Raw genomic sequence first — 461,373 nt, forward strand, 5'->3', positions numbered from 1 at the left:
CAGTCGTCCTGACGCTCATAAATTCCCACGAACCGCACCGGCAAATCGGAAGTGCCGCAGACGCCAAGCTGGCGGTACTGCTTGACATCAAAGCCAGCATAGGTAACTTCGCCTTCCATCTTTTCGTAGCCCATTGCCAGCGCTACATCACCGATCATGCCTGCGCCGCGGAAGTCTTCAGTTTTCTTGGTGATTTTGGGAATGGTGACTTCTTCAGCGACACCTGCCCAGGAATGTGTATCAACAAACACATTAAAATTTTTCAAAGTACGTGGAAGCATTGCATCCAGCTCCTGTTAAGCAGCGTTATTGATTAACTGGCCAAAGTCGACCAGATAGCGGTCTGTAATGCGCTGATTGAGGCCTAGGTTCTCCAGCGTTGGAACTGGGGTGAAGTCGTAGTCAATCCACATCAGGCCCTGTGACAGTCCTTCAATTGAGTTTTCTGCCTCGTCATACCAAACAGATGCGCCGATCAGGCGCTTGGCATTGACATGCTCCGTCAATTTGGCATTAATCGTGTCGATGATGTCTTTGGCCAGAAATGGCGTAAGGGGCTGGTCAATAAAAGGGAAGCAGCCATTGATGATGGTGTCCAGCAGGAACTGCGCTGTGCGTGTGGCGACTTCAAAAGCAAAGCGCGGGTCATCAGAGCAATTGCGGTTGCCCTAGAAGCGCGGGCCGTCATGCATGATCATCGTTGTGATGTCATTGCTGTTCAGGTAGCCGGCATCGGTATCCGGATCTTCAAGATCCCAAGTGATCGGCATGCTGATGCCGGTAGGGCCTGCCACAGCAATGTTTGAAAGAGATTTATGGAAGCCTGTTTTTTTGTCCGTTTCGGCGCGCAGCGCTGCGGCGGCTACTGCAGCGGTGTAAATGCCTGGACCATATTTAAGATTCATCCTAGTTCGTCCTCATTATTTGTACCAAAGAAAACATTGCCGCTTGTCCACTCCGGCCAGATCAGCTCAATCTCGCGGAATGCCAGCATCTTGCGGAAACCGGCGACTGCTTCAGCGGTCGGCAGCATTGCACCGTTTTCATTGCGCGGGGTGATGTAAGCGTAGGCGCGGAGTTTTTTGCAGATTGCGCCCAGCGCATTGGCCACATCGATAGTTTCGGTATCAGAAACGCAGATGATTTTTGGCGTAATGCCCAGCGCAGATTTAACCGTGAGCAATGCCTGCAGGCCTGTGCGCTGTCCAACTACATCTGTTGTGCCGATGACCTTCGACTGGTCAAAGTCTCCGTCAGAGAACGGATTTTCAATGCGGATCACGACCAGGGTAGGCGATGTAATCTGTGAAATAATTTCCAGATTTTTGCGCAGGTTTCCTGAAGCGCCGGCTTTGGGCAGCGCGCGGTTGATTGATGTGACCAGGACAGGCGTGTTGAGCGGAAAGGCGTCTTCATCGGCATCATCCGCGAAGGCGAGCATTGCAATTATGTTGGTATCCGCATTGCGGATTGGAATTTTTCCAATGGGCGCTTCACGCGTTGTAATGCCGTGATGAAACTCGGTCATGATGACTCCATAAAAGTGAAATTACTTTTGAAGTCATCATGAATTGAGGACAGTTTTTATTCCATCAGGGGAATCCTGTTTAACGCTTAATCAGGATTTTGGGATTAGGCATGATTGAAAATGCCTATGCTAAATTCATTAAATAGCTGTAATGATGGAACTGAAGCTTGACCAATACTCAGCTGCTTTATATGCATTTACAGATTCTGCAGGTACTCGAATTGAAGCAATAGGATTGCCATCGAAAGGCGGCCAGCTGTCAGATTCAACCTTCGGCGGTATAACAGCATACACTGTGACCATACTTATAGCATTGTCTTTAAATGCATAATTTCCGAGCATTTTTACACCAGAACCCAGTACCAGTTCTGTAATTTTGTTTCCGGTAAAACTGTTTTGACCAATAAGCCAAACCGTATCAGGGATAATCAGTGATGTAAGTTTATTCTGAAAAAATGCTTGTGCAGAAATAATTTCAAGTCCAGAGTTTATCAAAGGTTATAGCCCAGATGAAATATCTCAAATTGAGCGATTATATAATATTGATGTCAAGGATGATTTTAAATGTTTCTTGGAAAAGATAGGGCGTTGTGATGGTGGGTTTATGGGGGATGATTCGCTTGTTATTTATAGAAAATCATGGAGCGTAAGATCCCAGCTGCTTTTTCAAATAAATTTTTTTAATGATTTACAAGAAATAGGAGCTTGGGATTTCTTAAATAAACCCTTTGTATTTTCTGTTGAGAATGAATCAAAATATTATTTTATTCAAACAAGTTTTAATGATGAGGTTTATTGTTATGATGAAAATTTAGAACAAGTTGTTGATACGGGAATGAGGTTTTGTGAATATTTAATAAATTTAATGAAAAAAAATGAACCCGGAGGTTTTAATATATCGCAAGGTGAGCTTATTAAAATTTGATTTGTGATGAAATAGCAGAAAACTCCCATTTTGCCTCGTTCCACCGCTGTGCGGTGGAATGTCAAACAGTTTGGTATATGATTTATAAAAGGCATTCAGTTGTGAAATTAAATACGAAGAGAAATATTACTCTTCCCCCATTCCATTTTCTGGGCAAGAAATGACGTAACTTTAGAATATGGCTATAGCCCAGTGGCTTTGTTGCACAAAGCTATTTTTGAAGGCACCTTCAGCGATATAATTTCGAAATGAAGAAGCCAGTACCCGAAATCTACGGCACAACGAATTGATCTTTTTATAATCAGACCTTAATCAATCGGGGAAAGATTTCATTTGGTTTGATCCTGCTACTCAATGGTATGCACAACCTAAAGGCAAACAAGGTCGAAATCAAACTTATTCCGATACAGCTATTCAATGCTGTTTGATGATTAAATTTCTATTTCGACTCTCTTTACGTATGGTCACAGGTTTTGTTAAAAGCCTTATTAGACTGGACAGCACCAGATCATTCGACTCTATGTCGAAGACAGAAGCATATTGATATTGCGATTAATTATCAAAAAAGTAGTGATGGGCTTCATCTACTCGTCGGCTCTCCTGGTTTTAAGTTTTTAGGTGAAGGTGAAGTAACAATTAATTGATGGAAATAGTTACTTCACTATTGATGATCGATTGCAGTCACTAATCTGCCCTATACCGCTATCTATAAGTTTTTCCAATAAAGCAGCATGCCCATTTTCAATAGACCACTGCATTTCTTGCTCTGTAATAACTGTGGCAATTAAGAACTGCATATTTCCATTGGGTAAGGTTAAGCTTGTAGGTAGCGGTTTTTGTGCTTTAGCAATTAACACATTAATTGTGCCATTACCGACAGGGATTGCTTCAACAGTTAAACCATTATTTTTCTCTACTCTTGCCAATAGATCTACATCATTTACTAGAACGATGTTTGCTGACCACTGCATAAACCAAAGTGGCCATTCAGCATTTTCTTTGGTAATCATGAGAATTTCATACCCATAACCAGCTTTTTTAGATGAGGGGATGGTCTTATTTTTCTTTTCTAATTTTAATGAGGCTGAGGTTACTCGTCCTTGATTGTCATGCTCAACTTTAACATTTGCAGCTTTCATGTCTGTTGGCATATCAGCATTACTAAATCCAAAGGTGGAATATACCCATAACCCTTTGTTGATTTTGTCGGCAGGAATTACGTAAAAGCCGCCTCCTGGCCAAATGCCGAAGAGGTGAGCTGCTTTCATAATATCATTCGGTAACTTGCCGATATTTTTCTCGTAAAAGGCTTCTCTAACATCATAAACATGCTGCCATTCCTTTTCTTCACTGCCTTTCGTAAAGCCGAGCGTTGATACGGTAAGTACAGTCAGCCCCAATAAAAATTTAACGAACTTTATATTTTTGAACATTTATTATCCCTATGTCTGGAAGCGGGATTATTCTATCAAATAACTCGAAAATAAAGAGTTAGTAAATTTCTAATAAAAAAACAAGACTATATCCAGTATTACCACATCGAAGTATTGGAAGGGGCAGAGCAGATTGGGAAGTGGCGGAAATAAGGCATTAAATTATACGCATATGGCGCGCCGCCTGCATGTTCTGCCACTGCATAGCGCGGCTGCACTTAAAGCAGCTAAACATATTATTAATTCACCTATATATATCAAATATTTATAAATGCCGAATTATGATAAATAATGCCAATTAAGTTATTTTTCATCATAAAGCCGGCTGGCTAGCATAGGCGTCAGTTACCGCTTTGCACGAAAAATATATGAGCAATAAATCAAAACCATTAATCATTACGGCTATCGTCATTGCTGCGGTTGCCGCTTTTATTTATTTTCAGAATAAAACTTCAGCTCCTGAAACGGCAGCGCATGCCGCTGCAAAAGCGCAGCCTGCAGTGGTGATTGCCTATCAGACCGGCGTCGATCCATCAAAAGTTGCGCAAGCGAATGGAGATTATGAAAAAGCCAGCCAGCAGCCGATTCAGTGGAAAAAATTTGATACCGGAGCAGACGTTGTTAATGCTTTGGCCTCCGGCGATGTGGATATCGGAAATATCGGAACCAGCCCTTTGGCGGCGGCAGCCAGCCGCAATTTGCCTATTGAAGTATTTTTTATTGCGTCTAAATTAGGCGGTTCTGAAGCCCTTGCGGTGAGCAGCAGGTCCGGCATTCAAAACCCGCAGGACCTGATCGGCAAAACGGTTGCCGTCCCTTTTGTTTCGACAGCGCATTACAGCCTGCTGTCCGCATTAAAGCATTGGAATATTTCCGACAGCCAAGTCAAGATCATCAATTTGCGCCCGCCTGAAATTTCAGCCGCCTGGGAACGCGGCGATATTGACGCTGCCTATGTGTGGGAGCCGGCGCTCAGCAAAGCGCTGCAGACCGGCAAAGTTTTAACCGATTCCAGGCAGGTCGGGGAGTGGGGCGCGCCAACATTTGATGTATGGGTTGTCCGCAAAGACTTTGCCGGGAAAAATCCGCAATTCTTAAAAGCATTTGTGCAAGCCTCTTTAAAGCAAATCGATCAATACAGCAAAGATCCCAAAGCGTTTGAAGCGGATGCCGGCAATGTGAAGAAAATTGCGGAATTGACCGGTTCAGCTCCTCAGGATATTCCGCTGCTGCTGTCGGGCAATATCTATTTGAACCGGCAGCAGCAGGCGCAAAGCCTGCAGGGCGAATTTGCCAAAAACATTTTGGACACCGCCGCTTTCCTGAAGTCGCAAGGCAAGGTGGATCAGCTTAAAGCGGACTATGGCGATCATGTCACTGCCGAATTTCTCAAGCCTTAAGGATCTGAAAATGAGCATCTTAAAAGCTGAAAATATCACGCTGCAGTATCCGGGTCAGGCGGCAGCCGTGCTTAAAAACATCAGTCTGGAGATTCCGGAATCATCATTAACGGTGATTCTCGGAGAATCCGGCTGCGGCAAAACCACGCTGCTGAATATTCTGGCAGGCTTTCAGCAGGTCGATTCAGGCGCGGTAAAAATTGATGATGAAGCGCTTAGCGCGCCTGATGCGCGGCGCGCCGTGGTGTTTCAGGAACATGCTTTGCTGCCGTGGCTGACTGTGGCGGAAAATGTGGCTTTTTCCCTGAAGCTGCAGGGCTTGAAAGCGCCGGCCATTAAGCCTCAGGTTGAGCGTATTCTGGCTGCTGTAGGCTTGCTGCATGCGGCTGAGTCGAATATTTGGGAGCTGTCCGGCGGCATGAAGCAGCGTGTCGGCATTGCGCGCGCTTTAATCAGCCATGCGCCGTTTATTCTGCTGGATGAGCCGTTCGCCGCGCTGGATGCCTTTACCCGTGAAAATATGCAGGAATTTGTGCTGAATTTATGGATTAAGGAAGACAAAGGCTTCTTTCTGATTACGCATGACATTGAGGAAGCATTGCTGCTCAGCAATCAGCTGGTATTGATGGCGGCGCGGCCGGGCACAATCGTTGAAACTTTACATCTGGATTTCGCGCAGCGCTACCGCCAAGGGGAATCTGTCCGCGCCATTAAGTCTGATCCGCGCTTTATTCAGCTGCGCGAACAGCTGTTTGAGCGCCTGAAAGATCAAAAACTGCATGCGCTGGAGGGGTAAGCAATGAGCACTCAGCTTGAGAAGATCACTCAAAAATCTATTTCTGCGCCGGAATCTGAGCAGCTGCAGGGCCATTTTCCGGCGGCAGCTGCAGCGCTGAATGCATTGCTGAGAAAGCATTTAAGCCTGCTGTTAAGCATCGGCAGCGTTTTGGCTGTGTTGGCGCTTTGGCTTGCGGCAGCAGCTTTGCAGCTCATTCCTGAACTGTTTCTGCCCAGCCCTGCATCGGTTTGGCAGAAATTCCTGGAAGTGAGCCGGCAGGGCTTTATGCAGGCCACGCTTGGGCAGCACCTTGCCGAAAGCATTGGCCGCGTATTCAGCGCGCTGACCGCCGCAGTAATTATTGGCGTGCCTGTTGGCTTATGGATGGGCCTGAATAAATGGGTGCGCGCTGCGCTTGACCCTCTGGTTGAGCTGCTGCGCCCCATTCCGCCGCTGGCCTATTTGCCATTGCTGGTCATTTGGTTCGGCATCGGCGAAACAACCAAAATCCTGTTAATTTTCTTTTCAATTTTAGCGCCGGTCATTATCAGCACCGTGCATGGGGTTTTAAGCCATCAGCAGAACCGTGAACGCGCGGCCCTATCTTTAGGCGCAACGCGCTGGCAGGTATTGCGCTATGTTATTTTGCCGGCAGCCTTGCCGCAGATTTTAACCGGCATCCGCATTGGCTTAGGCGTCGGCTGGTCGACGCTGGTGGCAGCCGAATTGGTGGCTGCAGACCGCGGCATCGGCTTCATGGTGCAGTCGGCAGCGCAATTCTTAATCACCGATACGGTTATTCTCGGCATTATTGTCATTGCGCTTGTCGCGGTAAGTTTTGAATTATTTTTACGCTGGCTGCAGAAGCAGCTGGCGCCCTGGTACGGCCAGCAGCTATAGAGGAGCAGTCATGTCATTGCACATTAAACCGATTAATCCCAATATTGGCGCAGTTATAGAAAATCTGGATTTGAACCGGGCCGATGAACAGCTGGCCGCGGAAATTCAGGCGGCTTTATTGCGATATCAGGTGATCTTTTTTAGAAATCAGCAGCTGGGCGCGCAAGCTCAGGTCAAGCTTGCAAAGGCTTTTGGGACTTTGCATATCCATCCGATTTACCCTGCGCTGGATGATGCGCCTGAAGTGATTGTATTAGACAGCCGCCGTCAGGATTTGCGCGACAATGAGCTGTGGCATACCGATGTGACGTTCAGCCAAGCGCCGCCTTTGGGCTGCGTGCTGCAGGCGGTCAAAATTCCGGAATTCGGCGGAGATACGCTTTGGGCCAGCGGCACGGCGGCATTCCGCGCTTTGCCGGCAGAACTGCGGAATAAGCTGCGCGGCCTGACAGCCACGCATGATATCCGCAAATCTTTCCCTCTGGAGCGTTTTGGCGCCACAGCTGAAGAACGCGGAAAGCTGGAAAGCTCATTCCGTAAAAATCCGCCTGTGATTCATCCTGCTGTGCGCAGCCATCCTGAAACAGGTGAAGAAATCCTGTTTGTAAATGAAGGCTTTACGACGCGAATTAATGAGCTGCCTGAAGCTGAAAGCGATGAGTTGCTGGCTTTCCTATTTCAGCATGCGGTGAAGGAAGAATTCCATTTGCGCTGGAAATGGCGGGAAGGCGATGTCGCGATTTGGGATAACCGCTGCACCCAGCATAAGGCTTTATTTGACTATGGCGATGCGCACAGGATTATGCACCGGGCAACTGTGAATGGAAGCGTGCCTTATTATCAGCAAGCGGGCTAATTTCCTTTACTCAATGCAAACCTCTTTCTCAGCATTAATTTCTGCATAAGCAAGGAATTGTCCTCACCTATGCAGAGCATTCAATGCTTTTAAGCTGAAGCCGCCCTTGCGGATTTCATTAAGGACTTCAGCTGCTGAATTTCCGCTGCGCTGGCCTTCTGCAATGGCTTTCTAGGCTCGCCGGCACAGAAGCCCAGCTCATTTAATCCTGCTTTGACAGTTTTCGGCAGGCCGCCCTGCACAATAAAGCGCAGCAAAGGCAATTGCTGATAAAACAGCGTCTGAGCATGGCTTAAATCGCCTTGCTGGATGGCTTGGTACAACTGGCTGGGCAGTCCGCCCAGCAGATTCGGCGCGGCCGTGCACCAGCCGCTGGCGCCGGCGCAAAATGCCTCAAGCGCCAGCGGGTTGCAGCCGTTATAAAATGGCAGCTCGCCCTGAGTTAATTCATGAAATTTATGCATGCGCTGAATATCGCCGGTGCTGTCTTTCACCATGCAGATATTTTCAATTTCCCGATGCATTTTCACAATCAGCTCCGGCGCCATATCCACACCGCTGGTTGCCGGGTTGTTATAGACCATGATTGGAAGCTTGGTGGCGGCAGCGACCTGCTGATAATAGTCATAGATTTCCTGATCATTCAGTTTCCAGTAGGATACCGGCATGAGCATAATAATGTCTGTGCCAAGCTCTTCAGCTTTCTGCGCTTTCTGCACCGCCATCGCTGTGGTCAGCTCAGAGATGCCCAGAATGACCGGCACACGGTGATTGACTGTTTCAATGCTTTTCTGCGCGACCTGCTGCCATTCCTGCCAGGACAAATAAGCGCTTTCTCCCGCACTGCCGAGTGGCGCAATGGCGTCACACTGATGCTCCAGCAAAGCATTCAGGGTGATTGCGAGCGCGTCAAAATCCACCTCCTGAGTGTCCGGCTTAAATGGCGTAACTGGGTAAGCAATAATGCCTGCTAATTTCATTGTGATTGCTCCTCTATGCAGTCCGGATGGTTTTTTAAAGCCTTGCGCGCGTAATAGGCGAAATTGACTTGATTGCGCTTGTCTGTAGAGACCCAGTCATGCGCTTCTTTGGCCAGTTCATGCGGAATCGGCTGAATTTGCCCGGCGGCCATCGCCAGCAGCTGCAGGCGGGCGGCGCGCTCAATTAAAATGGCTAAGTTGCAGGCCTCTTCAATTGTTTTGCCGGCCACCAGCTGGCCGTGATGCGACAGTAAAACCGCGCGGTTTTTCCCCAGCGCCTCTGAAATGAAAATGCCTTCCTCATTGCCTACGGGAACGCCCGGCCATTCGGCCACGAAAGAGCAGTCCTGATATAAAGCGCAGGTATCCATCTGGGAAATGGCTAAGGGCACGCGCAGCATGGACAAGGCTGCGATATGCGTGGGATGGGTATGGATGATGCAGTTGACTTCCGGGTGCTGCTTATAAATCCAGGTATGGAAGCGGTTGGCCGGATTCGCCATGCCTTGGCCATTTAAGGGCTTAAGGTCTTCATCCACTTCCAGCAGGTTCTGCGCGGTAATTTCATCAAAGCCCAAGCCGAAACGCTGGGTGATAAAGGCATTGCCTTGCGCGGTGCGGCAGGTAATTTGCCCCGCCAGCCCGGCATCATGCCCGTGATCAAATAAAATGCGGCAGCTGAGCGCCAGCTTCTGCCGCTCGGTATAAATTGAATCTTGAAAAAGCTCCTGCATGTTCTGCTGCGCGCTTTGCATCAATTGCTGCTTATCAAGCAATGCTGTTTCCATAAAAGCCTCTTGTTCAGTTGATTTGCCGTCAGGGCCAGTGCAGAATAAAAATTCTGTGGATTAATTAAAATATCCAGTTTTTAAAACTTATATGGGCCAGAAGCTTATGCGCCAGCCTTGGAAAATCCGCCTGCATCTGGCAGACCGGGAAGAGAAAACGCTTTTTTTAAAGCTGGCTAATCAGGTGATTCAGGAGATTCTGTCCGGCAGGCTGACTCAGGGCGCGCGCTTGCCCGGTTCACGGACGCTGGCGGATGAGCTTGGCATTAACCGCAAAACCGTGCAGTCGGTATATGAAGATTTGGAAGCGCAGGGCTGGCTGGTTTCAAAAGCGCGGCAGGGCACTTTTGTTTCCGAATATTTGCCGGACTTGAATGCTCAGCCTGCTGCTTCTGTTCAGCTGCAGCAGGCCGCGCCGGCAGCATCAGCCCAGGTGCAGATGAAAAATGACGGTGTTCCTGACAACCGGCTGATTCCGTATGAACTGTTTTCCCGCGCATACCGGCATGCGCTGATTCAGGTTACGCGCCATCAAATTATGGGCTACGGCGATCCGCAAGGCAGTTCCGAGCTTCGCCAGGCCTTGCTGCATATGCTGTCTATGGAACGCTTTATTCAGGCTTCCGCAGAGAATATCTGTGTGGTCCGCGGCAGCCAGATGGGGATTTTTCTGGCGGCCCGCGTTCTTGCCCGGCACCAGCCGCAGCGCAGTGTCATTGTTGTGGAGCAATGGGCTTACCCGCCGGCAGTGGAAACTTTTCTGTCCAATCATTATCAGATTATCCGGGTGCGCCTAGACCGGCATGGCCTGGATACGGAGCACCTGACTGAAATTTTGTCCGCGCATGCGGTCGCTGCCGTGTATACCACGCCGCATCACCAGTATCCAACCACTGTGACGATGCCGATGGAGCGCCGGCTGAAGCTGCTGGAACTGTCTAAAGCTTTTGATTTTTATATTATTGAAGATGATTATGACCACGAATTCCATTATGACAGCCGGCCGGTTCCGCCGCTGATCAGCCTGCCGGCAGCGGATAAAGTCATTCATATCGGCTCGCTGTCTAAAGTATTTGCGCCCAGTTTAAGGATTGGCTATGTGGTCGCCGGCTTGCAGATTGTTCAGGCGATGAAGCAGGACATTCTGCTGATTGATAAGCAGGGCAATGCTATTACTGAATTGGCGATGGCTGAGCTGATGCAGCAGGGGGAAATTAAGCGCCATATCCGCAAAATGCGCAAGATTTACCAGCAGCGCAGGGATTTTGCGCTCAGGGCCTTTCAGCAGGTTTTTGACTGCCGGGCGGCAATTGCGGCTCCTGCCGGCGGCATGGCCTTATGGGTGAAATTCAACTTTCCTTATCAGCCGCAGCATGCCGAAGCTTTAAGGCTGCTGCAGATTGACTCAGAATATGATTTCGGTTCGGCGCCTGACCCTGCAGCCGGCAGCTTTCATATCCGCTTTGGCTTCGCGGCCCTCACTGAAGCGGAAATCAGCCGGACTGTGCAAAGGCTGCATCAGGCGCTGCTGCCTGATGATTCCTAAGCGGCAGCTGCCGGTGCAGATCAGATGCGGATGATGCCATGCGTTCCGCTGCTGTCCTGCCTGACATAAAAACCGGAAACAGAGCGCTTCCGGTTTTTGCTGCATCAGTTTAAAGGCATGCGGTATTCAATCACGCCCGGCTTTTCCGCAATCCAGTCATAGAGCTTCTGCGCCGTGCGGTTGCTTTCCTGTGTGTGCCAGTATAAACGCGCGCAGTGCTGATGAAGCGCCTGCTGCTGCACATATTCGATCAGGCGCTTGCCGATCTGCTGGCCGCGGGCTTCGGATGAAACATATAAGTCTTCCAGATAGCAGAAATTCTGTTCGGCCCACGTGGAGCGGTGGATGACGTAATGCACAAAGCCTAAAACCTGTCCGCCATGTTTGGCGACGGCGCAATAAACCGGCTCTGCATCATCAGAAAAGCGCTGCCATGTGCTTTGCGTTACCGCGCTGGACAGCGCCACTTTGTAAAAGTTCTGGTAAGCCAGCCAATATTCCACCCACTGCGGGTAGTCCTGCTGCGCTGCCGGGGCAATTTGAATCGCTGAATTTTCCACTGATATTCTCCGTTATGCTGGGGGATGATGAAATAGGAGAAACGAGTGTAGTTTTTATTGCGGTATCTTGATAAGGCACACTTTTGATATTTTTGACAGTACCAGTTTGCTGATGCGCATCCGCGGATATGCCTGCGCGCAGGCTCCGCCGTGCTTCCTTTTTGATTTCAGCAGCCCCAGCATTCGGTAAAAGAATGCCGGGCTTTGGCGAGAAGCAGCTGCTTAAGCTTAGGCATTGGCCTTTGATTGCGCCCTGAACATCAGGGCTTATTTTTTCCAGAATTTGCCATTTAAAATGGCATAGGAAATTAAGCCGAAAACCAGCCCCCAGAAAGCGCCGCCAATGCCGAACAGGGAGATATCGGCTGCGGCTGCCAGGAAGGTAATCAGCGATGCTTCACGGGCTGCGCTGTCGCTCATGGCATTTGCAAGGCTTCCGGCAATGCTTCCAAGCAGCGCAAGGCCGGCCAGCGTGCTGATGAATGCGGCGGGGAACGCCGTAAATAAGGCCGCCAGCGTTACGCCGAAGATGCCGACCAGAATATAGAAAATTCCGGCAGCAATCCCTGCAATCCAGCGCTTTGACGGGTCTGGATGCGATTCCGGGCCTGTGCAGATGGCCGCGGTAATGGCCGCCAGATTAAATGCATGCGAGCCGAATGGCGCCATGATCAAGGACCCCAAGCCGGTCAGGCTAAGAATCGGCCTTAGGCCGGTTTGATAGCCGTCATTGCGCAGCACCAGCAGGCCGGGCATATACTGGCCTGTCAAGGTGATTAAAAATAAGGGCAGGGCGACGCTGAGCAGCGCATTGACTGAAAATTCCGGCGCAGTAAAAACCGGGCTGGCCAGCTGCAGCGCAAAACCGGAAAAATCAATCCGCGCCTGCAGCAGCAAAAAAATGAAGCCGAAAACCAGCACGCTGACCACGGCATATCGTGCGGAAATCCGCTTCGCCAGCAGGTAAATCAGGAACAGCATTATGGCTAAAACTGGGTCGATGCTGATGCTGGAAAACGCGCCGATGCCGAACTGCAGCAGGATTCCCGCCAGCAAGCCTGAAGCGATGCTGGGCGGAATGAAGCGGATCAGTTTTTCAAAATATCCCGTGAGCCCTAAAATGACAAAGGCCAGCGCGGAAAGCAGATAGGCGCCAATGGCTTCGGCATAGGGCACCGCTGCCAGCGCTGTGATCAGGAAGGCAGCTGCCGGGGTAGACCATGCGGTAATTACCGGTTCCCGGCTGAGCCAGCTTAATAATATTCCAGTAATGCCGACGCCGATGGAAATAGACCAAACCCATGATGCGGTGAGTTCAGGGCTGAGACCTGCTGCTTTTGCGGCCTGAAAGATCAGAATAAAAGTGCCGCCATAATTCACAATGACTGAGACCAGCCCGGCAATGACCGGATGCATCAGGTCTGATGAATAATGGCGCAAAGAATGCTGCGGAGAGTGCATAAGCCCGTCCCTGAGAGGTGTTGATTATGAATGGAGGTCCGCAAATCGCTTGAGCTGGATGCTGATTTTTTCTCAATGTTTTGCGCTGGAGCAGCTGAGTGTAGTTTTTGCTGTGGTATTTTTATAAGATACACTTCTGATATTTTTGACAGTACCAGTTCTGATTATGGCTGCACCGGCATCTGCTTATTTCCCGCATCTGATTTTGCCTGCAGGGCAGATTAAAGACGGCTTATACAGCGCTTTGCGCGATGCGGTGCTGGATGGGCGCCTGAGCTCCGGCACCAAGCTGCCGTCCAGCCGCGCCTTGGCGGAAATGATGTCGATTTCCAGAAATTCGGTACTGGCTGCGGTAGAGCGCCTGCTGGATGAGGGCTATCTGGTCACTAAGCCGAGTTCCGGCACCTATGTGGCTGAAATCATTCCGGATCAATTGATTCATGTTCAGCAGGACTTAAAGCAGCCCTCAAGAAGCCAGCCTCAGCGTCTGAATATCAACCCTCACATCGCCGGCCTGCTGCAGGCTTGGCGGCAGCAGAATATCTCAGGGCAGGGGAAAAAAATATTTCATGTTGGGGTCGGCTGTGTTGATTTATTTCCGCATCAGCTGTGGGGGAAATTATTGGGGCGCGCCTGGCGCCAGTCCCGCAGCCAGTTAGGGCAGCAGCATGACTGCCGCGGCTATCTGCCTTTGCGTCAGGCCATTTGCGCTTATGTGCGTTCCACGCGGGGGCTGAACTGCAATGAACAGCAGATTCTGATTGTGAACGGCACGCAGCAGGCGATCCATTTGGCGGCCTATGCGCTGCTGCAGCCGCAGGATCAGGTCTGTCTGGATGAGCCGGGCTATGACGCGGCCTTAAGCATTTTCCGCAGCTTCGGCCTGCAGGTTCATCCGGCCGGCAGCGATGATGAGGGAATGAAAATCCCGGAGCTGATCAGCCGCTATCCTGAAAGCCGGCTGATTTATACTGCGCCGTCTCACCAGTTTCCTTTAGGCGGCACGCTGAGCCTAAGCCGCAGATTTGCGCTGCTGGAATGGGCGGCAAGCCGGCAAAAGTGGATTTTTGAAGATGACTACAACAGTGAGTTCAGATACGGCACGCATCCCATTCAGGCGCTGCAGGGGCTGGACCAGCAGCAGCGGGTAATTTATTCCGGCACTTTTTCCAAAATGATGTTTCCTGAATTCCGCTTAGGCTTCATGGTTGTGCCGGAAGCTTTAACCGAAGCTTTCAGTTTTGCCAAATATCATACCGACACGCGCAGTTCCTATCTGGAGCAGGCTGCTTTGGCTTTGTTCATTCAGGAAGGCCACTATGCGCGGCATGTGCGCAAAGTCCGCAAAGCCTGCCACGAACGCCAGCAGGCTTTAATTGCGGCGCTTCAGCAGTTTCTGCCGGAGGTATTGGAGGTTCAGCCTACAGACTCCGGCATTCATCTGGTCTGCTGGCTGAAAGGCGGGTGGACGGAGCAGGGTTTTATTGAGAAGTGTGTGGAAGCAGATCTGGCCGTTCAGCCCTTATCGCGCTATTGCCAAAGCGCCTATGCCAAAGCCGCGGTGCTGTTCGGCTACGCTGCCCATACGCCGGAGGAAATCACGGCGAATATTGAAAAGCTGGCGCAGCGCATCGGCAGGGGATAACCCAACTTAGGACTTTCCCAGCAGCCGGGCTATCGGCATAGCCCGGCAATGCGCATAAGCAGCCTTGCCACATTAGGATGCGCCTCAGGCGGGGCTGGAAGCGTGGTGCTAAAAAGCCCAGACCAGTTTCAGCAGGCCGGTATGCCCTTCGGGGCGGTTTTCCACACGGCTTTCTTTTAAGTATTTGGCTTCAATTGACCAGTTTTCATCCTGATACTGGATGGCGGGGCCTACAGCAAGCACTTGGCCTTTCTGGCCAATATCGGCGCCGTTGACCCGGTCGGACGTGGCCTGCTTGAACGCATAGCCTTGCACCGCCAGCTTGACATGCTCGCTGAGCTTATAGCCGACGCTGTAGTCGCCGGCAAAATATTCGCCGGATTTGTAATGCGTATCGTCATTTTCATCGTTAAAGCTGTAAGACAGCTTGGCGGAAATATCCAGGCCGTTTGCCGGAGCATAGCTGTAGGCGATAATCGGCCGGATGGTGTTGTAGTTCTTGCCGGTATTGGCCACCACAGGCCGCGCGGCTGACGGCGCATCATACTGTCCGGTGGCTAAAACACCTTCAATGGCTCCAATCCAGTGATGGCTGCCGCTGTGCCAGCCCAGCATGGAGCCTAGAACTAAATCGCCCAAGGCCGCATTGCTGTCAGACATGCCGGCCGCAGCCAATCTTAAATCGACCAGAGGCTGGGCCGCATAAAAGCCCAGCTGGCCGCCAAGATAGTTCTGTTCAGTCATCCAGACTAAGCGCGGGATGACGGCATTGACATCAAGGTGGAAGCCTTCCGGCCCGCGCTCAAAACTGCCGGCATGGTAATTTTGATAATAGCTGAGCAAATACAGGCCTGGAGACGGCAGCGCGCCGGCCATCATGCCTTCCGCGCCTAAGGCGAATGAATCCGCGCCGTTTTCGGTGGCAAAAGCTGGAATTGCAGCAAGGCTGAACAGGGCGGCGAGGGCAAGCTGCTGAGCGGTTTTTTTCATAGAATATCCTTTTCAATGATTTTTAAGGTGACCGTTGGCGCTGAATCGCTTCAGGGCGGGTCGATTATTGTGAGTCGGCGGCGGCGCCATCAAAGCAGGCTTGAGTGGCGCCGGCACTGCATTAAGCGCTGGCGCGGTGGCGCTCGACTTCGGCTGCTGGCGCCTGATCCGCGTCTTTGACCAGTTCAAAGTTGAAGGTGATGTGCTTAAAAGGCTTGTCCAAACCGCGGCGCGCAATTTCAGCTTCATCCGCAACATCTGCGGCGGCGGCGATCAATCCGTCGCGCGTGGCGAAAGCGAAGTCATCCCACAGGTATTTGTCGCCTTCAATGTTGAGTTGCGTGGTCAGCTTGCGGAAGCCCGGCGCAGAAATGAAATAATGCACATGGGACGGGCGGTTGCCGTGGCGGCCCAGCTTATTCAGCAAAGCCTGCGTTGTGCCTTCAGGCGGGCAGCCGTAGCCGACCGGCATGGTGGTTAAAGCGGTGTATTTGCCATCGGCGCCGGTTAAAATCGTGCGGCGCAAGTTGAAATCGGACTGGGACTTGTCAAAGAAAGAATAATTGCCGAGGCCATTGGCATGCCAAATTTCCACTTTGGCATTCGGAATAATATTGCCCGCGCCATCGGTGACGGCGCCTTCAATAATCAGCGTATCAATATGGCCGGATTCTGTGCCGTCATCCATGCGGGCAAAGCCGACAGATTCCGGCGCGCCGGCAACATACAGCGGGCCTTCAATCGTGCGCGGCGTGCCGCCTGCAATTCCGGCTTTGGCGTCCGCTTCATCGGCGCGCAGGTCCAGATAATGCTCCAGGCCTAAGCCGGCAGCCAGCAGCCCAAGCTCATTGGCCTGGCCGGCATCGCTCAGGTATTCTAAGCCTTTCCAGACTTCGCTTTGAGAAATATCCAAGTCTTCAATGGCCTGGAACAAGTCGCCCAAAAGGCGCACCACAATCTGCTGCACGCGCTGATCCACTGCGCCAGAGGCGGTGTCCACATTCATTTGCTTGACTAATCTGTCGATTTCTTGACGGTTCATTTTTATCTTCCTTTGATATTGCAATAGGATCGGATGATCTGGAACGGACATGAAACAGATCATCCGAAAAGGGCAAGAACCATGAGGGTTCTGATTTCTGGATATTTAAAGCCTTTAAATATCCGCATTTGGGCGCGCTTAAATGTGCCGGAACAGCGCTGAGCGGGACTGTCCGGCAGCGCCGTCGGCCGCGCTTAAAAAGCGCTCGGTATGAATGTCTTTTTCAAACAGCCGGCTTTGCATCAGGGTGGAAATGGCGGCGTCAATCATCGGCGGCGGGCCGCACAGGTAGGCTTTATGCCCGCTGCACTTGTTTTCAAAATAATCCGCAACCGCTTCATGCACAAAGCCGGTGAAGCCCGTCCAGCCGTCTTCGGCTTTCGGCGCATTCAGCGCAGGAATGTAGCGGAAGTTCGGGTAGTCTTTAACCAGCTGCTCAAATAGGCTGCGGTTGTACAGCTCGGCTACATCGCGCGCGCCCTGAAACAGGTAAATGGTGCGGGTTTCGCCCTGTTCCAGCAGGTCTAAAATCATTGACTGCGGGCTGGACAGGCCTGAACCGCCGGCAATGAAAATGACGTCTTTTGCATCTGACTTGCGCACAAAGAACTGCCCATAAGGCCCTGAAATCTGCAGCTCATCGCCGGCCTGCAGCGCTTCATGCACATAGGCGGTGGCAGCGCCACCCTGCACCTGGCGGATATGCAGCTCAATCACGCCGGATTCGCTTGGCGGATTGGCAATCGAAAAAGCGCGCGTGCCTTCAATATTGGGAAATTGAATATTGACGTACTGCCCGGCCTGAAAGTCCATCGGCCGGTCAATCTGCAGGCGCAGGCCTTTAATGGTTGGTGAAAGGTCGCGGATTTCCAGCACTTTGGCCTGATAGTCCTGCACCAGATAGCCGAGGAAATCCTCATCTTCATCGACATCGGCTTCAATCACCATGTCAGATTCAGGCCTGCAGCAGCAGGCCAGCACTTTATTTTCTTCGCGCTCGATATCCATCAGCGCAAAGGGGGATGCTTCGCCGAGGTCATAAAAACCGTCGATGACTTTGACTTTGCAGGTGCCGCAGGTGCCGTGGCCGCAGGCGAAGGGCAGCCATACCCCTTGGCGCAATGCCGCGTCTAGGATGGTTTGGCCTTCCTCAACATCAATGGCTGTGCCGAGAGGCTCAATGGTAACTTGGTAGCTCATGTGGCCGCTCCTTTAGACATGGCTGCCTTGCCAGCCGGTTAAACCCGGGGTGACAAAGCGCAGCAGCGATTTATGATCAAAGCCTAAATCGCTTAACGTTTTAGAAAAATCTGCATTCAAGGGCTGGCGGTTTAAGCTGAACTGCGCCTTGGACCAGTCAATCTGTGCAAAATCCGGATGCTGATGAAAGCCGGCCTGAATCTGCTGCTCAATCAAGTCCTGCAGCGTCTGCTGCGGCGAAACCAGAAATGCATGCGCTGAACAGAAGAGGGTGTGCTGATCCCAGCCGATAAACAGCAGCATGCTGCCGCCGTAATGCTGCTGCAGGTCGCGCGGCTCAAATTGATAGTTGTCCTGAATTGCTTGTACGGGCATGAGAATACTCCTGAATTCCTTGAGTGAAGGCCATCCGCATCATGCGATGGCCGGCTTTCCTGTATGCGCTTATGCAACGCCTTTCCATTTTTTCCAGCGCTGCTGATCCGGCGAGCCTTCAATATCCAGATTGTCGGCGCCGACATTGAAGTTGTAATAGTCGCGCAGGATCGTTTCTAAATCAGGCCCGCCGCAATTGCCCTGCAGAATCTGGTGCACCGGCAGCCAGGCCTGGATGTATTTCTCCGGCTCGCGCTCAAATATGTCATGGCAGCCGTCTGAACAGGTGTGGTAGCGCTCGCCCTGATAGACTGAGTCACGGTAGCTGAACTGGGTTGGGTCGCCGTCCATTTCGGTAAAGGTCATTGGAATCTGGCAGACCTGGCACAGCTGCGGCAGGCCTGCGCTGTAGAAGCGCTTGCCTTCCGCTTCCATCTTGCGCGCCAGCTCCCATTTCGGGCGGTAGTATTTGTCAAAGGTGTCCGGATATTTCGCCGACAGCCAGTCCATTTCTTCATCGGTGGGAATCCAGGTATGGAAACCGGCAGCATGGCCGAAGTTGTAGAAAATCCACCAGGCCTGATGCGATACGTGCTCTTTTTCCTTTTCAATTACTTCCGAATATTTCGGCATGCGGATGCCGTAGCGGCTCAGGTCTTTAAACAGCGCGCCGCCGGCTTCTTCAAAGTAAGTTTCCCAGGCTTCTTTCCAGGACATCACTTTGTTCGGCAGCATGTAATCCATCATCATGCCGACAATGGACAGCAGGCGGGTGCCGCGCCAGAACCATTTATCAATCCATTCCTGCACAATCGGCACGTTGTCTTCATGCTGTTCCAGCAGGAATTTCACAATTTCCAAGCCCAGCGTCATGTGGCGCGCTTCGTCTGACTGCGCGCTGAAGCCGAAAGTCACGGTCGCCATGTCGCCGTTGTAGGCCGCGCCCGACATGAACGGCACAAACAGCAGGTTGGTCAGCACATATTCAAAGGCGAAGCTGATCGCCAGCAGGAACTCAAAAGGCCCGGCGGAACGCGCATCTTCAAAGAACGATTTCGGCACAGACAGGTACCAGACGCGGTCATGCATGTGCGCCCAGTCCTGAAAGCCGTCAAAGAACTTGTTGTAATGGCTCATGGCGTGAATCTGGGTCTGCACATGGCGCAGTTCATCAATTGACTGCATTTGCGAGGCAATCCGCGCGCCGATGCCGCTGAACTGCCGGCCTACATGCGCATAGCCTTGATAGGCTTGATATTCCAGCGGCGTCACCGCAGTTAAAAACAGCTTGATGGCGTTGATGTAGCGCTCATTCGAGACATTCATCTGGCCATTGTTCTGGGCAAAAGCGTCAAAAATCGCATACAGCTTTTTCTCTTTTTCCGCCTGATATTTCCAGTAAGAGTCCATAGTCAGGCGGAACGGATCTTCCCATTTTGACCAGTCGGTGATTTTGATGCCTTCAAACTCTTCATAAGGGAAGGCATCTTTGCGGTCTGCATAGGAAAACTTCCAATCCAGATCGCGGGTCAGCATGCGGTAGCGGTCTTTGGCATTCAGTTTTTTAGCGGCGGTTTCAGCCGCTGTTTTTGCTTGAGTATTCATCTTGATCATCCTGTTCAATTTTTTACTGTTCAGCTTTTGAAGGGCCGAAGCTTTAATTCCATTTCAGGGTAAAGGTGTCGTCGTCTTCATCGACATTGCCGCCGAGCGTGATCATGTTGAGCTGCAGCTCCTGAATGTCCCAGTCCTGTCCGAGTTTTTCCGCAACCGTTTCGGCGCGGATGACCAGCTGCGATGCGCTTTCCACCCGGATCATCGCCGGCAGGTATTGAATGGAGGCTTCCGGGTTGTCCTGCTCAATCGCTTCAATGATGTAGCGCGATGTGTCGTTGTCCTGCAGGGCTAAATAAACTTTAGAGCTCATGATGGCAATTCCTTAGGCTGCTTTTTCAATTGGGGCGAAGCCGGCTTTTCTGCTGCGTTCGGCAATTGCAGCAAGGCCCGGTTCAATTGCTGAATCATTTAAAGCCAGCGCTGCCCATGCGCTGAACGCGTGCTGCGCCTGAGGCAGCAGTTCCGCCATCCAGTGCTGCAGCAGTGCTTTATTTGCCTCAGATTCGGCGGCCGCCAGCTTCAGCACAGGGTCTGACCATTTGCGCAAATCGGCCAGGCAGTCCTGCATGAATTCGGTCAGCATCGCGACATCGCGCGCGCCGTGATCCACCAGCCACTGGTCAAACTGGCCGTAGACCAAAGCTTGCATCAGGCTGTCAATCAGCAGATTTTGCAGCAGGTACAGCTTGAACCAGTCCTGTTCAGTCAGGCTCTGTTCGCACAGCTGGCGCAGCGGCTGCCAGGCCGGGTCATGCATCCAAACCTCTTTGGCCTGCTGCAGCGATTCGCCGGTATTGCCGTCCAGTAGCAGGCCAATGCGCGAGATGTACTGCGCCATGCCTAGGCGGTCCATGGCGGCGAAAATGCAGGCCTGGGTAATGACGGTGCCGTAGCCGTAGGCGCTGCCGGACATCATATGCAGGTTGGCGGTCTGCTCGACATAGCGGAAGGGCAGGAAACAGGTGATGATCTTCTTTTTCACTTCTGCGCTGATATTGGCGGCTAAGCCGCGCTTTTCAAAAAAGGCATAATTGCTTTCTGCGCTGTCCTGCAGGCGCGCGCGGTGCTGCACATAGGCGCCGTAATAAAACTGGCGCGGGTCTTTAAAGGCATACCAGTCCTGCATTTGCAGCGTGGTATGGGTATGATCATTCAGGGTTTTATCCGGTTTCCAAAGCGGCCGGTAATGAAAGTTGGCTGCGCCCTGCACATCAAAGCTGACTTCCTGATAGCGGGTTGCCGGCTTGCCGCCAAAACGGCGCTCAATATAGGCATAGGTTTGGCGGATCGGCTCTAAACTGGAGGTTTTAATTTCTAAAGTCATCACAATTTCCTTATGGGCTTAAGATGGATCTTCTTGATCTAAATATTCACGGGCTGGGCTGAGCAGGGTTGGTTCAACGCCATAGCGCCATTTGTCTTCCTGCGCGTCATTCCATGCCTGCTGTTCCTCGGTCATTTCCACAACCTGATTGATGGCGCAGAAGTGCTGAAAAGCCTGCTGCGGCAGAACCAGCTCGACAAATAAAGTCGGGTCGTGAATGGCGAAATCGAATTCAACAAACTTGGCATGGCGCTCACCGGTAATGCGGATGTATTTGGTCAGCTGATCCGGCGGTAGGGCTGGGGTCATTTTGAGCATCCTTCTGTCTCTTGCCGCTGAAGTCATTTCAGCGCCGAATTTTTTATTTCCTGAGCTATGCATTTCAAAAGCCGTGCCAACTTTAATTAATATAATTTAATCAATGGTTTACTGTTTTTATGGTTTTTTTGAAGCGCGGAAATTTCATTGAATGATGAAATGCGCAAGCGCCGGTTTCATCAAATCATGAAGAGAGGAAAATTCAGGCCAGCCGGTCCGCAGTTTGAGCAGAAGCATGAATTATTTTTATCTGATTGATTTTATTTGGTAAAAATATGAATACCTTGCGGGTATATTATTATGACAATAAGGTAGTAAAGCTTTTCAGCCGGGATTGGTTAAGATGAAGGCATCGGACATATAGCCAAGGATGGATATTCAGTCATGCCTCAAGCCAAAGATGCAGCCTTCTATACCCAAATTTTAGAAAAGAATAAGGATATTCAGGACCTGCTGGATAAAATTCAGTTTGATACCCGGCACGGAAAAATCTGGTTTGAAGAAAACCGGATGCTGCTGATGCACAGCAGCATTATGGGCTTTTTAAGAAAAGACCTGCATGACATGCTGGGCTGGGAAAGAACCAAGCGCTTTTTTATCCGCTGCGGCTATCAGGCCGGCGTGCGCGATGCCGAAGTGACCTCTAAGCTGCGGCCGAATTTGAACGAAGCGGAAGCCTTTATGGCCGGCCCGCAAATGCACGGCATCCGCGGCATGGTGCAGGTGGAAGTCAATCAGCTGCAGCTGAATCATGATCAGCATCAGTTTTATGCGGATTTCAACTGGCGCAATTCATTTGAAGCCGAAGTGCATCTGAATGAGTTTGGCGCTTCAGATGAACCGGCCTGCTGGATGCTGCTGGGCTACGCCTGCGGCTACAGCAGCCTGGTCATGGGGCAAACAATCATCTATCAGGAAACCCATTGCGTTGCAAAAGGCGATGACTGCTGCCGAATTATCGGCAAGCCGCTGAAAGAATGGGAAAATGCCGAGGAGCTGACTCAATTCATGTCGCCGGACCCGGTATCGGATGAATTAATCGCGCTGCAGGCTGAGCTGAATGAGCTGAAGAAAAATATTTACAGCAATGTCGAAGCCGATTACACCATGTTCAATTCGGTTGGCGAATCGGCAGCTTACCGCAATGTATGCGATTTGCTGAAAAAGGCGGCCGGCAGCAAAGTTGCGGTGCTGCTGCAGGGCGAAACCGGGGTAGGCAAGGAAGCCTTTGCCCGCGGAATTCATGAGGGCAGCCTGCGCAAAGGCCAGCCCTTTGTCGCCGTGAACTGCGCCTGTATTCCGCCGGATTTGATTGAGGCGGAGCTTTTCGGGGTCGAAAAAGGCGCATTTACCGGCGCTACGCAAACCCGCATGGGGAAATTTGAGCGGGCGCATCAGGGCACAATTTTCCTGGATGAAGTGATTGAGCTGTCGCCGCGGGCGCAGGCGGCCTTGCTGCGCATGCTTCAGGAAGGCGAATATGAGCGGGTCGGCGATCACCAGACCCGGACCGCCGATGTGCGCCTTGTGGCCGCCAGCAATGAAGACCTGGAGCAGGCGGTGAAGGACGGGCGCTTCCGCGCAGACCTGTATTACCGGCTGAATATTTTTCCGGTGACGATTCCGCCTTTGCGCGAGCGCCGTGACGATATTCCGCTGCTTATCCAGCATTTTTTATCCCGTTTTGAAAATATGTACGGCAAAAACCTGAAAGGCCTGAGCGACAAAGCGAAAAATTTTGCCATGACTTATGAATGGCCGGGCAATATCCGCGAATTGGAAAACCTGCTGGAGCGCGCAACGCTGCTGACCGATCACCAGCAGGAAATCAAGCTCAGCAGCCTATTTCCGCAGATTAAGCAGGATGCTGAACCTGCGCCTGCAGCCGTAAATTTAGATGCGCTGCTGCAGGCCGGCTTCTGCCTGGAAGAGCATGAAAGGCAGCTGATTGCAAATGCCATGCAGAGGTCATGCAGAAATATTTCTGAGGCTGCGCGCTTGCTGGGCATCAGCCGGGCCGCTTTGGATTACCGCTTGAAAAAGCAGGCAGTTAAGGCGAAGTAGTGGTGCTATAGTTAATTACCTAAATAGCAGCCATACCAAAAACCTCCTGAAATCATATTTTATGGCAAATTATGTATGGTACAGATTTAAAAACTTAGCTATATGGTAGCTAAGTTTTATTAAATGACTCCGCGAAAATCCCTTTAGCTTTCTAGGCTCGTGAGTAAAGTAAAATTTGGATACGCGAGTGCGGCAAGGATGCCGCACGTTGCCCATCACGGCATGGATGCCGTGTATGGGCAACAAAAGACTTTTGCTACTTTGGGTCTTTCCAAAGTAGAGTCTTGCCTGCGCGAAGACGTTTGAACTTCTAAAGGAAAATGAGGCAGTTCAAGCGCTATAATAAAATCATCTAAATAGTTAATACGCTAAAAATCCAATAAAAGCATATTTTATAGGAAAGTATGCGTAATACAGGCTTTAGCTATATACATCTTGTTACATTCTTAAAGCATCGATTGCTAAATTTTTCAGCCCTTATTTTGAATACAGATTGAAGCAGGCAAAATAAGAGTGAATTTAAATGCAGGTATGCATGCACCGCGGCGCAAACCAAATCGTCGGCTCATGTGCCGAGCTGAAATATAAGCAGCTCCCCAAAAAATCATTAAATGGAGCAGGCGGAAAATGGCCAGCTATGAAATGCAGGGCTTGACTTGGCAAGCGCTGAAGAAAAATCAGCAGGATGCGATTCTGATTGCGGGCAGGGTCATTCAGCATAAGGGAATTTACAGCAAGCCTTTTCTTTTTGATGCGCATGAATCCTGGTGCGCAGCGGTGGCTGACGGGATCAGCAGCCACCGCCATTCCGGAATGGCGGCGCATCAGGTGCTGGAAACGGTTCAGCGCTATTATACGCAGCATGAGCAGGATATTAAATTTGCCTATATTCAGGATGAATTATGCAGGGCGCTGGATCATGCCGGTTTAAATGATCCGGAAGATGCTGAAGGCAGCTTAAGCTGTGCGGAAACTTATGGCGCCGGCACAACAATGGCGCTGGCGCGGCATGCAGCGGCGGATCCGCCAAACCTTATCCGCATCCAGTCCCTAGGGGACAGCCGCGTTTATGCATTTTGCAGCCTGCAGCGGAAATGGCAGCCCTTAACATTGGATGACAATTTTTATAATGAGCTGGCTGGGCTGCATGCTTTGGAAGGCCAGGAGCTGGCGTCAATCTACGATGTTTTAACAGGTTTTTTTTGCGCGGACTGGCAAGAAGAGGTGGCTGAAAAAAATACGGTCAGGCATCAGGTGAAAACAGGCGATGCGCTTTTGATCTGCACTGACGGGGTGTATGACGCAATGGAGCATGCGGAATGGCCGCCTGTCGCTTTAGGGCAGCCGCTGAAAGTCTGGCTGACTGAATTTTATGAAAGCATTAAATACCGGGCAGGAGACAATCTAAGCTTAGTCTTGATCCGGGTGAATTCTTGAAATTTTAAAAATATTAATAAAATCATTTTATTAAGTAATTGTTAAGGCCTGCTGCCCAAGCCCGTTTTCTGGCCGGCATCGCGCCTGCTGGCGGGCCGGCAGCCTGAGCGCAGGCGCTGACTGCGCAGCTGAGCTTTTCCCGATGCAGCGATATTGTTTAAGCCTGCTGCCTAGGGTATATTGTGCCAAAATTTTTACTCAGTATAAGTTATTATAAGATGTTTTCGTTTTTGTCCATCGAATTCGCCCTGGCATTCATTGTATTTTTCTGCATTTACTGGGCATTCAGGGCCAAGCCTCAAATTCAAAACCTCATTATCGCGGCGGCCAGCTACGGCGTCATTTACCTCATGGCGGGCGCGGCGGCGCCGGCAATCCTCTTCGCTTTCAGCATCGTTATTCACCTGATTGTCTATTTAATGAGCAGGTATGAGGCCCATAAAAAAAGCCTGCTGATTTTAGGCATCGTGATAACGCTGCTGCAGCTCAGCTTCTTTAAATATTATGACTTCTTTAAAGGCGCAGTTTCCGCCTCGCTGAATGCAATGAATTTGGACGGCAGCGGCTTGGCTGCCAATCTGATTCTGCCTCTGGGCATTTCCTATTATTCCTTTCAGGCCATCAGCTATCTGGTCAGCCGCTACCGGGACACGCCGGAAGTGCCAAAATTCAATTTCGCGCAGCTGCTGATGCATTTTTCATTTTTTGCCACCATCACTGCAGGGCCGATTGCCCGCGCGCAGAGCGCAAAAGGCCTGACCGATATTGATGATCAGCCTTGCGGCATGAGCGCGCAGATCAGAAGCGCCGAACCGCGGAGCATCATCTATCCCGGCTTGGCCTTGGCTTTAATTGTCATCGCCCTGATTAAAAAATGGTGGATTGCCGGCTGGCTGGCGGACAACTGGGTCAACCCGGTATTTGCCAATCCACTGCAATACCACAGCTTAGAAATCTTGGCGGCGATTTACGGCTATACCATTCAGCTGTTCCTGGATTTTTCCGGCTACAGTGAAATGATGATCGCGTTTGGCCTGCTGCTCGGTTTCAGGCTGCCGGTCAACTTCCGCGCGCCGCTGCTGGCGCACAATATCCGCGATTTCTGGGACAAATGGCATATCAGCCTGTCCACATGGATCCGCGACCACATCTATATTCCGCTCGGCGGCAGCCGCCACGGCTTTGCCAGAACGCAGTTCAACCTGCTGGCCGCCATGGTGCTGTCAGGCGTGTGGCATGGTTCAGGCTGGAATTTCTTCCTGTGGGGGCTGTTTCACGGGCTGGCCTTGGTGCTGCTGAACATCAGCGACAAGGCCTATGAAAAAATCTACAAGGTCAGCGCCAGGGAAGCGCGGGACGCGGTCTACAAATCCAGCCTTCTGGGCAAGGCGGTCAGCGTTTTCGTCACCGTGAATTTTGTCTGCTTCTGCTTTGTATTCTTCAGGGCCAAAACTTTCGAAGAAGCGCTGCAGGTATTTCAGGCATTATTCCAGAACTATATGAATGTCCAGTGGCTGAACAATCCGCTGTACTTGCTGGGCCTGATGGCCGTGGCCTGGATCGCTTATCCATTTGCGCGGCAGTTCGGGCAAAGGCTCAAAGCGCATTATCCAAAATTTCCGCAGTACCGCGTGATTGTGCCTTTATTCATGATTTTTATGCTGATTGTAATTTGCGCGCCTTCCGGCATCCCAGGGTTTATTTATGCAAACTTCTAATAATAACTATCCAGATTTAGTCAGCCCTCCGGACGGCCTTGAACAGCAGCAGCCTGAGGCCGCCGCCGTGCAGGATACGCACCTGCGCGGCGTCTGCTTTGTGCTGGCGGTGCTGCTGAGTTTCGGAATGCTGGGCATCTGGATCATGCAGAATTCGGTCAATGCCTATTTCCAGCAGACCTATCACCGGGAAAGCCCGCTGATGCAGCTGGGGGATTATTCATTATGGGCCAAGGGCGGCAGCATCGGCGATGCCTTATATGCTTCGCATGGCGTGGCCAAAGCCGCCATTGAGGAACAGAATGGCCTGCTGGTGAACGGCTTTAATGCCGATTATGCGTTTACGCCGGAATTTAAAGCCGAACTCGCCAGAAAAATCCAGCTGGAGGAAATCAGGCTGGCGCAGGAAAAAGCCGCCATCGCGGAAAAAGCCCTGCTTGACCAGTTTACGCTGACCAAGGCCGATGAAATCTTCTTTGCCGGCGATTCGCTGATGCAGGGCGTTGCGCCGCATGTGCAGAAGCATCTGCAGCAGGGCTATCAGATTAAATCGGTCAACTTGAGCAAGCAAAGCACCGGCCTGTCTTATCCGGGCTTTTTCGACTGGCCTAAAACCATTCAGGAAACCTTGGCGTCAGGCCAGAACATTAAAATCCTTGTAGTATTTTTAGGGCCGAATGACCCTTGGGATATGCCGAATCCGCAGGGCGGAAGCTACCTGAAATTCAAGTCGCCGCAATGGGAAGCGGTTTACCGTTCGCGCATTGCCGGCATCATCCAGACGGCGCAAAGCCATCATGTCAGCGTGATGTGGCTCAGTCCGCCGAATATGGGCAAGCCGATGCTGAATGAGCAGATGATTTATTTAAATAAAGTAATTGCCGATGAGGTGAAAAAGAACAAAGCGTTCTTTATTGATACCCGCCCGCTGTTAGGCGGAAAGAATGACGTTTACAGTGATTATCTGGTTAAAAATAATCAATCCATTAAAATGCGTTCAGCTGACGGGATTCATTTTTCTCCAGACGGTCAAAAGATCATTGCGCAGGAAATTGAAAAGCATCTGAAAATTGTAAATTAATGAAAAAAACCGGATTGATAACAAGCATGTCTTATAAGCGCAAATCATTCGCCGCTTTTGCTGCAGCGCTGGCCTTTTCCATGGGCGCCAGCGCGGGCAATTTAAGCAACTTCAATGAGCCGAATACCGCCAAATTCATTCAGGCGCTGAACAGCCGCTCGGTGCATGTGGTGCAGCTGGGCGACTCGCATACTGCAGCCGATGTCTGGACTGAAACGGTCCGCGAACAGCTGCAGAGTGCCTTGGGCAATGGCGGCATGGGCTGGGGCATGCCGATGTATTTTGCCGGCCAGCGCCTGGCGGAATACGGCTATGACAATTCCGGCTGGCAGCCGGTTTCAAGCCGGACAGAGCGCAATCAAAACTATGCGCTTGGCGGGCTGCTTGCTGTGCCGCGCTATTCCGGCGCGACTTTGACAATCAAGCCGAAGCAGAGTGAGCAGGAGCAGGCGGTTACCGTCAGCCTAAGGCAGGCTGCCGGCGACGGCGACTTCACTGCAGTGGACGCCGCCGGAAGAAGCTTCTCTTTTGGCGCGCCGGTCAAAGACGGCACCTGGCAGACAGCGCAGTTTAACGCCAAGCTGCCTTTTACCGTTACCGCGCAGAATACCCGGGATTCCGCGATTGGCGGCTGGTGGGCAAAAAATGCCAGCGGCGCGGGCGCAGTCGTTTCCGCGCTGGGGATTAATGGCGCAGAACTCAGCTACTGGAATCACTGGAGCAATGGCTGGAAAAAAGAGCTGGGCGCTATTGCGCCGGAGCTGATTGTGCTGGCTTACGGTACAAATGAGGCTTACGGCAACCCGAATATTGAGCAGGCACGAAAGCTGTTAAGCGCTAAAATTCAGGAAATCCGGCAGGCCAGCCCCGGCAGCGCCGTCATGATTGTTTCAGCGCCTGAAAGCCTGAAAAGCACGGCAGGGCAATGCGGCCGCAGGCCGGATAAGCTGACTGAATTTCAGGAAATGCAGGCTGAAGTCGCGCAGCAGCAGCGCACGATGCTGTGGAACTGGCAGCAGGCTATGGGGGGCGCATGCTCCATGAAGAGCTGGATCAGCCGGGGCGAGGCCCGCGGCGACGGCGTTCACTTCACCGCTTCAGGCTATCAAAAGCTGGGCAGAATGCTGGCTGCAGATCTGCTGGATTTAGCCGGAAATCCGGCCGGCGCCATGCGTTCCAATCCATCTTCAGGCCAGAACGCTGGCGCGGCCCAGCAGCCAGTTTCATCTTCCCGCACATTGGGCTACGGTGAAATCTGTGAAGAAGGCGGGAAAAACTGCAGAACATTCAGGTTCTAAAATGGCGTCCTGATCGTAAAAAATAGCGGTGCGGAAATGCCTTGCACCGCTATTTTTTTAGCTGCGTATCAGTTTTGCGCATACCCGCAGCTTTTCTTGCGCCACGGCGCAATCGCGATTAGTATTTAATTTTAAATATCAAATACTTTGAGTTAAAATAATGAAACTGAAAATTGTTCTAAGCGCATTATGCATTTTCTCTTCAGGCGCAGGCTATGCCAATGCGCCGCAGCAGGCAAAAATCAATGCGGTCAAAAAAATATATGCAGATCAGTTAAATGAAGACTTGATGGGGATTGATATCTTAAAGCTGCATGCATCTCCGGAGCTGCGCAAGCTCATTCAAAAGCGCGACGCCATTGCCGAGCGCCATGAAGGGGACATGTGCGGGTGGGTGCGGCCAGTGCTGATTCCGGGCAGTGATTATGATGTCCGCGCGAGCCAAATCAAATATTCAGCATTGCCGAATGGCCGGGTGCGCGCGCAGGCGAAAAATTTCGGAAAAAGCTTCCATGTAGATTTTGAGCTGCAGTGTGATGCGCAGGGATGCAAAATTGCGGATGTTTATGACCCAAGCAGCTATAAAAAAGAGCTGACATTGATTGTCAGAAACGGCACCTGCTGATTGGAGGGCTGCCGGAAGCCATTGGCAATTTAAGGCATGCTGGCTTGCTATATCTGGCCTGAGCAGCTGGCATCGGCGGATCGTCAGCAGGCTTTAAGGAGCTATCTCGCTCATTTTAAAAGTGACGCGGGCTCAGGCTGAATGAGGCGGCGCCGGAACAGCAGTTTAAAGCCCTGCGGTTCCGGCGCTCAGCTTCAGCCTATCAGGCGCTGCCTCAAATTCCTTGCGGTTTTCGCGCTTCAGCTTATTCCGCCAGATTCTCCGCTTTCATGCTCTCCCTGTAGTATCGGCAGCCTTTGTACAGCAGGAAGACCCCAATTACGCCGGCAACAGCATTTACAATGGAAATTGAATTGCCGACCATCACGGTATTTTGGAAATACTTATCGGTAATGAGCGCTACAGCGGTAGTGCCGATACCGAGCGCAATCAGGTTGGAAATCAGCAGGAACTTTGCAGATACCTGAGCGCGAAGCTGGTTCGGCGTCAGCATTTGCGTCGCCGCCGCTGAGGCTGGAATCGGGAAAGTTGAAAAGAACATGGCGACAAAAATCAGCGCAAATGACGCTTGCATGCTGTCGACTTGAGTAAACAGAACACTTGGCACAATTAAAGCAGCACAGCCGATCATGCCGGTACGGATTGCTGCATCGCTGCAGCCGCGTTTTGAGAAAAAGTCGATCAGCCAGCCGCAGAATAAAGCGCCTGAAGTATTCGCCACTAAAATAATGATGCCTAGAATATAGCCGGTTTGGCTGGCATCTAAACCGTGATTGCGCATGTAAAATGCCGGCGCCCAGCCTAACAGCGAATACAGCATCATGGTGTAAAAAGAGAATCCGATAAAATGGCAGAAGAAAGTCTTTTTATGCGCCTTGATAAATGCCACAGAGTTTTTAAAGGATGCCTGTACGACTTGACCATCTTGACCAATTTTTAAGCCTTTGCGTTCCGGTTCACGCACCGTCAGAATCATCAATAGCGCCAGCAGTACGCCTGGCAAGCCGACAATCATAAAGGTCAGCTGCCAGGTTTTAATTTCGCCAATTAGCGGCAGCATCACAAAATTGACATCTTTCAGCAGGCCAATAACATAGCCGCCAATCAGAAAAGCCAAGCCTGAACCAATAAAGGCGCCAATGGCATATACGCCCAGCGCGCGGCCCAGTTTATCTTTCGGAAATAAGTCAGCAACAATTGAATAAAATGCAGGGGAAAGCGCTGCTTCACCCGCGCCGACGCCTAAGCGCGCCAGGAACATTTGAATGAAGTTTTTGCTGAGGCCGCAGGCAGCCGTTGCAAAGCTCCAAAAGGCAATGCCGGCTGCAATGATTTTAATCCGTGACTTTTTATCCGCCAGGGCAGCAATCGGCACACCCATAAAGGCGTAAAACAGTGAAAAAGCTAAACCTTGCAGCAGGCTGAATTGCGTATCGCTCAGCATTAAATCGTGCTTAATCGGTTCAATCATTAAAGATAAAATCTGCCGGTCTACAAAGGACAGAATGTAGGCCACCATGCAGATGATCACAACGTACCACTGGTAAGCGCTGCGTTCTGATGATGCAGGCTCAGTGTGCGCCGGCGTTTGATCCGGGACAGGCGCCTGTTCAAAATTTAGGGTTTGGGGCTGAATATTCCCTTCAGCCGCATCTATTTCTAGAGATTTATCATTCATCATGCAACTTCCTGTGCTGATTGTGTGAGATAAAATGATACTTTTGTATTTAATATTATTTTTATTATGTATCGTGTTTCTTTAATTTATGGGTTAATTCAGGCTTCGTCAATACAATTCTGATTAAAAGGATACAATTAATTTTTTAATTTAAAAAAAAGGAATCATAGTGATTCCTTTTTCTCTGAGCTAGGGCTTAGGCGCCGCGTTCTACCAGCGTGAGAATGTCATAGGTTGCCACCAATTCATGGCGCTGGTTTTTCACTTTGATGTCCCAGACCACCACGCCGTGCGGTTTTTGATTTGGGTCGCGCTGCTGTTTTGGCGTTTTCTGCTTGCAGGTCAATTCGACCTGAATGGTGTCGCCAATTTTTACAGGCTCTACAAAGCGCAGGTTGTCCATGCCGTAGTTGGCGATGACCGGGCCTGCTGCGGCGTCTACAAATAAGCCGGCCGCTGCTGAAACAATGAAGTAGCCATGGGCAACCCGCTCACCGAACAGGGATTCTGCAGCCGCAATTTTATCCATGTGCGCATAGAAATGGTCACCGCTGAGGCAGCCGAAATTAACAATATCCGCTTCCGTGACCGTGCGGCGCGCAGTCAGCAGGCGTTCGCCGACACGAAGTTCATCAAAGGATTTTTTGAAGGGATGTACGCGGTCTTCAAATACTTGCGCGCCTGCTGTCCAGCTGTGGCCCACTTGGGTCATGGCATTTGGCGAGCCTTGAATGGCGGTGCGCTGCATATAGTGCTTAACGGCGCGCAAGCCGCCAAGTTCTTCACCGCCGCCGGCCCGGCCCGGCCCGCCATGCACCAGATAAGGCAGCGGAGAGCCGTGGCCGGTGCTTTCTTTGGCGCTTTCTGCATCCAGAATATGCACGCGGCCATGCCAAGGGGCAATTTTAGCGACTAAAGATTCAATGTTTTCATCTGTATTGCGCACAATAGACGCCACCAGGCTGCCTTCGCCGCGCGCAACCAAGTCCGCCAGCTGTGTTGAATTTTCATAGGGCATTAAAGTCACGACTGGGCCGAAAGCCTCAATGCGGTGGATGTTTTTGGCTTGGCTTGGCTGTTTGCAGACTAAAACCGCCGGCGGATAGAAAGCTGCTTTTGCAGGATTTGGCGATTGAATTTCTACGTCCTGACGCAAATGGCTGCCGTACACAATTTCAGCCTCCTGGCTGAGCTGTTCAACCTTGGCGGCCACATCATGCTTTTGCTTTACGCTGGCAAGTGTGCCCATGGTGACGCCGTCATCCGACGGATTGCCTACAGTAACTTTTTTCAGTTTTTCGATTAAGCGGCTTTGCACGCTGTCCAGCAGGGCTGCCGGCACAAAGGCGCGCCGGATTGCTGTGCATTTTTGCCCCGCTTTGGTGGTCATTTCACGGAACACTTCACGGACAAACAGGTCGATGGTTTCGTCATTGGCTTGCTCAGTCAAAATAGCGCTGTTGACTGAATCCGCTTCCATGCTGAATGGGATGGAGCAGGCATTTAAATGCGGATGCGCGCGGAGCTTTTGCCCGGTCGATGCTGAACCTGTAAAAGTAACCGTATCCTGCGGGTTAAGATGATCAAGCAAATCATAAGTTTGACCGCAAATCAGCTGCAGTGAGCCTTCTGGCAGAAAGCCGCTTTCATGCAGCGCTTTCACTACTGCATGCGTCAACTCAGCGCCTTCAGTTGCCGGTTTGACAATGCAGGGCACACCCGCCAGCAGCGCTGGCGCGATTTTTTCCAGCATGCCCCAGATCGGGAAGTTAAAAGCATTGATATGCACAGCAACGCCGGCTTTCGGGCTCAGAATATGCCTGGCGCCAAAAGTGCCCTGTTTTGACAGCGGAATCCAGGCATCCTCAACTAAAGCAGTTTCATCACTCAGTTCACGGCGCACAAGGCTGGAGTAGGCAAATAAGGTGCCGATGCCGCCTTCAATATCAATCCATGCATCCTTGCGGGTGCAGCCTGTCGCCTTTGCCAGCTCATAGTATTCTTCTTTGCGCTCCAGCAAGTACTGCGCAGCCTGCTTCAGGGCATTGGCGCGCTGGTGGAATGTCCAGGAGGCAATGGCTGAACCCTTTTGCTTGGCATAATCCACAATGGCTTGGGTGTCGATGCCCTGGCTGCCGACCTGATAAATCGCTTCGCCGCTGATGGCGTGATAAACCGTGCGCAAATCTTGCTGCGCGGTATAGGCTTGGCCATACACAAGGGAACTGAGCGCCTTGACGGAAGGCGCTGAGGCGTACTGATCTGCCTGACCGGTTGCTGCTGAGCTGCTATTGTCTAACTCCAACATCTTAAAACTCCATTTATGATACGTTTAACAATTAATTTTAATTTTGATGTTTCATAATTTGTGTTTAAAAAACAAAAAAGTCAATCATAATTGTATGGTTAAAGCGCAATACCAAAGTATTAATAAAATAAAAATGATTAAAAATAATATCTTAAGATGTTTTAATGGAATAATTTAAATGATACTTATAAATATGTATTGATTTTAAATATGTATCGTTTTAATTTAAATGCATCAACACTTGGGATAAGTGAGGGAATCATGGACAAGAAGCAGCAAATATTTGAGCAAAATATTGAAAAGGATATTTCAATCGAGCCGAAGGAATGGATGCCGGATGCTTACCGTAAAACATTAATCCGCCAGATTGGCCAGCATGCGCATTCGGAAGTGGTTGGCATGCTCCCGGAAGGCAACTGGATTACCCGCGCGCCGTCTTTAAAGCGCAAAGCGGTGCTTTTGGCCAAGGTGCAGGATGAAGCCGGCCATGCGCTTTACCTGTACAGCGCGGCTGAAACACTGGGCGCAGACCGCGATGACATGATGGATAAGCTGATTGCAGGGCGCATGAAATATTCATCTATTTTTAACTACCCGACACTGAGCTGGGCCGATGTCGCCGCGATTGGCTGGCTGGTTGATGGCGCGGCGATTGTGAATCAGGTGGCGCTATGCCGCACATCTTATGGGCCGTATGCCCGTGCTATGGTGCGCATCTGCAAAGAAGAAAGCTTCCATCAGCGTCAAGGTTTTGAAGCAATGATGGAATTGGCAAAGGGCACGCCGGAGCAAAAGCAGCTGGCGCAAGATGCAGTCAACCGTTTCTGGTGGCCGGCGCTGATGATGTTTGGCCCAAGCGATGACAATTCGCCGAACAGCGCGCAAAGCATGGCGTGGAAAATCAAATTATTCAGCAATGATGCGCTGCGTCAGAAGTTTGTTGACAACACCGTGCCGCAAGTGCTTCAGCTTGGACTGACCATTCCTGATGCCGATTTGAAATTCAATGAGCAAACCGGCCATTACGAATTCGGCGCAGTGAATTGGGATGAATTTTTTGCCGTGATTGCAGGCAAAGGCCCATGCAATCATGAGCGTATTGAAGCGCGCCGCAAAGCATGGGAAGGCGGCCGGTGGGTGCGTGAATCAGCCGCGGTATTTGCGCAAAAGCAGCCGCATCAGCCAGCGCAAAAAGTCGCTTAAAGTTTAGAAAATAAAGGGAAGCACAGTCATGGATAACAAAAAAAATTGGTCTTTATATGAAGTTTTTGTCCGCAGCAAGCAGGGGCTAAGCCACCGCCATGTCGGCAGCCTGCGCGCGCCGGATGATGAAATCGCATTGCAGAATGCGCGTGATGTTTATACCCGCCGCAATGAAGGCATCAGCATTTGGGTGGTGAAATCTGAACTGATTACCGCTTCTCAGCCAGATGAAAAACCGGAATTTTTCGATCCGTCTTTGGACAAGGTATACCGCCATCCGACTTTTTACCGTATTCCAGACGGCATTGAACACATGTAAGGCAGAGGGTGGAAATCATGAATAATCAAGCATTAGCGCAATTTCTTCTGCATGTCGGCGACAGCCAGCTGATTCTGTCGCACCGTTTGGCAGAGTGGTGCGGCCATGCGCCGGAGCTGGAGCTGGACATTGCCTTGGCCAATATCGGCTTAGATCTGTTAGGGCAAGCGCGCACCGCATTAAGCCTTGCCGGCGAAGCTGAAGGCTTGGGCCGTGATGAAGATAACTTGGCTTATTTCCGCACAGAGCGCGAATACCGCAATTTGCTGCTGTGTGAACAGCCGAATGGCGATTTTGGCCAAACCATTGTGCGCCAGTGGCTGATGGATCATTACCATGCGCTGCTGTTTGCCGCGCTGAGCAATAGCCGCAATGCGCAGCTTTCGGCTTTTGCCGTGAAAACCTTAAAAGAAGTGAAATACCATCTGCGTTTTTCGGCGGCATGGATGGAGCGTTTGAGCTTGGGTACAGCTGAGGCGCACGAAAAAATCCAGAATGGCTTAAATCAATTATGGCGCTTCACTGAAGAGCTGTATGAATTAAGCGCTGAAGAGCAGCAGCTGGTGGATGCAGGCATTATTCCGAATATTGAAATTTTAAAAGCGCAGTGGCTGGAGAATATTCAGGCGGAGCTTGCGCGCTTTAATCTGGCAGTGCCGCCGGAAGGCGCTTACCGCAGCGGAGCAAAACAGGGCCTGCATACCGAACATTTAGGTTATGTGTTAGCGGAGCTGCAGTATATGCAGCGCTCTTACCCGAATATGACTTGGTAATTTGGACGCATCACAGGGAGTGAGCCGCATGAATTTAATTCGGCATACAGCGGATGAATGCTGGGATGTCTTGGCGCAAGTGTCTGATCCGGAAATTCCAGTCTTGTCGGTGCTGGATTTAGGCATGATCCGCGGCGTGGAATTGAATGCGCAAGATGAAATTGTGGTTCGGCTCACACCGACCTATAGCGGTTGCCCAGCAACAGATTTATTAAAAGCAGAAATTACTCAAGCCTTTGAAGCCAGAGGCTTAACACCGGTAAAGGTTGTGGTGGACTTGTCTGAAGCATGGACTACGGACTGGATGAGTGAAGCAGGAAAACGGAAGCTGCAGCAGTACGGCATTGCGCCGCCAAAAGGCGAGTCACACAGCTGCGGTACGCATGTGGCGCTTACGGACGGCATTGAATGCCCGCGCTGCCAGAGTCAGCATACAAAATTATTAAGCGAATTTAGTTCAACAGCATGCAAAGCCTTATACAAATGCCAAGACTGCTTAGAACCTTTTGATTATTTCAAATGCATTTAGCAAAGCATTTTTGAGTTGCCGCACTGCGATGCGAAATCGTCAAAATGAAAGAGGGATTTTCATATGAGTCAATTTATACCATTAACCATTAAAGCCATTCAGCCTCAAACTGAGCAAGCCATCTGCATTTCCTTTGACCTTGCGCCGGAACAGTTCGACGCATTTCAATATCAGCCGGGCCAGCACTTGACCATCCGCCATTTAAGCGCTGGCGCTGAACTGCGCCGCTGTTATTCAATCTGCAGCAGCGAGCAGGAAGATATGAGCATTGCCATTAAAAAGATTGATCAAGGCCAGTTTTCCACTTGGGCCAATGATCATTTAAAAGCGGGCGATGTGCTGGAGGTGATGCCGCCGCAAGGGGTGTTTTTCCAAAAAGCGGCTCAGGCGGGCGGTCAAAACTATTTAGGCTTCGCTGCCGGCAGCGGCATTACGCCAATCCTGTCGATTGTGAAGTCAGTGCTGAACCGCCAGCCTGAATCCAGCTTTACTTTGGTTTACGGCAACCGCTCCTGGAAGCAGACCATGTTTGCCGAGCAAATCATGGATTTGAAAGACCGCTTTAAAGAGCGCCTGCAGCTGATCAATATTTTTTCGCGTGAATTGAATGACAGTGAAATTTTCAATGGCCGCATTGATGCTGAAAAACTGCAGCAGCTCTTTAAGGCAGGCTTGATTGGCGCGAATGCTGATCATTGCTTTGCCTGCGGCCCGGAAGAAATGATGGAAGCGGTAGAAACTGTACTGCCGGCATCGGGCATTGAGCGCAGCAGGATTCATACAGAACGCTTTAATACAGGCGCAGCGCCAAAAGCGACAGCGCAGCAGATTGAAAGCCGCAGTGAAGAGAAGGTCAGTATTGTTCTTGATGGCCGTGAATTGACTGTAGAAGTGTCCCGGCAGGATGACAGCATTCTGGATGCAGCGCTGCGTGCAGGTGCGGACTTGCCGTATGCCTGCAAGGGCGGGGTGTGCGCGACCTGTAAATGCAAAGTGCTGGAAGGCCGGGTTGAAATGGCGGTGAACTACAGCCTTGAACCTGAAGAAATTGAAAAAGGCTATGTGCTGAGCTGCCAGGCGCGCCCAACCACGCCGAATGTCCGCTTGAGTTTTGATGAGTAATCTTTAAGGCAGCCTTAAATCAGCAATCCCGTTCAAGGAAACAGGAGTTCAAGGATGGAATACATTAAAAGCAGTTCACCCAGAGCAGGCGTTGCGCTGCTTGAACTGAACCGCCCGGAAAAGCGCAATGCGCTCAACAATGCCACGCTGCAGGAAATTGCTGACCGCCTGCAAAATTTAGAAGCTGACGCAGCAGTAAAAGCCGTGGTTATTGCCGGCAATCTGCAGTGTTTTGCAGCCGGCGCCGACCTGAATGAGCTGGCGCAGCTGGATGTGGTCAGCATTCAGCAAGACCAGCGCCCGCAGCTCTGGAAACGCATTGATGAATTTTCCAAGCCGCTGATTATGGCGGTGAATGGCTATGCGCTGGGCGCCGGGTTTGAATTGGCGCTGCATGGCGACATTGTGCTGACGGGCGACAATGCGCAGTTTGCACTGCCTGAAATTGGCTTAGGCATGCTGCCGGGCGCAGGCGGAACACAGCGCCTGGCGCGTTTAGTCGGCCAGCAGCTGGCGATGCGCTGGGCGATGACTGGTGAAATGATTCCGGCGCAAACAGCAATGCAGCATGGCATCAGCAGCCAGATTTGCCCAGCCGGATTAACGGTGCAATATGCCTTGGAGCTGGCGGAAAAAATCGCTAAGCAGGCGCCGCTTGCGATCCGTGTGATTAAGCAATCCTTGAAATCAATTCATGAAGTGAGCTTGAGCCAAGGCCTGAAACAGGAACGCCAGCATTTTGTCTGGCTGGCTGCGACTCAGGACCGCCAGGAAGGCATCAGCGCATTTTTAGAAAAAAGAAAACCGGAATTTAGAGGTGTGTAATGGACTATCAAACCATCATTGTTGAAGAAAAAAATGCAGTAGGCTGCTTAACCTTTAACCGTCCAAAGCAGTTAAACAGTTTCAATGAAACCATGCATCAGGAAGTGTCCAGCGTGATGAAAGCTTGGGCCAAGGACAGCGCAATCCGTGCGGTGGTGATCTCTGCAGAAGGGCGCGGTTTTTGTGCAGGCCAGGACTTGAATGACCGGGTGGTGGATCCGAATGCTGATGCGCCGGATTTAGGCCTGTCAATTGAAAAATATTACAACCCGTTAATCAAGTTAATCACTGAAATGCCAAAACCGGTTATTTGCGCAGTGAATGGCGTGGCGGCGGGCGCTGGCGCCAATATTGCACTGGCTTGCGATATTGTGATCGCTGCGCAGTCAGCATCGTTTATTCAAGCCTTTTGCCGTTTAGGCTTAGTGCCGGATTCGGGCGGAACCTGGTTCCTGCCGCGCTTGGTTGGCCGCGCTCAGGCGATGGGGCTTGCAATGCTGGGCGATAAAATTTCAGCAGAGCGCGCTGTGCAATTGGGCATGATTTGGCAAACTGTTGAGGATGATGCATTAAAAGCCGAAGCTGAAAAAATGGCGGAGCATTTGGCCAAGCAGCCGACTTATGGTTTATCCCTGATTAAAAAAGCGATTAACGCCGCTGCGCACAATAACTTGAATGATCAGCTGATTTTAGAGCGTGATTTGCAACGTTTGGCCGGCCGTTCCAGCGACTATAAAGAAGGTGTGCAGGCTTTTATGCAAAAGCGCGCCCCTGAATATAAAGGATGCTGAATTATGCAGCAGATCAATTTGCAGCAGGCTAAAGTCGCAGTCATTGGCGCAGGCACCATGGGAATGGGCATTGCCCAATTGGCAGCAATTCATGGCCATCAGACTTATATTTTTGATGTAGATGCAGCTAAAACACAGCAGGCTTTAGCGCAGTTGTCGGTGCAGCTGGGCAAGCGTGTTCAGGCTGGAAAAATGACGCAGCAGCAGCTGGACAGCATATTTGCCAACTTAAAAGCCGTCGATGAACTGCAGCAGCTGACGGATGCCGGTTTAATCGTGGAAGCGGTTGTGGAAAAGAAAGAAGTGAAGCAGCGATTATTTCAGCAGCTGGCAGGCATTTGTTCTGAGCAGGCTATTTTTGCTTCCAATACGTCCTCTATATCGATTACCGCAATTGCTTCGGTGATTCCTCATCCTGAGCGGGTGGTGGGCTTGCATTTTTTCAACCCAGCCCCAGTGATGAAGCTGGTGGAAATTATCCGCGGCTTAAAAACTTCAACTGCTATTGCAGATGCGCTATTCGCCTTGATGGCATCGTGGAAAAAGGTGCCTGTGACTGCGAAATCGACACCGGGCTTTATTGTGAACCGCGTCGCACGCCCTTATTACGCCGAAGCATTTCGCGCATTGCAGGAAAATGTCACGACTCCTGAACAATTGGATTTTATCATGCGTGAATGCGGCCGTTTTGCGATGGGGCCGTGTGAGCTGACCGATTTAATTGGGCAGGATGTGAATTTTTCAGTGACGCAAAGCGTCTATCAGGAATTTTTCTATGAACCGCGCTACCGTCCATCCTTAATTCAAAAAGAATTGGTAGATGCAGGCTGCTATGGCCGAAAGTCCAAGCAAGGCTTCTATGATTATAGCCAGGAACAGGTTCAGCCTAAGTATGAATTGCCGGTTTGCTATGCCAAATCATTAAGTAAATTAAAACTTACTGTTAAAGGTGAGTGGCTGCATTCGCAAGCGCTGATCCAGCGCTTAAAGCAGGCGGCGCATGTTGAATTGGATTTTGAAGCCGGCCTTCACGATGAAATGCTTATAGGCGGTGTTGCGCTGCGTTTAAGCCTGGGCAAATCAGTCGATATTGATCATGTCCATGAGAAGGTGGTGCTGATGGACTGGCACGCCGATTGGGCCAATGCCAAAGCGCTGCCCGTGGCTGCATCGGCGTGCTGCACGCCAGAAGACCGGCATGCCATTGATTTGCTTTTTGCAGGCATGAATATGATACCGGTTTGGAGCAAAGACCATGCAGGGCTTTATGTGCTGCGCACGATTGCCATGCTGGTAAATGAAGGCTGTGAAGCTGTTCTGCATAATATTGCATCTGAACAAGACATTGATTCAGCAATGAAATATGGCGTCAATTATCCGCAAGGCCCATTTGAATGGGCAGGAAAAATCGGATATAACATTATTCTGCATACATTGGAAAATATGTATCGTATTTATGGCGAAGAGCGCTATAGACCCAGTATATATTTAAAAAAGAAAGCTGCCTTGGGACAGGCGCAGCAGAGTCAGCAGCAGCTTCGCGCAGCAGGCTAAAAGGAAGTGAACATGGAACAAGTTTATATTTTTGATGCAATCCGCACCCCAATTGGGCGCTATGCGGGCGGTTTAAGCGGCATTCGCGCAGATGATTTGGCGGCGCTGCCGATTCAGCACCTGAAAAATCAGCATCCTGATTTGCCTTGGGCAGAGCTGGATGAAGTCATACTCGGCTGCGCTAATCAGGCCGGTGAAGACAACCGCAATGTTGCGCGTATGGCTTCATTGCTGGCGGGATTGCCGGATTCAGTTCCTGCAATCACGGTTAACCGCTTATGCGCTTCAGGTTTGGATGCAGTAGGCTTGGCAGCCCGCGCGATTAAATCCGGCGAAGCGCAGTTTGTCTTGGCGGGCGGGGTGGAGTCCATGAGCCGCGCGCCGTTTGTGCAGTCTAAACCGGCGGCGGCGTTCAGCCGCAGTCCTGAAATTTTTGATACCACCATTGGCTGGCGCTTTATCAACCCGAAGTTCAAAACAGCTTTTGGCGTCGACAGCATGCCGGAAACTGCAGAAAACATTGCTGAAAAATATCAAATCAGCCGTGAAGATCAAGACCTGTTTGCATACCGCAGCCAGCAGAAAACCGCAGCTGCGCAGCAGAATGGCATTTTGGCGGAAGAGATTTTAGCTGTTGCAATTCAAGACCGTAAAAAAAATACTGTCACCATTGCGGCCGATGAGCATCCGCGGGCAGAAACAACCTTAGAAGCATTATCCAGCCTAAAAGCGCCATTCCGCAAAGCGGGCGGCTCGGTCACGGCAGGCAATGCCTCCGGTGTGAATGACGGCGCCGCGTGCATGCTGCTGGGAAATCAGCAGTTTGCCGCGCAGCATGGCTTAAAGCCTTTGGCAAAAGTTGTTGCCATTGCCAGTGCAGGCGTGGAAGCCAAATACATGGGCATAGGCCCGGTGCCGGCAGTGCAGAAAGTGCTGAAGCAGGCCGGGCTCAGCCTGGATCAGGTGGATGTGATTGAGCTGAATGAAGCATTTGCAGCGCAGTCGCTGGCGGTAATGCGCGAGCTGGGTTTAAAGGATGATGATGCGCGGGTCAACCCGAATGGCGGCGCCATTGCGCTAGGCCATCCGCTGGGCATGAGCGGTACGCGCTTAGTCATTACCGCCATGAAGGAATTGAAGCGCCGTAAAGGAAAATATGCGCTGTGCACCATGTGCGTAGGCGTAGGACAGGGTGTCGCACTGATTATAGAAAATGCAGATTAAGGAAACAATCCGCAGTATAAATGAGCCAGCAGTCAGGATGGCTGCTTCAGGAGGAAGAATATGAATAAAAATGCTATGGAAAAAATTGAGACGGTTTCAACCGATGAGCTCCGCAGTGTGCAGCTGGAACGCATGAAGAGAACGCTGCAGCATGCTTATCAGAACAGCCCGGTGTATAAAAAGAAGTTTGACGAAGCAGGCGTGCACCCTGATGATTTCAAATCTTTAGAGGACTTGGCGAAGTTTCCATTCACCACCAAGCAGGACCTGCGCGATAATTACCCATTCGGCATGTTTGCTGTGCCGCAAGAGCAGATTGTACGGGTGCATGCATCTTCAGGCACGACGGGCCAGCCGACGGTTGTGGGCTATACGCAAAATGACATTAATGTCTGGTCAGATGTGGTGGCGCGCTCACTGCGCGCCGCCGGCTTAAGCAATAAAGATACTATTCAAGTATCTTATGGCTATGGCTTATTTACCGGCGGTTTAGGCGCGCATTATGGCGTGGAGCGCTTAGGCGCAACCGTAATTCCAATGTCGGGAGGCCAAACTGAACGTCAAGCGCAGCTGATTCATGACTTTAAGCCAACGGCAATTATGGTTACGCCATCGTACTGCTTAAACATTATTGAAGCTTTGGAGAAAAAATTCGGCACAGCGAAAAACTGTTCGATTAAAACCGGCGTATTCGGTGCAGAGCCGTGGACCAATGAAATGCGCAAGGAAATTGAAGAGCGTTTAGGCATTGATGCGCTGGATATTTATGGCTTATCTGAAGTGATGGGGCCGGGCGTGGCCATGGAATGCCTTGAAAGCAAAGACGGCCCAACCATTTGGGAAGATCATTTCTATCCTGAAATCATTCATCCGGAAACCGGTGAAGTGCTGGCGGACGGTGAGCTGGGCGAGCTGGTCTTTACTACGATTACCAAAGAAGGCATGCCGGTCATCCGCTACCGTACCCGCGATTTAACCCGCCTGCTGCCGGGAACTGCGCGCACCATGCGCCGCATGGATAAAATTGTCGGGCGCAGCGACGATATGATGATCATCCGCGGCGTAAATGTGTTCCCGTCGCAAATTGAAGAGCAGATTCTGCATATTCCGCAGCTGCTGCCGAATTATCAGATCCAGATTTGCAAACAAGGCCATTTAGATACATTGCATATTCAGGCCGAAATGCGTAAAGATATCAGTCAGGCTTTGGCTGCTCAGCTGGCGGCGCAGCTGAAAAGCCAAATTAAAACCATGGTGGGCCTTTCTGTCTGTGTGGAAATTCTGCCGGAAGGCAGCCTGCCGCGTTCAGAAGGCAAGGCGCAGCGGGTATTTGATATCCGCAAATCGGCATAAGCATGAACGGATAATGATTCAATTGAATGATCATCCGCGTATTACAAGGTAACTGTGAAGCGAAATGAATCCAAAATTAAAACAAGTTATTGATGAGTTCATTAATAATGAAGCGTTAAGCGGCACATCGCTGATTATGACCGTATTTGGTGACTGCATTTTTCACCGCGGCGGCATCATCAGTCTGGCCAGCCTGATTCAGCTGATGGATGTGTTTGGCTTTAATGAGCGCTCAGTCCGTACCGCGGTATTCCGCCTGGTGCAAAATGGCTGGCTGGTGTCAGAGAAAATTGGCCGTACCAGCTATTACCGTGTTACTGAAAGCAGCCGCCAGCGCTTCATTATGGCGGATCAGAAAATTTACAGCTTCAACCATCAGGAATGGGATCAGAAGTGGGACTTGGTGCTGCTGAGTTCAGTGGAGCTGGAAAATAAAGCGGTTTTGAAAAAAGAGCTGGAATGGCTGGGTTTTGCCAATATTGCCGCCAATGTCATGGCGTATCCGGGCTGCGACCACCTGAAACTGCAGAATTTATTGCTGAATTTAAAAATGACCGATCAAGTGGTGATTTTCAAAGCTGAAGCGCTGCAGCTGTGGCAGGAGTCCTATCCGACTGTCAAGCGCATGGTGGAAAGCAATTGGCCTGTGGCTGAACTGCACCAGCGCTATGAAAAATTCATCAGCGATTTCAGGGAATTTTTCAATTCAGTGGAAAATGAAGCCGAGCTGGATCCGGTGCAGGCGTTTCAAATCCGCATTTTGCTGATTCATCAGTACCGCCGTATTTTGCTGAAAGATCCGAATTTGCCATTTGAGCTGCTGCCGTCCAATTGGCTGTCACTGAATGCCAGAAATTTAAGCAGCAACCTCTATCAAACTGTAGTGGCCGCCGGTGAAGAGTTCTTTATGGAAACAGCAAGAACGTCTGAAGGCTCTATGCCGCCGGCGCATCCGCAATTCTACAAGCGCTTTGGCGGACTCAAGCAGGAAGAAGCCAGCTATTAAATGCCTTTAAGGCCGATATTGAAAGTTTAAAGGAATAAACGATGCCGTGTTATGCTATTGATGGGGTGATTCCTGTCGTCAGCCCCAAAGCTTATGTTCATCCGACAGCTGTACTGATTGGCGATGTGATTATTGAGGATGGGGCCTATATCGGCCCTTTCGCGGCGCTGCGTGCGGATTTCGGCGGCATTCATATTCATAAAAATGCCAATGTGCAGGACTCCTGCATCATTCATGGCTTTCCTAACTATGTCACCGTAGTTGAAGAGTTTGGCCATATTGGCCATGGCGCCATTCTGCATGGCTGCCGCATCCGCAAAAACGTGCTGATTGGCATGAACAGCGTGATCTTGGATGAATCGGATATTGGCGAAAATACAATTATCGGCGCCAACAGCACCGTCAAAGCCAAAGCGCAGATTCCAGCAAACTCCTTAGCGCTGGGCAGTCCGGCACGCGTTATTCGCGCTTTAGACGATAAAGAAATAGCATGGAAGCGTCAGGGGACTGGGCAGTATATTCAGCTGACTGAACGCTGCTTGGCAACGATGCGCGAGGTCGAGCCTCTGCTTTATGCCTGCGCTGAGCGTAAGACGCATCAAGACTTTATGGCGGAGTATGGCATTAAGCAAAACAGCTAAGCGCTGGCAGGAGCCTGCAGCCATGTGAAATCAATCTGGCCATTGCTGCGGGCCGTATAAAAAGCTTTTGCAGCAATACTGCAGGCGAAAGCCAGAGAATAGAAAGAGCTGAAGCCTGTGCCGGATAAAACTGCAGCACAGCCGAATTTAAAGCGGGAGCTGATGGAGAAGCGCGGCTTCTTTGCGCAGCCGGCTACCGTTTAGGAAAACAGCCAAGGCGAGCTTAAGGCAGAACAAGAAGTGATCTGCTGATGCAAGAAAATTCAAAGCTCCAAATACATATTATCTGCGTCTTGAATCCATTCCTGAAAGCGCGCCAGAGTCCAGTCAAAATCCTGCGCATTGCGGGTGGCGCATTCCCACCAGATGCAGACCTTCCAGTGCTGCTTCAGCAGCCTCAGGGTATGCGCGGTATCGCGCTCTACATTTTTTAAAATTTTGGGCTGCCAGTAATCCAGATTGCTTTTCGGCCAGTGGAAATACTTGCAGTCATGCTGATGCCAAAAGCAGCCATGCACAAAAATAACCGTATTGTATTTTTTCAGCACAATATCCGGCTTGCCGGGCAGGTCTTTATTATGCAGGCGGTAGCGGAAGCCCAGGCGATGCAGCGCCTTGCGGATCTGCAGTTCAGGCTTGGTATTCTTGGAGTGGATGGCCGCCATATTTTCAGAGCGTGTCAGCACTTTTCTGTTTTTCGGCTGTACTTTGGCGGTCATCACGGTTACTCCCTTGAGGGCAGCGCGCTGGAGATTTGGAAATTCAGCCGGCGAATGCGCAGCCATATTAAAGAGTTTAGCCCGCAAACCCTGTCAATGCGAATATTCAATAGGCAAAAAACCGCGGCGCCGGCTGCTTGGCCGGCGCCATTTGGCAAGAAGAATGCGGGATGCAAGGCCGAAGTGAGCCAGTTCAGGCCCTGCACGGCTTATCCGCGTTTAGCATGCAGGCGGCTAACAGTGCGGAAACACGCCTTGCGCAGTTTGAGAAGACTTTAGATTTCACGCCATAGCGTGTTTTTGTCTTTCAGGGAGATCAGGAAGTTAAAGTTTTCATCATCGCGGACCAATAAGCCGCCGGGCGCGTGCATAAGCACTTTAAGCAGGGTGCCGGTTTCAAAAATCAGCGGGCTGCAGTTTTCTTTTTTCAATGTGATGGGCTTAAGCAGCTCAATAACATGGTTTTCCATTTTTATTCTCCCCCTTAAAATTGTTTTGATTGTTTTATGATCATAGCATAATTTGTTATTTTTTAAATATTTTATGTAAATTGTGTCAAACAAAATAAGAAAAATGCGCAGCAATTAATGCTTAATTACAGTGAAAAATTGCGCGAGATTTAATTTTAATTTCTGATTTTGCACAGCTTTATGCTGCTATGCAGGGCAGCTGCTCTCCATCTTCAAGGCTGATGAATTTATTTAAAATGAATTGCTGTGGCGCTGCATGCTGAACCGCGCATTTCCCTTGTGCGCAGCCGGCCGGCGCCAAGCATGGGCAAATTTGCCCTGCAGAGTCATCCTTTATTTTGCATTGGAGCGGCATGGCGCTGCCGAAACAGCTAAGATGGAAGGCGCGATGCAGAAAAACTGAACAAAATATCTGAAAAAATTGCAAATTTTAAAAGAAAAATTAAGGTTCCGGTTTTATGATCGGCATATATTCCCCAAAGGCAAACATAAAGGACGCCTCAGCCGCATGTTTAAATCTTTCTTTCCAAATCCAAAATGGTTCTTTGGATCGCTGCTACTCTGGTTCGCTGTTAATATTGCGCTTTGGTACAGCGGCGGCAGCGGCTGGGGAACGTTTCTGGGCTTCCCGCAAGGCTATGACGCTGTGGAACTGCCGATAGGCGTCAGCCGTTTCTGGTCGCCGGCATTTTTATGGTTTTATCTGTGGTTCGGCATCTCGGCTGCAGCTTTCGCTCTGTGCTGGCGGGCGAAATCCAATAATCCCTGGCAGGGCTGGTCGGTCTGGGGCTCTGCATTCATTTTATTCAACATCTGGTTTGGCGTGCAGGTCAGCGTGGTGGTAAATGCATGGTACAACCCGTTTTATGACCTGATTCAAAAGATGCTCAGCACGGGCGGCGGCGATGTCGGCCAGCTGTATGCAGGCATCATGACCTTTCTGTACATTGCGATGGTGTATGTGACGGCAGCGGTTTTCAATCTGTTTTTTGTCAGCCATTATGTCTTCCGCTGGCGCACGGCAATGAATGACTATTACACCCGGAACTGGGGTCAGCTGCGCCAGATTGAGGGCGCGTCGCAGCGTATTCAGGAAGACACCATGCGTTTCGCGCGCACGATGGAAGGGCTGGGCGTCAGCCTGGTGGAAGCGATGATGACGCTGCTGGCGTTTTTGCCAGTGCTGTTTTCGCTGTCTTCGCATGTCCAGCAGCTGCCGATTGTCGGCGCAATCCCGCATGCTTTGGTCTGGGCCGCGATTTCCTGGGCGGTGCTGGGAACTGCAGTGCTGATGCTGGTAGGCTATAAGCTCCCTGGTTTGGAATTCAATAACCAGATGGTTGAAGCCGCTTACCGCAAAGAGCTGGTATATGGCGAAGATAATCCTGAGCGCGCAGATCCGCTGACCTTGCAGGAGCTGTTCGGCAAGGTGCGCTTCAACTATTTCCGCCTGTATTTCCACTATGCCTATTTCAATCTGGTGCGCATCTGGTATATGCAGCTGGACAATATTTACGGCTTATTTGTGCTGTTCCCGAGCATTGCCGCCGGAGCGATTACGCTGGGCCTGATGATGCAGATCATCAATGTTTTTGGCAAAGTGCGTGAATCTTTCCAGTATTTGATTGCTTCCTGGCCAACCATTATTGAGCTGCTGTCTATTTATAAGCGCTTAAAAGCCTTTGAATCGGCTTTGGATAAATAGGCCACTCAGCCCGCAGGATGCGGGCTTTTTTGAGGCTGCAGATATGAACCGCGCAGCTTGCTACCCGGCCGCAGTGCTGAAAAGCCTGTGACGCCATTTGTGCAATAGCCGCCCGTAGCTGTTCTACGCTAAAAGTCGAATTGATTTTTCATGCAGGCGGAAAGGCTGAATGGTTCAGGTTATTGCGGAATATGCCTATGAGTTTGGCAGTTTTACTTTGAAATCACAGACTGGTTCAATTAAAAATCTTATTAAAAACAATGTGTTAAATTTGATGTTTCTGTGAGTTTCGGCTATGTTGATTGACTTGGCAGCAGCGGAAATATGCGTGTGAACTTCAAAAAATTATTGATGATCGGTAGCTTTGGCGCGGCCCTGCATGGCTGCAGCAGCATGGGGAATTTCAGCGCAGACCCGATGGCGGGCTATGCTTCCGCGCAGGAGCTTATTCTTAAAAAAAATCTCAATCAGCCGGACGGCGCGGCCAAAGAATATGTCTATGCATGGGGCGCGCGGCATCAGGGCGCTGACCCAGAATCCCTGTTGCCGCGCAAATATCTGAGCCAGTATTGCCATGCCAAAGGCGGCAGTTTTTCCCTGCTGCATAAAAGTTCACTCGGCTTGGTCAAGGACGGCAGGGCTAGAAATGCGCTGGCGTCCAGCAGCAATGTCTCGCAGGGCATAGGCGCATACCAGTGCAAGCAGCGCAATGGCCAGCGCTGGATTGTGTCCATTGAGCCGATTGCTGAAATGCGGTCTGCGCAATATGCGGACGCGCGCGCCGTGCGTCTGCAGGCGCAAATTATGGATGCTGACGAAGCCCAGCGCTTTTACCGGAACAGCAGTCCGGCAGCCGTTGCCCCGAAAAAGGCGAATGCGGCGGCAGCCAAAAGCCCTGCAGCCAAGCCGGCCGCGCTGAAAGGCGCAGAAGATAAAAAAGAGCTTCCGGCAGCGGCTGAAACAGCCAAGCCGCCAGTGCAGCTGGCCGATACACCGCAGCAGCAGCAGATGAAATACTATGTGGCGGCCCGCCGTGATATCAACAGCGGCAGGAATCAGGTGGAAGCCTGCAACAATGCGCAGCGCGCCTACAATTACGGGCGCTTGCCGGGGTCAGCGGCTTCCAATGTGTATGCCGAATCCGGCATGCTGGCGGCGCGCTGCTTAACCGGCATTCCCAGCTACAGCAGCCGCTTTTCCAATCCTAAAGCGCAAGCGCAGCGGATTCTGCAAAACTTGGCCGGCAATCATAATCATGCCGGGGCGAAGCATATGCTGAAGCAGATGAAATAGGCAGTTATTCCTTTTAGACTGGGGCTGGCCGGCTGAAGGCTATTGCCTGAACCATATTAAGCTTCCTTGCCGGCCGTGAAGCTTCGAATGGTGATATTTGCAGCGGCGTTACAGGCTGATGCTTGCGCCCAAGGCTTTGACAAACTGCGCCAGCCAAGCCGGATGCGCAGGCCATGCCGGCGCGGTGATCAGATGGCCATCGGTGACTGCTTCAGTCACAGCAATGTCGGCATAAGTCCCGCCGGCCAGTTTCACTTCGGCAGCGCAGGCTGGGTAAGCCGAGCAGAGGCGGCCTTTCAGCACGTCCGCCGCCGCTAAAAGCTGCGCGCCGTGGCAGACCGAAGCAATTGGCTTCTGGGCTGCGTCAAACTCCCGGACAATTTCAATGACACGCGCATTCATGCGCAGGTATTCCGGCGCCCGCCCGCCCGGAATCACCAGCCCGATATAATCAGCGGTATTTACCGCGCTGAAGTCATGGTTAATGGCGAAGTTATGCCCGCGCTTTTCGCTGTAGGTCTGCTCGCCTTCAAAGTCGTGAATGGCGGTGGCAATGCTGTCGCCGGCTTTTTTATCCGGACAGACGGCATGCACGGCATAGCCAAGGCCAGTCAGGAACTGAAAGGGCACCATGGTTTCGTAGTCTTCGGCATAGTCGCCCACCAGCATCAGGATTTGTTTAGGCATGTTTTTTCTCTCTGTTTAGATTTGATTTATATGAATTTTATTTCACCATAGCACATCAGCATGGCAGTTTTAAGAATTTTGGCGGTCTTTTAGTCGGATAGGCCTAAAACAGCCTATGAATAGATTTACTTTATGGCGGCATCTAAAGCGAGCGTGCTTTTTGATGCGGGAGCGTATTGCGCATGCGGGCAGCGATGTGTAAAGGTTGAGCTGCAGCCGGCATTGGAGCATCAGGCTGGATAGACGCAGCGGCAAATGGCTGTTTAATCAGGTAACTATGCTTGAGGAAAAATAGAATGATTAAAAAGAAAATCGGCTTGCGTTCAGCTGTTTTAGCAGCCTATGCTTGCTTTACGCCTGCAGTTTTTGCCGCGCCTTTGCAGATTTTGGCGTTTGAAAAAGCGCAGCTGGGCCAAAGCGAGCAGCATCAGCTTTGTGAACAGCTCAAAGCGCTGTGTCAGCAGCCTGAGAAATGGCGCAGCTTAAAAACAGCGGATCAGAGCTTATGGCTGCTGGCTGGCGGTGATATTGCCCAGTTTAATGCATCTGCAGCGGGCTTTAAATTATCGCAGCAGTGGCATCTGGACATTTCTGATCAAGCGCAGGGCGCATCGAATGGGCAGTTTATTTTTCCCAAGCTGTTTCCAATGGCGCAGAACCGCTATGCCGTTGCTGTGATTGACAGTTTTTCTGAAATGTATTCGGGCGGCGGGGCGGGCATCGAGCGCGCCAGCTTTTATGAGCTGAAGGATGCTGGAACTGCGCATCAGTTTATTCAGAATTACCCTTTCAGCTTGAACCGGATGATCCGGGCCTGCTTTTCCGAACAGGATTATGCAAGCGCAAAGGGCAATTGCCATGATGAAGACCGCTTGAGTCTGGATATCCGGCCCGTCAAGCCGATGCTGTGGCAATTCCGCTACCGCTATAATTTGAGCGTATCGCCAGCATCAGATTCGGGCGGAAAATCTTATCAGGGCAGCAGGAACCTCAATATTGATTTAAACCGAGCGCCTGCACAGCCGGATATTCCTGCGGCATGGAATTATGCGGGAATGGAATAAGCAGCAGAGCAGAGGATTCAAGCGCAGCGCATTTGGCTGAAGCCTTAACCGTTTTGATTGGCGCAATTTACAGAGTCATTATAGGTAATAGCATGGGTGGTGTGATACAAAGAAGCAGATTGCAATTTGGAACTCTATTTATGCCACGCCATGTTTATGCTTCTGCCCGCCGTAAATTTTCTTCTTTGAGCCGTTCTGTGTTTGTGGCAGCCGCGTTGCTGGGTGCAGCGCAAATTGCGTCGGCTGGGCCGACCGTAGACCAGCTGAGTGATTGCTTAGTCAAGTCCACGACTGCCACGGATAAAACAGCGGTGCTGCAATGGACTTTTGCTGCGCTATCGACGCATCCGGACTTAAAGCGTTTTAGTCAGGTGACGGATGCTCAGAAAACAGAACTGGATAAAAATTTGGCCACTGTGCTGCAGCGCATCCTTGTGGAGCAGTGTTCCGCGCAGACTAAAGCGGTGATTCAGGCGGAGGGCCTGCAGGCTGTGGGCAACAGTTTTCAGGAGCTGGGCAGCATTACGGGGGAAGAAATTATTAAGAACCCGGAAGTGAAGCAGCAGCTGAATGGTGTGCTGCGTTATGTGGATTTGAATAAATTGGTGATGACTTTTTTGACGCCTGAGATTTGGAATAAGTTGGGAGTGATGAGGTAGTGTGAATTTTCTCACTTGCGCTTTGTTTTAAAGCACTGCTTTAAAATTTGCTCAGGAGGAGGATATCGCGTATCCAAATAATCACATGACAAAGTTTCCCTTTTTAAAAGGTGAAAAGCGAAGCTTTGCAAGGAGAGGGGGTTTAAATGAGTTTAATGATGGCAGTTGGATTTCCTTTTTCGATTTCAAATATGTTGGGGCATTATGAAATACAGAATCTTACTGGAATGATGAGAGCGGAATTTCAAGTAGATAGTACCCTTATTTTTGTAGATTTTCCTAAAGATGAAGAGCATTTATTAGAAGTCTATCTATCAAAAGTAAATAAGCGTTTTCAGCAAGATTATGCTGATAAAAATTTGATACTTGAGCAAGCAGAGAAAATATTTAGAAGAACTTATCCTGAAATTGATGAAGTGATTGAGCTATATGAAGGCTATAACAATGTAAGCTTTAACAATCAAATATTTGCTTTGCTGAATATTCATTATCAGGTTGACACTATAGAACAGTTTGCTGATTTTCATTGTGTGACAACTGCCCAGGATTTCACGGAAGCTTCATTTCGTGATGAATGTTTAGAAGTCGTTATTGATGGTGGATATGATTTGGTGCTGAAAATTCCAGAACATCTTTATTTAAGTTTTAGGAAAGAAGAGGGGAAGATTTTTGAATTATAAATCATTTATTAAAATAAAATTCCTCTCCTTCTTACGTGTAATAACGCTCGTCCTTTAAAAGGGATAGGTAACAGCGTGTATTAAATTAATCACATGACAAAGCCTGCCTTTTCTAAAGGTGAGAAGTGAAGCTTCGAAAGGAGAGGGATTCTAAAAGTCACGCATAAAGAAGGACTTTTAGAGTTGAATGCGTCCTAAGTCTTCGAGCTTGGTGATAGACGATACTTTTTTGATGGTCATGTTTTTCTACGTTATGTGTTTGGATTACTTTATTTTTCATGTAGAATTATTTGAATTTATGTATAAGTAACCATTATATATGTTGTTTTTTTGGGTTTACTTATAATTTGGTGGTTTGAAGCTGAAAATAATTATTTTTATGATATTTTGGTTGGAATAAAAAAAGTTTGTCCTTGGATTGATGTACAGACAAAATTTAAGTTAAGAGTTTGTAAAGTATTTTGGTTATCTTTAGTTATTAGCGTCATAATAATTGTGTGGAATGCGTTGTACTCACCCTATTTAGCGAATTATTTTTCAGTAAATAATGGAGAAGTACAGTTAAGAGAAGACATCCAAGAATCAGATTCTCCTGTAGATATTAATCAAAATGGCTCTGAAGCATTAAAAATAGAAATTGTTAATCAAGATAGTCAAATAGGTGACTGGGGGACATTTGGTGATTTTATTGGTGGAACTTTAAACCCAATAATTGGATTTATTAGTATCTTACTTTTGTTTGCAACATGGAGACTTACACGAAAAACTTTAAACTTTACTAAAGAAGAGTTAAATAATAGTAATCAACTTTTACGCATACAACAATTTGATGCCATTTTTTGGGGGTTATTGGAGCACCTAAAAAAAATTGAAGATTCACTATATGAAAAAAATAGTGATCATATTTTGATTATAGATGAGGTATATTCCAAAATATTTTGTTATTCATTAGATGAAAGTTTGTATAAAAAAAGACAGAAAATATTGAGTAATGCTCAAATTTCTCAATATTTTATTCTTCTATATCAAATTTTTAAAAATATTGATGAAAAAATTAGCAAAGATGACTTCAAACTTAAAAAATCATACTCCAATATTTTAAGAGCAAATGTTTCAACTAAAATTCTTCAAATCTTAGTAATTAATTGCTATGAGAATTTTCCAGAATATAAAACCTATCTTGAGAAATTTGGTTTTTTAGAGCATATGCCGTTCTCTTTTGTTACCAATGAAAGGCTTATTAATCTTAAGTTATTAGAGTGTTTATCATTTTATGATAAACAGGCTTTTGATAAGTCTATATATTTTAAAGATTATTTGAATGATGAAGCATTGAAGTTGTTTTTTGAGGGAAAGCCTAAAAAAATAAATGAATATTTAAATTTACTATTAGGTGGTGTTCCGAAAACTAATGAAATCGAATTGAAGATTGATTTGGATCATGAGCAAATTAGAAAATTTGATTTAATTATTGAGATTGGACAAGATAATGGTGTAACTATTTATCCTAAGAATAAACAGAATATTTATGGAACCATGATGGAGGATATTATTTTAAGGAGTGATCCGCAAAAAGTATCTCTTAATATTACAAAGAGGGGATTCGAGTTAAAAATTTATAATTTATGGGTTGTTATTAACTCATTAAAAAGCATGCCGATTAGAATTGAAAAAAACCCGCTTTAAAGCGGGTTTCCTTTTCATTGATCAGATTAACCAATCAATTTCTTCATCAATTCATTTACTTGCGCAGGGTTAGCTTTCCCCTTAGACGCTTTCATGACTTGACCAACAAGACCGTTGAAAGCTTTCTCTTTACCAGATTTAAACTCTTCAACCATCTTCTCGTTGGCAGCAAGAACGTCTTTAATAATCGCTTCAATCGCGCCTGTATCAGTTTCCTGCTTCAAGCCTTTTTCAGCAATAATTTCGTCTGCAGTTTTGCCTTCATCCCACATAAAGCCGAACACTTGCTTCGCAATCTTGCCGCTAATGGTGTTATCCACGATACGCGCAACCATGCCACCCAGTTTTTCAGCCGAAACAGGAGAGTCTGCTAGTTCTAAGCCTGCTTTGTTTAAAGCAGCTGAGAATTCGCCCATGACCCAGTTTGCAGACACTTTACCTTGCGTAGCGCCGCCAGCAGCAGCCACAACCGCTTCATAAAAGTCTGACATTTCACGGGTCAGCGTCAACACATGCGCATCGTATTCAGTGACACCAAAGTCGGCTACGAAACGCTCACGACGTGCAGTAGGAAGTTCGGGCAATGCAGCACGAGCCGTTTCAATTTGCGCGTCTGAAATAATCACAGGCAGCAAGTCAGGATCTGGGAAGTAGCGGTAGTCGTTCGCTTCTTCTTTCGAACGCATCGAACGTGTTTCCATCTTCATAGGGTCGAATAGACGCGTTTCCTGGTCAATCGTGCCGTCCCATTCCAAAATTTCCATTTGGCGTTCAATTTCAACATTGATCGCTTGTTCAATGAAACGGAATGAGTTGAGGTTTTTCAACTCGCAACGTGTACCAAAAGGCTGACCCGGACGGCGCAGCGATACGTTGCAGTCAGCGCGGAACGAACCTTCAGCCATGTTGCCGTCAGAAATACCCAACCAGCGCACCAAAGTGTGAATCGACTTGATATAAGCCACCGCTTCTTCAACCGAACGCATATCCGGTTCAGACACAATTTCAAGCAAAGGCGTACCTGCACGGTTGAGGTCAATGCCTGACATGCCTTCAAACTGGTCATGGATCGATTTACCGGCATCTTCCTCAAGGTGGGCACGCGTTACGCCAATGCGCTTCACTGTGCCGTCTTCAAGTTGAATGTCGATATGACCCAAGCCCACAATCGGGTTATCCATCTGGCTGATTTGGTAGCCTTTCGGAGAATCAGGATAGAAATAGTTCTTGCGCGCAAATACCGACGCTTGGTCGATGTAGGCATCGATACCCAAACCAAAGCGAATGGCTAAATCCACCACTTCTTTATTCAATACAGGCAGTACGCCCGGCATCGCCAAGTCAACAAGGCTGGCTTGCGTGTTTGGGTCTTGACCAAATTCAGTCGATGAACCTGAGAAAATTTTAGATTTAGTTGCCAGCTGAGTGTGAATCTCGATGCCAATAACGACTTCCCAGCCATCAATCAGGTTGGATTTTGGTTTAGCAGCGTTTTTAGCCATTATGCATTCTCCTCAGCAATTGCTGCACGTTTCGTATGCCAATCCGTCACTTGCTGGTACTGATGCACCACAGACAGCAGTTGAGATTCTGACCAATAGTTGCCAATCAGCTGTAAGCCCACAGGCAAGCTGTTTTTGTCAAAACCAACAGGTGCGTTAATTGCAGGAAGACCCGCAAGGTTGACCGCGAGGGTGTAAATGTCGCCTAAATACATTTCTGTTGGGCTGAGGTTGGCGCCAATTTTATAAGCTGTGGTTGGCGCAGATGGCGCTGCAATCACATCAACCGATTCAAAGGCTTTTAAGAAATCCTGCTGGATTAAGCGGCGGACTTTTTGCGCTTTCACGTAGTAAGCGTCGTAATAGCCCGCAGACAGGGCATAGGTGCCAATCAGGATGCGGCGCTGCACTTCTGCACCAAAACCTTCAGAACGTGAACGCTTGTATAAGTCCATCAGGTCAACTGGGCTCTCTGCACGGTAGCCATAACGCACGCCATCGTAACGGGACAAGTTCGATGACGCTTCAGCAGGTGCAATCAAGTAATAGGTCGGAACATAAGCTTCAGTCATGTTGAGATCAATCTCAACCAAAATTGCCCCCATGTCTTCCAGTTTTTTCAATGATTCTTCAACACGCGCTTTCACGTCTGCGTCTAAACCAGCGACATTGAAGTATTGCTTTGGAATGCCAATACGCAGGCCTTTAACTGCTGTGCCGTTCAGGTTCGCCACATAGTCATCAGCGTCTTTTTCGATAGAGGTTGAGTCTTTCGCGTCATGGCCTGCCATGACGTTCATCAGGTAGGCGCAGTCTTCAGCCGAACGTGCCATTGGCCCGCCCTGATCCATGGACGATGCATAGGCAATCATACCGAAGCGCGATACGCGGCCATAAGTCGGCTTAAGGCCGGTTAAGCCGCAGAACGATGCCGGCTGGCGGATTGAGCCGCCTGTGTCTGTGCCCGTTGAAAACGGAGCAAGGTCAGCTGCAACAACTGCCGCCGAACCGCCCGAAGAACCGCCCGGCACATGCGCTAAATTCCAAGGGTTTTTAGTTGCGCCGTAAAAAGGGTTCTCAGAGGTTGAACCCATGGCGAACTCGTCCATGTTCACTTTGCCTAAAGTGACCAGGCCGGCAGCTTTGCCTTTGGCAACTACAGTTGCATCGTAAGGGGATATAAAGTTATCCAGCATTTTTGAGCCGGCAGTGGTTTTAATGCCGTGGGTGCAAAAAATGTCTTTATGCGCAATCGGCACACCGGTCAATGCGGTGGCTGCGCCTGCTTTAATTGCGGCATCGGCAGCGTCGGCTTGCGCCAGCGCCTGTTCTGCAGTCACGGTTACATAAGAATTCACTTGTGTATCCAGTTTTGCGATGCGCTTTAAATAATGTTCGGTCAGTTCGCGAGATGAAAATTTAGCCCCGGCTAAACCCTCAGAGAGTTCACGAATCGACAAGCGGTGTAAATCGGTCATGAGAAATAATTCTTTACGTTTAATTTAAAAAAAATGGTTCAACTGAATGCAAATTATTCAATCACGCGCGGAACAAGGTACAGCCCGTCCTGCACCTGAGGCGCAATGGCTTGATATTCATCACGATGATTGGTTTCTGAAACCGTATCTTCACGCAGCGGCTGCGGGTTGTCGAAGGGGCTTTTCAGCGGCTCAACGCCATCGGTGTCGATGCCTTTCAAGGTTTCCATCATGCCTAAGATTTTATTTAAACTTTGAGCATATTCAGCAGATTGCGCCTCATTCAGCGACAACCGAGCCAAATGGGCGATTGCTGAAACCGTTTGTGCATTTAGATCTGCAGAATGCTGTGCATCCGATGTAGACATAACATTACCTAATTCAGTATTAAAAAATTTCAAATTATCGTGCGTTATAATAAGCGATTGACTTGTCCAAATCATCACATTTAGTTAAAGTTGCCACCTTGCGTCCATATAAAGTTTAATCGAGAACGTCTCCGTGATTTTAAAACGACTAATTGGCTTGTTTTCGCCTGATCTAGCCATTGATTTAGGTACGGCAAATACACTTATTTATGCGCCGGGACGAGGCATTATATTAAATGAACCGACGGTTGTGGCGATCCGCCACAGCGGTTCACAGAAAATTGTTTCCGCTGTTGGCCTTGATGCAAAGCAGATGCTGGGCCGTACGCCTGCCAATATTACGGCCATCCGTCCAATGAAAGACGGCGTAATTGCTGATTTTGAAGTGACGGAAACCATGCTGAACCAGTTTATCGGCAAAGTTCATGAAAAGCGCCTGTTTCCGCCTGCGCCGCGTGTCGTCGTGTGCGTGCCGTGCAAATCGACGCTGGTCGAGCGCCGCGCAATCCGCGAAGCGGTTTACAATGCCGGCGCGCGCGACGTGCGCCTGATTGAAGAGCCGATGGCGGCGGCGATCGGCGCAGGCATGCCGGTTGAGCAGGCATGCGGCTCAATGGTGGTGGATGTCGGCGGCGGCACAACGGAAATCGCGATTATCTCCCTGCAGGGCTGCGTTTATGCGGATTCACTGCGCATTGGCGGCGATGTTTTCGATGAACAGATCATTAACTATGTGCGCAAGGCGCATGGCTGCGTGATTGGCGAAACGACGGCTGAAAATATTAAAAAAGAAGTCGGCATGGCGCTTCCAGACGAAGGCGCAAAAGCTTTGGAAATTGAAGTCCGCGGCCGCAACCTGGCGGAAGGCGTGCCCCGCGCAATTACCGTGACTTCAGATGAAATCACTCAGGCGATTTCTGACCCGCTGCAGAATATTGTATCGGCGGTGAAGTCTGCGCTTGAACAGACGCCTCCGGAACTGTCATCAGATATCGCCGAGCGCGGCATCGTCTTGACCGGCGGCGGCGCGCTGCTCCGCAATCTGGACAAGCTGCTGGCGAAAGAAACCGGCCTGCCGGTAGTTGTGGCGGAAGATCCTTTGACTTGCGTGACCCGCGGCGGCGGCAAAGTGCTGGACTTCTTCGATAATCCTAATCATGACATGCTGTTCGTAGGCTAAGAAAAGGACGCGGCGGGTGCAAACTCAACTGTTCTCAAGACAACCGCCATCTTTTCGCTCATTTATCATTGCGGTAATCGCATGCCTGGTGGTGCTTTTCTTTGATTGGCGCATGCCGCATGTGGTTAAACCGGCAAGAGATGTCTTGTATGCGGCCTATAATCCAATTTACGCCGCTGCAAGCTATCCAGTGTTATCGCGAGAATGGCTGAATCAGCAAACCAAGTCAGAAGCTCAGCTGCGCCGCGAAAATACCGCGATGCAGGCGGAGCTTTTGCAGGCGCAAGTCCGCCTGCAGAAGCTTTCTGAACTTTCTGCGGAAAATACCCGCCTGCGCGGCCTATTGGACACGCCGTTAATTATTGACGGGCGCATGGAAATTGCGGAAGTCATCGGCACCGATGCTGACCCGCTGCGGCACATTATCGTGATCAACCGCGGCGCCAGCAGCCAGCTGAAAGTCGGGCAGACGGTGCTGGATGACAAAGGCATTATGGGGCAGATCGTGAATGTCTATCCGCACAGCAGCCGCATCATGCTGCTGTCTGACAAGGAGCATTCCCTGTCAGTGCGGCTGGAGCATACCGGCATGCGCGCAATTGTATCCGGCACAGGCGATTTAGGGCGCCTGAAAATGGAATACGTGCCAACCAGCGCCAATATCAAAGTGGGTGAGAAAGTGTATAGTTCAGGGCTTGGGGCGCATTTCCCTGCAGGCTATTTTGTCGGAACGGTATCCAAAGTGCAGCGCCATAATTCAGGCGAATTTGCGCAAATTGATGTTGCGCCTGCGGCCCAGCTGGCCGGCGGGCATCATGTGGTGGTGCTGTTTTCCGATTCTTTAGCGATGGAGCAGCCGAATGCCAATCGCTAAGCTCAGCCGCCCGGCGCACCGAGATCCTTTGGCGGCCATCGTCATTTCGGTGATCTTGGCCTCGGTGCTGATGGTGTATCCGCTGTCCTATACGCTGTCCGGCTGGCGCCCATTGCTGATGATGCTGGTGATGCTGTTCTGGGTGCTGTGCCAGCCGACATGGTGCGGCGTGTGGTTTGCCTTCGGCACCGGCATTTTTGTAGACCTGCTGGTCGATGCGCCGCTGGGTATGAATGCTTTAAGTTTTGTACTGCTGGCCTTTATCGCGCGTTTTTTGACGCGTGAGCGGCGCGTTCTGACCTTCGGAAACTTATGGGCGATTGCCTCGATTGCTGTTTTGGCGCATCTGTTTTTCGCCTGGATAGCGCAGGTCATGAGCGGCGTGCATTTCTCCCTGGCGCGCCATTGGCAGCCGCTGCTGACCAGCGTGCTGGCATGGCCGGTCATCTACTATATGCTGAAAAAATGGCGGATTTAATCCTTGCATCCAGTTCGCCGCGGCGGCGTGAGCTGCTTGCGCAGCTTGGTTTGGTATTTGATATCTATAGCCCAGATATTGATGAGTCTGTACAAACAGGTGAATCAGCAGCCCATTACGTGGAGCGGCTGGCATGCGCTAAAGCTGAGGCCGTGCAGCGCCAATATCCTGATGCGGTTGTGATCGCCGCCGACACCAGTTTAGGGCTGGATGGGCAAATTCTGGGCAAGCCGGAATCAAAACAGCATGCCTTTGAAATCTGGGGAAAAATATCGGGCAGAACGCATGATGTGTTTTCAGGCGTTTGCGTGCGCACAAAAGATCAAATTTGCAGTATAGTGGTACGCACGCAGGTTGAATTTCAGACCCTGAGCCAGAGCGATATGGAAAGCTACTGGGCCACGGGCGAACCCCTCGGCAAGGCGGGAGCCTACGCCATTCAGGGCATCGCTGCGCGCTATATCCCGCGGATTGATGGCAGCTACTCCAATGTAGTCGGGCTGCCGCTCTATGAAACTGTACAGCTGCTGCAGGCAGTTAAGGCGCTAAATTAACTGCTGAAAAGAATTTTTATAATGTTTTGAGTTTAGTTATGTCTGATGAGTTGCTGATTAACGTCACGCCGATGGAATGCCGCGTGGCGTTAATTGAAAATGGCACGGTCAATGAGCTGTTTGTTGAGCGCACTGTCAAGCGCGGTTTGGTGGGCAATATCTATAAAGGCAAAGTGGTGCGCGTGCTTCCCGGCATGCAGGCGGCTTTTGTTGATATCGGCCTGTCGCGCACCGCTTTCCTGCATATCAATGATATGGTCTGGCAAAAAAACCAGCCTGCGCCGAATGTTTTTGAGCTGCTGCAGCCGGGGCAGATCCTGACGGTTCAAGTCATGAAAGACATGCTTGGCACCAAGGGCGCCCGCCTCAGCACCGACCTTTCCATTCCTTCACGCTATCTGGTGATGATGCCGTTCGGCAATCATATTGGCGTATCGCAGCGCATTGAATCTGAACAGGAACGCGACCGCCTGCGCTCGATGATTGAGCGCATTCAGGCGGAGCATAAATTGCCGGGTTCGGTGATTGTGCGCACGGCAGCCGACGGCATTGCCGAAGAAGCGATTGCGCAGGACATGGCCTATCTGGCGAAGCTTTGGGAATACATTCAGCGCAAGCAGAGCAGCACCGCCGTGCCGTCGCTGATTTTTGAGGAGCTGCCTCTGCCGCAGCGGGTGATCCGCGATTTGGCCAATGACGAAACTTCTAAAATTCATGTCGATTCGCGTGAAATTCACGGCAAGCTGAAGGAATTTGTCGAAGAATTTGTGCCGAACATGCTGGAGCGCCTGATTCACTATCCGGGCGAGCGCCCGATTTTTGACTTGTACAATGTTGAAGAAGACATCCAAAAGGCGCTGCAAACCCGCGTCGCGCTGAAGTCCGGCGGCTATCTGATGATTGATCAGACTGAAGCCATGACCACTATTGATGTCAACACCGGCTCCTATGTCGGCGGGCGCACGCTGGAAGACACGGTGTTCAAGACCAATATGGAGGCGACGCAGGTGATTGCGCGCCAGCTCCGCCTGCGCAATCTGGGCGGCATCATCATCATCGACTTTATTGACATGCAGGAAGCGCAACACCGCGAACAGGTGATGAGCCAGTTTGAGAAAATGCTGGAGCGCGACCATGCTAAAACCAAGATTACGCAGGTGTCTGAGCTGGGCCTGGTGGAAATGACCCGCAAGCGCACCCGCGAGTCGCTGGAGCATTTGCTGTGCGAATCCTGCCCGACCTGCCAGGGGCGCGGCTATGTGAAAACCGCAGAGACCGTGTGTTACGAAATCTTTCGGGAAATCCTGCGCTACGCGCGCGCTTTCGAGTCGCAAAGCGGCTTTACGGTGGTTGCGCATCCCTCGGTGATTGACCGCTTATTGACCGCGGAAGCGCCTGCAGTGGCCGATCTGGAGCATTTTATCAGCCGCGTGATTAAGTTCCAGGTGGAGAATCTGTATACGCAAGAGCAATACGATATCATCTTGAGCTGAAATTGTAACAGAATATCGTTAAACACTTGTTACAACTGAAATTTTACTTTTGATCTGTAATTTTGAATACTAAACGCATCCAATAGCCAAAGCCGTTTTTCCCTTTGGGCTTAGCAAAATGAGGTGTGTTATGGGTGTCCGTAAAGCAGTAATGAGTACAGGTTTAAAGCATATGCTGGATGCGAAGACAGTCAATTCAGCGTATATTCTGGACGAGCGCGGCAATGAGGTGCAGATTACCGCCTCCATGATCCGCACCGCGTGCCATCAGCTGTTAAAGCAGTGCCGAAATATTAAAAATTAAGGGGCTATTTGAAAGCCCCTTAATTTTTTGATCATTTTTTGAAAATAAATACAGCCTTAATGCCGTTTTCAGTTGGCAAATTATTCCAGCCCGCCTGCGGTCAGCTTACCGCCTGCAGCTTTGGGCTATCTTTATTGACTATCTCTTCAAAGCGCTGAATCTCCTCTTCCAGATGCGTCAGCAGGTTCTGCATTTTAGGCAATGCATTGCGGCAGGCGGTCAGGCCTACTTCCAGTTTGTCCTGATAGCTGGTCATGGTGATGTTCAGCGCCTGGCCGTCCATCACAATTGAAGCGGGGTAGAGCGCATTCAGGCGCGCGCCATTCCAGTACAGCGCTTCGCGCGGGCCGGGAACATTGGAAATCACCAAATTGAAGGCCTGGCGTTTAGGCATCAGCCCGGAAGCAATGTTCAAGCCGGCTGCTCCGTAAACAAATGCGCTGTAATTTAAAATTTGATTGGCATTCATGCGCTTAAAGCGCTCTTTGGCGTTCAGCACGCTGCGGCGGACAATCGCGAGCCGTTCCAGCGGGTCTTCTTTATGCGTGCCGAGGTTGGCCAGAATCATGGTGATCCGGTTCGACAGTTCAGAATCATCGCCGCGCACCGATGCCGGCACCATGGCAATCAGCGGTTTTTTCGGCAAGGCGTTTTGCGTAATCAGGTATTCGCGCAGCGCGCCGGAGCAAATCGCCAAAACAATATCGTTAATGGTCACGCCAAGCGCTTTCGCAATATTATGCAGGCGCGAGAAATCAAAGGACTGCGCGGCGAAGCGGCGTGAAGAGCTGACGCGCTGGTTCAGAATCGAGCTTGGCGCCTGAAAGCTGGATACGTAATCCGGGTTGCGCCCCATGTCTTTCATCACGGTCTGCGACAATTCATAGATCACGCGCGGGGTGGAATCAATCTGGTCTTTCAAGCCGTCAATCAGGCCTCTAAGGCGGCTGACTTTTGGCTGCTTGAGGCGCTTGATGCGCGGGCCTTCAACGCACCACGGCGGCACAATGCTTTTGGTATTCTGATCATCTGACAGCGATTTTTCCACCAGGCGCATGCCGGCAATGCCGTCCACCATGGCGTGGTGGATTTTAAAGTACATGGCGAAGCGGTTGCCTTCAATGCCTTCAATGATATGGCAGGTCCACAGCGGCTTGGCGCGGTCAATTAGAGTGCTGTGCTCTTGCGAAATATAGGTCAGCAGTTCGCGGATGCGCCCCGGCTGAGGCAGCGCGATATGGCGGAAATGATGGTCTAAGTCAAATTCTTCATCTTCATCCCAAAAAAAGCCGCTTAAGCGGTTATTGAAGGGCGGGATGGGAATGGACTTGGAATTGCGGATATCAGTAACCAAGTCCTGAATAAAGCTGGCCGGCGCATTGTCTGGAATTGTAAATAAGAATAGCCCGCCCACATGCATAGGCTGCTGCCGTTTTTCTAAAGTTAGAAAAATAAAATCAATTGGGTGTAATGGACGCATAGCGTGGATTGCCTCACTGCAATGTCTAGGAAGCTCCTATCTTGAGCAGCCTTGTTAGAATTATTAAATTTGCTTAGAAAGTATAGCGTTTTTAATCAAGAATAAAACTGATTTATATGTATCCATGCGTTGAAAAAACCACTGTTTTTGCAGCGGTTTTGACTTGATTATTTCTGTAAGTTATTTCTTTAAATTTCCGGCATGCAGTCCGCATTCTTTATGCGTGGCTTCTTCCCACCACCAGCGGCCTTCGCGCTCATGCTGATTCGGCAGCACAGGGCGGGTGCAGGGCTCGCATCCAATGGAAATAAAGCCGCGCTCATGCAGCGGGTTGTAGGGAATTTCCATCAGGCGGATATAGTTCCAGACATCTGCGCTGGACCAGTTCGCCAGCGGATTGTATTTGATCAGCTGCTTGCCGGGACCGGAAAAGCCCGGATCGGCCTGCACCGCGGGAATTTCATTGCGCGTGCCGGGGCTCTGGTCTTTGCGCTGGCCGGTAATCCAGCCGTCCAGCGTCGCCAGCTTTTTGCGCAGCGGCTGAACTTTGCGGATGCCGCAGCATTCACTGTGGCCATCCTGATAAAAGCTGAAAAAGCCTTTTTCATTTACCAGCTGCTGCACCGCTTCAGTTTCCGGAAAGCAGATTTCAATATCAATATTATAATGCTTGCGCACTGTATCAATAAACTGATAGGTCTCTGCATGCAGACGGCCGGTATCGAGGCTGAATACCCGGAAAGGCTTGCCTGAATGGACTGCCATATCAATCAGCACGACATCTTCCGCGCCGGAAAATGAAATTGCAATTTCACCTTGCTGGCTTAATGCAAGCTCAATAATTTCATTTGGAGATTTGTCTGCATATTCAGATGCAAGCGCATCGGCAATATCAACAGTAGGGATTATCGTCATGTCTGTCCTGGCTATCGGCTTGGAGCGTCAAAACCTATATTAATTTATTTCGCAGCCATTTTAATAGAATTGCTAAAATAGACTTATCACTAAAAAATAGATAGTTATGAAAAAAATAGATTTAAAAAAGAACAATGCAAAAGCGCTTTCTTAAGCTATGATAGTTCAAATTTTTTTCACTGAGATTTGGAGAACCCATGGAAGTCGTCTGTCTTGATCTTGAAGGTGTGTTAGTTCCGGAAATTTGGATTAACTTTGCGAAAAAAACAGGAATTAAAGCGCTGGAAGCGACAACACGCGATATTCCGGATTATGATGTGCTGATGACGCAGCGCCTGAATATCTTAAAAGAACACGGCTTAGGTCTGAATGATATTCAGGAAGTGATTGCGGACATGGGGCCGTTCCCGGGGGCAAAGGAATTTGTAAAATGGGTCAGCACGCATTTTCAGCTGATTATTCTTTCAGATACATTCTATGAGTTTGCGCATCCTTTAATGAAGCAGCTGGACTGGCCAACGATTTTCTGCCACAAGCTGGAAACCGATGAAGCGGGCATGATCACCGCCTATAAGCTGCGCCAGCCGGACCAGAAGCGCAAAGCGGTGCAGGCGCTGCACGGCCTGAATTTCCGCGTGATTGCAGCCGGCGACTCTTATAATGACACCACCATGCTGGGCGAAGCGGATCAGGGCTTCCTGTTTGATGCGCCAGAAAATGTGATTGCGGAATTCCCGCAGTTTCCGCCGATTAACGGCTATGACGCGCTGAAAGAAGCCATCCGCAATGCATCTGTGCGTGATATTCCAGCTTAGCTTTTATATAGATAAAAATCTGTAAAAAAGAAAAGGCGTACTTTCAATGAGTACGCCTTTTTTCAGAACAAGACAAAAAAATCTAAATTTTAGAATTTGTAGCCAATGTTCAAGCCGTAAGCAATTGCATTGCTATCAGTAAATGCACCTGCTTCAGTATGGGCTCCAGTTACTGCATCAGCATCGCCTAGCCAAAAGTATTTTACCCCAGCGCCAATGAAATAGTTTTCAGCGGGAGAGAAGCGTACCCCTGTACCTACACTCCAGTAACCTTCAGTTGGGCCAAGTGTTGTAACAGGATTGCCTGCGCCAGAATCCCAGCCAACTGATACATTTGCACCCCAACGCTCGTTAAATTTGCGACCTACGCCAACAGTTGCAGAAATTTGATCTTCTTTATAGTCAATCAGGTTAAAGCCATTTGGTTTATTGGGAACGAAGCCCTTTTGCCCTAGATACTGAGATAATTTGCCAAATTGATAAGGCTGTACTTTGAATTTTGACCAGTCGACCCAGCGCAGATTTGCAAATGCCACAGTATCAGCCATGATCCCTGTTTGGAAGTCGACATTGACCGATTGCGGCGTGGTAAGTTCAGTTTTAGCATCAGAAGAGCTAATTGCAGAAATTACTGGATTTAGTGGATTGCCTGGAATGACTGTGGAGCCAAAATTCTCATAAGCATTCATTTTGTGTGTAATTTCTGCGCGATAGGTTACAGATGCCTTAAGCGCAATTTCAGGGATTTGATATGCAACACCCGCTAACCAGCCAACAGACTCATCTTCGCCAGTTCTAAAATCATAACCGTTAAGTGCGCTATAAGCATTGCCACGTAAAAGTACTGTGCCGTCAACAGTTTGGTATACGGCTCCTGCGTAAAGATTCCAATTTTCATTGGGCTGATAGCCGAAAAGGAGATTAAGATTCTGTGTATCTACGACAACGGAAGTTCCACCCTTAAATGACACAGGCCGGTTTTCTACAAAATTATTGCTGCCTGAATATTCGGCATCGGCGCCATAGGGCTGATCATAAATAAGCCCTACGGAGAAATGATCTGTTGCCTGTACTTTTAAGGCTGCATGAGGGAAGTAGTAGTCGCCAGCCATGTCACCAGTGTTATTTTTGTCTTTATCTTTTCCAGAAACTTCAGGATCCAGAATTGAAATACCTGCTTCGAAATAGTTTCCGGGCTGCAGAAAAGTAGAAATTGATTGGCCTGAGCGGTCCAGTCCGGCTGCACATACCGAAGTAGCAGGAATTAAGCTGATCAAAATTGCTTTTGTTAAGTGGCTGAGCTGCATGTTTTTCCCTGTTTGTAACTTTTAGTGGGTAATCAATGCAGGGAAAGTAACATAATAAAAAAATGAGTAAATACTCCAGACTGTTCTAAAAATGAACTGGGTAATGCAAGGAAAATGGTTGTATAGAGTAAAAGTTCTATTTGTTTGATATTATGTTTATGATTTTTAATAGAAATTAGAATAATTATTTTAAAATGCCTGAGCTGGCATGTGTATAAACTCAAATGTTCATTGTTTGGACATCTAATTAAAAATTAAGGCCACAGCGGACTATGGCCTTACTTTTACTTGCTTAAATTAGAAGCGGTAACCCATTTTCAGACCATATGCAATGGCATGGCTGTCTTTAAACTCTGCAACATAATTAGCAGTATTGAACTCTGCACCTGACTGTGCTTTAGCATCACCTAACCAGAAATATTTTACGCCACCTGCGATAAATGTTTGTGGTGTTGGGCTGTATTGAGCGCCTAGGCCAAGGTTCCAGTAACCTTCAGTCGGGCCAAGTGTTGTAACCGGGTTGCCAGCGCCAGAGTCCCAGCCTACAGATACGTTACCGGCCCATTTATCATTCAGTTTGCGGCCTACACCTGTTGTCACAGAGTATTGATCATCTGTATAGGCAACAAGATCAAATTCAGATTTTCCTGTTCTAGCTTGTATAGCTGGATTTTTACTTGCTACACCAAACTTATAAGGTTGAATTGAGAAGTCTTTCCAGTTTACCCAGCGGATATTGGCAAATGCAACCGTATTTTCCATAATGCCGGTTTGTAAATCTAAATTAACAGATTGTGGGGTTGTGATATCTGTATCTTGTGAAGGGGCAGCATTTAGAGCAGAGAATAAACCGGCCGCATTAAAACTTTCTCTTGCTTCTACAGAGTGCTCAATTTCAGAACGATATGTGATCGCTGCTTTTAAGGCAATTTCAGGAATTTGGTATGCGGCACCAACTAACCAGCCAATATCGCCATCTTCTTTAATACTTGCATTATAACCGCCAAAAGTAGCATTACCGCCGTATGCAGTACCGCGAAGCTGAATATCACCTTTTACTGTTTGATATACAGGGCCTGCGTAAAAGTTAAAGTTTTGATTTGGTTGAAAGCCAACAATAAGAGCAAGGTTTTGTGTGTTTACTTCAACTTTTGTTCCTTCCACTCCATTGTGGAATGCACCTTGTCCAGCTAACGCAGCTGCTGCTGGCGGAAGTACAGCTGGGAGGGTAGGTGCTGTTGTAGAGTAGGTTGCTTTTGCACCAAAAGGTTGGTCGTAAATTAAACCAAATGAAAAATTATCATTAAGCTGAAACTTTAGGGCTGCATTTACAAAATAGTAGTCATCTGCCATTTCGCCAACATTGGTATTGGAAATTGGCGAACCTGCAAATGGATAACTATCTTTAGTTGTTCCTGAAACATTTGGATCTAATACAGAAATGCCTGCTTCAAAATAGTTGCCCGGCTGCAAAAATGCAGCAATTGACTGGCCTGAACGGTCTAGCGCTGCTGCAAATGCGCCAGCTGTTGGTAATGCTGCAAGAATTAAGGCTGTAGTGAGCTTTTTTAATTTCATTCTTCATCGTTCCTTGGTGTGCAAATTGGGGTGCTGCATTTTTTATTTAGTTGATGCGCGGTACTGGCATGGAGAAGTCTTGGGCTTCCAACACGCCGAGTTGTTACTCCATGTGACAAAAATATCACAAAATAAATAAGAGTAAATGCTCTAGCTTTAAAAATAAGAATAAAAAAGCATCAAATTAGAGTTATTGCACTATATTTTAATTAAAATTAAATATAAAACCATGATTTTAAATAATAAAAATATAGACTGAAAAGTAATCAAAAAAATCAAATTATGTGATTTCTATAATGTGTTTATGTTAATTCAGTCACAAAAAATACAACTGGCGCATACTGCCGGCTTTAAACCGCTGGCATCTATCCTGAAAAATGGCTGTGCCGGAACCGGTTAAATTCAGCCACCAAACTGCGGCATTCTGAACTTGTAACTCTAAAAATGGAGACCTTGCTGCTTGGAAGTTTCACGCCTTCAGGTGCAGAGCATTAAGCAGCCTGATCCGCCTGTTCTGCCCGCTGGCAATCTGCTGGCTTCCTTTAGATGAAGACAATGTTCAGTACAGCCGGCTTTTAGGTGACTGTTTAGTCATTCAAAAATGCTTGCGCTGAATAAGCCGGCAATACTGGCTTACTGCAGTGAAAAACCGGTGATATCTGGAGATAATTCATTCAGTTTCATCATTTATTTTTTATGAAGTTTCTTTACAAGATTAAAAAACAGTCTATAATCCACCCCATATTTCAAGTTTAGTGTGTCACCTTTCACATTATATGGGGTCTTTCATGAAAAAAGTCATTGTTTCCGCAGTTCTCGGTTTCTCTTCTCTATTCACTGCAGCGCACGCGGCGGGCAGTGATTCTGCTCAATTTGAAGTTCGGCTTACAGTGACTGAATCATGCAAATTTACCGCTGCGCAGAATGTGGAATTTGCATCAATTGACCGTTCAACTAAAGCGGCAAGCAATGCGAAAGGCCAGTTAAACGTAACTTGCACTTTAAACACGCCGTATAAAATTGCGCTGGCGGGCAGCGGTGAAATGAGCAACATCACCAATACGACGTCAACCAGCAAAGTTCCTTATAAGCTGTATCAGGATTCTGCCCGCACAGCGGAGTGGGATGCTGCCAACTTACTGTCAAGAACAGGCAACGGCAAAGACCAGACGATTCCTGTCTATGCTAAATTGGCTGGCAATACCAATGTTGAAGCCGGCAGCTATGTAGATACAGTTACTGCAACTGTAACTTACTAATTTGCAGACGCAGCAGCGGATAGAGTAATGCAGTATATGAACAAATTGAGGCAATTCATTTGCGCTTCTGCGGTATCGCTTTATTCGCTGAGCAGCTTGGCAGCCAGCTTGCAGGTTGCTCCAATTTCTGTTTCATTTGCCCCGCAGGAAAAAGCCAAGGAAATTTGGCTGACCAATACCAGCGAACAGCCTATCCGGGCGCAAACCCGCGTGCTGGCCTGGTCGCAAGTTGCAGGCCAGGATCAGCTAAGCCCCACACGGGACTTGGTTGCCAGCCCATCCATTACCGAAATTAAAGCAGGCGAGCAGCAGCTGATCCGGATTATCCGCATGGTCCCGCAAAATGCCGCTGTGGAACAGACTTACCGCTTACTGATTGATGAGCTGCCAAGTTCAGGGCAGCCTGACGCCCAGACCGGCCTGCAGCTGCTGCTGCAGTATTCTATTCCGGTTTTTATGCAGCCGGCTGCAGGCATTGCTGTGCGCAATGGCGTAACGCAGCTTAATCAGGTGGAATTTCAATACAGGAACAGCCAGCTGGCGGTTAAAAATAATGCCGGCAGCCATATCCGGATCAGTGAATTAAGCTATATCAATCCAAACGGTGAAAAAATACCGCTGATTAATGGCCTGGTGGGCTATGCGCTTGCGGGCCAGAGCATGCGCTGGGATGTTCCCCAGTTAAAGCAGATGCTTCCGGGCGGCAAGTTTGAAGCCAGAATCAACAGTGACGGTTTGGCGCAAACGCTTCCTGTCCAATAAGCGGGAATGAGAAAAAAAACTGCTTACTGCGGCCCGCTGCTTCAAGCGCTGCTTTGCCTGTCTGGACTATCCAGCACTTTGGCGCTTGCCGGCGAAGCGCCCGGTTTAGACAGCCTTGAGCAGCAGGAACTGTATCTAAGCGTCGTGCTGAATCAGGCCGCCAGTTCAGCCTTTGGCCATTTCATTCAAACCCCGCAGGATTTGCTGATTTCGCGTGAAACCCTGCAGGAACTGCAATTAAAAATCACTGCCCCTGATGCGCCGCAGCATGCCGGCTTTATCAGCCTGTCTCAGATTGCGGGCCTAAATTACGATTACAACGCCTCGGCGCAAAGCATCCGCTTGAATGTGCCGGCCGCTTTTCTGCAGGCCAAAACTGTAGCGGGATTCATTCCGGTTGAAGCCGCCAAGGTCAATGCCGCGCAGATTCGGCCGGGCGCGCTGCTGAATTACGATTTTTATGCTCAGGCCACTGAAGATGACTGGTCGTTAAGCGGCTGGAATGAGCTGCGCTTTTTCGGCTTTGGAGAGGGCAGTGTGCTGAGCATTTCCGCCAACCATGCCTATACCCAGTCAGCCGGATCAAAAGAACTTAACAGCCAAATTCTGGACACCTATTGGCAAAAGGATTTTGCCGAGCGGGCGCTGAGCTTGACTTTGGGCGACAGCCAGACCCGCGCCCTGGACTGGAGCCGTTCGGCCCGGATTTCAGGCATTAAGCTGGCAAAGAACTACAGCCTGCAGCCGTATCAGGTGACTTCACCTTTGGCTTCATTCCGGGATTCAGTGGTCTTGCCGTCAACCGTAGATTTGCTGATTAACGGCATTCAGCAGAGCAGCAGCGAAGTGCTTCCGGGGCAGTTCAATATTCAGACTGCGCCGTCCATTAGCGGCGCGGGAACGGCGCAGCTGCTGATCACCGACTTGAACGGCCAGCAGCGGGCGGTCAATTTTTCCCTATTCGGCACATCGCAGCTGCTGCAGCAGGGACTGTCGGACTGGGAAGTCAATCTGGGCGTGAACAAGCTGAATTATGCAGTCAAGTCCTTCAGCTATGGGCATGAGCTTTTAATGAATGCCACTTTCCGGCATGGCCTCAGCAATGACACAACGCTGGAAAGCCATGCAGAATATTCAAGCGCTGCCGCTTTGGCGGGGCTTGGCATTGTGCACCGCCTGCCGGATGCCTGGGGCGTGCTGAACGGCTCCTACAGCCGCAGCGAGCTGAACGGGCAGGCTGGGCAGGCGTATTCTGCCGGCTATGAGTGGAATAACCGCCTGATCAACTTTTCTGTGCGCCATCAGCAAAGTGACGGCAAATTTGGCGATTTGGCGAGCGGCTTGGGCTACGCCTATATTGACCGCTCCGATCATGCCTTCTTTGGGCTGAATACGCGCTTTGGCCAGTTCGGCAGCAGCTATGCAGCGCAGCAGTATCAGGGAATTGATAATAAATATATGATTTTAAACTGGTCTTATTATTTTCCTTCAAAGAGCTATTTAAGTCTGAATATGACCCGAAATTTGAATGAAAACAGCCATTCTTTTTTCATGTCGCTGAATGTGCCGCTGGACCGCCAGACCAATGCCGCCGTCAGCGCTCAAAAAAATCCGGATGACCATAAAGTGTCGGCCAGCGTGCGCAGAACGGCTTTGCAGAATCAGCCGGACTGGGGCTGGCAAGGCAATGCAGAATACAGCGATCCGGACAATTACAGCCTGCAGGGGCAGCTGCAGCGGGAAACCTCCGTGGGGCAATGGGATATCGGCGTTCAGAATGCCCGAATCAACGGCGAAGGCTACAGCACCGCTGTTGGCTCGGCGCGCGGCAGCCTGGTAGTGATGAACCGCAGCCTTTTCGCCATGCGCCAGTCGCTGAACTCCTTTGCTGTAGTGTCTACGGCAGGCGTGGCGGACATTCCTGTGCGGCTGGAAAACCGCCTTGTGGGCAAGACCAACCGCAAAGGCCTGCTGTTAATCGACTCGCTGAACCCGTATCAGCATAATGCCGTTTCTATTGATGCGCTTGATTTGCCGCTGGAATATAAAATTGAGTCGACACAGCTGGACGCTGTTCCTTATGCTTCCAGCGGCGTGTATCTGAATTTTCCGGTCTATAAGATGCGCTCGGTGCAGTGGGCCGCGGTCGATCAGCAGAATCAGCCTTTAAAAATGGGAAGCCGGGTCTGGGTGCAGCCTGCAGCGCCGGATCTGGATGACCTGGAACAGACCATTGTTGGGCGGGACGGCATGGTTTATCTGGAAAATCCGGCAGCAGCTGCGGTTTTTGCAGAGCATGAGGGGAAAATCTGCCGTATGGACTTGCCTGATTTTTCAGCGCAGTATGGCTTTCTGGATTTGGGGAGTTTAAAGTGCCAATAATGATCAATATTCACCGCGTCTGGCGTTCAGGCCTGCTGCTGGCTTTCAGCAGTTTGGCCCTGATGCTGCCTTTTGCCCTGCTGGCAGCCAGCTCAGCGGCGCAAGCTTCCGGCTCGTGCTGGCTGTCCGGCCCGGCTTTGAATTTCGGTTCGGTGTCGGGCAAAGGCAAAACCAGCTATACCAATTGGCAGGTGACCTGCAATCAATATGGCCATGCCAAAACGGTGAATGTCGCTTTGTGCCCTTATGCAACCGCAGGCGGCTTAGGCTTATCCAATAACCGCAGGCAAATGGTTTCATATTCTTCCTGGCCGCATGCTTACCTGACTTATGACCTGTTTTATGATCCGGCTTTGACCCAGCGGATGGATACGCGGGCCAATCTGGCGACCTTAAAATGCACTTATAAAAGCTTTAGCGTGAATGAAAACCGGAAGATTTTCGATCTGCCGATTTACGGCTATGTGTATGCCGGGCAAAATGCCCGGGCAGGGGAATATAAAAATAATAACGATGCCCAAGTCACTCTGCTGTATGCCTTCAGCCAGGAAAAGCAGCCGAGCGCGGAAGAAGTGCTGGCATCCCAGTCAGGCAATCAAGGTAGCAACAGCCTAAGCGTCACAGCGAACTATGAAAACAGCTGCAATCTTATTTCCGCATCTGACATGAATTTCGGCCAAATTAATGACCTATCCAAGGCGGTGACCAGCGCAGCCGCTGTAGTGCTGTCCTGCCCCTTGAATACCTCTTGGAAAGTGAGCCTGGATCAGGGCCTGCACTATGACGGCGCGACACGGCGCATGCGCAAAGGCGCAGACTATATTGCTTATGAACTGTACCGGGATGCGCAGTACAGCCAGCTTTGGAGCAGCAGCGGCGCATCGCAGGGCGCGGGCAATAATGGCGCGCAGACCATCCATATTTATGGAAAGGCAGGGCCAAGCTTGGCCGCTGTGCCGGCTGGGGAATATCAGGATACCATTACGGTAACGCTGACTTATTAGTAGGTAATGACGGCAGTCACTTTGTCGCTGTATTGGCCCGCGGCAACATTGGTGTCCGCTTGATTGACCTTGCCCCAAACCGGAATTTTCTGGGTATTTCCGGTGCCGGTGCTGCTGTAGGCATGTTGGCTGTCTGCGCCCCAGAGGGTGGTGCGGCTGGCATCCTGATAAAGTGTGTAGGGAATTTTAGCGCTGTTTGGCGCGGCGGCGGCCATTGCCCTTTGGCTTTGCAGCGCAATGCTGTACGGCGTGCCTTGGGTGCAGGTCACTGCCAGCTGGTTATTTTGGCTGGGGCCTTTTGATGCGCGGTTAATGCTGCCGAAATCCAAATCTGCGCCATTGACCGCTATATTGCAGGTTTCTTTGATGGTGATGCTGACGTTGAATTGCGCCGAATCCTGATTGGCTGCGTATATAAGCGCTGAAGCGCTGACAAAAGCGCAGGTAAAGAGCGCGCAAAAAGATAATCTCATACAGTTTTAATTTTTAAGCATTAAACATTAATAACAGCATACAAGGGCCTGCCGGAAATGAGAAGAAATAACTGCAAAAGCTGGGCGATAAGCGGCGGCAGTGAAATAAAAATATGAAGCAGGCTGTGATAGGCGCAGGTGAAAATAAGCTTCGTCTAAAGTCTGCAAGCAAAGCGCTTGAAACCATCAGAAAATGCAGCGGGAAAGGGGCGGGCAGGAGTATAATTTTAAGGCCAACTGAAAAATCAGATTAGTTGCTTTTGCATCAATGGGATAGGCTGGCTCAAATATAAAAATACAGCCAGACTTATTTGCCGGAAATGAGCAGGAGAAATTGATCATTTATTTATCAGTAAGATGCTAATAATAGAAGCTTTCTGCGCAGGAATCTTCTAAATGACTGTAAAAAATTAATGTGATTCTGCTGCTGCATTTCGCAGCAAGGAGAAAGTCAATGCCAGACCTTAAGCTACCGATGCGCTTTAGCCTGATCTCCGCTCTCGCATCGATGTTCATGGCAATCAGCGGATGCGCTGCTCCATATTCTAAAAATACGGCTTTTAATGCAGCTTCCTACCCCGGCATTGACCCTGTTCTGGGCGAAAGCCTTTATCCTGATGAAGCGGCTATAGCCGAGGAAATTGCAGATGCTATTGAGCAGTCTATCCGCAAGCAATACGCTTCGGGAAATGCCCTCCGTGATGCGCATCCGAAAGCTCATGGCTGTGTGCGGGCAGAGTTCCATGTGCTGCCCACACTTCCCGATAAGCTTGCGAAGGGGGTGTTCATTCCCGGAAAAACATATCAGGCATGGATCCGCTTTTCAAATGCTTCCCCTGACGCAGCGAAGGCGGATATAAAAAGGGATGCGCGGGGAATGGCAATAAAACTGTTGGCTGTGCCGGGGGAGAAAATCATAGGTGGCGAAGCTGCCACACAGGACTTTATTATGATCAATCACCCGGTATTCTTTGCGAATGAGCCTGGCCGCTACAGGTCATTGATTCAGGATACAAACAGCGGCAGCTTTTTTAAAAAGCTTCATATTCCTTTTGCGCTGGGCGCCAAAGGAACAATGATCGCTTTAAGCCTGAATACTCGAATTTCAAATCCTTTGCAGGCGCGATACTGGTCTATGGTGCCTTATCAGCTGGGGCTGGGGGCTGACCGTCAAGCGGTAAAATACTCTGCTAGAGCGTGCTCAGCAGAAAGAGACCCTATGCCGGACCATCCTGGCCATAATTTTCTGCGGGATGCATTGAAAAATAGCCTGAAGAAGAAAGATGCGTGCATGGAATTTCTTGTGCAGCCGAGAACATCCAATACGCTGCTGGTTGAAGATTCCATGACCGAATGGAAAGAGGCGGATGCGCCCTTTTATCCGGTAGCGTCTATCCGGATTCCTGAACAGGTTTTTGACACGCCGGAGCAGAATAAGTTTTGTGAGAATCTTTCTTTTACCCCATGGCATTCTTTGCCTGAACATAAGCCGCTTGGCGCTGTTAACCGGCTGCGCAAAGTGATTTATGAGCAGGTCAGCCGGGTCAGGCATGAAATGAATGCAGCCAAGCGGCAAGAGCCTTGGTAGGCTTATTTAGATGTAATTTTATTCAATACATTGATTTTATTAAACTAAAAAGATTAATGGTTAAATATAAGCCATAAAATGGTGCGCCCTGCGGGACTCGAACCCACGCCGGCCGCTTAGGAGGCGGCTGCTCTATCCAGTTAAGCTAAGGGCGCAAAACGCAGTTAATTTACCTTAATTTTATTCAAAAAAAAAGTTATTGCCGAAACAATAACTTTTTAAATAACAGTACGGTGATGGCGGCTACTTTGACGGCTTAAGCACTTTAAACAGCCCAAGCATCAGCACAATCCATACCGGAATGATCAAAACTGACTCTTTAAAGCCTTGCGTCCACATGATATAAAGCACCACGGCAATGAAAGCCAGCACCAAATAATTGCTGAACGGCGACCAAAGCGCAGGAAACTTAGCAGTTTCAGCAGCTTTCTTAATGGACTGCCTGAACTTCAAATGGGTTAGGCTGATCATGGCCCAGTTCAGCACCAGCGCGCCGACAACCACGTACATCAGATGGCCTAGGGCGTCTTCAGGCACAAAGTAGTTCAGCAGCACGCAGCCGAAAATCAGCAGCGCAGAGAACAGCACCGCAGGAATAGGCACGCCCTGCTTGTTGACCTGCATGAACACTTTCGGCGCATTGCCTTGCTGCGCCAAGCCGTACAGCATGCGGCTGTTGGCATACATGCCGCTGTTATACACAGACAGCGCCGCGGTTAAAATAATGAAGTTCAGCAGATGCGCTGCCCAGCCAATGCCCAGCTGGCTGAAAATCATCACAAATGGGCTTTTATCCAGGCCGCCAAGCTCTAACTGATTCCAAGGCACCAAAGATAAAAGAATGGTCAGCGAGCCGATATAGAAAATTAAAATACGGAAAACCACTTGGTTGATGGCTTTCGGAATGGTTTTTTCCGGATCTTCCGCTTCAGCTGCCGCCATGCCGATCAGCTCAATGCCGCCGAATGCGAACATCAGGAAGGCCAGCATGTAGAACAGGCCTTCGAAGCCGTTCGGGAAGAAGCCGCCGTGGCTCCACAGGTTGCTGAACGATGCGGTTGAGTCGGCGCCGGCCGTCAGCAGCAGGTACAGGCCAAACAGAATCATCGAAATCACCGCAGTGACTTTAATGATGGACAGCCAGAATTCAGATTCGCCGTAAAACTTCACATTGCCCAGATTGACCAGGGTAATGATTACGAAGAAGCACAGCACAGATGCCCAAGCGGGAATATGAGGCCACCAGTAATTGATGTATTTGGCAACAGCTGTCAGTTCAGTCATGGCGACTAAAATATACAGTATCCAGTAGTTCCAGCCCGCCAGAAAGCCGGGGAATTTGCCCCAGTGCTTGTAGGCAAAATGGCTGAAAGACCCGGCAACGGGTTCATGCACGATCATTTCGCCCAGCTGGCGCATAATCAAAAACGCAATCAGGCCGCCAATTGCATAACCCAGAATAATAGAGGGGCCTGCAGATTGGATGACCTGTGCGGAGCCTAAGAATAAGCCTGTACCAATTGCACCGCCCATAGCGATGAGTTGAATATGACGGTTCTTTAAGCCACGCTGAAGTGTAGAGGATTCGTTGTTCAAATTACTCAGCCCGACAAGGATTAAGTTTCAGATTGTAATAGATTGAAAAGTATTAGCCTAGTAGATGGCCAGTCACAAACGCGGGGCTGTCCGGGTATACCGGCTATTTTTTGAATTTATTATGATTTTTATCAAATAAATAATTTTACTCAGCAGGATGAAAGTTTAGATGAAAGGGCGCCGCTGGCTGTTTGAGCGCCTGTTTTTTATACTTAAGTCCTGCATCTGAGGTTTTTGCAGCAAAAAAAGCTATGATGTTGCACGATCAGCGTTATGCTGATAGTGCGCAATACAATGATAAATATGAAGGATTCAAAATATGCCGTTTGCACCACAAATCAGAATTCCAGCAGCCTACATGCGCGGCGGCACCAGCAAAGGTGTATTTTTCAAATTGAGCGATTTGCCGGAAGCGGCGCAGCAGGCGGGGCCAGTCCGTGACCGGCTGCTGCTGCGGGTGATCGGCAGTCCGGACCCTTACGGCAAGCAGATTGACGGCATGGGCGGCGCGACCTCAAGCACCAGCAAAACCGTGATTCTGGCGCAAAGCCAGCAGCCGGATCACGATGTGGATTACCTGTTCGGTCAGGTGTCAATTGACAGCGCTTTTGTGGACTGGAGCGGCAACTGCGGCAATTTAACCGCTGCGGTCGGCGCCTTTGCAATCGCAAACGGCCTGGTCAATCCGGAGAAAGTCCCGGAAAACGGCATCTGCACCGTGCGCATTTGGCAGGCCAATATTCAGAAAACCATTATTGCGCATGTGCCGATGACTGATGGCCTGGTGCAGGAAACCGGCGCTTTTGAGCTGGACGGCGTGACCTTTCCGGCGGCAGAAGTGCAGATTGAGTTTTTGGACCCGGCCGATGACGGGGAAGACGGCGGCGCGATGTTCCCGACAGGCAATCTGGTGGATGCGTTCAGCGTGCCGGGCGTCGGCGAATTTCAGGCGACATTCATCAATGCCGGCATTCCGACAATTTTCCTGAATGCCGAAGATATTGGCTATCAGGGCACAGAGCTGCAGGACGCGGTGAACGGCGATGCGGAAGCCTTGGCGCGCTTTGAAAAAATCCGCGCTTACGGCGCCAAGCAGATGGGGCTGATTCAGGACATCGCAGAGGCGGAAATGCGCCAGCATACCCCTAAAATCGCTTTTGTTTCCAAGCCGAAAGCCTACGTTTCCTCCAGCGGCAAGCAGATTGATGCGCAGGACACAGACCTGCTGGTGCGCGCGCTGTCCATGGGCAAGCTGCATCACGCCATGATGGGTACAGCCGCGGTGGCGATCGGCACAGCGGCCGCCATTCCGGGCACGCTGGTGAATTTGGCTGCCGGCGGCGGGCAGCGGGAGGCGGTGCGTTTCGGCCATCCTTCAGGCACGCTGCGCGTCGGCGCGCAGGCGGTGCTGGAAAATGGCCAGTGGGCCGTCAAAAAAGCGGTCATGAGCCGCAGCGCCCGGGTATTGATGGAAGGCTGGGTGCGCATCCCGGAAGATGCGCTGTACTGATCCCAGTAAAATGAACCAAGGCCCCTGACTTCAGGGGCTTTTTTATTGCCATATGAAATAAAGGAATAAGCAAATATATTTAAACTATATAGTTTTATAATATATGCAAGTCATAAAACATTAGAAGTGTTCTGTGATAATACATCCTGAACTTTTGCTAGCATTCCGCAAAGCTACGTCTTTAAAAAAGTGAATGGAACTGTGATTAATAATATTGATTTTGCAGAGCATTATGATGCACAGGAAGTGTTGGACAATTTGCCTCTGGCCACGGCGCTGATTTCTCCGGAAGGCACCGTGCTGTTCGCTAACCCCTTATACGCCTCCTGCTTTGATTTGACGGTTGCTGATATTCTGATGAAGAACATCCGCGGGTTTTCGGAAAGCATTTACCAGCGCTTCATGCATGAGCTGGAGCAGTTCCAGATCCGCGGGGTGATTCAGCCGTTTGAGTTTGAGTGGAATCAGCGCTATTTCTGGGTCGGCTTCAAGCCGAATCTGGATGAAAGTTCACAGCTTAAAAATGTGCTGGTTTGCTGCTCCGACATCACTCATGTCAAGCAGGCGGAGTCTTCGCTGAAGCAGCGCAATGCGGAATTAAAGCAGCTGAGCGAGCGCGACCATTTAACCGGGCTGCTGAACCGGCGCATGTTTGACCTGCATCTGGCGCAGCATCAGGATGCGGCGCATGCGGGCCGGTTGGAAGCATTCAGCATTATTATGCTGGACTTTGATGACTTCAAGCAGATCAATGACAGCTATGGCCACAGTTTCGGCGATGAGGTCCTGCAGGCGGGCGCAGCGGCGCTGCAGCGCGTGATTTCCGGCATGGAGGATGCCCGCGTGTACCGGATTGGCGGCGAGGAATTTGCGGCGCTGCTGCCCGGGCAAATCCTGCAGCAGGCATGCGGGCTTGCGCAGGCCTGCTGTGAAGCCGTCGCTGGCCTGTCTTCAGGCTATCAGATTCGGGGCTTGGCGCTGAGCATTTCCTGCGGGGCTGCCGGCAGCCGGCCGGGCTGTCCGCTGCTGAGCGCGCTGCAGCATGCCGACCATGCCCTGTACGCAGCCAAGCAGCGCCGGAAAAACAGCACTTTTTACTATATGAATGATGAAATCCGCCTGTTTAAGGGCCAGGCCTGAATCCTGCGAACAGATATAGGGCAAGATTTGGCTTTGCGCATGGAGAAAGCGGAGCAAAAGCAGTATGATCAGTAGGCCAATAAAAATCTGTAAATGGCCGATTCTGCACATGCGGTGCAATTGAAACAACAGTTTTACCAGCTTAACCAAGTATTCGAGGTGAACGTGTCATCTTTAACTGACGTGCCGGCACATGCACTGACTGAGGCGCAGCAGCGCATTCAGCAGGACTTATTAACTGCTTTAGACGCATTTGCGATTCCGGAACCTTTGAAAGGCGCGGTATATCATGCAGTTATGCTTGGCGGCAAGCGCGTGCGCCCCGCGCTTTGCTATGCAGCCGGCGCGCTGCAGCACAACCCGAATTACGCCGCGGTGCGCCGCGCTGCAGTCGCGGTGGAGTTCATACACTGCTATTCGCTGGCGCATGATGATTTGCCCTGCATGGACAATGACCTGCTGCGCCGCGGCCAGCCGACCTGCCATGCGGCATTCGGTGAAGATACGGCATTGCTGGCCGGCGACATTCTGCAGTCGATGGCTTTTGAAGTGCTGGGCAGCCGCCTGTTTGATCAGGGGCCGGCCGTTGAAGCGCCGATTGTGCTGAAGCAGATGCAGATTTTAGCCACGGCTGCCTCAAAAATGGTGAATGGCCAGATTCTGGATCTGCAGGCGGAAGGCCGGCAGATCAGCCAGGACGCTTTGGAAAATATTCACCGCAATAAAACCGGCGCACTGATCAGCGCCGGCATTATGATGGCCGCGGTGACGCTGTTCAACGGCACCGATGCGGCAATTCCCAAGTTGCGCGAATATGGCCAGGCGGTCGGGCTGGCGTTTCAGGTGCAGGATGACATTCTGGATATTATTTCGGATACCGAAGTGCTGGGCAAAACCGCAGGCAAAGACCAGCAGGTGGAAAAATCGACTTATCCGGCCTTAATGGGCCTGCAGCCGGCCAAAGCCTATGCGCAAGAGCTGCATAATCAGGCGATGGATGCGCTGGCGTATTTTGGCGCGCAGGCCGAAGAGCTGACCCAGATTACGCAGTTTCTGCTGTCGCGCAAAAGCTAAGCCGGCGCCTAAAGCATAAAGCTGACGCAGTAAAAAGGAGGGCTTAATGCCCTCCTTTTTACTGCGTGTGAATTATTTGCTTTCGCGGTAGATTTGGTCCGCCTCTTCAAAGCGGTCGGTGACTGCTTTGCCCGGCGCTTTGTCCATCAGGCTGACCAGAATGATGGCGATGAATGAGCAGATGAAGCCCGGAATGATTTCATAGATGCCGGTATCGGCCCAGAGGTTTTTCCAGAGGATGACCATGATGGCGCCTACGATCATGCCGGCCAGCGCGCCGTTTAGCGTCATGCGCTTCCAGAACAGCGACAGGATGATCAGCGGGCCGAAGGCTGCGCCGAAACCGGCCCATGCATACGACACTAAGCCCAGCACTTTGGATTCAGGATTGCCCGCCATCCAAATGGCCAGCAGGGCAATCATCAGCACCATCAGGCGGCCGACCCAGACCAGTTCCCTTTGCGTGGCGTTTTTGCGCAGGAATGACTTATAGAAGTCTTCGGTTAAGGTGCTGGAGCAGACCAGAAGCTGGCAGCTTAAGGTGCTCATCACCGCCGCCAGAATCGCCGCCAGGACAACGCCGGCAATCCATGGATTGAACAGGATTTTAGTCAGTTCCATAAACACCGTTTCAGGGTTGGCGTTTACCGCGCCGGCCAGCTCCGGATGCTGCTGGAAGTAGGCGATGCCGAAAAAGCCGGCCGCCACTGCGCCGCCAAGGCACAGGGTCATCCAGGTCATGCCGATGCGGCGCGCGTTTGGAATGGACTTGACTGAATCGGCCGCCATGAAGCGCACCAGAATATGCGGCTGTCCAAAATAGCCTAAGCCCCATGCCATCAGCGACAGGATCGCAACCCATTCCAGATTGCCGAAGATGTCCATAGCCTGCGGGCGGGCCGCTTCAAGCGCCAGAGTCACTTGCGTCATGTCGGCAAAAGACAGCAGCGCGACCACAGGGGTCAGCAGCAGGGCGAAAATCATCAGGCCGGCCTGAATGGTGTCAGTCCAGCTGACCGCAAGGAAGCCGCCAATGAAGACATAGCTGATGGTGGCGATAGCGCTGATCCAAAGCGCCGTGCTGTAGGACATGCCGAACATGCTTTCGAACAGGCGCGCGCCGGCCACCATGCCGGATGCGCAGTAAATCGCAAAGAACACCAGGATCACTACGGCTGAAACCACCCGTAGGATTTTCTTCTGGTCATTAAAGCGGTTGGAGAAATAATCCGGCAGGGTCAGGGCATTGTGCTGCACTTCGGTGTGCACGCGCAGGCGGCCCGCGACCAGGCGCCAGTTCAGCCATGCGCCAATGATCAGGCCGATGGCAATCCAGATTTCAGAAAGGCCCGAAAGGTAGATTGCGCCCGGCAGGCCCATCAGCAGCCAGCCGCTCATGTCGGATGCGCCGGCGGAAAGCGCGGTGACAAAACTGCCTAAGCGGCGGCCTCCTAAAATGTAATCAGAGAAGTTTGCTGTCGAGCGGTAGGCAATCAAGCCAATCACGATCATGGCAGCGATATAAAAGAGGAAGGTGATTAAGGTTGGATTCAGGGAGCTCATACAATATCCATTTTGCAGTTGGACAGCAGATCGAAATATGAATTGACAGCGGATGAAGCGCCGGTGGAAGGAGATGAGGCTGCCGTCAATTTCAAAAATTTCAGAAATAAACGCGGAGTTTAACCATAATTTAACAGTTTTTGCTGGCTTTTTATCATCATGAACAAAAAATAGGCAGCTGATGCGCTGCCTGTTTTGCTGCAAAATGCGGCTTTTTTAGCTGTTCCGGCCCATGACGCCGCGGATGGTATTCATGATGTCTGCAGGCAGAACCACGGTTTTGGCGTTGCTGGATTTGGACATATCCTGCATGGCTTTGACATATTGCTCGCCCAGCAGGTAAGCCACCGGAATTTCCTTGTCGCCGACTGCAGAGGTCACCATTTCAATGGCTTTCTGCGAAGCTTCAGCCAAAACCACCTGCGCTTCGGCATCGCGGCGCGAGGCTTCCAACCGGCCGTCGGCTTCCAGAATCGCCGCCTGCTTTTCGCCGTCGGCTTTGGTGACGGTTGCGCGGCGCTGGCGCTCGGCCGCAGCCTGCTCCTCCATGGCGGCCTGCATGGTATGCGACGGCTTGATGTCCTGAATTTCAACGGTTTTCAGGGTAATTCCCCAGTCTGAAATGTCATCAGAAATGCTGGCTTTGAGTTTGGCTTTAATATGGTCGCGCGATGACAGCGCATCGTCCAGATCCATTTCGCCGACAATTGAGCGCAGGGAGGTCTGCACCAGGTTCTGAATAGCCCATGCGTAATTTTCAATGCCGTAGACCGCTTTTTCCGGCGTGGTCAGGTTGATGTAGGCCACCGCATTCATCAGCAGCACGGCATTGTCGCGGCTGATCACTTCCTGCGAAGGAATGTCCAGCACTATGTCTTTTGTGGTGATTTTATAGGCCACTTCATCGACATAAGGAATGACGAAATTCAGGCCGGGATTCAGTGTGGTGTGGTATTTGCCCAGGCGCTGCACAATCCATTTATAGCCCTGAGGGACTATGCGGACGCCTTTAAAAATGGTTACGGCAACAAAGGCCAGCAGGGCAAATGCAATAATCGTAGCTGCGCTCATTTATTTACTCACTTTTTTCGTTGTCAGTTTGCTTGTGCAGCTGCACAACCAGGTCATTGCCCAAAATATCCACAACGCGGACACGGTCGCCCACCTGAACGGGGGATAAGGCGCGGCAGTTCCATTCGTCGGCGCCTAAAACCGGCATTGGAAAGCGCACTTTAATCTGCTCATGATCCAGATTGATTTGAATCACCATGCCGACTTGGCCAATGGTGGCTTCGCGCGACATTCCCGCTTTGGTTTTATCGGTGGACAGGGGCTTAATGAATTTGAACCAGGCCAGGGTGCATAAAATGGACAGAATCATCCATGTCACCAGCTGGGTGGTGGTGCCCATCATTGGAAACAGGAAATACAGAATGCCGACCATAATGGCGCCAATGCCAAACCAAAGGGCCGCAAATGCAGGCAGCAGCAATTCAGACAGGATCAGCAAAACGCCTAAAACAAACCAGTGCCAAGGTTCTAAAACAAATTCCATACATCTACTCGTGTATTGCTGTAATTGATATAGAGGGACAAGCATCTATATCAATGTAGCAGATGAATAAGTTTTTGAATATTTAAAAAACCGCTCAAATTAAAATTTAGCGGCCGGGGCTGGCTTCAAGGCGGCCGGCGAGGCTCTGAAATCCGCAACGGCTTTCTGAATGGCGCGGACTTTCAGCTGAGCGGCTTTTTCGCCTTCCAGAATGGCGGCATTGCTGGACTTCAAGTCTAAAGTGCCGATATGGCCGACCTTGGGCTGAATCACGATATTGGCCCGGCCCAGCTCTTCATTGATGCTCTGCTGCCCCATGATGTTCAGGGTCTGATCCAGCACGCCAAACATATTCAGGGCCTTGCTGCCGTCCGGCCGCGCGGAAATATCAATGGCGATGACGATGTCTGCGCCCATGTCCTTGGCGGTTTTAACCGGGATCGGGCTGACCAGCCCGCCGTCGACATATTTCAGCCCGCCAATGGTCGCCGGAACGAAGACATTCGGAATGCTGCAGGAAGCGCGCACCGCCTGTCCGGCATTGCCTTTAATAAAGTCGGCTTTGCTGCCATTGTCTAAGCGCGTTGCCACCGCGGCGAAGCGGATCGGGAACTGCTCGATGGCTTTGCCGCCGACATTTTTATTCACATAGTCCTGCAGCTTCTGCCCCAGAATGACCCCTTGGCGGTTCAGCGTCAGGTCACGGATATCGGATTCCTGAAAGCTGAGCGCAACCTGCTGCAGCTGATACGGGCTTTTGCCGCTGGCGTACAGGCTGCCGACAAAACTGCCGGCGCTGGTGCCGGTCACAATTTTCGGCTTGATGCCGTGCGATTCTAAAACTTTTAAAACGCCGATATGCGCAAAGCCTTTGGCGCCGCCGCCGCCCAGCGCCACGGCAATAACCGGCTCGCGGGCCTTAATCGGCGCGGTTTTTGCCGGGGTCTTGACGGCCTTATCGCAGCCGGCCAGGCTGAGGGCTAACATGCCGATTAAAGAGTAATGCAGTAATTTCATAAAATGTAAAACAGGATAAGATCTGTACAGAATGGCGCATATCTCAGCAAAAAAACGCCATTTTGGCTAGCGGTTTTTCCATCGCTTTTGTAACGGCTTGGCCAGCCAGTCCGGATTTTTAGGCGAAAAATGGCCTTCATAGCGCTGCAGAATCTGTTCTAAATCCTGCGCATAGTTGCCTGTCGGCTCAAATACGCCTAAGCAGTGAATGGTTTTCTTGGCATAGTCAAAGGAGAACATCACAATCGGGATCTGCGCTTCATAGGCAATATAGTAGAAGCCGCTTTTAATCTGCGCAGCCTGCTTGCGGGTGCCTTCCGGCGCCATGCCGACCCAGATTTTGTCTTTGGCATGAATGATTTCGGCAATCTGCCGGGTCAGGCCCTGCTGGCTGCTGCGGTTGACCGGAATCACGCCAATCCACTGCAGCAGCGGCTTTAAGGGGGTATTGAATAAGGTGTGCTTGCCGAAAATAGTGATTTGAATGCCCAGACCCAGCAAGGCGGTAAAGCCGTGCCATGCATCAATATTTGAGGTGTGCGGCGAAATAATCGCCACCGCTTTGGGCAGGTTGGGAAATTCGCCTTCAAAGCTCCAGCCCTGCGCCAGAAAAATGCGCTTGAACAGCTGCTTGCTCAGTGCGGAACCGCGCGCAGGGACGCGGTCCGGCAATACTGGAAAATACTGTGTCATTGTTTTTATCGTATTTGCGGGTTCATTTAATTTATCATAAGCCGGTGCGCTGGGCGCCGCATTGGCAGGATTGAGCAGTTTCAGCCGCCGGCGCTGCTCATTTGCATCATTATCAGCCCGCAAGACTTACCGGCAAGGGACGCTTCATGCTTCAGATGCGCAATATTTATGTGCTGCTGTTTTCGCTGTATTGGGCGCAGGGCCTGCCCGTCGGCTTTATGACTCACGCCTTGCCGGTGATTTTAAGGGCGCAGGGCGTATCTTTGGCGCATATTGGCGGCTTTGGCCTGCTGATGCTGCCGTGGTCGCTAAAAATCCTCTGGGCGCCGTGGGTTGACCGGCTGGGAATCAGGCATACGGGGCATTACCGCTCGTGGATTATTCCTACGCAGCTGCTGATGGTGCTGGTGCTGATTGGCTTGTCTTTCCTGCCGATTCAGGCCCTGAATCAGCCGGCCTATCTGCTGCTGTTTTTTGCGGCGCTGCTGGGCATGAACTTCATTGGCGCAACGCAGGATATCGCCACCGATGGCCTGGCGGTGAATATCCTGCAAGGCGGGCAGCAGCACTGGGGCAATACCTTTCAGGTGATCGGCTCGCGCCTGGGCTTTATTGCCGGCGGCGGCGCGGTGCTGTGGGCGCTGGACTGGCTGCAGTGGCAGCCCACTTTCCTGCTGCTGGCGGGGCTGGTCCTGCTGAATACATTGCCGGTTTTATTTTATAGAGAGCCGGCCCATCAGAATAAAAGATCCGCAAATGCAGGCCATGCCAAGGCCGGAAAAATCAGCTGGGCAGCGGTGCGCCAGTATCTGGCTTATTTTTTTCAGACGCCGGAACTGCGCCTTTGGCTGCAGGTGCTGCTGACCTTTAAAATTGCAGACGGCTTATCCGGCCCTGTGCTGAAGCCGTTGATGGTGGATTCAGGGCTGAGCTTTTCGCAGATTGGCATTTATGTGACCATGCTGGGCGCCTGCGCAGCGTTAATCGGCGCCGGCATCGCGGGCATCTGCCTGAAATGGCTGCCGCGCTTTCAGGCGCTGCTGGCCTTTTCGGTTTTGAAAATAGCCAGTTTAGCGGTCTATGCATGGCTGGCTTGGCGGTACGAGGCGGGGCAAGCTATCCAGCCGCGGCTGCTTTACGCGGTAAACGCGGCTGAAGACATGCTGTCCGCCATGCTGCTGGTGGTGATGCTGACGGTCATTATGCAGTACAGCCGCAAGCATATGGCCGGCACGGATTTCACCTTTCAGGTGGCGCTTATGGCGGCGGTCAGCGGCGGACTGTACAGCATCAGCGGCATCGCGGCGGACTGGCTGGGATACGGCAGCTATTTAAGCGGCATTGCATTGCTGGCGGCGCTTTGCCTGATTCCGGTTTGCCGCTGGGGCGCTAACAATGCGGGCAGGAACTCAGCGCCGGATGCGTGAAAAATTGCGCTGGGCGCTGCTTCTGCGCCCAGCCATTCATTTTAAAATCAGTAACTGTATTTCATCCCGACGGACAGCAGAGAATCCCGGCTGTTGCCTGAATCCGCCAAGGTATCCTTAAGCTGATAGCTCATCACGGCGGATATGGTTTCTGTCAGATTTGCGCTGATGCTGCTTCTGGAGCGCAGAACCTGAGATTCATCGCCGAATTCATAGCCGAGATCCTGATTAAACCGAACGGTGTCATTGAATTGATACTGATAATACAGCCCCAGCGTGCCAATCAGCTCATGCACATCGGCATATGGAAAGCCACGTTCTTTGCTGTGGCGGTATCCTGCGCCAAGCTCAGTGGTCAGGCTTTGCTTCTGGGCTTTAATCAAGTCCAGGCCAATGCCGCCGGTCAGCGCAATCTGATAATCCAGCGAGCTGGAAAGGTCCTTGTCGCCCTGCAGCTTCAGGTACTGATACGCCGTATCGGTGCTTCTGTACAGCAGCTTGCCGGCCAGCATGTAGCGCTCGACATTGTTGCTGGAATCGCCGTCATCGTTTGTGCTGACCGCTTCAGCGCGCAGCTCCTGCCCCCAGATGCCGGCCTGGCGCTGAAACAGCAGGTGGGCGGCAAGATTTTCCTTGCTGCTGCTGTTGCCTCCTGATTTGGAGCTGTTCAGCAGATAGCCTGCGTCTGCATCCAGCCGGTACGGCTTATTGTCCTTCACTTCAATTTTGCCGGTATTGGTGCGCGAAGGGCCTAAGTCTGCATAGGCAAGGCAGGGAAGAGCTGCCAGAACGGCAGCTGCGGCAATCTTCATTTATTCTCCAATTGAATCATAATCTTAAAGTAAAAAAACGAGCCTGGCATGATAAATAGATCATGGCCCGATCTCAATCTTTAAACACTCAAGTGCGCCAGATATAGCCCGGAAGATCAATAAACCAGCCTTTTCCGGCCGATTCCGGCAGCTGAATAGCGGGGCGGCTGGGCTGCCGGAAAGCGCAGTCTGAAACCGGCAGGGTTTGCCGGCAAAGGGCTGTTTCATATTGAAACGCAATGTTGCAAAACAGATACAATAATATATAATTGATAATAATTATCACTAAGATTATCATTGTTTATAATATGCCAAATAAAACCCTTTTTACCCGGAATATCCTGACCGCCTCCATCCACTGCCTGCTGGGGCTTGGCCTGTTTTCAAGCTGCAGCCATGCGCAGGAAGCAGCGCCGGAAAGGCTGGCGACCATTACGGTCACGGCGACCCAAACCGAGCATAGTCAGAAAAGCGCGCCGGCCAGCATCAGCATCATTACTCAGGAAGATTTGGCGAAGCGTCCGGTATATGACTTGGCCGATGCGCTGCAGAATACGGCCGGCATTCATATCAACAGCTCATCCGCCTATGGGCGCGAAGAAATTAAAATCCGCGGCATGGATGCGGAATACACCTTAATTCTGGTGAACGGGCGCCGGGTCAACTCCAGAGATGTTCTGACCTCAGACTATGCCAACGATTTTGACCTGTCTTCCATTCCCCTGGCTGCAATCGAGCGCATTGAAGTGGTGCGCGGCCCAATGTCTTCACTGTATGGGGCTGATGCCTTGGGCGGCGTGGTCAACGTTATTCTGAAAAAGCCAAGCGGCCAATTTGAAGCTGCGCTGAACTACAGCTATGAAATGCCGACCGAGGGCGATGACGGCGCGGCGCACAAGGCCAGCGCTTATGTCGGCGGCAGCCTGATTGAAAACAAGCTGCTGGCCAACTTGGTGGTAGAAGGCATCGATCAGCAGGCATGGCGTTCGGAACAGAGCGCGTATAAAAATACCGATGCGGCGGAAAAGCGCAAAGGCCTGAGTATTTTGTCTAATTTAAGCTGGCTGATTGATGATCAGCAGACTTTGGACATTGACCTGACGCACCGTACAGATGACCGCAAAGCCCAGTGGAATAACTCCGGCAGATCGTTCCCGATCAATATTCAGGAAATGGAGCGCAGCAGCGCCGGCCTGACCTATTCGGCCAATTGGAATGAGGTCGCCAGCCGCCTGCGCTATTATTATGAACGCGTAAACCTGATGGATGATTCGGAGCTGATGACCGCTCTGGCGAAGAAAACCGGGGATGTGCAGCAGACCAACCATACTATTGACGGGCAGTTCAGCCGCGCGCTGGGCGAGCAGCATCTGCTGACGGCGGGGGCGGAATTCCGCAGAACAGAACTGAGCCATAACCAGAATTTAAATAGGGATATTTCTGCAGATCAAAGCGCTTTTTACCTGCAGGATGAGTGGAATCTGGGCCGCCTGGCATTGACTTTGGGCGGCCGCCTTGATGACTTTGAAAACTTCGGCAGCGAGTTCAGCCCGCGTTTTTACAGTGTTTACCAAGTCACGGATCAGTTCAACTTAAAAGGCGGCGTGGGCAAGTCATTTAAGGCGCCAAGCATTTCGCAGTCTGATCCGACTTATGCCGTACTGTCTTGCCGCGGCGACTGCCATCTTGTCGGCAACTCAGACCTGCAGCCTGAAACCGCAGTCAGTTATGAATTTGGCGGCGTGTATGAAAATGACCGCTTCTACGCAAGCCTAATGTATTTCAATAATGACATTAAAAACATGATTGTGGGCGACAGGTGGGACCGGAAAATTGGCTACATGCCGCCGCTGATGACTTATACCAATATTCATTCTGCTTCTGTCAAAGGAGTAGAGCTGGAAAGCCAGTACAGCCTGAATGATGCCTTGGGCGTCAAGCTGAATTACACCTATTCGGACGGCAAAAATAAAGATACGGATCAGGAGCTGGATTACAGTCCGCGCCATAGCGGCAATATGAGCTGGGATTGGCAGGTGAATGACGCGTTCGGGCTGAACTTAAATTATCAATATACCGGCAGCCAAATGCTGCAGGTGCCTGCGCTGTCCAAGAGCCAGAAATCAGATGCCTACCATACTGTAGGCCTAAGCGGGCATTATCAGTTCAATCCGGGCTTCAGCCTGCAGGCCGGCCTGAAGAATTTAACCAATACCAAGCGCGATGAAGTGGCGCGCTCTATTGACCATATCCTGATGGGCAGAACGGCTTTCATCGGCTTTAATTTTAAATATTAATCCGGCATTGATGCATCCGGCAGGCTCCATAATAGGCCCGCGCTCAAGACAAAGCCGGGCCGCGAAAGCTCCGCTGTTTTTATAAACAGCAGGGCATTGCCTGCGCAAAGGCATTGCCGGCATATCCGCTCTGCTTTCCCAGCCAGCCGCGCAGGCTGGCTTTTCTCATTCTGACCGCTTTAATTGATTCTTTTCAGCATCTTAAAAATGTGATGCGTTAAAAATGATTTATATCTTTAAGCCAGTTTTAAGTTTGCGCCTTTAGCTTATAATCATCCAAAAAAGCCGATGATATGCATGATGCTGAACACATTTTCCCTGCTGAAGAAAAAGATCCCGCCTATCTCACTGGGCATGTTTAATCTGATTGTCGTATTGTGGCTGAGCATTGCTTTAAATATCAGTTTTTATCAGAAAATCGCCAAGCTCACGCCTTACAGCGGGCTGAAAGCGCAGCTGTTTCTGGCGGCGACAGTTGTGGTGGTGATCGCTTTATACAATGTGCTGCTGCAGCTGTTTCACTGGCGCTGGAATGCGAAACTGCTGGCATCTGCGCTGATTTTTATCGGTGGCTTCAGCGCCTATTTTGTCTCCAGCTTAGGCGCGGTGATCTCGCCGGATCAAATTCAGAACATCATGCAGAGCGATGCGCGGGAAATGCGTGATTTGACTTCTGTCCGCTTTATTTTATGGAGCATTTTTCTGGTCATATTGCCCATAGGCATCATCAGCCAGATTCCGATTAAAAAAGAGCCGGCTCCCAAGCTGCTGCTGAAAAAGCTGCTGCATATTGCCGGATCATTTGCCATTTTGGCAGGGCTGCTGTTCGTTTTTTATGTGGATTATGCGGCTATTTTCCGCGAACACCGCGACTTGAAAGGCATGCTTTCGCCGCAGAATACTATTGCTTCGACGCTGTCCTATTACCGGCATCGGGCGCCTAAGCAGGACTTGCCGCTGGTGGCCTATGGCACTGATGCGCACCGCACCTTGCCGGCTTCGCCAGCGCAAAAGCCTAAGCTGATGGTGCTGGTGGTGGGCGAAACAGCGCGCGCGGAAAGCTTTTCCCTGAACGGTTACAGCAGGAACACCAACCCTAAACTGGCTAAGCTGGATGTGATCAATTTCAGCAAAGTCAGCTCTTGCGGCACAGCGACTGCAGTTTCAGTACCGTGCATGTTTTCCGGCATGCCGCGCAAAGACTATGATGAGCAGCTGGCCAGCCACCGCGAAGGCTTGCTGGATATTGCCCAGCGCGCCGGCTATAAAGTCACTTGGATCGACAATAACTCGGGCTGCAAAGGCGCCTGTGACCGCGTTGAGCAGTGGCAGTTCCCGGCAGAATTGCAGAAGAAATGGTGCGCATCCAACGGCGAGTGCCATGATGAGATTTTAGTCGATGCCTTGAAGCAGTATATTGCCGGCATTCCGGAACAGGACGCCGCACCGCGCCTGATTGTGCTGCATCAGATGGGCAGCCACGGGCCGGCGTATTATGAGCGTTCAACTGCGCCGTTCCAGCCGTTCAAGCCTTCCTGCGACACCAATGCGATTCAGGGCTGCAGCCAGGCGGAGCTGATTAACAGCTATGACAACTCGATTGTCTACACCGACCATGTGCTCAGCGGCCTGATTCATGCGCTGCAGGATGATCCGAAATATCAGGCCGGCTTCTGGTATCTGTCAGATCATGGCGAATCGACCGGCGAGCACGGCATGTACCTGCACGGCGCGCCGTATGCGATTGCGCCGGCGCAGCAAACCCATGTGCCGATGCTGATGTGGTTCTCCCCTGAATGGAAAGCGCAAAATGCGCAGCAAATGGCTTGCTTAAGCGCTCAAAAAAGCCAAGAATTGAGCCAGGACAATTTATTTCCAAGCCTGCTCAGCCTGCTGGGAGTGCAGAGCCAAGTGATTGATCCGCAATATGACATGCTGAAAAACTGCGCGCCGGCAAAAGCGGGAACCTAATACATGACTACAATACTGATCATTGAAGATGACTTCATGATTGCTGAATCGACTCAGACCTTGCTGAAATATCAGAGCTTTGATGTGGAATGGGTGAATAACGGCATTGACGGCCTGAAGCGCATTCAACAGGGGCAGATAGATGCCGTGCTGCTGGATTTGGGCCTGCCGATGATGGACGGCATGCAGGTGCTGAAGCAGATCCGGCAGGCCAAGCCGGCTTTGCCGGTGCTGATTATTTCCGCGCGCGACCAGCTGCAGCAGCGGGTCGATGGTCTGAATCACGGTGCGGATGATTACCTGATCAAGCCCTATGAATTTGATGAACTGCTGGCGCGCATTCAGGCGCTGCTGCGCCGCAGCGGCCAAGCGGCTGCGCAGAACGGCCAGTCAGTGCTGGTATGCGGCGATCTGGTGCTGGATGTTGAGCAGCATCTGGCTAAATTCAAGGGCGAATATCTTGAGCTGTCCAACCGCGAATGGGCCATTCTGATTCCACTGGTCAGCCATCCGAATAAAATATTTTCCAAGTCCAATTTGGAAGACAAGCTGTACGATTTTGACAGCGACATCAGCAGCAACACCATTGAGGTGTATGTGCATCATTTAAGAAATAAGCTGGGCAAGGATTTCATCCGCACCATCCGCGGCCTGGGCTACCGGCTGGGACAGCTGCAGGGGTAAGGCATGCCTGTGCAAACGCGCAATTCACTGAAAAGAAAGCTGATCCTCTATACGTCTTTTTTCAGCCTGATGCTGGGCTGCGTGCTGATGCTGTCGGCCTACAAAATTTCACTGCAGGAAACCAATGAAATTCTGGATGCGCAAATGCAGAGCCTGGCGGAGCGGGTGGCCAATCATCAGCCTGCGCCGGTCAAAAGCGAATTTGACCCTGAACAGCATTATCATGAAGAAGACTTGTTTGTGGATGTCTGGTCCTATGCCGAGCAGGCGCATCAGCACCATGAATTCAACCTGCTGATTCAGCCGATTGAGCACGCCGGTTTTTATACGCATCAAACCGAGCACGGCACATGGCGCACCTATGTTTTGCCTTTAAAAAATCAGCAGGTTCAGGTCAGCCAGCAGCTGTCTGTACGGCAGAATCTGGCTTTGGAGCTGGCCGGCGGCATGTTTATCCCTTATCTGCTGTTTATGCCCTTTGCCATTTGGGGACTGAGCTGGATGATCAGCCGGATTCTGCAGCCGCTGGATGACTTTAAAGCCGAGCTGGCGCAGCGCGGTTCTAAAGAGCTGCAGCCGATTTTAACCCAGGATTATCCGCTGGAAATTATTCCGACCATTGAGGAAATGAACAGCCTGTTTGAGCGGATTTCGGCCGCCCAGCTGGAGCAGCGCCAGTTTATTGCCGATGCGGCGCATGAGCTGCGCACGCCGATTACCGCGCTGAATCTGCAGACCAAAGTGCTGCTTCAGGAGTTTCCTGAGCATGAAGCATTGAAAAGATTAAGCCTGGGCCTGATCCGCATGCAGCATCTGGCGGCGCAGCTGCTGAATTTAGCCCAGCAGGATGCCTCAGCCGCGGTATCCGGCGATGCGCAGGACTTTCATCTTAATGTTACAGCGGTGAATTGCGTAGAGCAGCTGATTCATCTGGCGATGCAGAAAGATATCGATTTAGGCATGGAGCGTCAGGAAACTGTACAGATTCACAGCCAGGAAGCTGCGGTGCATTCAATTATTTACAACTTAATTGACAATGCCATTAAGTATACGCCGGCGCAGGGCATGATCAATGTGTCGGTGTATGCGCAGGACGGCATGGCGGTGATTCAGGTTGAAGACAGCGGGCCGGGGATTGACCCGAAGCTGCATGAGCAGATTTTAAAGCGCTTTTACCGCGTGCATCATCATCAGGAAATGGGCAGCGGCTTAGGTCTGGCGATTGTCGACAAAGCGGTTGAGCGCCTGAACGGCAGGCTCAGTTTTGGCGCCAGCGCCAGCTTGGGCGGCCTGCAGGTCAATGTGCAGCTGCCGCTGCGCGCTTAGGGGCTGAGTTTCTGGCCTGCGCCGCCTTCCGGCACAGGCTGGGAAAAATGCCGGTAATTGAAACCGTAAATGACCGCGTTAATAAAAAAGACCACCCAAGCTGTCCACAGGTTATGGCTCAGGAAATGCGCGCCGCGCATCATCTGCGCCCAGCCCATGGCGAAACCGAGAATCAGTCCGGAGAACAGATAGAAGTAGGCTTTTTTAGGCTGGCTCAGCCGGTAGGCGAAATAGCCGCTCATCAGCGCAAAGCCGGTAGAGGCATGGCCGCCGGGAAAGCAGTGGCCTTTTTCTGCACTGAACTGCCATAAAAAGCCATGCGGCACGGCTGCGGTCATTGACCACGGGCAGGCATGTGCAGACTGCGATTTTAAAATGCCGACGGCCGCCGTGCAGAGCATCGAGCTGAAGAAAAAATAGCCCAGTTCAAAGCGCTGCGCTTTGAACCGGGTATACTTGAAAGACGCCAGCCACTGCAGCAGCATCAGCGCATAGGCGCCAATCAGCAGGTTCTTGACCCAGCGGTGATTCAGCTCCGCCAAGGCCCAGGCGTCGCGCAGCGGGAAACCGCCGGATGCATTCATCCACGGTTCAATCAGGCTTAAGTCCAGCGGGCCGCCGACAGGGGAGAATACCCAAAGCGCGGCAAAGCTGAACAGTAGGAAGCATCCCTGAATAAAGATAAAGCGCTGCTGGTCTGGCATGGTGAAAGGTTTAATTATAGTGATGCGCCATTACAGCAGGAGCAGCTTAAACTGAGCTTAAAGCGAAGCGGCATAAAGCTTAAGCGCAGCTGAATCATGGCTATTTTTATCTGAAAGATATGCAAGCCATCTATTCTGTATTGGCCTGATGCGCCGGCATTATTGTGGATCGAAGCGGTATTTAACTTGGATAATAATTTGATGCGCTGCTTTAAAACGCAGCGCAAGGATGGGCAGCGTGCGGCATCCTTGCTGCGCCCGCGCATCCAAAGTCTATTTTATTCAATGGGCTAAGGAGCTGCTGAAGCCAGTACAGCCCCCTGCTTTGACTGCGCCTAAGCAAGGCTAGAACATATTGTCTTCAGAGTTTGCGGTAATGCGGTGGACTGAAAGGTCTGCGCCGCGGAATTCCTCCTCCTGATTGAGGCGGATGCCCATCAGCGCTTTCAGCGCGCCATAGATGATGAATCCGCCAGCCAGCGCCACAGCAATCGCCAGCGCTGTGCCAATCAGCTGCGCCAGCAGCGACACGCCGCCCAGTCCGCCAAGCCACTGCTGGCCAAAGATGCCGACAGCAATGCCGCCGAATGCGCCGCATACGCCGTGCAGCGGCCAGACGCCCAGCACATCATCAACCTTCAGTTTGTTTTGGGTGTAGGTGAACAGCTGCACAAAGATCACGCCGGCGGCCGCGCCAATCGCCAATGCGCCGACCGGATGAACCACGTCGGAACCGGCGCAGATCGCAACTAAGCCGGCCAGAGGGCCATTGTGCAGGAAGCCGGGGTCATTTTTGCCCATGAAGTTGGCGGAGAGCGTGCCGCCGACCATCGCCATCAGCGAGTTGATCGCCACCAGCCCGGAAATGGCGTCCAGACGCTGCGCGCTCATGACATTAAAGCCAAACCAGCCGACAATTAAAATCCATGAGCCTAGGGCTAAAAAAGGAATGGAAGACGGCGGATGCGCGCTGATGCGGCCGTCTTTTTTATAGCGCCCATGGCGCGCGCCCAGTAAAATCACTGCTGCCAGCGCGATCCAGCCGCCCATGGCATGCACCACTACTGAACCGGCAAAGTCGTGGAAGCTGGCGCCAAAAGTGCGCTGCAGCCAGCCTTGCAGGCCAAAGTTGCCGTTCCATGCCATGCCTTCAAAGAAAGGATAGACCAGCGCCACCAGCAGCAGGGTGGCAATCGCCTGCGAACGCATTTTGGCGCGCTCAGCGATGCCGCCGGAAATAATTGCCGGAATGGCAGCGGCGAAGGTCAGCAGAAAGAAGCAGCGCATCAGGTTATAGCCGTGATCGGCCGACAAAGCCGGGCCTGCATGAAAGAAGTGCTGGCCGTAAGCAATGTAATAGCCGACAAAGAAGTAGGCGATGGCGGAAAGTGAAAAGTCGGTTAAAATTTTACTCAGCGCATTGACTTGGTTTTTATGGCGCACGGTGCCGAGTTCTAAAAATGCAAATCCTGCATGCATTGCAAGCACTAAAATTGCACCAAGAAGAAGAAAAAGTAAGTCAATATTTTGCATTGTGAGGTCCAATTCGGTGCTTTGTGTCACAAAAAGAAACTCAGTATATCGGTGAACGCGCTTTCGCAAAGCCTTTGCATTAAGGGAAATTTTGATTAATGCAGTTTAAAAATAAACAAGACCCGATATAAAGCAAACCGCTTCCGGCTGAACTTTTTTGGTGCGCTAGGCTGAAATAAATTTCTCTATAAAATTATTAAATTTCATATAAATAAGTTTATTTTTTGGTCTGATGAATTGCAGTGTCATGCAAAGGTGCAAATTTCCGCTGCAGGCCTGAGCTGAAAGCGCGGCTAAAAATAGCTGTCCTGTTTTCTGCTGTGCGCCTGCACCGTGTTAAGCCATCAAACTGCTAGCCTGCGCAGCCAATGCGCGCAGGCTTGAGTGGCAGGCATAAAAAAGCAGATCCGGAGATCTGCCTTGATGCTGAAGTTCAGCTGAAGCAAAAACTCAGTGCAGGATTTTATTCAGGAACTGCTGCGCGCGTTCGCCGCGTGGGGTATTGAAAAATTCATCCTTAGTGCAGTCTTCCACAATTTTGCCCTGATCCATAAAGATCACCCGGTTTGCCACCTGGCGCGCAAAGCCCATTTCATGGGTTACGCACATCATAGTCATGCCTTCTTTGGCCAGCTGCACCATCACATCCAGCACTTCATTGATCATTTCCGGGTCAAGTGCAGAGGTCGGCTCATCAAACAGCATGGCAATCGGGTCCATGCTCAGCGCGCGGGCAATCGCAACGCGCTGCTGCTGGCCGCCGGACAGCTGCGCCGGAAATTTGGCGGCGTGCGCGCTGAGGCCGACCCGCTCCAGATAGGCCAAGCCTTTTTTCTTGGCTTCGGCTTCGGAGCGGCCTAGCACCTTAATCTGCGCAATGGTTAAGTTTTCGGTAATGTTCAAATGCGGAAACAGCTCGAAATGCTGGAATACCATGCCGACCCGGCTGCGCAGCTTGGTCAGGTCGGTTTTCGGGTCATTGATGGAAATGCCGTCCACTAAAATTTTGCCGGCCTGAAACGGCTCCAGGCCGTTCACGGTTTTAATCAGCGTCGATTTTCCTGAGCCTGAAGGCCCGCAGACCACCACCACTTCACCCTGGCGGATTTGCGTGCTGCAGTCGGTGAGCACCTGAAAATCTTTATACCATTTGCTGACATTCTGGAGGTCAATCATTATTTTCTGATCTGTCATACACTTAACCTCCGCTGTAATTTCTTAACTGCATACGTTGCGATCATGCTGATGGTGAAGTACACCAGGCCAGCGAATATAATATATTGCGTAAGCAGCGACATTAAGTCGCCGCGGACATAGTTGGTGCGGAAAAAGTCCAGCAAGCCGATGGCATACACCATGGTGGAATCCTGAAACAGAATGATGGTCTGCTGCAGCAGCAGCGGGGTCATTTTGCGGAATGCCTGCGGCAGGATAATCAGGCGCATCGACTGGCTGTAGCTCATGCCCAGCGCATAGGCGGCGGAGGTCTGCCCCTTGGGAACAGACTGAATGCCGGCGCGGACAATTTCAGAGAAATAGGCCGCTTCAAACAGCATAAAGGCCACAATGCTGGACACCAGCGCGGTATCAATTGTCAGGTAATTGCCGGTAATGCCGGTGTAAATAAACGGCACGGCAAAATAGAACCACATCAGCACCAGCAGCAGGGGAATTGAGCGGAACAGGTTGACATAGCCTTTGGCAAACCAGTTCAGGGCGGAAATAGACGACAGGCGCATCAGCGCCAGCAGCGTGCCGATAAACACCCCGCCAATGGTGGCCGAAATGACCACTTTCAGGGTAATGCTCAGGCCATGCCACAGCGCAGGCGCTGACAGCTGCAGGTCTTGCGTAAACGAAGCAATCCAATCCATTATTTATCTCCTGCAATTAAGCCAGGAACACGCAAGCGCTTTTCCAGAAAGTTCATGAAAGCAATCAGGCAGACATTGATGACAATGAAAATAAGGGTAACGTAAGTATAAATTTCGATGGTGTTCTGCGTGTATTCACTGATGGTTTTCATCTGCGAAATGATTTCCGCCACGCCGACCAGGGACGCTACAGAGGTGTTTTTGACGCAGTTGGTCAGTTCAGAGCTCAGCGGCGGCAGAATCGTGCGGAATGACTGCGGCAGAATGACATAGCGGTACAGCTGCGCGGTGGAAAAGCCCATGGCATAGCCGGCATTGGTCTGCCCCAATGGCAGGGCTTCAATGCCGGTGCGCACCTGTTCGCAGACCCGGGCGGCGGTAAATAAGCCTAAGCCGATGCTGGCGGAAATTAAGGCGGTGGTATTCGCGCCTAAGTCATTGATCCACCAGCTGCGGATGACTTCCGGCAGGAAATTCGGCACCACATAAAACCAGATGAATAACTGGATCAGCAGGGGCACATTGCGGAACAGCGTGACATAGGCCGTGCCGATGGCGCGGGCCGCAGGGCTGGGCAAAGTCCGCATAATGCCTAAGATGCTGCCGAGCGCCATGGCAATGCTCCATGCCACCAGCGCAATTACAAGCAGCCAGCCTAAACCGGTAAAAATCCAGTTCAGATACGTGGTATCGCCCACGCCCGTAGGCTGGAACAGCACACCCCAATTCCAACTATAGTTCATATTGACTCCCTTTCAGCCTGAGTCAAACTCCTTTTGGCTCAGGCGTTACAGTGTTTAGGGATTAGGCGTCGCGGTCGTGCGGATTGCTGATAAGGGCTTTCAGCTGATCGGACATTTCAAAGTTCAGGTTGATGTTTTTAGGCGGAATTGGCGACAGGAACCATTTTTTGTACATGCCGTTGATTTCGCCGGAGCTGTAAGTGGCTTTAATCGCATCATCGACAACCTGCTTAAAGCCGGCATCGCCTTTGCGCATCATGCATCCGTACACTTCATGAATAGGCGGCGTGCCGACAATTTCCCATTTGGCCGGGTCTTTAGCTTTGGATTTTTCCCCCGCCAGCAGGATGTCATCCATCATAAAGGCGGCGGCGCGGCCATTCTGCAGCATCAGGAAAGATTCCGCATGGTCTTTGGCGGAAATCACTTCGCCAATGCCCAGCTCTTTTTCGTGCTGGCGGATATAGCGCTCAGAGGTTGTGCCTGCGGTCGTGACCAGCTTTTTGCCTTTCAAGTCGGCAAAGTCTTTCACGCCGGAATCTTTTGCTGTCAGCAGGCGCGAACCGACTTCAAAGAAGCCGACCGAAAAATCGACCTGCTGCTGGCGCTCTTTGTTGTTGGTGGTCGAGCCGCACTCTAAATCTACCGTGCCGTTAGACACTAAGGGAATGCGGTTCTGGCTGGTGACTAAGTTGTAGCGGACTTTTAAATCCGGCATATTCAGTTTCTTTTTCACCGCTTCAACCACTTTCAGCTGCAGGTCATGCGCATAGCCGACCGGCTGATTCGGATTGTCCGCAATATATGAAAAAGGAATGGAGGAGTCGCGGTAGCCCAGAACAATGGTGCCGGACTGCTTGATTTTATCCAGCGTGCCTGAAGCGGAGGCATCGCCGCCGGCAGGCTTTTCGGAAGATGGCGCTTTATTGTCACTGCAGGCGCTCAGTCCAAGCATGAGGGCGCTGGCACAGAGCAGGGAGGTCATGGTGCGTTTATGTGTCATGTATAAAACTCCTTTTTTATTGCGTTGCCATCAATTGCTGTAATGTGCGACGGAATCCATCCATCAATTTTCTGCGCAAAAGATGATTTATTTTATGTATGAAAAAATACACTGGATTTCATCTTAAGCGAGATTTGAAGGATTGCTCAAGCAAAATTTTTTACGGTTTTGTTAATAGTAACTCTTTAGGATTTAAACAGTTTTTCTGCACTGAAAATTGCGCTAAAAGTACAGCATAATGCATGCCAGCTGCCCTGAATTTTCAGCGCAGACTAGACAAAAGATAGGGGGGAAATAGCCCTGTCCGGCTGTCTGAAAGGGCGCATGCGGCCGGTGGTGCTCTGAAGGGATGCAGAGCCTAGGGTTTTAGATTGAATGCTGATGCTTATTGGCGCCTGCCAGTGCGGATAGTCCGGTCCGCCGTGCAGTGCGCAAGGCATTCATGCAGCTGAAATTCCGCCGCCAGCAGGCGGTTGCCCCGCATATTCCGGGCTTTTGCCTGCTGAAACTTTAAGGATCAGTCATTTTCCGGCTTCATAATATTTTTCAATATGCTCAATTAAGTTCATGCTGAGCGCTTGGATATGCTGGCCGTGGCTGATGAGCAGATTTTGATGCTTAAGCTGCTTTCGGTCGTTCGGCTGCAGTAAATGCTGCTGCAGGATTTCTTCTGAATGAAAGAGTTCAAAGGCCAGCTGGTTCAGGCTGGCGTCATAAATCTGGCTATGCACAAAAATATGCAGCTCTTTGGCAAAGACCGGAATCAGCTCCAGATATTCGGTTTCTAAGGTATGCAGAATATTTTCCGCGCTTTGCTGGCTCTGCTGCATTTGGCTTAAAAAATCTTCGCTGTAGCGCTTAATGCGGTACAGGGTGGGCAGCAGGGTCACAAAGTATTTTTGCTTTTGCAGGTTCTGCAGCGTTCTGTCACGCCGTATTTCCAGGCGGTTCAGGTATAAAGGCACGCTGATGGCGACAAAAATTGCAATGACGGAGCCGACCGCCTGCACCCATGCGGCCAGTTCTTGATTAAAGATTAAATCTGCTTGTGTTGGCATTGAATTTTCTCATTTTATTGTAATTTTGATTGTGCCAAGTTTTAAACAGAACGGGAATGGTATTAATGGCCGATTAAGGCTTTAGGTTTTGATGATAAAAGTTCCGCTATAATTGCTTTTTTGCTTTGCGTTTGCTTATGCCTTTCGATTTAAAAATTACGCTGCAGCCAGATGTTCAGCTTTCGCCTCAGGAAAGAAAGCTCAGCCGGTTGATTGAGAAAATTGAACAGCAGAAAATCAGCCTTGCTGCATGGCAAAATGCACAGCAAGAGATTCAGCAGCGCACGCGGCAAAAACTCTTGCCTGTATATGCTGAGCTGCATGAGGTTTTATTTCAGCAGCTTGAACAGCTGTGGGATGTTTTGCACAGCCATAAATTTTCCAAAGCAGATGTGCAGCAGCTGGATGAGAAAATTGCCGGCCTTGCCAAAATGTTAAAGCATTCAAAAATGCTGTCTGCTGCACAGCAAGCGCAGGTTGCTAAAATTGATACGTTTTACCAGCAGCATGCAGAACAGTCAGTAAAAAAAAGCAAAAAAACTCAGACGGTAACTGCAGAAAATCAGGCAGAGCCAATACAAAGCAGTTTGGACGATGACTTTGAACACTATGCCGCCGGGCAGCAGCAGGCGCGTGAGCAAGCCAAACAGCAAAGGCAGCAGCAAAAGCGTGAACAAGCCGAAAAAATGGCAGAGCAGTCGCTGAAAACGGTGTATTTGAAAATTGCCGCCATAATTCACCCTGACCGTGAACCAGACCCTGCCAAGAAAGATGAAAAAACCGAGCTGTTCCAGCAGGCGAATCAGGCCTATGAACAGCAGGATTTATTTTATTTGCTGAAATTGCAGTTAAATCTTGAACAGAATAAAGGGCAGAGCGCCAAGGGCCTAACTACGGAGCAGGTGAAGTTTTATAAACTGGCCTTGGATGCGCAAAGCCAGCAGCTGGCCAGCCAAATTGCAGAGATTCTGGATTCTTTCAATTTAGGCAATAAAGTCAAAGCGGAACATGTGCATCTTGGCGATGTGTATAAAGCAATTGATGCGGATTGCGCTGCGTTAAAGCAGCAGCTAAAAGCAGAAAAAGAACGGTTGAAGTATATGGGGAAGATTAAAGGGGTGGAGATGTTGTTGGTAAATAATGTTTTATAACTTTATAAAAGCACCTCTCCTGAAAGGAGAGGGGACCTCCATTATTAAATTCATAGTTGGTATAAAATCAAATGTGACTCCCTCTCCCCGCGGGAGAGGGTTGGGGTGAGGGTGAAAAATCTGCTATTCTCAGCCAAAAATAAAAACAGAATCCCATGAATAAAAAGATCGACCCTCAACTTCTATTATTCGCCAAATCCATGCGCCACACCGCTACAAATGCTGAAAGCCTAATGTGGCAGTTACTTCGCGCTAAGCGTTTTATGAACCTTAAATTCCGCCGTCAGCATGTGATTGCGCCGTATATTGTGGATTTTTACTGCCATGAATTAGGTTTGGTCATTGAGCTAGATGGCAGTCAGCATGGAACGGATGATGCTATTGAATATGATGCTGAACGGACAAATTTTTTGGAGGCTTTAGATTTAAGAGTGGTGCGGTATTGGAATAATGAGGTGTTGCAAAATGTAGATGTGGTTTTGGATGATTTGTGGAATATTTGTTCAGAACTAAAAGAATATGATAAGTAATGAAAGCTCCTTCTCCCTTCGGGAGAAGGTTGGGATGAGGGGGAGAAATAATAATGAAAAAACTTTAAAAATACCTCTCCCTTGCGTAGCCGTGTTACTCCTTTTCTAAGGAGAAGAAGGTATATTGCGTATGAAATAATTATTAAAATTTGTGAAGGATTTTACCTTTCCTTTAGGGAGAGGGGTGGATTAATTTAAAAGTTGATTCAAAAGTTTAGGTAGTTCATCAAACTCTTCAAACCAAATTACATTTATACCTAATTCAGAAAACATTAGCTCTTGTAAATTGTGATGTCTTTCTAAAAATGAATGCTGTAATGATAATGAATAAGGTGATTCATTACTTTGCGAAAATTCCTCAATATCTATACGTTTCAAAAAAGCATAATGTTTTAAAATATTATTACCTGCTGGGCTATTTCTAATAATCTTCTCAAATTTGGATCATCTAGTGATAATCCAATCATTATACAAGTATGTTCTTTGAGAGTTGATGGTTGTATAAGATTAGACCAATGATAAGGGATGGAATACATCCTATGATATCCTTCTTCTGAGAATATTAAATCCATATCTTGAAAAGAATCATTAGCTTCCTCTAACTTTATATCTTTTGGAATATAACCATGTACATGATAAATAGGTAATTCTTCATTTTGATATTTTATATTATCTAAAAAAATTGATTTATATTTTAAATTTAAACTGTCTAAGTGGATTTCTATTAAATTATCAAAGTTATAAGTAATTATTGAATTTACTTTAGCTCCTGTTCTTGTTGGAATACATAGATTTCCTATAGTTTGTATTAATTTTGATGTCTTTATTTCTTTTTTATAAAGTGTTTTTTGTAGTTCCATAATGAAATTATCAGATTCATTTATTTGAGTTGAAAACCCATTTTGTAAATAACGAGCAGATAAGAGAGCTGACTTAAGATATTTTTCAGAAATATTTTTGCTGATATGATTAATAGCCTTCCCATATTCATCAATAGACATAGCTCCTAATTGTTTGTTATCTAATGTGCTATTAACAAGATATGTAATAAATAAACTAGAGATTAACTCATTCCAACTAGGTAAATTTGCACTACAAGACACTCCCGCACCTAAAAGAAGAGATATCTTTCCACTGTTTTTATATTGTTGATACAAATTTGATTGCAGTTCTTCTCTTTTTATTATCCAGTCATCATTTTTTGTAAATACTAAATTCTGTATTTTAAATGAAAATAGTTTATTAACGATTTTTTCTACTTCTTCAGGAATAATTGACATGATTTCATTTATAAAATTTTTCCCTAAGATTTTGATCTTTATATTTAAGTTTTTTTCTACATCGAAGAGTTGTTTTTGAAGTTCTTTTATGGAACTATCTTCAAGTAGTGTAATTAAAAATATTGATGATAATGTATATGTGTTAATGAGATGATAAATAGCTGATTTAATTTTATCATGTTGGGTATGGTCTTCATTATCAATATTATTTTTTTAAACTCTTGTTTAAAAAGTGATCTCAAATCTATAAGAATTTTTATGCCACAAGGTGCATTTAAGTTCTGAAAATCTGAACTTAAAATGAAATCATAATGTAATACTTTTGTAGTCGTATCATAATCATATTTTATTTTTTGATTATCAAAGTAGCTCTGTAAAATGTTAGTGATAAGTATGTTCGCATCAACCTTACTTATGCTTCCATTTTTTTTTTAAATTTCTCTAATTAAATGATCAATATTCATATGGTAAAAAGAAGCCTCTAGAGGCTTCTTTTTACATACTAAAGATTAGAAAATCAACCTAAAGCGCCGCAATCTGATCCATATTCGCTTTAATCTTCACTAACTGATCTGCAAACTCAGCCAGTTTAGCTTTCTCGCCTTCAACCACAGCAGCCGGCGCTTTCGCCACAAAACCTTCATTCGAAAGTTTGCCTGCAATCTGGTCATGCTGCTTTTGAACTTTATCAAAGTCTTTCTGCAGGCGGCCCAATTCCGCTTTCGGGTCAATTAAGCCCTTCATAGGAACAAATACAGACACATGGCCCACTACAGAAGATGAAGACAGTGGCGGCTGCTCAGCATCCGTCAAGAAAGTAATGCTTTCAACTTTAGCCAAGGCTTTCACCAATGCTTCAATACGCGCAATCTGGGCTTTTTCAGCATCTGTGGTGTTTTGCAGCAATACAGGCAGTAAGCGCGCATTGCCTAAGCCCATTTCACCGCGGATGTTGCGCACCGCGCCAATCAAGCCTTGCAGCCACTGCATATCCGCTTCAGCCTGATCATTAATCAAGGCCGGATCAGCAACAGGGTAAGCCGCCGTCATAATGGTGTCGCCGCCCATGCCGATTTTCGGCGCAAGGGTTTGCCAGATTTCTTCAGTCAGGTAAGGCATCAGCGGGTGCGCAAGGCGCAAAGACGCTTCCATCACCGCAAGAAGAACGCGGCGGACTTCCGCTTTGCGCTCTTCAGAAACATTTTCATCATTCAGAACCGGCTTAGTCAGCTCTACATACCAGTCGCAGTATTCATTCCAGATGAATTCGTAAACCGCTTGCGCAGCCAAGTCCAAACGGTAGGTTGCAAAGGCTTGCTGTACAGCCTGTTCCGCTTTCTGCAGGCGGCTGACAATCCACTGCTCAGGCAATTCCCACAGATCAGGGCGCGCTTCTTGGCCTACAGTCTGGCCTTCCACATTCATCATCACAAAACGGGTGCCGTTCCAGATTTTGTTGCAGAAATTGCGGTAGCCTTCAACACGCTTCATGTCAAACTTAATGTCGCGGCCGGTGTTAGCCAGCGCGCAGAAGGTGAAGCGCACCGCGTCAGTGCCATAAGCCTGAATGCCTTCCGGGAATTCCTTGCGGGTCGCCTTTTCAATCTTGGCAGCTTGTTTCGGGTTCATCAGGCCTGTGGTGCGCTTCTGCACCAAGGTTTCCAGATCCACGCCGTCAATCAAATCCAGCGGGTCAAGCACGTTGCCCTTAGATTTAGACATCTTCTGGCCTTCGCCGTCGCGCACCAAGCCGTGCACATACACAGTTTTGAACGGAACCTGCGCTGTGCCGTCTTCATTCTTCATGAAGTGCAGCGTCATCATAATCATGCGCGCAACCCAGAAGAAAATGATGTCAAAGCCGGTTACCAGCACGTCAGTCGGGTGGAAAGTTTTGAGGAAATAGTTTTCCGCATCTTTCTGCGCGTCGCCGGTCCAGCCCAAGGTAGAGAAAGTCCAAAGCGCGGAAGAGAACCATGTATCCAGCACGTCTTCGTCCTGCTTCAGCTCGACGTCAGCGGCGATGCTGTTTTTCGCGCGCACTTCTTCTTCAGAACGGCCCACATAGATATTGCCTTCGGCGTCGTACCAGGCTGGAATGCGGTGGCCCCACCACAGCTGGCGTGAAATACACCAGTCTTGAATGTTGTTCATCCACGACATGTACATATTACTGTACTGTTCCGGCACAAATTTAATGTCGCCGTCCTGCACCGCTTTGATTGCAGGCTCAGCCAGCGGGGCAATTTTCACATACCACTGATCGGTCAGCAGCGGCTCAACAATCACGCCTGAACGGTCGCCGCGCGGCGCTTTCAAGTCGTACGGCTGGATTTGCTCCAGCCAGCCTTCCGCTTCGGCCTGCTCAACCAGCTTTTTACGGGCTGCAAAACGCTCTAAGCCAATGTAGTCCGCCGGTGCAGGGATGGTCTTGGAAATTTGTTCGCCGGCTTTGGCAATGTATTCAAACTCAGCCAGCACTTCAGCATTTTTGTTGAAGATGTTGATGATCGGCAGTCCGCAGCGCTTGCCGACGTCATAGTCGTTGAAGTCATGCGCAGGGGTGATTTTCACGCAGCCGGTGCCGAAGTCTTTTTCGACGTATTCATCGGCAACCACAGGCACAAGGCGGCCGCTGATCGGCAGTACGATGTTTTTGCCGACAAGGTGCGCATAGCGCTCATCTTCCGGATGCACCGCAACAGCCGAGTCGCCCAGCAGGGTTTCAGGACGGGTGGTGGCAACCACTAAATAGTCAAGGCCATCTTTGGTGCGCAATGCCTTATCTTCAAAGAAATATTTGAAGTGCCACAGCGAGCCTTTTTCCTCAATGGATTCAACTTCCAGGTCAGACAGGGCAGTCTGCAGCTTAGGGTCCCAGTTCACCAGGCGCTTGCCGCGGTAAATCAGGCCGTCTTCATGTAGCTTGACAAAGACTTCTTTGACCGCATTGGACAGGCCTTCATCCATAGTGAAGCGTTCGCGCGACCAGTCTACAGAAGAGCCTAAGCGGCGGATTTGACGGGTGATGGTGCCGCCCGACTGTTCTTTCCATTCCCAGATTTTATCAATGAATTTTTCACGGCCCAGGTCATGGCGGCTGATGTTCTGCGCGCCCAGCTGGCGTTCAACTACCATCTGCGTGGCGATGCCGGCATGGTCAGTGCCCGGCTGCCATAAGGTGTTTTTGCCGGACATGCGGTTGTAGCGCGTCAAGGCATCCATAATGGCATTGTTGAAGCCGTGGCCCATGTGCAGGCTGCCGGTGACGTTCGGCGGCGGAATCATCAGGCAGAACGACTCGCCTTTTTGAGAAGGCTTGAAATAGCCGTTTTCTTCCCAAGTCTGGTACCATTTTTTCTCGATCTCGGTAGGATCGTAGGTCGTAGCAATATTTTGCGCTGAATCAGTCATAGTTCAAACAGATCAAAAGAGAATAAAAAAATTGCGTCTATTGTAGCAAAAAAAAATCGGCTTTAGGCAGGTTGGGCGAATGTAAACTTTCGCCAGTTGGCAGCATGGCCAAGAGGCCTTATGATAAGCTCAGGATCAAAGCGCAAAGATCGCTGAACACTATAAAAAAGGAGCCTGCCGCTATGAGCTATACCATCTCTTTGAAAATCCTGCCGGAAACCCATCAGCGTTTTGCCGACATTCATCAAAAGCTCAATGCCGGCGAAGCCGACAGCCTGGCTAAGCCGCTGGGGGAGAACCTGACCGATATCGCCTGCGAGATCATTGATCAGGTGTTTGGCGATATTGCCAAAATGTCGAAGTCCGGCGACCGCGAGTCGGAGAAAATCATTCAGCAGATTTTAGACACTACGCGCAAGTACATGCCGTGGTCGGTGTCCTTTTTCGGCAATGACCGGCTCAAGCCGATGGTGAACTATCTGCATGAGCTGACTTCGGAAAAAGACGGGAATTTTTATATGACCTATCCAGTGGATAAGTCGTTGGTGATGGAGCTGATGGGCTGCGTGGATCAGATGAAGGACGGCAATAACGAATATGTGCCACCTGCGCTGAAAGCCTTTACCCAAGTGGTGGATCAGGGCGTGACGCATTTGATCCGTGAGCCGAAAAAAATGCTGAAATTCAATATGGTGCTGGATAAAACCTTGAATGGGGTGATTCACGTTACCACGCAGCTGGGCTACCGTCGCTTTGACAAGCTGGGCACGCTGTATGATGCGCAGGCAATGAGCGGCTATTTTGATCATTTTATGTTTTTTTTGAAAGATGAACCGAACCGGAAAAAGCAATAAACTATTCACTGTTACAGTCTTCAAAAAATAAGGAAAGCTTCATGGCAAAACGGGATGATTTAAGCGGCAAAGTGGTGTGGATCACCGGCGCCTCCTCCGGCTTGGGCAAGGCCTTGGCTCAGGAGTGCGCGCTGCAGGGCGCGCAGGTGGTGCTGACCGCGCGCCGCCTTGACGAGCTGGAAAAAGTCCGGGTTTCGCTGCTGAATCCGGATCAGCACATCTCGGTTTGCGCAGACATCACCGATGAAAGCCAAGTCCGCCGCGCCTATGAGCAGGTGCTGCAGCAGAAGGGCCGCATCGACTGGCTGATCAACAATGCCGGCCTGAGCCAGCGCGCCCTGATTGCCGATACCGCCATGCTGACCGAGCGCGCCATTATGGAAGTGGACTATTTTTCGCAGGTATTCCTGACCAAAACCGTTCTGCCGGCTTTCCTAAAGCAGAAATCCGGCCGCATTGCCTTTGTTTCCAGCGTGGCCGGCCTGCTGGGCACGCAGTACCGCGCATCGTATTCGGCCGCCAAAGCAGCCATTCATATGTGGGCCAACAGCCTGCGCGCGGAAGTGGCGGATCAGGGGGTTGATGTTTCAGTAATTTTCCCTGGCTTTGTGAAAACCAATGTGTCATTCAATGCGCTGAATGGTGAAGGCCAGGCGCAAGGCCATCAGGATGAGGCGATTGAAAATGGCCTGGAGGCGGATGAGTTTGCGCGGATTGCGGTCAAAGCCCTGCTGGCCGGCGATGAATATATTGTGGTGGGCGGGCGCAAGGAAAAACTGGGGGTGCTGGTGTCCCGGATTTCGCCTAAAACCTTGTATAAAATGATCCGTAAAGCCAGAGTTAAATAACCGTGGATACCCGTAAAAAAGCCGTCTTCAACTGGAGCGGCGGCAAAGATTCAGCCTTGGCGCTGCATAAAGCGCTGCAGCAGAATCAGTTTGATGTGATTGCATTATTAACGACCGTCAATGAAGGCACGCAGCTGTCTTCCATGCATGCCATTCCGCATGCGCTTTTAGTGAAGCAGGCGGAGAGCATCGGCATTCCGCTTTATCCGGTATTTCTGCCGAAAGATATGGAAATTTATCAGCAGAGAATGCTGGAGGCCGCAAATCACTTTATTGCGCAGGGGGCAGGGCATTTTATTTTTGGAGATATCCATTTAAGCGATGTGCGCAAATACCGGGAAGACCAGCTGCATCCCTTGGGAATTGAAGTGGTTGGGCCGCTGTGGAATCAAAGCACGGCTGAAGTCATGCAGGATTTTTTAGCTTCAGGCATTAAGACGCAAATTGTTGTTGCCGATGCCGGCAAGCTGGATGAAGCTTTTATCGGGCAGGACATCAGCGCAGCGCTGATTGATGCCATGCCGGCGGGCATTGATGTGTGCGGTGAAAATGGCGAATATCATACTTTTGCCTATGCCGGCGGGCCGTTTAAGCATCCGGTGGATTTCAGCATTGCCGATGTGCGCAAGCTGTCTTATCAGTTTAAATTGGACAGCGGTGAAGAAACTTCCTATCACTATTGGCAAGCGATTTTTGAGCAGTAGAGCGCTGATTTGATGCCCAGCCGCATGCACGGCGGGGCATCAAATGCTATTTTCAAGGGTTGCTGATGGCTGTGCCGTAAGCGAATACTTCCACCATGCCGCCCTGCATGCCAAGTTCAGTCGTGCTTAAGCGCAGGCCCATAATCTGAGCTGCGCCGAGTTTTTCAGCTTCCAGCTTTAAGCGCACAACCGCTTCGCGCCGCGCGCGCTCCACCACGCTTTCATAGCTGGTCAGGCGCCCGCCAAAAAAATTCTGGATATTGGCAATCACATATTTAAAGTAATCATGCGAAATCACCGCGTTGCTGCTGACCAGCTGGCCAAAATGATCGCTGGTTTTAAAGCGGCTGCTGTCCAGCTGGATATAGGCCAGGCGTTTTTCCTGAGCTTCCAGTTCTTTTAAATGCTTCCGTTCCGCATGCCGGCCAAAGCCCCAGCCCACGGCAAATAAAATCACAAAAATAGCGGCTTTAAAAATCAAAGCATCCATGGCTTAGCCCTGAGCAGGGAAGGGATTGGCCAGCTTCGGCGCAATGGCTTCAACCCGCACCGCTGTGCCGTAGACAAAAAGTTCAGAAGCGCCTTGCGCGATATTGGAGGTTGAAAAGCGGATGCCGACAATTGCATTTGCGCCTAAGCTGCGGGCTTTTTCAATCATGCGCTGCATGGCTTCCTGGCGCGATTCTTCCAGAAGTTCGGTATAGCCTTTCAGCTCACCGCCGACGATATTTTTCAGGCCGGCCATAAGGTCACGGCCGGCGTGCTTGCTGCGCACGGTGCTGCCGTAGACGACGTCCAGCTGCTGGGTAATGGTGTGGCCGGGAACAGATTCAAGATTACTTAAAAGCATTGTTGAAATTTATTATGCAGAATGATGCCTAGAAGATAGGCAAACTGCATCAAAAAGGCAATAAAAAAGCCCACCGAAGTGATAATGCCAGTCAGTTAAGCATTTTTAATCCTCCCCAACCCTCCTTTTTCAAAGGAGGGAGCGTTTTGAAATTCAATACGGTATTGAATTCAAAGGTGTTCCCCTCTTTTTAAAAGAGGGGTTAGGGGAGATTTATAAATTTGCAACAATGAAGTTGCGCTTAACTGATCAGCATTACACCGAAGTGAGCTTTTAAAAGATGCAGAACTTATTTGGCTGCAGCTTTGCGTTCAGCGGATGAAGGCTGAGCTTGAACGGCATCTGAGCTGCTGGCTTTAATGCCGCCGCCCAAAGACTTGTACAGTTCAACCTGATTGTTCAGGTTAGCCTGCTCCAGCAGCAGCAGGCCTTGCTCAGCAGCGTAGGAGGTACGCTGCGCATCCAGCACCGTCAAATAGTTGTCAATGCCTGCGCGGAAGCGGGCATTCGACAGCTTGTAAGTGGTATTGGTGGCATCGACCAGGCGGCGCTGCGCGGAAATGCGGTCGCCGATGTTCTGGCGCACAGCCAGCGCATCGTTGACTTCGCTGAATGCGGTCTGCACGGATTTTTCATAGTCTGACAATGCAATCTGCTGGTCAGTTTCTGAAATTTTCACATTGGCTTTGCGCGTGCCCCAGTCCCAGAGCGGAATGTCCAGGCTTGGGCCGACCGACCAGATAAAAGCGCCGGATTTAAACAGGTCGCTCAGGTCAGTCGATGCATAGCCGGCGGAACCGGTCAGGCTGATGGTCGGGAATAATTTCGCTTTGGCAGCGCCAATATTCGCGCCGGCAGCGGACAGCTTATATTCGGCTGCCCGGACATCTGGACGGTTGTTCAGCAGGTCGCTTGGCAAGCCCGCGCCAATCGCGCTGTTGGCGGTAATGCGGCTGACGCGCTGATTCGGCAGCAGGTTTGCAGGAACCTGCTGGCCCACCAGGAGGTTCAGCGTGTTCTGCGCCTGAGCGACTTGGGTTTTGTAGTTCGCTACGTCATTGCGCGCAGTTTCAACAGAAATCTGCGCCTGGCGCACCGGAACTTCACTGTCGATGCCGACATCAAAGCGCTTCTTGTTCAGATTGTAAGATTCAAGCTGCGTTTTGAGGGTCTGATCGGCCAGCTTCAGGTTGGCATTGGCGAAAGAATAGCTGAGCCATGCCTGGGCAACTTGGCCAACCAGCGCGATCTGCGTTGCGTCACGCGCGCTTGCGGTGGCCAGGTAGCTGTCCAAGGCATTGTCTTTCAGGCTGCGGACACGGCCCCAGAAATCCAGCTCATACGCCGTCACGCCTAAGCCGACATTGTAGGAAGTCACCGGCTTCTGCGAATTGAGCGTGTCTTGGCGCAATACGCCGCCGCTGGCGCCAATGGTCGGAAGCTGATTATTGGAAGTGATCTGGTACTGCTGCTGCGCGCGCTGAATATTCAGGGCGGCAACACGCAAGTCACGGTTATTGGCCAGTGCCAGATCCAGCACCTGAGTCAGGCGCTGGTCAGCAAAGAAATCTTTATAGCCTTGGGCCGCAGCGGATGAGCCAGAAGCATAGCTGCTGAAGCCTTCCGGAATATTCGCCTGAGCGGCTGGTTCTGGACCGCGCATGCTTTGGCAGGCAGCCAAAGCAAGCGCAAGTGAAGAAACCGCAATGCTACGACCTGCAATAGACCATACTTTTTGCATCACGATGTTTGCTCCTGATTGTTTTGTTTCTTAGGTTTGTATTTAAAGATGGTGCGAATCCAAACAAAGAAGACTGGAATGAAGAAAATACCTAAAAGCGTCGAGCTGATTACGCCGCCAAGCACACCATAACCGACAGAATGCTGGCTTCCCGCACCTGCGCCGCTTGCAAGAGCCAATGGCAGAACGCCGAAACCGAAAGCAAGGGTGGTCATGATGATTGGGCGCAAACGCATTTTCGCCGCATGCAGGGTGGCATCAAACAGGTCTTCGCCTTTTTCCTGCAGTTCTTTGGCAAATTCTACAATCAGAATCGCGTTCTTCGCAGAAAGGCCAATCACGGCAACAATTGCGACCTGGAAGTAGATGTTGAACGACAGGTTAGGATCGCCTTTAATCATCATGCCCAGCCAAGTCAAGGTAAATGCGCCGACAATGCCGAGCGGCACAACCAGCAGTACAGAAACCGGAATCGCCCAGCTTTCATACAGCGCTGACAGGCAGAGGAATACAATCAGCATAGACAGGATCAATAACGGCAGGGTCTGGTTGCCGGAATCACGCTCTTCTAAAGACAAGCCTGTCCATTCATAGTCGAAACCTTGCAGGCCCATAGACGGCAGCTTGCCAATGATTTCTTCCATCGCCAGCATTGCGTCGCCCGAGCTTACGCCCGGTGCAGGCGTACCCTGAATGTTGACCGATGATACGCCGTTGTAGCGTTCCAGACGCGGTGAACCGTAGGTCCATTGACCTGTCGCAAATGCGGAGAACGGAACCATTTCGCCTTTGTTGTTGCGTACATACCACTTGTTCAGGTCTTCAGGCATCATGCGCGTATCGGATTCGCCCTGAACATAAACTTTCTTCACGCGGCCGCGGTCAACGAAGTCGTTGATATACGCGCCACCCCAAGCCATGCTCATGGTGCTGTTGATATCGCTGACGCTCACGCCCATTGCGCCGGCTTGCGCCTGGTCAATGGTGATCTGGTACTGCGGTGTATCTTCCTGGCCGTTTGGACGCACGCCTGCAAGACGCTTGTCCTGGGATGCCATGCCTAAAATCGCGTTGCGGGCAGCAATCAGTTTTTCATGCCCTTGGCCGCTGACATCTTTTAACTGAATGTCAAAGCCGGAAGACACGCCTAGCTCAGGCATGGCCGGCAATTGCAGCGGCATGATGTAGGAAGCGTCCTTCACGATCATGTTCAATGCCATGCCGTGCTGGATGATCGCGCCAATCTGCGATTCAGGCGTAGTGCGCTCGCTCCAGTCTTTCAGCTTGATAAAGGCCAGGCCGGCATTTTGACCGACACCCGTGAACGAGAAGCCGGAAACCGTAAAGATCGACTCCACATGCTCTTTTTCCTTATTCAGGAAGTAGTCAGTCATGGTGGTGATGACTTTATCGGTACGCTCAAGGCTTGCGCTTGGCGGCAGCTGCACCAGCGTCATGACGACGCCTTGGTCCTCTTCCGGCAGGAATGAAGACGGCAATACTTTGTACAGGCCGACTAAGGACGCAATTACGGCAATATAAATGACTCCAGAGAAGATCTTGTGGTGAGTCATGCGGTTGACGCCGCCTTGGTATTTTTCCGCCAGCTTGTCAAAGCCGCTGTTAAACCCGCGGAAGAAGCGCGCAAAAATACTGTTGCTTTCAGGCTTGTTCGGATCATGCTGTTTCAGCAGGGTCGCGCACAGGGCAGGGGTAAAGGTCAAGGCAACAATCAGCGACAGAATCATCGCTGTAACCAGCGTGATGGAGAACTGGCGGTAAATTACCCCGGTTGTGCCGCTGAAGAATGCCATCGGCACGAATACCGCGGTGAGTACGCTGGTAATGCCGACTAGGGCGCCGGAAATCTGCTGCATGGATTTTTCTGTGGCTGCCACAGGGTCAAGATGCTCTTCCTGCATGACCCGTTCGACGTTTTCAACCACAACAATCGCATCATCGACCAGCAGGCCGATCGCCAGCACCATGGCGAACATGGTCAGCGTGTTGATTGAGAAGCCGAAAATATTGATCACTGCGAAGGTGCCCAGTACAACTACAGGAACCGCAAGCGTAGGAATAACCGTCGCGCGCCAGTTCTGCAGGAACAGGAACATCACAATGAAGACCAGAATGACTGCTTCAATCAGAGTGTGCACCACACTTTCAATTGAGAGCTTAACAAACGGCGTGGTGTCATAAGCCAGCTTGTCTTTCAAGCCGTCCGGGTAGTTGTTGCGCAGCTCGCTGAGGCGCTCTTCTACAGCGGCGGCTGTATCCAGCGCATTCGCGCCTGTCGCCAGCTTAATCGCAACACCGCCCGCAGGCTTGCCGTTAAATTTAGAATCAAACTGATAGTTGTCTGAACCTAATTCCACCCGCGCAACGTCACCCAAGCGGACTTGAGCGCCGGAAGCGGTATTTTTCAGGAAGATATTTTTAAACTGTTCCGGCGTCTGCAGCATGCTTTGCGCATTCACGGTCGCGTTCAGCACTTGGCCTTGAACCGCGGGCGCGCCGCCCAGCTGGCCTACAGCCACCTGCGCGTTCTGGGTTTTAAGCGCAGCTGCAATATCGCTAGGCGTCACTTGCAGGCTGGTCATTTTCGCCGGGTCCAGCCAGATGCGCATGGCGTACGAGCCGCCAAAGACCTGGACTTCCCCCACGCCTGTAACACGGCTAAGCGATTCGGAAATGTTGGAGTTTACATAGTCTTTAATGTCGGCAGCGGACAGGCTTTCATCCGGAGAGTAGAACGCCACAACCTGCATAAAGCTTGCGCCGGACTTGGTGACTTTCACGCCTTGGCGCTGCACGTCTTCAGGCAAAAGCGCGGTGGCTGACTGCAGCTTGTTCTGCACCTGAACCTGCGCAATATCCGGGTCAATCCCTTGCTCAAAGTTCAGGTTGATGGATGCCTGGCCATTGCCGGCGCTGTCTGAAGAAATATAGCGCAGGCCGTCGAGGCCATTCATCTGCTGTTCAATGATCTGCGTTACGGTGTTTTCAACCGTTTGCGCAGAGGCGCCAGGGTAGGTTGCCGAGATGGTCACCGTGGGCGGCGCAATCGTCGGATACTGTGCAACCGGCATCTTAGTCAGCGTGAGGATACCCGCCAGCATAATGACCAGTGCAATCACCCATGCGAAGATGGGGCGGTGAATAAAAAATTGAGCCATTCAGTCTACCCCTTATGCATTTGAAGCAGCTTTTGGTTCAGTTTTGGCTTCAGCTGCTGGGGCCGGCTTAGCTTGCCCTGCTGCTGGCTGCTGCGCGCCTTGAGGGGCTGCGGCTTGCGGCTGATAAGGCTTTGCAGTCACTTGCTGTTCTGGCTTAACTTTTGCAATGCCGTCTACAATCACTTTGTCACCTGTTTTCAGGCCGGCAGTGACAATCCAGTCTGCGCCCTGAACGCCTGCAGTAGTGACAGGGCGCGGCTCTACGGCGCCTTTGTCATTGACAATCATCGCCATGGCCTGGCCTGTCGGCGTGCGGGTAATGGCCGCCTGCGGAATCAGCATGGCGTTCGGAATAATGGCCTGCACAATCTGCGCTGTGGCGAACATGCCCGGCAGCAGCAGGTGATTCGGGTTGGAGAACACTGCGCGCAGGGTGACTGTGCCGGTGTCCGGATTTACGCTGGCATCGGAGAATGCCAGGCGGCCTTCCAGCGGGTAGTAGCTGCCGTCTTCAAGCTTCAGCTTTACGGTGGTGTTGTTGCTGCTGTTCAGGTCGCCCTTGCTCAGCTGCTGGCGCAGGCGCAGCAGTTCGGCGCTGGACTGGTTGATGTCCACATAAATCGGGTCTAGGCGCTGAATGGTCACCATCGGGCTGGCCTGGCCTGAAGTCACTAAAGCGCCGACAGTAACGGTAGAGCGGTTGGTTTGGCCGGAAATCGGCGCGCGCACAACCGAGTAGCCTAGGTCAATCTCCGCGCTTTTGATTTGCGCTTGCGCCGCTGCGACCTGCGCTTCAGTCACTTTAACGCTGCCTAGCAGGTCATCGTATTCCTGCTTAGACACGGCATTGATTGCAACCAGCTGCTGATAGCGGTTGAGCTTGGTGCGCAGCGCGTTTAAATTCGCCTGCTGCTGCAGCATGGCGGCTTTGGTGCTTTCCAGGGCAGCGCGGTTGCTGCGCGAATCCAGCTCATACAGCGCCTGGCCTTCACGCACATAGCCGCCTTCAGCAAACAGGCGCTTCAGAATGACGCCGCTGGTTTGCGGGCGCACTTCAGAAATTTCATAGGCTGTCGTGCGGCCCGAAAGTTCTACCGACTGCTCTACGCTTTGCGGCTGAGCAACAATAACGCCGACCTCAGCAGGAGGCATTTTCTGGGCAGCCCCAGCTTGCTGCGCATCTTTCGGATCTTTGCTGCAGCCGACAAGTGCAATACTTACCGCTAATGCGCAAGCAGTCAGGGCGGGTGCCCAAAGCTTTGCAGACCTCATTCTTTCACCTCAATAGATTCTTATCTGAAATTCTTTATTTATTTGCGCTTGGGTATCTGGCCATAAGCCAGTACAGAAGCGTGATCCAAATAAAACTTATGCTCCAGCCAGAAAGGACATCGGAAGGATAATGCGCGCCGGCATAAACTCTGGATACGCCCATCAGCAGTATCCATGCGCTTGCCAGCAGGCAGATCAGCGCATGCTTTGAATGCCGCCGGTAAACGTACATCGCTAAGCAGCCCAGTGCAGCTGCATAAAGGCTGTGCCCGCTTGGAAATGAATCTCCATATGTTTTTACCAGAAAATACATTTCAGGCGGGCGCGGTCTTGAGATGAGGCATTTAAGCAGCCAGGCGAGGCCGATGCTTCCGATAATTCCTGTACTGATAAAAACAATATCTGAGTATTTTTTATACCATGCCAGGCGCAAACACCAAAGCACGGCTAAAAATAATACAAAAGGCATGCCGCCCGCTGCTGAAAGTCCGGCTGCTAAGTTATTTAAACTATTCAGGTGGTGCTGATGCATCCACTGCACCGCAGTCCAGTCAAACTGGGCAAGCTGCGGCACATTTAAGATCAACACACTGATAGCTAATAAAAAACAACCGAGGAAAAGCAACAGCTTCGGCATGCTTATATCCTTGTCATTTAGCCGCTCAATATTCACGGCTAATTTGTGGGGTAAAGTGTACTCGCCAGTACACTTCATTTCAAGTGTGCGTAAATTATGCTAATTTCTTTTTTGTGTTTTTTTAACACTCAGTAATATAAATTAACAAATCCCTTAATGAATATTCTTTTGCGAAGGCGCCGCATCTTCAATTTCCAGCGGCTGTTTCGGCGGCCAGAAAAAATCGCTTGGACGGGTGAGGAAATGCGTCAGCACCAGTTTAGCCAGCGGCTTCCACTGCTCAAAGCGCACGCGGCGCGCGCGCAGCGCCACAATAATGGTCAAGGTGAAACTGACAAACAGGTTGGTCAGGCCGATGCAGATGACGCCCAGAAAGGACACAATGATCAGGCCGATTTCAGGGCTGCCGTTAATGCACATCAGGCCCTGCATGAAATTGGCGGAAGCGAAGGCAATGTGGCGGATATCCAGCGGCAGGCCCAGAATGAAGCCCAGCGTGCCCATGCTTCCCAGCATGATCCCGAAGAGGAAGTTCCCGGCCAGCGCGCCGAGGTTGCGCTCTATATAGGCTGCGAATTTATCCAGGCGCTTCTGGCCCAGCATGCGCTTCAGCGATGAATGCGCCTGCAGGCGCGGGCCGACCTTGCGGTAAATGGCCATATTGTCAAAATAGCCGGCCAGCAGCCCGGATAAAAACAGGCACACTCCGGCAATGGCGGCGTGCGGCACGGCCAGCGAGGTAAAGGGGTCTAAGCTGTGCAGCAGGCTGGAGGCTTTGGCATGGTTCAGCAGCGGCTCATCCATACCGGCCTGCCAGAAATAGGTGATCAGCGCCGCTGTGGGAATCGCAATCGAAATATTGCCTAAAATCGCAATAAACTGGGTGCGGATAATATTGATAATCAGCGCCGCCAGTTCGGCAATCTGGGCATTTTTAGAGCCTTTGCGCTGCTGCACCGTGGCCGCCAGCGCCGCTGCGGTCATCGCCGGCTGCTTGGTGGCCACGGTAAAATGCAGCACATGAATCAGCATAAAGCCCAGCGCATAATTCATGCTGAACATAAAGGCCTGCATCAATGGCGCCAGAATCAGCCGTGCGGACAAAACCTTCAGCGAAGCCATGGCGGCGATAATCACCCCGGCGCCGGCAGCGGCTTTATACATGCCGATAAAGCCTTTCTTGTCGGTGCTGACGTAATGCTCGCCGGTTTTGCTGGCGTTTTCCGTCACCTGAAGCGCAATCAGCTCGCTGTTGGCGGCCAGCAGCGAGCGCACGCTGCGTTCGCTGTACAGCGCATCGGTAATGTCGACCAGCAGCGCGCCAAGCGAGCCGTAGCGGAGCTCATCATCCTCAGCAATTAAATTCAGCAGGATTTCAATGCGGTCCAGGCACTGCTCCAGCAGGGACAGCAGATAGGTCAGGCTGATGCTGACGCCGCTGCGCTTGGTGGCGCGCCGGATTTTCAGCACCACTTCACGGCACTGATCCAGCATGACCAGCGCCTGAGAGGCGTCCGGCGGCGGCACGGCGCTGACTTGATCGGCATTTTGATGCAGCCGCTTGCACTGCTGGATGAAATCGATGATTTCGCGGTTCTGCACTAAAAACGGCGATTCGTATTCGGTCAGCTCCGGGTGCGCATTGATGAATTCCGGATACAGCCCGATGCCGCTGACGCGGTAGGACAGCACGGTAATGGCCTTGATCAGCTCGAAGCGGATGCGCTTTTTTTCATCCTGATTGCCGTGCCCCTGATTCAGCAGCCGGAACAGCTTCTGCCAGCTGCGCTCCTCAATGCTGTCCAGCCAGTATTTGTCGCTGCGCTGATGAAATGCCCGGCGCACCAAGTCCTGCAGCTGGCTTTCATCGTTGATTAAGGGCAGGAAATGCGCGCCCAGGCGCTGAAACAGCTGATTCCAGAAGCCATCCAGAGACAGAATGCCGGTATCCGCATACAGGCCGGTTTGCTTGTACTGGCTGATGAGGCCGAGCGTAAAGCTCTGCAGGGTAGAGGCCGCCGCCGGAGTCAGCAGCAGGGCCGTGTAGAATGCTTCAAATTTATGCTGTATTTCATCGCTGTTTTTGGTATCGGCCGGGCGGATGCGGCCAATCAGCTCAATCAGTAAGTTTTCGTCCAGCACAGCTTGACGGGCATCAAGCTGCTGCTGCATTTTTAGAAATAAATCATTAAATTTTATATGCATAAGCAATGAGTAACAGGCTCTTCAGTTTTATTGAATTCGGTGCAGCGCCAGCTTGGCCAAATTACTCAAAGCTTGGCGGTACTCACTGTCCGGCAGCGCCTGCAGGGCTGCAAGCGCGGCGTCGGTTTCTTCGGTAGCGCGCTGGCTGCAGTAGTCTAAAGCGCCGGAAGTCTGAACAATGGAAATCACGCGCTCCAGATCGGCGGTGCCGCCCGTCGCAATGCTGCGGCGGATCACCGCATGGTCTTCGCCGGCGGTGTTTTTCAATGCAGAGATTAAAGGCAAAGTCGGCTTGCCTTCCATTAAATCATCGCCGATATTTTTACCTAATGTTTCAGCGTCGGAGGTGTAGTCCAGAATGTCATCAATAATCTGAAAGGCGTTGCCGAAATGGCCGGCAAATTTGCGCAGCGGTTCGCGGTACTCCGGCTTGCCGGATAAAATCGCCGCGCCTTCAGTCGCCAGCTCAAACAGGCGCGAGGTTTTGCCGTGAATAATGTCTAAATAGGTTTGCTCTGTGGTTTCAGGCTGATGCTGCGACTGCAGCTGCAGCACTTCGCCTTCGGCGATTTCGCAGGTGCCGGTTGAAAAGTCCTTCAGCAGGGCCATGCTGTCCAGATCGACCAGCAGGTCAAAAGAGCGCGAGATCAGGAAGTCGCCGACCAGCACCGCAGTCTGGTTGTTCCAGGTTGCATTGGCGGTCGGGCGGCCGCGGCGCAGGCCGGATTCATCGACCACGTCGTCATGCACCAGCGTTGCGGTATGCAGCATTTCAATGATGGCTGCCAGCTTGCGGTGCTTGTCCAAATCTTCCGCGCCGCAGGCCTTGGCTGCCAGCAGGCACATGATTGGGCGCATGCGCTTGCCGCCGGCCTCCACCACATGCTTGCTGACCGCCATAACCAGCGCGACTTTTGAGGTGATTCCTTCGTTGATAAATGTGTCCATCGCGGCAAAGTCAGTAGCAACAGGAGCGAGAACGTCTTGCTTAAAATCGATGGTCATGTGAAGAAAAACCTCAGTAATCTTGAATTGCTGCCGTAGTTTAGCAATTTGACATAATAATTGCAGAAAAGAAGCCAGGCGGCTGATTTAAAATTAACTGCTCATTTCAAATCGGCGCGCAGGCCCTGATCTTCCCGTGCGGAAACGAACTGCATGGCAGTTCAAGCCGGCATTTTGCCATTAACATAAAGCCTATAGTAGCGAATTGATTTTAAAAATCTATTTGAATTTTTGAAAGCCGTATAATCGGCAGGCATCCGCCGGCTCAGGCCGGGGAGCGCCGCCTGTTAAGCAATGGCTGCTTCTCGATAATATTTTGTGCAAATGGCTTGTTGTTTGGCGGTTTATCGCTTAAAATCCTTGCCCTTGTATAACCCCAGTGGCGGTCGTATTAAGATCGGTATATTCCTTTACCGGCACGGCGACACGGGCATGTTTGGAGTACGTTATGTACGCAGTTATCCAAAGCGGTGGTAAACAGCACCGTGTAGTTGAGGGTGAAACCCTTAAAGTAGAATTATTGAAAGCTGAAACTGGCTCAACAATTACGTTTGATGACGTGTTGATGCTGGTTAACGGTGAAAGCATTCAAATCGGTGCTCCAGTTGTTGCTGGCGCTACTGTAACTGCTGAAGTAGTTAGCCATGGTCGTCACGACAAAATCCGCATCATCAAAATGCGCCGTCGTAAGCACTATCGTAAACAACAAGGTCACCGTCAATGGTTCACTGAGTTGAAAATTACAGCTATTTCAGGCTAATTACGAGGAGTAAATAGACATGGCAACTAAAAAAGCCGGTGGTTCGACTAAGAACGGTCGTGACTCAAATCCTAAGATGTTAGGTGTTAAAATGTACGGTGGTCAAGCTGTGACTGCTGGCAACATTATCGTTCGTCAACGTGGTACAGAATTCCACGCTGGTGCAAACGTAGGTATGGGCCGTGACCATACTTTGTTCGCTACCGCTGACGGCGTGATCAAATTCGAAGTGAAAGGCCAGTTCGGTCGCCGCTACGTATCTGTTGAAGTTTAAGCTTCAGTAGAAAAAAGCCCGCAAATTTTGCGGGTTTTTTTATGCCTGCTGAATAGTCAGGCCTGCATTTGCCTTGCAATTTTGCCGGAAAATTGATTGAAAAATAGCGTATTTTATTGAAACATTGCCTAATAATTAATCACATCTTCATATTTAAATGTGATTTACATCACGTTTTTATCGGAGTGTAATGAAGGAGAAGTAGAAGAAGAAAGGGCACGGACATGAATAAAATATTAAAAAATATTTTGAGTAATACCTGCTGCAATCTGGCCAGCCTTTCCGGCAATCAGCAAAAATTTATACTCAGCCATGGATTGCCTGCAGCCAATGCTGCAGATCAAGCGCTCTGCGCTTCTCCGCAAGCAGTTCGCAAAAAAATGCTGGTGGAACTGCTGCTGCTCAGCGCGTTGCTGGTCGTCAGCGGCGGCGCCTGGGCCGGCAGCGCCAGCCATGCATCAGCTTCAGGCCAGCATGGCCATAGCAATGGCGGGAACGGGGGCGGCCATTCCGGCCAGCAAGGCGCTAAGGGCAATAATCCCTATATTGACATTGAATCCAGCCGGCAGGGCGCAGCGCCCAGGCCGGATGCAGACGGGCAGGATGCGGCGGTTATAGGCGCCGGCACAGAGGTGTCTGGAGATCAGTCTATCGGCGCCGGCGTGAACAATAAGGTTTCAGGCCATAACTCTGGCGCAGTCGGCAGCAATAACCAAGTCAGCGGCGGCAATACTTATGTGCTGGGCGGCAGTGTCATCACAGCCGCCGGCAATGCTGTGGTGCTGGGCAATGGCTCCAGCTCAGACCGTGACGGCACGGTTTCGGTCGGTTCTGCCAATGCGGAGCGGCAGATTGTCTATGTGGCGGCGGGTGTGCAGGATACCGACGCAGTCAATCTGGCGCAGCTGCGCCAGGCGGATCTGAATCTGCTGAATGACGCCAGAGCCTATACCAATCAGCATGGAACACAGATTTTGAGCCAGGCCAACAGCTATACCAATAGCCGGGTGGAAGATCTGAACCGCGATCTGGATCATCTGGAGGACAGCGCCTATGCTGCGGTGGCATCCAGCATCGCCATTGCCTCCCTGCCGCAGCCGACCGATGCCGGCTACAGCATGTTCAGCTTTGGCGTGGGCGCATGGGAAAACCAGCAAGGCTTTGCGGCGGGCTTCAGCGGCGTCACCGGCAGCAATAAATTTGTATATAAAGTTGCAGCCACAGCCAATACCGAAGGGGACTTTGGCGGAGGCGCGTCTGTCGGCTGGCAGTGGAAATAATCCAGCCCTGCGCTTTTAAACGGAAAGCGCCTGCGCTGGTCAGGCGCTTTCCTGCATCATGCGGGCCTCTCCATCATGATGAATGAAAATCTGCATTCTGCATTAATAACAATACAAAACTTATTGTTTTCATTCATGTTGGCCTTAAAAATTGGTTTAAGATGGGCTATCTGACAAATTGCGATGATGCAAATAAAAAAGGTGAATTTATATGAATAAGCTTCGTCAAGCCATGTGCGCCGTGGCATTGGGTGCGGCGGCGCTGGCGCCTGTGATGAGCTCAGCTGTTTATGCGGCCCCGGCGCCAGCATCGGAGCAGCAGGCGACTTCAAGCCTGGTTCGGCAGCTCAGCGGCGTAAAAAGCTTTACGGCGAATTTTGAGCAGACGACGAAAGTCAGCAGCGGCAAGGCGGTTCAGAAAAAAGGCTTGTCGGCTCAGCATATGAATCAGACATTTAAAGGGGTTATGAAGGTTGAGCGTCCGGGAAAATTCTTCTGGGAAACCGCCAGCCTGTCCAAGCAGACCATTGTAACTTCGGGGAAAACGGTCTGGATTTATGATCCGGACCTGCAGCAGGCGGTGCGCCAAAGCCTGGATGATCAGGTCGCAAATACTCCGGCGCTGCTGCTTTCAGGCAATACCAGCCAGATCATGAAATCTTACCGCGTGACTCAGCCGGACAAGACCAAGACCTACTATACGCTTTACCCTAAAGCGGGCGACGGCGCATTCCAGAGCTTGACCATCAGCTTTGGCGCCAATAAAGCGCCGGCGCTGATGATTCTTGCAGACTCATTGGGCCAAACCACCTATGTGCGCTTCAATAATGTGAAAGTCAATGCGTCAATTCCGGCCTCCACGTTTAATTTTGCGCCGCCTAAAGGCACAGATATTATTGATCAGTAAAAAAAACCTCACTGAAAAAATCAGCAGCTGCAAATGCGGCTGCTGGGCGCAGGCTTAGGCCTGCTTTTTTGCGCCCAGACAGCCTGCGCCGAAGCCCGCGGGATACATTCGGTAATGTTATCAGCCCTATGGAGTGCGTATAGTGTGAGGGTTAAAATGTTTGCGGTACGGCGCTAGGGGTTCTGGGATGAAAAAAAATTACGTTAATGCATGGGCATCGGCCGCAGCGGCGGTAATTTCATTAAGCGCACTGACGGCATGCCAGCCAAGAAATGAGCCGGTTCAGGACAGGCAGAACAGCGCGCAGGCGCAAACGGCCAAAGCGGAAAGCATCCCGCTGATTCAGTCAAAATCTGTGCCGATGAAGCTGGCCAAGCCGGAAGCCTGCGATGCCCAAGGCTGCACGCAGTATTCCATTCAAACCGTGGAAACCAATGTCGGCTGGATTAATCAGTACTTTGCCGAGCGCATTGAAAAAGCCGATCCAGTCGCGTTTTCCAGCGCGCCCAATCAGAAAGTGGATTTGTCTGAAGGCTCGGCAGCCGGCCTCAGCCAAAGCACAACAGCGGTGCGCTATATCAGCCAATGGGGGCATATGGCGGCGTTTGCCCTGGAAAGCTACAGCTATTCTGCGGGCGCGGCGCACGGCATGCAGCACGTGGAATATGTCAACTTTGACCTGAAAGCCAAAAAGCGCCTGGCCTTGCAGGATGTGCTGCTGAAAGGCGCCGAAGCCAAAGTGCTGGACAGCCTGTTTGACGCCAACGCGATGTGGCTGGCCAGCCATGACATTGACCGCGCGAAGCTGCAGCTCAGCGACAACTTCTACTATGGCGCCAGCGGCATCGTCTTTGTTTATCCGCTGTATGAATTGGCCAGCTATGCCGAAGGCATGCCGGAACTCAAGCTGCCGTACCAGATGGCGAAAGGCCTGTTCAAGCCGGAATATTTGCCGAATTTGCCGAACTATGAAAATAAGTAATTTTGCGTAAATCTTCAGCTTTATTGCTTTAATAAGGCGCAGCTGCAAGCGCGGCTGCTGTATTTTTTACGGTTAAGAGCTTACACTATAGCCAGTTTTTTTCTTTGCAAATGATTGGCTATGATCGACCCGAAATTACTCAGAAATAATATTGAGGCTGTAAATTTAGCCTTGGCAAAACGCGGTGTGCAGCTGAACGCTGAAGAGTGGGCTGCATTGGAAGCCCGTCGCAAAGACATTCAGTCAAAAACTGAATCCTTGCAGGCGGAGCGCAATGCCGGCGCAAAGCAGGTCGGTCAAATTAAAAAATCGGGCGGCGACGCTTCTGAAATCATGGCGCGCATGGCGGCCATCGGTGACGAAATTAAAGCAGCGGAAACTGCGCTGGCGGAGCTGCAGGCGGAACTTGAAGCCAAATCTTTAATCATTCCAAACCTGCCGCATGAATCTGTGCCTGAAGGCAAGGATGAAAGCGATAACGTTGAAATTCTGAAATGGGGCACGCCGCGCCAGTTCGATTTTGCGGTGAAGGATCATACGGATCTTGGCGAGATGATTGGCGGCCTGGAATTTGAAACCGCCACCAAACTCACCGGCACCCGCTTCAGCGTGCTGAAAGGCCCGCTGGCCCGCCTGCAGCGCGCAATCACCCAGTTCATGCTGGATACGCATACTGTGCAGAACGGCTATACCGAAGCCTATGTGCCTTATCTGGTCAATGCAGACTCTTTGCGCGGCACAGGCCAGCTGCCTAAATTTGAAGAAGATTTATTCAAGCTGCAGGGCGAAAAAGAATACTACCTGATTCCGACCGCTGAAGTACCGGTGACCAACTTTGTGCGCGACGAAATCATTGACCCTGAACGCCTGCCATTGAAATACGCAGCGCATACGCCATGCTTCCGCAGTGAAGCCGGTTCGTATGGGCGCGATACCCGCGGCTTGATCCGCCAGCATCAGTTTGACAAAGTTGAGATGGTGCAGATTGTCAAGCCTGAAACTTCAATGGACGCGCTTGAGGAATTGACAGGCCATGCGGAAGGCATTCTTCAAGCTTTAGGCCTGCCATACCGCAAAATCATCTTATGCGGCGGCGACATGGGCTTTGGCGCTATTAAAACTTATGACTTAGAAGTTTGGGTGCCGAGTCAAAATACTTACCGTGAAATTTCTTCATGTTCATGCATGGGCGACTTTCAGGCCCGCCGCATGAAAGCGCGCTACCGCGCAGATCAGAAGAAAACTGAGCTGGTGCATACCCTGAACGGTTCAGGCCTGGCGGTTGGCCGCACCTTGCTGGCGGTGATGGAAAACTATCAGCGCGCTGACGGCTCAATTGAGATTCCTCAGGCATTGCGTCCATACATGGGCGGCGCAGAGTACATCGACTGATTAAAACCGATATACAGCGCAATTTTGTGCACGATAATTGCTTAAGACAGTCAGAACAAACTCATTGAGGTAGCCCGTGGATATCTTTCCAATCTCTTTAAAGCTGCAGCAGCAGCCGTGTCTGATTGTCGGCGGCGGCCATATTGCCCGCCGCAAAGCCGCCTTGCTGGCCAAAGCCGGCGCAGTCATTGATGTGATTGCGCCTGAAATTGACAGCGGCCTGCTGGAGATTGTGCAGCAAAGCCGGGGGCAGTACCTGCAGGCGCCGTTCAGCGCGGAAATTCAGTTCCGCCCTTACCGGCTGGTGATCGCCGCCACAGACGACAAAGCGGTCAATCAGGCGGTTTTCGCTGCCTGTGAAGCTGAAAATGTCCTGGTCAACAGCGTGGATGATCCGCCACACTGCCGCTTTATGGTTCCTGCGATTATTGACCGCTCTCCGCTGGTGGTGTCTATTGCCACCAACGGCGCTTCGCCGGTTCTGTCGCGTCAAATCCGCACCCAGCTTGAAGCCAGCATTCCGCACGGCATGGGCAAGCTGGCCGATTTTTCAGGAAAATGGCGCGCAGCGGTGAAAGCGAAAATCGCCAATCCGGATGAGCGCCGCATCTTCTGGGAAGAGCTGTACGCCAGTCCGCTGAAAGAGCAGGTCTTTCATGGCAATACTGCAGAAGCGGACCGCCTGATAGAGCAGGCGCTGCTTGACTGGCAGCCGCCTAAAGGCGAGGTCTATCTGGTCGGCGCCGGGCCGGGCGATCCGGAGTTGCTGACACTGAAAGCCTTGCGCCTGATGCAGCAGGCCGATGTAGTGATTTATGACCGCCTGGTGTCGCAGCCGATTTTGGAGCTTTGCCGCCGCGATGCGGAAAAAATCTATGTCGGCAAGGCGCGCTCCAACCACGCTGTGCCGCAAGAAGGCATTAATGCGCTGCTGGTGAAATGCGCGCAGGAAGGCAAGCGGGTCTGCCGCTTAAAAGGCGGCGATCCGTTTATCTTTGGGCGCGGCGGCGAAGAAATTCAGGAGCTGTTTGCTGCCGGCGTGGCCTTTCAGGTGGTGCCGGGCATTACCGCAGCTTCAGGCTGTTCGGCCTATGCCGGCATCCCTTTAACCCACCGCGATTATGCGCAAAGCGTGCGCTTCCTGACCGGGCATTTAAAGGAAGGCTCGCCTGAGCTGCCGTGGAGCGAACTGGTCTATCAAAATCAGACCCTTGTTCTATACATGGGGCTGGTTGGGCTGGAAAAAATCTGCGCGCAGCTGATTGCGCATGGCCAGCGCCCGGATATGCCGGTTGCGCTGATTTCCAAAGGCACCACGCCGGAACAGAAAGTTGTCGTCGGCACTTTGGCGGATATAGCCTCCAAAGTGTCAGCGCATCAAATACAGGCGCCGACATTGACCATTATTGGCGATGTGGTCAGCTTGCGTGAACAATTGCAGTGGCAAGACTGAAGCAGTCGGCCGCGTTGAAAGAGTAGAGAAAAGCTGTGATCCATGTTGTTTTATACGAGCCGGAAATTCCTGCAAATACAGGGAATATCATTCGGCTATGCGCAAATACAGGCGCACAGCTGCATCTGGTCAAGCCGCTGGGCTTTGAGCTGGACGATAAAAAGCTGCGCCGCGCCGGCCTGGATTACCATGAGTGGGCGCGCATGCAGATCTGGGAAACACTGGAAGAATGCCTTGCAGATTTGGTGTCTAAAGGCGTTGATGTGAATGCGGTATATCCTTTAACCACCAAAGGCGAAGCCACTCCGCACACTTCAGATTTGAACCGTCCGGTGGCTCTGCTGATGGGGCCGGAAACCCGCGGCCTGCCGGAAAGTGTGCGCATGCTGTTTCCCGCGGCGCACTGGATCCGCTTGCCGATGGCGCCGAATTCGCGCAGCCTGAACCTGTCGAATGCGACAGCGGTAATTTTGTATGAAGCATGGCGCCAGCAGGGCTTTAAGGAACTGGCATAGGCGCGCAGAGGCCGCATGCAGCAGCCGCTCAGCAGGGCGGTTTTTTTCTGCCCGAAGCGCTGGTTCATGGCAATTTTTTGTAAATTCGCGGGCTAAGTGCTTCTGAATGCAGGATAAACTGTGTATAACCGAATCAGCAAAGCTAGAAAAAAGAGGCAGCTGACGTTTGAACCGTTTAAAGACTTATCTGCTATGGCTCCCGCTTTTGGCAGTATTAATTTCTGCGCCGTGCTGGGCTGATGAGGGCGCCGCGATGCCGGCAGCTGTTGTGGAGCCTGTGCAGCCGCTGAGCAAGGCGGAAATTCAGCAGGGGATGGCTGAACTGCAGCAGCGCCAGAATCAGCGCATAGAAGAGTGGGGCAAGACCCTGAAGCCTGATGATTTTGAATGGGGCTGGTTTGGCCGGCAGCTGAAAAAGCCGAAACGCCAGGAAGTCTGCGGGCTGTATCAGGGCTTGATTGATGAAACCTACAGTCTGGCGCAGCAGAATAAAAGCCGTTTGCCGGCAGCCGATCAGCAGCAGCTGGAAAACCGGAGCTTATTCATTCAAAGTCTGGGCTATAAGGATAATATTGTGGATACCCGGATGGGCTTTAACTGCCGCATACGCTAAGCGTGGCCGCCGGCGTTCATTAAAAGGCGCAGCTGGCGTAATGCTGATCAGTTAAGGAGTTTCGCAGTAAACTTCTTAACTTTTTTGGGCTATTCACGACGGAGTCTTACCGTTTTAAATTGATTTTTTGGAGCTCGTTTTGTTCTTTTGTTTCGCCAAAAGAACCAAAAGCATTTGTCATCCGCGAAACCTGTTCACTTTCTGCACTTAAATAACTTTGTTGCAAAAACAGTCCATTTCAAAGACCATATAGGTTGCGGATGACACTTCCGCGTATCAAACAATCTCGCAAGTTTCAAAAAGAAAAAGCCAGTCAGTTTCTTAACTGACTGGCATTAGAAACTGGCGCCTTTTTGCATTTGCATTATTTAAGCACTGCGCAGGCCATTTTATGTGTTTTGCAGTACATCATACTGATGCTGCGCATCCAGAACCCGGCTCATATTGCCTTCAGCCCAGAGCTTGAACTGAAAAGCTGTTTCGGCCAGTTCTTCACCCAGCGCGGTTAATGCATATTCTACTTTGATCGGGCGGGTGTCCAGCGCTGTGCGGCTGATAAAGCCGTCACGCTCCAGCATTTTCAGCTTCTGCGACAGCACTTTCGGTGAAATATTGATAATGAGCTTTTTCAGTGAATTGAAATGCTGCGGCTGGTTTTTTAAGGTGTCTAAAATATACAGCACCCACTTATCGGCCATATTTTCAAAGAAAAGCCGCGATGGGCAGCGGGGGTGGTAAATATTATAAGCGGCGGTTGTCTGCATGGCGGCTTCCGGTGTAGGTGTTTTGAAGCATAGCAGAAATGGCTGCCTGAATAGTTACTTATTGGTAACTAATTGACACTTAGTATCTAAAATATATTATATAGCCTTCGATGATTATTTTAGGGCTGAACAGCCATGACTAAAACTGCTGTGGTGTATTTTTCCGGCTATGGCCATACCAAAGCCATTGCTGAAACTTTTGCCGGCGCAATTGCTGCGGATTTAATTCAGATTGACCAGGACGGCAATATTCAGGATCAGGACTGGGATACGCTGGACGCTGCGGATGCGATTGTCTTTGGCGCGCCAACCTATATGGGCGCAGCGCCTTGGCAGTTTAAGAAATTCGCAGACGCTTCATCCAAAAAATGGTTTGCAAGAACATGGCAGGATAAAATTTTCGGCGGCTTTACCAACAGCGCCAGCCTGAATGGCGACAAGCAGGTAACGCTGATTGCCCTGCAGACGCTTGCCTCCCAGCACGGCGGCATTTGGGTCAGCCTGGGCCTGCTGCCGGCCAACAGCAAAGCGGCGCAGCGCACTGATGTGAATAACCTGGGCGGTTCGGTCGGCTTGCTGGTGCAGTCGCCGTCAGATGCCGGCGCGGATGAAATTCCAGCGGGCGATCTGGATACCGCCAAAGCATATGCCAAACGCATTCAGGCGATTGCTGAAAGATTTTCCGCTTAAAAAATGCCCGCCGGATGATGCAGCGGGCGGGAAAGAAAAAGGCGCAATATGCGCCTTTTTGCTTTTATCGGCTGCAGCGGGTTAATGATGGGTATCATCAAACTCGTTATGCTGCGGCGCAGGGTGCTTGAAGCCTTTGGTTTTATAGCCAAGGTACAGGATGCCGAACATCGCCCACCATAAGCCGTACTTCAATGCGGTTTCTTCAATTTCCAGCCACATGGCGAAGATGCTGAGGAAGCCGAGCATTGGAATCACCACGAAGCTGAAAATATCTTTCATGTTCTTGGTGCGGCCGTCACGCAGCGCATAGCGTGAAATGACCGACAGGTTCACAAAGGTGAACGCGGTCAATGCACCGAAGCTGATCATGGAAATGACAATGTCCAGATCCATAAAGCCGGCAGTCAATGCAACCGCGCCGACAATCATGATGTTGTAGGACGGCGTGAAGCTCTTATGGCTGATATGGCCGAAGATCTTCTTGTTGATCACGCCGTCACGGCCCATCACATACATTAGGCGCGATACGCCTGCATGCGCGGAAATGCCGGAAGCCATAACGGTCACAATCGCGAAATACAGCACCACGGTTTTAAATGCTGCGCCGCCAACCGCCATCAGAATGTCGGGCTGGGTAGCCGCCACATCGTCAAAATAGGTTTTCGGATCATTCGGGAAATAGACCTGCATGAAGTAGGTGCTGATAATGAAAATCACGCCGGCAATTAATGCAGTCAGGAAAATCGCTTTCGGCAGGGTTTTCTCGGTATCCTTGGTTTCTTCCGCCAGCGAGCTGAGCGAGTCAAAGCCGGTAAAGGAGAAGCACAGCAGGGTCGCGCCGGTAATCAGTGCGCCGACCTGAGTCATTTCATTCCAGAAAGGCTCCAGGCTCCACAGCTGGTACTTGGCGTTGACCAGCGTGCCGTCAGCATTGACGCCGCCAGCCAGCAGGCTGTAGACCATCCAGGTGAAGTAGCCGATGACCGCCAGCTGCACAAAGACAATCAGGCCGTTGAAGTTTGCGACAAATCTCGCGCCGCGCAAGTTCACAGCGGTCATGAATGCCGTCAGGCCAATAACCCAGACCCAGTGATTGATGTCAGGGAACAGCGCTTCAAGGTAAATCACCGCCAGAATGATGTTGACCATTGGCGACAGCAGGTAATCTAGCCACGATGACCAGCCCACCATAAAGCCGATGTTCGGATGGAGCGATTTCTGCGCATAGGTGTACGCAGACCCGGAAGACGGGTAGCGGCGGATCATATGCCCGTAGCTAATGGAGGTAAACAGAATTGCAATCAGCGCAATAATGTAAGAGGTCGGCACGTGGTAATGACTTTCTTCCGATACTAAGCCGAAAGTGTCAAACAGTGTCATTGGCTGAATATAGGCTAAACCAATAATAATAATGTGCCAGAGGCCCAGCGTTTTTTGCAGTTTAGCTGCCGATTGAGTCCCAGAGATATTTGTCAACGGCGTTATCCTCTTAATCGTTGATCAAGGATCAGTCATGTTCATAAGGATCGTTTGAGACGAACGATCCCCCCTGTGTTTAATGCAAAAGTGCGCCAATCTACTCCGGAATGATGCCTTTTGTCAGTAACCTTTTGAGTTTTTTTAGCAGAAATTATGCCAATTGCAGAAAATCCGGCGGTTTTTCTGACTGCAAGATAAAAGCCCGATGCTTAAAAAAGCATCAGGCTTGAATTTTCGGCTATATTCGCTTATTTTTCAGCAATTACCAAGCTTTTTCTAAGATAGTTTTCAAATCCTGCAGGGTGGCTTCTTTCGGGTTGTAAATGATTGAGCCGTCATTCAGCGCCTTTTCCGCCACTTCATCCAGCTGCGCTTCGGAAACCTTGCCGGTTTCGCGCAGCGTGCGCGGCAGCTTGGTCAAAGCATAGATGCGGTCGCGCATGGTCAAAATCGTTGAAATGGCTTTGTCTGCGCGTGCATGCGCCGGGGTCTGCGAATAGATATCCGGGCCAGCCAGCGGCAGCAGCAGGTCAGCCAGCTTATCGCTGTTGACTTCTTTGTTGTATTCCAGCACATAAGGCAGGAACAGGTTCATGCACAGGCCATGCGGCAGGTGGGCAACCGCGCCCAGCGAGTGGCCCAGAGAATGCACAAGGCCAACCATGGAATTGGAGAAGGCAATGCCGGCCATCGTCGAAGCCTGCGCCAGCTCTAAGCGGCCGTTTGCATCATTGGGATTGTCCAGCACATTGAACAGGCTGGCGCTGATTTTTTTGACCGCTGCAGTGGCATAGGCGTCAGAAATCGGGTTGGCCGCCAGGCAGGTATAGGCTTCAACTGCATGCGTCATCGCGTCCATGGCGGTCATTGCGGTGAGGTGCGGCGGCAGGGTCTGGGTCATGCGCGGATCAAGAATGGCGGCGTGCGGCATCAGGTAATACGATGCAAAAGGCATTTTCACATTTTTCTGATTATCCGAGACCACAGCCACCATGGTAACTTCTGAGCCGGTGCCGGAGGTTGTTGGAATCACAAAAAACGGCTTCAGCGGTTTCGGCAGGTTGTGCGCGCCTGAATATTTCAGCAGGTCATCGCCGCCTTCAGAAACTAAAATATTGGTGGCCTTGGAGGTGTCAATCACCGAGCCGCCGCCGACGGCAATAATCGCGTCACAGTTGTTGTCGCGGTACAGCTGGGCTGCCTTGCGCACAGTTTCAAGGCTTGAATCCGGCGGCACATCATCAAAAATGCAGCCGATCACCGCATCGGTCGATTCAAAAGCTGCTTCAATCGGCGCCAGCAGGTTATTGCTGCGCACGCCTTTGTCGGTAATGATCAGCGGGCGGGTTGCGCCAAGCGTTGAAAGCTCAAACGGAATATGTTCTAAAGCGGCATGGCCTGCAATCACTTTAACCGGGCAGAAAAATTCGTAATAAGGCTTAGCCATGTGTTATGCGCTCCGTTTGAAATAGGATTGAGCCACTTTCAGGTAAATTTGGGCAGCTCCGGTGAGTTTTTCTTTTAGGCTTAAATCGGCTGGATATTCCTTGACGGCAAGTTCCGCCAGCAGTTTCGGCAGAATCAGCGCTTCCATTTTATTCAGGCAGCGGACCAGGCGGATGGCGTAGGCGATATCGCCGTCGGCAATCATGCGGTCATTGGCAAAGGCCTGCGCGGTGCTTTCCTGAAAAGAAAACACCAGAAAGGCGTGGCTTAAATGCTTGAAGGTAATGGTCAGGTCCGGCTTGGCGGCTAAATCCGGCACCAGTTCCAGCTCCCTGCCTGCAGTTACGCGGGCAATAAAGGCCGGGCCGTGCGGAAATACTTTCATTGACAGGGTGAAGTTTTCCGGAAATTTGGCGACTTCCTGTTTCACTTCTTCATCGACTTGGCTCGCCATGACCAGGCCTCTGCCAATCACATCCATCATGAGTTTGACATAGGCTAGCTGCAGGGCGGGCTTTACGGATTTTGCTGCAATCACGCGGTTATCCCTTTTTTTGAGTATTATAAGTTTAGAGTAAATACTCTAATTTTATTTCTGCGCCGAAAGCAAAAGCTTTATCGCTGTTCGACTTTAACGTCTTTAAAGTAACCGCTGTGCTGCAATGTTTCAATGATATCGACGCATAAGTTCTCAAATTTAGGGTAATTTTCTGCCAGATCCTGAATCCGCACCATTTCCAGCCCCGCATAGCCGCAGGGGTTGATGGTGTGAAAGCCGGACAGGTCGCAGTCAATATTCAGCGCCAAGCCGTGATAGGAGCGCCCCTTGCGGATTTTAAAGCCCAGTGAGCCGATTTTGCGCGCATTGACATACACTCCCGGCGCATCCGGCTTGGCATAGGCCTCAATGCCGTACTTTTTCAGCAGCTGAATCATCAGGTTTTCAGCATAAGAAACTAATGTTCTGACGTTCCATCCCAGCCGGTTCAGGTCAAACATGAAATAGGCCACCAGCTGGCCGGGGCCATGCCATGTCACTTGGCCGCCGCGGTCGGTCTGCACCACGGGAATGCCGCTGTGCTGCAGGATATGCTCCGGCTTGCCGGCCTGGCCCTGGGTCAGCACATCATGGTGCTGCAGAATCCACAGCTCGTCCGGCGTGTTTTCGCCGCGCTGCTCGGTCAGCGCCTTCATTTCCTGAAAGCGCTCTGCATAAGGCGTCAGCTGGCTGTGCTGGCGGATTATTAAAGACGGTTTTTGAGCTGCATCATTCACGCCGGCTGCATCCTTGGCTAAAAATAAGATTCATGCGGCTCATTATAAAGAATTGCCTGCAGGATGGGGTGGAATGCGCCTGAATTTCACTGGCGGGCGCGCATAAAAAAGCACGCCCGGAAGCGTGCATTTCAGCGGAGCCGGCTGCCCAATTACAGGGCAGTCTTAATCAGCGGGCAGGCGGCCAGGTCTGCATACAGCAGATGCACCTGCTCAAGCTCTTCAAAACGGAGCTGTGCGGTAATTGAGTGGTATTTTCCAGTGCGCGACGGCTGCACAGCCAGGCTGGCGGCGTCAAACTCAGGGAAATGCTTCACTAAAATCTCTACGACAGCGCCGTGCAGCTCTGCGCCTGCATTGCCAATCAGCTTGATTGGATAATCCATCGGGAAAACCCAAAGCTCTTCACGGAGCTCGCGAGATGGAGTGCGGTCTATCATCGTTCACCTCAAAATTAAGCAGCGCCTGCAAAAGTGCAGGCGCTGTATTTGCCTTAAGTACTAAATGGAGGCTGGCGCCTGTTTTTCAAGCCTGCTCCATATTCCTGAAAATCAGTCGTTTTCAAGGAATGAGCGCAAGTGCTCAGAGCGTGAAGGATGGCGCAGCTTGCGCAGCGCTTTGGCTTCAATCTGGCGGATACGCTCACGGGTTACGTCAAACTGCTTGCCGACTTCTTCCAGCGTGTGGTCGGTCGGCATGTCGATGCCGAAACGCATTTTCAGGACTTTCGCTTCGCGTTCAGTCAGGTTTTCCAGCACTTCGCGCGTCGCTTCCTTCAGGCCTTCTGAAGTGGCAGCATCAACTGGAGAGGTGATGTTGCTGTCTTCAATGAAGTCACCCAAATGCGAATCTTCATCATCGCCAATTGGCGTTTCCATGGAAATCGGCTCTTTGGCGATTTTCAGCACCTTGCGCACTTTAACTTCGTCCATTTCCAGACGCTCGCCCAGCTCTTCAGGCGTCGGCTCGCGGCCCATTTCCTGAAGCAGCTGACGCGACACACGGTTGATCTTGTTGATGGTTTCAATCATGTGCACTGGAATGCGGATGGTGCGCGCCTGATCGGCAATCGAGCGGGTAATCGCCTGGCGGATCCACCAGGTCGCATAGGTCGAGAACTTGTAGCCGCGTCGGTATTCAAACTTGTCTACCGCTTTCATCAGGCCGATGTTGCCTTCCTGAATCAAGTCCAGGAACTGCAGGCCGCGGTTGGTGTATTTTTTCGCAATCGAAATTACCAGACGCAAGTTGGCTTCAACCATTTCCTTTTTCGCGCGGCGGGCTTTGGCTTCGCCTACAGCCATGCGCTTGGAAATGTCTTTGATTTCTTTGACGTTCAGGCGCAAATCTTTTTCAATGTCCGCGATTTTCTGCTGGAAGGCCAGAATGTCCGGACGGACTTTTTCCAGATAGGCTTTCTGGTCTGCAGGCGCTTTGGCAATCTGCTCATCCAGCCAAGCCGGATTGGATTCCTGGCCTGGGAAAGAGGTGCGGAACTGCGTGCGGTCCATGCGGCCGCGGCGGATGGCGTAGCGCATCACTTCACGTTCTGAAGTGCGGATCTGCTCATGCGTGCCGCGGATCAGTTCAGAAATAATATCAAACAGGCGCGGCGTGAACTTGAACATCATGAATACAGAGGCCAGCGCTTCAAGGGCTGCTTCGCCTTCTTTGCTGCTGCGGCCGTGCTTTTCAATGACAGCCTTGGTGTTTTTCCAGGCATTATCCAGTTCAGTGAAGCGCGCTTTAGCGATTTCAGGGTCCGGGCCTGACTCGCCTTCAGAGTCGTCATCGCTTTCAGACTCTTCTTCTTCGTCATCATCATCCAGCTTTACGTCTTTAGCGGATGACTTGCTTGAAGCGCCTTCATCTTCATCAAGCTCTGATTCTTCTTCCAGAACTTCCGGAATTTCTTCATCGGTTTCAGGGTCTAAATAGCCTGAAAGAATGTCCGCCAGGCGGCGTTCGCCGGCTTCATAATCTTTGTATTCTTGTAATACGACTTCAACAGCGTTCGGCCAGTAAGCAATGGAATGAAGAACGTCACGAATGCCTTCTTCAATGCGTTTTGCAATGCTGATTTCGCCTTCACGCGTTAACAGTTCTACTGTCCCCATTTCGCGCATGTACATGCGCACAGGGTCAGTGGTACGACCAGGTTCGTTTTCAACAGATGCAAGTACGGCTGCGGCTTCTTCTTCGGCAACCTCGTCAGCAGCTTCATTGCCACCTTCAAACATCGCATCGTCAGTTTCAGGCGCGCGATCATGTACAGGGATACCAACATCATTCAGCATTTGAATGATGTCTTCAATCTGTTCGCTTTCCGTGATCGAGTCCGGGAGATGATCGTTAACCTCAGCAAAAGTCAGGTAACCTTGCTCTTTGCCTCGGCTAATCAGAGCCGCTACTTGGGAAGTAGGGGAAGTCATATCGCTCATCTTTGCTTACTCTTCGTTGAATCTGTGGCAGTGAAAAACCGTGCATGATAGCACAATTCGCTATAAATAGTTTTTGAATTGATCAGTCCAACATGATTCTATGAATGATGTTGAGTTAACTGAGTAGGTATATTGGGCTTAAAGCGCTTTTTTCAAGTCAGGCGGCCAAGGCTTGCTGAATATTTCTTATTTCATGGCGGATTGCCTGCATTGGCGCAGTCAAAAGCCGTCTGCCTATAATTGCACAAATTCAGCTGAAAAGCGCGCGCCATTTCGGCCTGAAGATGCAAAAAAATAAAAAAATCTTGACAAGATTCTGGAACCCATATAAATAGCGGCTAGTACCTTTCACATTTTTCATTATTATGAGGTAGTTTCAGTGTCTTCTACAGATTTTGAACTAGATGATAACTACGGTGATGATGACGTTAATTTCGATGAAGCCGGCAGCAAGATAAGCGCAAAGGAATCATTGGAAAAGCGCCGCCTTATCGATGACCTGCTCGCGCAGCGCCGGCTGGAGCGCGAATTGAAGGAATTTGATTACGATTTTGACGATGATGACCTTGACGGCGATGATGAGTAAAATCTGATTCTGCATGGGCGCCGAAAATGCTATGCTAGCGCTTTAAGTTTCTAAGTTTGGATGTGAAATGAGTGCTTTGGATTTAGACCTGTTGAGTGAATACCTGGACGGCGATCAAAATGAGTACGGTCTAGATTTTGCTGCGACTCACGGTTTCTTGTGCGCAATTGCAGTTGGCCCGGCGTTTGCAAAATGGCTGGATGAGCTTTTTGACAACAATCAGAAGAAAGTGCCAGGCGAAATCATTGCGCAGGTAAAAGCATGGCTGGAGTCAATCCGCCAGAGCCTGGCGAATGAAGAAGGAATTGAGTTTCCTTTTGAAATTGAAGAAGCGGATGTAGAGTCAAGCTTGGGCGACTGGAGCGTGGGCTTTGTTGACGCCATGTTCCTGAACGAAGATGCTTGGTTTACTGAAGAATTCGAAGAGCAGCTGATTGACCTGACCTTGCCGATTATGGTGTTCAGCGGGATTGATGAAGAAGACCCGCAAATGGAAACTTTCCGCCGCAACGGCCAGCTGATGGACGAGCTTGCAGAAGAAATTCCTGAAAATTTAAATGAATTGTATTTGATGTATCACACGCCAAATTGATTTATGCATGATTGGAAAAGCGCCTGAACGGGCGCTTTTTTATGGGCTAAATTTGGCGGAATATAGCTAAATTCTAAAGTCTGTATTACAAATAATTTCCTATAAAATATGTTTTTATTGAGTTTTTTGCGTATTAACTATTTAGGCAGTTTATTATGGTGCTTGCACTGCCTCATTTTTCCTTTAGATGTTTAAATGCCTTTGCGCAGGCAGATCCTACTTTGGAAAGACCCAAAGATACCGTCTCAGAGGTCAAGAGGATTATTGAGAATTGGCGCAATAATTCTCCTGATAAGGCCGCTGGTGCTTGAGTACGCCATAACAAAGATGAATCAGCTTCCTCATTGCAGCGCCAACCGCCATCATCTTGGTTTTGCCATTGGCCAGCAGCCTGTCATTCATCCCCTTTATGTGGGGATTATGCCGGGTTGCGACAATCGCCGCCATATATAAGCCGGCCCGTATTTTCGACGGGCCGGCTTTGGATAGGCGGCTCCTGCCGTGAATGGAGCTGCCCGACTGCCTTTGAATGGGCACCAGGCCGGCAAAGGCCGCCGCCTGGCTCGCCCTTTCAAAAGCATGGCTGCGCAAGAAGCTGAGCATTAATAAACTGGTCCGGTCTGCAATGGCCGGAATGCTGCTGAGCAGCGCCTTGTCATTTTTTAAATCAGGATGCTGATCAATGTGGTCATCAATCTGCCGGTCGAGATCCTGAATATGCCTGCTTAACTGCTTAATATTCTTATGGATCGACTGAAGTACCGGTTCTATCGTGAAGGTAGACTCCGCTTTTTCCAAACGGTTTTCTTCACGCTGCAGATCTTCACCAAGCACAGCCCTTCGATCCAGCAAAGCATTCAGCAGTTGAATATGTCCAGGCAGAGGCTGCCAAAAATGCAGATCCGCAGTCATCGCAAACCGGGCCAGAACTTCACTGTCAGCCTTGTCTGTCTTATTCAGCCTGGACATGCTCTGAGCAAAATACCGGGCTCTGGCGGGATTCGCCACACAGACTTGAAAGCCTGCATCAAATAAATATCCAGCTAGGCGTTCATGATAGACAGAAGTGGCTTCCATTAAGGCAATGGCCTGCGCAGGGCCTGCAGCATGATGATTCAGCCAGGCCTGAAGCTGTTCAAAGCCTTTGGGCGTATTCGGAAAGGTTTTGGTTTTCTTTTTGCCTGCAGAATCTTCTAAAATCAGACAGCAGTCAATTTTAGCTTTTGCAATATCAATACCGAGATAAAACATAATCTTACCTGCCTTATTTATTCAATTATTTTTTTTCAGCATAACCGCCGTCTTTTCTTGCGAATCCAGCATCGAGGTGCTTAGTTACCGTCCAGAGTTGTGCAGGCAGTCAGGGCAAACAGCAGGTTTTATCTTTGGGCCAAACTTTAAGTTTTAGTAAACAACCAAACTCTGCTGTTTGCGTATAGTGAGAGCTAATCACTATGTGAATTAAGATACAAGTAAAAGTCTTTTGTTGCCCATACACGGCATCCATGCCGCACTCGCGTATCCGAAGTTTTACTCAAGGGCCTAGGAAGCTGAAAGCTAAAGGGGATTTTTGAGGAATCGTTTAAGCAAACTCAGTTATATAGCTGAGTTTTGAAATCTACACTGCACATAATTTCCCATAAAATATGATTTCATTAGGTTTTGGGTGCGGCAGCTATTTAAGTGATTAACTATAGTCTTTACGCCGAACAGGCGTAATGTGCTTCAGTAGCTTGGTGAGCGCGGTGGTCGGGAAACTGCAGGCGCTTAGGCCGAGTTCTTGCGCTGCCGGCGTCTATACCACAGCCATGCCAGAACTGCGCCGGCAATGGCCAAAATACTGTAGCCGGCGCGGCTGAAAATCTCATGCATCAGCGCCTGATTTTCGCCAAAATAAAAGCCCACGCAGGCCAGAAAAGTCGTCCAGATGACGGTGCCAAGGCTGCTGTAAAGCATAAATTTCCAGAAGGGCATGCGGCTCATGCCGGCGGGAATGCTGATCAGCGAGCGCACGGCGGGAATCATGCGCCCGAAAAATACAATGCGGTGGCCGTATTGCTGAAACCAGAGCAAAGATTTTCTGACATCTTCAGATTTGATAAACAGGTATTTGCCGTAGCAGTCGGTAAAGCGGAAAATCGTCTCATGATTGAATTTATAGCCCACCCAGTACAGCACGGCGGCGGCCGCCAGTGAGCCGATGCAGCCGGAGATAATCACGCCAATCAGCGCCAGCTGCCCTTGCGAGGCGGCATAGCCGGCGGAAGGCATAATGATTTCAGACGGAATCGGCGGGAAGACGTTATCCAAAAACATCAGCAGGGCAATGCCGAGATAGCCCAGCTGCTCCATAACCGAAATGATCCAGTCCTGTATGCCCATAGCGCTTTAACCTGTTTAAATAATTCAATAATAAAGGGTTTCAGCGCAGAATTATGTAGCTTTATTTAAGCTTGCGCGGAGTTTCATCGCATGGCTTGCGCGGGCGGGCTGAATGAAAAGCAGGGCAGCCACATAAAAAAGGCCGCAAAATTGCTTTTGCGGCCTTTTCAGTTCAGCGTGCGCAGATTACAGGCGCTTGCGCTTCGCCGCCGCAATTTGCGACTGGCGCATGCGGAAGCCTTCTTTCTGCTTTTCAGAGGTTTTGTCGATGCAGTATTTGCATGACACGCCGTGCTCATAGCTGGCCAGCGCAGCTTCATCAGGAAGCAAAGGCCAGCCGCAGGCGTGGCATTTAATATTCGCGCCTTCTTCCATGCCGTGAGTTACCGCGGTGCGGCCGTCAAAGACAAAGCATTCGCCTTCCCACATGCTTTCTTCAGCCGGGGTTTCTTCAAGGTATTTCAAAATGCCGCCTTTCAGGTGGTATACTTCCTGAAAGCCTTCCTGCAGCAGCAGTGAAGTTGATTTTTCACAGCGGATGCCGCCGGTGCAGAACATGGCGATTTTCTTATCTTTATGCTCTGCGAGATTCTGCTTTACGTATTCCGGAAATTCGCGGAAAGTTTCAGTTTTCGGGTCAATTGCGCCTTTGAACGTGCCGGCTTTATATTCGTAGTCATTGCGCGTATCTACCAGAATAACGTCATCGCGGGCAATCAGCTCATTCCATTCTTTCGGGTCCAGGTAGTGGCCGACTAAGTCGCGCGGCTTCACTTCTACGCCTAAAGTGACAATTTCTGTTTTATGCTTGATTTTCATTTTGCGGAACGGCTTTTCAGAGCTGTGAGACTCTTTATATTCCATTGACGCAAAGCCTTCATTCAAAAGAAATTGATGAATGACATCTACAGACTGGCGGTCACCGGCAACGGTGCCGTTAATGCCTTCGTCTGCCACAATCAGAGTACCGCACAGGTTGATGGTTTTTACCAAATCGAGCAGGCGCTGCTGCAAGCCTGCAGAGTCCTGAACTTCTTTGAATTGATAAAGCGCTGCAACAACCCAGCCTGCGGCCGCATGCTGTTCTACAGGTGCAAGCTGTTCTACAGTAGCGTTCATGGATACTCCAATTAAGACAGTGAATTTTTTAAAGGCGCATATTTTAGCGCGAATTGCGCGAATATGCGAGCAATATGCCCGGCATTCACAGCTTCTCATCCAGCGGGAGAGGGTGTATATTCTTGGCCTGCCGGTTTGACGCCGGTTCAGCGGATTTGATGATTTTTTAGGAGCATGCTTTGAGTACGGATCGCCGGATTGCCTCACTGACCCCGTGCGCGGGGCGCTGTTCAACCGTGTTTGGCGACTCAGTTTGCCGCGGCTGCCGGCGCTTTAACCATGAAGTGATCAAGTGGAACAGCTATACGCCGGAACAGCACAGCGCTGTATGGAAAAGGCTGGATGCGCAGCTGGATCAGATCCTTGTTCCGATGCTTCCTTTTGCCGACTTGTGCCATGTTGAAGGCTTTGTGCTGTCTAAGCGCGCGCGCTTGCGCCCGGATGCCAGCCCAGGCCGCAAGCTGTACCATGCCCTGAAAATCTGCGAGAAAAATAAAAATTTTGCTGATGAAAGCGGCCTGGGAATTCAAGGCAGCCGCGTTAAGCCCTTGTGGCAGGAATTTGAACGGCGCGTGCTGGCGCTGGCCGAGGCCAGCTATGATTTGGCCTTTTTGCGGGCAGACGGCATCAGCCATAATTTGATCCACAGGGCGGAAGACGATGAGTGAAAGCTTTTTTATACCATCCGGGAAAATAAATAGATGAAGCGGGCGCAGCCATGAATGTTGTTGAGTTTATTTTGTATTGTGCGGCCGTGATTGTGATGATCGCGACGCCGGGGCCAGTGATGCTGCTGGTGGCCAGCGCCGGTCTGCAGGGTGGCTATAAAAAGGCGCTGCAGACCATCTTTGGCACGAACTTGGCCTCACTGATTTTAATCGCGCTATCGGTGCTGATTCTGAAAGGCTTTTTAACGGTTGATGCGCAATGGTTTAATGCCATTAAAATTCTAGGCTGCCTGTATATTGCCTATATCGGCCTGCAGATTTTAAGGGAAGCGCTGCAGGCGCCGCCGTCCGACGCATCCGGCAGCATGCAGCTGCAGGCTGTGCGGGGCGGCTTTAAGCAGGGTTTTCTGGTGGGCATTTCCAATCCTAAGGATATTATCTTTTTTGCGTCATTTTTCCCGCAGTTTACCGGCATCACCTCAGAGCTGAATGTCAGCTTGGCCGTGCTGACGGTGACCTGGATTATTCTGGATTTCAGCACGCTGTCCCTGGTGTATCTGGGGTTCAACCGGCTGGCGCAATCCAGGCTGTATGCAAAGCTTTTGGCCGGCTGCGGCCTGATGCTGGTCGCTGTGGCGCTGTACGGCATTTATTCGGCGCTGTTTTGAAAGCAGGCAGTCATTTTAAACAGCAGCTTTTTTGAATGGGCTGCTGTTTCAGCATCATAGCCTTCCACTAAAAAGCGGCTGATCAGGCCTTCAAGCTGATGGTAGAACATCGCGCTGAGTTCCTGAGCGCCGTTTAGTTCGGCCGTGCATTGCGCAATCAGCCCGCGCAGCCAGAGCTTATGCGCCTTGGCGATCTGATGGATTTCCGCTTCCTGCGAGGAAGACTCACTCACGGCGCGGACAAATAAGCAGCCTTTGAAATGGTCCGCCTGAAACCACTGCATGTGCCAGTCATAAATCCGCTCCAGCGCATCCAAGCCCTGCGCATCCGCCGCATAGTCCATCAGGCTTTGCCTGAAGCGCAGATCGCGCTCTTTAAGCACCTCCTGCACCAGCTGCTGCTTATTTTTAAAATGCGTGTACAGCGTGGTTTTGGAGCAGCCGGATTCATCGCGGATTAAATCCACCCCAACGCCGGTAAAGCTGTGCTGATTGAACAGCTGCTCAGCTGTGCTGAGAATTTTCTGCGCCGATTTAGACATTTCGCCGTTTCCTTCCGCATATTTGCAATAAGTACAGATCTGTACTATTTTAATTTTAGCGCGCTGACTGTCTAAAATCAATTGTAAGGGGAATGCGGGATGCTTTTATTTCAGGGCCGGGGAAAACCGGCGCAGCGGCCGGCGGCTGCCGATCTGCTGCGCGGCTTAATCGGAGGCGGCCTCAGTGTGTACATGCTGCTGGCGCTCACGGAATATTCCGGGCATATGTGGATTATGGCGCCGTTTGGCGCGAGCTGCGTGCTGCTGTATGCCGCCCCGCAGTCGCCGCTGGCGCAGCCGCGGAACATTATTCTGGGGCATCTGATTTCGGCATTTGTGGGCCTGTGCTTTGCGCACTGGCTGCCAGTCAATATGTTCAGCATCTCGCTGGCTACTGGGCTGGCCATTGCCTGCATGCAGTTTTTAGGCTGCGTGCATCCGCCGGCCGGCGCAAATCCGCTGCTGATTCTGCTGACGGCGCAAACCGCGCAGTATGGCTGGAGCTTTCTGCTGTTTCCGGTCTTGGCGGGCGCAGTGAGCCTGGTTGCGGCGGCTTATGCGGTCAATCATCTGGCGCTTTTGGCGCAGCGTCTGGCACTTTTCTTGGTTCGGCTGAAGGCGGAAAAAGGCTGAGGGCCTCGCAGGCGGGGCTAATCTGATGCTATTGCTGTTCTGCAGGCTGATCAAAAAATCCCAGCTAGGCTGCGCTGCTGGGATTGCGGATCTTAAAGGCTGTGTGCCGCTGTTAAAGCTTGTGCGCTAAGCGGTACTGCACAATTTCGTCGATGCTGATCAGCGTTAAATGATGGGTTTGGGCATAGGCTAACACTTGAATGCCGGATGCCATGGTGCCGTCGGAATTGGTGAGCTCGCACAGCACGCCGGCAGGCTTCAGTCCGGCCAGCCGTGCTAAGTCGGTGCTGCCTTCGGTATGGCCGCGCCGGGTCAGCACGCCGCCGCTGCGTGCGCGCAGAGGGAAGACGTGGCCGGGGCGGTTTAAATCGCCGGGCATTGCGCCGTCTTTAATGGCGGCGTGAATGGTGGTGGTGCGGTCTTTTGCGGAAACCCCGGTGGTGACGCCCTCAGCAGCCTCAATGGTCACGGTAAAGGCGGTTTTGAACTGGCTGGAGTTGTCATCCACCATAGGCGGCAGCTGCAGATGGTTCGACAGCTCATCGGTCAGGCACAGGCAGACAATGCCTGAACCGTCGCGGATCATGCGGGCCATGGTTTCTACAGTCAGAGTTTCAGCAGCTACAATCAGGTCGGCTTCATTTTCTCGGTCAAAATCATCCATGACCAGAACAGGCTTGCCTTGGCGCAGGTCTTCCAGCGCCTGCTGAATGCGCTGCTCAAAAGGGGGAAGTGCAGAAAAGAAAATTTCGGGTTGAATTAAACTGGACATTGAAACGCTCGCGTAAATTTAAAGTACGGTTGAACATTTCAGGACATTGAAAAATAGGCGCAGCAAATCAACTGCAGCGCAGGCTGCAATTGAGCTTGATTACGTCGTCTTCTTTCATCCGGACTATACCGTCGGCTTTGGATTTGCACCAAATCTGCGAAGCGCTGCTGGCAGCGCAAGGCTCGTGGGCTGATTCAGTCAGGAATGAATTCATGCTGAACTTACCACCGGTGGGGAATTGCGCCCCGCCCTGAAGCGATGTGCAGCCATTATAGACCTGTTTGGCGCGCAAAAGGGGGATTTTGACCGGTGAGTAAACGCAGAATTTAATATAAGCAAAAGAGTTATTTTGATTTGTAAGCATTTTTTTGAAATGCGGAAAAGCGTGCTATGTTTGCTTAAGCATCAGGCGCTGTTAAAACATAAAAATGAACCCATTTGAAATGAAGCCGAAAAACCAGTTTTCTCCTGTTTTATTTACTTATCCCTCAGTCATTCAGCATTTGCATGTGATTGGGCTGGCGCTCATTGCAGTCAGCGTACTGTATCTGATTGCCGCCAATTGGCTGATGCTGCCGAAAATCATTCAGCTGCTGATTCCGCAAATTTTCCTGCTTATTTCCGCATCGGCCAGCGTGTGGCTGCTGGCATCGAATGATGCTGTCCGCCAGGCATTGGATGGCATTTCAGGACTAATGCTCGGCTTAAGCATGGCGGTGATCGGGCAGGTCTATCAAACCGGCGCAGACAGCTATCTGCTGTTTCTGGTCTGGGCGCTGCTGCTGCTGCCTTGGCTGTACCGCCCGAATATCGGCGTTTTTGCGCTGTTCTGTGTCGTGAGCCAGTTCGCACTCTTAATGTTTTTCAAGCAAAGCTTCTGGATGAACCAGGAGCTGAGCGTTTATCTGCTCTGCCTCAGCATCTGGACAGGGCTGTGCTTTATTGCCTGCATTAAGCGGTATTTCAGCTTGCGCTATCTGTTTAGCGCTTTTGCGGCGGGAATGTCTCTGCTGAGCATGTTCAAATATTGTGAAGATTATGCATGGGCTTACCTTGCGCTGTCGATGCTGCTGCCGATGGCTTTCAGCCTTTATTTCTACCTGCAGCGCATGGCTTTGGAAACCAGCCTGCAGGTGGCGGGGCTGGCGGCCAGTTTCAGCATCCTGATTTTTCAGCTCACGGAAGATGCCTTGCCGGATTCCGCTGCCGGCTTGCTGGTGCTGGCGGCGCTGATTTTTGCATGGTTTGCCGGAATCAGCGCGGTGCTGATGAAAATGCTGCCGAAAACCAAGTTCGCCGCCATTCCTTTGGCCTTGGGCGCATGGTTCGCCGGGATTATCCTGTCTTCTTTGCTGCTGACTTACTGGAAGGTTTTTTCCATTGCTGCGGGGCTGGCCTTTATTGCGGCGGCTTGGCTGGTGATCCGCCGCACATCCAGCGTGTTTTTGCGCCAGCTGGCATACTGCCTTTGGATTTGCGGCCAGGCTGCGGTGCTGGCGCATACTGAACTGCTGACCGGCAATACAGCCTTGATCTGCCTGATTCAGTTTTTCTTTGCGGCGCTGTGCATATTCAGCCGCATGCACTGGCTGATTGTGCTACTGCAGCTGGCGGTGCTGTACGGCTTAGGCCTTGCGGCCCTGCTGGATGCAGTAGGCTACGGCAATCAAGCATCTCTGCGTTTTTATATCATTTCACTGAATTACGCGCTTCTGACCCTGCTGCTGTGCAGCGCGCCGCTGTGGCTGAAATCGGCTTACCGCGCAAGTTTCAGCTTATGGATTCTGCTGATTCTGGCTGCAGCTGCCGTGCTGCAGCTGGCGCTTCATTCAGGTTCTCCGGCGGATGCGCCGCCAAGCCTGTGGGCGAATTATCTGCTGCCGGGCATATGGCTGCTGAGTTTCTGCCTTATTCACCGTACAGCCTTGCTGCAGCCTCAGCTGTGGGCCATCCCTGCGCTCGCCGCGGCTTTGATGCTGTTCGGTTATTTTGAGATCTTCATTCTGCTGGCGCTTCTGGCCTGGTCGGTGGCCTATCAGCAGCGCCTGGTTCAGGCGCTGTCGGTGCTGCTGCTGGTCTTTTGGCTGTGGCTGCTGTATTACAGCCTGGGCGTCAGCTTCCTGATGAAAAGCCTGAGCATTTTTCTGTCGGGGCTTGCTGTTCTGCTGCTTGCGCATCTGCTCGCTCAGAACAGCAGGACAGCAGTTCAGGGAGGCGCAGCATGAAAAAGATGATTCCGCTTTATCTTGCGCTGTTCAGTATTGCATTGTTCCTGGGAATGATTGCGCGCCATGAGTGGCGCCTTGCGCACAGTGACAGTATTTTTGTCAGGCTGATGCCGGCCGATCCGCGCTCGCTGCTGCAGGGCGACTATATGGCGCTGAATTATCAGCTGTATTTTAGCGGCTTAGCGCCGCAGGATGATTCATCTCCGGCCCGCAGTTCTGCAGAGGTGGCGGCTGAAGATTTCAAGAATAAGCCGCAGGTGCTTGCTTATGTGCAGCTTGATGGGCAGCGCCGCGTAATAAAAACCGGCTTTGATGAAAAAATTCTGGCAGCCTATCCGGCTTCTTCTGCAAAATTGATCTTAAAAAATCCAAACAACAGCTTTGAAAGCCTGTATCCGGCAGCTGACAGCTTCTTGTTTGCGGAAGGGCTTGAGCCGTGCTACCGCAATGCGCGTTTTGCTAAGTTGAAGGTGCAGGCAAATGGCCAGCCGCTTTTGGCTGGACTGGCGGACGAAAATTTAAAAGCGCTAAACTGCGAACAGCGCGGTGAATGGTGGCAGGGCAGCTGAAGGGCCTGATTTCGAGCCATAAAAAAGCCCGCAATATTGCTAATGCTGACAAAAATACAAGCTATGCAATTGTTTTTTTAAGCAGCATTTAATTCACAATGGAAATTCCCTCTCCTTTTTAAGGAGAGGGCTAGGGTGAGGATTTTATTAAAAAAATTCCCTCAGCCTAACCTTCTCCCAAAGGGAGAAGGAACTTTTCAATATTAATTTTTTTGCCAATAAATGATCATTTATTGATTTATGAAATAGATCTATTTGAATGACTCTAGAATTTAAAAAGCCAGTCAGTTTTTAACTGACTGGCTTTACGCAATATTGCGGGCTTTTGAATCTTTGCTGTTTATGCCACTTGAACCGGAATGCAGTTCGCCGTGTGGTTGACAGTATTGTTCGGGTTGGCATACACCAGGCGGGGCTTGTGCGCATTGGCTTCGGCTTGAGTGAAATCGCCAAAGGTTGCAATAATCACTAAGTCGCCGACATCCGCTTGATGGGCTGCGCCGCCATTGACTGAAATGATGCCTGAGTTGTCTTCGCCGCGAATTGCGTAGGTAGCGAAACGCTTACCGTTGGTCACGTTCCAAACGTGAATTTCTTCGTATTCACGAATGCCAGCCAAATCCATGAGCACGCCATCAATGGCACATGAACCTTCATAATGAAGTTCTGCATGTGTTACAACAGCACGGTGGATTTTGCATTTTAATAAACGAGATAGCATGGCTAGCGTCTCCTTGGTGGACCGAAGATTGTTATCTTATGGTTGGAACAATCAGCCGAAACGGGTAGGCATCAGGCTGCATGCGCATTTTGCGCTGAAAAAGGCATCATGGCAAGCAGCATTGTCAATAATCTGTAGAATTATCAGTTTGGCTTGTAAGCATTGATTTGATTCATGGCTTGCTGTATGTCGCCGTTTGCCAGCAGCTTAATGCGTGACAAAGCATGCGCAATCGCGTCATCCATCAGGTTCTGTTCGCTGCTTGGCGCTTTGCTTAAGACATGGCCGGATACGCGCTCTTTGGCGCCGGGGTGGCCAATGCCAATCCGCAAGCGGTGAAAATTCGGGCCGATATGGGGAACAATGTCTTTTAAACCGTTATGGCCGCCGTGGCCGCCGGTTTTCAGGCGGATCACGCCCGGATTCATATCCAGTTCGTCATGCGCAATGAGCATTGCTTCGGGAGCAATATTGTAGAATTTTGCGAAGGGGACAACACTTTTGCCGGAAAGGTTCATAAACGTTGAAGGCAGCAGCAGGCGGATGTCTTGGCCTTCTATTTTTCCGCGGCCGCTGATTCCATTGAATTTCGGATCAGCTTTGAGGGAAATGCCATACTGTTCTGCAAGGCGTTCTACAAACCAGAAGCCTGCATTATGGCGGGTTTGGGCATACTCTTTTCCAGGGTTGCCCAAACCGACAATCAGTGAAATATTTGACACTAATTTACACCGTTAACACTTATGCGCGTTTGAAGTCAGCGTGCATTGGCGTGTTTTTAGCAGGGTGGCGCTGCAAAGCCTGGATTTTTACGCTTTCAACTTTGTCGCCAATTTTGATTTCAACAACTTCTTCAAAGAAAGCATTGTTTTCTAAAGCTTTAACCAGCTCGCGAAGTTCCAGGGTAACAGCTACAGGTTCAGCTGCGCCACCGTAGATGATCGCTGGAACTTTAGCTTGAAGACGAAGGCGGCGGCTCGAACCTTTCCCTTGTACTGCTTCTTCACGCGCTGCTGCATTTAATACGAAGTTTGCCATGACAGACATCCTTTACTTGAGTTTAATTAAACTGAACCTTCGACCAGTTCAGTGATAGAAAGCCCCGCTAAAGGGCGGGGCTTTGAAATTCAGCGCTATATTATAGATAAGAATCAAACATTGCGCTAATAGATTCTTCGTTGTTAATACGACGAATTGTTTCAGCTACCATGCTGGCGACTGAAACCTGGCGAATCTTGCCAAGAGCTTTTGCCTCATCTGAAAGAGGAATTGTGTCGGTAACAACTAATTCATCAATCACAGAGTTTTTCAAATTCTCGATAGCTTTACCGGAAAGCACAGGGTGAGTCGCGTATGCAACCACACGGCGCGCGCCGAAAGTTTTCAGCGCGTCAGCAGCTTTGCACAGTGTACCGGCTGTATCCACCATGTCATCTACGATAACGCAGTCACGGCCTTTCACGTCGCCAATCAAGTGCATGACTTGCGATTCATTGGCTTTTTGACGGCGCTTGTCGATGATTGCAAGGTCGATATCGCCCATCTGCTTGGCAACAGCGCGGGCACGGACTACACCGCCGACGTCAGGAGAAACAACCATTAGGTTGTCATGCGACTGCTGGCGGAGGTCAGCCAGCAGCGCCGGCGTGCCGTAGATGTTGTCTACAGGGATATCGAAGAAACCTTGGATCTGGTCTGCATGCAGGTCGATCATGACGACGCGGTCAATCCCGACAGTTGTCAGCATGTCAGCAACAACTTTTGCGGTAATCGGCACACGGCTTGAACGCGGGCGGCGGTCTTGGCGGGCATAACCGAAGTAAGGAATAACAGCGGTAATGCGGCCGGCGCTTGCACGGCGCAAAGCATCTGCCATAACTAAGATTTCCATCAGGTTATCGTTAGTTGGGGCACAAGTTGGCTGTACAACAAATACGTCTTTGCCACGCACGTTTTCAGTGATTTCTACAGCAATTTCACCATCAGAAAAGGTGGAAACGGCAGCAGCACCTAAAGGAATGTGCAAATGGCTTACGACTTTTTGAGCGAATTGTGGATGCGCGGTTCCACTAAAAACGACAAGATTGGGCATGAAGCACCCTTGGCGGTTGATATGTATGGAAAATAGATGGCAGGGGCGGCTGGATTCGAACCAACGGATGCCGAGATCAAAACCCGGTGCCTTACCACTTGGCGACGCCCCTAATGCGGCAGAACTTTAATATTTTTGAGCCGTTTTGTCAAGGTAATTTAACAGGCGGACTGCAAAAGAATATTCTGTCTTTTTTGAGAAAATGGCAGGGGCGGCTGGATTCGAACCAACGGATGCCGAGATCAAAACCCGGTGCCTTACCACTTGGCGACGCCCCTAAATTTGATGCTGTATTAAATGGCAGGGGCGGCTGGATTCGAACCAACGGATGCCGAGATCAAAACCCGGTGCCTTACCACTTGGCGACGCCCCTTTAATACAAACATCTACAGGTGAATTTAATGGCAGGGGCGGCTGGATTCGAACCAACGGATGCCGAGATCAAAACCCGGTGCCTTACCACTTGGCGACGCCCCTATCAGACTTTGAACTGAAGCAATGGAGATTCCTGCAAACTGTTCACCAGGTAAGATTTACATGGCGCGTTATTCAGAATGTCATTTACATTCATTTCTTCAGTCACTTCAGTAAAAACACAGGCACCTGTACCTGTAAGCTTTGCTGTACTGAACTGATCTAAGTACCGCATCGCTTCATCCACTTCAGGATATAAGCTTCTTGCCAGAGGCTCAAAGTTATTTCTGAAATCAGACGGCGTTTGCTGATAGGCGCAGAATTTAGAGCTCTTCTCGTTTCTTGTCAACGTTTTTTGTGAAAAAAGCAGTTGAGTGCTGATAAAACAGTCAGGTTTCAGCACAATGTACTGTTTTTGATCTAAGTCTATGAATGTTAACTGTTCACCGATGCCTTCCGCCCATGCATTGCGGCCATGCACAAAAATCGGCACATCTGCGCCTAGCTTCAGGCCCAGGCCAGCCAGCTGCTCAATGCTTAAGCTGCACTGCCAAAGCTGATTCAGCACAATCAGGGCCGTGGCGGCATTCGATGAGCCGCCGCCGAGGCCTGCGCCCATTGGAATGTTTTTTTCAATGCGGATATTCAGGCCAGTGGGCTTTTGCGCAAAAGGCCGCAGCAGCTGCGCCGCACGGTAGATTAAATTCTGCTCCAGATCCACACTGCTTAAGCCGTTGATGCGGATTGCAGCGGAATCTGCCGGGCTGAATTCAAGCCAGTCGTACAGATCAATCAGCTGAAAGATGCTTTGCAGCTCATGGTAGCCGTCCTGGCGGCGGCCGGTGATATGCAGGAACAGGTTAAGCTTGGCTGGGGAGGGGACTCGGATCATGGCAATACGGAACTAGCGGTTTTGAATGAGCATTGTAATACGGTTTTCTTTTCCTGTTTCAAGCGCCTGCTTCAGGATCAGCTTATTCGGCAGCGCGGTTTCGCCGTCATAGCTGAAATCGACCGTCCAGCCGTCTTCAAGAATCTGCGCTGGGCGCCCGCTGCCGTCTTTATTGACCTGCGCCTGCAGGGTGGCAGGCTTGGCCTGAACCCATTTGGTCAGGTGGGTAATCGGCGCTTGCCAGCCTGTCGCGCGCTCCAGCAGCTCTTCAGGCGTGGCTGCGGTGATTAAGCCGGTTTTGGCGCTGTTCAGCGTGACTTCGCCGGGCTTGCCGCTGATCTGGGTTTTGCCTGCGCCTAAAATGCCGCTGAGTTCAATGTCAAATTCATCCTGCTGCTGCGCCCAGGTAAAAAAAGCGCTGCCGGACTGCTGCGGGGTGCGCACGCCGATTTTGCCCTGCAGGCTGAACTGGTCCGGCGCTTCAAGAATTGAGGCGCTGGCCGCCGGCTGCGGCTTGACATAGGGCTGGCAGCCCGCTAAAGCCAGAATGCTGACGGCCATAAGCGGCAGGCTGCGTTTTGAAATCATGCGCATAGGGTAGATTTAACTCTTTTTGAATTGCTGGGGTAACAATAGCGTACTCAATTGCTCTAATTGAGGATCATTCGGATGTTTTTGTTTGAGTTGTTGTAACACGCGGCTGAATTCTGCAAGATTGCCCTGCATGTAGATGGAGCGCGCATAGCGCACGCCGATTTTCAGGCTGCCGCTGAGTTCATAGGCTTTTTTCAGCACCCGCGCAGCGGTGGAAAAGTCATTCTGCAGAAAGCAGATATAGCCCAGCGTATCCAGAATCGAAGCCTGTTCGGGCGCGTATTCCAGCGCGTGCTCCACATATTTGCGCGCTTCATCCAGCCTGCGGTTCTGCAGCGCCAGCGTATAGGCGTAGGCGTTCAGGTAGGTGGGGCTGTTCGGCTCAATCGCCAGAAGGCTTTTCAGCAGCCTGTCGAGCTTGTCGCGCTCCTGATAGGGGTCAAGCAGCAGCACTTCGGCATAAATCAGTTCCGGGTCATCCGGCAGGTTCTTCACCGCTTCATCCAGCAGGCGCACGGCGGCTTTTTTATTGTCCATGCGCTTTAAAATATCGGCCTGCGCCAGATACAGGAAACTGGCGTGCTGCGGATAATTCACCCGTTCCTGAGTTAAAAAGCGCAGGGCGTCATTGAGCTTGTCCTGCTGGGCAAAAATGCTGACCATATTGCGCCGCGAAACCGTATACAGGCTGCCGTCCACCAGGCGGTAATAGGCCTTGGCGGTTTCAAAATGCTGCTTGCGCTCGGCATTCACCGCCAGATAGTAATAGGCCTCATTCTGATATTGCGCAGAGTAGCGCAGCTCAACTAAATATTTTTCCGCCTTTTCATACTGCTCCAAGTCAATGCTGGTCAGCCCGGCAATAAACAGCGCTTCTTCGGCTTTCGGCCATTTTTTTAAAATGTCTTCCAGTTTTTGCAGCGCTAGCTCAGACTCATTGATTTTAATCAAATATTTAACTTCGGCTAAGCGCACTTCCTGACTGCTGCGGTGCTTTTTGCTGGATTTTTCATACCATTTTCGGGTTTCTTCATCATTGCCTAAAGCCGTCAGCAGGTTGGCTTTCATGAGGATATAGCCGGTTGATTTCGGGCGTTTTTTCAAGGCCTGATTGATGGTGTCCAGCGCTTCATGCAGCTGCCCGTTCTGCGCTTCAAGGCCGGCAATCAGCACGAGAATGGACGGATTGCGGCCTTCTTTGCTGGCGCGCAGCGCACGGATCAGGAAATCGCGGTCATCTGCGGATTCCGGCGCAATTCCGGCCAGAATCTGCTCCAAATCTGCATTCGGGTCAATATTTAAAATTTTATCCAGCGTTTCAGCCGCCGAATCATATTCATGCGCTTTCAGCGCGATATGCGAAAGGTAAAACAGCGCCGGGACATCTTCCGGCTCCTGCGCCACCCAGTGTGTGGCAATGTCCAAAGCGGCCTGCAGATCGTTCTGTTCAATGGCGACATTCAGCGCGCGCTGCTTCACTGCGGTGGAATTGCTTTTAATGGCGAGCACGGTATAGTTGTGCAGGGCTGTTGGAATGTCTTGGTAAGCCAGCGCAAACTCTGCGATCATGCTCTGTTTTATGGCATCATAATTTGAATTTGCATGGTAAACTTCTCCAAATGCCCGAACTGGGGCACTGGAAGCCATGCTACCGACCAGCAAGAATGTGGTAGAATACTGCTTGATTGTCGCGCCGCTGAGCCGGCTATTTGTTTGACGCAATTTTTCTTGATCCAAGTAATGCTTTTTATGACACCGATGTTGCACAATAGCATAAATTTAGCGAAATGATGATCTGATATGTCTTTCTTTGCATTGGGTGTCAACCATCAAACCGCCTCTGTAGAATTGCGCGAGCAAATTGCATTTAACCCTGAAAAGTTAAGCGCCCTGCTTGCGCAGCAAAGCCGTGCTGCCTGTCTGAATGACATGGTGGTGGTGTCTACCTGCAACCGGACTGAAGTCTATGCCATGTCTGACAATGCAGATATGGTATTGAATTGGCTCGCTCAGGCCAATCATCTTGATGTTAAGCAATTGTCAAATCATGTCTACCGCTATGAAAATGCGCAGGCAGTGACGCACCTGATGCGCGTTGCCAGCGGCCTGGATTCTTTGATGCTGGGCGAACCGCAGATTTTAGGGCAGGTGAAAACCGCGCTGTCCTTAGCCAAAGATGCTGCAACCGTTTCGCCGGATTTAAACCGGATTTTTGAATATGCCTTCTACGCTGCCAAGCGGGTGCGCTCAGAAACTGCCGTGGGCAGCCATGCTGTGTCTATGGGCTATGCCGTCGCGCAGCTGGCGCTGCAGGTATTCAGCAAGCCGGAGCAGCTGACCGTGCTGATTGCCGCGGCCGGCGAAATGAACAGCCTGGTGGCGAAGCATTTGGCGGAAATGGGCGTGGGAAAAATCATCATCTGCAACCGCACCCGCAGCCGCGCGGAAGCGCTGGCGCAGGAAATTGCCCACCGCGTGGATGTGGAAATTATTGAATTCGATGATCTGGCGGACAATCTGCACCGCGCCGATGTGATTTCCAGCTGCACCGGCAGCCTGCATCAGGTGATTTATTTCAAAGATGTCAAAGCAGCCTTAAAAAAACGTAAATATAAGCAGATGCTGCTGGTGGATTTGGCCGTGCCGCGCGATATTGAAGCCAGGGTGGAAACGCTGGACGGTGTGTATTTATACGGCGTGGATGACCTGCAGAGCGTGATTGATGAAAACTTGGCGCAGCGCCGCCAGGCTGCGGTTGAAGCGGAAGTGATGGTGAATCAGCTGGCTACCGAGCTGGTGACCCAGCAGAAAGTCAATTCGGCCGGTTCAACCATTCATGCTTACCGTGAGCACGGCGAAAGCTTAAGGCAGGAAGAGCTGGCACTGGCTCTGCAGCGCCTGCAGAAAGGCGCATCTGCAGAGCAGGTGCTGCGGGAATTTTCCTACCGGCTAGCCAATAAGCTGCTGCATCCAGCCTCAATTGCGCTGCGCCACGCAGCTACTGCGGAAGATCCGTCCTATTTTGAGATGATGGGGCAGGATTTAGCCGAAACGGCAGCCAAGCGCCGCCGGCCGAAAAAATAAGCTTGAAAGAAGGCTATTCCAGCCGTCCTGAACAGGATTAGGGCGCCTGGCCTGTGAAGGCGGGGCGCTCTTTTTAGTCTTCCAGCAGGGTCAGCGACCTTTTTTTGCCAATTTCATAAATTTTCTGCTTCAGGTTGCGCATTTCGGCAAGGCTGGAAAATTTCTTGGATTTAAGCTTCTGCTGCAGGCATTCATACTGCAGCTTGGTCGAAAGGTCGGCTGCCAGCTTGTCCGCCTGTTCCGGCGACGAGGTATAGTCGCTGATATTGGCGTGCTCTAAAATATTCTGCAGTTCATGATGATAGGCTGCACATGCGCCCAGCGCATAATAGGATGACAGCTCTGGATCATCCGGCAGGTCATCAAAAATAATATTGAAGATATTCAGAATATGGAACAGCAGCAGGTCCTGCGGGATCAGCGCGCGCAGCGGCTCAAAATGAATGTATAAATACGGATGATTGATCAGAATCGCAATCACATATTCTTCGGCGTCAATTTTTGTGCTGAAGCTTAAGGAGGCGTCATTGTTGACCTGCGGCTGCCATTTGCGGCTGAAGCCGAGCTTTTCGCGGAAATACTGCTGCAGCAGGTAGCGGTAAGAGCCTGTTTTAGGCAGCAGCTCGGTCAGCTGGCGCAGTTCGCCCATGACCTGGCTTTTGCCTTCCGGCGAGGCGGGGTCATAGCTCTGGGTTAAATGCGCAAAGACAAATTCGGACAGCAGCGGCGCAGTGTCCAGCAGGCGCCGGAAGTTTTCAATGCCTTCGCGCCGGATCAGCGAATCCGGATCGTGCTCATTCGGCAGCACAAAGAATTTCAGCTCACGGCCGTCATTCAGCAGCGGCAGGGCAATTTCCAGCGTGCGCCGGGCGGCTTTCTGGCCGGCGGCGTCGCCGTCAAAGGCAATGGTAATGCGGCTGTTCTGCTTGAACAGAATATTCAGATGCTCGGTATTGCTGGCCGTGCCTAAAGTCGCCACCGCGCCGGCAATGCCGTACTGCTGCAGCGCAATCACGTCCATATAGCCTTCCACCATCAGCCAGTCCTGGGCTTTCTGCTTGCGGCCTTCGTACAGGCCGTACAGAAGCTGGTTTTTATGGAAGACTTCAGAATCCGGCGAGTTGATGTATTTCGGCTTGATTTCATCGTTTAGCGCGCGGCCGCCGAAGCCGACTACGCGGCCTTTGGCGTCGCGGATCGGGAAAATCACCCGGTCGCGCAGCAGGTCAAAGTCGCGTCCGCTGTCGCTGGTGCGGATCAGGCCCAGCAGCTTCAGGCCTTCAATATCCTGCGGAAAGGCTTTTTCCAGATGCTGCCAGTCTTCCGGCGCATAGCCTAAGCGCCAATAGGCAATGGTTTCGCGGGACAGGCCGCGCTGCCGGAAATATTTCTGCGCGTTCTGGCTGTGCGGCAGCTGGCGCTCATAGAACTGGGCGATATTTTCCAGCAGGTCATACAGGTTGCCGTCCGGCGCGGCTTCTTCAAATGCCGGCGGCTGGCTGAATGCGGCGAAAGGATCATGGCCGTAAAAGGCGTCATCCTGCGCCTGAAACTCTGCAAAAGGGTCATGCTCAAATGCCGGGGCAGGGCTGTGGCCGGCAGCATCCGCAGCTTTCTGTGCAGGCTGCGCCGGCGGCTGTGCCTGAGCAGGCGCTTTGGGCTTTGGCGCTTCGCGCTTGTATTTCAGCTTATTCGAATCATGATTGTCTTTCGGCAGTTCAATGCCGGTCTGGCTGGACAGGTCTTTCATCACTTCAATGAAATTGCGGCTGCCGATATCCATTAAAAAGCGGATGGCGTTGCCGTTGGCCTGACAGCCGAAGCAGTGGAAATACTGCTTATCGCGGTAGACGTGAAAAGATGGCGATTTTTCCTGATGGAACGGGCAGCAGCCTGAATAGGTGCGCCCGGTCTTTTTTAATTTCACAAATTGACCAATCACATCGACAATGTCGGTGCGGTCCAGAATCTGGTCAATGGTGTGCTGAGGAATCGCCATGCTGTTTTGTCGGGGTAATCCAGTCGTCTAAAAGAGGATGCAGCAGCGTGAAAGCTGAACGCCTGCATCTATGCTGAGCATTAATTTGTATACCTTTTAGCCGGGCAGATCAAGCCGGATCAAAATCCGCAGCGCTGCGATGCTAAAAGGGCAAGTATGATAACTTGCCCTTCAGTAAAAATCGACCTGTATAGCAGATGATTTATTGCGCCGGTTTTTCAATCTCTGCTGATTCAGCTTTTGGGCGATCCAGCAAGCCGAAAGACAGGCGGTTGGTTAAGCTGCGGCTTTCGCCGTCATTGCCGGCGCTTTTGGCTTCATCCTGCTCAGAATGCGTGCGGCCTTCTTTGCCGAAAATGCCTAAAGTCGCGCGGTTCAGGAAGCTGCCTTCGCTGCGCGCAGCCCGCATGTTGACGGTGCCGTCAGATTTCACCAGCTCAGGATAGTTGATTTTCAGCACGTCAATATACTGCTGGGCAGTGGCCTGATCGCCTAATTTGCCATAGCCGTAGGCAATGGTCGCCAGCGCTTCAGGAATTTGCGGGGTTTGCGGATAGTGTTCCACGACCCAAAGCGAGCGCTCTACCGCGGCCAAATAGGCTTTGCGCTTAATGTTGAAGCGGGCGGCGTTCATTTCGCTTTCAGCCAGTTCCTGGCCGATGAACTTCATGCGCTGCGCAGCGTCTACCGCATAGGTGCTGGAAGGGTAGCGGCGGATAAAGTCAACAAAGTTCTGATAGGCCACTTTCAGATAGCTGACATCGCGGTGCGACTGCTTTAATGACGTGTAGCGCAGCAGGCCGTTGTAGTTCTGCTCCATATTGGATACGCCGCGCACATAGTAGGCGTAGTCTGCATTCGGGTGCTGCGGATTCAGGCGGATAAAGCGGTCAGCCAGGGCAATGGCGGCTTCATAGTCTTTCTGCTGGAATTTGACATACAGCAATTCCAGCTGCGCCTGAGCGGCATAGCTGCCAGTCGGGTAATAGGTTTCCAACGCTTCCAAATGCTTGGCCGCGTCGGTATATTGATGACGGTCCAGCGCTTTTTTTGCTTTTTCAATATAAACCTGTTCGCTGGATTGCGGACCAGTATCAACCACATCTTTTTTTGGATTGCTGCTGCAGCCGGCCATTGCAGCGGCAATGCCCACGGTTAGAGCGAGCATTGTCATTTTATAATGCGGTAGCGACATAAAAATTCCTCTGTTAATACTGGCAATGAGCTACAATTGCACTATTAAACCACTTTTGCCTGAATGATCAAATGACTCAAGCACAATCTTCCGATACATCTTTCCCTGAAACTGATTTCAATTTACTTGAAGATTCTGAGGATGCAGATAACCATACTTCAGACGCAACTGCAACACGTTTATCGTTGCAATTTCAACTGGATGAAAGCTTTTTAGGGCAGCGCATCGACCAGGTCGCAGCCATCGTCTGGCCTGATTTTTCGCGCGAAAAACTCAAGCAGTGGCTAAAGGAAGGCCATTTGTTGGTCAATGGTAACAGCGTAAAGCCGAAGTATAAATCTGAGGGAAATGAGCTGCTGACGTTGGACGTCGAGCTGGAAGCGCAAACCCGAAGCCTGCCTGAAGATATTCCTTTAGACATCGTGTATGAAGATGACGACATTATGGTCATCAATAAGCCGGTCGGCATGGTGGTGCATCCGGGCGCCGGCAATGTGACCGGAACTTTAGTGAACGCCATCCTGCATCATTATCCTAGGTCTGCGGAACTGTCCCGCGCGGGCCTGGTGCACCGCATTGACAAAGACACTTCCGGACTGCTGGTTGTGGCTAAAAATCTTGAAGCGCAGTTCTCGCTCAGCAAGCAGCTGGCGAAAAAAACGGTTTACCGGGTGTATGACCTGATTGCCTACGGCGCGATTATTGCCGGCGGCATGATTGACCAGCCGATTAAGCGCCATCCTGTAGACCGCATTAAAATGGCGATTCTGCCGGGCGGCAAAGAGGCTGTGACGCACTACAATGTGAAAGAGCGCTTTCAGCATTTCACCCGCATTCAGGCGCGCCTGGAAACCGGCCGTACCCATCAGATCCGCGTGCATTTCAGCTATATCGGCCACGGCTTAGTCGGCGACCCAGTATATATGAACCGCGTGCGCGTGCCGGCAGGGGCGTCGCAGCTGCTTGCGGATACGCTGCGCGGCTTCAAGCGCCAGGCGCTGCATGCGGCCAAGCTGGGCCTTGTGCATCCGCGCTCAGGCGAAGAGATGATGTTTGAAGCGCCGTGGCCTGAAGACCTGACTCATCTGGTTGAAGTGCTGCGCACCGAAAATAAAGCCTATTGATTTCCGCGCGGATGAATTTAAGCCCATCAAGCATATAAAGGAAGGTGACATGCAGTTTGTTCAAGGCCTGCCGAAAGGCGTATTTGCGGGCCAGACCCGGGTGCATCATGAGAAAGCCCTGCCGTCTCAGGTCCCTGATCTGGCCGGCTTCAATCTGGCTTTGCATGTCAATGACGACCCGCAGCGCGTGCAGCGCCACCGCATGGCGCTGCTGGAAGAATTTTCCGCCTATGGGGTGAATAAGGTGACGTGGATGACCCAGACCCACAGCACCATTTGCCGCACCATTAATGCAGAAATGCCTTTTGATGCGCTTGAGGGCGACGGCTTGGTGACGCAAACCGCAGGCCATGCCTTGATGATGATGACGGCGGACTGCCTGCCTGTGGTCTTGGGCAATGCGGAAGGCACCGAAGTCGCCAACCTGCATGCCGGCTGGCGCGGTCTGGCGCACGGCATTATTGAAACTACAGTTGCCTCCATGCAGCATCCGCCGGCCTGGGCATGGCTGGGCGCCGCCATCTGTCAGGACAGCTTTGAAATAGGCGCGGAAGTGAAGCAGGAATTCTGTTGCAAATACCCTGAGCTGGACAGCGCATTTAAGGCCGGCGTCAAGGAAGGCAAGTTTTATGCAGACCTGTATGCGATTGCCCGCTATATTCTGCAGCGCCAGGGCGTGCAAATGGTGCTGGGCGGCGATCAGTGCTCTTACCGGCAGCCGGAGGAGTATTTCTCCTACCGGCGCGCTGCAAAAACCGGCCGCATGGCGGCATTCGTGTTTATGGCCTGAAAATGCTAAACTTGACTGAATCTATAGACTTTTAACTGTTATGTCTTTATCCGAAAAATCTATCGCAATTGTTTATCACAGCCCGTACGGACATACGGCAAAGGTCGCCTCTTTTATTGCTCAGGGCGCGCAGCAGGCCGGTGTTCAAGTGCACAGCATGAATATTGAACAGATAGATTGGGATATTCTGGACCGGTCCGATGCCATTGTATTCGGCTGCCCGACCTATATGGGCAACCTGACCTCTGGCCTGAAGCTGTTTATGGAGCAGTCTTCCAAGCGCTGGCTGGCGCGGGCATGGCAGGGCAAAGTGGCTGCCGGCTTCACCAACGGCGGCGGCTTAAGCGGCGATAAGCTGGCGGTGCTGCAGCAGATCAATTTATTCGCCATGCAGCACGGCATGCTGTGGGCGGGCTTGCCGATGATGCCGACAGGGCGCAGCGGGCAAGACCTGAACCGCATGTCAAGCTTTCTGGGCCTGATGACCCAGTCGGACAATGCGCCGGTAGAAATTACCCCGCCGCAAGGCGACTTGAATACAGCGCTGTGGTTTGGCGAATACTTGGGTTTATTGCTGAATAAGTTTAAATAATTTGCAGATGCCGTCAGGCTGATAAATATTTGCTGTCAGGCGCAAAGCTGGAAGGATTTTTTATTCTTCCGGCTTTTTTATTGGGGCTTATGAAAATAGAAAACCTGCGAATGGGCGATGCAGATCGCTTAAGCGTAATCGTATTGCTGCTGATTGATAATCCCCCTGACCTTGAGCCATATATGGCGCAAGGTCAAAGAGCGGGGAGATGAACAGCACTGCTGCGCAAGAGGAGGATTAAAAAGGCTTAACTGGCCGGCATCACTCCGCATGCAGGCTTTCTCTTACTTATGAAAAATCCGCGCTTTGTCGCGCTGCCAGTCGCGGTCTTTCTCAGTCGCGCGCTTGTCATGCAATTGCTTGCCTTTCACCAGAGCAATCTCCAGCTTCGCTAAACGGCCTTTCCAGTAGCAGGCTAAAGGCACGCAGGCGTAGCCCTTTTGATTGACTGCGCCCAGCAGCTTGTCAATTTCGCGCTTGCTGAGCAAAAGCTTACGGGTGCGGCGGGCTTCCGGCACAATATGGGTAGATGCGCTGAGCAGCGGCTGCACCTGCGCGCCGAATAAAAAGGCTTCGCCATTTTTGAAGGTGATATAGCTTTCCGTTAAGGTCATGCGGCCGGCGCGCAGCGACTTTACTTCCCAGCCTTGCAAAGAAAGTCCAGCTTCAAATTTCTCTTCAATAAAATAATCGTGGCGGGCACGCTTGTTCTGCGCAATGGTTCCGCCGTTATTTTTTTTAACAACAGTTACTTTCGACATAATCAGAAACTTCCAAAGTTGCAGCTATTGTACCCGAACTTGAACGCAGGTGAAGTTTTTAAATTGATGGAGTTTCTTCACCAGAAAACAAGATTTTGCTAACATAAGGCTCTACAAAATAAACAGAGCACAAATGGATGTCTATAACTCGCGTAATTTATCCGGGCACATTCGATCCAATTACCAATGGCCATATTGACTTAGTCACCCGCGCATCACGGATGTTTGATGAAGTTGTGGTGGCGATTGCCATTGGGCATCATAAAAATCCTTTGTTTAGCCTGGATGAGCGTGTAGAGCTGGCAAAAGATTCGCTCAGCCATTTGGACAATGTTGAATTTGTAGGATTTGACGGCTTGCTGGTGAATTTTTTCCGTGAACAGCAGGCGACGGCAGTGCTGCGCGGGCTGCGCGCCGTGTCAGATTTTGAATATGAATTTCAGCTGGCCAATATGAACCGCCAGCTGGACCCGCATTTTGAAGCCGTGTTTTTAACGCCTTCAGAGCAGTATTCGTTTATTTCATCTACGCTGGTGCGTGAAATAGCCCGTTTAAAGGGCGATGTAACCAAGTTTGTTCCGGCAAACGTGGAAAAAGCGTTTAAGCGTAAACTTCAACAAGGCTGGTAGAGTGTCTTTATATATCACCGATGAATGCATCAATTGTGATGTCTGTGAACCCGTATGCCCGAATGAGGCGATTTTTATGGGTGAAATCATTTATGAGATTAACCCTGATTTATGCACGGAATGCGTCGGGCATTACGACAAGCCGCAGTGCCAGCTGTTCTGTCCGGTGGACTGCATTCCGCTCGATCCGAACCATGCGGAAAGCCAAGAACAGCTGATGCAGAAATATGAAAAACTGATTGCTCAAAAAACATCAAGCAATGAGTGAATTTTTTTGCTAAGATGCGCGCTCGAAGTGAGCCAGACGATCGCTGCTGCCAAGGTCTCCGTGACTAAAGCAGGGGAGGAAAGTCCGGGCTTCATAGGGCAAGGTGCCAGGTAACGCCTGGGCGGCGTGAGCCGACGGAAAGTGCAGCAGAGAGTAGACCGCCTTCATTATGGTTCCGCGCAAGCGGAATCGGAGGTAAGGGTGAAAGGGTGCGGTAAGAGCGCACCGCGTGTCTGGTAACAGTTCACGGCATGGTAAACCCCACCGGAAGCAAGACCAAATAGGGATCCTTTAGGCATGGCCCATGCTGGATCCGGGTAGGTCGCTTGAGCGCATGAGTGATTATGCGCCTAGAGGAATGATCGTTCTCGACAGAACCCGGCTTATCGGCTCACTTCATCAAATTTTGATCAATTAAGCGCATTAGGTACTTGACGTACTTGCAATAAAACAACATAATGCGCGCACAGTTTATGGCTATGTAGCTCAGTTGGTTAGAGCACCGCACTCATAATGCGGGGGTCACAGGTTCAAGTCCCGTCATAGCCACCATTTTTATATACCGCGTTCCAAAACGCGGTATTTTTTTGCCTGCAGGTTTTGCAGTTTCATAAGTTGATTAAAATTTTCTGTTCAGATAGCTTATGTTTAATTTATTAATAATGAATTAAAAATGTCTGAAAATAATCCACTTAATTGGTCTAAAGATAATTTTGAAGAAGATTTTAATGCGTGGGAAGGCGATCTTTGGGATAGGCAGCGTTTAGGCATTCAGCTCACAAATTATGTTGACCGTTTGCAGTGCGGTGCTGTATTGGCTTTAGATGCACGCTGGGGTGAGGGTAAAACGTGGTTTGTAAGGCATTGGCAAAAGCATTTAGAGACTACAGAGCCTCATAAACACAATGTGATCTATTTGGATGCATTTGCAAATGATTATTTGGAAGATCCTTTTTTAGTCATTTCTTCTGAAATTACAAGTTGTCTTTCAAAAGATGATGATGTTGATAAAAGTCATATCAATACTTTTAAGGAAAAAGCCGCTGCGGCATATCAGGCTTTATTGCCAAGCTTACCTAAAGTGTTGCTGACTTTAGGTTTGAATTTAATCAGTGGTGGCGTCTTAGGGACAGTCGTTCAGGAGATTCATAAAGCAGGTGAGAAAGCTATTGAGTCTGCGACTGATGAAATTGGTGATAAAATAAAAGAAAGCATAGAGGCAAAAATTGAATCTCATGAAGCGGATAAAAATACTTTATTGGCATTTAAGCAAGAATTAGCTCAATTAGCTGAAAAATTAGGGCGTGTCCTCATTTGGCTTTGCACCAAATAAACATGCAAGCAATGTAAATCATAGACTGATAATTTCGTGCAAGCTTATCAAATCGGGTTGCAATCGCTCGAAAATGTTTTAACCTCGCAAACGCATTCTCAACTAAATGCCTTAATCGATATAGATATTTATCAAATTCTTTATTTAATCTTTTACTATTTGATCTCATTGGAATAATTGGGATCATATTTTTATTTTTAATAAATATTCTGATGGTCTCAGCATCATATCCCTTATCTGCAATTAAATAATCTGCTTCTTCTACAACCTCTATCAATTGCTCTGCAACTTGGCTATCGTGGACTTGACCCCCAGTGATTTTAAAATCAATCGGTAATCCATTCGCGTCGGTTGCAAGATGTATTTTTGTTGTTCGCCCACCACGTGATTGTCCAATTGCTCTTTCGAAACCATTCCGAGCTCCACTTGCATGCTGATGCACGCGTATGTAGCTTCCGTCAATGAATACCCATTCTTGATCCAAGACGCCTCGTAATCTAAAAAAAATTTATTCCACAATCCCTTACTTGCCCAACGATTAAAACGATTATAAGCAGTTTGCCAAGGACAAAATTCTTGAGGAATATCACGCCATGTCGCGCCTGTACGCAGTTTCCATAAGATAGCTTCCATGATATTTCTACTATTCTTTGAACAGTAGCAACCGTGCAATCGCATTGTATCCTGGATTTGCTGCCAAATATTATCTGTTAAAAGAGTACGTGCCATTGAATAATATTGAAATACAAGTAATTTGGAATATTATTTTAAGTCTTTAAAATCCATTCTTCAAATGAGAACACGCCCTAGAAAAGCCTTTAGTTTTTATTATTGATGAGTTGGATCGTTGCCGGCCTGATTTTGCTATTCGTTTGATTGAGCGTATTAAACACTTTTTTGATATTAAAAATATCGTTTTTGTTTTAGTGATGGATAAAACACAGTTTTCAAAAGTGGTTTGTCATAATTATGGCTATGATGAAAAATTAGGTGAAGAATATTTAGATAAGTTTATTGATTTTAAGGTTTCATTATTACCAATTAATAAGTCATTACATAATGAACTAGTAACCATACCTGTGTTAAAAAAATTGTTTGAAGATGTAGGTGAGTTTTCAGATGACATAGTGTTTATATTTTATAAAGTTTTAGATAAATATATTTCACCACGTGATATGAGAAGAAAAATAAATCTATATGCTTTATTAAAAACAGGAAATGTCAAAAAAGATATGTTTTTAATAATATCAATTATAAGTGGTCCAAATGATGTAATTAAAAAATTTAGATTGCTTACTTCTGAAATTGATCAATTTATTCAAGTGCATAAATTATCAAGTCAAGAGATTGAAACTTACTTTAAAGACTATTTATCGCTTAGAGTAATAGAATTTTTAGATATATTTAATAAACTAAAAAACATTGAGTCGACAACTTATGCCTATGATGGTGGTATAGATCATAAGCAAAATTTGATTTTAGATATCTATTCTAAATGTTCTATCAATAAAATCAGTAGACTTGAAGATTTCCCTAAACAACATCAAGACTATTTAAATGCTTATTTAGTAGAAGATTTAGAATCCCAAGATGATGAGTGGTGATTAAGACATAGATTTAGTTGAATAACATCATCCGTCTGTAACTGTTCACGCATTTTTAAAAATTGCTTTTCATCTAAGTCATAGAGCTTCAGTGCAAGCAGTTTTTTGATGTCAGCTTCGGGGAAACGGTACTTAATAATTTTGGCCGGCACACCGCCTACCACAGCATAAGGCGGAACGTCCTTGGTCACGACTGCGCCTGTAGCTACCACCGCGCCTTCACCCAGTGTCACACCTTGCATAATCATGGCGCGGGAGCCAATCCAGCAGCCGTCGCCAATCACGGTATCGCCTGCAGGCACAAAGCTGCGTGTATCGAACGGAAAGGCCGAAATCCAGTCGGTGCGGTGCAATTGGTTGCCGCCCATCATAATCACGCATTCTGCGCCAAAACAGACGAAATTGCCGATATAGAGCTGGTCAATTGGTTTCTCAGCCGTCGCGGGCTTGTCGTGCAGATAGCGCACCGCGCAGCGCTCAAAACCCTGATCCCAATAGGCGCTGTAATAGCTGTAATTCCCTTTAATGTGAATATTCGGATTCTTCACGGTTTTTGAGATGAATTCGAATTCGCACCAGTGCTTTACAGGGGAATTAATCAATTGTTCAGGCATGGCAGTACAGCGCGGAAAAGGTTGGCAGATTATAGCGTATTTCAGCTGCGCTTGAGAAAGCGCGCCCTTCGATAAAAACTGCAGCGCTGCTAAGCAGGAGGAATATAGGGGATTCCCTAAAAAGAAGAGGAAATGCCTGCTAAAAACCAGCCGAGGCTTTCAGCTAAAGAAATTCCACAAAGCCCTAAACCAATGCGGAATCTGCTTCGGAAACAGAAAGCCGAGCAATCCGCAGATAAGCGCTGTGATAAAAATGATCTGCACCGGGCTGGCATGGCTGTCAACAGCATAAGACCATGCAATGGCAATCAGAATGCCGAGGAAAATGCCCCCAGCCGCATAGTAAAAAGCCTGTATTAAACGCTCATCCATAATTTTATTTTCATGCCTTATTGGCTGAATTATAAGCATATAATGCATAAAAACAAAAAGCCCCTCAAAAAGAGGGGCTTGAAAGCCATTTGATCTTTAATGCTTAAAGATATTCGACTTTGGCAATTTCATATTCCACTTCGCCGTTTGGCGTTTGGATTTTTGCTTCATCGCCTTCGTTTTTGCCTAAAAGGCCGCGGGCGATCGGAGAGTTCACAGAGATTTTGTTGATTTTGAAGTCAGCTTCATCATCGCCTACAATCTTGTAGGTCTTCTGCTCTTCAGTGTCCAGGTTTTCAATAGTCACGGTAACGCCAAAAACTACCCGGCCGTTCTGTTCAAGCGTTTTGACATCAATTTCCTGAATTGCGCCAAGCTTGCCTTCAATATCCTGAATGCGGCCTTCACAGAAGCCCTGCTGCTCGCGGGCAGCATGGTATTCCGCGTTTTCCTTTAAATCCCCATGTTCGCGCGCTTCCGCAATGGCAGCAATAATGCGCGGACGGTCAATACTTTTTAATTGGTGTAATTCTTTCTCTAAGGCGATTTTGCCTTCAGGAGTCATAGGATAACGTTGCATTGTTGTCCCTCATAAATGGGTATTTAAAAAAATACAGGGTTATAAAATGAAAAAAGCCCGCCACCGAGAGGTGACGGGACTTCTCGGCCGCTTAATTAAGCTTTGATAAGGTCTTGCAGGCGGTATACATCCATCGGCAATTGAATGCCGAATGCTTGGCAAACCGCTTCAGCACCGTTAATGGTGGTTGTGTAATAAACCTTGCCTTGTAATGCAGCGCGACGGATCATTGCTGAGTCATATTGAGCACGCTTGCCTTCAGTGGTATTGACAATAAGGTGTATTTCACCATTTTTCAAGCGGTCTACAATATGCGGACGGCCTTCGGTTACTTTATTTACACGTTCACACGCCAAACCTGCTTGGCTGAGTACGTCATGCGTACCGCCAGTTGCAACAAGCTTGAAGCCGAAAGAAACAAGTTTCTTCGCAATATCAACGATGTATTTCTTGTCAGATTCACGCACAGACAGGAATGCATGCTTCACTTCGCCTTCGGTCGGCAAGCCCGGCAAGCGTTCATTTGAACCCAGCACTGCTTTGTAGAATGCTTCGCCAAATGTTTTGCCCACGCCCATCACTTCGCCTGTAGATTTCATCTCAGGTCCAAGCATTGGGTCAACGCCAGGGAATTTAGCAAACGGGAAGACTGCTTCTTTCACCGCAAAGTGAGTCGGAATAATCTCTTTGGTGAAACCTTGAGATTCTAAAGACTGACCCGCCATACAGCGCGCAGCAACTTTCGCTAAAGATTCGCCAATGCATTTCGACACGAAAGGAACGGTACGCGATGCGCGCGGGTTCACTTCAAGCACATAAATGTCATTGCCTTTAACCGCAAACTGAACGTTCATCAGGCCGACAACGCCAAGCTCTTTGGCCATGGCTACAGTTTGACGGCGCATTTCATCCTGAACTTCTTGTGAAAGCGAGTATGGAGGAATCGAGCATGCTGAGTCGCCAGAGTGAATGCCGGCTTGTTCAATATGCTGCATGATCCCGCCAATCACAACGTCTTTACCGTCAGACACGCAGTCTACGTCAACTTCAGTAGCGTCATCCAGGAAACGGTCAAGCAGGACAGGAGCTTCGTTCGAAGCTTGGACCGCTTCACGGAGGTAGCGTTTCAGCTCTTCTTCGTTATACACGATTTCCATTGCGCGGCCGCCCAATACATACGATGGGCGAACAACCAGCGGATAGCCGACTTTAGCTGCTTCAGAAATGCCTTCTTCAGCAGATTTTACGATGCTGTTGTTTGGCTGGCGCAGCTGCAGGCGCTGAATCATTTGCTGGAAGCGTTCACGGTCTTCTGCGCGGTCAATCGCATCTGGCGATGTGCCGATAATCGGCGCGCCGGCTTCTTCCAAAGCGCGGGCCAATTTCAGCGGCGTTTGGCCGCCGTACTGCACGATAATGCCTTTAGGCTTTTCGGTGCGCACGATCTCAAGCACATCTTCCAATGTGATCGGTTCGAAGTACAGGCGGTCTGAAGTGTCGTAATCGGTTGAAACGGTTTCAGGGTTGCAGTTGACCATGATGGTTTCGTAGCCGTCTTCACGCATTGCAAGCGCCGCGTGCACACAGCAGTAATCGAACTCGATGCCTTGGCCGATACGGTTAGGACCGCCGCCGATGACCATGATCTTGTCTTTGTCTGACGGCTTAGCTTCACATTCTTCATCGTAAGTTGAATACATGTAAGCAGTATCAGATTCAAATTCCGCTGCGCAGGTATCGACACGCTTGTAAACCGGGGTTACGCCCAGATTCCAGCGGTGCTTGCGGAACTGCTTCTGTGAAATGCCCATCAAGTCCGCAATGCGAAGGTCAGATAGGCCTTTGCGCTTGAACGAACGGATGTTTTCTGCATTTAAATCGCCAAAACCTAAAGTTTTGATTTCATTTTCAGTTTTGATGATGTCTTCGATTTGGATCAGGAACCATTTATCGATTTTCGTCGCTTGGAACACTTCTTCTAAAGTGAAGCCGTGGCGGAAAGCATCAGCAACATACCAAATGCGCTCAGGGCCTGGAACTTTCAGTTCAACCAGGATCTTTTCGCGCGCGCCTTCGGTGCCGACAGCGATTTTTTCATCAAAACCGCATGCGCCGACTTCAAGGCCGCGCAGCGCTTTGTTTACAGACTCTTGGAAGTTGCGGCCAATCGCCATTACTTCACCGACAGATTTCATCTGCGTGGTGAGCACAGGCTCAGCTTGCGGGAACTTTTCGAAGTTGAAACGCGGAATTTTTGTTACCACGTAGTCAATTGCAGGTTCGAAAGATGCAGGTGTGGTGCCGCCGGTGATGTCATTTTTCAGTTCATCAAGGGTGTAGCCGACTGCCAGTTTCGCAGCGATTTTCGCAATTGGGAAGCCTGTCGCTTTAGACGCCAGCGCAGATGAGCGCGATACGCGCGGGTTCATCTCGATTACGACCATGCGGCCAGTATTCGGGCAGATACCGAACTGAACGTTAGAACCGCCTGTTTCTACGCCAATTTCACGCAGAACCGCTAAAGATGCGTTACGCATCAATTGGTATTCTTTGTCCGTCAGTGTTTGCGCCGGAGCAACGGTGATTGAGTCACCGGTGTGCACGCCCATCGGGTCAAAGTTTTCAATCGCGCAGACGATAATGCAGTTGTCGTTTTTGTCACGGACAACTTCCATTTCGTATTCTTTCCAGCCAATTAAAGATTCATCAATCAATAACTGCTTGGTTGGGGAAAGATCGAAACCGCGTTCACAGATTTCAAGGAATTCTTCGCGGTTGTAGGCGATGCCACCGCCTGAACCGCCCATGGTGAATGACGGGCGGATAATTACCGGGAAGCCGAAGCGCGCTTGAATTTCTAAAGCCTGTTCCATTGACTCGGCAATGTCAGCTTTAGGGCATTCAAGGCCGATTTTGCGCATCGCGATGTCGAAGAGCTTGCGGTCTTCGGCTTTTTCAATCGCTTCTTTGGTTGCGCCAATCAGTTCAACATTGAATTTTTCCAGAATGCCGTGCTCATCCAGCGCCAGCGCGCAGTTCAGCGCGGTTTGGCCGCCCATGGTCGGAAGGACTGCATCCGGGCGCTCTTTTTCAATGATCTGCGCAACAGTCTGCCAAGTGATTGGCTCGATGTAAGTTGCGTCCGCCATTGCAGGGTCGGTCATAATGGTCGCTGGGTTAGAGTTGACCAGAATAACGCGGTAGCCTTCTTCACGGAGGGCTTTACACGCTTGCGCGCCTGAATAGTCAAACTCGCATGCCTGACCGATCACAATCGGGCCTGCACCAATAATTAAGATGCTTTTAATGTCTGTACGTTTAGCCATGATGCTTCCTTAATTACTTCTTAGATGCTTCGATAAGTTCGATGAAATGATCGAACAATGGTGCGCAGTCATGCGGGCCAGGGCTTGCTTCAGGATGGCCTTGGAAGCTGAACGCCGGCTTGTCTGTGCGATGGATGCCCTGCAGGGTTTGATCGAACAAAGACTTGTGCGTCGCTTTCAGGTTTGCAGGCAGTGTTTCTGCATCCACTGCGAAGCCGTGGTTTTGCGAAGTAATCATCACGGTGCCGTTTTCAAGGTTCTGCACAGGATGGTTTGCACCGTGGTGGCCGTGAGGCATTTTCACAGTTTTAGCGCCGGAAGCCAGCGCAAGGATCTGATGGCCCAGGCAAATGCCGAATACAGGCAGGTTGCGGGCATCTTCTACAAGAGTTTTTACAGCTTCAATTGCATAGCCGCATGCAGCCGGATCGCCAGGGCCGTTCGAAAGGAACACGCCGTCTGGATTCAGCGCAAGCACGTCAGCAGCAGGAGTTTGCGCAGGCACCACAGTCAATTTGCAGCCGCGGTCTGCAAGCATACGCAGGATGTTGGTTTTGACACCGTAATCGTATGCAACGACATGGAATTTAAGTTCAGGCTGGGAGAAGCCTTTGCCTAGCGTCCAGGAGCCTTCAGTCCACTCGAAACCTTCCGGGTCGCAGCACTCTTTCGCAAGGTCTAAGCCGTTTAAGCCGCCGAATGCGCGCGCTTTTTCTAATGCCTGTTCTTCAGTGATGTTTTCGCCAGCAAGGATGCAGCCATTCTGCGCGCCTTTGTCGCGCAAAATGCGCGTCAATTTGCGCGTATCAATGTCGGCAATCGCCACAACATTGTGTTCTTTTAAGTATTCGCCTAAAGACTGTGTAGACCGGAAGTTGCTGTGCAGTAAAGGCAGGTCGCGGATGATCAATCCGTTGGCCCATACTTTATGAATCCGGCCGGATTCAGCGTCTTCATCATTGCAGCCGGTGTTGCCGATATGCGGGTAGGTTAGGGTAACAAGCTGCTGCGCATAGCTTGGATCAGTCAAAATTTCTTGATAGCCAGTCATGGCAGTGTTGAAAACGACTTCACCAGTCGTACTACCCGATGCACCGATAGACGTTCCTTTAAAGATCGTACCGTCGGCAAGGGCTAAAATTGCTGGGGTGCTCAAACCAAAGCTCCTGAAATTTAGGCTGTAAAAAAGCGAGTAGACGAAAAAAAAGGAAGGCTAATTTAAAACCTACCCTCCTTGCATCTGCTCGCTTGAACTTAACACGGCATTATACGTGGCAAGCGCCGGGAAGTCCATTCTATTTATTGCGAATATGCCAGATAAAAGGCTTGCATTTTGGCTGAAAGTTTGTTTTTTGAATATTGTTAAAAAATGTAAGCAAATAATTATTGTCTGACAAATCATAAATTAAAATTTATCAAATCAGTTTAAGCTGTGCTTCACATGTATAACTATAGGTATAAGATCATGGCGGCACCGCAAAAACAGGCAGAAGCAGCGAAATCCCTGAAAACGATCGCAGCAGACGGCGCAGAGCAGCTTGAACAGGCAGCGAAAGAAGCAACACAGCATGCCGCGGAAGCGGTTACTGAAGGCAAGGAAAAAATTCAGGCAGAAGCGAAACAGCTGAACGCCGGCGTGCAGGACCAGCTGCGCCAGCTGAAGCAGGACGTGCTGCAGAAAATTGAACAGCTGAAAGTGCAGCTTGGCTCATCGCAAAAAGATTTAACTGAACTGAAAGCGTTTGTGAAAACTGAATTAAACTCAGTGATTGAGGATATTTCCAAGCTGGGCAAAGAGCTGAAAGCGGATGTCAGCCAGATTTCTTCAAAGCATAAGGATCATTTGGCGAAAACCTACAAGCGTTCAAAAGAGAACACTTTGGAAGCGTGGAAAAAAGTTGCGCCTGCAAAGCCTCAGCCTCAACCGCAGGCGGAAGAATCAGAGCCTTTGAAAAGCTAAGGCATTCTGATGCAGAGAAAGGGCAATGCGCAAAGGCATTGCCCTTTTTGCTGTGCGCTGATTATTTTGCGCCGGCAGCATTGAGCGCTGTCCTGCAGGAAGACAATCTGAAGCGGAAACAAAAAAGCAAAAGGATCTCCTTTTGCTTTTTGCTATTAGAACTGATGCAGCCAGTCCCGCTTATTGTGGAAGTCAGCATTGGGGCTGCTGTGCTGCATGGCGTAAAGCTGATCGCCTTGGGAAGTTTTAAGCACCGCGCTTAGGCCGACATACAGATCCTGCCAGTTGAGCTTGTGCTGCAGCATGAATTCCGCCAGATCAATGCTGACATTCATGCCGTAGTGGGTGCGCTTGAGCTGATTCAGCTCAATATCATAAGCCGCTTGAGGCGGCATATCCTCAGGATAGCGGTACTCTTCAAACTGATAGGCCTGCCATGCCTGAGAAGGGGAGAGGTTAATCTCACGGTAGAAATCCTCGCCGCGCACGCCGATGAAAATTTCAAAGCAGGTCTGTTCCCACAGGAAATCCTGACGCGGATGGCCGGACACTAAGGCGGGCCACTGCATATACTGATTCGGGTCGCGCAGCCAGTAGCCTACATTCAGCGTATAGGGGCTTTGCTGCTCAATTGCGCCGACAAGGGAGATGGCTTCAAAACGGCGGTCAAACGCATTCAGTTCGTAACTTGCCATGATCTAAATCAGTTAGATAAATGCGCGTGACGGACAAGGTTGGACAATTTTTGATTCTGCTTGGCTGCCTTTTTGTAAAGCAGGGCAATTTTGCCAATAGTCTGCACAACTTCAGCGCCGGAAGCCTGCGCAATTTCAGCAATCAGCGCTGCGCGCGCTTCACGGTCTTCGCCGCCAACTTTCACTTTGATCAGCTCGTGGTCATTCAGCGCACGGCCCAATTCTTCAATTACATTTTCAGTTAAGCCCTTGTCGCCAATCATGACAACTGGGTTTAAAGCATGTCCGATTTGACGTAAACGCTTACGTTCCTGAATAGATAAAGCCGCCATAAATGTAACCTGATTTTAAAAACGGCTTAGTATAGCAAAAGCGGAGATCAAACGCTTTAAATTCTGCGTAAAATATCGATGCGGATTATTGGAAAAAACTGGCGCGAATCGCCGATTTGGATACACATGTATACTGCAAATACGGCGTTTTTCACGTACAATCAAGAATTAGAAGTTATTTTTATTTAGAGAGTTATGGCGACGCGCATTACCAACCAGAAATTATCCAAAAGCAGCCGTGACTGGATGCGGGAGCACTTAGATGATCCTTTTGTAAAAAAAGCGCAAAAGGAAGGGTACCGCGCGCGCGCCGCTTACAAGCTGCTTGAAATTCAAGAAAAATACAAAATGATTAAGCCCGGCATGACGGTGGTTGACCTGGGCGCGGCGCCGGGCAGCTGGTCGCAGATTGCCGGCAAGCTGGTTGGCGATAAAGGCCTGGTGATTGCATCGGATATTCTGGAAATGGATGCGCTTCCGGATGTCACCTTTTTGCAGGGCGACTTCCGCGAACAGGAAGTATTCGATAAATTGTTAAATATTTTAAACGGACGCACGGTAGACGTTGTAATTTCAGATATGGCCCCCAATACATCAGGTAATAAGGCTGTAGATCAACCGCGCCAGATTTATCTGTGCGAACTTGCGCTGGACTTCGCCAACAAGGTGCTTGGGCCGAAAGGCCAGTTTCTGGTCAAGGTGTTCCAAGGCACGGGTTTTGACGAATTCCGCAAGCAGGTTGTTGATAACTTTGATGTATTGAAGACGGCAAAACCGGCTGCTTCTCGCGCGCGCTCAAAAGAGGTATTTCTTTTAGGGCAGGGCCGCAAGAAGGGTTTCAAGTAAAGTTTACTTGCCAACACGTTAAAAATTGTGCATTTTGTACCTTTTTAACTTATTGCAAAGCTGGTCTGCAGCGTAAATATTAGGGTCACCCCTTGGTTGGGCATGATCGAATTAGATTGATATGGGAATAAAGCTTTGAGCGATCTTTTTAAGAATGCCGTGTTGTGGCTCATTATACTGGGCGTGCTGGTGCTGATCTTCAGCAACGTCAGTGACCGCAATCAGCCGACAGCGATGAACTATTCTGAGTTTGTGGCAGCGGTGAATGCTGGTCAAATTAAGCAGGTCACAATTGACGGCGAAAGAATCCGTGGCGAGAAATCCAACGGTTCTGAATTTGAAAGTATCCGTCCAGCGGTTCAAGATCCTGAACTGATGCCGAACCTGATTAAAAATAACGTTGTCGTTGAAGGCACAGCGCCGCAGCGTCAAGGTTTGTTAATGCAGCTTCTCATTGCTAGCTTCCCTGTGCTTTTAATTATTTTGCTATTCATGTTCTTTATGCGCAACATGGGCGGCGGTGCAGGCGGTAAAAACGGCCCGATGAGTTTTGGCAAGTCAAAAGCGAAAATGCTTTCTGAAGACCAAATTAAAGTGACATTTTCCGATGTTGCCGGCTGCGATGAAGCGAAGCAGGAAGTAGTTGAAATTGTCGACTTCTTAAAAGACCCGGCAAAATTCAAGCGTCTAGGCGCGACAATTCCTAAGGGCGTGCTGATGGTTGGCCCGCCGGGTACCGGTAAAACATTGCTGGCGAAAGCGATTGCCGGCGAAGCCAAAGTGCCGTTCTTCAGTATTTCCGGTTCTGACTTTGTGGAAATGTTTGTCGGCGTCGGCGCATCGCGCGTGCGCGACATGTTCGAGCAGGCGAAACGCCATGCGCCGTGCATTATCTTTATTGACGAGATTGACGCAGTCGGCCGCCACCGCGGTTCAGGCACAGGCGGCGGTCATGATGAGCGTGAGCAGACCCTGAACCAGATGCTGGTCGAGATGGACGGTTTTGAAGGCAATGAAGGCATTATTGTCATCGCTGCCACCAACCGCGCCGATGTGCTGGATAAAGCCCTGTTGCGTCCAGGCCGCTTTGACCGCCAGGTGATGGTGGGCTTGCCTGACATTAAAGGCCGCGAGCAGATCCTGAATGTCCACTTGAAGAAACTGCCGTCGACCACAGGCGTTGATGTCAAAGTGCTGGCGCGCGGTACGCCGGGCTTCTCCGGCGCGCAGCTGGCGAACCTTGTGAACGAAGCGGCTTTATTTGCTGCCCGCCGCAACAAGAACACAGTCGATATGCATGACTTTGAAGATGCGAAAGACAAGCTGTACATGGGGCCGGAACGCAAATCCATGGTGCTGCGCGAAGAAGAGCGCCGCGCGACTGCGTACCATGAAGCAGGCCATGCGATTGTCGCTGAAATCCTGCCGGGCACAGACCCTGTACATAAGGTAACGATTATGCCGCGCGGCTGGGCTTTAGGCGTGACTTGGCAGCTGCCGGAACATGACCAGACCAGCCATTACAAAGACAAAATGCTGAACGAGCTTTCAATCCTGTTCGGCGGCCGCATTGCGGAAGAGGTCTTCATTCATCAAATGTCGACCGGCGCTTCAAATGACTTTGAGCGCGCAACTAAAATGGCGCGCGCCATGGTGACCAAGTACGGCATGTCTGACAAGCTGGGCGTAATGGTGTATGAAGATGACTCTCAGCAGTCCTTCATGGGCAGCATCGGCAGCCGCACCATCTCTGAAGCGACGCAGCAGCAGGTGGATGCCGAAGTCCGCCGCATTATTGATGAGCAGTACCGCGTTGCGCGAGATATTCTTGAAAATAATCAGGATATTGCGCATGCCATGGTGAAAGCCCTGCTGGAATGGGAAACCATTGACCGCGAGCAGATCCGCGACATTATGGAAGGCCGCGAACCGCAGCCGCCGAAAGTTTATGTTGCAGAAAATCCTGTAATTGACGTAACGCCAACGGATGGCCCGGCAACGCCGCCGCCATTGCCGGCAAGCTGATTGCAGCTGAAATAGGAAAGAGCCTCAAGAGAGGCTCTTTTTTTATGGGCTGAATGCTGGCCTGCAGCCAGCTGAAAAGAATTCAGCCCTATGCCGGATGCAGAATTGCTAAAATGCCGGCAGCAACAACAGGAGCGATTGAATGCAGTTAATGCCTTTGCCAAAAAAAATCTTAGCGTGCGGAAACTTGAAGCTGGATTTGTCCGTGCCGCATGTCATGGGGATTTTAAATGTAACGCCTGACTCCTTCAGTGATGGCGGCAGGCATAACAGCAGGGAACTGGCGCTTGCGCATGCCCGGCAGATGATCGCCGACGGCGCAACAGTGATTGATGTGGGCGGGGAGTCGACCCGGCCCGGCGCATCCGCAGTAGAGGTGGAAGAGGAAATCCGCCGCGTGGTGCCTGTCGTGGAAGAATTGGCGAAGCTGGATGCGGTGATTTCGATAGATACTTCCCAGCCGGAGGTGATCCGCGCTGCAGTTCAAGCCGGCGCGCATATCTGGAATGATGTGCGTGCATTAACCCGCCCCGGCGCTTTGGAAACCGCGGCTGAGTTGAATATTCCGGTGATCATCATGCATATGCGCGGCGAGCCCACCACCATGAACAGCCTGAATCAGTATGATGATGTCACTGCGGATGTCATGCATGAGCTGCAGCAGCGCATCAATGACGCATTGCAGGCGGGGGTTAAGGCGGAAAATATCCTGATTGACCCTGGCTTCGGTTTTGCTAAAAATGCGCAGCAGAATTTAAAGCTGCTGAATGAGTTTTATAAGCTGAATGCCTTGGGCTATCCCATTCTGTCGGCGCTTTCGCGCAAGCGCTTTATCGGCGAAGCCTTGGGCGGCGCCGATGCGCAGAATCGCGCAGCCGGCTCTGTGGCGGCGCATCTATTCAGCCTGCAGCAGGGCGCCTGCATGGTGCGGGCGCATGATGTAAAGGCCATGGCGGATGCCGTTAAAGTCTGGCAGGCGGTGCAGGCTGCCGGATAAAGGAAGCCTGCGCGCTGTGCGGCGGAATTCCGCCGGGTTTTATTTGGTAAATTTGTGCCGATATGGTATACAGGCTCGCTTATTTTGTATATTTCGAGTGCCTGTATGTTTGCAGATTTACTTCTCCCTATGTTTGATGATGATTACTACCCGGATATTCTGGTTGCGGAAGTAAAGCAGTGCATCGAGCAGTTTGCCAAAAAGCTGGCGAAGCCTGAATTGTCAGACGCCGAGATCTACCATTTTGCCCATGAAGCAGTCATTGCAATCAATGCGATGAAGCCGCAGTTTGAAGATCTGGATTCGTCTTTGGATGATGCCGCCGCCGATTATATTGCTGAGGCCATGATGATGGCGGCGCAGTCGGAAGGCTATATGGAGATTGAAATGGAAGAGCTGATTGCAAATAGGGAGTGGTGAGCCGCCCCTATCTGCAATGCTAATCCGCTAGCTTCTCGGATTTTCCGCCGGCGCTGTAAGCTCATCGAGCAGATCGGTTAGATGGCAGCTCTCCCCGGGATGAAGCTCAGAAACCTCTTCTACAGTTAAATGATAAACCTCTTTTTCTGCATCTACATCGCCGAGTATATTGACCCAGAATTTTGGGTATCTTTTTAAATAGCCTGCAATTTTGGACTGGTCTTCTGCATGGTTAAAATGCATGGGATATTCATAGGCGGTTAAGTCGCAGCGCTTCAAAAACAGCTGGTTTGCGCGCTGGCTAACGGTTCCGGCAAAACTGTCATAAAATTTTTCCGCTTCAGGGCTTTCCGCCTGCGCTGCTGAAAAGGCCAGAAGCAGGCCGAGTCCGGCAAGGCTGTATTTTTTCATTGCTGTTTTTATCAGGGCTGTTATTGTTCGGATTATAAAAATTCGGGCATAAAAAAACCAGCATATTGCTGGGTTCTTTACTGCGCCATTTCAACAAGTATTAAAATGGTGCCCGAGGCCAGACTCGAACTGGCACGCCTTGTGGGCGGGGGATTTTAAATCCCCTGTGTCTACCGATTTCACCACTCGGGCATGTGCGCAATCATAGTAGAGGCTGTGCGGCTTGGCAAGCGGGAATCGCAGCAATTGGGTTAAATTTAGGCAAAACAGATGCTTAAGTTTAAAAAACCGCTGCATGATTCTGCCGGATAAGCGCTGTCATATTTAATTCATCATTCTGAGATCAAAGTGCAATAGGCCTTATTTATGTTAGGCTAAAAAACCGGATACTCAGACACATGATGAAAAGTAAAATTTCCCGCCGCGAAATGATTCAGAAAACCTTGGCGGGATTCGGGGCAGCAGGCTTGCCTATCGGGCTGACCGCCTGCGGCAGCGATGATGATCAAAACGGCGCCAAAGTGCAGTTCCTGCATGGGGTGGCCAGCGGCGATCCGCAGCAGGACCGGGTGATTATATGGACCCGCATCACCCCTGAAGATGAAAGCCTGCGCTTGGAGCTGGCATGGGAAATCGCGCAGGATGAGCAGTTTAAAACCTTGGTTAATTCCGGCAAAGTTCAGACCAGCAGCGCCGCTGATTTTACTGTGAATGTTGACGCTGCGGGGCTGAAGCCGGCGCAGCGCTATTTTTACCGCTTTAAATTCGGCAATGCCGTCTCTGCTGTCGGGCAGACCAGAACCCTGCCGGCCTCTGCGGAACAGGTCAGCTTTGCGGTCTGTTCCTGCTCAAATTATCCGGCCGGCTATTTTCATGTGTATAAGGAAATGGCCAGGCAGAATGTCGATGCGGTGCTGCATTTAGGCGACTATATTTATGAATACGGCCAGGGCGGCTACGCAACGGAAAATGCTCAAGCGCTGGGGCGGACGCTGGCGCCGGACAATAACAAGGAGCTGCTGAGCCTGGCGGATTACCGCAAGCGCTATGCGCTGTACCGCCTGGATGCCGATTTGCAGGCGGCGCATCAGCGCCATCCGTTTATTGTGATTTGGGATGACCATGAGCTGGCCAATGATGCATGGCGGGCCGGCGCCGGCAATCATCAGCAGGATGAAGGCGATTTTTTTGCGCGCAAGACCGCCGCGCTGCAGGCTTATTTTGAATGGATGCCGATCCGCCCTAAAACCGCCAATGACCATTTGAACATTTACCGCCAGTTCAATTTCGGCGATCTGGTGCAGCTGAATATGCTGGATACGCGCATTCTGGCGCGGAGCGAACAGCTGCACTATAAGGATTATTTGACCGCTGGCGGGCTGGATGCGCAAAAGTTCGCTGCCGATTTGCAGAGTTCGGCGCGGACCATGCTGGGGGCGGAGCAGCTGGGCTGGCTGCGCGCTTCTTTGGCGGAGTCTGCAGCCAAATGGAATGTTTTAGGCCAGCAGGTGCTGATGTCTAAGATGCTGATTCCGGCTGAAATACTGCTGATGCTGGAAAAAGTGCAAAGCGGCCAGGCCGGCCCGGGCGATTTGCTGGCGATTAAGCAGATGATTGATGAGCTCAGCGCGATTAAAATTAAGCAGATAATGGCGCCAGAGAGCTTAACAGCAGAGGAGCTGAAGCGCATCAAGACCGCAGCGCCTTATAATCTGGATGCATGGGACGGCTACGCTTATGAGCGCGAAATGCTCTACGGCGCCTGCAAAGCGCTGAATAAGCAGGTAGTGGTGCTGGCGGGCGACACGCACAATGCATGGCATTCAGCCTTGCATGATCAAGCCGGAAATCAGATTGGCATTGAGCTGGCGGCCAGCTCGGTTTCATCGCCGGGCCTGGAAAAATACCTGCAGATTAGCGATGCGGATTTGCATAAGTTTGAGCAGGCCTTCAGCCTGCTGATTGATGAGCTGGAATACTGCAACCTGAATCAGCGCGGCTATCTGAAAGTCAGCTTTGATGCGCAGCAGGTGAAATCGGAATGGATTTTTGTCAATACGGTGCAGCAGAAAGCTTATAGCCTGGATGCTTCAACGGCTGAAACCCGGCTGTTTGACGCAGCGCTGCAGCTTGTGCCGGATCTGGCGAAAACTGCATAAAATTACAGAATAATCAGCGCTGAAGCATAAAAAACCGGGCTGCATGCCCTAATGCCAGTCAGTTAAGAAACTGACTGGCTTTTTCTTTTTTAAACTTGCGACATTATTTGATACGCGGAAGCGTCATCCGCAACCTATCTGTCCTTTGAAATGGACTGTTTTTGCAACAAAATTATTTAAGTGCAGAAAGTGAACAGGTTTCGCGGATGACAAATGCTTTTGGTTCTTTTGGCGAATGAGAAACACTGTTTCGCAAGGAACAAAACGAGCTCCAAAAATTCGATTTAAAAACGGTAAGACTCCGTCGTGAATAGCCCCAAAAATTAAGAAGTTTATAGTAAAACTCCTTAACTGATCAGCATTACTGCATGCCCGGTTTTTTTATTTCATCATGCCGTCTAAATAAGTTTCCACATCTGCATGCTTCAGGCTTTTGCACAGCCGCTGCTCAAAGCGCAAAGCATCGGCATGCAGCTGCTGCAGGTGTTCCAGCTGCGGCTTTAAGCGCTGCGCTTTAGCTGAGCCGCGCTTGCTGAAAAACAGCCGGCATTGGATTTTCAGCACCTGTTTATAGGACCAGAAGCATACGCGGCGGGTTTCCTGCAGATAGTAGCGCTGATGGCTGCTGCTGTGCTCGCGGAATAAGTTTTCTTTATAGAAGCGCACAAAGCCGAAATTCATGGCCAGAATAAACAGCAGCGACTGCAGGAAGCTGCTTTCAATATAGGCGATATTGATGGCCTGAAGCAGAATAATGCCCGCCAGCTTGGCTGGGGTGTGGCGCAGCTGCCGGTACAGTGAAACCGAGCTGTGCTTCATCTGCTTGATCACGATGGGCGTAATCAGCATGAAAAACAGCATGATGCTCAGGACAGCTAAGCCCTGCGCGCGGAATCTGCCCAAATCCGGCCAGGCATTTTCCAGATAGGCGCCAAGGCTCATACTGATGGAAACAAAAATCATCGCCGCCAGCAGCCAGGGAATCAGCTCTTTCAGATTATCCAAGAGCCCTTTGGTTTTCATCATGCTGTACAGCAGGTAATTGCGCTTGAATGCGGCCGGGTACTGCAGCTTCAGCTGCTGCAGAAAGAGGGCGGCTTGTTGGTCTTTAATCATGCAAGGTGCAATGTTTCCAAAACTTGAAGTTCAATATAGTTTAATTTGCGCAGCAAGGCACCGGAATTTTGCGCTGATTCGCTTCAGGGCCGCAGATATTCCACTTTTGCCGGCAGAAATATGAGAAAATAGCTTTTTATAACTGTACTCACAGGCAGGCTATGGCTGACCAATCTCCTGAAAATTTAAGCGCTATTGAAATCTTAGATATTTTAACGTCTATGAAAAATGATGAGCTGGATGCTGAAGCAAAAGTCATTATCCGCAATGGCGGCAAAGCGGGACGTCAGGAGGCGCATAAGCAGGCCTTGGTGGCTTTAAGCCATTCTTTTGAAGAAAAATTTGTTGAAGCGGTGACTTTGGCGCTGCAGCTGAATGAAGCGCAAAGCAAGAAAATCCGCTATAAAAAAGACCGCATCCGCATTTTAAAAGCGCGCGGCATTGACTATCTGGCGATTGACGGCGCTGAAACAGCGCAAGTGCTGGCGCAGGTGGCGCAGGCGATTAGCCGCGAAGACGCGACCGTGACCCATGATCTGCACAATATTTTCCCTTTCTGGAAAGAAGGCTGGCCGATGGTGCAGTTTGACAACGCTTACAGTATTTTAGCGGAAGATATCGCCATTCATTATCAGGCGGTTTTAGATGCGCTGATCGGCAAGCGCTGATTGCGGATGAGTCAATGAAAAAGCGCCTTCAGGCGCTTTTTTACCGCCTGCATTTCGCAAAACAGCAAGAGAGTCAATTCAGGCGGCGGAGCAGGGCGCTGGAGAAACAGCAGCCAGCTTATTCCGCGTCCTGCGGCGCTTCCGGCTGTTCCAGCAGGCGGGTCACCAGCAGCTGGTCAATTTTAAAATGATCGACATCGACTACTTCAAACTTGTAGCCGTCGTAAATCACCGCATCGGCCGGACGCGGTATTTTGCGCAGGCGGTACATCATGAAGCCGGCCAGCGTTTCATAGTTCTCTTCATCCGGCATTTCATCGATTTCCAGCGCATGCTTAATGTCTTCAATCGGCGTGCTGCCGTCAATCAGCCATGAATTGTTGTCGCGCTTAATGATCTGCTGTTCGGCTTCAATCGGCGTGACCCAGTCGCCCATCACCGTAATCATAATGTCGGACAGCGTAATGACCCCGACAACTAAGGCGTATTCATTAATCACCACCGCAAATTTTTCTTTGGTGGAGCGGAAGCGGTCCAGCAGTTCCGACAGGGTCAGGGTATCTGGAATGGTCAGCACGTTGCGGATGGTGTTTTCGTTCAGCTGGAGCAGCGCCTGATTGTTCAGAATGCGCACCAGAATATCTTTGGCGTCAACATAGCCAATCACATCATCAATATTTTCGCTGCAGACCAGAAATTTGGAGTACGGATATTCGGCCAGCTTTTGGCGGATGCTGGCTTCAGACTCTTTCAGGGTGAAAAACACCACATTTTCACGCGTGGTCATGCTGGACGGCACATTGCGCTCTTCCAGCTCAAACACGTTTTCAATAAAGTGGTGCTCCTGCTTCTGCAGCACGCCGGCCTGCGCGCCGGCATCCATTACGGCGGAAATATCATCAAAGGTAATGTTGTCTTCGCGGGTGGTGTTGACCTTAAATAAGCGGAACAGCAGGTTGGCAATTGCGTTGATGATCCATGCCAGCGGGCGGCAGACCGTAATGAAAATCTGAATCGGGTTAATGACGGAAACCGCGATTTTTTCCGGGGCAATCATCGCCATGCGTTTGGGCATGAGGTCAGCAAAAAGAATGAACAGGGAGGTGACTAAAGTAAATGAAAGCGCAAAGCTGATTGTTTCAGCCCAGCTGCCGGCATAGAAGCGTGAAACCAATTCAAAGAAATAAGGGCGGAAAGCGCCTTCGCCTAAAATACCGCCCAGAATGGCGACAGCATTCAAGCCGATTTGCGAGGCTGCAAAGAAATCGGCGGAATTTTCCTGCAAATCCAGAACTTTCTGCGCGCGCTCATCGCCCGATTCTGCAAGAATTTTAAGTTTAACTTTACGCGCACCGGCCAGGGCGATTTCAGTTAATGATAAGAAACCGGCTCCCGCAATAAGGATGGCGATGATTACGATATTCTGGAAGAGGCTCACAAATCCACCTGCGGATCATCATTATTATGAATATTTTCAACACGGAAAAACTTGAGGGAATAAGCCAGTTATTTCCTCAAGTCACAGTATAAGCTTAAAAAAGAAGAATTTAAGATTAATTATGTTTAATAGTGCGAAAACTGGGAATTATTCAGCAGGAATTCGCGGTTTTCTTCTTCAATCATTTGGCGGGCAACGTACAGAATCAGCTGGCGCAGCCAGCGGTGCGCAGGATGATGGTGCAGCAACGGGCACCATGCCATCTTCAGTTCAAATTCCGGAATATAGAAAGGAGGATCTTTCAGCAGCAGGTTCTGGCTTTTTGCCTGCAGGCGCGCAATGCGTGTAGGCAGCGTCGCAATCAAATCCACATTGGAAGCCAGCAGGCCCGGCATTTGATAATGGCGGGTAAACACTGAAATTTTGCGCTTCTGGCCGATGCGTTCCAAAGCCTGATCAATCCAGCCTAAGCCGGCCTGCTTTTCCGGGTTGACGCCAAAGCCGACGCCCATGCCGGTTTTAGACACCCAGATATGCTGCGCATCCAAATAGCTTTTCAGGTTCAAGTTGCTGGAAGCCGGGTGCTTGCTGTTCAGCAGGCAGGAAAAGCTGTCGCGCCAAACCAGAACTTGGTGAAAGCTCTGCGGAATTTCATTGAAGCGGTTGATGGCAAGATCGACTTTGCCCTGTTCCATGTCGCGGTAGGACACATCGCTGGGGGTTAAAAAGTCCAGCACCACATTCGGCGCTTCAGAGCGCAGGGCTTTGACAAGGCGCGGAACCAGCGTGGCTTCGGCATAGTCAGAGGTCATAATGCGGAATACGCGGTTCGAGGTGTAAGGACGGAACTCTGTGCGCGGTTCCAGAATCATCGATAGGTCGGACAAGGCATCGCGGATGCGCGGCTGCAGTTCCAGGGCGCGTTCTGTCGGGGTCATGCCTTCAGAAGAGCGGATCAGAAGCGGGTCATTAAATAAGTTGCGTAAACGGCGGAGAATGTTGCTCATTGCGGGCTGGGTAACGCCCAGCTGCTCTGCGGCGCGGGTTACATTTTTTTCACGAAGAAGTACGTCTAGGTAAATTAGTAGATTGAGATCGACCCGCTCCAGATTCATAAAAAAAATACCGAAAATAAACTCATGAAATTATTTTGATTATGCCATAACAGCCATGTGTTGTGTAGAATGCCGATGAAAAAAAAGGCACTGGCCGGAAGGGGCAGAGCAGCATCCGCGGCTTGAAGCGCCTGATGTTCAGGCTGGGCTTAAGCCGGCATGATCCAGCCGGTTTTTGGCTTTGAATTTCACTGCGGCCGGCGCTTCCTCGGAAAAGCGCATCATGGCTGAATGATATCATTTCATGGCGCTGCCTGCAGGCTGCTGCCAGCCTTTTTTAGCTGGAGGGAAAGCGTCCCGAAAAGGCCGCACCGCAGCCTGAAATGCGCATTCAGGCAGCAATGCTATATGCCCAAGACTTAAGTCGAATAAAGAAAAATCCTGCGGAATGCATCATGCGCGCGCAATTTCCTGAAATTTATTATATAGTGAAAACAGCGGTTTAAGGAATTGAGCCCGAATCATAATACGACTTTAATCTACATATTTTTTAAATAAATACCGAAAATTAAGCCAGAATATTGGATTAATTTTTTAACTCAAACTAATCTGTATTCATCGTAACGAAGTGCTGTAAATCTGAACAAATACTATCAGTGCGGTTTAAGCCCTTCGATTGATGAAATCCTAATATTATTACAGGAAATATCATGACTACATACCAAACAGCGATTGATGCAATCCGCGAATTAAAAGCAAAATTCGGCAATACTTGGGCAGACATCAGTGCTGAAGATGCTGCGCGTATGCAACTTCAAAACCGTTTCAAAACCGGTTTAGACATTGCGAAATACACAGCTGCGATTATGCGTCGTGATATGGCTGCTTATGATGCTGACAGCAGCAAATACACTCAGTCTTTAGGCTGCTGGCACGGTTTCATCGCACAGCAAAAAATGATTGCGAACAAAAAATACTTCGGTACGACTGAACGCCGCTACATCTACCTTTCAGGCTGGATGGTTGCTGCGCTTCGTTCAGAATTCGGTCCGCTTCCTGACCAGTCTATGCACGAAAAAACTTCAGTGCCTGCATTGATCGAAGAAATCTACACTTTCCTGCGCCAAGCGGATGCAAAAGAATTAAACGACCTGTTCCGCGCGCTTAAAAAAGCGAACGAAGCTGGCGATACAGCTAAAGCTGCTGAAATCACTGCTCAAATCGACGGTTTCCAAACTCACGTTGTGCCAATTATTGCGGACATCGACGCTGGTTTCGGTAACGAAGAAGCGACTTACTTGCTTGCTCGTAAAATGATCGAAGCTGGTGCTTGTGCGCTTCAAATTGAAAACCAAGTATCTGATGCTAAACAGTGCGGTCACCAAGCGGGTAAAGTAACAGTTCCGCACGAAGACTTCATCGCTAAAATCCATGCATTGCGTTATGCATTCCTGGAAATGGGTCTTGATGACGGCATCATCGTTGCGCGTACTGACTCTGAAGGCGCTGACTTGACTCAAAAAATCCCAGTGGTTAAAGAGCCAGGCGACATCGCTTCTCAGTACATCAGCTACTTAGACACAACTGAAATTGACATTGCTGATGCTCAGGAAGACGAAATCCTGATCAAGCGTGATGGCAAGCTGCACCGTCCTAAGCGTTTAGCTTCTGGCCTGTACCAGTTCCGTGAAGGCACGCAAATTGACCGTGTTGTACTGGACTGCGTATCTAGCCTGCAAAATGGCGCTGACCTGCTTTGGATCGAAACTGCAACGCCAAACGTTGAAGAAATCGCTCACATGGTTAACCGTGTACGTGAAACAGTTCCAAATGCGAAGCTTGTTTACAACAACAGCCCATCATTCAACTGGACTTTAAACTTCCGTCAGCAAGCTTACGACCGCTGGGTTGCTGAAGGCAAAGACGTTTCTGCTTACGACCGCGCTAAATTAATGAGCGCTGAGTACGATGCTACTGAATTAGCTGCTGATGCAGACGCTAAGATCCGTACATTCCAAGCAGATGCTGCTCGTGAAGCGGGTGTGTTCCATCACTTGATCACACTTCCGACTTACCACACTGCTGCTCTTTCTACGCATGAGCTTGCACAAGGTTACTTCGGTTCTGAAGGCATGCTGGCTTATGTTGCTGGCGTACAGCGTAAAGAAATCCGCGGCGGTATCGCTTGTGTTAAACACCAGGCAATGGCGGGTTCTGACATCGGTGATGATCACAAAGAAATCTTTTCTGGTGACAACGCTCTTAAAGCGCACGATGATGCTAAAAACACCATGAACCAATTCGCTGCTCACTAAGCGCCGAACTGATTCAGAAAAACCCTGCGTAAAGCAGGGTTTTTTTTATGGCCGGAAATTGCGATTTCCGGAGGCTGCGCTTTGGCTGTGAGTCCTGCGCGGGCCGGCTTTACGGCTTCAGCGCGGACAGGGTGCAGATGCCTTCAAGCGCTATTGCTGAAAAATAATAATAGCCCATGTCAGGAAAATAATGCTCAAGGCGACAAACTGGGCAGCGCTGCCCATGTCTTTGGCATTTTTAGACAGCTCATGGCGTTCCAGCGAAATGCGGTCTACGGCAGCTTCAATGGCGGAATTGAACAGTTCCACAATCAGCGCCAGCAGGCAGGCGGCGACCATTACCGCCTGTTCAGCGCGGCTGACATCCAGAACAAAGCTGAGCGGAATCAATACGGCGTTAATGAATACAATCTGGCGGAAAGCAGCTTCATTCTGAAAAGCGGTTTTAAAGCCGGAGATGGAATATTGCGTGGCATTCAGCACGCGCTTAATGCCGGTTTTGCCTTTAAACGGAGAGGATGCAGTCATATTGGGGCTTGCAGTTTGAAATTAAGCCTATCTTAAAGCATGAAGCTGAAAGAAATCTGAAAATTTGATTTAAATTCCTGACCTTATTTTATTGGACAGGCATCCGCTTAAATTATGCCAGTGAAAACGAGCAGGCTTCGCGCCTTCCGCAAAATGCGCTGAAAGATGCCCCGGCAGGAAAGCTTGAAGGCATCTGCTGCTTCCCGGAGCCGGCGAATTCAGCCTGCGCCTTCATAATTCCTCCACATTGCCGCCTGTTTCACTGTTTTCTGTTGGTTGGGCTTGTTTTTTTCAGCTTAGTCACTGAATATCCATACTTATTTGTTATCAAAATGATTGCGTTCGATAACAGGTAACACCGTTAAACTGCGAGTACTCCGGCCCGATGCTGTCCAAATTCTTTATTCACCGTCCCATTTTTGCAGGCGTGCTGGCCATTATTGTGATGGCTGTCGGCCTGTTCGCTGCGCTGAATCTGCCTGTAGAGCGCTATCCCGACATTGCGCCGCCCAAAATTAATGTCAGCGCGGCCTATACTGGGGCTTCTGCGGAAACCGTGGAAGAAAGCGTTACCCAGGTTCTGGAGCAGCAGATTAAGGGCATTGATAACCTGCTGTATTTCAGTTCCAGCAGCGACTCTTCCGGGCGCAGCCGCATCAGCATCAGCTTTGAAAACGGCACCGACCCCGATACCGCGCAGGTGCAGGTGCAGAACGCCATCAATGGCGTGATCCGCCGCCTGCCGGAAGATGTGCAGCGCCAAGGGGTGAATGTCTATAAATCGCTGGGCGATACTCATATGGTGATTGGCCTGTATGATGCTTCCGGCGGAAGTTCAGGCATTGAATTGTCAGACTATTTGATGACGCATCTGGAACAGGATATTGCCCGGATTGAAGGCGTGGGCGAGGTTGATGTTTTCGGTTCGCAGTATGCCATGCGCATTTGGCTGAACCCGCTGCAGCTGAAGCAGTACAGCCTGATGCCAAGCGACATCCGCGCCGCTGTAGAGGCGCAGAATACTCAGGTGGCTGCCGGCGCGGTAGGCGATTTGCCGGCGCTCAAAGAGCAGTATCTGAATGCCAAAGTCACTTCAGGCTCACGCCTGAAAACCGCGGAAGAGTTTGAAAATATCATCATCAAGTCCGCGCGTGACGGCAGTTTTGTGTATTTGAAGGATGTCGCCCGGATTGAGCTGGGCGCGGAAAATTACCAGTCTTTCAACACCATCAACGGCTATGAATCGGCGGGGATGGGCATCTCACTGGCGTCCGGCGCCAATGCCCTGCAGACCTCTGCGCTGATTCAGCAGGAAGTAGAGCATCTGTCGCAGCAGCTGCCGGCCGGCTATAAAATTGTTTATCCGCGCGACAACACGCCCTTTGTGCAGGAATCCATCAAGGAAGTGATTAAAACCCTGTTTGAGGCGGTGGCTTTGGTGGTGGCGGTGATGTTCCTGTTTCTGCAGAACTGGCGCGCGACTTTAATTCCGGCCATCACCGTGCCGGTGGTGATCTTAGGCACTCTGGCGGTACTGTACGCAGCCGGCATGACCGTCAACACCTTGACTCTGTTTGCCTTGGTGCTGGCGATAGGCTTGCTGGTGGATGACGCGATTGTGGTGGTGGAAAACGTGGAACGGCTGATGCATGAGCAGGGCCTGACGGCTAAGCAGGCATCGATTGCATCCATGCAGGAAATCAGCGGCGCGCTGGTCGGCATTACCTTGGTGCTGACCGCGGTGTTTATTCCGATGGCATTTTTCGGCGGATCAACTGGGGTGATTTACCGCCAGTTTTCCATCACCTTGGTGGCGGCTATGGCGCTGTCGCTGATGGTGGCGCTGATTTTAACCCCTGCATTATGCGCAATTATCTTGAAGCCGAACCCGCAGCAGGCCGCATGGGCGCGCTGGTTCAATCAGAAGCTGGACGCGCTGAAAAACAGCTATGCCGGCCTTTCGCAGCGCGCGATGCAGCATAAAGCCATCTGCCTTGTGCTGTTTGCCGGCCTGATCTGCGTTTTTGCGCTGTTTTACCGCGCCTTGCCGACCAGCTTTATTCCCAGTGAAGATCAGGGCATGCTGTCGGTGCAGTTTAAGCTGCAGGACGGCGCGCCGATTTCCAAAAGCCGCGAAGTGGGCGAAACTATCCGCCAGTATTTCCTGGATCATGAAAAAGACAGCATCAGTCTGGTGATGATCCGCTATGGGCGCAATTTTTCCGGAACGGGGCAGAATCTGGGGCAGGGCTTTATTGCGCTGAAGCACTGGGATGAGCGCTCAGGCGCGGAAAATTCCGTGCAGGCCATCCGCGAGCGCGCTATCCAGCATTTTAAGCGCTATCCGGATGCGCAGGTGACGGTCAGCATGCCGTCTTCGGTCAGCGGGCTGGGCCAGACCGATGGCCTGGAATTCTGGATCCGTGATATCGATGGCCAGGGCCGCGCCTTTCTGGATGGCAAATTCAGCGCGCTGCAGGCCGGTTCAGGGCAATACCGCAGTTTTGAAAATCTGGATAAGAAATCCAATCCGGACAAAGCCGAGCTGAAAGTCAATATTGATCAAAAGCAGGCGCTGGCTTCGGGCCTGAGCCAGTCCGCCATCAACAGCACGCTGTCCGCGGCTTGGGGCGGGGCTTATATCAATGACTTCATAGACCGCGGGCGGATTAAGCGCGTGATGATGCAGGGCGATGCCGAATTCCGCTCCAAGCCGGAAGACCTGCAGTACTGGCATGTGCGCAATGACCAGAACCAGATGATTCCGTTCAATCAGTTTTCCGCGGTAGGCTGGAGCGGCGGGCCTGAAGTGGTTAAGCGCTTCATGGGCTACACGGCGCTGCAGCTGGAAGCGGATACCGCCAAAAATGTCAGCACTGGGCAGGCGATGCAGGATGTGCAGCATCTGGCGGATCAGGAATCCGGCATTGATGTGGCGTGGAGCGGCCTGTCCTATGAAGAGCGAAAATCCAGCAATCAGGCGGCTTGGCTGTATCTGGTGTCCATCGGCTTTATTTTCCTGTGCCTGGCTGCGCTGTATGAAAGCTGGAGCATTCCGGCCGCGGTGATGAGCGCGATTCCGCTGGGCATCGGCGGCAATATTCTGTTCAGCTATTTCGCCGGCTTTCCGAACGATATTTACTTCCAGATTGCGCTGCTGACCACCATCGGCCTGTCCTGCAAAAACGCCATTTTAATTGTGGAGTTTGCCTCTCTGGCGCAGGAAAAAGGCCGCAGCGCGGCGGAGTCAGCGCTGGAAGGCGCGGCCTTGCGCTTGCGCCCGATTTTAATGACTTCTTTAGCTTTCGGCGCCGGGGTGGTTCCGCTGGTCTTCGCTTTTGGCGCTGGGGCAGCCAGCCGCCAGGAAATCGGCGTCAGCGTTTTAGGCGGAGTAATTTTCGGCACGGTGCTGGTGCTGCTCTTCATTCCATTCATGTATGTCATGATCCGCAGTGTGTTCCGGCTGAAGCGTGAATAGTAAATAACTCTTTGAATTGTTGGAGTTTTGAAGCAAAAGTTGAGCTGGATGAAAATTATCCGTATGATGGGCGCGCCGCATAAGCGGTCAAGAGAGGATCTATTTCCTAAATGGACAGGCATTGTTGTCATCTATTCCTATTTTCAGATTGTGATATTCATCTTGCTCAGGATGAAGGCGCGGCGGATGCTCTAAAATAAAGAGCACAGCCTCCTTGATGCTGCGCAGGATGCACAGCACAGGGGGCTTTCATGGGCTTTAATAATTTTCTTTACCTTTTAAATGAGGCGCTGAGCAGCAGGCAGATTGAGCTGGCGCTGGATTCGGTCAAAACCTTCCGGGCCGCCGACTTGGCCGATGTGCTGAGCCAGCTTCCCTTGGAGAACAGCCGGCTGCTGCTGCAGCATTTGCCTGACCGGGCCTACGTCTTTTCCTATCTGGCGCCTGAAGTGCAGGTCAAATTCGCCAATGTTCTGGCGCGCAATACCCTGGCTGAAATTGTCGGAGAGATGTCTTCAGACAAGCGCGCAGACCTGTTTAAAAAACTGAACCGCGAACAGCAGAATGCCTTGCTGCCGGCATTGGCGCAGGCCGAGCGGGAAGATATCCGCCAGCTGTCTTCTTATCAGGAAGGCACCGCCGGCGCGGTCATGAGTTCGGAGTATGCGACCTTAAAGCCTGAACTGAGCGTGAAGCAGGCCATCAGCATGCTGCGCCTGGAAGCGCCGGATACAGAAACCATTTATTTTGCCTATGTGCTGGATGAAGCGCGCCGGCTGCTGGGCGTGGTTTCGCTGAAGCAGCTGATTCTGGCGCAGGAAGAGCAGACGGTTTCCGGCCTGATGGCGACCAATATTGTGTCAGCTTATGTGGATGCCGGTCAGGATGAGGCCGCTAAAATAATTGCGCGCTATGACCTGCTGGCCCTGCCGATTATTGACCGGCAAGGCGTGATGGTCGGCATTGTGACCTATGATGACGCCATGGATGTCGCCAGTGAAGAGGCGACTGAAGACTTCCTGAAAGCCGGCGCGGTGAATGCCGGCGCGAAGCTCAGCCTGAAGTCGGCGCCAATCCTGCAGCTGTATCAAAAGCGGGTGTTCTGGCTGGTTTTTCTGGTCTTCGGCAGCCTGCTGTCCGGGCTGGGCATTGCGCATTTTGAAGACATCATCGCCGCCCATATTGTGCTGGTGTTTTTCCTGCCGCTGCTGGTCGGCAGCGGCGGCAATGCCGGCTCGCAGTCTGCAACCCTGATGGTGCGCGCCTTGGCCACCGGCGATGTGGATTTTAAGGACTGGTTTTACCTGCTGGGGCGGGAAAGCCTGGTGGCGCTGTGCCTCGGCGGCACAATGGCCATTGCGGTTTCAATTTTAGGCTATTTCCGCGGCGATGAAATGGTGGCGCTGGTGCTGGCGCTGAGCATGCTCGGCATTGTGTTGCTGGGCTGTCTAATCGGCATGAGCCTGCCGTTTATCCTCAACCGCTTCGGCATGGACCCGGCCAGCGCTTCCGCGCCTTTAGTCACCTCAATTTGCGACGCCACCGGGGTGCTGGTGTATCTGTTCATCGCCGGGCAGCTGCTGTTTTAGCGCCGGCATGGGCAGGGCGGATAAGCTAATCCAACATACTTTAGCCCGCAATTATGCTTTATTTTCAACAGTACAGATCAGTTTAGGCCCGTTATGCCAGTAAAAGCGCAGGAAAAAAGATTAACCCGGCAGGAAGTGATCCGCCTGGAGCGCGATTTGGCGAAATTCGCCAATATGATGGATTCCGTGGTGCGGATTCCATTCACCAAGCAGGGCGTGGGCGCGGACGCCGCCTTAAGCGCCATTCCGGTGGCCGGCGATGCCGCCGGTTTTGCGCTGACCTGCTATGCCATTTACAAAGCCCGGCAGATTGGCGTGCCGCAGGAAAAGCTGAGCCCGGTGCTGAAAATGGCGATGCTCGATGCCGTGGTCGGCTTTATTCCAGTTTTAGGCACAGTCTTTGATATTTTTATCCGCCCGAGCCGCAAAGCGCTGGAGGTGGTGCATGAGCATATCCGCGCGGAATACCAGATCCGCAGCGATGCGCATGTGGTGCATCCTTTCCTGCACGAAAATCTGGAACAAAAGCAGCAGCGCTCGGCGTTTTGGCGCAATCCTATCGCAGCCTGGATTTGGCTGCATATTCCAGACCTGTTAGGCCTGCTGTTTATTCTGCTGCTGCTGTTCGCCATGTGGATGGGCGGGGCATGGCTGTGGCAGTGGCTTCAAGGCATCAATGCCGGATAATAGGGGAAGCATCTGGAGCTTGCAGGCAGGCTGTGCTGCCTGCGGCTGAAAGCGCAAGCTGCATAGCAGATCAGGCGCTGGCGGATTAAAAAAGCCTCCGGATGGAGGCTTCTTTATGGCGTTGATGCGCTGCGCTTATGGGCAGTCCAGCTGCTGCAGGGCCGCCACGCGCTGTTCAATTGACGGGTGAGTCTGGAACAGGGCAGCTAAGCTGAAGCCTTGTTCCTTGCCTTCCGCAATTGCAAACGCTTTCATTTCTTTCGGCATTTGATCCGGCATTTCGGATTCAGCCTGCAGGCGCAGCAGCGCTGAAATCATCGCCTGCTTGCCGGCTAAGCGGGCGCCCGCTTCATCGGCGCGGTATTCGCGGTGGCGCGAGAACCACATGACAATGGCGGAAGCCAGAATGCCGAAGACGATATCCAGCACAATGGTAATGACGAAGTAGGCGATGCCCGGCGCTTCGCCGTCTTCGCGGCCAAAGACGTTGCGGTCAATAAAGTCGCCGGCAATGCGGGCGAAGAACATCACGAAGGCGTTGACTACGCCCTGAATCAGCGCCAGCGTCACCATGTCGCCATTGGCTACGTGGCCAATTTCGTGCGCCAGCACCGCGCGCAGCTCATCCTTATTCATGCGTTCCAGCAGGCCGGTGGAAACTGACACTAAGGCGTCGTTTTTGTTCCAGCCGGTTGCAAAGGCATTGGATTGATAAGACGGGAAAATGCCGACTTCAGGCATTTTAATGCCCGAGCGCTGAGCAAGCTGGGCAACTTCCTGCAGCAGCCATGCTTCAGCCTGGCTGCGGGGAGCATTCGGGTCAATAAGCTCAGTACCGGTGGTTTTTTTCGCCATCCATTTAGACATGAACAGGGAAACCAGAGAGCCAACCATACCGAAGACAAAACAGATCACCAGCAGGTTGCCGATGTTCAAGCCTCCGGCGCCATGGTAACTGCCGACACCGAAGAGTGACAGGATAATGCCAGCCACAACCAGTACCGCGAGGTTGGTTAGCAAGAACAAACCAATCCGCATCATTGAGAAAATCCTCTTATTAGATAAAAATAATCTGATTTGCTAATTAAAATCATTGCATCAAATATGAGGTGAAAGCCTCAATAATTCAAGGAAAAAATAGTAAATCAGCAGCAAAAGTTAAAATAAGCCGCGCTTATTCTTTGAAATAGATCCGCGCTGAGGCCGATGCATTGGCAGTGGCATAAGAGCCCGGCGCATCGGTGAAGCTGCCGTCCGCGTTCTGAATGATCGCGCGCTGCTGGCGTGAGGCTTTATTCTCCGGCGCGGCTGCCGGCTGCCCGTAATTGCTGGAGCTGGCGATGATCTGCCCGCGGGAAGGGGCTGCCGGAATATCGCTGACTATGCCGGAGCCGCCGGCGTACAGATTGCTGTAGCGGCTGGTGACGCGGCGCACATAGTCCTGGGTTTCGCGGAACGGCGGAACGCCGCCGTATTTCCGCACATTGCCTTCGCCGGCATTGTAGCCGGCCAGAACCAGCGCGGTGTTGCCGTTAAAGCGCTTGGTCAGCCAGGCCAGATAGCGCGCGCCGGCCATAATGTTCTGATAGGGGTCATAGGCATTCGACACATTGAAGCGCCGGGCGGTGGCCGGCATCAGCTGCATCAGGCCCTGCGCGCCGACAGGCGAGCGCGCATTGACATTGAAGCCGGACTCGGTGTGCATCACCGCTTTAATCAGGCCTTCGGAAACGCCGTGCTGCTGGGAGGCCTGCTTAATGATATGGTCAAAGGCATCCTTATTGCGGCTGTAGCTGGGCAAAACCGAAGATTCGCTGGCGCCCCAGTTGCTGTAGGAGTGAATATTGCTGTCAGGATAATAGGTCGCCTTGACTTTGGTCAGCGAGCGGTCTGAGCTTTTGCGGTTGGTCAGCAGGGTGCTGCCTTTATTGTCTTTGTAGATATAGATTTGACCGGCGTGAGCGGATGCAGCGCCCGCTAAGGCCGCCGCTGCGCTGCATGCGTAGAGTGCAAATATCCCAAATTTATTGTTCATTGTAGTATTAGAAAAAAATTCTGTCCCCAAACAGTTATATAAGAGTTTAGCAAAAAAAAGCTGATTGAAAAGGCTTGCGCGGTTTATTTCTCAGCTGCTTTGTAAAAATCAAGTCAATTTGCTGATGGAATAATCAAAAAAAAATTTTAATTTTTTTTAGCCGGCATCGCTTGACAGGGTTAAGTTATTGAAAATAAATGAACTTTAAATTGATCAAAAAGTGATCAATTTAAATAGAAGCCTTAAAAGATGGGCAGGACACCCTGTCAAGCCGTTTTAAATCCACAAAGTTATCCACAGGTTTTGTGGAAAACTGTGGAAAAGTCCAAAAGATAAGCATCTTGGCGGAAAAATAAACGCAACCGTTCAAAATAGCACCGGCTGCATGACCTGCAGATGACATTATTTTTACATTTTTCCAAAATCGCATTCTTTTGATGCGGGGCGGGGCCGAATCGGATAAAATTGCGCGGTATTTTTATTTATGGGTAAATCTCGTCTATGTACTCGCCCGTTGAGTCCGAACAAGGATTTAATTTCAAGCCCGAACTGCCGACCAGTTCTGCGTACTACCGTTTGCTGAAGAAGCTCCGCCGCCAAGTGGGGCACGCCATTCGTGACTTTAACATGATCGAAGACGGCGACAAGGTGATGGTGTGCGTTTCCGGCGGTAAAGACAGCTATACCTTGCTGGATATCATGCTGCAGTTTCAGCGCATTGCGCCGATCAGCTTCGATGTGGTGGCAGTCAACTTAGACCAGAAGCAGCCGGGCTTTCCGGAAGATATCCTGCCGCGTTATTTGGAAGAGAATAACATTCCCTATTACATTCTTGAAAAAGACACCTACAGCATCACCAAGCGCCTGACGCCGGAAGGCAAGACCTACTGTGCGGTCTGTTCGCGCCTGCGCCGCGGCTCGCTGTACGGCTTTGCGCAGGAAATCGGCGCAACCAAAGTGGCCCTGGGCCATCACCGCGATGATATTCTGGCGACCTTTTTCCTGAACCTGTTCCACGGCGGCAGCCTAAAGGCGATGCCGCCTAAGCTGCTGTCGTCCGACAAAAAGAACATGCTGATCCGTCCGCTGGCCTATGTGGAAGAGAAGGACATCATCAAGTACGCGGAAATGCGCAAGTTCCCGATTATTCCATGCAACCTTTGCGGTTCGCAGGAAAACCTGCAGCGCGCCATTATTAATGACATGCTGCGCGAATGGGACAATGCGCATCCGAAACGCCTGCACAGCATTTTCGGCGCGCTGCAGAATGTTTCGCCTTCGCAGCTGGCGGACCGCGAGCTGTTTGATTTTGAGGCTCTGGACAGCCAGCGCGAGTTTGACTTCAAAGGCAGCTGTTCTACCGAAGAGGCTGCTGAAGGCGAAAACAAGCGCATCAATATGGTCAATTTGGGCTATGCTGCGGAATAGCCGCCGCCTGAAGCTGAAAAAAGCATCTTTAGTTTAAAGGTGCTTTTTTTATGTTTTTGATTTATATCAAAGCTGTACAAGAAATATAAAAACTGAACGCCGCGTGCAAAAAACTTTAGGCAGAACTTCCTTTTACATGCTATAACAGGCTTCAAGCACAATAGCTTCAAAAGATGCGGCCTGGATAGGCTTCACGCAATGAACAAATAAATTGAGGAAACATCATGCCTGCTTTTCTAACTGATGATTGGTTTTCAACTGTTGAGACTCTTACCGCGCAAGCCGGCGACTTGAACCTGCCGCCTGCGCTGGCGAACCTTGCAATCAACCTGGTGGTTGCGGATGCTTCAGGCAATACTGAATTATCTTTAGATGGCGGCGCAATTAAAAAAGGCCTTTCCGGCAATGCCAAAACCACGCTGATTATGGATGCGGAAACTTTGCGCAAAGTATTCCTTGAGTTTGACATGGCTGCCGCCATGCAGGCCTTCATGACCGGCAAAATCAAAGTGCAGGGCGACATGTCCCAGCTGATGGCGCTGCAGACGGCAAAGCCGAGCCAAGAGCAGAAAGACCTGTTCAAGCGGGTGCTGGAGCAGACTGCTTAATCCGCTTTCAGCAAGAAAAAAAGCTTACCTTAATAAAGGTAAGCTTTTTTTATACCGTAGGCTTTTGCAATCAGATGTTCACCAGCTGCGGCGTGGTCTTGATGTGCTCTAAATAAGCGCGGATGCGCGTCACATACTGCACAGCCTGGCGGTAGCGGCCATTGCCGGCTTTGTTGCGGTCCAAATAGGCATACAGGTTGACCCACTGATCCGGATCCTTGCCTTGCGCCTTAATGCGCGACTGGATCTGGTTTACGGCGCCAGGCCCCATATTGTACGCCACCAGCGCATACCAGTTGCGGTCCGGATAAGGAATGTCCGAATAGCGGTCCAACATCTGGTCATAGTATTTTGCGCCGCCTTGAATGCTTTGCGCAGGATCCGTGCGGTTGCTGACCCCCATGGCCTTGGCTGTGCTGCTGGTCAGCATCATTAAGCCGCGCACGCCTGTGGGAGAAACAGAGTTCGGCTTCAGGTAAGATTCCTGATAGCCGATGGCGGCCAGCAGATGCCAGTCCAGATCATACTGCTCGGCAGTGCGCTGAAAGCTCGCCTTGTAAATCGGCATGCGGCTGTTCAAATCGCGCTGAATCGAATTCCACGATTCCTGCTTGATCAGGTTGCGGTTATAGAATGAGGCCAGCTGCTGCAGGATGCCGTTTTGCTTGGAGCGGCAGACAAAGCCGCTGGCGGTTTGGCTAAGCGGGTCATCTGCATGCTTGAACACCCAGTTCAGGTCTGCATTCAGGCCATTTTTCTGCAGGGAAGCGGTTTCGCCGCAAGAGGCGGAAAATGAAGTCAAATGCTTTTCTTCAATGCTCTGGATGCTGGCGGTAGTCATGGCAAAGCTGGCTTTGCCCTGCTTGACCCATTTCAGCGCAGTGGCGTTGTCATCCACTGTTTTGAACTCAAGCTTGACATTCAGGCTGTCTGCATAGTTGCGGACCAGATCATAGCCGAAGCCATGAAAGTGCGCGCTGTCTTCAAAGACGGTGGTTGGATTAACCACTGAAACAACAACAAGCTTGCTGCTGTTGACAACGTTATCGAACTGATACGTTGTTTTGCTTGCGTTAATGCTGTGGAATGGAAGTACAACAGTACTGAAGGCAAGCGCTTTAATTGAGATGGATTTAAGTGAGCTAAGGCAAAGCCTCGACCCAGAAGTTGAACTACTGTGCATGTTGTCTCCGCTACAAGTATTTATGCCCTAAAAAGCCAAGGCGGCAGGCCTTAAAACTTTTACAAGTTAGATAAATCCGATAAGGGTTGGGCAGTCATGACGTCATTCAAAATGACTTGGGAATGAATCGAAAATTATGCAGAAAAACTGCAGTGATTAAAAAGTGATCTGAGTTAAAAGATGTGCGAATAATAAAGATGAAAAAAAGCCTTGTCAAATTTTGTACTTGAATTATTTAAAATGTGTAACATAAGCATATAATTTAATTAAGAAATTAATTTTATAAGCTTCTTTTGTGCTGAAAATGGGGATAAAATGTTCAGTTCCTGTAACTCAAGCCTGCGTGCTGAAGCCTCAAATTATTATGAAGTCTAACTTAATTACCCGCGGCGGACACGATTTGCTGGCCGCTGAATTAAAGCATTTGTGGCACGAACAGCGGCCGGAAATCACCCAGAAAGTCAACTGGGCGGCCAGCCTGGGCGACCGCTCTGAAAATGCCGATTATCAGTATAATAAGCAGCTGCTGAGGAAAATTGACCGGCGCGTCCGCTATCTGGGCAAGCGCCTGGAAGAGCTGCGCATTGTCGATTATTCGCCGGAGCAGGCAGGGAAAGTTTACTTTGGCGCCTGGGCCGATATTGAAAATGAAGCCGGCGAGCAGCGGACTTTGCGCATTGTCGGCGTGGATGAAATTTATGACCATCATCCGCAGCATGTTTCAATTGATTCGCCGATGGCGCGCGCGCTGCTGGGCAAGCAGGTGGATGATGAGGCGGAAGTGCTGACGCCTTCTGGAAAAAAACGATGGTATATCAATGCAATCCGCTATGAGCAGCCTGAAAATGCGCCGAATTGGCGGCAATGATTTTATTTTGACCAGTTGAAGCGGGAAATGCGGAAAAGTATTTGCCAAACTGCGGTTTTATTTATATTATGGCGCACATGGAAGCGTGGCAGAGCGGTTTAATGCACCGGTCTTGAAAACCGACGAGGGCGCGAGTCCTCCGTGAGTTCGAATCTCACCGCTTCCGCCAAATATCTAAATAAGCCCTTGTTTTTACAAGGGCTTATTTTTTATCTATAGTTTTACCCCACAACCTACCCCACATAAAACTTTGGATTGGATCAAACTAAAACCAACGATATAAGACAGGTTAGGACAGCTGCTTCATTTGGTTTAATATACTTTCATGTTATCGAAGTCTGATTTTATATTGATATTATTCCTTCAATATCAGTAATGAAGTATTAAATTGATAAAAAAGGGGAATGGTTTTGAAAAATAAAAGTTATAAAGTGCATGCTAGTCATCAAATGATTACTAGCGTTGCCGAAATTTCTGCACTGATAGGTCAATTTTACTTCTATGATTTAAAGTTCGGTGATGATAATCAAATTGCTCAAATAGCAGTAGAAAAATTAATTTATAAAAAAATGGCAGAATTACTGAAGAAAATGCTATCGCTTTTCTCCAAAAAATGAATACCTGGAAAGCAGGCAGTTTTGATCACTTTATTGAGGCTGCAAGGCTTTTATTTGGAGATGATAGGCTTCAATTTAAACGAGTCAAGTTAGAGAATCTCTTCTTGTTGAGCCTACTGGGATACGTAAAGTTGGATCAACCTATGAAGTTACTCCAGATGGGCAAAGAAGGTTTTCTACAATGATTATTAACGGAGGAAATTAAAGTGTTAGATGTTAAAATCCCAAGTTGTGAAGACTTTATATCTATATTCGGCTGTAGTTGTGATATAGATAATGATTTTGTTCAATCAATCAAATTTGAAGATGCTGAAAATAATATTTTAAATATTAAGATAGGGCTTATTGATAATAGTGTGAGAGTAATTTTATTAAGTAATTCAAATAAAATTATTAATGATATCTATTTAGAGTCTTTACAGAATTTGGAAATAAATGAAGAAACACAAAAATTAAAAATTATTTTTAACTCTTCCTATAAAATTATACTAGAAATCAATTTATGGGAAGTTTTTGAAATAAATATAAGTGGAATGGTTTATTAATTAACCCCAATTTTGTTTAAGCCAATGATTCTATGATCTGAATTGTTGGCTTATTCTGATACTTTAATTGATATGCACATAAAGACGCATAGATCCTGCTTAAAAAGCCGTTGCAGGATATAACTATGTTCCTAAAACACTTAACTCTTCAAATACAAACATTGCTAACTCTCATTTGAATGAATATAAGTCGGAATTAGGACTGGCTAATCAGATCGTAGCGAAAAAAGGTCAAGTAGAGTTAAAGCAGTAGCTGAAGCTTTAGAAGCTATCGAAATGTCAAACTTACCGAGTAGTGTAAAACAAACTGCTTTAAGTAATCTTAGAGTTTACACATTTACTATCTATACTGTTGCCACAGGCAATTCTAAAAATTCCGTAATGTTTAATTGCATTAATAAAATATGTAAATAATTTTGAGTAAAAAAATGGTGTTTGACCCAAAACGGAAGAAAGAAATTTTTTATGAGTTTAAGCTTAATTACATGGAAAATGAGTCGAAAATATTTGATAGGGCAAAACCAATGGGTAATATTGCTCTACATTTGTTAGATGATATTATTTCGGGAATGTTAGTTCAATTAAAAAATGAAGTAGAAATATATTTACCAATAGTTCATAAGTGGTTAGATTTTTCAATTGAACGTAATGAAAAATTTGGTGAAGGCGATGATCTCTTATTCTATCATGCGCAACTTTTTAGGGGTAAAGCTTTAACTTCATGGGTCTCTGATAATATCAATGAACCACTTTATTGGGAAAAGGCACGATTATTATGGTCCAATTTTGATGATTCTAGTCGATCTGTCTATTCGAAAAGTAAGTATAAAACTGAGTTTCTAGATGATTATCTCCAGTTATGTTTGCAATCTGATAATTATTTTGAAGGCATTAGTCGTTTTGAAAAATATTATGGTAAGAAAAATATTTACATAAATAGAAAAATGACTCCACGAGAATATGGTTATTTATTATGTATGAATCATTTTGAGCCTAAGTATAGTAAGGAAGAGTTAGTATTGGCAGGAGAAAAAATGCTCATTAAATATATGAGCGAACCTTGGTTGAACATGGGTTTATATAGTTATGCTGCAACTTGGTTGAAAATTGTATATTGGGATAATGGCGATACACAGAATGTTTTCGATACTATTTGTAAAGCATATAATTGTTGTCCAGATATAAAAGCTATATAAATGTGATGCGACTTATATTAGCTAAAATCTGATCTGACAGTTCCCCATTTTTAATTACGCCTCATTTTCTTTAACTCAATCCTACTTAAGCCAATGATTTCATGATCTGAATTATTGGCTTATTCTGATGCCTTGATTGATATGTACATAACGAGGCATAGATCCCGCTTAAAAAGCTAGCAATACTGCAAGCTTTACTCGTCACTAAATTGTATTGTCCTTTCAATAAGCTGAATAACGTTTCTATTTTATTACCTGGCAGCAGCCATGCGTGACTGCATGACCATTGCAGTGACAGGAGCATTGGGGCAAACCGATGTTCAGGCAGCTACAAATGTGCTCGCATCATATGCTGCTCAGTAGATTGGTGAAAAGTATCTTGGGGAAGGCAAGAACGCCGCAGCACAAATGGCATCACATGCTATATTGGGCGCAGCCGTGGCTTATGTAAATGTGGGCAGTGTTCCTTTTATCAGGCCTACTGCCCAAGCCGCAGGCTGAATTTATGACGCATGAAAAGCTTTATCTTTTAACTCTTGATGCGGTGAAGCCATTCCGCTGTTAAAAGCGCTATCATAAGCGCATTAACGTTTTGGAATGCATTATGAAAATCGTCGCAGATGAAAATCTGGCATTTACCGATTACTTCTTTGCTGAGTTTGGTGAAATCCGCCAGGCAGCGGGTCGCATGCTCAGCCATGCCGATGTGCAGGATGCCGGCGCGCTGCTGGTGCGCTCAGTGACGAAAGTCAATCAGGCGCTGATTCAGCATACGGCGCTTGAATTTGTCGGCAGCGCCACCATCGGCACAGACCATTTGGACATTGCCGCGCTGCAGCGGCAGGGCATTGCATGGTCAAATGCGCCCGGCTGCAATGCGCAGGCGGTTGCGGAATATGTGATTGCTGCGCTGCTGCATTTAAGGCCGGAGCTGCTGGATGCCGGCCAAAGCTTCAGCTTAGGCATTGTTGGCTTGGGCAATGTCGGTTCGCGCTTAGCAGCTATGGCCAAGCTGCTGGGCTGGAATGTCATCGGCTATGACCCCTATGTGCAGCTGGAAGGCCTGCAGCAGCCGGCATTCGATGAGCTGCTGGCGCAGGCGGATGCAGTTTCCATCCATGTGCCCTTGACCCAAACGGGCGCGCATCCGACCTATCATTTAATCAATGCGGACGCTTTGGCGAAAATGAAGCCTGAGGCCATCCTGATCAATTCCGCGCGCGGCCCGGTAGTGGCTGAGGCTGACCTGATTGCGGACATTCAGCGCACCCGGCGCCGCGCTGTGCTGGATGTGTTCGAGCATGAGCCTGAAATTTCAGAAGAGCTGCTCAGCCTCATCAGCTTAGTGACGCCGCATATTGCCGGCTACAGCCTGGAAGGCAAGGCGCGCGGCACGCAGATGATTTATGAAGCGTTCTGCAAAACTTTCGCTAAAGATGCAGTCAAGCGGTTTGAAACGCAGCTGCCGGCCTGCGCACAGTACTTCCAGCATCAGGATTTGAAAACCGCCTTACAGCGCCATCTCAAGCAGATTTATGATATTGCGCAGGATGATCAGAACCTGCGCGCCTGCCTGAAAGGCGGCAAAGTCGATCAAAAAGCCTTTGATCATTTACGCAAAACTTATCCCTTGCGCCGCGAATGGGCTGCGCATGGAGGGCCTAAAGCATGAGCCAGCCTAAGTTTGACTATCAGCCTACCTGCAGCCTGAATGCGCTGCGGGCGCGGGCAAAAATGTATGCGCAAATCCGCCAGTTTTTTGCGGAACGCAGCGTGCTGGAAGTGGAAACTCCGGTTTTGTCGCAGGCCGGCGTGACCGATGTGCATTTGGCCTCGGTGCAGGCGCAGCGCCATGTGCTGGGCAAGCGCCAAACCCATTATTTGCAGACTTCGCCTGAATTCGCCATGAAGCGCCTGCTGGCCAGCGGCAGCGGGCCGATTTACCAGATCTGCAAAGTGTTCCGCGATGATGAGCATGGCCGCAAGCACAACAGCGAGTTCAGCATGCTGGAATGGTACCGCCCTGGGTTCAGCCTGAAAGATTTAATGCATGAAGTGGCCGATCTGCTGAATGCGGTTTTAGCGCAGCGCTTTGGCCAAGTCCGCCCGGCCATTTTGAGCTATAAGCATGCCTTTATGGACCGGCTGGATCTCAACCCGCTGCAGGCCAGCTTAAAAGAGCTGAAGGACTGCTGCAGCCGCGTAGGCCTGAATCTGGATTTAGGCGATGACCGCCTTGGCTATATGGATTTGCTGTTCTCGCATGTTGTCGAGCCGAGCCTGGGCTTTGATGCTCCGGTTTTCTTAACGGATTTTCCGCCTGAACTGGCGTCATTGGCGAAGACCCGCAGCGATGAAGACGGCGAACTGGTTGCAGCCCGTTTTGAGCTGTACATTGAGGGCTTGGAGCTGGCGAATGCCTATGATGAGCTGATTGACGCCGAGGTGCTGCGCTCGCGCTTTGCCGCGGACAATGCTGAGCGGGCAAAGCTGGGCCTGCATGTGATGCCGGTTGATGAATATTTACTGGCCGCCTTGCCGCAGATGCCTGAATGTTCAGGCATTGCTTTAGGTGTGGATCGTTTGTTAATGATTGCAGCTGAGCAAATGCGCCTGGATCGGGTGATTGCCTTCCCGGCGGACAGGTCTTAAATGCAAAATCCCCCGGAATATTCCGGGGGACTGCATGCCGAGCTGCCAGCTGCCTGAGCCGGGTCAGCCAAAGAACAGCTTCAGGATATAAAACGGCCCCTGGCCGCTGCCCTGCATGCCGGATGCGATGTTGAATGCAATGAATAAGGCAATTCCGACGGTCGCGAAAAAAGCCAGATATGCACTGCTGAAAGAGGGCAGTTCGCGTTCAGCCTGCCGGCTTAAGCTGTGCTTCAGCGCAATTGACGGCCGGCTTTGATTTGCCGCGCTCAGGCTTGATGCGCCCGTTTCATCTGCAAGCGGATAGCGGATATCGCGCGGGGCTTGCGTCTGATTCCATTCATGCTTCTTTAATTTCAGCCTGCCGATCAGATATTCAATATCATCTTCCGCCAGCGAAATCCCGGAACTGCTGATATTCATCAGCGCGTCAGCCGCATGGGGAATATCGGTCACATAAAACCATTTTTTCACGTTGTTCGACAACTCAATATTTCTGGAATGAAGCTCATTGAAAATGATGCATCCGGAAATAAAGCCCAGATTCTGGCTAGTGAAAATGCCCTGCGCTTTAAACCACTCCAGTACCGCAAATTTATTCTTGCGGATTTGCACAAAGGGGTTGATCTGGCTTCCGCCCAAAACTGGTGTGCTGGCGTCAATCAGCCATTCGCCATTTTCCGCGCCTGTTAAGCTGCCGGAGTAATTTTTTAAATCGATGACGATAATTGCATGGCGGGTAAATGCAATCGCATCAACTTCCTGCCCGCTCCACATGGTGTTGTAAAAGACATAAATCCAGTCATCGCTGTATTGCCAATTCAGCTTCAGCTGGCAAAGCAGGTCGTTGAACATGATCTGTTCATTTTTATGCTGGCTGTAATCGCCGTAATATGCGTGTATGGTCATGATTAGCGCTCATCCGTATAAAAAAGGACTTCGCCGCAGTTTGCGCAGTAGTTGCAGACTTTATAGCTGTGGTTTTTGACCAGATAGCGGTTAATCTGCCTGCTTTTGCAGGCATAGCACTGGAAAATATTTGAAGAAAGCGCGGCTTGAGGATGGCTCTTTTTATACCAGTCCAGAGACTGGTAATTGTAAAGCAGCCGGTTTTTCTGCGATTTTATGCCGGCGATAGTTGATTCATAGCAGATTTTAACGCCGCTGAGGAAGAATACGCCTCCCCAGATCAGAAAGAACAGGCCTGAGCTTTGATTCAGGACAAAATTGTAAATCAGCGCTGTGGCGCCGATGATGATAAATATGCTTGAAAAGATGCAAGCGCCGATCATGTGCATTGATTATTCGCCCCCGATATATTTTATGTATAAAAATCCGGTGCGGCCATTCAGCCGCACTTCTCATTAGAAAGTATTAAGTTTTAGATTGGAGCTTTGAAATATATTAAATTGTCTGCTGAAGTTCAAACGCTTGCTTTAAGGCGGAAAGCGCTTTAATGCGCTTTTCAATCAGCATTTCGCCAATATCCGGCCCCTGAATGTCCGGCGGCAAGTCCTGCGCCTTAATGCTGCGCACCACCTGCATGGCATCCAGCACATACTGCGCCTGCGGATATTCGCGGTTTTCCAGCCCTAAGCGGCCGCGCGAGTCGCATTCGCAGGCCTGAATAAACGCCTCAACGCGTTCAGGCCGGCGCAATACATCCAGACGCTGCAGCAGGCGCCACAAGGTGCCCGGCTTTAAGGTCAGCGCCTGATGGCATTTCAGATGCTCTTTGCACACCGCTAAAGCCAGCTGCTTGGTATGGGTCGGCACGCGCATGCGCTCGCAGACTTCAGTCACCGGCTGCAGGCCGCGTTGCTCATGCATGATATGGCGCGGCAGTTCCTCTTTAGGCGTCAAAGCCTTGCCGAGGTCGTGCAGCAAAACCGCAAAACGCACATCCAAAGAATAATTGCCCCGGCAGGCCTGCTGCAGCGACATCATGGTGTGAATGCCGCAGTCAATTTCCGGATGGTACTCCGGGCGCTGCGGCACGCCGTACAGCGCATCCAGTTCCGGGAACAGCACTTTTAAGGCGCCGCAGGCGCGCAGCACTTCAAAGTATTCATCGGCATGGTCTTCCATCAGCGCGCGCGAAGTTTCTTTCCACACCCGTTCCGGCGTCAGCGCTTCAAGCTCGCCGGATTGCGCCAGCTGCTTCATCAGCTGCAGCGTTTCATCGGCCACTTTAAAGCCCAGCGCTTTATAGCGGGCGGCGAAGCGGGCAATCCGCAGCACGCGCAGCGGGTCTTCGGCAAAAGCATCGGAAACGTGGCGCAGCAGGCGCTGCGCCAAATCCTGCTGGCCGCCATAGGGGTCATACAGGGTGCCGTCATCATCCAGCGCCATGGCGTTAATGGTCAGGTCGCGGCGGATTAAGTCCTGCTCAAGGGTGACGGAAGCGCCGGTATAGAATTCAAAGCCGTGATAGCCATGCCCTGACTTGCGCTCAGTGCGCGCAAGCGCATACTCATCCTTGGTTTCTGGGTGCAGGAAAACGGGGAAATCTTTGCCCACAGGCTGAAAGCCCTGCGCAAGCATCTGCTGCGGCGTTGCGCCGACAACAACATAATCTTTTTCGTGATAGGGGTGCCCGAGCAGCCGATCCCGGACTGCGCCGCCTACTAAATAAACTTGCATGAAAAAACCTCTATTCTTGAAGCCATCATGCAACAGAATAGAGGTTTTCTCAAGTCAGAAAGCGTGATCTAGCGGGCTAAATTACAGCGCTGACTTTTCATTTTCCTGAATCTCGGCCACTGTTAAAGCGGTCATATTCACTAAACGGCGGGTCGTCGCAGTCGGCGTTAGAATATGCACCGGCTTTGCAGCGCCAAGCAGGATCGGGCCAATCGTCACGTTATTGCCTGAAGTGGATTTCAGCAGGTTGAACGAAATGTTGGCTGCATCCAGGTTAGGCATAATCAGCAGGTTTGCAGAACCTTTGAAGCGCGAGTTCGGGAATGCAAAGTGGCGGATGTTTTCATCCAGCGCTGCATCTGCATGCATTTCACCTTCAACTTCAAGTTCCGGCGCGATTTCTGAAAGAATATCGAACACTTTGCGCATTTTCTGCGCGCTTGGATCGTTCTGATCTGAACCGAAGCTGGAGTGGGAAAGCAGGGCAACACGCGGCGTCATGCCGAAGCGGCGCACTTCTTCCGCAGCTAAAATGGTCATTTCAGCCAGCTGTTCAGCCGTAGGGTTGGTATTGACGTAGGTGTCGGCAATAAACAGGTTGCGGTCTTCAAGCATCAATGCATTCAGCGTAAAGAAAGAGTTGTGGCCTTCTTTTTTGCCAATGATGTTTTTAACGAAGTCCAGATGGATATCGTAGCTTGAATATGTGCCGCACAGCATGCCGTCCGCATGGCCGTGCTTCACCAGCATCGCGGCAATCAGCGTAGAGCGGCGGCGCGCTTCACGGTGCGCATACTCAGGAGTCACCCCATTGCGCTGCATCAGATTGTAGTAATCATCCGCAAACTTTTCATAATTCGGGTTGTTCTCTTGATCAACGATCTCGATATTTACGCCGTGTTCTAAGCGCAAGCCCAATTTTTTGATATTGGCTTCAATGACTGAGGTGCGGCCGACCAGAATCGGCTTAACCAAGTCTTCATCCACTGCAATCTGCACCGCGCGCAGCACGCGCAGGTCTTCGCCTTCGGCATAAGCGATGCGTTTAGGATCGGCTTTTGCCTGAGCAAAGATCGGCTTCATCATGAGTGCAGAGTTGTAGACAAACTCAGACAGGCGCTGGCGGTAAACCGAGAAGTCCTGAATTGGGCGTGTCGCAACGCCGGAATCCATGGCTGCCTGCGCAACGGCAGGAGCGATTTCCAGAATCAGGCGCTGATCCAGCGGGCGTGGGATCAGGTAGTCGCGGCCAAATGAAGCTGATTTTTCGCCATAAGACGCCGCATCTGCTTCAATGTGCGCCATACGCGCAATCGCATATACACAGGCGATTTTCATCTCTTCATTGATCGTTGTTGCGCCTACATCCAGCGCGCCGCGGAAAATGTAAGGGAAGCACAGCGCGTTGTTGACCTGGTTCGGATAGTCTGAACGGCCGGTCGCCATGATCACGTCATCGCGGACTTCGTGCGCATGTTCAGGCAGGATTTCAGGATCAGGGTTAGCAAGCGCAAAGATGATTGGATCTTTCGCCATCAGCTTAACCATTTCTTTGGTTAAGATGCCTGCAGCGGATAAGCCAAGGAACATGTCCGCGCCGGCAATTACATCAGCCAGTTGAGTGCCTTCGATGTCCTGTACATAACGCTTTTTGGATTCGTCCAGGCCTTCACGCTTAGTGGTGAGCAGGCCGCGGGAGTCAGCCACAACGATATTTTCTTTCTTCGCGCCAATTGCGCAAAGAAGATCTAAACAGGACAGTGCTGCGGCGCCTGCGCCAGAAGCGACAATCTTGATTTCCTCAATTTTTTTGCCGTTCAGCTGCAAAGCGTTCAGCAGCGCTGAGCCGACAATGATAGAAGTGCCGTGCTGGTCGTCATGGAATACTGGAATATTCATGCGTTCACGCAGCTTCTGCTCGATGTAGAAGCATTCCGGCGCTTTGATGTCTTCCAGGTTGATGCCGCCGAATGTCGGCTCTAGGGCAGCCACGATGTCGACAATTTTGTCAGGATCATTTTCTGCAATTTCGATGTCAAATACGTCAACGCCGGCGAATTTCTTGAACAGGACGCCTTTGCCTTCCATCACTGGCTTGGAAGCCAGCGGGCCGATATTGCCCAAGCCCAGCACGGCTGTACCGTTGGTAATTACAGCGACCAGATTGCCGCGGGCGGTATACAGCGCAGCTTTTGAAGGGTCGCGCTCAATCTCTAAACAAGGTGCTGCTACGCCAGGAGAATAAGCCAGCGCTAAGTCACGTTGGTTGACCAGCTGCTTGCTTGGAGTAACGCTGATTTTCCCTGGGGTTGGGAATTCGTGATAATACAATGCCTGCTGTTTTAAAGATTGATCTTCCATCTGTATCTCGATTGTTTTGAGTGGCCCAAGAATGCGGGTAGAGTTGCTTAAATAAGCTCGAATATATCACTTGTTAGGCGCTTCGCCCAGTCGCTAAAGTGCCTTTTTCCAACAAACTTGGCGCTGGCGCGCCTTTAGTTATATTCAGCATGTATAAATTGGCATGCGGGCATTTTGGGTTAAGTATTCTGTGGCTTCGGCTTCGGGCAGCGGTTTGGAAAACAGGTAGCCCTGCGCGATGTCGCAGTCGAGGCCGTGCAGGTACTGCAGCTGCTGCTCAGTCTCAATGCCTTCCGCCACCACCGTCATGCCCATGGCCTTGCCCATAGCAATCATCGCGCTGACAATCGCTTCCTGCTTGTTCTGGCCGATCTTGGACACGAAGCTGCGGTCAATTTTCAGTATATCAATTGGAAAATCAGCCAGATAAGAAAGGGAAGAGTAGCCTGTTCCAAAGTCATCCAGCGAAATGTTGATGCGGCGGCTTTTAATTTCATGCAGCAGGTTTTTAATGCTCTCTGAATTTTCAATTAACGACGATTCGGTAATTTCCAGTTCAAGGCTGGCGCCGGAAATGCCGCTGGCTGCGATGGCCTCATCCAGATCGGCCAGCAGCTGGCCGCGCCTCAGCTGCTGCGCCACAATGTTGACTGAGACACAAATGTTATTAAAGCCCATCGCATTCCAGCAGCGGATTTGCCTGGCTGTTTGCTGAATAACAATGCGCCCGATGTCTGAAATCAGGCTGGTCTGCTCCGCCTGCGGAATAAACAGGCTGGGCGGAATAATGCCTTTGCTTGGGTGATTCCAGCGCACAAGGGCTTCAAAGCCGTAAATATTCTTGTCTCTGAAATTGATTTTCGGCTGATAGTAAACCACCAGCTCGTCGCGCTGCAGGGCCTTGCGCAGGTCCCTTTCCAGAAAAATGCCTTTTTCCAGCAGCGCGGCATTTTTATTGGAATAATAGCGCGTGGCGTTGCCGCCGAGGTTCTTGGCTTCAGACAGCGCCTGCTCAGCGCAGTTGTTCAGGTAATCCAGCTGGCGGCCATGCTCCGGATAGAAAGCCACGCCCATGGACAGGGTGATTAAATGATCCTGCCCCATGATATTGAAAGGCAGGCTGAAGGCCTTGGCAATGCGCTCGCAGTGCTCGATTACGGACGGACGGATATGCGAAATTTCATAGACAATCGCAAAATCATCGCCGTTTAAATGCGCGACAAACAGGGCTTCGGCATTGGTCAGGCGCAGGCGCTGCGCGACCTGGCGCAGCAGCTCATCGCCGCCGTTATTGCTGAGGTATTCATTCAGCGGGCGGAATCTGTCGATATTCAGGCGGATGACCGCCAGCTGCTTGATGGAGTCCTGCTGCGAAACCAGATACTGATGCAGCTGGTAATTGTAGTAAAAGCGGTTAGGCAGGTCGGTTAGGGTGTCGTAATTTTCCAGATAGGACAGGCGCTGCTCCTGCAGCTTGCGCTCGGTTAAGTCGGAGACAATGCCGATATAGTGGGTCACGCGGTCCTGATCATCGGTAATGGCATTTATGTGCATCCAGATGGTCAGCTCTTTGCCCGACAGGAATTTTTCATGCACTTCGCCGTCAAATTCGCGGATTTTCAGCACCTGCTTCAGAATGGTCGAATGCATGCTGCGCTGCTGCGATTTATAGTTGGCGGTGATGTCAAATAAGTGTTTGCCGACAATCTGGCCGCGGCTGAAGCCAGTCAGCTGTTCATAAAACGGATTGACGTCAATATAGCAAAGCGCTTCATCCAGAATGAAAATGCCTTCAGCGGCCTGCTGCAGCACGCTGGCAGCCAGCTTCAGCCGTTCCTGAGAGGTGCGTTCCTGCTGAATGTCGCGCCGGATGCCGACCATGCGCACAGGCTTGCCGCTGGCCGGGTCGCGGGCGATGACCCGGCCGATGTCGTGCACCCAGCACCATTTGCCGGCTGCGCTGTTCTGCACGCGGTAGGTCGCTTCATAGCGGTCGCTCTGGCTGCGCAGATGCTGCTTCATGGCATCCTTGAAATGGCTGATGTCATCCGGGTGAATCACATGCTGCAGCTGGTGGCGGTGCTCTGTGGAGCCGCGCAGCGTTTTTTCCTGGCTGTGGCTGGTGATCGAGATCTTGCGGTCTTTAATATTCCAGTCCCAATGGCGCAGGCCGGCAATTTCATGCGCCAAGACCAGATTCTGCTGATGCTCTTCCAGGTCTTTGTTCATTTGCGCAATGTCAAAGGTTCTTTCTTTCACCTTCTGCTCAAGCAGCTGGTTGTTCAGCTGCAGCTGCAGCTTGATATCTTTGGAATGGCTGATTTCATTCTGCAGTTGCTTGCACAGCTCATCTGTCCAGGCCGCGTGCTGTTCAGCGGCTTTCACCAGCAGGCTGTTTTCTGCAGAAAGGGTGGAGATGCGGCGGTGGATCCGGTAAGAAGTTGCGGCGCAAAGCAGAATCACAATCAAGGCAAAATTGATGGTCAGGCTGAATAAATGATTGGTTTGGCTGCTGAAAATAAACTGCGAGACTAAATAGGGAATGACCGACGGCAAAAAGGCCAGGCAAAAATAATTCAGCTTCTGGGTTAAATAGGTCAAGCCAAAGGTCTGCGTCACGATCAGCAGCAGCGCGGACAGGGTCAGCGCTTGAATTTCTGCAAAGCTTGGATTGATGGAGGGCAGGTAATAATAAATGATGGAAATGCCGCCGGCGATCAGCGCGCCGATGCTCAGGCACTGGAACTGTAGCCAGCGGTGGGCCTGCTTTAAATCATACTGTTTCGGCTTGAAGTATACCGTGCTGATCAGCCAGCAGAAACTGGCGAACAGTTCGGTGATGATGAACCAGAGGTTGAAATACAGCGCTGACGCGCCGAAATAAATTTGGTATATACAAAAAATATACAGACAAACAATCAAAATGCTGACCAAGAAATAGCGGCTTAGGCGAAGCGTGTTCGCTATCTGCGCAGTATGGTTGTACTGCCGAATATAGTCATATTGATCATTTTCCATCAATATAAGTGCCTTATTTATAAAGTATATTAATCGAATTTTCTGCTTTTACTGAAGCTTCTATCCTTATTGGCTCAAACGATATTTTTTAATCATTCAATTGCGCGCTTATGGTTACAGCGCTAAGGTTAATAACCTTATGCATAAAAATCAATCTGCTCATATACAAAAGTATAAAATTCAGATGAACTAGCGCGCGAGGCTGTAATTCAGAATGGACAGCGCGACCACTGGTGCAGTTTCTGTGCGCAGGACGCGCGATCCGATGCACCAGCTTTTAAACCCAGCCTGATTTGCCTGCTGAATTTCCGCTTCGCTTAAGCCGCCTTCAGGGCCAATCAGCAGCGCAATATTTTTAGACGCGCCTGACAGCACATCCGTTTCATCTTTATTTGGCGCCAGTACCAGTTTAGTTGCAGGCAGCTGTGATGCAAGCCATTTCTCTAAACTGAGTGGTGCTTGAATTTTCGGTACAAGGTTCATACCGCACTGTTCGCAGGCCGCAATGGCAATGCCTTGCCAGTGATCAATTTTTTTCTGATCGCGGTCATACTTGAGGCGCATTTCGCAGCGTTCGGAGGTCAGCAGCTGGATTTCTGCAACCCCCAGTTCCACCGCTTTCTGAATGGCGTAATCCATGCGGTCGCCCTTGCTCATGACTTGGCCCAGCAATGCGGAGAATGCCGGCGTGCGGTTGTCCGGATTGAAAGAAAGGATGCGGACTGTGGCGGATTTTTTGGAAACTTCAGCCAGTTCAGCTTCATATTCGCCGCCTTGCCCATTGAACAGGGTGGCTTTTTCGCCCGCTTGAGCGCGCAAGACTTTAATCCAATGATGAAATACCGTTTCAGTCAGTTCAACCGTGGTTTCAGCAGCTAAATCAGTTTCAATATAAAAACGCGGCATTAAAGTCTTGCTCTCAAAGTAGGCGGAATAATTAGGCTAAACCGAGGTCCAGCACAAGCTGGCGTGTAGGGTCAGTGGTGTTCATGGTGTAGAAATGCAGGCTTGGCGCGCCGCCGGCAATCAGGCGTTCGCACAGTTTCGCAATCACTTCGTGGCCGAAGGCCTTAATGCTTGCGGTGTCATCGCCATAGGCCGCCAGCTGCTTGCGGATCCAGCGCGGAATTTCTGCGCCTGTGCCATCTGCAAAGCGGATTAAATTGCTGGCATTGGTGATTGGCATAATGCCCGGCGCAACAGGAATGTTCACGCCTTCTTTCTGAATGCGATCTATAAAGTAGAAGTAGGCATCCGGATTAAAGAAAAACTGCGTCAGCGCCGCATTGGCGCCCGCATTGGCTTTGTCACAAAAACGCTGAATGTCCAGGTCAAAGCTTTCTGCCTGAGGGTGCATTTCAGGATAGGCTGCCACTTCAATTTTGAAATGATCGCCTGAATGCTCGCGGATAAAGCGCACCAAATCAGTTGCATAAGGCAATTCGCCTAGGCCGACTTGGCCGGATGGCAAATCGCCGCGCAGCGCCACAATGCGGTCAATGCCTTGCGCCTTATAGATATCCAGCAGTTCGGCAATGCGCGCTTTGTCATCGCCAATGCAGGATAGGTGAGGGGCAACAGGCGTGCCTTTGCCGTTGAAGTCTGCAATTGCGGCTAAAGTGCGCTCGCGGGTTGAACCGCCTGCGCCATAGGTAATAGAGAAGAATTCAGGGTTCAGCAGCTGAAGTTCTTGGTGTACTGTTTTGAGTTTTTCTGCGCCGGCATCTGTTTTAGTTGGAAAGAACTCAAAAGAAATTGGAATATGCTTAGACATTTTTTAAATCCTTTTTTATAAATACTTGTATTTATACCTCTCCCTAGCCCTCTCCTGAAAGGAGAGGGAAATTCATTACTGAATTACGCAGGGTTGAAACCAAATTTATTCAAAGGATGATATTGAATCTTCGGGATGAATAAGCTTGGCGGTCACCCTCTCTTGCGCCATATATGGCGCAAGAGAGGGTATTAAAACTTAGTATTTATAAGCATCCGATTTAAACGGGCCTTCAACTGCAACGCCCAGATAGTCAGCCTGCTCTTGAGTCAGCTGAGTCAGCACGCCGCCGAAACCGGCAACCATGGCTGCTGCAACTTCTTCATCCAGTTTCTTAGGAAGCAGTTCTACGCGGATTGCAGCCTGTTTTTGATCTTCAGCAAGATCCGCAAATTTTTCAGCGAACAAGTGCATTTGACCCAATACCTGGTTGGCGAAAGAACCGTCCATCACGCGTGAAGGGTGGCCAGTCGCGTTGCCAAGGTTCACCAGGCGGCCTTCAGAAAGCAGGATTAAGTAATCGCTGTCATTTTCTGAACGGTAAACTTGGTGCACTTGCGGCTTCACTTCAACCCACTTGTAGCCGCGCAGGTAGTTGGTGTCGATTTCAGTGTCAAAGTGGCCGATGTTGCACACTACTGCACCTGCTTTCAAGGTATCTAGCATAGCAGAGTCACATACGTGGTAGTTGCCTGTAGTCGTCACGATCAGGTCAGTATTTTGCAGAAGCTCAGCATTGACGTCTTCTTTCTTGCCGGTTTGCACGCCATTTTTGTATGGAGATACAACTTCGTAGCCGTCCATGCAGGCCTGCATTGCGCAGATTGGATCAACTTCAGTAACGCGTACAATCATGCCTTCCTGACGCAGCGACTGCGCAGAACCTTTGCCTACGTCGCCGTAGCCGATTACCAGCGCGCGGCGGCCAGATAAAAGCATATCTGTACCGCGCTTGATTGCGTCGTTCAGTGAGTGGCGGCAGCCGTATTTGTTGTCATTTTTAGATTTGGTTACTGAGTCGTTGACGTTGATTGCCGGAACTTTCAGTGAACCGTCTTTCCACATTTCCAGCAGGCGCTGCACGCCTGTTGTGGTTTCTTCGGTAATGCCGTGGATTTTCGCCAATACATTTGGGTATTTTTCGTGGACCAGCGAAGTTAAGTCGCCGCCGTCATCCAGAATCATGTTGGCATCCCAAGGCTTGCCATTTACATTGATCTGCTGTTCAAGGCACCACATGTATTCTTCTTCAGTTTCGCCTTTCCAAGCGAAAACAGCAACGCCGGAAGCAGCGATGGCAGCTGCAGCGTGGTCTTGAGTAGAGAAGATGTTGCAAGATGTCCAGCGGACTTCTGCGCCCAATTCAACCAGCGTTTCAATTAAAACGGCAGTTTGAATGGTCATGTGGATGCAGCCGAGGATTTTCGCGCCAGCCAGCGGTTTAGCCGCAGCATAGCGTTTGCGCAGGCCCATCAGCGCCGGCATTTCCGCTTCGGCAAGTTTGATTTCTTTACGGCCGTAGTCAGCAAGTGAAATATCGGCAACTTTGTAATCTGTAAATGAAGCATTAACCGCGTTCATCACGATCTCCTAATATAAAAAATTGATCATTCAGTTCGCGGATGCCGTTGTTGATCAAAACCTGTATTGCACAGAAGCTTTGACCGAATCGTCGAGCCTAGCGATCTTACATTGCTGTTTTTTGAAAAATCAGCCTGTAAGAAAGTCGCAGCATCCCTCGACTAGCGGAGTATTGTACTTGGATTCGAAAAGTGTTCCAAGTTGTTAGTGCGAATATTATTTATTTTCCAGCTGTTGTTCTTTTAGTTGATCAAATGCTTGCCAGCCTTCATTTGTTAGGTAAAAACATTCGCCTTCGTATCCACGATCCCGGATTAGACCAAGGTTTTTAAGGTCATTGAGGGCATTTTCCCATTTAGCTAATTCTCGAGGTTTATTTAGATTAGGCTCTAAATCTCCTGCAGATAAGGACTGACCTCCTAGATATCGACGAAAGTGAATATCACTTTCCGCATTACCAGCACTTAATAATATCTGAACCATTTCATCACTGGGTTTGATAGTTTGTTTGGTAGACGCTGGTATTGAAGTAACGTTGGAGTTGAGTTCATTTAGAATAGCCTGAATATATTCATTATGTTGAATGTGAAGAGATAAATGATCTTTAATTTTTTGTTTGAAGGTAGAGTGATTATCATAAAAATCTAATAATCCTTCGTTAAGCCAAATTTGGGTTTGATTTCTTAAAAGTTGTAATTGTTCTAGATTTATATCTTCAGGATAAGGTTTTTTAGAAATATAAACAGAGGCTAACTTGTTTGTATTGCAGTGTTTAGATATTTCTTCGACTGTTCCGCTTGCATATTCACCAGTTGGTGAGCCTAATCGAGTCCAAAAAATACCAATCAGAATGTCTGAATCATTCAATATACTTTTGTTAATAATCTCTTGTGGATGGCTACCCATTTGAGGAGCTATATTGTTTTCCCAACCTATGGGATTGAGCATGACCTTAAATCGTTTAGAGTGAATTGCATTCCATTCATATATTGCGTCACGAACGAGCTGTCTTTCTTCGGCTACATCGCTTGGTGATGCGATCATTACATTTAGAATTGTTGCTTGGTAGGCCATAGTATTTATAAAATTTGTGAAGGATAGTTTTAGAAACAATATATAATTTTTAAGGAGATAAAACTATGTGTATTTTATTTTAGTATTTTAGGGTAATAGGCTGAATAAATGAGAGAAAAATTACTAATTTTGCTGGCGTTCAGCCCGATTGCCATATGGGCCAACGACTCCACCGGCTATGTTTCCACAGGCGGCGTGCAGTACCTGAAAAATAAAGACATTCAGATGCACAGCGAAGATCTGTTTATCAGCAAAAAGCAAATCAAGGTTGATTATCAGTTTAAAAATTTAAGTCAGAAGGACGTAACTGAAACCATTCTTTTTCCGCTGCCGCCGGTTGAAAACTTTTTTGAGTCGGATTTTGCCGATACAGAACGGCTGCTGCAAAGCTTCAAGGTTCAGGCCAATGGAAAAACCATACAGCCTGAAATGCATGTCCGCACTTTTATTCAGAAAGATGAAAAATCCAAGCCGGTTGATTTAACTGCCGAGTTTAAGCAATGCGGGTTTACCGAAAAGGAAATGCTGAATCCTTGGAACCGGCAGAATTATGAATATGCGCCCTTTGAAGCCAAGCTGAGAAGCTGTAACAATGCAAAACTGCAGCAGGTGCTTCCAGAAAATAAAGATGAATCTATTGCATGGTCTTCGCAGGTGATTTACAGCTGGAAGCAGACGTTTAAAGCCGCTTCGCTGACGCGCGTGCAGCACCAGTATGCACCGCTGGTCGGCGGTTCAGTGGCGCTTTATCCGGCAGAAGATGAAAAAGCTTACTGTATGGACAGCAGTTTTAAAGCCGGCCTAAAGAAAGCCAAGTCACAGCATGCGCCATATCAGGCTTTGGGCTATATTTTAAAAACCGGCGCCAACTGGGCTAAGCCGATTCAGGATTTTAAGCTGACCGTAGAGCGTGATGCGGATGAATTGGTTTCTTTCTGCTGGGCGGGCAAAGTCACGAAAATCAGCCCGACACGCTTTCAAATGACTGAAAAGAATTTTGTACCGAAGCAGGATTTGGATATTATTTTTGTGCGCAAGCTTTAATTTGCGGAAAGAACAAAGCCCGCCAGCATTGCGTATCTGGCGGGCTTTGCCGTTTCTAAGGATTCAGCTTGTAAAGCTGCAGGCCATTATTCGGCTTCTGGCTGCTCAGAAGCTTTGGCCTTTTCAGACCAGTAATCGGCTTTTTCTTCGTCAGCGTCAAGGCCTAAGCCATTTTCATAGATAAAGGCCAAGTCACGCATGGCTTGCACTTCACCCAGCTCAGCAGCTTGCTTCACCAGTTCTGCAGATTTTACCGGGTCTTTTGCAACGACATCGCCGCGGCGGTAAAAACCGGCCAGCTCCAGCACCGCAGCTGCATGCTGATGCTTCGCCGCCTGTTCCAGCCAGCGGTAAGCATGCTCAAAATAGGCTTTGGCCTCTTCCGGCTCTTCTTCACGCAGGTCTTTGGCATAAAAAACATAGCCTTCGCCCAGCCAGTACATCGCTTCAACATGGCCCAGCTGCGCGGCTTTCAGCGCCCATTCTTCAGCCAGCTCAACATGCTCATCCTGTTCGCTTTGCATGTAAATTTCAGCCAGCTCAAATTGGGCATCGCGGTTGCCTGCCATGGCGCGGTTAAACAGCTCGGCAGAAATAGGGAGATCAGACATAGACAATCCAAAAGGGCAGAATATGCATAGCCTAATCGTTTGGCGTAAAAAAGCCAATCCGGAGATTTAATGCTGATCAGTTAAGAGATTTTGCAATAAAAGACTTTTACCAAAGATACAAGCTACAGTTGTTTTTTAAACAGCATTTAATTCACAATGGAAATTCCCTCTCCTTTTCAAAGAGACTTGCGCGGAATACCGCTCAGGGAGAGGATTTTATTGAAAAAATTCCCTCATCCTAACCTTCTCCCTGAGCCATATATGGCGCAAGAGAAGGAACTTTCAATATTAATTTTACTGCTAATAAATGATCATTTATTGATTTATGAAATAGATCTATTTGAAGGACTCTAGAATTTAAAAAATGCCAGTCAATTTCTTAATTGACTGGCATTAATCCGGAGATTGACTTTGCATGAGGGCAGGGGAAGCTTCAGAACAGGTAAATCAGCCCAGCTGTCAGGCCGGTCAGGGCTATGGCGATGGCGATTTTTTTAATTCTGGCTTCCAGGTAGCTTAGGCACAGCCCCGTAAATAAAGCGGCCAAAGTCAGCGCGCCCAGCCAGTAGCTGATCATGTTGCTGACTGAACCGGATAAAACGCAGATCAGCAGGGCAATTATCAGCAGGGTCCAGCCGCCGGCCGCGGCGGTCCGGGTTTTAGCAGCGTCCAGCTCATGTCCAAAAATTTGCTTCTGATGCTTGGACATGGAACTAGCCAAGGCGAAAAATCCTAAAGCGCTGAGCGACCAGATCAACAGAAAGAACATCATGCGTCTGCCTCCTTGGCTGCGGTTTTAGGCGCTCGGGCTTTTTTCACCGGCAGGCCTTTATGCTTTTTCACTTTATAGAATGAGTAGGCGAACAGGACCGCAAAGACCCACATGGCTAAATCTACGCTGGCAATCATCCATTGGCCATGCGCAATGCTGTTCCACAGCGCTTGACCGCCGGTCATAAAGTTGATGATTGGCAGCAGGGCAAAGGCCGCGGCGGCCAGGGCTAAAAGTTCCAGCCAGGCTTGGCGGTGGATGCGCAGCAGGGCGTAGACTAAGGTCAGCAGCCAGACAATAAAGAAACAGCGGATTTCCCATTCCAGACGGTTTTCCAGATTCACGGAAATAAAGCGGTTGGCGTAGAAATAGGCTGCGCAGGCAATCGGCAGGCCGATGATGGCGGCCACATTCAGCACTTCAACGGTGCGGTAGCCGAAAGACTTATAGCCTTGTTTCTGCTGCTGCGGGGCGCGCTTCACGCACCAGAGGATCAGGCCGGTGGCGACCATCATGGTGCCGACAATGCCGGATAAGAACAGCAGCCAGCGCAGGGCGGTGGCCGCGCCTTGGGCCTCATGCAACGAGGTGAAGACATTGTAAATGCCCATCGGAATAGACGGATTCTTTAAGCCGGCATGCTCATCGCTGATATTTTTGCCGGTCACGCCGTCATACTGCAGGCTTGGATAGACATTGCGGTGCGCCACGCTTTCGCCGTACAGGGCGCGCAGCTCTACTTTAGCCTGATCGGTATTCGGCGCAATAATCGTAATGCTTCCAATCGGATTGTTTTTCCATTCCAGCTGCGCATTGACCAGCATTGGGCTTAAATCGGCTAGCGGCGCAGCTTGCGCTTCAGGCGGCTGCTGGCGTTCAGCGCCGTTTTGAGCAGAGCCGGCTGCATTGTTATTGCCCTTGCCGTTTTCCTTACTGCTGCCTTGCGTCAGGGCGCGGCTCTGCTCCTGCAGGAATTGCCCGCGGTTTTCATAAATCTGCTCAACGCCCCACGGCATCAGCATAAACATCAGCAGCAGCAGGCCGCTGAAGGTAATCATAATATGAAAGGGCAGGGCAAATACCGCAGTGGCATTGTGCGCGTCCAGCCAGGAGCGCTGGCCCTTGCCGGAACGGAAGGTGAAGAAATCCTTGAAGATTTTTTTATGGGTAATCACGCCGCTGATAATCGCCACCAGCATGAATAAAGTCGCAATTCCCACCAGCCAGCGCGTCCACAGGCGGGGCATGCCGTACAGTTCAAAATGGAAGCGGTACAGGAAGCCACCGCCGCGGGTGTCGCGCGCTTCCAGCACTTCACCGGTGGCGCTGTCAATGGTAATGCGCTTGCCGCCCCTGCGTGAGCGCGGATCTTCGCCCTGCTCGCGGATGGTCAGCTGGGTGGTGTTCTGGCGCGCGTCCGGCAGCAGGATGCTCCAGCTTCCGGCATTCGGGTGGTTCTGCTGCAGATAGTTCAGCGCCACCTGCGTTTGCTGAATTTGCGAGGCCTGAGGCACGGACTGATGCAGTTCCGGCTTCATCCAAACCGTGATTTCATTTTGGAAGAAACTCAGCGTGCCGGTCAGGAAAATTGCATACAGCAGCCAGCCTAAAATTAAGCTGGCCCAGGTATGCAGCCATGACATGGACTGGCGCGGCCCTTCCGCTTTGGCATCTGGACGCATGTTAATTTCCTACGGCTTTGAGTAATGCAAACAGCACCAGGCAGGGCAGAATAATGCCCAGGCTGGCTTTCAGGGTTTTATTGACCATAAAGACCCAGATAAAAGCCGCAGCATTCAGCGCAAAGGCGATCAGCGTGGCGCTCATGGCGGCGCTGGCGCGGTAGTCCATGAAGTACTGCGCAATCAGCATGGCGCTTAAGCTGGCAAGCGCATAGCCGCCAACCAGCGCCAAAGCGAAGCGGTAGAAAATCATCAGGCGGTAAGCCAGCAGCAGGGCGCTTTCCTTGCGCTTGCCGGGCGGCGCGGCCGCATCGGCCTTCACTGCTGCCGCATTAAGGGGGGAACTGGTCATCATTGGAAATTCAAATCTTCAGAAGTATAATTTTAAATAACGCAAATGATAACAATTAACATTTAGATTTGAAATATCTGGACAGAAAAAATTCCAGATTTCAGAAAAAATAAACAAATAAAATAAGGGTATGCAGATTTAAGCGGGCAAAGCGCAGAGGACTTTCATTGAAATGCATGGCGGCGGCAAGGCGCAGATGCGCAGCTGAGAATTCAAATCCGGCCTTGATCTGCAGATAAAAAAACAGCGGCCTAAGCCGCTGTTTTTTCACGCTGAAGCATCAGCCTTCTTGCTGGATGCCTGCAACCAGCCAGTCTTGGTTAGAACCGGCAGGCTTCACAAAGTGCCAGACTTCCGCAAAAGGCTGCGGCAGGCTGTTCAGGTCTTCACTCACAGTGCCCGTGAAGCGGACGCTGACAATATACTGGCCATTTTCAGTGGCGGAATCTGCAACCATTGCATTCAGGTTGGAGAACTCAGCAACGTCCTGATCCTGATTGCCCATAATGTCATTGCGCATCGACTGGTACAGGTCAGGCGTCAAGTAGCGCTGAATTTCTGCAATGTTGCTTGCAGAGTTCATGGACTGAATATGGTTGAAGCGCTGGCGGGCAATGCGCAGGAAGGACGCAGGCTCTGAACCGTCCGGCAGCTGGCTGCCTGAATTGGTATAAGCGCTGCCGCCAAACGGCGCATTGGCTGCTGCGGAACCGCCTACAGCCTGGCCGAAGATATTGCTGTTGTCTCCGGCAGGGCTGCGCGGCGCTGCATTTTGCTGGCCAAACGGCGCGCTGTTCGGCGTGCCGCTGTTTGGCGCATAGGGATTACTGGCTAGTTTTTTTTTTGCGCCCATCTTGCGGAAAATAAAGAAGGCAGCGCCGGCAGCCAGCAGAATCCAGATCCAGCTTGGAATGCCGCCTTTTTCTTCAGCCGGAGCCTGAGCTTCAGAAGCAGCCTGCGTGTTTTTGTCGTCCGCCATCGCGTTTGCAGCGACTGCGCCAATGGCCGCGCCCGCTACGCCGGCTGCAACCATGCCGCCGACATTAGAACCGGATTTTGCCGGAGCGGCTGGCTGTTGTACTGGAGCAGCTTGACGAGGCTGTTGGTAAGGCTGAGCTGGAGCGGCTTGACGGCTCATGCCGTGGCTTTTGCCGCTGCCTGCGCGTTTTGCTTCCGCAGTCAAAGGCGCAACCAGTAAAGCAGCGGTCAAAACGCCCGCAATCAACCCACGCTGTCGAACTTCCATTCATTTTTCCTATCATAAATAAAATATTGCCCTGTATTTATGCAGGCATTCCATCTGAATTTCAATATAAAAAGCGTATTTTTTATTGAAAATTCGATGCTGAATCTAAAATCGCTTTAACTCAGCTCTTCACTCAGGCTCATGGCTTCGCTTAAGGCTTCATGCAGGCGGGCAACCGAAATAATATTGACCCCCGGAATCGGGCTTTGCGGCGCATTGCCCCGAGGCAGAATAATATGCTTGAAGCCATGCTTGACGGCTTCCTTCAAGCGCTCCTGGCCATTCGGCACCGGGCGGATTTCGCCGGAGAGGCCGACTTCGCCGAAGACCGCCAGCTGCTGCGGCAGCGCCTTGCCGCGGATGCTGGACGCGCAGGCTAAAAGCACAGCCAGGTCCGAACCGGTTTCAGTGATTTTCAGGCCGCCGACAATATTGACATACACATCCTGCCCGGAAGTCTGCACGCCGCCGTGGCGGTGCATCACCGCCAGCAGCATGTTCAGGCGGTTCTGGTCCAGGCCTAAGGCCACCCGCCGCGGCTGGCCCTGCGAGTCATCGACCAGCGCCTGCACTTCAACCAGCAGCGGGCGCGTGCCTTCACGGCTGATCAGCACAATAGAGCCGGGAATGGCTTCATCATAGCGGCTGAGGAAAATTGCCGACGGATTGGAGACTTCACGCAGGCCTTTATCGGTCATGCCGAAAACGCCCAGTTCATTGACCGCGCCAAAGCGGTTTTTTACTGCGCGGATCATGCGGAAGCGCGAATCGGACTGGCCTTCAAAATACAGCACGCAGTCCACCATATGCTCCAGAACCCGCGGGCCGGCCAGTGCGCCTTCTTTGGTCACATGGCCGACAATAAACAGCGATGTGCCGCTGTTTTTGGCAAAGCGGGTCAGCAGGGCAGCCGACTCACGGATTTGCGATACGCCGCCCGGCGCTGACTGCAGGGTTTCAGTATAGAGGGTCTGAATGGAGTCCAGAATGGCCACGGCAGGGCGCTCATGCGCCAAAACCTCGCAAATCCGCTCTACGCAGGTTTCCGCCATGACTTTCAGCTGGTCAGTCGGCAAGTCCAGGCGCTGCGCGCGCAGCGCCACTTGCGAAAGCGATTCCTCGCCGGTGACATACAGCGCAGCGCTGCGGGCCGCCGCCATGTGCGTTGCTGTCTGCAGCAGAATGGTGGATTTGCCGATGCCGGGGTCGCCGCCAATCAATACCACGGAGCCGGTCACCAAACCGCCGCCCAGCACGCGGTCAAATTCGCCGATGCCTGTCGCTAAGCGCGATTCACGCGAAACCGAAACTTTATTTAAGGTGGTGATCGCCGCCGCCTGGCCCGCATAGCCGCCGCCTGCGCCCATTTTCGGCTGCGCCCGGTGGCTTACTGCGGGGGCAAGGCTGACTTCACTGAGGCAATTCCATTCACCGCAGTCCGTACATTGGCCTGCCCATTTGGGATGATCAGTCCCGCATTGTTCACAGCGGTAAACAGTTTTGACTTTACTCATGTAGCCCTTTATCTGTATAAGAAATTATGAATGGGGAGAATGTAGCAATAGCTGTTTGCAAAAACAATTTTTTGCAGGATTTATCGCCATAATTTAAGTTGGCACGCAAGCTGCTAACTTTTCAGGGACAGGGCAAAACATAAAAGGATAGCGGCGGCATTGTTTTAAAAATCATCTAAAGCGCGGTCAGGCGTGAGAAATATTGACGAATCGTCCAAAAAGCTTTTTTTATTTTAATTTTTTGGGCTACTTTTAAATACTGAATTCTGAGAGACAAAATAACAATGTCAAATGAAAACCTCAGTTCAACTAGCGAAGATAGTGAACTAAAGCGCAGTTTATCCAACCGCCACCTGCAGCTCATTGCAATTGGCGGCGCGATTGGTACAGGTTTATTCATGGGGTCGGGCAAAACAATCAGCCTGGCGGGGCCGTCTATTCTGCTGATCTACATGATTATTGGCTTTATGGTGTTTTTCGTCATGCGCGCGCTTGGCGAACTGCTGCTGTCCAACCTGCACTACAAATCATTCATCGATTTTTCTACAGATCTGATTGGCCCGTGGGCCGGCTATTTTGTCGGCTGGACCTACTGGCTGTGCTGGATCACCATCGGCATCGCCGATCTTTCCGCAATTATCTACTACCTGCAGTTCTTTAACGGGGGCAATCCGTTCTCGCCTGAAGAAGGGGTGATGATCAGCATCGCCGCCATCGTCTTCATCATGGGCCTGAACCTGGTGACGGTCAAGCTGTTCGGCGAGCTGGAATTCTGGTTTGCGCTGATCAAGATTGTCGCCATTGTGGTGCTGATTGGCGTGGGCCTGTGGATGATCTTTACCGGCTTTACTTCAACGGCCGGCGAAGTGGCGTCATTTACGCATCTCTGGTCGCACGGCGGCTTATTCCCTACCGGCGTGACCGGCTTCCTGGCGGGCTTCCAGATTGCCATTTTTGCCTTTGTTGGGGTTGAGCTGGTCGGCACAACCGCAGCTGAAACCAAGGATCCTGAGAAAAACCTGCCGAAAGCGGTCAACTCAATTCCTATCCGCATCATTGTGTTCTATGTGCTGTCGCTGGTGATTGTCATGTCAGTTACGCCGTGGAACAGAATTGATCCAAGCATTTCGCCTTTCGTGAACCTGTTCAGCCAGGCGGGCATTGCCGCTGCGGCCATCATCATGAACCTGGTGGTGCTGTCTTCGGTGATGTCTTCAATGAACAGCGGCGTGTTTTCAACCAGCCGCATGCTGTTCGGCCTGTCGCGTGAAAAGCAGGGCCCGCAAGCCTTTGGCCATCTGAACAAGCGTGCTGTTCCCGCCAATGCGCTGTATTTCTCTGCAGTCTGCCTATTGCTGGGCGCTGGGCTGCAGTACTTTGTGCCGAATACCGTTGAAGCCTTCACATTGGCAACGACTTTATCGACAATTTTATTCATCTGCGTCTGGCTGATGATTATCTGGAGCTATATTGTCTATTATAAAACCCGTCCAGAACTGCATGCGAAATCAACATTCAAGCTGCCGGGCGGCTTGTTTACCTGCTGGGTGCTGATCGTCTTCTTTATAGGGATGATCTACGTGCTGTCTTTGGAAGCGGACACCATGAAAGCGCTGATGGTCAGCCCAATCTGGTTCATCATTCTGATTATCGGCTACTTCGGCTTCTATAAGCCAAGGCATAAATAATCCGGTTTTTGCGTCAGAAAGCTGCCTCTTCCGGGGCAGCTTTTTTTTGCGTCAAAATCTGGCGCGCGGATGCAGGCGGCCATTCTCACGGCGCTTTTATCTGCATATAATGCAATGATTCAAGGCGATTTTTTGAGCATGCGATGCAAGATCCATATCAAGCTGTTCTGCGCAGCATAGACGGTTATTGCGCATTAAAAATAGAAACTGAAAGCTGCACTTTGCGTGAAGTCTTAAAGCGCCATCTGGCGCAAAAAATGCAGCCCGCGCAGGACTATCTGCAGCAGCTGCGCCGGCAGCGCCATGCCGATGAGCGCTTGCTGAATGATGCCTTGGCGCAGCCCGAAGCGGCCTGGCAGGCTTTGATGGACCCTGAGCGGCATTTGGCCTATGCCATTGAGCTTTTTCAAAATAAGGCTTTCATTGCCTTGGTGGATGGCCGGCAAATTTCCGATGCCGATGAAGCATTTTTATGGATGCCGCATTCGCAGATTCAATTCATTCGCTTGACGCCCTTGGCGGGCCAATAATTTTCACTGGAGAATAATAAGATGCAGACGCAGCAGGAATTTGAACAGGAACTGCAGAATAATATCCGCATTGTGCACATGGAGCGCAATCAGCATTTAAGGGATTATCGCCAGCGCCAAATTGAACTGGCGCAGCAGCTGTCCGCTCAGGGCATTGCCGAAGCGCTGCAGCAGCTGTGGTGTGATTATATTGACTCCTATGAGTCCAATATTCCGCTGGAGGAGCAGCATTTGGGCTTGTCGGCCCGGCTGCGGGCATTAGCTGATTACTACCGGCTGCATCCTGAGCAGCGCGCGGCCATGCAGTGCATCTTCCGTCAGCTGGAACAGATTGATCAGGCCTATGGCTTTGCCTCTTCTGTCGGCAGAGGCGTGAGTACGCTGAAAACCGCATGCGACGGCATTGACCAGTTTGATTTGCTGCAGAAGCTGCTGCAGCGGGAACAGCCGCGCATTCCAGCTGCGGCTTTATCGGCGCTGCAGCAGCTCAGTCAGGCGTCCTGCTATTTTCATCCGGACTGCAAAGGAAGCTATGCGGAGCTGCGGAAGCTTGCCGGCGCGCAATTGGACGCCATGCCGGCTGCAGAAGCTGCCAGCCTGCTGTATTGGGTGATGCAGGCCTTGGTTGAAATCCAGCCGAAGAATTTGCCGAGTCACGATGCGCAGCACAGCTTTTCTACGGTGCTGGAAAAAATGCTGGCGGCGCAGCTTGGCGCTGCTGCGGAAAATGAGCATGCTGCGCTTGCAGAAGCTGCGGTATTTATGTGCTTAACTGAGCACTTTCATGTGCTTTTGCGCGCCATTCATGACCGCAAGCTGATTCAGCTGATGGCCAAGCTCACTGCGCAAAAAGGCAAGAAAAAACAGCTGACGCCGGAAATGCAGTCCCTGCTGTTGAAGCTGGATTTCATCTGCTTGAATTTGATGGGCTATTTCCCGGCCAAACAGCTCGAAAAATATCAGCAGAAAATTGTTGAAACCGTGGGCATCGCGCAGCAGGAGCAGGCTGAGGCCTTAAGCCCGGCAGGCGCGGCGCATCCGGCGGAAGCGGCTTATGTTTTGCCGTTTTCTGAAACTGAAGCCGCTGTGGGAGCTTTTATTCAGCAGGGCCGGCAGAAGCTGGTGTGGGTGGCGCAGCTGCAGCGGGAGTTTGACGCGCTGCCGGCCGGTGAAAAGCATCAATGGATGCAGTTCTGGCAGCATATCGACAGTCAAAAATCGGGCAAGCCCAGCAAAAAATGGCTGATTGAAGCTGAAAAGATATGGAAAAACAGCGCTGTGGGCGAAAATTATCTGGCGCAGCTGCAGCATTGGCTGGGCGTCATTCAGAAAGCGTCACCGCGTGATACGCGCCCCTTTGATTCTAAAAATGAAAACACTTTAAGAGGCGTGCTGTGGTTCAGTCAATTCCAGCAGCATCAGCAAGCGGAACTCTTGAGCCTGCTCAGCGGTTTCAGCCAGTTTTGCTGGCGTAAAATTGAGGGTGTTGGCGCAGCCAGCGCCGTAATTGGCGGCGTATGCCTGAATCTGCTGGCGCAGCGCGGCTTGGCAGGCCTTGCCAAGCTGAGCTTTCTGCAGAGAAAAATCCGCTATGAACTCGGGCAAAAGCAGATCCGCAAAGCTTTAAATGAGGCGGCGCAGGCGAATGGCCTGAGTGCGGATGAAATCAAAGAAACCGTTGCTGAAGATTTTGGCTTTGCTGCTGGGCAAAGCGCAGCTGCGCTTTGGGGGGACTGTCAGCTGACCCTGCATTGCAGCGGTGATAAGCGCTGCAGTGTCCAGGTGCAGGATGCGCAGCAGCATGCCATAGACGTTTTGCCGAAAGGCATGCAAGGCTCCGGCATATTTAAGGATTTAAAGAAGCAGGCCCTTGCGGTTGAAAAGCAGCTCCATGTCTATGCGCAAAATTTTGAAGACAATATGCTGCAGGAGCGTCAATGGCCTTACGCTTTCTGGCGGGAATACGTGATTGCGCATGGCTTGCTGGGCTGGCTGGCCAGCCGGATGATCTGGCAGCTGCATTTAAGCAATGGCGCCGTGCATGCGGCCGTTTACCATAATCAGGCTTGGCGGGATGCGCAGCAGCAGGCGCTGGATATTGAGCCGGCGCAGATTGAAAAAGTCAGCTTATGGCATCCGGTTTTTTCAGCCGCGGCTGCAGTGCAAGCATGGCGCGGGTTTTTCATGGCGCAGAAAATTCAGCAGCCGTTTAAGCAGGCGTTCCGCGAAGTGTATGCGGTGAGTGAAACTGAAGCTGCCGGCGCGCAATCTTTGCGTTTCGCTTACCATTATCTGCAGCAGCCGAAATTTAAGGCGGTTGCCAATGCGCGCGGCTGGCATTATGACATTCAAGGCGGCTGGGACAATTTCAGCATGCCAAGCCGCCATTTCAGCCGGCAGGGCATTGTGGCGGCGCTGCGCATCGGCTTGCCGGAAGGCAATGACTTGATGGGCGCATCGGGCGTTTATCTCTATATAAAAACGCAGGAAATTGTCTTTAAAGCCGGGCAGGGTGCTGAGCTGAATCTGGCGGAGGTGCCTAAGCTGGTCTTTTCTGAGGCCATGCGCGATATTGACTACTTCATACAGGGCTGTTCAATCGGCATGGATTTGGCGCTTGAACTGACGGGCTTCCCGGATGAAATGCGCAATTACTATGCTTCAGGCTACCGCCAGTCCAATAGCCAGATTTGGGCCAACCGCCATTACAGCCTGGATGCGGTTTTATCGCAGCTGGATATCGCCGCGCAGTGCCGCTTGGATCAGCATTTTGTGTATGTCACAGGCAAGCTGCATGAATATAAAATCCACATTGGCACTGGGCACAGCTTCATGTCGCCGAATGACCAGTTTCTGTGCATTGTGCCTGAGCGGAAAATTCAGGCGGTGCATGCCGCGCATCTGTTTCTGCCTTTTGATGACGATGCAATGCTGAGTTTGATTTTGAGCAAAGTGCTCCTGCTCAGCCAGGATGACCAGATTCAGGATGCCTTGATTCAAAAGCAAATTAAAGTTGCTTAAATTTACAGCAGAATTGAGTGAAGCCTGGCAATTCCTGCTGGGCTTTTCTTTTATCCGTGAGTTGATCACGTTATACTCGGAAAAATCGTTTCATCAGGTACGTTTATGTATCGCTTCATGAATTATAAAACCGCCGCGCTTGCGGCCAGCCTTTTGCTGACAGCCTGCGGCCAGTCCGGCGCTTTGCAGCTGCCTAATGATCCAAATTACGACAAGCGCGCGAAATACCTGCTTTATTCAGATGCAGAAAAGCCTCAAAAGGCGGAGGAAAACAGCGGACAGGCTCCGGCTCAGCCGCCTGCCGCCGCGGAATAATCACTTCAAGCGCTATACCTTAACTTAAAGCAAGGATACATTCATGAGCTTCACCCGCATTAATGGGGTTCTGCACGCCGAGCAGTGTTCACTGCAGCAGCTTGCAGAGCAATATGGCACGCCGCTGTACGTCTATTCAAAAAATACTTTGGCCAAGCATTATTTGGATATGGACCGCGCATTCAGCTTTATCGGCCATCAAATCTGCTTTGCGGTAAAGTCAAACTCCAATCTTGCGGTTCTGAATGTATTGGCCAAGCTGGGCGCCGGTTTTGACATTGTCACCGGCGGCGAGCTGGCACGCGTGCTGAAAGCCGGCGGGGACGCTTCCAAAATCGTTTTTTCCGGTTTAGGCAAAACCGAAGCGGATATTAAGGCGGCGCTGCAGGCCGGCATTGCCTGCTTCAATGTGGAATCCTACGCCGAGCTGGACCGCATTCAGCAAGTCGCTGCCGAGCTTGGCAAGCAGGCGCCTATTTCACTGCGGGTCAATCCGGATGTAGATGCGAAAACCCATCCCTATATTTCAACCGGCCTGAAAGAAAACAAATTCGGCATTCCGTCCGACACGGTATTTGAAACCTATCAGTACGCGGCTTCTTTGCCGAATCTGGATGTGATCGGCATTGACTGCCATATCGGTTCGCAGCTGACTGAAACCCAGCCTTTTGTTGACGCTTTAGACCGCGTGATTGTCATGATTGATCAGCTGAAAAAGCTGGGCATCAATCTGAAGCATATTGATATCGGCGGCGGCTTAGGCGTGACCTATAAAGATGAAACTCCGCCATCGGTTGAAGAATACGCCAATGCGCTGAAGCCGGCTTTGGAAAAGCTCGGCTTAAAAGTCTATATGGAGCCGGGGCGCAGCATTTCCGCCAATGCTGGCGTGCTGCTGGCCAAAGTCGATTTGCTCAAGCCGACCAGCCACCGCAATTTCGCGATTATTGACGCTGCCATGAATGACTTGATCCGCCCGGCTTTATATGAAGCCTGGATGGACATTCAGCCCGTCACGCCGCGCACAGACACTGAAGCGAAGCAGTGGGATGTGGTCGGCGCAATCTGCGAAACCGGTGACTTTATAGGCAAAGAGCGCGAGCTGGCGCTGCAGCAAAATGACCTGCTTGCTGTGCTGGGCGCGGGCGCATACGGCTTTGTGATGAGCTCGAACTACAACAGCCGCGGCCGCGCAGCCGAAGTGATGGTGGATGGCGCGCAGTCTTATTTGATCCGTGAGCGCGAAACCATTGAGTCGCTGTGGGAACGTGAACGCTTACTGCCAGAGGAATAATTCAGGATGCTGTTGGAATTTACAAAAATGCATGGTCTGGGCAACGACTTTCTGGTACTCGACCTGATCAGCCAGCGCGCTTATCTGGATGCCTTGACGATTCAGCGCTTGGCGGACCGCCATTTCGGCATCGGTTTTGATCAGCTGCTGATTGTTGAACCGCCGGATTTCCCCAATGCGGACTTTAAATACCGCATTTTCAATGCCGACGGTTCGGAAGTGGAGCAGTGCGGCAACGGCGTGCGCTGTTTTGCGCGCTTTGTGCATGAGCGCAAGCTCACTGCAAAAACCAAAATCAAGGTGCAGACCAAAGCCGGCATTGTAGAGCCTGAGCTGGGGAAAAACGGCTGGGTGCGCGTGAACATGGGCTATCCGAAATTCCTGCCGGATGAAATTCCGTTCATTGCCGAAGAGCCGGAAAACCTGTATGCCATCCGCCTGCCGGACGGCGAGGAGCTGACTGTTGATGTGGTCAATATGGGCAACCCGCATGTGGTGACCATTGTCCCTGATGTCATCAAGGCCGATGTGGCGCGCCTTGGCCCGCAGCTGGAATCGCATGAGCGCTTTCCGGCCCGCGTCAACGCCGGCTTTATGCAGATTATTGATGAGAAGCATGCGCGCCTGCGCGTATTTGAGCGCGGTGTCGGCGAGACTTTGGCCTGCGGTACAGGCGCCTGCGCGGCTGCGGTCTCAGGCATGCGCCGCGGCCTGCTGTCCAATTCGGTGGAAATTGAACTGGCCGGCGGCAAACTGCAGATTGAATGGCGCGAAGGCGATGTGGTCTGGATGACCGGCCCAACGGCCAACGTGTATGAAGGCCGCTTAAACTTGGAATATTTCCAGGGCTGATGGGCCGGGCATTAAAAAAGCGCTGTCATTCTGATGGCGCTTTTTTATGGGCGCGCTTTTTTCTTGCGCTAAATAGGCTATGCTGTGTGCATCTCCGCATTTGCCTAGAGGCTGAATGAAACACCTTATTTTCCTTCCGGGCGCTTCGGGAAATACCGCATTCTGGCAGCCATTGATGGCGCTGCTGCCCGCCGGCTATTCTATGCAGGTGATCGCCTATCCTGAATTCGGCGATGCGCCGGCGCATCCTGATGTAGCTGACTTTGCAAGCCTCAGCCGCCATGTGCTGGGGCAGATTGAGCAGGAATCCATTATTATTGCCCAATCGATGGGCGGCATTTTTGCGGTGCAGGCCGCCTTGCAGAAGCCCGAACTGGTTAAAGGCCTGGTGCTGATTGCGACGTCGGGCGGCATTGACTTAAGCCGGTTTGAAATTGGAGACTGGCGGACGGCCTATAAAAATCAGTTTTTGAATTATCCGGACTGGTTTACTGCAGTGCAGCTGGATTATTCAGCGCAGCTGCCGGAGATCAGGCAGAAAGTCCTGCTGCTGTGGGGCGATGCTGACCCGGTCAGCCCCGTTGCCGTTGGGCAGCAGCTGAATCGGCAATTCGCGGATTCATCCCTGCGGATTATTCAGGGCGGAGATCATTTGTTTGCGGAGCAGCATGCGCCGCAGGCGGCCGCGCAGATTTCTGAATATTTGCAGCATTTTGCCCAGCGCGCGCATTGAGGCCGTTGAATGTCCTTTGAAAATGATCCCGCCGCATTGCTGGCTATGTGGCTGAAAGAAAGAAAAGTGCAAAATCAGTCTGAACATACCCTGCTTGCCTATGAGCGCGATGTTTCAGACTTCCTCAGCTTTTGCGCCGGCAAAAAGCTGGCGCTTGCCGATGTTGAAACTTCAGACCTGCGCGAATATCTGGCCTTTAAAGTCGAGCATCAGCAGCTTAGCCCGAGCAGCCTGCAGCGTATGCTGTCCGCTGTCCGCCAGTTTATGAAGTGGGCGGAGCACAGCCGGTTTATGAGCTTTAATCCCGCCGATGATTTCCAGCTCAAGCGCCAGTCGCGCCCGCTGCCGGGCATGGTGGATATTGAAACGGTGAATATGATTCTGGATCAGCCGGAGCCGGAAACTGAAGCACAGCGGCAAATGTGGCTGCGCGATAAAGCCATTCTGGAGCTGCTGTATTCCAGCGGCCTGCGCTTGGCCGAAGTGCAGGCCTTGCGCATCAAGGATGTCGATTTCAGCCGCCAGCTGCTGCGCATTACCGGCAAGGGCAATAAAACCCGCATTGTGCCTTTCGGCAGCAAGGCCAAGCATGCCGTGATGAACTGGCTGCAGATTTATCCTTTATGGCATGGCGATTTTGTGCCGGAAGGCCATGTCTTTATCAGCCAAAAAGGCAGCCCTTTAGGCGCAAGGCAAATTGAAAACCGGGTGAAGTTTCAGGCGCAGCGCGCCGGCGTCAATGTCGACCTGCATCCGCACCTGCTGCGCCACTGCTTTGCCAGCCACATGCTGTCGAACAGCGGCGATTTGCGCGCCGTGCAGGAAATGCTGGGGCACAGCAATTTAACCACCACGCAAATTTATACCCATGTGGATTTTGACCGCTTGGCGCAGGTTTACGATCAGGCGCATCCGCGGGCGGCCAAAAAATAGCAGGCCGCGTTCAGCTGTGGCGCTTTCCGCTTATGGCTTGGCTGCTGTGCTTTTCCGCCGGCGCTTTTTTATTCCTGCTTTACCGGCTGAGCACCTGCAGGCTGACGCGGATAAATTCAGGCAGGTCATCGGGCGCGCGCGAGGTGATGTATAAATTATTGTCATTCACCACAGGTTCATCATAATACACGGCGCCGGCATTCAGCAGGTCAATCATCACCGGCTTTACCGCGGTCATTCTGCGCCCTTTCACCACTTTGGCATTGATCAGCAGCTGCGGGCCGTGGCAGATGCACATAATCGGCTTCTGCGCGCCGGCAAAGTCGCGGACAAACTCGACATAGCGGTCATCGGCGCGGAGCCGGTCAGGCGAATAGCCGCCGGGAATCAGCAAGGCGTCAAAATCATGAATGGAAACATGGTCTATACTTTGGTCGATGGTCACGGAAGATTTGCGCCGCTTGCCGTAGACCACATTGCCGGCCTGATGCTCTATATTGGAAATGCAATGGCGGGCGGCGCGGAAGGCTTCCACAGGTTCGGTATATTCCGAGTCCTCAAAATCATGTGTGACCAGAACAGCAATTCTTTTAGGCATGGTGATTTCTCCGGCATTGCATTCTTAAAAATACTATAGATAAATCATTAAAAAATGGTGATTTTTGTGTTGCATATCGGTCTAGAAACGTAATTGGACCGCGTTTTTCCGCCCAGGAAAGCCGCAATTCAGGCTGCAGTAAATGGATTATTTTTGTGAACTGTTTCCCATAAAATCAACCGGCTTTTGCCTGCCGGCCGGCTTTTTTATAATGAATCTCTTATAGATAATAGTTCTGTGCTGATCAGAAAATCATTATTAATCACTTATTTTTCTTCACATACAATCAGGGGCGTGCGCTTTACAAAACTCTATTGCCTGAAACGGCGGCTTGCACCGCTGCCTTGGCGGCGCCGGCCTGAATTAAGTCCGGCTGGCGGTTTAAACAACTGTATGTTTTTAAGGCTGAATCAATCAAAGTCTTATTGCGCAACATTTGAAAGCTAACTATTGTTATACTGTTTGCAACCACGTTTTTGAAGGGCGACATAACAATGATCAATGACGATCAAAACACAACGGCTTCTCCTGACCTAGCTCAAATCCGCGAAGATATTGACTCGGTTGATATGCAGATTCAGCAGCTGATTAACCGCCGCGCCAAGCTGGCGGAAGCGGTCGCAAAAGCGAAATTCGCTGCCGAAGAGAACCCGCTGTTTTACCGTCCTGAACGTGAAGCGCAAGTTTTACGCAATGTTATGGATCGCAATGAAGGGCCATTGTCAGATGTCACAATGGCGCGCCTGTTCCGCGAAATCATGTCCGCCTGCTTAGCGCTTGAAGCGCCGCAAAGCATCGCATTTTTAGGCCCTGTCGGCACCTATACGCACTCCGCGGTTCTAAAGCATTTTGGGCAGGACGCCGTGGTGCGCCCGCTGCCGACCATTGATGAAGTGTTCCGCGAAGTTGAAGCCGGCAGCGCGCATTACGGTTTGGTGCCGGTGGAAAACTCCTCTGAAGGGGTGGTGAACCACACGCTGGACTGCTTTAAATCGTCGCACCTGAACGTGATTGGCGAAGTCGAGCTGCGCATTCATCACCAGTTTTTAGTGTCGGAAAATACCCGCAAAGACAGCATTAAGCAGATTTATGCCCATCAGCAGACTTTGGCGCAATGCCGTGGCTGGCTGGATGCGCACTATCCGGGCGTAGAGCGCGTTGCGCTCAGCTCAAATGCGGAAGCTGCGCGCCGCATCCGCAATGAATGGCATTCAGCAGCCATTGCCTCTGAAGTAGCAGCCAATATCTACAATCTGGAAATCCTGCACGGCAATATTGAAGACAATCCGGAAAATACCACGCGCTTTCTGGTGATTGGCCGTGAAAAGATTCCGCAAAGCGGCAATGACAAAACTTCGCTGCTGATTTCGGCGCATGACCGCGCCGGCGCTTTGCTGGAAATTCTGGCGCCGTTTGCCAAGCACAATATCAGCCTGACCAGCATTGAAACCCGTCCGGCGCTGCCTGAAAAATGGGCCTATGTGTTCTTTGTAGACTTGGAAGGGCATGTGGAGCAGGACAATGTCAAAGCTGCCATTGAGGAAATCCGCCCGCTGGTGAAGGAAATCCGCGTACTGGGTTCATATCCTATGGCTGTCCTGTAAGCCGCAGCGGCGCTCAATTCTGCTGTGAAGCTGGGCGCCTTTATTACGTGAAATTATCGGAAGTGTAAAATGACCTTTGTGCCAGCCAATCAGGGCATCGAAAAATTAAAGCCTTATCAACCCGGCAAGCCGGTCAGCGAGCTTGAGCGTGAACTGGGGATTACTAATATCGTCAAATTAGCCTCAAACGAAAACCCTTTGGGCTGTTCTGATCAGGTGAAAAAGGCGGTTGCTGCTGAGCTTGCTGAAATTGGGCGCTATCCGGACGGCGGCGGCTTTATTTTAAAAGACCAGATTCAGGCGCAGTTCGGCTTTGGGCATCAGCAGATTACCTTGGGCAATGGCTCAAACGACCTGCTGGAGATTTTTGCGCGGGCTTTTGTTTCCGAAAAAGATTCAGTAGTGTACAGCCAGCACGCCTTTGCAGTGTACGGCTTGGTGACGCAGGCGATTAATGCCGAAGCGCTTGAAGTGCCGGCCAAAGGCTTTGCGCATGACTTGGACGCGATGGCGGCCGCTGTTCAAGCCAATACCAAATTAATCTTCATTGCCAACCCGAACAATCCGACCGGCACATGGTTTGAAGAAGCCGAATTTGACGCCTTCATGCAGAAAGTGCCTGCCCATGTCATTGTGGTGCTGGATGAAGCCTATGTGGAATATTATCCGGAAAACTTCAACAGCCTGAAGTTTCTGGCGCAGTATCCGAACCTGATTGTCAGCCGAACCCTGTCCAAATGCTACGGCCTGGCGGCGCTGCGTGTCGGCTTTGCGCTGGCTTCGGTGGAAGTGACCGATTTCTTAAACCGCATCCGCCAGCCGTTCAACGTCAACCATTTGGCGATGGTGGCTGCTGTGGCTGCCCTGAAAGATGAAGCGTTCATTGAAAAATCCCGCGCCGTGAACAAAGCGGGCATGGCGCAGCTGCAGGCCGGTTTGGAACAGCTGGGCCTGAGCTATGTGCCTTCGCGCGCGAACTTTATTCTGGTTGATATTCAGGCCGACCCTGCGCAAACTTTCAATGACTTATTGAAACAAGGCGTGATTGTGCGCCCTGTCGGCATTGCCAGTCATCTCCGGGTGTCGATTGGCACCGAAGCGGAAAACGCGAAGTTTCTGGCCGCATTGGCGGAAGTTTTGGCTTTAGAGGTGCAAGCGTAAGTTATGTCTCAGCCGCTGTTTGAAAAAGTCGCTTTTATTGGGCTAGGGCTGATTGGCTCAAGCCTGGCCCGCGTCATTGCCGCTGAAAATCTGGCAAAGCAGGTGGTTGCATCCACCCGCTCGCAAAAAACCTTGGAAGACGCCAAAGCCCTTGGCTTAATCCAGCAGGGCTACAGCAATCCTGCCGAAGCGGTGCAGGGCGCTGACCTTGTGGTGCTGGCGCTGCCGGTGCGCGCAACGCAAAAAGTTCTGGAAATCATCAAGCCTTATCTTGCCGAGCATGCCATTCTGACCGATGTCGGCAGCACCAAAGGCAATGTGGTGGCTGCCGCCGAAGCGGTGTATGGCGGCAATCTTCCGGCAGGCTTTGTGCCGGGCCACCCGATTGCCGGTTCAGAGCATACCGGCGTGCATGCCGGCACGGCGGATCTGTTTGCCAATCACAAAGTCATTCTGACCCCGCTGCCGAGCAGCGCGGACTGGGCGGTGCAAAAGCTGACTCAGCTGTGGCAGGCCGCCAAGGCGGAAGTGATTTGCATGGATGTGGAAAAGCACGATGAAGTGCTGGCGCATACCAGCCACCTGCCGCATTTAATGGCGTTCAATTTGGTGGAGCAGCTGGCCAACCGCGAAGACAATTTAGATATATTCCGTTATGCCGCCGGCGGCTTCCGCGATTTTTCCCGAATCGCGGCCAGCGACCCGCAAATGTGGCATGACATCTTTTTTGCCAATAAAAAGGCGATTTTAAATGCAGTCGACGGCTTTGAAAAACAGCTTGCGACTTTGCGCAAACTGATTGAGGATGAAAACTCGCAGGCGCTGATGGGCCTGCTCGGGCATGCTCAGGCGGCGCGCCAGCACTTCAATCATATGCTCGCCAACAAACCTCTGATGGAGAAAAACAAAGTGACGACACAGCAGTTCAGGATTTTACCGGGGCAGAAAGCGTTCCAAGGTAAGTTTAGCGTGCCAGGCGATAAATCTGTGTCGCACCGTTCCATCATGTTTGGCGCGATTGCGGAAGGCACCACGCATGTCACCGGCTTTCTTGAAGGCGAAGATGCTTTGGCGACTCTGCAGGCATTCCGCGATATGGGCGTAAGCATTGAAGGGCCGAAAAACGGTGAAGTGACGATTCACGGTGTCGGCATGCAGGGCCTGAAAGCGCCTGCGGGCGCGTTGTATATGGGCAATTCAGGCACCTCCATGCGCCTGCTGTCCGGCATGCTGTCTGCACAGCGCTTTGATTCGGTGATGACCGGTGATGCATCGCTGTCCAAGCGCCCAATGGAGCGCATCGCCAAGCCTTTGCGTGAAATGGGCGCGCAGATTCAGACCACAGGCGAGCGCGGCACGCCGCCGGTTTCCATTACCGGCAGCCAGCCTTTAAAAGGCATTCAGTATGATTTGCCGATGGCTTCAGCACAGGTGAAATCAGGCATCCTGCTGGCCGGGCTTTGGGCGGAAGGTGAAACGTCAGTTACAGAGCCGGAGCCGACGCGCGACCATACAGAGCGCATGCTCCGCGCATTCGGCTATGAAGTGAAAACAGAAGGCAGCCGCATTTCACTGCAGGGCGGCGGAAAATTAACCGCAACTGAAATTCAGGTGCCGTCGGATATTTCCTCCGCAGCTTTCTTTATGGTGGGCGCGGCCATTACCGAAGGTTCAGATGTGACGCTGGAAGCGGTCGGCATCAACCCGACACGCACCGGCGTGATTGAAATCCTGAAGCAGATGGGCGCTGACCTGACAGTTGAAAATGAGCGCATTGCCGGCGGCGAGCCGATTGCGGATATCCGCATCCGCGGCACGCGCACCTTGAAAGGCATTCACATGCCGGAAGATCAGGTGCCTTTGGCGATTGATGAATTCCCGGCATTGTTCATCGCCGCTGCATGCGCGGAAGGCCAAACGGTTTTGACTGGCGCCGCTGAGCTGCGCGTTAAAGAGTCTGACCGCATTCAAGTGATGGCGGATGGCCTGAAGATTATGGGCATTGACTGCACGCCAACGGATGACGGCATCATTATTGAAGGCAAAGGCAAGGCGGGCGACTGGTCTGCAGTCTTTGGCGGCGGTGAAATTGAGTCGCATCATGACCACCGCATCGCCATGAGCTTTGCCATGGCGGGCCTGCGCACGGCTGGCGAGATTAACATTTCCGGCACGGAAACCGTGGCGACCAGCTTCCCTACATTTACTGAGCTGGCTGCTCAGGCTGGATTGCCGATTCAGGTCACTGAATAAAAAATCTTGTAAAATTGAATATTTATTGAAAAACAGCCAAGCTTTTGCTTGGCTGTTTTGCGTTTATTGCTTATTCTAAAACCATAGAACAATAATGCCTTTGGATAGAGCAATGAGAAAATTACAATTTGCGGCGGACTGCAAGCATCAGGCTGAAACGGACGGCCGCTGCGCTGCGCAGAAGCAGGTCGCTGACTTGCTGGTCAGCCGGCTGGGCGAATACGGCTTCAAAACATTGCCGCAAAGCGGTGATCAAGTCGCAGTCAGTGTTGACAATCATGCACTGCCGCTGTCGATTACCTGCCAAGGCCATGATCAGGATGGCCAGCTGGTATGTGAAATCACCTCTTATCCAGATGAAGGCCAGGACTGGCTGGAGCGCATTACGGAACAGAGCCTGCTGAATCAGCTGGCGCAGGCGGTTGAAAATACCTTGAAGGAAGATGAGTCATTCAGCAAGTTTCAGTGGAAGAACAGTCAAGATAAAAGCCTTTAAAATTTAAAAATAAGAAAATGGCTTCTAAATTTTCACTTTATATTGCGGTATTTTTATTTTTCCTGTCGTGGTGCCTGCCTGCGTACGAAGGAGTGATCGGCGCAGGCGTCATGCTGATGGCTTTCGCCTATCATTTCATGATTTTCCCTATACCTATCGTCTTTCCGGTCTGGGCAAATATATCTTTCTTGCTGGCCTGCAAGAACTATCAGCGCTATTCCTTGCAAAGCGAAAAAGGGCGGAATTATGCAGTAATTACCTTTGCGCTGATGCTGATCGGAGTTATCAGCGCATCATCGAAAATCAATGCGGGCGCATTGGTTTGGCTGTTATCGTCGATTTTTCTGCTGGCTTCATTGGGCTTTAAAAGAATTGCGGAAGCCCATGCGCGTATTCTGCTGCTGGGGCTGATCATCCTTATACTGGCCGGCGCTTGTCTGCTGTATGTATATGAAAAAAAGCAGTCACGCTATCAAAGTCCCCGAAGCTTTGATTTGAAGCATTACCTGTTTAAGCCCAAAGACAGCCAAGCGGAGATCCCGCTGCTGACGCAGGTGCGGCAAAATAACGCTTACCGCATATCTCAGAAAATTCCTGCAGATCCTCAAGCGCTGGATTTGGCTTTTCTGCTGCAGGAAGCGATCGAGCTGGATTTTGGCGAAACTTTAGATATTCCAAGTAATAAAGATAAAAAACTGAACTGCAGCTTGAAGCCCAATCAGCAGCATGATTTATTTTATCCGCCTAAATACCTGCAGGATGGCTATGCCTGGATACGCTACTTTAATTCAGGCGATGTCGCCGTCGGTCATCCCAGCGATGCGCAAGGCGCAGTCATTTACCACGCTAAAAATCTGGATCAGCAGCATACGCTGCTGCAGCTGATTCGGAAGTCAGATCAGCATGTGCTTTATGAACAAAAACTTTTGGTGGATTCCGGATTTAAAAAATGCAGCTACTTCCCCAAAGGCTATAAGCAGGAACTGAACGCTGTATTTGAGCTGGATGCCGGCAGCCCAGATCGGAAATTCGGCAGTTTCATTCCTCATGCAAGGCTGGATGAGCTGGAACAGCTGGCTGAACAGTGCAGCTGGAAAAAACTGGCGCACAATACCTATGAGTTTGAGGGGAAAAGAATAAACTTTCTGGATACGAAAACCTTCAGTCCGCAGCTGCTATGCTCTGACAAGTATTTAGCGGTAGGGTCATTAACGGAATATCATGCGCAGGATATTGAAAACAGCTTGAAGATAGAAACTTTCCGGCGCGACACATTAGAGCCTGTGCCTTGCGGATTGGTGAGCTATAGGCTGAGTGACAGCCAAAAGCAGGCCTTTTATGCGGGAAAGCTGAAGATGGAGGTGCTGAAGGCCATTCAGGCAGATGAGTTTTATTCCCAAAATGACCGCTGTCCAGTCATAGAACTGCGTTTAAATGACGGTGAGGTAAAAACGGATAATAACTTTCTCAGCAAAAATAAAGAATGATGAAGAGCATCGGCAGCCGCTGAAGTGCGGCATTGTGCTTTTTCTAGCATATGCAATTTCGGCATTCCTATTGCGGAATCAAACCGCCGCTGCGGAAAAATCTGTGTTTGGCGGAAAGCCGGCCATAAAAAAAGCCATGATCAACATGGCTTTCAGCATTAAGCAGGCAACTTGCGCATTCAGGCTGGAATCAAAAAGCGTGAAATCGCAATCCGCAGCTGCTTTAAATAGCCGGTAAAGAAATGGTTTGCTCCGGGCAGAACCGTCACCAGGTGGCGCTGCGGCTTGGCCCATGCAATCATATCCGGCAGCAGGGTCACTTCATCGGCTTCGCCGTGAATGAACAGAATGTCGCCTTTAATGGCAGGCGTTACATAATGGCGCACGCCGGCAACAGTTGCAGTCGGCAAGCCACATAAAATAGTCTGCACCGGGCGCAATGCCTCAGGCAATGCATGGAAGCTTTTGGCCATGACATGCGCGCCAAAGCTGAAGCCGCCGGCATAGAACGGCAAGGCTGAATGCAGATTGCGCGCATGCTCAATCAGCTGCAGAATGTCATCTGTTTCGCCATGGCCTTCATCATGAACGCCGGCGCTTTGGCCTGAACCGCGGAAACTTGGACGGTAAACAATGCAGCCGGATTCCTGCAGCATTTGCGCAAGCAGGGCCGGAACCTTATGCTGCGGCGTGCCGCCTTGCAGAGGATGGGGGTGGCAAATAACCGCGAATCCTTTCACTTCACCCTGTGGATAATCTACAAAAACTTCAATTTGGCCAGCAGCGCCCTGAATGAAAATTTGTTCAGACATAAAAAATAGATTAGATAGCAGGAGAAAGGGCGCTATTCTACCGATATTGTTCAGCGAAAACACAGATTGGCAATAAAATAAGTCTACTGTTATAGTTTGATTACTTATATTTTAATCAAGTTATTTATGCTCGCTCTTATTTCTCCAGCCAAAACACTCGATTACAGTACGGCATTGCCGACAGATAAAAGTACATTACCAAGACTGCTGGAGCATTCGCAAGCGCTTATCGACGTTAGTCGTAAGCTGTCTGCTTCAGATATCGCCAATTTAATGAGCGTCAGTGAAAAAATCGCCCATTTGAATGCTGAGCGCTTCAGAGACTGGCAGGCGGACTTGAATTTTTCCAATGCCCGCCAGGCGCTGTTCGCCTTCAAAGGCGATGTCTATACCGGCTTGGACGCCTACAGCCTGAATGCGCAGCAGATTGACAGCGCGCAGCAGCGCCTGCGGATGCTGTCCGGCCTGTACGGCCTGCTGCGCCCTCTGGATTTAATGATGCCGTACCGCCTGGAAATGGGCACCCGGCTGCAGAATCCGCGCGGCCATAATCTGTATGAATTCTGGGGCGATGAAATCACCCAAATGATCAATCAGGATCTGGCTGCCGCCGGTTCAGCGCTGCTGGTGAATATTGCATCGGATGAGTATTACAGGTCGGTCAAAGAGAGCAAAATTCAGGCGGAGATTATTAAGCCGGTATTTTTAGACCAGAAAAATGGAAAGTATAAAGTCATCAGCTTTTATGCGAAAAAAGCCCGCGGCTTAATGGCGCGCTACATCATTGAAAACAAAATTGACCGTGCGGAAGCTTTAAAAGCTTTCAATGCCGGCGGCTATTATTTCGATGCGGACAGTTCGCTGCCAGGCGAGCTGGTGTTTAAGCGCGATGAACAGGCCGCCGCCTGATCCAGTTTGGGAGCGCATTCAATGCAGGACAGCCTGAAGCAGCTGAGGCGTCATTGGAAAGAGCTTTCCAAGCGCTGCGATTTTCCGGAGCAGCGCAGCCAAGCTGTTTTTCAGCTGCTGCAGCAGGCCTATGCTGAGCCGCAGCGCCATTACCATACGGCGCAGCACATTGCTGAATGCCTGGCGCTGTACAGCCAGATTCAGCATTTGCTGGACGATGTGCCAAGCCTGGCTCTGGCGCTGTGGTTTCATGATGCGGTCTATGACCCTCAAGCGCCTGACAATGAAGAGCGCAGCGCCGCTTTGATGATGCAGTCGTGCGCCGGCCTGCTTTCGGAGGCGCAGCTGCGTAAGGCATCCGCCTGGATTGCGGCCACCAAGCTGCATTCATACACCGATGAGCCGGATCTGCAGTACTTGCTGGATATTGATCTGGCGGTTTTGGCCGCCGGCGCTGCCCGTTTTGCGGAGTACGAAGCCCAAATCCGCAAGGAATATGCCTGGGTGGATGCCGCGCAGTATCAAAGGCGCAGGCGCGAAGTGCTTAGCGGTTTTTATCAGACTCAGCCTTTATACCAGACCGCGTATTTTCAGCAGCGCTTTGAGCGGCAGGCTAAGCGCAATTTAGCGGCGCAGCTGGTTCAGGAAAAATAAGCCGGCTGCAGATTTCTCTCCTCAAAAAATAATTGAAAAAATATCCTTCCCTGCCACAAATAAAGCATTAAAAAGAACAGGAAATGTGACGTTAAGCGCATAGTGGGTTTTATTTTGTTATTATAATGAAAAAAAATGTTAACAATAAAAAAAGGGATGGTTATGAAAGGTCTGATGATTCCAATCTTTATCTTCCTCGTGGGCGTGCTCGGTTTTATGGTCTATAAGGATACCGAAACAAAAAAGCAGGCGGAACTGAACCGGCTGATTCATGAATCGTCGCAGCCGCACAGGCGCATTGCGCCCGGTCAGGGAATTCATGCTGAACATCTGGAAGCCGCGGAAAATTAAGCGCAGCGCCGGGCAATGGTTTTCAGTTTTTTCTTTAGAAAATTGATATCTTTTAAATAAAACCAATATGTTAAATATATTTTATTTATCCAGAAAATAAAATTTAGAAACAATAAAAATCAATGTGTTATAATTCGCGCTATGTATTATTAGATCGGTCTATGGCTTGCTAAGCTTCTGATTTAATTCAGGTAAATAAAGCTGCATAAGAGTTATGCAGCTTTTTTGTTGACGCTGTTTAAGCAATTCAATGCGCAATGCTTAACCGACTGATTATTCAAATATATTTTCCTGCAGTACGAAAGTGCTGGCATGCAGATTGCTAGAACATCCGCAAAATTAGTGATAATCATCATTATGATTAATTTTGCGGAGTGCTTAAGGCAGAAAGTTTACTAAATAGGGGCTAGGTCATGACGACTCCTAATCCATCTTCAGAAAATATACTGGAGCGGCTGTTCAAGCTGAGTGAAAACAAAACCACCTTCAGAACAGAAGTGCTCGCAGGTGTAACCACATTCCTTGCGATGTGCTACATCATTATTGTCAATCCAATGATTTTGTCCGAAACCGGCATGGATCATGGGGCTGTCTTTGTAGCCACTTGCCTTGCCGCCGCAATCGGCTGCCTGGTGATGGGCCTGATTGCAAACTATCCGATTGCGCTTGCGCCCGGCATGGGCCTGAATGCCTACTTTACCTATTCGGTCTGCCTGGGCATGGGCGTGCCTTGGCAAACGGCATTGGCGGCGGTTTTTGTCTCCGGCTTGATCTTTATTGCGATCAGCATGTTTAAAATCCGCGAAGCAATTGTCAACTCCATCCCAATGTCGCTGAAGCTGGCGATTGGCGGCGGCATCGGCTTATTCCTTGCGCTGGTCGCGCTGAAAAACGCCGGCATTATTGTTAAAAATGACGCCACTTTGGTCGGCCTGGGCGACCTGAGTCAGCCTTCGGTGCTTCTGGCGCTGCTGGGTTTCCTGCTGATTGTGATCATGCATCATTTCAAAGTGCGCGGCGCAATCATCATCAGCATTCTGCTGATTACCGCGATTGCCACAGCCTTCGGCTTTAATGAGTTTAAAGGCGTGGTGGGAGAAGTTCCTTCGATTGCGCCGACCTTCATGCAGATGGATTTCTCCGGCTTATTTGAAGCCAGCCTGATTGGCGTGATCTTTGTCTTCTTTTTGGTCGATCTGTTTGACTCGACAGGCACGCTGGTCGGGGTTTCGCACCGTGCAGGCCTGCTGCAGGACGGCAAGCTGCCGCGCCTGAAAAAAGCGCTGTTTGCAGACTCTACCGCAATTGTCGCCGGCGCTGCTTTGGGCACGTCTTCGACTACGCCGTATATTGAGTCTTCTGCAGGCGTAGCTGCCGGCGGCCGCACCGGCCTGACCGCTGTGGTGGTTGCAGTGCTTTTCATCCTGTGCCTGTTTTTAGCGCCATTAGCGCAGTCTGTGCCAAGTTTTGCTACTGCGCCGGCGCTGCTGTTTGTCGGCGTGCTGATGATTCAGGGCATCATTCATATTGAATGGGACGACATCACTGAAGCTGCTCCGGCATTTTTGACCGTTGTGTTTATGCCATTCACTTATTCAATCTCTGACGGCATTGCCATGGGCTTCATCAGCTATGCGCTGATTAAGCTGTTTACCGGCAAGGCGAAAACTGTGCCGTATATGGTGTGGATTGTTGCTGCGCTTTGGGCCATAAAATTTGCAGTCTTTGGCGGCTGATCCGCCAAGCTGGACAAAGGGTGTAAACTCAGTTTGCGCCCTTTTTTTTATTGATATGAGGACAACAGATGAATCAACTTGAGCTGATTCGCGCTTTGCCGAAAGCAGAGCTGCATGTGCATATTGAGGGGACTTTTGAGCCCGGATTGATGTTTGAAATCGCGCAGCGCAACCAGATTGCCATTCCTTACCAGTCTGTGGAAGAAGTTAAGCAGGCGTACAACTTTCATAATTTGCAGTCCTTTTTAGACATTTACTATGCGGGCGCAAATGTGCTGATTCATGAGCAGGATTTTTATGATCTGGCTTGGGCGTATTTTGAAAAATGCGCTGCGGATCATGTTGTGCATACGGAAATGTTCTTTGACCCGCAAACCCATACCGACCGCGGCATTGCGTTTGCAACCGTGATCAATGGCCTGCAGCGCGCCGGTGACGACGCGCAGCGGAAGCTGGGCATCAGTTCGCGCTTAATCATGTGCTTCCTGCGCCATCTGAGCGAAGAAGCTGCTTTTGAAACTTTAGAGCAGGCTTTGCCGTTTAAAGCGCAGATTATTGCTGTCGGCCTGGACTCCAGCGAGCTGGGCCATCCGCCGTCGAAATTTGAGCGGGTTTTTGCCAAGGCGCGCGAATTGGGTTTCCTGACTGTAGCGCATGCAGGCGAAGAAGGGCCGGCTGAATATGTCTGGGAAGCTTTGGATTTATTGAAAGTGAACCGCATTGACCATGGGGTGCGTTCGGAAGAAGATCCTCAGCTGATGCAGCGCCTGATTGCGGAAAAGATGCCGCTGACGGTTTGCCCGCTCAGTAACTTGAAGCTGTGCGTGGTGAATGACATGGCGAAGCACAATATCCGCCGCCTGCTGCAGCAGGGCGTGCAGGTCACAGTAAATTCGGATGATCCATCCTACTTCGGCGGCTATATGAATGATAATTTCATTGCGGTTGCTGAAGCGCTGGAGTTAAGCAACGAAGAACTGAAGCAGCTGGCAGTGAACTCTTTTGAAGCTTCGTTTATTTCCGATGCGGAAAAGCAGCACTGGAAAGCCCAGATTGAGAAGCTGGCTTAAGCTTTGCGGTAATTGCTTAATAGTAAAAAAGGCAGCCTTGGCTGCCTTTTTTATTTTCAAATGCCTGAAATGAAAACCAAATTAAACAGCTGGCGCAGCCCAGCGCAAAGCATTGGCCGCTGAACCCGGCAGCTGCTTATTTGCCCTGTCGGGTCATGCTGGTTAAGACATTGTCTTTATCAATAAAATGATGCTTCAGGGCTGCCAGAATATGGCCCGCAAGCAGCAGGCCGGCTGCCCATGAGATATAAATATGCAGCGGTTTAACAATCGCGAGGATATCCGGATCTTCCTGCACTAAGCGCGGAATATCAAATAAATACAGTACAGGGGCTGGGTGGCCCGCGCTCCAGCTGAACAGGCAGCCGGTAATAGGCAAAGCCAGCAGCGCAAAATACAGGCCCAGATGCCCCAGATGCGCCAGCTTTTTCATCATCGGCGACATGCTGTCCGGCAGTTCAGGCGCAGGGTGGGTGTAGCGCCAGAAAATCCGGACTACCACTAAAAAGATGATGGTCGTGGCGATATTCTTGTGCAGGGTAATGACATCGCCTTTAAAGCTGCCGTCGGTTTCATAGCTTAAAAAATTTCCGCTGTAAAACCCGATCAGCCAGGCCGCAATAAAAATAATGGCCATGAGCCAATGCAGAAGCTGCGCCGTCCGTGTGTAGTATCCCGTGGTGTTTTTCATTTTGAATATCGAGCTATTTCAGATTGATAAATGGTATTTTACTTTTTGCTGGATAAAAAGCGCAATTCAGCAACATAGCGTTGAAATTCTGCAACGCTTCCAGATGTGTTTTTAATGTGCAAATGGCGCGGATTGATGAATTTAGTATTTCTTCCGGATGCAACTTTACGCAAAATAGCCGCATTCAATTCAAGCAAGATGAGGAAAGAGCGTGAAAAAATTAATTGCTGTGATGGCGCCGCTTGCCATTATTCTGTCGGCCTGTACGGCAACCGGCACATCTACCGGCGCCAATACGGCAGGAACGCAGGCTGCGGCGCAGCAGCTCGGCTCGGCTGCGGTTAAAATCGCAATTAATGCAAAATGCACAACTGAAATCAATAATCTTCCTGCATGGCAGACTGCGACGAAACTGATGACGCAAACGCAAAAGCAGAATATTCAGGCTGAGATTTGCGGCTGTGTCAGTGAAAAAGCGCCGGAAAGCGTGACTGCGGTCGATTTGGCTGTGGCTGCAATGGACCCTGCTGCGCGTGCTACAATGGTCAGCAGCGCCGTATCGAAAACCATTAATGCCTGCGTACAGGAAGCTGTGCGCTAAGCATTGTAAAAACTGCAAATAGGCTGACAGGTTCAGCCTATTTTTTGCTGCTGTATAGGTGGAAATAATGAAAACTGCTGGTGTAGATGAGGCAGGCCGCGGCCCTTTGGTGGGTTCTGTGGTGGCTGCTGCGGTTATTCTGGATCCGGAAAACCCGATTGAGGGCTTGAACGATTCAAAGAAATTAAGTGAAAAAAAGCGTGAAAAGCTGTTTATTGAAATTCAGGAAAAAGCGCTGGCCTGGGCGGTTGCTGAAGCTTCGGCCGCGGAAATTGATGAGCTCAATATTCTGCAGGCTTCGCTGCTGGCGATGCGCCGGGCTGTAGAGAAGCTGGGCCTGCAGCCGGCGCATGTGCTGGTGGATGGCAATAAAATTCCGCAAGGGCTGAGTGTGAGCTGCGATGCGGTGGTTGGCGGCGACGCCATTCATCCTGAAATTTCAGCGGCCAGCATTCTGGCGAAAGTCAGCCGCGACCGTGAAATGGCTGAGCTGGACCGGCTGTATCCGCAATTCGGCTTTGCCAAGCACAAAGGCTACCCGACCAAGGCGCATTTTGATGCGATTGCCGAGCATGGCGTGATTGCTGAGCACCGGCGCAGTTTTGGGCCGGTGCGCAAGGCGCTGGAGCAGATGGAAGGCGGGGCAGCCGGCTGATGCTGAAAAATTTAAAGCGGCTGAATAGCCGCTTTATTTTCTGCAAAATACTTAATCTTAGCGATTGAAGTTATTTTGTGAGAGATTATCGTCTTCAAAAGAAGGCTGGTAATCTTGATCAAGATGCTGAAGATGCTCGTGCATAGCGCGTTCATGCTGAATGCGCTGGTAAATTTCTTCACGGTGAACGGATACTTCTTTTGGAGCATTTACGCCAATACGCACCTGATTGCCTTTAACCCCAAGCACAGTCACGCTGACTTGGTCCCCAATCATCAATGTTTCTCCGACACGTCGAGTCAGAATCAGCATGTTTATCTCCTTGCAAAACGCTAAACCTGCAATTGATCTAAAATATAAAAATATAAACCTGAAAAAGCAAAGGAAATTTTACCAGATGTCATAAATAATAGACGGCTGCAGATGCAGCGCTGATTGAATTTCCTAAAAAATCCTCAGGGTTAATATAGCAGAGCCACTATAAAAAAAACTATAGTGGCCCAGCATTTTTATGGTGTTTTTAAAAAACTGTCTAACAATGACATTTTTCGACACATTTAGTTACGCACGTACGCTTGACTCGCCATGTTCGCGGTCTAAGCCAAATGCAGTATGCAATGCGCGCACGGCAAGCTCTAAGTAATTTTCTTCAATAATCACTGAAATTTTGATTTCTGAGGTGGAAATCATCAGGATATTGATGCTTTCTTCCGCCAAAGCGGTGAACATTTTGCTGGCCACACCGGCGTGCGAGCGCATGCCTACGCCAACAATTGAAACTTTGACAATGTCGTCGCGGGTAGCAACTTCACGCGCGCCAATGGCTTTTGCGGTGGCTTCTAAAATCGCTTTGGCTTTTGCCAGCTCGCCGCGGTTTACTGTGAATGTGAAGTCGGTGGTGCCGTCTTCTTCAACATTCTGAATAATCATGTCCACTTCGATGTTTGCGGCGCCAATCGGAGACAGGATTTTAGAGGCGATGCCCGGTTCGTCAGGAACACCTAAAATAGTTAATTTTGCTTCGTCACGGTTAAACGCGATGCCTGAGATAATTGGTTGTTCCATGTTGTCTTCCGCCTCAGTGGTGATTAGTGTTCCGACATTGTTTTTAAATTCTTCGTCGAATGCGCCATCATCGTCATTATCAAAGCTTGATAATACGCGTAAAGGCACCTGGTATTTGCCGGCAAATTCTACAGAGCGGATTTGCAGGACTTTAGAGCCAAGTGATGCCATTTCCAGCATTTCTTCAAATGAAATGCGGTCAACTTTTTTCGCTTTAGGCGCAACGCGCGGGTCGGTGGTATAAACGCCGTCTACATCGGTGTAAATCTGGCATTCATCCGCTTTCAGCGCCGCCGCCAGCGCTACGCCGGAGGTGTCTGAACCGCCACGGCCCAATGTGGTGGTGTTACCGTCCGCATCAAAGCCCTGGAAGCCTGCAACCACAATGACGCGGCCTGCATCTAAATGGCCGGTCATGACATCGGTATCAATCGCTTCGATACGGGCCTTGGTGTATGCGCTGTCGGTTTTAATGCCGACTTGGCGGCCTGTAAGTGATTTAGCTTCAACGCCAATCGAATTCAGCGCCATCGCCAACATGGAAATCGTCACCTGTTCACCGGTAGACACCATTTGGTCAAGTTCGCGGGGATCCGGGGTTTCGCTAATGGCTTTCGCTAAAGCAAGCAGGCGGTTGGTTTCGCCACTCATGGCTGATACGACAACCACAACTTTGTGGCCGTGATCATGCCAGCGCTTTACACGGCGAGCAACATTTAAAATGCGCTCGGGAGTACCCATAGAGGTGCCGCCATATTTTTGAACGATTAATGCCATAACTATCCTTACCAAGTAAATAAGTCTAAAGACTTAAAGCACTTACACATATTTTAAAACCGCTTTGAGCCGGCGGCTTCAATATACCACGTAGCACATAATTTTCCCCTTTTTTCAAAACGGGAAGCTTATATTGATACCTTGTGTCAGAGAGCCGGGTTGCTTGAACCCGGCCCTTTGGACTCCATAACTGCAGTCCTGTTAACGGCTTGGAATCTGTGCGGATAAATTCCAGTTTTACAGGCTGCCTGATGTAAATTCGATTGTAGACTTCACGGATGACAATCTTTTTTTCAACATAGTCAAACGGCATGAATTCGCAATAGGGCATCGGCCTGCTTGGCGCTGTCAGCTGATAATGCGTCCCGGCATGAAGCAGGGGGCTTATCAGCATTAAAGCGGCGCTCAGCAGGCCCAGCCTTGGCATTGAATTTTAGCCTTGTTTCTGCTCCAGCCAAGCGTTCAGGCCGGCCATTGCAGAAGCCAGCTTATCGCTCAGCGGCGCGCCGCCTTGCGCCAAGTCCGGCTTGCCGCCGCCTTTGCCGCCAAGTTCCTGGCTCAGGTGCTTGATGATGTCGCCGGCTTTTACTGCAGCCGTGAATTCTTTGGCAGCCGAAGCAATTAAGCTGACTTTGTCGCCGTCTACGCCGGCAATCACGATCACGGCATTTTCCAGCTTGGACTTAACGCCGTCATGCAGGCTGCGCAGCGCTTTTGCGTCGGTGTTTTGCACCGTGGTGATTAAAGTCGCGCGGCCGGCAATGGTCTGCACTTGGCTGAGCAGTTCCGTCGCCTGGAAGCTGGCAAGCTTCTGGTTCAGCTGCTCAATCTGCTTCTGCAGGCCGGAGGCTGTAGACGCCAGGCTTTCAACTTTTTCCACAGTCTGATCTTTCTGCGCTTTCAGCAAATCGTTGATTGCATGAATGTCACGGTCAGCTTTTTGCGCAGCTTCAAGCGCTTTCACGCCTGTAACCGCTTCAATGCGGCGCACGCCGGCAGCTACACCGCCTTCGGAAGTGATTTTGAACAGGCCGATATCACCTGTGCGCTTAACGTGAATACCGCCGCAAAGCTCAATCGAGAAGTTTTGCTCTTCAATAACTGAACCCATAGACAGGACGCGGACTTCATCACCGTACTTTTCGCCGAACAGCATCATCGCGCCTTTTTCTTTGGCCGCGTCAATGTCCAGCAGTTCGGTAGATACGGCCGTATTGGCAATCACTTCGCGGTTAACAATGCGTTCAATTTCCTGCAGCTGTTCAAATGTCACCGGCTGGTCATTGGCAAAGTCGAAACGCAGCAGCTCGCTGGCAACCAGTGAGCCTTTCTGCTGTACATGCGCGCCTAAAACTTGGCGCAGCGCAGCGTGCAGCAGGTGAGTCGCAGAGTGGTTGCGCGCAGTGGCTGCGCGCAGGTCTGCTTCCACAGCCGCTTCTACGCTTTGCGATGCTTTCAGGCTGCCCACGGTCACAATGCCCTGATGCACGAATGCGCCGCCGGACTTTTTAGTGTCCTGAACTTCAAAGATGCCGGTCTCATTTTTGAGGATGCCGGTATCGCCGACTTGGCCGCCGCTTTCCGCATAGAAAGGCGTCTGGTTCAGCACGATCAGCGCTTCATCGCCCTCAACGACTTCATCCACCTGTTCGCCGTCTTTATACAGGGCAATAATTTGACCTTGGCCTTGAGTTGCGTCATAGCCGTCAAACTGGGTTTCGCCTTCAACTTTCACAATGCTGTTGTAGTCAACGGCGAATTTGCCTGCATCGCGCGCGCGCTGGCGCTGCGCGGCCATTTCAACTTCAAAGCCGGCTTCGTCAATGGTTAAACCGCGTTCGCGGGCAATGTCAGCGGTTAAATCTGTCGGGAAGCCGTAAGTGTCATACAGCTTGAATACGGTTTCGCCCGCAATCACAGAACCTTTCAAGTTTGCCAATTCGCCTTCAAGCAGCTTCAAGCCCTGCTCTAAAGTTTTAGCGAACTGTTCTTCTTCTTTCAGCAGCTGCGCTTCAATGCGCGCTTTGTTGGCTTCAAGCTCAGGGTAGGCAGCGCCCATCACATCAATCAGCGGCTGCAGCATTTTATGGAAGAATGAGCCGGTTGCGCCCAGCTTGTTGCCGTGGCGCACTGCGCGGCGGATGATGCGGCGCAGCACATAGCCGCGGCCTTCATTTGACGGGTTCACGCCGTCCGCAATCAGGAAGCAGCATGAGCGCGCATGGTCAGCGACAACTTTCAGCGATGCAGGGTAGTCAGCCACTGCGCCTTTCGCCTGGGCATCCGCTTCGGCTTGGCTCATGTCTACGCCGATAATTTCAGCGGCGGATTTCAATAAGTGCTGGAACAGGTCAATTTCATAGTTTGAATTGACATGCTGCAGAACTGCTGAAATGCGCTCTAAACCCATGCCGGTATCAACAGAAGGGGCAGGGAGGTTGTGCAGCACGCCGTCCGCAGTGCGGTTGAACTGCATGAATACGTTGTTCCAGATTTCAATAAAGCGGTCGCCGTCTTCTTCAGGCGTGCCCGGCAGGCCGCCCCAGATGTGGTCGCCATGGTCAAAGAAAATTTCAGAACATGGACCGCAAGGGCCAGTATCGCCCATTGCCCAGAAGTTGTCTGATGCGTATTTGCCGCCTTTATTGTCGCCAATGCGGATAATGCGGCTGGCGTCTAAGCCAATTTCCTTGTTCCAGATTTCAAACGCTTCGTCATCGGTATGGTAAACGGTGGCGTATAATTTGTCTTTCGGCAGCGCCAGCCATTCATCGCCGGTTAAAAATTCCCAGGCGAATTTGATGGCGTCGCGCTTAAAGTAGTCGCCAAACGAAAAGTTGCCCAGCATTTCAAAGAAAGTATGGTGGCGCGCTGTATAGCCGACATTGTCCAAGTCGTTGTGCTTGCCGCCCGCGCGTACGCATTTTTGTGATGTTGTTGCGCGCACATAATCGCGTTTTTCCAATCCAAGGAAGCAGTCTTTAAACTGGTTCATCCCTGCATTGGTGAAAAGCAGAGTAGGGTCATTGGCAGGTACAAGTGAACTCGACGCGACACGTGTATGTCCTTGCGATTCAAAGTAACGCAAAAATGCTTCACGTATTTCAGCAGTTGTCATAATACGAGTACTCACAACCAAGTCACTCCTTAATTTCCGGTTTGGCTTATAGTTTCTCAGGCGGAGCTGGCTTTTTATCAGGCTGGCTTGAGAGACTGGCTTAAAATTTTTAAAACGCCAAATTATAACGGAAAAAGCTGTATCGACCAATGTTTTTCAATGAACTATGCTGCTTTTTGCGGAATTCAAAAAATCCGGCTATTCCGCCGGAAAAAGCGGATAAATCAATTGAAAGCGGCGGCAATTCCGGCGGCGCTGCAGGGCTTTTTGCGCCGCCTGCCAGATATCCGCGGCGCCTGCGGTTGGCTTCAGGCTGCGCGCTGCATGGCTGTCCAGCCTGATAAAATTCAAGCGCTTGCATTGCGGCGGCTGGATATTTTGCGCAAAGCGGGCTGCAGGGTGGAAAATGCAGCTAGGCTGAATAAGCCTTAATTGAATAAATGATAACGGTTTGCGCAGGAAATCCATTAACATATAGGCGCTTTGTAATTGTTCCAAAATGAAGGATAAGTCATGCAGCGAGTGGCAATTAATGGATTTGGCCGAATTGGGCGCAACGTTCTGCGCGCGTGGTTTGAAAATCCTAAACAATTCCATTTTGAAATTGCCGCCATCAATGATATTGCGGATGCGGAAACGCTGCTGCATCTGTTCAGATACGATTCAACCCACGGGCGCTTTCACGGCGCTGCGGCCATAGAGGCCGAAGAGGGCCGGCAGTATTTAAGCATCCAGGCGGGCGCATCGGCCTTGCGGGTGCAGATCCTGTGCGAAGCCCAGCCGGCGCAGCTGCCGTGGCGGGAACTGAATATTGATGTGGTTTTGGAATGCACCGGGCTGTTCCGCTCGCGCGAAGCGGCGACACAGCACATTGCAGCCGGCGCCAAGCGGGTGATTATCGGGGCAGCGCCTTTTGACAGCGTAGATGCGGCCATTGTATATGGCGTCAACCATCATGATGTAAAAGCTGCCGATCAGATTATTTCCAGTGTGTCCTGCACCACGCAGGCTTTGGTGCCGCTGGTTAAAATTATTGATGACGCCTTCGGCATAGAATCCGCCATGATGACGGAAATTCACGCGGTGACGGCAGATCAGTCCGTGCTGGATCATGCGCACCGCGATCTGCGCCGCGCGCGCGCGTCCGGGCAGAACATTATTCCGACCACATCGTCCGCGCTGGGCGCGCTGAAGCAGGTGATGCCGAAAATGGAAAACCGCATTGACGGCTTTTCAATCCGGGTGCCGACCATTAATGTGGCGGCGATAGATTTGACCTTTATTGCGCAGTCGCCGGTCACTGTGCATAAAATGAATGAAGTGCTGGTAAAATCCGCTGCGCAGGATTATGCCTCGATTATGGCCGTGACCGATGAGCCGCTGGTGTCCAGCGATTTCAACCATTCGCCTTATTCGCTGATTGTGGATTTGAGCCAGACCATGGCGGTTGGGCGCCAGGCTAAAGTATTCGCCTGGTATGATAATGAATGGGGCTATGCAAACCGGCTGCTGGATTTGTGCGAATCCTTTGCATAATGAGCCATATGCAGCGCCGCGCAGCAAAGCATGTGCGGAGCCGGTTGAAAGCAGCTGTGCGGGCCGGGCAGGCTGCTTTTGATCGCAAAAATGGCGAATTGCTGTTTTTTCTCAGAATATTGACGCGGATTTTGGTTAAGATAAGCCTTATTAAATCTATAAAGAGTAGCGCCGATGATTTTATTATGGGGATTTATTTTTCTGCTGTCGCTGGCGGTTCTTTTCCTGATCTGGCTGCAGTTCAAGAATCAGGAAGATAATGCGGAAGTCGCAGCGAACTTTCATCTGGAAGAAAAAATCGTGCATCTGGAAGAGAACCTGAGAAAAACGCTGGAAATCATGCAGGACTTGGCCAAAAAAATGCACGTGCAGCAGGAAGCGCTGGATCAGACCTCACATAAGCTGCAGCAGGTGGAGCTGCAGAATGCGGAGCTGGTGAATTTGCTGGCGAAGGTGGTCAGCCCTAAAGACTGATTCAATCTTAAATTATTTTGAAAATAAACGCGTTGAAAGCCCCTTTGTATGATCGGCAAAGGGGCTTTTTTATGGATTAGGCCAAGGCCAGCCTTAACACGGCTGCCGAGGCCATGCTGACGGCAACCGTCGGCAGCAGGGAAAAGCGCGAGGCTGCTAGCAGGGCAACGGCAATGGCGATCAGGTCAGCCGGATTGTCCCTGACAAAATAAGGCGCAATTACCGAGATCAGCACGCAGCCCGGAACCACTTCTAAAATCTGGCGCTGCTTAGCGCTCAGGGTTTTATTTTTCAGCAGGACATAGCCTAAGACGCGGGTCAGGTAGGTCGTGGCTGCAATAAACAGGATGGCGGTCAGCGTAGCGGAATGAATCATGCGTCATCTCCGGTTAAAAACAGGGCGGAAGCAATGCCGCAGACCGCGCCTATAGGCACATGCCAGCCCGCAGGCAGGTACAGATAGGCCAAAGCCGCCGCCGCTAAGCTGACCAGCCACGGGCGCGCTGCCCGCAGGCCTTTCCACATGCCGCGCAGCAGCACCAAAAATACCGCCGGAAAAGCCATGTCAAAGCCGAAGCGGTTAATGTCGCCCAGTACCGGGCCAATCACCGCGCCTAAAGCCGTGAAGCCGACCCACATGATGTATAAAGCGGCGCATAGGCCTGCATAGAACATCATGCTGAACGCGCGCTGACGGCCCAGAAAGCTTTGCTTCTTTTGCGCATCGGCCAGGCCCAGCGCCCAGCTTTCATCGCACATGAAAAACAGCGCGGAAAAAGCAGTTCTATTGGGCAAGTGGCGCAAGTAAGGCGCCAAGCTGGCGCCCATCAATAAATGCCTGCTGTTGACTAAAAAAGTAATGAACATCAGCATGATGATGTTGGGCGGATTGGTCCAGACCTCTAAAATGGCAAATTCAGAGCCGCCGGCGAAATTCAGCCCGGTGAGCAGCGGCACTTCTAGCGCTGAAAAGCCCTTTTGCGCGGCTTGCGCGCCAAGCACCAGGGCAAAGGGAATAATGGCCAGCAGCAGCGGAATGGATATTTTCAGGCCGCGCTTGAATTCTGAAAATCTATCCGATGCTGTTAAATCCGCCGCAGCGGTCCGGAACGTCAGCATGAGGTTCTGCCCAATCAAAAAAACTGAAGCACTGATTTTAGGGCGGCGGCCTTGGCATTGGGCGCTTTATTTTATTTTTAAAGCGCTGTTTTTAGCATAAAATTGCGCTAAATTTATAAAAAGCAGCATAAGGTGCCGGCTTCAAGATGGATCAGATTGATAGAAGAATACTTCAAGCGCTGCAGCGCAACGGAAGGCTGCAGAATGTTGAACTGGCGCAAATTGTCGGGCTGTCACCGTCGCCGTGCCTGCGCCGCGTCAAGCAGCTGGAGGATGACGGCATTATTGAAAAATATGTCGCGCTGCTGAATCCGCAGAAAGTGAATTTAGGCCTGACGGTTTTTGCGCGGATTTGGCTGAAAGGGCAGGATGCAAAAACCGTAAATGCCTTTGTCGACGCCATTCAGTCCATGGAGGAAGTGGTGGAATGCCAGCTGATGGCGGGCGACTGCGATTTTTTCCTGCGCATTATGGTGGCGGATTTGGATGCCTACCGGAAATTTCAGATTCAGCGCCTGAATAAAATTGCCAGCATTCAGAATGTCAAAACTGAAATTCCCCTGCAGAAAATCAAGCAGACGACAGCGCTGCCGCTGCTTTAATGCAGCATGAAGGCGGACTGTACTGGACTTCTTTCATACGTCATTTTTTAACGATATTTAATTCGCAATCGGAATTCCCTCTCCTTTTTAAGGAGGTTTGCGCTGAGTACTGCTCAGAGTGAAGGTTTTATTAAAAAATCCCCTCATCCTAACCTTCTCCCAAAGGAGAAGGAACTTTCAATATTAATGTTACTGCCAATCGATTATCACCTGTTGGCTTATGAAAGAGAGCTATTATTTCCCGTTTAAAAAGCCTTCTTTGATTTTCGCCGGCATATCCGCATGCCACCATGCGTAAATATTGGCTTTGATTTCTTCGTCTTCTTCCGGATCATTCAGCGGCTCATCATCTTCGCGGATCAGCTCATCGCCTTCGAACTTAAACCAGAATTCCCAAGGATCGTCATCGCCGCAGCCCCAGGCCTGAGCATGAATGTCCGGAACCAGCGCTTTAATGAAAAACAGAATGGCTTCCATAAATTCATCGCCGGATGAGCCATGCACAAAATGCGCAACTGAATAGCCTTCGACAGGGTATAAAAGTTCCGGCCCCAGGTCGTATTCAAGATTGTCCACGCTGTCTAAAATTTCTGTAGCCAGCTCGGCGCCGTGCTGCGGATTGATTTCGCTGGCGAGCGCAATGAATTTGTCCGCATCGCCCTGATGGGTTTCAAAGAGGCGGCCAAGCTTCGCCATGATTTCAGCATCGGCGTGCCTGTAATATAAGTTGCTGTGCAGTTCCATGATGTTCCCCTGTAAAATTAAGGCTTGAAAATCAGTTAAATATACTTGTTGGATTTGATTGTTTATTGGGCCTGAATGACAAGGATTATAGGGTAAATTTTCCCGGAAGCAATTTTTTATTGCATAAAAAAACGCCGCCAGTCAAGGCGCAGCAGGAGTGCTGGCGCTGGCTTTTCGGAAGCAGGGAAGCGCTGATTTTGCCTGGCTTTTTCAGCAGCTTATGCCGGACCGGCGCTGCCGGGCGGATTTGAGGCGATAAATCATAATTTTCCTGAATTGGCGGGTGCATGGCTAAAACGAACGTGCTACACTAGGAGAAATCGGGTGTGCTCCCGATTTTTTTATGCGGATTATTTCCGCGCTGACCAGTATTTAGGCTTACAACATGCCCATTTCAGAGACATGGTTATTACCTGATGGTGTAGCTGACGTATTACCAGAACAGGCGCAAGTAATTGAAACTTTGCGCCGCGAAGCATTGGATTTCCTCGCATCCCGGGGCTATCAGCTGGTGTACACGCCATTTATCGAATACATTGAATCTCTTTCTTCTCTTTCAGAATCGAATCAAGATTTAGACTTAGCTACTTTTAAAGTTATTGACCAGCTTTCTGGCCGTCTGCTTGGCGTGCGCGCCGATATGACGCCGCAAGTGGCGCGCATTGATGCGCATGTGCATCCGGTCGAAGGCGTAGCGCGCTACTGCTATGCCGGCACCGTTCTGCATACCAAGCCGCAGGGCTTTAATACTACGCGCGCGCCGCTGCAGCTGGGCGCTGAATTGTTCGGTTCTGACAGCATTGATGCAGACGTTGAAATGGTTGACCTCATGCTCAGCCTGATTCAAAACGCAGGCTTGGCTGAGGGCATCCATCTGGACTTGGGCCATGTCGGGCTGTTCCGCAGCCTGGTGAAGCAGGCGGGCTTATCCAAAGCGGAGGAACGCCAGCTTTCAGATCTGTATCAGCGCAAAGCTTTACCGGAACTGGCTGAATTTACTAAAGAATTAAAGTTCGGCGCAGATTTTTACACGCTGGGCCGCTACGCCAGCGATCTGGATGCGCTTCAGGCGAATTTAAGCGCGGAAATTATTGCAGACGCAGAGTTCAAGCACGCTTTTGATGCGGTGAAAACAACGCAATCAGAAATTCAGGCGCGCTGGCCGGAGCTGCATATCGGCATTGATGTGGTGGAGCTGCGCTCATACCACTACCATACCGGCTTAATGTATGCGGTATATGCGCCAAACCGCGCAGCGCCATTGGCTCAAGGCGGGCGCTATGACGGCATTGGCGAGCATTTTGGACGCGCGCGTCCTGCAACGGGCTTTTCTTGCGACTTGTATGCGCTGTGCGCAGGCCAGTTCAAGCAGATTGAAACCGTTGTTGCGCCGAAGGGCGCAGATAAGGCATTGCTTCAAGCCATTGCCGCCGTGCGCGCGCAAGGCTCAAGCGTGATTCAGTTATTAGGTAATGACGATTTAAGCTCTGTGCCGAATGCAACGCGCCAATTGGTTCTTGCAGCCGGCGAGTGGACAGTCGAAACAGTTTAATTGCAGAGCTGAATGTTCATGTCATTCAGTTCCGCTTTCAATTTTAACAGCATGATGTAATGAGGCTATTATGGGCAAGAATGTTGTGGTACTGGGTACCCAATGGGGCGACGAAGGCAAAGGCAAGATCGTCGACCTGCTCACAGATCAGGCGGCTGCGGTTGTCCGCTATCAGGGCGGGCACAACGCGGGTCACACACTTGTAGTTGGTGGTAAGAAAACTGTATTGCACCTCATTCCATCAGGCATTTTACGTGAAAACGTACTGTGCTTAATTGGTAATGGTGTGGTGCTTTCACCTGCTGCTTTAATCGAAGAAATGGACATTCTTGAAAAAGAAGGCGTGCCGGTTAAAGAGCGCTTGCGCATTTCTCCAAACTGCCCGCTGATTCTTCCGAACCATATTGCGCTTGACCAGGCGCGTGAGAAAAAACGCGGCAATGCAAAAATCGGCACTACAGGCCGCGGCATTGGCCCTGCGTATGAAGATAAAGTTGCGCGCCGCGCAGTCCGTGTTGCGGACTTGGTTCGCGGCGGCGAGCATTTGAAAGCTCAGCTGACAGAGCTGCTGGAATACCATAACTTCCAATTGACTCAATTCTACGGCGTAGAAGCGGTTAAGCTGGAAGATGTGATTGCGCTGTGCGACCAATGGCGCGAAGTTGTCGCTCCGCTGGTTGTAGATGTGACTTCTGAACTGCATAACTACCGTAAAAACGGCGACAACATTATGTTTGAAGGCGCGCAAGGCTCACTGCTTGACGTAGACCACGGCACATATCCGTATGTGACCTCTTCAAACACGACTGCGGGCGGCGTAAGCTCTGGTTCAGGCCTTGGCCCATTGCACCTTGACTATGTCTTGGGTATTACCAAAGCTTATACAACGCGTGTAGGCGCAGGCCCGTTCCCGACTGAACTGGTTTATGACGCTGCCAATGACGTGGGCGATGCAATCGGCAAGCACCTCGGCACCAAAGGTTCTGAGTTTGGCGCGTCTACTGGCCGCCAGCGCCGCTGCGGCTGGTTCGATGCAGAAATCCTGCGCCGTTCTGTAGATGTAAACTCGCTTTCCGGCATTTGCCTGACTAAGCTTGACGTTCTTGACGGCTTGGAAGAAGTGAAAATCTGCGTAGGCTACGAAGCTGCGGATTCCGGCTGTGTCGGTTCTTCCGATGCGCTGGCATTTGAAACCTTGAAGCCAATCTACGAAACAATGCCGGGCTGGTCTGAGTCGACTTTCGGCGCGAAAAGCCTTGATCAGCTGCCGCAAAATGCAATTGATTACATCAAGCGCATTGAGCAGTTGATTGAATGCCCAATCGACATCATTTCTACCGGTCCAGACCGTGAAGAAACTATGATCTTGCGCCATCCGTTCCAGGCTTAATATCCGCTGGAATTGAGCTGATCGAAGGCCCCGCAGTTGCGGGGCTTTTTTATGGCTGCGGATGCTCCGGCAGCGGCGGGCGCGCAGGTCAAGACTAAAGTTGCAGGACTGCCTGCTGTACAGATTGGGCGGAGTTGCTAAAATCAAGGCGAGTCATATTTCAGGCTATGCAGGATGCAGAAAAATATTTCCGGAACCATCTTCTATTCTTTGCTGTTTGCCATGGGCGGCGCGCCGACCATCGCAATGATGATCATCCGCGCGCAGACGCAGAATCCCGCCATTATTTACAATGCGCTGATCGGGCTGTCGGTGATTATTGCCTGCATTCTGGTGCCGCTGATTTTAATCCAGAATGCCTACCTGTTTTTCAAGCGCAAGGATGAAGTGCTGGAAGCCCGGATTGAACCTTTGTGCCGGTTTTATCTGGTTTTAAATGGCGGCTGCCTGGCCTACTGGCTGTATATTCAATTTTTAGCATAATATCTTTACATAATTCCTATGATTATGCGCTTTATCTCCGTTTAACCTCCAAAGCTAAAGAATATAATTGCGGTAATTTAATCATGCTTTCCTGCAGGTTTTGGAGTCCTGGATAATGAATAAGAATATTTTGATGAGTTTCTGCGCAGCCGGCGCTGTGGCGCTTTCCGGCTGTACAACTGTTGCTGAAATGGCCGGGGCGGATACTGCTACGCTGAATGCGTCCGCTGCGCAAAACTATACGAAAATGGTTGCGGACGCAAAATCAAAGAATCAGCTGGATATGTCTTCCAGCACCTATAAGCGCGTAAACAGCGTCTTTTTGCGCCTGAAGCCTTATGCAGACCAAATGAACCAAACCGGTCAAGCCTTCCAATGGCAATTGGCGGTCATGAAGTCCAATGAGCTGAATGCTTTTGTTGCGCCGGGCGGAAAAGTTGTTGTGTATACCGGAATTGTGAACCGGCTGAATTTAACCGATGCTGAAATTGCAGCGATCATGGGCCATGAAATGGTGCATGCGCTGGAAGAGCATTCCAAGCAGAAAATTGGCGCGCAGGCGCTGACGGATTTAGCGCTGAATATTGGCCTAAGCGCCGCAGGGGACAGTGTTGGGCAGTTTGGAACGGCAGCTGCTCAGCTGGGCAGCCAAATCGGCATTGGCTTGCCGTATTCACGCAGCCTGGAAAGCCGCGCCGACCAAGGCGGCCTGCTGCTGATGGCGAAAGCCGGCTATAACCCGCAGGCAGCCATTACGCTATGGGAAAAAATGAACAAGCTGGAAGGCGCCGGCGGCTCTGCATTCCTGTCGACTCACCCATCCAATGGCCAGCGCATTGAAGCGATGCGCAAAAACCTGCCGGCAGCGCAGCAGATTTACAATCAGCGCAGATAAGCTGCAGTGCAAATTTCAGCTGAAAAGCAGAGCATCGCCTCTGCTTTTTTATTGCCTCAAGTGCGCTGCGCAGATGCGCATGCCGATCTTCAGGCATAAAAAAAGGCAAAGCCGCTGGCTTTGCCTTCTTGTCAGACTGTTGAGGTCTTAGTGGTGGTGGCCGCCCGCACCGTGTACATGGCCGTGATCCAGCTCTTCTTGAGAAGCGTCGCGGATTTCTACGATTTCAACTTCAAAAGTAAGGTCTTGGCCAGCAAGCGGGAAGTTTGCATCAACAACAACGTTGTCGCCTTCAACTGCTTTAACAGTCACAATTTGAACGCCGTCATCAGTTTGCGCTTGGAACTGCATGCCGGCTTGAATGTTGTCAACGCCTTGGAACATTTGCGCAGGAACTTCTTGCACGAGGTCTGGGTTGTATTCGCCGTAACCTTCAGCTGCAGGAACGTTTACTGTGAATTTTTCACCTACAGTTTTGCCTTCCAATGCTTTTTCCAGGCCAGGAATGATGTTGCCTGCACCGTGCAAATAGGCAAGTGGTTCGCCTTGAGATTGGTCAAGCGTTTCACCTTCAGCATTAGTCAATGTGTAGTGGAAAGAAACCACAAGGTCATTTGCAATAGCAGTCATGTTATTGATCCATTCAATTTTTTAAGGGTACATCATAAAGTGAAATTGCTTTTTTGTAGACCGAATTTACGAAAAAAAAGCATTTTCAGCATTTATATGATGGTTTTTTCATTAATAAGGGCGAATCTGAAAATTTCAATGCCATTTTATTCTTTGGCCATTTTTTCTGCTTGAAAAGTCTTGAGCGATGGGCCGGCCTGCATAGCTATAGCCATAATTTGGCGCCCGATGCAGGCGGTCAGCCGCATCTCATCGGCCTGGCTGTCGGCCGCAATTCTGCGCAGCGCGTTCTTGCTTATTTACAGTGTTCAAAGCCGATGTTTTTGCATAAAAAAGACGGCAGGAAGAGCCGTCTTTATTTTTTAGGGGGCTTGCGTTTGCGCTGCCGGACCGCTTACTGCAGCGGGTAGGTTTTTACCGCGCGGGTATCGCTGGAGAAGATTCCGAATAAGCTCTTGACCCAGAACAGGAAGCGTTCAAAAACATTGGCTTCTTCAATATGGACGTCATCTTCAATATCAATGCTGTTGATCAGCTGATTATTTTGATAAACATTAATGGTCGCCAGCTTCATGACTTGCGCCAAGGGCGCGGTCAGCAGCTTTTCATTGATTTCAACATTCATGTGGGTCTGGGTCTGCTGCAGCGGCTCAATGCTCTGCACAATGCTATTGCCCATATCCAGCATAATGCGCTGATGCGGCTGGTCAAAAGTGTTCATGTCAATGGTTAATGCCGGATCATACAGCGAAGTGGTAATCAGCTGCGGCTGCTTGGTTTCAACTTTGAACATTTTCAGCGTGGACTTGATGACCGGCAGTTCCGCAATCAGCTGCTTATCCTTAATGGCGACTTCATTGCGGGTATAGGTATAGGCCAGATTCATCAGCTTATGCGCAGTTTCAGCCCGTTTGGCGGCGCTTTTGGTGCCCATCACGACTACAATCAGGCGGCGGTCCGGCTGGTTGTACAGGCCAGCAGGGCGGTTGGCGGTCAGCGCCAGATTATAGCCGGCAGCCTTGGTAAAGCCGGTTTTCATGCCGTCGACCGTCGGGTCCTGATTCAGCAGGATATTGGTCGCTCTGTGAAAGCGGTTGTTGTAGCTGAAGCTGGTCTGCTTGGAATACGTCAGGTATTCAGGCGTTTCCTGCACCAGGGCGCGCCCTAAGCGCGCCAAGTCGGCTGCCGAGGAATAATGCTCCGGCATTGTGATGCCGGCCGGATTCTGAAAATGGGTGTCATTCATGCCCAGCGCCTTGGCTTCTTTATTCATCCGCTCAACAAACTGCGGAACGCCGCCGGAAATTTTTTCCGCCAAAGTGACCGCAGCGTCGTTGGCGGACATGACAATCAAGCCCGCCAAAAGGTGATCGACTGTAATCTGCTCGCCTTGCTTCAGGTACATTTGCGACTCATCCCACTGCACCATATTCACCACAGGGGTTGCCGTCAGCACTTCATTTTTATTCAGGCGGCCGGCTTTGATTTCTTTCAGCGCAACATAGGCCACCATCATTTTGGTTAAGGATGCCGGGGCGCGCTGAACATGGCTGTTGTGTTCGGCAATGATCTGGCCTGACTGCGGGTCAAGGATAGTCCAAGCCTCGGCTTCTACGGTTGCAGGGTTGATGTTGAGCAGGGCAGCATTGGCTATCGTGGAGCATAAAGCGCACAGCGCCACGATAAAGTAGATCACGCGTTTCAATGGAATTCCTTAAGGCCCATCCCTGAGCCCAAAAATGCAAAAAATTTAAGGAATGCTATGCCTTTTTGTTTCTGCTGACTAGTCTTAATTGCTGACAATTGGCGCAGTTCCGCATCACTGCAGCAAAAAATGTTAAGCTTATAGCCAAGTTATCTTTTTTTATTTTGTATTGCCCATTATGCTGCATTATCAAATCGAATTTGACGATTACCGTCAGCACCTTATTCATGTTACCGCGCGCTTTCTGGCAGACCCGACGCAGGTGCTTTCCCTGCCTTCCTGGATTCCGGGCAGCTATTTAATCCGTGAATTTTCCAAGCATATTGAAGCTGTGCGCGCATATGATGAAGACGGGCGGCTGCTGAAAATTCAGAAATTTGAAAAGAATAAATGGCGCCTGTTCAATACCGATCATGAGCTGATTACCGTTGAATATGATGTGTACGCCTATGATCTGTCGGTGCGCGGCGCCTATGCGGATCAGACGCGCTTCTATGTCAATCCGGCCTGCGCATGCCTTGGCTTGGACGGGCAGCAGGACAAGGCCATTGAGGTGGAGGTATTCCTGCCGGATGAATTGAAGCATTTTCAATTGGCCACAGGCTTGAAGTCTAAAAGCCTGGTGAAAGGGCGCTATACCTTATATGCGGATAATTATGCCCAGCTGATTGATGCGCCGTTTGAGCTGGCGGAGCAGAGCCGTTTCAGCTTTGAGGCTAATGGCATTGCGCATGAGTTTGTCATTTCCGGCAAGCACGCCATGAATGCGCAGCGCATGCAGCAGGATCTTGAAAAAATCTGCAGCGCCGGCATTGCCATGTTCGGTTCAGCGCCATTTAAAGACTATACCTTTATGACCATGGCGACAGGCAGCAGCTACGGCGGTTTAGAGCATCCGAACAGCACCAGCCTGATTACCCCGCGTGAAGACTTGCCGAAAGCAGATGAGCCTGAAGAGCCGTCGAAAGACTATCAGCGCTTTCTGGGCCTGTGCAGCCATGAATATTTCCACGCTTGGCTGGTGAAATTCATTCGCCCGGAAAATTTTGTCAACTATGACCTGAACCGGGAAGGCTACACCTCTCTGCTGTGGATTTTTGAAGGCTTCACTTCGTATTATGATGATTTGATGCTGCTGCGCAGCGGCGTGATTCATCAGGAGTCTTATCTGGCCCTGCTGAAAACCCAGATTGACCGCTATCTGCAGAATCCGGGGCGCTTCATTCAGTCAGTATCTGAATCCAGCTTTGACGCGTGGGTAAAGTTCTACCGTCAGGATGAAAACTCCAATAATGCCGGCACCAGCTACTACAATAAAGGCAGCCTGGTGGCGCTTTGCCTGGACTTAGGCTTGCGCCTGCGCGGTTCCAGCCTGGACGCTTTAATGCGCAAGCTGTATGAAAATGCGCAGAACGGCATTCAAGTGCATGAGCGCACGGTCTTTGAGCTGTGCCAGGAGCTCACCGGCGACAGCTGGGTGGAACAGATTAATCATCTGATTAATACCACCGATGAATTGCCTCTGGATCAGCTGCTGCCGGAGTTTGGCCTGAGCTATGCTCTGCAGCATGACAAAACGCTGCCGTTTGGCCTGAAAGCAGCGGACAAGCCGGAAGGCGTGCTGGTGCAGTCAGCCCGCCGTGACGGCGCAGCAGCTAAGGCAGGGCTCTCCGCCAATGATGTGATTATCGCCATAGACGGCTTAAAGGCTTCTGAAAAGCTGCTGGCGCAATACGCGAAACAGGCCGGCGCATTTACCGTGCATGCCTTCCGCCGTGATGAGCTGATGCAGTTTGATGTGCAGGGTGCTGAAACGGATTTGACCGCTGCCGAGCTTAAAGTGGCGGATCAGGCCAAAGCGGACAAGTGGCTCAAGGGCTGATTGGCCGGCGCTAGAACTTTATGCAGAAACCGGCGCTTAGGTGCCTAATGCCAGTCAGTTAAGCATTTTTAATCCTCCCCAACCCTCCTTTTTCAAAGGAGGGAGCGTTTCGAAATTCAATACCGTATTGAATTCAAGGGTGTTCCCCTCTTTTTCAAAGAGGGGTTAGGGGAGATTTATCAATTAGTAATAATGAAATTACGCTTAACTGATCAGCATTAGCGTTTAGGCGCCAATTTCTTGCTTTGATCATCAGGCATGCTTATTAAACATAGGCTTTCTGGAAAATAAAAAAACCGCACAATGTGCGGTTTTTCTGTTTCAGCAGCTTAGCGCATTTTTGACAGGAAACGCCCTAAGCGCGTAATGGCTTCACGTAGTTCATTTTCCGCCGGCAGGAACACCACGCGGAAGTGATCCGGCGTTGGCCAGTTAAAGCCGGTGCCTTGCACCAGCAGCACTTTTTCCGCGCGCAGGAAATCCAGCATGAATTTTTCGTCATCCTGAATCGGATAAACGTCCGGATCCAGCTTAGGGAAGCAGTACATTGCGCCTTCAGGCTTCACGCAAGACACGCCCGGAATTTCATTCAGCATTTCCCAGGCAATATTGCGCTGTTCGTACAGGCGGCCGCCCGGGCGGATAAGGTCATTAATTGACTGGTAGCCGCCGAGCGCAGTTTGAATCGCGTACTGCGCCTGATGGTTGGCGCACAGGCGCATGGACGCCAGCATGTCCAAGCCTTCAATATAGTCGGCAGCGCGGGATTTATCGCCGGTAATCGCCATCCAGCCGGAGCGGTAGCCGGCAATGCGGTAAGCTTTAGACAGGCCGTTGAATGAAATGCACAGCTGGTCGCCGGCTAAGGCCGCCACAGCAACATGCTCAATGCCGTCATAGATGACTTTGTCGTAGATTTCATCGGCAAATAAAATCAGGTCGTATTTTTTCGCTAAAGCGACAATCTGTTCTAAGACATGGCGCGGGTAAACGGCGCCGGTCGGGTTATTTGGGTTAATCACCACAATGCCGCGGGTATTGGGCGTGATTTTGCTTTCCATATCCGCAATGTCCGGATACCAGAAGTTTTCTTCATCGCATTTATAGTGAATGGCTGTGCCGCCAGACAGGTTTACGGCAGCTGTCCATAGCGGGTAATCCGGCATCGGCACCAGCATTTCATCGCCGTCATCCAGCAGGCCCTGCATGGCCATGACAATCAGTTCAGACACGCCATTGCCGACATACACGTCATTGACATGCATGTTGAGGATGCCTTTTTGCTGGTAATACTGGCAGATGGCCTTGCGCGCAGGAAAAATCCCTTTAGAGTCGGTATAGCCGACCGCATTCGGCAGGTTCAGCGCGACATCGTTGATAATTTCCTGCGGAGCTTCAAAGCCAAAAGGGGCGGGGTTGCCGATATTCAGCTTGATAATCTTATGCCCGGCTTCTTCCATTTCGTTGGCCGCTCGTAACACAGGTCCGCGAATGTCGTAGCATACATGCTCGAGCTTAGACGATTTCTTAATTTCGCGTGGCGTGGTGTTACCTAAAACGGACATATTTCCATCCAATTAAATATTGATGCTGAAAAAATATAGATTACTGAAATCTCACAATCTATGTTGAAATTTAGCTAGAAATTTTTTTAACTCTAGCGTAAATATGGAAGTACTGAAGCATGACATTGAATGTCAAAGATTTAAAGGAGTTAATGATGGGAAAACTCAATAAAACAGAAAGAGAATGGCAAAGAGAGTTATCGCCGGAAGAGTTCCGGATCACCCGTCAAAAAGGGACAGAGCCTGCATTTACAGGAAAATACTGGAACAGCAAGCAGGAGGGCACATATGTTTGCCGGTGCTGCGGCGCAGCGCTGTTTGATTCAGCCGTAAAATATGACAGCGGCAGCGGCTGGCCAAGCTTTTACCGCCCGATAGATGCCTCCGCCATTGAAGAGCATCAGGATACAGCGCATGGCATGGTCCGGACGGAAATTGTCTGCCATCATTGTGACGCGCATTTAGGGCATGTTTTTCCCGATGGCCCAGAGCCGACTGGATTGCGCTATTGCGTGAATTCGGCTTCATTAGAATTAAAAACACAAGAAAAAAGCGACGAGGAAACTTATCCATGACCAACATTTATCAGTTTGAAGCTGAATTGTTAGATGGAAAGAATAAATCTTTTGCCGATTATGAAGGCAAAGTTTTATTGGTGGTGAATACCGCCAGCAAATGCGGCTTTACGCCGCAGTTTGCAGGACTGGAAAAACTGTATCAGCAGTATAAAGATCAGGGCTTTCTGGTTTTAGGCTTTCCATGCAATCAATTTGGCGGACAGGACCCAGGATCGAATGATCAAATTGGCGCATTCTGCCAGAAAAATTACGGGGTGGATTTCCCGATGTTTGCCAAGGTGGACGTGAAAGGCCCAGAGGCGCATGCGGTATTTCGCTATTTAACCAACAATTCCAAGGGGGTATTGGGCAGCGGCATTAAGTGGAATTTCACCAAGTTCCTTATAGGCAAGGACGGCTTGGTGCTGAACCGCTATGCGCCGACCACCAAGCCGGAAGCGCTGCAGGAAGATATTGAAAAAGCTTTGGCGGGATGAATTCACTTTTTCAAAACCAGCTGAAGATGATGCCGGAAGGCCCTGCTGCCGAATTCTGGAATGACCGCCGCATGCCCTATGTTGAAACGCGCAGGGCATGCCAAAGCCGGGTCTGCTATAAAGCCCACAGCCATCCGACCTTTTCGATTGGCGCGGTGGATAGCGGTCAGAGCGTATTCAGCAGTTTTTTTGCGCAGCCGCGGCGTATTGAAGCCGGCGCGCTTGTTGTGATTCCTGCCCATGTGGAACATGCCTGCAATCCATTGCCTAACGGTGAATGGAGCTATCAGATGATGCACTTTGATGCCAGCTGGATTGCGCAGCTGTTCAGCGAGTTGAGCGGAGATTTGAGCGCATTTCAGTCTGAGTTTGTGCCTTGTATTGCTCCTCAAGTCATTCAGAACATAGATTTATATCATTCATTTTCAGCTTTAAACCGCGTATTGTTTGACCCTGAAATTCCCATTGGGCTGAAAGAGCAGGCTGTTGTTGAAGTGCTGACTGAAATCTTTTTGCCTGAATTTGAATTTAAGCTATTAAAAAAATCAGCATACTTTAACCAGCATATCGCAAGGCTGGGCCGCTGCTTGAATGACAGCGCCCGGCTATGGTCATTGCAGGATTTAAGTCAGGAATTCGGCATTTCACGCTATGCGATTATTCGGCTGTGTAAAAATAATTTCGGCTTGACGCCGCATGCTTATCAAATTAATCAAAAAGTTAATCAAGCCAGACAGATGCTGAAACATGGCGTATCTGTTCTTCAGGCTGCGCATGATTTAGGCTTTGCAGATCAAAGCCATTTTCATCATGTTTTTAAAATGCATGCAGGGATTAGTCCAAAGCAGTATCAGCAGCAGTGCTTCCTGCGAGGATAAAGCGCGCAATTTTCTACAAGCTTGGCTTGGCTCAGTAAAGTTTAATTAATCCTGCTTCAGTGAGGATTGATATGGAACTTTTTTTAATTATTGCTTTGACGCATTTCTTGGCATTATTGTCGCCTGGACCTGATTTTTTTCTGATTTTGAATCGTTTAATCCGTCAGGGAAAAAACTCAGCGCGCTGGGTTTGCGCGGGAATTGCGGCCGGAAATGCCGTGATTTTGATCTTTATTGCTGCATCCATAGCGCTGGCAGGCCGTGTCCATTCCGCCGCTTTAGATTATATGCGGTGGCTTGGGATTGCTTATTTACTGTATTTGGCTTGGCAGTGCTTTAAGCAGGTTAGTCTGGATCAGGCTTTAGATGTGGATGCTCAATTAAGGCCGGCAGAAAAATATTCCAAAGCTGCAGATTTCTGTGCAGGACTGCAATCCAGTTTGTTGAATCCAAAAAATATCATGTTTTACAGCAGCCTAATGCTGCTGGTTTATGCGGATGATCGGCGTTTGGAGATGCTGATGATCAGTGTCTGGATGGCAGCTGTAGTTTTAATCTGGAATCTGCTGCTGGTTCAGCTTTTGGGGCAGCATGTTTGGATGATGCGGCTGAAATCCAAATCAAAGTGGATTTACGGGTTTTCCGGTTTCAGTTTCAGCGTGTTTGCGCTGGGCTTGGCGTTGATGCATTAGGTTTAAGCTTGATTGCATTTGAGGGAGGGGCGGGAGGTGCTGGATTACGTTCCTGATCAGGATAAAAAACATCAGGCAGGCTTAAAAGGCTGGAAAGAGCCAAAGCTCCTATTGCATCAGACCAGCCAGCATGCGCTTGGCTGGTCTATAAGCCTGCAGAAATTACAGAACCGCTTTTAAGCGCTGAATCGCCTGCTCGCATTGCGCGATATCGGCCACCAGCGCCATGCGCACATGATTTTCGCCCGGGTTGCCCTGTGCTGTATCGCGTGACAGATAACGCCCAGGTAGCACTTTAATATGGGCTTTTTCCATCAGCATTTTGGCGAAAGCTTCATCATTGTCCACTTTCAGCCAATAGTAGAAGCCCGCATCCGGTTTCTGCAGCGGCAGCAGCCCGCCCAGCTCATTTTGGAACAGTTCAAACTTGGCGCGGTATAGCGCGCGGTTTTCTTCCACATGCGTTTCGTCGTTCCAGGCGGCAATTGACGCAATCTGATGCTGCACCGGCATGGCTGCGCCGTGATAGGTGCGGTACTGCAAATACGGCTTAAGCAAAGCTGCATCGCCGGCGACAAAGCCTGAACGCATGCCCGGCAGGTTGGAGCGCTTAGACAGCGAGTGGAACACTACGCAGTTTTTGTAGTCGTCGCGGCCCATTTCCGCGCAGACTTCCAGCAAGCCCGCAGGCGCTTCGTCAAACCACAGTTCCGAATAGCACTCATCCGAAGCAATCACAAAGCCGTATTGGTCAGATAAGGCAATCAGCTTTTTAAACTGCTCTTTGGATAAGACTGCGCCTGTCGGGTTGCCCGGCGTGCAGACAAACAGCAGCGCGGTTTTCTGCCAGACTTCAGCCGGAACCGCATCAAAATCGCCTAAATAACTGTTTTCTTCCGTGCAGTTGACGAAATAAGGCTGCGCGCCGGCCAGCAGGGCTGCGCCTTCATAAATCTGGTAAAACGGATTCGGCATCACTATATAAGGCGCATCTTCACGCTTCACCACAGCCTGCACAAAAGAGAAAATCGCTTCGCGCGTGCCTGAAACCGGCAGAATATGGCTGTCTGCGCTGATGCTGCTCAGCTTAAAGCGGCGGGTCAGCCAGTCGGCAATGCTGCAGCGCAGCTCCGGCAGGCCTTTGCTGTTTGGATAGGTGGATAAATGCTGGAAGCTGTCAATAATGGCCTGCTTTACAAACTCAGGCGCAGGATGCTTCGGCTCGCCGATGGAAAGCGGGATCAGCGGCAGATCGGCAGGCTGGATATCCTGAAAAAGCTTGTTCAGCTTTTCAAAGGGATAAGGGTGCAGTAATGACAAGCTAGAGTTCATGGAGTGGTTACCGGTCAATTTAGGTTAATGTTGGCTGCAGACCTGGCTGGAAGCTTCATCCAGCGCTGACTTAAGCTGGGCAGCGAAGGTTTCGGCTTCTGCTTCGGTCATCGGCGAGCCGTCTTTCTTGGTCACAAAGAAAATATCTTCGGCGCGTTCGCCCAGTGTGGCAATTCTTGCGGAGTGAATGTCCAGCCCCTGCATCATAAATAAGCCGCCGACTTTGGCCAGAAGGCCGGGATGATCCAGCGTCGCGATTTCGACCATGTTCTGCTGCAGGGCTTCATTCAGGGTAACGTCAACGGTGTTCTCAATATCAAAATGGCGCAGCTGGCGCGGAATGCGGCGCTGCATCAGGCCCGGATATTTATCCGGCTGGCTCAGCGCTTTTTTCAGCGCGTCAATGACGGTTTCTTCGCGCTCCGGGTCGGTCAGCAGGGTGCCGAAGCGGTCCAGCACTACATAGGTATCCAGGCTGAAGGCTTTGACTGCGGTGATAATGCGCGCATCCTGCACGTCCAGATTCATCCGGTCTAAAATGGCAACGGTGGTGGCGAACAGATTCGGCTGATCCTGCGTATAGATGAAGATCTGCACCGCGTCCTGCGCGTATTTGCGGTGCGCGCGCATCAGCACCAGAGGCGCAGGGTTGTCGCCATGCTGCAGAATGGCGCGGGTATGCCATGCAATTTCATCCGGCGATTCTTTAATGAAGTATTCATCGCCCAGTTCCTGCCAGACTTTTTCCACGTCATCCAGTGAAAAGTCTTCGACCAGCAGTTCGCTGGCGGCGAATTTGGTGTCTTCAATCAGCATTTGATAGTCTACCGGGCGGCCCAAGCCGGAACGGATTACGTCGCGCGCCTGCGTGTACAGTTGGCGCATCAGCGAGGCACGCCAAGTATTCCACAGCGTCGGATTAGTCGCGTTGATATCCGCCACGGTCAGCGCGTACAGATAGTCGAGATGCTCCATGTCGCCCATTTTTTCGGCAAAGGCGCGCACCACATCCGGATCGGAAATATCGCGCTTCTGCGCGGTCACGGACATCTGCAGGTGGTTGTGCACCAGCCACGCCACGAGGTTGGCTTCGCGTTCGGTAAAGCCGTGCGTAATGCAGAATTTAATGGCGTCAGAAGAGCCGAGCTCGCTGTGGTCGCCGCCGCGGCCTTTGGCGATGTCGTGGAATATCGCCGCCAGATAGACGATATCTCGGCGCGCAAGGCGCTGGAAGACTGAGCTGACCACCGGAAAATCTTTGGCGAATTCCGGCTCTTTAAAGCGGTTCAGGTTGCGGATCAGCAGCAGGGTATGGGCATCGACCGTGTAGATATGGAACAGGTCATACTGCATCAGGCCCATAATCTGCCCGAACGCCGGAATATAATTGCCCAGCACGCCATAGCGCTTCATGGCCACCATGGTGTCGTACAGGCGGTAAGGCGAGCGGATAATCGCCATAAACATGGCCTGATGCGCCGGATTGTCCCTGAAGCTTTGGTCAATGCGCTTGGCAGCCAGGGACAGCAGGCGCAGGGTGCGCGCGCGGATGCCGGAAATTTCCGGGCGGTTCGCCAGCAGGTAGAAAATTTCCAAAATCGCGCTTGGGTTTTCAGAAAATATTTTATGGTGCTGCACCGCCAGCTTGCCGTCTACCAGCTTGAAATTTGCGTTAATTTCTTCAATTTTGCGCTCATAGTTCGGCAGGCGCGGGGTAATCACCGATTCATTGAAATACGCCAGCAGCATTTCATTCAGCGTTGAAACCTGCTGCGCGCTGCGGTAATAGCGCTTCATGAACTGTTCAATCGGATAGTTCGGCGATTTGTCTTCTTCGCGCACATAGCCGAATTTGGCTGCGATGTCGCGCTGATAGTCAAACAGCAGGCGGTTTTCATCGCGCTTGGTCAGGCGGTGCAGATGGTGGCGGATTTCCCACAGGAAGCTTTCGGCTTCTTCTAAAACGCCCAGCTCAAATTCTGAAATAAAGCCCAGATGCACCAGATCGTAAATGCGGTTGACGCGGAAATGGCGCTTGGCAATCCAGCCGATTTGGTTAATGTCGCGGATGCCGCCCGGCGCATTTTTAATGTCCGGCTCTAAATTGCTTTCGGTGTTGTTGTGCTGCGCATAGCGCTTGGCCTGTTCCTGAGTTTTGGCGTCAAAGAAGGTTTTATCTGTCCATGTCTGCGAAACAATGCGGCGCGGCCATTTGGCCAAATGCTGATTGCCGGTAATCAGGCGCGCTTCAATCAGCGCCGTAGCGACCGTCAGGTCGCTGGTGGCCTGCGCAACGCAGTCTGCAATGGTGCGCACGCTAATGCCGGGCTTGAAGTTGCCGACATCCCACAGCGAAGAAATAAAGGTGGAGATCTGCTTTTCCTGTTCCGGCGCAATCGTGTCTTCAGACAGAATCATGATGTCGACGTCAGAATAGGGCAGCATTTCGCGCCGGCCATAGCCGCCGACGGCGAACAAGCCTAAACTGCTCTGATCCAGCCCGGCATGCGTCCACAGGAACTGCAGCGCCTCATCAATGACGTTGGAGCGCGCCAAAATCACATCGCGGATGGACTGCCCATGATCAAAACATTCCTGCAGCTGGTTTTCAACATCGGTGCGCCATTGGTTGATTGCCTGAATGTCGTGATTACTTTTAATGTAATTCAGCAGCGGTAAAGTATTGATCATGAACAGTCATCCATTGTGATGTTGCAAGCTTAGTTTTGATGCACGCTGACCTGCTGCGCGGCCTGCAGCGCAAGCTCGCGCGCCTGATCAGCTGTCTCTGCGCGCGCTGTCGCAACGCCCATGCGCCGGCGCTTGAAGCCTTCCGGCTTGCCGAACAGGCGCAAATCGGTATTAGGATTTGCCAAAGCAAGATTCAAGCCAGAAAACGACAGGTTTTGGCCATCCACGCCGGCATAAATCACTGCGCTGGCTGCCGTGCTGTGGCGGGCCGTATTTACCGGCAGGCCGAGAATGGCGCGGGCATGCAGCTCAAATTCGCTTTGGAATTGCGAAGCAAGCGTGACAAGGCCTGTATCATGCGGGCGGGGAGAAACCTCACTAAACCATACTTTGTCGCCTTTGACAAATAGTTCCACCCCGAAAATGCCGCAGCCGCCCAGCGCCACGGTGACTTTATTGGCAATACGCTTGGATTCTTCCAAAGCGGCAGGCGTCATGGCTTGCGGCTGCCAGCTTTCCACATAATCGCCGGCATCCTGGCGGTGGCCAATCGGGTCGCAGAAAGAGGTTTCGATTTCGCCGGTTTCAGCATTTTTGGCGCGCACGGTCAGCAGGGTGATTTCAAAATCAAAATCAATTTGCGATTCAACAATCACTTTGCCTTGATTGACCCGGCCGCCGGTCTGCGCATAGTCCCAGGCAGCGTCGACTTCTGCAAAGCTTTTAACGCGCGACTGGCCCTTGCCGGAAGATGACATGACTGGCTTGACAAAATTTGGATAGCCGATGTCGTCGCAGGCTGCGCGGAAAGATTCCAGCGAATCAGCGAAGCGGTAAGCGGAGGTCGGCAGGCCAAGCTCTTCTGCTGCCAGCCGGCGGATGCCTTCGCGGTTCATGGTCAGGCTGACGGCTTTGGCGGAAGGGATAACCGTGGCGGCATGCTGTTCTTCAATTTCGGCTAAAACCTGCGTGGCAATCGCTTCAATTTCAGGAACAATTAAATGAGGCTGAATCTGATTGATCAGCTGCTTCAGCGCTTCGGCATCCGCCATGTTCAGCGTATAGGAATAATGAGCAGCCTGCATGGCCGGGGCATGATCGTAACGGTCGGCGGCGTGAACTTCTACGCCTAAGCGCTGCAGAGAAATCACCACTTCCTTACCCAGTTCGCCAGAGCCTAAAAGCAAAACCTTAAAAGCAGAAGATTGAAGTGGGGTACCAATAGTCACGCTCATGTGAATCATCCACGCTTGATTTTATGGGCTTTTAGCATAACAGAACTGGCTGATGGATTAAGCGCCGATTCACATAAATAAGTGATATTGTCCAACAATTTTTTTGATGACTGAATGCGGGAATTTAAGGCGCGGTTCGGCTGCGAATACAGCGCCAGCTTGCCGGCGCCGGCAGCGCAAAATCTAAAACGGCATTGGCAGATAAGTATAGACTAAGCCATAAGCCAAGGCAGCGGTCAGGGTAGCCGGAACAATCTTTTTGAATTTAAAATACAGCCCGGTGAGCACCATAAAGCCCGCCAGCATCGCCACGCTTTTATCCGGCGTTTCCAGCAGCGGCGGCAGGGTTGCGACCACCAGCATGGAGCTGATGGCGGCGATGCCGATCGAGCCTAAAGCGATTTTCAGCCACAGCGAACCGCGCTTTTGCGAGCCCTGCTGAAATTTCTGAATAAAGTAAAACGGCCCAAAGCGCGAAGCGAAATTTGCGATTCCGACTAAAATGCCGACCAAAATAATTTCCAAGCTCATATTAGCCTCCAGCATGCTCAGGGTCAGGCTGCTTCAATACATAATGCTTAAACAGGCCAGCTAAAATGCCGGATGAAATGCCAATGAAAATAGCCGCCGACAGATCAATGAAGTAGCAGGAAACCGCTGAAACGATAATGGTAACCGCCACCACAAAGCTGTGCTTTTTCTCAAAGGCCGCCAGCAGGAAGCTGAGGAATAAAGCCGGCAGCAGGAAGTCCAGCGCCGCCTGCAGGAACTGCGGCAGATTGCTGACCTGATCGGCAAACAGGCCGCCGAGAAATGAACCGGCCGCCCAGGACAGCCAGCTGCATAAGCTCAGGCCCAGCATCCACGACTCAGACCATTCCTGCCGGCGCTGCGACAGCTTGATCATGCCGGAAGCGAAAACCTCATCGGTCAGGCCCCAGGCCCAAACCGCGGTTTTCTTTAAATTCAGCCGGTCCTGAATCAGGTTCTGCAGCGCAGGGCCATACAGCAGGTGGCGGATGTCTAAAGCAATAACAGTCAGGGCTGTCATCCAGATGGAGGTGCCGCTGCCGAGCAGCGCGACGACTAAAAACTGGCTGGCGCCTGCATACATGGAGCAGGACAGAAACAGCGCTTCCCATGCGCTGAAGCCAAACTGCGTGGCGGATACGCCAAAGGCAAAGGAAACAGGAAGATAGGTGAAAATAATGGCTTGACTGTCTTTAGCGCCTTGCCAAAAACCAGCAGGCTTTATTAGAGGAATTCTGTGTTCTGACACGACACACCTTGGCCGGAGAGTTGATCAATAGGTCAAATTAGATTGAGTATTCTACCCGAATTCACTAGCATAGTGCCGAAATGTTTGTATAGGCGGCTGAAATATGTTTACGCTCAAAAATGGCCTGGCTCAAGCTGCGGTTCTTGCCGCCGGCGCCTTCCTGCTGCAAGCCTGCGGCAACCCTTCAAATGGGCCTGACGCGCCTGAAGAAAAGGTGGTGATTAAGCCTGCGCCAAAACTCAGCAATGATGCAACCGCCTATGCGAATGAGGCTTGGAAATTCATAAATGCAGTGGATGGCCTGGTTTACAGCAAAAAAATCGACCAGCTGGAAGATCAGGTGCGCAAGCCGGCGCGCAAGCTCAGCACCGACTGGCGCATTAATGTGAAAATGACCGATTCCGTGACCGAAGGGAAATATGCGCTGTGCCGCAAGGCGCTGACCAGCTTGGAAATCTGGGCGCGTGAAACCATTGAAGGCGCCAGCACCGTCAGCCAAAAGCAGGCGGATTATGAGCGCGACAAAAAGCAGTGCCATGGCGCGATTGATAACCCGGATCTAGGCAACACCGATCCGAAGAAAGTCGGCGTTTAATCCAGCGCGGCTGTAACTGCAATAGACATTTTACGGCCGGCTTTGGCCAAGGCGTAGGTACAGGCGGGCATGCCTGGCATCTTCAATGCTGTTTTTCACAGATGCAGCGCTTCGCTTTCGGCAGATAAACGCGCAGATTTAAGGCAAATTTCAAAACTGATCTAAAATAGCGCACAGCATTGCACTGAAACTGTACGTGAGCTTTCCTGCCGAAAATCAAGCCTGCGGCAATGCATGCGCAATCTGGTGCAAGCGCGCAGCATCTAAAATTTCAATTTTGCGGAAGGCGACTTTCAGCACGCCCTGCTTTTCCAGTTCCTGCAATTCCTGATTGACGGTTTGCCGCGAGCAGACCAGCATCTGCGCCAGCTGCTCCTGCGACAAATGAATGCAGCGCTGCTCAATGGATAGATGATTGCCGTAGCCATTTAAAATAAACAGCAGGCGCTGCGCTAAGCGCTGGCCGATCTGCTGCGTCTGTATGGAAATCAGCTCCAGAAAGGCAAAGCGCAGCTTTTGGCTGGCCAGCTGGGCAATGTGAAACCAGAACTGCGGATGATCATGCAGCAGCTGATGCATGCTGGAGCCGGGCAGATACAGAATGGCCGATTTCTGCGCTGCCACCGCATCATGCGAGCGCGGCTGCTGATCGACTAATGAAATTTCTCCAAACCACATAATCGGTTCGGCAATCGCCGCCACGGCTTCTTTGCCGTGAATATCAATATAGCCTAAGCGGACTGCGCCTTCTAAAACCGCATAAATGCCATTAAAGGCATCGCCGGAAAGGAAAATGCTTTGGTCTTTTTGCACCTGCAGCGTCTGCGCATGCGCTAAAAGGTACTGCTGATAAACAGGGCTGAGCTGCGAATACCAGAGGTTATTGCTTAAATGGGGCAGGTAGCGTTCATCCAGCACGGCAGTAAATTCCTTTTACGATTTTTTTTGAAGCTGTCGCTTAGCCGACAGCTTGCGCGCTTATCTTTTTATATAGTGAAAGCATAACCGCTGCAAGGAGGCAATACCATGACGAAACTCGAACAGCTGCTGAGCCAGTATGCGGCCTACCATTTGGATCATAAAAATATTCTGACCCATTTTATCGGCATTCCTTTAATTGTTTTTTCCATCATCTGCTTAACCGCAAGGGCGGGCGTGGCCGTTTCAGGTATAGAGCTTACTTTGGCTTTGGCGCTGCTGGCTGTGACGGCCATTTATTACCTGAGTCTGGATAAAATTTTCGGCCTGATCATGCTGGCGGTTTTTGCGCTGGCTTATCCGCTGGCCTACGCCGTGGCGCAGTGGAGTATGGGCGCATGGCTCAGCGCCAGCATCGGCATTTTTACAGTGGGCTGGGTATTTCAGTTTGTCGGGCATTTTTATGAAAAGAAAAAGCCGGCATTTATGGATGATGTGATTGGCTTGGCGGTAGGCCCGCTATTTGTTTTGGCTGAAATGGTGTTTATGCTGGGCTTCAGAAAAGCGCTTGAGCAGCGCATGCTTGCTGAAGCCAGAAAGCAGCGGGCGTTGATGGATGCTGAAAAGGGGCGCCAGGCTTCAGCATAGCCAGTGCTGTGCGGAAGCGCTAAAAGCTGGGAAATGGCTATAGCTAATTATCTAAATAGCTACCACACAAAACCTAATGAAATCATATTTTATGGGAAATTATGTGCGGTATAGATTTCAAAATTTAGCTATATAGATAGCCAAGTTTGCTTAAACGACTTTGTGAAAATTCCCCTTAGCTTCCAGCCTCCTAGGCCTTTGAGTAAAATAAACTTCGGATACGCGTGTGCGGCATGGATGCCGCACGTTGCCCATCCTTGCGCTGCGTTTAAAAGCAGTGCTTAAAACTGGCTCAGGACGCCGTGTATGGGCAACAAAAGACTTTTGTTACTTGTATCTTAATTCACATAGTGATTAGCTCTCACTATATGCAAACAGCAGAGTTTGGTTGTTTACTAAAACTTAAAGTTTGGCCCAAAGATAAAACCTGCTGTTTGCCCTGACTGCCTGCACAACTCTGGACGGTAACTAAGCACTTCGATGCTGGATTCGCAAGAAAAGACGGCGGTTATGCTGAAAAAAAATAATTGAATAAATAAGGCAGGTAAGATTATGTTTTATCTCGGTATTGATATTGCAAAAGCTAAAATTGACTGCTGTCTGATTTTAGAAGATTCTGCAGGCAAAAAGAAAACCAAAACCTTTCCGAATATGCCCAAAGGCTTTGAACAGCTTCAGGCCTGGCTGAATCATCATGCTGCAGGCCCTGCGCAGGCCATTGCCTTAATGGAAGCCACTTCTGTCTATCATGAACGCTTGGCTGGACATTTATTTGATGCAGGCTGTCAAGTCTGTGTCGCGAATCCCGCCAGAGCCCGGTATTTTGCTCAGAGCATGTCTAAACTGAATAAGACAGACAAGGCTGACAGTGAAGTTCTGGCCCGGCTTGCGATGACTGCGGATCTGCATTTTTGGCAGCCTCTGCCTGGACATATTCAACTGCTGAATGCTTTGCTGGATCGAAGGGCTGTGCTTGGTGAAGATCTGCAGCGTGAAGAAAACCGTTTGGAAAAAGCGGAGTCTACCTTCACGATAGAACCGGTACTTCAGTCGATCCATAAGAATATTAAGCAGTTAAGCAGGCATATTCAGGATCTCGACCGGCAGATTGATGACCACATTGATCAGCATCCTGATTTAAAAAATGACAAGGCGCTGCTCAGCAGCATTCCGGCCATTGCAGACCGGACCAGTTTATTAATGCTCAGCTTCTTGCGCAGCCATGCTTTTGAAAGGGCGAGCCAGGCGGCGGCCTTTGCCGGCCTGGTGCCCATTCAAAGGCAGTCGGGCAGCTCCATTCACGGCAGGAGCCGCCTATCCAAAGCCGGCCCGTCGAAAATACGGGCCGGCTTATATATGGCGGCGATTGTCGCAACCCGGCATAATCCCCACATAAAGGGGATGAATGAAAGGCTGCTGGCCAATGGCAAAACCAAGATGATGGCGGTTGGCGCTGCAATGAGGAAGCTGATTCATCTTTGTTATGGCGTACTCAAGCACCAGCGGCCTTATCAGGAGAATTATTGCGCCAATTCTCAATAATCCTCTTGACCTCTGAGACGGTATCTTTGGGTCTTTCCAAAGTAAGATCTTGCCTGCGCAACGGCATTAAAACTTGTAAAGCAAAAATGAGGCAGTGCAAGCATCATCGTTAACAGATTTTAGAATTTAGCTATATTCACGGAAGAGTCTTGATCTTTAAATAAAATAGCCTGCGTTCATTTGTCCTTTGCAAAGAGCTGCTTTTTATATCGGATATTGCCTGCAATTAAAAAAGGAAATGCCAGCCAATTGCTTAACTGGCTGGCATTGATTTATCAGGACTTGATTGCGGTACAAAATTAAGATTTTGCCGGCTTGGCGTCATGCTGAGCAGGGTGCATGTCCGCTTTGGCTTTGTTCATGCTGTGTTTAGCCGCTTTAGTTTCGGCGGCTGCTTTGGCTTTTTCCTGTTCCGCTTTTTTAATGTCTTTTTGAACTGCCATGGCCTGATGCTTTTCAGCAGGGTGGGCGGCTTTTACCGGCGCTTGAGCATGCTGTTCAGTTTTCTTTGCTTCATGTTTTGCCGCTTGAACATGCTGCTTCGCAGTCTTTTCAACAGCCGTGCATTTTCCGCCTTTATGATTTGCGCCTGTGCCGCCGGTTAATGCTGTGCCTTGCGGGCAAGCGAATGCTGTTGCGCTGAGCATGGTGAAAATGCCTGCTGTTAGGATTGTGCTGAGTTTTTTCATTTCTTTATTCTGCGAAAGAAGGCATTAGCGCCTTTGCTTAAATTATGGCAATTGCCGGAAAAGTTAAGCTGCTGCTGTGTTGTTTAAAAGCAAAAGTATTTTATATCATTGTTTTTGAATTATTAATCTTAAGGCTGGCTTCATCTTGGCTGTTATTCTAATAAGAGAAAAGCCCCGGATTTCGGAGCTTTTTCTCATACGGAGCTGTTATACGTTAAAGCGGAAATGCAGCACGTCGCCGTCTTGAACCACGTATGTTTTGCCTTCTAAGCGCCATTTGCCGGCTTCTTTCGCGCCCGCTTCGCCGCTGTACTGTACAAAGTCATCATAAGCGATACATTCAGCGCGGATGAAGCCTTTTTCAAAGTCGGTGTGAATCACGCCGGCTGCCTGCGGCGCAGTCGCGCCAATTTTCACCGTCCAGGCGCGGACTTCCTGCACGCCGGCAGTGAAGTAAGTTTGCAGGCCAAGCAGGTTGTAGCCTGCGCGGATCACAACGTTCAGGCCCGGTTCTTCCATGCCCAGCGCTTCAAGGAATTCAGCGCGGTCTGCATCCTCAAGCAAAGAAATTTCAGCTTCAATCTGGTTGCACAGCGGCACTACAATGGCATTTTCTTCAGCTGCTAACTTTTTCACAGCTTCTAAATGCGGGTTATTTTCGAAGCCGTCTTCTGCAACGTTGGCAATGTACATGGTCGGCTTTAAAGTCATTAAGCCGAAACCGCGCACCAGTTTGCGCTCGTCATCGTCCAGGCTGGCTGCGCGCGCAGGCTTGCCTTCGTCCAGCAATGGCAGAATTTTGTCCAGAACCGCTTTCGTTGCAAGCGCTTCTTTGTCGCCGCCTTTGGCAGACTTGGCTAAGCGCGTTACGGCTTTAGTTACAGTTTCCAAATCGGCCAGCGCCAGTTCAGTGTTGATGGTGGCGATGTCATCCAGCGGGTCAATTTTGCCGTTGACGTGAATCACGTTTTCATCTTCAAAGCAGCGTACGACATGCGCAATCGCGTCAGTTTCACGGATGTTGGCAAGGAACTGGTTGCCCAGGCCTTCGCCTTTAGATGCGCCCGCAACCAAGCCGGCGATGTCTACAAATTCCATAGCCGTTGGCACTACGCGCTGCGGTTTTACAATTTCAGCCAGCTTGTCCATGCGCAGGTCTGGAACCGGAACGATGCCGGTATTCGGCTCAATGGTGCAGAACGGGAAGTTTTCCGCCGCAATTGCAGCTTTCGTCAATGCATTGAAAAGGGTAGATTTACCAACGTTCGGCAAGCCGACAATACCGCAATTGAAACCCATGTAAAACTCACAGCGTGTTATATAAAAATTGCAGGAGATTTTACATGAAAGCCGTGACAAAGTCAGGTCATGGCTTCCATGTTTATGAAAATGGCTTCAATTCAGCGTAATCTAGGCTTTGCGCTTGTCCAGCTGGCTGGAAATGGCATCTCCGGTGTACTGCACAAACATCACCAGAACCACCAGGACCGCAATCACGGCAAACATGATCTGCATGTCAAAGCGCTGATAGCCGTAGCGGTAGGCAATGTCGCCTAAGCCGCCGGCGCCAATCGCGCCGGCGATGGCTGATGAGTTGATCATGGTGACCAGCGTTACGGTAAATCCGGCCACAATGCCCGGCAGGGCTTCGGGCAGCAAAACATGCCAGATGATCTGCCGGCGGCTGCAGCCCATCGCCTGCGCCGCTTCAATCAGGCCCTGATCCACTTCGCGCAGGCTGACTTCCGCAATGCGCGCAAAGAACGGCGTGGCCGCCAGCGTCAGCGGCACCGCCGCCGCCCAGACGCCGTAGCTGGTGCCGACAATCCAGCGGGTAAGCGGAATCAGCGCCACCATGAGAATTAAAAAAGGCACTGAGCGGGTGATGTTGACCAGTCCGCCCAAAGCCTGATTGATGCTTTTTGAGGGATAAATGCCGTGTCCGGATGTGCTGACCAAAACCACCGCCAGCGGCAAGCCGGCTAAAAACGCGATCAGCGCCGATACGCCGACCATCAGCAGGGTGTCAATCGTTCCAGTGAGCAGTAAATCAATGAGCTGGTCGTGCATAGCCAAGTACCTCAATTTGCGCAATATGATGTTTAAGCCGCTGCTGCAGTGCGCCGATGTCCTGCTGCGCAGCCGGAACAGCGACAATCAATGCGCCAATTAAATGCTGCTGGATCGCGTCGATATGGCTTTGGTACAGCTGCACAGGGCCATCCAGCAGATCCAGAATTTCTTTTAAATCCGGCGGCTGGCTGACGGCGGCCGCATAGCGCAGCTTTAAAATCAGATGGGTGGAATGGGCATCCGGCAGCGCATGCAGGTCAAACGGCAAATCCAGCTGTTCCAGCTTCAGCAGTTCCTGCGTCAGCGGCTGCTGCGGCGCGGAAAAAACTGACCAGACCTGTCCAGCCTCAATGATTTCACCGCGCTCAATCACCACCACCTGGTCGCAGATTTCGCGGATCACCTGCATTTCATGGGTAATCAGCACAATGGTGATGCCAAGCTTGCGGTTGATTTCTTTCAGCAGAGACAGCACGGCAGCGGTGCTTTCCGGGTCCAGCGCGGACGTGGCTTCATCGCACAGCAGAATTTCCGGATGATGCACCAGCGCGCGGGCAATGCCGACCCGCTGCTTCTGCCCGCCGGACAGCTGCGACGGATAGTGATCGGCTTTTTCAGTCAGGCCCACCAGCTGCAGCACTTCATTGACCCGCGGCGCAATTTCCGCAGCGCTGCAGCCCGCGACTTTCAGCGGCAGCGCGACATTTTCACGGACAGTTTTGGCGGACATTAAATTGAAGTGCTGAAAGATCATGCCCATGCGCTGGCGCAGCTGAATCAGCTCTGCATGGTTCAGGCAGGATAAGTCCTGCTGGTGAATATGAATTGAGCCGCCGGAAATGGATTCCAGCCCATTCAGGGTGCGGATGAGCGAAGATTTCCCCGCGCCGCTTTTGCCGATGATGCCGAAAATTTTGCTTTCTGGAATATCCAGATTAATGTTTTTCAGCGCATGCACCGGCGTTCCCTGAACATCATAGTGCTTGTTTAAGTTTTTAATTTTGATGTGCGGCACGGCAAAATCCACCTGAGCGCCAAAACTGACCATCATCGTTCTCCTTATTTCCAGCCTTCAAACCACATGTTTTGACCAAAATCGCGGTCTAAAATGGCTTTTACTTTTGTAGAGTTCTGAAACGCTTTGACAAAGGTTTCGAGTTTCTTGCCTTCATCGGCATAGTCTTTGCGGGTGACAAATAAAATGGCGTACTTTTTATCCGCAGGGTCTAAGAATAAGGCGCTGTGCGGGTCGGCTTTTTTCGCCATATTCAGATAATGCGGGAATCCGAAAATCAGGTCGGCATCATCATAGGCCAAAGCTGTTTGCGGGCCTTCCACTTCCAAAAAGCGCAGCTGTTTCGGATTGGACACAATATCCTGCAGGGTGGAAAGCTGATTGCCGATGTCCCTGATCTGGATCAGGCCGGCGCGGTGCAGCAGAATCAAGGCGCGCGCGGAATTGACCGGATCGCTGGGGATGACCACGCGCGCATGCTGAGGCAAATCCGCCAAAGCTTTATATTTTTTGGAATATAAGCCGACATGGCTGCCGCTTCCGGCAGCGAAAGCGTGCAGGTCATAGCCGGTTTGCTGAATGGCGTTGGCCAGAAACACGCTTTGCTGGAAAAAGTTGGCGTCAATATCGCCATTCTGCACAGCCACATTCGGCGCCTGCCAGTCAGAAAATTCAATCAGCTCGACATTGATGCCCTGCGCCTTGACATCGTCCGCCACGCTTTTCAGCAGTTCGGCATAGGGCGGGCTGATGCCGATTTTCAGCGTATTGCTGTGCTGGGCGGAATTGACCCAGCGGTAAGCGGCCAGCCCGATGACGAGTACAGCCGCCGCGGCGGCAATCGCCCAGAGTTTTGCATTGTTCTTTATGCGCTTAGACATGAGGCAGCCCCTTTATTTCCAGCCCGGGAACCAGAGCTTGGCGCCGAAGTCTGCGTCCAGAGCCTGCTTGACTTTCGGGGAGTTCTGGTAGATGTCGACAAATTTCCGCAGCTTGCCGCCTTCGTCCTGATAGCCTTCCTTGACCGCGAATAAAATTGCAAAGCGCTTGTCGGTGTTGGAGTCAAACAGCAGGGCGCTTTCCGGGTCAGCAGTTTTGGCCATGCGCAAATAGTGCGGGTAGCCGAAGGCCAGATCAGCATCGTCAATCGCGCGCGCAGTCTGCGGACCTTCAACTTCGGTGAACTGCAGTTTTTTCGGATTGGCTGCAATGTCTTTCAGGCTGGACAGGTAATTTTCCGGGTTTTTCAGCGTGATCAGCTTGGCCTGCTGCAGCAGCTGCAGGGCGCGGCCCTGATTGACCGGATCATTCGGAATCACCACTTTGGCGCTTTCCGGCAAATCTTCAAAGCGCTGGTATTTTTTGGAATATAAGCCGACATGCGTGGCAGCGCCGACATCAAAAGCCTTGATTTTAAAATCGGTTTCTTTTTTTGCATTGTCTAAAAAAGGCTGATGCTGGAAAAAGTTGGCGTCAATGTCGCCGTGATTCAGGGTAATGTTCGGCGTGTTCCAGTCGGAAAATTCCACCAGCCTGACATGAATGCCTTGCTGTTCCGCTTCCGCCGCCGCAGCCTGCAGCGGTTTGGCGAATGAGGGGCTGATGCCGATCACCAGTTCCTGATTTTCCGGTTTTTTATGCTGTGTCCAAATCGCTAAGCCAATAATGGCGATGGCCGCAATGACCCCGATAATGGCCAGCTTGGATTTTGCGCTTTGCGCCATGATGCACCTCATAGATGAATTAATACTGTTTTGCTTGGATCAAGCCAGTTGTTTTTGAATGTTTTCAGCGGCGGCGGATGGCTTTGAGGCCGCACATCGGAACTGCTCTGCGGGATGGCTGGCCGGCAGGCGGTCGCCTTGATTGAACAGCTTGCTGCGCAGGCTGCCGGCTGCATATTCGGTTTTGTAGCGTCCGCGCTGCTGCAGTTCAGGAATCACCAGCCGGATGAAGTCCCGGTGCGATTCCGGCGCAACGGTGCGGGTCAGGTTGAAGCCGTCAATGCCGGTTTCATCCAGCAGCTGGATCAGCTGTTCGGCAACTGAAGCGCCGCTGCCTGCAAGCAGCGGATAGCGCCCGCCCAGAATGTGCTGCGCTTTTAAATCATTGCGGGTGATCTGCTGTTCTTTGAATTTCTGATTGACCGAAGCGATGCTGTTGGTGCGCTGATAGGGGATGGCCTGATCATCCGCAAAGCGGGAAAGGTCAATGCCCACGGAGCTGGAATAATGCGCCAGGCCGGCTTCCGGGCTGGCGTAGCGGATGTATTCCGCCAGTTTTTCCTGCGCCAGCACATCGGTTTCGGCAGTAACGGCAGTGATGCCGAGGAAAATCTTAACTGCCGCGCGGCCCTGTTCCCGCGCTAGGCTGCGGATTTTATCCACTTGAGCTTTGATTTTTTCCGGCTTGTCGCCGCCGATAAAGACCGCTTCTGCATGCCGGGCGGCGAACTGCAGGCCGCGCGGCGAAGCGCCTGCCTGAAACAGCACCGGCGTGCGCTGTACAGACGGCGAAACCTGAAACACGCCTTGGCTTTGGTAGTATTTTCCAGCATGCTGAATCTGATGCACTTTGGCCGGATCGGTGAAAATGCGCCGCTGCTTGTCCTTGCGCACAGCATCATCCTGCCAGGAGCCTTCCCAGAACTTGTAGCAAAGCTCAAGGAATTCTTCGGCCTGCGCATAGCGCTGGTCGTGGTCTTTCAAGCCTTTCTGCCCAATCAGCCGTTCCGCGCTGTCCAGATAGCCGGTGACAATATTCCAGCCAATCCGCCCTTGGGTCAGATGGTCTAAGCTGGCAAAGCGCCGGGCAAACTGATACGGCAGCTCATAGCTGAGATTGACCGTCACGCCAAAGCCCAGATGCTGCGTCACGGCGGCCATGGCGGACACCAGCGTGCTGGGATCGTGGCCCGGCAGCTGAATCGATTCTTTCAGGGTTAAATCAAGATTGCCCTGATAGACGTCATATACGCCGGTAATGTCCGCCAGAAACAGGCCGTCAAACAGGCCCTGTTCCAAGGTCTGGGCCAAATCTGTCCAGTAGCTCAGTTCATTGAAGCGGTGCGATTCATCGCGCGGATGCGTCCAAAGGCCGTGGTTGATGTGGCCGGCGCAATTCATGTCAAAGGCATTCAGCAGGATTTTTTTCGCCGCGGCCGGCGTTGCAGAATTGGTCATTACAGGGTCCCCCGGCGCGGCGGCAGTACGCCGTTCAGCAAGAAATTGGCGATGAAATAGTATTTCCAGCGTGATGCGTCATGCAGGGTATGCACGCGGGCATTGCGCCAGAAGCGGTCCAGCCCGTCGGCGCGCTGGCTGCCGCGGCTGCCGGCCAGTTCAATCAGTTTGGATGAGGCTTTCAGCGCGGTTTCCGTGCTGTGTGCGCGGACTTTGGCGACATCCAGAGAGGCTTTGGCAATATTGGCGGCTGAGGGCTGCGGGCGGGCAGCGTCAATAGCGCGGGCAGCCTGCTTCAGCAGGACTTCGCTGGCGCGCACATCGGCAATGATTCTGCCCAGTTCATACTTGGTCAGCGGGTCATCGGCAGCCGTGTCTGCGCCGGAGTCAATCCAGGGCCGGGCCTGGCGCACGCGCGCAAGGGTTTCCTCAAAAGCCGCGCGGGCAATGCCGGTTTCAATTGCGGCGTGCATAAGCTGCGCAAAAGGGCCGACCAAAGTCGGTTCGGAAAACGCCGTGTCAAAAGGAATCACATCTTCCGCGCTGACCGCGACATGGCTGAATTTGACGGTGCCGCTGCCGGTGGTGCGCTGGCCAAAGCCAGACCAGTCATCAATCAGTTCCAGGCCTTGGCTTTCACGCGGGATGAAGGCTAAAAACTCGCGGCCGTCAGCATCCTTAACCAGCGCTGGAATGCGGTGCGCAAACAGGCTGCCGGTGCAGTAGAATTTTTCACCATTAACCTCAAAGCCGGCGCCTGCCTTATGAATGGAAGCCTGCTTCTGCGAAGCCGTTTTGGTTTTAAATTCCGCCAGGGCATTGCCGAAGCGCGCGCCGTTCAGCACTTCGGCATACAGCTTGCGTTTCCGCTGTTCGGTTCCGGTATTGCGCAGGACTTCCAGCGCATAAAAATGGTTTTGCGGAATCTGGCCAATTGAGCCGTCTGCGCCGCTCATCAGGGCGATGACCTGAGCCACGGTATAGCTGGAGGCCTCGGCGCCGCCGTATGCTTTGGGCACGGTAATGGCCCACAGCCCAGACTGGCTGTAAGCCTCAATTTCCTGAAAGGGCAGCAGCCGCTGCGCATCGCGCTGGACGGCGCCGGCTTTAAACTGCTCCGCCAAGTTCTGCGCAATTTCAAGGGCTTCAGCATCGGACTGAATAATATGCGCCGGCGTTTGGCGCTGAAACGAAACCGGATTTTGAAATGAAGTCATGAGGGTTGTCCTTAAATCCAGGCATGGCGCGCAGGCAGCGCGCCGTTGAGGTAATAGTCGCCCAGCGCGTGCAGCTTCCAGCGCACCGGGTCATGCAGGGTATGCACGCGGGCATTGCGCCAGTGCTGATCAAAATTGTGGATGCTTAGGCTGGAGCGGCTGCCGCCGAGTTCCGGCAGCTTTTCCGCAATATGCAGGGCCGCGTCATTGGCGTAGATTTTGGCTTCCGCCACCAGAATCGAGGCTTTGGCCGCCTGCTGTTCACTGATGGCCGGCAGCTGATCCAGCTCATCCAGATATTCGGCGGCTTCGTCCAGCAGCAGAACCGCGGCGTCCAGCAGCACCGCGGACTTGCCGACTTCCTGCAGGGTGTAGTGCTCATGGCTGGCCTTGGCGGCGTTGGCGTCGGCAACCGGGCGCGCTTTATGCACGGCAGCCAGCGTGTCGGCAAACGCCGCTTCCGCAATGCCGACATCAATGGCCGCCTGCAGCAGCTGCGAATAGGCGCCCCGGCAGTTGGGCTGGGCGGCGAGCTGGCGCTCATCAAAAATTAAAAACGGGTCAATTTCGGCACGCTTCAGCTTGACCGTGCCGCTGGAGGTGGTGCGCTGGCCAAAACCGTCCCAGTCATCTGTAATTTCTACGCCTTGCGCCTGGCTGCTGATCAGGGCCAGCACCGTATGGCCTTCAGGATGAATGGCTTTAATTGCCAGCCAGTGCGCGAAGCTGCTGCCGGTCGAATAGAATTTTTCAGCGTCAATGAAATAGCGGCCGTTTTCAATGCGCAGCGCGGCGGCCAGGGTTTTAGTGTCTTTGGTATGGCGTTCGGGGCCGCCATTGGCCAGGCGCTTGCCTTGCAGGATTTCATTGAAAATAAAAGCTTTCTGCTGCTCTGAGCCGATCAGGTCAATCAGATGCAGCAGGCTGATTTGATTTTGCGGAATCTGCCCCACGCTGGAATCGGCTTTATTTAAAATCCGGAATACCTGCGCCAGAACTTTATGGGAAACATAAGCGCCGCCGAATTTTTGCGGAATGCGCATGCCGCCCAGCCCGCGGCGGCTGAACAGCTCAATTTCGGCAAAAGGGAGCAGGCGCTGCTGATCGCGCTGATTGCGGCCTTCCAGCGCATAATCGGCAACCTGGTATGCGGCATTGATAGCATCTTGGCCGTTTTCAAGAATATGAACATTTTCGGCAATTAAACGAGACATAATGACACCTTTTCTAGATATCAAAACGCTACTGAAATTCAGCCCAGAAATTAAATGCGCGATTGTTATTTCATTATCAGAATCTGTGTTTAGGAAAAATCCTGCTGGCGATTGAACTGAAAATGATAAATTAACCATTTGAATTAAAAAGCTATATTGTAAAATACTGTTTTCCGCGCCGCAGGCTTCCGGGCGCTTTATCTGCATTTAAGATATTCAAGCGGGAAATAGAGATAACCGGCAGCGCGCGGGCGGGTGGCTAAACTTTGCATCTGCAGTGAAAAGGATATTGTTTTTCTAAAACGGTGTGACTAAAGTATCCAACTAAAATACTTGGCTTTGCTGCGCCAGGTGAAAAATAAATTCGGAGCGTTTATGCGTACTTTATACCAGTTTCCACTCTCGCATTTTTGTGAAAAGGCGCGCTGGCTGCTGGACCACAAAGAGCTGGAATATATTGCGCATAATTTGATGCCTGGCGTGCACCGCGCCTTTGCGCAGTTGAAAACCGGACAGAATAAATTGCCGATCCTGCGCGATCAGGAGCAGTGGATTGCGGATTCTACGCAAATTGCCCTGTATCTGGATGAGCATTATCCGGAACACGCGCTGCTGCGCTCAGACCCGGAGCTGCGCCAGCAGGCGCTGGAAATTGACCGCCTGTCGGTAGAGCTGGGGCGGCATGTGCGCCGCTGGGGGCTGTCGCATGTTCTGGCCGAAAGCGATGAATCTCTGGATATCCTGATTGGCGAAAAGGGCTACCTGCGCCAGTTTGAAAAATATTCCAAGCCGATTATTAAAGCCCTGGTGTCCAAAGGCTACCAGCTGGATTCAGCCAAAGTGGAGCAGTCTAAAAGCGCCATGCAGGATTTGATTGCCGAGCTGAATGCGCGCCTGATTCAGCAGGGCGGGCGCTATTTTGCCGGCGACCGCCTGGGCCTGGCCGATATTGCGGTCTGTTCAATGCTGGCGCCAATTCTGGAAATTGCCGGCACGCCTTGGGAAAAGGAATATGCGGACAACCGCTCCGAAGAGTTTAAAGCCTATAAGGCCTATCTGACTGGACTGCCGCTGGGCCAGTATGTAATCCGCATCTATCAGACCGAGCGCAATGCCCGCGTTGACTGGCGCGGGGTGTAAAGCGGCGGTGAATGCCTTGGCAGGGCAGCCGGACGTTGCAAAAGCTGCCTGCCCGGGCGGCTGAATCCACGCCCTGCAGGCCTGCGCCTGAGAAAATATTCTAAATAATTTGCAAATGCTCCATTATTTTTTTATATATGAACAATACATGAAAATAATTTTGAAAAATTGCGGACTTATTTATATTGAATGTTTAATGGCCAGCGGCCTGAAATGCATCCGGTATATGCGTCTGCGCTGAAAAATGAATAACTGAATTGGCTGCTGGATTGATTCAGCAGGCAATGGAGCGAAGAATGGAATTGGACCGTTTTGATAAGCAGATACTTGAAATTTTAACGCATGAAGATCTGAACCTGAATGAACTTTCAGAGCGCATTAATCTTTCGGTCAGCTCGGTGCACAGGCGCATTAAGCATTTGATTGACACCAATATTATTACCGGCCTGAAGCGCGACATCAACTATCAGAAGCTCGGCTTCAGCCTGCATGTGATTCTGCAGGTATCGCTCAGCAAGCACGATACGGACACCTTTGCCAAGTTTCTGGAAGAGCTGGAAAGCATTCCGGAAGTGATCAATGCTTTTTTAGTGACAGGGCAGTCCGCCGATTTTTTAGTGGAAGTGGTGGCGCGCGATATGGAAAATTACAGTGAAATCCTGCTGAAGCGCATTGGCAAGATTGAGCATGTGGTGGCGCTGCATTCCAGCTTTGTAATTAAGGAATATAAGCATGTCTTTAACTGCAGCGGCCTGCTGAGCAGGGTTTAAAGAACAGCGCATAAAAAAACGCGCTGTTCAGCGCGTTTTTTCAGCAGTCAAAGCATCAGTCTTCAAGCTGAGCCAATACTTCATCTGTAAATTCAACGTTAGTATAGACGTTCTGAACATCATCCAGATCTTCAAACATATCAATCATTTTCATGATCAGTTTGGCCTGATCCACATCATTGATTTCAGCCTTAGTCGATGGGCTCATCACCACTTCCGCATTGTCTGACTTTAAGCCGGCAGCATGCAGGGCATCCTGAACATCGCCGAAAGATTCCGGTGTTGTCACAACGACAATTTCAGTTTCGCCGACTTCAATGTCTTCTGCGCCCGCTTCCAAAGCCACGTCCATGATTTTATCTTCTAAAGATACATCTTCAAAAGTAATCTCACCGCGCTTGGTGAACAGATAGGCTACAGAACCCGCCGTGCCTAAGTTGCCGCTAGTTTTAGAGAAGCAGTGGCGCACATCGGGAACGGTGCGGTTCAGGTTGTCAGTCATAGTTTCGATCAGCACTGCAACACCGCCAACGCCGTAGCCTTCATAGGTTACTTCTTTTAAGTCGTCGTTGTCTTCACCGCCTGCGCCGCGCTGAACGGCGCGGTTGATGGTGTCGCGCGTCATGTTTACCGACAGCGCTTTTTCGATTACGGCGCGTAAACGCGGGTTGCTTGCGGCATCAGGGCCGCCTAATCTGGCAGCAGTCGTTAATTCACGGATATATTTCGTGAAAACTTTACCGCGGCTCGCATCTTGTTTAGCTTTGCGGTGCTTAATATTGGCCCACTTGGAATGACCCGCCATGCGAAATATGCTCCTTGTAGATTGGCCTTATGCCGATCAGATTGTGCAAATTCTACCATAAGCCCTTTTTTTTGATAAAGGGCCTGCTTTCGAGTTTTTAAACAATTAAAGCGGGTTTTTCGGTTCCGGGATAATAATATCCAGCCCGACATTTTCTTTATACAGCTTTTTCATCAGCGCAAGATCATGATCCAGCTCGGTCGGATAGATTTTGCCGAAAATGCCGCCTCGCTTGGTTTTAGAGTTGGCGTACATCAGCACAATCGGCACGCCGGCGGCTTTTGCGATATGCCAGAACCCGGTGCGGATTGGCCTGCGGGCTTCACCGCGCTCGGCACGGGTCGCTTCAGGCGCAATCACCAGATTGAATTTGGCGTTCTGTTCAAAATGCCCGACCATTTGCGCGACAATGTCCTTGCTAGACTTGCGGTCTACAGGAATGCCGCCCAAGGTATTCAAAATGGGCTTTAAAGGCCCTTTAAACAGTTCTTTTTTAATCAGGATATGAATTTTAAGGTCATAGATTTGAAACAGCGCGAGAGACAGCACGGCATCCATCATTGAGGTATGCTCAAAGCCGACAATGACCTGTTTGTCTTCCAGCACGCCAGGCGTGACTTCATAGCGCCAGCCCGCCAGTTTGAAAGAGGTTTCACCAATAAATTTTTTCAGCATACAAAAGCAAAGGCTATCAGTCACAGAGAGCGCTAATTTCTGCCTGTTTTTGCCGGCAGTCAATAGTCAATACGCCTAAGCCGACAAATAAAATACAGCTGTAGAGGAAATGGCGCGGGATTCTGGCCGAGGCCTGCTTAGACCTTAAATGGCTAAGTGAAGGTTAAATAATAGAAATAAGATCTTAACTGATATTAATTAAGTATTAAAAAACCGCTTTTATGGCTATGCACGGCAGCAAGCACGCATTAGACTTTAGTCGCAGGCTGGAAGAGGGAACGGCCTGCATTTTGTTCTGTTGCATGGTTCGCGGAGACTGAAGAAATGACCTATATAACGGCTTTTCTGTTTGCATTGCTGCTATTGGCTGCGGTTGTTTTGTGGTCGCTGTTTGAGTTTTATGCGGAAGTTAAAAAACAGCGCCAGTTTGAATGAAAGGCTGGTTTCTGCATGAGCTGTGAATATACTGGACTGCATTTATTTCTTTTTACTATGTTTTTGAAGCGTATACTGATGCGCTTTAATTAATATTTAAAAGCTATAATTTGAATAGTTTTTATGTTTTGGCTTCCCGCTTTTGGCTGCTTGCCTAAAGCGGGCTGTTCTTATTTTGAGCAGAAAGCCTGCTGTTGCATTGGCCTGTTTTTAGAGTTGCTGTGATAGTGTGCAAGCGGGATGAAAAGTGCTTGTGTTTTGAAAAAATCTTCGCTAGTATTCTCAGTCGGTTGAACTTACTTATTGATAAGTAACAAGTTCAGCATATAGGGCCTATAGCTCAGTTGGTTAGAGCAGCGGACTCATAATCCGTTGGTCGACAGTTCAAGTCTGTCTGGGCCCACCATATAAAACAACCACTTAGGTGTATTAATCCTAAGTGGTTTTTTTGTTTTTAGATTCTGGTAAGCAAATGGTAAGCGGAATGAATCAACATTATTTTCAATTGGTTCTGATAAACAAAGGATTTAAAGATAGAGTTTTCTGTAGGTAATCAAATTCAAGTGACAATGTGGTGGGTATGGGGCGGCCTAATATCGTAAATTTATTTAAGACTGTCACACGTGTATGAATCCCTTTGGCTTGACTGTCAAAATCCCTAGCACTGAGTTTATCGTTTAATAATTTGATGCAATGCATTTTTGTTTCAACCAAGTTACGCCGTTGATACCTTAGACAATTTTGTCCAAATGCTTCTCCGTAGACGATTTAGCATTTTCAATAACTTATTTCTCTCTGTAAATTTCATTCGCTTAATTTTCCAATAACTAGCATTTGATCCAGGTTGCATAGTCATAGAAAAAACTGTACTTTTTCTTGACCTGTATAACATTTGCAACGTTGGGTGGAGATATTAGACACTCCTTTACTTAGTTCTATGCATAGATTTTAATTGTGAGTTTCAGTTTTATTTTTTGGGATATACGATATGATGTGGAAAGGAAAAAAATCATTAAAGTTAAGGGTGATTATATCATTTGGATCAGTAGCAAATTTCGCATTCAATATTAAAGAATCAGAATAAGAAATGTAAATTTCTTTATTTTCTAATTTTTTTGATATAACAGAGTTTTTACTTAAATTATATTCAGATATATATGAGTTCATTCGAATATCACTTTTCCAATTAGTACCTCTTAGCTGGCGCCAATTTATATTAGTGACTTCAGCTATAGTCAAGCCTTTATAAGTTATTTTTTTTATTTTATCGAAAATAATGTCGAATAAAAAAATGTGAGATCTATACAGATAGTTAATATTTAATAAGAAAGTTGTTAAGTTTTTTTCAAGAGATTGAGCACAATAATTACACAATTGATGATTGTTAATAATTAATCCCCATTGATATAAAAGATAAATAGCATAAATAGCATCAAGATTTTTAAAAGAAGAAATTTTGTTTAATATTGAATATGATATTGGTTGTGGAGAATACATTCCTTCACATATTACATATTCGCGAATATCTAAAGCTAAATTGTGCATTTCGCTTATAATTTTATCTGAATTTAGTTCAATACTTTCAATATTCCAAATGGGATGTTCAATAATATCGGTTGCACCAGGTATAATTTCCTCAGAGCTCTCTTTCCATGATTTTTGAGGTGTAGATAAACCAAATTTATATTTTTTAAATAATTTATCTTCAGGTGAATGTCTAGAATTTGAATACATGAATTTATAAAACTGGTATTCATTTGTTATTTTTAAATCCTTCAATTTTTTAGCTTCATTGAATAAATAATCATACCAAGTAATTGTTTTGGCATATTCCAAAATACCGCGAGCTCTGCGTCCCAAATTTTGCTACTCCATACTAAAGCTGGGGTAAAGTTATTTTAAAATTATACTTCTTTTCTATCCCCTTCGGAATATGTTTTTATAACTATAAATCATCCTAAAGAGAAAAAAATGACGTTTAAGCATAAACATAAGCCGATTACAAATGATCGGCTTTTATTGACCACTAGAGAGACAGCTAGGCTTTTAGGGTATGCAGAACAGACTTTACGTAAGTGGGCTTTATATGAAAATGGCCCAATTAATCCTATTCGGCATGGACGTACTCTTCGTTGGAGTAAGGCGGAAGTCTACAAATTTGCTTGCTTAAAAGAAGACTGATTTTGAAGATGGTATGGGCTAATTGCTCATATCTATTCACTAGATTGCTTACCGAGTTAGGTAAATCTAAAGGCTAACTGAGAGTTCATTCGGAATGTATGAGACGGCTTTAAAACTTAATTCTAACTATTTTTCACCTTTGAAAACTCAATATTTTGAGAATATATAAGAGCCTGCAAGGTCAGGATTAGGTGAGATGGTGAAGATAGAAAAATATTGAACATGCAAAAAAAATCATTTGAAGTCCTGACGAAACTCAGAGCAGTTTTGATATTAGATTTACCAGATTTTATTCATGTATTTATATTGAATTTAAAAAACAAGCTGGATGTTTATATCAAAAAAACCTTGAAAAAGGATGCTAGAGCCAATCAAGTGATTGATGAATTTGAGATCCTGAAATGGTTAATCCACAACATTTCTCTAGATCTTAAGCAGATCCCAAAGCACAAACATAAACAGATACACGCCTTGCTTTTTAGCTGTTTTTTTACTCAATTGTCCGATGCCTTGGTTCTGCAGTTATCTCAACATATGAGGATAGATCGACATCCACAGCGTTGTGTTCAATTGAGTGCCAGCACCTATAAAAAATATTTCAAGTTGCATAAAGACTTGAACCTCAAGTTAGAGCAAAACCTAACTTTCAATTTTGGTGGTGTATCAAAAAGTATGCTAAAAAAAAGCAGGTTGAATTTTGATAAAATAGAGAAATGCAAATAACTCTAGAAATCAAATGTCCAACCTGCCTCAGTGACAGTATAAAGAAAAATGGCATCAAAGTAGATGGGAAACAAAACTACCAATGCAAAGACTGCAAACGTCAGTTTATTGGTGACCATGCTCTGAGCTATCTAGGATGTAATTCTGGCATTACTCGTAAAATATTACAGTTAATGGTCAGAGGCAGCGGTATACGAGATATCGCTGAAGTTGAGCGCATTAGTATCGGTAAAGTCTTACGGACTTTAACTGAATCGGCCTATCAAATTCAGCCTAAACAAAGTCATTATGAATCTCTCGAAGTAGATGAATTCTGGACTTTTGTTGGAAATAAAAATAATAAACAATGGCTTATTTACGCCTACCATCGAGAAACAGGTGAGATTGTTGCTTATGTTTGGGGTAAGAGAGATTTAGCTACAGTCCAAAGGTTGAAGACAAAGCTTAAACAATTAGGTATTCACTACACCCGAATTGCAAGTGATCATTGGGACAGTTTCATCACTGCTTTTAAAAACTGCAAGCAAAGTATTGGTAAGTTGTTTACTGTAGGAATTGAAGGTAATAATTGCAAAATAAGGCATCGAATAAGGCGTGGTTTTAGAAGAAGTTGCAATTTCTCCAAAAAGCTTGAAAACCATTTTAAAGCCTTCGACTTAACCTTCTTTTACATCAATAATGGCTTCATTTAATGTCAGCATACTTTTTAAAACACCACCTCAATTTTTACCCTAAAAAATTATGGTGATTTTATGAGTCAAAATGATAAATCGTCAGAGTTAGACGAAGAAACCAAATTATTGGAAGAATGGGTCAATCAGTCCCTGAGCGAAAAAAAACAAATTTTGAATCAGCTCCTGGCGCAAGATCAGCAGGCACAGGAACTGTATGCTGCTGCTCACGAGATACATGTGGTGATTAAAAATAATCGGATGGTGACACAACAGAAATTATTGGCAGGCTTAACGCAATGGGCTAAAAGTGCATCTATAGGACAACTAAACGACCAACAAAAAGCAGCATTCATCTATTCCTATCTTTGGACTGCAGTCTTGTGTGAAATACTGAAGAGAATCTTCTGTTTAGAGTCTCAGACTGAAAAGACTGAAAAGACTGAAAAGACTGAAGAGACAGAAAAACGGGTTATTTTACATCAGTGTAAAAATAACAATAAGATCAATACAGTCGCTTATGATTTAAAGCTTTTGTTGCAAAAGCAGTTTTCCTACGCTAAGGAAAATGAACAACTGTATGCAGACATCACACAAAAACTCCAGGGGATGGATGAACTTGATGCCGTTGAACTCAAAGATTTTTTAGAGCAGCAAGCGTTAAAACAAACCTTTGAACAACTCAATTTGGGCCGTCATATCCAACAATTTATTATTGTGTGTAATGAACTCATCAAGTCCGGGTTAAATTCATCAGGAATCAATGTTCAGGCTTTAATTGACAACATTAAAAAGGGCATGACCTATAAATCTGATTCTGGTACATCATCGTTGGATGTGGAGAATGAGGATACTGGTCTAGATACGGACGCCAATATTTCTGATCCTGAACAGGATGAGATTGCCAAGCGGGAGAAGGAGATTTTTTCTTATGACCAGCAGAAAAATCAGGAACAGCTTGAAAAGCAGGAAAAGCGAATTCAACGACGTAATTTACCCTATAAAACGAGTCCACTTTATTTGAAACCCAGTTTACTACATCAGGCCTATCAGCAATTGCAGGAATGTTATCAAGAAAAGATCAGCAAAGATCCATATCAATCGTCTTTAGCTGTATGTGGTCTGATGTGTCTCTTGACGGGTCTGAGTCCAACGGTCTTTCAAAAGGTTGAGGATTTGATTGAGGGTGGCAGAATCAAAGAAAAATCAATCAACAAAGTCATTCATTATTACTGGGTGATTGATCCCAAGCTTAATGCCAATCATTCCGGTGCCATGGAGGATAAAACACAGCGTTATAATCGAGCCTTAACTCTAGAATGGTATATTCCAGTACCATGGATCACTAGTTTAAAGGCTTTAGAGAATTTAGAGCAAAGTGAATTTTGTGCGATTCAATATAATAATTTTTTGCGGGAAGTCTTTAAAGAGTATCAGATTGGTGAAATCACCTGCGGGATGTTAGAGCGACAAATCTATTTCCATCTGGATATGGAGACTGGTGATAACCTGGTCGCACACTTGTTGGCTAATCGAGATACTCATCATATCGTGCAATGGAACTATGAAGGGCGTCAGATCGATCAAATCGACCAGCATTTTCAAGGCTATATCAATGTTCTATTAGACCGTAGAAAAGGTGATCCATGGATTGAGCATGAACACCCTGGTTATATTTTTCATCGTGAGGAACGTATCGGCAGTCAGCGCTGCTGGACTATAGAGGCCGCGAGTGAATTTTTTAATCAGCTTTATCATTCTGTCAAAAACACCTTGGCGAACGCTCAAGCGAATCGGATCGAGAAGCTGAATGCTTACAGCATTTGGATGTGGCATCTTTCCTTAATCTGCCTGACGGTGCGTCCAATAGTCGGCATGCCGGGGTTACTGAAACATTACGATCCTAAGGCACAACTGCTTTACGTGCATGATAAAAAAACTGATTCACGAAAAGTAGGACGTCCTGTTCCTGTTGCAGGCTACTGGCAGGATCATTTCAATGCGTATCGAAAATATCTGACGCAAACCATCGAATCACTCGGGATAAAAAGTTTGCAAGCGCAACTAGAAAACGATGGTTTTATACTCTATGTCATCTCACATTCTCGCATCAAGTCCAAGAAACGTCCGGTGAATCTTGCGGAAGTCGCAGATCATCTGGAGTTGCAGCCCATGTCTGCTGATTTTGTCACGAATTACCTTAAAGAGACCGTGCAGATTTATAAAAACTGGCCAAGGCATTTCACTAAAAATCATCTCGCCCTGAGTGGTGACATTCACAATACGCTGTATGCCCATGATAAGCAGAGCATGGGATTCGCGCATATTTCTGGATTAAGTCCTTATCTCTACAAAAAAGACATTCAGCAACAAATTGAAAGCTTGCTCAACAAGCTAGAAATCACAAAGCTTGAAGTGCTTTAAAGGATCAACTGTGTCTGATACATCACTCGATCAATCGATCATTACGCAATTAGAAAATGCCATTCAAAGCGGAATCGCAGACATTTTTAAGGAAATTTCTCAGCTGATTACTGCGACATATATAGATGTAAATTCTGCCCCTGATCAAATTGATTTTAAACGCCTTGATCAACAAATTTTGGATAAGTTTACTGTCTATAGAACAGTTTTAGAGCAGCTCTGCCAAACATCTAAATTGAAGGTGCATGCTGCAGCGTACTTTAAAATTTGTTTTAAACAGGTGAAACGGTTTAGTCAGGAGAGCAATCAGCAGTGGCAAAAGGATTACCCTTCCTATGCCCAAAGCTATGAGATTAAGTTGCCAGATTGGACAGTCTACGCAGCTAAACGCTATGACAATGTTTTTTCTGACTGCAAACTACAGCAGGGCATTATGCTTGCCGAGGTAAAAGAAAAACTGTATGTGAATTGGGCGGATTATCTCAAACAACAAACCCAAGGTATCCTCTTAGACTCTACGGCCAAAGAGCAACAAAAATTAGTGAATACCTTGTTTGAATGTCTGTGTATTTCATTAATTTTTGATCAGGGGTGTATTCAACCTGAACGGTTGATGGCCATTCATGATGCGATTTTTGAAGTGAACCTGGATAGTGGCTTGCTCCCGATTTATTCAGGTGCGCAAAAGGTTCAAAAGGCTTATGTCTTTTCATGTACATTGCCCTCGACAAAGTATGGCAACATCTATCAGCAGTATGGTGAGAAAGAGGCGGAGTTATGGCAAACTCAGCACATCTATTTCAATGCCTTTGCGGTGCTATGTTACAGAAGGATCCAGCAGCTACTCAATGGACCACAAGCGTATGAATTACAAAACACGTCACCATTGCAGTGCTGGGAAAAAGAATATAGTGAGGCTGAAACGCCGATGCAGCGTGAAGCCTTACTGCTGAAAAGACTCAAAACACATTTCAATAATGTGCTGAATCCGGAAAAGGAAGAGGATACAGGGAAGGAGAAGGATGGGACAGCCTCTAAAAAATCGCCTGAGGAAGTACGAATTGAACAGCTTGATCATCACGTGCAGCTGTTTTTAAAAGGTCTGGAAAAAACTGGTTTTGCCATTTTTAAACATATGGATTATGTCTTGTGGCAAGAGATTCCCGATTTGGATGTGTTCAGCACCAGTGTACTGAACAATCAGATCATCACTTCGCCTTTAATCTATCAGCAGTATACACAGCTCTATGATCAACCCGATCGCTGGAAAACCATTCAAGCCAAAATCAAAAATCTTGAAAAAAATCCTCCCGCTTTAGACTTGGAGATGCCTACAGTTACGGTCAAAACGTTTCATGATCGACGCATTGGTAAACGACATAATCTGAAATCCTGGCTTTTATCTTTTCATCAGGGCATCAAACTCAAAAAGCTCGAGGATCAACTCCAAGAATGCATCCAAAAATCCGAGGACTATAAATCTGCTTATGAAGCTGGAAATGGCGAGTATCTGGATTATGTGGTTGCCATTGCACATTTACGCATATGCCAGTGGTTAAAAGGCGAATTTGTTTATCAAGAGAAGACGGGAAAAAGCGTCCTTAAGGTCTCGACGATCCAACGTTACTATGGCAGTTTCGTACTTAACCTGCTTTATTATGTCCTAGAACAGCAGCTCAATCTAGAAACCGCTACCGAGGATCAGTTTGAGGAAATGTACCGCACGATTGTTGAAGAAAAACTGCTGAATGATCAGGGGAAACAGAAACAAACCGCTAAAACCAATAACAATAAAAAACACAATACCTCCGGTGATGCCTTCGACCGGCTGAAAGCCTTCCACCAGTACTTGGTTCATAAACATCGTGCACCCATTGTGCAATATTTATATGAACGCCAAAGTGATGGCTTATTTTTGAAAACCAGACTGATTAGTCCTCAGATGTTTGGATGGATGATGCGAATTCTTAGAGAGTATCCAGCGGCTCTAGGCCTGACCGAGCAGGATGCAACCTGTCTGCAATGGGTCTATATATTGGCATTTAGACTGGGCTTACGTATTGATGAGGCTGCCAGGATTTGTATCGATGATTTTGTATCTCCACAGCTGCGTAAACATCCGGACAATCGACAGCTTTATTATGTATTCGAATTTCCTTCGGATCAGCAGAATGGTGATCGGTCTGACCAGAAAAGGAATAAAACAACGGGTGATATCGATGATCTAACCCTCAGGATTCGTCTGAATTCAGAGCGTGGTCTGAAAAGTGACAATGCCAACCGCCAGTTTGATTTGGCTTATTTTTTAGCACCGGACGAATTTACAGGGTTCTGTCGCTTTTATCAAAACCTGTTACCTGGCTCTAAAGCGGCTGCAGCCGTTCGTAAAAGAAAAACCAAACAACTTTTTATGCTGGGTGAACAACCCTTATCCAGTACAAATTTATCCACACTTACCCAGCAGCTGTTTAATGCTGTATTGGGAACAAACGATCATCAATATACCTTTCATGCCTTCAGGCATAGTACCGCTTCACATTTGGCTATCCTGTTAAAAGGCAGCAGAGCACTGGTACGTTATTTTACTGACTATGATTCCGATTCAAATTCTAGGTTTGGACGTGAGCTTAAAAAGCACATTTTGCCCAATATTAAGGATGCTTCATCGCATAGTGCCCAGGCCTGGTCTCGACTCGCGCATTTGATGGGGCATGAAGACATTCGGATGACTGCTAGACAATACCTACATCATCTACAGATCCTGATTGCTGACATGTTTTATCAAGCCAACCGTGAATATTCACCCCAACTGATCAAAGCATTATTAGGAAATAGTCAGTTGATGTGTTGCGGCTTCAAAATTGAATTTCAGTCAAATGAAAGAGACATTTTAAAATCGATGAAGAAATCTCATCACCTTCCACAAATTGATCGTCAATCTGATGCATTCCAAAACCAACAACAGCAAAAACGGTCTCAAAAGCAAAAACCACCTCAACAGCAGGATAAATTTTTATACCGTAAAATATTTTTAGAGCATTACCGAAAGTGGAGAGAAAGAGATAAATGCACAACGATTGATGTTGACTTCTTGAAGTTGATTAAATCGATCAGTCAACCCTCTATGATCTACACCAAGCAGGTAAAAAATGAAGGTAACAGTGTGGATTATATTGGTTCCACTTGGGATAGACTTGAAAAATGGTCAGATCAATATCGGATTGATCAACCTTTTAGGTTAAATGAAAATGTAACCCAGAAAGATCTTAAACATTTCCTTTCCTGTTTAGAAAATAACATTTCATTGGTAAAAGATCGTCCTGTTTTAACCTTTAAGGTATCCTGTGAAAAAGATCTGAATGACTACCATAAGTTTATAGATTGTATTGATAAAATCTATTCAGAAGGTACATCATATTTAGAATGGGAGCAACCTGATTCAAATATATTGAATGATTTAAAAGAGGGTAAAATCAAAATAATAAAATATGTAATCCGTAATAATAAAATACCAAAAGATAATCATTTTATTCAAAAGATGCTGTTGCAAAGCATTTTTTATAAGGTGAAAGAGCATCAAGAACGTCCCAAAAAGATAGCTCAGGGTTCTACCTGAGGTTACGCATACGAACGGAAATCTTTTAAAATTAAAGTAAATAAAAACAAATAAATATTGTTGTTTTGAATTTTTTAGTTTTATCTTCCTCCGTGTTTTTTGAAAAAACCCGGGTTTTAGCTCTCAAAAACTGGGTAAATAAGGGTGGAAATCTTATCCCCATTTTTAGCCTTTTTTGAGCATTTTTTATTCAGAATCGGAAATTTCCTTGAGAATTAATGTCATATTCAATTTACGCTAAAATTAATAAAATGATCTGGAATTATTATTCATCTGAATAATATATTTTACTGGTAGTAAAAGGATTAATTTGGTTTAATATTAATCTATATTAAATAGGTTTTTAAGAGTTCTGGAAAGCTAATTGAAGAGTTGATTTTAATTAAAGATTTTTTAGTATTTTTAAAATGATGATTCTAGTTTTTAATTTAGCTAAGAGGAAATTTTTTTAACATTTTAGTGGCTTGGTTGTATAAAGATTAGAAAGATAGAGCTACTCTAAACACTATAAATTTAATATATAACTCCTCCAATAATTTGATGCAATCCATCTTAGTTTCCATCAATCTTTTTAGATGATAACCTGACCACTTTTTCCAAAGCGTTCTTCCTAGACGTTTGACTGTTTTTAATAATTCATTCCTCTCTAAAAATCTCAATTTCTTGTCTTTCCAGGGTTTTACATTTTTTCTTGGCGGAATAACAGCATGTGCCTGACGATCTGCAATCACCTGTCTGCAGTATTTCGTATCATAGGCTCCATCGGTATAGACGGATTCAATTTGCTCATCAGAGGGAATTTGATTTAGCAAATCACCAAGGGCTTGTGAGTCACTGATATTATTCGTTGTGAGCTGTACAGTCCGTATTTGCAGAGTTTTAGCATCTATTTCAATGTGGAGCTTGCGCCATTGACGTCGATATTCAGGTTGATGTTTCTTACGTTTCCATTCACCTTCACATAGTTTGTGTTTTGAAATTTTGAATCAATCAATTGTTTGAATTTTTTAGGTAGTATATAAGAGTTGTCAAATGGTGTAATGCAATTGAAATAATAATCACAGCGTTAAATAATTTAACAGGTTTAAGAGTGCGATTTCAAAAAAATGGAGGCGGACTAAATGAAGCATACGTATATAGATGTAGATCATTGTATTCAAGAGGCTTTACAAGGGAATATTGTCCACTTAAACGATAATTTATATTTTTTAAGTGCTGAAACAGCCTTACAGCAAGTCCTTATACCTGAGCATGTTTGCTATACAGCACCATACTGGATCATTGGATATGAGTTGCCTAAACCGATTCAAAATAAACAGGAATTAGAGTCATTATTTGCATGGCATAACTTTTTTGCTGAATTTGCTAGCAATGCTGATGAATTTAAAGATTTTAACCCCAGAGATGAGTAATGAACTTTTATAGTGTGTCATCCGCTATAGTTTTTAAATTCATCAGTGTGAGTACATGATAACTTCAGTATTAACTGGATATGAAAGGATTATTTGTGAGTAGAAGTGTAAAGAGGCAACTCAGTTTTTTTCTCATCGTACTTTGCGGAGTCATTACTTATATTTATATAGCTACTCGTCAAGTGGAAAATACGGAATTGAATTCCAGCGTTCAAGAGCGTGAGCGAGCATTTATGCAAAAACGAGCTGAATACATAAAAAATTATGGCGAGACCAGTATTGCGGAGCAAGAGATTAAGCAAGAATTGGCATTTAGAAGGGGGCATGCTTTAATGAATAGTTCATCTTCGTATCAGAGTGTTGAAGAGCAAGACCTTGAGCAATCTGTAAAGTGAGGTAAGTATTATGGTAGATTGGATTGTTTCTGAAGAGAGTGCAAACATAACCGCTGAATCCGCAGTAAAAAAGCAGCAAGATGAAATAATAAAAGAGGTGGTGTATCAAAAAGTATGCTAAAAAAAAGCAGGTTGAATTTTGATAAAATAGAGAAATGCAAATAACTCTAGAAATCAAATGTCCAACCTGCCTCAGTGACAGTATAAAGAAAAATGGCATCAAAGTAGATGGGAAACAAAACTACCAATGCAAAGACTGCAAACGTCAGTTTATTGGTGACCATGCTCTGAGCTATCTAGGATGTAATTCTGGCATTACTCGTAAAATATTACAGTTAATGGTCAGAGGCAGCGGTATACGAGATATCGCTGAAGTTGAGCGCATTAGTATCGGTAAAGTCTTACGGACTTTAACTGAATCGGCCTATCAAATTCAGCCTAAACAAAGTCATTATGAATCTCTCGAAGTAGATGAATTCTGGACTTTTGTTGGAAATAAAAATAATAAACAATGGCTTATTTACGCCTACCATCGAGAAACAGGTGAGATTGTTGCTTATGTTTGGGGTAAGAGAGATTTAGCTACAGTCCAAAGGTTGAAGACAAAGCTTAAACAATTAGGTATTCACTACACCCGAATTGCAAGTGATCATTGGGACAGTTTCATCACTGCTTTTAAAAACTGCAAGCAAAGTATTGGTAAGTTGTTTACTGTAGGAATTGAAGGTAATAATTGCAAAATAAGGCATCGAATAAGGCGTGGTTTTAGAAGAAGTTGCAATTTCTCCAAAAAGCTTGAAAACCATTTTAAAGCCTTCGACTTAACCTTCTTTTACATCAATAATGGCTTCATTTAATGTCAGCATACTTTTTAAAACACCACCCATTTTTCCATGCAGGATCTTTGATGTGTGCTTAAAAAACAGGAGGGTTTAACTTGGTAAACTATACATACTCATTAGGAGTTTACCATGAGCAAGAAACAGAAGACTTACACCGCAGAATTTAAAGCTGAAGCCATAAAAGCCATTGAAGAGAACCAAGGTAATGTATCGGAATCCGCTAGACAACTTGGCATTTCAATGCAAACCCTTTCGAACTGGAATAACAAAGCAAAGGCTGGAACTTTAGCAGGCACAAAACAGTATTCGCCCGATCTAAACGCCTTACTCGAAGAAAATAAGAAGCTTAAACAACAGCTCAAAACAGCTGAAATGGAACGTGAATTTTTAAAAAAGGCAGCAGCGTACTTTGCCAAAGAAAGTCAGTGAGGTACGCCTATATGAAATCGCAAAGCCACTTATTTCCGATTATTTTAATGGCTCGATTACTTCGTGTATCCGTTTCTCGCTTTTATGATTGGCTAAAGCGAGGCATGAGTAAAAGATCAATTCAGCGAAATCAGCAGACAATTTTGGTCAAAATAGCCCATGAAGAAACCAAACAAAGCTATGGCTATGTTCGATTAACCAAGCATTTACAAGCGCAAGGTATCAAAATAAGTACGTATGCTGTGCGCCAAATAAAAAAATCAAATCAGTTGTATTGTAAGCGCCATAAGCGTTTCAAAAGAACCACGAACAGTGATCACAACCGTTCTATTTATGACAATTTACTCAAGCAACAGTTTTCAATGACGAAGCCTAATCTTGCGTGGTCGAGTGACATTACCTACATTTGGACGGCTGAGGGCTGGTTGTACTTGGCAGCTGTCAAAGATCTTTACACGAAACAGGTTGTTGGCTATAGCTTAAATGAGCGCATGACAGCCAAGCTTGTTTGTGATGCATTGAATATGGCTATTCGCAATCAGAAACCTGCTAAAGATCTCATTGTACATTCAGATAGAGGCAGCCAATATTGCAGTAATGAATATCGAAACTTACTTGAGAAATTTGATTTTCAGGGTTCAATGAGCAAAAAAGGCGACTGCTTTGATAATGCACCGATAGAGAGTTTCTGGGGCATACTCAAAAATGAACTAGTCCATCATCGCAACTACAAAACAAGGGAAGAAGCCAAAGCGGATATTACAAAATATATAGAGTTATTTTATAATCAGCGAAGAATTCAAAAAGGCTTGGATTTTAAGACACCAAATCAAATGGCAGAAGACTTTTATCGGTTAGCTGCCTAGAATCTCCCAAGTGAAAGTCTCCTGCTAATTCAGCACACATCACTTTGAAAAATGCAGCAGAAAAACGGAGAAGCATATGACCATTAGTTTAGCTCCAACAGCTATTGCAGAAACCACACTAAAAGATCCTGCTGAAGCAGATCAGAACCTGCGGGATATCACTGAACTGGCGCGTTATATCTGCGATGTGCCGGTGGCTATAGTGACGCGAATCGATGACACAAAGCTGAATTTAATTGCCAAAGTTGGTATTTCAGGTACCTCTGTATTAATTAAAGAGTCCTTTTGCGTGTATGCCATGGAAACACCTGATGCGGTAATGGTGGTCCCTGACGCGACTTTAGATCCCAGATTCAGTACTAATGCGATGGTGGTTACTGAGCCTGGCTTCCGATTTTATGCTGGCTCGCCGCTGATTGATCCCGAAGGTGTAGTGATAGGTACAATTTGTGTCTATGATCATGTGCCTAAGCAGCTGAATCAGCGGCAGATAAGCTCTTTACAGGCTCTGTCCAGGCAAGTGATCGCCATACTTGAACTGAAAAAAGTCGGCGAACAACTACACAAAACCAGCATGACAGATGCATTGACAGGGGTAAACAACAGACGAGCATTTGACCTCAGGTTTGAAGCTGAATTTGCTCGCAGGCAAAGAACAGGCCAGTCATTTGTGTTGGCGCTGATTGATATTGATCACTTTAAAAGTTTTAACGACAGCTATGGTCATGCCGCAGGAGATGAGGCACTGAGTCAAGTCGCGGCTCTGTTTCAGCGCCATAGCAGGAACTATGACTTTTTCGCCCGTTATGGTGGTGAAGAGTTTGTGCTGATCTTGCCAGGCACAGACATCGTGTCGGCCAATAAAACACTGGAAAAATTAAGGCTGGTAGTGGCTAACCATGAATGGCCATTACGACAATTAACGGTCAGCATCGGTTTGGCCAGCGCTGATTTATTTAACGACAAAAAGCAGTTGCTCGAAGCCGCCGATCAGATGTTATACAAAGCTAAAGCCCAAGGCCGCAATCAAACCAGTGTGTTCTGTTAATTTGAGGGGGATCACCTAACAACTGGTAGATAAGCTGGTCTCATATGGGCAATAATTAGTCCGTTTAAATACATCGGTAAAATGCCACTTGCACAGCTTCTTTGTACACTGTGGGACTCTATTTAAAGTTGGCCGGCACATTGATTGCGTAGCGAAAATAGAGTGCTTTAGCCAGCACAATTTCAGATTAGCCGATTCGGTAAGCTTTCTGCATTTGCGGAGACAACTTTTTTAACCAGTTTGAAAGACTGAAGCCTTTTCTGTCGGTACTATTCAATTTAGTAAAATACAGATGTTCATCCCAGCGAGGACCGAAATCTACTTCAGCAAGACTTACAAGCTGTTTGTTTCTGCGAAGACGATGCTTTTGATGGTAATCTTCGGCTGGCCAAAAATAACCATTTTGTTGTCCGGCTTCAATCACCTCGGGAGACTTATCCTTTCCAATCGCTTGGATCAGTTCTTCAGTGACTTGTTTTTGCTCCTGATCAAAGACAAAAAGTATCTGGCGATACTGACCCTGCTTTCTGACATGAACAAACCATGACTCAAAACCTCCAAGAAGTTCTCTATAGCTAATTTGGTCTTTATCGTAGATCACTCTGACGACTTCGGCGTGTCCCTTGATGTTGCGGTAACTCGGATCCAGAGTTGATGCTCCAGCGTAGCCAACACGTGTTTGCACTACTCCCGGCGTCCCTCCAAAATTTGAATCCGGTCCCCAAAAGCAGCCCGTGCCAAAAACCGTTTGACTAAGTTTTCCGGTTTTCAATGCTTCTTCGATAGCTTCAGGGGTCGCAAATTCATAGCTTTCAACATCGTCTTCTTTATTCATTTTTAGATCCGACATATTTTTCACCTAACTTTTTAAGAATTGTAGCCACTCCCATTCGCAGATCAGCAGCAGCCGACGGTCGTCTTCATGAACATCCAAAAAACAAACTGGATCCCTTTTTCTGTCAAGTACGAATGGTAAATCTTGGTTTTATGGCAGTCTTTATGACCGAACAGCTTGATCAACACACAACGGCTTCTTTTTCCAAAAGGTTCACTTTCATAAAACTCCTCAATTTAAAAATTATTCTACAAACTTCAATGACTCAGAGTTAATGCAGAATCGGACCCCTGATGGCTCAGGGCCATCTGGAAAAACGTGCCCCAGATGGGCTTCGCACACATTGCATAACACTTCGATTCTGCGCCCGTACGTCGTATCCAGTTCATATTGAATTACGTTGTCGGCGACAGGCTCAGAAAAACTCGGCCATCCCGTTCCCGAATCGAACTTTAGGTTCGAGTCAAAGAGTTCGGTGTCGCAGCCAACACAGGCGTATCTACCTGCTTCATAAAATGAACAGAGTCCTCCCGTGTGCGGGCGTTCGGTGCCTTTCATTCGCATAACCCGAAATTGCGCGGGCGTCAGAATTTCTTTCCACTCTTCCTCGCTCCTTTCAACTTTTCTGGGAGGTGCTGGAGTGCCGTTATCGAGGTAGCTGTAAATGCTTTTCCAATTGAACATATATTTGATCCTTTATTTTAGGGCTTGCTCTTTAGCCATCAATCCACGAGAAGAAGTCTGTAGCACTGCCAATGAATTCTCCATCCACAAAAACTTGCGGAACAGTTTGAAGATTTGTTCTTTCCTTCAACTCCAAGTAAGTCTTCGGATCGTCGTCTACGCGAATTTGTTTGAAATCAACCTTTTCAGAAGTTAGGTAATTCTTTACGCGTGCGCAAAATGGACAATGGTCTTTCGTATAGATGACAACATTCTTAAGTGTTTTCATAATTTCCTCTTTCATTTGGTTTATGGTTTAGTCTCTTTCAAAATGGCAAGAGTATCCGTTGGGATTCCTTTGCAAATAGTTTTGATGATATGCCTCAGCGTCGTAGAATTCTTTTTCCAAGGCGACGGTCGTAACTACTTCATTCTCGAAGCGACCGATCTCATTGACCTCCTCAATCACGTTTTCGATAATCGCTTTCTGGGCATCGTCACGATAGAACGCAGCAGAGCGATACGAAGATCCAACATCATTCCCTTGGCGATTCTTCGTAGTTGGATCATGGATCTTGAAAAAGTAATGTAGAATCTCTTCGAGAGATATTTCGTCTGGGTCGTATTCCACGCGAACAGCTTCGGCGTGACCCGTTTTCCCTGTTTTAATATCGGCGTAGGTAGGATCATCAAAATCTCCGCCAGAGTAGCCCACCTTTGTTGACGTCACGCCGTCCAGATTCCTAAGGAGGTCTTCAAGACCCCAAAAACACCCTCCGGCAACGATCACATAATTTAGTTTCATAAAGCCTCCTTGGTTTTTATCTATTTACTGATTAAACTGACTTTACAGCATGTATAATAGATATAACATGCCCAGTAGTTCGTATAATGTGACTTATTAGACAGTTTGCGTAGGAGCTAAGTATGGATGTTCTCAGTGAGATTTTAGATAAGGTAGAGCTTACTAGTAGCTACTGGTATAGAACATCATTTGCAGGAGACTGGGGCATCAGTCTCCCGCAGGAAGAGAATCTAGCGAGATTTCACATCGTGACCCATGGCGAGTTTTGGTACGAGGTGCCAAAACTTAAACTTAAGGCTTTGGCGGAGCAAGGCGATATTTTGATTTTATTCAAAGGGATGGAGCACACCATGACCAGTGCACCAAAAATCAAGGCCGAGCCCGCGGTCGAATTTAGATCCAAGGCCAACCTCACTGAAACTCAAGTTCTGGAATATGGTGATCAGAGCAAGCTCAAAGCAAACGTCGTTTGCGGACATTTTTGTTTTGATGGCGGACCCGATCATCCATTCTTAAATTCGCTGCCAAACGTCGTGCATATCAAGAGTACTGAGAACTCCCACTCGCCTTGGCTTACCATGCTTTTAAGTATTATAGAGCAGGAAGCAAAATCAGGGCTTCCTGGAAGCAACACGCTAGTCAGGAAGCTGACCGAAATTATCTTCGTGCAAGCGTTAAGAATTCACATGTACAAATCCAACAAAAATGTAGGATTTTTCAAATTGATCGAAAATCCGCAACTCAGCAAATCCTTGGAAGCTATCCATCATAGTCTCGATAAAAAATGGGGTCTTGACGATCTCGCTGAGATTGCTGGAATGTCGCGTACGAACTACAGCGTTAAGTTTAAGAAACTGTCTGGCATGACACCTCTTGATTATTTAACCTATTGTCGGCTTGAAAAAGCGAAGCAGCTGCTTAAAGAAACCGGTAAATCTGTTCCTGAAGTGAGTGAAGCCATTGGGTATCCGGCACATGAACACTTTCAAAAATTATTTAAGAAAAAAATTGGCGTAACTCCTAGTGCTTATAGAAAGGAAAATTCTAAAATGGCGTAAAAATGATAATCTAAGACACAACTTCGACTTTCATCGCTGAGAGTTTATAAATCGTCTCCCACCACCGGTATCCATAAGCAGATAAACCGAGTTCTTGAAGCATTCCTGCTTTCAATGTCGTCGACGTGATCACGATTCGAGTTCAGATAACTACTCTGTTGATGAATACTCTCAGTTAATTGCTGCTCACCAGATTCCAACACAGCACCAGCGAGCTCGGCACATACGGAAGCAAAACCATAAAGCGCTTGATTATCACGGGTAAAATGCAGTGGCATCGTCTGGCCTTTTACATGGAGGGACCATTCCAAAACTCTGTACTTACCTTTTAATCGGTTACTGACAAAAATAGTTATACTTGTACCGCTGGCGCCAACAACTAAAAAGCTCGTGATAGCTAGTCCTATCAGAGACCATAACTCTGGTTTCCCACTTAGTAACAGTGGATTAGGCAAATGACTCCTCAAAACGAGATCAGCACCAAGGGTCAGCGCTGTTTTATACACTGCTTGTTCTAATAATGGAGTTGCATTGACCAGTGACGCAACAGCATCACAACTATAAGGTTCTAGAACTGCCGTAGCTCTCAACCATTCTGTTTCATGGGCAATCGCCAACAAATTTGACCAAATTCGAACCAGTGCCGCTATATGAATGGAGTTTTCATCAGTCAGGACGGTTTGATTAAGCTGCTTATCCAGTTCCTGATGCCAGTATTGGTATTGGCTTGTCAAAAGTACAAACAACTCAGATTGAAGCAACTTATTATTAGTTACCGGTCTTATCCTATTTGACATCTCATTGAATAGTTGTATAAATTTTTTGTCTGCTTGTTGCTCACGCTTTAGCAGATCTTGCTGTTGTTGAAGCATCTGTAAATCGTATTCAATGGCCTGCTTAAAAAGTGTGAGTAAGGAACAGTGTTGTGATGCCCGATCTGGGCTTGAAAAGTCCAACATACACAAAGTACCGAAAGTTTTTCCGCTAGGCCAAAGCAATGGCAGGCCATAGTAATAACTAAAGCCTGCTGCAAATGTTGGGTTATTGTTTTCATATCGGGTACCGATTGCATTTTCAACTAGTAATGGCTGGTTACTGGAAATGACTTGGGAACAATAAGTGTTAAGTGCCAATGGAACAGGTTCACCGCAATAAAAAGTTGGTACTGACACACTGCCAACAGCCTGACAAATTTCGTTTTTATCTAATCGATTAATCAGCACACAAGGCACTTCCGCGACTTGAGCCATCGAGTTTACAATGCCTTGCCAGCGCTCTAGGAGCAGAGCGGTTTCTATGCTCAAATCTACTGCCATTTGTTCCCTCAGTATTTAAATAGTCCCCTTTTGCATCATTCGATCTTGTTTATCTCAGAGTATCAAACAGGAAACAAAGTGATTGATGTCAATCAGGGAATTAGCAGCATTGATGCATTAAGCGGCGCACATACACTCTAAGTAAAGTGCTTAAGTCTGATTATGGCAAGAAATTGTTACTTTGTCAGGGATAGTCAACACTTTATTAGCGAGAGACTTGCTTGGCTGACATTTAAGACAAATCGCGAGATTCCAAATCTGCCACCAACAGTCGGAACTGAGTAACTCACTTGAGCTTTAAAAAGTAAAGCATTGAAATATTTATGGTATTTATACATCCTACCTAGCTCACAGCAGAGTTTAGCATCGTGCATTAATATGACCTTACACTAAAAATACGTACTAGTTGACGTCTATCAAACTCGTTTACGAGATAGTGTAGTGGTCGACAAATTTTGGCCACATCGTTATTGCCTAATAACCGATGCTCTCTTTAAATGCGAAATGAGTAGTGCACGCATTTTTAGCCTTTTGGCAAAACGTTGATGTCTCGAAATTTTCAAGCGCTGTGCCTTGTTTATTTTCAGAAACGTCTGCTTTCAGTGAGTTCCTGATGCTCGGGCGCTCTAAATTATGGGTATAGACAATCTGATTTGCCCTATATTTGCAGTTTTTCGTGAACCCTTAATTTCACAACTCTTTTAATCTGATATCCAAAGTCTGCATCCATACATAGCCCCTACGTAAACTGTCCAATAGGTCATGTTATACGAACTATTGAACATATTATATCTATTTTACATGCTGTAAAGTCAGTCTAATCAGTAAGTGGATGAAAACTAAGGAGGCTTTATGAAACTAGATTATGTGATCGTTGCCGGAGGGTGTTTTTGGGGTCTCGAAGACCTCCTTAGAAATCAGGACGGCGTGACGTCAACGAAGGTGTGTAGTGGCACTGAAATGGCGACTGCGCAAGACGTGAAGATGAGCTGTCTGATAGCAACGGATTATCAAGCAGAACCTTCTTAAATACAATTTATTCCACGCCAATACAGCGTGCTGTCTTTCAAATCACTAGGAGAAATTTATGTCACGTTTGAACACCCCTACCACAATCGACGCCGCGCCTACTGCTACCCATACCTCACTCAAGGCTGTGGAAAAACAACTGGGCCGCGTTCCTAACATGTTCCGCGTCGTTGCCAACAGCCCTGCTGCGCTGACTGGCTACCTGCAATTGAGCGCAGCATCAGCACAGGGCGGCTTGGGTACAGCGACTCTTGAGCGTATTGCCCTAGCCGTCGCTGAGATCAACGGCTGCGATTATTGCCTTGCTGCCCATTCCTTCCTAGGCCGTAAGGTGGCCAAGCTTGATGATGCTGAACTCACTGCCAACCGCAGCGGTGCATCAAATGACCCTAAGGCCGACGCAGCCGTGCGTTTTGCTGCCGCCGTAGTCCGCCAGCGCGGGCAAGTCAGCAATGACCAGGTCCAAGCGGTGCTGAACGCTGGCTACAGTGATGCACATGTAGTGGATATTCTGTTGGCTGTTGCCCTGAACACTTTCACTAACTACGTTAACGAAGTGACACAGACCGAGGTCGACTTCCCGGCCGTTCAACCACTAGGCATTGATGTCTAATCCATTGGTGCTCAACTACAGCAATTACCTAAGTTAGGTTCGACTCGAGTAAACATATAGTTTTTCTCAAGAGTCATATCATTTTAGTGGGCTACATAGAGTGAGTCCACATGGCTAAAAATAATTGGAGATATAAGATGACTATTCCCGAAATTGAAAATGGTGTCCAGACTACCAATACCCTTAGTAATAATCTCGGTGCAAAAATCACTAAGTTTGGTATAGGTGGCATCTACGTTGCCATGACGATAATATATTTGTGGTTTGGTGGCATGAAATTCACTAGCTACGAAGCAAACGGTATACATGGTTTTGTTAGTAATAGCCCTCTGCTTTCGTGGATGTATAGCTTCCTCAGCATTCAAGGATTCTCAAATTTTCTGGGTGTGCTTGAAATTTCAGTTGGCCTGTTAATCGCTGCACGAGTTTTCTCCCCTAAGCTCGCAATCTTGGGCGGTGTACTTTCAACCGGACTCTTTTTTACGACATTGTCGTTCATGCTGACTACACCCGGTGTTTTTGAGGCATCTCTTGGGTTTCCTGCGATCTCTGTGGTTCCTGGCCAGTTTTTGCTAAAAGATTTAGGCTTGTTTGTCGTGTCTATATTTATCGTAGGTACATCACTTACAGCACTGGAGCACAAAACCAAATAAGCCGAACCCGAAACAACTATTAAGTTAGAGGGTTCCTAAACACATTAGAAACCCTTTATTTTTATCATTTAAAACACCTTTTATAAGTGCTTCAAGTACGTGCCTTACTAAATAATATCACTTCATTGGTCTTAAAAAGGCAAAATACAGTATTCAAAAACTGTAGTGGTCAACTATTTTTGGCCACATCGATATAGTCTGAAAAACGGTGCGTTCTTGAAACCCGAAATGAATAATGCACTCATTTTTTACTTTATGGCAATGCGTTGATATCTCGAAATTTTCGAGAGTCTCAGTTCCGTGATTGTCAGAAATGTCCGCTTTCAGTGAAAAGCGCCGATTTTGTCGAATCTCAGTGAATTTCAGCTTTTGGCACAAAGCCGAGATCCGACGAAGTGGTACTTTCCGTGAAAGTTGTGGTGCGATTAATTTGCAACACGTGGTAAGGAGCGGTTGCAATGTGGTGGTAAATTAAGTGCAATTAATCAAGAAGGTGAATCAATGAGTGAACAACTGAACTGTCAAAGCCGCATGGATGCGGCGACAACTCTGTACTTGCCGCAAATAACTATCCCCGTCCTGCTAAACCAATGACGTAACTCCTATCTCTCCCGACTTGTTGGAACAAGTCGCACTCACAAGGTGCAATTAAACACTGAACAAAAATTCATGGATGAATGGTTACCGCCGAAGGACTCGGCGCAAATAAAAAACGTACATACCATTATACACAGTATGTACGTTTGAAATTAAAGCCGCTGACGTTATATGTAAAGCCCTGTCACTCACTCACACGCGAATAGACACTGTTTTTACTATATACTCCAACAAGGGGGATTTTTATTTTATCTTAGTGTTAATTAAACACGTTCGATAATCGTCGCGATACCTTGACCTAAACCAATACACATGGTCGCAAGACCGATTTGTGTATCTTGTTGTTCCATTACGTTCAACAACGTGGTTGTAATACGTGCACCAGAACAACCCAATGGGTGACCCAATGCAATCGCGCCACCATTCAAGTTAATGATGTCTTGCTTGTCATAAACGCCTAGACCTTTCATGGCTGATAAGCCTTGAGCAGCAAATGCTTCGTTTAACTCGATGGTTTGGATATCCGCCATGCTTAAGCCAGCACGTTTAAGCGCTTTTTGAGTTGCAGGTACAGGACCATAACCCATGATTGCAGCGTCACAGCCTGCAACCGCCATAGAGCGAATCACAGCACGTGGTTTTAAACCAAGTGATTGAGCGCGTTCAGCAGACATCAACAACATTGCAGAAGCACCGTCAGACAGCGCAGAAGACGTTGCCGCAGTGACTGTACCGCCTTTCGGGTCAAATACAGGACGTAAACCTTTGAATGCTTCAAGGTTTGCATCTGGACGAATCACTTCATCGATGTCGCATAGGATTTTGAAGCCATTGGCATCATGACCTTCAACACCTATGACTTCGTTTTTGAAACGACCTTCTTGCGTTGCAGCCCAAGCGCGGCGGTGAGATTCAACACCGAACGCATCTTGTTCTTCACGCGTAATGCCGTTCATACGACCTAACATTTCAGCCGTTAAGCCCATCATGTTAGACGCTTTTGCATAGTGCTTAGACGCTTCTGGGTTGAGGTCGATGCCGTGCATCATGCCTACGTGACCCATGTGCTCTACACCACCGATGATGAAGATATCACCTTGGTTGGTTGCAATCTGTGCAGCAGCGGTGTGAAGCGCTTGCATAGATGAACCACAAAGACGGTTAACTGTTTGACCTGCCACAGTTTTTGGAAGATCAGCCAATAAACCAATGTTACGGCCAATGTTCATACCTTGTTCTAGAGTCTGGTTTACACAGCCCCAGATCAGGTCTTCAACTTCATTGGTGTCAAACTGGTTACGAGCAACTAAAGCACGAACCAATTCAGCCGATAAGCTGTCAGCACGTACATTGCGGAACATACCGTTTTTGGTTTTACCCATTGCTGAACGTACGCCATCAACGATGACAACGTCACGTGGATTTAAAGTAGCCATTCACGTTGCTCCTTAACCGTAGAATTTTTTGTTGTTAGCAGCCATGTCACGCAACATTTGTGGCGCTTCATAAGCCTTACCTAAGTGTGCGTATTTGTCGCAAAGTGCAACGTATTCAGCAACACCAGTTTGGTCGATGTAACGGCATGGACCACCACGGAATGGAGGGAAACCTACACCCATAATCATTGCCATGTCTGCTTCAGAAGCAGTCGCTACGATGTTGTCTTCTAGGCAACGAACAGTTTCGTTACAGAAAGCCAGCATCATACGGTCAATGATTTCTTGAGCATCAAACTCGCGTTTTTCTGCAGTTGCCACAGTAGCAACAAGCTCATACGCAGTTGGATCAACCACTTTGGCTTTTTTGCCTTTACGGTCAAGTTCGTATTTGTAGAAACCAACGTCGTTCTTTTGACCCAAACGTTTGTTTTCGTACATGATTTCGATTGAACCTTTGAAGTCAGGCTTCATACGGTCAGGGAAACCTTCAGCCATGACTTCTGCACCATGAACGCCCGTGTCGATACCAACAACGTCGATTAGGTAAGCAGGACCCATAGGCCAGCCGAATTTTTCCATCACTTTGTCGACTTGTTGGAAGTCAGCACCGTCTTTCAATAGAAGGTCAAATGCACCGAAGTAAGGGAACAAGACGCGGTTTACAAGGAAACCTGGGCAGTCGTTCACAACGATTGGTGTTTTACCCATTTTCTGAGCAAGAACAACCGTGGTCGCAATCGCTTCAGCCGAAGTCTTCTCACCACGGATCACTTCTACCAATGGCATCATGTGTACTGGGTTAAAGAAGTGCATACCGACAAAGTTTTCAGGACGTTGTAGGTTTTCAGCCAAACGTGTGATTGAAATGGTTGAAGTATTTGAAGCAATGATCGTGTTGTCACGAACATTCTTCTCAGTTTCAGCAAGTACAATGCCTTTTACTTTTGGATTTTCAGTTACTGCTTCAATCACGATGTCCACTTCTTTAAACTCGTCATAGCTTAAAGTTGGACGGATGCGCGCAAGAGTTTCACCCATTTGAGCAGGTTTCATCTTCTTACGTTCAACTTGTTTGGTCAGTAAGCCATTGGCTTCTTTCATACCCAAAGCAAGTTGTGGATTACCAATGTCTTTCATGATGATTGGTGTGCCTTTGCTTGCCGCTTGGTAAGCAATACCACCACCCATGATACCCGCGCCTAGAACAGCCGCTTGGTTGACAGGGTGCGCACCTTTTTCATATTTCTTCGCAGTTTTCTTCACCACTTGGTCATTGATGAATAGACCAATTAATGCACCTGCTTGTGGTGTAATCGCTGCTTTTGCAAAACCAGCTGCTTCAGCTTGCAGTGCTTCATTACGTGGAAGGCTTGCACCGGCTTGTAATGAGTCAAGAAGAAGTTTAGGCGCAGGGTATTGAGCAGGATTTGCTTTTGCAAGTACCGCACCTTTTGCCGAGTTGAACGCCATCATTTGTTCGATTGGGTTCAATTTAACTGGGTCAAGTTTTTCCTGACGTTTTGCTTTCCAGTCTACACGGCCAGCAAGAGCTTGTTTAACCAAGTCAATCGCAGCGTCTTGTAGTTTGTCCGCAGCAACAACCGCATCAACCGCACCGTCTTTCAGTGCTGCAGCTGGTTTTTTAGGATTAGCCATTGCCATCCATTCAACTGCATTGTCGATACCAATTAGACGGCTTAAACGAACCGTACCACCGAAACCAGGGAAGATGCCCAGTTTGATTTCAGGAAGACCGACTTGAGCCGCTTCTGACATCACACGATAGTCACACACGAGACACATTTCAAAGCCGCCGCCCAATGCCATACCATTGATCGCTGCAACTTTAGGAATCTCTAAATCTTCAAACGCGTTGAAGATGTCGTGAACAGGCAATGCCCAATCCACAATCGCTTGTTCGCCTTGAGCGAAGTTTGCACCAAATTCAGTAATATCTGCGCCAACGATAAATGTAGATTTAGCCGAAGTAACGATTAAGCCTTTGATGTCACCGTTTGCTTTAACAGCGTCAATTGCAGCTTTGAAATCTTCAATCGTTGCACGGTTAAATTTGTTGACCGACTCACCTTGTAAGTCAAAGCGGAATTCTGCAATTCCGTCCGAAAGCATTTGGACGGTAATGGCATTGCCAGCGTGGATCATGCCTGATCTCCTTTATTTTGGAGGACTTCTAAGTTGATGTTGTGAAGCGAGTACGTCATTCCTACGTACATCTATGCTCCGCCAATCTTACGATAACTATATCGAAAAAGAACATAACAAGTTGTATCAAGCCGTGACGCAAGGGTCATCTATTTTTATTCAATTATTTCGTGTGCTTGCGTGATGTATTTTTGAATGATGCGGCCTAAATAGAGTGAAGTTTTTGTTTCATTTAAGATTTTTTATGGATGAGTGATCAAAAAACGATTAGACCGCGCCCTTATGTTTCAAGTCGATCTTTGAGCCGATTTTGGCAATTTAGTCAATGCTGCACTTGCAGGTAAACCCAAACAGAATGAAAACTTGTGATGAAAAGCTGGAAATAGGACGTACTTTGCAGCCTATGTTACAATTCGCAGTCTAGACCGAATACCGGTCTTTTTCTTTTATTTCGTTTTCTTTGGTTTCCAGGTTTTCATATGATTAAGTGGATCATTCTGGCGATTTTTATTCTTTCTGCACTTTACATTCAGCAACGTGGGAAGGTTCGTCACTCGTTTTATCGTCAATTTTTCGATCACTCAACGATTCTTGCGCCGATAAACTACCTCATGTACATGTTTTCAAAGGTGGGTGGTGTTTTAAAAAGTATGCTGACATTAAATGAAGCCATTATTGATGTAAAAGAAGGTTAAGTCGAAGGCTTTAAAATGGTTTTCAAGCTTTTTGGAGAAATTGCAACTTCTTCTAAAACCACGCCTTATTCGATGCCTTATTTTGCAATTATTACCTTCAATTCCTACAGTAAACAACTTACCAATACTTTGCTTGCAGTTTTTAAAAGCAGTGATGAAACTGTCCCAATGATCACTTGCAATTCGGGTGTAGTGAATACCTAATTGTTTAAGCTTTGTCTTCAACCTTTGGACTGTAGCTAAATCTCTCTTACCCCAAACATAAGCAACAATCTCACCTGTTTCTCGATGGTAGGCGTAAATAAGCCATTGTTTATTATTTTTATTTCCAACAAAAGTCCAGAATTCATCTACTTCGAGAGATTCATAATGACTTTGTTTAGGCTGAATTTGATAGGCCGATTCAGTTAAAGTCCGTAAGACTTTACCGATACTAATGCGCTCAACTTCAGCGATATCTCGTATACCGCTGCCTCTGACCATTAACTGTAATATTTTACGAGTAATGCCAGAATTACATCCTAGATAGCTCAGAGCATGGTCACCAATAAACTGACGTTTGCAGTCTTTGCATTGGTAGTTTTGTTTCCCATCTACTTTGATGCCATTTTTCTTTATACTGTCACTGAGGCAGGTTGGACATTTGATTTCTAGAGTTATTTGCATTTCTCTATTTTATCAAAATTCAACCTGCTTTTTTTTAGCATACTTTTTGATACACCACCCAAAATTACAAAACAGCATGATTTGCATGGTCTTATTGATCAAATGAAGAATGAAAAGCGAACTGAAAGCAATAAGATTCGCTTCTTGATCGTAACTGACTTCAAAACTCTATTGGCCATAGATACTAAAACACAAGATACATTGGATGTTCCTTTTGGTGATTTAGCTAAAAAATTTGATTTCTTCTTACCATGGGCTGGGATGGAGAAAGCTGTATATCAAGGTGAAAACCCTGCGGATGTTAAGGCTGCTGAAAAACTAGCAAAGCTATTTGACGAAATTAAAGCCGATAATTTCAATGAAGACGACTTAAACAATAAAGAGAACTTACATCACCTTAATATTTTCTTATCTCGACTGCTATTTTGTTACTTTGCTGAAGATACAGAGATTTTTAAGGACAAACAGTTTACTTCGGCAATATCAAAGAGTAATGAAGATGGTTCAGATTTATCTTCTCTAATTAGTCGATTATTTAAAGTCTTAAACCAGTCCCGTGAAGATCGTGAAACAGATTTACCTGACTACTTAGCAGATTTTCCTTATGTAAATGGTGGTTTGTTTAAAGATGATATTCAAGTTCCAAAATTCACACGTAAATCACGTAGGATTTTGATTGAGTGTGGTAAAGATCTAGATTGGTCCGATATCAACCCTGATATTTTTGGTTCTATGTTCCAAGCAGTTGTTCACACTGAACAGCGTAGCACGATGGGACAGCATTACACTTCTGTTCCCAATATTATGAAGGTAATTGAACCATTATTTTTAAATGATCTTTATGAAGAGTTAGAAAAAAATCAAGATAGTGTTAATAAGCTATTAAAATTACAACAACGTTTAGGGCAACTTAAGATTTTTGACCCTGCCTGTGGTTCGGGAAATTTTCTAATTATTGCTTATAAAGAGCTTCGTAAGTTTGAAATGGAGCTTTTAAAACGTATTCAAGAATTAGAATTAGAAAAGACAGGTCAATTTTCAAAACCTTTTTCAGTGATTCAGGTTTCTCAATTTTATGGAATAGAAATTGATGATTTTGCTCATGAAGTTGCAATTCTGTCTTTATGGCTGACAGAACATCAAATGAATCTTACATTTAAAGATGAATTTGGAGAAATACTCCCATCTTTACCTTTAAAAAATTCAGGAAATATATATTCATATAATGCTTTGAGCTCAGATTGGGTAGAAATATGTGAGGCAAAAATACAAGATTATATTTATATTTTAGGAAACCCTCCTTATAAAGGATCACGAAATCAAACAAGTGACCAAAAAGAAGATCTCAAAAATATTTTTAAGACTAAATATAAAAGTTTAGATTATGTTTCAGGCTGGTTTTTAAAAGCTTCTCAATTTATAGAAAAATTTCCATCGACTGCTTGTGCATTCGTATCTACCAATTCTATTACTCAGGGTGAACAAGTTGCTTTATTATGGCCAAAAATTCTAAAAAATATTTTAGAGATTAGTTTTGCACACACCTCATTCCAATGGAAGAATAGTGCTAAAGATCCAGCTGCTGTTATCGTGGTAATTATAGGAATCAAATCTAAATCATCCTCCGAAAAAATTATATTCGAAGAAAAAGTAGCAAAGAGAGTGACTTATATTTCACCCTACTTAACTGAAAATAAAAATATTAATATATTGAGAAGAAGTACTCCTATATCTCACGGCTATCCTCAAATGGTATATGGAAATTTAATAAATGACTCTGGTTTTTTAACTTTATCTTCTGAAGAATATTCTGATCTAATTCTAAGATTTCCAGACCTCAAAAAGTTTATTAAAAAATATATTGGGGCAAGAGAATTCCTTAATGGAATTGAACGATATTGCTTTTATATAAAAGATGCAGATTTAGATGAAGCTAAGAAGTATTTTGAAATAAACCATCGATTAGAGAAGGTCGAAGAACATAGATTAAATAGCACAGAGTCTAGTACTAGGGCTGCGGGCGCAACCCCACATAGATTTTATTTTCAATCATACAATGAAACTAGTTCGATTATTGTGCCTAGAACTACTTCGCAAAGAAGAGACTATTTACCAATAGGTTACTTAGCTTCAGATACAATCATTTCAGATGCAGCCTCAGCAGTATATGGCGCCGAACCTTGGTTATTCTCTTTAATTTCATCATTTATGCATACATTATGGATTAGAACTGTTGCAGGGCGATTAAAATCAGATTACAGATATTCTTCTTCATTAGTCTACAATACTTTCCCATTCCCAAAGCTTTCAGATATTCAAAAAAATGACCTAACTGAATTAGCATTTGAAATATTAAGTGTTAGAGAAAATTATCCAACTAAGACTTTAGCTAAGCTTTATGATCCAGATTTAATGCCTAAGGATTTAAAAGACGCTCATGAAAAAAATGATAATTATGTAGAACGTTTGTATAACAAGAAAGGATTTGATAGTGATAAGAGCAGACTAGATTTTTTAATTGAACTTTACGAAACTAATTTATTAGAGAGGGAATAATTTATGAATCTTGTAGATATTACATATCAACAAACTGGGGAAAGCACCTCAATCAATAATATGGGGATGCGAGCTATGCAAGCTCGTGCCTTTCAATCTCGCAATAGTCAGTATTTATTATTAAAAGCACCTCCTGCATCAGGTAAGTCTCGTGCATTAATGTTTTTGGGTTTAGACAAGATACATAACCAAGGGTTGAAAAAAGTTATTGTAGCCGTACCTGAACGCTCTATTGGAGGTTCATTTGCCAGCACTAAGCTGAGCGAAAATGGCTTTTTTGTAGATTGGGACATCAAACCTGAAAATAATTTATGTACTGCTGGTGGCGAGAAAAGCAAAGTAAAAGCGTTTAAACGCTTTATGGTCGGCTCTGATCAAATCTTAGTATGTTCTCATAGCACTTTAAGAAATGCATTTGATGGACTTGAAGATCAAGTTTTTAATAACTGTTTGGTTGCAATAGATGAGTTTCATCATGTATCAGCAGATGCAGGTAATGTTTTAGGTACAGTACTTAAATCTTTAATGGACAATACCACGGCTCATATTGTTGCGATGACAGGTTCATACTTCCGTGGCGATAGTGTTCCTGTACTTACACCTGAAGACGAAGCAAAGTTTGATAAAGTATCCTTTAACTATTACGAACAACTGAATGGCTATAACTATTTAAAATCTTTAGGCATTGGCTACCACTTTTATAAAGGGCGCTACTTTGCAGAAGATGATGAAGGTGTTATCGCAATTGCAGAAGTTTTAGATACCGATAAAAAAACTATCATTCATATTCCAAATGTGAATTCAGGTGAATCAACTAAAGATAAATATGATGAAGTGGATGCAATCCTTGAAATCATTGGTGAATTTGTCGCTAAAGATCCTGATACTGGAATTATCACCGTCAAACGAGCAGATGGTAAGATTTTAAAAGTAGCTGACCTCGTTGAAGAAGATGGGCGTGATAAAGTGGTTGAATATCTACGTAATATTAAAACTGTAGATGATCTTGATCTCATCATTGCCCTCGGCATGGCAAAAGAAGGCTTTGACTGGCAATTCTGTGAACATGCTTTAACGATTGGTTATCGTGGCTCTTTAACTGAAATTGTGCAAATTGTGGGACGCTGTACAAGAGATAGTTCGAACAAATCACATGCGCAATTTACCAACCTGATTGCTCAACCCGATGCACAAGATACCGAGGTGAAATTTGCAGTAAACAACATGCTGAAAGCAATTACTGCATCTTTGTTAATGGAACAAATACTTGCACCAAACTTCAAATTTAAAACTAAACGAGATGATGAAGATATTGTTCCACCGGGTACGCTCACAATCAAAGGCTTTAAAGAACCAAGTACAGCAAAAACAAAGGCAATTATTGAAAATGATCTTGTGGACCTCAAAGCAGCTATTCTTCAAGATGCTAAGGTGATTGCAGGTTCAGCAGGCAAGGTTGAACCTGAAGTGGTGAATAAAGTCCTTATCCCTAAGATTATCCAAACAAAATATCCTGACTTAACGAAAGCTGAACTTGAAGAAGTGAGTCAATATTTAGTAGTAGACTCAGTGATTAGCACAGCAGAAGTCAAAGAAGTTGGTGATAAAAAATTTATTCGTATGGCGGATAAATTTATCAATATCGAAGACCTTAATATTGATTTAATTCAATCTGTAAATCCTTTCCAAAAAGCTTTTGAAATTCTATCAAAAGAAGTCACAGTCAATGTACTAAAATTAATTAAGGAAGCAATTGAAGCAACTAAGATTAGTATGACTCAAGAAGAAGCCATTGAGCTATGGCCTAAGTTAAAAGCCTTCAAAGTTCAGTTTGGTCGTGAGCCTAGCCTAGAATCAAACAACTTAATTGAAAAACGATTAGCTGAATGCCTAATCTATATTCGTGAGCAACGTAGAAGAGCTGGAGTGTAATACGTGGAAGATTTTAGCTGGCTTCAAGATATGATTGCTGATGATGACTTAGGTCTTTTAAACGTAAAGAAAAAGACGTCTGGTCTAACGGCTGATGAACAATTGGTCTCTAAATTTAATGAAATTAATAATTTTGTGACACAGCATGGGCGTGTACCTGCTAAGGATATGAAAAACATTTCTGAGTTTATGCTTGCGAGCCGTTTAGAAGCAATTCAAACCAATCCAGAGCAATACATGGCTTTAGCAGATTATGATGAACATAATTTGCTGCCACAACATCAGGATTAAAGATATGTCAGATATTAAATCACTTGAAGATATTTTTAACGATGATGATCTAGGTTTGCTTGATGATGATAAAGATGGTGACATCTTTAAAATTAAGCATGTGCCTGTCCAACGTGCAGCAGCAGATGAAGTTGCTAAACGTAAACGTTGTAAGGACTTTGATCAGTTTGAGCATTTATTTAAAAATGTTCACAGAGAGCTTCGAGAAGGGAAACGTAAGCTCTTACCCTTTAATGATAAGGGTTATCAACTGGTTGAAGGTAATTACTATGTTTTAAACGGCTTATTAGCTTATTTAGCAGATATTAATTTTACTTCCGAAGCGAAAACAGTTGATGGTAAACGTTTTCGTAAAGATGGGCGTACTCGTACTATCTTTGAGAATGGCACTGAATCAACTATGTTGTACCGCTCATTGGCTAAAGTCTTGTATAAAGATGGGCGTATTGTTTCAGAGACCAACGAACAAGAAAACTCTAACTTTTATACTAATTTTGGCGGTATCACTGAAGATGATACATCGACAGGTTATATTTATATTCTGAAATCTAAAAGTACAGATCCACGTATCCAATCATACGATCATCTTTACAAAATTGGTTTCGCCACGACAACTGTTGAAAAACGTATTGCGAATGCAAAAAAAGAGCCTACTTATTTGATGGCTGATGTTGAAGTCATTGCTGAATATCAAGCTTTCAATATTAATCCTCAAAAATTTGAATATTACCTACATGCCTTTTTTGGTGAATCTTGCCTTGATCTATTAGTGGCAGATAAAGATGGTAAAAATCATCAACCGAAAGAGTGGTTTATTGCACCTTTAGAAGTAATTCAACAAGCCGTTGAGTTATTAGTAAATGGGCAGATCATGAGTTATCAATACAATAAGTTTAAGAAAGAGATTGAGTTGAGATAGTGGTATTCTCAAAAGATATTGATAAAACTATATATTGATTTTAATGATTTTTTTGTGTAAATTCACTATGCCTTTGGAGTGGATTATCCAGCTCGCAGAGGGATGCAGTTTGAACTGTCCAGCAGTTTATTGAGAAATATTGTAATAAAGAACTGAACCATCAAGGTTGTTAGTTGTTCCAATAGTATCATTACACAGTTGTTCATCATACTAGCTCCAATAGTATAGCATATTAAGTTAATGCGTTATCCGAAGATGTTTTTCGGTAAAATTAGTGCTGGATTTGAAGAAGTAAGAACATTTTCAGATCAAAGTTTAAAGACTCCGTAAGGGCGTAACGTGGGACGCGACACAAGCCCTTACGGATCTGCTAAATAGGGATTAGCATTGAATTTTGAAAAATATAAAAGTGAAATCTATGATAAAAAACATATTCTAAGAGTTCAGAATAAAAAAATCCCTAAATCAAGAATTCATTTTGATACACCACTTGATGCTCTACACGCTTATTCTCTTGTTTCTCAGCCAGATAATGTGGTTAAACATTGGTTTTTACCTTTTATCGGATTTGAACAACGTACACGAAAAATTAAAAGTCATAATGGTTTAAGTCGTAGAGCTGCTAAAAAACGACCTTTAAGATATGCAGCTAACCAAGACGGTTATATTTATGCCTATTATTCATATCTTCTCACTGAAAAATATGAAAATTTCATAAAAGATACTCCTCTACAAAACTCAGTATTAGCCTATCGCTCATTGGGTAAATCAAACATTGAATTTGCTAAAGAGATTTTTGATTGGATCAGTCAAATAAAGGAATGTAATGTACTCACAATTGATCTATCAAGCTTTTTTGATACTTTAGATCATGGAATACTGAAAGAACAATGGCAGCGTGTTACTGGCGTACCTTGCTTATCTAAAGATCATTATATTGTTTTTAAATCTTTAACTAATTACTCATTTTTAGATATAGAGGAATCTCTGGTCGCTTTAGGATGGCCTGATAAGTCAAAAAGAAAAGAGAAAGATGAAAAAACTCCAAATCCTTTGAGAAAAAAAACTAGCAAGCCTTACCAAGCCCTAGGTGATTTTCGAAGCATTCGAAAAAAACAAGTTACTGATGCTGATGGTGTTATTAGACACCTAATCCAGAAACCAAATAAAATCGATGGGAAAAGATATGGAATTCCTCAAGGTTCTCCTATGTCTGCCATACTTTCAAACATTTATATGTTGGACTTTGACAAATATTGTTGTGAGTTAGCAAATAATTTGGGTGGAATATATAGACGCTATTGCGATGATATTATTCTAGTTTTCCCCCAGAACATTCAAATGAGCGATGTTTATAAAACTCTTGAAGAGTTATTGCTTAATCATGGAGGAAAAGAGTTAAAGATAAATCCAAGTAAGGTTGAAAAAATAAAATTTACTTGTATTTTAGGTAAGCTGAAAGCCGTTGACATAGATACTAAAGTGGACAAGCCTCTACAATATCTTGGCTTTATATATAATGGTCAAGAAATTTTGATCAGGTCATCTAGCCTATCAAATTATTATCGACGTTTAATCTCCAAAATTAGAGCATCAAAAAATAAAGCTCGAAGAAATAGCTCAAAAACTTATCGTAGAAAAATCTATCGAATGTATAGCCATTTAGCGCGTAAACAACGTAATTTCATAACTTATACATATAGAGCATCGGAAGTAATGAATGATCTATCTGTTAAGAAGCAGCTATCAAATCATTGGAAAAAAATTCACGAAGAACTTAGAAAGTAAATGAGTCATACTTGAATTCTGAGCAATCAATTTGAAAGATGTCCAAGTAAGCCTTTGAGAAGAAATATTTTAAGAATTTAGAGGGATTTGTTGTCCACGATACTGTCTAGGATCATCTTTCTGTCGAAAAATTATATGAAATTGCAAACACATTAGAAGTTCATGTTAGAGACTTACTTCCTAAATAAAAATATTGATTGCTAAGACGTCAAAAACATCTAAATTTTATTTAATCTCTAGTTAACAGTATCTAAATCCACAAAAATAAAGTAAATTTTCGAAAAATATAAATTTTCGGTAATTTTTATGTGGTCCGATATAGAATCTAAGATAGACTTTTTAAACTATTCTGAAGCATCAGAAATTATTATCAATGTTCTTCAAAATCCTCAAATGTTGCCTATCTCAATAGGCGTATTTGGGTCATGGGGAACTGGTAAATCTACGATCTTAAATCTAATTGAAAACAATCTAGAACATATTGAAAATCATGATGACTATGTAATTATTAGATTTGATGCTTGGTTATATCAGGGTTTTGATGATGCTAGGGCTTCACTATTAGAGGTCATCAATACTGAAATTTCTAAATTAGTTAAACAAGATGAAAAATTATATGAAAAAGCCTTAAGTATTGGAAAAAGAATTAATAAATTGCGAGCTTTAGGTTGGGCTGCTGAGGGCACAGCTCTTGCTTTTGGCGTTCCTACATTTGGTCTACTCTCAAAAGCCATTGATTCTATTGGCAATGGAATCAATGGCAGTGCTGGGGATGAAGATGCACAACACGTCACTGAAGCTATTAATAAAGGAAAAGAAAGCTTAAAAGATATTCTTAATGAGGAAAAAAGTTCAGCACCAAAAGAGATTACAGCTTTAAAAAATGAATTTGAAGATTTATTGGCATCTTTAAACAAAAAAGTTATTGTTTTTGTTGACAATTTAGATCGATGTCTTCCAAAGCAGACAATTGAGACTCTTGAATCTTTAAGACTATTTCTATTCATGAAGAATACAGCTTTTGTTATAGCTGCTGACGAAGAAATGGTGAGATTTGCTGTCAAAGATCATTTTAATGGGATAGATGAAAGACATATAACCGACTATCTAGATAAACTTATTCAGTTTCCTGTAAAAGTACCTCGTATTAGTACAAGAGAAGTGCGAGCTTATTTATTCTTATTGTATGCATCTATCCATGAAAACTATGCAACAGAAACAGCTAAACTAGAAAATCTTCGAAATGGATTGGAATCAAATCTGAGGCTTTCTTGGAAAGATGATCCAATTAAGGTTAAAGATGCCCTTGCCTTATTAGATGAACAGGCAGTTGATACACTTAATCTCTCTAACAACTTTTATGTCTCTGATCGTATAGCACATCTTCTAGCTGAGAATAAATACATTGAGGGTAATCCACGAATTGTAAAAAGAATGCTTAATGTCATTAGTATGCGTCAAATGATTGCTAGCGCTAGAAAAATGCCTAACGATATTGGGTTAATCACCAAAATGGCTTTATTCGAAAGATGTTGTAATTCAAAAAGTGTCTCTCTTTTATACAATACAATTAACAGTTCATCAGATGGTAAACCTAAAATATTAGAAGAATTAGAAGAATTAACAAATGATATAGATACATTTAAAAGTAAGTTACCGAAGGAATGGGAAGAACATCATGATTTCTTATTTAGTTGGTTTAGCCTAGAACCAAAGCTAAAAGGTGTAAACCTTAGACCTTTAGTATATTTGAGCAAAGAGACTGTACCTTTAAGAACTATAACAAAAGGCTTATCTAGTGATGGTGAAGCTGCATTAAAAACTTTATTGAAAGTTACGAATTCTTCTTCCAAAGCAGCAATTCAAGCTATTGGGAATATTCCTGTAGGTGAAGAGTCATTAGTTATGAATCTAATATTAGATGAATTAAATAAACATACTCATTGGGGGGCAAAACCAAATGGCTTCATAGGCGCATTTTTATTAGCTAGAGAACTAGAAGATACTAGACCTCAGTTTATACATTTCATGAACACGGTCATGGTGGAAAAAACTCCATGGTTTAGCCTATTGATAAGTAAAGAAAAATGGTTTCCAAAAAATTAAGGGGATATAAATTATGGGAACATCTACCTCAAGTAAAGGGCCAGGTAGTAAATCACCATTAGTGCCTTCATGGGCTGATAATGATGGTCAAGGTCCAGGTAACAATCAATTAGAACAACGTTTCAGAGGATTTCGAGCTGCCTTAGGACAAGCCGCTTCAGCTAGCGGGGGAAATACAAATAGTCTAAAAAAAGCTCTTGGTCATTATGCAAAGAGTGCTACTGGTGGTAAATCTAATGGAGCTAGACGATTTAGCTCTATGGTGGGAGCCGGCGGTAGTTTATTTGATACCTTAAAGTCTTTGCAATCAGGTTCAGATACTAAGTTTCTAAATCTTTCTGATTTACAAGGGCAACCTGTAGATGTCGTAATTGATCAAATCATTGATTCTATTATCGATATTAACGGAGACTCAGAGCGTATTAGAGCTGCAATGAATGAAGCTCTAGCAGAGGCTTTAGATGGATTCTCGACTTTCGATTTTTCAAAAATTACCGATGATATTATTGTAGATATGATGATTAATTATCTCACCCAATGTATTTTTGAACAAATTATTCTAGATTCGAAAACAGCATTAGATAAAGCTGATACACCAGAAAAAGTAGAAATGATTGAATCAAGCCTATTGGAATTAATTAAAACATCAGTTGATTTGAATTTTGGAATACATTTAGAAAACATCAATACACTTAACAAACAAGATATTGAAACAATACAAAAAAATGCGATCCAAGATATTTGTAAGCATCCGGCTAACACAGCCTTACCAAGCGATCCTATAAGCCTTAATTTAGTTCCCACCTAAAAACAAGTGGGGACTTAATCCATGAACATGGATATATATTCAGCAACACCTCCTGTTGCTAAAAAACGCAGAACATACAGCAAAGAATTCAAACTCAGTATTGTCAATGCCTGTAAAAATCCTAATACCTCGATCGCTTCGGTCGCACTGCAACATAGTATTAATGCCAACCTTGTCAGTCGTTGGATCAGGATCTTCAGCCATCATGAGGGTGCCGTGCAGGATCCTACTCATGTGAATCCAGCATTTATTGCTTTGCCTTACACTGCTGCAATCAGCCAACCTATTGATGAGAGGATCACGTTGTGTATCACCGTGCCTCATACGAATAATGATATTCAGCTAAAATGGCAGACATCAGAAATACCTGCCTTGGCAGAATTACTCAAGGCACTTGCAACATGATCCGCATTGATGAAATCTGGTTGTCTACTCAGCCCATGGACATGCGTGCAGGTATGGATACGACCATGGCTCAGGTGGTGAGAGCCTTTGGCTACATCAAACCGCATTGTGCTTACCTGTTCTGTAATAAACGTGGCCATCGCATGAAAGTACTGGTACATGATGGACTGGGCATCTGGCTGTGTGCCCGGCGGCTGGAACAGGGCAAATTTCACTGGGCTCAAGTTCACCAAGGTGAAACCGTGGCCCTCAGCCCGGAACAGTTACAGGCACTGATCCAAGGTTTGCCCTGGCAGCGCATTGGACGACAGCAGGTGGTGACGATGCTTTAAACCAGGCTGTTCCATTCTGCTATTCTCCAAACGTTCTATTTCATTCTTCTCATGACCTCAGGCATACTGCGGTCATGAATACGCTGCCTGACTTAAGCCAACTGACCCATGAACAACTGCTGGAATTCACCAGACAGTTGGCGATGCAGCATCAGTCTCTAGCACAATCAAATCAAGAATTAGAAAAATCAAACCAGCAATTGGATGCCAAAGTTCAACATCTTGAAGTCACCAATCAGCAATTAGATTCTAAAGTTCAACATCTTTCTATTCTCAATCAAAAATACGAGCATGAACTCGCACTATTTAAACAGCACAAATTCGGCAGTAAAAACGAACATCTCACTGCAAAACAAATCCACCTGTGGGATGAAGCGGTTGAAGAAGATATTGCTGCGGTTGATCTAGAACTGGAACGGCTAAATGCAGATAAAACCGATGCAGCGACACAGAAAGCCAAAACCAATAAACCTAAACGTCGACCACTGCCAGATCATCTACACACCATCCGTATTGAGCATGAACCTGCATCAACCCAATGCGCTTGTGGCTGCCAACTCCGTCGTATCGGCGAAGATGTCAGTGAAAAACTGCATTTCAGACCGGCACAGTTCTATAAGGAACAGCATGTGCGTGGTAAATGGGTCTGTGATCAGTGTGACACCCTGACTCAGCAAGCGATGCCCGCCTATGTGATTGATAAAGGCATTGCTTCACCTGAACTGCTCAGCCATGTTTTGGTATCGAAATATGCCGATCATTTGCCGCTGTACCGTCAACGTCTGATCTATCAGCGGGCGGGAATCGAACTTTCTAGATCAACTTTATCTGACTGGATAGGTCGCTGCGGTGTAGAACTGGAACCTCTAGCCAATGCCTTAAAAGAGGTGGTACTACAACAGCAGGTGCTGCATGCAGATGAAACACCGGTCACCATCATGCGGATGGGTGAGAATGATAAAAAACCGAAGAAAGGTTATGTCTGGGCCTATGCCACTACACAGTACAATCCAGTTCAGGCGGTGATCTATGACTTTCAGGATAGTCGTTCAGGCCAGCATGCTGCAGAGTTCTTGAAAGGCTGGCAGGGTTATCTAGTCTGTGATGATTACAGTGGTTATAAAGCACGCTTTAAATCAGGCCAGGTCATTGAGGTGGGCTGCATGGCCCATGCACGTCGTAAATTCCATGAACTGCATGTAACTGGGAAAAGTCAGGTCGCTGAACAGGCATTAGTGCTGATTCAGAAACTGTATGCGATAGAAGCAGAGCTCAGGAAAAAGACCGATGGTACAGCGGAAGACCGCCGCGAATACCGACAACAGCATAGTCAACCAGTGATGCAACAACTATATGAATGGCTCAACCAACATCATCTGACAGTGCCATCGAGTTCTCCCACCGCCAAGGCCATCAATTACACTCTGAAGCGTTGGCCAGCTTTAAGCCGCTATCTGGATGATGGCAATCTACCTATTTGCAATAATTGGGTCGAGAATCAGATGCGTCCCTGGGCGTTGGGGCGCAAGAACTGGCTGTTTGCAGGTTCGCTGCGCAGTGGTCAGCGAGCGGCAAACATCATGACGTTAATCCAGTCAGCAAAGCTGAATGGCTTGGATCCGTATGCCTATTTAAGTGATGTGCTGAAAAGGCTGCCGACACATAAAGTGACCCAGATTGAAGAGTTACTGCCACACTGCTGGAAACCTAAATCGAATTAAAATTGGTATGGGATTCAGCGGACGCTTACAGATATTTGGAGTGAATGGGAGGATAACTTAAATGATTGAGCTCTATTTTGATACAGATAACACTCAGTTACCTCCTTTATCAGATAGTTTGATTCCTGTTCATCTATATGGTTCCCCAGCACAAAATGGTCAATATGCAAGTATTGGTCGCCCTTTATTGAATGAAATAAAAAGGATCAAAGAGGATTTAGATGAAACTGCATTAGATTTTTTGACTATAGCTATGGCCATTACTGCAGCTGATACATTTGTTGAGAGAAACAAACAAGCTGAAGATGGATGGTGTCGAGAATTTAAGCTTTCAATTCCACTTATCAATCCAAATCTATGGCTTCCACAAATTGAATTATTGAAAGAAATTATGCACTTTTTGAGTGGAGACTTGTGGCATTTTCAATTTAGGACAGGAAGTTTTGTTTGGCCAGATAAGATCAAACGTGGTCGTAAAATACCTCTAGCTGGGCATGACTCTGCATGTCTTTTTTCAGGTGGATTAGATAGTGCTATTGGCATTATTGATTTAACCTCGAAAAATATTAACCCTGTGTTAATCAGTCATGCTTATGCTAGAGATAAATCTAAACAAGATAATCTATATAATTTATTGGGTTTGAAAAATTCGAAATTTCAAGTTATTGCATATCCAAGAAAGGCTGGTGATATTCCAACTGACGTACAAATGAGGACAAGAAGTTTTAATTTTATAGCTTTCGGCGCATTAATCAGTACCGCAATCAGCCAACATCATCAAGCAGGTAAAGTAACGACCTTATATGTGCCAGAAAATGGTTTGATCTCTATTAATCCACCTCTTACTCCTCGCCGAATTGGTTCTTTGAGCACTAGAACAACTCATCCTCATTATATGAACCTCTTAAACGAATTGTTTAAGCGAGTTCATTTACCAGTGTTTTTAGAAAATCCTTACCAGTTTATGACTAAAGGTGAGATGATGCAAAACTGTTCAAATAAGATAGTTTTGAAGCAGATTGCCAAAGATACGGTGTCTTGTGGTAAGTGGAAAAGAACAGGAATTCAGTGCGGCAAGTGTGTTCCATGTATAATAAGAAGAGCCTCGTTCAATTCAGCAGCTATACCTGATCAAACAGTAGATTACGTTTATAAACACTTGGATTTAGTAATAAAAGATCCAGATAATCGTGATGATCTTATGTCAATGATTCTAGCTATTAGAAAATTGAAAAAGGCAAGAAACCCTAATATTTGGATCTCTAAGTCAGGAGCATTGCCTACTGATTTACATATCAGAAAGGCTTTGTTGCACAAACCTATCTGTAAAGGCTTTTTCAGCGATATAATTTTCAAATGAAGAAGCCTATACACAAAATCTATCGCACAACCAATTGGCCCGCATATAACCGAGCACTCATGAGTCGCGGAAATATTGCCATTTGGTTTGATCCTGCTACGCAATGGTATGCTCCATCAAAAGGCAAACAAGGGCGAAATCAAACCTACTCCGACGCAGCTATCCAATGCTGCTTAATGATTAAATCCTTATTCCGTCTATCTTTACGTATGGTCACTGGCTTTGTGCAAAGTCTGATTAAACTTTGTGGATTAAATTGGACCGCACCAGATTACAGTACGCTTTGCAGAAGACAAAAACATATTGATATTGCGATTAATTATCAAAAAAGCAGTGGTGGGCTTAACTTGCTGGTAGACTCTACCGGTCTAAAGTTTTTAGGTGAAGGTGAATGGAAAAGGAAGAAACATGGACCTGAATATCGTCGCCAATGGCGTAAACTTCATATTGGTATAGATGCTGAAACCCTTCAAATACGCGCCATTCAACTCACTACAAATAATGTGAGTGATTCACAAGTGCTTGGTGATTTACTCGATCAGATTCCACAAGATGAGCAGATTGACTCTGTTTATACCGATGGAGCTTATGACACCAAGCAATGCCGTCAGGTCATTGCAGATCGGCAAGCGCATGCGGTGATTCCACCTAGAAAAAATGCGAAACCATGGAAAGATACAAAGATCAGCTCGCTAGCGCGAAATGAATTACTTCGAACAGTTAAACGTTTAGGCAGGACATTATGGAAAAAATGGTCCGGCTATCATTGCCGAAGTTTGGTCGAAACTAAGATGCATTGCATCAAATTATTGGGGGATAAACTCAGTGCAAGAAAATTTGATAGCCAAGTCAATGAAATTCATGCACGTGTAGCAGTCCTCAACAGATTTACGGAATTAGGTCGACCACTTACCCAAGTTACGCCTTAAATTTGGCTCAATTAGGGGGCTTTGTATTTCAAATCTTTGTGCAACAAAGCCTATCAGAAATCAAATTTTAGATACAGTGGTTCGAGGATTTAAAGAAGTCGAAGACTATTTAAAGTCACAATCTTTAGGTGTTAATATTTGATTTACCCTTACATTGATTTCCATTGCCATTTAGATTTATATGATGATCCACATGCAGTAGCGAAAGCATGTGGAGATTCTAAAAGTTATATATTATCTGTAACAACAACACCTAAAGCGTGGTTTGGGACAGATAAATTAACTCGTCATGGTTCAAGAATCAAAACAGCATTGGGTTTACATCCTCAAATAGCTCATGAACGTTATGACGAACTTGGGCTATTTGATTCATTAGTTGATCAAACTAGATACATTGGTGAAATCGGACTAGATGGTTCACCCAACTTCCGAAAACATGCGGAAATACAAAAAAAGGTTTTTTCACATATATTAAAAAAAACTAATAGCGGATCAGCTAAAATTTTAACAATACACAGTCTTAGAGCAATAAAACCTGTTATAGAACTCTTAAATGAAAATTTTGATAACGGTATACCAGTGCTCCATTGGTTTACAGGCAATCTTTCTGAGTTAAGAGAGGCTTTGAAAGCTGGATGTTGGTTTTCAATAAATGAGCGAATGTTAAAAACAGAAAAAGGACGACAGTTAGTTCAGCATATACCAAAAAATCTGATCCTTACGGAAACCGATGGTCCATTCATTGTGAAAACAGGTACTCCTTTATTGCCAGGTCAGGTTCAACCAGTTATTAATGAACTTGCGGACTTATGGAGGAGTAATTCAAATGAAGCTGCTGCTCAAATTTATGAAAACTTTAAGTATCTTCTAACTAATAATTAAGGTGGTATCTATTCATAGGCTCTATTTATTATTTTAATCTCTGTTGGCTCATAAGGAACAGGTGGTTCAGTTGGAATAAGAAATAATTTTATTATTTCACCCACATTAATTTTTTTAATTTATCTTCGACGGCTTAAAGTGTAAATTTATGAACGATTTTTTGCGGTATTTATAGTTAAATTTACGAAAAATAAATTAATTGTAAATTTATAATTTTTATTTTCATTTTAAACAATGTCTTAGGTGTTTAAATATTTTTTTAAGTAAATATAACCATACAATACGGTACATTCGAAGATTCTATATAAAAATAATTTCGAACACTCTAGTTGGTTAACTTTATTAAATCAGTCAATTGAAAACGCAAAAAAATTAATAAATAAAGAACGATATTCCTTTGGTATGGCAATTGATGATTATGAAGTAAAGAATGCTTTGTCGTTAACTTATGATTTATTTCCTTATGATGAAGTTTCTCCTATCGTTATTAATCATCATCCTCAAGGTTCTGGTGGAAGATTATCTAGAACACACGAATACTTTATTCATGCGTCGCCATCTAATTGTCCTGCATTATTAGGTAAGCCTAAAGATAATAAAGAAGAGGATAGAAGCTTCATGCGTAGTGGTACTGGAGAGAATAACTTCAGATATGGACGTTGGAGAAGTTTTTATGCCTTATTGGTAGATTTAAAGAATAAAGTGATAGGCGTAGAACAACCACTGAATAGCCACCAAAACTCTAGACACACATAACCATCTTTTGATGGGACTTTTCATAATCTAATGGAGAACGTTGTCCATTGGAACCATGTCTTCTTTTTGAGTTATAAAACATTTCAATATATTCAAAGATATCTGACCTCGCTTCAGTTCTTGATGCATAGTTTCTCTTCTTAACTCGTTCCCGTTTTAATAGCTGGAAAAAGCTTTCTGCAACAGCATTATCATGGCAATTGCCTCTACGACTCATACTGCATTCCAAATTATGTTGTTTAAGGAATGCTTGCCATTCATGACTGGTATATTGGCTGCCTTGGTCAGAATGAATCAAAACCTTGTTCTTTGGTTTTCTCCGCCATAAAGCCATCAATAACGCATCTAGCACAAGATCTGTAGTCATTCTTGATTTCATAGACCACCCAACAACAAGGCGTGAAAATAGATCAATTACAACAGCAAGATATAACCAACCTTCATGTGTACGAATATACGTAATGTCTGTTACCCACTTCCGATTAGGCTGAGTTGGATTAAACTGTCGTTCTAAGGTGTTTGCGGAAACAATACTTGGCGTACCTGCATAAGATCTAGGCTTGCGATAGCCGCGCTGTGATTTAAGCCCATTCGCTTTCATTAACCTATGCACCCGGTTGATACCGCAATTTTCGCCAACATCTTTCAAATCACAGTGAATCTTGCGATAGCCGTAGACTCCGCCAGATTCCAGCCAGAACTGTTTAATCAATCCTGAAAGCTGTTGTCGTTTCCTCGCAGTTTTACTAGTGGGTTGTTTCAACCATGCGTAATAACCACTGTGATGAACATCTAGAGTCGAACATAAACGACGAACAGACCATATGTGCTGATTGTCCTGAATAAAGGCATACCTCATTTGGACTGGCTTGCGAAGTACACCGCGGCTTTTTTTAATATGTCCCTTTCTTCAGTAACTCTTTGCAACTCCTTTTTTAGCTTTGCCAATTCTGAAACTGCATCCCTAGAGTCTGTGATTTTAGGTTCTTGAGGAGCATAACGCTTGATCCAAGCATAAAGACTATGCGTGGTTGTACCTAAACGTGCGGCAACTTCAGCCACGCTATGACCTTTTTCAGTCACTTGCTTTACTGCTTCAATTTTGAATTCTTCAGGGTATCGTTTGCTACTGCTCATAAGCACCTCGTTAATTAGCCATTTTATCTAACTAAAAGGTGTCTACAAAATCGGTGGCTATTCACACCTCTGTTAGGACAAGATTATCCATTGGGTGAAACAGAAGATGGGTTGAAGCGAATTTATCCAATAAATTCTCAAAATGAAGAACGAGTCTGGCGATCGTCCTATGAGACTGGAAAGAGAAGAGTTGAAAATAATGAAATATTTTTAACTGATAGAGGGGCTGTTAAGCAGAAGATTTTCCATGAAGATAAGAGAGAAACGCTTTTTAGTAACTGGATTGGTACTGATTTCAATGCAGGCACACAAGGAACTAACATACTAGATTCTTTAGGCTTAGGAGGGAAATTTGATTATCCAAAATCTATAAAAACCCTTGAATTAACTTTTTGGATGCAATCTTATGGGAAGTCAGATTATCAAATGATTGATTTCTTTGGCGGTTCAGGGACATCTGCTCATGCTGTTATCAACAATAATAGAGAAGATGACGTAAATAAAACAAGGAAATTCATAGTAATAGAACAAGGTGAGTATTTTGATACAGTCATTAAACCACGTATTCAAAAGGTCGTTTATGCCTCAGATTGGAAAGATGGTAACCCCCTTAATCCTGAATCCGGCATTAGCCATTGTTTAAAAGTCCTTAAACTTGAAAGCTATGAAGACACCTTAAATAACCTAGAGTTGGTACGTACTAGCCAACAACAAAAACTATTTGAGGGTTCAGGGCAGGAACGATTCGACCAATATCTCATGAACTATATGCTTGAGATCGAAAGCAAAGGTTCATTGCTTAATGTCAAAGATTTCCTAAAACCATTTGACTACCAAATGAATATCACCACAGATAGTGCTGGTGCATACGAACGCCGTCATGTGGACTTGGTTGAAACCTTTAACTACCTGATTGGTATGTATGTCGATTATGCCGACTACCAACTTGAAAAAGGTTATGTTCAAATCACAGGTCATTTACGTACTGGTGAATACACCACAGTGCTATGGCGTGACTGCGAAAAAATTGGCTACCAAGAACTGGATGCTTTATTAGCAAAGCTTAAAATTAATCCAAATGACAACGAATACCAACTAATCTATATTAATGGTGACCACAACATTGCCAACCGCTATACCACGCAGGATGGGCAAGAAAAACAACTCAAAGTGCGTTCAATAGAAAAAGAATTTTTAACGCGTATGTTTGAGGGGGCTTAAAGATGGCAAAGGCAACGAAAACAACACAAAAAGCGGTAAAAGCCAATTTTCATGACCAGCTTATTCTAAGCAAATGGTCATGGGCCAAGTTTAATCCAAACTACCTACAAGCCATGCGTGACAGTTTGGATCATCCGCAATTTGAAGGTATAGAAACTGAAGGACAAGAAGCAGGTCAAACCAAATTTTTTGTCGAACTGACACGAGATTTAGTCGGTAAGCATCATATTGATACCGATACATTGCGCCGTTATGACTTAAATATTGTCAAACATTGGGAAAGTATTAGTCTTAAGCGTAATGAGATTGAAGGGCAAGTGCTGAATTTAAAGTACTTCCAATATCTATCTTTATTGTTCACTGAACTCTATTTGGACCAATATTTTAATCATCAACAGACCATGCTTGATGAGTTAAATCACGCCGTAGCGGAATTTAACCAAGCGCAAAAGGCGATGAGTGAACAGTTTCAACCTTATGAAGCTGATGACCTCAATAAAATTGCATTTTGGAATGCGACGGGCAGTGGTAAGACACTGCTGATGCACGTCAATATTTTGCAATTTTTAGACTATTACCAAGCATCGCACGGTGGGAATAGCTATCCTGAACAAATCATTTTATTGACCCCAAACGAAGGCCTTAGCCAACAGCATCTTAAAGAGTTTAGAGACTCAGGTCTACATGCCACATTCTTTGATAAGCAAAAGAGTTTTAGTGGTTTGTATCGAAATGAGATCCAGATTATCGATATCAATAAACTAGCCGAAAAAGATGGTGATAAAACCGTTGCCGTAGAAACTTTAGAAGGTAAAAATCTAGTCCTGATTGATGAAGGTCATCGAGGCACCAGTAGTGCTGGTGTATGGATGGAACGTCGTGATGTACTGACACGCAATGGTTTTAGTTTTGAATATTCTGCTACCTTTGGTCAGGCGGTGAGTAAGGCCGAAAACGTCTATAAACGTTTTGAAGATGTCAAAAAGCAAAAAGCCAAGATGCTGTTTAATGGCACAACATTCTCAAAATTATCTGATGCTCAACTGGAACAGGTTCAGTTGGATGACTTAGAAAAACAAAAGTTCCGCCGTGAAGCATTACGCGAAGTTTATGCAAAGAGCATTTTGTTTGATTACTCATATCGTTACTTCTATGCCGATGGTTATGGTAAAGAAGTCAGCATTCTCAATATGAAAGACTACCAAGCAGAAGATGAGCGCAATCTTTATCTCACTGCTTGTCTCTTGGGCTTCTACCAACAGCAATATTTGTTTGAAAAAAACAAAACCAAGCTGGCTCAATTTAATATTGAAAAACCGCTATGGGTATTTGTGGGTAACAAGGTCAATGATGATGATTCTGATATCTTGGCCATCGTAAAATTCTTATCTGAATTTTTAGATCCACAAAACAAAGCCAAAATTATGGGTTGGCTAACAGACTTGATTCGTAATACATCACGTTTGGTAGATGCGAATGGCCATAATATTTTCACCAATCGCTTTATTGCTTTGCATGGCCAAGAGCCGGAACAACTCTATCAAGAGATCTTAAAGCATTTCTTTAATACCACAGCAAACTTACGTTTAAATGTAATTCGTATTACCGCCAACAAAGGCGAATTACGTTTACAGGTCGGTGAAAATACACCTTTTGCAGTGATTAATGTAGGGGATGAAAAAGGCCTCTATGACATGTGCTTAGAGAATGAAAAAACGCATTATCTTAATGCACGTACTGACGACTTTTCTCCATCGTTATTCCCAACTCTAAATGATGACGACAGCCAAACCCATCTATTAGTTGGTTCGCGTAAGTTTACCGAAGGCTGGAGCAGTTGGCGTGTGTCTACCATGGGCTTGTTAAACATGGGGACAGGCGAAGGTGCGCAAATTATTCAGCTCTTTGGTCGTGGCGTGCGTTTAAAAGGTGAGAACTTTTCACTGAAACGAACTCCAAGAGAAATTTGCCAAAAAGCAGAACATAAAGGCCTACATCTAGACCTGATGCAAACGCTGAATATCTTTGGTTTACGTGCGAACTATATGGAACAGTTTAAAGCCTACTTAGAAGATGAAGGCATTATTCTGAATCAAGATCTCGTAACCTTAGATTTTCCAACCAATAAAATCCATGCCACACGTTTAAAAACCTTAGTGCTAAAAGATGGCTATAAGGACAATCAGGCGAATGGATTTAAGGCACAGCGTAAGCTATCAATGTTTGAGATTCCGAAGGAATTTGAAGGAAAGATCAAACAGCCACATGTGGTATTAGACTTATATCCAAGACTGCAAGCATTACATACCGATAAGTCAAAGCTGAATACAGCAGAATCTGTAGATAAGCGCCAAACACATGATATCTCGCGAGACATTATGTGCTTATTTGATTTCGACGACATCTATTTACAGTTACAGCAGTATAAATTTCAACGTGGTTATCATAACTTGCGTTTATATATTGAAGGTTTACGTGAGTTTTGTGGCCGTGATATGTCATTAAAACAGAATGATTGGTACACCTTGAAGGTGGATGCTTCTGAATTAAGCAATGACATGAAAGGTATTCAGAAGCAACAAGGCATTCTGATTGAGCTGTTAAAAGCGTATATGGATAAGTTCTATAACGCGCTTAAAAATGCGTATGAAGGTCAATTCTACGAAGTCAAAGAATTTGATCTTAATGATGATGTCTTACCTATTGATATTTGTAAGCAATATACATTAACAGCGAAACCTGATCGCAATGAAGATGCAGAACTGGCATTTGAACGTTTAGTCGAGCTTAAAGAGTTAGTGGCGAAAGGCGATGTAGAGAAACTTGCGCCTTGGAAACAAGATGGTAGCTTTAGAGCGATTACGTTTGATCGTCATTTGTTCTATCCACTCTTTGATAAAACAGATGAAAGCCTGCCATTTACATGGTCACCTATGTTGTTTGACTACACCAAAGGTACGCAAAGTAGTGAAGTGAAATTTGTCATGGATCTTCAAGCGTATATTAATCAAGCTAAGCATGTTGAAGAGTTAAAAAACTATAGTCTGTATTTACTTCGTAATGCTGACAGCAAATATAAAGGTTTAGGTTTTGCCTTGGCGGGTAACTTCTATCCAGACTTTTTATTGTGGTTGGTACATAAAGAAACGGGCATGCAGTATTTAACCTTAGTTGATCCAAAAGGTCTACGTAACATGGATCATGATCATGCCAAAATTAAATTGCATCAAGAGATTAAAAGCATTGAGGCTAAAGTGGGTGATCCAAACTTAGTGCTTAATAGCTTTATTTTGTCGATCACGCCAATGAAGGACATCATCAACAACAGTCTGACGCAGGAAGAATATGCGGAGCGCAATGTGCTGTTTATGGTGGGAGATGATCGGACTTATTTGGATCAGTTGTTTGCTAAAATTTTAGAGCAACAGATGAAGTTTGCGGCTTAATTTATCCAGATAATAACGTGTCCAAATGAGTGAATTATGGACACTAACCTTAATTTATAAAGAGCTTATACATGTCAGGCCAGTACGAAAAACCGTTAACGATTAAAGAAGCGGTAAATGCGATTCAATGCAATGATTTTTTACTCCCAGCCATTCAACGGAAATTTGTTTGGTCAAGTAATCAAATATGCCAATTATTTGATTCTATTTTAAGAGGCTATCCAATCAATTCATTTATGATGTGGGAGATTACAGACCCAGAAATTAAAAAAAATTATAAGTTTTATCAATTCTTGACGAAGTATTGCCAGCGATTTAATGAAGAAAACCCACATGTTGATGTAAATGCAAGTACTAAGAATTTTAAAGCGATCATAGATGGACAACAACGATTAACATCATTGTACATTGGCTTATGCAGTACATATGCTTATAAGCAACCACGTGTTTGGTGGCCGACAGCTTATGATGAGGATGTATTACCGCCTAGAAAATTGTATATAGATCTAGAAAAGCCAATAGATAATGATGACGAATCTATGATGCATTACAACTTAAAATTTTTGACTGATGAACAATTTAAACAAGTAAATAGTTCAGCAATGAAGAATTGGTTGTGCTTACATGACATATTGAATATGCCAAATGTAGATTTGGCAGATGCTATTCTAAAAGTAGTTCTACCGGAACTAGCTCGTCGTAATTTGGCGACCAATAATTTTGCATCAGAAACCTTATTGAAACTCTATATGGCGGTTCATAAAGAACAATTAATTCATTACTTTAATGAAAAAAGTCAAGAAGTAGATCATGTTCTTGATGTGTTTATCCGTACCAACAGTGGTGGTACTAAGTTATCTTTTTCTGATTTACTCATGTCTATTGCGGTAGCTAACTGGCAAGGAGATTTCAGGAAAGAAATTGAAAACCTAACAAATTGGCTATATCAATCGCAAGATTTAGGATTTTACATAGAACGTGATTGGATATTAAAAACCTCATTAATGTTAATTGATGAAGATGTACGTTTTAAAGTCAAAAATTTTACAGCAGATCGAGTTCAAACTATTCAATTACAATGGGATACAATCAAAGCTTGTATCAAGGAAACTTTTAAGTTAATTAGAAAGTTTGGAATCAATGCACAGTCACTTACATCTAAGAATGCAGTAATACCAATATGTTACTACCTTTACAAGAAGGGTGATGAAAATGGTGATCCGCTATATTTAACAATTAATGATCTTGCTAAACATAATGAAGAGCGTGCCAAGATAAGCCAATGGTTCTATATGGTTTTACTGAAAGGTATTTTTGGTGGTCAGGCAGATTCAATCATCTCAACGATGAGAAGAGTGCTGAAAGCAAATATGGCAGAGCCATTATTTCCGTTAGAACAAATCATTAAAAATTATGAGGCTACTAACAAAGATTTAAGATTTGATGATGCTTATATCGAGAGCATGTTAAATATTCAGTATGGCGAAGCGAGATGTAGATCTGTCTTACATCTTTTATTCCCAGAACTAAAAGCGACTGAAAACTTCCATATGGATCACTTACATCCACAATGGTTATTTACTAAGAGGAATATTTCTAAATATGATGCTTTTACCATAGAGCAAAAAGAATTTTATACCAATGCTAGTCATTGGAACTCAATTGCCAATTTGCATCTCTTAAATGATTCTTTAAATATGTCGAAAAATGGCATGTTATTAGGAGAGTGGATTAAGTCTAATCAACATGGATTTGTAGTGAAGGATCTATTAATTGATGAAACAATATCTTTAGAATTCGAATGTTTTGAAGAGTTTTATCGTGCTAGACGAAAGGCTCTGAAAGAAAGATTTGAGAAAAGAGTTTTCATGCTAACAGATCAAAATATCTTGTCTTTAGTTAACATTAGAGAAGATGTGCTTGATGATTCAGAAATAGAAGAAGAATAAATTTTTGTAGTACTCTTTTCTTATTAAATCCGATACCTAACTAAAGATTACAGTAGTAATCTTTAGTTCAATAAACGAAATTTTTCTACGAGAGCGGTGGCAGTCCATATCGAAGATATTCTCAAGAACTATTGAGCTGAATACTTGAACTTAAAGTAAAATTAAGCCTTTAGTACTATTGATTTTTTTATTTTTTTGATAGATATTTAAGTTTATATTTCTAATAGTAGAAATATTTTAAATAACTTAAGAATACTTTAAGAGAGGGTTCTATGGAAATTCAAGATGACAAATTGAATATCGAAGAAGTACAGCAATTAACATCTAAATTAGCATGTGTTAACAGTGTAACAATTGATATCAATGAGCGTGAAAAACTAGAACAAGATTTGAATGCTATGTTTGGTCAGTGGTATGAAGGCGACTAAATAGCATACTCAGTTAGCCAATGGTTCATTGGCTAGCTTAGAAGTCTAGTTTTATGATTATCTATAATAGTAATTCGACCACTTCGAGTGGGTTGACACACAGACTGTCTAAAATTCTTAATATTGAAGTTTTAGAAGTATCTAAAATTAATTTGGATGAGCCTACTCTTACAGAACTGATTATTTTATTTATTAATGTATCTGGTGAGGAAGAATTAAGCACGGAATGGGAGATTCTTCTTAAAAGCCAATTTATAAACAAAAAGAGAGTAGTAGTTTTCCTATTTGGTATTTATGATGATTATATTGATCAAAATTCAATAATAGTTAAGCAAATTTATCATTATTTGGAAATGCATAATCAGTATATAAAAATTTTTCCTAAAAAAATATCAAAATTTAATTTAAATGTTAATGAAGTAAAAGAGTTTATATTATATTTAAAGAGTAAAAATATAGCAGAATATTTATTTCATAAAGAAATATTAAGTTTAACTCATATAAACCAAAAGTTACCAAAAATTTATGATGCTGAAACATTGAATTTGACTTGTAATTTTGATGGTTTTTCCAATCTTTTAAATGTAAAAAATATTAATTCATATCAAGTATTGCACCAGATTTTATTGCTATCTTCGCAAAAAATAATCATTTGTAATAGGGTGGATTTAAGTGGATTTAACTATGAATTAATCGAAAATAATATTTTAGAAAAAATATATTTTAAATCTTGTTTAATTCAGAACACCCCTAAATTAAGTAATTTTTCTAATCTAAAAACTATTAATTTTTCAGCTAACAAAATTATAGAATTAGAGGTTGATAATTTCCCTTCTGGTGTGAAAAGGATTAATTTTTCAAAAAACACTATTAATAAAATTCTATTAGATAAAAGAAAAAACTATCATCATATTGAAAGTTTGGCATTATTTAACAATAGATTGATTGATTTTGAATGGTTGAATTGTTTTAAAAAAATTAAATACTTAAATATTGGTATGAATCCAATGCTTCATGTACCAGAGGAAATATTTGGACTAAAGGATATTGAACATCTTAATATAGCTGTAACTAATATTAAATATTTGCCAAAAGAAATACTTGATTTAAACAACCTAAAGAAATTAGATATTAAACATTGTGTTAATTTAAGCAGTAATGACTTTGTTTTAAAAAAGTTGATCAGTCGTGGTATTGAGGTTATATGTTAGTTGAAAAAGATTTAAATAAATTAATAAGGATTCTTAATATTAATGAGATTCATAAATTTAAATTTGAAGAAGATTATAAAAAAATATATTCTTTAGATCAAATGAACTCTGATATCAATTTTCAGAATTTAGTCTATCCTTATATTCGATTAAATAATCATAAAAATACAACTTCAAGATTGGATTTTATAGAGAAAACGAATAATAAGCATCTAAATAATTTGGAAACAAAATTATCTCTGAAAAGTATCCTATATAGGTTAGCAAAAGGGGATACATTAATAATGGATGGTATAGATGTATTTAACCAAAATGTTAGAATATTTTCCCGTGCTTTATCCAATGGATTAAATGCTAAAGTTTCCTCTAATCTTTATTATACATTTCGTGATAATACCGGTATCAATTTACATTTTGATCAGCATGATGTGTTGGCAATTCAAATACACGGACAAAAAAAATGGCATTTCGTTAGGAATATTATAGAGGATATATCTAAAAAAAATGATCATTCTATCAAGCCAATTTTGGATTCTAATTCAGTAGTTATTGAAACAATTCTTTTGGAAGAGGGTGAATTTTTATTTATTCCAAAAGGAATCTGGCATTATACCGAGACAACAGCGGAAAAAAGTTCTTTGCATATTGCTTTTGGTTTAACTCCTCCTAATATTCATGATGTTTTAAATGAATTCATTAGGCAAAAAATAGGAAAATATGGTCAAACTAATGTCTACGGTTTAGATGAAAAAAAATATCAGTCTGTAGTTGATGAATTAATATCTAAATTAAATGAATCAGTTGATGAAAAATTTAATTCTATAGAATTTTCTAATTTTTTAAAAATATACAAAAATCAATATACCAATATTGAATTAATTTAGCAGGATTAAAAAGATTTAATGAAACAAATTTATTTAATTATTACAAAAAAATGTAATTTATCCTGTAATTTCTGCATAAGAGACTATGAATATAATGTAGATAATAGTCTATCTATACCAGATTATGATCTTATTATTGAGAGATTAAAGCAATATTGGCATACATCTAATTTTATTATTTCAGGTGGTGAACCTACTGTTCATAAAAATTTTACTTACTTTTTAAAAAAGGCATGTGAAAAGTTCAAAAAAGTTAGTATCAATACCAATGGGACAAATAAATATTTTTCTACGACAAAATTTAAAGAGATTATTGAGCATTATAAAGTAAGAATACAATTTTCAATTGATGGTGCTCAAATTGTACATGATCAAATACGTGGCAAGGGTAATTATCAAAAAACTTTAAATAATATTCAGATTTGTAAGACTTATAAAAATGCTGAAATTATTGTTTCCACAACTGTATCAAATGCTAATTTTATGAGTAATTTTGTTGATCTATATAGAGATCTAGAGGATTACGTTTCAATCTGGAATATTAAAAGAGTTTCATACTCTGGGGAAGCAAGTAGTGATGATTTTGATTATTTAAGTAATAATCAATGGAATGAAATTGTTGATAAAGTCAAAAGTTTAGATTCTAAAAATATTATCAATATTCAAAAAATGTATGATTTTGAACCTTTGGAAAAAATAGATGACACAATACTATCATATGTAGAATCCAATGTAATAAAAAATTGTGGCAGTGGTACTTCAAAAATATATATTTATCCCAATTTAGATGTTTTAGCTTGTACTTGTTATGAAAAAAAACCATCTGGAAATCTAAAGTATCAAGATATAAATAATATTATTTCATCTGCCAAGCACTTAAAAGTATCAGCTCATCAGATTGATCACCCGATTTGTAATAGTTGTCGATATAAAAAACTTTGTAATGGTGGGTGTTTAGGTGCTGGGTTTTATTCTTCGGGTTCTTTAAATGAACCAGATGTTAAATGTCCAAAGATATTCGATTTTAATCAAACTAGTTCTGATAATTCCCTGAAAATTTCATTTATTCAAATTTAGTCTTTAATTAGGTCATTAATTTATGTCTGCAACCTTATTTTGGAAATTATCCAATCAAGACCATGTTAATCAACGTTTAAAAAAAAATTTAGATCATATTATTAAGTTTAAACCTGAATTAGCAAAACTATTTGAGGATGTTGAAGATAAATTAGGTCGTTTTTTATCATTGTTTTTTACGACCATTGAAATCCCACCTCCAGGCTATGTCGCAAACTTATCATTAGAGGATAAATCTTTCCAAAAGATAAATCTTTCTTTACGTATTCCAGAACATCCTGAATTTCGTGAATATCTTGATATCCATAGTACGATTGCAGTAATTGGCTATTGGAACTTGACGACGAGCTCACCATGGTTTACACCTGAAAAAATTATGGTCACGCATAATGATATAGAAGCAACTGAATATGAACACGAGATTGAGTGTGCTTATAAACAACTTGATGGAGATAAGTTTCCTGACCGAAATGTTACGAATGTGTTAAACCGTCAGCTAGCAAACGATTTACCTAAAATTTCCGTTTTAACAAGTCAAAGACTTGAAAATTGGTCCTCATTTCTACAATTTAAACGTCGGTTAATTCGTCAAAAAACCATAGGCTTACGTTATATTGGATATGATTACGATCATAAAAATAGCCAATTAAAACTGTTAGTAGCAGCTCCAAATGCCGCTTATTTAGAAAAAGCAAGGAGAGGGTTCTTACGCCAAAACTTACAATTATTTGATCTGAATATTTCAGAAAATGATTGGAAATTCGCTTTACCAGAGCTTGATAATGATAAAAAACCACAAAAATCGAGTTTAGAGTTAGGACAGGTTTCACGCGGAAAGAAAACTCTTGAGATTGTCCATTTTTCTAAGCTGAGTTCAATCCAGCATCAAACAATGCAAGAGTCAGAGTTTCCTTTTAATCAGGCGACATATGCTTGGTTGCGTGTTGATATTAGTGAAGATTGGAAAAATAGACTCGATGCAATTGATACTGAATCAACTGATGAAGAAACTTTGTTTAATAATCAAGAAATTTTAGGCAAATTTATTAAAAATATTCCAGATCAGGGATTTATATCTTTTTCACTTGTAGGTGATTGGGCGCTTATTAAGCGTCAGGAACGTAGTATTCGTAATCTTAAACAAAACGAAAATTGTTATTCTCCATATTTGTCGAGTTATTTATTCGATATTACTCAAGCCAAAGAACCCCGTCAAATTCAAGAAGTGGACCATTGGTACAATGAGCAATTAAATCCTGCTCAGCAGAGTGCTGTCAAAAAAATGTTATCAGCACCAGACTTATGCTTGATCCAAGGGCCACCTGGTACAGGAAAAACTACAGTCATTGCAGAAGCTATTCTTCAATTTGCAAAAGAAGGACAAACCGTGTTGCTTGCAAGTCAAGCGCATGATGCGATTGATAATGCCTTATCACGGATTAAAAACAAACCTGAATTACGTGCGATTCGTTTAGCAAAAGAGAGTCGTGGTCGTAGTAAAATTACAGATGAGGGTAAACAATTTGCAGGTGAGCAAGCACTTGCTCGGCATTATGATGCTTTAGCTGAAGATATTGATCAGCGTTTCTTGAGGCCTTTGCGCGAGAAAAAAAGTAACATTGATCAATTAAAAAAATGGCTAGAGCAAGCCGAATTTTTGCTACTAGATATTCAAAATGCTGAAAAGAAGTTATTAAAAATTAAAGAAGATGGCATTCATCATGCTGAATTATTGAAATTTGAGAAGCAAAAATACGATCAAGAGCTACAAAAATATGATCAAAAATTGCATTTAAAACAAGAATTAGTTCAGTTATCTTCTTTTCTAACACAGAGTGGCCCAGCACCTCAAAATATACAACTACCGCAAGAAACTCATGTTTTAGCTGAAATATTGTTTTTGATGTCTCAAGCAAATGTGAATGTACCATTTAGCTGGAATGACTTTAAATTTAATCCTACATCTCAAATGCTGATATTAAATGCTCTATTTGATATTTGGTCACAGCTTGAAGCTAATTTAGAGCAAATAACTAACGATATTCAGCGTTTGAATCAAGCGGGTCAAGGTGGTTTAGTGAGTATCGAAACACAAGTGCGTATATATGATTTGACTCAAGAAATTAATCGTTTATTTGATCAAATAGAAATAGATGACTCAGATGAGGTTGTTGAATTATGGAAAAGTAAACGTCGAGAATTGAGAGAGTTAAAACTGGGTTCTGATGGGTTAACACATCCATGTTATACACTATTTAATGATTCAGAACGATATGTACGTATCGATGATGCGAGAGAACTTTCTCAAATTTTAAGCAGTCGTTTGGAAGTGTTAAAAGGTATAAAGAAAGAATTTCATAGTAATTTGTCAATAATTTTAATTGGCTTAAATAATACGATAGCTCAGATTGATACATCGGTACCTAATGGTGAGAGTGTAAAGTATGAGCAGGCACAAGTAGATGCTCTGCGTGAGCAGTATCAATTGCTACAGACGCATTACCGTGCTTTAAATAATAAGCGAGATGAACATCTCCAATTACAAAATTTTGCCTCTAGTTTTGATTTTGCATCAGCATTAAATGCGACTAAACAACATTTACAGACTTTAGAAATAGAATTTAACAATTTGTGTGAACGTAATCAGGCGTGGCAACCAGTATTTGAGCAATGGAGAGCAATTCTTCAAGAGGAAGATCAGGCGAATCAAGATTGGGAACAATTACAGGACATTTACCCTGCAAATTGTAATTTGGTTGCGATTTCTTGTAACGAAAGAGAGCAAACACTGACAGAGGCTGGACTCGATGGCTTTGATGTGGTGATTATTGACGAAGTATCAAAAGCAACACCTTTAGAACTATTATTACCACTGATGCGAGCGCGTAAAGCTATTTTAGTGGGTGATCATCGACAATTACCTCCATTATTTCAAGAAAGTCAGGATGTCTCCAATACCTTAGAAGATATGGTAAACGAAGAGATGGAAGAAGGTAAAAGTGATACGTTGCTAACCAAAGAAAACTTTGAACGTTATGAAAAACTGGTGACGGCATCCTTGTTTAAAGAGCTTTTTGAGAAAGCACCTGAAAGTTTACGTGAACGTTTAACTGTACAATTTCGTATGCACCCACAAATCATGAAAATGATTAACTGTTTTTATGACAATCAATTGACGTATACGGAAGAACCAAAAGACCATCAGCATTTTTTGACGTTCAAGAGTAAATATAATGATTTAGTTACATCAGATAAACATTTGCTTTGGGTCGATACATCCTATGATGAAAAAGGAATAGCATGCTGTGATGATGATCGTACAAATATCACTGAAGCAAAATTGATCGCTCAGGCTTTAGTCAGGATTAATCAGCAAATGCGACAAAATGGCTTTAATGTGAAAGCTCCAAAAGGTAAACAGAAAGTAGGTATTGTTTCATTTTATCAAGCTCAATGTCGTGTCATTCGTGAAGCAATTAAAAATATAAATCAGGGTAATCTGAAATTTGATGCTATTGATGTAGAAATTAATACAGTGATTCGTTATCAAGGTAAAGAAAAGCCAATTATTTTAATTAGTCTTGTACGAAATGATGGTAAGGAGAAAACATATCATCGTCGTGGTTCTAATGCCAACATAGCGAGATTTGAATTTATCAATGTTGCGATGTCTCGGGCTCAGGATTTACTCATGGTGTTTGGTGCAAGGAATATGTTGGAAATGCGGGACGTTATTTTGCCAAATATGGATAAAGATGGATCTAGTACAAAGAAAGTATATAAAGATATTTTTGAAAGACTTGATCGTGAGGCTCGTATTTGCTCCGTCAAAGAATTTATGCAGGCATGCTCAAATTAATAGAACCTTTTTACTAAAATTAAATATTGAACTTGGAATATAAATGAATACCCCATTGATTCAAACTAAAGTATGGCTACCAATTTATAAAGTAGAGTCTGCTATCCGTTATCAATCAATTCGTAAACCTACAGTTTTTGAAGCATTACTTTTAAACCTTACCGTACAGCATCAACAAAAATTAGGCGATTTTAATTTGGAGCAAATTTGCGAAGTTTTTAAAATCGAACAGAATTTTTTAGCAAATGCCTTAGAAACCATGGTGAATAATGATGTGTTGGAAAGCGTTTCTGGTTATCTAAAAGATATAAAAGTTAAACAGCTTAAGATCACTAAATTAGGGCGAGATCTTTTTCATAAAAATGAAATGCCTTCTACCCCCAAAACAGAGGCAGTTCCTTGTCACTATGACCCATTGCTTCAAAATTTAGTGAAAGCTAAAAATCACTGGGCAAAATATAAGAGTGACGAACAAATTACATTATCTAAAGACATTTTCCCTGCAAATTTAGATCAAATTGGTCAATTAATTGATGATATTGTTAATAGTGCAGATGAAAAGACATTTGCATGGAAAAAACCTAATGTTAAAGTCACTCAAATTCAAAATGAAATAGAACGAATTATTTGGCAGGATTTGGCTGTAGAAATTAGTTTAGATCAAAATGCAAATATAGATGTCCATGCACTTGGAGATGGTGAGAGTGCTTCAAAATTTTCAGCATGGTTCAAACAGGCTGAACCAGAAGTACTTTGGGATAATATTATTTCATCAGTATTTCAAACAGTAGAAAATGATTTACCAAAAATAGATTGGCAGCAAGTCCTTGGGGTGAGTTTACCTGAGAATGAATTGAAAATGTCTTCTGCGAAAGTAAGTGTATATTTAAATGAGAGCCCAAATCAGGTTGTACAGGGATATGAAATTATTTTATCTCAAAAATGCTTAGTCCCTAAGATCAGTGGTAAAACTTTAACTATTCCAATGCTTTTTAATCCCGTATCTGGATTTCGAGCATTGTATGTTGATCAAAATCTTGAAAGTTCAGTTGTGTTTCAAGGTAATACTGAAATATATCATGCCAAACAGCCTAGAGAAGTTGCATTACAATTACGGTTAAAGGATCAGGGGATATGGGATAAATTAAAAACAAGATTGTTGCAATTGATCAATGTCAATCAATTGATACCCTTGGTCTTTGCTCGATGCTTTTTATCTGAATCTCAACTAATTGGATATGCTCCTTTATTGACTGCTAAGCAAGCTTACAGTCTGCATGAGGACATGATAAAAACCCATAAAGTCGGTCTAGAAAATATATTATGGAAAGATAAAATTCAAACCTTGGAAACAATGGAAGATCTCAATTATTTTAGAAAGATTTTCCCAAATGTTGAATTGAAGAAAATTTGGCTAGATTCAGCCTTACTGACACAAGTTTTGGATACAGCTTTTGAAAAAGGTAGCATCTCTAAGACGGAATTTGATCCAATTCTTGAACCATTGATTAAAGTTAATAAAGATTTGAATAGCAGAATCCACCAGGACTTGCTTAAACAAGTTATTGCTCATCAGAAAATGGATATTAGTAAAATTGCTGCAAAAGATATGACCGTACTTGATCATTGGTTAGATGTTTATGAGCAGGCAAACCAAAAAATTCCTGATCTAATCAAAGACTGTAAAAAAATCCATCAACAATTTATTGGAATAACTTTATTAAAACAACAAATTGAACAGCATTTTGCACCTAAACGCGAAGATAATAAATCAGTGGCCATTTTAGATTCTTGTTATTTAATGGATTTTAGTGATCGCGTAAAAGAAATTATTAAAGATAATTTTGTTATTATCCCTCAAATTGTTATAACTGAATTAGAAGGAAATAAATTAAGTAAAGATCAAGAAAAAGCTTATAAGGCAAGGGAAGCGATAAGGGTTATAAAGGATTTACCACATGAACATATAGAGCCAAGTCGGTTGGAATTAAGTCATTTTATTAACAAAAGCCAAAACCATACTGGGCTAAGTAATGATGAACAAATTCTATCGGTTGCATTATATCATCGTTTAAATTCGGCTAAATTGTATAGCCGTGATAATAGCCTCTGTAATTTAGCTAAGTCAGTTAATGTGAAAACTCAGAATAATTAAGTATATACAAGAGGGAAATATATGAGTGCAATTCATGAAAGACGATATCGCTTGCAACGAGAGAGAGAAGTTGCTCAGAAACGTGTTAGACAAACGACTTTGCAGTATGTAGAGCGCTACGAAAATATTATAAATGATTTGGTTCAACAGGGTCTTTCACAATATGTTCGTGAAGATATTCAGCTGATCAAGTCTCAAATCAATGAAATACGCTCAATCGCTACTAGAAATGCGTTTGAAGCACGAGAACTCAGCATTCAAGTCGGGCAACGAATTCATGCTCTACCAAGGATTGCAAGACAGTTGGCTCAAGTTGAGGAACATAATGCTGAATATGAGAGATTGGAGCGTGAAAGAGAAAAACAGGAAAGATTACGTCAGGAACACGAGACATTACAGAATGCTTGGCAAGAAGTATGGGGAGTATGGACGGATAAATACTCCAGGAATTTAGCTCTTAAGGAATTATCAAACTTAAAGCAAAAGATATTTGTTCAAAATAGTACATATACACCTGAGCAAATCCAAAGAGAAATGCTAAATATTAAACAGGATGCTGAAAATAAGGCTAAAAAAAGACGAGAAGTTGATGTTCAAGAAGCACAGCAGGAAGCAGCAAAAGAAATGCTGGTACAATTAGCTGAAGAGGTAAAACAGTTAAATTTACCTATCTCTGATACTCAGGCATTGAATGCAGATCTGAACATAATGTTGAATCAGCCAATAGCATCGTTTGAGCAAGTAAAGAGCTTAATTCAAAAGGCTGACAAAGCGATGGAAGATGAAAGTATCCGTCGTGAAATGGTAAAAGCTGTTTATGAATCACTTCAATATGCAGGTTTCAGTGTCTTGAAACCACAACGCACCAAAAATGATTCGGAAGATATTGTGGTGATTCAGGCAAGACGTCCTTCAGGAAATCAGGCTAAGTTTAAAATCGAACTGGATGGCAAAGTCCGCTACGAATTTGATAACTATAGAGGACAATCTTGTAAAGAGGATATGGTTAAAGTCCTACCTCGATTATCTGAGATTTATGGAGTTGATTTATCTGATGAAAGAGTAATTTGGTCCAATCCAGATGATGAGGATCAGGAAATGAAGCCAATTACTCCACACAATGTGAACCATCACTAATGAAATAATAGAAGTACGTAAAGATGCAAACTCCATATATAAATTCTTGGTTAGATAATTTTCAACGCCAGTCATTGATTCGACGTGCAATCGTTATATCCGGCAATATTATAGATCTATCTTTTTCTGCTATGCGGGAATTAAAACCTATTAATCAGATTATTACTGAAACATTAAAAAATCAGGGTTTCCAGCATGTTGTTTACTACTCACGTGTTGGAGGGATTTCGGGAATTTCTCCTGAGCAATGGTCAGATTTACAAAATATTGGTCACCAACAGGATGATTTTGGTGGAGATGAATATGATATGGGAGAGTCGAGCCCAAATCATGCACAGCAACAAAATGTTGGACAAACAGAACTCACGCCGAAAGATTTTTTCGCTGTTGCAGAACAGGTTGTCTTAAAATCTAAATTAAAAGTTGCGTTTGTTGTAGATTGGTCCAATTATCTTTTTGGGCAAGTAAATAGCTTAAGTGATGCTGAAAGGGCGTGGCTGCAACAGATCTCGAAAAGTATCCGTGATGCTGAACTGAACATGAGTGCAACAGAAATGGATAAGCCGCAAAGTCTATTCATATTTCTTTGCTCTGGTGCCACAGTGTTACCTCCAAGTCTTTATTTGAATAATCCTTTATTTAGCGAAGTAAATATTCCATTGCCAAGTATTACAGAACGGGAGCAAGTTATCTCTTCGTTTAACTTTGTCTTTCAAGTTCAAGAAGAGCTTAGTCCTTCAAGTCAAGGATTGAGAGATTTTGTGACTTTAACAGATGGATTAACGATTCGTGATATCTATAATATGGCAAGGTTATCACGTCAACAAAATGAAACTTTATCAATAAATAATCTTGTATCACTCTATCAGTATGGCAAGCGTCAATCTCCTTGGGAGCAGCTAAATCATGCGAAGCTGAAGGATACTAAAAATAAGCTAAAACTAAGAGTAAAGGGACAGGATCAGGCTGTTGATGCTGTGAATAAAATTTTGATACGTGCTTATACAGGGTTATCAGGATTACAGCATTCAGCAAAAGCAAAAACACCAAAAGGAGCCTTATTTTTTGTGGGGCCTACAGGTGTTGGTAAAACTGAATTAGCGAAAGCTTTAGCAGAATTTTTGTTTGGGGATGAAGAAGCATGCATCCGCTTTGATATGTCTGAGTTTAATCATGAACATGCTGATCAGCGTTTAGTTGGAGCTCCTCCTGGTTATGTTGGTTATGAGCAAGGGGGGCAATTGACGAATGCCGTAAAATCACGCCCATTTTCATTGTTACTATTCGATGAAATCGAGAAAGCACATCCACGTATTTTAGACAAGTTTCTTCAAATTCTAGAAGATGGTCGTTTGACAGATGGTAAAGGCGAAACAATATCATTCTCTGATACGTTTATTGTTTTTACTTCGAACATTGGTGCCAGTGATATCGTTCCTTCATCACCTGAAAATGTAGCTGAACAATTCAAAATTGCCGTCCAGACTCATTTCAAAAAAGAGCTTAAACGTCCAGAATTATTGGGTCGTATTGGTGAAGCGAACATCATTCCATTTAATTTTATGGAAGATGACAATATTCTTAAGAATATTGCAAGAGCTAAACTTAAGCCATTGGAAAACCGTTTAATTGAAAAATGGAAGATCAATGCGTTCGTTTTTGAAAATGAAGATAAAGCATTACAAACTTTAGTTGATAAAGTAAATAGACAGCATGGTGGTCGTGGTGTATTGAATGTGCTAACGAAGGAATTATTTGACCCCTTGGCAGACTTCTTATTTACACATGTTCAGCATGCTGAGCAACTGAAGAATAGAACTATACGTGTGATTCAGGCAGGTAAGTCTTTTGATTTTGATATTATCTAAAGGCTAATGACATGGCTTGGATAAATTTAGCAAAAATTATTGAGGTAACCGAAGCTGAGGGACCTGGATTGCGTACAGCAATCTGGGTACAAGGCTGTCTAAAACGCTGTAAAGGATGCTGTAATGGTCAGTTTCTAAAAATACAACCAGCTGAACTGGTTCCAGTTAAAGAAGTGATGTCAAGGATTAAAGCTGCAAAAGAAAAGTATCAGATAGAGGGTATTACTTTGTTAGGCGGGGAGCCTTTTTTACAAGCAGAAAGTCTATCACAACTTGCCGAGTTTGCACATCAATTAGACTTGTCTGTTATGGTATTTACGGGATACTTACTAGAAGAATTAACAGAAATAAAATTCCGAGGAGCAACTCAACTTATTGCTGCGACAGATGTGCTCGTTGATGGAGAATATGAGATAGAAAATACTGAGATTGTAAGAAATTGGGTTGGTTCAACTAATCAGAGATTTCATTATCTAAGTGAGTTTTATAATTCTGAAATAGAAACAAGAGAGTTATCTGTGACCAATGAATGGCGCATTGATCACAGCGGTAATATTATTGGTAATGGTCTCCCTTTTATTTTAAGAACAAAGTAAAAGGAACCTATAAGTTTTCTGGAAACGTAAGAATGCTAGTCAAATGGGGGTATTTCAATTAATGCCATTTCGCGCTTGTTGCAAAATCCAATTCTCATATTCTTGTAGCGTTTCTTGCAGCATATCCATTGGTCTGACTATATAGTGTCTTTCAACTAATGCACTTGGTTTATGACCTGATATCTGTGCTAAAGATCCTTCATTGATTTTTGCCCATATAGCTAACGTTTTATATGACCTTCTCAATCCATGGGGAGTAAGTCCAATATTTAGTTTTTTACATATTTTCTCTAAACTATCGTAGGGATTAACAATATGCCCACATTCAGAGTCCTTACTGCTAAATATGAATTTAGAATCAGAATTTTTCTTTAGTTCTAATAATAGGCTTTCAACATATGCAGTCAGAGGTATTAGGCGACCTTCATCTTCAATTTTATCTCTGACTTTTGCTGTTTTCCAACGAAAATCGACATCTGTCCATTTTAATGAAAGCAGCTCATTCTTTCTGCAACCAGTGATTAAACTACATATCAAAAAAATCGCAATTTTTCTACTAGTTAATTTATTTACCTCTTCAAACCATGGTTTTAGATGCTGTTTCATCAAACAATCATTTTTGGCTTTGGGGGAAGGGACTTTATCTTTAACTTTTTTAGAGTTATATGATTTTGGAGGCACTAAGTTTTCATAATCCTTGTGTTCCTCACACCAATTCAGGAAAGCTCGTGTAAGTCGGTATGCTTTAGCTGATGTTGTTGGGCGGAAGTCATTTTGATCAAGCCAATCGCAAAATACATCTGCAGTTAACTCAGAAAGTTTGTACTCAAACAGTTGAAAAATGGGTTGACTGGTATAAACACTATTTTTTTCAGGATCGTAACCACCTCTAGATAATTCGATATGGTCCTGATAACTTCTTGGTCGCCAATTAGATTGTCTTGCTTTTAAATATTCAAACCATACATCTTTAAATTTAATAGTTTTGCGTTTTTCTTGTTTTAGCAGTTCTTTATTATCAGCTAAAGCTTTCTTGCGCTCGATCAATGGGTCAATCCCTTTATGGCACATAATAGCTAATTCTTGTGCATATTTACGAGCATCGTCTAATTTCCATGTATCGACATTGCCAATTTTGATACGGCGATTTTGGAGTCCAATACGGCCTTGGAAAATGTAGCTTTTATTATTTTTAGGTGTAACTTTGACGCCGAATCCAGGTGTTCTTTCATCCCAAAAAAAAGTTGGGTTGGTCTTATCTGAACAGGAGTTATGGTCAAATCTGGTGTACGAGCATCAGGCGGTTTTCCTGTCTGATTGCTCCATTACTTGTTCGCCGTCTTGGAATTTAACGTTATTGACCACGAGGGTTAGCAGTTGAAATCCTTTCAGGCGGTTCCAGCGCTTCTGCGCTGATTGCAGCAATTTATAAACCATTGCTAGGGTTGTGTTTCTTGAACCGCAATTGCGGGTTTTGCTGGTTCTTAAACGTACTGTAGCGAAGGCAGATTCAATTGGGTTGGTGGTGCGTATACTCACCCAATGTTCTGCTGGAAAATCGTAGAAAGCCAACATGCTCTCACGGTCTTTAGCTAAGCATTCCATTGCGCGTGGGTACTTAGCAGTAAACCTTTCCAGCGCTATATCAAAGGCTTTATGAGCCTTCTCACGCGTCTCTGCCATCCAGATATCATGCAGTGCTTCTTTTACTTTGGGCTGTACTGCTTTGGGCAGTTTGTTGAGCACATTGGCCGTTTTATGCACCCAACAGCGTTGTTGTTTGGTCTGCGGATAGACCTTACTCAGGGCTTTCCAGAAGCCCAAGGCGCCGTCAGCTATTGCCAGCTTTGGGCAGGTCGTAAGCCCACGCGCAACCAGGCCATTCAGCAGCTCAAGCCAGCTGGCTTCAGACTCGCGATAGCCTTCCTCAACGGCAATCAGCTCCTTGCGACCATGCTCTGTCACGCCCATCACCACCAGCAAGCACAAACGGTCATCGAGGCGGACGTTGCTGTAAATACCGTCAACCCAAAGGTACGCGTAGCGCTTGTCACTCAAATCGCGCTGTCGCCACTCTCGGTGCTCATCAATCCAGCGTTCCTTGAGCCTGGAAATGGTGTTAGCTGACAGACCTTTGGCATTCTCACCCAGCAAGGCTGCAAGGGCTTCTTGGTAGTCTCCAGTGGAAATACCTTTGAGATACAGCCACGGTAATAACTCTTCAACGCTGCGGGCACGCTTGAGGTATGGCGGTAGCAGTGCGCTGGTAAAACGAATACCAGAGCCGCTACGATCACGCACTTTTGGCACCTTGATATCAACATCGCCAATGCCCGTTTGGATGCTGCGCTCAGGCAAATAGCCGTTACGCACCACAGCTTTGCGGCCATCGGGTAAACGCAGTTCTTCATGAGCTTGCAGCAGTTGCTGCAGCTCTACTTCAACTGCTTGCGCAATGAGCTGACGAGCACCATTACGCAATAAAGCAGTTAGCACATCAGTGCCAGTTTCATCTGGTTGTGAAAGAACATTCAGGGTAATATTTGTCATGGCGTATCGCTCTACTGTTAATTATTTCTTGGAGGAAACAATCAACAGGATACGCCACCCTCTTTTCCCCTCATACACCACAAATGACTATAGCTCTCTGAACAGTCAATTTTATCTATAAAGGGTTTTGTTAATTTCATTCTAGTAAGCATCTAGTAAGCAAATAGTACCTAAAATCAATATATATCAATCAACAAAAAGAGTGAATAATAAACTTTATTAAAATTGTAAATATATGATATTATAGTTTTTATTTGTATATCTTGTTGATATTTGATCTTGGTGTGAACGGACTCATAATCCGTTTGTCCACAGTTCAAGTCTGTGTGGGCCCACCAAATTCAACCTCGTAACTCTTTGAGTTATGAGGTTTTTTAATGCCTGTTATTTTTAGACCATCGGATTTTTCGGTTGATTTTGTGATTCATTTGTTCAATAGTCCGATAGTCTATATCCCAATTGCAGTTTATTTCCCCCCGCTGAGTATTTTCCAGCATCTGGCTTTCCATTCGATCTGCAGCTTAGATACATCATCTTCGATCTAAACCATCGGGGCGTAAAGCGAGTGTATAACAGTAAAAAGTATAGTGTGATCCGTGACAATTCATGTCTTTATCTACTTACGTACATACTCATAATTCGTTACTATTCATACTTATAACCAATACATCAACTTTGTACTCAGGATTCAACATGGCTCGTGCTCCAAAGCAAACCAAACAAGAACCTTTAGAAGTCGTGCTGTGGAAGGCTGCAGATAAGCTTCGCAAGAATATTGATGCAGCAGAGTATAAGCATGTCGTCCTTGGCTTAATCTTCCTGAAGTATATCTCTGATTCATTTGAAGCCCATTACAGTTTATTGGTTTCAGGTGAAGGTGAGTTTGAAGGTGCCAACCCAGAAGACCGTGATGAGTACATGGCATACAACGTATTCTTTGTTCCAGAAATTGCGCGCTGGTCTTATTTGCTTGGCCAAGCTAAGCAGCCATCCATTGGTGTCATTGTTGATGCGGCGATGGAAGCCATTGAGAGTGAAAACCCTCAACTGAAGGGAGTGCTTCCTAAAGTATATGCACGTCAGAATCTCGATCCTACGAGCCTAGGAGAATTGATAGACCTTATTGGCAACATTGCATTAGGTGATGCGAAATCTCGCTCTGCGGATGTTTTAGGGCATGTATTTGAGTACTTTCTTGGTGAGTTTGCTTTAGCTGAAGGTAAGCAAGGCGGACAGTTCTATACGCCTAAGTCTATTGTTGGCTTATTGGTTCAAATGCTGGAGCCATACAAAGGACGTGTCTTCGATCCTTGCTGCGGCTCAGGCGGTATGTTTGTTCAATCTGAGAAATTCGTTGAATCACATCAAGGCTTAGTCGATGACATTTCGATTTATGGTCAAGAGAGCAACCAAACAACATGGCGCTTGGCGAAGATGAACTTGGCGATTCGCGGCATTAACTCTGAGCATGTGAAATGGAACTCTGAAGGTTCATTCTTGAATGATGCACACAAGGACCTAAAAGCAGATTACATCATTGCCAATCCACCATTCAACGTGTCTGACTGGAGTGGTGAACAGTTAGTTGGTGATGCTCGCTGGCAGTTGGGTACACCGCCTGCAGGCAATGCGAACTTCGCTTGGATGCAGCATTTCCTCTATCACATGTCGCCTAAAGGTCAGGCAGGTGTTGTTCTTGCGAAAGGCGCGCTTACCTCTAAAACCAGTGGTGAAGGTGCGATTCGTAAAGCCTTGGTTTCAGAAGCCAATGTCATCGACTGTATTGTCAACTTGCCTGCCAAGCTATTCCTGAATACTCAGATTCCTGCTGCTTTATGGTTTATGCGCCGTGACCGTGTAGGTTCAAGCAAATACCAAGACCGCAGCAATGAGATTCTATTTATTGATGCGCGTAACTTAGGACACCTGATTAACCGCAGAACCAAAGAGCTTTCAGAAGAAGACCTGAAACTGATTACCGACACCTACCACAACTGGCGCAACCAAGGCGGTGAGTATGAAGATGTTGCAGGTTTCTGTGCATCTGTACCGCTTGAGAAAGTGGCAGAGCTTGACTATGTACTGACGCCAGGCCGTTATGTGGGGTTAGCAGATGATGAAGATGAGTTTGATTTTAATGAATGCTTTACGAGCTTGAAAGCTGAGTTTGAGGCGCAGCTTCTAGAAGAAGCCAAGCTAAACCAATCCATTGCTGAGAACTTGGCAAAGGTGGTTGTATGAGCCGCGGCTGGAAAACTTACCATCTTAAAGATATAACGGTGAAAATAGGAAGTGGTTCTACTCCAACAGGTGGAAGTGGGGCATACAAAGAAGATGGTATATCTCTCATTCGTAGCCAGAACGTCTTGGACTATAAGTTTACAAAAGATGGTTTAGCATTTATTGATGATGATCAAGCTTATGCTTTACGAGGCGTTACTGTTGAAGAAAATGATGTATTACTTAATATTACAGGCGATAGTGTAGCCAGATGCTGTAGTGCTCCAAAGAGTTGGCTTCCTGCTCGTGTAAATCAGCATGTGGCAATCTTAAGAAGTAATCCTGATCTTTTGAATCATAGTTTCTTAAAATATGCACTTTTAGCGGCTAAAGAAGAATTGCTGATCCTATCAGAAATAGGTGGGACAAGAAATGCATTAACTAAAGGATTGATAGAGCAATTTAAATTGTTGCTTCCACCTCTCCCTCAACAAAAAGCCATAGCCTCAGTACTGTCATCATTAGATGACAAGATCGACTTATTGCATCGTCAGAATAAGACCTTGGAAGCCATGGCTGAAACACTGTTTCGTCAATGGCTTATTGAGGAAGCAAAAGAGGATTGGGAGGAGGTGTGTTTAGGAAGCCTTTTTACAATCTCTAGTGGGAAAGGACTAAAGCGGGAAAAGTTCAATGAATTGGGTTCAATACCTATTTTAGGTGCAAATGGTCAAATAGGGTTTACTGATGAAATTTTATTTGAAGAACATCTCATCTATACAGGAAGAGTGGGAACTCTAGGTAAAGTTTCAATAGTCGAAGGCCAACCAGTTTGGTTGTCGGATAACACACTTGTATTTAGGAATGTTGAGTATTTTTACTTTACTTACTTTCATTTGAAAACTGTCAATTATCCAGATTACAATGTTGGAAGTACACAGCCGTTGATCAGACAATCAGATATTAAGGAAATAACCATACTTCTTCCTTTAAATAAAGATCTTATAAAAGATTTTGAGCATCAGACAGAAGAGCTATTTGGGAAGATCAGATCCAATCAGAAGCAAATCCAAACACTCGAAAAACTCCGTGACACCTTACTTCCTAAACTCATGAGCGGTGAAGTTCGAGTCCAATACCAAACAGAAGACGTTGCATAACATTTAGGTGAAGTCATTTTATGGCTTCGCCTTTTTTACATTCAGGGGGCTGAATATGAATAAAAAAATTATAGGTGCGTTAATTGCAGTTGTTGTCTTGCTGGCTGGGGGCTACTACTACGCTTCGCCATACCTTGTACTCAGTAGTATCAAGAGTGCAGCAAAGGCAGGAGACAGCGAGAAACTCTCCGCATACATTGACTACCCAAGTGTCCGCCAAAGCTTCAAAGATCAAATGAATACTTATATGGTTAAGGACATAGCATCTAAAGATACTAATGGTTGGGAGGCATTGGGAACAATGATAGCAACGACTATGGTCGATAAAATGGTGGATGCTGTTATTACTCCAGAAGGCGTGACATTGATGCTTCAGGGGAAAGACTTTAGAGATAGTTTAAAGCATTCCTTCGAAGAATCATCTGAGCAATCATCATCTAAAGAAAAGCTGGATTACAGCACTCGTTATTTGTCGATGAATTTATTTGAGGTAACGCTAAAGAATCCAGACAACGACAAACAGCTGAAAGTGATCATGGAGCGTGATGGTTTAAGCTGGAAAGTGAAAAAGATTGTTGTTCCAATGAATGACATGAAGCCGCAACAAGCAGCACCGCAGCCAACCTTGCCTGCGGAAGAAATACCGGCAGAAGTCGAGGCACCTGCCATTATCGAGCAGCCCGCGGCAGCATTTGACTTTTCTGGCGTGCAGAAAGGTGCGCAGTTGGAGTCTTGCTATCATGACCCATGTACCATTGGCCGGGTTATAGCGTTTAAGAAGTTAAGCCAAACCCCAGCTGAATCAAATATAGAGTTAACTCTGGTGGGTGGCAGCAGAGGGTGGGATGCTGAAAAAATTGAATGGAATCATGATGCGCACAAAATTCAGATTCAGTGTTCATTGACTAAGCCAACTTTGCAGATTGGTGATCAGGTAACCGTTGTTCCATTAAATGACTCTGGTGTGCCGGGTGTATTGTGGTCAGATGCAGAAACTTATATGCAGGCATGCCATAACTACACTGGAGAGATGGGGGCGGGTATTCAGCAGTATGGCTATAACGTACAAGCAGAAGAATAAAGATTAAGCGTCTTGCAAAAATAAATATGTCTTAAAGAGGGGTAAAGAATGTCTAAGATGATTGAATCAGATATAGAGCAGATGGTAATAGAACAGCTTCAGGGCTTAGGCTGGACATATGTATATGGTCCAGACATTGAGCCTAAAGCAGCACATCCATTAAGGCGTTATAAGCAGGTCATCTTAGAAAGCAAAGTCTTGGAAGCATTGCATCGCTTAAACCCGCATTTAGGTGAAGACAAATGCGTTGAAGCGCTCAAGCAAATTACGAATTTGCAGTCACCAGAGCTGCTCAGTAATAACCAAGCTTTTCACCGATTGTTGACAGAAGGTATTAATCTTGAAGTCAGTAAAGATGGAAATACCCAGGGCGAATATGTTTGGCTAATTGATTTCGATAACCCGCAGAACAATGAGTTCTGGGTAGTCAGCCAAATCACCATTAAAGAAGACCGCTGGACACGGCGGCCAGACTTAATCCTGTATATAAATGGTTTGCCTTTAGTTGTTATCGAACTCAAAAATGCGGCGGATGAAAATGCCACTGTAGATGGCGCTTACAATCAGATCCAGACCTATCAGGAGCAGATCCCGTCACTTTTTACATACAATGCTTTTAATATTGTTTCTGATGGTTTGGAGGCGAAAGCAGGCACAATCTCGGCAGATCTAAGCCGTTACATGGCGTGGAAGACTGCGAATGGCCAATCTAAGGCATCTAAGACACAGCCCCAATTAGAAGTATTGATTCAGGGTTTGCTGAATAAAGTAACTCTGCTGGATATGATTCAGCACTTTATCGTTTTTGAGTCGACTAAAGAAGAAGATGTTAATGGCTTAATCACCATTAAGTCCATTAAGAAGATGGCGGCATATCACCAATACTATGCTGTGAATGCTGCGGTGCTTTCAACGATCCGGGCTTCAGCGGTTAATGCCGAATCGAAGTCTGCTGAGGCTGCTCTGCAGCATCAAGGCCGGAGCAAACTGGAGCTGGTTCAGCAGCTGGCAGTTGGCGATAAGAAAGCAGGTGTAGTCTGGCATACCCAAGGCTCAGGCAAGTCTCTGTCTATGGTTTTCTACACAGGCAAAATTGTATTGGCCTTGGATAATCCAACTGTTGTAGTCATCACAGACCGTAATGATTTAGATGATCAGCTTTTTGGAACATTCGCAGCATCAAGCCAGCTTTTAAGGCAAACACCAAAACAGGCAGAAAGCAGGGAGGAACTTAAAAAGCTGCTCAAGGTTGGATCTGGCGGTGTGATCTTTACGACCATTCAAAAGTTCCAGCCAGACGATGGCGGCAGTGTTTACGAGGAGCTGTCCAACCGAAGCAATATTGTAGTGCTTGCAGATGAAGCACACCGTTCGCAGTATGGCTTCAACGCTAAAGAAATTGATGTAAAAGATGATGCTGGCAAGATTGTCGGTAAACGTACAGTGTATGGTTTTGCTAAGTATATGCGCGATGCGTTGCCGAATGCTGCATATCTTGGATTTACTGGCACACCAATTGAGAAAACGGACGTTAACACACCTGCTGTTTTTGGTAACTATGTTGATGTCTATGACATCTCGCAAGCCGTAGAAGACGGAGCAACTGTTCGCATCTTCTATGAAAGCCGCCTTGCAAAAATTAGAATTAGTGAAGAGGGTGAAAAGCTCATTAAAGAGTTTGATGATCTTTACTCAGAAGATGATTTAAGCCAACACCAGCAAGAGCGTGCAAAGTGGGCTAAGGTCGAAGGGCTGATTGGCAGCAAAGACAGGATCAAAGCCATTGCTCAGGATATTGTGACTCACTTTGAGCAGCGGCTGATTGCTAATGCAAGCCAAGGCAAGGGCATGATTGTAAGCATGTCCCGCAGAATTGCTGTTGACCTTTACAATGAGATCATAAAGCTGAAACCAGATTGGCATAGCGATGACTTAAATGATGGTGTCATCAAAGTCGTTATGACTTCATCTGCATCAGATGGGCCAGATATTGCAAAACATCATACGACCAAGAAGCAAAGACAAGACTTGGCGAAACGCATGAAGGATAACGATGATAAGCTGAAACTCGTCATTGTTCGTGATATGTGGCTTACTGGCTTTGATGCGCCTAGCATGCATACGTTGTACATCGACAAGCCAATGAAAGGCCATAATCTTATGCAAGCAATTGCACGAGTAAACCGAGTCTATAAAGACAAGGCGGGCGGTTTGGTTGTGGATTACCTTGGTATTGCATTAGACCTCAAAGAAGCCTTGTCTTTTTATTCAGAAGCTGGCGGTAAGGGTGATCCTGCATTAGTGCAGGATGAGGCGGCAACAATCCTGCAGGAAAAACTGGAAGTACTTGAAGGGATTATGTACGGGTACGATTACAAAGAGTATTTCACTGCAAGCACCTCTAGGAAATTGGGAATCATTCTTGAGTCTGAAAATCATATTCTCGGGCTGGATCAGGGCGAAGGTAAAATCAGATTCCTGAATGCTGTAGCAGCCATGTCTCAAGCATATGCGCTTGCAACACCACATCCTCTGGCGATGGAAGCAACTCCAGAGGTTGCATACTTTCAAGCCGTAAAAGCGCGTCTCGCTAAATTTGCAGGCGGCGGTGATGGAGCATCATTAACGAATGCAGCGCTTGAAGCGAAAGTTAAACAAACGATTGATCAAGCATTAGTAACAGATCAAGTCGTAGATATCTTTGATGCGGCGGGAATACAGAAGCCAGACATTTCAGTCTTGTCAGATGAATTTCTGCAAGAGATGAAAGGTTATGAGCATAAGAATATTGCATTAGAAGCGCTTAAGAAGCTGTTAAACGATGAGATTAAGGCAAGGGCCAATCAAAGCGTAACCCAAGGTAAGAAGCTAATGGATATGCTTAAATCTGCAATCAAGGGCTATCAGAACAAGATCCTCACAGCATCTGAGGTTATTGATGAGCTGATAAAACTTGCAAAGGCGATCCAAGAGTCAGATAAGCTAGCTCAGGAACTTAACCTGACGGAGTATGAATATGCTTTCTATTCAGCGGTAGCTGACAATGACAGTGCCAGAGAGCTCATGCAAAAAGAGATCTTGCGGGAGCTGGCAGTTGTTCTGACAAATAGTATTAGAAATAATGTGACATTAGATTGGACTATTAAGGAAGCCGCACGGGCTAAGCTGAGGGTAGTTGTGAAGCGTTTGCTTAAGAAGTATGGTTATCCGCCTGATATGGAGTTGCTGGCAACTGAAACTGTGCTTGAGCAAGCTGAGCTATTAGCTGATGAATTAGTGAGGCATGCTGCATAGGAATGGTGAACAGTATAGAGGAAAAATTCTAGAAACATTTCTTGAGTTTCTGCGCAGAGAGGAATTGTTTTCAGGCTCTTAAAATTAAAAGAATAAATTTTGGAGCTGCAGCAGGTTAACATTATGATAATCTGCAGCAGCTCCCTTAGGTAATTATAAACTGCAGCCATTTATTCTATAATCTATGTGCATCGCTATTTACGGCAGTTGATGCGGTGTTTTAGCCCCATAAATTCACATCTTCTGAAAGCGCCATTGATCTAAAGCTCTGCTTCAAATAGGACTCAAACATGAAATATATGGAAATCAGAGATTTGATCGGGCAGGAGCTAAAAAAATATGCTGCCAATCAGCTGATTCCATCCGAGCGATATCTGGCGCTGAAATATGACTGCTCAAGGGAAACCGTCCGCAAAGCCTATGAGCAGCTGCGGGCGGAAGACAAAATTTATAAAGTCCAGAATGTAGGCTGGTTCGTCAGCAACAAAAAAATCCAATATTATCCAGCCTCAACGGCCAACTTTAACAGCTATCTTAAAACACAGGGCTTTAGCGCTAAAACTGAGTTGATTTCAGCCAAGCAAATAGATTCATCATTTGAAGGCGCTGATGCTTTTGATTCAGAAATCCGAAAATCTGGTTTTTTTGAAATTATCCGCTTGCGCTACGCAGATAATGTTCCGGTATTGCTTGAGTATAATTATTTGCCTGTGGCCTTATTTCCCGGATTTTTAGATTTTGATGTCATTCCTTCAGTCGAAGAAGTGGTTAAAAACCACTATGCTTTAAAATACAGCAGCAGTCAGCTGAAAATAAAAAATACAGCAGCGGAAGCCTTTGGCGGAAAACTGCTGGGCATTCCGCCAAGCCAAACAGCCATACGCATAGAGCGGATTTCAAAGTCAGATAGCCAGGTGATTGAGTATGATGTCGAAATCTGGCCGCAAGACAAGATAGAAATGAATTTAGATATCAATGCCTAACATAATTTAGCGTGCTGTTTTTAACCAGATATAATGAACAGGGAATAATGATAATTTATTTGCGGGCCAAACAGCGCAGATTTTAAATCAATCAGAAAATTAATAAAAATAATTTTTTTATCGGATAAATAGTTTAAAAAAAGAATTTTATCAATAAATAATATTGGTATGTACCAGTTATATCTACTACATTCCGCACTGTTTTTATCGGGTATTGAATGATTTATGACGCATAATTGCTGCTGCGGCAAATTATACCGCTTGAACTTAGTGTGCAAAAGCTTCTGTTTCAAGCCATTGTCTGCCGCAATGCATCAGGAAAAATGCTGATGGCGGAACAGAGCCTTGGCCATGGCATGGGGGAAAGCCTTGAACCTAAAGATTGGAAAGACATATCCGCAGCGGACTTAGCGCAGCTGCAGCTGCTGTATCCGCAGCTGCAGGGGCAGGCGGCGGTGCTGTGGCGCAGCCCGCGCCCTTTTTCATCGGCCATGCTGATTCAAGTCAATCAGGCTGCCTATTTTATTAAACGCAGCCACAGCAGTTTCCGCACCGCCGCGGATTTAAAGCAGGAACATCAGCTGATTCAGCATCTGGCGGAACAGCGCCTGCCGCTCCCCAAGGTCATCTGTTCAAAAGACGGCGCTACAGCGGTTGAACTGGATGGCTGGAGCTATGAGGTGCATGAGAAAGCGCATGGACTTGATCTGTATGCTGACCATTTGTCTTGGAAGCCTTTTTTCTGCGCAGCGCATGCCGCTAAAGCCGGCCAGATGCTGGCGGCGCTGCATAAGGCCGCAGAAAATTATCCGGCTGTGCAGGGCCGCAGCGCGCAGCAGCTGATTTCAAATCAGGATTTGCTGCTGAGCGATGATATTGCGCAGGCAATCCGCCAGCGCATCCGAAATAGCCCTGCTTTAAGCGCATATTTTGCAGATCAGGAGCTTGATCAGGCTTGGCTGTCGCAATTGGCGCATGTGCATGAAAAGGTCAAAACGGCCATGCAGCGCGCGCCAAAAATCTGGACGCACAATGACCTTCACGCTTCCAATCTGCTGTGGAGCGAAAACAGCGATCAGGCTGAAATCAGCACTGTGATTGACTTTGGCCTAAGTGACTGCAATTCCGCAATTTATGATTTAGCGGTGACGGTTGAGCGCAACTTTATTGATTGGCTGGCCTTAAATCAGACGCAGGACATTCATATTGATGAAGCCGGGCTGCAGGCATTTATTCAGGCCTATGCGCAGCATTCGCATTCTCTGCAGGAACTGGCTATTTTGCCGGAACTGATCAAAATTGTGCATACCGACTTTGCCGTGTCCGAGCTTGAATATTTTGCAGGCATTACCCGCAATTTCAAGCATACAGACGCGGCCTACCATGACTGGCTGATTGCGCATACGGCCTGGTTTTTTAAGCCGCAGGGGCAGCAATTCTGCCAAAAGCTGGCCTTGCTGATCCAGCAGGCAGCGGCATGATTTTTCAATATTTTGTGAATGCATCGGCTGCCGCCTATCAGGCAGCATTGCGCTTTTTGCGCCGCGCAATTCACTCCGCATTATTTCAATTCAATTTTTTTCAGCGCAAAACCGGCAGTGTGCATATCAGGCATTGTGTGAGCGGCGCTTTAGGGACAGACAGAAAGGTTAAGCATGAATCTTCAATTTAAGCAGAATCCATTGGTGCGCGCGGTAAAAGCTGCGGTGATTTCACAGCTTTGCATCGCGCCTGCGGCCTTTGCCGCTGATGCCGTCAATACGCTGGACACAATTGTTGTTGCGGCGCCAAAGGCTGCAGCTGCAGAAAAAAATACAGTCGCGCTGGAAGGTTTCGGCACTCAGGAATTAAAGAAAACGCCTGCTTCTATTGCCGTGGTCAATGCTGCAATGATTGAAAACCAGCATGCGCGCATTTTGGCGGATATCATTAAAAATGACGCCGCTGTCGGCGACAGCTATGCGCCGATTGGCTATTACTCCAATTTTGTATCGCGCGGGTTCACTTTAGATCTGGGCTCAAGCTATTTGCTGAATGGCCATGCGGTCCGCGGCGAACAGAATCTGTCTTTGGAAAATAAAGAGCGGGTTGAGATTTTAAAAGGCATTTCCGCGATTCAAAGCGGCATGTCGACGCCGGGCGGGGTGGTGAATTATGTGTCTAAGCGCCCGAAAGAGGTCAAGTCTTTGACTCTAGCCGCGGATGAATACGGGCAGTTTTCCGCAGCAGCCGACCTAGGCGGCTTTATGGGCAGCGAGCAGCAGCTGGGCTACCGCGTGAATCTGGTCAATGAGCAGATCAACAGCTATGTCGACCATGTCGGCGGCAAGCGCTATTTGGGTTCTGCTGCGCTGGACTGGCAAATGACAGACCGTTCCAAGCTGCAGTTTGATTTGGAATCGCAGCGCCAGCAGCAGCGCTCAGTGCCCGGCTATCAGCTGCTGGACGGCAAAGTGCCGCAAAATGTGCAGCAGGACCGCTTGCTGGCCTATCAAAGCTGGGGCAAGCCGGTCACCATCGACAGCTTAAACACCAGCCTGAAATACAGCTATGCGCTGAATGAGCAATGGACGGCAAATCTAAGCAGCTCACACAGCAAAGCCAAAGTGGATGATTATTCCACCTTTGCCTGGGGCTGCTACAGCAGCGTTTGCCAGTACAGCGGACTGGGCAATGGCTTCGATGCGAATGGCAATTACGATATCTATGATTATCAAAACCCTGATGATACTTACGTCACCAATCAGCTGAAAGGCCAGCTACAAGGGCAGTGGTCACTGGCCAATACCCTGCATCATCTGAACTTTGAACTGGCGCAGACGGATAAGTCGCGCAAGCGCTATGACAGCGTGAATGAATCTATCGGTTTTGGAAACATCTACGAAGATACAGTGGATTTAAAGCCAACAACGGAACCCCTTGGCCCGCGCCATAAAGCCTTAGACAGCAAGCAGACGGCCCTAACTGTATCTGACCGCATTGAATTCGGCCCGCAATGGTCGGCGCTTCTGGGCGGCAAATGGATTCATTTGGATGAACAGGCTTATAGCAAACAAAGCGTGCAAACCCGCGATACTGATTTTGACAAATTCCTGCCGCAGCTGGCGCTGAGCTACAGCCCAACAGCAGATGCAACGGTGTATGCATCCTACGCCAAAGGCTTGTCGGATGGCCGTTCGGCAGCATGGTATGCAGAAAATAGTGATGCCATTTTGGCGCCGATTCATTCTGAGCAATATGAACTGGGCTATAAGCAGCAAATCAGTCAGTTCCTGTTCACGGCAGCGCTGTTTGACCTGCGCCAGGACAATCAATATACGGCGTTGAACCCTGCGGACAGCAAATACTATTTTATTGAGGAAGGCAAGCAGCACAGCCGCGGCTTGGAGCTGGGGCTGTCGGGCAATTTAACTTCACGCTTGGCCATGCATAGCACTATGGCGCTGAGCCGTGTCCGTCTGGAAGATGTGTCCAATACGGCTTATTCAGGCCATCAAGCGCAGAATGCGCCGAAATTCCGCGCGGCCAGTTTTGTGACTTATGATCTGCCGCAGGTTGAAGGCCTGAAGCTGATGGCCGGCGGCCGCTACAGCTCAAGCAAATTCGCCAATAAAGAAGCATCAGCCAAAGTCGGCGGCTACAGCGTTTTTGATGCAGGCGCAGCCTATGCCTTTAAATGGAACAAAACTGATGCGGAACTGCGCTTCAATGTTGACAACCTTTTGAATAAAAAATACTGGCGCGACGTGGGTGAATCCGGCGGCGATGACTACTTATTCTTAGGCGCGCCGCGCACTGCCAGCCTTGCGCTGAAATTGAATTTCTAAGCAGGTTCAGTATGTCGCATTTAGAAATCGCCGCGTTTATTTTGAATGTGCTGGGCGTCTGGCTGACGTCCAAACAGTACCGCATTTGCTGGCTGGTCAATATTGCCGCGGTTGTTCTCTACATGATTATTTTCTATCAAGTGCATTTGTATGCCGATGCCATGCTGCAGGGCGTGTTTATCATCATGCAGCTGTACGGCTGGCTGAGCTGGTCGGGCGCCAGCCAAGCGCAGCCTGTGCATCCAGCTTATATGAATAAGGCGGTGATGGCGCGCAGCCTGCTGACCGGCACTGCGGCCGGCTTGCTCTTAGGCCTGCTGTTCTCGACTTATACCCAAGCTTCCCTGCCTTGGCTGGATTCCATGCTGGCGTCATTCAGCCTGGTTGCCAGCTACTGGGCGGCGCGCAAATATATAGAAAGCTGGGCGATGTGGTGCGTGCTGGATGCGCTTTATGTGCTGATGTACCTGCACAAGTCGCTGAACTTAACCGCATTTTTATACTTTATTTTTATCCTGCTGGCGCTGAATGGCTGGCGCATGTGGAAAAAGCAGTGGCAGGCCGGCCAGCAGGTAGCCGCTCAGCTTTGAGCAAAATGCTTGACCGCCCAAGGCCTATTCACTGCAAATGATGATGCGCCGGCAGGCAAAAACTGAAGGCTGAATTTGGAATTGAGACTGAATATGAATTTAACGCGAAAGCATGCATACACGGCGCTTTTGGCAATTGCGGCGTGTTCCGGCGCGCAGCTGCAGGCCAAAGAAGCGCCGAGCTGCCCTGCGGTGCAGCAGTACGGCATGAGCCTGAAATTTCAAAACCGTTCTGCAGAAGTTCAGGCGCTGCAGCTGCAGGCCTATAATCTGGCAGAGCACCGCCTTAAGGAAATTCTGCAGGCCAATCCGCAGGCCAAAAACCTAGCGATTGTCACAGATTTAGATGAAACGGTTTTAGACAATACGGATGTTTTTGTCAATGATCTGAAGCGCTGTGAAGACTATACCAACTGGAAATCCTGGGATGCATGGGAGCAGTCAGGGCAGCCGAAGCTGATTCCAGGAAGCCTGGATTTTTTGCAGTTTGCCGATCAGCAGGGCATTAAGATTTTCTATGTCTCTGACCGCGCTGAAAAATACCGTCAATCCGCCATGACGATGATGAAGCGGCTGAATTTGCCGCAGGTACAGAGCCGGCAGATTTTGCTGTATGGCACACCGAAGGAGCAGCGCCGTCAAAGCATCAGCAAGGATTATGAAATTGTGCTGCTGCTGGGCGATACCCTGCATGATTTTTCAGGGGCATTCAGCAATCAGCAGACCGCTGCCGAGCGCGCTGCAGCGGTGGCGCAAAACCGGGAAAAATTTGGCGACCGTTTTATTGTGCTGCCCAACGTCAGTTATGGCGCATGGTCAAAGGCGGAGTGATGCGGGTTATTGTCTAATCCTAAAATAGCTTGACGCTTTTGCAGTAAAACGCCTGATGAATTTCATCGGGCGTTTTGCATTTCCTCTTTAGCCAGTTGCATTCTACATATACTGCTGGATAATTTTATCCAGCTGTTTATCAATCTGGCCGCGGTATAAGCCTGGCAGAACCCGTGAAATTTTGGTCAGTATTCTGGCCTAAGCGCTTGGAATAATTAAAAACTCCGCAGAATGAATGCCGGCATAAATTTCTTTGCATGCCTTTTTAACGGGCATGCTGCCGCCAAGCGGCCTAAGCCCCTCTGTCAAATGTCATTTACGCCATAGCCACGCACTAGGCTTTCCATTCGTCCAGCTGCGGTTCTTCAATAGGCTGCGCAGCTTGCTTCCCCGCCTTGCAAATCTCCAAAGCCAAAAGATGGCAGCTGATTTTTTACAATTGCTTACATTTTCCGATAACGCATTTCGGCCTGCTCATCCGTCTATAGGGGTAAAGGCAGATTTTTCTGCCTGAAATGATTGGCAGCCCGGCCTTCAGGCGGTGAAGCTGGCAAACAGTTTCAGAAAGCACACAGCGCCGCAGGCCATCCGGCAAGAGGTTTATTCAGGAGTTTTTATGAACGCATCAACAGAGAACACCGCAGCAGGCAGCTTAATGCAGCGCTTAAAGCAGGAAACCGCTGCAGAGCATGAGCGGATGGAAAGCCTAATGCAGCGCTCAGAAGCGTTTGCCAGCAAGGAAAATTACGCGCAGTTTACGCTGTCGCAATACTACTTCCAAAAGGATGTTGAGCATCTGTATCAGGACCCGGCCGTGGAGCAGCTCATTCCAGACCTGGATGTGCGCGGCCGTTCTGAAGCAGCTTTGCAGGATCTGGCGGATTTAGGCCTGGAGCCGCAGCAGCAGGGCATTTTTACCGCAGCGGTGAGCTATCCGCAGTCTTTGGGCTGGATCTATGTGTCTGAAGGCTCAACTTTGGGGGCGGCTTTTTTATTTAAAGAGGCGCAGGCCAAGTTCGGCTTCAGCGCGGACTTTGCTGCCCGCAATCTGGCGGCTTATCCGGAAGGCCGCGCTGTGGTGTGGAAGCGCTTTAAGCAGACGCTGGATGAGGCGGATTTCAGCCCGCAGCAGCAGCAGCAGATTATTGAAGGCGCCTTGCAGGGCTTTCAGCGTTTTGGCGCGCTTTTGGCGCAGCTGAAAGACCTTAAATAAACCGGAAATAAAGGTGAGCCGCACATGAAACACGCTGAGTCAGAGCCGAACTTAACCGCCGCCGCCCGCATGCCTGAGCCGAAACTGGCGAAGTCATGGCTGATGCGCTGGCTGTGCATTGCGCTGGCTTGGCTGTGTTTGGCGCTGGGCACGCTGGGGCTGGCGGTGCCGGGCTTGCCGGCGTTTGACTTTTACTTCCTGGCCGCCGTATTCGCCGCCAAAGGCTCCAAGCGGCTGCATGGCTGGATTGTCAATAACGCCGTGATTGCGCCGATTCTGCAGCAGTGGCATGCGGAACGCACTTTGCCCCTGAAGGTGAAGCTGTTTTCTCTGGCCAGCATGGGCATGGCGGCCTGCATTTTGGTCTGGACTGTGCCGCACCCGTGGGCTGTCGGCGCGGTGATTGCCCTGATGGCCTTTGTGCAATTGTGGATGTGGCTGAAAGCCTAAATGAATGCAGGTGTAAATATGCTGGCCTATGAGCAAAATGCAGCGGAACTGAGAGCGCTCTTGCTGAAAGCGGATTTAAAAGTGACCCTGACCCGCCTCACCATTCTACATATTCTGCGCAGCGCGCAAAGGGAGCTGACTGTCACGGAAATTCTATACAGCCCGCAGCAGCAGCTGAAAAAACTGTCCTGCGCCGGCATATATCAGGCGCTCAGGCAGCTGGAGCGGGCCGGGCTGGTGGCCAAATTCAAGCTGGGCGATGAGCAGGCGCTGTATTCCTTTAAAAATACGCAGGCCAATATCCGCATCTGCTGCAGGCAGTGCGGCAGGCTGGAACAGATTGCCGACCCGCTGTTTGAGCTGCAGATTCAGGAGCTGATTCTGATTCACGGCGCCAGTTCCTATCATCTGACCTTGGAAAAGCCCAAATGCTTCTGCTGCGCTGAAAATGCGGCGGAGCAGCCTGACCATCCGCGCCGTTAGCGCATTAACAAAGCGGGAAAAAGCAAATCCGGATTGAAAATTAACGGCTTTTAAATGATAATGATAATCATTTTTAGATTGTGGCAGTCAATATGAAAGATGCTGTATTCTCCAGCGGCAGCAGCCTTGTTCAGCACTACGATGAACTGGTGGATTACATCAGCTTAAAAGTAGGCAGCCGGCAAATCGCACTGGATGCAGTGCAGGAAACTTACCTGCGCGTGTTGCAGCGCCCGGAGCAGTTCCTGAATTTAATGCATCCGATTGCATTTTTAAAAAAGGTCAGCATCAACATTGCGCTGGATCATTTAAGAAAAGACAAAACTTACGGCAAGCATTTTGAAGCGCTGGAGCATAATGAAATTGATGCGCAGGCAGTATTCAGCGAGCTGTCTGAGCAGGAACTGAGCGTTGCCCGCGAGCAGTATGCGCAGCTGATTTTAAAGCAGATTGCGGCTTTGCCGCCGGCCTGCCAGGATGTTTTTCTGCTGATTCAGTTTTACGGCATGACGCAGGTGGAAGCGGCGCAGCAGCTGGGCATTTCCCGAACCATGGTGATCAGGCATTTCACCAAAGCGCTGCAGTCCTTCATTCCGGTTTTTATTGATAAACAGCATGGATCATAAAAAGCTAAGCAGGCATGCCAAAGCACATAGCCTGCACGATATTCAGCGCATGCTGGCCAGTTTTGAAGATGACATTCTGCCGAATATCGCCTCTAAAGATGAAATCCTGCATAGGGCCAGGCAGCGCCAGCTGAAGAAAAAAGCTGCCGGGGCATCGGCCCTGGCATTGTGCGGCCTGCTGCTGGGCGCGTATTGCTATAACCCGGCGTACCAGCAGTATGAGCTGGCGACCGCGCGCGGGGAACAGGCCAGCATCCGGCTGCGTGACGGCAGTCAAATCATGCTGAATACTGACAGCCATGTGCAGGTGCAGGAGCGCCTGCGCAGCCGCGAAATTACTTTAAGCCGGGGCGAAGCGGGCTTTCATGTGGCGCATGCGGAACATCCGCTGCTGCGCCGTTTTGAGCGCAGCTTTCAGGTCAGCGCCGGAGAAATGCTGATTATTGACATCGGCACGGTGTTCAATGTGCAGAAGCCCTCGGCGGCAGACGCTTCGGTGACCGTGCTGGACGGCGAGATCGCCGTCGGCATTAAAGGAGCTGAAGCGCCGATGATTCATTTAACTAAAGGCCAGTCTTTAAGCAATCAGCAGCGGCGCCTCAGCGCGCCGGCCCTTGCTAATCTGGATGCCGTACAGGCATGGCAGACAGGCCATATTGTATTTGACCGGACGCCTTTGCCGGCGGCGCTTAAAAATTTCCAGCGCTATGCCGACTTTAATGTGCAGATTCAGGATGCCGAACTGAAAGACTTGCAGATTAACGGGCAATTCAAAATTCACAATTATCAGCATTTCATGCAGATACTGCCTTATGTGGCGGCCGTCCGAGTAGAACAGACGGCAGCCAAAGAATGGAAAATTGCAAAAAAATAAATTCTGCAGGTTTACATCTGCTGATCATGAGTCGTCTTTGTAAATGAGAAGCATTTTTATTGACACGGGTGTGAAATGGGGCATAACCAGCAGGCAGGGCAGCGGCGCAGCAGAAGGCCGGCATTTAAGCAAACGACATTAAGCTTTGTGATTGCAGCTGCAATTTATTCCGCGCCGCTGCATGCGCAGCATGTGGAACTGAACCTGCCGAGCCAGCCTTTGCAGCAGTCAATCCAGCAGCTGGCCAGGCAAAGCGGCGCAGAAATCATTTCCGCCGGAAGCACTTTAAGCAATAAAACTGCGCCGCAGATTAAAGGCAAAGTCTCTGTTGAACAGGCGCTGAACGCCATGCTGCAGGGCACAAATCTGACTGTGCAGAAGAAGGGCAGCGTCTATGCCATTGTGGAAAAGAAGGCCGCGGCTTCCCCCGCGGTGCAGCTTCAGCAAAAGCAGCCGGCGCAGCCGGAAGGCTTTGTCAGCAGCCCGGCCGATCAGCCTGCAGTGAAGATGAACGCGATTACGGTATATGGCGCTAAAGACCGCGACAGCCAAGGCTATGATGATGTTTATGAAAAAAACTATTCCACGGTTTATGCCGGCAAAGACTTAATTGAGCGCTTTAAAGGCTCATCGCCTGCAGATTTATTTAAAGGTATGTCGAATGTCTACAGCGGCGACGCCCGCAACTCTGGCGCGGTCGATCCGAATATCCGCGGCATTCAGGGCCCGGGGCGCATTGCCTTGACCGTAGACGGCACAGAGCAGTCTTTGGCGGCATGGCGCGGCTATAATGGCGTCAGCAACCGCAACTATATTGACCCGAACCTGATTGGCGGCATGCAGGTGATTAAAGGCCCTAATCAGGTCCGGGATGTCAAAAGCGGGATAGGCGGCGCCGTGGTGGTCAATACGCTCAGCGCCAGCGATATTGTCAAAGCCGGCGAAAGCTGGGGCGGTGAAATCAAGCTGGAAGGCAGCAACAATACAATCAAGGAGCGCCTGTCGCCATCTTATGACGGGCGCGATTACCGCGATGTAGTCGAAGAATTGGGGCTGCCCGGATGGACTTCGCAGCAGCGGCAGGACCCGATTCTGTATAAGCCGCTGCGCAGCAGTTCAAGCAATGATTTTTTAAACATGGAAGATCAGGCTGCGCGCATCGCCTTAGCCACTAAGCAGGACAATTTTGAGCTGCTTGGCGCCTATGCCTGGCGTGAGCGCGGCAATTACTTCTCCGGCAAAAAAGGCTCGGCCTTTTATGACAAGGAGGGTGACCCGGGATTTTATGATTTTGTGCCGATGATGGCGCGTATTTATAAGCCGGGAGATGAAGTTCCGAACACCTCCAGCAGAATGGAGTCCTGGCTGCTGAAAGGCAAATGGAATATCAGCGATGAGCAGGAAATTTCAGCCGGCTACCGCGACAGCCAGCACACCTACGGCGAAATTATGCCGTCCCGGATTTCGTGGAGCGACACCACGCAGGCCGGGGAAACCATTGTTCCGCAGTGGCCGCTGAGCACCATTGACATTAAAGCCTATAATTTAGACTACAAATATACGCCGGCGGAGAACCGGTGGGTCGACCTGCACACCAGCTTCTGGATGACCGATGCAGATTCTGACTTATATAATTCAGGCGGTTTCCCGAATGCGGTGGGCCGGTTTGACTGGAGATTTAAGCCGAATGCAGGCCGCACGCCTGTGCCGCCCGGGCAGCCGAACCCTTATCTGATTAAGGACACTGCGCATATGATCACCAAGAATACGCGCAAAGGCTTTAATATCAGCAATAAAATGAATTTAACCAAGGAGCTGGATTTAACCCTGAGCGGCAGCTTCCAAACCGAAAAATTGAGGAGCATTGATCCTTATCCGGAGGTGGGTGAAGCCGGTTTCCGCATGGCGCCTAGAAGCGGGCAGCGCAAAGAGCATGAATACAGCTTCAACTTGGACTGGATGCCTGCAGACTGGCTCAGTGTTTCCGCCGGCGCAAGGACGGTGTCTTATTCCCTGACAGATGACCTGCTGAAATCGCGGATGCAGGAAAAGCCGCAATATACCGTAAAGTGGCTGGCAAAAGAGCTGACGCATACGCTCCGGACTGACAATCTGACGCAGGAACAGATCGACAGCTGGGTTCAGCATGAAACAGCATTCCGGATTCAGAAAGAGCAGCTGCTGTACGGCCATGAGATGGATCTGCAGGCGATTACCGACAGCGTCAACACCGCGATGGAGTTTGAAAAAATTGGGCTGCAGTACCAGTTGGGCCAGGCCCATGACAATTTGCGCATGAATTCGCTTTGGATGGCGGACTCAAGCGGCGATTTCCATTTGGAGAATAATCCTTATTTGAATGGCACCATTGATTTGTCGAAGGTTGATAACCTGCAAGAGAACAAAGTTCAGACAGAAGACCTGATCCAGCGGGTGGAAAGAAACAATTATAAGAAAAAAGACCATGGCGGCTGGGTGCCGTTCATTTCAGCCGCGGTTAAGTTCAGTCCGGAAAGCCGCCTGTATTTGAATTACAGCGAAGCATTGCGCATGCCAAGCATGTTTGAGGGAACGCTGGGCTTTTCTGGCGGCTTTTATGCCGACAATCCGAAACCTGAGCATGCCCATGCCTATGAAGCTGCCTATGTGCATGATTTGAGCAGGTACTTGGATGCCAGTCATGCCGACATCAAGCTGGCCTATTTCTATACCTTAACCAATGATGTGATTGAGCGTGACAATAATTTCAGATTTGCCAATATTGACAAGCAGACTCTTGCCGGCTGGGAGCTGCAGGGGCGCTATGACAGCGGCAAGTTTTTCACTGACCTGAGCCTGGTTTACAACCAGAAAAATGAAGTGTGCGATGACATATCGGCAACCAAAGCGGTTGGCGAATCCATTTACAAAAATCCGGAGCTGTATAAAAAATGCGTAGATCACGGTTTTGTGAATGGCTATCTGCTGACCATGGCGCAGCCGAAATATTCCGCCAACCTGAATTTAGGTACGCGCCTGCTGGATCAAAAACTGGAATTGGGCAGCCGCCTGACGTGGCATTCCAAGCACAGCAATCAGATTGATCAGGTGGTCGACAGCGGCTTCTTCAACGCGCCGCTGTCCTGGGACAACTTGCTGCTGGTGGATGCCTATATGAATTATAAGCCGCGGCCGGACTTGTCTTTTGATTTGGTCGGCACCAACTTAACCAACCGCTACTATATTGACCCTTTAAGCCGCACCTCTTATCCGGCGCCGGGCAGAACGCTTAAGCTGGGGCTGACCTACAGCTTCTGATGCGTTCCGGCGCAGACGCCACTAGATTTAACGGACATGATTCTGCCGGCATGAATATATGAATGATTCAGCTTTTATAACTCAAGGCGGCAGAATGATGAAGACAGGTGATTGTGTAATCACGCAATAGCCTGAAATAAGCGCTTATCCTTCCCATTTTTACAGCTTAAGTCCTACGAAAAATGAGAATGCATAAGGTGCTTATTTAAATAAGAATCATTAAGATTATTGTTAAAAATAATTTTGATGAAAAATAAAACTGAACCATGAGGAAAGAAAAGATGAAATTGAATCAATTTGCATGCGCATTGGCAGCTTCGCTTGGCATGATCGGCGCTGCGCAGGCTGCGGTTGTCAGCAGCCAGTCCTATACAGAATCTGGCGGCCTCCGTACAGGAAGCAGCCTGTATCCGATTGGCACAGCCGGCAGTGCGGGTGTCGGTGTAAATGGCGTGCTGCTTGGGGTTAAAGCGGCTGTCAGCCATTTTGACACGCTGGGCTATACCAATGCTTACGGCGTGATTGACTTTAGCGGCAAGCAAATTGTTGCAGACGGCAAAGCGCCGGGGGTATGGCCGGCGGATCACTCCGGCTTAGGCGTCTGGGCAATCAAGAAAGTTGGCGCGCAGGACGTCTGGTTCGGCGAATGGGATAAAGAAGGCGCAGCTCAAGGCAGCAAGGCTGCAGGCGCGCACACGGTATTCTATGTGGGCGAGAAAGGCAATGCAGCCAGCACGCTGCCGGCCGGCACAGCGACTTATACTGTGCGCACCATCAATAACTATGCGGCGGATAGCGCTTTGCCGGTCAGTACCTTAACCGCAGAGTTCGGCAGCCGCAAAGTTTCATCGGCAGGCGATATCAACTTTGCCAATGGCTCAATTGACGCAGCCAAGGCAAGCTTCACAGCAACCGGGGCGAGCGTTGTCAGCAGCGGCGGAACGGGCGGCCTGGTCAAAGGCGACTTTTTCGGCACAGGCGCTGCCGGTGTAGCGGGCACAGTGAAATTCCAGGACCGCAATCAGGATGTTGCCTTTGGCGGGACGAAAAACTAAATAATTTGAAGAAAGACCTGCCGCGGCAGGTCTTTCTTATTTCAATTTGATCTGGCTTGGATATTCGTTTGTGAAAAAAAAGCTCTTATTTTGCGCCCTATGTTCTGCTCTGCAATGCGCTCATGCCGCAAATGACGACACGCGCCTGCGCTTAGAACAGCAGCTGCATCAGCAGCAGCTTCAGCAGGAGCAAAGCCTGCAGCAGCTCCGGCAGCCCAGTCCGGAAGATTTGCCCGTAATGGTCATTAACGGCGAAGCGGTTGCAATAGCGCAGAATGCGGCGGATGTCGGCAGCGCTTTATATATCGCCGTCATGCAAAAGCAATGGCAGGCTGCGCAAATTTACCTGCAGGCCTATCTTAAGCTGGAAGGCCATGATCCCTCTTTGGCCCTGTTTGCGCAGGCCGCTTTAGCGCGCATGCAGGGCAATCTGAAGCAGGCGGAGCAGCAGTTCCAGCAAGCCGCAGCCATGCAGCCTCAGAATATGATGATTAAGCTGGAATTGGCCCGCGTGCTGACAGAGCGTCAAAAAAATAAAGCAGCGGAGCAGCTGTTTCAATCCGTCAAAGATCATTTGGCGCAATCTTCAGATGAAACAGCGCAGAATATTATCAAAACGGTCGATCTTTACTTAAAGGGGCTGAAGCAGCGTGACAGCTGGCAAGGCTCGGCTGCCTTTGGGGCGCGCTATGCCGGCAATATAAACAGCGCCTCTGAACGGCATAAAACCATTACATATTATCAAAAAGATCCGGACACCGGCGCAAGCATTCCCGTGGCTGAAGTGCAGCAGGGCACTCCGGCCGCCGTCGCTGCTGCTGGTTTAGATTATGAAGCGGCCTTAGCCAAGCGCTGGACGCTGTCTGGCAATCACGGCATCGCCGCGCGCGGCTTGCTGTATGGGCAAGCCTATCCTGAGCAGTCCGATTATGACGAATTGACCCTTAATTTAAATGCCGGCTACAGCTATCAGGATGAGCGCAATCAGGTTTTGGCAGCCCCGGTATTTGAATATAAATATTATGGGCATGAGGCATACTATAATTCTTTGGGCGGGCGCGCGGAGTGGATGCGCTTTATCGGCCAGGATAAAGCCCTTAAGCTGGAAGCCGAAATCAAGGATATTCATCACTTGAAATATGCGCCGCAAAGCGGGGTGGAAAGTTCGGTTTTCGCCACGTTCTGGAAAGTGCTGCCGCAGCAGTGGACGCTGTTTGGCGGCCTGGATTATGTCGACCATAACAGCGAAGAACAGTACTTTACAGCCTATGAGCAGCAGGGAATGCGCTTAGGCCTGAGCAAGCAGTTTAACGCTGGCTTCAATGCGGCGCTGTTCAGCTCCTACCGCTGGCGGCAATTTGATCAATACATTGCGGGCCTGGGCTTTGATGCGCGGCGCCATGACTTTGAACAGAACTACACGCTGGTTTTCAGCGCGCCGAAGTGGGAGCTGTACGGCTTAACGCCTAATCTGACTTATCAATACAATAAAAACCGCAGCAATGTGGACTGGCTGTATTCTTATGACAAGCACAGCGTCAGTCTGAAGCTGGAGCGCCGGTTTTAAGGCGCTGCCTGCGGGCTGAGCTAAAAAATCAGCTCCGGGTTTCAGCCGCCGCATTTTTCAGGCGGAAGTTTATCCGCCACGAGTTCGCGCCGTATATCAGCAAAGATAAGCTATCCGTAAATATAGGCGCATTGCCGGCAGCCCTGAATTGAATATTTTCTTGGCGAGAGACTTTTACCGCTGTATTTCAGATTGAAATCATTGTTTTTGATGCTTTTTCCCTTAAAGCAGAAAAACGCCATTTAAAAAAATTAATCGCTGATTTTTAAAAATATTTTTTAAAATAATCAGCAGTCATCATGTTTTTTAAGTTTATTCCGCTTAAATATCAAATAAATATACCTAATTCTAGCGATATAAAAACAAGATGTTTAACGCTATGTTTCCACACATTCACTTTGATGGCTAAGCAAAAAAATGATTTGGGCCATCAATGCTTTTGTCAGGGACATCTTATGAACATTCATACTCAGCGGCTGCTGCTGTGCGCGCTCATTTCCGCAGCTTTGCCAAGCGCCTTTGCCAATACGCCTGCAATAGATTTGGCCGCCAAAGAAAATGACCGGATTCAGCAGAACTTGCAGGACCGTTTGCGCCATGAGCAGGAACAGCTGCTGCAGTCTTCCAAACCGCCTGCGCGCATCGAAATCGCAGCCCCTGAGCCGAAGCAGGCTGCAGCCGGGCCGTGCATTGCGGTTAGCCAGATTGCGGTGGATGGCGCTGCGGTTATTTCACAGCAGCGGATCAGCAAAATCACCCGGCCCTATGAAAATACCTGCATTGATGCGCACCGCATTGAAGAAATCATGGGCAAGCTGACAGCGCTGTATTTAAGCAAGGGCTACGCCGCTGCGCGCTTTTATCTGCCTGAACAGGACTTAAAAGCCGGCGTTTTGAAGCTGCGCGTAGAAGAAGGAAAGCTCAGCCAATTGCAGCTGACTGAGCGGGCAAAGGGCACGCTGTCGCTCAAAACAGCAATGATTGGCGCCAAAGGCGAAGTGTTGAATTTGCGCGATTTAGAACAGGCGCTGGATCAGATCAACAGGCTTCAATCCAACAATGCCGTGATGAATATTTATCCTGGTGAGCGGCAGGGGGAAAGCATTGTGATTTTTGATAATCAGCCCTCCAAGCGCTGGAACGGCTATTTCAGCTACGACAATAAAGGACAGGACGCTACAGGCCGCAATCAGGCAGCCTTAGGCTTGGGGCTGGATAATCCCTTTGGCCTGAATGATTTGCTGAATATTTCGTATAACCGTTCGCTTCCCTTTAAGCCAAACCGTGAAGATTCATTTTCCGGCAGCCTTTTTTACACTGTGCCGCTGGGCTATCAAACTTTGAGCCTGAGCGCGTCACGCTCTGAATATGATTCAACGCTGCGGACTGCATTCAATCAGCTGCATTCAAGCGGTGAAACCAATACTTATACAGGCCGTTTAGACAGCCTGCTGTACCGCGGCTTAAACAGCCAGCTTAGGGCCAATATCGGCTTGACCCATAAAGATACCGCAGCATTTTTAGAAGACATCAAGCTGGAGGTCAGCAGCCGCAAGCTGTCAGTGCTGGACGCCGGCCTGAGCTACAGCGACCTGCTTCTGGCCGGCGTGGTCAATGTCAATGCGGGCTACAGCCGGGGCCTAAAGGCTTTTAATGCGCTGGAGGATGCATCCGGCCTGCCTGCGGAAATGCCCAAGGCGCAGTTTGAAAAGCTGACTTACGGATTGAGCTACTTTAAGCCGTTTCAGGCATGGGGGCAAAACTTCAGTTTTTCTTCAAATTTCTCCGGCCAGTATGCGCTTGATGCGCTGTATGGCTCTGAGCAGTATTCCATCGGCAGCTTATACAGCGTGAGGGGCTTCAATCAAAGCACGCTGAGCGGGGACAATGGCTATTCATTTAAAAATGACCTGAATTTAAACAAGGCCTACAGCATGAGCGGCAGTCCATTGATTGCGCGGCATTATCTGGGTTTTGACTACGGCAAGGTGGATAACAGAGAAAACAGCAGTTCAGTTGGGGAACTGGCTGGAGTAAGCCTGGGAAGCGCATTCAATATCGGCAATGTCGCGCTGGAGCTGATTGTGACGCAGCCGGTGCGCAAGCCGGATTTTATGAAAAAACCGGATACCGACTTCTTTTTTTCAACCACCGTGACATTTTAAAAGGATAAGAAAATGAATCATATTTATAAAACCATTTGGAATAAAGCTAAAAATGCGTTTGATGTGGTGGCTGAAAATGTAGGCGCTAAAGGCAAGCAGACTTCAGGCAGCAAAGGCAAGTCCGCAGGCAGTTCTGAAGAAACCTCCCATTTCCTTGCCGTATTGACTCCCGTGGCTGCCATGCTGTTTGTGCAGGCGGCTTTTGCCAATGTCACGGTGGATGGCAGCAACACTCAAGTGCATAATGCCAATAATGGCGTGCAGGTGATTGATATTGCGACAGCAAATGCTGCCGGCATTTCACACAACCGCTACCTGAACTATAACGTAGACAAAGCCGGGCAGGTTTTAAATAACGCGGCGCAGACGCCCGGCCAGCTGACAGCAATGACTGAGCTGGCGGGCAAAATCATGACCAATGCCAACCTGAATGCCAGCGCTAGAGTGATTTTAAATGAGGTGACCGGCGCCAGCCGTTCCGCGCTGAATGGGCACATTGAAGTTGCAGGCGCCAGGGCGGATGTCATTATTGCCAATCCTTACGGCATTACCTGCGCAGGCTGCGGCTTTATCAATACCGATCAGGCAACCTTAACCACAGGCACGCCAAAATTCAATGCAGACGGCAGCATCGCCAATTTCAATATTACCCAAGGCAATATTGCGGTGAGTGGCGCAGGGCTGGCTGCAGACGGCGCGAGCCTGCTGCGCCTGCTTTCCCGCAGCTTAAATGTGGACGGCCAAATCAATGCGCAGAATCTGCAGGCGGTTGCCGGCGCGCATCAATATGATTATGCGACGGGCAAAACAGCCGCGCTGGCCGGCACCGGCGCTGCGGCGCAATACGCAATTGATTCAACGCAATTGGGCGGCATTTACGCCAACCGGATCAGCCTGATTGCGACAGAACAGGGGGTGGGCGTGCGCATGGCGGGCGATGCGGCAGCCAGCGCTGCAGATTTCACCCTGAATGCCGCAGGTGAAATTGAATTAAAAAATAAGATCAGCGCTAAGCAGAAGATCAGCATTCAAAACCATTCGGCGCAGCAGCAAAGCTTGAATATTGATGGCGCTTTGACCGCCGCTAATATTGCGCTTGGACAGGCCGGCCAGCGCAATCTGAATGTAAAGCTTAATCATGGAACACTCTACGCTGAAAACACGATTGATGTTCAAAGCCATTCACTGACTGCGCAAGATGCCAAAATTCAGGCCAAGTCAGACCTGAATCTCAGTTCGGCAGCCAGCGCCAGCCTGCAGGGCTCGCATATTGATGCCGGAAACTTGAGCCTGAAAGGCGGCCAGCTGACCGCCAATGGCACGCAGCTGAGCGCTGCCCAAGAGATTACCCTGCAGAGTGAGCAGGACTTAATCCTGACGGATACTCAGGCAGCCGCCAATAATATTGCAGTGCAGGCCGCTTCGGGCAGCCTCACCTTAGATGCGGTGAAACTCAAAGCTGCGCAGCAGCTGAGCCTGAAAGCGGACAAGATGGCGGTGAATGCTGAAACTTCGGCGCTGAATACGCAAATTCAGGCGCAGGGCAAGCTGACGCTTGGGCAGAATGCTGCGCTGATCAGCCAAAATAAGACCTCAATTGCAGCTGCCGATGCGGATGTGCTGGGAGCGCTGTACAGCGGCGATGCGGAAATTAACATTGCAGGAAGCTTAAGCAGCGGCGCCGGCGCGCTGGTTTCGGTACAGAATTCAAATGCGGTCAATGCGCAGAACATGAATTTAAACGGCACATGGGAAGCCGCGGATTTAAGCTTTAAAGCCGGCAGCCTGCTCAGGCAGGAAGGCAATTTATACGCGCTGAATAATTTGCGGCTGGATGCCAGCGCGCTTGATCTGCATGGAAAATCCGCCGCCGGAAAGCAGCTTGCAGCGCATGCCCTGCAGAATTTGACTGTGAACCGGCAGGCGCAGCTGCTGAGTTCTGAGCGCATGGATCTCAGCGCGCAGGATATTCAGCTGGATGGGAAAGCTGCTGCGGAAAATGCGGTGACCGTGACAGCTGGAAATAATCTCAATACAGGCAAAGATTCAGCCATCCAGTCGAATGGGACATTGAGCTTGAAATCTGAAACTGCCGATGTGAATCTGCAAGGCGCGACCTATGCGGATGAACAGCGCATTTCAGCGCAGAATGCCATTCATCTGGCTGAAAGCGCTTCTGCAATTACAGCGGGGCGGTTAAGCCTGGCAGCGCAGGCTTTGCATAATACCGGCAAAATCAGCACGCAGGCGGCCACCGATGCCAATTTAAAAAGGCTGCAGAATCAGGGGCAGATTGTTTCAGGCCAATTCAAGCTTTCCAGCCTGGACAGCTTAAAGAACAGCGGCGCAATCATTTCAGATCAGGACCTGTCTATTGCCGCCTTGCAGCTTGAAAATGCAAAAGGCGCGCAAATTGCCAGCAATCAAAGCCTTGCCATTCATTTGAGCGGGCAGAGCCTGAACAATGAGGGCAGCCTGTCGGCGTTAAATCAGCTGAGCGTCAATGCGCAGCAGGCCAATGTCGTAAACAGCGGCCAGCTTGCAGCCGGCCTGCAGCTGCAGCTGGATGCGCAGCAGTTCATCAATAACGCCGCCGTGAATGCCGACAAAGTTCAGGTCACGGCAGCTGAGATTAAAAATACAGCCAATATTTCTGGCAGCACTGTAGATCTAAAAGCCAATAAAAACAGCGCCGGCAGCTTAGAAAACAGCGGTGAAATTTTTGCAGCGGACTTGATTGATTTAAGCGCATCGCAGGATATTGCCAATAGCGGCAAGATTTATACGGTTAATCCGCAGCAGGCAGGCGCTGTAAGCTTGACGGCGCAGCAGATTCAAAACCGGCCTGCCGGCATTGTCAGCACCAATACGCTGCAATTGAAAGCCGACCGTATTGCGAATGACGGCCAAATTTCCGCAGATGACGCGGTAATTTCGGCAAATCAGCTGCAGAAAACCGCATTAAGCAATACAGGCAAAGCGGCCAATAATGCCGGCATTTACATCTACAAGTCCCTGCAGGCGCAGAATTTGGGCGCATTGAATAATGCCGGCGATTTGTATGTCAATTTAAACGGCGCGCAGGATGCCTCGCTCATTCAGGCTGAAAGCCTGAATAATGCAAATGGCGCTTATTTATTCTTAGGCAATCATGCAAATTTCAGCCAGCAGGGCGGTAAGGCAGTCAACCGCGGCGAAATTTATGTGCAGGGACTGGATGCGCTGGCTGACACTCAGATCAGTTTTGCGGATTTAGACAATGCTGGCGGCATTTTAAATATTGACTGGGCAAAGCTGAATTTCGCGAACAGTTTCAATAACACTGGCAAATTAAATGCGCTGAATGACGCTGAAATTAAGGCGGGCAATTTAAAGAATGCCGGCGAGATTAATTTATATAATTCCAGCATTGCAGCGGTCAATCTGGAAAATAATAATGCCATTAAAGCATCAGGCACGGCAAAAATTCAGGCTTCAAATGCAATTCAGAACAATAAGCTGATTCATGCTAAAGGCGATTTATATTTAGACGCCAAAACACTGAAGAATGCTGAAAAATCAGGCATTATTGCTTTAAATAATTTAAATCTGAATACAGTGCTGACTGGAAAAAATGCATTTGAAAATTCAGGTGATATCTATGCTGCCAATATTTTAACCATCGGCAATGCGCAAGCGAAGCAAACCGATGTCTGGAATAAAATGAATGCCAATATGGCTCAGGTTTCCGGCGGCAATCTGCAGGCTGGCAAAGGCCTGACGGTTTACGGGCATAATTTTATCAATAACTATAATGTGCTGGCCAATGCAGGCGATATTCAGCTTGTGCTGTCAGGCAAGTTTGAAAATGAACGGACTTACTACGGCCATAAAATCAATATCACTGAAACGTGGAAAACGCCGCAGATGTATTTAACCAGTGACAATGACTGGGGGGATGAATCTTTTAATGACAGTGCGAGCAATACAATTATTTATACCACGCAAGTGGCAATTAAAGGCGGCGGTGATGATGGCGTGCAAGGCAGCATAGTCACGGAGACTTGGAAAAAGAGCACAGATGTACAAGCGGGTGCGGAGCGTGATTACAATACAATCAAAAATTACCTAAATGGAGATATAGGCCAAGCCAAAATTGGCGCAAATAACGGAAATATTATTATCAACTATGCAGATGATTCAAAAAACATCGGCGGTAAAATTTATGCCGCGGGTAATGGCGCTGGACTCGTTAATATAAATGGAACTAACAATTTCACTAACCAATCTCTTGACCTATATCGTGATCAAGTTTTTGAATTAAAATATTTATTATTAACCGATCACAGCAACAGAGCTGGAGCAGTTGTTTCGTTGGATTCAAAAAATCCAGGAAAAATTCAATTAGATAATATTGATGATGATGGAGATTTCAATCGCTCAAATAATTATATTGATGCTATAAAAGGCTTATCGGGAATTTATTATTCTTATCAAGACAGCAATACCGCTAAATACACGACTGTGACGGATAGGGCAGATGATGACTATACAGTTACCTATAATGTTAAAAATGTAATTGATGCGATTCGGAATAAAGTCAAACTTGATGGCTTTAAAGCATTGCTTCCTAAAAATGTTCAAACTGATACTGCGCAGTCTAAAGCCACTGTTACGGGTAACACTGTTTATATAAAAGCAAAAAATTTGACCAATGAATCTGAGAGCAATCTCAATCATTTGGCTTTAAATAATGATAAAAAACTTTGCCAGAACCTTGGATTGACCTGTCAAATTGAGCAGCAGGCAGCAGATAAAAAAGCAAATGCAGATGCGCCTGACAGTGCTGCGGATGCAGATGCGCCGAAGAAACAGGTGGACAGCACTAAATACACTGAAGATGTGCGCATTCAGCCCGTTCAGCCAATCGCTCAGGTTCCGGCGCTGGATTTGACGCTGCCGGTTTCGGATTACGGCCAATATGTTGCGGTGAAAGATCCAAAGGCTAAATATCTGGTCGAATCCAACCCGCTGTATGGCGAAAATTCCAATGTTATCGGCTCAGACTACCTGCAGAACAAGCTTGGCATTAACCCGGATGCCGTGATGAAGCGCCTAGGCGACAATGGCTATGAAATGAATTTGGTGCGCCAGCAGCTGATTTCGTCCTTGGGCACAGCCGTGCTGTATGCCAACAGCTCCATGTCCGATCAAATGCAGAAGCTTTTTGATCAGGCCGCTGATCTTTCCGCATCTTCAAAACTTGAATACGGCAAGGCGCTGACAGAGAGCCAGATCAGCAGCCTGGACAAGGATATTGTCTGGATGGTGGCTAAGGAAGTAGCCGGCCAGAAAGTTCTTGTGCCTCAGGTGTATTTAAGCAAGGCCACCATTGACAGCATCAGCAGCTCCGGCGCTGTGATTGCCGGCAAGAATTTGACCTATCTGGAAGTGGATGCGCTGGACAATAAAAATGCCGCAATCCGCGGCGGCAATATTGTGGTGGATGCCAAAAAAGACATCAATAATATTGGCGCGCAGATTAAAGGCGGCAATGTTTTCCTGACATCTAAGGAAGGCTCCATCAATAACATTACCCAAGTACATACAGCTGGCAGCGATGCAGACCGCAAGACCTCCATTGGCGCCGTATCCAGCATCGTCAGTGACGGCGCTTTAGTGCTGGATGCTGCCAAGGATATCAATAATATTGGCGCCAAGCTGAAGGCGGGCGGCGCCGCTGCATTAAAAGCCGGTGAAAACATTAATATTCTGTCCATTCAGGACAGCGAAGCTTCCAGCCAGAAGATTAAAAACGGGCGCAGCACAACCAGCACCGTGACGAATATGGGCTCAGTGATAGAGGCAGGCGGAAATCTGATCCTTGACAGCGGCAAGGACACCGTAATTAAAGGCAGTGACGCCACGGCCGGCGGCGTGCTGTATGCGAAAACCGGCGGCGACTTTAAGCTTTTAGCCGATCAGGATACTTCAGAAACCAAGACCGTGACCTCGCGTTCGGGCTTTGGCGTAGGAGGCGGCGTTTGGGGTTCAGAAACTGTAGAAACATCAGATTTTCAAGGGAAAAATAAGGCCAGCAATTTGAATGCCGGCAGCCTGATCATCGATGCTGGCAGCAAGGCAGTGATTGAAGGCTCGAATATCGGCATCCGTGATAAAGACAGCTTCAGCATAATCCGCGGCGCAGAGGGTGTGGATATTCTGGATGGCAAAGATGAAGAGCGCCATGAAAAAACCACCACGACCACCGCCTATTTAAAATCGACCAAAGGCAGCTCAAGCAGCGGCGATCCGATTTATGGCGCGGCGGCGGACAGTTTGGAAAAAGATAAAAAAGGCAATTATCAGGGCAATTCTACGCAGAAATTATACGGCAGCTCAACGGAAGATGAGCCGAATACCGAAGTGAAAGCGTCTGCGGGCGCGAAAGTCACTAAATTGTCGGCCAGCGCGCAGGCTGGCGCTTCCGCCTCAACAAAAGGCGAGGCGGCGCTGAAAATTTCGGAAAAGACCAAAACTGTTGAAAAAAGCGGTTCCAGCAGCAGTGTCGCTTCAAATATTACATCCGCAGGCAGCCTAGCCATTGTGTCAGATGGCCTGGTGAATGTCCGCGGTTCAAATGTTGACGTAGACGGGGCGCTGGCGATTGCGGCGAAAGACCTGCTGGTGGAAGCTGGTAAAAATACTTCCTATACATCACGCGACATGACCCGGACATCTGTCGGCATCTTTGCAGAAGGCGACGCCAATGCGCAGGCCAGCGCGCAAGCCGGCGTGAAGGCCGGCGTCAATGGCGCCAGCGCCAGTGTCAGTGCCGGCGCCAGCGCTGAAGCCAACGGCACCGTAACCTTTGGCGCCAAGCATGAAAAAGAATCAGAGTCGGTAAACAGCTTGACGCATCGCAAGTCCAGCTTGAAATCCGGTTCAGATATGCTGATCAAGGTGCAGGATAGCGCAACCTTCCAAGGTGCAGATGTGCAGGCAGGACAGTGGGATAAGGACGGAAAGCCGATAGGCGCGCCAGCCAGCTTAAGAATTGAAGCCAAAGACATTAAGAATCTGGCTGTTCAGGACACGCATGATGAAAAACGCTCCAGCTCCAGCAAGCTGGCGGGCATTTATATCAGTGGCAATGCTTCAGCACAGGCCGGCGCGCAAGCGGGCGCATCGGCTGACGTGACTAATCCAAACCCGCTAAGCGCAGGCGCTTCCGCTTCCGCCAGCGCCTCTGCGGAGGCTGGTGCGGGCCTAAGAACAGCAATACAGAACAGCGATGAGTCTTACAGCACCGTCACAAATCAAGGCAATGCATTTAAGTCAACCGGAAGCTTTGTGCGGATTGCTGAAAACTCGATTTTGGATCAGGCAACGCAAGTGAGCGCGGGCAGCATATATCAAAGCGCCGCCAGCATTAAAGATGAAGCTGTTGCAGACAGCCAGACGTTCCGCAGCAGCAGCCAGTCACATGAAGCGAGAATTGGCCTGTATGCAGAAGCGGGCGTCAGCGCCGGCGTTTCGGCACAAGCCAGTTTAGGCGCAACGGCAGCGGCCGGCGCAGGAAAGCAGGCGAGCGGGGCAACTGAACGCGACCCGGCATCCGGCAGCAGCAAGCCCGGGCCTAAGCTGGCGGTGGGCATTTCAGCGCAGTACAGTTCGGAATCTTCCGCGGCGAACAGCAAAGATACGCAGGCAAGAAGCTCATCTTTTGTATCTTCCGGCGATATTACCTCTATTTCCAGCGGTGAAACGCAGCTGAACGGCACCCAGTTTTCTTCCGGCGGCGGCATAAATTTAGCAGCGTCGAAACTTGCTTACAACGCGGTTCATGATACGCATGAATCGGATTCATCCAGCAGAAGCATTGATGTCAATGCCAAAGTCGGCATTGATATTAAAGGCACGCCGGATGTAGAAGCGGGCGCGGCTTATAGCCAAAATAAATCTAAGGCCAGTTCGTCTACTGCAGTTGCTGGAGGGCTGAACGCCGCAGGAAATATCAATATTGCAGCGAATGACGGCGCGAGTTTTGAAGGAACGCAATTCAGCAGCGGAAATGCGGTAACGGTGCAGTCCGGCAATACGGAATTTAAGGTTGCGGAAAGCACCAGCAGCCGCAGTTCGACAGGCTTTAATGTCGGCGCCAGCTTTGAAAACGCCCAAAAAAGCACAAAAGCGCATGAGAATGTGCAGCGGCAAGTGACAGGCAATAATGCGTCTGGCCCCGCCAATGATGTCCGGCAGGCAGGCGGCGTTTCAGCAGGGTTTGATATTGAAAAGTCGAATAAAACGGCATATACAGGTTCAGTGATTACGGCTAAGCAATTCCAGATTGTCAGCCCGCCAAATGCTCTGGAGGGCGCTCCGGCAGTGACACCGGCAGCGACGATGGAAAATGTAAAATTTCAGTCTTTAGCAGTGGATAGCAAAGGGAAGCCTATTGAGGACGCGTCCATTAATCAAACCAATACATCTCTAGTCAAGGTCACTGAGAAGACTAAAAAAGATCAGAAGTCCGGTTTTGAGCTGGGCGGGCAAGGCAGCATAGACAGCGGCGATTTAAGGCAAATCCGCACGATTAAGGATGCATATGCAGGAACGGGTACGGCGGGGCAAACGCGGCAGTCCACAGAAACTTTAACCCTGAATGATCCGAATAACTCGGAGCATTCCAGCCAGAAGACCATTTCTGTGAACATGAAAGACGCAATTGGCGGCAAGGTAACCAGCATTATCAATGCATTGAAGCCGGCGCCGACAGTGCCTTAAGGGCTGCGGCATTGCCCGGCTGAACAGCAGGCGGCGCAGAATTTTCTGCGCCGCTTTATTTCATGAATTTTCCTCGATATTTTGAGTAGAATTTGAGCGCAAGCATGATTTTTAGCTGCAGATAAGCAGGCTTTCTGCCCAGTTATGAGCATTTTAAATAAAAAGCGCTGCTTTATTGGCATTAAAAAGCGATGAAATCAGATGAAAGATATTTGATTTAACCGAAACATATGCTAATAAGTAAGAGTGATTTTTATTTCAGAATCGCAATATTTCAGGATGAAATATTAAGGAAGCGTTTTTATAAAATTAAACAGGAGTTTGAATAATATGCTTCAATTATTTAGAAAAATTTTCTGCATGCACATTTATGAGTATGAACAAATGGAAGAGATTGGAGCACACAAGGAATGCCGGAAATGCGGCGTGACAAAATGATGAAAAAGTGAGCGCAAGCTCACTTTTTATTTGAGCTTCCGGCTTTAGCGCAAAGCGGTTAAAATAGCGCGGATTATTTTTCTTATGCTGAATGCTCATGTCTAAAAACTTTCAGGCGGATACCTATATCGTCGATGACCGGCTGCAGGACACTTTAGCCTGGCTCTGCCATCATCAGGACAGCTTTGATTCATTCAGCTATGACGCCATTCGGAAGGAGCTGGTGGTGCATCATGCCAACGGTCAGGACACCATTATGGCGGGGGATTACCTGAACGCCAGTTACGGCCTGCTGATTACGGCGCATAATTTTGCCAAGCCTTAATTTATTCAAAATAGAACAGGCTGCTCAGGTCAGGCGCAGCCGAGGTTAAATCCGTTCCGCCTAGGCAAGCTGAACCGCAATGCTTTCACCGGCTTGCTGATCCAGCTGAAAATGGCTGACCGCGCAATAGCCTTTAATCATTTCCGCCAGCGCCAGCGAATGGCTGGTCACCCACAGCTGGGTATAGCGGCTGGCTTCCGCAATCAGCATTGCTAAAGCTGGCAATAAATCGGGATGTAGGCTGTTTTCCGGCTCATTCAGCGCCATGAATTTCGGCGGTCTTGGACTCAGCAGCGCCACCGCCAGGCATAGGAAGCGCAGCGTGCCGTCAGAAAACTCCGCGCTTTCCAGCGCGCGCAAAATGCCTTCACGCTTCATCATCATCTGAAAGCGCCCGCCCAGCTCCTCAACATAAAAATGGCTGTTGGGAAAAGCCTGCTCCAGCACGGCAAATAAAGTTTCAGTCTGCCCGCGCTCACGCAGGGTTTCAAAGGCGGCAGCCAGATTTGCCCCGTCATGCGCCAGCACCGGCGAGCGTATGCCGACCTGCGGCGTGCGCATGGCGGAGCGGGCGCTGCCCGAAAATTCATGATAAAAGCGCCAGCCTTTCATTGCCTCGCGCACCTGAGAAACTTCCGGATACAAATGCGGGTCGGACAGCTGCCCAAATAGCGAGTCTTCCTGCGTCAGTGACGCCGGGTAAGCCATCCGTTCGCCATCGGCATTTTTCAGGAAGGCCGCCTGATTTAGGCGCTCCATCAGCATGCTGGCCGGCCGGCGCTGATAGCCGCTCAGCCACAGCGCTTCTTTCTTCACTAAAGGGTCGAGCGCAAACAGGCTGATCAGCGGCTCAGGAAAGCCGATTTCCAGCTGATATTCATAATGCTCCATTTCCGCCGACAGGATCATCCGCTTGTGCGCTTTCTTCAGGTCGCCATAACGCTGCCCGCCGGCCCACATGACTTTCTGCATGCCGCCTTCTTCCGCAATGGCTGCGGACAGGCGCCCGCTGGCGGCTTCATGCAGCAGGCGCAGCGCCTTGTACAGATTTGACTTGCCGGAGCCGTTTGGCCCGCTGATGATATTCAGCTGCGATAAAGGAAGGCAGATATTCCTGACTGAGCGGAAGCCTTGGATTGAAACGGAACGTATGGCCATAATTTCCTCTCAGGCGGCTGGGCGTTTTGGCTTGGGCGGATTGTCGCTTATTTTTACCGCATCAGAAAAAAGCCTGCAAGCGGAGGCTTGCAGGCTTTCATCATAGCTAGGCTGGAAAACCGCTTAGAACAGGCGGTTCATGCCGTTCAAGGTCGCAACGCGGTAGGCTTCCGCCATGGTTGGATAGTTGAAGGTGGTTTCCACAAAATACTTGATGGTATTTTTAGGGCTGTTCATCACCGCTTGGCCAATGTGGATAATTTCAGCCGCGTTGTTGCCGAAGCAGTGCACGCCCAAAATTTCCAAAGTGTCGCGGTGGAAAAGAATCTTCAGTTCGCCAACGGTGTCGCCGGTAATCTGCGCGCGCGCCAGATGGCGGAAGGACGCTTGGCCAACTTCATAAGGAATTTTTTCTTCGGTCAGCTGCTGTTCAGTTTTGCCGATAGAAGAAATTTCCGGAATGGTATAAATGCCTGTCGGAATATCCGTCACTGGCGCAACGTCCTGTTCGCCGCTCATGTTGGCGCCCGCGCAGCGCCCCTGGTCATAGGCAGCCGAGGCCAGTGACGGCCAGCCGATGACATCGCCGGCGGCATAGATGTTTTCAACTTCAGTCTGATACTGGTCATTGACAGCCAGCTGGCCGCGGCTGTTCGGCTTCAGGCCGATGTTCTCCAGGCCCAGTCCGTCGGTGTTGCCTGAACGGCCGTTGCACCACAGAATCGCGTCGGCTTTAATCTTTTTGCCGCTTTGCAAATGCATGACCACATGATCATCGTGCGTTTCCAGATGGTCAATCTGCTCATTATGGCGGATCAGTACGCCTTGCTCGCGCAAGTGGTAAGACAGGGCATCTGAAATTTCATCATCCAGATAGCTGAGCAGCTTCGGCTGGGTATTGATCAAATCAACTTTGTGATCCAGGCCGATAAAAATAGAGGCATATTCGCAGCCGATGACGCCCGCGCCGTAAATGATGATTTTTTTGATTGAAAAGTCCAGATCCAGAATTTTGTCTGAATCAAAAACCCGCGGATGGTTGAAGTCCAGAATGTCCGGGCGGTACGGGCGCGAACCGGTCGCAATCACCAGCTGCTTGAACACAATTGTTTCGGTAAAGCCGTCTTCGCTGAACACCAGAATTGTATTTTTGTCCTGCACATAGGCGCGGCCGTGGTAAATATCAATTTTATTGCGGTCATAAAAGCGTGAATGCGTGTCGACTTGCAGCTGAATCACTTTATGCGCGTTGCGGAGCACTTGCTTCATGGTGAACTGTTTCCATTCACCGACTTTCTGGAACATTGGATCACGCTGATAGCGGATGATGCTGGATACTGTCTGACGCAGCGCCTTGCTTGGGATGGTGCCGACGTGCGTGCAGTTGCCGCCAAGCTGATCGCGCATATCCACAATCGCAACACGTTTTCCGGATTTAGCAAGTTTCATCGCCGCGCCTTCACCCGCAGGGCCTGAACCGAGAACTACCGCATCGTACTTAACGAAAGTCCCACTAACGACCTCTTTCTTACGTGGCATTCAACGCTCCTTCAAAATAATTTTTCATTTATCTTGCGGGTATTATGACTCAATTAACCGCAATTTGCTGTATTTAGCTCACATATATTAAGTGATGGCCCCATTTAGTAAATGAATAGTATTTTTGCCCTATCATTTTGCATTTCCGCTATAATAAAGATGCTATTTTTTTAGAATATCTCCCCGTCAAAACAGTGGAAAAGTTGAATATGTCTGAAAACCGTAAACCAGAACAGGGTGTCAAACTGCGCGGCGCAGAAAAAGTCGCCCGTATTCCTGTAAAAGTTATCCCTACGGTTGAAGCGCCACGCAAGCCGGACTGGATTCGGGTGAAAATGGCGGCGCCGGATGAAGTGCAGCGCATTAAAACCACCTTGCGCGAGCAAAAGCTGCATACCGTCTGCGAAGAGGCTGCCTGCCCGAACCTGCCTGAATGCTTCGGCGGCGGCACGGCGACATTTATGATCATGGGCGATATCTGCACCCGGCGCTGCCCGTTCTGCGATGTGGCCCACGGCCGTCCAAACGCGCTCGATCAGGATGAACCGCGCCACATGGCGGAAACTATTGCCAATTTAGGCTTGAAATATGCGGTTATTACATCGGTAGACCGCGATGACCTGCTGGACGGCGGCGCGCAGCACTTTGTGGACTGCATTAAAGAAGCGCGCGGCCTCAGCCCTAAAACCCTGCTGGAAATTCTGGTGCCGGATTTCCGCGGCCGCATGGACATTGCGCTGCGCATTATGACCGAGTGCCCGCCGGATGTGTTCAACCACAATATTGAAACCGTGCCGCGCCTGTATAAAGCCATGCGTCCGGGTTCTGATTATCAGCATTCTTTGAATCTGCTGAAAATGTTTAAAGAATACTGTCCGGATGTTCCAACTAAATGCGGCTTAATGGTCGGCATTGGTGAAACGGAAGAAGAAGTGCTTGCGCTGCTGGATGACTTGAGAGCGCATGATGTTGATTATGTGACCATTGGCCAGTACCTGCAGCCGTCTAAAGAGCATGCGCCGATTGACCGCTTTGTAACCCCGGAAGAGTTTGAGCGCTATACTGCGCACGGCCAGAAGCTGGGCTTTAAAAATATTTGGGCGGCGCCGATGGTGCGTTCAAGCTACTTTGCTGACCGTCAGTATTACGGCGAGCCTGTGCCGATGGTGCGCCGCAAAACTGATCCGGCCAAAAAGATTGCCGTGCAAACGATTGAAGCTTAATGCTTAAATGATAAAAAGCCCCGCGTGAATGCGGGGCTTTTTTTATGCCGGCAGTAGCAGTCAGCTGGCCATGGCATCGATAGAAAGCTGCGCGGCATTCGGCTTGGCTTTTTCAGCAACCAGTCCTAATTTCTGGAACAGCTGCTTGTCTTTGCCTTCGCCGGCATTTGGCGTGGTCAGCAATTTTTCGCCGGAGAACAGCGAGTTTGCGCCCGCCATAAAGGCCAGCGCCTGATCTGAGTCAGACAGCGATTCACGGCCGGCAGACAGGCGGATATAGCTGTGCGGCATGATGATGCGCGCAACGGCAATGGTGCGGATCCATTCGGTGACATCCAGCTTTTCCACATCCGCCAGCGGCGTGCCGTCAATCGGCACCAGCATGTTGATTGGCACAGATTCCGGGTGAATCGGCAAAGTCGCCAGTTCCTGCAGCAGGCCGATGCGGTCTTGGCGGTTTTCGCCAAGGCCGACAATGCCGCCGCTGCAGACTTTCATGCCGGCTTGGCGGACATGATCAAGCGTATTCAGGCGGTCATCAAAAGTGCGGGTGCTGATGATGTGCGAATAATATTCGCGGGAAGTGTCCAGATTGTGGTTGTAGTAATCCAGGCCGGCGTCTTTCAGGCGCTCCGCCTGCGACTGATTCAGCATGCCTAAAGTCATGCAGGTTTCTAAGCCCAGCGCTTTGACTTCGCGCACCATTTCCAGCACATAAGGCATATCGCGCTCATGTGGATTGCGCCAGGCGGCGCCCATGCAGAAGCGTGAAGAGCCTGATTCTAAGGCTTCTTTTGCTTCTGAGATGACTTTATCAACAGCAATGCGCTTTTCCGCTTCAAGGTTGGAATCGTAGCGCGCCGACTGCGAGCAGTATTTGCAGTCTTCCGGGCATTTGCCGGTTTTAATTGACAGCAGCGTGCTGACCTGAATGGTATTGGCGGTAAAATGCTCGCGGTGCACGCGCTGCGCTTCAAAAACTAAATCCAAAAAAGGCTGTTCGTATAGGGCCTGAATCTCTTCGCGCGTCCAGTCATTACGTAAAGTCATGATTGCTTCCATCATCATTGTTGTTTCATGCTATTTATCATACAGAAATCATGGCAAAGCCAAAGGCATAAAATGTCAATTTTGATAGTATCTCTCGATTAAAGCCCTAAATGATTTAAAAATATAAGATCGTAATTTAGCTGCAAACTCGCCTATTTTTTCTGAACAATGCCTGCAAAGTTGTTTTAATGAATATCAACTTTGCTGTGAATAGGCGGGCTTCTATGTGAAATCTTGCAAACTTGACCAAGAACTGGAATAGGCTGCGGAAATGCGCTGAAAATGCCAGATTATTTTATCTTGCTTAATTGTTCCGCAACCGCCCAGTCGATATGGACTTGCACAATCTCATCATGCCGCGCGCGGTGCTGCTGCAGGGCCTGAACAATTTGCGCCGAATAGCCGGCATTGCCCAGGCCAATGGCGATATTGCGCATAAAGCTTTGATAGCCGGTGCGCCGGATCGGGCTGCCTTCTGTGCAGGCCAAAAAAGCGGCTTCATCCCACTGCCATAAATCCAGCAGGGTGACATTGTCCAAATTATGCCGCGGATTAAAGTCTTCAATGGTAGTTTTTTTAGCAAAGCCGTTCCACGGGCAAATCAGCTGGCAGTCGTCGCAGCCGAAGACGCGGTTGCCGATGCCCCGGCGCAGTTCCTCCGGAATGATGCCTTTATATTCAATAGTTAAATAGGCAATGCATTTGCGCGCATCCAGCATGTAAGGCTCAACAATCGCCTGCGTTGGGCAAATGTCAATGCAGGCGGTGCATGAGCCGCAATGCTTGGTGGCAGGGCTGTCAAAGGGCAGCTCCAGAGAGGTGAACAGCTCGCCCAAGACAAAAAAGGAGCCGGATTTTTTATGAATCAGCAGGGTATGCTTGCCTGTCCAGCCCATGCCGGCATTTTCCGCCAGGGATTTTTCGAAAACCGGCGCAGAGTCGGCGAATGGGCGCGATTCAAAATCGCCCGTTTTTTCACGTATTTTGGCCGCCAGTGTTTTTAAGCGTCCGCGCATGGTTTTATGGTAATCGCGGCCGCGGGCGTAGCGGGCAATAATGGCGGCGTCCGGTTCAAAAGGCACATAGCGCGGCTTGGGCGTTTCAACCAGATAGTCCATGCGCACGCAAATAATGCTTTTGGTGCCGGGAATGAGCAAAGTCGGGTCAGCGCGCTTGTCTAAATTTTCTTCCAGAAACTTCATGTCGCCGTGATAGCCACGCTTTAAATATTCCTTAAAGCGCGGCAATTCCGCTTGAGCATCCGGTTTGGCAATGACACAATCTGCAAAACCCAAAGCCAAAGCTTGAGCTTTAATCCAGGCTTTAAGGGCCTCAGGATCGTCTTGATTGAGCTGAATTTTTGCTTGGTCGGGTGTTGCCATAAAACATTGGAAGGAACAGGAATGCAGCAGCCAGTTTATCATAGCCGCGATATTCAAGCATGGGAACAGCGCTGGTTTAGCCAGCAAAACAGCTCTTATGGCCTGATGAAGCAGGCTGCATGGGCAATTGCCCAGCGCCTGATTGCCATGTTCAAGCAGCAAGGCATAGCGAACATTGCGTTGTGCTGCGGGCAGGGCAATAACGCCGGTGACGGCTATCTGGCGGCTAAATACCTCAGTCAGGCGGGCTTTCAGGTGGATATTTATGCGGCCGAATTGGGCGCTTCGCAGGATCTGCACCGCGCGGAGCAGGAAGCCCGGCAGGCGGGTTTGCAGATCAGATCCGGCTTTGCATTCCAGGAAAAATATGATGCATGGATTGATGCGCTGTTTGGCATTGGCTTGAACCGCGGGCTGGATGCAGAATGGCAGGTAATCATTGAAAGCATCAACGCGCAGCCGGGCTTGAAGATTGCCATCGATATTCCCAGCGGCCTGAATGCCAATACGGGCCAGCCTTTGCCCTGCGCGGTCAAGGCGGATCACACCTTGACGGTTTTAGGCCTGAAAGCCGGCTTATTTACCGGACAAGGCAAGGAGTTCTGCGGCCAGCTTCAGCTTATTGACTGCATTCCCGCGGATGCTGAACTGCAGCCCATGGCGCAGCTTTCGCCAGCTGCAGTTTCTTTGCCCAAGCGCCAGGCGTTTGGCCATAAAGGCAGCTATGGCCATGTGCTGATTGCCGGCGGCCATGCCGAAATGGGCGGCGCGGTGATTATGGCGGCAGAAGCGGCCTTTCATGCCGGCGCAGGCAAAGTCACCGTGGCCTGCGATGCCAAGCACCATATAGCAATACTGTCCCGCGCGCCGAACATCATGCTGCGCGACATTAACGCGCTGTCACTGCAGGAGATTCAGGCTTTGATTGAGCATGTCGATGCCGTCAGTTTCGGCATGGGCTTGGGCCGCGATGACTGGGCAAAGCAGCAGTTTCAGAACTGGTTTCCCCTAATTCAGCAGTCTGCTTTGGAAACCGTGCTGGATGCCGATGCGCTGTGGTTTCTGGCGCAGCAGCCGGAAACCTTGAAGGCGCAGACTTATGCGACACCGCATCCCGGCGAGGCGGCGAAATTATTGGGCATTAATACGCAGGACGTAGAAGCAGACCGCGTGCAGGCGGTTCAGCAGCTGCAGCGGAAATACGCCGGGCAATGGGTGCTGAAAGGCGCAGGCAGCCTGGTTCTGGAAGACCGGCTGTGGATTTGCACTGCGGGCAATGCCGGCATGGGCACAGGCGGCATGGGCGATGTGCTGGCCGGCATGATTGCCAGCCTAAAGGGCCAGTTTCATCAAGCTGTCCATCTGCATGAGATTGTCACGCTGCATGCGCTGGCGGGCGACTATCTGGCGCAGAACGGCATGCGCGGTCTGCAGGCGCAAGATATGGCGCAGGCTGTATATCTGGCGGTCAATCAGTAAAGACGCATAGGGGGCAGGCAATGCAGGCGTTAAAATTGCTGATTCAGGGCAAAGTGCAGGGTGTAGGCTATCGGCGCCGGTGTGCTGAGGATTGAGCAAACGGCCTTGGATTGGCTGGAGCTGAATTTAACCGGCTTAAAAATATACCGCTGAGCATTGCTTCCCCGCTGCGCCGGCTGTGCGAAGTTGCCTGACTTGAAGATGGGGCGCATTTAAAATAAATCCGCATTAGCCCGAAACGCATCACAGTAAATAAGTTTTTTGCAAAATAATTAAATTAAAAAACAATTAGTTATATTAGAAATACAGCTCGCATTTATTCCTTTCAGCTTTATAATCTCGGCATATTATTTACGGCATCTGCAACAGAATGCCGTTGTTTTTTGACTTTGTATTGGGGAATCATTGTGACTGCACGCGCTTCAGCATTCAGAAATGCGCTATTGACGGTATCATTATCAATAGGACTTATTGCCTGCGGGGGCGGCGGTGACGGAGGCGGGGAATCCGCCAGTGATTCATGGACGGAAGCCGTTCCGCCCGCCTCAAAGCCTGAAGACTTCATCAATGCCCGCATCAGCGCGGCCTTAAGCACAGGCAGCGCAGCCAGCCTGACGCTGCAGGATCAGACGGCGCTGCTCAAATGGGCGCTCAGTACGGCTGAACAGCAGCGCTATTGGCAGAAAAACTTGCTTGGCGCCCTGTATAGCAATGCGTCCGGTAATATTTTACAGCCATCTTTACAGGCGCCGCCGCATGCATCATTAAATCTTTATCCCACCGATTTAAGCACCGGCATGCCATTTGCCATGGCGGATGGCGCCTGCGGCTCGCCTCTTGGCCTGCAGGCCGGCAAAGGCTGCGGCCTGGGTGTTGCCGCCAAAATTGGCAAAGGGCGGGCTTTGGCTTATGGCCAGGAGATGTTTGGCAAAATTTTAAGCAATGACGCCGGCTTCACGCAATTTACTGAAGTGATGAATAACAGCCTGCGCTGGCTGATTGCCGGCGATGCGCATCAGGAGCTGAAAAAATCACTGAATGTCGCGGTGAAAGGTACAAACGCTGCGAACGTGAAGCGCTATCTTGAAGAAAAATTAGGCGCTGCGGTCAACATCTCATCCTGCAATGTGCTGGATCCTGCCAATGCCTGCTGGCAAGATATTGATTTGATTGTTCTTGGTCAGAGCATTGAGTCTGAAAAATTTGATCAGGAACTTATTGATCAATACTTAAGCGCAGGTAAGCCGCTTTATTTTCAGGCCTCTTACTGGGATGTTGGAAGCAATACCCAGAAAGTTTTCAATGCAATCGGCATTCAGTCAAATCATAACTATTTCCGTGATCCCAATACACTGCGGATCTCAAACTCCATGAGCATTGAGGAGCGCTGGAAGCGGATGAACCAGGTGGATGACCTGATTCAAACCCTGCAGTACTTTATTGATCCTGCATCGGTGACGTTGGGTGAGCTTAACAGCAGCAATGCCCTGATTCAAAGCATCCGCACCCATTCCAGCGCGCTGCAGGGCTTGAATGCCCAAGGGCGGTCTGCATTCAGCGAAGATAATGCCAACGCCGTGCTGAAGGCACTGGTGCTGATTGCGGACTTATGGCGTCCGGATGTCAATTACACCGGTTTAAGCAAAAACAGCGATCCGCTCACCTTTATGAAAACCTATGCATCTGATGCATGGCTGGATTATAGCCGCAGTACAGCTGCAGCATCCAAAACCGGGGCCGGCGATTACATGCCGGCCGCTGCGCAAGACATGGCGGTCAGCAGTGACTGGGAAACCATCACAGTGACGATTCCGCAAAGCAGCGGCGTAACCGCGATTGGCCGCGCCAGCATTCCTGCAAAAGCCGTGGATATTCAGATTGCGGATGCGCAGGGCGCAAGCATGGCGGTGCAAACCAGCCATATCCGCACTTGGGGCAGTCCATTTGATGACAGCGGCTATAAGCGCCCGCTGCGTCCAAACAGTTTCAGCGTAAAGCTGAATGCGGGAGCGGAGAACAAATTCATCAGCCCATTTGGCGGCCCGCTGATGCTGAATTACAGCAATGCAGCGGCGGGCAGCACCGTCACCTTGAAAATCAAAGGCAGCGCAAAATACGCGCATTTTGACTTTACCCAGCCGATGACCGCTGCCGATATGAATGCGGCCAGCGCAAGCCTGCAAAGCCGGGAATTTGGCTGGAATACCTTTAAGTTTACCGGCGGTGAAATTCAGCAGATTACGCCTTATGCGCTCAAAGCGATGGGCAATTTAACACCCGATGCGTACATTGAAAGAATTAAGACGGTTATTTTTGACAGCAACCATATGGCCAACGGCTACCGCAATATGCCGCTGGACAGCAGCACCCAGCAGTACTGCAATGCTTTAGGCTGGGATTGTACCGGTGAGATTCACCGCGCGCCGAATGTGCAGCATTTTGTCGGCTGGCTGGCGGCCTGCGGCTTCCTGTGCTCAGGCAACCCTTCGGACGGCGCGGCCGGGCTGGATATCGGCTGGGGCTGGGTGCATGAGCTTGGGCATAACACAGTTCAAGGCGTACTGACCATGACATTCCCGTCGACTGAGAGCGGGAAGACGATCGGCTGCGGCACCGAATGCAATAACAATATTCTGGCAGGCTTAAGCATGCTGCGAAAGTATGAAATTTACGCTTTAGACAGCAATGGCGCTAACTTCCACCATCCGCGGCTATACGGCAACATCAAGGATAACCGCAGTACCGGCTTGAGCGGAGAAGCGCTGCGCGCTGAGATGGAAAACCGCCTATGGCAAGGCGATGACAACGCCAAGCAGGCGTTTCACATGCAGCTGGCTTATAATTATACCCGGCTGCATCAAGGCAAATCACAGCCGGACCTGCAAGGCGTGTATGAGTTTATGCGCTTGCTGAATATTTCGCAGCGCCTTTACAATCAAATTGATTTTGCTAAACCGACAGCTGCGGCGGATAAATATAAATTGGGCCTAGGCGCATTTACTGAGAAAAACTTGAGCCGGCCGGACATGATTTATGTGCTCAGCTCAAAAATTATGGGCTATGACTTAAAAGAGATGTTCAGGCTTTACGGCGTGCCGGTGACGGAAACTGCGCATGCATCGGTTGCGATGCTGCAATTGCCGATGGCGCCCTTGAATTTCTATGCCCAGCCGGTCAACAGGTCAAATCATCTGAATGAGGGGACTTGGCTAACGCTTCCAGCGGCCGGCCCGGTGGCGAACTATCCTTATTGAGTTCTTTTGGCTTAGCCGTAAATGCAAAAGGCAGCTTTTAACAAAGCTGCCTTTTTACTGGGAAATTCAGGCCTTGAAGCTGATGGACTCATGCAAGGCAAAAGAAAGAATCAGCCCCTGCCTTGAAGGCTTAGCGCCGTCTTGAACTGGCCCGGCTGCGTCCGCGCGCCATGCCGCCCAAAGCATTGAGCACGGCCAGTTTGCTCATGCTGCCGGAAGCATGCGCATGGCAAATGGCCGCTGCTAAAGCATCGGCCGCGTCCGCTTGCGGGCGGATGCTTAAGTTCAGCAGCTTCATCACCATCATCTGCACCTGCTCTTTGTCAGCAGCGCCGTAGCCGACCACAGACTGCTTAATCTGGCGCGCGGTATATTCAGCCACCTGCAGATCCAAATTGGTCAAAGCGGCAATGGCTGCCCCGCGGGCCTGGCCCAGTTTCAACGCTGAATCCGGGTTCTGCGCCATAAAAACCTGTTCAACCGCAGCCTGAGTCGGGCCGTGAAACTTAACAATGCGATCAACCCCAGCAAAAATGCGCTTCAGGCGCTCAGGCATTTCGGCAGTTTCGGTGCGGATGGTGCCGGCATCGACAAAACGCAGCTTGGAGCCTTCATGCTCAATAATGCCGTAGCCGGTCAGGCGCGACCCCGGGTCGATACCGATAATTAATGCCATGCCGGCCCTTTAAAAATAAAATAACGCCCATATTGTTACATAAGCGGATCAAAAAAGCTTGATGCTGAGTTTAAGCGCTGGCTTGATGCACTTTATTTATTTAATTGAGATTTGATTAATTTTCATGAAATTATTTCTAATTATCCTTGCAAGCTTAGTTCTGGAAGTATTTGTCTGGATTGGCGTGGGCGACCTTGTCGGCAGCATGTGGTATGTGTTCTTCTGGTTCATCGTCGCGTTTTTCATTGGCGTGAGCATTGTGCGGAAATCATCAGCCGGCCTGATGCCGCAAATGCAGCAGATGCAGGCGGGCCAAATGAGCGCTGACCCGGCATTATCCGGCAATCTTCCTAAGCTTTTGGCAGGCTTTTTATTGATGATTCCGGGCCTGATCTCAGATGTGCTTGCCGTACTGATTCTGATTCCGCCTGTGCAGAATGCGCTGAAAGCCACCATGATGAAAGTGATGATGAAGCGCCAGCAAGCCATGATGGAAAAAATGATGGGCGGCATGATGGGAGATATGGGCGGCATGGGTGGCGCGCAAGGCCAGAACCCGTTTGCAGACATGATGCGCCAGATGCAGGATATGCAGAACCAGCAAGGCGGCCGCGATTCCAGCATCATTGACGGCGAAGCGCGCGAAGTGGCGCCGGACGCAAAACAGATTGAGCTGAAAGACGTCAATAAGCGCTAAGCGGCGCTGATGCTGATCAGTTAAGAAGTCAGGCCGGATCAATTGATCCGGCTTTTTTATTGCAGTAAATTCATGCAGGCAGCGTATTTGTTTTTAACAAACGATATAATGCGCGCTTTAGGCATTCTGCTGATTTTCTATGTCGCTTCTTTTAACCATTTGCATGCTGCATTTTGTAGCCCAGCTGAGCCCCGGCCCTGACGTATTGCTGATCGCAAAAAGCTCAGCCTCGACCACGCGGGCCAATACCTTGAAAATTATTTCCGGCATATCGGCGGGGATTGTGGTTTGGGTCGCGCTGACCTTAATGGGCTTTACTGTACTGATTGAACAGCTGCCGTGGATTCAGCAGGTTCTAATGATTATCGGCGGCCTGTTTTTGGCGAAAATGGGCTGGGCCATGCTGAACGGCGGCTTAAAAAGCTTGAAGCAGGAGGCAGAGCTGGAGGCCGCTGGGCAAGCTGAAAAGCCGGATAATTATTTTATGCTGGGCTTATTCACCAATCTGTCCAACCCGAAAACGCTGATCTATTTCAGTAGCGTATTTTCGCTGGCGCTGAGTTCTTCCGCCGGCGAGGATCTTAAAACCCAGCTGGCGTTTATTATTCCAATTCAGACTTTTCTGGTGTTCAGCGCGCTGATGCTGATTTTATCCATGCCGAAAATCAAAGCGCTGTATCAGCGTTCAGGCAGCTATATCGACATCATCTCCGGCGCACTGTTTTTGGCCTTTGCAGTTTGGCTGTGGCTTGATGCACTTCAGGTCTTATGACTTAGGCTTCTGGAGTTTCCGCAGCAGCCGGCAGCTTCGCTTCAGCAGGGGAAGGCTTCAGGTCTTCTCCAGTTTTTTCCTCTAGGCGGTAGCGGTTCGGCTTGAGCGAAGCTTCAGTATTTTCAGAGCCTTGATAGCTCCGGCTGCGGTTGGCGCGTTCACGCAGGCCGCCTTTTTTAATTAATTGCACCATCATGCTTTCCTCAAATCAATGCGCTTAGTTTAATGCAAAAGCGCGGAGAGCAACATGCTGATTGCGCTTGGCTTAGGCCGTCTTTAAGGCTGCCCGCTTGAGAAGGCGAAAGCAGGCGCAGGGCTGGGCCATAAAAAAACCTGATGCCGGATCAGGTTTTTTCTGTAAATTTTTTATTTGGCAGATTTGCTGTCCTGCTGAAGCACATCCAGAAGTGACTGCTGCACAGGTATTTCCTGACGGTCTTGCAAATAGATATGCGCTGCTTTGAATATCAGGGCTGCAGCCAAGCACGCCATAATGCAGAAAATCCAGAAGCCGTAAGGGCTCTGAATCGTGTGTGAACCGCAGCGGGTACATTCTTTGTCAGTAGAAGCAACGACCTTGTTGCAGCAGGCACAGTGGTACTGATAGTGCATATTTTTCTCCTTATTATCTGACGCAGCTGTTCTTTTTTTAATTTTCAGCCATGAATGCAGGGCTGATTGTTTATCTTATGTGAGTAATTGTGTGCATACAAGACAGCGGTAATAATCTGTAAAGTCACAAAAATAAAATAATCAGAAAAAATGGATAAAGCTATGTTTTTAAAATTGAATTCAGCAGCATTTCTGAAGAAATAGTTACAATTTGATGTTCTGAAAAACTGCGGCCGGATAGGGGCTTGCTGCCTGCACGGCGCCGTGGCCTAAACCGCCGGCAGAATTGGCTTTTAAACTCAGCATGCAGAAAATAAGGCTGCTGAATTATAAGCGTTTATCGGCTTTTTACTTGAAGAATATTTGATTGATTTGAGGGCTAAAGCGGTTTCTTAGATAAAAAAGCAATAAATCAGAGAACAGCCAAAGCTGGTCTGCATGCAAGTTTTAGCCTAAATTTAAATAAAAAACATTAAATATCATTTATATATTAAAAATATTTTACTTTTTACTGGAGTGTGATAGATTTCACATCCCTGAAAATAGTGTGACTTAAGTCATTAAGTTAAAGAGGTTTTGATGATTTTGCAGCAGTATAAGATTGTCTTTGGCGGGACAATGGGCGCAGGCAAGTCAGCAGCCATAAAAACTCTGTCAGACATTCCGGTGATTGCCACAGAAGCGGTGAATACTGATACTGAAGCGCATGCTAAATTGTTAACAACCGTCGGCATTGATTATGGGGAAATCCATCTAGAGGATGGCATCAAAATTGGCCTTTACGGCACGCCGGGGCAAGACCGCTTTGACTTTATGTGGCCACTTGTATGCAAGGGCGCGATTGGCACCGTCATTTTAATTGATCATACGCGCCCGGAGCGCTTGCATGATTTGGAATTTTATTTGAACGCATTTCAAGCCTATGGTTCAAATATTGTGGTCGGCATAACGCATTTAGATCAGCAGGATGATCAGATGCTGAAAATTTACCGTGACTGGATGTCCATACATGGCTGCTGCTATCCGCTGTTTGCAGCCGATGCGCGTCAAAAAGATGATGTTTTATTGATGATTGAATCATTAATAGCATCTGTAGAAATTCAAACTGCTTAACTATTGGATCAGTCATTCATGTCTTTCACTGGAAATCCGCGTCAAGCGCCGCAAGACTTAGTCCAAAAAGGGCAAGCGCAAATTCAGCAGCTGCTGCATGCAGTGCCGGGCTTAGATTTTGTCATGCTGTGTTCTTCAGATGGTTTTGAGCTGGCTTTAGCGTCTAAAAAGAACTTGAGCAATCCGGGGAAAGTTGCTGCGGTAGGCAGCTCCATCCTGGCGATGGTTTCGGCATTTGTGTCGGAAATTCAGCTTCAGGGCTGCCAGACCATTACGCTGGATGCTGATAATGGCAAAGCCGTTTTATCGGCAGTTGCGCACCCTCAATATCCTATGCTGATTGTCGCTTTAGCACCTAAAGATGTTCTGCTGGGGCAGTTGCTGTACAGCATTAAAAAAACTGCTGGAAATATTGCATCAATGAATGACGCTGCTTGAATTCAACACTAGAGCTTATTTTCTCCGGCGCACTGCCGGATAATCGTCTGTATTAAAGTATTAGTTTATGAATCAAGTTCTTAATATCGCAATTTTTGGTCTAAGCTTAAAAGTCTTAGATCAGATGAAAAAGCAGATTCTGCTGGCTGTGCCCGCGCATGTTCAAATTAAGTGGGTGAATATTGCTGAACAGAAAATAGACCTGCTGCTTGTAAATGATATGTTTTTCAGCTCGGATAATATTCAGCGCATCATTCAGCAGCATGCGCGCGCTTATCTGCGCCTGATTAAACAGGCTGAAAATGCGGGACTGGTGGAAGATGACCGGTTGGCTTATCCCTTTACGCGGCTCGACAGTTTGACCGAATGGATGCAGGAGCAGCTGCTTGATTATGCATATGAGCCGCCCTATCAGGCCTTAGGCGCGCCTTTTTCCGCCGTGGCAAGGTATGCTGCAGCGGATGATGTTTTCAATGAAATGTTTACCCCGCGCAACGGATATATTCAGCTATTGGACTCCCGCGGTTTTGTTGCGCTGGTTGATACCATGACCGAGCGTGTTTGGGTCAAGCAGGACGGCAGCGGCATCACATTTAATGAAACATTGACTCAAACCTATGCCACCAATCAATTCGCTCAGGATATTGCAAAAGAGTTAAGCGCTCAGGATTTGAGAGTTTGGCTGTGGCGCACTGTCAACCGTTCAAATGGCTTGGCTTTGCCAGAAGTGAAGGGAAATCAGTATTTTAAACTGCAGATTTGGCCGCAATTTGAGAAAGGCTTTGAGCGCAGAAATCTGCTGAAGGCGGCTGCCTGTTTTGCGCAGGGAGCGCAGCTGAAAGCGGTTGCGGCGCACTTAGCCATTTCGCCTGAAATGGTGGAAAAATTTGTGGCCATGGCTGTGCTGCTCAGGCTGGGGCAATTTATTGAAGAATCAGAAGCGGGCTTTGCTGCGCCTGAAACGGGGCAGGCATCAGGCCAGATGCAGATGCTGCGCGGTTTTTTTGGAAAGCTGCGCAAGAAATTAGGCCTTTAAAAATTTACTGGGGTTTTCCCCTTACTTGAGAAGAGAAAAAACGATGGCAAAAGTAACTTTAGATACACTGACGGAAATTGATGGCTTTATTGCAGCGGCATTGGTTGACAGTGAAAGCGGTTTAGCCCTGGCGACCCAGGGAACAGGAATTGTTGATTTGGAACTTGCTGCAGCCGGAAATACTGAAGTATTGCGCGCAAAGCGTAAAGTCGCTAAAGCGCTTCAATTAAATGACACAATTGAGGATATTTTAATTACCCTTGGCAAGCAGTATCACCTGATCCGTCCTTTGGATTCAAATGAAGCGCTGTTTTTATATTTGGTCTTAGACCGCTCTAAGGCAAATTTAGCAATGTCACGCTATGAGCTGAAGGCATTTGAAAAAGAACTGGATTTTTCATAATTCATACAGCCTTTTTTAAACAGGCAAGCCAGAAGCGCGTACAGCAGAGATAGATTTCTCTGCTGTACGTTTGCTTATTGCAGCCGGCATTCAGCGCCAAAAAATTATAAGAAAAATTTCAGCATTTTCCAGCATATCGCTTTATTTCCTTTATATTGCATTTAACACCCTTGCCTGCGCCGCAAAGCGGTTTTCTGCATTTAATGCTATAGTCTGCAGGTTTAATTTCGGACTTTGAATGATGTTGAAAAAAGGCATTTACCGGCACTATAAAGGCCAGCTGTATCAGGTATTTCATGTGGCAACCCATAGCGAAACAGGAGAGCGGCTGGCGGTCTATCAATGCCTGTACGGCGACTATTCCATGTGGGTGCGGCCGCTGGAGATGTTCATGGAAACTGTCAGCATTGAAGGCGAAACCGTTGAACGCTTTAAGCTGATTCAGGAAACCTGAGCGGCATAGGGCTGCAGCGCGGCCGGCAAGCGGATGAGCTAACTATAATTTAAAAGAGGGAAGCATGAGTTTAACCGACGAGTTCTTGGCGCAGGCTAATGCGCTTTATCAGGATTTTCAGGCGCATGACGCCCTGCAGTCAGACCGGCTGCAGCGCTTTCGCAATATCGAGCCTGAATCTGCGCGCCTTTTGGGCGTACTGATCCGCGCCCAGCAGGCACGGAAAATTCTGGAAATCGGCACATCTACAGGCTATTCAACGCTGTGGCTGGCCAATGCTGCCCAAAGCACGCAGGGCCAGGTCACAACCATTGAAATTGATGCTGAACGCAGCCATCAGGCGCAGCAGCATGCCGCACGGCTGCATCTGCAGAATACAGTGGAATTTAAAGTCGGCGATGCGCTGGAATTCCTGCAGCAGTGTACTGAGCGCTACGATTTTATTCTGCTGGATGCCGAACGCGATGCCTACGTGGCCTACTGGCCGTATTTAGCGCAGCTTATGCAAGCCAAGGGCGGGCTTTTAGCTGTGGACAATGTGCTGTCACATGCATCGGAAGTTGCTGAGTTTATTGGCCTGATTGAGGCGGATAAGCGCTTTGCCTGCGCCAGCCTGCCGGTTGGCGCAGGGCTGCTGCTGGTCACTGCGGTTTAACTGCAGGGCCAAGTGCGGGTGCGGGCAGCTGTCAAAACCTGCGTTTTGACGGCTGCTTTTATGCTTATTATTGAATGCTGATGCGGGTAAAGTGCAGGTCATATTCTAAGTATTTGTGCACAAAGGCTGCCTTGTCGTGGCAGCGCATCATATTGTTGTAGATGAATTCGGGAACAGGGTGGTACAGGTCGCCGGTTCCATTGGTATAAAAAATTTTAAGGTAGCGTGATGAAGCACTGTATTTCCAGGATTTCACGGCAAGCTGTGTTCCCATAAGCACCTCGCATAAGTTATTTTATTATTCGCAGATTAAGCCTGTTACCTTTTGAAATTAGACGGTTTTTGAATGGCCGAATAGGACAGTTTTGTAAATATTCCAGCCATTTTATTGCAGGCGCTCAAGCGCTGCTGTCTCCTGGCTGAAATCAACCGTCTGCAGTTTCAGCTTAGGCGCTTGGCAGGCGCATTGCCAATAAAATTTTCAGATAACCTTAGGCTTAAATGGCGCATGAAAGCTATAGAACTTCATGCTGAATCATGATTTTCAGCTGCTGAAAGAAGAATTGCGCGTCTAAATTGGCCATTTCCAGCTGGACAATATTCTCAAAACCGCATGAGGTGGCGATCAAGCGCCAAGCGATTGCGTCGATCTGCTTTGGATCAAAAGAAAATTCCTGCGCATTCAGCCCATTCTCAAGAATAGCTAAAACGGCACGGTGCCAGAGCTGCATGGCCTCCTGATAAGCGGCCTTAATCTGGTGGTCGGCATGAATGCTGTTTTCGGCATCATTCCAAAGCTTCAGGTAGGGCAGGTCTTCTGCGCTTTCAGTAAAACCGAGCATATAGGTCAGGCAGTCAAAATGGCTGTTCTGCAGCTGCAGCGGCTCTGCATCTAAATTTTCACGGACTAAGGACAGGAAAATGGAAGTTTTCAGCTCAGAAATCGAGCCGAAATGGTGATGAACCTGCCCGGTGGATATTTCTGCAGTTTGCGCCAGATGGCGCACAGTCAGGGCATTAAACCCCTCAGTTAAAACAATTTTTTTTGCAGTTTCGGTGATTTGTTTTTTCCGGTCTTGCTTATTCAGATAGCTCATTAATCATGCCGTTACAATAAAGTTGGACGGGTGTTCAATTTGACGCAGTATAATTTGGACATATGTTCAAATTTACATGTACAAAGGTTATTCATGTTACGTAAATGGTATATTTTAGCAATAGTCGTGCTGATTTATCTGCCGGTTTCCATTGATGCGACTGTGTTGCATGTTGCAGTTCCAACCCTGATTCAAGCCTTGCAGCTCAGCAATGCTCAAATGCTCTGGATCATTGATATTTATCCGCTGATGATGGCAGGGCTGCTGCTGCCTATGGGTGCGCTGGGCACGCGCATCGGCTATAAAAAACTGATGCTGGCCGGGGCGGCGGTTTTTGGCGCGGGTTCGCTGCTTGCTGCTTTTGCGCCGTCAGCAGCGGTTTTGATTTTTTCCAGAATTATTCTGGCCATCGGAGCCGCCATGATTCTGCCTGCGGCGCTGGCCTGCCTGCGCAGCACCTTCCTGGATGAAAATCAGCGCAACTTTGCCTTAGGCCTATGGGTTGTTGCCGGCGGCGGCGGGGCTGCATTTGGCCCGCTTATTGGCGGCGCGCTGCTTGAGCATTATCACTGGGGAGCGGTATTCCTGATTAATATTCCGATCATCGGCGCGGTTCTGGCAGGAGGGAATTTCATCCTGCCGGATCAGGAGATGAATGCGCAGAAGAAAATAAATATTCTGGACAGCGCATTATTGACGGCTGCTATTCTGCTGCTGATTTATGCGCTGAAAGCTGGATTAAAAGCGTATAGCCTGAATGTGCTGCTGATTGGGCTTGCCGGCGCCGCCTTGCTGTATCTGTTTATGCAGCTGCAGCGCCGCAGGGCAGAGCCATTGCTGGATTTAACGCTGTTCCAGCATACAGCGGTCAAAACCGGCTTCTTGATCTGCATTTTTGCCATGATGGCATTGGTCGGGTTCGAGCTGCTGATTTCTCAAGAGCTGCAGTTTGTTTATGGCTTAAGCCCGCTGCAGGCAGGGCTGTTTATTCTGCCCTTTATGCTTGCCGTCAGCCTGAGCGGGCTTTTTGCCGGCGCATTGGTTAACCGCTTTGGGGTGCAGGCCGTCAGCCTGTGGGGGCTTGCCGCGGCGGCTATTGCATTGTTAGGCTTAGCGGAAACCAGCGCCATGGAGCAAAAGCATTGGGCGTGGTTCTGGATGGCGCTGCTGGGCATCAGCATTGAGTCCGCTTTTCTGGCGGCGACATCCGCGATCATTTCCGCCAGCCCGGTCGATAAAGCTGCGGCGGCGGGCGCGATAGAAAGCATGGCGTATGAGCTGGGCACAGGCTTCGGTGTAGCGGTATTTGGCCTGCTGGCTTCATTTTTTTACAGCGGCAAAGCCAATTTCCGCGGCTTGATGCCGGAGCAGGATTATGAGATTGCCAGGCATTCGATAGGTGAAACGGCGCGCATGCTGAAAGGCGCCGATGAAAACGCAGCCTCGGCGGTGCAGGCGCTGGCAAATCAGGCTTTTATTTCGGCGTATCAGCTGGTTTTGCAGATTTCCAGCTTAACGCTGATGCTTCTGCTGCTGTTTGTGTGGCTGTACGGGCGTCAGCGGGAAGCCGAATAGTCTGGCCAATAAAAAACCGCGCCAGAAGCGCGGTTTTTCAATCAGTCTAATCTAAGGCAGATTAGATTTTACCTACTAGGTCGATTGAAGGAGCAAGCGTAGCGTCGCCTTCTTTCCATTTAGCTGGGCAAACTTCGCCTGGGTGAGCGTGAACGTATTGCGCCGCTTTCACTTTGCGAAGCAGTTCCTGCGCGTCACGGCCAATGCCGCCAGCGTTGATTTCGATGATTTGGATTTTGCCTTCTGGGTCGATAACAAAAGTACCGCGGTCAGCAAGGCCGGCAGCTTCGATTAATACTTCAAAGTTTTTAGACAGCGTCCAATTTGGGTCGCCAACCATTACGTACTGAATTTTTTTGATTTCTGCAGAAGAATCATGCCAAGCTTTGTGCGTGAAATGCGTGTCAGTAGACACTGCATAAATTTCAACGCCTAATTTTTGGAATTCAGCGTAGTTGTCCGCAAGGTCGCCAAGTTCAGTCGGGCAAACAAAAGTGAAGTCTGCTGGATAGAAGAATACAACTGACCATTTGCCTTTCAGGTCAGCTTCAGTCACTTCCAGGAATTTGCCGTTTTGGAATGCTTGCGCTTTAAATGGTTTAACTTCAGTATTAATTAAGCTCATCATTGTCTCCATGATTGAGGTTTGTATTTGATTTCCAGTAGAGTATCGAACTTCTAATTATTGATGAAATGGTATTTTTGCATTATACAGATCGGAAAAACCGAACGGTTATTAAAAGAGCCATTTCATCAAGCTTGATCATTCCGCCCATTGAGCATGAATAATGTGATGACTAAATGACAAAATCATCGGTTCTTCAACTTGCATTCAAACATGATGCCTCTAATGGCAAAATTCAAGGGTAAAAATTAAAAAAGTTAAAATTAAACAAAATCTCTGTTCTTCCGCTGCGTGTCATTACAGCGTAAAATGGCCTATTGCTGTTTTTATTAGGAATCTTGTTCTGTGCAGAGTCATTTAAATGCTGACCATCTGGTGATGGCGCGTGACCGTCATCGTTTAAATCGACTTCGTAAAGGGAAAGATGCCGATGAAAAGCAGCATCAGGAATTAGTTGAAAAATCCCATGCTAAAGTGCTGGAGCGCCTGAGCCGCATTCCAAAAATAAAGCTGAATCAGGAGCTGCCGGTGACCCAGTCGGCGGACAAGCTGATTGAAGCGATTCAAAAAAATCAGGTCATTATTGTGGCCGGTGAAACCGGTTCAGGCAAAACCACGCAGCTGCCGCAGATTGCCATGCTGGCCGGCCGCGGCTTGACCGGCATGATCGGCCATACCCAGCCGCGCCGCTTGGCGGCCCGCAGCGTTTCGCAGCGGATTGCGGAAGAAGTGGGCCAGAAGCTGGGCGAGGCCATCAGCTTTAAAGTGCGCTTTAATGAGCAGGGCTCGCAGGACTCAATTGTCCGCTTGATGACTGACGGCATTCTGCTGGCGGAACTGGCGCATGACCGCTATCTGACCAAATACGACACCATTATTATCGATGAAGCGCATGAACGCTCGCTGAATATCGACTTCATCATGGGCTATTTAAAGCAGCTTCTGCCGCGCCGCAAGGACTTGAAAGTCATCATTACTTCGGCGACTTTAGACGTCAACCGCTTCAGCAGCTACTTTAACGGCGCGCCGATTTTTGAAGTGGAAGGGCGCAGCTTCCCTGTAGAGCTGCGCTACCGGCCGATTTCTGAACTGAATATTGGCGGCAGCGATGATGATGAATTTGATGATTTTGAAGAAAACCTGCCGCGCGCTGTAGTGTCTGCCGTGGAAGAATGCTTTCAGGATGCGCAGCAGAAAGGCCATCCTGAATATGCGGATATCCTGATTTTCGCCAGCACAGAACAGGAAATCCGCGAGCTGCAGGAAACCCTGCAGAAGCATGGCCCGCGCCATACCGAAGTCCTGCCGCTGTATGCCCGGCTGGCGCTGGGCGAACAGCAGAAAATCTTCAATCCATCGGGCGGCGGGCGGCGCATTATTATCGCCACCAACGTGGCGGAAACTGCTTTAACCGTTCCGAATATCCGCTACGTCATTGACAGCGGCTTTGCGCGGATCTCGCGCTACAACTACCGTTCCCGCGTACAGCGCCTGCCGATTGAAGCAGTTTCGCAGGCCGCGGCCAATCAGCGCAAAGGGCGCTGCGGCCGTATTGCGCCGGGCGTGTGCATCCGCCTGTACAGCGAAGAAGATTTCCAGAGCCGTCCTGAATTTACTGAGCCGGAAATTAAGCGCACCAACTTGGCTTCGGTGATTCTGCAGATGCAGAGCCTGGGCTTGGGCGCGCTGGAAGATTTTGATTTTATTGAGCCGCCGGATCTCCGCCTGGTGAATGACGGGCGCAAGCTGCTGATTGAGCTGGGGGCGATGACTGAAAAGAAAGCTCCTTTTGCTGAAAAAGCGGCTGCGGGAGATTCTGCAGCATCCAATCCTCCTAAATCCTCCATTGCCAAAGGCGGGCCTCAGGACAAGGGCGATTCCCTGACCAAAATCGGCCAGCAAATGGCGAAAATGCCGATTGATCCGCGCCTTGCGCGCATGATTTTAGGCGGCGCGCATTTTGGTGTACTGAACGAAATGCTGGTGATTGTGGCAGCGCTGGCCGTGCAGGACCCGCGTGAACGCCCTGCGGACAAGCAGATGCAGGCCGATCAAAAGCATGCTTTATTCCGCGAGGCGGATTCGGACTTTCTGTTTTACATCAGGCTGTGGGAAACGCTGCACCATAACCGCGAAAGCATGAGCGAAAATAAGCGCCGGACTTTTGCGCGCAATCATTTCCTGAGCTGGCTGCGCCTGCGCGAATGGCAGAAAACCCATGAGCAGCTGGTCGATTTGGCTAAAGGCCTGAAATTATCCTTCAATGATAAAAAAGCCAGCTATGAAAACCTGCACCGCGCCTTGCTGACCGGGCTGCTGTCCTTTATTGCCAATAAGACCGATGAGCGCAATGTCTTCATGGCGGTGCGCCAGCAAAAAGCGCGGATTTTCCCGGCTTCAACTCTGCATAAAACCAATACCCCGTGGGTGATGGCTTTTGAAATGGTGGAAACTTCTCAGGTTTATTTGCGCACATTGGCGAAAATTGAGCCGGAATGGATTCTGCTGGCGGCGCCGGATCTGCTGAAGCATCATTATTTTGAACCGCACTGGTCGAAAAAAGCCGGCGTGGTGAATGCCTATGACCAGATTTCATTATTCGGCTTGATTATTGAGCCGAAGCGCGCCATCAATTATGAGAAAGTCGATCAGCCGGCCGCTCATGAAATCTTCCTGCGCGATGCGCTGACCACCGGCCACTTAGGCATCACGCCGCCATTCTTAAAGCATAACTTGCTGAAGCTGGAAGAAGTGGAGCGGGTTGAAGACAAGCTGCGCCGCCGTGATCTGGTGGTGGATGAAGAAACCATTTACCAGTTCTATGCTTCGAAAGTGCCGCCGGAAGTGGCCAGCCGGAGCAGTTTTGAAGACTGGCGCGCAACGGTAGAGCCGCAGAATCCGCGCTATTTATTTGTCGATGACGATGCGCTGTGGATGAATGACCGCCCGGCGACGCAGCAGTTTCCAGACGCATTGCGCAACGGCGAACTGCGCTTGGCGGCCAGCTACCGTTTTGACCCCAGCCATGATGAAGATGGCGCAACGGTCCGCATTCCCGTGCAGGCGCTGCCGCAGGTGGATGAAAACCTGTGGTCTTGGGGCATTCCCGGCTGGCGTCAGGACTTGATTGAAGCATTGCTGAAGTCTTTGCCTAAAGATAAGCGCCGCAGCCTGGTGCCGATTCCAGATACCGCGCGCAAACTGGTTTCACGCATTGATGCGGTCAATCTGCAGCAGCATATTTTAAGCTTTCTGGCCTTTCAGCTGCGCGGCGAGCAAATCACGGAAAAAGACTTTTCTTTTGAGCGCGTAGAGCAGTACCTGCTGCCGCTGATTAAAGTGATTGATGAAAAAGGCCGCGTGATTGAGCAGGGCCGCGACTTAAGCGAGCTGAAAGCGCGCTGCCGCACCGAAACTCACAGCCCGGTCAAGCAGCTGAAAGGCGAGTTCAAGGCCTTTCCTGAAAGCTTTGTCTTTGAAGCTTCGCAAAAAGTGACTGGCGTAGTGGTGAAGCAGTATCAGGCTTTGGTGCCCGGCAAAAGCTTTGCGGACTTAGAGCAGAAAGATGAAACCGGCGTGGTGATTCAAACCTTCAATGACCAGAACGAGGCCATCAAGCAGCACCGCCAGGGGGTGATTCATCTGGTGCATATGCAGCTGGGCGACCTGGTGCGCCAGCTGAAAAAGCAGATTTCCAAGCCGCTGGCGTTGGCGTATTCACCATTGGGCGACAAAGCTAAATTGGAGCAGATGCTAGTTTATGCTACACTGCAGCTTGCAATAAATGAGCTTCCTGTCAATGCGGAAGAGTTCCAAAGCTTGGTTTTAAATGTAAGGAAATCTTTCTTAACGCATGGGCAGCAGGCGCTGCAGGTTTTAACTGAGATTTACATTCAATGGCAGGATATCCGCCGCAAACTGCTGCTTGCAGACGATTCTGTGTTTGGAAAAAACATTGATGACATTGAAGATCAGCTGGATTTGATGAGCCTTGCGGACTTTGTCTATGTAAAATCTTCCGATGTGTGGCAGGAATTTCCGCGCTATTTGAAGGCCTTGGTCTTGCGTTTAGAGCGCTTGCCCAATAACCTGCAAAGGGACAACGCCGCCATTGATCAAGTTGACCCGTGGATGGAAAAATTATTCAAGTTTAAAAATGACACCCACCTTAAAGAATTGTATTTCATGGTCGAGGAGCTGCGCATTTCACTGTTTTCTCAGCCGATGAAAACCAAGATGCCGGTTTCGCCAGCCCGTTTGCAGAAAGCATGGGAACGGCTTGGAATCAGTTCATAGCAGGCAATTTCAATCAGGAGTTTTACATGGGCATCCGCATTACCGGTACGGGCGTATATCACCCAGAGCACGTCATTACCAATGAAGAGTTAGTTGAAGGTTTAAATGCCTATGTGGAACAGTACAATCAGGACAATGCGAAAAAAATCGCAGCCGGCGAACTGGAAGAGCGCCGCGGTTCAAGCGCCGAGTTCATCGAAAAAGCATCGGGTGTAAAGCAGCGCTATGTTGCAGAAAAATCTGGCATTTTAGATCCGAAACGCCTGCGCCCCCTGCTGCATGTGCGCGCAGATGACGAGCTTTCCATTCAGGCGGAGTGGGGCATCAATGCCGCCAAGCAGGCGATGGCGCAGGCCGGCGTCACAGCTGAAGACATTGATGTGGTGATTTTATCCTGCTCAAATATTCAGCGCGCATACCCGGCGGTGGCGATTGAAATCCAAAGCGCTTTGGGCATTCAGGGCTATGCCTATGACATGAATGTCGCCTGTTCCGCTGCCACTTTCGGCATTAAGCAGGCCTATGACGCCATTAAAGCCGGCGCGCGCCGCGTGCTGCTGGTGAATGTCGAAATTACTTCAGGCCATACCGACTTCCGTTCGCGCGACTGCCATTTTATTTTCGGCGATGTGGCTGCGGCTTCCATCATTGAAGAAACCGAAAGCAAAGCCGGCTTTGAAGTCTTGGACATCAGCCTGTTCACGCAGTTCTCCAACAATATCCGCAACAACTTCGGCTACCTGAACATGAGCGAAGCAGAGGCGGATATCGACAATAACCGCTTCCGCCAGGACGGCCGCAAAGTGTTTAAGGAAGTCTGCCCGCTGGTTGCGAAAATGATTACCGCGCAGCTGGAAAAAAATCAGATTGCGCCGGTCAATGTGAAGCGCTTCTGGCTGCATCAGGCCAATGCCAGCATGAATGAGCTGATTCTGAAGCTGGTGGTCGGCAAAGAGCATGCGCAGCCGGATTTAGTGCCGATTATTCTGGATGAGTTTGCCAATACTTCATCTGCAGGCGTGATTATTGCCCTGAACCGCAGCGCGGATCAGGTGGATGACGGCGAATACGGCGTGCTTTGCTCATTTGGCGCCGGCTATTCGGTCGGTTCTATTCTGGTGCAGAAACAAGCCGCTGCCTAAGTAATGCCAGTCAGTTAAGCATTTTTAATCCTCCCCAACCCTCCTTTTTCAAAGGAGGGAGCGTTTCGAAGTTCAATACCGTATTGAATTAAAGGGAGTTCCCCTCTTTTTCAAAGAGGGGTTAGGGGAGATTTATCAATCTGTAATAATGAAATTACGCTTAACTGATCAGCATTAGCTGCCTAAGCGCTTTTAACGCCGGCTGTTTCCGCCGGCGGCAGCAAATGGCTGCGGTCCGCAATATGGGCCGCAGCCATTTTTTATGTGCCGCGGATAAATAGGTAGAGCCGCGCAGAAACTTTGACTATATTAAAGCCAAGATCAATCACGGCTCCGAGGTGCGCAGATGCAAAAACAGCAGGCGGTTTCCCGGCAGGCTGCAATTGCCCGGCAGCTGCAGCGCATATCGCCGGAACTTAAGCAGATTGTGCAGGATCAGCTGCAGCTTGCTGAAAAGCTGAGCGCGCATCGCCTGTTTAAAATTGCGCAGGAACAGCATCAGATTCAAATCGGCCATCAGCTGTTTTATGTGCAGTTTTTTACGCCAGACTGCCCGCCTGCAGATGCCTCGCACGGGCTGGCGCATTGCCATTTTAGCTATGCCGGGCAAAAGGCTGAGCTGCTGGAAGAATTTTTTCTGCAGGAAGTGCACTTCCTGACCGGCGATTTAAAAGCGCAGCATCCGCTGTTTTTGCGCAGCAAGGCCCAGCGCCTGAGGGAACTGCTGCTTGAGCAGCTTTACCTTTGGGCGGATGGCGCGGAACGGGTGAAAAAGGCGCTGCAGGGCATGAGTCTGGCGCAGGCGGAGCTGATTGATCAGCTGATGATGCAGGCGGAAGGCAGCCGCGGCGCAGCAATGCAGGACTGGGTGCAGCGCCGGCAGCCGCTGCCGGCCGAGGCTCTGCAGGCTTTTCAGCAGATGTTCCGCTTAGACGCGGCGCTGGGGCAGGAGATTTTGCCCCTGCAGGCGCTGATGGAAAGCTATGATGATTTCTGCTTCAGCGCCGCGCAGTTTTTAGATCCGGCCATTTACCGGATCATGTCGCTGTCATTCCGCGAGCACTTCAGCCTGAATGATTTAATTGAGCATGAGGATGACATCCGGCTGCTGTATCCGCATGCGCGGGAGCAGCCGCATATGCTGGGTTTTGTCCGGCTGATGAACCGCGAAGTCTGGCGCCGCGCCGATGCACTGTCTAAGCAGCACTTTCTGGCTGCAGACCCGCGCATCTGGCAGAAAAAAGCTGCGGTTTTGCCCCTGTTTGACGGCACGCGGCCGGTCAATTGGCTGTTCAGGCAGCCGGCGGAGGTGCTGGACTGGGTCAGTCAGAATATTCAGCACGGCAGCGTCCGCACCGCAGTTGCCGCGCTGAGCTTTATTGACAGCAGTCAAATGCATCCGCAGGTGATTCTGGCGGCGCTGCAGTATTTCCAGCATGCGGCCGCGCGGCTGTTTATTCAAAGCTGCCACGACATCGCCGTGCAGGAAAACTGGTTTGAGCATCCGCAGAATACCGCAGCGGTGCTGCAGGGCACGCGCCAAGCCGTTGATGACACTAGGGCGGCGATCCGGCCTTCCATTCTGTATTTGGATGAATGGATTGCTTTGGCCGGCTGCATTGCCAAAGCGGATGGCGCCGCCCTGAAAAAGGTGCATTTAAGGCTCAGCCGGGTGATGCAGGCCTTTATGCTGCATCTGCAAAAAATAACCGCGGCTCTGCCTGCAGACCTCATGGCGTTTATTTTGCCGGAACGGCAGCAGGAGCGCGGCTTTTATACGGCGCTGCAGCGGCGCAGAATGCCGCCGGACAAGTTCCGTCAGCAGTTTTACCTGCAGGCCGGCGCCGTGCGCAAAACCGTGTTTGACGCCTATGTGCGCGACTATTTAAGCGCCTATTTTACAGCCCATAAAACTGTGCCGAAAAGCGTGACCTGGATGGGGCTGTTTCATCAGGCCGCGGCTTGGCATGATCAGATTCAGAAAGAGGAAATCCTGTCCAAGCTGAAAAAGGATTTTTCCTTGGCGGCGTGGCGCCCGGTGTGCGCGCAGCCACAGCTGGAATTTGAACAGTGGCGCTTTGAAGAGCTGCAGAGCATTGAGCGGATTATTGAAGAGTCTAAAAGGTTCCGGCACTGCCTGGCGGCCAGCTATGCGCAGCGCATCATTGAAGGCGAATATGTTGCGTTTCATATGGCGCATGCGCAGGCCCCGCACAGAATGACGCTGGGCTGCCGGCGTGAAAATGGCCGGCTGCTGTTCGATCAGCTGGAGCTGCCGGATAACGCCAAAGCCGATGAACTGTCTATGCAGGCCGCCCGGCGCTTTGTTGATTGGCTGAATCAAAATCAAAGCTCGGAAAATTAACAGCTTAGGCATGCCGCTGCATGATTGGCGTCTGATCGCGCTTAACATTTCAGCCAAAACTCGTTAGGCTATAGCCGTTCTTTTACGGTATGGGCCATATGAAACAGGAAACTGCACTCAAATTATTAAAAGCGGGCGAGAACGTCTTCTTAACCGGTTCAGCGGGTGCAGGCAAGACCTATACGCTTAATCAGTACATCAACTATTTAAAAGCGCGCAAAGTGCCTGTCGCCATTACCGCATCGACAGGCATCGCAGCCACCCACATGAACGGCATGACCATTCATACCTGGGCGGGCATCGGCATTAAAGATGCGCTGTCTGATGATGACTTAAAGCGTATGAAAGAGCGCAAATACCTGAAAGAGCATTTGGAAAATGCCCAAGTGCTGATTATTGACGAAATTTCCATGCTGCATGCCAAGCAGCTGAATCTGGTCAATAAAGTGCTGAAATATTTTAAGGAAAGCGAAGAGGCCTTTGGCGGCATTCAGGTGATTGCTGCCGGAGATTTTTTCCAGCTGCCGCCGGTCGGCAAAAATGATGAGCGCAACCGCGACAAATTCTGCTTTATGTCCGAAGCGTGGGTCGAAGCCAAATTCCGCGTGTGCTATCTGAGCGAACAGCACCGCCAGGGCAATGACTATCTGAATGATATTTTAAACGCCATCCGCGGGCAGAGCATTACGCAGGAGCATCTGCAGGCGCTGAAGCAGACCCGCAGCCAGAATATCGGCGAAACCTTTACCCGCCTGTATACCCACAATATGGATGTGGACAGCATCAACTTTAAGCATCTGAATGAAATTGATCAGGAATCGCGCCAGTTTGATGCGCAGTGCGACGGCAATGCCAAACTGGTTGAAACCCTGAAATCTTCGGTGCGCGCGCCGGAAAACCTGACGCTGAAAAAGCATGCCAAAGTGATGTTTGTCAAAAACAACTTTGACTTGGGCTATATCAACGGCAGCTTGGGCGAAGTGATTGCCTTTGAAGAAGATGACGAATATGGCGTGCTGCCGAAAGTCAAGCTGACTGACGGCACGACTTTAACGGTCGAGCCGGAAACCTGGTCGGTGGATAATGATGAAGGCAAAACTATTGCCAGCTTCCAGCAGATTCCGCTGCGCTTGGCATGGGCCATTACCATCCATAAATCGCAGGGCATGACCTTGGAGCAGGCTGAAATCAATCTGGCCAACACTTTTGAAAAAGGCCAAGGCTATGTTGCCTTGTCCCGCTTGAAGACCTTGGATGGCTTAAAGCTGCTGGGGCTGAATGATCAGGCGCTGGAGCTGGACAGTCTGGCGATTAAAGCTGACCGCCGTTTTCAGGAGCTGTCCGCCGAAGCCGATGAGCACTTTGCTGAAGCGGATTTTACCGCGCAGCATAAGGCCTTTATCCGGCACTGCGGCGGCACGCTGAATGAATATGAAATTGAGCGTAATGAGAAGAAACTGGCGAAAACTGGCGGCAAGCAGAATTATGCTTCCGCAACGCTGGATGAAACGCGCGCGCTGTTTGAAGGTGGCTATGATATTCCGGACATTGCGCAGGAGCGCGGCTTGACGCCGGCGACCATTATCAACCACTTGGGCCGCCTGCAGAAAGAGCAGGGCCTGGACATTTCGGTCGCTAACCCCGGCGAAGAAGCGGTTGAGCAGGTGCGTAAAATCTACAAGCGTTTAAGCAAGCGTCAGGAAGCGGGGCATTTCAATGATGACGGCAGCATTAAGCTGCGTCCAATTGTTGAGCAGACCAGCCCGCGCATGGGCTATGATCAAGTGCGCTTGGCGCTGCTGTTTGTGGAATAAAGCCGGCCGCTGAGCTAATGTGGATCAGCATAGGCGTTTTGCAATAAGCGCCTTCGCTTTTTTAGCCGTCACTGGCTTTGCCTGAACCGGCCCGGCGCTTCAGGCAATTAGTTGGGCTGTTTTATTCCATTTTGAGCAGCATCAGTTAAACTGGGGAATATTCCTAAACCACCATTTTTACAATTATGGCGCTCACGGCTTGGTACACGCTTCGAAAATTTGTCTATAACAACTTGCATAATGATGACTATGAAACAGCATTCAGCCGCGGCCTCAACTATTTTCTAATTCTGCTGATTCTCGGCAATGCGGCCGCCGTGCTGCTGGAATCGGTCAATGATATCTATCAGTCCTACCGGTTATTCTTTGACCTTTTTGAAAATATCTCCATTGCTATTTTCAGCTTTGAATATCTGCTGCGGATCTGGTCGGCGGCTGAGCATGAGCCTTTTGAGTCGGCATGGAAAAACCGCCTCAAATGGGTGAAGAGCGGCGGCGCGGTGATTGACCTGCTGGCGATTTTGCCGGCCTATATCAATTTCTTTGTGCCGATCGACCTGCGTTTCTTAAGAATCCTGCGCTTATTGCGGCTGCTGAAGCTCACCCGCTATTTTGTTTCCCTGCAGATTTTGCTGCGGGTCATTGAGCGGGAAAAAGGCGCCTTTCAGGCGGTTATTTTTATTCTCAGCATCATGATTGTCATGGCGGCGGCCAGCGTCTATGTGGTGGAAAATAAAGCCCAGCCGGAGGTGTTCAACTCCATACCGGCGTCAATGTGGTGGGCCGTAGTGACTTTAACCACGGTCGGCTATGGCGATGTCACGCCGATTACCCCTTTAGGGCGCTTTTTAGGGGCAATTATCACTATTCTGGGGGTCGGGCTGGCGGCCTTGCCTGCCGGTATTCTGGCTAATGGCTTAGCCAATGAGCTGCAGCAGCGCAAGCAGTTTTTGGAGCTGAAATTCAGGGAACTGCTGCAGCGCTCTGAAATTGACTTGGCGGCGGATCAGGAAAAAATTGAGGAAATACGCAAAGAGGTCGGGCTGACGACGGAGCAAACCCACGACATTATTCTGCAGCTGATCCGCGAGCAGCGCGAAGAAGCGCTCAAGCAGGAGCGCGAGCAGTATGCCTATTGCCCGCATTGCGGCAAGAAACTGCCTGAATTGTAGCTAAGGCTGCCTATGCACGGCAGCCATTCCGCAGCCGCGTATCCGCAGCCGCGTATCCGCAGTTTATTTTACTCGGCTATGAGGCGGCAATTGGATAAGCAGCATGATTTGCAGGGCATTTGAATTTAAAGCAGCAGCGCGGCTGCGCATTTTCAATTGGCGGTTTTGCCCGCAGTTGAATTTAAAAAATGAATGAAATTATTTTAAACAGTGATAACATGAGTAAAATTCAATTTTAAAAGTGAAAAACTGACAGCTTTTCACTTGGAACCAGCCAATAGCGCATGCAGGAATACCACACATGTTAGAAATCCGACATCTGAAAACTTTGACTGCATTGAGGGAGCATGGCTCACTGGTTTCGGCTGCCAATGATTTGTGCCTAACGCCATCGGCGATTTCGCATCAGCTGAAAGAGCTGGATCACTGGTACGGCGTAGAAGTGGTGAACCGCCGCACCCGGCCGGTGACATTTTCTAATGTTGGGCAGCGTTTGCTGAAACTGGCTGACGATGTTTTGCCGCAAGTGCAGATCACCCAGTCAGACATTACCCGCATTGTGCATGGCCAAACGGGCCGCATCACTTTTTCATCCGAATGCCACAGCTGCTTTGACTGGCTGATGCCTTTGCTGAACCTGTACCGCCAGCACTATCCGGATGTGGATTTGGACTTCGCTTCCGGCTTTGAGGCCAATCCGCATGAGCTGCTGCAGAACGGCGAATTTGACCTGCTGATTACCGCCGATCCCATTACTTTGAAAGGCATTGAATACTTTCCAATTTTCGAATACGAGTCGCGCCTGGTCCTGTCGCATACGCATCCTTTGGTGCGTGCGGAAAACATTACCGTGCAGGACTTGGCGGAAGAAACCCTAATTACTTATCCTGTAGACAAGCACCGCCTGGATATTATGGCCAAGCTGTTTATGCCCGCCAACATTCAGCCGAAAAGCATCCGCACTACCGACTTGACTCAAATGCTGATTCAGCTGGTGGCCAGCGGGCGGGGCATCGCGGCACTTCCGGACTGGGTAGTGAATGAATATGAGCAGAAAGGCTGGGTGGCGTCACGGCGCCTGTCCTGCGTTTCGCCGAATGGCCTGCGCCGCACGCTGTATGCCGGCTACAGAAGTGAAGAAAAAGACAAAAGCTATTTTGAAGGCTTTTTAAAGCAGCTGGAAAAATTTTCGCAAAAGCGCAGCAGCTATTATTCAGCTTAGCGCGCTTTGCGCTGAGGTGAAGCCGGTGCGCCTACACGGAATGCTAATAAGCTAAGGAGTTTCGCCATAAACATCTTAACCTTTTGGGCTATTCACAGCGGAGCCTTACCGTTTTTAAATCGAATTTTTGGAGCTCGTTTTGTTCTTTTGTTTCGCCAAAAGAACCAAAAGCATTTGTCATCCGCGAAACCTGTTCACTTTCTGCACTTAAATAATTTTGTTGCAAAAACAGTTCATTTCAAAGGTCAGATAGGTTGCGGATGACGCTTCCGCGTATCAAATGAAGTCTAGAATTTAAAAAGAAAAAGCCAGTCAGTTAAGAAACTGACAGGCATTAGTGCGCCTACACCGGCTTTTTATCTTGCTTCAGCAGCACAATCAAGCCGGAAATAGCGGACCCTGCTGTGGCTAGGAAAATGTCTTTATGCGCATCCCACATATCGCCCTGCTGGCCGTTATAGTTTTCCGCATCTTCCGGCGACAGGCCAATGGCAATCAGCCATTCAAGCCATTCATAAATCAGGCTGGTGGCCATGACAAACTGGATGACCAGCAGATACAGGCTAAAGGGCTTCAGTGAGGGCAGCCAAACCTGAAACAGGCGGTAAAATGCCGGATAGAGCATCAGCCCGTAAGCCAGGTGCACAAAACGGTCATACATATTGCGCGGCCAGCCGAATGCCTGATTGAGATCAAAATTTAAATACTGAATAGCCCATTCGTTATAAGGCACATAAGAATACAGGTAATGCGCGCCTAAGATGTGAATCAGCAGGAAGCCGATATACAGCAGGAAACTCCAAAAGGTGAAGCCAATTTTTTTCAGGCAGAAAAACAGCGCGATCAGCATCACCACAGTGCCGGCCTGATGCAGCAGGTAAGATTCAAGCTCAAGCGGGTTGATGCTTGCCAATACGGTGCAGAGCGCTAAAACGGCAAGGACAATCCAGTGCTTGGCAGTCAATTGATATTCAATCATTTGTTGTTTTCTTTCATTGTATTGGTTCAGGCGATAAAAAAGCGAAGCCGAAGCTCCGCTTTTCAGTTTAAATGCGGATTAGATTTTCGCAATTAAATCTTTGATTTGCTTCGCTTGCTCAGCCGCATTGCCGGTATAGGTTGCAGGCGTCATTTCCGCTAAGCGCGCGCGGTCAGCAGCCGGCACAGCTTCAAGCTCATTGCCGTTGACGAAATCAACCATCATGTCGCGGGTCATGGCTTGGCCGCGGGTCAGCGCTTTCAGTTTTTCATACGGCTTTTCAACGTTGTAGCGGCGCATAACGGTTTGAATTGGTTCAGCCAGAACTTCCTGAGCATTGTCCAGGTCTTCCAGAATACGGTCAGCATTCAGTTCAAGCTTGCCAATGCCTTTAGCGCAGGCTTCAAAAGCGATTAGGCTTTGCGCAAAGCCTACACCCATGTTGCGGAGCACAGTTGAGTCAGTCAGGTCACGCTGCCAGCGGGAAATAGGCAGTTTTTCGCCCAAGTGCGCCAATACGGCATTTGCGATGCCCAAGTTGCCTTCAGAGTTTTCAAAGTCAATCGGGTTGACTTTGTGCGGCATAGTTGAAGAGCCGACTTCGCCTTCTTTCAGGCGCTGCTTGAAGAAGCCTAAAGAGATGTAGCCCCAAACGTCGCGGTTGAAGTCAATCAGAATGGTGTTGAAGCGGCGCAGCGCGTCAAACAGTTCAGCCATGTAGTCGTGCGGTTCAATCTGCGTGGTGTACGGGTTGAACGCCAAGCCTAAAGATTCAACAAATGCCTGAGAGTGCGCAGGCCAGTTGATTTCCGGGTAAGCGGAGTAGTGCGCATTGTAGTTGCCGACCGCGCCATTGATTTTGCCCAGCAGTTCAACCTGCTTGAACTGCTTGATTTGGCGCGCTAAGCGGTAAGCCACGTTGGCCATTTCCTTGCCCAAAGTAGTCGGGCTGGCAGTCTGGCCGTGCGTGCGCGACAGCATTGGCTGCTCAGCATGCTGCTCAGCTAAAGCGGCAATTGAGTCAATGATCTGCTGCATAGAGGCAACAAGAACATCACGGCCGCTTTTCAGCATTAAAGCATGCGACAGGTTGTTGATGTCTTCAGAAGTGCAGGCAAAGTGAATGAACTCGCCGGCATTTTTCAGCGCATCAATATGCGCGATTTTTTCTTTTAAGAAATATTCAACCGCTTTCACATCGTGGTTGGTGGTGCGTTCAATTTCCTTGATGCGGTTGGCGTCTTCTTCAGAAAAATCCGCAACAATGGCGTCCAGCGCTGCATTGGTCTCGCTTGAGAAAGCCGGAACTTCCGTAATTTCAGGACGGTTGGCAAGCGCCTGTAACCAGCGCACTTCAACAGTCACACGAGCATGGATCAGGCCAAACTCAGAGAGGAAAGGGCGCAGCGCATCACATTTGCTGGCGTAGCGTCCATCTAATGGAGAAAGTGCGGTTAAAGCGTTCATAGCGATTCCTTAAACTTTGGAATTAAACGTAAAACAGAGGGCCCGGAACAGTTCAAGCTAAATCACCTGATACTGTAAGCGGGCAAGATCTTGAATATCCTGCAGCAGCTTGCGCTTGCTGAAAATCATGCCCCACGAGCTGCCGCCCAGCTGGCGCCATAAATGCGCCATCTGCAGGCCGGTAAACAGCGAAGCGCGGATGCGGTTGGTATGCGAGGAATCTTTAAAGGCTTCGGCATTGCCGCGCACCATAATGCGCGGGTTAATCTGCCCGGCGGTGTCGACGTAGGTTTGCGCAAGGCTGGCAATGACGCTGGGGTGCAGATAGTTGTTATCAAAAAACGAAAGCTGTCTTAATATTTTCTGCTGGGACTGTTCAATGATTTCGACAAATTTAGGATTGCTGTAAACTTTTTTTTCTAATTGGAGCAGCGCCATGGCATAGCTCATCGGCAGTTTGGTGCTGGAGAGCTTGGGCAGCCTGGAAGTGGGCGAAGTATTGAAGGGCTGGTTGATGCTGCTTTCTAAGGTTTTCAGGCCTAAGGAAATATCGGCCAGCTGATTGAAAAAATCTAAGGTTTGCGCGCTGCATTTGCCGCTGGGGCGGATATTCAGGCTGGCTTTAATCAGCTGTTCCAGATAAAAGTTACCGCTTTCGCCGATGCTCTGCCGTCCAGTCAGCGCAGTCATATGCGTCAGCTGGGCGGCTTGAAAAACGCCCGCCAGCGCCAGCGCGCGGTTCTGGCGAACATTCAGAGTTTGAGGCTGCTGAAACGGTAACTCTGTCATGCCGAAACAATCCTTTTAAATAAAATCCGGTTTAGGTGCATTGGTATGATGGATCACACCGCCGCCTAAGCAAACTTCACCTGAGTAGAACACAACGCTTTGACCCGGCGTGACAGCGCGCTGCTGCTCATCAAACTCCACACGCACGCCATTTGGCGCGTCCGGGTCTTTGTACAGCGTGCATGCCTGATCCGGCTGGCGGTAGCGGGTTTTCGCTGTGCAGCGGAAACCGGTTTCAGGAATTTCCTGTTCGCCGGCAACCCAGTCTACAGTTTCACTCCACAGCACAGTGCTTTGCATCAGCGGATGTTCATGCCCCTGGCCAACAACCAGGCGGTTGCCTGCAATGTCTTTATGCAGCACAAACCAGGCGCCTTCTTCGGAGCCTTTCAGGCCGCCAATGCCGATCCCGCCGCGCTGACCGAGCGTATAGTACATTAAGCCGTGGTGTTCACCAACCTCTTTGCCGTTGTCGAGGACAATTTTTCCAGGCTGCGCAGGCAGATACTGCTTTAAGAAGTCATTAAAGCGGCGCTCGCCGATAAAGCAGATGCCGGTTGAGTCTTTTTTCTTGGCCGTCGCCAAGCCCAGCTCTTCCGCAATCCTGCGGACTTCAGGCTTTTCAATTTCACCGACCGGGAAAAGGGTTTTATTGATTTCACGGCCATGCACTGCATGCAGGAAGTAAGTCTGGTCTTTGTTGCTGTCTACGCCGCGCAGCAAAGGTGCATATTCTTCGCCTTTAGAGTTGGCTGTGCTGGCGCCGCGGCGGCAGTAGTGGCCTGTGGCGATAAAGTCTGCGCCTAAATTTACCGCATGATCCAGAAATGCGCGGAATTTGATTTCCTTGTTGCACAGAATGTCCGGGTTCGGCGTGCGGCCGGCTGCGTATTCCGCCAGAAAATGCTCAAACACGCGGTCCCAGTATTCCATAGCGAAGTTGGCTGTGTGCAGCTTGATGCCGATTTTATCGCAAACCGCCTGCGCATCCGCCAAATCATCCATGGCTGTGCAGTATTCCGTGCCGTCATCTTCTTCCCAGTTTTTCATGAACAGGCCTTCCACCTGATAGCCCTGCTGAAGGAGAAGCGCTGCAGAAACAGAAGAATCTACACCACCAGACATACCGACGATGACACGTTGTTGCATAGGATTAGGCATCCAAATTTGAAATTAAGGGAGAGTTTTGGTGCTCATAAACGAGCGATAAAGGATATTTTTGACCAGAAAGCGCATCTTGTACAGCCTTAATCACCAATGGGCTGCGCGCGCGGGCGGTTTCAAGCAGCTCATCCGGCGTCATCCATTTCGGGCCAATGATGTTTTTGTCCAGTTCAGCTTCTGGAAAATACTCCAGCACATGGGCTAAAAAGCAGAACCTGAAATAGGTGCGGTCTGGAAACATGGGCGGGGTATAAGTATAGATGCCCAGCAGCGCATCGACTTCTACCGCATGGCCGGTTTCTTCCATAGTTTCACGCACCGCAGCCTGAACAATGGATTCGCCGCATTCTACATGGCCTGCCGGCTGGTTAAACACGCTATGCGTAACGCCAGCGGTATGTTCTTCTACAAACAGGAATTTTCCGTCTTTTTCAATAACTGTTGCTACAGTGACGTGGGCAGTCCAAGCGGTCATAAAAAAGCACCATGGGGTAAAAGGTGTATTCTACAAAATTTAGGGAGCGGTGGCTATGCGGATTGGCTTTTTCTTTAAGGCTTTACTGACCGGAATTAAAACTGCTAAAGGTGAGTTTTTATTTGAATTTAAGCAGATGATTTTTATATAAATAGAGTGGGGTTTCGGATAAACTGGGTTCGGTGGATTTAAAAAAATCTAATTTATGACTTTATTTGAGCTTTAATTATGAGTTCTGGATCATTGCTGCAGTCATTAATCATAACTTTTTCTGTTATCGTTATATTTGTTTCTAAAAGCAATTTTAAATATAAAAAATTGATTCAATATACTGCTTTAAGTATACAGATGCTTATAGCTATATCAGCTGTTTTGGGGTATTGGGGTTAGCCGATTATTCAGCGCAAGCCGCGGAGCGGGAATAAAGCGCCGGCTCAAATTCAGCCTGGCAGGCCCGGCAAAATGAGCAGCTGTCAGGCCAGCTTTGAGCCGGCGCCATTTATAAAAAATGGAGCCTGCGTAAAAGAATTTACAGGCCCATCAAGTTTTTATCTCAGAATTTCACAACGAATTTTCCAGTATTTTCGCCTTTGAATAGCATCATCAAGCCTTCAGGCAGGTTTTCAAAGCCTTCTACTGTATGTGTTTTATACTGAATTTTGCCTTGCGCCAGGTAATTGCCCAGCACAGACACCGCTTCATCTGAGATTTCCAGATAGTCAGTTGCAATAAAACCTTGCACACGCAGGCTTTTTAAATTGATATCCACCCAGCTTGGCCCTTTGGCGGGAATGGCACTGTCATAATCCGCGATCACGCCGCATACAATGACGCGGCCAAAGCGGTTTAATTGATTGAAAATAATTTCCTGAATCGGGCCGCCGGTATTTTCATAGAAAATATCGACACCATTTGGCGCAGCCGCACTGAGCTGCGCTTCCAGATTATCAGACTTATAGTTGATGGCTGCGTCAAAGCCTAACTCATCTACCAGCCATTTGCATTTTTCATCGGAACCGGCAATACCCACGACACGCAGACCCTCAGCCTTCGCCAGCTGGCCCACCAGTGAGCCGACTGAACCCGCTGCGCCGGTGACGACTAAGGTTTCGCCTTTTTTAGGCATGCCGATTTTCATTAAGCCCGCATAAGCGGTTAAACCGGTTATATAAAAGATGGACAGGACTGCTTCTGCAGATACTGAGGGGTCGATGATGGTCATTTCTTCATTGCCGAGCACGTATTCGCTCCAGCCGGTTACACCGACCACGCGGGAACCGGCCGGAAACCGCGGGTTTAAAGATTCAACGACTTCACCGACGCCATAAGAGCGCATGACTTCTCCGATCTGCACTGGAGGCATGTAGCTGTCATCCCGCTCCTGCAGCCAAGTGCGCATTGCCGGGTCAAGGGACATATGCGTCTGCTTAACGAGAAATTCGCCTTCCTTTAAGGCCGGCATTGGCAATGAAACCTGATCAAAAATATCCATGGTGATTTTGCCTTGCGGATATTTTGATAATTTAAAAGCTCGATAATTCATATTTTTTCCTGATGATGCTGGAGCTGGTTCTGGGCGGATGCCGTGCCTAAAATTCAGCAGTTCCGCTATAAATTTATTGCTTGAGTTTTAAGCGCTTAAACCGCCGTCAATAGTAAGGCTGGCGCCTGTGATAAAGCCTGTTTCAGGCCCGGCTAAATAGGCGGCAAAAGCGGCGATTTCTTCAGGCATGCTGTAGCGGGATACTGCTGTTGCGCTTTTCATCAGATCTGAAAATTCGCCGTCTTCAGGATTCATTTCTGTTGCAACAGGGCCCGGCTGAATGTTGTTGATGGTGATTCCGCGCGGCCCTAAATCGCGCGATAAGCCCTTCACTAAACCGGTTAATGCTGATTTGCTCATTGCATAGATAGAGCCGCCGGCAAAAGGCATGCGGTCAGCATTGCAGCTGCTGATGTTGATAATGCGGCTTCCTGACGGCATATGCTTAATTGCTTCTTGCGACGCCAGAAAAACAGCGCGGACGTTGATGGCCCAAATACGGTCAAGCTCACTTAGGCTGACGCTGTCAACCGGCGCGAAAGTGCCTATTCCGGCATTGTTAATTAAGATGTCAATTCCCCCAAGCGCCTGCACAGTATGCTGAACTGCGCCAATCACCTCTTGAGGGTCAGCGCTGTCTGCGCGGATTGCTACGGCTTTCCGGCCGGCCTCTTGCACTGACTTCGCCGTTTTTTCAGCATCTTCTTCCCGGCTGTGGTAGGTAAACGCAACATCTGCGCCTTCCTGAGCCAGCCTTTTGACAATCGCTGCGCCAATGCCGCGGCTGCCGCCGGTTACTAGAACTTTTTTTCCTTGCAATGCCTGATTCATTTGAAAACTCGCTTTGACCTATTGGGGCTGGCTTTGCCGAACCTTAGATGATTAGCATACTGTGCTATTAAGTATCCTATGATTATATCGTGCACGATGTATGTCAAGATTTTTTCTATAAAATAGCCGCTTTAAAACGGCAGCTGGCTTGCGCGAAGCAGCTGGAAAACCGCATAAATATATGTAAATAAGAACTTATTTACTTAAGCTTGCATAAGTGTTTTGAATTGTAAAAGCCGGTTTTTTATTCACGGTAAAAGAATCAGCAAGAATCTGCTTAGGGAGAGTGGGCGCGATTTACCGCAATATCTGCGCCGCTGTACTGGCAGAAATGCAGCGCTTAAAGCACGCGGATGGAGCGGTTATGCGGCGGTTTGGCGCATGCATGGCGCAGAGCTGTTTTAATTTTGCAAGCATGCCAAAAAGCGGCGGGCTAAATTCAGCGGAGCAGATCACAGGTTTTCTGCTGCAGCTGTATATTAATATTAAGGAAATGCGGCAACGCTTTAATCAACAGCATGACAGCTTAAGCTGCTCCGCAGGAATCCTCTTCAGCCTTTCAAGCCTTATTCTTCTTTGCTTATATTGGCGCGAATGACTCTAAGGTCTTCTGTTAATGCACAGGTTTTTTCTGGATCACACTTTACAGAAGCCAGTATCTTTTCAGGGATTGAAGCCACTTCTTTTTCTAAATCTTTCGCTTTTTCAGTTGTTGAGATTAAAACCATTCTTTCATCACTGGAAGAGCGCTTGCGCTCTATCAAATTTAAGCTTTCTAATCTTTTCAATAAGGGGGTAAGCGTAGAAGATTCCAGGAAAATCTTTTTGCCGATTTCTGAAACGGTCAGATGGTCATTTTCCCATAAAATCAGCATGACCAGATATTGCGGGTAGGTGAGGCCATAAGGCGACAGCAGCTTTCTATAGTATTTATTTAAAGAGAGATTAGTTGCATAAAACGCAAAAAACAGCTGATTGTCTAGCTTAGAAGGGCTCTCATTTGAGGACATTTCCATTAAACCTGAAACTAAAATAAATTTTATTATAGCTTTAAAGGCAAGCAACACATACAAAGAATTATTGCTTAAGTTTTACTGCGCGAATATTTTTATCATCTGAGTCTGGCGTGATGAGTGCAGGACGCAGGCAAGCGGTTTAAAGCCGGCTTGCCGGAAGCCAAATGCGGAACCGCTCTGGCGTATTGCCACCGCTGCGCAATTTTAGATATTTCACATGCTGCAGCAGCTGAAAAAAGCCGATCTGTTTCAGATCGGCTTTTGCATGTTCCGGCATCTTCTGCCGAACCCAGCTGAATTCTTTTACCCTAAAAATTATTTCTGGCTGAATTCGCTGAAGGCATCCATCGCATTAGAGGCATACATCAGCGATGGGCCACCTCCCATCATCATCGCGACACTGAGGACTTCTTTCAATTCGTCAAAGCTGGCATCCAATTTAACCAGCGCCTGCGTGTGAAAGCCAATGCAGGCATCGCAGCGGTTCGCTACGCCTATCGCCAAGGCAATGAACTCCTTGGTTTTTTTATCCAATACGCCGTCTTTTAAAGCCGCTTGGCTTAAAAGGCCAAAGCCTTGCATTAATTCCGGCGATTCCTGATGCAGGGTTTTTAAATTTTTAGAAATTGACTGGGTAAGATCTTGATAGCTCATCGCAGGCGCCTCTATTAATTAAACAATATATAAAATAATAATATATTAAATAGTATAATAAAAGCGCTATTTCGCTATGCCGTGAAATTAAATCATTGGCTGGCTGAGCCTGAGTGATTGTCCGCAACCTTTACATAGTGCCGGGCGGAATACGGCAGAAATTCTTTTTCCTTATCCGTCAGCGGGCGGACTTTCTGCACCGGGCTGCCGACATACAGATAGCCGCTTTCCAAGCGCTTGCGCGGCGGCACTAAAGACCCTGCGCCAATCATCACATCATCTTCAATAACCACATCATCTAATACAATGCTGTTGATGCCGACTAAAACGCGGCTGCCAATGGTGCAGCCATGCAAAGTGACGTGATGGCCGATGGTTACATCTTCGCCGATAATCAGCGGGGAGCCGTCCGGCTTGGCATCATTCTTATGGCTGACATGCAGCATGGCATGATCCTGCACATTGGAATTTTTGCCAATTTTAATTGAATTGACATCGCCGCGGATGACCGCAAAAGGCCAAACGGACACGTTTTCGGCCAGCGCGGTATCGCCAATCACCACGGCCATTTCATCAACATAGCAAGTCGCATCAATTTTAGGATGATGGCCTAAATAAGGGCGGATATTCTTTTTCATGGCGGCGGTCACTGTTATAAAAATAGCTTCAGTATAAAATAAAAAAGCACCCGTGCCGGAACAAGGATGCTTTGACTTTAGTTCTAGAAAATTCTAGAAACTCAGGACATTAGAATAAGTTTGCGAAGAACTGCTTGATATGGTCCAGCATTTTGGCAAAGAAGCCGGCTTCTTCAACCGGTTTTAAAGCAATCAGCGGCTTTTCAGCAATCACTTTGCCGTTTAAGGTCGCAACATATTTGCCGACAACCTGGCCCTGCTTTAAAGGCGCAGTCAGTTTCGGCTGCACCACCAGCTGGGTTTTGATCGCGTTGGCTTCGCCCTTCGGCATGGTGGCGTTGAAATTTTCCGCCAGGCCAATCTGCACGTCTTTCTCTGTGCCGTACCAGACTTTGGCTTTTGCCAGCACTTGATTAGCCTGCTGCACTTTTACCGTTTCAAAGTTTGCATAGCCCCAGGCCAAAATGTCGCGGGTCTGCGATGCGCGCTCATTCATGCTTGGCGCGCCAAAAATCACAGAAATCAAGCGCAGTGGCCCGCGCTTGGCGGAAGTGGTCAGGCAGTAGCCGGCTTCATCGGTATGGCCGGTTTTCAAGCCGTCTACGCTCGGGTCAGTATAAAGAAGGGCGTTGCGGTTGCCTTGCTTAATGCCGTTAAACGTGAACTCTTTTTCAGAATAGATCGGATAGTACTTTGAGCTGTCATGAATGATGTGCTGCGCCAGTGTCGCCATATCCTTTGCTGTTGAATAATGGCCTTCGGCAGGCATGCCGGTCGCATTGGCGAACTGCGTGCTGTTCATGCCGATGCGTTTCGCTTCCTGATTCATCATGTGCACAAAAGTGCCTTCATTGCCGGCAATATGCTCGGCCATAGCTTTAGACGCGTCGTTGCCTGACTGCACAATAATGCCGCGCAGCATTTCAAGCACGGTTGCAGTGCCGTTCAGCGGCACATACATGCAAGACTCTGTACTGCTGCCGCGGCACCAGGCAGACTCATTCATGCGCACTTTTTCATTTTCTGTCAGGTCACCGCTCAGCAGCTTTTGCTCAATGATGTAGCTGGTCATCATTTTTGTCATTGAAGCGGGCGCTAATTTTTCATTTTCATTTTTCGAAGCAAGGATTTGCCCGGTTTCATAGTCCATCAGCACATAAGATTTATTGTTCAATTCTGGGGGTGCAGATAAGACACTTGCCGCATACGTAAAGCCGGGTGCAAGAAGTAATGCGGCAAGGGCAGTGTTTCGGATCATTCTGTGGTTCCAATAACTTGATTTAAGCACAAAGAGCCTAGCATTCTAGGACAAAGACAGGCGGACTTCCACCGGTGAAAATGGCTTATTTAAAGAGTATTGTAACCAAGCGGAATTAATTTGCGTATGTGGTGAGTTCTTGGCAAATTGCTTTGTTCTTCTCTGCGCCGGCTTTGGCTGCATCGGACTGCGCTTCCCCTAAAATTTTGCTGAAGCTTTTCTGTTTGCTGAGCTGCTGCAGCGCATTGACCGGGCTGCTTTCTTTAGGCAAATATTCCTTGGCCAGCTTTGCGTAGCCCTGCTGAAACTTCGCCTGGTCGCTGACTAAGCTTGGGCAAACTTCAGACAGCACATAGATGGCGGCCAATTCCTGATGGGTGACTTTCGGCGTCGGCGTCACTTCTATTTTTTCATCCGCAGCGTAGGCGGAACCGGCGGCGAATGCAAAGGCGGCGAGGGAGAAGGCAGCCAGGGATTTAAGCGCAGTAGTTTTCATGCAAAACAACCTTAATAATTCAATACAGATGAGCAATGAAGCTAGATTAAAGCGATTCTGCAGAATTAACAGTGCGGATTTGTATTGAAGCTGTTGAAAAACTGAAGAATTATGCATAAAAAAAGGATCATGCCTGAAAACATTATCCTTTTTATGCAGCCGCCGGCCTGTTTCCTGATGCAGCTTGCGGATTATGCCTGATAGCTCAGGACATCATCGCAGACTTCTTTCTGCTCGCTGCTTGAAGCTTCCTTGGCGGCTTCGCGCGCTTCATTCAGCAGCGATTTGTATTCGCTGTCGGACTGGATTTTTTCATAAGTCATCGACTTGTCTGAATAATCCGCCAGATAGCCTTGGATTAATGTATTGATGTTGCCGTCAAATTTAGCGCTTTTGCCCACAGCCGCCGGGCATAATTCAGCCATCACCTGCGCGGAAGCAATGTCTTCCTTCACGATGGTGTTGGCTTCCGCCTGAGTCAGCCCCTCATTGGCCATGACTGCCTGAGAAAAAAAAGCCGCAAAACCTAAACCCAATACGCTGCGGAATGATATAGTTTTAATCATTTTGAAGTCACACATTTATGATGGATATTGGGCTCTAAATATATAGAATTCCTGATATATTTCAATAAAATGTTCTTGCCAGTCATTCTTTGACCTGTGTTTTATCCGCTATGGGGGTTCCGTGAATATTTTAATTGCCAATGATGACGGCGTTTTTGCTCCCGGCATTCAGGCGCTGGCGCAGGCTTTGCGCCCATTGGGCCGTGTGGTTGTGGTCGCGCCGGAAAGCGAACGCAGCGGTTTTTCCAGCGCTTTAACCTTAGACCGGCCGTTGCGCCCGGTGCAAATTGTCCCGGATATGTGGGCCGTCAACGGCACGCCGGCGGACTGCGTGTATCTGTCCATGAACGGCTTGTTTGATTTTGAATTTGACCTAGTGGTCAGCGGCATCAACAGCGGCGCCAATTTGGGCGATGACGTGCTGTATTCGGGCACGGTCGGCGCAGCCTTTGAAGGGCGCTTAATGAAGCAGCCGGCCATTGCGGTATCGCTGGCGGGGCCGAATGTGCGCGCCTATGAAAGCCCTGAGCATTACGCCGCGGCTGCGCAGTGGGTGCATGGCTTCATCGCCAAGGGCCTGCCGGTTTTGCCTGCAAGGCATATTCTGAATATCAATATTCCAGATGTGCCTGCGCTGCAGGGCGAAAAAATCACCTATCAGGGCCGGCGCAGCCAGTCTAAGCCGATCACCAGCCATGTTGACCCGCGCGGCCGCCAGGTTTACTGGATTGGCCTGTCCGGCGAGGCGGTTGCAGAGCCGAAAAAAGGCGCAACAGCAATCGAATCGGACTTTTTTGCGGTGGCGAACGGCTTTGTCAGCATCACGCCGATTCAGATGGATGCAACAAATTACGGCATTTTGAACAACTTGCATGCGCAATTTTCTAAAAAGGCCTAAGTAGTGTTATAACTTTGTGAAAATGCAGGGAGTGCAGCTTTTTTGCGGGTATTTTTTGCTAATCTTAGCGTATTCACAGCATTTTACTATTTGTGTTAGAGAGGAAGATAATGTCCCTGGTGTCACACTATCGCTTAATTGCAGCTCCGGCAGCTTTGTTTAAGACGCTTATTTTGTCTGCGGCTGCTGTTTCGACCGTTATTTTGAGTGGTTGTGCATCCAAGCCGCAAATTAATAATGCGACACGCTATGCGGCAGCGCCGGACTTTTATACCGTGCGCTCCGGTGACACCCTGAGCGGCATTGCGGGACGCTACGGCTTAAGCTACATCAGCATTGCTGAAATGAATGATATTGCATCGCCTTACCGCATTTATGTGGGGCAATCCATCCGCCTGAAAAACTCAGGCTCGCGCCGCGCGGCTTCAACGCAGGCCATGGCGCAGAACACGCCAATTCAGCGCCAGACTGTTGCCTTGCCGCAGAATAATGCTGCTGTGGCTCCAGCAAGGACTGCGCCTGCAGTCAGCGCGCAAAGCTCATCGCTGCGCTGGGTCAAGCCATCGAATGGCCCGGTGATCAGCACATTCAATCTGGCGTCCAATGTTAAAGGCATCCGCTACGGCGGCAATGCGGGCGATCCGGTTCTGGCGGCCGCTGAAGGGCAGGTGGTGTATGCCGCTGACGGCCTGAAAGAGTACGGCAACCTGATTCTGCTGAAGCATATTAACGGCTACATTACCGCCTATGCGCATAACAGTAAAATGAATGTGAAAAGCGGGGAGAATGTTAAGGCGGGGCAGAAGATTGCTGAGATGGGCTCATCCGGCACAACCCGCACCATGCTTGAGTTTCAGGTGCGCTTAGACGGCAAGCCAGTCAATCCGGCGTCTGTTTTACCGAATAATTAAATATTGCTAATACAAATCTTTAATTTCACCGTATAATACAATGAGTTGCTTTTATCAGAGAATAAAGGCATCTCATAAGTTTTAGAGGGGAATTTATGTTAGATCAACTTCGGGCAATGGGTGTCTTTGCTTGTGTTGTGGAGAAAAACTCATTCAGCGGCGCGGCGCGGGAGTTGGGCATAACAACAAGCGCCGTAAGCCAGCAAATTCGTTCTCTGGAACAGGATATGGAAGTGGTTCTGCTTCACCGTTCTACGCGGAAGCTGAGTTTAACTGAAGCTGGACAGGCTTTTTTCCACAGCTGTCAAGAGATGCTTTCCGCCGCCGAGCGCGGCAAAATCCGCATTAATGAACTGCGCGATGACTTAATCGGCGAGCTGCGCATTGCATCAACGCCAGAGCTGTGCGCGAATCATGTCATTCCGGCTTTATCGCACTGGATGTCAGCGCACCGCGGGCTTTCGGTGCATTTGGAAGCGGACAATCAGTATATTGACTTGATTGATGGGCGCATTGACATCGCCTTGCGCATGAGTCCTAAAATTGACGATCAGCAGCTTCATGCCGTACCGCTGGCGCATGTGGAGCAGGTATTGGTCGCGGCGCCAAGCTTTATTAATCAGTCGCCGCTAATTTCGCGTCCTGAAGATCTGGTCAAGCATGATCTTTTGGCTATGAATATTATGAAAAACCATCATCATCTGGCGTTTCAGCATGGGGTGAGCGGTGAAAATATTCATATAGAAATGGATTCAAGATTTTCGACTAATAATATTTTAGTTGCAAAATCCATGTGCCTGCAGGGCCACGGCATTGCGCGGATTTTATATTTGGATATTCAAAAGGATTTAGTCAGCGGTTCGCTGGTTGAGGTTCTGCCGGAATGGAAATTGCCGGCATTTACGCTGTATGCGGTTATGTCAAAGCGCGAGCAGCAGCCGACAAAAATTCACCGCTGCCTGGATGCTTTAAAGCAGTATTTCAGCCAGCTGCCCGGCGGCCGGATCTATCAGGAAGCGTCTTGATTTCAGGCTTAGGTTGCAAAAGAACAGGCCAGTTAAGTAATTTACTGGCTTGTTCTTTTTTCAATTCATCCGGCTGCTTTTATCCGGCGGGGCGAGCTTCTTTTTGCGCCGGCCCTTGAGCGCATAAATACGCCTGCTGAATATTCAGCACATAGGCCAGTTTTATCTGCAAGCGCGCCGTATTTCATTTAAAGCCGTGAACATATTTAGGCAGGGCGCAAGCGGTAATTAAGCCTACAATAAGCAGGCTGAAATATATAAATAAAATGGTGAACGCGCTGATGCAGAAATTCAATTCTTTGCAGGCGCCCAATAGCAGGGGGATTCCCCAGGATAAAATAGAAATAACTGAGCTGCATAATAAAACCCGGCGCTGATTTACGCTCAGTGCTTTAAACAGATAGCCATTAATGCTGCCTTGCATGAGGGGCAGAATCCGGCGGTGAATCCACCAGCCATTCACACTGAGGATGACAACAATAAATAATTTCGCCCATACTTTCTGATTGAAAAGGCTGTGATAGTCTGCAAGATAATAATAGATAAGATAGGCGATTCCAGACAGCCATAATAAGCATAGGCCCCAGAAAACCACTTGACTGCTGTGCTTGAATATTTCGTAGAACTCTGCGCTGATTTTCTGCTTGATTAAAAACCTGATGGCCAGCATGTCCAGCAAAACTGCGCCGCCCAGCCCCAGCGCTAAACCGGCCAAGTGGAAAACTTTGATTATAGTCTTGGGCTGGATTTTAAGAATATCAACAATATCAATGAGAATAAGCATGATGGCTGCAGCCGGTAGAAGTGGAATATTATAAATCGCGGTGTTTGCTTTTCTTTTTAGGCGTTCTTTTCCTCAGAAAATAGCCAATAAAAATATGCGCGGGGAGCAGCAGCAAGCAGAGCAGGCCAATCCAGATGTGCAGCCATTTCATATTTTCATGCCAGTCCTCCGGGCTGTAATATAATCCTGTTCCTGAAAATATCAGCACCAGCATGCAGGAAAGCATCATTAAGCCGCTTGCGACATTGCGCTTCCGGTGCAGCGAAAGCCGGACATGCACAGACAGCAGTGATCCGACAAGAAGCAGCATCACCGCAGCCGAGAGGCCGTGCAGCTTCAATGTGTTGACGGTCCATTCGGTTGGTTCCTGCATTTGCCAGTCCTGCGCATAGGCAAAAGAAGCGCCTGTGATGCCCACAATAGACCAGACTGCATAAAGCCCCCAGCGGTGCGGTTTAGAGAGGCGGATGGAAAAATTCACGATATGGATATCCTTTATTGCAGAATAAAAGCCGCGGCAGAGAACTGCTTTAAACAGGGATGATTCGGATTGGCGCTGACCGCAACTACTTTGGTTAAAGCATCTGCAGCCCATGCGGAAGGGGCGATAACGCTGAAACTGTGGGGCCTTAATATCGGCTGGCGGGTGGCTGGGTCAACCAAGGCGCTGACGCGCTTGGCTTGATGCTGCTGCTGGGAATAATAAATGGATGAGGTGGCAAGCGCGCCTTGAGACAGTTCTCCCATGCTTTGCAGCTGCTGCGGATTTTTCGGATCCCTCAGCAGGATCTGTTCCGGCGCGGCGCCTAAGACGCGCAGATCTCCGCCGGCATTGATGACTGCTGAACCGATGCCGTGCTGCCTTAAGCACTGCACAGCGGCATCAACAGCAAAACCTTTGGCGATGCCGCCTAAATCAATGGCAATCGGATTGCGGTAATAAACGCGGCCATCCGGCAGCAATTCCAGCTGGGCTTGCGACACATTCAAATGCTCAGGGTGAAAATCATGCTTGGGAAGCAATTGCCAGTGCATTAAAGCGTCCGCGACAGTGCAGTCAAACAGGCCCTGCGAAGCGTAATGAACGCGCTGCGCCCGGTTTAAAACAGCATAGGTCCAAGGGTGAACTTTCACCGGCCTGAGATGCGCTTCGCGGTTGAGCAGGCTGAGTTCACTCGAATGATCATGAAAACTCATTAAATTCTGAATGGCCTCGATGCAGCCAAAAGCCGCATCAATGGCCTGGTGCGCTTGGCGCTGAGATAAAACGCTGTTCAGCTTTATCTCAACGACTGTGCCTAATAATGGGCGGGCCCTGACTATTTTAATGACTTCAATACCAAATCGTGCAGCTGCAGAATCCTTTTGACGCCATCCGTGATGTGCTTGGAGGAAAGCGTGGCGCCGCTGATATTTTTAATATCCTGATTCAAGGCAACCGGCGAGTTGAGCGTCTTGCCGCTGAACTGCTGGCGCCAGGCAGCATCGCGCACTTGGGCGCCGTACGATTCATTGTATTCCAGAATCTCAACCTGCTTGACCGCGCCTTTTGCGGTTAAAGCGACGGCATAGGTAATCATTTCATGCTTGCCTAAAACCTTGTCAATTACCAGCCAGCCGCCGTCACTGCTTCGGTAAACCTGATCGGTTTTCAGCGGATAAAAGATTCCGGAAGACTTCTTTAAGCTTTTGATTTGATCCGGCGTTAAGCGGAGCTCTACTTTTTTTAACGCCATCTGCGGAAACATCAGCGTTTTGGCTTGATCAACCGTAAGATAGCTGGCCGCTTGGCATACGATGGGCGCAGCGCACAACAAGGCGCTGGCATAAGGCATCCATTTCATTGGTTCATCCTGATTAGAAGTTATAGCCGAATTTTAGGCGGAATTCATTTTTCGTTTTTTCAATCAGATGCAGGTCTTTATCATCCTGCGCATCGAATTTTTCACGGCCGCCTGCAAGCTGAGGGAACCAGGTTGCTGTCAGCCAGTAGTCTTTAGAGCCGTAGTGGATAGATGGGCCAAGGAACAGCGTCCAGCGCTCCTGTCCAACTTCGGTTTCAAATTCAGTTTCGTATTGGGTTTCGAGGCTGGTATACCAGTTTGGCGCAAAACGGTAGCTCAGGCCTGTTCCTAATTTAATTTCTAATTCCATTTCCGGCTTGGTTGGCCAGTCAAAGTCTGCCGGCAGGTTGTCAATATTCTTGCGCTTGGCATAGGTTCCTTCAAAGCCTAAATTGCCGACCCAAATCAGGCTTGCATCCATAAAATATTTCTGGGCGATGAGCATATTCTCAAAAGAAATTGTCTGCTTGTCTTGCCCGGAATGCGGGTCTACAAGCCCGTAGCTGAGTTCAAACTGGCTGGATAAGCCGATGTTATTCGATGCCGGGCTGAGGAAGTTGTATTTAGCGCCTGCTTCAAAACCGGACAGTTTAAGGCCGATTTTTTTATCTTCCGGCAGGTAGCCGTCAATCACAATGCCTGAAGTATCGAGGGACATTAATTTGACGGCTGCGGATGCATTGAATTTGTCGGTAATGCCGCGCTCATACTCTGTTTTATAGTCAAAAGCCGAGTAATGGCCCGCGCCTTTATCGCTGCGGTTGGTGACCCATTGGTAGAGTTCCTGGCCGCCTTGGGGCAGTGTTTCTGCGCCGCGGACATAGCCAAATAAATTTTCATCTGCAAAGGCTGGTGCAGATAAACTTAAAATACAAACAGCGGACAGAATGCGTTTCATTAAGTGTTAAACCCCGGGTGTGAGTGCGTTTATGGCATCGGAAGATTGAGCAGCGTCAACTACTATTAAGAAGCATTAGCATTTCGCCTATCATTTGACTTCTGATTTTCGCAGAGTGTAAATAAATGTAAATTGCCGGTCAATTGAGCAAAATGCCTTTTATCTTAATCCTGCTTCACCTGCTGAATGTTTCTGGTTTTTTGTTTTCAAGATATTGATTAATATCTTTATTTTATGAATTGGTAATATTTATGAATTATTAATATACAATTGTAATTTGCCATTCTGTTTTAAGTTTCATTTAAGCTTCATGCTTTAATGCATTGGCTGCAAATAGGGTTTGCTGGACTTTTACTTCTTTTTAATTGATGGGATTTTAGGTGAAACAGTCTGAAATCTTTGTCCAGAAAGGGCTGATCAAGGCCGGTAAAAAGGAAGTTTCCTGTAAATAATCAGCCTGCGGAATGATCAGTTTTGCTGATCAATTAAGATTCTTTGGTGTAGTAAAAGTTAATAATTTAAGAGAGTGGAACAATGCTGGGCGATTCTGGCTGGCGCATCGCGGGCGCAGGCTCAGGTTTTGCCACTGGAATTAATTCATGCGCATGCGCCATGAATTCACGGCAATTCTCCGCCGCTTTCAGTAGAATCAATTTATTTGCAGCATAGAACAGAAAATGCTTAAACTCATCTACTACGTTCCTGAATCTCACCTCGAATCCAGCAAGCTTGCAGTCTTTGAAGCAGGCGCTGGCGGCATAGGCAATTATGAACACTGCGCCTGGCAGGTCTTAGGCACAGGGCAGTTTAAGCCGCTGAAAGGCGCAAATCCGTTTATTGGCGCGCTGGATACATTGGAGCAGGTGCCTGAATGGCGCGTTGAAACCATTGTGCTTGAAGATAAAGCATCTGCCGTCGCAAAAGCATTAAAGGCAAGCCATCCTTATGAAGAGCCAGCTTTTGAGTTTATTCAAATTATTGATGTTCTTTAATGCTGAATTTAAAAATATATTGGATACGCGTTAACGTCATTCGCAACTGTCTGAGGCAGGACTTAATTGATCAGATAAAGTATCTGCGGCTAAGGTGATAGAAGGCGGAATAGAACGATTTTTGCGATGAGAAGCAGCGCTCCGCAAGGTGGTTTTCTTACGAAGCTTCACTTCTCATTTTCCTGAAATTTAAACTTTAATGAAAAGATTCCATTGAGAGAATCAAGATTAAACCTTCTGAATGAACAGCTCACGGTCAAAACGGTACTGCGGGAAGAACACGCCGTCTTCTGCGCGCTCACCTGCGCCAATCACCATGACCGGATACTGCTGATCATTCAGATTCAAAATTTTGCGCACCAGCGGCTCATCAAAGCCTTCCATCATGCAGCTGTCAAAACCGTAAGCGCGCAAAGCCAGCACTAAGTTTTCGCAGGCCAGCGCAGTGGTTTTTGTCGCCCAAAGCTTGGCATCTGCCGGATTGAATGCGGTAACGGGCAGCTGCTTGTCCAATGAGCGGGCAAGCTTGAAAGCGACTTTCTTAAAGTTACCCAGTGAATTAAAGTAACCGGTTTTATAATTATACGGAATAATGCGGTAATACTTTTGCACGGCAGCCGGTGCTTCCGGAAACGGAAACTCGCTGATGTTCATTTTTGCCATTTCGTCCAAGCGGTCGGTGCGCGCAACGCAAACAATCAATTCCTGCGCTGTTTTAGCTGCCAACTGATTCAGGCAGGCTTTCACCAGCTGCTTTTTCTTGGCTGGGCTTTGCACCACATAAAAGCTCCAAGGCTGTAAATTCGAGGAGTTCGGCGCCAGCAGCGCCAAATCCAGACAGGCGTCCAGCACATCATTTGGAATAGGCTTGGTGCTGAACTTGCGCACAGAGCGTCGGCTTTCAATGACTTTGCGGAAATTTTCTACATCAATATCCTGCGGCGCAGGCTCAAAATAGCGTTTCTTTTCAGTTTTGTTTTGGCTTGTCATGAAGTTGGCATCTTAGCGGTTGAGTTAAAATTCATGTGGGGGCGGAAAATAAAAAAACCACCTGGCTGCGTGAACCAGGCGGTTTTCATTATCCAGCCAATGCTGAAATTAATTGAACTGGGTAAAGTCCGGCTTGCGCTTCTGCATAAAGGCCGCGACCGCTTCAGCCATTTCCGGAGAAGACACGCGCTTCATGAAAATTACCGCTTCATCATCAATGCAGTCCACAATTTCCTGCAGATTGTGCTTCATCAGCGCTTTGGTCTGGCGCAGTGACGCCAGCGGCAAGGCGGCTAAAATCTGCGCCTGCTTCAGGGCTTTTGCATAAGGGGCTTCTTCAATGCTGTTGACAATGCCGGCGCTGAGCGCTTTTTCGCTGTCAAATTTCTGCGCCGTGAACAGCAGTTCCGCCGCTTTATGATAGCCCGCCTGCTGAATCAGCAGCTTGCTGGAAGCGCCTTCCGGCGACAGGCCCAGGCTGACAAATGGAATCTGGAACAGAGCGGTATTGTCGCTGTAAACCAAGTCCGCATGCAGCAGAATCGTTACGCCAATGCCAATCGCCACGCCGCGCACTGCGCAGATTAACGGCTTGGAAAATCTGGCTGCGGATTTCAGCACCACAAACGGCGGCGCATCGCCGGCTTTGCCTGCAAGCGGGGCTTGAATGAACTTCATGAAGTCCTGCATGTCATTGCCGGCGCTGAAGTCTGCATTTTCGCCGCGCAGAATCACCACGCGGACGGCTTTATCCTGATCGGCTTGATCCAGAGCTTCTGCAATTTTCAAATACAGTTCGCCATATAAGGCATTTTTGGCTTCCGGGCGGTTAATGGCTAAGGTCAGCACGCCATTGTCTAAATTCGCATTCAAATGTTGATGAGGCTGTTGAATACAACTAAGTGTCATCGTACTATCCTTGCTTTAACTTAATTCAATTTTTATGGGCCCATTATGTCGCATTTTTTCCGTGCCGGCGCAACTGGTGAGTTCATAAAAAAACGATGATCCGCTATGAAATATGCATTTGATTATTTGGTTTTTATTGGCCGCTTTCAGCCTTTTCATCTGGCGCATATGCAAACCATTCAAATTGCGCTGCAGCAAAGCCATTATGTCATTTTAGCTTTAGGCTCCGCGCAGAATGAGCGCAATATTAAAAATCCGTTCACCGCCAGCGAACGCGAGAAGATGATTTTATCGAATTTTTCCGCGGCCGATCAGCAGCGCATCAAGTTTGTGGAAGTGATTGATGTCTATAATGATGAAAAATGGCAGAAACTGGTGAAGTCTTTGGTGGCCGGCATTACGCAGCCGCATCAGCGCATTGGCCTGATTGGCCATTTTAAGGATGATTCATCCTATTACTTAAAGTTCTTCCCTGAGTGGGAAATGGTGGAGCTGGACAGCATGCAGGGTTCGATGTCGGCCACACCCGTGCGCGAAGCCTATTACCGCGGCGATATTCAGGCTGATGCCTTTCCGGCAGGCACTATCAATTTTTTACAGAGTTTTCAAAACACCTCTATATATCAACAATTGCAAGACAAATTCCTGACCCAAGACAAAAGCAATCTGCCCTGATCTTTAGTTAAGCTGTTGTTATTCGGACAGCAATCTGCTTCGACTAAGGGGCAAGGCATGGGGATTAAAATACGCATAACACAGTGCCTTCTGGCCGGCCTTGCGGCTTTAAGCCTGCAGGCGCCGGCGCAGGGCTGGACGCTGACGGCAGCCAGCCATGTCAGTTTTGATATTAAAGCGGTTGGGCTGTCGGTGGTGAAGGGCACTTTCAATCAGCAGCAGTCCCGCATGTTTTTTGATGCCGGCGCGCCCAAAAATGCATCGGCTGAACTGATTCTGGCCGCCAACAGCCTGACATTCAGCAAGCCGGCCTTAAAGAATATGATTTTAGGGGAAGACTTTTTCAATGCGGCGCAATATAAAACCGCGACCTTTAAAAGCACGGAATTTCATCCGCTGGGCAATGGCCGCTACAGCGTGAAAGGCGACTTGACCCTGCGCGGCGTCACCAAAGAAGTTACTTTTGATATGTATTTAAAGCCGAATCCGTCCAACCCTAAACTGCTGGATGTGCAGTCATCCACGGTGATTAACCGCAGTGATTTCGGCATGAAAAGGGCGCTGGGCGGCGTTGGTGAAAAAGTGAATATTCAGCTCTCAGGCCAATGGCTGGCGAAATGATTCACGCGCTGCCATGCTGAAAATGGCGCAGCTCAATTCATATGTTTATGCGCATGCTGCAGCAGGGCGGCGGTCAGCTTCTGCAGCTGCGCAGACTGCTGCTTCCAGTGGTGCCAGTACAGCTGAATATTGCAGCGCGCTTCCGGCATAACTTCAATCAGCTGGCCCGTTTCAAGCCGGCCCGCAATTTGGTAATCCGGCACCATGCCAAAGCCCAGCCCTAAGAAAACCGCTTCGGTAAAGGCGGTAGAAGAAGGAATGTAATGGTGCGGATAGCTTTCGGCGCTCAGGCCGAATATTTTTAAAATGACATCGGTATGCAGGCGGTCTTTGCTGTTGTAAATCACAGCAGGCGCCTGCCTTAAGGCCTCTCTGCCAATGCCCTTGGTAAACCACTGCCGGCTGAATTCAGGCGTAGCTACCATGCGGTAGGTCATGGCGCCTAAAGGCTGGGCAAGGCAGCCGTTCATGGCGTTCACTTCTGTTGAAATGCAGGCATTCACCAAGCCGGCTTCGAGCAGGTGATGAGTCTGGCTCTGGTCATCGACCTGCAAATGCAGCGCAATTTTTTCTTCCAGCAGGGTCTGGCGCAGCACCGGCAGCAGCCATGTCGCAAGCGAGTCATCATTGCTGGCAATTTGCAGCCGGTAAAAATCAGAGGCGGAGGCTTTGCCGGTTAAGTCCTGAATCAGCGACTGTTCCAGCAGGCGCGCATGCTGCAGATAGTGCAGCAGCGATTGGCCGGCTTGGGTGACGCGGCAGGGGCGTTCGCGCACAATCAGCAGCTGCCCTAAGGTTTTTTCCAGGCTTTGTATGCGCAGGGTCACTGCGGATGCGGTGATGCAGAGGCGCGCCGCAGCCAGATCAAAACTGCCGGTTTCCGCCACGGCAAAAAAGGCATCGCACTGTTTATGGTTAAGCATTTTCCGTCCATTATCCAGCTAAAAATAATTTAGCCAGGCTGATATTTTCTAAATAATACTCAATTTAAGGCAAATAAACCGATAATGCGCTGAAGATATTTCATATGTTGTGCGCTTATGCTGAATACTTATTTGCAGGGCTTTGCGGTTAGCCTGAGCCTGATTGTCGCCATTGGCGCGCAAAATGCCTTTGTGCTGAAGCAGGGCCTGAAAAAGCAGTCGGTTTTTTGGGTATGCTTTGCCTGCGCGCTTTCCGACTCCATTTTAATTGCCTTTGGCGTAGCCGGTTTTTCGGCGGTGCTGCAGCGCTATCCTGAAATCATTCAGTTTGCAAAATGGGGCGGGGCGGTGTTTTTGCTCTGGTACGGTTTTCAGCATGCGGTGCAAGCGCTCAAATCTCAGCAGGCTCTGCAAGCCAGCCAGACTGAGGAGAGCCGCTTCGCTCAAATCATTCTGCTATGCCTGGCGCTGACTTGGCTGAATCCGCATGTGTATTTGGATACCGTCATATTGCTGGGGGCCATCTCCACCCAGTTTGAACAGACCCGGCTGTATTTTGCCTTAGGCGCCATTACGGCGTCATGGCTGTTTTTCTTCAGCTTGGGCTATGGCGCGCGGGTTTTGATTCCTGTGTTTGAAAAGCCTAAAGCATGGAATATTCTGGATGGGGCGATTGCTTTAGTTATGTGGGGAATTGCGCTTTCACTTGCTGTGAGCGCTTAAATTTTAAAGTGTTAGGATTGGGCTGATGAACCCGGAGCAGGAATTTGTGATTGTTGCAGAACTTGCCGGAGATAGGGCGGCAGTTAAAACTGAAAATTTATTTCTTGCGGCTCAATTGATATCAATAGGATTTGGAATCAATGAAAGTTCAACTTTTAATTTAGCAATCCGTGATGAAGATCATCGGCTGTTAGTTATAGATATTTTAATTGAACTGGGCGCGCTATTTTCAAGTGGAAGGGATTGGAGTCCTGCAGAGCTGGTCAGATATTATGTTGAGCTGGGGAAAATCAGTAAAAAATTTAAAGTGATTTCCTGGAAAAATCCGCATGATTATACGATTAGATAAAATCATTTAACCGATGTTCGAGAGCAGGGGCAGTTGAGCAGCTCAACTGCCCCTGTCTGCACAAAATCTATTTTAAGCCTGCAGCGCTTTAAGGTCTTCCAGCACTTGTTCCGCATGGCCGGCGGCTTTTACCTTGCGGTATTCTTTAACCAGTTTGCCGTTATGGAAAATAAAGGTTGAGCGTTCAATGCCCATAACTTTTTTGCCATACATATTTTTTTCTTTAATCACATCAAAGTGCTTGCACAGCACTTCTTCTTTGTCGCTGATTAAGTTGATGCTCAGATTCTGCTTTTCAGTGAAGTTCTGATGCGCTTTTACCGAGTCGCGTGAAATGCCGATCACAGCGGCATTCAGCGCATCAAACTGATCTTTCAGGCAGGAAAAGCCGATGGCCTGCGTGGTGCAGCCCGGTGTGGAATCTTTAGGGTAAAAATAAACAATCAGCCATTCTGCAGGCGCTTCCGCCAAGTTCACTTCGCCGGCAGTGGCAGGGAAGGATTGATTCGGTAAGCTAAGGTCAGACATGAGATGCTCCTTCAAAATAGTCAATGATGTTCTAATTCAAGCGCTAAAAAGGCATAGTCGCCATGATACAGAATTTCGCCCTGCCGTACAGGAATTGGCTTTTTAAAAAGCGGGCCGTCCAGTACGGTGGTATGAAACTCGCCGCCTTCACCGCAGGGATCGATGCCTCTGAGCAGCAGTTCATCAACATAATCCAGCGTCATGATTCTGCCTAAATCGGCTGCGGTCATGCCCAGCTTCAGATTGACCGTGACCAGCATGGTTTGAAAGCCCAGCTGAATAAATTCCTGAATGACTTCAAGATGCGGGCGCTGCCATAAAGGCATGCACAGCTGCAGGCCGGCCTGGGCTGCGACTTTTTCATGCCAGCAGCCGTGCTCAGGCATGTCTAAGTCGCCATTGACTAGGACTTCCGCGCCCAGCTGCCGGGCTTCGGACAGCATCTTTAGAAATTCTGCTTCATAGCTCTGCCAGCTGGCGCTGGCCAGCAGAATCGGCAGCCCTAATGCCTGCGCCTGCGCATGAATGATTTCCAAAGGCATGGCATGCGAGCGCGAGCGCTGGCCGTGCTCTTCCAGCATGGCAATCAGGCCTGTGGCTTGCCCCATCTTTAAAGCGTGATACAGCGCCAGCGTGCTGTCTTTTCCGCCGCTGTAGGAGGCGACAAATTTCTGCCCCGGCGCCATTGTTTTCCACGATTCACTCATTGTTTTTTCCAAATTCCGTTTAAAAAAGCAGTCAATAAAAAAGCCTGCAAAAAGCAGGCTTTCTCACAGTCAGTCAGCTTATTTTTTTGGCTGCTGAGCAGATTTCATTGCTTCTTCAGTCAAAGCTTTCAGCTTGCCTGTCAGCTGCGGGCCAAAGCATGCCTGCAGGTCTTTATTCTGCTTCTGTACAAAGGCTAAAGTTGCAGGGCTTTTCTTTTGATTGATGGCGCTTTGAATTTCCCATTTCTGCGCATTGGTCAAGCGGCCATCCGCTTCTACAGCGCAAGAACAGTATTTGCCGACTTCAGCAGCGGCCAGTTTTTTGCTTTTGCCCGTTTCTTCTTTACAAACATTAATTAAAGCAGATTTTACGTTGGTGCTCTTATACGCCTGCTGCAGCTTGTCATTGTCTGCGTGGGCAGCCGATGCAAACAGTGCAGCTGCAGAAACCGCAGCGGAAAGAATAATGTTTGACTTCAAAATTTTCATAAACTTTACCTTGTTATTTCGGTATATAACGGGTTGGGTCTTCGACACCTGCATCTGCAAAACCTTGTTTGCGGAGGCGGCAGCTGTCGCATTTACCGCAAGCGCGCCCTTGGTCATCTGCCTGATAGCAAGACACTGTTTGACTATAGTCTACGCCATGTTCCACACCTAGGCGAATGATATTTGCTTTGGATAAATGTAACAAAGGTGTTTCGAATTTAAGCGGTTTTCCTTCTACGCCAACCTTGGTTGCGAGTTTCGCCATGTTGGAAAACGCTTCAATAAATTCCGGGCGGCAGTCAGGATAGCCTGAATAATCAACGGCATTGATGCCGATAACAATCGCCTGCGCGTCAAAAACTTCAGCCGCAGCCAAGGCATAAGACAGGAAAATTGTGTTACGCGCTGGAACATAAGTTACAGGAATACCTTCAGACTCATGATCCGGCACATCAATGCTGTGGTCAGTCAGCGCAGAGCCGCCTAAGCTGCCCAAATCGATATTGATGACGCGGTGCTCTACGCCGGCTTTTTGCGTCAGCGCCCGCGCCGCCGCCAATTCAGTTGCTGAGCGCTGGCCATACATAAAGCTGATCGCGATGCATTCATAACGCGCCTGAGCCCATGCCAAGCAGGTTGTTGAGTCTAAGCCGCCAGATAGCAGTACAATAGCGCGAGGACGCATGTTCAATTCTCCAAATAATCTTCAATACACTTAACGGCCGGTTTCATCATTCCACAGCAGCTTGTGCAGCTGCAGCTGGAAACGGACAGGAAGGCGGTCTTCTAAAATCCACTGCGCAAGGTCACGCGCCAGCTGCGGCAGGCGGGCAGCGCCTTTTTCAACGGCAAATGCAGGCGAGAACCAAACCGTGCCGGCTTTTTCATTTAATTTATGGAGCTCCACCTGCTGCTTAGACCATTCATAGTCTTCACGGCTGCAGATCACAAATTTGATTTGATCGTGCGCGGTTAAATAGTTGAGGTTGCTCAGCAGGTTCCGCGCAGATTCGCCGGAAGCCGGCGTCTTCAAGTCTAAAACTTTAGAGACCCGCGCATCCACTTTGGAAACATCCAGCGCGCCGCTGGTTTCCAGCGATACTTCGCAGCCTAGATCCGCCAGGCGCTGCATCAAGGGCAGGGCATTCGGCTGCGCCAGCGGTTCGCCGCCGGTCACGCAGATATGCGGGGTTTTAAAGTCCAGCGCGGTTTGAATAATTTCATCCAAAGACCGGCGTTCGCCGCCTTCAAAAGAATAGGTGGTATCGCAATACGTGCAGCGCAGCGGGCAGCCTGTCAGCCGGATGAAAACGGTCGGCAGGCCCGCTGTATTGGCTTCACCTTGCAATGAATAGAAAATCTCCGTAATGCGTAACCCCGCAGACGGATCGGAAACAGGAATAGCGGAAGAGCGGAGGGATGTCATAGCAAAATTAAACCACAGTATAGAAAAACAAAAATCTCTACGGCCACTGCTGGCCGTAGAGATGAGGAACGGTTAAGGTTCCGCAAAGAAATGAATAAAAAAATCAGTCTTCGCGCAATAAATCGTTCAGGCTGGTTTTGGCGCGGGTTTTGGCATCAACTTTTTTCACGATGATGGCCGCGTATAAGCTGTACGTGCCGCATTTAGACGGCAGGCTGCCGGCAACGACTACAGAACCTGCAGGCACGCGGCCGTAATGGACTTCGCCGGTTGCGCGGTCATAAATCTTAGTTGACTGGCCAATGAACACGCCCATAGAGATGACAGAGCCTTCTTCTACAATCACGCCTTCAACAATTTCAGAACGCGCGCCGATAAAGCAGTTGTCTTCAATAATGGTCGGGTTAGCCTGAAGCGGTTCAAGCACGCCGCCAATGCCTACGCCGCCGGACAAGTGCACGTTTTTGCCGATTTGCGCGCATGAGCCTACAGTTGCCCATGTGTCGACCATTGTGCCTTCATCGACATAAGCGCCAATGTTGACATAAGACGGCATCAGCACCACGTTTTTAGCCTGGAAAGAGCCTTTGCGGGCTACAGCAGGCGGCACAACGCGCACGCCGGAAGCCTTGAACTGCTCTTCAGTCCAGCCTTTGAACTTAGTATCCACTTTGTCATAGAAGCGAAGGTCGCATGACTCGATAGGCTTGTTGTCATTCAGTTTGAACGACAGCAGTACCGCTTTTTTCAGCCATTGATGAACAACCCATTCACCATCGATTTTTTCAGCTACGCGAAGAGTGCCGTTGTCTAAGCCAGCGATTGCGGTTTCAACTGCTTGACGGATTTCAGCAGAACAGTCTGCTGCTGTGAAATTCGCACGGTCTTCAAACGCTTGCTCGATAATTGCAGAAAGCTGAGTCATGATCTTCCTTCCAGAAAAAAATTTTCCAAGATTTTACACTATATTGAGCTAAGAATAGATGGAAAATGAGCAATAGATCGGAATTAATCATTAAAAGCCGGATAACTTCCTGTCAACCGGCGGGGCCGGCGAATAAATCAGCAGATAATTTTTTAAGAATCAACAGTAAAACTGGAAATGTATCAAAAAATAACAAAAACTAAGCAAATTTTGAATAAAATATGATCGATTTATATTGTATATTTCACATCATACAGAACATGAATAATTCAACAATTTAATCTTTGACTTGAGGAGAAACGCAATGAAAACGCTACGTACAGTTTTAGCCGCATCTGTGTTGGCAGCATCAGGCGCGGCAATGGCGGATACATCTGTGGTTAAGGATGGCTATGTTTTTGAACGCAACCAGCTGATGCCGACAGGCGCCCGCGTTGAAGCAGGCACAACAGGCTATGGCGGCGCGCTGCTGTGGACTGCAAACCCTTATGTCGGCTTGGCTTTGGGCTATAACGGCGGTGATGTTTCATGGTCTGATGATGTGAAAGTCAATGGTTCAACCTATGATTTAGATATGGACAATAACAATGTCTATTTAAATGCTGAAATCCGCCCTTGGGGCGCCAGCGCGAACCGCTGGGCGCAAGGCGTCTATGTGGCAGCCGGCGCGGCTTATCTGGATAATGACTACGGGCTGGACCGCCGGGTTAATCCTGGTGAAGCATTTAAAGTTAACAACACCAACTTTATTGCGGATCCAAATGGCTCTGGCGTGAATATCAACGGTAAGATGGAATATAAAAATGATATTGCGCCTTACCTTGGTCTAGGCTTTGCGCCGAAAATCAGCAAAAACTGGGGCGTCTTTGGTGAAGTTGGCGCCTACTACACAGGCAATCCTACGGTAACCTTGACTGGCAGCGGCGATGCCTTAACCGGTGGTCAGGACTTCCAGGAAGCATTGCGGGCGGAAGAGCAAAAAATCCGCAATGATGATAAATACGAATGGATGCCGGTCGGAAAAGTGGGCGTAAACTATTACTGGTAAGCGCTGAATGCTGACAGCATAATGCATAAAAAACGGGCTTCGGCCCGTTTTTTATGTCTAATTATTTGAGTAATATTCAAGTTAAATGGCAATTCAGAAATGATGGCCGACTTTAAGCCCATAAACCAAGGCATCATTATCTGCAACCGTTGATAAGCCTGAAATTTGGGGCGCCAGCGGTGTGGATGAAATATCAGGCTTGTTGAACTGAAGATAATACGCGCCCGATGCTAAAAACGTCTGCGGACTGAAGCTGTACATGATGCCTAAGCCAAGCCCCCGGTAGCCGTCACTTGGATTCAAGGTGGATGCCGGATTGCCGGAGCCTTTGTCCCAGACAAATTCCAGCGCGCTAAGCCATCTGCTGTTCCATTGGTGGGCAATTCCCAGCTTGCCTGACCATTGATCTTTCTTATAGGAAATCAGCTTCAATTGAGCAAGCTCACTGTATTGCGGGTCTTGCGAAGCCCAATACAGCACCGCTCCCAGTTGGGGCGGCTGTATCACAAAGTTTTGCCAATTCGCCCAGCGCACAGCGCCATACATCAAATTGCTTGAATTGAGGCCGGTTTGAAATTCAAAATTAACGGATTGCGGCGTTTCTATCGCGGTCTGGGTTTCAGGCACAATCGTGAATGGGCCATTCGAATAAAATGTGGATTCACTTGTGCTATTTTTATGCTTGATTTTAGAGCGGTAGGTGATGCTGGTTTTAATTCCGTATTCAGGGCGCTGGTAGCTTAAACCGGCAAGCCAGCCAACCGCATTGTCATTTTTGAACTGCACGTCATAGCCATTGAGTGCATCATACTGCTGGCCTGTAATGTGCAGCTTGCCTTTAAAGCTCTGCAGGCTTAATCCACCGTATATATTCCAATGCGCATGCGGCTGATAGCCTATAAGTCCGGTTAAATTATTTGATTTAAAGGAAATATCTGCAGATTCGATTTCAATGACTGAGCCGTCCGGCAGCGCGGGGCTGTAATCATAGCTGATATTGGCCATATAGGGCTGTTCATATATCAGCCCTGCTGAAATTTGCGGATGCGGCTGGAACTTGAGCGCCAGTTTTCC

The 461,373-nt window shown here is 48.4% G+C and carries 413 protein-coding genes, 9 tRNA genes, 1 other RNA gene, 7 pseudogenes and 1 riboswitch (2 of these 431 running past the window's edge); of the genes and pseudogenes, 232 read left to right on the forward strand and 198 right to left on the reverse strand.

What is annotated here, in order from left to right; genetic code table 11:
- From BEN74_RS15080 to BEN74_RS15095, 5 genes are all read right to left on the reverse strand, one after another.
- Positions 1 to 281: the 5' portion of a phage major tail tube protein gene (locus tag BEN74_RS15080; RefSeq protein WP_068911740.1), read on the reverse strand. The gene continues 226 nt to the left of window position 1, outside the view; the window shows 281 of its 507 coding nt (coding positions 1-281); the start codon lies at positions 279 to 281; its stop codon lies beyond the left edge, outside the window.
- Between the two features lie 15 nt (positions 282 to 296).
- Positions 297 to 602 carry a hypothetical protein gene (locus BEN74_RS19730; protein WP_322900145.1) on the reverse strand — a complete coding sequence of 102 codons (306 nt, stop codon included), beginning with the start codon at positions 600 to 602 and terminating at the stop codon, positions 297 to 299.
- A 66-nt stretch (positions 603 to 668) separates the two neighbouring features.
- Positions 669 to 905 (reverse strand): hypothetical protein, encoded by a 237-nt coding sequence (locus tag BEN74_RS19735; protein ID WP_228200360.1) that lies wholly within the window; start codon positions 903 to 905, stop codon positions 669 to 671.
- Positions 902 to 1,528, reverse strand: a complete 627-nt coding sequence (locus tag BEN74_RS15090) for a hypothetical protein (protein WP_068911742.1) — start codon at positions 1,526 to 1,528, stop codon at positions 902 to 904. The genes BEN74_RS19735 and BEN74_RS15090 overlap by 4 nt, the downstream gene beginning before the upstream one ends.
- Positions 1,529 to 1,666: 138 nt before the next feature.
- A complete protein-coding gene (locus BEN74_RS15095; protein ID WP_068911745.1) occupies positions 1,667 to 2,023 on the reverse strand; it encodes a leucine-rich repeat protein in 357 nt (118 codons plus the stop codon).
- A gap of 28 nt (positions 2,024 to 2,051) precedes the next feature.
- Between BEN74_RS15095 and BEN74_RS15100 the strand changes: the two genes are divergently transcribed.
- Positions 2,052 to 2,453: a hypothetical protein gene (locus BEN74_RS15100; RefSeq protein WP_265936597.1), complete on the forward strand. Its 402-nt coding sequence runs from the start codon at positions 2,052 to 2,054 to the stop codon at positions 2,451 to 2,453.
- A 248-nt stretch (positions 2,454 to 2,701) separates the two neighbouring features.
- A pseudogene (locus BEN74_RS15105) lies at positions 2,702 to 3,082 on the forward strand (transposase); the annotation flags it as partial.
- Positions 3,083 to 3,106: 24 nt separating this feature from the next.
- On the opposite strand, the gene BEN74_RS15110 reads toward BEN74_RS15105, so the two are convergent.
- A complete protein-coding gene (locus BEN74_RS15110; RefSeq protein ID WP_068911750.1) occupies positions 3,107 to 3,886 on the reverse strand; it encodes a suppressor of fused domain protein in 780 nt (259 codons plus the stop codon).
- 368 nt (positions 3,887 to 4,254) lie between these two features.
- Between BEN74_RS15110 and tauA the strand changes: the two genes are divergently transcribed.
- The 4 genes from tauA to tauD are packed head-to-tail and all read left to right on the forward strand — an operon-like array spanning position 4,255 to position 7,820.
- Entirely contained in the window at positions 4,255 to 5,286 is a 1,032-nt protein-coding gene (gene tauA / locus BEN74_RS15115; protein ID WP_068911752.1) for a taurine ABC transporter substrate-binding protein, read from the forward strand.
- A 10-nt stretch (positions 5,287 to 5,296) separates the two neighbouring features.
- Complete coding sequence (locus tag BEN74_RS15120; protein ID WP_068912001.1) at positions 5,297 to 6,082, forward strand: taurine ABC transporter ATP-binding protein; 786 nt, start codon at positions 5,297 to 5,299, stop codon at positions 6,080 to 6,082.
- Positions 6,083 to 6,085: 3 nt separating this feature from the next.
- Positions 6,086 to 6,964: a taurine ABC transporter permease TauC gene (gene tauC / locus BEN74_RS15125; RefSeq protein WP_068911755.1), complete on the forward strand. Its 879-nt coding sequence runs from the start codon at positions 6,086 to 6,088 to the stop codon at positions 6,962 to 6,964.
- 10 nt (positions 6,965 to 6,974) lie between these two features.
- Positions 6,975 to 7,820 (forward strand): taurine dioxygenase, encoded by an 846-nt coding sequence (gene tauD, locus BEN74_RS15130; protein ID WP_068911757.1) that lies wholly within the window; start codon positions 6,975 to 6,977, stop codon positions 7,818 to 7,820.
- A gap of 89 nt (positions 7,821 to 7,909) precedes the next feature.
- Here the strand turns inward: tauD and BEN74_RS15135 are convergent, their stop codons facing one another.
- Positions 7,910 to 8,800, reverse strand: a complete 891-nt coding sequence (locus BEN74_RS15135) for a dihydrodipicolinate synthase family protein (RefSeq protein WP_068911760.1) — start codon at positions 8,798 to 8,800, stop codon at positions 7,910 to 7,912.
- Positions 8,797 to 9,588 (reverse strand): aldolase, encoded by a 792-nt coding sequence (locus tag BEN74_RS15140; protein WP_068911762.1) that lies wholly within the window; start codon positions 9,586 to 9,588, stop codon positions 8,797 to 8,799. Before BEN74_RS15140 ends, BEN74_RS15135 begins: the two co-directional genes overlap by 4 nt.
- A 106-nt stretch (positions 9,589 to 9,694) precedes the next feature.
- Here BEN74_RS15140 and BEN74_RS15145 point away from each other — a divergent pair, with 106 nt between their 5' ends.
- Complete coding sequence (locus tag BEN74_RS15145; protein WP_068912003.1) at positions 9,695 to 11,134, forward strand: PLP-dependent aminotransferase family protein; 1,440 nt, start codon at positions 9,695 to 9,697, stop codon at positions 11,132 to 11,134.
- Positions 11,135 to 11,238: 104 nt separating this feature from the next.
- Here BEN74_RS15145 and BEN74_RS15150 read toward each other — a convergent pair whose 3' ends face one another.
- Positions 11,239 to 11,694, reverse strand: coding sequence for a GNAT family N-acetyltransferase (locus BEN74_RS15150; protein WP_068911765.1), 456 nt, complete (start codon positions 11,692 to 11,694; stop codon positions 11,239 to 11,241).
- Positions 11,695 to 11,961: 267 nt separating this feature from the next.
- Complete coding sequence (locus tag BEN74_RS15155; protein WP_068911767.1) at positions 11,962 to 13,155, reverse strand: benzoate/H(+) symporter BenE family transporter; 1,194 nt, start codon at positions 13,153 to 13,155, stop codon at positions 11,962 to 11,964.
- Positions 13,156 to 13,321: 166 nt separating this feature from the next.
- Between BEN74_RS15155 and BEN74_RS15160 the strand changes: the two genes are divergently transcribed.
- A complete protein-coding gene (locus BEN74_RS15160; RefSeq protein ID WP_068911769.1) occupies positions 13,322 to 14,800 on the forward strand; it encodes a PLP-dependent aminotransferase family protein in 1,479 nt (492 codons plus the stop codon).
- A 108-nt stretch (positions 14,801 to 14,908) separates the two neighbouring features.
- Here the strand turns inward: BEN74_RS15160 and BEN74_RS15165 are convergent, their stop codons facing one another.
- The 8 genes from BEN74_RS15165 to BEN74_RS15200 all read right to left on the reverse strand — a co-directional run bounded on the left by BEN74_RS15165 (position 14,909) and on the right by BEN74_RS15200 (position 21,657).
- Complete coding sequence (locus BEN74_RS15165) at positions 14,909 to 15,790, reverse strand: SphA family protein (RefSeq protein ID WP_068911771.1); 882 nt, start codon at positions 15,788 to 15,790, stop codon at positions 14,909 to 14,911.
- 121 nt (positions 15,791 to 15,911) lie between these two features.
- The gene (gene catA, locus BEN74_RS15170; RefSeq protein ID WP_068911773.1) at positions 15,912 to 16,832 is read right to left on the reverse strand and encodes a catechol 1,2-dioxygenase; all 921 of its coding nucleotides are present in this window, start codon (positions 16,830 to 16,832) and stop codon (positions 15,912 to 15,914) included.
- A 138-nt stretch (positions 16,833 to 16,970) separates the two neighbouring features.
- Positions 16,971 to 18,032, reverse strand: coding sequence for an NADH:ubiquinone reductase (Na(+)-transporting) subunit F (locus tag BEN74_RS15175; protein WP_068911775.1), 1,062 nt, complete (start codon positions 18,030 to 18,032; stop codon positions 16,971 to 16,973).
- Between the two features lie 12 nt (positions 18,033 to 18,044).
- Positions 18,045 to 18,407: a phenol hydroxylase subunit P4 gene (locus BEN74_RS15180; RefSeq protein ID WP_068911777.1), complete on the reverse strand. Its 363-nt coding sequence runs from the start codon at positions 18,405 to 18,407 to the stop codon at positions 18,045 to 18,047.
- A 69-nt stretch (positions 18,408 to 18,476) separates the two neighbouring features.
- Positions 18,477 to 20,012, reverse strand: coding sequence for an aromatic/alkene/methane monooxygenase hydroxylase/oxygenase subunit alpha (locus BEN74_RS15185; protein ID WP_068911779.1), 1,536 nt, complete (start codon positions 20,010 to 20,012; stop codon positions 18,477 to 18,479).
- A 52-nt stretch (positions 20,013 to 20,064) separates the two neighbouring features.
- On the reverse strand, positions 20,065 to 20,334 hold the full coding sequence (locus BEN74_RS15190; RefSeq protein WP_068911781.1) for an MmoB/DmpM family protein: 270 nt from the start codon (positions 20,332 to 20,334) through the stop codon (positions 20,065 to 20,067).
- 12 nt (positions 20,335 to 20,346) lie between these two features.
- Positions 20,347 to 21,348, reverse strand: coding sequence for an aromatic/alkene monooxygenase hydroxylase subunit beta (locus tag BEN74_RS15195; protein ID WP_068911783.1), 1,002 nt, complete (start codon positions 21,346 to 21,348; stop codon positions 20,347 to 20,349).
- A gap of 18 nt (positions 21,349 to 21,366) precedes the next feature.
- Positions 21,367 to 21,657, reverse strand: coding sequence for a phenol hydroxylase subunit (locus tag BEN74_RS15200; protein ID WP_068912005.1), 291 nt, complete (start codon positions 21,655 to 21,657; stop codon positions 21,367 to 21,369).
- A gap of 393 nt (positions 21,658 to 22,050) precedes the next feature.
- Between BEN74_RS15200 and mobR the strand changes: the two genes are divergently transcribed.
- The 6 genes from mobR (at position 22,051) to BEN74_RS15230 (ending at position 29,889) form a co-directional block, all read left to right on the forward strand.
- A complete protein-coding gene (mobR, locus tag BEN74_RS15205; protein ID WP_068911785.1) occupies positions 22,051 to 23,730 on the forward strand; it encodes a phenol degradation transcriptional regulator MobR in 1,680 nt (559 codons plus the stop codon).
- A 627-nt stretch (positions 23,731 to 24,357) separates the two neighbouring features.
- Positions 24,358 to 25,167, forward strand: a complete 810-nt coding sequence (locus BEN74_RS15210; protein ID WP_068911787.1) for a PP2C family protein-serine/threonine phosphatase — start codon at positions 24,358 to 24,360, stop codon at positions 25,165 to 25,167.
- Positions 25,168 to 25,385: 218 nt separating this feature from the next.
- Positions 25,386 to 26,885 carry an MBOAT family O-acyltransferase gene (locus BEN74_RS15215; protein WP_068911790.1) on the forward strand — a complete coding sequence of 500 codons (1,500 nt, stop codon included), beginning with the start codon at positions 25,386 to 25,388 and terminating at the stop codon, positions 26,883 to 26,885.
- A complete protein-coding gene (locus BEN74_RS15220) occupies positions 26,872 to 27,966 on the forward strand; it encodes a DUF459 domain-containing protein (protein WP_068911792.1) in 1,095 nt (364 codons plus the stop codon). Before BEN74_RS15215 ends, BEN74_RS15220 begins: the two co-directional genes overlap by 14 nt.
- A 26-nt stretch (positions 27,967 to 27,992) precedes the next feature.
- Positions 27,993 to 29,264 (forward strand): GDSL-type esterase/lipase family protein, encoded by a 1,272-nt coding sequence (locus BEN74_RS15225; protein ID WP_068912007.1) that lies wholly within the window; start codon positions 27,993 to 27,995, stop codon positions 29,262 to 29,264.
- 160 nt (positions 29,265 to 29,424) lie between these two features.
- Positions 29,425 to 29,889: a hypothetical protein gene (locus BEN74_RS15230; RefSeq protein ID WP_086374287.1), complete on the forward strand. Its 465-nt coding sequence runs from the start codon at positions 29,425 to 29,427 to the stop codon at positions 29,887 to 29,889.
- Between the two features lie 244 nt (positions 29,890 to 30,133).
- Here the strand turns inward: BEN74_RS15230 and BEN74_RS15235 are convergent, their stop codons facing one another.
- Both BEN74_RS15235 and paaZ read right to left on the reverse strand, forming a co-directional pair.
- Positions 30,134 to 31,570: a spinster family MFS transporter gene (locus BEN74_RS15235; protein WP_068911794.1), complete on the reverse strand. Its 1,437-nt coding sequence runs from the start codon at positions 31,568 to 31,570 to the stop codon at positions 30,134 to 30,136.
- A 193-nt stretch (positions 31,571 to 31,763) separates the two neighbouring features.
- On the reverse strand, positions 31,764 to 33,875 hold the full coding sequence (paaZ, locus tag BEN74_RS15240; RefSeq protein WP_068911796.1) for a phenylacetic acid degradation bifunctional protein PaaZ: 2,112 nt from the start codon (positions 33,873 to 33,875) through the stop codon (positions 31,764 to 31,766).
- 261 nt (positions 33,876 to 34,136) lie between these two features.
- Here paaZ and paaA point away from each other — a divergent pair, with 261 nt between their 5' ends.
- From paaA to BEN74_RS15300, 12 genes are all read left to right on the forward strand, one after another.
- Positions 34,137 to 35,078 (forward strand): 1,2-phenylacetyl-CoA epoxidase subunit PaaA, encoded by a 942-nt coding sequence (gene paaA, locus BEN74_RS15245; RefSeq protein ID WP_068911799.1) that lies wholly within the window; start codon positions 34,137 to 34,139, stop codon positions 35,076 to 35,078.
- Between the two features lie 28 nt (positions 35,079 to 35,106).
- On the forward strand, positions 35,107 to 35,397 hold the full coding sequence (paaB, locus tag BEN74_RS15250; RefSeq protein ID WP_068911801.1) for a 1,2-phenylacetyl-CoA epoxidase subunit PaaB: 291 nt from the start codon (positions 35,107 to 35,109) through the stop codon (positions 35,395 to 35,397).
- 17 nt (positions 35,398 to 35,414) lie between these two features.
- A complete protein-coding gene (gene paaC / locus BEN74_RS15255) occupies positions 35,415 to 36,170 on the forward strand; it encodes a 1,2-phenylacetyl-CoA epoxidase subunit PaaC (protein WP_068911803.1) in 756 nt (251 codons plus the stop codon).
- 28 nt (positions 36,171 to 36,198) lie between these two features.
- A complete protein-coding gene (gene paaD / locus BEN74_RS15260; protein WP_068911806.1) occupies positions 36,199 to 36,699 on the forward strand; it encodes a 1,2-phenylacetyl-CoA epoxidase subunit PaaD in 501 nt (166 codons plus the stop codon).
- 63 nt (positions 36,700 to 36,762) lie between these two features.
- Entirely contained in the window at positions 36,763 to 37,821 is a 1,059-nt protein-coding gene (gene paaE, locus BEN74_RS15265) for a 1,2-phenylacetyl-CoA epoxidase subunit PaaE (protein WP_068911809.1), read from the forward strand.
- 54 nt (positions 37,822 to 37,875) lie between these two features.
- The gene (locus BEN74_RS15270; RefSeq protein WP_068911811.1) at positions 37,876 to 38,646 is read left to right on the forward strand and encodes an enoyl-CoA hydratase-related protein; all 771 of its coding nucleotides are present in this window, start codon (positions 37,876 to 37,878) and stop codon (positions 38,644 to 38,646) included.
- Entirely contained in the window at positions 38,646 to 39,437 is a 792-nt protein-coding gene (gene paaG, locus BEN74_RS15275; protein ID WP_068911813.1) for a 2-(1,2-epoxy-1,2-dihydrophenyl)acetyl-CoA isomerase PaaG, read from the forward strand. Before BEN74_RS15270 ends, paaG begins: the two co-directional genes overlap by 1 nt.
- Positions 39,438 to 39,440: 3 nt before the next feature.
- The gene (locus BEN74_RS15280) at positions 39,441 to 40,991 is read left to right on the forward strand and encodes a 3-hydroxyacyl-CoA dehydrogenase (RefSeq protein WP_068911815.1); all 1,551 of its coding nucleotides are present in this window, start codon (positions 39,441 to 39,443) and stop codon (positions 40,989 to 40,991) included.
- A 12-nt stretch (positions 40,992 to 41,003) separates the two neighbouring features.
- Complete coding sequence (gene pcaF, locus BEN74_RS15285; protein WP_068911817.1) at positions 41,004 to 42,215, forward strand: 3-oxoadipyl-CoA thiolase; 1,212 nt, start codon at positions 41,004 to 41,006, stop codon at positions 42,213 to 42,215.
- Positions 42,216 to 42,275: 60 nt separating this feature from the next.
- A complete protein-coding gene (gene paaK / locus BEN74_RS15290; RefSeq protein ID WP_068911820.1) occupies positions 42,276 to 43,568 on the forward strand; it encodes a phenylacetate--CoA ligase PaaK in 1,293 nt (430 codons plus the stop codon).
- A 64-nt stretch (positions 43,569 to 43,632) separates the two neighbouring features.
- Positions 43,633 to 44,574, forward strand: a complete 942-nt coding sequence (gene paaX, locus BEN74_RS15295; RefSeq protein ID WP_068911822.1) for a phenylacetic acid degradation operon negative regulatory protein PaaX — start codon at positions 43,633 to 43,635, stop codon at positions 44,572 to 44,574.
- Positions 44,575 to 44,615: 41 nt separating this feature from the next.
- Entirely contained in the window at positions 44,616 to 45,215 is a 600-nt protein-coding gene (locus BEN74_RS15300; protein WP_068911825.1) for a transferase hexapeptide repeat family protein, read from the forward strand.
- A gap of 263 nt (positions 45,216 to 45,478) precedes the next feature.
- Here BEN74_RS15300 and BEN74_RS15305 read toward each other — a convergent pair whose 3' ends face one another.
- Complete coding sequence (locus tag BEN74_RS15305; protein ID WP_068912012.1) at positions 45,479 to 45,934, reverse strand: very short patch repair endonuclease; 456 nt, start codon at positions 45,932 to 45,934, stop codon at positions 45,479 to 45,481.
- Between the two features lie 275 nt (positions 45,935 to 46,209).
- Complete coding sequence (locus BEN74_RS15310; RefSeq protein ID WP_068912014.1) at positions 46,210 to 46,404, reverse strand: hypothetical protein; 195 nt, start codon at positions 46,402 to 46,404, stop codon at positions 46,210 to 46,212.
- A 508-nt stretch (positions 46,405 to 46,912) separates the two neighbouring features.
- Here BEN74_RS15310 and sbmA point away from each other — a divergent pair.
- Positions 46,913 to 48,109 (forward strand): peptide antibiotic transporter SbmA, encoded by a 1,197-nt coding sequence (sbmA, locus tag BEN74_RS15315; RefSeq protein WP_068911827.1) that lies wholly within the window; start codon positions 46,913 to 46,915, stop codon positions 48,107 to 48,109.
- A gap of 330 nt (positions 48,110 to 48,439) precedes the next feature.
- On the forward strand, positions 48,440 to 49,402 hold the full coding sequence (locus tag BEN74_RS15320) for a hypothetical protein (RefSeq protein WP_416240778.1): 963 nt from the start codon (positions 48,440 to 48,442) through the stop codon (positions 49,400 to 49,402).
- A gap of 108 nt (positions 49,403 to 49,510) precedes the next feature.
- Here BEN74_RS15320 and BEN74_RS15325 read toward each other — a convergent pair whose 3' ends face one another.
- Positions 49,511 to 50,089, reverse strand: coding sequence for a DJ-1/PfpI family protein (locus BEN74_RS15325; protein WP_068911832.1), 579 nt, complete (start codon positions 50,087 to 50,089; stop codon positions 49,511 to 49,513).
- Positions 50,090 to 50,385: 296 nt separating this feature from the next.
- On the opposite strand from BEN74_RS15325, the gene BEN74_RS15330 reads away from it, so the two are divergent.
- From BEN74_RS15330 to BEN74_RS15345, 4 genes are all read left to right on the forward strand, one after another.
- Complete coding sequence (locus BEN74_RS15330) at positions 50,386 to 51,153, forward strand: hypothetical protein (protein WP_068911834.1); 768 nt, start codon at positions 50,386 to 50,388, stop codon at positions 51,151 to 51,153.
- Between the two features lie 140 nt (positions 51,154 to 51,293).
- Positions 51,294 to 51,812 (forward strand): hypothetical protein, encoded by a 519-nt coding sequence (locus tag BEN74_RS15335; protein WP_068911837.1) that lies wholly within the window; start codon positions 51,294 to 51,296, stop codon positions 51,810 to 51,812.
- 146 nt (positions 51,813 to 51,958) lie between these two features.
- Positions 51,959 to 52,492, forward strand: a complete 534-nt coding sequence (locus tag BEN74_RS15340) for a hypothetical protein (protein WP_068911839.1) — start codon at positions 51,959 to 51,961, stop codon at positions 52,490 to 52,492.
- A 330-nt stretch (positions 52,493 to 52,822) separates the two neighbouring features.
- The gene (locus BEN74_RS15345) at positions 52,823 to 54,178 is read left to right on the forward strand and encodes a putative phage abortive infection protein (RefSeq protein WP_162898201.1); all 1,356 of its coding nucleotides are present in this window, start codon (positions 52,823 to 52,825) and stop codon (positions 54,176 to 54,178) included.
- Between the two features lie 26 nt (positions 54,179 to 54,204).
- Here BEN74_RS15345 and gatB read toward each other — a convergent pair whose 3' ends face one another.
- From gatB to gatC, 3 genes are read right to left on the reverse strand one after another with little or no spacing between them, the layout of a single operon-like run.
- On the reverse strand, positions 54,205 to 55,680 hold the full coding sequence (gene gatB, locus BEN74_RS15350; protein ID WP_068911844.1) for an Asp-tRNA(Asn)/Glu-tRNA(Gln) amidotransferase subunit GatB: 1,476 nt from the start codon (positions 55,678 to 55,680) through the stop codon (positions 54,205 to 54,207).
- The gene (gene gatA / locus BEN74_RS15355; RefSeq protein ID WP_068911846.1) at positions 55,680 to 57,158 is read right to left on the reverse strand and encodes an Asp-tRNA(Asn)/Glu-tRNA(Gln) amidotransferase subunit GatA; all 1,479 of its coding nucleotides are present in this window, start codon (positions 57,156 to 57,158) and stop codon (positions 55,680 to 55,682) included. Before gatA ends, gatB begins: the two co-directional genes overlap by 1 nt.
- Before the next feature lie 53 nt (positions 57,159 to 57,211).
- Positions 57,212 to 57,526, reverse strand: a complete 315-nt coding sequence (gene gatC, locus BEN74_RS15360; RefSeq protein WP_068912015.1) for an Asp-tRNA(Asn)/Glu-tRNA(Gln) amidotransferase subunit GatC — start codon at positions 57,524 to 57,526, stop codon at positions 57,212 to 57,214.
- A gap of 133 nt (positions 57,527 to 57,659) precedes the next feature.
- Between gatC and BEN74_RS15365 the strand changes: the two genes are divergently transcribed.
- The 6 genes from BEN74_RS15365 to BEN74_RS19510 all read left to right on the forward strand — a co-directional run bounded on the left by BEN74_RS15365 (position 57,660) and on the right by BEN74_RS19510 (position 62,409).
- Positions 57,660 to 58,706: a rod shape-determining protein gene (locus BEN74_RS15365; RefSeq protein ID WP_068911849.1), complete on the forward strand. Its 1,047-nt coding sequence runs from the start codon at positions 57,660 to 57,662 to the stop codon at positions 58,704 to 58,706.
- A 16-nt stretch (positions 58,707 to 58,722) separates the two neighbouring features.
- Positions 58,723 to 59,580 (forward strand): rod shape-determining protein MreC, encoded by an 858-nt coding sequence (gene mreC, locus BEN74_RS15370; RefSeq protein WP_068911851.1) that lies wholly within the window; start codon positions 58,723 to 58,725, stop codon positions 59,578 to 59,580.
- Positions 59,567 to 60,058 carry a rod shape-determining protein MreD gene (gene mreD, locus BEN74_RS15375; protein ID WP_068911854.1) on the forward strand — a complete coding sequence of 164 codons (492 nt, stop codon included), beginning with the start codon at positions 59,567 to 59,569 and terminating at the stop codon, positions 60,056 to 60,058. The genes mreC and mreD overlap by 14 nt, the downstream gene beginning before the upstream one ends.
- Positions 60,046 to 60,612: a Maf-like protein gene (locus BEN74_RS15380; RefSeq protein WP_068911856.1), complete on the forward strand. Its 567-nt coding sequence runs from the start codon at positions 60,046 to 60,048 to the stop codon at positions 60,610 to 60,612. Before mreD ends, BEN74_RS15380 begins: the two co-directional genes overlap by 13 nt.
- A 38-nt stretch (positions 60,613 to 60,650) precedes the next feature.
- Positions 60,651 to 62,105, forward strand: coding sequence for a ribonuclease G (gene rng / locus BEN74_RS15385; RefSeq protein WP_068911858.1), 1,455 nt, complete (start codon positions 60,651 to 60,653; stop codon positions 62,103 to 62,105).
- Positions 62,106 to 62,235: 130 nt separating this feature from the next.
- Positions 62,236 to 62,409, forward strand: coding sequence for a PA1571 family protein (locus BEN74_RS19510; RefSeq protein WP_086374289.1), 174 nt, complete (start codon positions 62,236 to 62,238; stop codon positions 62,407 to 62,409).
- Positions 62,410 to 62,509: 100 nt separating this feature from the next.
- On the opposite strand, the gene BEN74_RS15390 is transcribed toward BEN74_RS19510, so the two are convergent.
- Positions 62,510 to 63,889, reverse strand: coding sequence for a WS/DGAT/MGAT family O-acyltransferase (locus BEN74_RS15390; RefSeq protein WP_068911859.1), 1,380 nt, complete (start codon positions 63,887 to 63,889; stop codon positions 62,510 to 62,512).
- A gap of 180 nt (positions 63,890 to 64,069) precedes the next feature.
- Complete coding sequence (locus tag BEN74_RS15395; RefSeq protein WP_068911861.1) at positions 64,070 to 64,804, reverse strand: phosphoadenylyl-sulfate reductase; 735 nt, start codon at positions 64,802 to 64,804, stop codon at positions 64,070 to 64,072.
- 197 nt (positions 64,805 to 65,001) lie between these two features.
- Here BEN74_RS15395 and thrH point away from each other — a divergent pair, with 197 nt between their 5' ends.
- Complete coding sequence (gene thrH, locus BEN74_RS15400) at positions 65,002 to 65,619, forward strand: bifunctional phosphoserine phosphatase/homoserine phosphotransferase ThrH (protein ID WP_068911864.1); 618 nt, start codon at positions 65,002 to 65,004, stop codon at positions 65,617 to 65,619.
- Between the two features lie 89 nt (positions 65,620 to 65,708).
- On the opposite strand, the gene BEN74_RS15405 is transcribed toward thrH, so the two are convergent.
- Positions 65,709 to 66,926, reverse strand: a complete 1,218-nt coding sequence (locus tag BEN74_RS15405; RefSeq protein WP_068911866.1) for an OmpP1/FadL family transporter — start codon at positions 66,924 to 66,926, stop codon at positions 65,709 to 65,711.
- Positions 66,927 to 67,223: 297 nt separating this feature from the next.
- Entirely contained in the window at positions 67,224 to 68,504 is a 1,281-nt protein-coding gene (locus BEN74_RS15410) for an OmpP1/FadL family transporter (RefSeq protein ID WP_068911868.1), read from the reverse strand.
- A gap of 788 nt (positions 68,505 to 69,292) precedes the next feature.
- Here BEN74_RS15410 and BEN74_RS15415 point away from each other — a divergent pair.
- The 4 genes from BEN74_RS15415 to BEN74_RS15430 are packed head-to-tail and all read left to right on the forward strand — an operon-like array spanning position 69,293 to position 73,911.
- A complete protein-coding gene (locus tag BEN74_RS15415; RefSeq protein WP_068911870.1) occupies positions 69,293 to 69,763 on the forward strand; it encodes a spore coat U domain-containing protein in 471 nt (156 codons plus the stop codon).
- Positions 69,764 to 69,790: 27 nt separating this feature from the next.
- Positions 69,791 to 70,525, forward strand: a complete 735-nt coding sequence (locus tag BEN74_RS15420) for a molecular chaperone (protein ID WP_228200361.1) — start codon at positions 69,791 to 69,793, stop codon at positions 70,523 to 70,525.
- Between the two features lie 6 nt (positions 70,526 to 70,531).
- On the forward strand, positions 70,532 to 72,907 hold the full coding sequence (locus BEN74_RS15425) for a fimbria/pilus outer membrane usher protein (protein ID WP_068911872.1): 2,376 nt from the start codon (positions 70,532 to 70,534) through the stop codon (positions 72,905 to 72,907).
- The gene (locus tag BEN74_RS15430) at positions 72,907 to 73,911 is read left to right on the forward strand and encodes a spore coat U domain-containing protein (RefSeq protein ID WP_086374291.1); all 1,005 of its coding nucleotides are present in this window, start codon (positions 72,907 to 72,909) and stop codon (positions 73,909 to 73,911) included. Before BEN74_RS15425 ends, BEN74_RS15430 begins: the two co-directional genes overlap by 1 nt.
- On the opposite strand, the gene BEN74_RS15435 is transcribed toward BEN74_RS15430, so the two are convergent.
- Complete coding sequence (locus BEN74_RS15435) at positions 73,908 to 74,384, reverse strand: spore coat U domain-containing protein (RefSeq protein WP_068911874.1); 477 nt, start codon at positions 74,382 to 74,384, stop codon at positions 73,908 to 73,910. The genes BEN74_RS15430 and BEN74_RS15435 overlap by 4 nt on opposite strands.
- 454 nt (positions 74,385 to 74,838) lie before the next feature.
- Between BEN74_RS15435 and BEN74_RS15440 the strand changes: the two genes are divergently transcribed.
- Complete coding sequence (locus BEN74_RS15440) at positions 74,839 to 75,972, forward strand: catalase family protein (RefSeq protein WP_068911876.1); 1,134 nt, start codon at positions 74,839 to 74,841, stop codon at positions 75,970 to 75,972.
- Between the two features lie 79 nt (positions 75,973 to 76,051).
- On the opposite strand, the gene BEN74_RS15445 is transcribed toward BEN74_RS15440, so the two are convergent.
- Both BEN74_RS15445 and BEN74_RS15450 read right to left on the reverse strand, forming a co-directional pair.
- Positions 76,052 to 76,127, reverse strand: a tRNA-Arg gene (locus BEN74_RS15445).
- Between the two features lie 88 nt (positions 76,128 to 76,215).
- Positions 76,216 to 77,568 (reverse strand): amino acid permease, encoded by a 1,353-nt coding sequence (locus BEN74_RS15450; RefSeq protein ID WP_068911879.1) that lies wholly within the window; start codon positions 77,566 to 77,568, stop codon positions 76,216 to 76,218.
- A gap of 319 nt (positions 77,569 to 77,887) precedes the next feature.
- On the opposite strand from BEN74_RS15450, the gene prpF reads away from it, so the two are divergent.
- From prpF to BEN74_RS15465, 3 genes are all read left to right on the forward strand, one after another.
- Positions 77,888 to 79,078, forward strand: a complete 1,191-nt coding sequence (gene prpF / locus BEN74_RS15455) for a 2-methylaconitate cis-trans isomerase PrpF (protein WP_068911881.1) — start codon at positions 77,888 to 77,890, stop codon at positions 79,076 to 79,078.
- A gap of 201 nt (positions 79,079 to 79,279) precedes the next feature.
- Positions 79,280 to 80,218, forward strand: coding sequence for a sensor domain-containing diguanylate cyclase (locus BEN74_RS15460; protein WP_068911884.1), 939 nt, complete (start codon positions 79,280 to 79,282; stop codon positions 80,216 to 80,218).
- A 165-nt stretch (positions 80,219 to 80,383) separates the two neighbouring features.
- Entirely contained in the window at positions 80,384 to 81,292 is a 909-nt protein-coding gene (locus BEN74_RS15465; RefSeq protein ID WP_068912022.1) for a polyprenyl synthetase family protein, read from the forward strand.
- A 72-nt stretch (positions 81,293 to 81,364) separates the two neighbouring features.
- On the opposite strand, the gene putP is transcribed toward BEN74_RS15465, so the two are convergent.
- The 5 genes from putP to BEN74_RS15490 all read right to left on the reverse strand — a co-directional run bounded on the left by putP (position 81,365) and on the right by BEN74_RS15490 (position 86,120).
- On the reverse strand, positions 81,365 to 82,855 hold the full coding sequence (putP, locus tag BEN74_RS15470) for a sodium/proline symporter PutP (RefSeq protein WP_068912024.1): 1,491 nt from the start codon (positions 82,853 to 82,855) through the stop codon (positions 81,365 to 81,367).
- Between the two features lie 216 nt (positions 82,856 to 83,071).
- Complete coding sequence (locus tag BEN74_RS15475; protein WP_068911886.1) at positions 83,072 to 83,926, reverse strand: SPFH domain-containing protein; 855 nt, start codon at positions 83,924 to 83,926, stop codon at positions 83,072 to 83,074.
- Between the two features lie 4 nt (positions 83,927 to 83,930).
- Positions 83,931 to 84,410: an NfeD family protein gene (locus tag BEN74_RS15480; protein WP_068911889.1), complete on the reverse strand. Its 480-nt coding sequence runs from the start codon at positions 84,408 to 84,410 to the stop codon at positions 83,931 to 83,933.
- Between the two features lie 99 nt (positions 84,411 to 84,509).
- On the reverse strand, positions 84,510 to 85,427 hold the full coding sequence (locus tag BEN74_RS15485) for a patatin-like phospholipase family protein (RefSeq protein WP_068911891.1): 918 nt from the start codon (positions 85,425 to 85,427) through the stop codon (positions 84,510 to 84,512).
- A 66-nt stretch (positions 85,428 to 85,493) separates the two neighbouring features.
- Complete coding sequence (locus tag BEN74_RS15490) at positions 85,494 to 86,120, reverse strand: 1-acyl-sn-glycerol-3-phosphate acyltransferase (protein ID WP_068912027.1); 627 nt, start codon at positions 86,118 to 86,120, stop codon at positions 85,494 to 85,496.
- Positions 86,121 to 86,266: 146 nt separating this feature from the next.
- On the opposite strand from BEN74_RS15490, the gene BEN74_RS15495 reads away from it, so the two are divergent.
- On the forward strand, positions 86,267 to 87,547 hold the full coding sequence (locus BEN74_RS15495; RefSeq protein ID WP_068911894.1) for an MFS transporter: 1,281 nt from the start codon (positions 86,267 to 86,269) through the stop codon (positions 87,545 to 87,547).
- Between the two features lie 47 nt (positions 87,548 to 87,594).
- Here the strand turns inward: BEN74_RS15495 and BEN74_RS15500 are convergent, their stop codons facing one another.
- Complete coding sequence (locus BEN74_RS15500; protein WP_068911896.1) at positions 87,595 to 88,359, reverse strand: DUF481 domain-containing protein; 765 nt, start codon at positions 88,357 to 88,359, stop codon at positions 87,595 to 87,597.
- Between the two features lie 308 nt (positions 88,360 to 88,667).
- On the opposite strand from BEN74_RS15500, the gene BEN74_RS15510 reads away from it, so the two are divergent.
- The 4 genes from BEN74_RS15510 to BEN74_RS15525 all read left to right on the forward strand — a co-directional run bounded on the left by BEN74_RS15510 (position 88,668) and on the right by BEN74_RS15525 (position 94,637).
- Positions 88,668 to 90,656, forward strand: coding sequence for a TonB-dependent receptor plug domain-containing protein (locus BEN74_RS15510; protein ID WP_068911900.1), 1,989 nt, complete (start codon positions 88,668 to 88,670; stop codon positions 90,654 to 90,656).
- A gap of 300 nt (positions 90,657 to 90,956) precedes the next feature.
- The gene (locus BEN74_RS15515; protein WP_068912029.1) at positions 90,957 to 92,627 is read left to right on the forward strand and encodes a phosphoethanolamine transferase; all 1,671 of its coding nucleotides are present in this window, start codon (positions 90,957 to 90,959) and stop codon (positions 92,625 to 92,627) included.
- Between the two features lie 3 nt (positions 92,628 to 92,630).
- Complete coding sequence (locus BEN74_RS15520; RefSeq protein WP_068911903.1) at positions 92,631 to 93,311, forward strand: response regulator transcription factor; 681 nt, start codon at positions 92,631 to 92,633, stop codon at positions 93,309 to 93,311.
- Positions 93,312 to 93,314: 3 nt separating this feature from the next.
- A complete protein-coding gene (locus tag BEN74_RS15525; protein WP_068911905.1) occupies positions 93,315 to 94,637 on the forward strand; it encodes a sensor histidine kinase in 1,323 nt (440 codons plus the stop codon).
- On the opposite strand, the gene BEN74_RS15530 is transcribed toward BEN74_RS15525, so the two are convergent.
- The 7 genes from BEN74_RS15530 to BEN74_RS15565 all read right to left on the reverse strand — a co-directional run bounded on the left by BEN74_RS15530 (position 94,634) and on the right by BEN74_RS15565 (position 101,552).
- The gene (locus tag BEN74_RS15530; RefSeq protein WP_068911907.1) at positions 94,634 to 95,341 is read right to left on the reverse strand and encodes a phosphatase PAP2 family protein; all 708 of its coding nucleotides are present in this window, start codon (positions 95,339 to 95,341) and stop codon (positions 94,634 to 94,636) included. The genes BEN74_RS15525 and BEN74_RS15530 overlap by 4 nt on opposite strands.
- A 345-nt stretch (positions 95,342 to 95,686) precedes the next feature.
- On the reverse strand, positions 95,687 to 96,874 hold the full coding sequence (locus BEN74_RS15540; RefSeq protein WP_068911912.1) for an ammonium transporter: 1,188 nt from the start codon (positions 96,872 to 96,874) through the stop codon (positions 95,687 to 95,689).
- Between the two features lie 450 nt (positions 96,875 to 97,324).
- Complete coding sequence (locus BEN74_RS15545; RefSeq protein WP_171404895.1) at positions 97,325 to 98,050, reverse strand: amino acid ABC transporter ATP-binding protein; 726 nt, start codon at positions 98,048 to 98,050, stop codon at positions 97,325 to 97,327.
- 14 nt (positions 98,051 to 98,064) lie between these two features.
- A complete protein-coding gene (locus BEN74_RS15550) occupies positions 98,065 to 98,748 on the reverse strand; it encodes an ABC transporter permease subunit (RefSeq protein WP_068911916.1) in 684 nt (227 codons plus the stop codon).
- Positions 98,748 to 99,491, reverse strand: a complete 744-nt coding sequence (locus BEN74_RS15555) for an amino acid ABC transporter permease (protein WP_068911918.1) — start codon at positions 99,489 to 99,491, stop codon at positions 98,748 to 98,750. Before BEN74_RS15555 ends, BEN74_RS15550 begins: the two co-directional genes overlap by 1 nt.
- 61 nt (positions 99,492 to 99,552) lie before the next feature.
- Entirely contained in the window at positions 99,553 to 100,494 is a 942-nt protein-coding gene (locus tag BEN74_RS15560) for a transporter substrate-binding domain-containing protein (RefSeq protein WP_068911920.1), read from the reverse strand.
- Positions 100,495 to 101,015: 521 nt separating this feature from the next.
- Complete coding sequence (locus tag BEN74_RS15565) at positions 101,016 to 101,552, reverse strand: hypothetical protein (RefSeq protein ID WP_068911923.1); 537 nt, start codon at positions 101,550 to 101,552, stop codon at positions 101,016 to 101,018.
- A gap of 137 nt (positions 101,553 to 101,689) precedes the next feature.
- On the opposite strand from BEN74_RS15565, the gene BEN74_RS15570 reads away from it, so the two are divergent.
- Together BEN74_RS15570 and BEN74_RS15575 are read left to right on the forward strand one after the other, a co-directional pair.
- Positions 101,690 to 102,703 carry an HPF/RaiA family ribosome-associated protein gene (locus BEN74_RS15570; protein WP_068911925.1) on the forward strand — a complete coding sequence of 338 codons (1,014 nt, stop codon included), beginning with the start codon at positions 101,690 to 101,692 and terminating at the stop codon, positions 102,701 to 102,703.
- Between the two features lie 155 nt (positions 102,704 to 102,858).
- Entirely contained in the window at positions 102,859 to 103,233 is a 375-nt protein-coding gene (locus tag BEN74_RS15575; RefSeq protein ID WP_068911927.1) for an endonuclease domain-containing protein, read from the forward strand.
- A 392-nt stretch (positions 103,234 to 103,625) separates the two neighbouring features.
- On the opposite strand, the gene BEN74_RS15580 is transcribed toward BEN74_RS15575, so the two are convergent.
- Together BEN74_RS15580 and BEN74_RS15585 are read right to left on the reverse strand one after the other, a co-directional pair.
- Positions 103,626 to 104,513: an SIR2 family protein gene (locus BEN74_RS15580; RefSeq protein WP_068911929.1), complete on the reverse strand. Its 888-nt coding sequence runs from the start codon at positions 104,511 to 104,513 to the stop codon at positions 103,626 to 103,628.
- Between the two features lie 522 nt (positions 104,514 to 105,035).
- Positions 105,036 to 107,927 carry a valine--tRNA ligase gene (locus BEN74_RS15585; protein WP_068911932.1) on the reverse strand — a complete coding sequence of 964 codons (2,892 nt, stop codon included), beginning with the start codon at positions 107,925 to 107,927 and terminating at the stop codon, positions 105,036 to 105,038.
- A 182-nt stretch (positions 107,928 to 108,109) separates the two neighbouring features.
- On the opposite strand from BEN74_RS15585, the gene BEN74_RS15590 reads away from it, so the two are divergent.
- From BEN74_RS15590 to BEN74_RS15600, 3 genes are read left to right on the forward strand one after another with little or no spacing between them, the layout of a single operon-like run.
- A complete protein-coding gene (locus tag BEN74_RS15590) occupies positions 108,110 to 108,781 on the forward strand; it encodes a hypothetical protein (protein WP_068911934.1) in 672 nt (223 codons plus the stop codon).
- Positions 108,782 to 108,822: 41 nt separating this feature from the next.
- Complete coding sequence (locus BEN74_RS15595; RefSeq protein ID WP_068911936.1) at positions 108,823 to 109,629, forward strand: SDR family NAD(P)-dependent oxidoreductase; 807 nt, start codon at positions 108,823 to 108,825, stop codon at positions 109,627 to 109,629.
- Positions 109,626 to 110,333, forward strand: a complete 708-nt coding sequence (locus BEN74_RS15600; protein WP_171404942.1) for an adenine nucleotide alpha hydrolase — start codon at positions 109,626 to 109,628, stop codon at positions 110,331 to 110,333. The genes BEN74_RS15595 and BEN74_RS15600 overlap by 4 nt, the downstream gene beginning before the upstream one ends.
- Before the next feature lie 52 nt (positions 110,334 to 110,385).
- Here BEN74_RS15600 and BEN74_RS15605 read toward each other — a convergent pair whose 3' ends face one another.
- The 8 genes from BEN74_RS15605 to sdsA form a co-directional block, all read right to left on the reverse strand.
- Positions 110,386 to 110,823 carry a YbjQ family protein gene (locus BEN74_RS15605; RefSeq protein ID WP_068911940.1) on the reverse strand — a complete coding sequence of 146 codons (438 nt, stop codon included), beginning with the start codon at positions 110,821 to 110,823 and terminating at the stop codon, positions 110,386 to 110,388.
- Positions 110,824 to 110,826: 3 nt separating this feature from the next.
- Positions 110,827 to 111,183 carry a YbjQ family protein gene (locus tag BEN74_RS15610; RefSeq protein WP_068911942.1) on the reverse strand — a complete coding sequence of 119 codons (357 nt, stop codon included), beginning with the start codon at positions 111,181 to 111,183 and terminating at the stop codon, positions 110,827 to 110,829.
- A 289-nt stretch (positions 111,184 to 111,472) separates the two neighbouring features.
- On the reverse strand, positions 111,473 to 112,924 hold the full coding sequence (gene adeK / locus BEN74_RS15615) for a multidrug efflux RND transporter AdeIJK outer membrane channel subunit AdeK (protein ID WP_068911945.1): 1,452 nt from the start codon (positions 112,922 to 112,924) through the stop codon (positions 111,473 to 111,475).
- Positions 112,924 to 116,103: an efflux RND transporter permease subunit gene (locus BEN74_RS15620; RefSeq protein WP_068911947.1), complete on the reverse strand. Its 3,180-nt coding sequence runs from the start codon at positions 116,101 to 116,103 to the stop codon at positions 112,924 to 112,926. Before BEN74_RS15620 ends, adeK begins: the two co-directional genes overlap by 1 nt.
- A 12-nt stretch (positions 116,104 to 116,115) precedes the next feature.
- On the reverse strand, positions 116,116 to 117,375 hold the full coding sequence (locus BEN74_RS15625; RefSeq protein WP_068911949.1) for an efflux RND transporter periplasmic adaptor subunit: 1,260 nt from the start codon (positions 117,373 to 117,375) through the stop codon (positions 116,116 to 116,118).
- 34 nt (positions 117,376 to 117,409) lie between these two features.
- A complete protein-coding gene (locus tag BEN74_RS15630) occupies positions 117,410 to 118,012 on the reverse strand; it encodes a phosphatase PAP2 family protein (RefSeq protein ID WP_068911952.1) in 603 nt (200 codons plus the stop codon).
- 153 nt (positions 118,013 to 118,165) lie between these two features.
- On the reverse strand, positions 118,166 to 120,217 hold the full coding sequence (locus tag BEN74_RS15635) for a site-specific recombinase (protein WP_068911954.1): 2,052 nt from the start codon (positions 120,215 to 120,217) through the stop codon (positions 118,166 to 118,168).
- Positions 120,218 to 120,244: 27 nt separating this feature from the next.
- The gene (gene sdsA / locus BEN74_RS15640) at positions 120,245 to 121,222 is read right to left on the reverse strand and encodes an All-trans-nonaprenyl-diphosphate synthase (protein ID WP_068911956.1); all 978 of its coding nucleotides are present in this window, start codon (positions 121,220 to 121,222) and stop codon (positions 120,245 to 120,247) included.
- 448 nt (positions 121,223 to 121,670) lie between these two features.
- Between sdsA and rplU the strand changes: the two genes are divergently transcribed.
- The 9 genes from rplU to BEN74_RS15685 all read left to right on the forward strand — a co-directional run bounded on the left by rplU (position 121,671) and on the right by BEN74_RS15685 (position 129,398).
- Positions 121,671 to 121,982, forward strand: coding sequence for a 50S ribosomal protein L21 (gene rplU / locus BEN74_RS15645; protein WP_068911959.1), 312 nt, complete (start codon positions 121,671 to 121,673; stop codon positions 121,980 to 121,982).
- A gap of 19 nt (positions 121,983 to 122,001) precedes the next feature.
- Positions 122,002 to 122,256 (forward strand): 50S ribosomal protein L27, encoded by a 255-nt coding sequence (gene rpmA / locus BEN74_RS15650; protein WP_004828213.1) that lies wholly within the window; start codon positions 122,002 to 122,004, stop codon positions 122,254 to 122,256.
- Positions 122,257 to 122,480: 224 nt separating this feature from the next.
- The gene (locus BEN74_RS15655) at positions 122,481 to 123,536 is read left to right on the forward strand and encodes a YadA family autotransporter adhesin (RefSeq protein ID WP_068911961.1); all 1,056 of its coding nucleotides are present in this window, start codon (positions 122,481 to 122,483) and stop codon (positions 123,534 to 123,536) included.
- A 211-nt stretch (positions 123,537 to 123,747) separates the two neighbouring features.
- The gene (gene lolA, locus BEN74_RS15660; protein WP_068911963.1) at positions 123,748 to 124,443 is read left to right on the forward strand and encodes an outer membrane lipoprotein chaperone LolA; all 696 of its coding nucleotides are present in this window, start codon (positions 123,748 to 123,750) and stop codon (positions 124,441 to 124,443) included.
- A gap of 187 nt (positions 124,444 to 124,630) precedes the next feature.
- Positions 124,631 to 125,425: an RsiV family protein gene (locus BEN74_RS15665; protein WP_068911965.1), complete on the forward strand. Its 795-nt coding sequence runs from the start codon at positions 124,631 to 124,633 to the stop codon at positions 125,423 to 125,425.
- A 120-nt stretch (positions 125,426 to 125,545) separates the two neighbouring features.
- Positions 125,546 to 126,817 carry a serine--tRNA ligase gene (gene serS / locus BEN74_RS15670; RefSeq protein ID WP_068911967.1) on the forward strand — a complete coding sequence of 424 codons (1,272 nt, stop codon included), beginning with the start codon at positions 125,546 to 125,548 and terminating at the stop codon, positions 126,815 to 126,817.
- 76 nt (positions 126,818 to 126,893) lie between these two features.
- The gene (cysG, locus tag BEN74_RS15675) at positions 126,894 to 128,270 is read left to right on the forward strand and encodes a siroheme synthase CysG (RefSeq protein WP_068911969.1); all 1,377 of its coding nucleotides are present in this window, start codon (positions 126,894 to 126,896) and stop codon (positions 128,268 to 128,270) included.
- Between the two features lie 35 nt (positions 128,271 to 128,305).
- Complete coding sequence (locus BEN74_RS15680; RefSeq protein WP_068911971.1) at positions 128,306 to 128,785, forward strand: tRNA (cytidine(34)-2'-O)-methyltransferase; 480 nt, start codon at positions 128,306 to 128,308, stop codon at positions 128,783 to 128,785.
- A 205-nt stretch (positions 128,786 to 128,990) separates the two neighbouring features.
- Positions 128,991 to 129,398, forward strand: coding sequence for a hypothetical protein (locus BEN74_RS15685; RefSeq protein ID WP_228200362.1), 408 nt, complete (start codon positions 128,991 to 128,993; stop codon positions 129,396 to 129,398).
- Between the two features lie 389 nt (positions 129,399 to 129,787).
- On the opposite strand, the gene BEN74_RS15690 is transcribed toward BEN74_RS15685, so the two are convergent.
- Positions 129,788 to 130,162, reverse strand: a complete 375-nt coding sequence (locus tag BEN74_RS15690) for a winged helix-turn-helix transcriptional regulator (RefSeq protein ID WP_068911975.1) — start codon at positions 130,160 to 130,162, stop codon at positions 129,788 to 129,790.
- 135 nt (positions 130,163 to 130,297) lie between these two features.
- Here BEN74_RS15690 and BEN74_RS15695 point away from each other — a divergent pair, with 135 nt between their 5' ends.
- Positions 130,298 to 130,852, forward strand: coding sequence for a flavodoxin family protein (locus tag BEN74_RS15695; RefSeq protein WP_068911977.1), 555 nt, complete (start codon positions 130,298 to 130,300; stop codon positions 130,850 to 130,852).
- 81 nt (positions 130,853 to 130,933) lie between these two features.
- Here the strand turns inward: BEN74_RS15695 and BEN74_RS15700 are convergent, their stop codons facing one another.
- The 6 genes from BEN74_RS15700 to rpoD form a co-directional block, all read right to left on the reverse strand.
- Complete coding sequence (locus BEN74_RS15700; RefSeq protein WP_068911979.1) at positions 130,934 to 132,331, reverse strand: APC family permease; 1,398 nt, start codon at positions 132,329 to 132,331, stop codon at positions 130,934 to 130,936.
- A gap of 265 nt (positions 132,332 to 132,596) precedes the next feature.
- Positions 132,597 to 133,781, reverse strand: coding sequence for an iron-containing alcohol dehydrogenase (locus tag BEN74_RS15710; protein WP_068911981.1), 1,185 nt, complete (start codon positions 133,779 to 133,781; stop codon positions 132,597 to 132,599).
- A gap of 3 nt (positions 133,782 to 133,784) precedes the next feature.
- Positions 133,785 to 134,318 carry a hypothetical protein gene (locus BEN74_RS15715; RefSeq protein WP_068911983.1) on the reverse strand — a complete coding sequence of 178 codons (534 nt, stop codon included), beginning with the start codon at positions 134,316 to 134,318 and terminating at the stop codon, positions 133,785 to 133,787.
- A gap of 77 nt (positions 134,319 to 134,395) precedes the next feature.
- On the reverse strand, positions 134,396 to 135,055 hold the full coding sequence (lipB, locus tag BEN74_RS15720) for a lipoyl(octanoyl) transferase LipB (RefSeq protein ID WP_068911985.1): 660 nt from the start codon (positions 135,053 to 135,055) through the stop codon (positions 134,396 to 134,398).
- A 152-nt stretch (positions 135,056 to 135,207) separates the two neighbouring features.
- Positions 135,208 to 135,495, reverse strand: coding sequence for a YbeD family protein (locus tag BEN74_RS15725; protein WP_068911987.1), 288 nt, complete (start codon positions 135,493 to 135,495; stop codon positions 135,208 to 135,210).
- Between the two features lie 111 nt (positions 135,496 to 135,606).
- Complete coding sequence (gene rpoD, locus BEN74_RS15730) at positions 135,607 to 137,496, reverse strand: RNA polymerase sigma factor RpoD (protein WP_068911989.1); 1,890 nt, start codon at positions 137,494 to 137,496, stop codon at positions 135,607 to 135,609.
- 379 nt (positions 137,497 to 137,875) lie between these two features.
- Here rpoD and BEN74_RS15735 point away from each other — a divergent pair, with 379 nt between their 5' ends.
- Positions 137,876 to 138,082, forward strand: coding sequence for a PA3496 family putative envelope integrity protein (locus tag BEN74_RS15735; RefSeq protein WP_068911991.1), 207 nt, complete (start codon positions 137,876 to 137,878; stop codon positions 138,080 to 138,082).
- Positions 138,083 to 138,149: 67 nt separating this feature from the next.
- Positions 138,150 to 138,674 carry a YecA family protein gene (locus BEN74_RS15740; protein ID WP_068911994.1) on the forward strand — a complete coding sequence of 175 codons (525 nt, stop codon included), beginning with the start codon at positions 138,150 to 138,152 and terminating at the stop codon, positions 138,672 to 138,674.
- A 261-nt stretch (positions 138,675 to 138,935) separates the two neighbouring features.
- On the opposite strand, the gene BEN74_RS15745 is transcribed toward BEN74_RS15740, so the two are convergent.
- The 3 genes from BEN74_RS15745 to BEN74_RS15755 form a co-directional block, all read right to left on the reverse strand.
- Positions 138,936 to 139,925 carry an IS110 family transposase gene (locus BEN74_RS15745; protein ID WP_119285020.1) on the reverse strand — a complete coding sequence of 330 codons (990 nt, stop codon included), beginning with the start codon at positions 139,923 to 139,925 and terminating at the stop codon, positions 138,936 to 138,938.
- 516 nt (positions 139,926 to 140,441) lie between these two features.
- On the reverse strand, positions 140,442 to 141,056 hold the full coding sequence (locus BEN74_RS15750) for a DedA family protein (RefSeq protein WP_068912124.1): 615 nt from the start codon (positions 141,054 to 141,056) through the stop codon (positions 140,442 to 140,444).
- Between the two features lie 186 nt (positions 141,057 to 141,242).
- Positions 141,243 to 142,175: a rhodanese-related sulfurtransferase gene (locus tag BEN74_RS15755; RefSeq protein ID WP_068912126.1), complete on the reverse strand. Its 933-nt coding sequence runs from the start codon at positions 142,173 to 142,175 to the stop codon at positions 141,243 to 141,245.
- Between the two features lie 179 nt (positions 142,176 to 142,354).
- Between BEN74_RS15755 and BEN74_RS15760 the strand changes: the two genes are divergently transcribed.
- Together BEN74_RS15760 and BEN74_RS15765 are read left to right on the forward strand one after the other, a co-directional pair.
- Positions 142,355 to 142,843 (forward strand): DUF1289 domain-containing protein, encoded by a 489-nt coding sequence (locus tag BEN74_RS15760; protein ID WP_068912128.1) that lies wholly within the window; start codon positions 142,355 to 142,357, stop codon positions 142,841 to 142,843.
- A gap of 50 nt (positions 142,844 to 142,893) precedes the next feature.
- The gene (locus tag BEN74_RS15765; RefSeq protein WP_068912130.1) at positions 142,894 to 143,511 is read left to right on the forward strand and encodes a LysE family translocator; all 618 of its coding nucleotides are present in this window, start codon (positions 142,894 to 142,896) and stop codon (positions 143,509 to 143,511) included.
- On the opposite strand, the gene BEN74_RS15770 is transcribed toward BEN74_RS15765, so the two are convergent.
- Positions 143,493 to 144,053, reverse strand: coding sequence for a TetR/AcrR family transcriptional regulator (locus BEN74_RS15770; protein ID WP_068912150.1), 561 nt, complete (start codon positions 144,051 to 144,053; stop codon positions 143,493 to 143,495). The genes BEN74_RS15765 and BEN74_RS15770 overlap by 19 nt on opposite strands.
- Before the next feature lie 99 nt (positions 144,054 to 144,152).
- Here BEN74_RS15770 and BEN74_RS15775 point away from each other — a divergent pair, with 99 nt between their 5' ends.
- Positions 144,153 to 144,686 carry an HPP family protein gene (locus tag BEN74_RS15775; protein ID WP_068912132.1) on the forward strand — a complete coding sequence of 178 codons (534 nt, stop codon included), beginning with the start codon at positions 144,153 to 144,155 and terminating at the stop codon, positions 144,684 to 144,686.
- Positions 144,687 to 144,798: 112 nt separating this feature from the next.
- On the opposite strand, the gene ribB is transcribed toward BEN74_RS15775, so the two are convergent.
- Entirely contained in the window at positions 144,799 to 145,458 is a 660-nt protein-coding gene (ribB, locus tag BEN74_RS15780) for a 3,4-dihydroxy-2-butanone-4-phosphate synthase (RefSeq protein WP_068912135.1), read from the reverse strand.
- Positions 145,459 to 145,560: 102 nt separating this feature from the next.
- Positions 145,561 to 145,719, reverse strand: a riboswitch (FMN riboswitch).
- Positions 145,720 to 145,886: 167 nt separating this feature from the next.
- Here ribB and BEN74_RS15785 point away from each other — a divergent pair.
- Positions 145,887 to 147,683, forward strand: coding sequence for a DUF2157 domain-containing protein (locus tag BEN74_RS15785; RefSeq protein WP_068912137.1), 1,797 nt, complete (start codon positions 145,887 to 145,889; stop codon positions 147,681 to 147,683).
- A complete protein-coding gene (locus BEN74_RS15790) occupies positions 147,680 to 148,255 on the forward strand; it encodes a GDYXXLXY domain-containing protein (RefSeq protein WP_068912139.1) in 576 nt (191 codons plus the stop codon). The genes BEN74_RS15785 and BEN74_RS15790 overlap by 4 nt, the downstream gene beginning before the upstream one ends.
- A 340-nt stretch (positions 148,256 to 148,595) precedes the next feature.
- Here BEN74_RS15790 and panD read toward each other — a convergent pair whose 3' ends face one another.
- The 11 genes from panD to BEN74_RS15845 form a co-directional block, all read right to left on the reverse strand.
- Positions 148,596 to 148,976 (reverse strand): aspartate 1-decarboxylase, encoded by a 381-nt coding sequence (gene panD, locus BEN74_RS15795; protein ID WP_068912141.1) that lies wholly within the window; start codon positions 148,974 to 148,976, stop codon positions 148,596 to 148,598.
- A gap of 143 nt (positions 148,977 to 149,119) precedes the next feature.
- Positions 149,120 to 149,698 (reverse strand): aminoacyl-tRNA hydrolase, encoded by a 579-nt coding sequence (pth, locus tag BEN74_RS15800; protein ID WP_068912143.1) that lies wholly within the window; start codon positions 149,696 to 149,698, stop codon positions 149,120 to 149,122.
- Positions 149,699 to 149,717: 19 nt separating this feature from the next.
- Entirely contained in the window at positions 149,718 to 150,014 is a 297-nt protein-coding gene (gene rplY / locus BEN74_RS15805) for a 50S ribosomal protein L25 (RefSeq protein ID WP_068912146.1), read from the reverse strand.
- Between the two features lie 100 nt (positions 150,015 to 150,114).
- Positions 150,115 to 151,068 carry a ribose-phosphate pyrophosphokinase gene (locus tag BEN74_RS15810; protein ID WP_068912148.1) on the reverse strand — a complete coding sequence of 318 codons (954 nt, stop codon included), beginning with the start codon at positions 151,066 to 151,068 and terminating at the stop codon, positions 150,115 to 150,117.
- 37 nt (positions 151,069 to 151,105) lie between these two features.
- Positions 151,106 to 151,180, reverse strand: a tRNA-Gln gene (locus BEN74_RS15815).
- Between the two features lie 91 nt (positions 151,181 to 151,271).
- Positions 151,272 to 151,346, reverse strand: a tRNA-Gln gene (locus BEN74_RS15820).
- Between the two features lie 20 nt (positions 151,347 to 151,366).
- Positions 151,367 to 151,441: transfer RNA gene (locus BEN74_RS15825), tRNA-Gln, on the reverse strand.
- A 29-nt stretch (positions 151,442 to 151,470) separates the two neighbouring features.
- Positions 151,471 to 151,545: transfer RNA gene (locus tag BEN74_RS15830), tRNA-Gln, on the reverse strand.
- A 1-nt stretch (position 151,546) separates the two neighbouring features.
- The gene (gene ispE / locus BEN74_RS15835; RefSeq protein ID WP_068912058.1) at positions 151,547 to 152,374 is read right to left on the reverse strand and encodes a 4-(cytidine 5'-diphospho)-2-C-methyl-D-erythritol kinase; all 828 of its coding nucleotides are present in this window, start codon (positions 152,372 to 152,374) and stop codon (positions 151,547 to 151,549) included.
- A 12-nt stretch (positions 152,375 to 152,386) separates the two neighbouring features.
- Positions 152,387 to 152,968 (reverse strand): lipoprotein insertase outer membrane protein LolB, encoded by a 582-nt coding sequence (gene lolB / locus BEN74_RS15840; RefSeq protein ID WP_068912055.1) that lies wholly within the window; start codon positions 152,966 to 152,968, stop codon positions 152,387 to 152,389.
- Between the two features lie 9 nt (positions 152,969 to 152,977).
- Positions 152,978 to 154,690 carry a tetratricopeptide repeat protein gene (locus BEN74_RS15845; protein WP_068912060.1) on the reverse strand — a complete coding sequence of 571 codons (1,713 nt, stop codon included), beginning with the start codon at positions 154,688 to 154,690 and terminating at the stop codon, positions 152,978 to 152,980.
- 78 nt (positions 154,691 to 154,768) lie between these two features.
- On the opposite strand from BEN74_RS15845, the gene hemA reads away from it, so the two are divergent.
- A complete protein-coding gene (hemA, locus tag BEN74_RS15850; RefSeq protein WP_068912053.1) occupies positions 154,769 to 156,052 on the forward strand; it encodes a glutamyl-tRNA reductase in 1,284 nt (427 codons plus the stop codon).
- A gap of 73 nt (positions 156,053 to 156,125) precedes the next feature.
- Here the strand turns inward: hemA and BEN74_RS15855 are convergent, their stop codons facing one another.
- A complete protein-coding gene (locus BEN74_RS15855; RefSeq protein WP_068912050.1) occupies positions 156,126 to 158,051 on the reverse strand; it encodes a DNA primase in 1,926 nt (641 codons plus the stop codon).
- 202 nt (positions 158,052 to 158,253) lie between these two features.
- Positions 158,254 to 159,246 (reverse strand): outer membrane protein assembly factor BamD, encoded by a 993-nt coding sequence (locus tag BEN74_RS15860; RefSeq protein WP_068912048.1) that lies wholly within the window; start codon positions 159,244 to 159,246, stop codon positions 158,254 to 158,256.
- 71 nt (positions 159,247 to 159,317) lie between these two features.
- Between BEN74_RS15860 and rluD the strand changes: the two genes are divergently transcribed.
- The 3 genes from rluD to BEN74_RS15875 are packed head-to-tail and all read left to right on the forward strand — an operon-like array spanning position 159,318 to position 161,752.
- Entirely contained in the window at positions 159,318 to 160,370 is a 1,053-nt protein-coding gene (gene rluD / locus BEN74_RS15865) for a 23S rRNA pseudouridine(1911/1915/1917) synthase RluD (RefSeq protein WP_068912046.1), read from the forward strand.
- 49 nt (positions 160,371 to 160,419) lie between these two features.
- Positions 160,420 to 161,160, forward strand: coding sequence for a peptidoglycan editing factor PgeF (pgeF, locus tag BEN74_RS15870; RefSeq protein ID WP_068912044.1), 741 nt, complete (start codon positions 160,420 to 160,422; stop codon positions 161,158 to 161,160).
- Positions 161,161 to 161,200: 40 nt separating this feature from the next.
- Positions 161,201 to 161,752 carry a flavodoxin family protein gene (locus BEN74_RS15875; RefSeq protein ID WP_068912041.1) on the forward strand — a complete coding sequence of 184 codons (552 nt, stop codon included), beginning with the start codon at positions 161,201 to 161,203 and terminating at the stop codon, positions 161,750 to 161,752.
- A gap of 284 nt (positions 161,753 to 162,036) precedes the next feature.
- Here BEN74_RS15875 and smpB read toward each other — a convergent pair whose 3' ends face one another.
- Entirely contained in the window at positions 162,037 to 162,513 is a 477-nt protein-coding gene (gene smpB, locus BEN74_RS15885; protein WP_068912037.1) for an SsrA-binding protein SmpB, read from the reverse strand.
- A gap of 137 nt (positions 162,514 to 162,650) precedes the next feature.
- On the opposite strand from smpB, the gene coaD reads away from it, so the two are divergent.
- The 5 genes from coaD (at position 162,651) to BEN74_RS15910 (ending at position 164,743) form a co-directional block, all read left to right on the forward strand.
- Complete coding sequence (gene coaD / locus BEN74_RS15890) at positions 162,651 to 163,142, forward strand: pantetheine-phosphate adenylyltransferase (protein ID WP_068912035.1); 492 nt, start codon at positions 162,651 to 162,653, stop codon at positions 163,140 to 163,142.
- Between the two features lies 1 nt (position 163,143).
- Complete coding sequence (locus BEN74_RS15895) at positions 163,144 to 163,410, forward strand: YfhL family 4Fe-4S dicluster ferredoxin (RefSeq protein ID WP_068912033.1); 267 nt, start codon at positions 163,144 to 163,146, stop codon at positions 163,408 to 163,410.
- A 24-nt stretch (positions 163,411 to 163,434) separates the two neighbouring features.
- Positions 163,435 to 163,812: RNase P RNA component class A (gene rnpB, locus BEN74_RS15900), an RNA gene on the forward strand.
- A gap of 73 nt (positions 163,813 to 163,885) precedes the next feature.
- A tRNA-Met gene (locus tag BEN74_RS15905) sits at positions 163,886 to 163,962 on the forward strand.
- A 121-nt stretch (positions 163,963 to 164,083) separates the two neighbouring features.
- Positions 164,084 to 164,743, forward strand: coding sequence for a P-loop NTPase fold protein (locus tag BEN74_RS15910; protein ID WP_228200363.1), 660 nt, complete (start codon positions 164,084 to 164,086; stop codon positions 164,741 to 164,743).
- On the opposite strand, the gene BEN74_RS15915 is transcribed toward BEN74_RS15910, so the two are convergent.
- Positions 164,721 to 165,472 (reverse strand): IS5 family transposase gene (locus BEN74_RS15915; protein ID WP_416240761.1). Its coding sequence is split into 2 segments (ribosomal slippage): positions 164,721 to 165,238 and positions 165,238 to 165,472, totalling 753 coding nucleotides; the frame shifts between segments, so codons are not numbered across the junction. The genes BEN74_RS15910 and BEN74_RS15915 overlap by 23 nt on opposite strands.
- 110 nt (positions 165,473 to 165,582) lie before the next feature.
- Here BEN74_RS15915 and BEN74_RS15920 point away from each other — a divergent pair.
- On the forward strand, positions 165,583 to 166,347 hold the full coding sequence (locus BEN74_RS15920; protein ID WP_068913584.1) for a P-loop NTPase fold protein: 765 nt from the start codon (positions 165,583 to 165,585) through the stop codon (positions 166,345 to 166,347).
- Here BEN74_RS15920 and BEN74_RS15925 read toward each other — a convergent pair.
- The 5 genes from BEN74_RS15925 to carA all read right to left on the reverse strand — a co-directional run bounded on the left by BEN74_RS15925 (position 166,305) and on the right by carA (position 172,395).
- Entirely contained in the window at positions 166,305 to 166,961 is a 657-nt protein-coding gene (locus BEN74_RS15925; RefSeq protein WP_068913586.1) for a CatB-related O-acetyltransferase, read from the reverse strand. The two genes, BEN74_RS15920 and BEN74_RS15925, sit on opposite strands and share 43 nt — an antisense overlap.
- Positions 166,962 to 167,120: 159 nt before the next feature.
- Entirely contained in the window at positions 167,121 to 167,333 is a 213-nt protein-coding gene (locus tag BEN74_RS15930) for a hypothetical protein (protein WP_068913588.1), read from the reverse strand.
- Positions 167,334 to 167,436: 103 nt separating this feature from the next.
- On the reverse strand, positions 167,437 to 167,913 hold the full coding sequence (gene greA / locus BEN74_RS15935) for a transcription elongation factor GreA (RefSeq protein ID WP_068913590.1): 477 nt from the start codon (positions 167,911 to 167,913) through the stop codon (positions 167,437 to 167,439).
- Between the two features lie 95 nt (positions 167,914 to 168,008).
- Positions 168,009 to 171,239, reverse strand: a complete 3,231-nt coding sequence (gene carB, locus BEN74_RS15940) for a carbamoyl-phosphate synthase large subunit (RefSeq protein WP_068913593.1) — start codon at positions 171,237 to 171,239, stop codon at positions 168,009 to 168,011.
- A 13-nt stretch (positions 171,240 to 171,252) separates the two neighbouring features.
- On the reverse strand, positions 171,253 to 172,395 hold the full coding sequence (carA, locus tag BEN74_RS15945; protein ID WP_068913595.1) for a glutamine-hydrolyzing carbamoyl-phosphate synthase small subunit: 1,143 nt from the start codon (positions 172,393 to 172,395) through the stop codon (positions 171,253 to 171,255).
- Positions 172,396 to 172,704: 309 nt separating this feature from the next.
- Here carA and BEN74_RS15950 point away from each other — a divergent pair, with 309 nt between their 5' ends.
- Entirely contained in the window at positions 172,705 to 173,199 is a 495-nt protein-coding gene (locus BEN74_RS15950; protein ID WP_068913597.1) for a hypothetical protein, read from the forward strand.
- Positions 173,200 to 173,354: 155 nt separating this feature from the next.
- On the opposite strand, the gene BEN74_RS15955 is transcribed toward BEN74_RS15950, so the two are convergent.
- Positions 173,355 to 173,894 carry a DOMON-like domain-containing protein gene (locus BEN74_RS15955; RefSeq protein ID WP_068913600.1) on the reverse strand — a complete coding sequence of 180 codons (540 nt, stop codon included), beginning with the start codon at positions 173,892 to 173,894 and terminating at the stop codon, positions 173,355 to 173,357.
- A gap of 8 nt (positions 173,895 to 173,902) precedes the next feature.
- Positions 173,903 to 174,226 carry a ribosome assembly RNA-binding protein YhbY gene (gene yhbY, locus BEN74_RS15960; RefSeq protein WP_068913602.1) on the reverse strand — a complete coding sequence of 108 codons (324 nt, stop codon included), beginning with the start codon at positions 174,224 to 174,226 and terminating at the stop codon, positions 173,903 to 173,905.
- Positions 174,227 to 174,421: 195 nt separating this feature from the next.
- Between yhbY and rlmE the strand changes: the two genes are divergently transcribed.
- The 4 genes from rlmE to BEN74_RS15980 all read left to right on the forward strand — a co-directional run bounded on the left by rlmE (position 174,422) and on the right by BEN74_RS15980 (position 178,514).
- Positions 174,422 to 175,072 carry a 23S rRNA (uridine(2552)-2'-O)-methyltransferase RlmE gene (gene rlmE / locus BEN74_RS15965; protein WP_068913605.1) on the forward strand — a complete coding sequence of 217 codons (651 nt, stop codon included), beginning with the start codon at positions 174,422 to 174,424 and terminating at the stop codon, positions 175,070 to 175,072.
- Between the two features lie 135 nt (positions 175,073 to 175,207).
- On the forward strand, positions 175,208 to 177,097 hold the full coding sequence (gene ftsH / locus BEN74_RS15970) for an ATP-dependent zinc metalloprotease FtsH (protein ID WP_068913607.1): 1,890 nt from the start codon (positions 175,208 to 175,210) through the stop codon (positions 177,095 to 177,097).
- A gap of 142 nt (positions 177,098 to 177,239) precedes the next feature.
- Complete coding sequence (folP, locus tag BEN74_RS15975; protein ID WP_068913609.1) at positions 177,240 to 178,094, forward strand: dihydropteroate synthase; 855 nt, start codon at positions 177,240 to 177,242, stop codon at positions 178,092 to 178,094.
- A 105-nt stretch (positions 178,095 to 178,199) separates the two neighbouring features.
- Positions 178,200 to 178,514, forward strand: a complete 315-nt coding sequence (locus BEN74_RS15980; protein ID WP_068913612.1) for a DUF5713 family protein — start codon at positions 178,200 to 178,202, stop codon at positions 178,512 to 178,514.
- Between the two features lie 27 nt (positions 178,515 to 178,541).
- On the opposite strand, the gene BEN74_RS15985 is transcribed toward BEN74_RS15980, so the two are convergent.
- Positions 178,542 to 178,925: a hypothetical protein gene (locus tag BEN74_RS15985; protein WP_068913619.1), complete on the reverse strand. Its 384-nt coding sequence runs from the start codon at positions 178,923 to 178,925 to the stop codon at positions 178,542 to 178,544.
- A gap of 106 nt (positions 178,926 to 179,031) precedes the next feature.
- Positions 179,032 to 179,117 (reverse strand) — tRNA-Leu (locus BEN74_RS15990).
- 209 nt (positions 179,118 to 179,326) lie between these two features.
- On the opposite strand from BEN74_RS15990, the gene BEN74_RS15995 reads away from it, so the two are divergent.
- A complete protein-coding gene (locus tag BEN74_RS15995) occupies positions 179,327 to 181,084 on the forward strand; it encodes an alkaline phosphatase D family protein (RefSeq protein ID WP_068913811.1) in 1,758 nt (585 codons plus the stop codon).
- 381 nt (positions 181,085 to 181,465) lie between these two features.
- Here the strand turns inward: BEN74_RS15995 and BEN74_RS16000 are convergent, their stop codons facing one another.
- Positions 181,466 to 182,200, reverse strand: coding sequence for a hypothetical protein (locus tag BEN74_RS16000; RefSeq protein ID WP_068913621.1), 735 nt, complete (start codon positions 182,198 to 182,200; stop codon positions 181,466 to 181,468).
- A gap of 161 nt (positions 182,201 to 182,361) precedes the next feature.
- Between BEN74_RS16000 and BEN74_RS16005 the strand changes: the two genes are divergently transcribed.
- Positions 182,362 to 182,868: a hypothetical protein gene (locus BEN74_RS16005; protein WP_068913623.1), complete on the forward strand. Its 507-nt coding sequence runs from the start codon at positions 182,362 to 182,364 to the stop codon at positions 182,866 to 182,868.
- A 118-nt stretch (positions 182,869 to 182,986) separates the two neighbouring features.
- Here BEN74_RS16005 and BEN74_RS16010 read toward each other — a convergent pair whose 3' ends face one another.
- Positions 182,987 to 184,306 (reverse strand): hemolysin family protein, encoded by a 1,320-nt coding sequence (locus BEN74_RS16010; protein WP_068913626.1) that lies wholly within the window; start codon positions 184,304 to 184,306, stop codon positions 182,987 to 182,989.
- A 125-nt stretch (positions 184,307 to 184,431) separates the two neighbouring features.
- Entirely contained in the window at positions 184,432 to 185,421 is a 990-nt protein-coding gene (locus BEN74_RS16015) for a LysR family transcriptional regulator (protein ID WP_068913628.1), read from the reverse strand.
- 650 nt (positions 185,422 to 186,071) lie between these two features.
- Between BEN74_RS16015 and BEN74_RS16020 the strand changes: the two genes are divergently transcribed.
- Positions 186,072 to 187,676 (forward strand): isocitrate lyase, encoded by a 1,605-nt coding sequence (locus BEN74_RS16020; RefSeq protein WP_068913630.1) that lies wholly within the window; start codon positions 186,072 to 186,074, stop codon positions 187,674 to 187,676.
- Positions 187,677 to 187,826: 150 nt separating this feature from the next.
- On the opposite strand, the gene BEN74_RS16025 is transcribed toward BEN74_RS16020, so the two are convergent.
- The gene (locus BEN74_RS16025) at positions 187,827 to 188,204 is read right to left on the reverse strand and encodes a diacylglycerol kinase (protein ID WP_068913635.1); all 378 of its coding nucleotides are present in this window, start codon (positions 188,202 to 188,204) and stop codon (positions 187,827 to 187,829) included.
- A gap of 385 nt (positions 188,205 to 188,589) precedes the next feature.
- Between BEN74_RS16025 and BEN74_RS16030 the strand changes: the two genes are divergently transcribed.
- The 3 genes from BEN74_RS16030 (at position 188,590) to BEN74_RS16040 (ending at position 193,958) form a co-directional block, all read left to right on the forward strand.
- Positions 188,590 to 191,682: a multidrug efflux RND transporter permease subunit gene (locus tag BEN74_RS16030; protein ID WP_068913637.1), complete on the forward strand. Its 3,093-nt coding sequence runs from the start codon at positions 188,590 to 188,592 to the stop codon at positions 191,680 to 191,682.
- A gap of 251 nt (positions 191,683 to 191,933) precedes the next feature.
- Entirely contained in the window at positions 191,934 to 193,271 is a 1,338-nt protein-coding gene (gene mgtE / locus BEN74_RS16035; RefSeq protein ID WP_068913639.1) for a magnesium transporter, read from the forward strand.
- Between the two features lie 93 nt (positions 193,272 to 193,364).
- Entirely contained in the window at positions 193,365 to 193,958 is a 594-nt protein-coding gene (locus BEN74_RS16040) for a DUF4112 domain-containing protein (protein WP_068913642.1), read from the forward strand.
- Between the two features lie 135 nt (positions 193,959 to 194,093).
- Here BEN74_RS16040 and htpX read toward each other — a convergent pair whose 3' ends face one another.
- Complete coding sequence (gene htpX, locus BEN74_RS16045) at positions 194,094 to 194,999, reverse strand: protease HtpX (RefSeq protein WP_068913644.1); 906 nt, start codon at positions 194,997 to 194,999, stop codon at positions 194,094 to 194,096.
- Positions 195,000 to 195,132: 133 nt separating this feature from the next.
- Positions 195,133 to 195,993 (reverse strand): lytic transglycosylase domain-containing protein, encoded by an 861-nt coding sequence (locus BEN74_RS16050; RefSeq protein WP_068913646.1) that lies wholly within the window; start codon positions 195,991 to 195,993, stop codon positions 195,133 to 195,135.
- Positions 195,994 to 196,494: 501 nt separating this feature from the next.
- On the opposite strand from BEN74_RS16050, the gene ttcA reads away from it, so the two are divergent.
- Together ttcA and BEN74_RS16065 are read left to right on the forward strand one after the other, a co-directional pair.
- Entirely contained in the window at positions 196,495 to 197,421 is a 927-nt protein-coding gene (gene ttcA / locus BEN74_RS16060) for a tRNA 2-thiocytidine(32) synthetase TtcA (RefSeq protein ID WP_068913649.1), read from the forward strand.
- A 224-nt stretch (positions 197,422 to 197,645) separates the two neighbouring features.
- Entirely contained in the window at positions 197,646 to 198,029 is a 384-nt protein-coding gene (locus BEN74_RS16065; RefSeq protein ID WP_068913655.1) for an SCP2 sterol-binding domain-containing protein, read from the forward strand.
- 70 nt (positions 198,030 to 198,099) lie between these two features.
- On the opposite strand, the gene BEN74_RS16070 is transcribed toward BEN74_RS16065, so the two are convergent.
- Positions 198,100 to 199,212 carry a transglycosylase SLT domain-containing protein gene (locus BEN74_RS16070; protein ID WP_068913657.1) on the reverse strand — a complete coding sequence of 371 codons (1,113 nt, stop codon included), beginning with the start codon at positions 199,210 to 199,212 and terminating at the stop codon, positions 198,100 to 198,102.
- Between the two features lie 364 nt (positions 199,213 to 199,576).
- On the opposite strand from BEN74_RS16070, the gene greB reads away from it, so the two are divergent.
- From greB to BEN74_RS16095, 4 genes are all read left to right on the forward strand, one after another.
- Positions 199,577 to 200,080, forward strand: coding sequence for a transcription elongation factor GreB (gene greB, locus BEN74_RS16075; RefSeq protein ID WP_068913660.1), 504 nt, complete (start codon positions 199,577 to 199,579; stop codon positions 200,078 to 200,080).
- 79 nt (positions 200,081 to 200,159) lie between these two features.
- Positions 200,160 to 200,249 (forward strand) — tRNA-Ser (locus BEN74_RS16080).
- 241 nt (positions 200,250 to 200,490) lie between these two features.
- On the forward strand, positions 200,491 to 200,697 hold the full coding sequence (locus BEN74_RS16085; RefSeq protein ID WP_162898203.1) for a hypothetical protein: 207 nt from the start codon (positions 200,491 to 200,493) through the stop codon (positions 200,695 to 200,697).
- Between the two features lie 206 nt (positions 200,698 to 200,903).
- Entirely contained in the window at positions 200,904 to 201,242 is a 339-nt protein-coding gene (locus tag BEN74_RS16095; RefSeq protein ID WP_068913666.1) for a hypothetical protein, read from the forward strand.
- 16 nt (positions 201,243 to 201,258) lie between these two features.
- Here the strand turns inward: BEN74_RS16095 and BEN74_RS16100 are convergent.
- Positions 201,259 to 201,360: pseudogene (locus BEN74_RS16100) on the reverse strand (IS982 family transposase); the annotation flags it as partial.
- Between the two features lie 310 nt (positions 201,361 to 201,670).
- Here BEN74_RS16100 and BEN74_RS16105 point away from each other — a divergent pair.
- Entirely contained in the window at positions 201,671 to 202,438 is a 768-nt protein-coding gene (locus BEN74_RS16105) for a hypothetical protein (protein WP_228200364.1), read from the forward strand.
- Between the two features lie 85 nt (positions 202,439 to 202,523).
- Here the strand turns inward: BEN74_RS16105 and BEN74_RS16110 are convergent.
- Positions 202,524 to 202,691: pseudogene (locus BEN74_RS16110) on the reverse strand (IS982 family transposase); the annotation flags it as partial.
- Between the two features lie 351 nt (positions 202,692 to 203,042).
- On the opposite strand from BEN74_RS16110, the gene BEN74_RS16115 reads away from it, so the two are divergent.
- Both BEN74_RS16115 and epmA read left to right on the forward strand, forming a co-directional pair.
- The gene (locus BEN74_RS16115; RefSeq protein WP_068913668.1) at positions 203,043 to 204,110 is read left to right on the forward strand and encodes a 4-phosphoerythronate dehydrogenase; all 1,068 of its coding nucleotides are present in this window, start codon (positions 203,043 to 203,045) and stop codon (positions 204,108 to 204,110) included.
- Positions 204,107 to 205,090 (forward strand): EF-P lysine aminoacylase EpmA, encoded by a 984-nt coding sequence (epmA, locus tag BEN74_RS16120; protein WP_068913669.1) that lies wholly within the window; start codon positions 204,107 to 204,109, stop codon positions 205,088 to 205,090. The genes BEN74_RS16115 and epmA overlap by 4 nt, the downstream gene beginning before the upstream one ends.
- Positions 205,091 to 205,153: 63 nt before the next feature.
- Here epmA and BEN74_RS16125 read toward each other — a convergent pair whose 3' ends face one another.
- The 9 genes from BEN74_RS16125 to BEN74_RS16165 all read right to left on the reverse strand — a co-directional run bounded on the left by BEN74_RS16125 (position 205,154) and on the right by BEN74_RS16165 (position 217,541).
- Entirely contained in the window at positions 205,154 to 205,999 is an 846-nt protein-coding gene (locus BEN74_RS16125; protein WP_068913671.1) for a nuclease-related domain-containing protein, read from the reverse strand.
- Between the two features lie 2 nt (positions 206,000 to 206,001).
- On the reverse strand, positions 206,002 to 206,388 hold the full coding sequence (locus BEN74_RS16130; RefSeq protein ID WP_228200365.1) for a hypothetical protein: 387 nt from the start codon (positions 206,386 to 206,388) through the stop codon (positions 206,002 to 206,004).
- A 106-nt stretch (positions 206,389 to 206,494) separates the two neighbouring features.
- Positions 206,495 to 207,733: a multifunctional CCA addition/repair protein gene (locus BEN74_RS16135; protein WP_068913676.1), complete on the reverse strand. Its 1,239-nt coding sequence runs from the start codon at positions 207,731 to 207,733 to the stop codon at positions 206,495 to 206,497.
- 81 nt (positions 207,734 to 207,814) lie between these two features.
- On the reverse strand, positions 207,815 to 210,094 hold the full coding sequence (locus BEN74_RS16140) for an NADP-dependent malic enzyme (RefSeq protein ID WP_068913679.1): 2,280 nt from the start codon (positions 210,092 to 210,094) through the stop codon (positions 207,815 to 207,817).
- A 144-nt stretch (positions 210,095 to 210,238) separates the two neighbouring features.
- Positions 210,239 to 213,112, reverse strand: a complete 2,874-nt coding sequence (locus tag BEN74_RS16145; RefSeq protein WP_068913681.1) for a GGDEF domain-containing phosphodiesterase — start codon at positions 213,110 to 213,112, stop codon at positions 210,239 to 210,241.
- Between the two features lie 189 nt (positions 213,113 to 213,301).
- Positions 213,302 to 214,018, reverse strand: coding sequence for a 16S rRNA (uracil(1498)-N(3))-methyltransferase (locus BEN74_RS16150; protein WP_068913683.1), 717 nt, complete (start codon positions 214,016 to 214,018; stop codon positions 213,302 to 213,304).
- A gap of 31 nt (positions 214,019 to 214,049) precedes the next feature.
- Positions 214,050 to 214,886: a methylenetetrahydrofolate reductase [NAD(P)H] gene (metF, locus tag BEN74_RS16155; RefSeq protein WP_068913684.1), complete on the reverse strand. Its 837-nt coding sequence runs from the start codon at positions 214,884 to 214,886 to the stop codon at positions 214,050 to 214,052.
- Positions 214,887 to 215,084: 198 nt separating this feature from the next.
- Positions 215,085 to 216,467: an adenosylhomocysteinase gene (ahcY, locus tag BEN74_RS16160; protein ID WP_068913685.1), complete on the reverse strand. Its 1,383-nt coding sequence runs from the start codon at positions 216,465 to 216,467 to the stop codon at positions 215,085 to 215,087.
- A gap of 216 nt (positions 216,468 to 216,683) precedes the next feature.
- Complete coding sequence (locus BEN74_RS16165; protein WP_068913686.1) at positions 216,684 to 217,541, reverse strand: DUF4062 domain-containing protein; 858 nt, start codon at positions 217,539 to 217,541, stop codon at positions 216,684 to 216,686.
- A gap of 108 nt (positions 217,542 to 217,649) precedes the next feature.
- On the opposite strand from BEN74_RS16165, the gene BEN74_RS16170 reads away from it, so the two are divergent.
- Positions 217,650 to 218,585, forward strand: a complete 936-nt coding sequence (locus BEN74_RS16170; RefSeq protein WP_068913687.1) for a DUF4424 family protein — start codon at positions 217,650 to 217,652, stop codon at positions 218,583 to 218,585.
- An 86-nt stretch (positions 218,586 to 218,671) separates the two neighbouring features.
- Here the strand turns inward: BEN74_RS16170 and BEN74_RS16175 are convergent, their stop codons facing one another.
- Positions 218,672 to 219,196: a tetratricopeptide repeat protein gene (locus tag BEN74_RS16175; RefSeq protein ID WP_068913688.1), complete on the reverse strand. Its 525-nt coding sequence runs from the start codon at positions 219,194 to 219,196 to the stop codon at positions 218,672 to 218,674.
- Positions 219,197 to 219,352: 156 nt separating this feature from the next.
- Here BEN74_RS16175 and BEN74_RS16180 point away from each other — a divergent pair, with 156 nt between their 5' ends.
- Positions 219,353 to 219,550 carry a hypothetical protein gene (locus BEN74_RS16180; RefSeq protein WP_068913689.1) on the forward strand — a complete coding sequence of 66 codons (198 nt, stop codon included), beginning with the start codon at positions 219,353 to 219,355 and terminating at the stop codon, positions 219,548 to 219,550.
- A 79-nt stretch (positions 219,551 to 219,629) separates the two neighbouring features.
- Here BEN74_RS16180 and BEN74_RS16185 read toward each other — a convergent pair whose 3' ends face one another.
- From BEN74_RS16185 to radA, 5 genes are all read right to left on the reverse strand, one after another.
- Entirely contained in the window at positions 219,630 to 219,968 is a 339-nt protein-coding gene (locus BEN74_RS16185) for a DUF3325 domain-containing protein (RefSeq protein ID WP_068913690.1), read from the reverse strand.
- Positions 219,965 to 221,650, reverse strand: coding sequence for a PepSY-associated TM helix domain-containing protein (locus BEN74_RS16190; RefSeq protein WP_068913692.1), 1,686 nt, complete (start codon positions 221,648 to 221,650; stop codon positions 219,965 to 219,967). The genes BEN74_RS16185 and BEN74_RS16190 overlap by 4 nt, the downstream gene beginning before the upstream one ends.
- A gap of 1 nt (position 221,651) precedes the next feature.
- Positions 221,652 to 222,002, reverse strand: a complete 351-nt coding sequence (locus BEN74_RS16195; RefSeq protein WP_068913816.1) for a hypothetical protein — start codon at positions 222,000 to 222,002, stop codon at positions 221,652 to 221,654.
- A gap of 280 nt (positions 222,003 to 222,282) precedes the next feature.
- Positions 222,283 to 223,248, reverse strand: coding sequence for a Tim44 domain-containing protein (locus BEN74_RS16200; protein ID WP_068913694.1), 966 nt, complete (start codon positions 223,246 to 223,248; stop codon positions 222,283 to 222,285).
- Between the two features lie 116 nt (positions 223,249 to 223,364).
- The gene (gene radA, locus BEN74_RS16205; RefSeq protein WP_068913697.1) at positions 223,365 to 224,762 is read right to left on the reverse strand and encodes a DNA repair protein RadA; all 1,398 of its coding nucleotides are present in this window, start codon (positions 224,760 to 224,762) and stop codon (positions 223,365 to 223,367) included.
- A 284-nt stretch (positions 224,763 to 225,046) separates the two neighbouring features.
- Here radA and BEN74_RS16210 point away from each other — a divergent pair, with 284 nt between their 5' ends.
- The 8 genes from BEN74_RS16210 (at position 225,047) to BEN74_RS16245 (ending at position 234,128) form a co-directional block, all read left to right on the forward strand.
- Positions 225,047 to 226,450 (forward strand): amino acid permease, encoded by a 1,404-nt coding sequence (locus BEN74_RS16210; protein ID WP_068913699.1) that lies wholly within the window; start codon positions 225,047 to 225,049, stop codon positions 226,448 to 226,450.
- Between the two features lie 143 nt (positions 226,451 to 226,593).
- Positions 226,594 to 226,980: a hypothetical protein gene (locus BEN74_RS16215; RefSeq protein WP_068913702.1), complete on the forward strand. Its 387-nt coding sequence runs from the start codon at positions 226,594 to 226,596 to the stop codon at positions 226,978 to 226,980.
- Between the two features lie 21 nt (positions 226,981 to 227,001).
- A complete protein-coding gene (locus BEN74_RS16220; protein WP_068913704.1) occupies positions 227,002 to 230,001 on the forward strand; it encodes a DUF4132 domain-containing protein in 3,000 nt (999 codons plus the stop codon).
- A 117-nt stretch (positions 230,002 to 230,118) separates the two neighbouring features.
- A complete protein-coding gene (gene lptM, locus BEN74_RS16225; RefSeq protein WP_086374315.1) occupies positions 230,119 to 230,316 on the forward strand; it encodes an LPS translocon maturation chaperone LptM in 198 nt (65 codons plus the stop codon).
- A gap of 43 nt (positions 230,317 to 230,359) precedes the next feature.
- Positions 230,360 to 231,610, forward strand: coding sequence for a diaminopimelate decarboxylase (lysA, locus tag BEN74_RS16230; protein WP_068913708.1), 1,251 nt, complete (start codon positions 230,360 to 230,362; stop codon positions 231,608 to 231,610).
- Positions 231,611 to 231,616: 6 nt separating this feature from the next.
- On the forward strand, positions 231,617 to 232,462 hold the full coding sequence (dapF, locus tag BEN74_RS16235; RefSeq protein ID WP_068913710.1) for a diaminopimelate epimerase: 846 nt from the start codon (positions 231,617 to 231,619) through the stop codon (positions 232,460 to 232,462).
- Positions 232,463 to 232,577: 115 nt separating this feature from the next.
- Complete coding sequence (locus tag BEN74_RS16240; protein WP_068913712.1) at positions 232,578 to 233,195, forward strand: alpha/beta fold hydrolase; 618 nt, start codon at positions 232,578 to 232,580, stop codon at positions 233,193 to 233,195.
- Between the two features lie 9 nt (positions 233,196 to 233,204).
- Positions 233,205 to 234,128: a tyrosine recombinase XerC gene (locus tag BEN74_RS16245; RefSeq protein WP_068913714.1), complete on the forward strand. Its 924-nt coding sequence runs from the start codon at positions 233,205 to 233,207 to the stop codon at positions 234,126 to 234,128.
- A 79-nt stretch (positions 234,129 to 234,207) separates the two neighbouring features.
- On the opposite strand, the gene BEN74_RS16250 is transcribed toward BEN74_RS16245, so the two are convergent.
- Positions 234,208 to 234,726 carry a type 1 glutamine amidotransferase domain-containing protein gene (locus tag BEN74_RS16250; protein ID WP_068913716.1) on the reverse strand — a complete coding sequence of 173 codons (519 nt, stop codon included), beginning with the start codon at positions 234,724 to 234,726 and terminating at the stop codon, positions 234,208 to 234,210.
- Positions 234,727 to 235,220: 494 nt separating this feature from the next.
- Between BEN74_RS16250 and pheA the strand changes: the two genes are divergently transcribed.
- From pheA to BEN74_RS16275, 5 genes are all read left to right on the forward strand, one after another.
- On the forward strand, positions 235,221 to 236,330 hold the full coding sequence (gene pheA, locus BEN74_RS16255; RefSeq protein WP_068913718.1) for a prephenate dehydratase: 1,110 nt from the start codon (positions 235,221 to 235,223) through the stop codon (positions 236,328 to 236,330).
- Positions 236,331 to 236,399: 69 nt separating this feature from the next.
- Positions 236,400 to 237,491 carry a histidinol-phosphate transaminase gene (gene hisC / locus BEN74_RS16260; RefSeq protein ID WP_068913720.1) on the forward strand — a complete coding sequence of 364 codons (1,092 nt, stop codon included), beginning with the start codon at positions 236,400 to 236,402 and terminating at the stop codon, positions 237,489 to 237,491.
- Positions 237,492 to 237,494: 3 nt separating this feature from the next.
- The gene (locus BEN74_RS16265) at positions 237,495 to 239,744 is read left to right on the forward strand and encodes a bifunctional prephenate dehydrogenase/3-phosphoshikimate 1-carboxyvinyltransferase (RefSeq protein WP_068913722.1); all 2,250 of its coding nucleotides are present in this window, start codon (positions 237,495 to 237,497) and stop codon (positions 239,742 to 239,744) included.
- Positions 239,745 to 239,856: 112 nt separating this feature from the next.
- Positions 239,857 to 240,240: a hypothetical protein gene (locus BEN74_RS16270; RefSeq protein ID WP_068913724.1), complete on the forward strand. Its 384-nt coding sequence runs from the start codon at positions 239,857 to 239,859 to the stop codon at positions 240,238 to 240,240.
- Between the two features lie 17 nt (positions 240,241 to 240,257).
- Entirely contained in the window at positions 240,258 to 241,727 is a 1,470-nt protein-coding gene (locus BEN74_RS16275; RefSeq protein ID WP_068913726.1) for a hypothetical protein, read from the forward strand.
- A 179-nt stretch (positions 241,728 to 241,906) separates the two neighbouring features.
- Here BEN74_RS16275 and BEN74_RS16280 read toward each other — a convergent pair whose 3' ends face one another.
- The gene (locus BEN74_RS16280) at positions 241,907 to 242,539 is read right to left on the reverse strand and encodes an alpha/beta hydrolase (RefSeq protein WP_068913728.1); all 633 of its coding nucleotides are present in this window, start codon (positions 242,537 to 242,539) and stop codon (positions 241,907 to 241,909) included.
- 126 nt (positions 242,540 to 242,665) lie between these two features.
- Between BEN74_RS16280 and yaaA the strand changes: the two genes are divergently transcribed.
- The 5 genes from yaaA (at position 242,666) to BEN74_RS16305 (ending at position 247,259) form a co-directional block, all read left to right on the forward strand.
- Positions 242,666 to 243,448 carry a peroxide stress protein YaaA gene (gene yaaA / locus BEN74_RS16285; RefSeq protein WP_068913820.1) on the forward strand — a complete coding sequence of 261 codons (783 nt, stop codon included), beginning with the start codon at positions 242,666 to 242,668 and terminating at the stop codon, positions 243,446 to 243,448.
- 21 nt (positions 243,449 to 243,469) lie between these two features.
- Positions 243,470 to 244,102: a metal-dependent hydrolase gene (locus BEN74_RS16290; RefSeq protein ID WP_068913729.1), complete on the forward strand. Its 633-nt coding sequence runs from the start codon at positions 243,470 to 243,472 to the stop codon at positions 244,100 to 244,102.
- Positions 244,103 to 244,264: 162 nt separating this feature from the next.
- Entirely contained in the window at positions 244,265 to 244,453 is a 189-nt protein-coding gene (locus BEN74_RS16295) for a hypothetical protein (RefSeq protein ID WP_086374312.1), read from the forward strand.
- Between the two features lie 413 nt (positions 244,454 to 244,866).
- Positions 244,867 to 246,189, forward strand: coding sequence for an NCS2 family permease (locus tag BEN74_RS16300; RefSeq protein ID WP_068913732.1), 1,323 nt, complete (start codon positions 244,867 to 244,869; stop codon positions 246,187 to 246,189).
- Between the two features lie 68 nt (positions 246,190 to 246,257).
- The gene (locus BEN74_RS16305; RefSeq protein ID WP_068913734.1) at positions 246,258 to 247,259 is read left to right on the forward strand and encodes an adenosine deaminase; all 1,002 of its coding nucleotides are present in this window, start codon (positions 246,258 to 246,260) and stop codon (positions 247,257 to 247,259) included.
- Positions 247,260 to 247,395: 136 nt separating this feature from the next.
- Here BEN74_RS16305 and BEN74_RS16310 read toward each other — a convergent pair whose 3' ends face one another.
- Positions 247,396 to 247,950, reverse strand: a complete 555-nt coding sequence (locus tag BEN74_RS16310) for a cytochrome b (RefSeq protein ID WP_068913736.1) — start codon at positions 247,948 to 247,950, stop codon at positions 247,396 to 247,398.
- Positions 247,951 to 248,161: 211 nt separating this feature from the next.
- Here BEN74_RS16310 and BEN74_RS16315 point away from each other — a divergent pair, with 211 nt between their 5' ends.
- Positions 248,162 to 248,551, forward strand: a complete 390-nt coding sequence (locus BEN74_RS16315; protein WP_068913738.1) for a hypothetical protein — start codon at positions 248,162 to 248,164, stop codon at positions 248,549 to 248,551.
- Positions 248,552 to 248,618: 67 nt separating this feature from the next.
- Positions 248,619 to 249,206: a ribonuclease HII gene (gene rnhB, locus BEN74_RS16320; RefSeq protein ID WP_068913740.1), complete on the forward strand. Its 588-nt coding sequence runs from the start codon at positions 248,619 to 248,621 to the stop codon at positions 249,204 to 249,206.
- 57 nt (positions 249,207 to 249,263) lie between these two features.
- Here rnhB and csrA read toward each other — a convergent pair whose 3' ends face one another.
- The 4 genes from csrA to alaS form a co-directional block, all read right to left on the reverse strand.
- Positions 249,264 to 249,518 carry a carbon storage regulator CsrA gene (gene csrA, locus BEN74_RS16325; protein WP_067670698.1) on the reverse strand — a complete coding sequence of 85 codons (255 nt, stop codon included), beginning with the start codon at positions 249,516 to 249,518 and terminating at the stop codon, positions 249,264 to 249,266.
- Between the two features lie 249 nt (positions 249,519 to 249,767).
- Positions 249,768 to 251,048: an aspartate kinase gene (locus BEN74_RS16330; protein ID WP_068913743.1), complete on the reverse strand. Its 1,281-nt coding sequence runs from the start codon at positions 251,046 to 251,048 to the stop codon at positions 249,768 to 249,770.
- A gap of 25 nt (positions 251,049 to 251,073) precedes the next feature.
- On the reverse strand, positions 251,074 to 251,475 hold the full coding sequence (locus BEN74_RS16335) for a hypothetical protein (RefSeq protein ID WP_068913745.1): 402 nt from the start codon (positions 251,473 to 251,475) through the stop codon (positions 251,074 to 251,076).
- 6 nt (positions 251,476 to 251,481) lie between these two features.
- Positions 251,482 to 254,181, reverse strand: a complete 2,700-nt coding sequence (alaS, locus tag BEN74_RS16340; RefSeq protein ID WP_171404896.1) for an alanine--tRNA ligase — start codon at positions 254,179 to 254,181, stop codon at positions 251,482 to 251,484.
- 498 nt (positions 254,182 to 254,679) lie between these two features.
- Between alaS and BEN74_RS16350 the strand changes: the two genes are divergently transcribed.
- Together BEN74_RS16350 and BEN74_RS16355 are read left to right on the forward strand one after the other, a co-directional pair.
- On the forward strand, positions 254,680 to 255,702 hold the full coding sequence (locus BEN74_RS16350; protein ID WP_068913752.1) for a type I glyceraldehyde-3-phosphate dehydrogenase: 1,023 nt from the start codon (positions 254,680 to 254,682) through the stop codon (positions 255,700 to 255,702).
- Positions 255,703 to 255,876: 174 nt separating this feature from the next.
- Positions 255,877 to 256,176, forward strand: coding sequence for a hypothetical protein (locus BEN74_RS16355; protein WP_068913755.1), 300 nt, complete (start codon positions 255,877 to 255,879; stop codon positions 256,174 to 256,176).
- A 76-nt stretch (positions 256,177 to 256,252) separates the two neighbouring features.
- Here the strand turns inward: BEN74_RS16355 and BEN74_RS16360 are convergent, their stop codons facing one another.
- Both BEN74_RS16360 and BEN74_RS16365 read right to left on the reverse strand, forming a co-directional pair.
- Entirely contained in the window at positions 256,253 to 256,552 is a 300-nt protein-coding gene (locus BEN74_RS16360; protein ID WP_068913757.1) for an AzlD family protein, read from the reverse strand.
- Entirely contained in the window at positions 256,549 to 257,295 is a 747-nt protein-coding gene (locus BEN74_RS16365; RefSeq protein WP_068913759.1) for an AzlC family ABC transporter permease, read from the reverse strand. Before BEN74_RS16365 ends, BEN74_RS16360 begins: the two co-directional genes overlap by 4 nt.
- Before the next feature lie 146 nt (positions 257,296 to 257,441).
- On the opposite strand from BEN74_RS16365, the gene BEN74_RS16370 reads away from it, so the two are divergent.
- A complete protein-coding gene (locus BEN74_RS16370; protein ID WP_068913762.1) occupies positions 257,442 to 257,897 on the forward strand; it encodes an Lrp/AsnC family transcriptional regulator in 456 nt (151 codons plus the stop codon).
- A 234-nt stretch (positions 257,898 to 258,131) separates the two neighbouring features.
- Here the strand turns inward: BEN74_RS16370 and BEN74_RS16375 are convergent, their stop codons facing one another.
- Entirely contained in the window at positions 258,132 to 258,641 is a 510-nt protein-coding gene (locus BEN74_RS16375; RefSeq protein WP_068913764.1) for a hypothetical protein, read from the reverse strand.
- 385 nt (positions 258,642 to 259,026) lie between these two features.
- On the opposite strand from BEN74_RS16375, the gene BEN74_RS16385 reads away from it, so the two are divergent.
- From BEN74_RS16385 to BEN74_RS16400, 4 genes are all read left to right on the forward strand, one after another.
- A complete protein-coding gene (locus BEN74_RS16385) occupies positions 259,027 to 260,193 on the forward strand; it encodes an ATP phosphoribosyltransferase regulatory subunit (RefSeq protein WP_068913768.1) in 1,167 nt (388 codons plus the stop codon).
- 70 nt (positions 260,194 to 260,263) lie between these two features.
- Entirely contained in the window at positions 260,264 to 261,583 is a 1,320-nt protein-coding gene (locus BEN74_RS16390) for an adenylosuccinate synthase (RefSeq protein WP_068913770.1), read from the forward strand.
- 174 nt (positions 261,584 to 261,757) lie between these two features.
- Positions 261,758 to 262,066: a hypothetical protein gene (locus BEN74_RS16395; RefSeq protein ID WP_068913773.1), complete on the forward strand. Its 309-nt coding sequence runs from the start codon at positions 261,758 to 261,760 to the stop codon at positions 262,064 to 262,066.
- A gap of 115 nt (positions 262,067 to 262,181) precedes the next feature.
- Positions 262,182 to 262,961: a M48 family metallopeptidase gene (locus BEN74_RS16400; protein WP_068913775.1), complete on the forward strand. Its 780-nt coding sequence runs from the start codon at positions 262,182 to 262,184 to the stop codon at positions 262,959 to 262,961.
- 147 nt (positions 262,962 to 263,108) lie between these two features.
- On the opposite strand, the gene slyD is transcribed toward BEN74_RS16400, so the two are convergent.
- Positions 263,109 to 263,591 (reverse strand): peptidylprolyl isomerase, encoded by a 483-nt coding sequence (gene slyD / locus BEN74_RS16405; RefSeq protein ID WP_068913778.1) that lies wholly within the window; start codon positions 263,589 to 263,591, stop codon positions 263,109 to 263,111.
- A gap of 394 nt (positions 263,592 to 263,985) precedes the next feature.
- Entirely contained in the window at positions 263,986 to 265,296 is a 1,311-nt protein-coding gene (locus BEN74_RS16415; protein WP_068913782.1) for a D-alanyl-D-alanine carboxypeptidase PBP6B, read from the reverse strand.
- Between the two features lie 178 nt (positions 265,297 to 265,474).
- On the opposite strand from BEN74_RS16415, the gene BEN74_RS16420 reads away from it, so the two are divergent.
- A complete protein-coding gene (locus BEN74_RS16420; protein WP_068913783.1) occupies positions 265,475 to 267,178 on the forward strand; it encodes a M61 family metallopeptidase in 1,704 nt (567 codons plus the stop codon).
- 329 nt (positions 267,179 to 267,507) lie between these two features.
- On the opposite strand, the gene BEN74_RS16425 is transcribed toward BEN74_RS16420, so the two are convergent.
- Entirely contained in the window at positions 267,508 to 268,743 is a 1,236-nt protein-coding gene (locus BEN74_RS16425; protein WP_068913784.1) for a pyridoxal phosphate-dependent aminotransferase, read from the reverse strand.
- A gap of 155 nt (positions 268,744 to 268,898) precedes the next feature.
- Between BEN74_RS16425 and msrB (BEN74_RS16430) the strand changes: the two genes are divergently transcribed.
- The 4 genes from msrB (BEN74_RS16430) to BEN74_RS16445 all read left to right on the forward strand — a co-directional run bounded on the left by msrB (BEN74_RS16430) (position 268,899) and on the right by BEN74_RS16445 (position 271,367).
- Positions 268,899 to 269,318, forward strand: a complete 420-nt coding sequence (gene msrB / locus BEN74_RS16430; RefSeq protein WP_068913824.1) for a peptide-methionine (R)-S-oxide reductase MsrB — start codon at positions 268,899 to 268,901, stop codon at positions 269,316 to 269,318.
- Positions 269,315 to 269,797: a glutathione peroxidase gene (locus BEN74_RS16435; RefSeq protein ID WP_068913785.1), complete on the forward strand. Its 483-nt coding sequence runs from the start codon at positions 269,315 to 269,317 to the stop codon at positions 269,795 to 269,797. Before msrB (BEN74_RS16430) ends, BEN74_RS16435 begins: the two co-directional genes overlap by 4 nt.
- Positions 269,794 to 270,675 carry a helix-turn-helix transcriptional regulator gene (locus BEN74_RS16440; protein ID WP_213072364.1) on the forward strand — a complete coding sequence of 294 codons (882 nt, stop codon included), beginning with the start codon at positions 269,794 to 269,796 and terminating at the stop codon, positions 270,673 to 270,675. Before BEN74_RS16435 ends, BEN74_RS16440 begins: the two co-directional genes overlap by 4 nt.
- Before the next feature lie 71 nt (positions 270,676 to 270,746).
- Positions 270,747 to 271,367 carry a LysE family translocator gene (locus BEN74_RS16445; RefSeq protein WP_068913786.1) on the forward strand — a complete coding sequence of 207 codons (621 nt, stop codon included), beginning with the start codon at positions 270,747 to 270,749 and terminating at the stop codon, positions 271,365 to 271,367.
- Between the two features lie 162 nt (positions 271,368 to 271,529).
- Here the strand turns inward: BEN74_RS16445 and dapC are convergent, their stop codons facing one another.
- The 5 genes from dapC to BEN74_RS16470 form a co-directional block, all read right to left on the reverse strand.
- Positions 271,530 to 272,699 (reverse strand): succinyldiaminopimelate transaminase, encoded by a 1,170-nt coding sequence (dapC, locus tag BEN74_RS16450; RefSeq protein ID WP_068913787.1) that lies wholly within the window; start codon positions 272,697 to 272,699, stop codon positions 271,530 to 271,532.
- 24 nt (positions 272,700 to 272,723) lie between these two features.
- A complete protein-coding gene (glnD, locus tag BEN74_RS16455; RefSeq protein ID WP_068913788.1) occupies positions 272,724 to 275,390 on the reverse strand; it encodes a [protein-PII] uridylyltransferase in 2,667 nt (888 codons plus the stop codon).
- 29 nt (positions 275,391 to 275,419) lie between these two features.
- Positions 275,420 to 276,634, reverse strand: coding sequence for a formate-dependent phosphoribosylglycinamide formyltransferase (purT, locus tag BEN74_RS16460; protein ID WP_171404897.1), 1,215 nt, complete (start codon positions 276,632 to 276,634; stop codon positions 275,420 to 275,422).
- A 174-nt stretch (positions 276,635 to 276,808) separates the two neighbouring features.
- Positions 276,809 to 277,156: an L-valine transporter subunit YgaH gene (gene ygaH / locus BEN74_RS16465; RefSeq protein ID WP_068913798.1), complete on the reverse strand. Its 348-nt coding sequence runs from the start codon at positions 277,154 to 277,156 to the stop codon at positions 276,809 to 276,811.
- A gap of 1 nt (position 277,157) precedes the next feature.
- Positions 277,158 to 277,880, reverse strand: coding sequence for an AzlC family ABC transporter permease (locus BEN74_RS16470; protein ID WP_416240779.1), 723 nt, complete (start codon positions 277,878 to 277,880; stop codon positions 277,158 to 277,160).
- Positions 277,881 to 278,007: 127 nt separating this feature from the next.
- On the opposite strand from BEN74_RS16470, the gene BEN74_RS16475 reads away from it, so the two are divergent.
- Positions 278,008 to 278,499, forward strand: coding sequence for a hypothetical protein (locus BEN74_RS16475; protein WP_068913803.1), 492 nt, complete (start codon positions 278,008 to 278,010; stop codon positions 278,497 to 278,499).
- A 216-nt stretch (positions 278,500 to 278,715) separates the two neighbouring features.
- On the opposite strand, the gene BEN74_RS16480 is transcribed toward BEN74_RS16475, so the two are convergent.
- Positions 278,716 to 279,417 carry a Crp/Fnr family transcriptional regulator gene (locus tag BEN74_RS16480; protein WP_068913806.1) on the reverse strand — a complete coding sequence of 234 codons (702 nt, stop codon included), beginning with the start codon at positions 279,415 to 279,417 and terminating at the stop codon, positions 278,716 to 278,718.
- A gap of 108 nt (positions 279,418 to 279,525) precedes the next feature.
- On the opposite strand from BEN74_RS16480, the gene BEN74_RS16485 reads away from it, so the two are divergent.
- Together BEN74_RS16485 and BEN74_RS16490 are read left to right on the forward strand one after the other, a co-directional pair.
- A complete protein-coding gene (locus BEN74_RS16485) occupies positions 279,526 to 280,065 on the forward strand; it encodes a DUF962 domain-containing protein (protein WP_068913808.1) in 540 nt (179 codons plus the stop codon).
- 552 nt (positions 280,066 to 280,617) lie between these two features.
- Positions 280,618 to 281,607, forward strand: a complete 990-nt coding sequence (locus tag BEN74_RS16490) for an IS110 family transposase (protein WP_119285060.1) — start codon at positions 280,618 to 280,620, stop codon at positions 281,605 to 281,607.
- A gap of 299 nt (positions 281,608 to 281,906) precedes the next feature.
- Here the strand turns inward: BEN74_RS16490 and BEN74_RS19740 are convergent, their stop codons facing one another.
- From BEN74_RS19740 to BEN74_RS16535, 9 genes are all read right to left on the reverse strand, one after another.
- Positions 281,907 to 282,296 carry a hypothetical protein gene (locus BEN74_RS19740; RefSeq protein ID WP_068911650.1) on the reverse strand — a complete coding sequence of 130 codons (390 nt, stop codon included), beginning with the start codon at positions 282,294 to 282,296 and terminating at the stop codon, positions 281,907 to 281,909.
- A gap of 207 nt (positions 282,297 to 282,503) precedes the next feature.
- Positions 282,504 to 283,595, reverse strand: coding sequence for a redox-regulated ATPase YchF (gene ychF, locus BEN74_RS16500; RefSeq protein WP_068911648.1), 1,092 nt, complete (start codon positions 283,593 to 283,595; stop codon positions 282,504 to 282,506).
- Between the two features lie 111 nt (positions 283,596 to 283,706).
- Entirely contained in the window at positions 283,707 to 284,366 is a 660-nt protein-coding gene (locus BEN74_RS16505) for a methionine ABC transporter permease (RefSeq protein WP_068911645.1), read from the reverse strand.
- On the reverse strand, positions 284,347 to 285,417 hold the full coding sequence (locus BEN74_RS16510; protein ID WP_068911642.1) for a methionine ABC transporter ATP-binding protein: 1,071 nt from the start codon (positions 285,415 to 285,417) through the stop codon (positions 284,347 to 284,349). The genes BEN74_RS16505 and BEN74_RS16510 overlap by 20 nt, the downstream gene beginning before the upstream one ends.
- A gap of 11 nt (positions 285,418 to 285,428) precedes the next feature.
- A complete protein-coding gene (locus BEN74_RS16515) occupies positions 285,429 to 286,265 on the reverse strand; it encodes a MetQ/NlpA family ABC transporter substrate-binding protein (RefSeq protein WP_068911640.1) in 837 nt (278 codons plus the stop codon).
- 12 nt (positions 286,266 to 286,277) lie between these two features.
- Positions 286,278 to 287,108: a MetQ/NlpA family ABC transporter substrate-binding protein gene (locus BEN74_RS16520; protein ID WP_068911638.1), complete on the reverse strand. Its 831-nt coding sequence runs from the start codon at positions 287,106 to 287,108 to the stop codon at positions 286,278 to 286,280.
- Positions 287,109 to 287,147: 39 nt separating this feature from the next.
- A complete protein-coding gene (locus BEN74_RS16525; protein WP_068911635.1) occupies positions 287,148 to 288,566 on the reverse strand; it encodes an LLM class flavin-dependent oxidoreductase in 1,419 nt (472 codons plus the stop codon).
- Positions 288,566 to 289,783, reverse strand: coding sequence for an SfnB family sulfur acquisition oxidoreductase (locus BEN74_RS16530; RefSeq protein WP_068911632.1), 1,218 nt, complete (start codon positions 289,781 to 289,783; stop codon positions 288,566 to 288,568). The genes BEN74_RS16525 and BEN74_RS16530 overlap by 1 nt, the downstream gene beginning before the upstream one ends.
- Positions 289,784 to 289,794: 11 nt before the next feature.
- Positions 289,795 to 290,997, reverse strand: a complete 1,203-nt coding sequence (locus tag BEN74_RS16535) for an SfnB family sulfur acquisition oxidoreductase (protein ID WP_068911655.1) — start codon at positions 290,995 to 290,997, stop codon at positions 289,795 to 289,797.
- Between the two features lie 375 nt (positions 290,998 to 291,372).
- On the opposite strand from BEN74_RS16535, the gene BEN74_RS16540 reads away from it, so the two are divergent.
- Together BEN74_RS16540 and BEN74_RS16545 are read left to right on the forward strand one after the other, a co-directional pair.
- Positions 291,373 to 292,137, forward strand: a complete 765-nt coding sequence (locus BEN74_RS16540; RefSeq protein ID WP_068911652.1) for a glutathione S-transferase family protein — start codon at positions 291,373 to 291,375, stop codon at positions 292,135 to 292,137.
- Positions 292,138 to 292,433: 296 nt separating this feature from the next.
- On the forward strand, positions 292,434 to 292,907 hold the full coding sequence (locus BEN74_RS16545; RefSeq protein ID WP_068911630.1) for an Lrp/AsnC family transcriptional regulator: 474 nt from the start codon (positions 292,434 to 292,436) through the stop codon (positions 292,905 to 292,907).
- A 55-nt stretch (positions 292,908 to 292,962) separates the two neighbouring features.
- On the opposite strand, the gene BEN74_RS16550 is transcribed toward BEN74_RS16545, so the two are convergent.
- Both BEN74_RS16550 and BEN74_RS16555 read right to left on the reverse strand, forming a co-directional pair.
- Positions 292,963 to 293,712, reverse strand: coding sequence for a YebC/PmpR family DNA-binding transcriptional regulator (locus BEN74_RS16550; protein ID WP_068911628.1), 750 nt, complete (start codon positions 293,710 to 293,712; stop codon positions 292,963 to 292,965).
- A 105-nt stretch (positions 293,713 to 293,817) separates the two neighbouring features.
- On the reverse strand, positions 293,818 to 294,387 hold the full coding sequence (locus tag BEN74_RS16555) for a 1-acyl-sn-glycerol-3-phosphate acyltransferase (RefSeq protein WP_068911626.1): 570 nt from the start codon (positions 294,385 to 294,387) through the stop codon (positions 293,818 to 293,820).
- A 764-nt stretch (positions 294,388 to 295,151) separates the two neighbouring features.
- Between BEN74_RS16555 and BEN74_RS16560 the strand changes: the two genes are divergently transcribed.
- Positions 295,152 to 295,228, forward strand: a tRNA-Ile gene (locus BEN74_RS16560).
- A gap of 176 nt (positions 295,229 to 295,404) precedes the next feature.
- On the opposite strand, the pseudogene BEN74_RS19745 reads toward BEN74_RS16560, so the two are convergent.
- Both BEN74_RS19745 and BEN74_RS16565 read right to left on the reverse strand, forming a co-directional pair.
- A pseudogene (locus tag BEN74_RS19745) lies at positions 295,405 to 295,666 on the reverse strand (IS5/IS1182 family transposase); the annotation flags it as partial.
- A gap of 104 nt (positions 295,667 to 295,770) precedes the next feature.
- Entirely contained in the window at positions 295,771 to 296,682 is a 912-nt protein-coding gene (locus BEN74_RS16565) for a hypothetical protein (protein ID WP_162898204.1), read from the reverse strand.
- Between the two features lie 111 nt (positions 296,683 to 296,793).
- Here BEN74_RS16565 and BEN74_RS16570 point away from each other — a divergent pair, with 111 nt between their 5' ends.
- From BEN74_RS16570 to BEN74_RS16590, 5 genes are all read left to right on the forward strand, one after another.
- A complete protein-coding gene (locus BEN74_RS16570; protein ID WP_086374403.1) occupies positions 296,794 to 297,003 on the forward strand; it encodes a helix-turn-helix domain-containing protein in 210 nt (69 codons plus the stop codon).
- A 222-nt stretch (positions 297,004 to 297,225) separates the two neighbouring features.
- On the forward strand, positions 297,226 to 297,726 hold the full coding sequence (locus tag BEN74_RS16575; protein WP_100249734.1) for a transporter: 501 nt from the start codon (positions 297,226 to 297,228) through the stop codon (positions 297,724 to 297,726).
- Positions 297,717 to 298,418: an IS1 family transposase gene (locus BEN74_RS16580; RefSeq protein WP_005005861.1), complete on the forward strand. Its 702-nt coding sequence runs from the start codon at positions 297,717 to 297,719 to the stop codon at positions 298,416 to 298,418. Before BEN74_RS16575 ends, BEN74_RS16580 begins: the two co-directional genes overlap by 10 nt.
- A 60-nt stretch (positions 298,419 to 298,478) precedes the next feature.
- The gene (locus BEN74_RS16585) at positions 298,479 to 300,821 is read left to right on the forward strand and encodes a hypothetical protein (RefSeq protein WP_068912630.1); all 2,343 of its coding nucleotides are present in this window, start codon (positions 298,479 to 298,481) and stop codon (positions 300,819 to 300,821) included.
- A gap of 10 nt (positions 300,822 to 300,831) precedes the next feature.
- Entirely contained in the window at positions 300,832 to 304,437 is a 3,606-nt protein-coding gene (locus BEN74_RS16590; protein ID WP_068912636.1) for a hypothetical protein, read from the forward strand.
- 530 nt (positions 304,438 to 304,967) lie between these two features.
- Here the strand turns inward: BEN74_RS16590 and BEN74_RS16595 are convergent.
- Positions 304,968 to 305,402 (reverse strand): annotated as a pseudogene (locus BEN74_RS16595) (IS5 family transposase); the annotation flags it as partial.
- 156 nt (positions 305,403 to 305,558) lie between these two features.
- Here BEN74_RS16595 and BEN74_RS16600 point away from each other — a divergent pair.
- The 5 genes from BEN74_RS16600 to BEN74_RS16625 all read left to right on the forward strand — a co-directional run bounded on the left by BEN74_RS16600 (position 305,559) and on the right by BEN74_RS16625 (position 309,429).
- Positions 305,559 to 305,849 carry a hypothetical protein gene (locus BEN74_RS16600; protein ID WP_068912626.1) on the forward strand — a complete coding sequence of 97 codons (291 nt, stop codon included), beginning with the start codon at positions 305,559 to 305,561 and terminating at the stop codon, positions 305,847 to 305,849.
- A 95-nt stretch (positions 305,850 to 305,944) separates the two neighbouring features.
- Positions 305,945 to 306,244, forward strand: a complete 300-nt coding sequence (locus BEN74_RS16605; protein WP_068912633.1) for a hypothetical protein — start codon at positions 305,945 to 305,947, stop codon at positions 306,242 to 306,244.
- Positions 306,245 to 306,399: 155 nt separating this feature from the next.
- Positions 306,400 to 307,101, forward strand: a complete 702-nt coding sequence (locus BEN74_RS16615) for an IS1 family transposase (RefSeq protein WP_005005861.1) — start codon at positions 306,400 to 306,402, stop codon at positions 307,099 to 307,101.
- 114 nt (positions 307,102 to 307,215) lie between these two features.
- Positions 307,216 to 308,381 (forward strand): IS3 family transposase gene (locus BEN74_RS16620; RefSeq protein ID WP_119285041.1). Its coding sequence is split into 2 segments (ribosomal slippage): positions 307,216 to 307,474 and positions 307,474 to 308,381, totalling 1,167 coding nucleotides; the frame shifts between segments, so codons are not numbered across the junction.
- 76 nt (positions 308,382 to 308,457) lie between these two features.
- Positions 308,458 to 309,429: a sensor domain-containing diguanylate cyclase gene (locus tag BEN74_RS16625; protein ID WP_068912201.1), complete on the forward strand. Its 972-nt coding sequence runs from the start codon at positions 308,458 to 308,460 to the stop codon at positions 309,427 to 309,429.
- Between the two features lie 187 nt (positions 309,430 to 309,616).
- Here BEN74_RS16625 and BEN74_RS16630 read toward each other — a convergent pair whose 3' ends face one another.
- The 4 genes from BEN74_RS16630 to msrA all read right to left on the reverse strand — a co-directional run bounded on the left by BEN74_RS16630 (position 309,617) and on the right by msrA (position 311,732).
- Complete coding sequence (locus tag BEN74_RS16630) at positions 309,617 to 310,264, reverse strand: peptide-methionine (S)-S-oxide reductase MsrA (RefSeq protein WP_005006258.1); 648 nt, start codon at positions 310,262 to 310,264, stop codon at positions 309,617 to 309,619.
- A 243-nt stretch (positions 310,265 to 310,507) separates the two neighbouring features.
- The gene (gene msrB / locus BEN74_RS16640; RefSeq protein WP_005006253.1) at positions 310,508 to 310,948 is read right to left on the reverse strand and encodes a peptide-methionine (R)-S-oxide reductase MsrB; all 441 of its coding nucleotides are present in this window, start codon (positions 310,946 to 310,948) and stop codon (positions 310,508 to 310,510) included.
- A 31-nt stretch (positions 310,949 to 310,979) separates the two neighbouring features.
- Positions 310,980 to 311,216, reverse strand: a complete 237-nt coding sequence (locus BEN74_RS16645) for a glutaredoxin (RefSeq protein ID WP_005006251.1) — start codon at positions 311,214 to 311,216, stop codon at positions 310,980 to 310,982.
- A gap of 27 nt (positions 311,217 to 311,243) precedes the next feature.
- A complete protein-coding gene (gene msrA, locus BEN74_RS16650) occupies positions 311,244 to 311,732 on the reverse strand; it encodes a peptide-methionine (S)-S-oxide reductase MsrA (protein ID WP_005006250.1) in 489 nt (162 codons plus the stop codon).
- 122 nt (positions 311,733 to 311,854) lie between these two features.
- On the opposite strand from msrA, the gene BEN74_RS16655 reads away from it, so the two are divergent.
- Positions 311,855 to 312,790 carry an AraC family transcriptional regulator gene (locus BEN74_RS16655; protein WP_005006248.1) on the forward strand — a complete coding sequence of 312 codons (936 nt, stop codon included), beginning with the start codon at positions 311,855 to 311,857 and terminating at the stop codon, positions 312,788 to 312,790.
- Between the two features lie 44 nt (positions 312,791 to 312,834).
- Here BEN74_RS16655 and BEN74_RS16660 read toward each other — a convergent pair whose 3' ends face one another.
- Positions 312,835 to 314,106, reverse strand: a complete 1,272-nt coding sequence (locus BEN74_RS16660) for a GAF domain-containing protein (protein WP_068912204.1) — start codon at positions 314,104 to 314,106, stop codon at positions 312,835 to 312,837.
- An 852-nt stretch (positions 314,107 to 314,958) separates the two neighbouring features.
- On the opposite strand from BEN74_RS16660, the gene BEN74_RS19750 reads away from it, so the two are divergent.
- From BEN74_RS19750 to BEN74_RS16675, 3 genes are all read left to right on the forward strand, one after another.
- Complete coding sequence (locus BEN74_RS19750; RefSeq protein WP_005006244.1) at positions 314,959 to 315,135, forward strand: peptide-methionine (S)-S-oxide reductase; 177 nt, start codon at positions 314,959 to 314,961, stop codon at positions 315,133 to 315,135.
- A gap of 58 nt (positions 315,136 to 315,193) precedes the next feature.
- The gene (locus tag BEN74_RS16670) at positions 315,194 to 315,748 is read left to right on the forward strand and encodes a carboxymuconolactone decarboxylase family protein (protein ID WP_000088799.1); all 555 of its coding nucleotides are present in this window, start codon (positions 315,194 to 315,196) and stop codon (positions 315,746 to 315,748) included.
- Between the two features lie 137 nt (positions 315,749 to 315,885).
- Positions 315,886 to 316,401, forward strand: a complete 516-nt coding sequence (locus BEN74_RS16675) for a YkgB family protein (RefSeq protein ID WP_005006241.1) — start codon at positions 315,886 to 315,888, stop codon at positions 316,399 to 316,401.
- An 860-nt stretch (positions 316,402 to 317,261) separates the two neighbouring features.
- Here the strand turns inward: BEN74_RS16675 and fadA are convergent.
- Both fadA and fadB read right to left on the reverse strand, forming a co-directional pair.
- Positions 317,262 to 318,434, reverse strand: a complete 1,173-nt coding sequence (gene fadA / locus BEN74_RS16680) for an acetyl-CoA C-acyltransferase FadA (protein WP_005006238.1) — start codon at positions 318,432 to 318,434, stop codon at positions 317,262 to 317,264.
- A gap of 12 nt (positions 318,435 to 318,446) precedes the next feature.
- Positions 318,447 to 320,600, reverse strand: a complete 2,154-nt coding sequence (gene fadB / locus BEN74_RS16685; protein WP_119285062.1) for a fatty acid oxidation complex subunit alpha FadB — start codon at positions 320,598 to 320,600, stop codon at positions 318,447 to 318,449.
- Between the two features lie 479 nt (positions 320,601 to 321,079).
- On the opposite strand from fadB, the gene BEN74_RS16690 reads away from it, so the two are divergent.
- Positions 321,080 to 321,295, forward strand: a complete 216-nt coding sequence (locus tag BEN74_RS16690) for an aspartyl/asparaginyl beta-hydroxylase domain-containing protein (RefSeq protein ID WP_005006236.1) — start codon at positions 321,080 to 321,082, stop codon at positions 321,293 to 321,295.
- Here BEN74_RS16690 and BEN74_RS16695 read toward each other — a convergent pair.
- Positions 321,260 to 321,961, reverse strand: coding sequence for an IS1 family transposase (locus BEN74_RS16695; protein WP_005005861.1), 702 nt, complete (start codon positions 321,959 to 321,961; stop codon positions 321,260 to 321,262). The two genes, BEN74_RS16690 and BEN74_RS16695, sit on opposite strands and share 36 nt — an antisense overlap.
- Before the next feature lie 60 nt (positions 321,962 to 322,021).
- Here BEN74_RS16695 and BEN74_RS16705 point away from each other — a divergent pair.
- The 14 genes and pseudogenes from BEN74_RS16705 to BEN74_RS19515 form a co-directional block, all read left to right on the forward strand.
- Positions 322,022 to 324,517 (forward strand): annotated as a pseudogene (locus BEN74_RS16705) (class I SAM-dependent DNA methyltransferase); the annotation flags it as partial.
- Between the two features lie 3 nt (positions 324,518 to 324,520).
- Entirely contained in the window at positions 324,521 to 326,449 is a 1,929-nt protein-coding gene (locus BEN74_RS16710; protein ID WP_171404898.1) for a DEAD/DEAH box helicase, read from the forward strand.
- Between the two features lie 3 nt (positions 326,450 to 326,452).
- Positions 326,453 to 326,740: a hypothetical protein gene (locus BEN74_RS16715; protein ID WP_020752787.1), complete on the forward strand. Its 288-nt coding sequence runs from the start codon at positions 326,453 to 326,455 to the stop codon at positions 326,738 to 326,740.
- A gap of 4 nt (positions 326,741 to 326,744) precedes the next feature.
- The gene (locus BEN74_RS16720; RefSeq protein ID WP_068911693.1) at positions 326,745 to 327,659 is read left to right on the forward strand and encodes a GIY-YIG nuclease family protein; all 915 of its coding nucleotides are present in this window, start codon (positions 326,745 to 326,747) and stop codon (positions 327,657 to 327,659) included.
- A gap of 387 nt (positions 327,660 to 328,046) precedes the next feature.
- Positions 328,047 to 329,447, forward strand: coding sequence for an antiviral reverse transcriptase Drt2 (drt2, locus tag BEN74_RS16725; protein WP_068911690.1), 1,401 nt, complete (start codon positions 328,047 to 328,049; stop codon positions 329,445 to 329,447).
- A 306-nt stretch (positions 329,448 to 329,753) separates the two neighbouring features.
- Positions 329,754 to 331,553 (forward strand): KAP family P-loop NTPase fold protein, encoded by a 1,800-nt coding sequence (locus BEN74_RS16730; protein WP_004739691.1) that lies wholly within the window; start codon positions 329,754 to 329,756, stop codon positions 331,551 to 331,553.
- A 13-nt stretch (positions 331,554 to 331,566) separates the two neighbouring features.
- Positions 331,567 to 332,361, forward strand: a complete 795-nt coding sequence (locus BEN74_RS16735) for a hypothetical protein (protein ID WP_100249735.1) — start codon at positions 331,567 to 331,569, stop codon at positions 332,359 to 332,361.
- A 21-nt stretch (positions 332,362 to 332,382) separates the two neighbouring features.
- Positions 332,383 to 332,766 (forward strand): transposase, encoded by a 384-nt coding sequence (locus BEN74_RS16740; RefSeq protein ID WP_001055589.1) that lies wholly within the window; start codon positions 332,383 to 332,385, stop codon positions 332,764 to 332,766.
- Positions 332,763 to 333,098: an IS66 family insertion sequence element accessory protein TnpB gene (gene tnpB / locus BEN74_RS16745; protein WP_000618091.1), complete on the forward strand. Its 336-nt coding sequence runs from the start codon at positions 332,763 to 332,765 to the stop codon at positions 333,096 to 333,098. Before BEN74_RS16740 ends, tnpB begins: the two co-directional genes overlap by 4 nt.
- 74 nt (positions 333,099 to 333,172) lie before the next feature.
- On the forward strand, positions 333,173 to 334,819 hold the full coding sequence (locus BEN74_RS16750; RefSeq protein ID WP_001094417.1) for an IS66-like element ISAba16 family transposase: 1,647 nt from the start codon (positions 333,173 to 333,175) through the stop codon (positions 334,817 to 334,819).
- A gap of 61 nt (positions 334,820 to 334,880) precedes the next feature.
- A complete protein-coding gene (qatC, locus tag BEN74_RS16755) occupies positions 334,881 to 336,179 on the forward strand; it encodes a Qat anti-phage system QueC-like protein QatC (protein WP_068911688.1) in 1,299 nt (432 codons plus the stop codon).
- Positions 336,176 to 337,108, forward strand: coding sequence for an IS5 family transposase (locus BEN74_RS16760; protein ID WP_068907481.1), 933 nt, complete (start codon positions 336,176 to 336,178; stop codon positions 337,106 to 337,108). Before qatC ends, BEN74_RS16760 begins: the two co-directional genes overlap by 4 nt.
- A gap of 138 nt (positions 337,109 to 337,246) precedes the next feature.
- Positions 337,247 to 337,990, forward strand: a complete 744-nt coding sequence (gene qatD / locus BEN74_RS16765; protein WP_004739688.1) for a Qat anti-phage system TatD family nuclease QatD — start codon at positions 337,247 to 337,249, stop codon at positions 337,988 to 337,990.
- Positions 337,991 to 338,392: 402 nt separating this feature from the next.
- Positions 338,393 to 338,746, forward strand: coding sequence for a hypothetical protein (locus BEN74_RS19515; protein WP_162898205.1), 354 nt, complete (start codon positions 338,393 to 338,395; stop codon positions 338,744 to 338,746).
- Here the strand turns inward: BEN74_RS19515 and BEN74_RS16770 are convergent.
- Positions 338,733 to 339,883, reverse strand: a protein-coding gene (locus BEN74_RS16770) for an IS3 family transposase (RefSeq protein WP_228200337.1) whose coding sequence is annotated in 2 segments (ribosomal slippage) — positions 338,733 to 339,643 and positions 339,643 to 339,883 — 1,152 coding nt in all. Because the reading frame shifts where the segments join, the coding sequence is not laid out codon by codon here. The genes BEN74_RS19515 and BEN74_RS16770 overlap by 14 nt on opposite strands.
- Before the next feature lie 90 nt (positions 339,884 to 339,973).
- Here BEN74_RS16770 and BEN74_RS16775 point away from each other — a divergent pair.
- The 12 genes from BEN74_RS16775 to BEN74_RS16825 all read left to right on the forward strand — a co-directional run bounded on the left by BEN74_RS16775 (position 339,974) and on the right by BEN74_RS16825 (position 359,714).
- Entirely contained in the window at positions 339,974 to 341,104 is a 1,131-nt protein-coding gene (locus BEN74_RS16775; protein ID WP_068911367.1) for a hypothetical protein, read from the forward strand.
- Positions 341,105 to 341,106: 2 nt separating this feature from the next.
- The gene (locus BEN74_RS16780) at positions 341,107 to 344,550 is read left to right on the forward strand and encodes a DEAD/DEAH box helicase family protein (RefSeq protein WP_068911368.1); all 3,444 of its coding nucleotides are present in this window, start codon (positions 341,107 to 341,109) and stop codon (positions 344,548 to 344,550) included.
- A gap of 71 nt (positions 344,551 to 344,621) precedes the next feature.
- A complete protein-coding gene (locus tag BEN74_RS16785) occupies positions 344,622 to 346,499 on the forward strand; it encodes a DUF262 domain-containing protein (RefSeq protein WP_068911370.1) in 1,878 nt (625 codons plus the stop codon).
- Between the two features lie 272 nt (positions 346,500 to 346,771).
- Positions 346,772 to 346,927 carry a hypothetical protein gene (locus BEN74_RS19520; protein ID WP_162898206.1) on the forward strand — a complete coding sequence of 52 codons (156 nt, stop codon included), beginning with the start codon at positions 346,772 to 346,774 and terminating at the stop codon, positions 346,925 to 346,927.
- Positions 346,928 to 346,980: 53 nt separating this feature from the next.
- Positions 346,981 to 348,138 carry a hypothetical protein gene (locus BEN74_RS16790; protein WP_068911372.1) on the forward strand — a complete coding sequence of 386 codons (1,158 nt, stop codon included), beginning with the start codon at positions 346,981 to 346,983 and terminating at the stop codon, positions 348,136 to 348,138.
- Positions 348,132 to 349,022: a JmjC domain-containing protein gene (locus tag BEN74_RS16795; protein ID WP_068911374.1), complete on the forward strand. Its 891-nt coding sequence runs from the start codon at positions 348,132 to 348,134 to the stop codon at positions 349,020 to 349,022. Before BEN74_RS16790 ends, BEN74_RS16795 begins: the two co-directional genes overlap by 7 nt.
- Before the next feature lie 18 nt (positions 349,023 to 349,040).
- Positions 349,041 to 350,099: a radical SAM/SPASM domain-containing protein gene (locus tag BEN74_RS16800; RefSeq protein WP_068911377.1), complete on the forward strand. Its 1,059-nt coding sequence runs from the start codon at positions 349,041 to 349,043 to the stop codon at positions 350,097 to 350,099.
- Between the two features lie 22 nt (positions 350,100 to 350,121).
- Positions 350,122 to 353,958 (forward strand): AAA domain-containing protein, encoded by a 3,837-nt coding sequence (locus tag BEN74_RS16805; protein WP_068911378.1) that lies wholly within the window; start codon positions 350,122 to 350,124, stop codon positions 353,956 to 353,958.
- A gap of 43 nt (positions 353,959 to 354,001) precedes the next feature.
- Positions 354,002 to 356,113, forward strand: coding sequence for a PIN domain-containing protein (locus BEN74_RS16810; RefSeq protein WP_068911381.1), 2,112 nt, complete (start codon positions 354,002 to 354,004; stop codon positions 356,111 to 356,113).
- Between the two features lie 21 nt (positions 356,114 to 356,134).
- The gene (locus BEN74_RS16815) at positions 356,135 to 357,250 is read left to right on the forward strand and encodes a hypothetical protein (protein WP_068911383.1); all 1,116 of its coding nucleotides are present in this window, start codon (positions 356,135 to 356,137) and stop codon (positions 357,248 to 357,250) included.
- A 23-nt stretch (positions 357,251 to 357,273) separates the two neighbouring features.
- The gene (locus BEN74_RS16820; RefSeq protein WP_068911385.1) at positions 357,274 to 359,118 is read left to right on the forward strand and encodes an AAA family ATPase; all 1,845 of its coding nucleotides are present in this window, start codon (positions 357,274 to 357,276) and stop codon (positions 359,116 to 359,118) included.
- A gap of 11 nt (positions 359,119 to 359,129) precedes the next feature.
- Complete coding sequence (locus tag BEN74_RS16825) at positions 359,130 to 359,714, forward strand: 4Fe-4S single cluster domain-containing protein (protein WP_068911387.1); 585 nt, start codon at positions 359,130 to 359,132, stop codon at positions 359,712 to 359,714.
- A 54-nt stretch (positions 359,715 to 359,768) separates the two neighbouring features.
- On the opposite strand, the pseudogene BEN74_RS16830 reads toward BEN74_RS16825, so the two are convergent.
- Positions 359,769 to 360,992, reverse strand: a pseudogene (locus tag BEN74_RS16830) (tyrosine-type recombinase/integrase); the annotation flags it as partial.
- 18 nt (positions 360,993 to 361,010) lie between these two features.
- The gene (locus BEN74_RS16835) at positions 361,011 to 362,264 is read right to left on the reverse strand and encodes an IS256 family transposase (protein WP_000182043.1); all 1,254 of its coding nucleotides are present in this window, start codon (positions 362,262 to 362,264) and stop codon (positions 361,011 to 361,013) included.
- A gap of 693 nt (positions 362,265 to 362,957) precedes the next feature.
- Between BEN74_RS16835 and BEN74_RS16845 the strand changes: the two genes are divergently transcribed.
- From BEN74_RS16845 to BEN74_RS16950, 20 genes are all read left to right on the forward strand, one after another.
- Positions 362,958 to 364,505, forward strand: a complete 1,548-nt coding sequence (locus BEN74_RS16845) for a type I restriction-modification system subunit M (protein ID WP_068907486.1) — start codon at positions 362,958 to 362,960, stop codon at positions 364,503 to 364,505.
- Positions 364,502 to 365,644 (forward strand): restriction endonuclease subunit S, encoded by a 1,143-nt coding sequence (locus BEN74_RS16850; protein ID WP_068907488.1) that lies wholly within the window; start codon positions 364,502 to 364,504, stop codon positions 365,642 to 365,644. Before BEN74_RS16845 ends, BEN74_RS16850 begins: the two co-directional genes overlap by 4 nt.
- A 55-nt stretch (positions 365,645 to 365,699) precedes the next feature.
- The gene (locus BEN74_RS16855; RefSeq protein WP_068907490.1) at positions 365,700 to 366,725 is read left to right on the forward strand and encodes a DUF2939 domain-containing protein; all 1,026 of its coding nucleotides are present in this window, start codon (positions 365,700 to 365,702) and stop codon (positions 366,723 to 366,725) included.
- A 48-nt stretch (positions 366,726 to 366,773) separates the two neighbouring features.
- Positions 366,774 to 370,019 carry a type I restriction endonuclease subunit R gene (locus BEN74_RS16860; RefSeq protein ID WP_068907493.1) on the forward strand — a complete coding sequence of 1,082 codons (3,246 nt, stop codon included), beginning with the start codon at positions 366,774 to 366,776 and terminating at the stop codon, positions 370,017 to 370,019.
- 290 nt (positions 370,020 to 370,309) lie between these two features.
- The gene (locus BEN74_RS16865; protein ID WP_068907495.1) at positions 370,310 to 371,002 is read left to right on the forward strand and encodes a GntR family transcriptional regulator; all 693 of its coding nucleotides are present in this window, start codon (positions 370,310 to 370,312) and stop codon (positions 371,000 to 371,002) included.
- A 323-nt stretch (positions 371,003 to 371,325) separates the two neighbouring features.
- Positions 371,326 to 372,483, forward strand: coding sequence for a phosphotransferase enzyme family protein (locus tag BEN74_RS16870; protein WP_416240780.1), 1,158 nt, complete (start codon positions 371,326 to 371,328; stop codon positions 372,481 to 372,483).
- A 174-nt stretch (positions 372,484 to 372,657) separates the two neighbouring features.
- The gene (locus BEN74_RS16880) at positions 372,658 to 374,829 is read left to right on the forward strand and encodes a TonB-dependent siderophore receptor (protein ID WP_068907500.1); all 2,172 of its coding nucleotides are present in this window, start codon (positions 372,658 to 372,660) and stop codon (positions 374,827 to 374,829) included.
- Positions 374,830 to 374,840: 11 nt separating this feature from the next.
- A complete protein-coding gene (gene pnuC / locus BEN74_RS16885; protein ID WP_068907502.1) occupies positions 374,841 to 375,419 on the forward strand; it encodes a nicotinamide riboside transporter PnuC in 579 nt (192 codons plus the stop codon).
- A gap of 93 nt (positions 375,420 to 375,512) precedes the next feature.
- Positions 375,513 to 376,250, forward strand: a complete 738-nt coding sequence (locus BEN74_RS16890) for a 5'-nucleotidase, lipoprotein e(P4) family (RefSeq protein WP_068907504.1) — start codon at positions 375,513 to 375,515, stop codon at positions 376,248 to 376,250.
- 616 nt (positions 376,251 to 376,866) lie between these two features.
- The gene (locus BEN74_RS16900) at positions 376,867 to 377,463 is read left to right on the forward strand and encodes a biliverdin-producing heme oxygenase (protein WP_068907675.1); all 597 of its coding nucleotides are present in this window, start codon (positions 376,867 to 376,869) and stop codon (positions 377,461 to 377,463) included.
- 24 nt (positions 377,464 to 377,487) lie between these two features.
- Positions 377,488 to 377,913, forward strand: a complete 426-nt coding sequence (locus tag BEN74_RS16905; RefSeq protein WP_068907506.1) for a YbaN family protein — start codon at positions 377,488 to 377,490, stop codon at positions 377,911 to 377,913.
- The gene (locus tag BEN74_RS16910) at positions 377,914 to 378,396 is read left to right on the forward strand and encodes a Fur family transcriptional regulator (protein ID WP_068907508.1); all 483 of its coding nucleotides are present in this window, start codon (positions 377,914 to 377,916) and stop codon (positions 378,394 to 378,396) included. It begins immediately after the preceding gene.
- A 92-nt stretch (positions 378,397 to 378,488) separates the two neighbouring features.
- Positions 378,489 to 379,022, forward strand: coding sequence for an RNA polymerase sigma factor (locus BEN74_RS16915; protein WP_068907510.1), 534 nt, complete (start codon positions 378,489 to 378,491; stop codon positions 379,020 to 379,022).
- Positions 379,012 to 379,896 carry a FecR family protein gene (locus BEN74_RS16920; RefSeq protein ID WP_068907513.1) on the forward strand — a complete coding sequence of 295 codons (885 nt, stop codon included), beginning with the start codon at positions 379,012 to 379,014 and terminating at the stop codon, positions 379,894 to 379,896. Before BEN74_RS16915 ends, BEN74_RS16920 begins: the two co-directional genes overlap by 11 nt.
- A gap of 75 nt (positions 379,897 to 379,971) precedes the next feature.
- Complete coding sequence (locus tag BEN74_RS16925) at positions 379,972 to 383,193, forward strand: TonB-dependent receptor (protein ID WP_068907515.1); 3,222 nt, start codon at positions 379,972 to 379,974, stop codon at positions 383,191 to 383,193.
- A gap of 281 nt (positions 383,194 to 383,474) precedes the next feature.
- Positions 383,475 to 384,248, forward strand: coding sequence for a Slam-dependent surface lipoprotein (locus BEN74_RS16930; protein ID WP_068907518.1), 774 nt, complete (start codon positions 383,475 to 383,477; stop codon positions 384,246 to 384,248).
- 70 nt (positions 384,249 to 384,318) lie between these two features.
- Complete coding sequence (locus BEN74_RS16935) at positions 384,319 to 385,815, forward strand: surface lipoprotein assembly modifier (protein ID WP_068907520.1); 1,497 nt, start codon at positions 384,319 to 384,321, stop codon at positions 385,813 to 385,815.
- A gap of 455 nt (positions 385,816 to 386,270) precedes the next feature.
- The gene (locus tag BEN74_RS16940; protein ID WP_068907522.1) at positions 386,271 to 387,980 is read left to right on the forward strand and encodes a ShlB/FhaC/HecB family hemolysin secretion/activation protein; all 1,710 of its coding nucleotides are present in this window, start codon (positions 386,271 to 386,273) and stop codon (positions 387,978 to 387,980) included.
- A 12-nt stretch (positions 387,981 to 387,992) separates the two neighbouring features.
- Positions 387,993 to 396,746: a filamentous hemagglutinin N-terminal domain-containing protein gene (locus BEN74_RS16945; protein ID WP_068907524.1), complete on the forward strand. Its 8,754-nt coding sequence runs from the start codon at positions 387,993 to 387,995 to the stop codon at positions 396,744 to 396,746.
- A 535-nt stretch (positions 396,747 to 397,281) separates the two neighbouring features.
- On the forward strand, positions 397,282 to 397,509 hold the full coding sequence (locus tag BEN74_RS16950; RefSeq protein ID WP_068907529.1) for a hypothetical protein: 228 nt from the start codon (positions 397,282 to 397,284) through the stop codon (positions 397,507 to 397,509).
- 60 nt (positions 397,510 to 397,569) lie between these two features.
- Here the strand turns inward: BEN74_RS16950 and BEN74_RS16955 are convergent, their stop codons facing one another.
- Positions 397,570 to 398,667, reverse strand: a complete 1,098-nt coding sequence (locus tag BEN74_RS16955) for an AAA family ATPase (protein ID WP_068907531.1) — start codon at positions 398,665 to 398,667, stop codon at positions 397,570 to 397,572.
- 123 nt (positions 398,668 to 398,790) lie between these two features.
- Positions 398,791 to 400,206 carry a Si-specific NAD(P)(+) transhydrogenase gene (gene sthA / locus BEN74_RS16960; RefSeq protein ID WP_068907533.1) on the reverse strand — a complete coding sequence of 472 codons (1,416 nt, stop codon included), beginning with the start codon at positions 400,204 to 400,206 and terminating at the stop codon, positions 398,791 to 398,793.
- Between the two features lie 209 nt (positions 400,207 to 400,415).
- Here sthA and lipA point away from each other — a divergent pair, with 209 nt between their 5' ends.
- The gene (gene lipA / locus BEN74_RS16965; RefSeq protein WP_068907677.1) at positions 400,416 to 401,429 is read left to right on the forward strand and encodes a lipoyl synthase; all 1,014 of its coding nucleotides are present in this window, start codon (positions 400,416 to 400,418) and stop codon (positions 401,427 to 401,429) included.
- A 60-nt stretch (positions 401,430 to 401,489) separates the two neighbouring features.
- On the opposite strand, the gene bioB is transcribed toward lipA, so the two are convergent.
- Together bioB and queG are read right to left on the reverse strand one after the other, a co-directional pair.
- A complete protein-coding gene (gene bioB / locus BEN74_RS16970) occupies positions 401,490 to 402,479 on the reverse strand; it encodes a biotin synthase BioB (RefSeq protein WP_068907679.1) in 990 nt (329 codons plus the stop codon).
- Between the two features lie 290 nt (positions 402,480 to 402,769).
- On the reverse strand, positions 402,770 to 403,861 hold the full coding sequence (queG, locus tag BEN74_RS16975; RefSeq protein WP_068907536.1) for a tRNA epoxyqueuosine(34) reductase QueG: 1,092 nt from the start codon (positions 403,859 to 403,861) through the stop codon (positions 402,770 to 402,772).
- Positions 403,862 to 403,882: 21 nt separating this feature from the next.
- On the opposite strand from queG, the gene BEN74_RS16980 reads away from it, so the two are divergent.
- Together BEN74_RS16980 and BEN74_RS16990 are read left to right on the forward strand one after the other, a co-directional pair.
- Positions 403,883 to 405,340 carry a bifunctional ADP-dependent NAD(P)H-hydrate dehydratase/NAD(P)H-hydrate epimerase gene (locus BEN74_RS16980; protein WP_068907538.1) on the forward strand — a complete coding sequence of 486 codons (1,458 nt, stop codon included), beginning with the start codon at positions 403,883 to 403,885 and terminating at the stop codon, positions 405,338 to 405,340.
- A gap of 407 nt (positions 405,341 to 405,747) precedes the next feature.
- Complete coding sequence (locus tag BEN74_RS16990) at positions 405,748 to 408,594, forward strand: ImpA family metalloprotease (RefSeq protein WP_228200366.1); 2,847 nt, start codon at positions 405,748 to 405,750, stop codon at positions 408,592 to 408,594.
- Between the two features lie 130 nt (positions 408,595 to 408,724).
- Here the strand turns inward: BEN74_RS16990 and ruvC are convergent, their stop codons facing one another.
- Complete coding sequence (gene ruvC, locus BEN74_RS16995; protein ID WP_068907545.1) at positions 408,725 to 409,270, reverse strand: crossover junction endodeoxyribonuclease RuvC; 546 nt, start codon at positions 409,268 to 409,270, stop codon at positions 408,725 to 408,727.
- 124 nt (positions 409,271 to 409,394) lie between these two features.
- On the opposite strand from ruvC, the gene BEN74_RS17000 reads away from it, so the two are divergent.
- A complete protein-coding gene (locus BEN74_RS17000; protein WP_068907547.1) occupies positions 409,395 to 409,967 on the forward strand; it encodes an FxsA family protein in 573 nt (190 codons plus the stop codon).
- A 139-nt stretch (positions 409,968 to 410,106) separates the two neighbouring features.
- Entirely contained in the window at positions 410,107 to 410,739 is a 633-nt protein-coding gene (locus BEN74_RS17005) for a LysE family transporter (protein WP_068907549.1), read from the forward strand.
- Position 410,740: 1 nt separating this feature from the next.
- Here BEN74_RS17005 and BEN74_RS17010 read toward each other — a convergent pair whose 3' ends face one another.
- Both BEN74_RS17010 and BEN74_RS17015 read right to left on the reverse strand, forming a co-directional pair.
- On the reverse strand, positions 410,741 to 410,932 hold the full coding sequence (locus tag BEN74_RS17010) for a hypothetical protein (RefSeq protein WP_068907681.1): 192 nt from the start codon (positions 410,930 to 410,932) through the stop codon (positions 410,741 to 410,743).
- Positions 410,933 to 411,105: 173 nt separating this feature from the next.
- Positions 411,106 to 411,351 carry a hypothetical protein gene (locus BEN74_RS17015; RefSeq protein WP_068907552.1) on the reverse strand — a complete coding sequence of 82 codons (246 nt, stop codon included), beginning with the start codon at positions 411,349 to 411,351 and terminating at the stop codon, positions 411,106 to 411,108.
- Positions 411,352 to 411,930: 579 nt separating this feature from the next.
- Here BEN74_RS17015 and BEN74_RS17020 point away from each other — a divergent pair.
- The 6 genes from BEN74_RS17020 to BEN74_RS17045 all read left to right on the forward strand — a co-directional run bounded on the left by BEN74_RS17020 (position 411,931) and on the right by BEN74_RS17045 (position 415,450).
- Entirely contained in the window at positions 411,931 to 412,464 is a 534-nt protein-coding gene (locus BEN74_RS17020; protein ID WP_068907554.1) for a GTP-binding protein, read from the forward strand.
- A gap of 18 nt (positions 412,465 to 412,482) precedes the next feature.
- Positions 412,483 to 412,902, forward strand: a complete 420-nt coding sequence (locus tag BEN74_RS17025; RefSeq protein ID WP_068907683.1) for a roadblock/LC7 domain-containing protein — start codon at positions 412,483 to 412,485, stop codon at positions 412,900 to 412,902.
- 67 nt (positions 412,903 to 412,969) lie between these two features.
- Positions 412,970 to 413,938, forward strand: a complete 969-nt coding sequence (locus BEN74_RS17030) for a hypothetical protein (protein ID WP_068907556.1) — start codon at positions 412,970 to 412,972, stop codon at positions 413,936 to 413,938.
- Between the two features lie 43 nt (positions 413,939 to 413,981).
- Complete coding sequence (locus BEN74_RS17035) at positions 413,982 to 414,341, forward strand: hypothetical protein (protein WP_068907558.1); 360 nt, start codon at positions 413,982 to 413,984, stop codon at positions 414,339 to 414,341.
- A gap of 238 nt (positions 414,342 to 414,579) precedes the next feature.
- Positions 414,580 to 414,795, forward strand: a complete 216-nt coding sequence (locus BEN74_RS17040) for a DUF1653 domain-containing protein (RefSeq protein ID WP_068907560.1) — start codon at positions 414,580 to 414,582, stop codon at positions 414,793 to 414,795.
- A 64-nt stretch (positions 414,796 to 414,859) separates the two neighbouring features.
- Complete coding sequence (locus BEN74_RS17045) at positions 414,860 to 415,450, forward strand: O-methyltransferase (RefSeq protein ID WP_068907562.1); 591 nt, start codon at positions 414,860 to 414,862, stop codon at positions 415,448 to 415,450.
- A gap of 67 nt (positions 415,451 to 415,517) precedes the next feature.
- Here the strand turns inward: BEN74_RS17045 and BEN74_RS17050 are convergent, their stop codons facing one another.
- Both BEN74_RS17050 and BEN74_RS17055 read right to left on the reverse strand, forming a co-directional pair.
- Positions 415,518 to 415,724, reverse strand: a complete 207-nt coding sequence (locus tag BEN74_RS17050) for a KTSC domain-containing protein (RefSeq protein WP_068907564.1) — start codon at positions 415,722 to 415,724, stop codon at positions 415,518 to 415,520.
- A gap of 241 nt (positions 415,725 to 415,965) precedes the next feature.
- Positions 415,966 to 416,547: a TetR family transcriptional regulator gene (locus BEN74_RS17055; protein WP_068907567.1), complete on the reverse strand. Its 582-nt coding sequence runs from the start codon at positions 416,545 to 416,547 to the stop codon at positions 415,966 to 415,968.
- Positions 416,548 to 416,640: 93 nt separating this feature from the next.
- Between BEN74_RS17055 and BEN74_RS17060 the strand changes: the two genes are divergently transcribed.
- The gene (locus BEN74_RS17060; protein WP_068907569.1) at positions 416,641 to 418,122 is read left to right on the forward strand and encodes an MFS transporter; all 1,482 of its coding nucleotides are present in this window, start codon (positions 416,641 to 416,643) and stop codon (positions 418,120 to 418,122) included.
- Between the two features lie 61 nt (positions 418,123 to 418,183).
- On the opposite strand, the gene ahpC is transcribed toward BEN74_RS17060, so the two are convergent.
- On the reverse strand, positions 418,184 to 418,747 hold the full coding sequence (ahpC, locus tag BEN74_RS17065) for an alkyl hydroperoxide reductase subunit C (protein WP_068907571.1): 564 nt from the start codon (positions 418,745 to 418,747) through the stop codon (positions 418,184 to 418,186).
- A gap of 345 nt (positions 418,748 to 419,092) precedes the next feature.
- Here ahpC and hrpA point away from each other — a divergent pair, with 345 nt between their 5' ends.
- From hrpA to BEN74_RS17095, 6 genes are all read left to right on the forward strand, one after another.
- A complete protein-coding gene (hrpA, locus tag BEN74_RS17070; protein ID WP_068907573.1) occupies positions 419,093 to 423,043 on the forward strand; it encodes an ATP-dependent RNA helicase HrpA in 3,951 nt (1,316 codons plus the stop codon).
- Between the two features lie 26 nt (positions 423,044 to 423,069).
- A complete protein-coding gene (locus tag BEN74_RS17075) occupies positions 423,070 to 424,185 on the forward strand; it encodes a beta-ketoacyl-ACP synthase III (RefSeq protein ID WP_068907576.1) in 1,116 nt (371 codons plus the stop codon).
- 346 nt (positions 424,186 to 424,531) lie between these two features.
- Positions 424,532 to 426,550: a PcfJ domain-containing protein gene (locus tag BEN74_RS17080; protein WP_068907578.1), complete on the forward strand. Its 2,019-nt coding sequence runs from the start codon at positions 424,532 to 424,534 to the stop codon at positions 426,548 to 426,550.
- Between the two features lie 98 nt (positions 426,551 to 426,648).
- A complete protein-coding gene (locus BEN74_RS17085) occupies positions 426,649 to 428,364 on the forward strand; it encodes an AAA family ATPase (RefSeq protein WP_068907686.1) in 1,716 nt (571 codons plus the stop codon).
- Positions 428,365 to 428,549: 185 nt separating this feature from the next.
- On the forward strand, positions 428,550 to 429,536 hold the full coding sequence (locus tag BEN74_RS17090; protein ID WP_068907580.1) for an ion transporter: 987 nt from the start codon (positions 428,550 to 428,552) through the stop codon (positions 429,534 to 429,536).
- Between the two features lie 301 nt (positions 429,537 to 429,837).
- Positions 429,838 to 430,758 (forward strand): LysR family transcriptional regulator, encoded by a 921-nt coding sequence (locus BEN74_RS17095; protein ID WP_068907582.1) that lies wholly within the window; start codon positions 429,838 to 429,840, stop codon positions 430,756 to 430,758.
- A gap of 343 nt (positions 430,759 to 431,101) precedes the next feature.
- Here BEN74_RS17095 and BEN74_RS17100 read toward each other — a convergent pair whose 3' ends face one another.
- The 13 genes from BEN74_RS17100 to BEN74_RS17165 all read right to left on the reverse strand — a co-directional run bounded on the left by BEN74_RS17100 (position 431,102) and on the right by BEN74_RS17165 (position 442,634).
- On the reverse strand, positions 431,102 to 431,737 hold the full coding sequence (locus tag BEN74_RS17100; protein WP_068907584.1) for a DUF2238 domain-containing protein: 636 nt from the start codon (positions 431,735 to 431,737) through the stop codon (positions 431,102 to 431,104).
- A 78-nt stretch (positions 431,738 to 431,815) separates the two neighbouring features.
- A complete protein-coding gene (gene purB / locus BEN74_RS17105) occupies positions 431,816 to 433,204 on the reverse strand; it encodes an adenylosuccinate lyase (RefSeq protein ID WP_068907587.1) in 1,389 nt (462 codons plus the stop codon).
- Positions 433,205 to 433,261: 57 nt separating this feature from the next.
- The gene (hflD, locus tag BEN74_RS17110) at positions 433,262 to 433,993 is read right to left on the reverse strand and encodes a high frequency lysogenization protein HflD (protein WP_068907590.1); all 732 of its coding nucleotides are present in this window, start codon (positions 433,991 to 433,993) and stop codon (positions 433,262 to 433,264) included.
- A 15-nt stretch (positions 433,994 to 434,008) separates the two neighbouring features.
- Positions 434,009 to 435,142, reverse strand: a complete 1,134-nt coding sequence (gene mnmA / locus BEN74_RS17115) for a tRNA 2-thiouridine(34) synthase MnmA (RefSeq protein WP_068907592.1) — start codon at positions 435,140 to 435,142, stop codon at positions 434,009 to 434,011.
- Between the two features lie 4 nt (positions 435,143 to 435,146).
- Positions 435,147 to 435,632 carry an NUDIX hydrolase gene (locus BEN74_RS17120; protein ID WP_068907594.1) on the reverse strand — a complete coding sequence of 162 codons (486 nt, stop codon included), beginning with the start codon at positions 435,630 to 435,632 and terminating at the stop codon, positions 435,147 to 435,149.
- Between the two features lie 553 nt (positions 435,633 to 436,185).
- Complete coding sequence (locus tag BEN74_RS17125) at positions 436,186 to 437,175, reverse strand: NADP-dependent oxidoreductase (protein ID WP_068907596.1); 990 nt, start codon at positions 437,173 to 437,175, stop codon at positions 436,186 to 436,188.
- A gap of 87 nt (positions 437,176 to 437,262) precedes the next feature.
- Positions 437,263 to 438,006, reverse strand: coding sequence for an SDR family oxidoreductase (locus BEN74_RS17130; RefSeq protein ID WP_068907598.1), 744 nt, complete (start codon positions 438,004 to 438,006; stop codon positions 437,263 to 437,265).
- 566 nt (positions 438,007 to 438,572) lie between these two features.
- The gene (locus BEN74_RS17140) at positions 438,573 to 439,016 is read right to left on the reverse strand and encodes a MarR family winged helix-turn-helix transcriptional regulator (protein ID WP_068907687.1); all 444 of its coding nucleotides are present in this window, start codon (positions 439,014 to 439,016) and stop codon (positions 438,573 to 438,575) included.
- 321 nt (positions 439,017 to 439,337) lie between these two features.
- On the reverse strand, positions 439,338 to 439,676 hold the full coding sequence (locus BEN74_RS17145; protein WP_068907602.1) for a carboxymuconolactone decarboxylase family protein: 339 nt from the start codon (positions 439,674 to 439,676) through the stop codon (positions 439,338 to 439,340).
- Between the two features lie 92 nt (positions 439,677 to 439,768).
- Entirely contained in the window at positions 439,769 to 440,314 is a 546-nt protein-coding gene (locus BEN74_RS17150; RefSeq protein ID WP_068907604.1) for a gamma carbonic anhydrase family protein, read from the reverse strand.
- 109 nt (positions 440,315 to 440,423) lie between these two features.
- Entirely contained in the window at positions 440,424 to 441,572 is a 1,149-nt protein-coding gene (gene dacC / locus BEN74_RS17155; RefSeq protein WP_068907606.1) for a D-alanyl-D-alanine carboxypeptidase PBP5/6, read from the reverse strand.
- Between the two features lie 115 nt (positions 441,573 to 441,687).
- Positions 441,688 to 442,068 carry an MCR_0457 family protein gene (locus BEN74_RS17160; RefSeq protein ID WP_068907609.1) on the reverse strand — a complete coding sequence of 127 codons (381 nt, stop codon included), beginning with the start codon at positions 442,066 to 442,068 and terminating at the stop codon, positions 441,688 to 441,690.
- 191 nt (positions 442,069 to 442,259) lie between these two features.
- Positions 442,260 to 442,634, reverse strand: a complete 375-nt coding sequence (locus BEN74_RS17165) for an MCR_0457 family protein (protein ID WP_068907689.1) — start codon at positions 442,632 to 442,634, stop codon at positions 442,260 to 442,262.
- Between the two features lie 121 nt (positions 442,635 to 442,755).
- Here BEN74_RS17165 and surE point away from each other — a divergent pair, with 121 nt between their 5' ends.
- The 3 genes from surE to BEN74_RS17180 all read left to right on the forward strand — a co-directional run bounded on the left by surE (position 442,756) and on the right by BEN74_RS17180 (position 445,468).
- Complete coding sequence (surE, locus tag BEN74_RS17170; RefSeq protein ID WP_068907611.1) at positions 442,756 to 443,532, forward strand: 5'/3'-nucleotidase SurE; 777 nt, start codon at positions 442,756 to 442,758, stop codon at positions 443,530 to 443,532.
- 110 nt (positions 443,533 to 443,642) lie between these two features.
- The gene (locus BEN74_RS17175; RefSeq protein WP_068907613.1) at positions 443,643 to 444,443 is read left to right on the forward strand and encodes a peptidoglycan DD-metalloendopeptidase family protein; all 801 of its coding nucleotides are present in this window, start codon (positions 443,643 to 443,645) and stop codon (positions 444,441 to 444,443) included.
- Positions 444,444 to 444,538: 95 nt separating this feature from the next.
- Positions 444,539 to 445,468 carry a LysR family transcriptional regulator gene (locus tag BEN74_RS17180; RefSeq protein WP_068907615.1) on the forward strand — a complete coding sequence of 310 codons (930 nt, stop codon included), beginning with the start codon at positions 444,539 to 444,541 and terminating at the stop codon, positions 445,466 to 445,468.
- A 184-nt stretch (positions 445,469 to 445,652) separates the two neighbouring features.
- Here BEN74_RS17180 and BEN74_RS17185 read toward each other — a convergent pair whose 3' ends face one another.
- The 5 genes from BEN74_RS17185 to BEN74_RS17205 are packed head-to-tail and all read right to left on the reverse strand — an operon-like array spanning position 445,653 to position 448,994.
- Positions 445,653 to 446,252, reverse strand: a complete 600-nt coding sequence (locus BEN74_RS17185) for a hypothetical protein (RefSeq protein WP_068907617.1) — start codon at positions 446,250 to 446,252, stop codon at positions 445,653 to 445,655.
- Positions 446,253 to 446,280: 28 nt separating this feature from the next.
- Positions 446,281 to 446,733 (reverse strand): hypothetical protein, encoded by a 453-nt coding sequence (locus BEN74_RS17190; RefSeq protein WP_068907620.1) that lies wholly within the window; start codon positions 446,731 to 446,733, stop codon positions 446,281 to 446,283.
- Positions 446,734 to 446,747: 14 nt separating this feature from the next.
- Positions 446,748 to 447,590: an FAD:protein FMN transferase gene (locus BEN74_RS17195; RefSeq protein WP_086374321.1), complete on the reverse strand. Its 843-nt coding sequence runs from the start codon at positions 447,588 to 447,590 to the stop codon at positions 446,748 to 446,750.
- Positions 447,572 to 448,096 (reverse strand): FMN-binding protein, encoded by a 525-nt coding sequence (locus tag BEN74_RS17200; protein ID WP_068907624.1) that lies wholly within the window; start codon positions 448,094 to 448,096, stop codon positions 447,572 to 447,574. Before BEN74_RS17200 ends, BEN74_RS17195 begins: the two co-directional genes overlap by 19 nt.
- A 13-nt stretch (positions 448,097 to 448,109) precedes the next feature.
- Positions 448,110 to 448,994 carry a DUF6662 family protein gene (locus BEN74_RS17205; RefSeq protein ID WP_068907626.1) on the reverse strand — a complete coding sequence of 295 codons (885 nt, stop codon included), beginning with the start codon at positions 448,992 to 448,994 and terminating at the stop codon, positions 448,110 to 448,112.
- Positions 448,995 to 449,671: 677 nt separating this feature from the next.
- On the opposite strand from BEN74_RS17205, the gene BEN74_RS17210 reads away from it, so the two are divergent.
- Complete coding sequence (locus tag BEN74_RS17210) at positions 449,672 to 449,986, forward strand: NGG1p interacting factor NIF3 (RefSeq protein WP_068907629.1); 315 nt, start codon at positions 449,672 to 449,674, stop codon at positions 449,984 to 449,986.
- 228 nt (positions 449,987 to 450,214) lie between these two features.
- Here BEN74_RS17210 and BEN74_RS17215 read toward each other — a convergent pair whose 3' ends face one another.
- Positions 450,215 to 450,976, reverse strand: a complete 762-nt coding sequence (locus tag BEN74_RS17215) for a nitroreductase family protein (protein WP_068907631.1) — start codon at positions 450,974 to 450,976, stop codon at positions 450,215 to 450,217.
- A 108-nt stretch (positions 450,977 to 451,084) separates the two neighbouring features.
- Positions 451,085 to 451,885 (reverse strand): enoyl-CoA hydratase, encoded by an 801-nt coding sequence (locus tag BEN74_RS17220; protein ID WP_068907633.1) that lies wholly within the window; start codon positions 451,883 to 451,885, stop codon positions 451,085 to 451,087.
- 105 nt (positions 451,886 to 451,990) lie between these two features.
- On the opposite strand from BEN74_RS17220, the gene BEN74_RS17225 reads away from it, so the two are divergent.
- Positions 451,991 to 452,560, forward strand: coding sequence for a nicotinate-nicotinamide nucleotide adenylyltransferase (locus BEN74_RS17225; protein ID WP_068907635.1), 570 nt, complete (start codon positions 451,991 to 451,993; stop codon positions 452,558 to 452,560).
- 57 nt (positions 452,561 to 452,617) lie between these two features.
- Complete coding sequence (locus tag BEN74_RS17230; protein ID WP_068907637.1) at positions 452,618 to 453,181, forward strand: YceI family protein; 564 nt, start codon at positions 452,618 to 452,620, stop codon at positions 453,179 to 453,181.
- A gap of 32 nt (positions 453,182 to 453,213) precedes the next feature.
- Here BEN74_RS17230 and BEN74_RS17235 read toward each other — a convergent pair whose 3' ends face one another.
- Entirely contained in the window at positions 453,214 to 454,104 is an 891-nt protein-coding gene (locus BEN74_RS17235) for a LysR family transcriptional regulator ArgP (RefSeq protein WP_068907639.1), read from the reverse strand.
- Between the two features lie 117 nt (positions 454,105 to 454,221).
- On the opposite strand from BEN74_RS17235, the gene BEN74_RS17240 reads away from it, so the two are divergent.
- A complete protein-coding gene (locus tag BEN74_RS17240; protein WP_068907641.1) occupies positions 454,222 to 454,827 on the forward strand; it encodes a LysE/ArgO family amino acid transporter in 606 nt (201 codons plus the stop codon).
- A 25-nt stretch (positions 454,828 to 454,852) separates the two neighbouring features.
- Positions 454,853 to 455,176 (forward strand): hypothetical protein, encoded by a 324-nt coding sequence (locus tag BEN74_RS17245; RefSeq protein WP_068907643.1) that lies wholly within the window; start codon positions 454,853 to 454,855, stop codon positions 455,174 to 455,176.
- 72 nt (positions 455,177 to 455,248) lie between these two features.
- On the opposite strand, the gene BEN74_RS17250 is transcribed toward BEN74_RS17245, so the two are convergent.
- From BEN74_RS17250 to dapD, 6 genes are all read right to left on the reverse strand, one after another.
- Positions 455,249 to 455,704 (reverse strand): peroxiredoxin, encoded by a 456-nt coding sequence (locus tag BEN74_RS17250; protein WP_068907645.1) that lies wholly within the window; start codon positions 455,702 to 455,704, stop codon positions 455,249 to 455,251.
- A 20-nt stretch (positions 455,705 to 455,724) separates the two neighbouring features.
- Entirely contained in the window at positions 455,725 to 456,411 is a 687-nt protein-coding gene (locus BEN74_RS17255; RefSeq protein ID WP_068907647.1) for a diphthine--ammonia ligase, read from the reverse strand.
- A gap of 78 nt (positions 456,412 to 456,489) precedes the next feature.
- Entirely contained in the window at positions 456,490 to 456,900 is a 411-nt protein-coding gene (locus BEN74_RS17260; RefSeq protein WP_068907649.1) for a hypothetical protein, read from the reverse strand.
- Between the two features lie 13 nt (positions 456,901 to 456,913).
- Entirely contained in the window at positions 456,914 to 457,585 is a 672-nt protein-coding gene (queC, locus tag BEN74_RS17265) for a 7-cyano-7-deazaguanine synthase QueC (protein WP_068907651.1), read from the reverse strand.
- A gap of 30 nt (positions 457,586 to 457,615) precedes the next feature.
- Positions 457,616 to 458,326 (reverse strand): 7-carboxy-7-deazaguanine synthase QueE, encoded by a 711-nt coding sequence (gene queE / locus BEN74_RS17270; protein ID WP_068907653.1) that lies wholly within the window; start codon positions 458,324 to 458,326, stop codon positions 457,616 to 457,618.
- Positions 458,327 to 458,429: 103 nt separating this feature from the next.
- Positions 458,430 to 459,251 carry a 2,3,4,5-tetrahydropyridine-2,6-dicarboxylate N-succinyltransferase gene (dapD, locus tag BEN74_RS17275; protein WP_068907655.1) on the reverse strand — a complete coding sequence of 274 codons (822 nt, stop codon included), beginning with the start codon at positions 459,249 to 459,251 and terminating at the stop codon, positions 458,430 to 458,432.
- Positions 459,252 to 459,555: 304 nt separating this feature from the next.
- Between dapD and carO the strand changes: the two genes are divergently transcribed.
- The gene (gene carO / locus BEN74_RS17280) at positions 459,556 to 460,299 is read left to right on the forward strand and encodes an ornithine uptake porin CarO (RefSeq protein WP_068907657.1); all 744 of its coding nucleotides are present in this window, start codon (positions 459,556 to 459,558) and stop codon (positions 460,297 to 460,299) included.
- 93 nt (positions 460,300 to 460,392) lie between these two features.
- Here the strand turns inward: carO and BEN74_RS17285 are convergent, their stop codons facing one another.
- Positions 460,393 to 461,373, reverse strand: partial view of an outer membrane protein transport protein gene (locus BEN74_RS17285; RefSeq protein ID WP_068907659.1) — the 3' portion only. Its footprint extends 243 nt past the window's final position; the window shows 981 of its 1,224 coding nt (coding positions 244-1,224); the start codon falls outside the window, past its right edge — the gene reads right to left on this strand; it ends in the stop codon at positions 460,393 to 460,395.

Source organism: Acinetobacter sp. WCHAc010034, from assembly GCF_001696615.3.
Classification (GTDB): Bacteria; Pseudomonadota; Gammaproteobacteria; order Pseudomonadales; family Moraxellaceae; genus Acinetobacter.

What these genes read in the sequence shown, in the direction of transcription:
- BEN74_RS15270 (WP_068911811.1), top strand. Translation starts at nt 37,876, where the DNA reads ATGGAATACATTAAAAGCAGTTCACCCAGAGCAGGCGTTGCGCTGCTT.
- lolB (WP_068912055.1), bottom strand. Translation starts at nt 152,968, where the DNA reads ATGCGCATGATTTCAAAACGCAGCCTGCCGCTTATGGCCGTCAGCATT.
- BEN74_RS15490 (WP_068912027.1), bottom strand. Translation starts at nt 86,120, where the DNA reads ATGACACAGTATTTTCCAGTATTGCCGGACCGCGTCCCTGCGCGCGGT.
- BEN74_RS15230 (WP_086374287.1), top strand. Translation starts at nt 29,425, where the DNA reads ATGAAACTGAAAATTGTTCTAAGCGCATTATGCATTTTCTCTTCAGGC.
- BEN74_RS19520 (WP_162898206.1), top strand. Translation starts at nt 346,772, where the DNA reads ATGGAAATTCAAGATGACAAATTGAATATCGAAGAAGTACAGCAATTA.
- BEN74_RS16195 (WP_068913816.1), bottom strand. Translation starts at nt 222,002, where the DNA reads ATGACCAGTTCCCCCCTTAATGCGGCAGCAGTGAAGGCCGATGCGGCC.
- BEN74_RS16350 (WP_068913752.1), top strand. Translation starts at nt 254,680, where the DNA reads ATGCAGCGAGTGGCAATTAATGGATTTGGCCGAATTGGGCGCAACGTT.
- purT (WP_171404897.1), bottom strand. Translation starts at nt 276,634, where the DNA reads ATGATTCACATGAGCGTGACTATTGGTACCCCACTTCAATCTTCTGCT.
- BEN74_RS16420 (WP_068913783.1), top strand. Translation starts at nt 265,475, where the DNA reads ATGCTGCATTATCAAATCGAATTTGACGATTACCGTCAGCACCTTATT.
- BEN74_RS15860 (WP_068912048.1), bottom strand. Translation starts at nt 159,246, where the DNA reads ATGTCGCTACCGCATTATAAAATGACAATGCTCGCTCTAACCGTGGGC.
- BEN74_RS16600 (WP_068912626.1), top strand. Translation starts at nt 305,559, where the DNA reads ATGAAGCATACGTATATAGATGTAGATCATTGTATTCAAGAGGCTTTA.
- dacC (WP_068907606.1), bottom strand. Translation starts at nt 441,572, where the DNA reads ATGATCCGAAACACTGCCCTTGCCGCATTACTTCTTGCACCCGGCTTT.
- BEN74_RS15330 (WP_068911834.1), top strand. Translation starts at nt 50,386, where the DNA reads ATGATTAAAAAGAAAATCGGCTTGCGTTCAGCTGTTTTAGCAGCCTAT.
- BEN74_RS16950 (WP_068907529.1), top strand. Translation starts at nt 397,282, where the DNA reads ATGTCTAAAAACTTTCAGGCGGATACCTATATCGTCGATGACCGGCTG.
- BEN74_RS16855 (WP_068907490.1), top strand. Translation starts at nt 365,700, where the DNA reads ATGAATAAAAAAATTATAGGTGCGTTAATTGCAGTTGTTGTCTTGCTG.
- BEN74_RS17060 (WP_068907569.1), top strand. Translation starts at nt 416,641, where the DNA reads ATGTTACGTAAATGGTATATTTTAGCAATAGTCGTGCTGATTTATCTG.
- putP (WP_068912024.1), bottom strand. Translation starts at nt 82,855, where the DNA reads ATGAGCTCCCTGAATCCAACCTTAATCACCTTCCTCTTTTATATCGCT.
- BEN74_RS16575 (WP_100249734.1), top strand. Translation starts at nt 297,226, where the DNA reads ATGCAAAAAAAATCATTTGAAGTCCTGACGAAACTCAGAGCAGTTTTG.
- BEN74_RS15335 (WP_068911837.1), top strand. Translation starts at nt 51,294, where the DNA reads ATGCCACGCCATGTTTATGCTTCTGCCCGCCGTAAATTTTCTTCTTTG.
- pgeF (WP_068912044.1), top strand. Translation starts at nt 160,420, where the DNA reads ATGCAGTTTGTTCAAGGCCTGCCGAAAGGCGTATTTGCGGGCCAGACC.
- BEN74_RS16815 (WP_068911383.1), top strand. Translation starts at nt 356,135, where the DNA reads ATGAGTGCAATTCATGAAAGACGATATCGCTTGCAACGAGAGAGAGAA.
- BEN74_RS17175 (WP_068907613.1), top strand. Translation starts at nt 443,643, where the DNA reads ATGTCCCTGGTGTCACACTATCGCTTAATTGCAGCTCCGGCAGCTTTG.
- BEN74_RS16630 (WP_005006258.1), bottom strand. Translation starts at nt 310,264, where the DNA reads ATGAATAAAGAAGACGATGTTGAAAGCTATGAATTTGCGACCCCTGAA.
- BEN74_RS16140 (WP_068913679.1), bottom strand. Translation starts at nt 210,094, where the DNA reads ATGGAAGATCAATCTTTAAAACAGCAGGCATTGTATTATCACGAATTC.
- BEN74_RS16930 (WP_068907518.1), top strand. Translation starts at nt 383,475, where the DNA reads ATGAAATTGAATCAATTTGCATGCGCATTGGCAGCTTCGCTTGGCATG.
- BEN74_RS15605 (WP_068911940.1), bottom strand. Translation starts at nt 110,823, where the DNA reads ATGGATGCTTTGATTTTTAAAGCCGCTATTTTTGTGATTTTATTTGCC.
- smpB (WP_068912037.1), bottom strand. Translation starts at nt 162,513, where the DNA reads ATGTCGAAAGTAACTGTTGTTAAAAAAAATAACGGCGGAACCATTGCG.
- BEN74_RS17260 (WP_068907649.1), bottom strand. Translation starts at nt 456,900, where the DNA reads ATGAAAATTTTGAAGTCAAACATTATTCTTTCCGCTGCGGTTTCTGCA.
- BEN74_RS15510 (WP_068911900.1), top strand. Translation starts at nt 88,668, where the DNA reads ATGCCAAATAAAACCCTTTTTACCCGGAATATCCTGACCGCCTCCATC.
- BEN74_RS16360 (WP_068913757.1), bottom strand. Translation starts at nt 256,552, where the DNA reads ATGATTCATTCCGCTACGCTGACCGCCATCCTGTTTATTGCAGCCACG.
- BEN74_RS16785 (WP_068911370.1), top strand. Translation starts at nt 344,622, where the DNA reads ATGTCAGGCCAGTACGAAAAACCGTTAACGATTAAAGAAGCGGTAAAT.
- BEN74_RS17185 (WP_068907617.1), bottom strand. Translation starts at nt 446,252, where the DNA reads ATGCTTATTCTCATTGATATTGTTGATATTCTTAAAATCCAGCCCAAG.
- BEN74_RS15695 (WP_068911977.1), top strand. Translation starts at nt 130,298, where the DNA reads ATGACTAAAACTGCTGTGGTGTATTTTTCCGGCTATGGCCATACCAAA.
- BEN74_RS16355 (WP_068913755.1), top strand. Translation starts at nt 255,877, where the DNA reads ATGATTTTATTATGGGGATTTATTTTTCTGCTGTCGCTGGCGGTTCTT.
- BEN74_RS15325 (WP_068911832.1), bottom strand. Translation starts at nt 50,089, where the DNA reads ATGCCTAAACAAATCCTGATGCTGGTGGGCGACTATGCCGAAGACTAC.
- BEN74_RS15765 (WP_068912130.1), top strand. Translation starts at nt 142,894, where the DNA reads ATGAATGTTGTTGAGTTTATTTTGTATTGTGCGGCCGTGATTGTGATG.
- BEN74_RS16615 (WP_005005861.1), top strand. Translation starts at nt 306,400, where the DNA reads ATGCAAATAACTCTAGAAATCAAATGTCCAACCTGCCTCAGTGACAGT.
- BEN74_RS16805 (WP_068911378.1), top strand. Translation starts at nt 350,122, where the DNA reads ATGTCTGCAACCTTATTTTGGAAATTATCCAATCAAGACCATGTTAAT.
- BEN74_RS16305 (WP_068913734.1), top strand. Translation starts at nt 246,258, where the DNA reads ATGAATCAACTTGAGCTGATTCGCGCTTTGCCGAAAGCAGAGCTGCAT.
- csrA (WP_067670698.1), bottom strand. Translation starts at nt 249,518, where the DNA reads ATGCTGATTCTGACTCGACGTGTCGGAGAAACATTGATGATTGGGGAC.
- BEN74_RS16920 (WP_068907513.1), top strand. Translation starts at nt 379,012, where the DNA reads ATGGATCATAAAAAGCTAAGCAGGCATGCCAAAGCACATAGCCTGCAC.
- BEN74_RS16265 (WP_068913722.1), top strand. Translation starts at nt 237,495, where the DNA reads ATGTCTCAGCCGCTGTTTGAAAAAGTCGCTTTTATTGGGCTAGGGCTG.
- BEN74_RS16445 (WP_068913786.1), top strand. Translation starts at nt 270,747, where the DNA reads ATGGAACTTTTTTTAATTATTGCTTTGACGCATTTCTTGGCATTATTG.
- BEN74_RS15520 (WP_068911903.1), top strand. Translation starts at nt 92,631, where the DNA reads ATGACTACAATACTGATCATTGAAGATGACTTCATGATTGCTGAATCG.
- BEN74_RS15395 (WP_068911861.1), bottom strand. Translation starts at nt 64,804, where the DNA reads ATGACGATAATCCCTACTGTTGATATTGCCGATGCGCTTGCATCTGAA.
- BEN74_RS17025 (WP_068907683.1), top strand. Translation starts at nt 412,483, where the DNA reads ATGTCTTTCACTGGAAATCCGCGTCAAGCGCCGCAAGACTTAGTCCAA.
- paaZ (WP_068911796.1), bottom strand. Translation starts at nt 33,875, where the DNA reads ATGTTGGAGTTAGACAATAGCAGCTCAGCAGCAACCGGTCAGGCAGAT.
- msrB (WP_068913824.1), top strand. Translation starts at nt 268,899, where the DNA reads ATGGGAAAACTCAATAAAACAGAAAGAGAATGGCAAAGAGAGTTATCG.
- carO (WP_068907657.1), top strand. Translation starts at nt 459,556, where the DNA reads ATGAAAACGCTACGTACAGTTTTAGCCGCATCTGTGTTGGCAGCATCA.
- paaE (WP_068911809.1), top strand. Translation starts at nt 36,763, where the DNA reads ATGAGTCAATTTATACCATTAACCATTAAAGCCATTCAGCCTCAAACT.
- BEN74_RS15180 (WP_068911777.1), bottom strand. Translation starts at nt 18,407, where the DNA reads ATGCCCGTACAAGCAATTCAGGACAACTATCAATTTGAGCCGCGCGAC.
- BEN74_RS15585 (WP_068911932.1), bottom strand. Translation starts at nt 107,927, where the DNA reads ATGACTGATTCAGCGCAAAATATTGCTACGACCTACGATCCTACCGAG.
- paaX (WP_068911822.1), top strand. Translation starts at nt 43,633, where the DNA reads ATGAATCCAAAATTAAAACAAGTTATTGATGAGTTCATTAATAATGAA.
- BEN74_RS15950 (WP_068913597.1), top strand. Translation starts at nt 172,705, where the DNA reads ATGGCGGCACCGCAAAAACAGGCAGAAGCAGCGAAATCCCTGAAAACG.
- paaB (WP_068911801.1), top strand. Translation starts at nt 35,107, where the DNA reads ATGGATAACAAAAAAAATTGGTCTTTATATGAAGTTTTTGTCCGCAGC.
- BEN74_RS15565 (WP_068911923.1), bottom strand. Translation starts at nt 101,552, where the DNA reads ATGCCAACACAAGCAGATTTAATCTTTAATCAAGAACTGGCCGCATGG.
- BEN74_RS15420 (WP_228200361.1), top strand. Translation starts at nt 69,791, where the DNA reads ATGCAGTATATGAACAAATTGAGGCAATTCATTTGCGCTTCTGCGGTA.
- BEN74_RS15810 (WP_068912148.1), bottom strand. Translation starts at nt 151,068, where the DNA reads ATGCCCAATCTTGTCGTTTTTAGTGGAACCGCGCATCCACAATTCGCT.
- catA (WP_068911773.1), bottom strand. Translation starts at nt 16,832, where the DNA reads ATGAACCGTCAAGAAATCGACAGATTAGTCAAGCAAATGAATGTGGAC.
- BEN74_RS16510 (WP_068911642.1), bottom strand. Translation starts at nt 285,417, where the DNA reads ATGGTCAGTTTTGGCGCTCAGGTGGATTTTGCCGTGCCGCACATCAAA.
- BEN74_RS16910 (WP_068907508.1), top strand. Translation starts at nt 377,914, where the DNA reads ATGAATGCAGGTGTAAATATGCTGGCCTATGAGCAAAATGCAGCGGAA.
- BEN74_RS16000 (WP_068913621.1), bottom strand. Translation starts at nt 182,200, where the DNA reads ATGATTAAAGACCAACAAGCCGCCCTCTTTCTGCAGCAGCTGAAGCTG.
- BEN74_RS17150 (WP_068907604.1), bottom strand. Translation starts at nt 440,314, where the DNA reads ATGAAAAAGAATATCCGCCCTTATTTAGGCCATCATCCTAAAATTGAT.
- tauC (WP_068911755.1), top strand. Translation starts at nt 6,086, where the DNA reads ATGAGCACTCAGCTTGAGAAGATCACTCAAAAATCTATTTCTGCGCCG.
- BEN74_RS17180 (WP_068907615.1), top strand. Translation starts at nt 444,539, where the DNA reads ATGTTAGATCAACTTCGGGCAATGGGTGTCTTTGCTTGTGTTGTGGAG.
- BEN74_RS15310 (WP_068912014.1), bottom strand. Translation starts at nt 46,404, where the DNA reads ATGGAAAACCATGTTATTGAGCTGCTTAAGCCCATCACATTGAAAAAA.
- BEN74_RS15430 (WP_086374291.1), top strand. Translation starts at nt 72,907, where the DNA reads ATGATCAATATTCACCGCGTCTGGCGTTCAGGCCTGCTGCTGGCTTTC.
- BEN74_RS16200 (WP_068913694.1), bottom strand. Translation starts at nt 223,248, where the DNA reads ATGGAAGTTCGACAGCGTGGGTTGATTGCGGGCGTTTTGACCGCTGCT.
- BEN74_RS16400 (WP_068913775.1), top strand. Translation starts at nt 262,182, where the DNA reads ATGAATAAGAATATTTTGATGAGTTTCTGCGCAGCCGGCGCTGTGGCG.
- BEN74_RS17125 (WP_068907596.1), bottom strand. Translation starts at nt 437,175, where the DNA reads ATGAATTATCGAGCTTTTAAATTATCAAAATATCCGCAAGGCAAAATC.
- BEN74_RS15480 (WP_068911889.1), bottom strand. Translation starts at nt 84,410, where the DNA reads ATGGAATTTGTTTTAGAACCTTGGCACTGGTTTGTTTTAGGCGTTTTG.
- BEN74_RS16520 (WP_068911638.1), bottom strand. Translation starts at nt 287,108, where the DNA reads ATGGCGCAAAGCGCAAAATCCAAGCTGGCCATTATCGGGGTCATTGCG.
- BEN74_RS16335 (WP_068913745.1), bottom strand. Translation starts at nt 251,475, where the DNA reads ATGCCAAGGCTGGGCCTGCTGAGCGCCGCTTTAATGCTGATAAGCCCC.
- BEN74_RS16295 (WP_086374312.1), top strand. Translation starts at nt 244,265, where the DNA reads ATGAAAGGTCTGATGATTCCAATCTTTATCTTCCTCGTGGGCGTGCTC.
- queG (WP_068907536.1), bottom strand. Translation starts at nt 403,861, where the DNA reads ATGGCAACACCCGACCAAGCAAAAATTCAGCTCAATCAAGACGATCCT.
- BEN74_RS17075 (WP_068907576.1), top strand. Translation starts at nt 423,070, where the DNA reads ATGGGCATCCGCATTACCGGTACGGGCGTATATCACCCAGAGCACGTC.
- BEN74_RS15475 (WP_068911886.1), bottom strand. Translation starts at nt 83,926, where the DNA reads ATGAGCGCAGCTACGATTATTGCATTTGCCCTGCTGGCCTTTGTTGCC.
- adeK (WP_068911945.1), bottom strand. Translation starts at nt 112,924, where the DNA reads ATGCAAAAAGTATGGTCTATTGCAGGTCGTAGCATTGCGGTTTCTTCA.
- BEN74_RS15160 (WP_068911769.1), top strand. Translation starts at nt 13,322, where the DNA reads ATGGCTGCACCGGCATCTGCTTATTTCCCGCATCTGATTTTGCCTGCA.
- BEN74_RS15580 (WP_068911929.1), bottom strand. Translation starts at nt 104,513, where the DNA reads ATGTCAATTATTCCTGAAGAAGTAGAAAAAATCGTTAATAAACTATTT.
- rlmE (WP_068913605.1), top strand. Translation starts at nt 174,422, where the DNA reads ATGGCGACGCGCATTACCAACCAGAAATTATCCAAAAGCAGCCGTGAC.
- BEN74_RS16545 (WP_068911630.1), top strand. Translation starts at nt 292,434, where the DNA reads ATGGAATTGGACCGTTTTGATAAGCAGATACTTGAAATTTTAACGCAT.
- BEN74_RS15690 (WP_068911975.1), bottom strand. Translation starts at nt 130,162, where the DNA reads ATGCAGACAACCGCCGCTTATAATATTTACCACCCCCGCTGCCCATCG.
- BEN74_RS16215 (WP_068913702.1), top strand. Translation starts at nt 226,594, where the DNA reads ATGCAAGATCCATATCAAGCTGTTCTGCGCAGCATAGACGGTTATTGC.
- BEN74_RS15710 (WP_068911981.1), bottom strand. Translation starts at nt 133,781, where the DNA reads ATGGCTAAGCCTTATTACGAATTTTTCTGCCCGGTTAAAGTGATTGCA.
- BEN74_RS16115 (WP_068913668.1), top strand. Translation starts at nt 203,043, where the DNA reads ATGAAAATCGTCGCAGATGAAAATCTGGCATTTACCGATTACTTCTTT.
- BEN74_RS15405 (WP_068911866.1), bottom strand. Translation starts at nt 66,926, where the DNA reads ATGCAGCTCAGCCACTTAACAAAAGCAATTTTGATCAGCTTAATTCCT.
- BEN74_RS15425 (WP_068911872.1), top strand. Translation starts at nt 70,532, where the DNA reads ATGAGAAAAAAAACTGCTTACTGCGGCCCGCTGCTTCAAGCGCTGCTT.
- BEN74_RS16820 (WP_068911385.1), top strand. Translation starts at nt 357,274, where the DNA reads ATGCAAACTCCATATATAAATTCTTGGTTAGATAATTTTCAACGCCAG.
- BEN74_RS15590 (WP_068911934.1), top strand. Translation starts at nt 108,110, where the DNA reads ATGAGCTATACCATCTCTTTGAAAATCCTGCCGGAAACCCATCAGCGT.
- BEN74_RS16365 (WP_068913759.1), bottom strand. Translation starts at nt 257,295, where the DNA reads ATGCTGACGTTCCGGACCGCTGCGGCGGATTTAACAGCATCGGATAGA.
- BEN74_RS16535 (WP_068911655.1), bottom strand. Translation starts at nt 290,997, where the DNA reads ATGTCTCGTTTAATTGCCGAAAATGTTCATATTCTTGAAAACGGCCAA.
- BEN74_RS16330 (WP_068913743.1), bottom strand. Translation starts at nt 251,048, where the DNA reads ATGGCATTAATCGTTCAAAAATATGGCGGCACCTCTATGGGTACTCCC.
- BEN74_RS17010 (WP_068907681.1), bottom strand. Translation starts at nt 410,932, where the DNA reads ATGGTGCAATTAATTAAAAAAGGCGGCCTGCGTGAACGCGCCAACCGC.
- BEN74_RS16740 (WP_001055589.1), top strand. Translation starts at nt 332,383, where the DNA reads ATGAACATGGATATATATTCAGCAACACCTCCTGTTGCTAAAAAACGC.
- BEN74_RS17055 (WP_068907567.1), bottom strand. Translation starts at nt 416,547, where the DNA reads ATGAGCTATCTGAATAAGCAAGACCGGAAAAAACAAATCACCGAAACT.
- mreD (WP_068911854.1), top strand. Translation starts at nt 59,567, where the DNA reads ATGCCAATCGCTAAGCTCAGCCGCCCGGCGCACCGAGATCCTTTGGCG.
- BEN74_RS16580 (WP_005005861.1), top strand. Translation starts at nt 297,717, where the DNA reads ATGCAAATAACTCTAGAAATCAAATGTCCAACCTGCCTCAGTGACAGT.
- BEN74_RS16735 (WP_100249735.1), top strand. Translation starts at nt 331,567, where the DNA reads ATGGGAACATCTACCTCAAGTAAAGGGCCAGGTAGTAAATCACCATTA.
- BEN74_RS15560 (WP_068911920.1), bottom strand. Translation starts at nt 100,494, where the DNA reads ATGACACATAAACGCACCATGACCTCCCTGCTCTGTGCCAGCGCCCTC.
- BEN74_RS16150 (WP_068913683.1), bottom strand. Translation starts at nt 214,018, where the DNA reads ATGCCGCGTTTTTATATTGAAACTGATTTAGCTGCTGAAACCACGGTT.
- BEN74_RS16515 (WP_068911640.1), bottom strand. Translation starts at nt 286,265, where the DNA reads ATGTCTAAGCGCATAAAGAACAATGCAAAACTCTGGGCGATTGCCGCC.
- BEN74_RS15090 (WP_068911742.1), bottom strand. Translation starts at nt 1,528, where the DNA reads ATGACCGAGTTTCATCACGGCATTACAACGCGTGAAGCGCCCATTGGA.
- bioB (WP_068907679.1), bottom strand. Translation starts at nt 402,479, where the DNA reads ATGACTTTACGTAATGACTGGACGCGCGAAGAGATTCAGGCCCTATAC.
- BEN74_RS16625 (WP_068912201.1), top strand. Translation starts at nt 308,458, where the DNA reads ATGACCATTAGTTTAGCTCCAACAGCTATTGCAGAAACCACACTAAAA.
- BEN74_RS16905 (WP_068907506.1), top strand. Translation starts at nt 377,488, where the DNA reads ATGAAACACGCTGAGTCAGAGCCGAACTTAACCGCCGCCGCCCGCATG.
- dapF (WP_068913710.1), top strand. Translation starts at nt 231,617, where the DNA reads ATGCTGTTGGAATTTACAAAAATGCATGGTCTGGGCAACGACTTTCTG.
- queE (WP_068907653.1), bottom strand. Translation starts at nt 458,326, where the DNA reads ATGACATCCCTCCGCTCTTCCGCTATTCCTGTTTCCGATCCGTCTGCG.
- BEN74_RS16490 (WP_119285060.1), top strand. Translation starts at nt 280,618, where the DNA reads ATGTTTTATCTCGGTATTGATATTGCAAAAGCTAAAATTGACTGCTGT.
- BEN74_RS19735 (WP_228200360.1), bottom strand. Translation starts at nt 905, where the DNA reads ATGAATCTTAAATATGGTCCAGGCATTTACACCGCTGCAGTAGCCGCC.
- BEN74_RS16105 (WP_228200364.1), top strand. Translation starts at nt 201,671, where the DNA reads ATGGTGTTTGACCCAAAACGGAAGAAAGAAATTTTTTATGAGTTTAAG.
- carB (WP_068913593.1), bottom strand. Translation starts at nt 171,239, where the DNA reads ATGGCTAAACGTACAGACATTAAAAGCATCTTAATTATTGGTGCAGGC.
- BEN74_RS16955 (WP_068907531.1), bottom strand. Translation starts at nt 398,667, where the DNA reads ATGGCCATACGTTCCGTTTCAATCCAAGGCTTCCGCTCAGTCAGGAAT.
- prpF (WP_068911881.1), top strand. Translation starts at nt 77,888, where the DNA reads ATGCCGTTTGCACCACAAATCAGAATTCCAGCAGCCTACATGCGCGGC.
- BEN74_RS16555 (WP_068911626.1), bottom strand. Translation starts at nt 294,387, where the DNA reads ATGCTGAAAAAATTTATTGGTGAAACCTCTTTCAAACTGGCGGGCTGG.
- ribB (WP_068912135.1), bottom strand. Translation starts at nt 145,458, where the DNA reads ATGTCCAGTTTAATTCAACCCGAAATTTTCTTTTCTGCACTTCCCCCT.
- BEN74_RS15110 (WP_068911750.1), bottom strand. Translation starts at nt 3,886, where the DNA reads ATGTTCAAAAATATAAAGTTCGTTAAATTTTTATTGGGGCTGACTGTA.
- BEN74_RS15340 (WP_068911839.1), top strand. Translation starts at nt 51,959, where the DNA reads ATGAGTTTAATGATGGCAGTTGGATTTCCTTTTTCGATTTCAAATATG.
- BEN74_RS15630 (WP_068911952.1), bottom strand. Translation starts at nt 118,012, where the DNA reads ATGCCGAAGCTGTTGCTTTTCCTCGGTTGTTTTTTATTAGCTATCAGT.
- BEN74_RS16370 (WP_068913762.1), top strand. Translation starts at nt 257,442, where the DNA reads ATGGATCAGATTGATAGAAGAATACTTCAAGCGCTGCAGCGCAACGGA.
- BEN74_RS15215 (WP_068911790.1), top strand. Translation starts at nt 25,386, where the DNA reads ATGTTTTCGTTTTTGTCCATCGAATTCGCCCTGGCATTCATTGTATTT.
- BEN74_RS17120 (WP_068907594.1), bottom strand. Translation starts at nt 435,632, where the DNA reads ATGACCGCTTGGACTGCCCACGTCACTGTAGCAACAGTTATTGAAAAA.
- BEN74_RS17050 (WP_068907564.1), bottom strand. Translation starts at nt 415,724, where the DNA reads ATGGGAACACAGCTTGCCGTGAAATCCTGGAAATACAGTGCTTCATCA.
- BEN74_RS15195 (WP_068911783.1), bottom strand. Translation starts at nt 21,348, where the DNA reads ATGACTTTAGAAATTAAAACCTCCAGTTTAGAGCCGATCCGCCAAACC.
- paaK (WP_068911820.1), top strand. Translation starts at nt 42,276, where the DNA reads ATGAATAAAAATGCTATGGAAAAAATTGAGACGGTTTCAACCGATGAG.
- BEN74_RS16790 (WP_068911372.1), top strand. Translation starts at nt 346,981, where the DNA reads ATGATTATCTATAATAGTAATTCGACCACTTCGAGTGGGTTGACACAC.
- BEN74_RS15745 (WP_119285020.1), bottom strand. Translation starts at nt 139,925, where the DNA reads ATGTTTTATCTCGGTATTGATATTGCAAAAGCTAAAATTGACTGCTGT.
- BEN74_RS15620 (WP_068911947.1), bottom strand. Translation starts at nt 116,103, where the DNA reads ATGGCTCAATTTTTTATTCACCGCCCCATCTTCGCATGGGTGATTGCA.
- ahpC (WP_068907571.1), bottom strand. Translation starts at nt 418,747, where the DNA reads ATGAGCTTAATTAATACTGAAGTTAAACCATTTAAAGCGCAAGCATTC.
- BEN74_RS15155 (WP_068911767.1), bottom strand. Translation starts at nt 13,155, where the DNA reads ATGCACTCTCCGCAGCATTCTTTGCGCCATTATTCATCAGACCTGATG.
- BEN74_RS15775 (WP_068912132.1), top strand. Translation starts at nt 144,153, where the DNA reads ATGCTTTTATTTCAGGGCCGGGGAAAACCGGCGCAGCGGCCGGCGGCT.
- BEN74_RS16015 (WP_068913628.1), bottom strand. Translation starts at nt 185,421, where the DNA reads ATGAATCTGGAGCGGGTCGATCTCAATCTACTAATTTACCTAGACGTA.
- BEN74_RS17005 (WP_068907549.1), top strand. Translation starts at nt 410,107, where the DNA reads ATGTCGCTTCTTTTAACCATTTGCATGCTGCATTTTGTAGCCCAGCTG.
- lipA (WP_068907677.1), top strand. Translation starts at nt 400,416, where the DNA reads ATGTCTGAAAACCGTAAACCAGAACAGGGTGTCAAACTGCGCGGCGCA.
- rng (WP_068911858.1), top strand. Translation starts at nt 60,651, where the DNA reads ATGTCTGATGAGTTGCTGATTAACGTCACGCCGATGGAATGCCGCGTG.
- slyD (WP_068913778.1), bottom strand. Translation starts at nt 263,591, where the DNA reads ATGACTGCTATTGCAAATGACCTTGTGGTTTCTTTCCACTACACATTG.
- BEN74_RS16025 (WP_068913635.1), bottom strand. Translation starts at nt 188,204, where the DNA reads ATGACTGCATCCTCTCCGTTTAAAGGCAAAACCGGCATTAAGCGCGTG.
- sdsA (WP_068911956.1), bottom strand. Translation starts at nt 121,222, where the DNA reads ATGACCATCGATTTTAAGCAAGACGTTCTCGCTCCTGTTGCTACTGAC.
- BEN74_RS17020 (WP_068907554.1), top strand. Translation starts at nt 411,931, where the DNA reads ATGATTTTGCAGCAGTATAAGATTGTCTTTGGCGGGACAATGGGCGCA.
- BEN74_RS17035 (WP_068907558.1), top strand. Translation starts at nt 413,982, where the DNA reads ATGGCAAAAGTAACTTTAGATACACTGACGGAAATTGATGGCTTTATT.
- BEN74_RS16390 (WP_068913770.1), top strand. Translation starts at nt 260,264, where the DNA reads ATGGGCAAGAATGTTGTGGTACTGGGTACCCAATGGGGCGACGAAGGC.
- mgtE (WP_068913639.1), top strand. Translation starts at nt 191,934, where the DNA reads ATGGGCTTTAATAATTTTCTTTACCTTTTAAATGAGGCGCTGAGCAGC.
- BEN74_RS16540 (WP_068911652.1), top strand. Translation starts at nt 291,373, where the DNA reads ATGCGTACTTTATACCAGTTTCCACTCTCGCATTTTTGTGAAAAGGCG.
- BEN74_RS16240 (WP_068913712.1), top strand. Translation starts at nt 232,578, where the DNA reads ATGAAACACCTTATTTTCCTTCCGGGCGCTTCGGGAAATACCGCATTC.
- BEN74_RS15930 (WP_068913588.1), bottom strand. Translation starts at nt 167,333, where the DNA reads ATGGATGAGCGTTTAATACAGGCTTTTTACTATGCGGCTGGGGGCATT.
- BEN74_RS15755 (WP_068912126.1), bottom strand. Translation starts at nt 142,175, where the DNA reads ATGAACGCTACTGTAGAACAGCTTGCACCTGTAGAACAGCATGCGGCC.
- ruvC (WP_068907545.1), bottom strand. Translation starts at nt 409,270, where the DNA reads ATGGCATTAATTATCGGTATCGACCCGGGGTCGCGCCTGACCGGCTAC.
- BEN74_RS15785 (WP_068912137.1), top strand. Translation starts at nt 145,887, where the DNA reads ATGAACCCATTTGAAATGAAGCCGAAAAACCAGTTTTCTCCTGTTTTA.
- msrB (WP_005006253.1), bottom strand. Translation starts at nt 310,948, where the DNA reads ATGTTCAATTGGAAAAGCATTTACAGCTACCTCGATAACGGCACTCCA.
- BEN74_RS16185 (WP_068913690.1), bottom strand. Translation starts at nt 219,968, where the DNA reads ATGATGTTCTTTCTGTTGATCTGGTCGCTCAGCGCTTTAGGATTTTTC.
- rluD (WP_068912046.1), top strand. Translation starts at nt 159,318, where the DNA reads ATGACTCAAGCACAATCTTCCGATACATCTTTCCCTGAAACTGATTTC.
- paaA (WP_068911799.1), top strand. Translation starts at nt 34,137, where the DNA reads ATGGACAAGAAGCAGCAAATATTTGAGCAAAATATTGAAAAGGATATT.
- BEN74_RS17255 (WP_068907647.1), bottom strand. Translation starts at nt 456,411, where the DNA reads ATGAGTGAATCGTGGAAAACAATGGCGCCGGGGCAGAAATTTGTCGCC.
- BEN74_RS17000 (WP_068907547.1), top strand. Translation starts at nt 409,395, where the DNA reads ATGAAATTATTTCTAATTATCCTTGCAAGCTTAGTTCTGGAAGTATTT.
- BEN74_RS15740 (WP_068911994.1), top strand. Translation starts at nt 138,150, where the DNA reads ATGAGTGCTTTGGATTTAGACCTGTTGAGTGAATACCTGGACGGCGAT.
- BEN74_RS16670 (WP_000088799.1), top strand. Translation starts at nt 315,194, where the DNA reads ATGTCACGTTTGAACACCCCTACCACAATCGACGCCGCGCCTACTGCT.
- paaD (WP_068911806.1), top strand. Translation starts at nt 36,199, where the DNA reads ATGAATTTAATTCGGCATACAGCGGATGAATGCTGGGATGTCTTGGCG.
- BEN74_RS15135 (WP_068911760.1), bottom strand. Translation starts at nt 8,800, where the DNA reads ATGAAATTAGCAGGCATTATTGCTTACCCAGTTACGCCATTTAAGCCG.
- BEN74_RS15575 (WP_068911927.1), top strand. Translation starts at nt 102,859, where the DNA reads ATGAATAAAAAGATCGACCCTCAACTTCTATTATTCGCCAAATCCATG.
- BEN74_RS16945 (WP_068907524.1), top strand. Translation starts at nt 387,993, where the DNA reads ATGAATCATATTTATAAAACCATTTGGAATAAAGCTAAAAATGCGTTT.
- BEN74_RS16065 (WP_068913655.1), top strand. Translation starts at nt 197,646, where the DNA reads ATGCCTGCTTTTCTAACTGATGATTGGTTTTCAACTGTTGAGACTCTT.
- BEN74_RS17090 (WP_068907580.1), top strand. Translation starts at nt 428,550, where the DNA reads ATGGCGCTCACGGCTTGGTACACGCTTCGAAAATTTGTCTATAACAAC.
- BEN74_RS16190 (WP_068913692.1), bottom strand. Translation starts at nt 221,650, where the DNA reads ATGCGTCCAGATGCCAAAGCGGAAGGGCCGCGCCAGTCCATGTCATGG.
- BEN74_RS16880 (WP_068907500.1), top strand. Translation starts at nt 372,658, where the DNA reads ATGAATCTTCAATTTAAGCAGAATCCATTGGTGCGCGCGGTAAAAGCT.
- BEN74_RS16750 (WP_001094417.1), top strand. Translation starts at nt 333,173, where the DNA reads ATGAATACGCTGCCTGACTTAAGCCAACTGACCCATGAACAACTGCTG.
- BEN74_RS16940 (WP_068907522.1), top strand. Translation starts at nt 386,271, where the DNA reads ATGAACATTCATACTCAGCGGCTGCTGCTGTGCGCGCTCATTTCCGCA.
- BEN74_RS15995 (WP_068913811.1), top strand. Translation starts at nt 179,327, where the DNA reads ATGAAAAGTAAAATTTCCCGCCGCGAAATGATTCAGAAAACCTTGGCG.
- BEN74_RS17240 (WP_068907641.1), top strand. Translation starts at nt 454,222, where the DNA reads ATGCTGAATACTTATTTGCAGGGCTTTGCGGTTAGCCTGAGCCTGATT.
- BEN74_RS15725 (WP_068911987.1), bottom strand. Translation starts at nt 135,495, where the DNA reads ATGATAGACCGCACTCCATCTCGCGAGCTCCGTGAAGAGCTTTGGGTT.
- tnpB (WP_000618091.1), top strand. Translation starts at nt 332,763, where the DNA reads ATGATCCGCATTGATGAAATCTGGTTGTCTACTCAGCCCATGGACATG.
- BEN74_RS16915 (WP_068907510.1), top strand. Translation starts at nt 378,489, where the DNA reads ATGAAAGATGCTGTATTCTCCAGCGGCAGCAGCCTTGTTCAGCACTAC.
- BEN74_RS16220 (WP_068913704.1), top strand. Translation starts at nt 227,002, where the DNA reads ATGCAGACGCAGCAGGAATTTGAACAGGAACTGCAGAATAATATCCGC.
- fadB (WP_119285062.1), bottom strand. Translation starts at nt 320,600, where the DNA reads ATGATCCACGCTGGCAATGCCATTACCGTCCAAATGCTTTCGGACGGA.
- BEN74_RS17030 (WP_068907556.1), top strand. Translation starts at nt 412,970, where the DNA reads ATGAATCAAGTTCTTAATATCGCAATTTTTGGTCTAAGCTTAAAAGTC.
- BEN74_RS15440 (WP_068911876.1), top strand. Translation starts at nt 74,839, where the DNA reads ATGCCAGACCTTAAGCTACCGATGCGCTTTAGCCTGATCTCCGCTCTC.
- BEN74_RS16290 (WP_068913729.1), top strand. Translation starts at nt 243,470, where the DNA reads ATGCAGGACAGCCTGAAGCAGCTGAGGCGTCATTGGAAAGAGCTTTCC.
- BEN74_RS15140 (WP_068911762.1), bottom strand. Translation starts at nt 9,588, where the DNA reads ATGGAAACAGCATTGCTTGATAAGCAGCAATTGATGCAAAGCGCGCAG.
- queC (WP_068907651.1), bottom strand. Translation starts at nt 457,585, where the DNA reads ATGCGTCCTCGCGCTATTGTACTGCTATCTGGCGGCTTAGACTCAACA.
- BEN74_RS15770 (WP_068912150.1), bottom strand. Translation starts at nt 144,053, where the DNA reads ATGTCTAAATCGGCGCAGAAAATTCTCAGCACAGCTGAGCAGCTGTTC.
- pheA (WP_068913718.1), top strand. Translation starts at nt 235,221, where the DNA reads ATGATCAATGACGATCAAAACACAACGGCTTCTCCTGACCTAGCTCAA.
- BEN74_RS17100 (WP_068907584.1), bottom strand. Translation starts at nt 431,737, where the DNA reads ATGATTGAATATCAATTGACTGCCAAGCACTGGATTGTCCTTGCCGTT.
- BEN74_RS16645 (WP_005006251.1), bottom strand. Translation starts at nt 311,216, where the DNA reads ATGAAAACACTTAAGAATGTTGTCATCTATACGAAAGACCATTGTCCA.
- BEN74_RS17205 (WP_068907626.1), bottom strand. Translation starts at nt 448,994, where the DNA reads ATGAAACGCATTCTGTCCGCTGTTTGTATTTTAAGTTTATCTGCACCA.
- rpmA (WP_004828213.1), top strand. Translation starts at nt 122,002, where the DNA reads ATGGCAACTAAAAAAGCCGGTGGTTCGACTAAGAACGGTCGTGACTCA.
- BEN74_RS15925 (WP_068913586.1), bottom strand. Translation starts at nt 166,961, where the DNA reads ATGCCTGAACAATTGATTAATTCCCCTGTAAAGCACTGGTGCGAATTC.
- BEN74_RS16300 (WP_068913732.1), top strand. Translation starts at nt 244,867, where the DNA reads ATGACGACTCCTAATCCATCTTCAGAAAATATACTGGAGCGGCTGTTC.
- BEN74_RS16900 (WP_068907675.1), top strand. Translation starts at nt 376,867, where the DNA reads ATGAACGCATCAACAGAGAACACCGCAGCAGGCAGCTTAATGCAGCGC.
- BEN74_RS16395 (WP_068913773.1), top strand. Translation starts at nt 261,758, where the DNA reads ATGCAGAAAAATATTTCCGGAACCATCTTCTATTCTTTGCTGTTTGCC.
- epmA (WP_068913669.1), top strand. Translation starts at nt 204,107, where the DNA reads ATGAGCCAGCCTAAGTTTGACTATCAGCCTACCTGCAGCCTGAATGCG.
- BEN74_RS15665 (WP_068911965.1), top strand. Translation starts at nt 124,631, where the DNA reads ATGAAAAAAAATTACGTTAATGCATGGGCATCGGCCGCAGCGGCGGTA.
- BEN74_RS16435 (WP_068913785.1), top strand. Translation starts at nt 269,315, where the DNA reads ATGACCAACATTTATCAGTTTGAAGCTGAATTGTTAGATGGAAAGAAT.
- metF (WP_068913684.1), bottom strand. Translation starts at nt 214,886, where the DNA reads ATGTCTAAGCATATTCCAATTTCTTTTGAGTTCTTTCCAACTAAAACA.
- BEN74_RS16385 (WP_068913768.1), top strand. Translation starts at nt 259,027, where the DNA reads ATGCCCATTTCAGAGACATGGTTATTACCTGATGGTGTAGCTGACGTA.
- BEN74_RS15210 (WP_068911787.1), top strand. Translation starts at nt 24,358, where the DNA reads ATGGCCAGCTATGAAATGCAGGGCTTGACTTGGCAAGCGCTGAAGAAA.
- BEN74_RS16125 (WP_068913671.1), bottom strand. Translation starts at nt 205,999, where the DNA reads ATGACCATACACGCATATTACGGCGATTACAGCCAGCATAAAAATGAA.
- hemA (WP_068912053.1), top strand. Translation starts at nt 154,769, where the DNA reads ATGTCTTTCTTTGCATTGGGTGTCAACCATCAAACCGCCTCTGTAGAA.
- BEN74_RS16660 (WP_068912204.1), bottom strand. Translation starts at nt 314,106, where the DNA reads ATGGCAGTAGATTTGAGCATAGAAACCGCTCTGCTCCTAGAGCGCTGG.
- BEN74_RS17130 (WP_068907598.1), bottom strand. Translation starts at nt 438,006, where the DNA reads ATGAATCAGGCATTGCAAGGAAAAAAAGTTCTAGTAACCGGCGGCAGC.
- BEN74_RS19750 (WP_005006244.1), top strand. Translation starts at nt 314,959, where the DNA reads ATGAAACTAGATTATGTGATCGTTGCCGGAGGGTGTTTTTGGGGTCTC.
- rplY (WP_068912146.1), bottom strand. Translation starts at nt 150,014, where the DNA reads ATGGCAAACTTCGTATTAAATGCAGCAGCGCGTGAAGAAGCAGTACAA.
- lolA (WP_068911963.1), top strand. Translation starts at nt 123,748, where the DNA reads ATGAATAAGCTTCGTCAAGCCATGTGCGCCGTGGCATTGGGTGCGGCG.
- ygaH (WP_068913798.1), bottom strand. Translation starts at nt 277,156, where the DNA reads ATGAGCTTGGAAATTATTTTGGTCGGCATTTTAGTCGGAATCGCAAAT.
- BEN74_RS17210 (WP_068907629.1), top strand. Translation starts at nt 449,672, where the DNA reads ATGCTTAAACTCATCTACTACGTTCCTGAATCTCACCTCGAATCCAGC.
- dapD (WP_068907655.1), bottom strand. Translation starts at nt 459,251, where the DNA reads ATGACTCAGCTTTCTGCAATTATCGAGCAAGCGTTTGAAGACCGTGCG.
- BEN74_RS16825 (WP_068911387.1), top strand. Translation starts at nt 359,130, where the DNA reads ATGGCTTGGATAAATTTAGCAAAAATTATTGAGGTAACCGAAGCTGAG.
- BEN74_RS16695 (WP_005005861.1), bottom strand. Translation starts at nt 321,961, where the DNA reads ATGCAAATAACTCTAGAAATCAAATGTCCAACCTGCCTCAGTGACAGT.
- BEN74_RS16170 (WP_068913687.1), top strand. Translation starts at nt 217,650, where the DNA reads ATGAGAGAAAAATTACTAATTTTGCTGGCGTTCAGCCCGATTGCCATA.
- pcaF (WP_068911817.1), top strand. Translation starts at nt 41,004, where the DNA reads ATGGAACAAGTTTATATTTTTGATGCAATCCGCACCCCAATTGGGCGC.
- sthA (WP_068907533.1), bottom strand. Translation starts at nt 400,206, where the DNA reads ATGCCACGTAAGAAAGAGGTCGTTAGTGGGACTTTCGTTAAGTACGAT.
- greA (WP_068913590.1), bottom strand. Translation starts at nt 167,913, where the DNA reads ATGCAACGTTATCCTATGACTCCTGAAGGCAAAATCGCCTTAGAGAAA.
- BEN74_RS17215 (WP_068907631.1), bottom strand. Translation starts at nt 450,976, where the DNA reads ATGACAAGCCAAAACAAAACTGAAAAGAAACGCTATTTTGAGCCTGCG.
- BEN74_RS17085 (WP_068907686.1), top strand. Translation starts at nt 426,649, where the DNA reads ATGAAACAGGAAACTGCACTCAAATTATTAAAAGCGGGCGAGAACGTC.
- BEN74_RS15750 (WP_068912124.1), bottom strand. Translation starts at nt 141,056, where the DNA reads ATGGGCATACAGGACTGGATCATTTCGGTTATGGAGCAGCTGGGCTAT.
- BEN74_RS16860 (WP_068907493.1), top strand. Translation starts at nt 366,774, where the DNA reads ATGTCTAAGATGATTGAATCAGATATAGAGCAGATGGTAATAGAACAG.
- BEN74_RS15495 (WP_068911894.1), top strand. Translation starts at nt 86,267, where the DNA reads ATGCTTCAGATGCGCAATATTTATGTGCTGCTGTTTTCGCTGTATTGG.
- BEN74_RS16275 (WP_068913726.1), top strand. Translation starts at nt 240,258, where the DNA reads ATGGCTTCTAAATTTTCACTTTATATTGCGGTATTTTTATTTTTCCTG.
- BEN74_RS16165 (WP_068913686.1), bottom strand. Translation starts at nt 217,541, where the DNA reads ATGGCCTACCAAGCAACAATTCTAAATGTAATGATCGCATCACCAAGC.
- BEN74_RS16030 (WP_068913637.1), top strand. Translation starts at nt 188,590, where the DNA reads ATGCTGTCCAAATTCTTTATTCACCGTCCCATTTTTGCAGGCGTGCTG.
- ahcY (WP_068913685.1), bottom strand. Translation starts at nt 216,467, where the DNA reads ATGAACGCGGTTAATGCTTCATTTACAGATTACAAAGTTGCCGATATT.
- BEN74_RS15390 (WP_068911859.1), bottom strand. Translation starts at nt 63,889, where the DNA reads ATGCGTCCATTACACCCAATTGATTTTATTTTTCTAACTTTAGAAAAA.
- BEN74_RS15165 (WP_068911771.1), bottom strand. Translation starts at nt 15,790, where the DNA reads ATGAAAAAAACCGCTCAGCAGCTTGCCCTCGCCGCCCTGTTCAGCCTT.
- panD (WP_068912141.1), bottom strand. Translation starts at nt 148,976, where the DNA reads ATGCTATCTCGTTTATTAAAATGCAAAATCCACCGTGCTGTTGTAACA.
- BEN74_RS16485 (WP_068913808.1), top strand. Translation starts at nt 279,526, where the DNA reads ATGACGAAACTCGAACAGCTGCTGAGCCAGTATGCGGCCTACCATTTG.
- fadA (WP_005006238.1), bottom strand. Translation starts at nt 318,434, where the DNA reads ATGGCTACTTTAAATCCACGTGACGTTGTCATCGTTGATGGCGTACGT.
- BEN74_RS15525 (WP_068911905.1), top strand. Translation starts at nt 93,315, where the DNA reads ATGCCTGTGCAAACGCGCAATTCACTGAAAAGAAAGCTGATCCTCTAT.
- BEN74_RS16845 (WP_068907486.1), top strand. Translation starts at nt 362,958, where the DNA reads ATGGCTCGTGCTCCAAAGCAAACCAAACAAGAACCTTTAGAAGTCGTG.
- BEN74_RS16070 (WP_068913657.1), bottom strand. Translation starts at nt 199,212, where the DNA reads ATGCACAGTAGTTCAACTTCTGGGTCGAGGCTTTGCCTTAGCTCACTT.
- qatC (WP_068911688.1), top strand. Translation starts at nt 334,881, where the DNA reads ATGATTGAGCTCTATTTTGATACAGATAACACTCAGTTACCTCCTTTA.
- BEN74_RS16135 (WP_068913676.1), bottom strand. Translation starts at nt 207,733, where the DNA reads ATGCAAGTTTATTTAGTAGGCGGCGCAGTCCGGGATCGGCTGCTCGGG.
- BEN74_RS15595 (WP_068911936.1), top strand. Translation starts at nt 108,823, where the DNA reads ATGGCAAAACGGGATGATTTAAGCGGCAAAGTGGTGTGGATCACCGGC.
- BEN74_RS15540 (WP_068911912.1), bottom strand. Translation starts at nt 96,874, where the DNA reads ATGCAAAATATTGACTTACTTTTTCTTCTTCTTGGTGCAATTTTAGTG.
- BEN74_RS16870 (WP_416240780.1), top strand. Translation starts at nt 371,326, where the DNA reads ATGCTGATGGCGGAACAGAGCCTTGGCCATGGCATGGGGGAAAGCCTT.
- BEN74_RS17045 (WP_068907562.1), top strand. Translation starts at nt 414,860, where the DNA reads ATGAGTTTAACCGACGAGTTCTTGGCGCAGGCTAATGCGCTTTATCAG.
- BEN74_RS15280 (WP_068911815.1), top strand. Translation starts at nt 39,441, where the DNA reads ATGCAGCAGATCAATTTGCAGCAGGCTAAAGTCGCAGTCATTGGCGCA.
- BEN74_RS16020 (WP_068913630.1), top strand. Translation starts at nt 186,072, where the DNA reads ATGACTACATACCAAACAGCGATTGATGCAATCCGCGAATTAAAAGCA.
- BEN74_RS16475 (WP_068913803.1), top strand. Translation starts at nt 278,008, where the DNA reads ATGTTTACGCTCAAAAATGGCCTGGCTCAAGCTGCGGTTCTTGCCGCC.
- BEN74_RS17235 (WP_068907639.1), bottom strand. Translation starts at nt 454,104, where the DNA reads ATGCTTAACCATAAACAGTGCGATGCCTTTTTTGCCGTGGCGGAAACC.
- BEN74_RS16525 (WP_068911635.1), bottom strand. Translation starts at nt 288,566, where the DNA reads ATGACCAATTCTGCAACGCCGGCCGCGGCGAAAAAAATCCTGCTGAAT.
- BEN74_RS19740 (WP_068911650.1), bottom strand. Translation starts at nt 282,296, where the DNA reads ATGAAAAAACTCAGCACAATCCTAACAGCAGGCATTTTCACCATGCTC.
- BEN74_RS15410 (WP_068911868.1), bottom strand. Translation starts at nt 68,504, where the DNA reads ATGAAATTAAAAAAGCTCACTACAGCCTTAATTCTTGCAGCATTACCA.
- BEN74_RS16245 (WP_068913714.1), top strand. Translation starts at nt 233,205, where the DNA reads ATGTCCTTTGAAAATGATCCCGCCGCATTGCTGGCTATGTGGCTGAAA.
- BEN74_RS16375 (WP_068913764.1), bottom strand. Translation starts at nt 258,641, where the DNA reads ATGGAACTGCACAGCAACTTATATTACAGGCACGCCGATGCTGAAATC.
- BEN74_RS16210 (WP_068913699.1), top strand. Translation starts at nt 225,047, where the DNA reads ATGTCAAATGAAAACCTCAGTTCAACTAGCGAAGATAGTGAACTAAAG.
- tauD (WP_068911757.1), top strand. Translation starts at nt 6,975, where the DNA reads ATGTCATTGCACATTAAACCGATTAATCCCAATATTGGCGCAGTTATA.
- BEN74_RS16530 (WP_068911632.1), bottom strand. Translation starts at nt 289,783, where the DNA reads ATGACTTCATTTCAAAATCCGGTTTCGTTTCAGCGCCAAACGCCGGCG.
- BEN74_RS17015 (WP_068907552.1), bottom strand. Translation starts at nt 411,351, where the DNA reads ATGCACTATCAGTACCACTGTGCCTGCTGCAACAAGGTCGTTGCTTCT.
- BEN74_RS15530 (WP_068911907.1), bottom strand. Translation starts at nt 95,341, where the DNA reads ATGCCAGACCAGCAGCGCTTTATCTTTATTCAGGGATGCTTCCTACTG.
- BEN74_RS16440 (WP_213072364.1), top strand. Translation starts at nt 269,794, where the DNA reads ATGAATTCACTTTTTCAAAACCAGCTGAAGATGATGCCGGAAGGCCCT.
- BEN74_RS16865 (WP_068907495.1), top strand. Translation starts at nt 370,310, where the DNA reads ATGAAATATATGGAAATCAGAGATTTGATCGGGCAGGAGCTAAAAAAA.
- BEN74_RS15200 (WP_068912005.1), bottom strand. Translation starts at nt 21,657, where the DNA reads ATGACCCCAGCCCTACCGCCGGATCAGCTGACCAAATACATCCGCATT.
- BEN74_RS15550 (WP_068911916.1), bottom strand. Translation starts at nt 98,748, where the DNA reads ATGGATTGGATTGCTTCGTTTACGCAAGACCTGCAGCTGTCAGCGCCT.
- BEN74_RS15545 (WP_171404895.1), bottom strand. Translation starts at nt 98,050, where the DNA reads ATGATTGACCTCCAGAATGTCAGCAAATGGTATAAAGATTTTCAGGTG.
- BEN74_RS16570 (WP_086374403.1), top strand. Translation starts at nt 296,794, where the DNA reads ATGACGTTTAAGCATAAACATAAGCCGATTACAAATGATCGGCTTTTA.
- BEN74_RS15570 (WP_068911925.1), top strand. Translation starts at nt 101,690, where the DNA reads ATGCCTTTCGATTTAAAAATTACGCTGCAGCCAGATGTTCAGCTTTCG.
- BEN74_RS17145 (WP_068907602.1), bottom strand. Translation starts at nt 439,676, where the DNA reads ATGAGCTATCAAGATCTTACCCAGTCAATTTCTAAAAATTTAAAAACC.
- BEN74_RS16050 (WP_068913646.1), bottom strand. Translation starts at nt 195,993, where the DNA reads ATGAACAATAAATTTGGGATATTTGCACTCTACGCATGCAGCGCAGCG.
- ispE (WP_068912058.1), bottom strand. Translation starts at nt 152,374, where the DNA reads ATGATCCGAGTCCCCTCCCCAGCCAAGCTTAACCTGTTCCTGCATATC.
- BEN74_RS16890 (WP_068907504.1), top strand. Translation starts at nt 375,513, where the DNA reads ATGAATTTAACGCGAAAGCATGCATACACGGCGCTTTTGGCAATTGCG.
- BEN74_RS15625 (WP_068911949.1), bottom strand. Translation starts at nt 117,375, where the DNA reads ATGAGGTCTGCAAAGCTTTGGGCACCCGCCCTGACTGCTTGCGCATTA.
- glnD (WP_068913788.1), bottom strand. Translation starts at nt 275,390, where the DNA reads ATGATCAATACTTTACCGCTGCTGAATTACATTAAAAGTAATCACGAC.
- BEN74_RS15500 (WP_068911896.1), bottom strand. Translation starts at nt 88,359, where the DNA reads ATGAAGATTGCCGCAGCTGCCGTTCTGGCAGCTCTTCCCTGCCTTGCC.
- BEN74_RS16145 (WP_068913681.1), bottom strand. Translation starts at nt 213,112, where the DNA reads ATGGAAAATGATCAATATGACTATATTCGGCAGTACAACCATACTGCG.
- BEN74_RS16585 (WP_068912630.1), top strand. Translation starts at nt 298,479, where the DNA reads ATGAGTCAAAATGATAAATCGTCAGAGTTAGACGAAGAAACCAAATTA.
- BEN74_RS15220 (WP_068911792.1), top strand. Translation starts at nt 26,872, where the DNA reads ATGCAAACTTCTAATAATAACTATCCAGATTTAGTCAGCCCTCCGGAC.
- ttcA (WP_068913649.1), top strand. Translation starts at nt 196,495, where the DNA reads ATGTACTCGCCCGTTGAGTCCGAACAAGGATTTAATTTCAAGCCCGAA.
- BEN74_RS15485 (WP_068911891.1), bottom strand. Translation starts at nt 85,427, where the DNA reads ATGAAATTACTGCATTACTCTTTAATCGGCATGTTAGCCCTCAGCCTG.
- BEN74_RS16280 (WP_068913728.1), bottom strand. Translation starts at nt 242,539, where the DNA reads ATGTCTGAACAAATTTTCATTCAGGGCGCTGCTGGCCAAATTGAAGTT.
- BEN74_RS16130 (WP_228200365.1), bottom strand. Translation starts at nt 206,388, where the DNA reads ATGCACATGATCGGCGCTTGCATCTTTTCAAGCATATTTATCATCATC.
- folP (WP_068913609.1), top strand. Translation starts at nt 177,240, where the DNA reads ATGCAGTTAATGCCTTTGCCAAAAAAAATCTTAGCGTGCGGAAACTTG.
- paaC (WP_068911803.1), top strand. Translation starts at nt 35,415, where the DNA reads ATGAATAATCAAGCATTAGCGCAATTTCTTCTGCATGTCGGCGACAGC.
- BEN74_RS15300 (WP_068911825.1), top strand. Translation starts at nt 44,616, where the DNA reads ATGCCGTGTTATGCTATTGATGGGGTGATTCCTGTCGTCAGCCCCAAA.
- BEN74_RS17200 (WP_068907624.1), bottom strand. Translation starts at nt 448,096, where the DNA reads ATGAAATGGATGCCTTATGCCAGCGCCTTGTTGTGCGCTGCGCCCATC.
- msrA (WP_005006250.1), bottom strand. Translation starts at nt 311,732, where the DNA reads ATGAAACTAAATTATGTGATCGTTGCCGGAGGGTGTTTTTGGGGTCTT.
- lptM (WP_086374315.1), top strand. Translation starts at nt 230,119, where the DNA reads ATGAATTATAAAACCGCCGCGCTTGCGGCCAGCCTTTTGCTGACAGCC.
- mobR (WP_068911785.1), top strand. Translation starts at nt 22,051, where the DNA reads ATGCCTCAAGCCAAAGATGCAGCCTTCTATACCCAAATTTTAGAAAAG.
- BEN74_RS15120 (WP_068912001.1), top strand. Translation starts at nt 5,297, where the DNA reads ATGAGCATCTTAAAAGCTGAAAATATCACGCTGCAGTATCCGGGTCAG.
- BEN74_RS16835 (WP_000182043.1), bottom strand. Translation starts at nt 362,264, where the DNA reads ATGACAAATATTACCCTGAATGTTCTTTCACAACCAGATGAAACTGGC.
- BEN74_RS16175 (WP_068913688.1), bottom strand. Translation starts at nt 219,196, where the DNA reads ATGTCTGATCTCCCTATTTCTGCCGAGCTGTTTAACCGCGCCATGGCA.
- gatB (WP_068911844.1), bottom strand. Translation starts at nt 55,680, where the DNA reads ATGGCTAAAAACGCTGCTAAACCAAAATCCAACCTGATTGATGGCTGG.
- BEN74_RS15610 (WP_068911942.1), bottom strand. Translation starts at nt 111,183, where the DNA reads ATGCTTTTAAGTAATCTTGAATCTGTTCCCGGCCACACCATTACCCAG.
- ychF (WP_068911648.1), bottom strand. Translation starts at nt 283,595, where the DNA reads ATGGGTTTCAATTGCGGTATTGTCGGCTTGCCGAACGTTGGTAAATCT.
- BEN74_RS15635 (WP_068911954.1), bottom strand. Translation starts at nt 120,217, where the DNA reads ATGCATATAAAATTTAATGATTTATTTCTAAAAATGCAGCAGCAGCTT.
- serS (WP_068911967.1), top strand. Translation starts at nt 125,546, where the DNA reads ATGATCGACCCGAAATTACTCAGAAATAATATTGAGGCTGTAAATTTA.
- dapC (WP_068913787.1), bottom strand. Translation starts at nt 272,699, where the DNA reads ATGAACTCTAGCTTGTCATTACTGCACCCTTATCCCTTTGAAAAGCTG.
- BEN74_RS16925 (WP_068907515.1), top strand. Translation starts at nt 379,972, where the DNA reads ATGGGGCATAACCAGCAGGCAGGGCAGCGGCGCAGCAGAAGGCCGGCA.
- BEN74_RS16780 (WP_068911368.1), top strand. Translation starts at nt 341,107, where the DNA reads ATGGCAAAGGCAACGAAAACAACACAAAAAGCGGTAAAAGCCAATTTT.
- radA (WP_068913697.1), bottom strand. Translation starts at nt 224,762, where the DNA reads ATGAGTAAAGTCAAAACTGTTTACCGCTGTGAACAATGCGGGACTGAT.
- BEN74_RS19515 (WP_162898205.1), top strand. Translation starts at nt 338,393, where the DNA reads ATGGCAATTGATGATTATGAAGTAAAGAATGCTTTGTCGTTAACTTAT.
- sbmA (WP_068911827.1), top strand. Translation starts at nt 46,913, where the DNA reads ATGTTTAAATCTTTCTTTCCAAATCCAAAATGGTTCTTTGGATCGCTG.
- BEN74_RS17140 (WP_068907687.1), bottom strand. Translation starts at nt 439,016, where the DNA reads ATGTCCTCAAATGAGAGCCCTTCTAAGCTAGACAATCAGCTGTTTTTT.
- BEN74_RS16270 (WP_068913724.1), top strand. Translation starts at nt 239,857, where the DNA reads ATGAGAAAATTACAATTTGCGGCGGACTGCAAGCATCAGGCTGAAACG.
- BEN74_RS17160 (WP_068907609.1), bottom strand. Translation starts at nt 442,068, where the DNA reads ATGAAAACTACTGCGCTTAAATCCCTGGCTGCCTTCTCCCTCGCCGCC.
- BEN74_RS15855 (WP_068912050.1), bottom strand. Translation starts at nt 158,051, where the DNA reads ATGGCGATTCCTCAGCACACCATTGACCAGATTCTGGACCGCACCGAC.
- rpoD (WP_068911989.1), bottom strand. Translation starts at nt 137,496, where the DNA reads ATGAGCGATATGACTTCCCCTACTTCCCAAGTAGCGGCTCTGATTAGC.
- hisC (WP_068913720.1), top strand. Translation starts at nt 236,400, where the DNA reads ATGACCTTTGTGCCAGCCAATCAGGGCATCGAAAAATTAAAGCCTTAT.
- BEN74_RS17230 (WP_068907637.1), top strand. Translation starts at nt 452,618, where the DNA reads ATGGGGATTAAAATACGCATAACACAGTGCCTTCTGGCCGGCCTTGCG.
- BEN74_RS15555 (WP_068911918.1), bottom strand. Translation starts at nt 99,491, where the DNA reads ATGAACTATAGTTGGAATTGGGGTGTGCTGTTCCAGCCTACGGGCGTG.
- BEN74_RS15875 (WP_068912041.1), top strand. Translation starts at nt 161,201, where the DNA reads ATGTCTTTATCCGAAAAATCTATCGCAATTGTTTATCACAGCCCGTAC.
- BEN74_RS17220 (WP_068907633.1), bottom strand. Translation starts at nt 451,885, where the DNA reads ATGACACTTAGTTGTATTCAACAGCCTCATCAACATTTGAATGCGAAT.
- BEN74_RS16710 (WP_171404898.1), top strand. Translation starts at nt 324,521, where the DNA reads ATGAATCTTGTAGATATTACATATCAACAAACTGGGGAAAGCACCTCA.
- BEN74_RS15185 (WP_068911779.1), bottom strand. Translation starts at nt 20,012, where the DNA reads ATGAATACTCAAGCAAAAACAGCGGCTGAAACCGCCGCTAAAAAACTG.
- BEN74_RS16720 (WP_068911693.1), top strand. Translation starts at nt 326,745, where the DNA reads ATGTCAGATATTAAATCACTTGAAGATATTTTTAACGATGATGATCTA.
- gatC (WP_068912015.1), bottom strand. Translation starts at nt 57,526, where the DNA reads ATGTCTACATCGGATGCACAGCATTCTGCAGATCTAAATGCACAAACG.
- BEN74_RS16180 (WP_068913689.1), top strand. Translation starts at nt 219,353, where the DNA reads ATGGAAATTCCCTCTCCTTTTCAAAGAGACTTGCGCGGAATACCGCTC.
- BEN74_RS16730 (WP_004739691.1), top strand. Translation starts at nt 329,754, where the DNA reads ATGTGGTCCGATATAGAATCTAAGATAGACTTTTTAAACTATTCTGAA.
- paaG (WP_068911813.1), top strand. Translation starts at nt 38,646, where the DNA reads ATGGACTATCAAACCATCATTGTTGAAGAAAAAAATGCAGTAGGCTGC.
- BEN74_RS15515 (WP_068912029.1), top strand. Translation starts at nt 90,957, where the DNA reads ATGCTGAACACATTTTCCCTGCTGAAGAAAAAGATCCCGCCTATCTCA.
- BEN74_RS16690 (WP_005006236.1), top strand. Translation starts at nt 321,080, where the DNA reads ATGATTAAGTGGATCATTCTGGCGATTTTTATTCTTTCTGCACTTTAC.
- BEN74_RS16810 (WP_068911381.1), top strand. Translation starts at nt 354,002, where the DNA reads ATGAATACCCCATTGATTCAAACTAAAGTATGGCTACCAATTTATAAA.
- BEN74_RS15655 (WP_068911961.1), top strand. Translation starts at nt 122,481, where the DNA reads ATGAATAAAATATTAAAAAATATTTTGAGTAATACCTGCTGCAATCTG.
- BEN74_RS15175 (WP_068911775.1), bottom strand. Translation starts at nt 18,032, where the DNA reads ATGAGCTACCAAGTTACCATTGAGCCTCTCGGCACAGCCATTGATGTT.
- BEN74_RS16850 (WP_068907488.1), top strand. Translation starts at nt 364,502, where the DNA reads ATGAGCCGCGGCTGGAAAACTTACCATCTTAAAGATATAACGGTGAAA.
- yhbY (WP_068913602.1), bottom strand. Translation starts at nt 174,226, where the DNA reads ATGGCGGCTTTATCTATTCAGGAACGTAAGCGTTTACGTCAAATCGGA.
- purB (WP_068907587.1), bottom strand. Translation starts at nt 433,204, where the DNA reads ATGAACGCTTTAACCGCACTTTCTCCATTAGATGGACGCTACGCCAGC.
- BEN74_RS16425 (WP_068913784.1), bottom strand. Translation starts at nt 268,743, where the DNA reads ATGTCCGTTTTAGGTAACACCACGCCACGCGAAATTAAGAAATCGTCT.
- BEN74_RS16675 (WP_005006241.1), top strand. Translation starts at nt 315,886, where the DNA reads ATGACTATTCCCGAAATTGAAAATGGTGTCCAGACTACCAATACCCTT.
- rplU (WP_068911959.1), top strand. Translation starts at nt 121,671, where the DNA reads ATGTACGCAGTTATCCAAAGCGGTGGTAAACAGCACCGTGTAGTTGAG.
- BEN74_RS16980 (WP_068907538.1), top strand. Translation starts at nt 403,883, where the DNA reads ATGCAGCAGCCAGTTTATCATAGCCGCGATATTCAAGCATGGGAACAG.
- BEN74_RS16550 (WP_068911628.1), bottom strand. Translation starts at nt 293,712, where the DNA reads ATGGCGGGTCATTCCAAGTGGGCCAATATTAAGCACCGCAAAGCTAAA.
- BEN74_RS15955 (WP_068913600.1), bottom strand. Translation starts at nt 173,894, where the DNA reads ATGGCAAGTTACGAACTGAATGCGTTTGACCGCCGTTTTGAAGCCATC.
- BEN74_RS17225 (WP_068907635.1), top strand. Translation starts at nt 451,991, where the DNA reads ATGAAATATGCATTTGATTATTTGGTTTTTATTGGCCGCTTTCAGCCT.
- BEN74_RS17040 (WP_068907560.1), top strand. Translation starts at nt 414,580, where the DNA reads ATGATGTTGAAAAAAGGCATTTACCGGCACTATAAAGGCCAGCTGTAT.
- yaaA (WP_068913820.1), top strand. Translation starts at nt 242,666, where the DNA reads ATGCTCGCTCTTATTTCTCCAGCCAAAACACTCGATTACAGTACGGCA.
- htpX (WP_068913644.1), bottom strand. Translation starts at nt 194,999, where the DNA reads ATGATGCGGATTGGTTTGTTCTTGCTAACCAACCTCGCGGTACTGGTT.
- BEN74_RS15225 (WP_068912007.1), top strand. Translation starts at nt 27,993, where the DNA reads ATGTCTTATAAGCGCAAATCATTCGCCGCTTTTGCTGCAGCGCTGGCC.
- BEN74_RS17250 (WP_068907645.1), bottom strand. Translation starts at nt 455,704, where the DNA reads ATGTCTGACCTTAGCTTACCGAATCAATCCTTCCCTGCCACTGCCGGC.
- BEN74_RS17080 (WP_068907578.1), top strand. Translation starts at nt 424,532, where the DNA reads ATGCAAAAACAGCAGGCGGTTTCCCGGCAGGCTGCAATTGCCCGGCAG.
- BEN74_RS16310 (WP_068913736.1), bottom strand. Translation starts at nt 247,950, where the DNA reads ATGAAAAACACCACGGGATACTACACACGGACGGCGCAGCTTCTGCAT.
- rnhB (WP_068913740.1), top strand. Translation starts at nt 248,619, where the DNA reads ATGAAAACTGCTGGTGTAGATGAGGCAGGCCGCGGCCCTTTGGTGGGT.
- BEN74_RS15235 (WP_068911794.1), bottom strand. Translation starts at nt 31,570, where the DNA reads ATGATGAATGATAAATCTCTAGAAATAGATGCGGCTGAAGGGAATATT.
- BEN74_RS16800 (WP_068911377.1), top strand. Translation starts at nt 349,041, where the DNA reads ATGAAACAAATTTATTTAATTATTACAAAAAAATGTAATTTATCCTGT.
- gatA (WP_068911846.1), bottom strand. Translation starts at nt 57,158, where the DNA reads ATGACCGATTTACACCGCTTGTCGATTCGTGAACTCTCTGAGGGTTTA.
- mnmA (WP_068907592.1), bottom strand. Translation starts at nt 435,142, where the DNA reads ATGCAACAACGTGTCATCGTCGGTATGTCTGGTGGTGTAGATTCTTCT.
- BEN74_RS17095 (WP_068907582.1), top strand. Translation starts at nt 429,838, where the DNA reads ATGTTAGAAATCCGACATCTGAAAACTTTGACTGCATTGAGGGAGCAT.
- BEN74_RS17245 (WP_068907643.1), top strand. Translation starts at nt 454,853, where the DNA reads ATGAACCCGGAGCAGGAATTTGTGATTGTTGCAGAACTTGCCGGAGAT.
- BEN74_RS15305 (WP_068912012.1), bottom strand. Translation starts at nt 45,934, where the DNA reads ATGACCGCCAAAGTACAGCCGAAAAACAGAAAAGTGCTGACACGCTCT.
- coaD (WP_068912035.1), top strand. Translation starts at nt 162,651, where the DNA reads ATGTCTATAACTCGCGTAATTTATCCGGGCACATTCGATCCAATTACC.
- BEN74_RS16250 (WP_068913716.1), bottom strand. Translation starts at nt 234,726, where the DNA reads ATGCCTAAAAGAATTGCTGTTCTGGTCACACATGATTTTGAGGACTCG.
- BEN74_RS15985 (WP_068913619.1), bottom strand. Translation starts at nt 178,925, where the DNA reads ATGAAAAAATACAGCCTTGCCGGACTCGGCCTGCTTCTGGCCTTTTCA.
- hflD (WP_068907590.1), bottom strand. Translation starts at nt 433,993, where the DNA reads ATGACAGAGTTACCGTTTCAGCAGCCTCAAACTCTGAATGTTCGCCAG.
- BEN74_RS15380 (WP_068911856.1), top strand. Translation starts at nt 60,046, where the DNA reads ATGGCGGATTTAATCCTTGCATCCAGTTCGCCGCGGCGGCGTGAGCTG.
- BEN74_RS16795 (WP_068911374.1), top strand. Translation starts at nt 348,132, where the DNA reads ATGTTAGTTGAAAAAGATTTAAATAAATTAATAAGGATTCTTAATATT.
- BEN74_RS16505 (WP_068911645.1), bottom strand. Translation starts at nt 284,366, where the DNA reads ATGCACGACCAGCTCATTGATTTACTGCTCACTGGAACGATTGACACC.
- BEN74_RS15190 (WP_068911781.1), bottom strand. Translation starts at nt 20,334, where the DNA reads ATGAGCTCTAAAGTTTATTTAGCCCTGCAGGACAACGACACATCGCGC.
- BEN74_RS16655 (WP_005006248.1), top strand. Translation starts at nt 311,855, where the DNA reads ATGGATGTTCTCAGTGAGATTTTAGATAAGGTAGAGCTTACTAGTAGC.
- BEN74_RS16040 (WP_068913642.1), top strand. Translation starts at nt 193,365, where the DNA reads ATGCCAGTAAAAGCGCAGGAAAAAAGATTAACCCGGCAGGAAGTGATC.
- BEN74_RS15145 (WP_068912003.1), top strand. Translation starts at nt 9,695, where the DNA reads ATGCGCCAGCCTTGGAAAATCCGCCTGCATCTGGCAGACCGGGAAGAG.
- BEN74_RS16760 (WP_068907481.1), top strand. Translation starts at nt 336,176, where the DNA reads ATGAAGAAGCCTATACACAAAATCTATCGCACAACCAATTGGCCCGCA.
- BEN74_RS15415 (WP_068911870.1), top strand. Translation starts at nt 69,293, where the DNA reads ATGAAAAAAGTCATTGTTTCCGCAGTTCTCGGTTTCTCTTCTCTATTC.
- tauA (WP_068911752.1), top strand. Translation starts at nt 4,255, where the DNA reads ATGAGCAATAAATCAAAACCATTAATCATTACGGCTATCGTCATTGCT.
- BEN74_RS15790 (WP_068912139.1), top strand. Translation starts at nt 147,680, where the DNA reads ATGAAAAAGATGATTCCGCTTTATCTTGCGCTGTTCAGTATTGCATTG.
- BEN74_RS16005 (WP_068913623.1), top strand. Translation starts at nt 182,362, where the DNA reads ATGGCTGACCAATCTCCTGAAAATTTAAGCGCTATTGAAATCTTAGAT.
- BEN74_RS15910 (WP_228200363.1), top strand. Translation starts at nt 164,084, where the DNA reads ATGTCTGAAAATAATCCACTTAATTGGTCTAAAGATAATTTTGAAGAA.
- BEN74_RS19510 (WP_086374289.1), top strand. Translation starts at nt 62,236, where the DNA reads ATGGGTGTCCGTAAAGCAGTAATGAGTACAGGTTTAAAGCATATGCTG.
- lysA (WP_068913708.1), top strand. Translation starts at nt 230,360, where the DNA reads ATGAGCTTCACCCGCATTAATGGGGTTCTGCACGCCGAGCAGTGTTCA.
- BEN74_RS15435 (WP_068911874.1), bottom strand. Translation starts at nt 74,384, where the DNA reads ATGAGATTATCTTTTTGCGCGCTCTTTACCTGCGCTTTTGTCAGCGCT.
- greB (WP_068913660.1), top strand. Translation starts at nt 199,577, where the DNA reads ATGAAGTCTAACTTAATTACCCGCGGCGGACACGATTTGCTGGCCGCT.
- thrH (WP_068911864.1), top strand. Translation starts at nt 65,002, where the DNA reads ATGGAAGTCGTCTGTCTTGATCTTGAAGGTGTGTTAGTTCCGGAAATT.
- BEN74_RS15980 (WP_068913612.1), top strand. Translation starts at nt 178,200, where the DNA reads ATGTTTGCAGATTTACTTCTCCCTATGTTTGATGATGATTACTACCCG.
- BEN74_RS17165 (WP_068907689.1), bottom strand. Translation starts at nt 442,634, where the DNA reads ATGATTAAAACTATATCATTCCGCAGCGTATTGGGTTTAGGTTTTGCG.
- pnuC (WP_068907502.1), top strand. Translation starts at nt 374,841, where the DNA reads ATGTCGCATTTAGAAATCGCCGCGTTTATTTTGAATGTGCTGGGCGTC.